Below are 459,080 nucleotides of genomic sequence, written 5' to 3'. Positions count from 1 at the left end.
GACCACCAACGATAACACCCATCACGCGAAAAATATAAGTCGGAAGCGCGCCTGCAAGCAGGATGAAGGTAAACGGCCACCACCAGTCGGAAAAACTACCCCAGTTCATTTGGCCACATCCTTGCTGGAATTACGTGACCGATGGAAAGCAAAAGCAATCACCCCGCCCGCGACACCCGTCATCAACAAATCGTAACCCGGCGCGAACTGATGAAAAATCGGGAACAACACGATCCCAGAAACCATGGCAATCTGCCCTGCCCGCTCGCGAGCCGAACGCCAAAGCGATGTCAGAAAATACATCGGTGTGAGCATGAATAGTGCCGCAAACACCACCGGCGGAAATGACGCTGAAAGCAAATAAACCACCGCGACGACCAGCGCATTTGTCCCAACAAGGACCGTGCCAATTCCTGCAAAGTAGCTTGTACGCATATCGCGCGGAACGTTGCGCAATTCCTCCATCGCCATGACCCAGGCCGTAACTGCCACAAAATGGCAGAGCGCTGCGAGCGTGAGTTTTCGGGTCTTCGGCCCCTTCAGCTCTGGCAGAAGTGCGACAACCATTGGCATCAAACGAACCGAAGACAATCCGACGGCGAGTGCTGCCGCGGGGATCGAAGCACCAGCGCTGATTGCACCGATTAGAACCACTTTGGCCGGTAGCGCCCAGATGGTCAGCGTCATGAAGACTGCCTGCCCGACGGTTATGCCGCTTTCAATCGCCAATCCTGCAAAGCCAATGAAGGAGCTCATCAGCAATATTGCTGGTACGCTGATTATGCGACGCGTCCCACGAAAAAACCAACCCAAGGAGCTAGTTTGTTCGGCTGACTGATGCTTAGAACTGAGGGAGCGACTCGAAGACATATCTTAAAAATAGAACAGGACGCAAAAAAGAGCACCTGCATTTAGCGCGATCTGTCCAATCAAAAGCACTTAAAATGAAAAAGGCCCTTCCAAAGAAGGGCCTTTCCGTAAAGTTTATTTCTTGCGCGGCACTTTAGGTACAGACGACTTTGCCGTCGTGGCTTTGGTTGCTGGCTTGGCCGAGACTTCTTCATCCTTGCCAGCCAATACCTTTTCCTTCTCGGCCTTTTTCGGTGCAGCTTTCTTGCGCTGTGGAAGCTTCTTCTCCGGAGGAATATCCTTCTTAAGCTTCACAGGCTTATCAGCGACACTTTCAAGCACGAGATCGGTCTTGCCGTCGTCCTTGGTCGTTACATCAACACGAACCATTCCACCATGCTTAAGCTTGCCAAACAGCACTTCATTAGCCAACGGCTTCTTGATGTGCTCCTGGATAACACGAGCCAGAGGACGTGCGCCCATACGTTCGTCATAACCCTTGTCCGCAAGCCAGGCGATCGCAGCTTCGGTTAGCTCAAAAGTAACACCACGTTCTGCAAGCTGGGCCTCAAGCTGAAGCACAAATTTCTGCACAACCTGATGAATGACCGGAACAGGCAGCGGGCCGAATGGCACAATTGCATCGAGACGGTTGCGGAATTCCGGCGTAAACAGCCGGTTGATCGCTTCCATATCGTCGCCTTCGCGTCGCGTCGAACCAAATCCAATCGCGGCCTTTGCCATATCAGCAGCACCGGCATTGGTGGTCATGATCAGAATGACGTTGCGAAAGTCGATCTTCTTGCCGTTGTGATCGGTCAGCGAACCATGATCCATAACCTGCAACAGAATATTGTAAAGGTCTGGATGTGCCTTCTCGATTTCATCGAGCAGCAACACGCAATGCGGATGCTGATCGACGCCATCAGTCAGAAGACCTCCTTGATCGAAGCCGACATAGCCGGGAGGCGCACCGATCAAACGCGATACGGTGTGGCGTTCCATATACTCGGACATATCGAATCGAAGCAGTTCCACGCCCAGCGAAGACGCAAGCTGCTTGGCAACTTCTGTCTTACCGACACCTGTCGGGCCGGAGAACAGATAGGAACCAATTGGCTTATCCGGCTCACGCAAGCCTGCACGAGCAAGCTTGATGGCAGCCGAAAGCGCTTCAATTGCCAGATCCTGACCATAGACGACGCGCTTGAGTTCCGCATCAAGATGCGAAAGCACAACCTCATCATCCTTGGAAACCGATTTGGGTGGAATCCGAGCCATGGTGGCAATGGTTGCTTCGATTTCCTTGACGCCGATTGTCTTCTTTCGTTTGTTTTCCGGCAGAAGCATCTGGCTTGCACCAGTTTCATCGATCACGTCGATGGCTTTGTCCGGCAACTTGCGGTCAGAGATGTAGCGTGCAGAAAGCTCCACCGCAGACTTGATGGCATCACCCGTATATTTGACTTTATGGAAGTCTTCAAAATACGGTTTCAAACCCTTCATGATTTCAATGGCATCCGGGATCGACGGCTCATTGACGTCAATCTTCTGGAAACGACGAACCAGTGCCCGGTCTTTCTCGAAGAACTGACGATATTCCTTATAGGTGGTCGAACCGATGCAACGGATTGCGCCGGAAGACAGAGCAGGCTTCAGCAAGTTCGATGCATCCATTGCACCGCCCGACGTGGCGCCTGCGCCAATCACCGTATGAATTTCGTCAATAAACAGAACCGCTCCCGGATAATCTTCGAGCTCTTTCACAACCTGTTTCAAGCGCTCTTCGAAATCGCCGCGATAGCGGGTCCCTGCAAGCAGCGTACCCATGTCGAGCGAAAAGATCGTGGCATCAGCGAGTGCTTCAGGCACTTCGCCCTCAACGATACGCTTGGCCAGACCTTCGGCAATCGCAGTCTTACCGACCCCAGGATCACCCACGTAGAGTGGGTTGTTCTTGGACCGACGGCAAAGAACCTGAATAGTACGGCTGATTTCACTGTCACGACCGATCAGCGGATCGATACGCCCGGATTTGGCTTTTTCATTCAGATTGACGCAATAGGCAGAAAGAGCATCCTGCTTTTTCTTTGTGCCTTCTTCCGGCTCTACGCTTGTGCGTTCTTCGCTGGCGCTTTCCGCACCGCGCGGCGTGCGTGGCTCGCTACTCTGTGTACGCTTCGAAATGCCGTGCGAAATATAATTGACGGCATCATAACGCGTCATCTGCTGTTCCTGGAGGAAGTAAGCAGCATGGCTTTCACGCTCCGCGAAAATGGCAACGAGCACATTGGCGCCCGTCACTTCCTCACGGTTTGAAGATTGGACGTGGATAACTGCGCGCTGAATCACGCGCTGGAAAGCGGCCGTAGGTTTGGAATCCTCATCATAGCCGGTGACGAGATTATCCAGTTCACGGTCGATGTAATCTGTAACTATCCGTTTGAGGTGCTCCAGATCGACGTTACAGGCGCGCATCACTGCGCCTGCATCCTGATCGTCGATCAGGGCAAGCAAAAGGTGTTCGAGCGTCGCATACTCGTGATGCCGCTCGTTCGCGATGGTAAGCGCTTGATGCAGCGCCCTTTCAAGGCTGGGAGAAAACGATGGCATATGACCTCACTTTTTCTCCATTACACATTGTAATGGATGCTGGTTTTGGCGGGCAAAATCCATGACCTGACTAACCTTGGTCTCAGCAACTTCGTATGTAAATACGCCGCACTCGCCGACACCGTGGTTATGAACATGCAACATTATACGCGTCGCATCGTCCATGTTCTTTTGAAAAAAACGTTGCAGGACATGAATGACAAACTCCATGGGAGTATAGTCATCATTGAGAAGCAGGACGCGATAGAGGCTTGGCTTCTTTGTTTTCGGCTGCGTACGCGTGACCACCACGGTACCGTTATCCGGTCCGTTCCCGCCGTTGGTCTTGCTCTGCATGACTGGATTAGAATGCCGCATGAAAACTATCACCCAATGCCCAGTTCCTGGCCCAGACATCTGGACCTTACTATCTGCCTGCTTGCCCATATATGTAGGGCGTCATGCGGTGATTTTAAGCCCTTCGACGACACTTGCAACCGAGACTTATTGCAAGCTGCAGCATTGGCACAATTATCTCGATAAGTTTATCGGGAAATTCCAGTCCCCGAAAGGCAAACCATGTCGCTTCAGCAAAATTCACGGCTCAGCCGAAAAATCTGACAGGCAATTTTTTTCAAATTTTATGAATAAGTCGGTTACCATAAACGGATTGGTAACGCTGATGACAGTAAGGTCACGGAATTAGATTGCTGTGTGCCCTTTGCGCCGCAGTTCAAAAAAACCGGGATACAGGCAGGTCATCATCGTGCGTACCGCATTCAGTAAAGTCGCATACGCCTTGAAAAGAGCGGCGCAAGCCACCCTTCTTCTCGCTGTCGTAACAGGCTGTTCCACAGCCTCTACAACAGTGCCAGCCGTTGCAGCTAGCGATCGGTATGCCGCGATCGTGATTGACGCGAACACAGGTAAAACGCTGTTTGCATCCAATGCAGACGCAAAGCGGTATCCCGCGTCGCTCACCAAGATGATGACCATGTATATGCTTTTTGAAGCAATAAAATCCGGTCGCATCAACAAAGATACCCGCATTCCGATCTCCGCCTATGCTGCCGCACGTCCTCCGACAAAGATCGGCTTCAAGCCGGGTCAGAGCATTCGCGTTGAAGATGCCATCCTTGCCATGGTGACAAAGTCTGCCAATGACGTTGCCACGGCATCCGGCGAATTCCTCGGTGGTTCTGAAGAACGTTTCGCCCAGATGATGACGACCAAAGCCCGTCGTCTTGGCATGAGCAACACCACATTCCGCAACGCATCTGGCCTGCCAAACATGTCCCAGCAGACCACTGCCCGCGACATGGCAATCCTCAGCATTGCGCTTCGTCAGCATTTCCCGCAGGAATTCTCATATTTCTCGCGCCGCAATTTCGTATTCCGTGGTCAGACAATCAACGGCCACAACCGTTTGCTCGGCCGCGTTGAAGGTGTTGACGGCATCAAGACCGGTTACACCAATGCATCCGGCTACAACCTTGCCTCTTCGGTCAATCTCGATGGCCGTCGTCTGGTTGCGGTTGTCATGGGTGGTAACACTGGCGCAAGCCGTGACGCCCACATGACCCAGCTAATCCGCAAGTATCTGCCTGCAGCCACGCGTGGCCGTGTTTCCGAACCACTCGTCGCAATGCGCGGTGAAGTTCCACAGGTCGTTGCATCTGTCGATCTTCCAAAGGCACGTAATGCGCCGGTTCCGGTTGCACGTCAAATCAATGAAGTTGCTGACGTCATCAACAACGAAAGCGGTGAAGGCGACGTCGATCAGCCACAGGTTCTGGCTCTCGCAGCACCAACGCAGCGTCCAGCAGCAATGGCAGCGCAAGCAGCGGTTCGCCCCACGCCAAAGGCAGCGGTTCCCGCCGCACCGGCTCACGACATTGATCCCGTTACGACTGCATCGGCCCCTGCAAGCGGTGGCTGGGCAATCCAGGTCGGCTCGCTTCCAAGTGAAGGTCAGGCACGCGACATGCTCGCCAAAGCTTCGGCTTCGGTTGGTGGTTCGTTGCGCTCTGCATCGCCTTATACAGAAACCTTCACCAAGGGCAGCTCCACTTTCTACCGTGCACGCTTTGTTGGCTTCTCCTCGAAGCAGGCTGCATGGGATGCATGCGCATCACTGAAAAAGAAGAACTTTGGCTGCTACGCAGTCGCAAACTAAAAGCATTTCCAGCAAAAGCGCGAAGCGGTTTTGCATGGGACGATGCGACAAGAGAACAATCCGAACGCAGGAGGGATACCTCTCTTGCACCGCTTTAAACCCGAAATTTGTATTGCGTAGAGGGTTTCGAGATGTCGAATATGAATGAACCAATCGGACAATATGCCCTGAAGTCCAGTACATGGGCCGAACAGGCACCTCGTCCCTCAGGTCTGGGTTCCCTGTTTTCTGTTCAGGCTTTGAAGCAGGCGGCGATTCGCATTGCGGACGTGCGTCACGGCAAAGGTTTCCATACCCGCGATCTGGTTGGATTACTGGTAAGCCATGCCGCTCGCAACCGCCGCATGATGCAGCCGCGCACAATGATGCGTATGACCTTACCGGTCACATCAGACAAAGTTTCAGTACGTCTCACCATCGAAAGCTGAGGACGTTACAAGCTAACACAAATAGGCCTGCCATTTATGGCGGGCCTATTTTTTCATAAAACTTCGTCTTTCAGAGTAAAAATTACTGACCGATGACAAGTTGCAATGTTGAATATTATATCGGTCACTATTAACTGCTATCTTTACGTTGCGATTAACTAATTAATTAAAAGTAGTAATTGCACCGAACGTGAACTCATGAAATTAAGCCGCCTTGTAAAAAGGAGTTTTCATGACAAAGAATATTTTTATTATTACCGTTGCTATCGCTTCATTTAGTACAGGGATGGCTAACGCATGTTCTATGGCTACTGACCCTGCAATGTGTGAACGTGAGCGGAAATGTGAAGAAAAAGGGTTGTTAAAGCCATTCTGCATTTTGGGAGCTACGCAGGATCACAGCAGCGACAACAATAAGAAATAACCTAAGTAGAAAACCAACGTAACGAGCCTTTAGCATCGTTATAAGGTTTCAAATATGCGATAAGCCTCAGACATCCGGGGCTTATCGTTGTTAGAGCAAACCCAGTGCTGCAAGCTCCTGCCGCAGCTCGGACGGCAAAGCTGCCCTACCCGATTTTCCGGCAGCTTCATCCAGCGGAACCTCATTTTCAGCGAGATAGCGCCAGCCCTGAAACGCACGCCGCGGCTGCCATTGGGTCGGGTAGATCTTTGGCTCGAGCATAAGATGACAGCGGTTAATACCCTGCTCATCGGTAAAAGGGCGGATATCCAGCAGGCGCTGACGGCATTGCACATTGCCCTTGATCACCCAGTAGAGCGAACCACCTTCCAGTAGTTCATCGACACGCTTGGGAACCATTCGTGTGGTGTGAAACTGTTCTGGAACGAGCTCGGCAGCACGCTGCTCGGCCAGCCTGAAATCAATCCAGGCCGCGAGATCTTCGATGCTGTCGCAGCCGACGCAGAGTTTGACGAGATTAAGTGCCATGGAGCTGATTTAGCCAAGCTGAATAAGAGCTTCAAGTGATAAGAACGTTATCCTCAGCAGGCAACCACATTGACAGCCAAACCGCCTTGACTGGTTTCCTTGTAACGTTCGCTCATATCATGACCTGTCTGACGCATGGTTTCGATACAAGCATCAAGCGGCACAAAATGCTGACCATCGCCTTTAACTGCCAACGATGCAGCAGTGACAGCTTTAACAGCGCCCAGCGCATTGCGCTCTATGCAAGGAACCTGAACAAGTCCGCCCACAGGATCGCAGGTCATGCCAAGATGATGCTCAAGAGCGATTTCAGCAGCATTCTCGATCTGCTCCGGAGAACCACCAAGAACGGCTGCAAGACCGGCTGCTGCCATAGCCGACGCCGAACCGACCTCACCCTGACAACCGACTTCTGCGCCCGAAATAGACGCATTGTGCTTGATCACACCACCGATAGCCGCAGACGTCAGCAGAAAATCGCGAATGCCCTTCTCATCGGCATCGTCGTGGAAATGCAAATAATAACGCAGAACCGCAGGCACAACGCCCGCTGCACCATTGGTCGGTGCAGTCACAACACGACCACCTGACGCATTCTCTTCATTGACCGCCATCGCATAAACAGACAGCCAGTCATTGGCGAGCAACGGATTGACCTTGTTGTTGCGCCAATCGTCTTCCAGCCGTTCAAAAAGCTGGCGGGCGCGGCGGCGAACCTTCAAACCGCCCGGCATGATACCATCGCGGCTCAATCCACGCTCGATGCAGCCACGCATTGCACCCCAGATACGATCCAGACCTTCATCCAGATCAAGGCAAGACATATGGCATTCTTCATTGGCGCGCTTCATGTCAGCTATCGAAAGGCCGCTCGCGCGCGCCATCTCCAGCATTTCAGCAGCATTGTTGAATGGATAAGGCACATCAGCCGTTTCCTCGCGCTTTCCGCCACTGGTCTGCACACGGCTCATTTCTTCTGCTGTGACAACAAAACCACCACCGATCGAAAAGTAGACGCGGCGGAGCAACAGACGGTCACTACGATCATAAGCCTCGAAAGCCATGCCATTGGCATGACCTGGCAAAGGTGTTTTACGATCAAGAACCAGATCCGTGTTGGGATCAAACTGATAAGCCGGATGACCGGCAGGCTGCACAGTCTTCGCGCGTGAAACCTTTTCGACTTCGCTGTCCATGATATCGGGATCGATCGAATCAGGTGTGTAGCCACAAAGACCAAGAACCACGGCGCGATCTGTCGCGTGTCCAACGCCGGTATACGCGAGCGAGCCATGAAGGCTGGCCTTTAGTCGATAAACCTTGGCATTGGCTGGCTTCGGCCAATTGTCGCTGATCAGCTCATCGAGAAACATGTGAGCGGCCGTCATCGGGCCCATCGTGTGTGAACTCGAAGGCCCAATGCCAATCTTGTAGAGATCGAATACCGACAGAAACATTCTACACCTATTCCGACCCACAAACGGGTAGTGCAATCTACTGTATCGGCCCAAAAATCAGAATCGATTTTTGGATAGCACGATGCGTGATTCAACAGTTAAGAGCGTCCTTTGTGCGCCCTACAAGGTGCACGACGCTCTAACATGCATGCGCTCATCAGACACACGCAATAATATTACACCATTATCAGATAGTGTAGGAGAGGAGCAACGCCAACAGAATGCCGAAATGCGGCATTAAATTTCCGGTTTACGCAATACCACAGCACGTCGCGTTCTTGTGCGAATGCAAACGTCTGCTCTGTCGATGTTCAATGGGAAGCTCGATCCGAAAAGCCATTCAACTTTTCAAAAATTATCACGCCTGTATCAAGCGGAGAAAAGGTAGGCCATGAGAATGATGGTAGCGAGGCCAACGACTGCCCAGAGCGTAACGCCCCAGCAGGATTTTTGAACGGTTTCGTCCATGGAGATTTTTTACAACCTTGTTGTGCAACTCTTATAATCAGCGTCCTTCACAACGCTGTTACCGGAGATATAATCCTGAAGCCGATGAAACGCAACTGTGAAAAATGGCAGAAATGCGGCGCTTTTACCCGCCTTGCTTCACGGCGTTTCAAAAACTGTTTTAGTATCAGAACCTTAACAACACGTATGCTTAACAAAAGCTTTAAAGTCACGGCAGAAATGCGGCATCAGGGTTGAGGCAACAGCATATCTGTCTTACCGGTTAGCCAGTATGCAGTCAGCCCCACCCACTCGCGCATTGCCACACTAAAACGAGACAAGGCCTCATTTGGCGATTCGAGATAGAGAGAAAAACTCTCTTTTGCCGGTGTCTTGTAATCGACCGGCCAAGCAACGACATCGAAACCGGCCTTGCGGAAACATCCGATCGAACGCGGCATGTGATATGCCGATGTCACAAGAAGCCATGTTTCGCCGGGCTTTGGCTGTGCCAGTGTCTTTGAAAACTCGGCATTCTCTACCGTATTGCGTGACTTGTTCTCGAAAATGAAGCGGTCCCCCGCGAAACCGAGATCAGCCAGCATCCTGCGTGTGCTATCAGCTTCGGGCACAGCTTCTTCAAAAAAAGCACCGTCTCCGCCCGATACAATAACCTTTGCATCAGGGTATAACCGGGCAAGTCGCATTGTTTCGAATATACGGTCGGCAGCGCTATTGAGCTCAAATCCCGGTCTACCAGCGTTGATATCCCCGTTCATGTAACCGCCCAACACCACGATACCGTCGATACGTTGCGGCAGCTCTGTCTGTTTAGGAAAGCGATCTTCCAGCGGGGCGAGAAGCACAGAACCAAGCGTTGTGTACGCACTGATAAACAAGACAACAGCGCCAATAACTAGCGTTGCGAGGCCAAGTTTTCTAAACCCTGCCCAAATCAATAAAAGTGTGAGCAGCAGAAATACGAAGATGATGGTCAGAGGCTGGAAAAACAGCCAGAATAGCTTTGAAACACTGAAAAACAACACAATCTCCGCCGACAAACTTCACAGTTCAATCCAATCCGAACGAATCCGATTCTCTGACATACTATAGCCGTGCAATCGCATGTGATAAAAACCTGCCTGACTCGAATTTCCAATGCCCAGGACGTGATATGCAGAGCAATGTTGAGATGACTGGTACGCCCTCACGCCGTCAGCGGCTGGAGCGCATCGATATAGCGCGTGGTCTAGCGCTCATTGCGATGGCGATCTATCATTTCGGCTGGGACCTTGAGTTTTTCGGCTATATGGCGCCAGCCACCACCGCGCATGGTGGATGGAAACTCTTTGCCCGCTGCATCGCATCAAGCTTCCTGTTTCTGGTAGGTTTTAGCCTCGTTCTCGCACATGGCCGCGCCATTCGCTGGAATGCTGTAGGAAAACGTCTGTTGCAGATAGTGGCAGCAGCGGCTGTGATTTCAGCGGTAACATATTATATGTCGCCGGATAGCTTCATTTTCTTCGGTATTTTGCACCAAATTGCGCTGGCAAGTGTGCTTGGCCTGCTGTTCCTGCGCCTGCCTGCCGTTGTAACTCTCATAGTCGCAGCCTTTGTCATTACAGCGCCGCTTTACGCACAGTCTGATATTTTCAACCAGATGTGGCTTGCCTGGGTCGGACTTTCAACAGTCCCACCACGTTCCAATGATTATGTGCCACTGTTTCCATGGTTTGGCGCTGTTTTGCTTGGTATTGCGGCGGCGCGCATCTTCGAGCGCTTCAACTGGCTGTCAGTGCTTTCAAGCGGAATAACACCGCGTTTTCTGCAAAAACCACTGACTTTCATCGGTCGCCATAGCCTCGCATTCTATCTGATCCACCAGCCGGTGTTGATCGGGTTGGTCTTTGTCTTTTCTCAGATCATGCCACCTGCACGACCAGCGCCACGTGAAGCGTTCACACAATCTTGCGTATCATCCTGCATGCAGAATGGCAGCGAGGCGCTCTGTGCTCAATTTTGTGGTTGCGTTGTCAGTGAACTCGACAAGGCAAAGCTGTTTGACGATGTCTTCAGCGGAAAAGCTGACCAGAACAACAACAGCACAGTTCTGCAAATCGCGGAAATCTGCTCACCTGTGCCAGATAGCCAGCCTTAGAACGCATTTCGTTCTGATTTTATCAGATCTGCGCTTTAATTCTTTGCTGTATCGCGCACCTTTCCCGAAAACCGTTTCACACTTTTCGGGATGTGCTTTAAATCAGGTGGAAACACCAAGTTCTGCCAAACGCTCAATGCAGGCTTCTTCCACCTGATCAAGCTCGGCAAGCGTCTCATCAATATCACGACGCTTCTGCCGAAGATCGCCTCGTTTTTCCTCAACACGCTTCATCAGTAACTTGAGCTGGCCAGTTTCACCCGGTGGCTCACGATACATCTGCACGATTTCATGGATCTCGGCGATCGAGAACCCAAGGCGCTTTCCGCGCATGATTTGCTTGAGAAGATGCCGATCAGACGGCCTGAACAAGCGCGTGCGACCACGCCGTACAGGCGCTATCAACCCCTCATCCTCATAAAAACGCAGTGTCCGGGTTGATATCCCGAATTCCCGCGTCAGCTCCGTGATCGTATAATATTCGCGCACTACGACATCCCAGTCTTGCAATATGCAGGCAAATGTTGTGCAACCGCCTTTACGTAAAAGTCAATATTAAACCGTCACATTCGCTAATATTGCCTATAAGTAGCCACCACATTTATCACACAGCCTTGCCATCATAGTGCCGCTCATGCGTTATGAAGTGACAACAGGATTGGTAACTGACAGCGATTCATGCGGCGTTCTATAAAATATACCCTTATTGGACTGGTTATTGTTGCGCTTGCCGGTGCGGCACCTTTTGCGGTTGAACCTGTTGTCCAGAAGATCGGCGAAGGTTCGATCCGTCAGTTGGCGAGAGATGGCAACTTCTGCACAACGGGTGATTGCGAAGAAGGCATAAACTATGCCATTGGCTTCCTCGAAACCAATTATGGTCTCTCTCCGGAGAACGTTAAATGGTGTATGGGTGTCGATGTTATCGCACATTATGAATTGCCATTTGGCAATGAATGGAAAAAGACGATAACTGATCGGATGTATCAGCGTTGCGGCGATCCTAATCAGGACGAACCTGTCGGAAATTACACGGCAGAATAGAAGGCCCTTTGTTTAATGACGCGACTTTTGCGCCTTGCCGCGTGGCTGGTTCTGGCAATAATTCTTATCGTGACGATAAGCCCGATCCAATTTCGACCCATTACCGGTGAACCGGCTGATGTTGAACGTTTCGCAGCTTTTGTTCTTGTCGGTTTTCTGTTTGCGCTCGCCTATCCACGCCACTGGATCGCCGTTTTGTTATTGACTGTCGGATGCGCAGGCATGTTTGAGTTGCTTCAACGCTTAGCTCCGGGTCGTCATGGAGAATTCGCAGACTTTGTCTTCAAAGCAGTGGGTGCAATCGGTGGCGTTTTTATCGGCCGTGGCCTTAGCCTTCTGCCGTTCTTTTCAAAAAAGACCGGAAGCTAACGCCCGACCTTCTGTTTTCCCCATTGGAACCAAACCGATGCATGAGCGTTTTATCAGCATCAATTCCAACGGAGGTTTGAAATGGCCGATAACAAAACAGCTAACGACGTTCAGCAGGCTCTGGAACAACAGGTTTCTGAATTGCGCGGTGAGCTGAAACGTCTGTCAAAGTCTTTGGCATCACGCACAAGCGACTTTAGAGATACCGCCGAAGACGCTCTAGATGATGCATCCGGTCGGTTCCGCCATGCAGCGCAGGCAGTCCGTGAACGCGGTCAGGCAGTGGCAGAAACGGTTAAGGAAAATCCCGGCACAGCAACGACCCTATTTGGTACTGCTGGCATCTTGGGCATCTTGATCGGTGTAGCGATTGGCTGCGCTTTATCTGATCGCCGCTAATTCTGATAAGACTCCTCCTGACTAACCCGCGCTCCACAGCGCGGGTTTTCTTATGGGCTTTACCCACGACATCAACGCTGCTAATCGGAGCCATTGGCTATCTGCCACCGGTCGCAGCCTACCCGGTTAAAACAAGGACAAACGCGTGATATGCACGCGTGAAGACTGCACCGTGGCTTTCATAAAGGCACGCAAATGTCTGAAAAGACGATATATTCCGATTTAAAGCAGCTTGGATCAACCGCGGCAGTTCCACAATCACCTGAAGAGGCTGTTCTTGAACGCGTTGCAAATCCGCAAGCAGGAACACCCTATTGTGTTCGCTTCACAGCACCTGAATTCACCTCGCTCTGCCCCATGACCGGACAGCCAGACTTCGCACATCTGATGATCGATTATGTGCCCGGAGAATGGCTGGTTGAAAGCAAATCGCTCAAACTTTTCCTGTTTTCTTTCCGCAACCATGGTGCGTTCCATGAAGACTGCACCGTGACAATTGGTAAACGTCTGGTCGAACTGCTTCAGCCTGAGTGGCTGCGCATTGGCGGCTACTGGTATCCGCGCGGTGGGATCCCGATTGATGTGTTTTATCAAACGGGCGCAGCACCTCAGAATGTTTGGATTCCTGAACAGTCAGTACCCAATTATCGTGGTCGCGGTTGATTACAAATATCTGTATCTAAAGCGCGTCCAAATAGGTGTGAAACAGTTTTCGGAGAAGTTGCGCGTAAAGACAAATAATTAGAGCGGTTCAACACCTCGTTTTAATCGGAACCGCTCTATTGCCGCTATGCACCGCGATGCCTATTATTGGCATCAATATTGAAACCGGAAACACTTCAGATGACTAAAGTTTTCCTATTGATTTCGCTGGCTGTTCTTTCCGGCTGCGGTGCTGGAAAAGCGGCAATGGATGCGGGCAAAGGGTTCGACCGATTCGCTTGCGCATCGCGCAATTTCAAGGGCGAACCGCCCTGCCCGCAACCTGATACTCCAAACCAGACACCATAACCCGGAAAGAGGCAGCCATGGCCATTCAACCCCAAGACGTTCTCGAATTCTGGTTCTCCGCAAAGATGCGGGAAAACTGGTTCACCAAGAGCGACGAAATCGACGCGGAAATTCGCGAAAAGTTTTTGGCTGCTTATGAAGACGCGCGCGCTGACAAGCTCGAAGACTGGAAACAACTGCCGGAAAGCGCACTCGCGCTGACCATTCTGTTCGATCAGTTTCCACGCAATATGTTCCGTGGCTCTCCGCGCTCATTTGAAAGCGATGGCCTTGCACGTGATGTGGCAGCACAAGCGCTCGACCACGATTTCGATCGCAAACTGTCCGCTGAACAGCGGCAGTTTTTCTATCTGCCTTTCATGCATAGCGAACACCTGAGTGATCAGAAGCGCTGTGTCGATCTTTACGAAAAGCTGGGCGACGAATCCTCACTCGGCTTTGCGCGTCAGCATCACGACATTATCGAACGCTTCGGCCGCTTCCCGCACCGCAATAAGGTGCTGGGGCGCGACACCACGCATGATGAAGCCGAATTCCTCAAGGAACATGCAGGCTTTTGATTTCATAAAAGCTTGTAGGGCAGAATACCACGGCGGTCATGATCGACCGATATGCGGCTTTTGAGTGGAGGGACAGCGCGCTGAACGCATTCAGCGCGTTCGCATATGCGGCAAGAAACCCCTATTGGGTCAAAAGCAGAGCGCGTGGCGATATCGAGCCCATCGGCATAGACAAAGTCCTGCGCATGAGTCACCTCGCAGCCAAGTGCTATGGCATAGCGGCGCTGTGGGGCATTGAAACCGCCTTCGCTCTTCGTGAGTTCTGTCGCGACACAAAGATAGCGTGCACCGTCCGGCGTTTCCGCAAGCTGCCGGATAATACGCCCCGGCGTCTCAAACGCCTGATGCACATTCCACAGCGGACAGGCTGCGCCATAGCGCGCAAATTGCAGCTTTGCCGCACTGTGACGCTTGGTAATATTTCCCGCCCGATCGATACGCGCAAAAAACACAGGCACGCCGCGCTGGCCGGAGCGCTGCAAGGTGCTCAGCCGATGCGCGACCTGTTCAAGGCTGGCTCCAAAACGTGACGCCAGCAATTCCAGATCATGCCGTAGCTCTTTCGCAGCCGACAAAAAGTTCTGATAGGGCAGCATCAGCGCGCCAGCAAAATAATTGCGTAGTCCAATTTTGCAAATTTCGACAGCTTCTGTAGAGCGAAAATCTGCACGCTTCGCAATTGCTGTAACGGTTTCCTCCATTTCCAGTTCTGCAATCTGAAATGCGATCTGAAAATTTCGTGTTGAAGCGGGCGAATAAGGATTGAGGTAGAGAATGCGGGTTTCAGGGTCGAAACGGCGCAGAATAGCCTCATCCGGATCAGCGCGGGCAACGCGCACCCGGTGATGACTTTCCATATATTGCGGCAGCGCCAAGCCAATATCCCGCGCTGGAATGTCGAGCTTCTCAGCAAGCTTTTCTGCGGCAATATCAATCTCATGGACGTAATTGTCGATAAAATGGAAAAAGTCGCGCACTTCTTCATAAGGTGCTGGCTCGGCGACTGACGGCGCGCGCCCAAGCTGATTATCGAGGCTTGCCAATTGCTCGCTGTTGCGCCGATAGGCCTGATGACAAGCGATCAGCGCATGCGCCAGTCCCGGCGCATTCTGCGTGATCAGCTTCAGTTCCTGTAAATTTGGCTTGTAATTATCAAAGACAGGATCAGCCAAGGCTTCTGATACAGCGGATAACAAACGATCATCATCGCCCAGTGAAATCGCACCAATGTCGATCTGGTAGTTCTCGGCGAGCGCCAGCAAAACAGCAGCTGAAACCGGCCGCTGATTGTTCTCGATCTGGTTCAGATAACTCGTTGAAATACCTAAGCGTTCAGCAAAACCGGACTGGGTTGTCCGATGCTGCTCGCGTATCTCACGGATCTTTCTGCCAACGTAAAGTTTTCTCGGTGCCATGTTTGCAAATTCGCATTTCGCTATTTGCAAATTTATAAATTACACAGCCACACCTTTTCAAGCTTTCAGAATGCGGCATACTGGCTCTAATCATTGAGACAACAACCCGCAATTTCATAGCTTTCCAAAGGCATAGCGAATGCAGGAACTTCTCGAACAACTTGAAGCACGTCGCACGGAAGCGCGCCTTGGCGGCGGGCAAAAACGTATTGATGCCCAGCACGGCAAAGGCAAGCTCACTGCCCGCGAAAGACTGGAAGTGCTGCTCGACGAGGGAACGTTCGAGGAGTTTGATATGTATGTCACGCATCGCTGCACCGACTTCGGCATGGAGAAGCAGAAAATCGCGGGCGATGGCGTCGTTACCGGTTGGGGCACGATCAATGGCCGGCAAGTCTATGTGTTCAGTCAGGACTTCACCGTTCTTGGCGGTTCGCTGTCCGAAACCCATGCGCAGAAAATCTGCAAGATCATGGATATGGCGATACAGAACGGCGCGCCGGTGATCGGCCTCAATGATTCTGGTGGCGCACGTATTCAGGAAGGCGTGGCATCGCTCGCGGGCTATGCTGACGTCTTCAAGCGCAATGCCGATGCTTCAGGCGTTATTCCGCAGATTTCCGTCATCATGGGACCATGTGCCGGTGGCGCGGTTTATTCTCCAGCCATGACCGACTTCATTTTCATGGTGCGCGACTCATCTTACATGTTCGTGACGGGGCCGGATGTGGTCAAAACCGTCACCAATGAGATTGTGACGGCGGAAGAACTTGGTGGCGCACGCACGCATACGCAGAAATCCTCTGTTGCCGATGGCGCTTATGAAAACGACATCGAGACACTCGAACAAGTGCGTCTTTTGTTCGATTTCCTGCCGCTCAACAATCGCGAAAAATCACCTACCCGCCCTTTCCACGACGATCCCGCGCGCCTCGAAATGCGGCTCGACACGCTGATCCCCGATAGCGCCAATAAGCCCTACGATATGAAGGAGCTGATCCTTGCGCTGGCGGATGAAGGCGACTTCTTCGAAATTCAGGAAGCTTTTGCCAAGAATATCATCACCGGCTTCATTCGCATGGAGGGTAAGACCATTGGTGTCGTCGCCAATCAACCGATGGTGCTGGCTGGTTGCCTTGATATCGATTCGTCGCGCAAAGCTGCACGCTTCGTGCGCTTTTGCGATGCTTTCAACATTCCGATCCTGACACTTGTCGATGTTCCGGGCTTTTTGCCCGGTACAGCGCAGGAATATGGCGGCGTGATCAAGCATGGTGCGAAACTATTGTTTGCATATAGCCAGGCCACCGTTCCGATGGTGACACTCATCACCCGTAAAGCCTATGGCGGCGCTTATGACGTGATGGCTTCCAAACATATCGGCGCAGACATGAATTATGCATGGCCCACCGCCGAGATTGCCGTCATGGGTGCCAAGGGTGCCACCGAAATCCTTTATCGCTCCGAACTTGGTGACACTGAAAAGATTGCAGCCCGAACGAAGGAATATGAGGAGCGTTTTGCCAATCCTTTCGTTGCGGCTGAACGCGGTTTCATTGATGAGGTGATCATGCCGCATTCATCCCGCCGCCGCATCGCCCGCGCTTTCTCCGCTCTGCGTAACAAGAGCCAGAACACGCCCTGGAAAAAACACGACACAATTCCGCTTTGATAGCGATGAGTGGGAACAAAATGATAAAGAAAATCCTCATTGCCAATCGCGGCGAAATCGCTTGCCGGGTTATCAAAACGGCAAAGAAAATGGGCATTGCTACGGTCGCGGTCTATTCCGATGCCGACCGTAACGCGCTGCATGTTAAAATGGCCGACGAGGCCATACACATCGGACCAGCGCCCTCAAACCAGTCCTATATCGTCATCGATAAAATTCTGGCAGCAATCAAGGAAACAGGCGCAGATGCCGTACATCCGGGTTATGGGTTTCTGTCCGAAAACCCACGTTTTGCCGAAGCGCTGAAAGCCGCCAATATCACATTCATCGGACCGCCGGTGAACGCGATTGAAGCCATGGGAGACAAGATCACCTCCAAAAAACTCGCATCGGAAGCAGGTGTTTCCACCGTTCCGGGCCATATGGGGCTGATTGAAGATGCGGACGAGGCGGTCCAAATCGCAAGCAAAGTCGGCTATCCGGTGATGATCAAGGCCTCTGCTGGCGGCGGCGGCAAGGGTATGCGCATTGCATGGAACGACGAAGAAGCCCGCGAAGGCTTCCAGCTCTCGCGCAATGAAGCCAAGTCTTCCTTCGGCGATGACCGCATCTTTATAGAAAAATTTGTCACTCAGCCGCGCCATATCGAAATTCAGGTTCTTGGCGATCAACACGGCAACGTCATCTATCTGGGCGAACGCGAATGCTCCATCCAGCGCCGCAATCAAAAGGTCATTGAGGAAGCACCTTCGCCTTTCCTCGATGAAGCAACCCGAAAAGCCATGGGTGAGCAGGCTGTCGCGCTTTCCAAAGCGGTTGGCTATTACTCAGCGGGCACCGTAGAGTTCATCGTCGATGGCGACCGCAATTTCTATTTCCTCGAAATGAATACGCGCCTGCAGGTTGAACATCCGGTTACAGAACTCATCACCGGCATTGATCTGGTTGAAGAAATGATACGCGTTGCGTCGGGCGAAAAACTACGCATCACACAAGCCGATGTGAAGCTTAATGGATGGGCCATAGAAAGCCGCCTATATGCCGAGGATCCCTATCGCAACTTCCTGCCATCCATTGGCAGGCTGACCCGCTATCGCCCTCCGGTTGAAGGTCACAGCAAAAATGGCTGTGTCATCCGCAACGATACGGGCGTCTTCGAGGGCGGCGAAATTTCAATGTATTATGACCCCATGATTGCAAAGCTCTGCACATGGGGACCAGATCGATTGAGCGCAATCGGCGCCATGGGCGAAGCGCTCGATGCGTTTGAAGTGGAAGGCATCGGCCACAATCTGCCGTTCCTTTCAGCGGTTATGGATCATCCGCGTTTTCGCGCTGGCGCACTGACCACAGCCTTCATCTCGGAAGAATATCCCGACGGGTTTGCAGGCGTCACAGTGTCGGAAGAAGACGCGCACGTGCTTGCAGCCGTTGCAGCACAAATCAACATGGTTGTTGAGCAGCGTAACAGCCAAATTTCCGGCAGACTTTCCACACAAGCGCAGTCGGTGGCAACCGACTGGGTTGTTACATTCAGTAGCTTCAGCTTGGCCTTCCGGATTGCTGAAGGCGAAGGCGGCACGACAATCAACTTTGTCGATGGGCTAAGCCTGCCGGTCGCCAGCGACTGGCATCCGGGTAATCAGCTTGGATCATTCACAGTTGGCGGCAAGCCAGTTGCCGTAAAGGTTTTGCGTTCAAGAACCGGTTGGCGGTTGCGCTGGCGTGGCATGGATGTCGTTGCGCATGTGCGCTTACCACGCGTGGCAGAACTGGCAAAACTCATGCCCGTCAAGCTGCCGCCCGATACGTCGAAGATGCTACTTTGCCCGATGCCCGGCGTCATAACCTCTGTGCTCGTGAAGGATGGCGAGACGGTCGAGGCTGGCCAACCACTTGCCACGGTAGAAGCTATGAAAATGGAAAACGTGCTGCGCGCAGAACGCCGTGCTACCGTAAAACGCATCGCTGCGGAGGAAGGCGCAAGCCTTGCGGTCGATGAACTCATTATGGAATTTGAGTGACCCTTCGAGACAGCGCTTCGCGCCTCGTCAGGGTGAATGGCTACTGCCTAGGTTGAAGAGCCATGTTCAGGTTGAAAGTCGGCTATTCAAGGTGAATAGCTACGTGCTCTCTTCCTCATCCTGATGAGCTATCGAAGATGGCGTCTCGAAAGACTGGGTGAGAGAAAAGCGTATGGGATGGAGAATAAGCCAATGACGCAGAAGACCCGCACGGATTGGGAGGCGTTGGCCGAAAAGGAACTGAAACGCCCCGCAGATAGCCTTGTCTGGCACACACCTGAAGGCATAAACGTCAAACCGCTCTACACCGAGGATGACCTCGATCAGGTCGGGCATCTCGGCACCCTACCCGGATTTGAGCCATTCTTACGCGGCCCACGCGCCACCATGTATGCGGGCCGTCCGTGGACCATCCGTCAATATGCGGGCTTCTCCACCGCTGAGGCTTCCAACACCTTTTATCGCAAGGCCCTTGCTGCCGGTCAGCAAGGCGTGTCGGTGGCCTTCGACCTCGCCACTCACCGCGGCTATGACAGTGATCATCCTCGCGTTGAGGGCGATGTCGGCAAGGCAGGCGTGGCGATAGACTCCGTCGAAGACATGAAAATCCTTTTCGACGGCATCCCGCTTGAGAAAATCTCAGTCTCCATGACTATGAATGGCGCGGTGATCCCGATCCTCGCCAATTTCATCGTGGCGGGCGAAGAACAAGGCGTGTCGCGTGATCTGCTTTCCGGCACCATTCAGAACGATATTCTGAAAGAATTTATGGTCCGCAACACCTATATTTATCCGCCTGAGCCATCTATGCGGATCATCGCCGATATCATCGCCTATACCGCGACCGAAATGCCGAAGTTCAATTCGATCTCCATCTCCGGCTATCACATGCAGGAAGCAGGCGCCACGTTAGTGCAGGAACTGGCTTTCACTCTTGCGGATGGCCGCGAATATGTACGCGCGGCACTCAACAAAGGTCTCAATGTTGATGAATTTGCTGGGCGGTTGTCATTCTTCTTCGCCATCGGCATGAACTTCTTTATGGAAATCGCCAAGCTGCGTGCGGCCCGCCTGCTCTGGTCGCGGATCATGAAAGAATTTGACCCGAAGAAGCCCGGATCGCTAATGCTGCGCACGCATTGCCAGACATCCGGCGTATCGTTGCAGGAGCAAGACCCCTACAACAACATCGTCCGCACAGCTTTTGAGGCCATGTCCGCAGCACTCGGCGGCACCCAATCACTGCACACCAATTCATTCGATGAAGCCATTGCTTTGCCGACAGAATTCTCCGCCCGCATCGCGCGTAACACGCAGCTTATTTTGCAGAACGAAACCGGCGTCAGCAAGGTTGTCGATCCACTCGCTGGATCATACTACATCGAAAGCCTGACCAACGAACTCGCAGAAAAAGCATGGGCCCTGATTGAGGAAGTCGAAAGCTTAGGCGGCATGACCAAGGCTGTCGAAAGCGGTCTGCCTAAGCGTCTGATTGAGGAAGCCGCAACCAGACGACAGGCTGCGGTAGATAAAGGCGAAGAAGTCATCGTCGGCGTCAACAAGTTCCGTCTGGAACAGGAAGACCCAATCGATATTCTCGACATCGACAACACAGCAGTTCGCCAATCCCAGATCGTCCGCCTGAACCGGATCAAAGAAACACGCAACAGGGCAAGAGTTGAAGGAGCCTTGGCTGAACTGGAGAAGGTGGCGAAAACTGGCGAAGGAAATATTCTGGCAGCAGCGGTTGAAGCAGCGCGTGCCCGCGCAACAGTCGGCGAAATTTCCGACGCCATGCGCAGCGCCTTTGGTGACCATACTGCGGTGCCTAAGGTCGTGAGAAAAGTCTACGGCGCAGCCTACGAGAACGAGCCGGAATATCTGACGCTCGTGGAACGTCTGGAAGAGTTCTCCAAGCATACGGGCGACAAGCCCCGTATTATGGTGGCCAAGCTCGGTCAGGATGGCCATGATCGAGGCGCGAAAGTCATCGCGTCAGCCTTCGGTGACATTGGCTTTGAAGTGCTTGCTGGTCCACTGTTTCAAACGCCGGAAGAAGCAGCTGATATGGCCATCAAGGCCAAAGTTCATGTGTTGGGCGTTTCATCTTTGGCTGCTGGCCATAAGACGCTGCTGCCCCAGCTCGTAGATACACTTCGAAAAAAAGGTGCCGAAAATATCATCGTCGTTTGTGGCGGTGTCGTCCCGCGTCAGGATTATCAATACCTGTTCGACCACGGCGTATCGGCTGTATTCGGCCCCGGCTCTAATGTGCTCGATTGCGCACGCGCAGTGCTTGACCTCATGGAAGGCAAACGCCGAAATCTATGAACACAATCAGATAGATAAACAAGAAAAGAGACTCATTTTCTGAGCCTCTTGAGAAGCCGGACGAAGAGCCCGGCTTCATTGCACTAATATCCTATCAGTTCTTCGGGCCTGCAAACCCAGCAATCGTGGAGCTGGTAACCGATACTGGATCGCTTGCTGGAAATGTGTCTTCCAGCCCTTCATCCAACTGGCGCTCCAGCTCAGTTTTGTCGCCCGACCGACGCGCACTTGGAGTGGTCAACAAGCTTGCAGGTTCAATACCGCACTCAGTACAGGCGACACTTAAGGCCTCTCCGAGTTTGAGCGCTGCCTTGCGTATCACAACATCCCGTGCGAGCTCGTTACCCGTATCATTCTCAACCTTGACCGTAATTCTCTCTTCGCTCTCGGTTACGAATTCGACCATGTAGGTCGCAAACCCGCCAAGCGAACTGACACGTGTTTCAACAATTTCCATAGCTTTACCTCCGCGTTTCACTTCCTGAAACAACGGTAATCCGCGCCGATAGTTCCCGAAAAGGAACCGGTCTCACGCTGGAACGTTTTCAGACAAACTGTGGGAGGACATGATGTCTCAGTTTTTTACACAACTAAGCGAGAAGGCAGCTGAACTAGCCGGGCATTATGCTGCTTTTATTCTCGCGACACTGTTCATCCTGATTTGGGGTGTAAGTGGTCCCTTTTTTGACTTTTCTGATACGTGGCAGCTGGTTGTGAACACCTCAACGACGATTATTACGTTCCTGATGGTGTTTTTGATCCAGAATTCACAGGACCGCGAAGCAAGCGCGACACAAGCCAAGCTCGATGAAATTCTGAACCACCTCTGTATTCTTAAAAGTGAGACAATTGGCGCTGAGCATCTGCCACTGGATAAATTGAAAGCCATGGTCAAGCATCTGGAAACCGAAGGCCACTATCCCGGCGCTTCACGTGAACCCAAACAGTCAAAGTGATTGAGCTGTAAGCACTCGCTCTTTCCCGCGCGAACGATCGACCTATATGCAAACTAGGAGAGAAAATCGGAAGGAGATTTGTATGGCCATAACTCGAAAAGAAGAAGCTCGTGCGTTGAACACTGAGGAAAAAGAGCTGGTAGAAAAATCACACCATCCGCTTCTTCAGGATGTTCCTGATTCAGAGCTTTCACAACTGGCCAAGCTGTTACGTGATCGCCGCAGCAAAGCACGTGATCAGGCCCACCAGCGCCGCCGCGAAATGCGCGGTAAGGCAGTTGCGCGTGGTGCTTCCGCATCCAAGGCCGATGACGGTTCGCATCTAAAAGTGTCGGTTCTGGCCATGGCGATGCGCCGTATCAACGCAGAAGTTGATCGCCGCCGCAGCATGTCGGCGAGCAATGACCTGATTGCGAATGCGCAGAAAGCGCTGGCAACGAAGAAAGCCAATGAAAAGAATGATAAGACTTTTAATACCCGTCATGCGCGACATGGTATGCGAAATATACCCAACGAGAAGGCCGATAGTCTCATCCGGCCAATGGAGCGTGGTCGCCTGAAAAAGGCCGCCAGTGTCGCTCAGGCAAAGCGCGACTCTCGACAGGAAGCTGCGAGTTAAATCGCAACGAAGCTTCTCCTGGAAGGAATACAGTCTTCCAGGAGAAAAATAAAAGCATTAAAAACAATATACTAAAGTCGTTTCTTATAAAATAGATTACAACATTTCCAAGGCTGTTTTGCGCGTTGGTGGCGCGAAGGTTCGATCCAGCAAAGTCAGTTGCTCTTCGGTGAGCTTTATATCCGCCGCGTTGCGATTTTCACGAACATGGCCGAGCTTTGATGTCTTCGGTATCGCAATCACATTGCCATTGCGCATGGTCCACGCAAGCGCGACAGCCGCTGGAGAAACTCCGACTTCATCGGCAACTTCATGCAGTACACTGTTTCCCAACAACCTGCCTTGTTCGATCGGTGAATAAGCCATCAGCGGAATTTTCTGACTTGCACACCACAGCATCAAATCAAATTCTGCCCCACGCCGGATCAAATTATAAAGTATCTGATTGGTGGCTGCCGCTTTCCCGCCTGTTAGATCAATCAGTTCTTTCATATCGGCAACATCGAAATTACTGACACCCCATGCACCGATCTTGCCCGCCTGCTGCAATTTTTCAAAGGCAGACAAGGTCTCCTCCAGCGGATACCGCCCACGCCAATGCAAGAGATAAAGATCAATCTTTTCTGTGCCAAGCCGCATGAGACTACGCTCACACGCTTCAATCGTACCCTCTTGAGAGGCGTTATAGGGCAACACTTTACTGACGAGAAAGACGGCATCTCGATGACCTTTGATCGCCTCGCCCACCACTTCTTCCGCGCCACCATCGGCATACATTTCGGCAGTGTCGATCAGCGTCATGCCAAGTTCGATACCGCATTGCAGTGCCTCGACTTCCAGTCGTCGCTGCCGCGCATCTTCGCCCATATACCAGGTGCCCTGCCCGAGCGCTGGCACGAGCATGCCCGAAGCCAGTTTCACATGGGGAATTGTTCCGGTCATGGTTTGCCTCGTTCATGGATTGCGACTGTCGCAAAGAACATAGGCTACATTAGAGCGCATCCCAAAAAGTGAGAAACGATTTTTGGATAAGTTGCGCGACAACACAAAGAGATATAGCGCCGATCCGATTCAATTAGATCGAAACGGGCTCTAAGCGAACTGCAATCCAAAGCCCTGCATCAATCGACGAATGGCATAGTCAGGCTTTTGAGAGGTGAAGACCGCAAGATCATTGTGATGATGCAACTCTTTATTGATCTCACGTGATGGCAAAAGCGATACGGTGCGCCGTGCGATCGCTTCCGCAGGATCAAGCCAGTCAACCGGCCAGGGAGCCAGTCGCCGAAACACATTTGCGAGAAATGGATAGTGCGTGCAGGCGAGCACAACAATATCCGTGCGCTCGCCATCTTTTTCGACAAAGCACGGCGTAATCTGTTCAATAACCAGCACCTCGTCGATTTCTTCACCGCGAATATGCGCCTCAGCGACCGCAGCAAGCCGGTCAGCTCCGACCAGACGCACATGACATTGCGTGGCAAACGATTGGATCAGATCGCGAGTATAGGCGCGCTTCACTGTCCCAGGCGTAGCCAGAACGGAAACCAGCCCAGATGATGTACGCTCAGCGGCGGGCTTGATCGCAGGAACAGTACCGACAAAAGGCACGTCCGGATAAGCACGGCGCAGATCATCTAACACCAAAGTCGACGCGGTATTGCAGGCAATGACCGCAATTTCTGGATTGTGCTCCGCGATGAATTTGCCAAAAAGCTCAACAATGCGCACGCGCAACGCTTCTTCTTCCCATCCGCCATAAGGAAAACCGGCATCGTCCGCAATGTAGACAAACCGACGGTCAGGCATCAGCACCCGCGCTTCCCTCAAAACCGTCAAGCCGCCAATGCCACTATCAAATACCAATATGGGCTTTTCATACGTGGCGGTCGACGTTTCGAAACGATCAGCTGCGGGAGCGTGTTTCATTCAGCCTTGTCCTCTGTTGCGGGCTTGCGGGCCCGGCTTTCCGGTGCACCTGAACCGCGCGGCTTTTTGGGTGTGAAAACATCAAGCGAGGTGATGACGCCACGCAGAAGCTTGAGTTCTGCGGATGCAAAACCTGCGCGCGTCAGCACCGAACGCAGATTGTTGACCATGATTTCTTTCTTCGCCTCGGGGCGGAAATAGCCCCTGATATCAAGCGCTTCTTCCAGATGATTGAAAAGACTCTGCAATTCCAGCTTGGGCGCCGCTTCCATTTCCGGTCCACGGAAAACCGTATCGGTTTCGGTTTGGAGACCAGACTTCATCCATTCATAAGACATCAGCAGCACGGCTTGTGCGATATTGAGCGAGGCAAATGCCGGATTAACAGGGAAAGTCACCAACTCATCGGCAAGGCCAACTTCTTCGTTGCTCAAGCCGAAACGTTCGCGACCAAATAGAATACCCGTCTTCTCTCCAGCAGTAAAACGACGGCGCAACTCGCCATTCGCTTCCACAGGACTACGCACTTGCTTGAAGCCATCGCGTTCGCGTGCCGTTGTTGCGTAAACGAAGTTCAAGTCAGAAATCGCTGAGGGCAGATCCTCGTAAACAACCGCATTATCGATGATATGATCCGCTTTGCTGGCAGCGGCACGCGCTTTTTCGCTCGGAAATTCTTCACGTGGCTGGACAAGTCGTAACTCGGCAAGACCAAAATTCGCCATGGCGCGCGCTACCATGCCGATATTCTCCGGCAATTGCGGGTTAACCAGAATGATCGCCGGTCCTTCGGTGATCAGCGTGCGCTGTTTGTCTGTTCCTGCCATGATATTTTCCGCTAAAGCATGGCGCAGCTAAAAGTCTCATTCAGCGTCCGCGACCATGCGACAATTGTAAGAAATCAGAGCGATCAAATCCGGTAAAATTAAGTGCGATACGCTCTGATGCTTTAGGATCGTGGCGCTTCCCTGACATAATTGACAGAAAATCGCAAAGATTCCCCTTACATCCGATCTGGAAATTCAGGTGTAGTAGCGGAATAACACCAGTCTGCCTCCCATCCATGCCAGACTGTTGGCACCGACATCGAAGTTTACAGGGAGGAAAATCATGTCCGGCAAAAAGATTCTCATAATCTGCGGCGATTTCTGCGAAGATTACGAAACAATGGTTCCGTTCCAGACGCTTCTCGCCGTTGGCCATAAGGTCCATGCTGTATGCCCCGGCAAAAAGGCAGGCGATGCCATTGCGACAGCCATTCACGACTTCGAGGGCCACCAGACCTATACCGAAAAGCCGGGCCATAACTTCACCCTCAATGCAACATTCGCCGACGTGAAGGCTGAAAGCTATGACGCGCTCGTCATTCCCGGTGGGCGAGGACCGGAATATTTGCGCCTCGATGATAAAGTCATAGCAATCGTCAAACATTTTTTTGAAGCCAACAAACCTGTTGCGGCTGTCTGCCATGGCGCACAGCTTCTGGCCGCCGCCCGCGTTCTCGAAGGCCGTACCTGCTCGGCCTATCCTGCCTGTCGCCCAGAAGTAGAACTCGCAGGTGGCACTTATGCGGATATCCCAGTTGATCAAGCTGTTACTGATGGCAATCTGGTGACAGCGCCTGCCTGGCCTGCCCACCCAGCATGGTTGTCGCAATTTCTCAAAGTTCTCGGCACCAACATCACGCACAGTTAGTTGAATTTCTGCCTGCAACTCTAATCCGGTTGCAGGCAGACAAAATCTACGCGACATTATGGTTGGAGAGATTTCGGGAGGAAACCATGTGCAGATTGTTCATCGGGGCAGACCCGGAACTTTGGCAAAGCGTCACACGCTCGTTGCGTATTGATGGGGTGGTAACCAGTGTGCGGCTCGAAAACTTCTTCTGGTGGGCACTGGAAGATATTGCTGCGCGCGATGATCTTACCGTTAATCGCCTGCTTGGTCGTCTCTATGGTGAATCGCGGGCCGAGGGCCATGATCTGGATAATTTTGCATCGTTCCTGCGTGTTTGCTGTGGCCGATATCTGGCACTGCAGGTCAGTGGTCTTGTCCCAACAGACAAAGCAACAGCAATTTCGACGCTCGACGCAGATGCAATTCTGCTGCACGAACGAGAATCCTATCGCGATCAGCACTCAGCATGGCGAAAGCCCGCACATCATGCTGCCTAAAATAGCAATTCCCAAAATTTTGACCTGAGAATCTGGCTATAGGCCAAAGAATAAGCCTCTGACACTTTGCCTTCGCGGTTACCGATGCTATACGGTCGCGACGCATTAAATGAGAGGCTTTATCAATGGCAAAAATCAAGGTTGCGAACCCGGTCGTTGAACTCGACGGCGATGAAATGACCCGCATCATCTGGCAGTTCATCAAGGACAAGCTGATCCATCCCTACCTCGACATCGATCTGAAATATTACGATCTGTCAGTAGAACATCGTGATGAAACCAATGACCAGGTTACCATTGATGCGGCCAATGCCATCAAGGAACATGGCGTCGGCGTAAAATGCGCAACCATCACGCCGGACGAAGCACGCGTTGAAGAATTCAAGCTCAAGAAGATGTGGAAGTCGCCAAACGGCACCATCCGCAACATTCTCGGTGGGGTTATCTTCCGCGAACCGATTATCTGCAAGAACGTTCCTCGTCTGGTTCCAGGCTGGACGCAACCAATCATCGTTGGCCGTCATGCTTTCGGTGACCAGTACCGCGCGACCGACTTCAAGTTCCCCGGCAAGGGCACCTTGTCGATCAAGTTTGTCGGTGAAGATGGTGAGACCATCGAGCACGAAGTCTATCAGGCTCCGGCGGCTGGCGTGGCAATGGCCATGTACAACCTCGACGAATCGATCCGTGAATTTGCGCGCGCCTCGCTGAACTATGGCCTGCAGCGCAATTACCCGGTCTATCTCTCGACCAAGAACACCATCCTCAAAGCCTATGATGGTCGCTTCAAGGACATCTTCGAAGAAGTCTACCAGGCTGAATTCGCTGAAAAGTTCAAGGCTGCCAAGATCTGGTACGAACATCGCCTGATCGACGACATGGTTGCTTCGGCCCTCAAGTGGTCCGGCGGCTATGTTTGGGCATGTAAGAACTATGACGGCGACGTGCAGTCCGATATCGTGGCACAGGGCTTCGGCTCGCTCGGCCTGATGACCTCAGTTCTGATGACACCAGATGGCAAGACCGTTGAAGCTGAAGCTGCACACGGCACCGTGACCCGTCACTATCGTCAGCACCAGAAGGGCGAGGAAACCTCGACCAATTCGATCGCTTCGATCTTCGCATGGACCCGCGGCCTTGCTCACCGTGCAAAGCTTGACGAGAATGCTGAGCTGAAGCGCTTTGCCGACACGCTTGAAAAGGTCTGCGTAGACACCGTTGAATCCGGCTTCATGACCAAGGATTTGGCGCTGCTTATCGGTCCAGATCAGCCTTGGCTCTCGACCACCGGCTTCCTCGACAAGATCGACGAAAACCTCCAGAAGGCAATGGCTGCTTAAAGCATTTCCAGCAAAAAAAACGCGAAGCGATTTTGCGTTAGATCATGCATAAAAACAAATAGTTACAGCGGCTTCAGCGCTTCTGTCTGAACTGGAGCCGCTGTAAGCCTATCTGGTAAACGATAAAACGGCGGGATTTTCCCGCCGTTTTTTATTGGTTCGTAGCAATTTGCCCTCGCAAGCAGTCGGCCTGCCAGATAGTCTGTCCTTGTTGAAATAGGGAGGACTATATGTCGACAATTCGGGTATTAACGCCGCAAGATCGGACTGCATGGGAACCATTGTGGGGCGCTTATCAGGTCTTTTACGAAGTCGACATTCCAGCTGAAACCACGAACCTCACATGGGAGCGTTTTCAAGACGCTTCGGAACCCATGCATGTCTTAGGTGCATTTGATGACGACGGACGTCTTGTCGGTTTCGTGCATGCGATCTTTCACCGCTCCTGCTGGCTACCGAAATGGACCTGCTATCTTCAAGACCTCTATGTCGAGAACAGCCAGCGCGGAAAAGGCACCGGCGCAGCCCTGATCGACGCTGTGGCTGATCTGGCGCGCGAAGAAGGCGCAGGGAGGCTCTATTGGCTCACGCATGAAAGCAATGCAACTGCACGTCGCCTCTATGACAGCATCGCGCAACAGTCTGGATTCATTCAATATCGTAAGGCCTTATAAAAAAGCCGGTTTTCCGTTTCTTTTTGGCGAGAGAAAGAGCATCCTGTTGCCAAGCCTGCAGGGAGGATGACCAATGAGCGATTTGAAGCTTTACACCAACCCCATGTCACGCGGACGCATTGCGCGCTGGATGTTAGAGGAAATCGGCAAACCTTACGATGTAGAGATCCTCGATTTTGGCCCACCGATGAAAGGGCACGATTACTGTTCCATCAACCCAATGGGCAAGGTTCCAGCAATTCGCCATGGCAAGGATATTGTGACCGAAGTCGCAGCCATTTGCGCCTATCTCGCGACGACCTTCCCAGAGGCCGGACTGGCCCCGCATCCCGACGAGCGTGCTGATTTCTATCGCTGGCTGTTCTTCACATCAGGTCCGGTCGAAGCAGCTCTCTCCAACCACGCGCTTGGCTATGAAGTGCCCGCCGACAAACAAGGCATGGTGGGTTATGGCAATTACGATACCGTCGTAAGTACGTTGGAGAATGCCGTCTCCCGCCACCCCTATATTACCGGCACCCGGTTCACTGCAGCCGATGTCTATGTCGGCTCACATATTGGCTGGGGATTGCGTTTTGGCACATTGCCGCCAAAACCAGCCTTTACAGCCTATTGGGATCGTTTGAAAGATCGTCCGGCCATGAAACGCGCCAATGAACTCGACGACGCAGCAGCGGCGGTTACCAAGAAATAATCAGAGCTGGAAAGTCTTTGCAAAAGCTTGGATTCCATTGGGTGAGAATGCAATAACCCGGCCTTCTTCCCGACGCGCCCAGCCTTTATCGATGAAGTTTTTCAAAAGCGCCGCGCCCAATGCACCGCCGAGGTGGTTACGCCTCTCGCTCCAGTCGAGACAATGTCGGCAAAGCGGTCGCTTACCCTTTTGCAACATATCCACATCAATGCCGAGGCAAGAGAAAAATGACTTCCCTTCATCGGTAAGCAGAGGTTCATTGGCATCATCGATCAGTCCAAGCCTATGGGATGCGTCGAGCATTTCAACGCCGCGCTCGCCTGCCAGATGATCGTAACAAATTCGCGCCTTACGCAGCGCATTGTCCTTAGGACCAGTACGAACACGCACTGCGCCGGTGCGTTGTGCAAGCCCCATAAGTCCTTCCAGAACCTGCGCCACATCCGTGCCTGAAAGCCTGAAATAACGGTGCCTGCCCTGCTTTTCGGCTACGAGCAAATTGGCTGCATCAAGCTTTGAGAGATGCCCGCTGGCTGTCTGAATCGTCACGCCTGCTGCTGCTGCAAGTTCGCTTACCGTCAAAGCACGCCCGTCCATCAGCGCGGTCAGCATGTTTGCGCGCGCCGGATCACCCAGCAGGGATGCAACTGAAGCTATGATCGGTCCGTCTTTCATACTTCGATGCTAACCGAAGCATGGACGCATTTCAATAGGCTAAACAGTCTCCACCAAATCCACCAACTCAGGAGACGACGATGATTACCTGCTTTATCCGCTATCAGATCGACCCGTACAAAGCAGAAGCTTTCGCGGAATATGCGCCGCAATTGGGGACAAGCAAGCCCACGTTGCGGCGCGAACCTGATTGATTATTTCGGTCCGCATGAGGGTTCAACTACTACGGCCTATGGCGTCTATTCCGTCGAAGATCTTGCCGCCTATGAAGCATTTCGTGCGCGACTTGCATCTGATCCAATCGGTCAGGCAAATTATGATTTTGCAAAACGCGAACAGTTTATCTGCTCGGAAGAGCGTATCTTTCTCAAGTTGCAATCGGCCCCACATGCGGAGTTTATCAAGCCATGATCGCTGTTATTTTTGAAGTCTGGCCTGCGGATGATGAGCGGCGCGAGCAATATCTTGATATCGCGGCAAGCCTGCGCGCTGATCTGGTCAAAATCGATGGTTTCATATCCATCGAGCGCTTTCAAAGTCTGGTTGAACCAGAAAAATTGCTGTCGCTCTCCTTCTGGCGTGACGAAGATGCTGTCAAACAGTGGCGCAACTTGCCCACTCATCGGATCGCACAGGCAAAGGGACGAGGTGGTGTCTTTGAAAACTACCGCTTGCGCATTGCAGAGGTCTCACGCGATTATGGTCTCGATGAACGTGAAGAAGCTCCCGACGATAGTCGGAATGCGCATGCTGCATAAAGAAAAAGGCCGGGAAAACCCGGCCTTCTGCAGTTCTAATCTAAGTACAATCAGACGATCAGCGCTTTAACAGCAGCGATTGCTTCGCTTGCCTTCGTGCCATCAGGCCCACCGGCCTGCGCCATGTCCGGACGACCGCCACCGCCGGCACCGCCAAGAGCACCAGATGCAGCACGCACCAGATCAACCGCACTGAAACGGCCAACCAGATCGTCAGTCACAGCAGCAACCGCGCTTGCCTTGCCGTCTTCACCGACACCGATGAAGAGAACAACGCCTGAGCCAACCTGCTTTTTGCCTTCGTCAGCAAGTGGCTTGAGATCGCGCGGCGAAACGCCAGTCACAACCTTGCCGAGGAAATTGACGCCATTGACGGTTTCCACAGCACTGCCGCCATCAGACGCACCACCGCTCAGCGCCAGTTGTCTGCGGGCTTCGGTAAGCTCGCGTTCCAGCTTCTTACGCTCATCAACCAGAGCGTTGACACGCTCAAGTGCTTCTGATGGCGTCGTCTTAAGAACACCGGCGATTGCCTTGACGCGCTCGTCCTGCTCTTCGAGGTACAGGCGAGCTGCCTCACCCGTCAGCGCTTCCATACGGCGAACACCGGCAGCGACACCGCTGTCGGACAGAATACGCACGAGGCCAATATCACCCGTCTGACGAACATGCGTGCCGCCGCAAAGCTCAACAGAGTAAGCCTTGCCAGCCTTTTCGCCGTGCGTAGCCGTCCCCATTGAAACAACGCGAACTTCGTCGCCATACTTTTCGCCGAACAGCGCCATTGCACCTTCAGCAATCGCATCATCAACCGCCATCAAACGCGTCGAAACCGGTGCGTTCTGCAGGATGATCTCATTGGCGAGATTTTCAACAGCAGTCAGTTCTTCAGCCGAAATTGGCTTCGGGTGCGAGAAGTCGAAACGCAGACGATCGGGAGCAACGAGCGATCCCTTCTGAGCGACATGTGAGCCGAGCGTTTCGCGCAGCGCTTCATGCAGAAGATGGGTTGCCGAGTGGTTGGAGCGAATGCGTGTACGACGCACAGCGTCTACCTTCAATTCGACTGCATCGCCGACCTTGGCCGAACCTTTGGTGACTTGGCCGGTATGAACGAAAACGCCCTCGCCCTTCTTCTGCGTGTCTTTGATCGTGATTGCAAAGCCTTCGCCGGAAATCGTTCCTGTATCGCCCTGCTGACCACCGGACTCGCCGTAGAACGGTGTCTGATTAACGATGACAGAAACGGTTTCGCCTTCCGCAGCCGATGCAACCTCTGCACCGTCACGGACAAGCGCAGTGATCACACCTTCAGCGCTTTCGGTTTCATAACCAAGGAATTCGGTCGCGCCGACCTTATCCTTGATACCGAACCAGATGGTTTCAGTGGCAGCTTCGCCCGAACCAGTCCAGTTGGCGCGTGCTTCTGCCTTCTGGCGTTCCATGGCGACGTTGAAACCGTCGGTATCGACTGTCACACCGCGCTGGCGCAGTGCATCCTGTGTAAGATCAAGCGGAAAGCCGTAGGTGTCGTAAAGCTTGAAAGCCGTCTCGCCATCAAGGCGATCACCTTCAACCAGACTTTCCGAAGCATCGGAAAGCAAACCAAGACCGCGTTCCAGCGTCTTGCGGAAACGGGTTTCTTCAAGCTTGAGGGTTTCAGAGATCAATGCTTCAGCGCGGATCAGTTCCGGATAGGCCTGTCCCATTTCGCGGATGAGCGCTGGCAGCAGACGCCACATCAATGGCTCTTTTGCGCCGAGCAGCTGCGCATGACGCATAGCGCGGCGCATGATGCGGCGCAGCACGTAGCCACGGCCTTCATTCGATGGCAGAACGCCATCGGCAATCAGGAAGCTCGATGCACGCAGGTGATCAGCGATAACGCGATGGCTCGCACGGAAATCGCCTTCAGCCTTAACGCCAGTTGCGTCCTCCGATGCGCGGATCAATGCCTTGAAAAGATCGATATCGTAATTGTCATGCACACCCTGCAGAACCGCCGCGACACGTTCCAGACCCATGCCCGTATCAATCGACGGACGTGGCAGATCAATGCGCTGCTCAGGAGAGAGCTGCTCGAACTGCATGAAAACAAGATTCCAGATTTCGATGAAACGATCGCCGTCTTCATCTGCGGAGCCGGGAGGGCCACCCCAGATATGATCGCCATGATCGTAGAAGATCTCCGAACAAGGACCGCAGGGGCCGGTATCACCCATTGCCCAGAAATTGTCGCTCGTCGCAATGCGGATGATGCGATCATCCGAAAGACCGGCGATTTTCTTCCAGAAATTCGCAGCGTCGTCATCTGTGTGATAAACGGTGACAAGGAGCTTATCTTTGTTGAGGCCAAACTCTTTTGTGATCAGGTTCCACGCATGGCTGATCGCTTCTTCCTTGAAGTAGTCGCCAAAGGAGAAATTACCGAGCATTTCAAAGAACGTGTGGTGACGAGCCGTGTAGCCGACATTGTCCAGATCGTTGTGCTTGCCGCCGGCGCGCACGCATTTTTGCGAAGTGGTCGCGCGGCTGTATGGGCGCTGTTCAAGACCGGTAAAGACGTTCTTGAACTGCACCATGCCCGCATTGGTGAACATGAGTGTTGGGTCGTTGCGCGGCACCAACGGGCTTGATGAAACAACCTCGTGTCCGTTCTTGCGGAAATAGTCGAGGAATGTGGACCTTATCTCGTTGACGCCAGCCATAATTCACCCTTGGACATTTTCTGCCCTGCATGAGAAGCACCTCTCAACAAGGCGCATCGATTATCTTTTCACCACCCGCAAGGTTGCAACGATGTCCGGCACTTTCATGCCGCCACGCTTCGACTGCCCGATCATGGAAAGTCCGTGAGGTGGAGTTTCGGTTGACCGCTTTTAACGGGGCACCGCTTTTCTGTCCAGATAAGCAGTGTGCGCTATAAAAGCAATTTCTCCCGGAAAGTATGAAAACGACAACTATGCAACAGTGTTTGTGGCATTTCCAGCAAAAGCGCGATGCGCTTTTGCGTAGGATAACGCTCAAAAACAACTCGTTACAGTGGTTCCAAAGATTCAGCTGTCGCTGGAACCGCTATAAGCTTAAAAGCAAAAGCCCCGCGCTATGCGCAGGGCTTTCATCTGTTTCGTCACAAGACGAATTTTACATTTCTGCAGCTTCCGGACCATCATCCGCTTCTGGACCGCCATCTTCAAGGAACTGCTCGGCAATCAGCCCGGCATTCTGACGGAGCGTCGTTTCGATTTCTTTCGCAACTTCCGGATTATCCTTGAGATACTGCTTGGCATTTTCACGGCCCTGCCCCAGACGCTGGGAATTATAGGAGAACCATGCGCCCGACTTCTCAACAACACCGGCTTTGACGCCAAGATCGACCAATTCGCCCATCTTGGAAACGCCTGCACCATACATGATGTCGAATTCAACCTGCTTGAATGGAGGTGCAAGCTTGTTCTTGACCACCTTCACGCGGGTCTGGTTGCCCACAACTTCGTCACGCTCCTTAATCGAACCAATACGGCGAATATCGAGACGCACCGATGCGTAGAACTTAAGCGCATTACCGCCAGTCGTCGTTTCAGGCGAACCGAACATGACACCGATCTTCATACGAATCTGGTTGATGAAGATCACCATGCAGTTCGAACGTGAGATCGAAGCGGTGAGCTTACGCAATGCCTGGCTCATCAATCGTGCCTGAAGGCCAGGCAAAGAATCGCCCATTTCACCTTCAATTTCCGCACGTGGTGTCAGAGCTGCAACCGAGTCGATAACCAGAACATCAATGGCGCCGGAACGCACAAGCGTATCCGTGATTTCAAGCGCCTGTTCGCCAGTATCAGGCTGCGAGATCAGCAGATTCTCAAGATCAACACCAAGCTTGCGGGCGTACACCGGATCAAGCGCATGTTCCGCATCCACAAATGCACAGATGCCGCCCTTTTTCTGAGCTTCTGCAATGGTATGGAGCGCAAGCGTCGTCTTACCCGAGCTTTCCGGACCATAAATTTCTACGATACGTCCCTTGGGCAGACCGCCGACGCCCAATGCTATATCGAGAGAAAGCGAACCGGTCGACACCGTTTCAATCTCTACAACCTGATCATTCTGACCAAGGCGCATAATCGAGCCTTTGCCGAACGCCCGTTCGATCTGCGACAGAGCCGCATCGAGAGCCTTTGTCTTGTCCACTGAATTTTCCTCAACAAGTCGCAATGAATTCTGAGACATCTTACACCATCCTCTTGTCTCGCTAGAAGCCCGGCGGGCTCATTGCCAATATCTATTTGTATCTGTTTTGTTCTCATTTTGCAATAAGGACAAGATATTGATTTCTATATGTTTAATATTTTTGTTCTATTATTGTTCCATTTAATTAGAAACTTGTAATTTGCAAGACTGTCCACGCTTTAGTTCTAAAAAATGTGTGGTCGGGCGGTTCGATTCGCAATCTACGCATAAAAAACGCAGCACTTCTTGCAAAGAGCTGCGTCACGATGCGGATTAAATCCGATTCTCTAATTTAGGAGCTAGCGCCACGCAGCGGCGAAATCTGGATTTCTACGCGACGATTCTGCGCGCGTCCGTCTGGCGTTGCGTTGGTAGCGACTGGCTGGCTCGCACCATAACCGATGACTGCAAAGCGACGTGGATCGATACCCTGCGAACCAAGATAGCTTGCAACCGAAGAAGCGCGGCGCTGCGACAGACCCTGATTATAGCTTGCGCTACCGGTTGAGTCGGTGTGACCGAGAACGTCGACAAGAGTCTGGTTGAACTTGCGAAGCACGATCGCAACGGAATTAAGCGTTGGGTAGAACTGGCTCTTAACCTGATCCTGATCGGTATCGAAAGTGATGGCCGATGGCATGTTCAGGATGATCTGATCGCCATTACGCGTAACCGAAACGCCGGTTCCCTGCAGCTGGTTGCGCAACTCGGATTCCTGGCGATCCATGTAATTGCCGATAGCGCCGCCACCCAGCGCGCCAATACCAGCACCGATCAGAACAGCGTTGCGCTGTGCGCGGCTGGAACCACCAACCATCAAGCCGCCGAGCGCACCGACAGCCGCACCAATTGCAGCACCGCCAGCGGTGTTCGACACCTTCTGATCGCCAGTATAAGGGTCGGTCGTGCAGCCTGCCAGAAATGTGGCACCGATAAGGGCAATCCCGATTTTTTTCAGCATGTATAGGTCATCCTCAATTGTCGATTCGTCGCGAATGATAACTTCGATTAAGGCCGGATGGTGTCTTTAAATCCCCATCCGCGACTTTTAAAACGCGTTTTGTTCTGATTGCAACAGATCACCGATCAATTGATCGCTAGTGCCTTACCCAATGCGCCCACAAGAACGCAGCTGTGTAGCATAACGATTGGCCATCGACTGGGCACGTTTCGCACCATTCAGCGCGGTTGCGTTGCCACGCCAGACACCGCGCGAATAGCCTCCATGCCCGGAATAGTAAGCGAGATAGAGACTGTACGCATCTGCCCGGTTAATGCCATTCTTCTGGTAGCTCTGGTAATGATACCAGCCGATGAAGTGAATAGCGTCGCTGAAATTGCTTCGTGATGCAGTCCAGCGCCCGGTTTCCCGCTTATAGCGATCCCACGTTCCATTTAGTGCCTGAGAATAACCATAGGCGCTGGAAGCGCGCTTCCATGGGATAAATCCGAGCAGCTTGGTGCGCGGCGGACGCGCATAAGGGCGGAATCCGGATTCGGTATAGATTGTCGCCATCAGAACATGGACCGGCACACCGAACTCACGCGAAGTGCGGGTCGCGTCCTTCTGCCAATTATTTATCCAGCCGTCGCGTTGATCAAAGACTGCGCAAACATTACTGACCTGCCGTGGAGCGGTCGCGCAGCCACCAAGAATAACGAGCGCGACGAGAAACAAAACGCGCGTCATGGGGAAACCTCGTTGCTTTTAAAAATTGATAAAACGTAAATATTAAAGAGGAATTAAATTAAAACGTTGAATTTATTATGGTTACTGTAAAGTTTACCGTCACTTCTCAAGGTTGCCGGATTGTTGAAATCATTGATAAATCAAGCCCTGTCTTTGATTGTGGAGTACGACTAACGATTGCACAGAACAGCAGTTTACCGTGCTCGATGAAGGCCGAATTGTGACCTATACCGTCTGGGCAATGATTGGCGCTCTTGAATGAGAGGCCAAGTGAGCAATATTTCGCTATAAAAACGCAGGAACAAGCTGGCTGGAGGAATAGTAATGAACGTGCAAAAGCTTCGCGCCGCTTACAACGGATATGTTTCCTGCCTGAATGCTCAGGATTGGCCGTCGCTACATCATTTCGTTGCAGAAACAGCCCAACATAACAGTCGACATTTGGGTCTTACTGGGTATCGGGAAATGCTTATCCGCGACTATCAGCAAATACCTGATCTTCGCTTCAACATCGGATTGCTGGTTGCTGAACCGCCGATTATTGCCAGTCGTCTTGATTTTGACTGCACGCCAATCGGAAGTTTTCTCAGTCTGCCGGTCAACGGCAAAAAGATCCAGTTTTCGGAGAATGTCTTTTACGAATTCGTCGATTACAAAATCGATAAAGTTTGGTCCGTCATCGACAAATCGGCCATCGAAGCGCAGTTGTCGCGGTAGTTTCAGCGCCTACCCTGGCGCTCTGCTCTCAGACGTGACCAGTAGTCGAGCCTTTTGCGAATTTCTCGCTCAAAACCACGCTCCGGCGGATCGTAAAAAACCTGTCTCCCCATCACTTCCGGGAAGTAGTCCTGACCTGAGAACGCATCTGGCTGATCATGGTCATAAGCATAACCATCTCCGTAGCCTTCATTCTTCATAAGCTTGGTCGGTGCATTCAGTATATGCTTGGGCGGGAGCAGTGATCCATTTTCCTTGGCGGCGCGCATAGAGGCTTTGTAAGCCATATAAACCGCGTTGGATTTAGGTGCTGTCGCGAGATAAACGCAGGCTTGCGCCAAAGCGAGCTCACCTTCCGGCGAGCCAAGATAGTCATAAGCATCCTTGGCCGCATTGCAAATTGCAAGCGCCTGCGGATCAGCAAGACCAATATCCTCCACAGCCATTCGAACCAGCCGACGCCCCAGATAAAGTGGGTCTTCGCCTGCATCGAACATGCGACAAAGATAATAGAGTGCAGCATCCGGATCAGACCCACGCACCGACTTATGCAAAGCCGAAATCAGGTTGTAATGCCCATCCTGCCCCTTGTCATAAACAGGAGCGCGGCGCTGAACCACCTCCTGCAACTTCTCCGCATCAAACACTTCATCGGGTCGAGCGGCACGCCACACTTCCTCAGCGAGCGTTAACGCCGCGCGGCCGTCACCGTCGGCCATCCGAATGAGGCTTGCCCGTGCATCCTCATCGAGCGGCAGTGGACGTTCTTCCTGCTCTTCCGCGCGCGTGAGAAGCGTCGCAATGCTTGTTCCGTCGTGAGGATGAAATGTCAGCACCCTCGCCCGCGACAACAAAGCGGCATTCAGTTCAAACGAAGGGTTTTCTGTCGTGGCACCTATCAGGATAACCGTACCATCTTCCATCACAGGCAGGAAACTATCCTGTTGCGCGCGATTGAAGCGATGAATTTCGTCCACAAACAGCAGGGTCTGACGACCCGACATGCGCCGCGCACGCGCAGATTCAAACACCTTCTTCAGATCAGCCACGCCGGAAAAAATTGCCGAAATCTGCTCAAAGGCAAGCTCGGTTTCACCGGCAAGCAATCGTGCAACTGTTGTCTTGCCGGTTCCCGGAGGTCCCCAGAAGATCATAGACCCAAGCGAACCAGAGGCGATCATTCGTGTTAGCACACCTTCCGGTCCGGTCAGATGTTCCTGCCCTGTCACTTCCGATAGATGACGCGGGCGCAAACGATCAGCAAGCGGCCTGTTACGGTCCGCCTGCGGATCCACCGCATTGGAAAAAAGGTCGCTCATTACGCTTCGCTCGATGCTCAAAAACAAATGTCGTTTCAGGCATAGTCCCGCCTGAAACGACATGCAACAGTTTGGGGTTTGGTATTAAAGCATGTCTCCCAGAAGTGGGACCCGTTTTTTGAGATAAAGACATGCGTTAAAACAAATAGTAGAGGCATTTCTAACGATTCATCTTAAACAGGAAATGCTCTAGCGTACAAACTGGCGGATCAATGCGCCATTGCGTTCCACCTCAAGCCGCCATGCCAAACCGCGTCCACTGTTTAACGCGGCAGTTAGATCATTAATCGTGCGGATTGGATTACCGTTAATACCGCGAATAATGTCGCGTTGACGTAGACCAAGTCGCGCTGCTTGTGAGTTAACAATCACGTCTGTAACGATGACGCCACGTGCCCCATCACGCATCCGCATCTTCGAAGCCATCGACGCAGTAAGCTCTTCAACCACAGCACCTTCAAATGGATTGTCGCCTTTGATTGTCTGCTTTTGCTGTGGCTTTGTCTCAGGTTCCTTCGCAAGCTTCACCGGCAATTTGCTATCCTTGCCATTGCGAACGATATCCAGCGTGACGGTGTTTCCTATACCAGCTGTCGATAGACGATACCCAAGCACATCAACATTATCAGCCCGCACACCCTGAACCGACATGACAACGTCACCGACCTTCAGTCCTGCTTCTTCTGCCGGACCACCTTTGATCACAGCCGTTACAAGCACGCCGAACGACTTATCCATGCCGAGGCTTTCGGCAACATCAGGTGTAATATTCTGGAAGGTTGCACCAATGAAAGGGCGTTCAAAACTCGTGCTACCGCTCAATGCAGCATCAACAACTGCGCGCACCATGTTCGATGGAATGGCAAAGCCAATGCCCACAGAACCACCTGAACGCGAGAAAATTGCCGTATTGATGCCAATCAGACGACTGCGCATGTCGATGAGACCGCCACCAGAGTTACCGGGATTGATCGCAGCATCTGTCTGGATGAAAAAATCGAAGTCAGAAACCCCAACCTGCGTGCGCGACTGAGCCGAAACGATACCGCTTGTCACCGTCTGACCAACCCCAAATGGATTACCGATCGCCAGAACCAGGTCGCCTACTTCAACTTCATCGGAGTTTCCAAGCGCCAGAACCGGAAAGTTCTCCTTTGCTTCAATTTTCAGCACAGCCAGATCTGTGGTTTCGTCACGCAAAAGAACCGTGCTCTCAAACTGACGCCCGTCCGACAGCGCGACCTTGATCTCGTCAGCATCCTTGATGACGTGATTATTAGTCACCACGATACCCGATGCATCGACGATGACGCCTGAGCCGAGGGATTGTTCGGTTCGTGATTTGCCACCGCCGCCAAATTGTTTGCCAAAGAATTGTTCGAAAAACGGATCGCCAGCAAACGGTGATTGCTGTTGCTGCACTTGGCGTGCCGCATAAACATTGACGACGGCTGGTGCTGTTGCCTTCACAAGAGGAGCAAAGGAAAGCTGCATATCTGCACGACTAAGAGGTATCTGTGTGCCCTGAGCCGGAACGGCAGTTTCCTGCGCCATCACAGGCAATGTGACCGTGCTGATGGAAGCAAGAACCAGACCCGTAATCCCATAACGTAGCCAATTCATTCGCAAACTCCAGTTTCCTTAATCCAGCCTCCGATTCCGCGGAGCAATACCGGCAATATGGAGGTAACAAGGCCAAGTATAAAGGGCTGGATTAAGGCGAAACGCATTACAGCTTGGTAATGAATTATGACCGACTATCAGGGCACCATGATAGGAAGATCAAAATGCTTCTCGAGCGCATTCCGAAACGTGCAAAACGATCTTCGGAAAAGTTGCGCGTGAAAACAAATAATTGAGACGCGCCGATCCGATTCAGTCAAATCGAAACGAGCTGCAAACGCAAAAAAAGGGCCGCACTAGGCGACCCTTTTTATATGCTCTGTCGCGTAAGATTACGCTGCTTCTGCTTCTGCAGCAGCTTCAGCTTCAACGCGTGCACGATCAGCTTTGCCCTTTGCATCGACATCGCGCTCAACGAATTCGACAACTGCCATTGGCGCATTGTCACCAGTACGGAAGCCAGCCTTCATGATGCGGATGTAGCCGCCGTTACGGGTTGCGTAACGAGTAGCAAGTGTGTCGAACAGCTTAGCAACGAGCTGTACGTCGCGGATGGCGGAAATCGCCTGACGACGTGCATGCAAGTCACCGCGCTTGCCGAGAGTGACAAGCTTTTCTACGATTGGACGGATTTCCTTAGCTTTAGGAAGCGTGGTCACAATCTGTTCATGCTCGATGAGCGAAGCCGCCATGTTGGCGAACATTGCCTTGCGATGCGAGGCAGTGCGGTTCAGCTTACGCTGTCCATTACCGTGGCGCATGGCCTTCTCCTTTAATTCGTAACGTACCGGGATATGCCGGTCTTAATATTGGTCTTCGTAGCGCTTGGCGAGATCTTCGATGTTTTCTGGCGGCCAGGCTGGGATTTCCATACCAAGATGGAGACCCATCGATGCCAGAACTTCCTTGATCTCGTTGAGCGACTTGCGGCCGAAATTCGGAGTCCGCAACATCTCGGCTTCCGTCTTCTGGATCAGATCGCCGATGTAGACGATGTTGTCGTTCTTCAGGCAGTTTGCCGAACGTACCGACAATTCGAGCTCGTCTACCTTCTTGAGCAGAGCCGGGTTGAAAGCCAGTTCCGCAACCTGTTCCTGCGGAGCTTCCTTCTGTGGCTCTTCGAAGTTGACGAAGACCGCGAGCTGGTCCTGAAGAATGCGCGCTGCATAAGCAACTGCATCTTCACCGCTCACGGAACCATTGGTTTCGATGTTGAGCGTCAGCTTGTCGTAATCGAGAACCTGACCTTCACGGGTGTTCTCAATCTTGTACGATACCTTGCGGATCGGCGAGTAAAGGCTGTCAACCGGAATAAGGCCGATTGGAGCATCTTCCGCACGATTACGGTCGGCAGGCACATAGCCCTTACCGGTGTTAACGGTGAATTCCATGCGGATTTCAGCGCCTTCATCCAGCGTGCAGATGACGTGATCCGGATTAAGGATCTCGACATCGCCAACGGTCTGAATGTCACCAGCCGTAACAACGCCCGGGCCTTCCTTGCGGACAACCATGCGCTTCGGGCCTTCACCTTCCATACGGATGGCGATTTCCTTGACGTTCAGAACGATATCCGTGGTGTCTTCGCGGACACCCGGAATGGAAGAGAATTCATGCAGAACGCCATCAATCTGAATGGCGGTCACGGCAGCGCCGCGCAGCGACGACAGAAGCACGCGACGCAGTGCGTTACCAAGCGTCAGACCAAAACCGCGTTCCAGCGGCTCAGCAACGACGGTTGCAAGCGTGCGAGAGCCGTTGGTGTTGAATTCCACCTTGTTCGGCTTGATCAGTTCCTGCCAGTTCTTCTGGATCATGTGGTTTTCCTCTATCAACCGTCGCTACCATCCTATCGTAGCGATCTTGTGAAGAACCGCAGAGGAGCCCCGGAACTAATTTGACTTAATCCAGGGCTCATGCGGCATAAAAACGAAAATCAGACCCGGCGCTTCTTGCGCGGACGGCAGCCGTTGTGCGGGATCGGCGTAACATCGCGGATCGACGTAATCACAAAGCCGGCAGCCTGAAGGGCGCGCAGCGCAGATTCACGGCCAGAGCCCGGTCCGCAAACCTCGACTTCGAGGGAGCGCATGCCATGTTCCTGAGCCTTCTTGGCGCAATCTTCAGCAGCGATCTGTGCGGCAAACGGGGTCGACTTACGCGAACCCTTGAAACCCTGAGCACCTGCGGAAGACCAGGCAATTGCATTGCCCTGTGCATCCGTGATGGTAATCATGGTGTTGTTAAACGTCGAATTTACGTGGGCAACGCCCGACGAGATGTTTTTACGTTCGCGGCGGCGAACGCGCTGGGCTTCCTTAGCCATAATAGTCCTCTCAAATCGATCTCTACACCGCCGTAGTTCCAGCGGCTACACCGGTCCATTGAAGACAAGCTCAAGGACCAGCACCGAACCCGACCGGCGTACCGGCTGAGTCCGACGGAACGAAAACGTTCCGTCGATATTACTTCTTCTTACCTGCGATAGCCTTTGCAGGACCCTTACGGGTACGTGCATTGGTATGCGTACGCTGACCGCGAACAGGCAGCGAACGACGATGACGCAGACCGCGGTAGCAGCCAAGGTCCATCAGGCGCTTGATATTCATCGAAACTTCACGACGCAGGTCACCTTCGACCCGGTAGTCAGCATCGATTGCTTCACGGATCTGAAGTACTTCAGCATCCGACAGCTGATTAACGCGACGATCGTCGGCAATGCCAACCTTCGTTACGATCTGCCGAGCAAATTTCGGTCCAATCCCGTGGATGTACTGAAGCGCAATAACAACGCGCTTGTTCGTCGGGATGTTGACGCCAGCGATACGTGCCACGTCTGTTCTCCTTGAGTTGTAATAAATTCCACCTAAGGGACTTATCCCCGAGACAGCATAAATTGACCGGCAACGGCCTTTTTCAATTTCCGCCGCAGCCGACCATTCAAAAACCATTGAAGTGGCGCAGTCTTTGACGGAATCGCCAGAAAAAGTCAACTCTTAACTGTCCGTAAAGCTGCCAAAGCAACTTCGCAGACATTAAAAGAAACTTTTGAAAGCGATAAGCGGACCGAAAAACATAAAATGCACTTCTGTCCGCAATTCTTAAGAGCACCATCCAACCGAAGCGAAACGAGGGTCGATAAGATTATGCTTTCAATAAAAACCAGAGCGCCGATCTGATAAAATCAGACCAGTAGGCACTCTGGTGGTATTTTCAAGCCTTACGCCGGAACAAGAATTCTCTCGATTTCGGCAGTAACTTCTTCAACCGGAGCCATACCATTGATGACCCGGAGTTCACCGGTTCCTGCATAATAGCTGGAAAGCGGTGATGTCTTTTCGCGATATTCAACAAGACGCTTACGGAAAGCTTCCGGGTTATCGTCAGAACGAACCTGACCACCCTTTGCAATCGTTTCAGCCACCCGGTTCTCCATCCGGTTGACCAATGCGTTCTCATCGACCTTGAGCTCGATTACTGCATCGAGCTTGAGACCTTTACCAACGAGCATTTCGCCAAGTGCCTGTGCCTGAGGCACAGTACGAGGATAACCGTCGAGAATGAAACCAGCTGCGCAATCTGGCGCATCAATGCGCTCGGATACGATCTGATTCACGATCTCGTCGGAAACCAGCTGACCCGCATCCATAACGGCCTTGGCGCGCTTCCCGATTTCGCTTTGCTGAGCGACTGCTGCACGCAGCATGTCGCCAGTCGAAAGCTGTGGTATTCCATGCTTCTTGGTAAGAAGTCCAGCCTGCGTCCCCTTACCTGCTCCGGGCGGCCCAAGAAGTATCAGTCTCATTTATTACGTTTCCCACCTCTGAGTTTGGACTTCTTGATCAACCCTTCATACTGATGGGCAACAAGATGTCCCTGAATTTGCGCAACTGTGTCGAGTGTCACGCTGACCACGATCAGCAGCGAAGTACCGCCAAGATAGAATGGCACACCGGTCGCGGAAATCAGGAATTCCGGCAGAAGACAGACAAGCACGATATAGATGGCGCCGACAACCGTAATGCGTGTCAACACATAGTCTATATACTCTGCTGTACGTTCGCCCGGGCGGATACCCGGAATAAAGCCGGAATGCTTCTTAAGCTGGTCAGCCGTGTCCTTGGGATTGAACACGATAGCCGTGTAGAAGAAGCAGAAGAATGCCATCAACCCAGCATAGAACAGCATATAAAGTGGCTGACCATGACCGAGAGCATTGAGAATGGTCGTACCCCACGCCGGCATTTCGGCCGTATTTGCGAAACCTGCAACAGTCGCTGGTAACAGCAGAAGCGACGAAGCAAAGATCGGAGGAATAACGCCAGCCGTGTTTAGCTTGAGCGGCAGATGCGATGTATCGCCCTGGAACATGCGGTTACCAACCTGGCGCTTCGGATACTGGATCAGAAGGCGACGCTGTGCACGTTCAACAAAGACGATGATCGCAATAAGCGCGATAGCCAAAATGATAACGCCAAGGATCAGACCTGTGGACAGAGCGCCCGTACGGCCCAGTTCCAGCGTACCGGAAATAGCGTGTGGAAGGTTTGCGACAATACCGGCGAAAATTATGAGCGAAATACCGTTACCGATACCGCGCGCAGTGATCTGCTCACCCAGCCACATCAGGAACATCGTACCACCAACGAGCGTGATGACCGACGAAACCAAGAACATTGGTCCAGGATTTGTAACGATGCCGTTACCCGACTGAAGACCAACAGAAATCGCGTAAGCCTGCACAAGTGCGAGAAGCACTGTACCGTAGCGCGTGTACTGATTGATGATCTTGCGGCCCGACTCGCCTTCCTTCTTCAGCGCTTCAAGAGTCGGAACAACCGACGTCATGAGCTGCACGATGATGGAAGCGGAAATATAGGGCATGATGCCAAGTGCGAAAATGGCCATACGACCAACAGCACCACCGGCGAACATGTTGAAAAGCCCAAGAACACCCTGGCTATGCTGCTGGAATGCCTGCGCAAGCGCTTCAGGATTGATCCCGGGAAGCGGAATATACGTTCCAAACCGGTACACGAGCAAAGCGCCCAGTGTAAACCAGATGCGCTTCTTGAGTTCTTCAGCTTTCGAGAAAGCCGAAAAATTGAGATTGGAAACTAGCTGTTCAGCAGCCGATGCCATTAAATTTCTCCGGTGAAAAGTCTCCGGCCCTCCCCCTCTGCCGACACGAATCCCTGAGACCCGCACCCTCAGACAAAGAAGACCCTACCCAGATATGCGCATTGGCATAAAGGTGCAAGCGGCGGCACTAGGGCCGCCGCTTTTTATTTTGTATATCGAAGTCTTATTCAGCAGCTGCTTCGGGAAGCTTGACGCTGCCGCCGGCCTTTTCGATCTTTTCGATCGCAGCCTTGGAAGCTCCAGCAACCTCGAAGGCTACCTTAGCCTTCAATTCACCGTCCGAAAGAAGACGGACGCCGTCTTTGGCGCGACGAATCACACCAGCAGCCTTCAGCGTATCAAGGTTCACAACAGCCTTTGCATCGAGTTTGCCTGCGTCGATTGCGGTCTGAACGCGACCGAGCGAAACGACGTTGAAGCTTTTTGCAAAGATGTTTGTGAAGCCGCGCTTTGGCAGACGGCGGTAGATTGGCATCTGGCCGCCTTCAAAGCCGTTGATCGCTACGCCAGAACGGGACTTCTGTCCCTTGACGCCGCGGCCAGCGGTCTTGCCGGTGCCGGAGCCGATACCACGGCCAACGCGCTTACGCGCTTTTACAGAACCTGGCTTGTCACGCAGATCGTTGAGTTTCATGTCTCTATCCCCTGCGTTATCAAGCCTCGTCCACAACGCGGACGAGATGCTGAACCTTGGCGATCATACCACGAACTGAAGGAGTATCCTCCAGCGTGCGGCGGCGGTGCATTTTGTTAAGTCCGAGTCCGATCAGCGTTGCACGCTGTTCGGCTGGACGACGGATAGGGCTTCCGATCTGTTCGACCGTAACCGTCTTACCCTTCTTCTCAGCCATCACTCAAATCCCTTGTCTATGGCGTATCCGGTGCTGTTGCACCGGACTGGCACAAACTATCGGCTATTCTTCCGAACCGACCACATCATGGCGACGAGCCTGAAGAGTCGAGTACTTGATGCCGCGCTGTGCAGCAATGTCCTTTGGATGCATCTGATGCTTCAGAGCGTCAAAGGTTGCACGAACCATGTTGTAAGGGTTCGACGAGCCAAGCGACTTAGCAACAACGTCCTGAACGCCAAGCGTCTCGAACACAGCACGCATAGGACCACCAGCAATGATACCCTTACCAGCAGGAGCTGCACGAAGCAGAACCTTGCCAGCGCCGTGACGACCCTGCACATCGTGATGCAGTGTACGACCCGAACGCAGTGGTACGAAAATCATATCGCGCTTAGCAGCTTCAGTAGCCTTGCGGATAGCTTCAGGCACTTCACGTGCCTTGCCATGACCAAAGCCTACGCGACCCTTCTGGTCTCCAACTACGACGAGCGCAGCGAAACCGAAGCGACGGCCACCTTTAACGACCTTGGCAACGCGGTTGATGTGAACGAGCTTGTCAACGAATTCGCTGTCACGCTCCTCACGACCGCGATCCTCGCGGTTACGTTCTCTCTGTGCCATATCCTATTCCTTTATTTTTTTCCGGAAGCACAAAATGCTATTAGAAGCTCAGTCCGCCTTCGCGGGCAGCTTCGGCGAGGGCCTTCACACGGCCGTGGTAAATAAATGCACCACGGTCGAACACTACTTCACTGACGCCTGCTTTAACGGCGCGCTCTGCAACCAGTTTGCCTACTGCAGCAGCTGCTGCGGAGTCGGCGCCGGTCTTGAGCTGGCCCTTCAGGTCGCCATCCAGTGTCGACGCTGCTGCGATGGTAACACCGCGAACGTCGTCGATAACCTGAACGTAGATGTTCTTGGAAGAGCGGTGCACGCTGAGACGTGGACGGCCGTTTGCGACAGCCTTGACCTGACGGCGTACACGAGCAGCGCGACGCTGCAAAGTTTCTTTTGGCGATGCCATGACGCGCTTCCCTTACTTCTTCTTGCCTTCTTTGCGGACGATTTTCTCGCCAGCATACTTGACGCCCTTGCCCTTGTAAGGCTCGGGGCCGCGATATTCGCGGATCTCAGCCGCGACCTGACCGACCTGCTGCTTGTCGATACCAGTGACGACGATTTCCGTCGGCTTAGGTACAGCAACAGTGATACCAGCAGGCACGTCATAGACCACTTCGTGACTGAAGCCGAGAGAGAGCTGGACATTCTTGCCCTGCATAGCCGCACGATAACCAACGCCGCTAATCTCAAGCTTCTTTTCGAAGCCCTTCTCGACGCCTTCGAAGATGTTAACGATCATCGAACGCGACATGCCCCACTTGGAGCGAGCTTCTTTGGACTGGTCACGAGGATCGACGCTTACAGCGCCGTCTTCGAGCTTAACCAGAACTTCATCGTGCACCACGAAAGACAATTCGCCTTTCGCGCCCTTAGCCTTGACGATCTGCCCATCAACACTGGCGGTCACGCCTGCCGGGACCGGCACGGGTTTTTTACCGATACGAGACATTTTTATACCTGTCTTCTATCTGTTCACTGTCAGCCGCATCAGAAGATGCGGCAGAGCAGCTCACCACCAACGTTTTGTTCACGGGCTTCATGATCCGCCATTACACCCTTAGGTGTGGACAGGATCGAGATGCCAAGACCATTCGCAACCTGCGGGATCGACTTGACCGACACGTAAACGCGACGGCCTGGCTTCGAAACGCGGGTCAGTTCACGAATGACTGGAACGCCTTCATAGTACTTCAGTTCGATTTCGATCTCGGCTTTGCCGTTCACGAATTCACTCTGCGTGTATCCGCGGATGTAGCCTTCAGACTGAAGGACATCAAGAACGCGAGCGCGCAGCTTAGAAGCCGGGGTCGAAACCTTGGTCTTCTTGCGGCCTACTGCGTTACGAATACGGGTCAGCATATCGCCGATAGGATCTGACACAGACATATGCTACTCCTTACCAGCTCGACTTAACTATGCCCGGAATCTGTCCGAGCGAACCCAACTGGCGAAGCGCAATACGCGACATCTTCAGTTTACGGTAATAACCACGCGGACGACCCGAAACTTCGCAACGATTGCGAATACGAACCTTAGCGGAATTGCGCGGCAGTTCGGCGAGCTGAATAGAAGCGCGGAAACGCTCATCCAGCGGAAGGCTCTGATCCATTACGATCGCCTTCAGACGTGCACGCTTTTCAGCATGACGCTTAACCAACTTTTCGCGGCGCTTATTGTTTTCGACTGCGCTAGTCTTGGCCATATTATTATACCTCGCTACGCTTGCCGTTACTGCCGGAATGGGAAGTTGAAGGCGCGCAGAAGAGCGCGGGCTTCATCATCCGTCTTAGCGGTCGTGCAAACGATGATGTCCATGCCCCAGATCTGATCAACTTTATCGTAGTTGATTTCTGGGAACACGATGTGTTCCTTAACGCCCATGGCAAAGTTGCCGCGACCATCAAAGCTCTTCGGATTCAGACCGCGGAAATCTCGAACGCGCGGAAGCGCGATCGTGATCAAACGATCAAGAAATTCGTACATACGATCCGAACGAAGTGTTACCTTCGTACCGATCGGCATGTCTTCACGCAACTTGAAAGTTGCGATCGAATTACGGGCGCGAGTAATGACAGCCTTCTGTCCGGCAATCAAGGCCAGATCTGCTGCAGCAACAGTTGGCTTCTTCGAATCGCCAGTTGCTTCGCCTACACCCATATTCAGGACAACTTTGGTGATGCGAGGAATCTGCATCTCGTTGTCGTATTTGAATTCTTCAAGAAGAGCTTTACGGATCGTGTCCTGATAAATCTTCTTGAAGCGTGGAAGTGCCTTTGCTTCAGACATCAGATCACCGCTCCCGAACGCTTTGCAACGCGAACCTTCTTGCCATCTTCAACACGGAAACCAACGCGAGTTGGCTTGCCATCCTTTGGATCAGCAATGGCCAGATTGGACAGATGGATCGCCGCCTCTTTCGAGATGATGCCGGCTTCCTGTGTCTGAGTCTGGCGCTGGTGACGCTTTACAACATTAATGCCGCGAACCAGTGCTTTTTCGTCCTTAGGCATAACCTGAAGAACTTCGCCTGTACGGCCCTTGTCCTTACCGGACAGCACGACAACGCTGTCGCCTTTGCGAATCTTTTGCATCGTCTTGCTTCCTTACAGAACTTCCGGAGCCAGCGAGATGATCTTCATGTGGCTCTTCGCGCGAAGTTCGCGTGGAACCGGTCCGAAGATACGCGTACCGATAGGCTCTTTCTTATTATCGATGAGAACAGCTGCGTTGTTATCAAAACGAATTACGCTGCCGTCCGGACGACGGATGTCCTTGGCGGTCCGTACGACCACCGCCTTCATCACGTCACCCTTTTTGACGCGGCCGCGCGGAATAGCTTCCTTGATCGACACAACAATAATGTCGCCCACGGAAGCGTAACGCCGCTTCGAGCCGCCCAGCACCTTGATGCACATGACACGACGTGCGCCGGAGTTATCCGCCACGTCGAGGTTTGTTTGCATCTGAATCATGACTGGCCGCCTTCTTTTCCTTCAGCTGGTTAAGGGCTCCTGCCCTACCTAAGCTGCGTGTTTGTAATTTAGCCCGCTACTTCGTTCGAAAGAACGACCCAGCGTTTGTCCTTCGAAATTGGCTTGGATTCCTCAATGGAAACCTGATCGCCAATCTTGAACTGGTTGTTTTCGTCATGCGCCTTGTACTTCTTAGACTGGCGAATGGTCTTCTGGAGGAGCGGATGCGAATAGCGGCGCTCAACCTTAACCACAACAGTCTTATCGTTTTTGTCGCTGACGACAACGCCCTGCAGAACGCGTTTAGGCATTATACTTGTTCCTTATGCCTTGCTTTCGGCCGCCTTCTGGCGGGCGATGGTCTTGATACGCGCAATGTCGCGACGAACTTGCTTCACGCGCGCGGTTTTTTCGAGCTGGCCGGTTGCCTTCTGGAAGCGCAGGTTAAACTGCTCTTTCTTCAGTGCGCCCAACTCATCAGTGATCTGATCGAGGCTTTTCGCCCGAACGTCTGCGGCTTTCATGACTGCCTCTCTTACTCTGCGATGCGCTGAATGAAGCGCGTCTTGACCGACAACTTTGCAGCGCCGAGTCTTAAGGCTTCGCGTGCCACATCTTCGGGTACGCCGTCAAGCTCAAACATTACGCGGCCTGGTGCCACGCGGCATGCCCAGTAGTCAACTGAACCCTTACCTTTACCCATACGGACTTCGGTAGGCTTCGATGTAACTGGCAGATCCGGGAAGATTCGGATCCATACACGGCCCGCACGTTTCATGTGGCGGGTGATCGCGCGGCGAGCCGCTTCGATCTGTCGTGCTGTGACGCGGTCAGGCTCCAGAGCCTTCAAACCGAATGCACCGAAATTAAGATCCGTACCGCCCTTCGAGTTGCCGTGGATACGGCCCTTGAACTGCTTACGGAACTTGGTGCGCTTAGGCTGCATCATTGTTCTCTACTCCAATTTTCTCGCCCGCGACCCGCTTTTTAAGCGTTTTCGCGGCGGCGGTTCTGCTGGGAACCCTGATTGTCACCCTCAACCGCACGACGTTCAGAAGCCATTGGATCGTGCTCAAGGATCTCGCCCTTGAATACCCAAACCTTCACGCCGCAGATGCCGTAAGCGGTCTGCGCTTCTGCCGTACCGTAGTCGATATCGGCACGCAGCGTGTGAAGCGGGACGCGACCTTCGCGATACCATTCCATACGTGCGATTTCAGCGCCGCCCAGACGACCGGAGCAGTTGATACGGATACCTTCGGCACCAAGACGCATTGCCGACTGAACGGCACGCTTCATGGCGCGACGGAATGCCACACGGCGTTCGAGCTGCTGAGCGATCGACTGAGCGATCAGCGTAGCATCGACTTCCGGCTTACGAACTTCAACGATGTTGAGGGACGTATCGGAATTCGTCATTTCGGAAAGCTTCTTGCGAAGCTTTTCGATGTCTGCACCCTTCTTGCCGATGATGATACCCGGACGAGCCGAGTGGATCGTCACGCGGCACTTCTTGTGCGGACGCTCGATTACGATTTTGGAAATCGCAGCCTGCTTGAGTTCGCTCTTAAGATACTCACGGATCTTGACGTCTTCATGCAGCAGCTTGCCGTATTCACCGGTATTTGCGTACCAACGCGAATCCCAAGTGCGGTTGATGCCGAGACGAAAACCGATCGGATTAATCTTCTGGCCCATTATGCGGCCTCCCCTTTTTCCGCAACTTCGCGGACAACAATGGTGAGATGCGAAAACGGCTTTTCGATGCGGCTTGCCTTACCACGTCCACGAACGTGGAAACGCTTCATGACAATTGATTTGCCAACATAAGCTTCAGCAACGATCAGCGCGTCAACATCGAGATCATGATTGTTCTCAGCGTTGGCGATAGCCGATTCGAGCGTCTTTTTCACTGTTTCCGCGATCCGCTTGCGCGAGAACGTCAGATCAGCAAGTGCCGCGTTAACTTTCTTGCCGCGAATCAATGCCGCGACAAGATTAAGCTTCTGCGGGCTGACGCGAAGCGTACGGGCGACGGCTTTCGCCTCGTTATCCTTAAGCTGGCGGGGAGCCTTGGCCTTGCCCATCTGTTACTTCCTCTTTGCCTTCTTGTCCGCGCCGTGACCGTAATAGGTACGTGTCGGCGCGAATTCACCGAACTTATGTCCAACCATTTCTTCGGAGATCGATACCGGCACATGCTTGTTGCCGTTATACACACCGAAGGTCAGGCCAACGAACTGCGGCAAGATAGTGGAGCGACGGCTCCACATCTTGATGACTTCATTACGACCGCCCTCGCGTACCTTCTCAGCTTTCTTGAGAAGATAGCCATCGACGAACGGACCTTTCCAAACTGAACGAGCCACTTCAGACTACCTCTCTTACTTCTTGCGCTGATGACGCGAACGCATGATGAATTTATCGGTCGCCTTATTCGAACGGGTCTTTTTACCCTTCGTAGGCTTGCCCCAAGGCGTGACCGGATGACGACCACCAGAAGTGCGGCCTTCACCACCACCATGCGGGTGGTCAACTGGGTTCATTGCAACACCGCGAACGTGTGGACGCTTACCGCGCCAGACCGAACGACCGGCCTTACCGTCATTGATGTTGCTGTGCTCTGGGTTGGATACTGCGCCAACCGTTGCAAAGCATGCACCGGAAACCAGACGCTGTTCGCCGGAGTTCAGACGCAGGATAGCCATACCCTGGTCACGACCCACGAGCTGTGCATATGCACCAGCCGAACGAGCAATCTGACCACCCTTGCCTGGCTTCATCTCCACATTGTGGATGATGGTGCCTACAGGCATGGACGAAAGCGGCATTGCGTTACCTGGCTTAACGTCGACGGACTGGCCAGAAATGACCTTGTCGCCGGCTGCCAGACGCTGCGGAGCCAGAATGTAGCTCAGCTCGCCGTCTTCGTAGCGGATCAGCGCGATAAACGCGGTGCGGTTTGGATCGTATTCCAGACGTTCAACCGTTGCGACAACGTCATGCTTGCGACGCTTGAAGTCGATGAAACGGTAAGAACGCTTGTGACCGCCGCCCTGAAAGCGAACAGTGATACGACCGGTGTTGTTACGGCCACCCTTCTTGGACAAACCTTCGGTCAATGACTTGACCGGCTTGCCCTTGTAGAGTTCCGAACGGTCCACGATGACCAGCTGACGCTGGCCTGGCGTGGTCGGATTAAAGTGCTTGAGTGCCATTGTCTTTACTCCATGGCCTCTCAGAGACCTGTCGAAACGTCGATGCTCTGACCTTCAGCCAAAGTAACGATCGCTTTCTTGACATCGCTCTGGCGCCCGACAATGCCGCGGAACCGCTTCACCTTGCCTTTGCGCACAGTGGTGTTAACGGCCTTTACCTTGACGCCGAAAAGCGCCTCGATTGCAGCCTTGATTTCCGGCTTCGTCGCCTTGCGAGCTACGTTGAAGACAACCTGGTTATGTTCGGAAACAAGGGTCGACTTCTCGGTAATGACTGGGCTGACGATCACGTCGTAGTGGCGAAGATCGGTCATTTAAAACGCTCCTCGAGTGCTTCGACAGCTGCCTTGGAAAGCACGAGCTTGCCACGACGCAGGATGTCGTAAACATTGATGCCCTGCACTGGCAGAACGTCGATGTTTGGAATGTTCGAAGCAGCGCGCTGGAAGTTCACGTCGATCTCAGCACCACCAATAAGGAGTGCATTCTGCAGACCGAGCTTGGCGAACTGCGACACGAGTTCCTTCGTCTTTGCTTCCTTGGAGGCCAGATCATCGATGATGATCAGGTCCGAAGCCTTTGCCTTTGCAGACAAAGCATGACGAAGACCAAGAGCGCGAACCTTCTTTGGCAGATCATGATCGTGCGTACGGACAACTGGTCCGTGAGCCTGACCACCACCACGGAACTGTGGTGCACGAGCCGAATGGTGACGAGCGCGACCCGTACCCTTCTGCTTGTACATCTTCGAACCGGTGCGGCTGATATCGCTGCGGCCCTTGGCGTCATGAGAGCCCTGCTGGCGCTTTGCCAGCTGCCAGCGCACGACACGCTGAAGAATGTCGTCGCGTGGGTCGAGGCCGAAGATATCTTCGTTCAGCTTGACCTTGCCGGCATCCTTGCCTTCAAGAGTTGTAATTGTGAGATCCATTATTCGGCTCCCTCAGTCGCGACTGCATCCGCAGCTGCATTGTTTGCGCTTGAACGCAGGGCAGCCGGCTTAGGTGCATTCTCAGGCAGCGACACCTTGACTGCATCACGAACGAGGATCCAGGCACCCTTGGAGCCAGGAACCGCGCCGCGAACCAGAATAAGGCCACGATCGCTATCTGTAGAGACAACTTCGATGTTCTGTGTTGTCACGCGGGTTTGCCCCATGTGACCAGCCATCTTCTTGCCCTTGAACACCTTACCCGGATCCTGACGCTGACCGGTCGAACCGTGAGCGCGGTGGGTAACTGAGTTACCGTGCGAAGCACGATGACCAGCAAAGTTATGACGCTTCATAACACCGGCAAAACCTTTACCGATCGAAGTGCCCGTCACGTCGACCTTCTGGCCGGCGACGAAATGCTCGGCAAGAATCTCCGAGCCAACTTCAAGAAGGTTATCCGGTGAAACGCGGAATTCCGCAACTTTCGCCTTAGGCTCGACTTCAGCCTTCGCGAAGTGACCGCGCAGAGCCTTGGTCGTGTTCTTTACCTTGGCAAGTCCAACGCCAAGCTGAACAGCCGTATAACCGTTTTTTTCAACTGTACGCTGAGCTACCACGTGGCAGTCTTCCATGCGGAGAACTGTCACTGGTACATGTTCACCGGCGTCGTTATAGACGCGGGTCATGCCCAGCTTTTGTGCAATAACACCTGAACGCATCGGGTTCGTTCCTTCCGTCCTCAAGCCGATTAAAGCTTGATCTCGACATCAACACCGGCGGACAGATCAAGCTTCATCAGCGCATCAACTGTCTGCGGGGTTGGGTCAACGATATCGAGAAGACGCTTGTGCGTGCGCATCTCGAACTGTTCGCGGCTCTTCTTATCGATGTGCGGCGACCGGTTTACTGTGAACTTTTCGATCCGCGTTGGAAGTGGGATCGGTCCGCGCACGTTGGCACCGGTACGCTTGGCAGTCGACACGATTTCCCGCGTCGAAGCGTCAAGGATCCGATGATCAAACGCCTTAAGGCGAATGCGGATGTTTTGACCGTTCATTTGATCTGTTCCTTGTTACGCGGAGCGCCTCCGGAGAGACGCTCCTGCACAAATCTAATTACTCGATGATCGAAGCGACGATGCCTGCACCGACGGTACGGCCACCTTCACGGATAGCGAAGCGGAGCTTCTCTTCCATTGCGATCGGGACGATCAGCGTAACGTCAACGGTAACGTTGTCGCCAGGCATAACCATTTCCGTGCCTTCTGGCAGGGTAACAACACCGGTCACGTCAGTCGTACGGAAGTAGAACTGTGGACGGTAGTTGGTGAAGAATGGCGTATGACGGCCACCTTCGTCCTTGGTCAGAATGTAGGCTTCTGCCTTGAACTTGGTGTGTGGCTTAACCGAACCTGGCTTGCAGAGAACCTGACCACGTTCAACGTCGTCACGGCCTACACCGCGAACCAGTGCACCGATGTTGTCGCCAGCCTGGCCCTGATCGAGCAGCTTGCGGAACATTTCAACGCCGGTAACAGTCGTCTTGCCGGTGGCCTTGATGCCAACGATTTCGACTTCTTCGCCAACCTTAACGATACCGCGCTCAACACGACCGGTAACAACAGTACCACGACCCGAAATCGAGAAAACGTCTTCGATTGGCATCAGGAACGGCTGGTCAATCGGACGCTCTGGCGTCGGAATGTAGTCGTCAACTGCAGCCATCAGGTTGCGGATTGCGTCTTCGCCGAGTTCCTTCGAAGAATCTTCCAGAGCAGCAAGAGCCGAGCCCTTGATGATTGGAACTTCGTCGCCTGGGAAGTCGTACTTCGAAAGCAGTTCACGAACTTCGAGTTCTACGAGTTCGAGAAGTTCAGCATCGTCAACCTGATCGCACTTGTTCAAGAACACGACGATCGCAGGAACACCAACCTGACGAGCGAGCAGGATGTGCTCACGGGTCTGTGGCATCGGGCCGTCAGCTGCCGAAACAACCAGGATCGCGCCGTCCATCTGTGCAGCACCGGTGATCATGTTCTTGACATAGTCAGCGTGGCCTGGGCAGTCGACGTGTGCATAGTGACGAGCCGCAGTTTCATATTCAACGTGTGCCGTCGAAATGGTGATACCGCGAGCGCGTTCTTCTGGTGCAGCATCGATCTGGTCGTATGCCTTGAATTCACCGAAGAACTTCGTGATTGCTGCTGTCAACGACGTCTTGCCATGGTCAACGTGACCAATCGTGCCGATGTTTACGTGGGGCTTATTACGTTCAAACTTGCTCTTTGCCATCTGAGCTCTCCTAATATCTAGCCTGCTCAGGCTTTTTTACTATTTGGCGTAACCGAAGATTACGCGAACTTCTTCTGGATTTCCTGTGCGACCGCGGTCGGAACCGGCTCATAATGGTCGAACTGCATGGTGTACTGTGCACGACCCTGAGACATCGAACGCAGGTTGTTCACGTAACCAAACATGTTGGCCAAGGGAACGTTTGCGTTGACGACCGTAGCAATGCCACGAGCTTCCGTACCCGAGATCTGACCACGACGTGAGTTCAGATCGCCAATTACGTCACCGACGTAATCTTCAGGAGTTACGACTTCAACCTTCATGATCGGCTCGAGAAGCTGTGCACCAGCCTTCTGTGCGCCTTCACGGAACGCTGCACGGGCAGCGATTTCGAACGCGAGAACCGAGGAGTCAACGTCGTGATATGCGCCGTCGATCAAGGTTGCCTTCACGCCGAGCATCGGGAAGCCAGCAAGCGGACCCGCACCCATGACGCTTTCGATACCCTTCTGAACGCCTGGGATGTATTCCTTAGGAACAGCACCACCAACGATCTTGGATTCGAAGATGAAGTCATCGCCTTCATGCGGTTCGAAAATGATCTTGACGCGAGCAAACTGACCCGAACCACCCGACTGCTTCTTATGGGTGTAATCGATTTCAGCCTGACGTGTGATCGATTCACGGTAAGCAACCTGCGGCGCGCCGACGTTTGCTTCTACCTTGAACTCACGCTTCATGCGGTCGACGAGAATGTCGAGATGAAGTTCACCCATGCCAGCGATGATAGTCTGACCAGATTCTTCATCAGACTTAACGCGGAACGAAGGATCTTCAGCAGCCAGACGGTTGAGCGCGATGCCCATCTTTTCCTGGTCAGCCTTGGTCTTTGGTTCAATCGCGATTTCGATAACCGGATCAGGAAATTCCATGCGTTCAAGGATAACCGGCTTCAGCGGATCGCAGAGCGTATCACCAGTTGTGGTTTCCTTGAGGCCAGCCAAAGCAACGATGTCGCCTGCATAGGCCTCTTCGATGTCTTCACGGCTGTTCGAGTGCATCTGCAGCATACGGCCGATGCGCTCACGCTTGCCCTTAACAGTGTTTTCGAGCGAAATGCCCTTGGTCATCTTGCCCGAGTAGATACGAGCAAAGGTAAGCGAACCAACGAACGGATCGTTCATGATCTTGAATGCAAGCATCGAGAGCGGTGCTTCATCCGAAGACTCACGGGTCGTTTCGGTTTCCGTCTTAACGTCGATGCCCTTAATTGCAGGAACATCGGTTGGAGCTGGAAGGAAAGAAACAACAGCGTCGAGAAGTGGCTGAATGCCACGGTTCTTGAACGCAGTACCGCAAAGAACCGGATGGAACTTAACGTCGATAGTGCCCTTACGGATCAGTGCACGGAGCTGTTCGTTCGTAGGCATGGTGCCTTCGAGGTAAGCTTCCATAGCAGCTTCGTCGATTTCCACGGCCAGCTCGATGAGCTTTTCACGGTATTCTTCAGCCTGATCACGCAGATCTGCAGGAATTTCGCCAACGGTCGCTGCTGCGCCAATGGTGCCGTCCCAGGTCAGAGCCTTCATTTCAATAAGATCGATAACGCCTTCGAACTCATTTTCAGCGCCGATTGGCAGCTGAACTGGAAGAGCGATTGCGCCAAGACGCGAGCCAACCATTTCTACGCAACGGTAGAAATCAGCACCAATCTTGTCCATCTTATTGACGAAGACCATACGTGGAACATGGTACTTCTCAGCCTGACGCCAAACAGTTTCAGTCTGCGGCTCTACGCCAGCATTCGCATCGAGAAGAGCGATTGCGCCGTCGAGAACGCGGAGCGAACGCTCAACTTCGATGGTGAAGTCAACGTGGCCCGGCGTGTCGATGATGTTGAAGCGACGCTTCTTGCCATCCTGACCCTGCCAGAACGTGGTCGTTGCAGCAGAGGTAATCGTGATACCACGCTCCTGCTCCTGCTCCATCCAGTCCATGGTGGAAGCACCGTCATGGGTTTCACCAATCTTGTGGTTCTTACCGGTATAGAACAGGATACGCTCGGTCATCGTCGTCTTACCGGCGTCGATGTGAGCCATAATACCGAAATTGCGGTAGTCTTCGATTTTATATTCGCGGGCCATGTTTTTGCTCTTTGAATAGGGTTCGACGATTACCAGCGGTAATGCGAGAATGCGCGGTTGGCTTCAGCCATGCGGTGCGTGTCTTCACGCTTCTTCACAGCAGAACCACGATTGTTTGCAGCATCAAGCAATTCACCGGAAAGACGATCAATCATCGTGGTTTCGTTACGACCACGAGCTGCATTGATCAGCCAACGAATGGCAAGCGCCTGGCGGCGTTCTGAACGCACATCGACCGGAACCTGGTAGGTTGCACCACCAACGCGGCGCGAACGGACTTCAACGTGCGGAGCGACATTGTCGAGCGCCTGATGAAACAGCGCGACCGGCTCTGACTTCGCCTTGGCTTCAATTGCCGAAAGCGCACCGTAAACGATGCTTTCTGCAACCGACTTCTTGCCATGAAGCATGACTGCATTCATGAACTTTGTGATCACGAGATCGCCGAACTTTGGATCCGGGTTAATCTCGCGCTTCTCTGCTTTATGGCGTCTGGACATTTCGTCTCAACTTTCAATTACATCGGGCTCAACTCGCCATTCTGGCGGCCGGTATCCCCGGAAAATTCTTACTTAGGACGCTTTGCACCGTATTTGGAACGACGCTGCTTGCGGTTCTTAACACCCTGGGTATCAAGAACGCCGCGGATGATGTGATAACGCACACCCGGCAAATCCTTGACGCGACCGCCGCGGATCATAACCACGGAGTGCTCCTGAAGGTTGTGACCTTCACCTGGGATATAACCGATGACTTCAAAGCCATTGGTCAGACGAATCTTGGCAACCTTACGGAGAGCCGAGTTCGGCTTCTTAGGGGTTGTCGTGTAAACGCGGGTGCAAACGCCGCGCTTCTGTGGGTTTGCCTGCAGAGCAGGAACCTTATTACGCTTCACCGGCGCAGTGCGCGGCTTGCGGATCAACTGGTTTACGGTAGGCATTGAACCTTCCTCTATAAAAAATCTCGTATCAGCGCCCCATGAGGGCCGTTTCACCGGAGTGCTCATGCACAAATTCGGGACCAGCCACACAGTATGTGGCCACCCCGAACAAAAGCAGAGGAAGCATAGGCTTCATGCGAACGGCAAGTTGCATTTCGATCGTAAAACGAACCCTGTTTGAGGCGAACTTCAGAGCGTGTCGCTCCGAAACAGCCAGCCTCACATCGGCTCAGATGGGCTGCTGATACGTGTTTGGAGGCGTTTCGTCAAGGGCAGGACATTAAGTTTCTTCACCAAAAGGCCGTATAGCCGCGTTTTGGTACCACCCGGACAGGTTATTGCGCCGTATTCGACGTCAATTCGCGATTATTTCGCAGACAAAACTGTCATTTTCGTGTGCCAGCATAGCGCCAGACCCGAACAGCCGCTATTGAAACACATCCGAGTCGAAACACAACAGAATATTAAGGGATTCTCAATGTCATCCACTACCCCGATTGCAGATAACGATTCGCCAATCGTTCATCTGGTCATTGCCGACGTCTGGAACGAAGGCGAAGAGGAATCTGTAGAAGTACATATTCTACTGAAATCCGACGAAGACGAAGACCTCGTTCAGACGGTCCTCGCGATCCTGGCGGAAGAAGGCTACCACGAAGCCGAACTCGTCGAGATGGGCACCATCACCGAAGAGCCTGAAGAAGAGCCTCACAAGAGTGCATGGCACACCGCCCTCACTGGTGAAGTTGCCCTTATCGAATTTGAAGGTGATGACGAGGAAGAAGAATAAGAAGTTGAGTAAGGGCGGTCTGGAATATTCAGCCCGCCCTCTCCTTTTGTGGCACGTCTCGTCAACCCACGAACAACGACTGCACAATTTCGAAAAAACAGCACAAACAAAAAGGCCGCCTCGAAAGGCGGCCTTTTCTTTTTCCTGAACGCTACCTTATTCGGCTGCGTTGTTGGTCATGTCTGTCAGCATCGCATTGGCTGCTGCCGAACCGGTCGACTTGCGGCGCTCGTCGATGATCAGTTCGTCGCGAGCCGTAGCAATACGACGGATCTGGTTGGTCATGCCACCAGTACCGGCCGGGATGAGACGACCGACGATAACGTTTTCCTTGAGACCCTGCAGCATGTCCATCTTGCCGGCAACAGCCGCTTCGGTAAGCACGCGAGTGGTTTCCTGGAACGACGCAGCCGAGATGAACGAAGGAGTCTGCAGCGAAGCCTTGGTAATACCAAGCAGAACCGGATTACCCGAACCTGGCTTCTTGCCTTCCTCAATCAGACGATCATTGACCTCATCGAGTTCGATGCGATCGACATGATCACCGGTGATGTAACCGGTATCGCCCGATTCCGTGATCTCGATCTTCTGGAGCATCTGACGAACAATCACTTCGATGTGCTTGTCGTTGATCAGAACGCCCTGAAGACGATAGACTTCCTGGATTTCATTAACGAGGTAAGAAGCAAGAGCTTCTACGCCCTTAATGGCCAGAATGTCGTGCGGCGCTGGATTACCGTCGAGGATGTATTCACCCTTTTCGATAACGTCACCGTCCTGAAGATGGAACGGCTTGCCCTTAGGAATCAGATACTCAACAGGCTCGATCGTGTCATCGTTTGGCTCGATGATGATGCGGCGCTTGTTCTTGTAATCGCGACCGAAACGAACGGTACCATCGATCTCTGCGATGACGGCATGGTCCTTCGGACGACGAGCTTCGAACAGTTCCGCAACGCGAGGCAGACCACCGGTAATATCCTTGGTCTTCGCGCTTTCCATCGGCAGACGAGCGATGACGTCACCAGCATTAACGTGAGCACCCGGTTCGAACGAAAGGATCGTTTCTACCGAAAGCAAGAAGCGAGCTTCGCCACCCTTCGACAGCTTTGCGATCTTGCCGCTCTTGTCCTTGATGATCATCGCAGGCTTGAGGTCCGCACCACGTGGGGTCGAACGCCAATCGATGATGACGCGCTTCGTGATACCGGTCGACTCGTCCGCCGTTTCCGAAACCGAAAGACCGTCGACGAGATCTTCGAACTCGACGTAGCCTTCCACTTCCGTAAGGATTGGACGGGTGTATGGATCCCATTCAGCAATACGCTGACCGCGCTTGACTGCATCACCTTCGTCAATGAACAGACGCGAACCGTAGGTTACACGGTGAACGGCACGTTCCTTGCCGGTAGCATCGACGATCAGAACCGCCATGTTACGGCCCATGACCACGAGGTTACCATCGGAGTTGCGAACCACGTTACGGTTACGCAGCTTGACGGTGCCTTCATAGGAAGCTTCGAGGTACGACGAGTCAACAACCTGAGCAGTACCACCCAAGTGGAAGGTACGCATGGTCAGCTGAGTGCCAGGCTCACCGATCGACTGTGCGGCGATAACGCCAACAGCTTCACCCTGGTTGACCGGAGTACCGCGTGCAAGGTCACGACCATAGCACTTGGCGCAAACGCCGTTACGGGTTTCACAGGTCAGTGCCGAGCGAATACGGATGGACTGGATACCAGCCTTCTCGATGATTTCGACGTCCTTTTCCTCGATCATGCGGCCAGCTTCGACGATAACATCGCCAGTTGCTGGATTGATGATCGGATCAAGTGCCGTACGGCCCAGAACGCGCTGTCCGATTGGAGCAACGATCTGACCGGCATCGACGATCGGCTGCATGGTGAGACCGATTTCGGCGCCGCAATCGACTTCCGAAATAATCGCATCCTGTGCAACGTCAACGAGACGACGTGTCAGGTAGCCCGAGTTAGCGGTCTTCAAAGCGGTATCGGCAAGACCCTTACGGGCACCGTGTGTCGAGTTGAAGTACTCGTTAACGGTCAAGCCTTCCTTGAAGTTCGAGATGATCGGTGTTTCGATGATTTCACCCGACGGCTTGGCCATAAGACCACGCATACCGCCAAGCTGACGCATCTGGTTGACCGAACCACGGGCACCCGAATGCGACATCATGTAGACCGAGTTCATCTGCTTCTGACGTCCGGTCACCGGATCGAATTCAACAGCCTTAATACGGGCCATCATCTCTTCGGTGATCTTGTCAGTCGCCTTACCCCAGGCATCAACGACCTTGTTGTACTTTTCACCCTGAGTGATCAAGCCGTCATTGTACTGCTGTTCGTATTCGGTCGTCAGTGCTTCGGTATCTGCAACGATCTTTGCCTTCGAGTCAGGAATGACCATGTCATCCTTACCGAACGAAATACCGGCGCGACATGCATGGGCAAAGCCGAGCTGCATGATGCGATCGCAGAAGATAACCGTCTCTTTCTGACCGCAATGGCGGTAGACGTGGTCGATCATCTTGGAGATGTTCTTCTTGGTCATCTCCTGATTACAGATGTCGAACGGCACATTGACGTGCTTCGGCAGAAGCTCGCCAGTGATCAAACGGCCAGGCGTGGTGTCGTAAACCTTGGAAACGACATTGCCTTCCGCATCAACCGTCTTGAAACGGCCTTTGATCTTGGTGTGCAGCGTGACAACCTTGTTCTCAAGCGCATGCTGAAGTTCGCCCATATCGGCAAACATCATACCTTCGCCGGGTTCTTTCTCTGCCACGATCGACAGATAATAGAGGCCGAGAACCATGTCCTGCGAAGGAACGATGATCGGTGCGCCGTTTGCAGGATGCAGGATGTTGTTGGTCGACATCATCAGCACGCGTGCTTCAAGCTGGGCTTCAAGCGACAGCGGAACGTGAACAGCCATCTGGTCACCGTCGAAGTCAGCGTTGAACGCTGTACAGACGAGCGGATGCAGCTGAATGGCCTTGCCTTCGATCAGCGTGGGTTCGAATGCCTGAATACCAAGACGGTGCAGCGTAGGCGCACGGTTCAGAAGAACCGGATGCTCACGGATGACTTCGTCGAGGATATCCCAAACTTCCGGACGTTCCTTTTCAACCAGCTTCTTCGCCTGCTTGACGGTCGAGGAATAACCCTTGGCGTCAAGACGAGCGTAGATGAATGGCTTGAAGAGTTCGAGCGCCATCTTCTTAGGCAGACCGCACTGGTGCAGTTTCAGCTCAGGACCTGTCACGATAACCGAGCGACCTGAATAGTCGACGCGCTTACCAAGAAGGTTCTGACGGAAACGACCCTGCTTACCCTTGAGCATGTCGGAGAGCGACTTCAGCGGACGCTTGTTAGCACCCGTGATAACGCGGCCACGACGACCGTTGTCGAACAACGCATCAACAGCTTCCTGCAGCATGCGCTTTTCGTTACGGATAATGATGCCCGGTGCGCGCAGTTCGATCAGACGCTTCAGACGGTTGTTACGGTTAATCACACGACGATACAGATCGTTCAGATCCGAAGTCGCAAAACGACCGCCATCCAGTGGAACCAGAGGACGCAGATCCGGTGGGATAACCGGAACGATCTTCATGATCATCCACTCAGGACGATTACCGGACTCAAGGAAGTTCTCAACGATCTTGAGACGCTTCATCAGCTTCTTCGTCTTCAGTTCTGAAGTCGTTTCAGCCAGATCAACGCGTAGATCCGCTGCGATCTTTTCGAGTTCCATCGAAGCCAGAAGCTCGAAAATAGCTTCTGCGCCGATAAGGGCTGTGAACTGATCTTCGCCGAACTCATCGACGGCAATCATGTATTCTTCTTCCGACAGAAGCTGATGCTCCTTAAGGGAAGTCAGACCCGGTTCGGTAACAATGTAGTTCTCGAAGTACAGGACGCGCTCAATATCCTTGAGCGTCATGTCCAGCAGCGTGCCGATACGGCTTGGCAGCGACTTCAGGAACCAGATATGTGCAACCGGTGCGGCCAGTTCGATATGGCCCATGCGCTCACGGCGAACGCGCGACAACGTGACTTCCACGCCGCACTTTTCGCAGATGATGCCCTTGTATTTCATACGCTTGTACTTGCCGCACAAGCATTCATAATCCTTGATCGGGCCAAAGATACGCGCGCAGAAGAGACCATCGCGTTCAGGCTTGAACGTACGATAGTTGATCGTCTCCGGCTTCTTGATCTCGCCGTATGACCAGGACAGAATCTTCTCAGGGCTGGCAATCGAGATTCTGATGGAATCGAACGTCTGTGCCGGAGCCTGAGGATTGAAAAGATTCATGACCTCTTGGTTCATGCCGTTCTCCTTGAGGGCGATCCGCCGCCCTGTGTGTCGTCGATGACAAGCTGAAAGTCCCTGCCATCTTGAAAAGAATTCGCGGTATTACGCAGTCTGGAACTGCACATTCCGTTCAGCATTTCCGTGCGCGAAGCGTCTTTAGCCTTTTGCTGGAAACACCTTACGGGCGCGCCACGGCGATACCATGGCGCGCCTTGATGTTTTTTATTCCGCCGCGTCCGGAAGTGCCGGCTGCTGCTCGTCGCGTGTATCGTCCAGCTCAACGTTGAGACCGAGCGAACGCATTTCCTTGACAAGAACGTTGAAGCTTTCTGGAATACCAGCTTCAAACGTATCATCGCCACGAACAATCGCTTCGTAGACCTTGGTACGGCCTGCAACGTCGTCCGACTTGACCGTAAGCATTTCCTGCAGCGTGTAAGCCGCACCGTATGCTTCCAGAGCCCAGACCTCCATTTCGCCGAAGCGCTGGCCACCGAACTGCGCCTTACCACCAAGCGGCTGCTGAGTGACGAGCGAGTAAGGTCCGATCGAACGAGCGTGGATCTTGTCGTCGACCAGGTGGTGGAGCTTCAACATATAAATGTAGCCCATGGTCACCTGACGATCGAACGGCTCACCCGTACGGCCATCATACAGCGTCGACTGACCCGAGGTCGCGAGACCTGCATCCGTCAACATCGCATTGATGTCAGCTTCTACAGCGCCGTCGAATACCGGCGTTGCGATCGACACGCCGCGCCTGACCTGGCTGGCCAGCATGAGGACGGAATCGTCATCATAGGACCGGACCGGTTCGTTGCGGTCGTTGTCTGGGTAGATGTGCTCCAGCGTATCGCGCAATGGCTGAATGTCAGCCGTTTTGCGATAAACGTCGATCAGCTCACCGATCTTCTTGCCCATACCTGCGCAAGCCCAGCCAAGATGTGTTTCCAGAATCTGGCCCACATTCATACGGCTCGGCACGCCAAGCGGATTAAGAACGATATCGGCATGCGTACCGTCTTCGAGGAATGGCATGTCTTCGACAGGCAGAATGCGCGAAACCACACCCTTGTTGCCGTGACGGCCAGCCATCTTGTCACCCGGCTGGATCTTGCGCTTCACAGCAACAAAGACCTTGACCATCTTCATGACGCCTGGAGGCATCTCGTCGCCGCGCTGTACCTTCTCGACCTTATCCATGAAGCGTGCTTCGAGCAGCTTCTTGGATTCGTCGTACTGGCCACGAAGGGCTTCCAGTTCACCCTGGTGCTTCTCGTCTTCAACGGCGAACTGCCACCATTGCGAACGCGGATACTCGGTCATGATTTCGCGAGTAATGGTTGTGCCCTTCTTGAAGCCCTTAGGGCCAGCAGCAGCAACCTTACCGTCGATCATGTCAGCGAGACGGCCATAGACGTTACGATCCAGGATAGCCTGTTCGTCGTCACGGTCCTTCGCAAGACGTTCGATCTCCTCGCGTTCGATAGCCATTGCGCGTTCGTCTTTTTCAACACCATGGCGATTGAAAACGCGAACTTCAACAACGGTACCGTACGTGCCTGGAGGCATGCGCATGGAGGTGTCACGAACGTCGGACGCCTTTTCACCGAAGATGGCGCGCAGAAGCTTTTCTTCCGGCGTCATCGGGCTTTCGCCCTTCGGCGTGATCTTGCCGACAAGAATGTCGCCAGGATGCACTTCAGCACCGATGTAAACGATACCAGCCTCGTCGAGGTTCTTCAGTGCTTCTTCCGAAACGTTCGGAATGTCGCGTGTGATTTCCTCAGGTCCAAGCTTCGTGTCACGAGCAGCAACTTCGAATTCCTCGATGTGGATCGAGGTAAAGACGTCGTCCGAAACGATCTTCTCGGAAAGAAGGATCGAATCTTCGTAGTTGTAGCCGTTCCAAGGCATAAACGCGACGAGCACGTTACGGCCAAGAGCCAGGTCGCCCAGATCAGTCGACGGACCATCAGCGATGATGTCGCCCTTACCGATAGGGTCACCAACGCGTACAAGCGGACGCTGATTGATGCAGGTGCTCTGGTTCGAGCGCTGGAACTTCTGCAGACGATAGATATCAACGCCAGACTTCGAAGGATCGAGGTCTTCGGTAGCGCGGATAACGATACGTGTTGCGTCAACCTGATCGACGATACCACCGCGACGAGCGGCAATAGCGGCACCAGAGTCACGAGCAACAATTGCTTCCATACCTGTTCCGACGAACGGAGCTTCAGCGCGTACCAGAGGCACGGCCTGACGCTGCATGTTCGAGCCCATGAGAGCGCGGTTCGCATCGTCGTTTTCAAGGAACGGAATAAGTGCTGCAGCAACCGAAACCAGCTGCTTCGGCGAAACATCCATCAGATCCACGTTTTCACGCGGAGTCATCATCACTTCACCGGCATGACGGCAGATGACGAATTCGTCAACGAAACTGCCATGCTCATCCAGCTCAACGTTTGCCTGAGCAACCGAGTGCTTCGCTTCTTCCATGGCCGAGAGGTAGACAACGTCGTACGTTACCTTGCCATCGACAACCTTGCGGTACGGGCTTTCGATAAAGCCGTACTTGTTGACGCGGGCAAAAGTTGCGAGCGAGTTGATCAGACCGATGTTCGGGCCTTCCGGCGTTTCAATCGGGCAAATACGGCCATAATGCGTTGGATGCACGTCGCGGACTTCGAAGCCAGCGCGCTCGCGGGTCAAACCACCAGGTCCAAGAGCCGAAAGACGGCGCTTGTGGGTGATTTCCGAAAGCGGGTTGGTCTGATCCATGAACTGCGACAGCTGCGAGGAGCCGAAGAATTCACGTACAGCCGCGGCAGCAGGCTTCGCGTTGATCAGATCCTGCGGCATGACCGTGTCGATTTCGATCGAGGACATACGTTCCTTGATCGCACGTTCCATACGCAGAAGACCGACGCGATACTGATTTTCCATCAGCTCGCCGACCGAGCGGACACGACGGTTGCCGAGGTTGTCGATATCGTCGATTTCACCACGGCCATCGCGCAGTTCAACGAGCATCTTGACCACAGCAAGGATGTCTTCCTTGCGCAGAACACGTACGGTGTCTTCTGCATCGAGGTCGAGACGCATGTTCATCTTCACGCGACCAACAGCGGACAGGTCATAGCGTTCCGAATCGAAGAACAGCGAATGGAACATGGCTTCAGCCGAGTCCATTGTCGGCGGCTCACCTGGGCGCATAACGCGGTAGATGTCGAACAGCGCTTCCTGACGGCTTTCGTTCTTGTCGACAGCCAGCGTGTTGCGGATATACGCGCCAATATTGATATGATCGATATCGAGAACGTTGATCTCTTCAACACCGGTATCAAGAAGCGTCTTGAGAACCTTCTCATCAATTTCGTCGCCGGCTTCGAGATAAATCTCACCGGTGGCATAATTGACGGTATCTTCAGCAAGGTACGAACCAAAGAGATCGTCTTCAGTGGCCTTGATGAACTTGAGGCCCTTTTCAGCAAGCTGCTTCGCAGACCGAGCGGTCAGCTTCTTGCCAGCTTCGAGAACGACTTCACCAGTATCCGCATCGATAAGATCAGAAATGATCTTCATGCCCTTGAAACGGTCTACCGAGTAAGGGATACGCCAGTTGTCACCATCACGCGAATAGGTGACGGTGTTGTAGAACGTTGACAGAATCTCTTCGCCGTCCATACCGAGCGCCATAAGCAGCGTCGTTGCTGGAAGCTTGCGGCGACGATCGATACGTGCATAGACCACGTCCTTGGCATCGAATTCGATGTCAAGCCATGAACCACGGTAAGGAATGACGCGAGCAGCGAACAAAAGCTTGCCCGAGGAGTGCGTCTTGCCCTTGTCATGATCGAAGAACACGCCCGGCGAGCGGTGCATCTGCGAAACGATAACACGTTCCGTACCGTTCACGATAAAGGTGCCGTTGTCTGTCATGAGCGGCATATCGCCCATGTAAACGTCCTGCTCCTTGATGTCCTTGATGGACTTCGCGCCAGTATCTTCATCAATATCAAATACGATCAGACGCAGCGTCACCTTGAGAGGTGCCGAATACGTCAAATCGCGCTGACGGCATTCGTCAACGTCGAACTTCGGTGCATCGAATTCGTAGCGAACGAATTCCAGCATTGAAGAGCCGGAGAAATCCTGAATTGGGAAAACAGACTTGAAAACCGCCTGCAAACCCTCTTCAGAACGCCCGCCAGCTGGTTCCTCAACCATGAGGAACTGGTCGTATGATGCCTTTTGAACCTCAATGAGGTTAGGCATTTCCGCGACCTCGGGGATCTTGCCGAAAAATTTGCGTACGCGCTTGCGACCATTGAAAGAATGGGTCTGAGCCATCGTCGCTCCTCGTTCTATAGCCTTAACGGCTTGCTCACGCCTTGCGGCCTTTATCGTGCGCCGCCTCACGGCGGTCCTTCTAACGGGCTAAACCCGTTTTCTGAAAGCCTGGTCGAGGCCATCAGAAAAAGGGTTTAAAAGGATCAGAACGTTGTAGTTAAAATCGCTCTGACTATGATTTGCATAAAGAGAACCTATTTCCGCGCTTTTCGTTTCTTTTCATGCATTTACTCCAGATGCAAGCCCGGAGTTAAACTGGCGGATGGTTTCCATCCGCCAGAATAATGAACTTACTTAAGTTCAACCTTAGCGCCAGCTGCTTCGAGCTGTGCCTTGATCTTTTCAGCTTCGTCCTTGGAAGCGCCTTCCTTGACAGCCTTAGGAGCGGCTTCAACGAGGTCCTTAGCTTCCTTGAGGCCGAGACCGGTGATTGCGCGAACTTCCTTGATCACGTTGATCTTGTTAGCGCCACCGTCAGCGAGGACGACGTCGAATTCAGTCTTTTCTTCAGCAGCAGCAGCTGGAGCAGCGCCAGCAGCAGCAACTGCTACAGGAGCAGCAGCAGAAACGCCCCACTTCTCTTCGAGAAGCTTCGAAAGCTCAGCAGCTTCCAGAACTGTCAGAGCCGAAAGGTCGTCAACGATCTTTGCGAGATCAGCCATTTTGGTATTTCCTTAGTTTAAGGTTTGAACTGTTTGAAATGAGAAACGGCCTTAAGCCGCCTCGTTCTTCCGGGCGTGCGCGCCAATAACGCGGGCAATCTGGCCCGCTGGAGCGCTGGTAAGTACTGCAAGACGCTGAGCCGGGGTTTGGATCATTCCAACCAGCTTTGCGCGCAGTTCGTCGAGCGATGGGAGCGAAGCAAGCGACTTTACGCCATCGGCGTTAAGTGTCGTTGCACCCATTGAACCACCAAGAATAACGAGCTTGTCGTTAATCTTGGCGAACTCGACGGCTACTTTCGGAGCGGTAATCGGGTCGTCTGCATAAGCAACGACCGTCTGACCTGTAAACAGATCAGCAATACCTTCCGACTCCGTGCCCTGAAGAGCGATTTTGGCAAGGCGGTTTTTCGCGACTTTAACGGTGCCACCAGCGTCACGCATTTTGGAACGAAGATCGCTCATCTGCGCAACGGTGAGACCGGTATAGTGGGCCACGACGACCGAACCGGACTCTTTGAAAGCGCCGTTCAGCCACGCGACAAATTCGCGCTTTTCCGCTCTATCCACTGTGTCTCTCCAGTAGACAGGACCAACTGGTCCTGCCGGGTTGCCTTTGCCAGATAAACCTTGCGGCCCATCTGACGTTCGAGGATCCTGTCCCCTTCAGCTTCGCCCGCAAAAGCGGAATTCACTCAAAGGCAACTACGGTTCAAACCACGCATGCACTTTCGTGCGAAACAAGGTTATTCCACGTCTCATGCAGGCCGTATGTTTAAGGACTACCACCCAAAGATGATGGTCCGCCTGCAATCTCGGACAGGATAACCGGACTTTCGTCCGGCTATCCGGATCTTGCGATCCGGAATTCTTGCACTTTCGACTACTTTCGCAGTGCTGGCGTGCGGCCTATGCACCTTCCCTTTCGGGAAAGCTCAGGCTCCGGCGAACCGGAGCCAAAACAACTTAAGCGACGACCTTAACGGTTGCCGGATCGACCTTGACGCCAACGCCCATGGTCGAAGAGATCGATACGCGCTTAACGTATTCACCCTTAGCAGCCGAAGGCTTTGCCTTGATAACTGCGTCAGCAAAGGCCTTGATGTTTTCTTCGAGCTTCTGGCTATCGAAGGAAACCTTGCCGATACCGGCGTGGATGATACCAGCCTTTTCAACGCGGAATTCAACTGCGCCGCCCTTGGAAGCGGTAACTGCAGCTGCAACGTCGACGGTCACAGTACCAACCTTAGGGTTTGGCATCAGGCCGCGTGGGCCGAGTACCTTACCGAGACGCCCAACGAGTGGCATCATGTCAGGGGTTGCAATGCAACGATCGAATTCGATCTTGCCGCCATTGACGATATCGACCAGTTCTTCTGCACCAACGATGTCGGCGCCAGCCTTCTTGGCTTCTTCAGCCTTGTCGCCGCGTGCAAAAACAGCAACGCGAACGGTACGGCCGGTGCCGTTTGGAAGGTTGACAACGCCACGAACCATCTGGTCGGCGTGACGCGGATCGACGCCGAGGTTCATTGCGATTTCGATGGTTTCGTCGAACTTGGCAACTGCACGTTCCTTAACCAGACCGATTGCATCGGACAGGTCATAGAGCTTGTTGACGTCAACGCCTTCGCGGATCTTAGCTACACGCTTGGAAATCTTTGCCATGGTCTTAGCTCACCACTTCCAGGCCCATCGAACGGGCAGAACCTTCGATCATACGCATTGCCGCTTCCACGTCAGATGCGTTCAGATCCTTCATCTTAACAAGAGCAATTTCGCGAACTTTATCACGCGCAATTGTGCCTGCCTTTTCCTTGCCAGGCGCCTTTGAGCCCGACTTGAGGTTGGCAGCCTTCTTAAGGAAGTAGGTTACCGGAGGAGTCTTCATCACAAAAGTGAAAGACTTGTCCTGGTAGTATGTGATCACGACTGGAATCGGCGAACCTTTTTCCAGTTCCTGTGTGGCAGCGTTAAATGCCTTACAGAATTCCATGATGTTGATGCCGCGCTGACCCAATGCTGGGCCAATCGGAGGCGATGGATTGGCCGCACCTGCTGCTACCTGGAGCTTCAGCTGGCCTGCAATTTTCTTAGCCATTGCATTCTGCCTTCATAAAAATACCGGAAACCGGCGTTCTCGATTAATGCCGGAAAACCCGGCTCTCGACTGACGTCAGATAAACTGACTGGCAGTTTGGTGGTGCGAAATCAGCGACCGGCTAAGCCGCCTATCCTTCCACCTTTTCCACTTTTGACAGCGGACACCCTTGCGGGCAAACAATCAGAGCTTGTCGACCTGACTGTATTCAAGATCCACAGGCGTAGCACGCCCGAAGATGGAAACTTCAACCTTGAGACGGGCACGCTCATCATCGACTTCCTGAACGATACCGTTGAACGAAGCAAACGGACCATCGGAAACGCGAACGTTTTCACCAATCTCAAACGTGATCGATGATTTTGGCCGATCAACACCATCCTGAACCTGGTTCAGAATCTGATCGACTTCCTTCTGAGAAACTGGAACAGGCTTTGAATCGCCAAGGAAACCAGTCACGCGCGGCGTATTCTTAATCAAAGAAAACACAGCATCAGTCAGCGTGGCATGTACAAGTACATAACCCGGGAAAAACTTGCGCTCAGCATCGACCTTTCGGCCGCGGCGAACTTCAACAACCTTTTCGGTAGGCACAACGATCTGCTCGATCAGGCCGGAGAGCCCCTTCTGAGCAGCTTTGATTTCGATGTCCTCGGCCACCTTCTTTTCGAAGTTGGAATAGGCGTGAACGATGTACCAGCGCGCTGTCATCTCGTAACTCCCCAATCCTGCTTAGCGGCCAAGGCCAAGTATAAATTCTACGCCATAGGCCATAAGCTGATCGGCAAGAAAAAAGAAAATAGCAGCCAGAAACGCCATGACCACCACCATGATCGTGGAGATGATCGTTTCACGCCGTGTAGGCCAAGTTACTTTCGCCGTTTCGGCGCGAACCTGCTGGAAAAAGGTGATCGGATTCGTCTTGGATGCCATCTGCCACTCTATTTGCTTGGTGAACCACCATTTCCGACCCAAAAACGAATCAAAAACGGGAACCCACGCGTATACGGTACGCAAAGCTGAAGATTCAGCCCCACGCACCGCGTGTCTGTTGACGTTACATAGAATCGATTCTCAAAAAAAACAAGCCCATTGGTTAAAAGAATACCATACAGGCTTATCGGAGATAACCGATCCTTGCTAAATTCGCTTAACCAGCCATTCAATTACACATCCGTATAATTTGGCGGTAGCGCCCCTCCCTGCCCGGCCAACAAGTTCCGGCAGAAAGTTATTTTCTCCGATCTCGTATCGAGACCGTTTCAAATCAAAACGAACTCAAGCGCATATCGAATAGGCACGAAATTCCGCCTATATCATCGTGCTTTGTGCACCCAGGAGGGCGCATGACACTCTACTTACAATACAGAAAACGAGCGTTCATAGTCAAGCCATGAACACTCGTTTAAAATGGCAGGGGCAGCAGGGTTCGAACCCGCGACCTACGGTTTTGGAGACCGTCGCTCTACCAACTGAGCTATACCCCTATTTGGTATTCAGGATGCCAGACTGGCGGCAGTACCGCCAGTCAAATTCTTTACTCGATGATCGAAGCGACGATGCCTGCACCGACGGTACGGCCACCTTCACGGATAGCGAAGCGGAGCTTCTCTTCCATTGCGATCGGGACGATCAGCGTAACGTCAACGGTAACGTTGTCGCCAGGCATAACCATTTCCGTGCCTTCTGGCAGGGTAACAACACCGGTCACGTCAGTCGTACGGAAGTAGAACTGTGGACGGTAGTTGGTGAAGAATGGCGTATGACGGCCACCTTCGTCCTTGGTCAGAATGTAGGCTTCTGCCTTGAACTTGGTGTGTGGCTTAACCGAACCTGGCTTGCAGAGAACCTGACCACGTTCAACGTCGTCACGGCCTACACCGCGAACCAGTGCACCGATGTTGTCGCCAGCCTGGCCCTGATCGAGCAGCTTGCGGAACATTTCAACGCCGGTAACAGTCGTCTTGCCGGTGGCCTTGATGCCAACGATTTCGACTTCTTCGCCAACCTTAACGATACCGCGCTCAACACGACCGGTAACAACAGTACCACGACCCGAAATCGAGAAAACGTCTTCGATTGGCATCAGGAACGGCTGGTCAATCGGACGCTCTGGCGTCGGAATGTAGTCGTCAACTGCAGCCATCAGGTTGCGGATTGCGTCTTCGCCGAGTTCCTTCGAAGAATCTTCCAGAGCAGCAAGAGCCGAGCCCTTGATGATTGGAACTTCGTCGCCTGGGAAGTCGTACTTCGAAAGCAGTTCACGAACTTCGAGTTCTACGAGTTCGAGAAGTTCAGCATCGTCAACCTGATCGCACTTGTTCAAGAACACGACGATCGCAGGAACACCAACCTGACGAGCGAGCAGGATGTGCTCACGGGTCTGTGGCATCGGGCCGTCAGCTGCCGAAACAACCAGGATCGCGCCGTCCATCTGTGCAGCACCGGTGATCATGTTCTTGACATAGTCAGCGTGGCCTGGGCAGTCGACGTGTGCATAGTGACGAGCCGCAGTTTCATATTCAACGTGTGCCGTCGAAATGGTGATACCGCGAGCGCGTTCTTCTGGTGCAGCATCGATCTGGTCGTATGCCTTGAATTCACCGAAGAACTTCGTGATTGCTGCTGTCAACGACGTCTTGCCATGGTCAACGTGACCAATCGTGCCGATGTTTACGTGGGGCTTATTACGTTCAAACTTGCTCTTTGCCATCGCCGTTGTTCTCTTTGTTCTAGAACCGCTCGAGCGCCAGCACGAAAATCTAACAGACTTTCAGGCCGGCATTTATGCCAAAACGGAACGGCGAACCGCCCGTCGATGATTCCTTACACGCCTATCCGCTCTTGAAAACTGGAGCGGGTAACGGGAATCGAACCCGTGTATTCAGCTTGGAAGGCTGCTGCTCTACCATTGAGCTATACCCGCATACTCTAAACTCTTATCCGACAGTGGTGGAGGAAGTTGGATTTGAACCAACGTAGGCTTAGCCAACGGATTTACAGTCCGTCCCCTTTAACCGCTCGGGCATTCCTCCTAATATCACTATCAGCAGAGTCGAGTAACTAGGCATTTTCTGCAGAATTTCTAGTGGGCTGTGTGGGCCTTCCGTTGTTCTGCGAGGGGGCTTATGCCGATATGCGCTCGTCCTGTCAACAGGGTAAAAGTGAAAAGAATGCATATCCTTCCAATAGTTGCAGGTGACAGCCGATTGAGGTTCAGGCAGAACCGCCGGAAATCAGGGCTTAAGGCCTATTGGGCGTCCAAATTTCCGGGCTCATTTAACTGCTATCCAACTATCTTCCCTGCTGTGGACAGGATATAAGCGCATCATGAACGATCAAAACTCTCCCCGTACCCCAAAAGATTCTCACTATGCGCGCCTGCGTCGCGAACATCGCGATCATAAGGCTGTTCAAGAAGGCAAGGCTCCGCACAAGCCGCAGCGCGCTCCGATACCTGCAAGTCGTGTAGCGGAAGGAACAGTCCGTCTTTACGGCCTGCACACCGTACGCGCTGCAGTGGAGAATCCCGCGCGCAACATTCTGCGTATGCGCGCCACACGCAATGGCTTCGCTCGGCTTGAAATTGGCGAAGCGGAAACTCTGCCCTTCCCTGTTGAAATCGTCGAACCAAAAGACATCGACAAAGAGACAGGCTCCGATGCCGTGCATCAGGGCGTTATGATTGAAGCGCAGCCGCTTCGGCCTAAGAAACTGTCAGAACTGAAAGAAAGCCCGCTGTTGCTGGTTCTCGATCAGGTGACCGATCCGCATAATGTCGGCGCGATTATTCGTTCGGCTGTGGCTTTTGGTGCTGGCGCACTGATCACAACAAGCCGTCACAGCCCGCAGGAAAGCGGCGTGCTGGCGAAAGCTGCGTCTGGAGCGCTCGAACTGATTCCTCACATCGAAGTGCGCAATCTGGCAGACGCCATCGAAGAACTTCATTCTCTCGGATTCATGACCATCGGCCTTGATTCGGAAGGGCCGCGAGAAATGGAATCGACACTCTCCGGTGATCGCGTAGCCCTTGTTCTCGGCGCTGAAGGCAAGGGATTGCGTCAGAAGACCCGCGAAACAGTGAGTGCTTTGGCACGGCTCGACATGCCAGGCGAAATCAAGTCGCTAAACGTCTCCAATGCGGCCGCCGTTTCACTTTACGCGGCCGAGCGCTATCTGCGCGCGCGCCGCCCTTCATAAAAAATCAGCCCAACTCGATTATCTGGAGCGTTTCATACGCTCCAGATAATGTTTTGATAGCTGTATCTCGCCAATTCATGCGGTCGCAATATAGGTTCGAATATCTTCTGCCTCGCGCTCCACATCTTCAATGCGCCGTTTCACAACGTCGCCAATGGAGATGATTCCTGCAAGCTTGCCGTTTTCTTCGACAGGCATGTGGCGAAATCGGTTGCGGGTCATTATTTCCATCACCTGATTCACGGTGTGATGTTCTCGACATACCTGTACTTTTGTGGTCATAAACTCAGACACCAGCCGGTCCGCGATCTTTTCCTGCATAGACGCAATAGCGCGCACCACGTCACGTTCAGAAAAAATACCCTTTATCCGGCCGGATTCATCGCAGACGACCAAGGCACCGATTTTGCGTTGAGCCAGGACAGCAACAGCATGTGAAAGCGTGTCATTGGGACCGATAACAACAACATCCCGGCCCTTTGTCTCGAGAATCGATCTAACAGTCATGCCAAAGTCCCTCCCAAGGTTCAGCAATCTATCTTGCGGCTCTGCCGCATGATTCTAACGCAGCTCCTCCAGCTGTGTTCCCAAGATGGTGCGCTTTCAATGAATGCTTTGCAAGCGGACTAAATAGGGAGGGATCAGGTCAGCGCCTGATTACTGCGTCGTAGCTGCGCGGCTTATCCAGCAATGAAATGCCAAAGAACCCAGCAATAAATCCGCCAATATGCGCTTCCCAGGCAATGCCCGACAAATCAGCCCCGCCGGTCGAATAAAGTCCCGTAAAAATATTGATCAGAAACCAGATTCCTACGAAGGTCAGCACGGGCTTCAATGTCAGCGTAAGGCCAATCGGCAAAACCGGCCCGGCAAATTCTGATCGGCGTCCAGCACCAACACGGCGGAATCCATAACGTGCAGCAGCGCCCATCATGCCGGAAATCGCCCCGGAAGCCCCCACAAGCGGCGTTACACTTTCGGGGTAAATGGCATAATGCGTCAGCCCCGCAATCACCGATGTCAAAATCCAGAAGATGATCATTCGACCGGTGCCAATACGTCCTGCCAGCGGAGAACCAAAAGCCGCGAACCAGATCATGTTGACCGCAATATGGGCAAAACCACCATGCATGAAAGAGTAACTGATGAGCGTGAACAGTGCTGCCGGATCGGAAAAACCGCCTGCCAATGAGAATCGCGCTGGAATCAAAGCGAAGTTCAGCATGAACTCATAATTCTGCTGCTCGCTGATAATGTAGTTCTGATAAATGTAAACGCCCGCGCAAATAGCCATCAATGCGAGAATGACGCTCGGTATGTTGAATATCGGCTCGCCACCGCCCAATCGTCTCGAATCATTGGCATTTCCGCGCATTTCAGGCTGAGGCGTATTCATAAATTGCCGCTTTCCATCTGCTAGAGCGCATCCCGAAAAGTGTGAAACGGTTTTCGGAACAAGATGCGCGTAAATACAAAGATATAGAGCATTTCTCACGGCTCAACTTAAACTGAAAATACTCTAGAGACCGGATGCGCTGATTGCACATCTTAAGATGTTGGGATTCTTGATAAGTGACAATTCGTTAAAAATAAAGGCCGCCGGAGGGTCCCGCACGGCCTTGTCGCAAATGTCTGATATTTGCGAGACAAAATCTGGAGATCAGGAAAAAGCCAACCAAGACAATGACTTCTTCTGATAACTCATCAAACTGCTATAAAAGAACTTTTGCAACTATTACTTCTTATTAACCTTAACAAGCGCACGTCGTGGATGAACAAAGGGTTAAGCTGGCATCTTGCTCGTTAATACTATTTTAATGCGCTGATCGACGGGCACTGCCCGCAAATCCAGACGAACGGCCAGAGAGCAACAAGCAGCGCAAAATGAAAAACCGCAGCACGATCGCAATCTTCAGCGAATGGCAGCGACTGGCTCTGGGTCAGAGCGGCAGCTTGCGTGCGCCGCAGCGCGAATCTGTCCAGCCGCGCAAACTCGGACGTCATTTGTCGGATCTGTTTTTTCTCGAAGAAGACGAAAACGGTGAGTTGATATTCCGCCTGGCAGGCACCCGCATCTGCGCGCTGTTCGGACGAGAACTGAAGACCACTCGTTTTCTCTCACTATGGCCGGAGCGCAACCGCCCTGCCCTGAATGAACTGGCGCGCAACATCAATTCACTGCTGGTACCCGCTTTAAGTCAGAACGATGGAATAAGCCTTTCAGGACGCAGCCTGTCTTTTGAAATGCTGCTTGCTCCGCTCGAATCGAGTGACGGCGGAAGGCTCAATCTGCTCGGCGGCATCTCTGTGCTCAATGATGTCGCCTGGGCCGGGGCAGATCCGTTGGTACTGGGTAACCTCAACAGCATCGAACCGCTGGCGCCCGATCTCGTCGTGATACAGGAAATCCGCAAGCCATCAGTTGTCACCATGAACGGCACAAATGCCGCAAGCAGCACCCGTCGCTGGGCAACGCCGGTGCCGACGCGCGATATTCCCGCTCTGCGCGTCATTACCGGTGGCAAAGCCTGACGCACCTTTTAGATGCGCGTGTTAAAAGGTAAACACGCACTAAGGTTACGGATTAGCAAATTGATTTTGGAGCCCTTGTCGGCATCAAAACGCCATAAATAGCGCTATTATGGCTCATATAGCGCTATTTCTGAACAAACCGTTGCTGAGTTTCGTGCAGTTTTATTCAAATTAGATTCGCATTTTCGCGTCTGAATTTCCCCGCTCTCAAAGTCTTGCACGCATCCTTGTTTCCGACAGGGAGACAAAAAGAATGACAAAGCAGACAATCATCGCAGCAATGCTGATCCTTTTGGGAACGGTTTTCGCACAAGCTGCAAACCCGGCATCAAGCTCGCATTGGATGCCAACCGGCGAACGCACTTCGCAGCCAATCGGGCATTATGATTTTTGCGATCGTCACGAAGCCGAGTGCAAGATCACCAGCAACAACAGCGCGCCCCTCACACTAAATCAGAAAGTCTGGCAAGAAATTATCGCCGTTAACGCCAGCGTAAACGAACGAATCATGCCGCGCACCGACATGGAAGTCTGGGGAAAAGAGGAATATTGGGAATACCCAACGACTGCCGGCGATTGCGATGACTACATGTTGCTCAAGCGCCGTGAATTGCTGACACTAGGTATTCCGGCCAACACACTGTTGATGACCGTTGTTCGTCAGCCAAATGGTGAAGGCCATGCAGTCCTGACCGTACGCACCGATCGCGGCGATTTCATTCTCGACAATCTCGATAAGCGTGTGCGCATCTGGAACGAAACCGACTACACATTCTTAAAGCGCCAATCCACAGCCAATACTGGTGCATGGGTGTCGATCAAGAATGGTAGCGATCAGTTTGTAAGTAGCATTCGCAACTGATTTCGATAAACCTAATGAAGAAAAGGACGGGTCGTCATTCCCCGTTCTTTTTTATTTATACGGGCTCCAAACCACGCATAAAGGACTGCCCCTTCTCGACATAATGCTGTGCGGACAGTTTCAGTTTCTCAATAGCTGAAGAATTAAGCTCCCGAATAACGCGGGCGGGCGATCCAACGATCAGAGAATTATCCAGAAACTCTTTGCCTTCCGTGATAAGCGCGCCAGCGCCAATCAGGCAATTGTTACCGATCTTCGCGCCATTGAGAATGATTGCACCCATACCAATCAGGGTGTTTTCGCCAATCGTGCAGCCATGCAGAATCGCTCGGTGCCCGACGGTGCAGCCTTTGCCAATCGTAAGCGGAAAACCAATATCGGTATGCATGATGGTGTGTTCCTGCACATTGGTGTTCGCTCCCACATTGATCAGCTCATTATCACCGCGCAAAACGGATCCAAACCAGAAGCCAGCATTTTCCCCGATCGCAAGTTTGCCAATCAGCGTCGCGTCCGGTGCGATCCAGTTGCTGGCTCGGTCGACAAATTCCGGTTGATGACCGTTATACGCATAAATTGGCATGAGCTTTCCTCCATTACAAAATCTCGAAGCAAGATGCGCTATTTATCGTAAGAACGAAATGCGGCTTTACGCCAACAAAAAACGCCCTCCCTGTAAAACAGGAAGGGCGTTCTTGTTCATCGCAACGTATCTCAGAGATCCACGTCGAGAATGGCCATCGAGAAGTTGTAAGAAAGTTCGCCTTCGTCTTCATCCTTGTAGACGAGCCCCAGGAATTCATCGTCCAGATACACCTCGGCGGAATCGTCTTTGCGTGGACGCGCCTTAATCTGCAGGCCAGGATTGTTAAAAGTCCGCTTGAAATATGCGTCGAGTTTCTTGAGTTCTTCGGGTTTCAACCGGCTTCTCCTGAGATTGATTTGAGGCCGGTTTAATGCACCCGCCCTTATGTGATGTAAAGCACTAACACATGAGCTGATGTGCCCATGCACGAATAGTTATGAACCGCTAAGCGTGATATAGGCCGCTCGGATTGAAAAACCAGCGGTTGGCAATTCTCACAATTTAGCAGGTCAATAAGGCATCAGATGCCTTCGCCAAACATGTGTTCGCCGAACGCAGCTTCGCTCAACATCTGATCCATGACACGCGAAGGCTCAGAGCAACCGCTTTCACCGACCACCTTCGCAGGCACACCTGCAACGGTAGCATTCTGTGGAACAGATTTCAGCACAACAGAGCCGGCCGCTATCTTTGAGCAGTTTCCTACTTCAATATTACCAAGGATTTTGGCACCTGCACCGATCAGCACGCCGTGACGGATTTTTGGATGACGATCGCCACTGGCTTTGCCTGTACCACCAAGGGTAACACCATGCAGGATCGAGACGTTGTCTTCGATCACCGCGGTCTCACCGACCACAAGTCCGGTAGCATGATCAAGGAACAATCCACTGCCAAATTGCGCAGCGGGATGAATATCCGTCTGAAAAATAGAAGACGAGCGGCTTTGCAGATAATAAGCGAAGTCTTTGCGCCCTTCTTTATAGAGCCAATGCGCCAAACGATGCGTTTGGATCGCATGAAAACCTTTGAGATAAAGAACCGGGTCCATGAAACGGTTATAGGCCGGATCACGATCATAAACCGCCTGAATATCCACCCGCACGATATGCGACCATTCCGGGTTTGCCTCTAACATTGCATCGAAGGTCTGGCGCAGAATATCTGCGCTTACATCCGCATGTCCCAGACGCTCTGCAATACGATGCATCACAGCATCTTCCAGCGTCGACTGGTTGATAATCGTTGCGTAAAGAAACGTTCCAAGCACGGGATCGTTCTTGGCAGCTTCCTCCGCTTCGGCGCGGACAGAGTGCCAGATCGGATCAACCTGCCCCAAGGAAGGGGATACTTTCGCGTTCGTACGAACTGACATTATGCATGCTCCAATTTTGCTCAATGCGGCGTCTGAACACTCCCCTTGCCCGTTTGCCTGCATCGCAATGTGAGTTCAGCGGATAACATATCTCAAAATGCCGTGCCTTTACACCGCATAAATCTTATCGCTCAGTTTAACGCAATTGAATGAAATCCACCGTATCGGCTCAAAGAGGATTTTCTTCAAGAAAGGCCAAGACTCCCTTTTTATAGACCTTATCGCCCACCGCCAACATATGATCGCGGTCCGGGATATCGAGTGCCTGGCCATTTGGCAGCATATCGGCCAGTTCCTGTGCACTTCCTGCAATATCGTCAGTGGTACCAACAGCTACAAGGACCGGCTGCATGATGCGCGCAATTGCCTCGGCAGAAACCAGTTCTTTAGACGTAATGACACAAGCCGCCAGAGCAATCCGGTCGCTCTTGGTCTGATCGGCAAATTTACGGAACATCAGTCCGCGCGGATGGGTGATCGTCGATGGGTCTTCAGCAAGCAATGCTTCGCCAATCGGCTCCCAATCGCCAGCACCTGTCACCATTCCAATGCCAAGCCCCCCAAATACAGCACTACGAACACGATCAGGATGCTCGATTGTAAGAAACGCGCTGATGCGCGCCCCCATCGAATACCCCATCACATGCGCTTTTTCGATGCCCAGATGGTCAAGCAACGCTGCCGCATCGCTCGCCATAGCGCTCGGCGTATAATCATCGGCTTCATGGCTTTTCGCTGAAAACCCATGCCCACGATTATCTATCGCAATGACACGATATCCGGCTTCGGTCAGCGTCCGAAACCAACCGGGCGACACCCAATTGACAAGGCTTGAGGACGCAAAGCCATGAATGAGCAAGATCGGATCGCCTTCTCCGTCCTGACGATACGCAAGACGCAAACCATCATGTTCGAAATATTCGATATCGAGCGCGCTCAATTTTGTATTCCTTTTGATTTTTAGATGCGTGGTGTCGGAATCATTTCCGCAAAGATGCGAAGCGGTTCGCACAGAAACAACAAATTAGAGGGTTTCCAGCAAAATTAGAAAAATCTAGCTGCGACACTCGCCACAAATAGCTGTGTGGATCGCTCTGTCACCACGCTTGATTCCGATCCGTTTAACAGTACCGGCAAGAAGTTCCACGACATAAGCCGCCGGCCCTTGCGAAGAAATAATATCTTCGGAAAACGGGACAGCGTTTTCATGAATCGAGGATACATGGCCTGTGTCATCAAGGAAAACCATATCCAGCGGCGAAGGCGTGTTCTGCATCCACATCATAACACTGCGCATTTCACCGAATACGAAAAGCATGGCTCGATCCTTTGGGAAGTCGGTGCGCCACATCAGCCCGCGCATCCGCGCCTCGTCCGTCGCAGCAACTTCCAAGCCAAATGACACTTTGCCTTTCGAGGTCATGAAGGTGAGTGGTTCTTTGTCCATTGGCAAATGTATGGGCTTGGTTTCCTGCGCTTGGGTGGAAAACGCAAAGAAAATAAATGCAAATGCGAAAAGAATGCGGCCCATTACCTGCTCTTGTCCTACATGCTCGTGTTGAGTGTCTTTTGACAGACAATCACGAATGGTGCGTTTGAGCGGCGGACATTACCAATCAGGCCCAGACGCGGCAAGGCCCAGTCACTGCTTAGTCACTGGCATCACCGGCTTGTGACATCGTCTGAAAGTCAAATTAGTGCGAAACGGGAATCGCCGTGCCGATATCCGGATGGATTTCAGCGGCCATAAGGCCCTTGTCACCGTTGCCGAAACGGATCAGGACAACCTGACCGGGGCGCAGTTCCATCATTCCGAAACGGCGTAGTGTTTCCATATGAATGAAAATATCTTCGGTGCCCTCACCGCGTGTCAAAAAGCCGAAGCCCTTAGTGCGATTGAACCACTTGACGATAACACGTTCCAGACCACTGGACGGCGTAACTGTAACATGCGTGCGCTGCGGCGGCATCTGCGCTGGATGCACAGCGGTCGACGTATCCATGGAAAGAACACGGAAGCATTGCATGCCACGGTCACCATTGCGAACTTCACAAACAATGCGCGCTCCTTCAAGCGCTGTTTGGAAGCCATCGCGGCGAAGCGAAGTGACATGCAGCAGAATATCGGAAAGACCCGGCTGGTCAGGAACAATGAAGCCGTAGCCCTTTGCAACGTCAAACCACTTAATGTGGCCGGACACTTCAATAAGTTCGCCTAGCTCTTCTGAGGAGGCCTGACTGCGAAACTGGTCACTCGACACAGATTTGTCCGCCATGCGCTCGCCCCTCCTCTGTTGTTCCGTTGCGATTCTGACCTGATTCTTGACCAAAGAATAACACTTCCTTAACCGGATGCGGCAAGCCTAAACTTATGCTGTCTTGAGGATGACCACAGGCTTTGTGCCTTCATCGTTAATTCGTAAATTTCTCAAATGCAAAATTGCCCTGTCAACAACACAATCAAAAACATATGGCAGCAGTAAAATTCGACAACTTGTTTACTTGTGTTTTCCCACAAGCAGCCTATCCACAAAACCGCTCTTAAATGCTCTGCAAAATGAACTGGGACTTGAGCTGAACCATTCCTCCGGGAATGCGTTGAACTTCTGTGACCGGGTCAGCATATGAACCAGGAGAAAACTATGCGTTATCTGCACACGATGGTTAGAATTCGCGATATTGATGAATCGCTCGATTTTTATGTCAACAAGTTTGGCCTTGAAGAAATTCGCCGCACCGAAAACGAAAAAGGCCGTTTCACGCTGATTTTCCTTGCCGCTCCATCCGATAAGGAAAAAGCCAAAGCAGAACGCGCGCCAGAGCTGGAGCTCACCTATAACTGGGACCCTGAAACCTATAGCGGTGGTCGTAATTTCGGTCATCTCGCCTACGCGGTCGATGATATCTATGAGACTTGCCAGAAATTGAAAGACGCCGGTGTCACCATCAACCGTCCGCCACGTGACGGCCATATGGCTTTCATCAAGTCTCCAGATGGCATTTCCATTGAGCTGATCCAAAAAGGCGAGCGCCTTGCACCACAGGAGCCATGGGCTTCCGCTGAAAATATTGGCAGCTGGTAATTACGAAAAAGGCCCGGTCTTTCGACCGGGCCTTTTTTTGCAATAAAGCACTTCCAGCAAAAGTGCAAAGCGGTTTTGCGTTGGATAATGCGTAAAAACAAATAGTTACAGCGGGTCCAAAGATTCAGCCTTAACTGGAACCGCTGTAACTAAGCTTATTCAGTTCCCTGAATGGCTGCGAGCTGCCATTCCCCGCCGTCCTTGCGAGTAAAGGTCCAGACTTCGACGCTTTCAACTGGCTCATCTGGATTGCCTTCAACGAGTGCCCCCGTGTTGCGGTCAAGCATGACATCGATGGCCGAATAGCGGATAGCGACCGTCGCATATTCGACGTCGCCTTCACGCCAGGCTTCAGAAACATCACCCTGAAGCAGCTTCACGTCCTTAACTTCGTTACGCATCCCGCTGGAAGCGATCTCGCCAAGCTCTTCAGCGAGGTAAGACATGGCTTCTGGGGTTGCGAGCTTGCGAAGAGCTGCATAATCCTCATGGCCATAGGCGGTCTGGATTTCCGAAAGCATCTGCTCGAAGCGGTCGAGTTCTTCCTGACCAACATCCATTGGCTCTTCTTCAACGACAGGTGCCGCCGGGATTTCAGCCTGTTTGGCTTCAAACGGATTAACCGACGGCGTACGGCTAGCAACGCCTGCCTGTGGCGCCGCACTCTTCGCAGCGCCGAAAGGCTGCGCGCCGCCAAAAGGCTTCGCACCAGCATTACCCGCGCTTGCAGCTGCCGTCTGACGACGGTTAGCAAACATGCGCATGACAAACATCGCAATCAGCGCAATGACGGCCACCTGCAGAAGAAGACCAAACATGCCGGCAAGACCACCAAGGCCATTACCGAGCATCATGCCAATCAGACCACCGACAAGCAGTCCGCCAAGCATGGAACGGCCGAAATTGCCGAACATGCCGCCTGAACGCGTTGCAGCGGCCGCGTTCTGTGCGCCAGCCGCAGGTCGGTTAGCCTGCGTGTTCGTGCCTGGGTTAGGCGTCATTGAACGTTCCATTGGAGCTGCGTTGTTTGGCGCGGTACGTGTCGGCGCTGGCGCCTGATAAGTACGCGCACCACGGCTACCAAAACCGCCCCCACCAGCACGGCGAGCCTCGGCGAAATCAACAGCGGCAAAAGAGGCTATAAGGCCAAGGACCATTGCAGCGGTCAGTTTGGTCAAGCGGTTTCCGGAACCCGGCATAAGTATCTCCCAAGAGAGCATTTCCAGCAAAAAGTGCGAAGCGTTTTTGCGTAGGATAATGCGTAAAAATAATCAGAGCGGTCTCAGCGATTTCATTTTACTAGAACGATCACTGAATGTTTTAGTCCGACATCATATGGGAATTCACCCCTGCTGTTCACAAGGGTGTGAAGTCAAAAAAATGGAGAAATTTCAAATAGAGCGCCGTGCGCCCTCTTGGGCGCGCAAAGGTCGTTCTAAATGCTTAAACTTACAGCATAATTTTACCTTAAGCTGTTTCAGGTTTAAGGAGTTATGCTGTAGGCACAGCAGCATCCAGAATCTGAATCTGAGGTGTCACCGAGCCATTCCAATGGTTGAGCGACAGATTGCCAACAACATGCACGCTCTGGCCGATATTATTGAACAAAAACCGTCCAAGATCGCCCTCAGCAGCTCTGAACGCGATTGCATTGACCCGCTTTCCATCTGCGCCACGCAGCGCGACCCGAACATGATCACGCCCCACGCCGCGCACATCTGCCAACACATGATGCGGTAAAGCCAACACCGGCTGCGGATGCGCCGACCCGAAAGGTCCTGCCTTCTGCAAGGATTCATAGAGCGAGACTGTGGCACCCGATGCCGCAACTGCACCGTCGATGGAAAGACTCTGATTTTGGCGTAGTCGTGAAACGATATCCGCAGATTCTTCTTCAAGAAACGCCCGAAGTGCACCAAGTTTGCCGCGCTCGATGGTAATGCCAGCGGCCATGGCATGACCACCGCCCTTGATCAGCAACCCCTTATCGACCGCGTTGCGAACAAGCCTCCCAAGATCAAATCCCGCAATGGAGCGTCCCGAACCGGAGCCCGTGCCATTGGCATTGAAGGCGATAGCGAAAGCCGGACGGCGCGCCTTTTCCTTAAGACGGGAGGCGAGAAGACCAACAATGCCGGGATGCCAGTGGTCACTCGCAGTCACGATCACTGAAGCGCCCGCGCCGCCGGAAATCTCAAGTGAAGCCTCCGCTTCGGCCTCGATCAGCATTTCAGCTTCCATCGCCTGCCGTTCCTGATTGAGCCGGTCGAGTTCAACCGCAATCGGTTCCGCGGTAGTTGAATCGTCAAGCGTCAGCAAGCGCGCGCCCAGTCCGGCATCGCCAATACGACCACCCGCATTGATACGCGGGCCAATAAGATAGCCTAGATGGAAGACGTTGAGCGGCTCGCCGATACGTGACACACGGCCAAGTGCTGCCAGTCCGGCATTGCTCTGACTGCGTGCAACCAACAAACCTTTGACCACAAAGGCACGATTGACGCCTTTCAACGGCACCACATCACAAACCGTTGCAAGTGCAACCAGATCAAGCATCCCTAACAAATCCGGCCCCGCACCTTTTCCGCGTTCGCGCAGAACTTTCGCAACCTGAACAAGAGTAAGAAACACGACCCCCGCAGCGCAAAGGTGCTCCTGCTGCGAAATATCATCTTCACGATTGGGATTGACGATCGCCACCGCATCTTCTGGCAGATTGCCACCGACCTGATGGTGATCGAGGACGACAACATCGGCGCCCGCCTCTTTTGCAGCTGTGATCGACGGCGCGCTGTTGGTGCCGCAATCGACTGTCACGATCAGCGTTGCGCCCTTCGCAACCAGTTCACGCATGGCATCTGGGTTCGGCCCATAACCTTCAAAGATGCGATCCGGGATATAGATCGAATGTGTGATGCCGTAATGTTTGAGAAACCGCGCCATTAATGCAGATGAGCATGCACCATCCACATCGTAGTCGCCGAAAATCGCAACAGTTTCGCGACGCATTATGGCGTCAGCAATACGGTTGGCAGCCTTATTCATATCGGTGAGCATAGCCGGATCGGGCATGAGATTGCGCAAACTTGGATCGATGAACTCCGGCGCTCCCTCAACGCTTACGCCGCGTCCGGCAAGAACGCGCGATACAAGATCGGAAATGCCGTGATGTTGGGCTATCGCGAGAGCTATATTGGCTTCACGGGGGCCAAGCCGGTCCATCCACTTCTGGCCAGTGACAGAATTCCGGATACCAAGAAAAAAGCGTTCTGTTGTCATGGTTTCTTAAAGACACAAAAGGCGGCATTTTTGCAATGCCGCCTTTATTGATTAAACTTTGAGTAATTTAGAACTTAGACAAATCCTGATGTCTTGCCTTGATTTCACGAACCGTCTGCGAGCTTGAGCGCATGACGATTGTATGCGTCTGGATATAGTCACGAGCGAACTTGACACCCGAAAGCATATTGCCATCGGTTACGCCGGTTGCTGCGAACAATACGTCGCCCTTTGCCATTTCTTCCATCGTATAAATCTTTTTGGGGTCCGAAATACCCATCTTGGCTGCGCGCGCGATCTTCTCATCGGAGTTGAGCTGAAGGCGTCCCTGCATCTGGCCACCAATGCAACGCAGTGCCGCAGCCGCCAGCACGCCTTCTGGCGCGCCGCCAATACCGATATAAATATCGATGCCGGTTTCATCGGGGTTGGTCGTGTGCATCACACCAGCAACGTCGCCATCGCCGATCAGCCGAATGGAGGCACCAGTTGCCCGCACTTCTTCAATCAGTCGCGCGTGGCGTGGACGATCCATGATGCAAGCCGTGATTTCGTGTGGCTTCACACCCTTTGCCTTGGCAATAGCATGGATGTTGTCAGTCGGCGACGCATCAAGATCGACGACGCCCCTAGGATAGCCCGGACCAACGGCAATCTTTTCCATGTAAACATCTGGTGCGTAAAGCAGGTTGCCTTTCTCAGCGATGGCAATAACGGCCAGCGAGTTCGGCAGATTCTTTGCGCAAATCGTCGTGCCTTCCAGCGGATCGAGCGCGATATCAACGTCAGGCCCCTGCTTGGTGCCGACTTCTTCACCAATATAAAGCATTGGCGCTTCATCGCGTTCGCCTTCACCGATCACGACTGTACCGGCAATTGGTAGGCGGTTCAGTTCCTGTCGCATGGCATCAACTGCCGCCTGATCGGCAGCCATTTCGTCGCCACGTCCACGCAGGCGGGCTGCTGCAACCGCCGCACGTTCGGCAACGCGAACCAGCTCAAGCGTCAGAATACGATCAAGTCCATGGGCCAATCCATGAGGTTGCTGTTCTGCATTCTTAGCCATGTGAACAAAGTCCCGAATTTGAATTACGTTGCTGCGTTCGTATAACGCCAGTGTCGCTACTTATAGCGACATTATGCAAATCTTTTGTCAAAGTCCCCCACTCTCCGCAAGAGAAAGAGGCCTCCATTACAGAAAGAACGGGAAAAAGATTTTCTGCTCAAGCGCTTAATCGATTTAGCTCTACATGCTTGGTTTCATGTCATGGACGGGCGTGAACAAACACACCCGACCATTGATATCAGAAAACCCGAAAGCAACCAGAAGAGGTTTCGAGAGATCAACCTGCAACTGCTTCAAAGAAAACCTCTGGACTATCCACTTCGATCAGTTTTTTTCTGTCGATCACCCAGAAACGATTGCCGACATTGCGCACAAAACTGCGATCATGCGAGACAATCAGGCTGGCGGTTTCATCGCTCAGCAATTCGGCTTCCAGCGCTTCTTGGCCATCGATGTCCAAATGGTTGGTTGGTTCATCCAGAATATAGAAATTCGGCTTGGTCAACCGAAGAACCAGCATGGCAAGGCGCGCCTTTTGCCCGCCCGAGAGCCGGGACAAGGGCTTGACCTGCATTTCCAGCGTCATGCCCGCACCGGCCAGCAAAGATCGAGCGCGCTGGTCGCCGACATCGAAAAGTTTCATGACTGTTTCGAACGGCGTCCAATCAGCTATCAATTCGGAAAGTGCCTGATCGCTATAGCCCAACACAAGTGAAGGCGTTGCCTTAATGTTGGCGAGCGACTGTTCCGGCTGCAATATAGCTTCCCGAACCAGTGTCAGCAACCGCGTCTTACCTGTACCATTGGCACCTAGCAGCACTATTCTGTCGCCGGGATTGATCCAGAGTTGACCGGTTTTATAAAGATGCCGGCCATCTGGCGTCGCAATCTCAGCCCGATCTATCACGATCAGTGCTTTGGCGTGGCTGCCGCGACCGTCGAGCTTGATCTTGCCTGCGGAGCGATCAATGTGGGCCGCCTTGGCAGTCTCTTCAATTTTTTCGGCCCGTGCCCGCAATTGCTTGGTCTTAACGACCAGCAAATCGCTGCCGGAATTGATGCCGATATTATTAAGCTTGGCTGCCTGCTTGCGCAGCTGCTGGACGGTTTTCATGTCCTTTTCGAACTGGCGGGCGTCAGCCGCATCAATCTCATTAAGCGCGACGCGCGCCTGACTATAGGGCAAAGCAAAAACTAACGACCTCTCTGCGCGCAGAAAAAGTGTGCGTTTAGTTACAACATCGAGAAAAGCGCGATCATGGCTGCACACGATCACTGCGACCGAGCGAGGAAGCGCATCAAGCCAGTTTTCCAGCAAATGCACCTTCTCAAGATCAAGATGGTTGGTCGGTTCGTCCAACAGGAGAACGTCAGGCTCGGAGACCCATGTGCGTGCCAAAAGCGCAAGTCGTTGCCAACCCCCGCTGAGTTGACGCATGGTCAGCTCACGCAATTCAGCAGGAACGTTGAGATCATCGAGCACAATGTCGGCGCGCCAGCTTTCATAGTCGCGCGCATCTTCATCCAATCCGCCGAGCACGACGTCATAGAACGACACGCCCAAGAGATCAGCAGAAACATATTGGCTGACATAGCCGATCTTCACTCCACGCGATCGCGTGATGGCACCACTTGTAGGCTCGCCCTCCCCCACTAAAAGGCGCAAAAGACTGGTTTTTCCGCGCCCATTGGCTGCAACAATTCCCAGTCGCTCGCCTTCGCCCACGACGAAATCAAGGCTGGAGAAGAGGGTTTCATGGAGCGTAAGTGAGAGATTCTGAACAGAGATAAGAGACATGGCAATAAGCCCAATTCTGCCAAGCACTGATGAGCAGTTTCCAAACAGCTCATCGATGTGCTTGCAAATGTTCGGCGGCAGCAATTCAAGCTGCGCCTTCAGAAAAAGGCAGAAAAAGACCCTTGTTTAAGTCTTAATCGGCCCTGCACAATTTATTGCTGCAGGGCAAAATCAGGGCCGTACTGACGATGACAATCGTGACGCGTCACATCCATGCTACAGCCCTCCTTTTCCGTGTTTGTCTCTAAATCGGACTATTCCGATGGGTGCTTATTAGCAAAGTCGTTGCCACCCTTCAAGAGCGGCAACCTTATTGGATTGTTTCAGCCTGCGCGTTCGATGCGGATCATTTGCGGCTTGCTAACCAGATGGTCGTCCTTGAGGATGGCTTCAAGCGCCTTTTTCACTGCGGATTCCGTCGTCTCGTGCGTGACGAGAATAACAGTCTTGATGCCGTCACTCACGTCACTGTCCATCAAAGGACGCTGAACGATTGATTCGAGCGAAATGTCATTTTCGGCCATGCGCTTGGCGATTGCAGCAAACGCACCGATGCGATCATAGACCGTCAAGCGAATGAAATAGCCGCCGGCATGTTTGCGCATTTTAGCGCGCTTATAAGGCTGCAAAGCCTTTGCAGGCGTTCCGAAAACCGGACCGTGCTGGAAACCGGGACGGCTCTTAGCAATATCAGCCAGATCGCCGATCACTGCGGATGCTGTCGCATTGCCACCAGCACCCGGACCGGAAAGCAGCAGTTCACCAAGAAGATCGGTCTCGATTGCGACCGCATTGGTCACGCCATGCACCTGAGCAATCACCGAAGAGGTCGGCACCATGGTTGGGTGGACGCGCTGTTCAATGCCAGTATCAGTCTTCTGTGCGACACCGAGCAGCTTGATGCGATAGCCAAGTTCATCGGCCGCACGAATGTCCGCCAACGAGATATTGCTAATACCTTCAAGATAAATATCGTCGGCTGCAATCTGCGTGCCAAAAGCAAGGCTTGTGAGCAGCGCAAGCTTATGCGCTGTGTCATTGCCTTCAATATCGAAAGTCGGATCAGCTTCGGCGTAGCCAAGACGTTGTGCATCCGCCAGGCAATCCTCGAATGAGATACCCTCTTCCCACATCCGGGTGAGGATGTAGTTACAGGTGCCGTTCATGATACCGTAAACGCGTGAAACCGTGTTGCCGGTCAGCGATTCACGCATCGCCTTGATGACCGGAATGCCGCCCGCAACTGCTGCTTCAAAGTTCAGAAGCACGCCTTTTTCTTCTGCGATCTTGGCCAATGCCACGCCATGCTTCGCAAGAAGAGCCTTATTGGCTGTCACAACATGTCGGCTTGCGCGCAGTGCAGCTTCTACCGATGCTTTAGCCGGACCTTCGTCGCCGCCGATCAGTTCGACGAACACATCGATATCGGCTTGCTTCGCCAATTCGATGGGATCATCAAACCACTCAATCCCGGTAAGATCTATACCGCGATCCCGAGTTCGGTCGCGGGCGCTGACAGCAGTAACCGTTACCTGCTTGCCGCATTGACGAGTGAGCATTTCGGCCTTGTCACGTAGGATACGCAACACTGAAGCACCAACGGTGCCCAGTCCGGCAACGCCGATCCGCAATGCATCACTCATTATCTCGACCTTCTGAATTGTTGGCTGAATTGTTGGCTGAATTGTTGGATTTCAATATGGTGGGAAACAAGGGCCGACAAAACGCGGCCCCTGCTTACTCGGTTAAAGCATTTCCAGCAAAAGTTGGAACCGATTTTGCGTTCGGAAATGCGTAAAAACAAATAGTCTCAGCGGTTCCAACGATTCAATATCAACTGGAACCGCTGTAAAGCCGCTTAGCGGCGACCTTCGAGCGGAATCACATTATGCAGGTTCTCGTCCTTCGTGGACAGGAAACGCTTGATGTTGCGTGCAGCCTGACGGATGCGATGCTCGTTCTCAACAAGCGCGATACGAACATATTCATCACCATGTTCACCAAAGCCTACCCCCGGAGCAACGGCCACATCGGCCATTTCAACCAGTAGCTTCGAGAATTCCAATGAACCTAGGGCGCGGAAACGCTCTGGAATCGGAACCCATGCGAACATGGTCGCAGCTGGGGGTGGAACATCCCAGCCAGCACGGCCAAAGCTTTCGACAAGCACATCACGACGCTGCTTGTAGACATTGCGAACATACGCGATGTCTGAGCCGTCGCCGTTAAGTGCTGCGGTGGCCGCAACCTGAATAGGCGTGAAGGCACCATAATCCAGATAGGACTTTACACGGGTCAATGCTGCGATCAGGCGCTCATTGCCAACAGCGAAGCCCATGCGCCAACCCGGCATGGAGAATGTCTTCGACATCGAAGTGAATTCGACAGCTACATCCATCGCGCCCGGTACTTCAAGAACTGATGGCGGCGGATTGTTGTCATCAAAGTAGATTTCCGAATAAGCAAGGTCGGACAGAATGATCAGATCATTCTTGCGGGCGAAATCAACGACATCCTTATAGAAATCCAACGTCGCGGTATAAGCCGTCGGGTTCGAAGGGAAGTTGAGGATGAGCGCCAGCGGCTTCGGAATGGAGTGCTTCACCGCACGATCCAGCGCACGGATAAACTCTTCATCCGGCTTTGCAGGGATCGAACGTATCACGCCGCCCGACATGATGAAGCCGAATGAGTGGATAGGATAGGTTGGATCGGGACAAAGCACGACATCGCCTGGTGCCGTGATGGCCTGCGCCATATTGGCGAAGCCTTCCTTGGAACCGAGTGTCGCAACAACCTGTGTGTCCGGATTGAGCTTCACACCAAAACGGCGCGCATAATACTGCGCCTGAGCGCGGCGAAGGCCGGGAATGCCCTTCGACGACGAATAACGGTGTGCACGCGGATCCTGAACAGCCTCGCAAAGCTTGTCGACGATGTTCTTTGGCGTCGGCAGATCAGGATTACCCATCCCAAGATCTATGATGTCGGCGCCAGCCGCTCGCGCTGATGCCTTCAGGCGGTTAACCTGTTCAAAGACATAAGGTGGCAAACGACGGACTTTATGAAATTCTTCCGACATGATCCTGTTCCAGAAGGGGGTTGAATGAAATGGCGCGTATGCACCGGGTTAGGAGCTATACACCTGTTATCGAATCGGGTCGAGACTTGTTACAGTCTTGAAATGAAGCTTTTTTCTATCGAAAAAGGCTACTCTGCTCCAGCTTCGATCTGCTTGAGGGTCGCATCTGTTTCTTCCTGCGCCTGTTTGCGCAAGGCAGCAGCCTGAGCTGGCGTCATCGCTGTATTGGAAGAACGTGTGGCCGCAAGACGCGTGCGGTCAGAATCAAGCCCTGAAGTAAGCTGCGCTTTTTCTTCCGGGGTGATCTGGGTGGTCGCGGCCTTTGGCATGCGGCCAAAGGTTGGATAGGTATCCGAACGCTTGGCACCTTCCTGCGGCGTACCCTGAAATTCAGGGCCACCGGCACAGCCCGCAAGAAACGCCACGGCCGTTGCTGCCAGCATAATATTGGCAATCTGCCGCGTGCTCTTGGTCATGTTTCCGGTCCCGATCCTGGTGTTTTGAATGCGCTAGGCGCGTTACCTAGCCCAACACAGATAATATAATGTGAAATGGATAGCACCAAGTCGATGCGTCATGTCAACAAGCGAGTTGAGATTGCGGACATTCAGCACCGAGCGAAACGGTTGCCGGTCACAAGTATAACCAAAAATTACAAATAGTAATATTGCGTTATATCGCTGTAATGCGCGTGTAATCTATGCCGCCATGAAACACTTCGTACTTTCAATAGTTGCGTTTGGCAGTTAAAAATCCTAAAAATTGGTTACAAATGATCAGTCAGTGATTTGTACCTTCACGCTTAAACGCGATTACAGATATGATGTACCCGTAATAAAGCGCTGAAACTCTTGGATTATCTACCCCGGTCCAGACGACCGGTTTCTGTGAGTAAACTCGCCATCGTTTGTCTGAGCGAGACTCACACGGGAGAACAAATCTCCCGAAATCAGCTAGGCACCGTTTTTTTTCGGGTCGTCAGGCTGGTGCAGGCCGAAAAGCTGAAACGTCGATCTGGAGCAGACATTGAAATTCGCAGAACCATCGCATCGGACAGCCAGAAGACTACTTTCAGGTAGCGTAGCCCTCCTCGCGCTCGTCCTGTCATCCTGCACGTCTACTGGCAACGGCACGTCACCTTTACAAATGACGAACAGCGCCGATGGTTCCATGATTGCCGACACACTTCAGAGCGCGGCCGATCAGACGGTTGCAGCCGAAGCGTCAGCAGAGGCCGGTAAGAGTGAGGCACAAAAGGCCGAAACAACGACTAATGCAGCCAAAACCGCTGTCGCCGAGGTAAAGCCAGCCGATAAAGAACAAAAGCCGACAACTACCGCAGCAACTGAAACAGAACCAACTCAAGACGGCTCTATTCAGGTCGCAGCCCTCGCCCCGCAGACGAAGTCGACTTCTCTTTTTGGCATGTTTGGCAAAAAGCCAAGCGAATCTCCTGCTGCGCCCGCGCCTGCCCCTGAAGCAACAGAAACTGCAAAGCCAGAGCAAGCAAAAGAGCAAGCTGCTGAACCTGAAGCCAAGCCTGCTGCAGAAGAAACCAAACAGGCTGAATCGCCTAAGCCCGCAGAATCAGAAAAGCCGACTCAGGTCACATCTCTCTTCGGCTCTGCTAAGAATGCCAACGCATATGCCTCGCCACAACGTCCTACCACCGCTGGCCAAGGCAGCATTGCACGCCTCTTCAACGATGAAGCAGCAAGCGGTTCAGGCACCTCTCAGAATAAGAAGCTTGCGGTTGTAAGGCCCGGCGCCAAGTCGAAGCATGAGTATAATTATTCGTTGCCGGGCGTGCGCCCTAATGGTGGTTTTGAAATCAAGCATCGTAAAAGTATCTATGATGACAGCGATATCGACGCCAACGAATATGATGATTACGCGGGCGTCCAGCTGGCATCAGCTCCTGGTCTTGCACGTCTTGCGCCAAACGGCCTCAAGGTTCAGCGCGAAACTGTGGATGTCGCCTGCCTCAAGCCCCAGCTCGTTACGATGTTGAAAACCATGGAACGGCACTTCCGTAAGCCTGTCATGGTTACATCGGGCTATCGCAGCCCATCCTACAATCGCAAGGTCAACGGCGCCCGCAAATCACTTCATATGATTTGTGCCGCAGCCGACATTCAGATCGATGGCGTTTCAAAGCATGAAATCGCTCGCTTCGCCCGCAATATGCCGAGCCGCGGTGGCGTTGGCACCTATTGCCATACCACGTCAGTACATGTGGATGTGGGGCCAGAACGCGACTGGAACTGGAGTTGCAAAAAGTAATCAAAGCAAATCAAGCCGGAGCGAAAGACCGGTTTTTTTGTTAAATAACATATACTTATATATTCCCTCATCACGAATTTTTCGAACACTATGACGTTCAGATGAGTTTTTTTTAGAAAAGTTATATTAAGGGCTTGCGAGTCAGGTTCTTCCTGAATATAAGCCCACTCACACCAGCAAGAGGCGCCCATCGTCTAGCGGTTAGGACAGCGCCCTTTCACGGCGCAGACAGGGGTTCGATTCCCCTTGGGCGTACCATGTGCTGGTTTTTCTTTTCCAAAATCATCATTGACTGCAGATAACGGCGAACTTGTTCTTCGCAGGGCTTAACGCACAAATTTCGACTTGCGCGCCTTTGGCATGCTCACCTATCCCCTTGTTTTCGCTGAAAACCTCCCCTGAATCGCACAGATGAAATTTTCTTTGAATAATTTCTAAAAAAGGGCTTGCGCGTCAGAATTTTCCTGCCTATAAGCCGACCCACACCAGCAACAGGCGCCCATCGTCTAGCGGTTAGGACAGCGCCCTTTCACGGCGCAGACAGGGGTTCGATTCCCCTTGGGCGTACCATTTTCTGGTTTTTCTTTTGCTCCCGAAAATTTGATATTTTCATCAGTGACATCGCTTTGACAGCAATGTTACGGACTGTCCGTAAAACTTGAAAATGGACAGCAAGATTATGGCTAAAACTACAGCAATCGTACCCACCACGCATGCCAGCCGCTATTTGCAGCAGCTTTGCAAACATTGGGCGCATAAGTTCACTGTTGAGTTCACACCCGAGCATGGTCGAATAGACCTTGGCGAGAATCGCGTCGTGTTGATGGATGCCAATCCAGATAACCTCGTTACTACGGTTGAAGCGCCTGAAGAAAACTTAGCTTCTATGGAAGACGTCGTTGCGAGCCACATCGTGCGCTTTGCGTTCCGCGAGGAACTGGTTTTCAACTGGGTGAAAGAATAGGCGCCAAAGCATGTCACGGAAAAGTAGAAACCGGTTTTCCGTTAACGGCATACGTAGTAGCAAAGACTTAAAGCGCGTCGTCTGGGTATGATTAAACGCGACTCGCTGTCGAGCGCGTTTCATTCTGATTGAATCAGATCGACGCTTCAATTGTTTGTTTTTCGAAAATCGTTTCACACTTTTCAGGACGCGCTCCGTTTGCGCTTATTTACGCCTCCGATAAATTGCCCGCAAAATGCCCCGAATAGCCATCTTCACATCACATTGCGGGCTAAATCCCACGCGAAATTCTCACCAACTGATAAATGATTTGGCGGTGATGAAAATGACCAGTGAAACGAGAACAACCCTCACTTTGCTAAGCGCAGGTCTTATCGCAGCAATGCTGGTTCTTGGTGCAGATATGAGCTGGGCTGATGTGGCCAAGGTTCTGTTCTGATCCATACGGCCAACCTACTTGCAACAAAGCATTCATGAGCCTACATCGGCTCATGCTTTTTACCACTCCCCTCGTTACGGGCCGTTTAGAGCGGCGTTATAAGAGATTTCTTGCCGACGTTACGCTCGACGATGGTCGTTTTATTACTGCGTCGGTTCCCAATACCGGCTCCATGCTCGGCCTCACCACTCCCGGCTCTCGTGTCTGGTTGAGCGTGTCGGATGCTCCTCATCGCAAATACCCCCATACGCTTCAGATCGTTGAAGCCGACAACACACTTGTTGGGGTCAATACGGGTCTGCCCAACAAAATTGCAGAAGAAGCAATTCTATCAGGCATGATTCCCGATTTGCAAAATTACGGGCTTCTCAAGCGTGAACAGAAATACGGGCGCAATTCCCGCATTGATATTCTTCTCGATGAAGGAGATCAGCCCCGTGCTTATGTAGAAGTGAAGAATGTGCACTTCATTCGCACACCTACCCTTGCAGAATTTCCCGACACCGTCACTTCGCGCGGTGCTAAACATCTTGATGAACTTGTTGATATGGTATCCGCTGGCTATCGGGGCGTGATGGTGTTTATTATCCAGCGAAGCGATTGCAACAGATTCAGCATCTCGGGCGATCTCGATCCGACTTATGCACGCGCATTTGATCGCGCACGAGCCGCCGGGGTTGAGGCTTGGGCTATTCGATGCCAAATAACGGAAAACGGCATCGACGCTGAAACTGTGGTGCCAATAGAATATTAGAGCGTATCCCGAAAAGTGAGGAACGGTTTTCGGACTAAGATACGCGTTGAAATAAACGATAGGGCGCAGATCTGATCCAATCAGATCGAAATGCGCTCTGGAAAGACGGATCGAGATGGTGACTTATATAGAAGCGACAAGCGCACCTATGAAATACACAGGGCAAATCAGGCTGTATGGCCCAGATGCCTTTGAAGGTATGCGCAAGGTCTGCAACCTCACCGCCCGGTGTCTCGATGCATTGAATGACATTGTAAAACCCGGCGTCACGACCAACGAAATTGACCGCTTCGTATTCGAATTCGGCATGGACCACGGCGCCTTCCCGGCGACGTTGAACTATCGCGGCTATACCAAATCAACCTGCACTTCGATCAATCACGTCGTTTGCCACGGCATTCCTGACGACAAGCCATTACGCGAAGGCGATATCGTCAATATCGACGTCACCTATCTGCTGGATGGCTGGCACGGCGACTCCAGCCGCATGTATGCTGTTGGCGATATCAAACGTGCTGCCGAACGACTGCTTGAAGTGACGTATGAGAGCCTTCTGCGTGGCATTACCGCAGTCAAACCCGGCGCAAAAACCGGTGCAATTGGCGCTGCGATCCAGACCTATGCGGAAGGCGAACGTTGCTCCGTGGTGCGCGATTTCTGCGGCCATGGTGTCGGCCAGCTTTTCCACGATGCTCCGAATATATTGCATTACGGCACCGTCAATGAGGGCGTCGAGATCAAGGAAGGCATGATCTTCACGATTGAGCCAATGATCAACCTCGGCAAGCCGGGCGTGAAGGTTTTGGCCGATGGCTGGACTGCGGTCACACGTGACCGCTCGCTTACCGCTCAATATGAGCATACTGTCGGCGTCACCAAAGACGGCTGTGAAATCTTCACGCTGTCGCCAAAGAATGTTTTCGGCCCGCCATCCATGCGGTAAAATGGGATTACATACTGTCTGTCTGTTTCTGCGGGGGTTTAAACAGAATGGCATCAAACAACAAAAAGCCTGGACGTCTCGACATTCCCGGCTTCAATGAAAGCATACAAATGGCGGCTTCGCTGGAGAAGCCGCACCATTTGGGTCACCGTGACCGGTTGCGTCAGCGTTTTAAAAACGCACCTGATGCATTGGCAGACTATGAACTGCTCGAGCTTCTACTTTTCAGGGTCATCCCGCGCGCAGATACTAAACCGCTCGCAAAGTCTTTGCTTACCCGTTTCGGATCTCTGGCCGAAGTTCTTGGTGCGCCTGAAAAACTGATTGCTGAAACACCTGGTGTCGGCCCTTCCATCGCCTTGGAACTTAAAATCGTCGAAGCAATTGCCAAACGATCTGCCCGAAGCATGGTGATGGAACGCGAAGTGCTCGGCTCCTGGAGCCAGGTCGTGCAATATTGCACGACAGCGATGGCCTATGAAACGCGCGAACAATTCCGGGTATTGTTCCTAGACAAAAAGAACCGGCTCATCGCAGACGAAGTGCAACAACAAGGAACTGTCGATCATACCCCGGTCTATCCGCGCGAAGTCGTGCGCCGCGCGCTCGAACTTTCAGCCACAGCAATTATTGTCGTCCACAACCACCCATCGGGCGACCCCACACCATCGCGCGCCGACATCGACATGACCAAGCTGCTGATTGACGCTGCAAAGGCGTTGAGCATTGCGGTGCATGACCACATCATCGTCGGTAAACACGGTCATATCAGTATGCGTGGGTTGAAACTGATTTAGAGCGCGTTCCAAAAAGCCTGAGCACAAATAATCAGAGCGCGTTTGCTCTGATTTCGACTTACTGATCGTTACCTTTCATTAAGCATATGAACGAAAACGCAGTCCTCCCCCTACGAATTAGCTCGAATTTTCTTAAATTTGGACACAATCACAAGCGACGAAGCACACAGCTTGAGGGCTGGCCAAATCGCCTCCTCAATGAAGAGTTCAAGCATATTTCCCGCCGGCGTTTTTGACGGGAAAACTGGAGTAAAAAATGTTGAAGCGTTCATACATCGCCGCGGCGTTCGGTGCCGCAATTGTCGCCTTTGCTGGTCCATCCTTCGCGGCCGACATGATGGGCGGATCCGACTACACCTACAATGAACCCGTTGCGTCAGGCCCGCACGACTGGTCCGGCAACTATATTGGCGCTCAGATCGGCGCTTCTTCGTCCAGAGTTCCAGGCCCATTCACAAACCGCACTGGCTTCCTCGGTGGCGCAGTTGTCGGTAAGAACATGCAGAGCGGCAACGTCGTTTTCGGTGGTGAGCTGGAAGGCAACTTCGCAGAGGCTGAACACCGCATCGGTAACGGTGGCAGCCTTCAGCAGTCATGGAACGGCAATGCAAAAGGCAAAGTCGGTTACGCGTTCGACAAGACCCTTGTTTACGGCACCGCAGGTTACGGCGTAACCAAGTTCAAAGCCAAAGACGCAACCACTTCCGCTCCCGGTTGGGAAGGCGGCGCATTGATCGGTGCAGGTGTTGAGCAGGCGATTTCCGGCCCGATCTCGATCAAGGCCGAATACGACTTCCAGCGCTTTAACGACGTTAAATCCAAGGTAAACGGCGTTACCCAGTATAACAATCTGAAGAATCATTCGATCAAGGCAGGCGTGAACTACCGCTTCTAATATCTTTTGGGTGGAGTTCATTCTGTTTATGCATTAGAGCATGCAATTTTTGCATAAAGGGCTGCACTCACCGTGCAGCCTTTTGTTTTTGCACCGTTTCCCAATTGAGAAATACCACCTTCGATAGCAGAGAGCTTGACTCCATTAGCGGGCAACATCTTATATATCACGAGTTCGAGTGGGGCGCTCATCATCCGCAATTCTGAATTGAATTCCGTTTGCGTCGGCACCCTATTGCGGACGGGCTTTCAATTGGGCGGTGAGCTTACCCAACAGTTCAGCTAGGAATGTAAAATGCAGCGCGTTTTTGACGGACACAACGATGTCCTTCTGCGTCTTTGGGAAAACCAGCGTAATGGCGGTGACCCGATCAAGGAATTTATCAACGGCACAAAGATCGGTCACATCGATCTGCCCCGGTCGCTAAAGGGCGGTCTGGCTGGTGGTATCTGTGCGATCTATATTCCAGCAGGTCATCATATCGAGCTCGGTAAAGCCGATGAAAACGGTCACTATGAAACGCCGCTTTCACAACCGCTGGAGCGCGCACCGTCGCTCGACATTGCGATGGAATTCGCTTCTCTAGCGCTGCGCCTTGAAGAAGCTGGTGGTTGGAAGCTTTGCCGTAACGGTAAAGAGCTGGATGAAACGCTTAACAGCAACACATTCGCCGCCGTATTGCATATGGAAGGCTGCGAAGCCATCGATGCTGATCTCGCCGCCCTCGACGTGTTCTATTCTGTCGGCCTGCGCTCACTCGGTCCAGTCTGGAGCCGGAACAATATTTTCGCGCACGGCGTGCCATTTGCCTATCCGATGAGCCCTGATACCGGCCCTGGCCTTACCGAAGCGGGCAAGCGGCTCGTCAAAGAATGCAATCGCAAGGGCATTCTGATCGATCTCGCACACATCACAGAAAAAGGCTTTTGGGATGTGGCTAAGCTGAGCGACCAGCCGCTGATTGCCAGCCATTCAAACGCGCACGCCCTCACGCCTGTTGCGCGCAATCTCACCGACCGTCAGCTCGATGCGATCCGTGACAGCAAAGGTCTTGCTGGCCTCAACTATGCGACCACCATGCTGCGCAGCGATGGCAAAGAAAACGCCAATACGCCGCTTTCAGATATGGTTCGCCACGTTGATTACATGGTCGAGCGCATGGGCATCGATTGCGTAGCACTTGGTTCCGATTACGACGGAGCAACTATTCCGAATGAAATCGGTGATGCAGCGGGTACGCAGAATCTCGTCACGGCACTCAGCAATGCAGGTTATAGTGATCAAGAACTGTCGAAGCTTTGCCGCGAAAACTGGATAAGGGTCTTGAAACAGGCCTGGCACGAAGCAGCCTGACGACCCATACAAAATCCCAAAAATAATCTAACTGAAAGGGAACTAAAATGATGCATTTCGGACGTTTTCGTATTCTCGCAGCCGGTGCTGCTCTTGCTGCTGTTATGGCCGCAAATCCGGCATTGTCGGCAACACCTGCCGATACGCTGGTCCAAGCATGGGCTATCGACGATATCATTACACTTGATCCTGCCGAATCGTTTGAAATCAGCCCTGCCGAAGTTCTCGGCAATGCCTATGACCGTCTGATTCAGCTGGATATCAGTGATACATCGAAGGTCATTCCGGGTGCAGCAGAAAGCTGGACAGTTTCAGATGACGGTCTGACTTATACGTTCAAGTTGCGCAAGGATGCCAAGTTTGCCTCTGGCAATCCGCTTACCGCAGCCGATGTCGCTTACACATTTGAACGTGGCGTTCGTCTCGACAAGGCACCCGCCTTCATCCTGACCCAGTTCGGCCTCACCGGCGAAAACGTTACGGAAAAGGCCAAGGCTGTTGACGAAACAACCTTTGTTCTTACCGTCGACAAGCCTTACGCGCCAAGCTTCGTGCTCAACTGCCTGACCGCCACCGTTGGCTCGATTGTCGACAAGAAATTGCTCGAAGAACATGCGGCTAAAGTCACCCCTTCGGACGATTACAAATACGACACCGATTATGGCAATGCATGGCTGAAAACCGGCTATGCAGGTTCCGGCCCGTTCAAGATTCGCGACTGGCGCGCCAATGAAGTCGTGGTTCTTGAGCGCAACGATAACTTCTACGGCGAAAAGGCAAAGCTTGCCCGCGTGTTCTACCGTCACGTCAAGGAAAGCGCCACGCAGCGCCTGATGCTCGAATCGGGTGACGTGGACGTAGCGCGTAATCTTGAGCCAGGCGATTACGAAGCCGTTCAGAAGAACGAGAAGCTCCAGACAGTCAATGCGCCGAAGGGTACTGTCTATTACATCTCGCTTAACCAGAAGAATGCGGAACTTGCCAAGCCGGAAGTTCGTGAAGCCTTCAAGTATCTCGTCGATTACGATGCAATTGGCGCAACCCTGATCAAGGGCATTGGCGAAGTCCGCCAGACCTATCAAGCAAAGGGTGTACTTGGCTCGCTGGATGCCAATCCATACAAGCTGGATATCGAGAAGGCCAAGGAACTGCTGGCCAAGGCCGGTCTTAAAGACGGTTTGTCGATCACTTTCGACGTGCGCAACACGCAGCCCGTCACAGGCATCGCCGAATCTTTCCAACAGAGCGCAGCCAAAGCAGGTATTAACATCAGCATCGTTCCAGGTGATGGCAAGCAGACGCTTACCAAGTACCGCGCTCGTAACCATGATCTCTATATTGGTCAGTGGGGCATGGATTACTGGGATCCAAACTCGAATGCCGAAGCTTTCACCTCCAACCCGGACAATGGCGACGATGCATCCAACAAGACGCTGGCTTGGCGCAATGCATGGGCTATTCCTGAGCTGACACAGCAGACGCAGGCAGCATTGCTGGAACGTGACGGCGACAAGCGCGCTGAACAATACAAGAAGCTGCAGCAGGAAGCACTCGACCAGAGCCCATTCGTCATGCTGTTCCAGCAGGTCGAAGTGGCAGGCATCGCGGGTAATGTGAAGGGTTACAAGCTCGGACCAACCTTCGATTCCAACTATCTTGCACCAGTCAGCAAAGACTGATCTGAAGAACGGTCAAAACATTGAGTATAACCGGCAATACCATTACCAAGCCGAGGAGCGCCAAAAGGCGCTCCTCAACCCTTATAGCAGCTATCGCCAGCTTTCTGGTGATCGTAGCAACAACTTATCTTGGCCTTCTGGCCGTGACATTCTTCATTGGGCGCGTTGTCCCGATTGATCCTGTTCTTGCAATCGTCGGCGATCGCGCACCTGCGCACGTTGTTGAACGTGTGCGTCAGGAAATGGGCTTCAACCTGCCCTATTATCAGCAGTTTTACCTCTATGTGAAAGGTGTGCTGCAAGGCGACTTCGGAACATCTGTTCTGACCACAAACCCGGTCATGACCGATATTCGCCGCGTTTTCCCGGCGACCATGGAGCTTGCAACCATCGGCACGATAATCGGCGCGCTGTTTGGCATTCCGCTTGGGGTTCTTGCGGCAGTCAAACGCGGCAGCATCATTGATCAGATCGTACGCATCATTGGCCTTGTTGGCTATTCGGTGCCGATTTTCTGGCTCGGCATGCTGGCCTTGCTGATTTTCTATGCCCGCCTTGGTTGGACATCCGGTCCCGGTCGCATCGACATCACCTTTGAATACACGTTCACGCCGATTACCGGATTTTACGTCATCGACGCGATCATTCAGCGCGACTGGGAAGCATTGCGTAACATCATCTCCCACCTCGTTCTGCCATCGGCACTGCTCGGCTATTTCAGCCTTGCCTATATCAGCCGCATGACACGCTCTTTCATGCTCAATGAACTCGAGCAGGAATATATCATTGCTGCCCGTGCCAAGGGCATTTCCGAAACGCGGATCATCTGGGGCCACGCTCTGCGCAATGCAGCCGTGCCGCTTGTGACAGTGATTGTGCTTTCCTATGCAGGTCTGCTCGAAGGTTCGGTTCTGACCGAAACCATCTTTGCGTGGCCCGGCCTTGGTCTTTACATCACTAACTCGCTGCAAAATGCCGATATGAATGCCGTTCTGGGTGGTACCATTATCATCGGTTCGGTCTTTATCGCGCTCAACCTTGTGTCCGATCTCCTGTATCGGCTCCTTGATCCGAGGACGCGCGTAAGATGAGTCAAATGACAGACACTTCAAATCTTTCATGGCGCGAATGGCTGCTTTCCGAGCGTCCACAATCCCGCATGCAGGCCCGCATGGGTCGTTCCTATATGATCTGGCGTCGATTTACCGCGAATAAACTCGCGGTAATTGGCCTGATGATTATCATCGCACTGGTTCTGGTTGCAGCCTTTGCAAACGTGCTCGCACCACATTCGCCGACTCAAGGCGATCTCGCCAATGCGCGTCTCCTGCCACCAGGCACACCGGGTTATCTGCTTGGCACTGATGATCAGGGACGTGATATTCTCTCCCGCCTGATTTTCGGCTCCCGCATCACGCTTTACGTGGTGCTGCTCGTCGCGGTTATCGCGGCGCCTATCGGCCTTTTGGTCGGGACGGTTGCAGGCTATGCTGGTGGATGGGTCGATGCCGTTCTTATGCGCATCACCGATATTTTTCTTGCCTTCCCAAAACTTATTCTGGCGCTCGCCTTCGTTGCGGCATTGGGACCGGGTATTGAAAACGCCATCATTGCAATCGCGATCACCTCATGGCCGCCTTATGCGCGTATTGCTCGTGCAGAAACGCTGACCGTGCGCAATTCTGATTATATTTCCGCTGTTCGTCTGATGGGGGCTTCGCCTTTCCGCATCGTTTTGCGGCACATCATGCCGCTCTGCACTTCGTCGCTGATCGTTCGTGTGACGCTTGATATGGCAGGCATCATCCTGACTGCAGCTGGCCTCGGCTTTCTTGGTCTCGGTGCTCAGCCGCCATTGCCAGAATGGGGTGCAATGATTGCATCGGGTCGCCGCTTCATCCTCGACCAATGGTGGGTTGCTGCCATGCCAGGTATCGCGATCCTCATCGTCAGCCTTGGCTTCAACTTCCTCGGCGACGGCCTGCGTGATGCGCTCGATCCGCGGGGTAACAACCAATGAAGCCACTTCTGACAGTTGATGACCTGCGCGTCACCTTCCCTACGCGTACCGGTGCGATTGAAGCCGTACGTGGCGTAAGCTTCACGCTCGGTCGCGAACGTTTGGGTATCGTGGGTGAGTCCGGATCGGGCAAATCTCAGACCGGGCGTGCGATCATGGGGCTCACGCCTCCACACGCTCAGATCACCGCAAAAACATTGCAGTTCGATGGTATCGATCTGTTGGACATCTCGGCTCGCGAGCGTCGCGCATTGCGCGGTGGCCGCGTTGCCATGGTGCTTCAGGACCCCAAATATTCGCTTAATCCGGTAATGACCATCGGCAAGCAAGTCGCCGAGACCCTCAAAGCCCACGGCAAATATAGCAGTAGTGAAATTCGTAAGCGTTCGATTTCAATGCTTGAAGCGGTACAAATTCGCGACGCTGAACGCGTCATGAAGCTCTATCCGCACGAAGTTTCGGGCGGTATGGGACAGCGTGTCATGATCGCCATGATGCTCGTTGCAGAACCTGAACTGCTGATTGCCGATGAACCGACATCAGCACTCGACGTGACGGTTCAACTTGAAGTGCTTGGCATTCTCGACAAGCTGGTGGCAGAACGCGGCATGGGGCTGATCTTCATCAGCCACGATCTGCGTCTTGTGTCATCCTTCTGCGACCGCGTCATCGTGATGTATGCGGGCAAGATCGTTGAGGAGATTGCAGCAAGCGATCTCGCCAACGCAAAACACCCCTATACACAAGGACTGCTGAATTGCATGCCCAAGATCGGAGCGGATCAACATCCCCTGCCTACCTTGCAGCGTCAGGAGGCATGGCGACTATGAGCACAGCATCAGCACTCAGCATTGATAAGGTCGATGTATTCTTCGATCATTTCCACGCGTTAAAATCTGTCAGCATTGATGTGGCGCGTGGCGAATCCTATGGGCTCGTTGGCGAATCCGGTTCGGGTAAATCCACCCTGCTTCGCGCCGTGGCAGGACTTGCACCCATTGATGACGGAGAAGTCCGAATTGATGGTAACGTGCTCAAGACACCACGTGACAAGGCGTTTTACCGCACTGTTCAAATGGTGTTTCAGGACCCATACGGCTCCCTTCACCCACGCCAGACAGTCGACCGTCTTTTGCTCGAACCACTCGCCATTCATGGCGTGGAAGACAGCGAAAAACGTATTGTCCGCGCATTGGATGAAGTGGGCTTGGGTTCAGGCTTCCGTTTCCGCTATCCCCATCAGCTGTCCGGTGGTCAACGTCAGCGTATCGCAATTGCGCGGGCATTGATTGTTGAACCATCCATCCTGCTTCTTGATGAACCAACTTCGGCACTTGATGCTTCTGTTCAGGCGGAAGTGTTGAACCTACTTGAACAAGTACGTCGTGATCGCAAGCTGACTTTCGTCATGGTAAGTCATGACCTTGCAGTCATTACTCATATGTGTGACCGGCTTGCCGTCATGCGCAATGGCGAAGTTGTGGAGCAACTGGAGGCTTCTGAATTGGTAAGCGGCAAAATCAATGCCGACTATACCAAGAACCTGATGCGAGCCAGTGAAGGCTTTAGACGCTAAACATTAAGGGGACCAGAAGGTCCCCTTTTTATTATTCGTCTGAGCCGCGGCGCGCATTGTCACCATCCTGACCGCGCCGCCAATAAGCAACAATCAATTGTTTATCCTTCGGGATGTTCCGTTCTTTGCGCATATAGGTGCGGATCGAGCGGAATGCATTAAACTCACAAGCAGCCCACACATAAATGCTCTCTTCGCCCTCCGGCAGCTCCACGGCACGAACCGCATCCTGCAAAAGGGTCGTTGTGCCTGCTTCGGCCCCCTTGCGGTGCAGCCATTGCATATCCACGTCGGCGCGGGACTTAATCGCCTGTTCTTCCGCCTCACTGTCGATTTCGATGCGGACGACTGCCTTGGCACCTTCTGGCAATCGCTCAAGAATACGACCAATCGCCGGAAGGGCTGTTTCATCACCGGCCAGCAAATACCAATTTGCATCATCGGCTGCATCACCGCCGCCGGGGCCTGTCATCCCAACAATATCGCCCGGTTTAGCGCTAATCGCCCAGCCGGAACCCGGCGCATCGCTATCATCGCCATGAACGACCATGTCGATATCCACCCAGCCTGCCTTAGCATCAATCTGGCGGATCGTATAAACGCGGGTAGCAAGCTTGGCATCACCATCGGGCCAGACAGGGCGACCATCTTCGCCCGAGACTGGCCATTGCGGCTTGGCAAGGCCCTTTGGAGGAAACAGCAGGCGAATATGCAAGCCTGTATGAGCGAAGCGAGCCAGTTCGCTTCCCTTCAGCCGTACGCGACGCATGTGCGGCGTAACATTGCTGACGGCAACAACCTGCATTTCGCGGAAATAGGGCAGCGGCAAACCAGCAGCACCATCACCTTCCCAGATGATCTTTGGCTTTGGGCTTCCCTTCTCAAGAAACTCAAGCACATGTTCAGCGATGGAATATTTCATATAGGCAAGACCGGTTTCGTCACCGCTCTTTACGTCCACACTGACAGTCTCGTCGTCCCACTGCACATCTGCCTGACCGAAGCTAAGAACCAGCTTTGCGCTGCCCACCTGGCGTTCAACGTCAGCATGTTCAACAAAATGATCCAGCAACTGATTAACGATGCGATCAGGATTGTTGAGTGCGATACGGGTATTGGCGTTCAGGCCCAAATCAGACATGCCTGCTCTCCTATTTTTAACGGTGAGCAAGCCTTACCTGAATTTAAGATGACAATTCAAGTCATCTTTTTTCGATCAGCGCGGTTTGATGCCGCAATAAATTGTGACAGGCAGCGCCTGACGCCATGCATCAAAAGAACCAAGAACGCCTGCTTGTGCAACCTGCAGGCGGGTAAGTTCACCGCCATGCTGTTGATGCCAGCTGAAAAGCCGCATTTCGCTTTGCAATGTCACCGCATTGGCAACCAAACGCCCGCCAGGCTTCAGTGCATTCCAACAGGCTTCAATCACACCGGCATCCGTTACACCGCCACCGATGAAAATTGCATCCGGCGTTGCAAGGCCATCTAGCGCTCCCGGCGCTTCACCTTTTACAAGCTGTAAGCCAGGTACGCCCAGCGCGCGTGCATTGCGCTCAATCACGCTCTGCCGGTTTTCATCTGCCTCAATAGCGATGGCGCGGCAAGACTGATGAACACGCATCCATTCAATACCAATAGAGCCGCAACCTGCGCCAACATCCCAAAGAAGCTGCCCCGGAAGGGGCTGCAACCGAGACAGCGTCACAGCACGAATATCGCGTTTGGTCAGTTGTCCGTCATTTTCAAAAGCTGCATCGGGTAATCCACTGACGGGTGAGAAAACAACAGCATTTGACGCGGCGATGCATTCAATTGCCAGCACGTTGAGATCTGCACAGTTTACATGCGACCAGTCTTCCGCCCAACCGCTGATGCACTTTTCATTCGGTCCGCCCAAATGCTCAAGCACCGTCAAGCGGCTTTGACCAAAGCCTTTATTTTTCAGAAGGGCGGCGGCTTTTGCAGGTGTCGTGCCATCATTGCTGAGCACAAGAATTTTCTCTCCCGGTAAAATATACGGTACTAGCAATTCAAACGGACGCCCATGCACGCTGACCGTTCTCGCCTCCTGTAATGCCCAAACCATACGGTTTGCGGCCAGCGACAATGAGGATGGAAATGAGATGACGTGCATTTCCTGAGACGAGAAATGACGGCTTAGGGATGCGCCCATGCCAAAAAACATCGGATCGCCGCTTGCCAGTACCACAACCTGTCTGCCGCGCTGCGCCTCGATCATTGGAAATGCATTATCGAAAGGTACTGGCCATGAAACTCGCTCGGCTTTGACCTCATCATCAAGAAAAGCCAGATGCCGCTTGCCGCCAAAAATGATGTCCGCATTGGCAATGACATTCCGTGCTGTGTCGCCCAGCCCTGCAAGACCGTCTTCGCCAATACCGATAACTGTAAGCCAGCAGCCCATAAGCATTGCTCCTTTTCCTGTTCGTATGGCGTCGCAGTAGCAAGCGCAAGCAGGAAGGCGTATAAGACCGTCATGTTAAGCCAGCAAACAGCCCCAACCGTGCCCTTGAGAGCAGACAGGCGCAATGCCTGCCCCGGCCTATCGCGCATGGTCATGGCAAAAGATGGTGCAATCGCTCGCGTCAAGCTTCCCTTGGGACGGATCAATGCTACCGAAGCACGTTCGTTGGCCGAAATTGCAAAAGAGTTTGGAAACGGCACTATCGAGCTTTCGATTCGCTCCAACATCCAGATACGCGGCATCGCGCCCTCCAATTGGGATAAAGCGATAACAGCGCTCTATGATGCCGGTTTTGGCGCGGATAATCCGTCGGCCGATGACATTCGCAATGTAATGGTAAGCCCCACCGCATCAATCGATCGCACACAGCTTGCCGATACCTCCCGCCTTGCGACCTCGTTGCTGAAAATGCTTGAAGGCACGGAAAAATATCACGCGCTATCGCCGAAGTTTTCTTTCCAGATTGATGGCGGCGAAGACTGTGCCATGATTTCGCATACCGGAGATATCTGGCTCTCAGCACTGGAAGGCGGCGCGCATTATGCCGTTGGTCTGGCATCGTCACCAGACACCCCGCCTGTCGGCATGGTCGCACAAGCGGAAGCGCTTTCCTTGATCGAAGCGCTGCTTGATCTGTTTCAGAGCCTCGCAGCAACGGGTGTGACGCGGATGAGGCACCTTTTTGAAACCTTGCCACAAGAGCAATTTCTGCAAGAGTTGCCTTTTGAACTCTCCCCCGCCCCGACTTGGGAACGAAAACCGCCAAAACCCTTTTCATGGCTTGGAGCCCATTCGCAAAAGGGTGGACACTTCTATGCAGGTGCAATGCCATTTCTCGGAAGATTGCAGACGGAACAATTGCATAAGCTGGCCCAGCTTGCGGAGAGCGCGAATGGCGGCGAAATTCGCCTCACGCCATGGCAAGGCGTTCTCCTGCCAAACATCGAGCAGGCAGACTGCAACCGGATCACAACCACATTGAACGAACTGGGGTTGGCAACATTGCCAGAAGCGCCACAGGCGCGCCTTCGGGCCTGTTCCGGCTCTGCCGGCTGTGCTTCCGCCCTTGCGGGCACTTTAACCGATGCTCAGCGTCTCGCTGGCATGCTCATCGCAGGCAACAAGCAGGTCCATATTACGGGTTGCGCCAAATCCTGCGCAGCACTTTCTCCCCTGCCTCACACGCTTTTGGCGCGTTCGGATGATCATTATGATCTCTTTTCGCAAGACAGCGCTGGACCATTGCGTTTCGGGCAGCTATTGGCCTCAAACATCACCATTGACGAGGCTGCGTTTATTTTAAACGCCCGAAATCTATAAGAGCGTATCCCGAAAAGTGTGAAGCAATTTTCGGGCAAGATATGCGTTAAACAAATAGGTAGAACGGACGCCATGACAGACTATATCCGCGATGGACAGGCCATTTATGACCGCTCCTTCGCCATCATCCGTTCTGAGGCCGATTTGAGCCGCATTCCCCTCGATCTCGAAAAGCTTGCCGTACGTGTTGCTCACGCATCCGGCATGGTCGATATCGTTGAAGACCTCGTCTTTTCGGATGGCGCGGGGCAAGCCGGGCGAGATGCACTCTTTAAAGGCGCGCCAATCCTCTGCGATGCACGCATGGTCGCAGAAGGCATCACTCGCTCACGCCTGCCAGCCAACAATGAAGTTATCTGCACACTGAATGATCCGTCCGTGCCGGAACTGGCGAAGAAGATCGGCAACACGCGCTCTGCCGCAGCCCTTGATCTCTGGCTTCCACATCTTGAAGGCAGCATCGTTGCCATCGGCAATGCGCCCACCGCCCTCTTTCGCCTGTTTGAAATTTTGGACAATGGTGCCCCTAAACCAGCCCTCATCATCGGCATGCCGGTCGGTTTTGTGGGTGCAGCCGAATCCAAAGATGAGCTTGCTGAAAATAGCCGTGGCGTACCCTTTGTTATCGTGCGCGGACGTCGCGGTGGCAGCGCCATGACCGCAGCCGCTGTCAATGCACTTGCTTCGGAGCGCGAATAATGGCGCCAAAAGGGAAGCTTTATGGTCTGGGCGTTGGCCCCGGTGACCCCGAACTTATCACGCTTAAGGCACTCAGACTGCTTAAGTCCGCGCCCGTAGTCGCCTATCATGCGGCAAAGGGTAAAAAGGGCAATGCGCTGACGATTGTGGAAACCTATCTGTCGCCTGAACAGACGCTGGTGCCGCTCATCTATCCGGTGACGACGGAAAAACTGCCCGCTCATATGGATTACGAGCAGATCGTCAGCGATTTCTATGCAGAGATCACTGCAACAATCGCAAACCATCTCGACGCTGGCCGCGATGTCGCTGTAATCGCTGAGGGCGATCCGTTCTTCTACGGCTCGTTCATGTATATCCATGACCGATTGGCCGAAAAATACGAAACCGAAGTCGTGCCGGGCGTTTGCTCGGTCTTGGGTGCCGCTGCCGTGCTTGGCGCACCGCTCGTCTATCGCAATCAGACGCTTTCAATCCTTTCGGGAGTTATGACTGCTGAGGAATTGAAACAGCGGCTCGCCGGCAGTGAAGCCGCTGCCATCATGAAACTCGGCAAAAATCTGGACAAGGTTCGCGATGTTCTGAGCGAGCTTGGGTTGATGGATCGTGCGCTTTATATCGAGCGTGCTACTATGCAGAACCAGCGTATTGCGCCTTTGGCAGAAGTCAGCGGCGGCGACTGTCCTTATTTCTCGATCATTCTGGTTCCAGGCAAAAAATGGAACGGTGCATGAAAGCAGCCATTCTCGTTCTTGGCGAAGCTGCAACTTCCACGGCACGCAACATACAATCTAGACTTAGAAATGCTGAAATTCTGGGGCTGGAAAATCGCGTTACGAGCGCAGACAAGCATTTCACACATTTCGGCGACACGATACGTGCGCTCTATCAGGAAGGTCGTCCGATAGTCGCGCTGTGCGCCGCTGGTATCATCATCCGCGCACTCGCTCCTCTTTTGCAAAACAAACGGATAGAGCCTCCGGTTCTGGCCGTTGCAGAAGATGGTAGCGCTGTCGTGCCATTGCTTGGCGGCCTTTCCGGCGTCAATGATCTGGCGCGAGCCATTGCTCAGGCGCTTGAAGTGCCCCCTGCTATCACCACGACGGGCGAATTGCGGTTTGGCATCAATCTGCTCCATCCACCGGCTGAATTGACCCTCGCCAATCCCGAAGCTGCCAAGACCTTCATGTCCGATCTGCTGGCGGGAGAAACCTTGCGCGTCAATGGCAGCTCGCGCTGGCTCACCGCATCAAAACTGCCGTTATCTGACAATGGTCAACTGACAATCAGCATCACGCCTGAAACGCGTGCGCCGCAGACTAACGAGCTGATATACCATCCGCGAACGGTTGCCGTGGCGATTGATAAGCCCGGCGAAAACCTCGTAAGCCTTATCGAGCAAACACTTGATAGTTCAGAGCTATCAAAGGATTCACTTGCTCTTCTTCTCGTCCACGAGAAAGACTGCGCTTCACCCCATATTCATCAGGCAGCACAAATACTCAAAGCACCGCTGCGCATTGTTTCGGGCGTGGATGATCTGGCAACGGTATCCGTCGAAAACCCGCAGCACCTTATCAAATCCGATAGGCTGACACTGGCCATTGCAGCAACACCAGCCGATGTTCTCTTCATCGGACGCAATCGCGGCAAGCTGACTGTCGTTGGCCTTGGCCCCGGTGCACGAGACCTAATGACACCAGCCGTTCAGCGCGATCTGGAACGCGCCGAAGATGTGCTTGGCTATGAAACCTATGTGCGCATGGCTGGCCCATTTCGCGATGAGCAGATCATCCACATGACTGACAATCGCGAGGAAATGCAGCGCGCGCGTCATGCCTTCGAACTCGCTGCTTCAGGCCGTGATGTGGTAATGGTTTCGTCAGGCGATCCCGGTGTATTTGCCATGGCAGCGGCAGTTATCGAAGCGCTTCATGAATCGTCTGATCCGGCATGGCATAGTGTTGAACTCGTGATTCAGCCGGGGATTTCAGCCGCTATGGCTGCAGCTTCCCGCATCGGCGCACCACTTGGGCATGATTTCTGCATTATCTCGCTTTCTGACAATCTCAAGCCCTGGGATGTCATTGAAAGGCGTCTGGCGCTCGCAGCACAAGCTGATCTCGCCATGGCTTTCTACAATCCGATATCCAAAGCCCGTCCGCATCAGCTCGGTCGCGCGCTGGAAATTCTCCGGCAGTATCGTGTTGCTGAAACGCCAGTCGTGCTCGGTCGCGATATTGGCAGGCCCGCCGAAACTACGCGTGTCACAACGCTGGGTGAACTCACGCCCAAAGACGTCGATATGCGAACTGTGGTGATCGTCGGCTCGTCCCATACTGAGCGCTTTTCTCGTGTGGACGGCGGCGAATGGGTTTATACGCCGCGATGGTATGGCGAGAAGCCGGACAAATAAACAGAAACAAAAGGCAGGGAAATCCCTGCCTTTTTAATAATTTAGATCCGTTTATTGAATCATTTCTTCTTCGACTTCTTCGGTGTAGCTGGAGCAGCCGATGCGGTCTGAGCTGCAGCGGCTTCGGCTGCGATCTGGTCTGCGCTCTTTGGCGAAGTATCGATAACCGAACGAACCGAACCGTTTGCAGAAACCTGACAAACCGCCGTGCGCAGATCCACCTTCAGGTCAACATCCGTACCGCCGCCAGCGCCCGGACGGGAATTAACCGCGCTGATGACGCGTTCAGGCAGGAAATACTTGTTGGCAGCTGCAGTGATACATGGCTGAGCCAGCGAAGAATCTACCGATGAGGTCGGAACGAAACGTGGCAGCGATATGCTTGATGCAGTGACCGGTGCCTCGGACTTGCCGGGAACCGTCGCATTCTGCGTGGTCGTCGTACAAGCGGCAGCCAGTGGAGCCAGCATAGCAATGACAAAGAAACGGGCTCCGATGCGGGTGCGTCCGTACATGATCAACCTCTTACGATCTGCTGATTAGGTAAAATTTTAACTGAGATAACTATTCGGTTTTTGCCGATTGTCGAGTGGCAGGAAGGCCACAATGCTGGTTTTTCGTTGGGCATCCCCAACAGCGTCATCATTGTTTCGTGAATATCCAGTTCAACATCTCCCGCCAGTCGCTCATGCGGATAGGCGTTCCATGGTTTCCGCTTTCAAAACGACGAAACTGCACCGGATAACCCGGCGCTTTCTTGCGTATATCCCGATAGAAAGCTTCCTGCTTGTCGATTGCGAAAACCGGATCGCGACTGCCATGTCCAAAAAAAACCGGCACACGCTTCTTGAATGCAGGTGATTTGAAAAAATCATTGTCCCATAATGATCCTAACAGGATCAGGCCAGAAAGCTGATTAGCCGTTTTATCATTCGAAGCGATCCGCCAGCAAAGTGCACCTCCCTGTGAGCCACATGCAAGAACAAGCGGCGCGGATGGCGACATTGCCTTCGCAGCTTCAATAAGTCCCGCGATCTGCGCCTCGCCTGTAGCCGCAAAATCCTTGAAGTCCGGCGTCAAATAAAGCCCACCATTGAGTGCGGCTAAGTTCTTCACGCGGTTGAAATTACCGCCGAAGGTAAAATCATTCATGCCTTGCAGACGATTACCGCCGCGTCCATGCAGATAAATGACGATAAAAGCCGCACCTTGCTGCTTTCCGGCCGCCATCGCCTTTACCGGACCCGCAGCGGTCTGAAACGTGAGATCTTTTTGATAGGCCCGCGCCTTCAGCGAAACATAGGCATCCTTCACGCGCTTTTCGGGAACAGCATCGCGACCATTGATGTCGCGCATTTCGTTGTAATCAATGACTTTATAATCGCCATTATCAGCGCTGCTCAACACACCCGGATAGGCAAAATAATTGTCTTTGAAAGGCGGAAGCGGACCTTGCGCATGCGCCGAACTGGAAAATACCAGTAAAAACGCTGTAACTATTCCTACACGTTTGCGCATTGCCCCTCCCAAAAAGCACATTCAAAGCTCAAGCGTATGATAACGACGATTGAGATATATCAGAGCCTCTTCGTCCGCATTCGAGTGCAATCCCACCACTTCACCGAACAGGACGTGATGTGTGGAATGATCCTGAACGCTAATAACGCGGCAGTCGAAAACAGCCAATGCACCTATCAGCGTTGGCGCACCTGTCGCGAGAACGTCCCACGCAGCAAGCTCAAAGCGCTCATCCTGCGTAAGACCGATACGGCCCGAAAATGCATCTGCAAGCTGTTGGTGCGATCCAGCCAGCGTATTGACCGCGAACACGGCGTTCTTGATGAACAGCTGGTTTTCTTCATGAGTCTTCTGCAAGCAGATCAGAACGGTCGGCGGATTATCCGAGACCGAGCAGGAAGCTGTCAGAGTAAGTCCACGTCTTCCTGCAGAACCGGCAGTGGTTACAACCTGTACCGCACCCGCATAATGGCTCATCGCATCACGATAAGTCTTCGGTTCTACCGGCATAGTATTTGAGATGATGTTTTTATCTGTTTGCACGTCAGCAAGCATCCGTATTGTCTGACAGGCTTCCGCAGACCAATGTCTGTTTACCTGTATACATATACGGGCATTGCACAAAGGCGAGGAAACCGCTACCCACTTTTCGTTCAATTAGCCATGAAATGTTTGAAGAAGATAAATCGCGTGATCAAACCAGTGCCATTACCGGGAAAACATAAAGCGGTTCTCCGCCCGGAATTGCGCATGCACAACTTCACGAAGATATTTGCTACGGCCTTATCGGCTTTCACGATGCTTTGCCTGCCGACCATGGCGCAGGAAGATTCAACAGTAATACGCATTGGAATTGCAGCGCCTCTGAGCGGTGGATTTGCTCCACTCGGAAATCAGCTCGTCGATGGTGCACGTGTGGCGGCAACAGCCAAGAATCCTGAACTTGTCGTCGCGGATGATCGCTGTGATGCTGAAGGTGGTAAAACGGCTGCAGAAACCTTCATTAAAGACAATGTGCAGATAGCCACTGGCTTTCTTTGCTCTGAAGCACTGGAAGCGGCGCTGCCTTTATTGAACCGGCGCAACATTCCCGTCATTACCTCCGGTGTCAGTGACTTAACGCTGACAGAAAAGCGTTCTTCCACTCCGCTCCCCGTGTTTCGCCTGACCACAGGTCTGGATAAAGAAACGCGCGCCACCGGTAGCTTTTTAGGTAGCCTCTGGCGCTCCCAGCCCTTCGCCGTCATTGACGACGGCACGATTGAAGGCCGTGAACGCGCATCGCATGTTCTGGCCAGTCTCAGGGAACAACAGCTTCAGCCGGTTTTTACCGATACATATCGACCGGGTCTCGAAAACCAGAATGCACTCGTTGCCCGTCTGCGCCGTGCCGGCGCGACGCATGTATATGTCGGCGGAGAGCGTGATGATATTGCAGCCATTGGTGCGAGCGCTACGACGCTTAAATATCCGCTGGTGATCGCGGGTGGCAGTGTTTTGAATGCTGCACCAGGCACGCAGCCTTTAAGCGCTGACACATTGATGATCGCGCCGTTAAAGCCGCAAGATCTTTCGACCGCAAGAACAGCCGTCGATGCAATCAATCAGGCTGGAAAACTAGCTGAAGCCTATTCAATCATCGGATTTGCCACGATCGAACTTGCAGAAGCGGCCATCAGACAGGCGACGGACCAGAAGCAGCCTTTGATCGATATTTTGCGCGATAATTCTTTCGAGACGTCGCTTGGTACGCTCAATTTTGATGGTAATGGTATGCGGACAGACAATCCCAATCGTCTGCAACGCTACGATGGAACACAGTTCATATCAGCTGACTAATCAGCCCGATCAGGCTCGCGATGATCAAGAGCCCTGTCATCAGGCTCATCACTCTCCAGAATAACTGAATCGCCGCGTCGATATCCTCGGCATTCGCGTCGCGCTTACCGTCGCTGTTGAGCATAGGCCCTTCGACCTTCTCTGCCCCATATTGTCGGGGACCAGCAAGCGCCAATCCAAGCGCACCAGCAAAAGCCGATTCCGGCCAGCCGGCATTCGGCGAACGATGCAGTCGCGCATCGCGCCACATCACAGCAAAAGCTCGCTTTCCCGTTTCCCTATTGTGCGTGAATGCAGCAGCCAAAGCAGACAACAAGCCAGTCAGCCGCGCGGGAATATAGTTCACCACATCATCAAGGCGCGCTGCGAAACGTCCAAAATGACGATAGCGTTCGTTCAGATGGCCAATCATCGAGTCAGCGGTGTTAATGAGCTTATAGGCAAACAGACCCGGCAACCCGCCAATGAGAAACCAGAACGCAGGCGCAACAATACCATCCGACGCATTCTCAGCGAGGCTTTCAACCGCAGCCCGGCTGACACCACCTTCATCAAGCTGTTCAGGGTTGCGCCCCACAATCATTGAAACCGCTTTGCGGCCACCTTCGATACCGTCTTCACGCAGACCATTCGCCACGGCTTTCACATGATCGGCTAGGCTCTTTTGCGCCAAAAACACAGCAACGATGACAATCTCAATCAATGCGCCAGCGCTGCCCAAAAAAGGCAAAAAATATTCAATTGCCAATCCGATTAGCACACAAAGAGCCACCAACCCGATTGTAAGCCACATGCCGTTGCGGCGCAGTGATTCAACCGAAAGGTGATTATTGTTAAAGCGCTTTTCACCCCAGCTGATTGCTTTTCCGAACAATACGACCGGGTGCGTGAACCTTTGCCAAAGTTGCGGCGGGTCGCCGACGATGCGATCCAGAACAAGCGCTAATGAAAGAACAATCAGCTTTATTTCCATAGTCTTGCAAGACTTCCCTGAATCAATCTTTCAAGCACAGAATCTCACGCAATGCCTGCTCCAGACGCGCGAATGCCTCTTCATCGGCAGCAAGTCCAATGCGTAACCATTGAGGTGCATAGGCGAACTTTCGTACCAGAATATGTTTTCCACAAAGCGCGTCATAAATCGCATGAGCATCGCTGTGCGCAACCAAAGCGAAGAGTGCTGTGCCACCCACTTCCTTTAAACCGCATCGCGTCAGGACGGTGGCAAGCTCCGCCCGCCGCCAATCAATGCGCGCACGAAAGTCTTTTAACGCCGCATCGCTTTCAAAAGCATGTTCGGCTATCGCCAGTGCCGGTCCAGATACCGCCCATGGACCAAGCCGCTCAGTTATCTTCTCCACGATCTTCGCGCTTGACAACAAGAAACCAAGCCTTACGCCCGCAAGGCCGAAAAACTTGCCGAAAGACTTCAGCACAATCATCGGTGCTGTAGCAGCATAGGCCGCAACACTGACTTCGACATGCGGATCAGCAAAAGCCTCATCAACAACGAGAAAACCACCGCGCTCGCCAAGTCTCATTGCCAGCTCAAGCAGATCGGGACGCGCGATAATTCGTCCATCTGGATTGTTTGGACTGACGATTGTGACAACGCTCGCGTCGTGCGGAATATCTTCGAGCGTTGCACATTCGACCACCTTCCACCCCGTGGCTTTAAAAGAAGCAGCATGTTCCTGATAGGTCGGGCCTAAAATAGCGACAGTTGAAGGTTCGAGTAACGTCGGAATGAGCTGAATAAGCGCCTGTGTTCCCGGCGCAGCCACAATAGGCGCTTTATCCGCAACACTGTAGTAGCGCTGTCCCGACACGAGAACCCGCTGCAGAAGCCCCTCATCCGGCAATCGGTTCCACAGGGCTGGCGTGAAATCCGGGAGAGGAAAGTGTTCAGGATTGATGCCTGTCGAAAGGTCAAGCCACTCTTCGGCTTTGCCACCAAAGCGCGCAATAGCACGATCCAGCGCACCGCCATGTTCAATATGCGTGTTCACGCATCATCTCCGCTGAAATCAATTACATGCATGAATGAGCCCGAAACGGAACCAACACGTAAGCCCACCTCTCCGTGATCTTCGCCCGCTGCATCGCGCACTTTGAAAAGTCGCTCTGAATCACCTTCACGGACAATCGACGCATAGTGAAATTCATGTGCCTTGAGCTGCATTTGCCAAGGCGAACCGGCAAGCGGCGTGAGCGATCTATAGCCAAGATGAAGTTTTCTTTGGGCGAAACTTGTATCCAGCGGCAAAAGCCCGAGCATCGAATGGTTCATGCCTTGAGCGTCTTCCAGCGCTTCACCGAGCACCATATAGCCACCGCATTCGCCATAGATTGCAACGCCCTTCGTTGCCGCAGCCTTCATGCCCAGCTGGAAGTTTTTCGCAGAAGCCAGTTTGCCCGCAAAAAGTTCAGGATAGCCGCCGGGTAGATAAATCGCATCGGCATTTTGATCCGGTGCTTCATCGGCCAGCGGCGAAAAAAACGAAATCTCAGCCCCACGCCTGCGCCAGCCTTCAAAGAGATGCGCATAGGCGAAAGCAAATGCATCATCACGCGCTACTGCAATTCGGCTGCCCAATGGCTTGAGACGTGGCACATTGGCCATCGCCGCATGACGTTTCGGCGCTGACCAGATATGCGTCAGAGCCGCAAAATCGATGCGCGTCTCCAAAACATCAGCAGCGTGATCGAGAAAACGCTCTAGGTCGGCATGTTCGCCTGCCTGCACCAACCCAAGATGGCGTTCGGGCAAAACGAGTGCCTCATCGCGTGGAATCGCACCCAGAACGGTAATGCCAAGCGGCTTCAATGCTTCGCGCAGCATCATTTCATGACGCGCACTGCCCACACGGTTCAGCACGATACCAGCTATCAACACGTCCTTGCGAAATTGGCTAAATCCGGAAACAAGCGCCGCGATGGAATGCGATTGTTTTGCACAATCCACGACCAGCACCACCGGCAGATCAAGCATTTTTGCAAGATCAGCAGACGAGCCTTTGCCATCCATAGCCCCATCAAACAGCCCCATCATGCCTTCAGCAACAAGCAGCTTGCCACCTTCGGTCATACGCGAAGAAAGCGCGCTGATAAGTTCTGGCCGCATCGCCCATGGATCAAGGTTAAAGCATTCTGCCCCGCTCGCAGCCTTATGATAGGCAGGATCGATATAATCCGGTCCTGCCTTGACGGGAGCAAGAGACACGCCGCGTCGCCTGAGCGCCCGCAGCAAACCAAGCGTGATGGTTGTTTTACCCGATCCCGATGCCGGGGCTGCAATCATGAAGCCATTCATGCGCTTTGCACTCCACGCTTTTCGTGATTCAGATGAAGCGGATCACTTATGAGTTGACGCCCGCCCTCAGCACCGAGCCAATCGAGGCCAGAGCGCAATCGCACAACTTCACCCACAACGACGATTGCAGGTGGATTAAGGCCAGCCGCTTCCACATCTGCAACGGCGCCTGCCAGTGTTGTCTCCAGAACCACCTGTTCCGGCAAGCTGGCATTACAAACAAAGGCTACCGGTTCATCAGGGGAGCGCCCGGCAGCCATCAGCCGCGATGTGATGAGATCGATATGCTTCATCGCCATATACATAACAATAACAGGAGAGGACTGCGCAATGCCCTCCCAATTAATGCGGTCAGGCAGCAATCCGGTGGCGTCATGCCCTGTCAGAAAGGTGACGGACTGGTTGATATCACGATGCGTGGCGGCAATGCCTGCATAGGCTAGACCACCTATACCCGCAGTGATGCCGGGGACGATGCGGAAGGGCACGCAATGCTCAACAAGTGTCAGCGCCTCTTCTGCCCCACGCCCAAAAACAAAAGGATCGCCACCCTTCAGGCGCAAGACCTTCTTGCCTTCCTTAGCAAGTTCAACCAATCGCAGCGAAATATCACGCTGCTTCGGCGAAGGCTTTCCTCCACGTTTTCCTGCATATTCGATCAGTGCATCATCTCGCTTCAGCGAAAGACAGGCATCATCGACCAGCGCATCATAAACGATCACATCGGCTTGTTGCAGTGCATTGACAGCATGAAGTGTCAGCAATCCGGGATCGCCGGGACCAGCTCCGACAAGCCAGACATGCCCTGCCTGCATCGAAGGCAAGTTCACTTTGCTCCTCGAAACAATGCAAGCAGTCGTTTGTTCACGCTTGTTCATCTTATCAACCATAATTCTATCTAAAGCATGTCGCAGTTAAATGGATTCATTTAACGTTCGCGAACATGCGACAATTAAAAGAATCTAGAGCGAGCACCATGGGTGCGATCAAACGCGACACTCTCTAGTTGTCTAATTACGAAACTTGCATGCCTCAGTTGCTGGCATTGAGCAACTTTCGGAATGTTAAGGACCACTAGCATCTTTATGAATCTAGTGGATTTTTCGAATTTGACGTTTGATACGGCAATTATTTCGGTCGGAATACAAACGTCAAATTCAATCCACTAGCGGCACAGCTATCAGATACATTATAAGGCGTCCATGAACGATGAAACCGCCCCAACGAATAAAGTACCAGAAAAAGCCGAGTTGCGTCGCGGCTGGACGACAGGTGCTTGCGCCACTGCAGCCACAAAGGCAGCTCTGACAGCGCTCATCACTGGCGAATTCCCTGACCCGGTTGGCATTATCCTGCCCAAAGGCGACGTGCCCTATTTTCAGCTTGCCTATGAAGGTCTTGGTGATGGCTATGCCATGGCAGGCATCGTCAAGGACGCGGGGGACGACCCCGATGTCACCCATGGCGCCACAATCATCTCCACCGTCTTCCCTGCCCCACCCGGCACCGGTATTTTGTTCCGGGCTGGCGAAGGTGTTGGCACGGTTACGCGGCCGGGCCTGCAAATTCAGCCGGGCGAAGCGGCTATCAATCCCGTTCCGCGCCGCATGATGACAGAAATCTGTGAGCAGATTTGTGCGGAATATGGCCTGCCAGCCGATCTTGTCATTACGATTTCTGTTCCGGGTGGCGAAGAGATTGCCCAAAAGACGTGGAACCCTCGTCTCGGCATTGTTGGCGGCATTTCCATTCTCGGCACAACCGGTGTTGTGCATCCATTTTCCTGCTCGGCATGGATTCATTCGATCCATCGCGGCATTGATGTTGCGCGTGCGGCAGGACAGAAACACGTTCTTGGCGCGACGGGCTCAACTTCGGAAGATGCAGCGCAGGCCATTTACGATCTGCCCGATTTTGCCATTCTCGATATGGGCGACTTTGCAGGCGGCGTGCTCAAATATCTGCGCGAACACCCTATCGATAAACTTACCATTGCCGGTGGCTTTGCCAAGCTTACAAAGCTTGCGCAGGGTGCGCTCGATCTTCATTCATCGCGCTCGCAGGTCGACAAAAGCTTCCTGTGGACTATCGCCGAAAAGGCCGGTGCTGCGGAGGACATGAAGGATCGGATTCTCTTTGCCAACACTGCAATGGAAGTGCTTGAATTGACTCAAGCAATCGACATCGACATGGCGACACCCATCGCACAAAAAGCCAAAGAAACAGCACTCGAAACCTTACGCGGTGCACCCGTTGAAGTCGAAATCATCGTGACGGACCGCAAGGGGACGATCCTTGCCCGCCTCTAAAATACTCCTTCTTGGCGGGACGGCAGAGGCTTCAAAGCTTGCTTCCGCATTACAGGCCCTCCCCGTCGATGCCATCACTTCATTAGCGGGCCGCACGGCGAACCCCGCTGCAATCAACGGCGCGGTTCGGATTGGCGGCTTCGGCGGCGCAGAAGGTCTTGCAGCCTATCTTGCAACAGAGCACATCGATCTCATTATCGATGCGACGCATCCTTATGCGACGCGTATTTCGCTAAATGCAGTCATAGCCTCCAAGGCAGCAGATGTTCCGCTAGTAAGGCTGGAACGCCCTGCCTGGCAAATACAGAGCGGCGATTACTGGATTGATATTTCAAGTGAAGCTCAGGCAGCAACGATGATCCCGGCAGGCGAGCGGGTATTCCTTGCATTGGGTCGACAGCATATCGGGCCATTTGCTGATCGGAACGACGTTCATTTTGTCATCCGGATGATCGATCCGCCAGAAGTGGCGCTGCCAAAAGATTGCGAAATCGTTCTGACAAAACCCGGAAACTATGAAGCAGAGAAGCAGTTTCTGACTGAACGCAAGATCGGCCTTATCGTCAGCCGCAATTCCGGCGGCAGCATATCCTATGCCAAAATCACAGCAGCGCGCGATCTCGCAGTGCCTGTCATGATGATTGCCCGCCCGCCAGTCGCAGCCAAAATCGTTATTGCGACGATTGAAGAGGCCGTAGCTTTTACCCGCTCAGCCCTCAAGCTTTGATCGCGCAATATGGCTATGCGCATCATCATAAAGCGCTGAATCGCGAAAATTCTTTGGATCAAGTCCGCGCCCGACGAATACCATCGCCGTTCTTTTGACGCCAGAAAGCCCCACTTTCGCCACAATATCAGACAGTTTTCCGCGCAAAATCTGCTCGTCTGGCCACCCAATTCGATATGCAACGACCACTGGACAGTCAGAACCGTAAAGCGGCGTCAGCTCCGTTTCGATCTTCGCAAGGTTACGGATCGACAGGTGAATGACCAAAGTCGCGCCAGATTTGCCAAGTGTGGCGAGATCCTCGCCTTCCGGCATGGCGGAAGATTTTACCGACGTGCGTGTCAGAATAATAGTTTGATTGATTTCTGGAATGGTCAATTCCTGCTTCATCGCGGCAGCCGCCGCGACAAATGCAGGCACACCCGGCGTGACATCATAGGGAATCCCAAGCGCATCAAGCCTGCGCATCTGTTCGGCCATCGCGCCGTAAATTGACGGATCACCGGAATGGACCCGCGCAACGTCATGACCTTTTGCATACGCCGCTTCTATTTCGGCAATGATTTCATTAAGCGTAAGTGCTGAGCTATCAACCAGACGGGCATCTTTGGGAGCTGAGGCGACCACTTCTTTTGGCACCAGAGATCCTGCATAAATGCAGACCGGGCAGCTTTCGATTAATCGCAAACCGCGCACGGTAATAAGATCGGCAGCACCCGGGCCGGCTCCAATGAAGTGAACTGTCACACTTTATTCCTCTATTCAGGCATTTCGAATGCCTGTCAGGTGGCAGACAAGTCAATTGCTTTCAGGTGTTTTTTGGCAAAAGCCCTTCAATATCATTGAAGATCGACTGCCACTCTTCCTGCGTCAGCTCGAAGAAGTTAAAACTCCTGAGCAAAAACGCACCTTCATTGGCAATGAAGGCAAGACGGGCTTTGCGCCCTTCCGGTGTCGACACATCAAGACCGTCCCATTGCTTACGATACCAGGCACGGGTTTCATTGAGATACTCAGTATTTGGAATAAGGCTGGCCATCATCGCCGCAAAGCGGGAATCGTCTTCAGCATTGCTCTGGCGGGTTATGCCGATATGCGCCGCTATGTGGGAAATCGCGTCGTTCTTATTCTGCTTGCGGACTGTTACCTGATCATCAAACCGATCGCCCCACCGTTCGATCATCGCTTTCAGAAGCCCATCCTTATTACCGAAGCAATACTGCACACCGCCCTTGGTGACACCAGATGCCTGCGCGACGGCATCCATAGTCAGCGCGACAATACCGCCTTCTGTCACAATCTTTTCGGCCATATCCAGCACATGGTCGCGATCAATCGAACGCGGACGGCCAGTTTTTTGCAATTTCTTACTTTCCATACGAGCGGATTTATATTATGTCAGCCACCCTGACAAGTTTGAATACGTTCGTATTGAAAAGGTATAATTCGATGTTGCCGCAAAATCGCTGGCTCGTTCTCGCAATCGTTTCCAGCGCGTTGTTCCTGATCGTTGTCGATATGACGGTCCTTTACACGGCACTGCCACGCCTCACCCATGATCTGGCGGCCAGCGCTTCGGAAAAGCTCTGGATCATGAATATCTATCCGTTGGTGGTGGCTGGCCTTTTGCCAGGTCTCGGCACGCTGGGCGATAAGCTCGGCCACAAGCGCATGTTCATGAATGGTCTGGCCGTGTTTGGCCTTGCGTCGCTTTGCGCAGCCTATTCGCCCAATCCCGAAGTCCTGATCGCTGCCCGTGCCTTCCTTGCCTGCGGTGCTGCAATGATGATGCCAGCCACGCTGTCGATCATTCGTTTGACCTTTACTGATGAGAAAGAACGCTCGCTTGCAATTGGTATTTGGGCTGCAATCGCTTCGGGTGGTGCAGCCATCGGCCCTGTCGCGGGCGGTGTTCTGCTCGAATATTTCTGGTGGGGCTCAGTATTCCTGATCAACGTGCCCGTTGTTCTGGTGGCTTTCGCTTTGTCCGCCTTCAACCTTGAAAATCGTCCACTCGGCTCAAAGCGCAAATGGGACCTCGTCGGCTCGATCCAGATCATGATCGGCCTGATCGCGCTCACCTATGCCGTCAAGGAACTCGCCAAGCGCGATGCATCCATGACAATTTTCGCAGCAGCCCTCGTCATTGGCCTTATCGCCACGACGGTCTTCGTCCGCAGGCAGCTTACGAGCGCAGAACCGCTGATCGATTTCTCACTGTTCAAGACGAAGCTATTCTCAATGGGCGTGTTCGCGGCCCTTGTCGCATCTGGTTCAATGACTGGTATGGAACTCGTTTTCAGCCAGCGCATGCAGTTGATCGAGGGCATGTCCCCTTTGCAAGCTGGCCTTGTTATCCTGCCTATCCCGCTGGCTGCTTTCGTTGCCGGTCCAATTGCTGGCATGCAATTGCCACGCCTTGGCGCAGGTAGGGTATTGTGGGCGTCGCTTGGAATTACAGCACTTGGCGTGGTGATCTATATCCTGACCTATAAGCTCTCCACCCCGTTCTATCTTGCGGGACTGGCCGTTCTCGGTTTTGGCGTCGGTTGTGCCATGACCGGTGCATCGTCCTCTATCATGGGAAATGCCCCTGCAGAGAAGGCTGGTATGGCAGCGTCTGTCGAAGAAGTATCATTCGAACTCGGCAATGCGCTGGGTGTGACGATTTTCGGCACCATTCTTTCGGCATTCTACACGGCAAGCCTCGTACTGCCGGCAGGCCTAAATATCCCGATCATCGCTCGTGACAGCCTTGATGAGGCATTGCTGGCGGCTCAATCATTGCCACCTGAAGACGCAAGTTTGTTGACCAAACTTGCGGCGTCCTCTTTTGAGAATGCTTATGTCGCAGTGATCTTAGCAACGGCTCTTCTGCTAATCTTTGCGACCATTGCAACTTACATCGTGCAACGCCGCAAAGCCGAAATAGTGTGATTATTAAATCATTTCCAGCAAAAGTGCGAATCGGTTCTGCGTAGGATAACTCGTAAAAACAAATAGTTAGAGCGGTTCCGACGAACTAGTCTTGACTGGATCCGCTTTAACTCGAGCGTGTCGCGCTTAATCGCACCCATGGCGCTCGCTCTAGATTCGTTTAATTGTCGCATGTTCGCGGGGGGCTCAAATGAATCCATTTAACTGCGACATGCTTTAGGCTCGTGTCGCCGCCAACGCTGCGGTGACACGGCCACCTACAGTCTTTTCAACCATAAGCACAGCTTCTGGCCCGGCGGCAGCCAGTGCGGCCGATTCCGCTACACTATGGCAACCGACTGCGGAGAAAGGCACTTTCGACGGGTTCTTGATCCGAGATGTTTCTTCCTCGAGCCTAGCTGCAGCAAAGAAGCGCAAACTACATTCGTAATGCTCTGCAAGAGCCAACCACACCGGCTCACGCCGTTTCGTGTCCAGTGTTGCAATCATATCGGGCTTTGTAACGCCTACAGCCGCTAGAACACTGTCCGCCAATGAAACAAGCTCTTCAAGGTTCACACCCGAGGAGCTGCCCATTCCCAAAAAAATGCGCGTTGCGTCAGAGGCCACAGGGCGATGCTTGCTGCGCCTGACGCAAATCATCAGCCGTGACGCCAAGAACATCGGCAATACGCTTGATCATTGCAGTTTCAGATTGATCAATATGATTATCGGCGCAGGCAATTCTCATCAAATCGCGCAGCAAGGAAGCACGGCGCTCAGGTGCCATTTCAGCCAACATACTGGCCGCCTGCTTTGTCGTGGTTTCATATCCGAAATCCTTCAGGTACTCAGTCACTTCCGGCAATTCCTCTGCCGAAATCCCGAAACTCTCTGAAGCAATCGCTTTGAAAGCTGAGATTTCAGCTGGATGACGGTCGCCATCTGCGAACACCACATGAAGCAGGAGAAGCAATTCCGAAGCGAGAGCCGGATCTTCGGCCACACGCTGCACAGCGCTTTTTTTGCTGAGAAACGCAGAGATGCGTTCGAAAATGCTTTCACTCATGGACTACCGTCTCCCGTATTGCATCAGAGCGTCACGCGCATGTTGGGCGCACAAAGGCAGCTCTAACAGTTTAAATTGTGCAGTAGCAACTTTTTCTAATGATGCCCGAACCAGTAAACAACGCAAGCGTCACGATGCAACAGCCAAGGATTTTCGGAAACGCCTGGAGCACATCCGGAAAAGTGGGAACCGGTTTTCGGACCGAGATGTGCGTAAAACAAATAGATAGAGCATTTCTAATATCAAAGTTCATTGAGTAAGACTCATCGGACTTTGGTTAAGCCCGTGTGGCGATTGAACATTTTCAAGGCGTGATGCGTCAGCATCTTGAGCCGCCTTGGTATAATGAATAAACTTACCGCGGCTCCAGTTAAGACTGAATCGTTGGAACCGCTATAACTGTTTGTTTTTACGCATTATTCAACGCAAAATCGCTTCGCACTTTTTGTTGGAAATCCTTTAATCCAGAAATGCTCTATGTCGCACTCCGGCTGGCGCAACAGGATTGTCTGTTCTATGTTGCGCCATCTCATCCCGGAATCCCCCCATGCTTGAATTCTTCGACACCTTAACGCTCCTTCTGACAATGGCCGCTTTTATTGCGGGCATCATCGATTCTATCGCAGGCGGTGGCGGGATGATTACGATCCCGGCTTTACTGTTAGCTGGCATTCCACCTGTTGAAGCACTCGGGACAAACAAGCTGCAAGGTCTGTTTGGATCGTCGTCCGCAACAATCGCTTATGCCCGTAAGGGGCACGTGAATATCAGGGAGCTATGGCCGGAAGCTCTCGCATCGCTCATTGGCTCAATCTTTGGCGCATTGCTGGCGACGGTGCTGCCGGTCGATATCATGCGTGCTGCATTGCCAATGCTCTTGATTGCCATCGCAATCTATTTTGCCGTGAAACCAAGCTTAGGCGACGTCGACCGCGCGCGTCGCATCGGTCCATTTCTGTTTGGCGTTACAATTGTCCCGCTGATCGGCTTTTATGATGGCTTGTTCGGCCCCGGCACGGGCTCGTTTTTCATGCTGGCATTTGTGGCGCTGGCGGGCTTTGGCGTCCTGAAAGCCACCGCCCACACAAAGCTACTTAACTGCGCATCCAATGTCGGCGGCTTCGCCACATTTGCACTTGTGGGCGTCATCAACTGGAAAATCGGCATCTGCATGGGCATTGCGCAGTTCATAGGCGCGCAGATTGGCGCAAGCCTTGCCATGAAGATCGGCTCCCGCATCATCAAGCCATTGCTGATTGTCGTCAGTTTAGCACTCGCGGTTCGTCTGCTGATGGACGGAACCAATCCTCTACGCCAATGGCTTGGCCTTTAAACCCGCAACGCTACGAGAACGACGCCACAGCCGATTAGCACAATGCCAAACCAGTTGATGGCCGTCATGCGCTCGCCAAGAAAGGCAGCACCAAACAGCGCAACAAGCACCACCGAAAGTTTATCGACGGGTGCAACGCGCGCTGCATCACCAATCTGTAAGGCGCGGAAATAGGCAAGCCATGACGCGCCGGTGGCTAAGCCCGACAACACAAGAAACAGCCATGACCTTGCGGAAATATCACCGGGCTTTTGCCACTGTCCGGTGATGGTCAGGAACAGGCACAATGCACCGATAATGACCAGCGTACGGACCAGTGTGGCAAAATCTGAATTGATGCCCTGAATACCGATTTTCGCGAAAATCGCGGTCAATGCCGCGAAGACTGCCGACATCAATGCCCAGAATTGCCAGCTCGCTACCATAATCAGAACTCGATACCTTTTTGTGCTCTCACGCCCGAACGAAACGGATGTTTGATCATTTCCATTTCGGTGACAAGGTCTGCCGCTTCGATAAGTTCATCCTTGGCATTGCGGCCAGTGATAATGACATGTTTCATTTCCGGCTTGGCGTTCAGCACATCGATCACTTCCTCAACGGGCAGATAATCATAACGCAGCACGATGTTGAGTTCGTCGCACAACACCATGTCATAGCTTTCATCCATGATCATCGCCTTGGCCTGCTCCCATGCACCGCGCGCCATTTCAATGTCGCGGACACGGTCCTGTGTTTCCCACGTGAAGCCTTCGCCAAGCGCAGAAATCGTCACCTGCTCGGGAAACTTCTCCAGCACCCAACGTTCGCCGGTATCCCATGAACCTTTGACGAACTGAACAATACCTATCTTCATACCATGGCCAAGCGCGCGGAAAACCATGCCAAAACCAGCCGTCGACTTGCCCTTGCCCTTGCCGGTATTGATAATCACAAGCCCTTTTTCTTCAGTCTTGGTGGCCTGTATCTTGTCGCGTGCAACCTTCTTCTTGCGCATTTTATCTGCGTGGCGGGCATTGAGCTCCTCTTCCGTCATCGAAAGAAGTTTTGCAGATTTCTCAGCCATTTAGCACCCTTTCTGGAATCAGTTTCATAAGATTTCCCAACTCAAACCGCGCCGAGTTAGAACGCGGCGCCCAGAAACCACGCTCAATCGCTTCATTGAGTTTTGCGGCTGTCTCGGCAAGCGCCGCAGGATTTTTATCCAGCATAAAATCCTGCACGGCCTTATCAACGATATAGGCTTGATAGACCACCTCGAAATGATGATTGCCGACTTTGCCGGTCGTGGCCGCAAAGGCAAAGAGATAATCAACAGTGGCAGCAATTTCAGCCGCGCCTTTATACCCATGACGCATCACGCCAGCGATCCATTTGGGGTTTGCAGCACGTCCACGCACCACACGCGAAAGCTCTTCTTCCAGTGTGCGGATTACCGGTTTTTCGGGTCGAGAATGGTCATTGTGATAAACCTCCGGCATTGAGCCAGTCAGCTTCTCGACAGTTGCGGCCATTCCGCCTTCAAACTGATAATAATCGTCACTATCGAGCAGATCATGCTCGCGATTATCCTGATTTTGCACCACGGCCTGCACGGAACGAAGGCGCTCTTCAAGAAGCCCCCGCTCGGCCTGCCCGTCTTCGCCAGCGCCATAGGCATAACCGCCCCACACCAGCCAGGCTTCGGCAAGATCGTTGCGGCCAGCCCAGCCTTTTTCATCGATCAATGCCTGCAAGCCCGCACCATAAGCCCCCGGCTTTGAGCCAAATACGCGATAGCCTGCGCGACGGTCTGCCGTCTTTTCATCCGCACCACTTGCAATCAGGCGCTCGCGCTCGGCCATTATCCGTGCAGCAATGGGGTTGTCTTCTGCGTCTTCATCCAGCGCACCGACAGCGCGTACAGCCTTATCAAACAGCGCGATCTGCTCTGGAAACGCATCGCGGAAAAAACCGGAAATGCGCAAAGTCACATCCACACGCGGACGACCAAGCTTCGCCAAAGGCACGATTTCGTAGCCTGTGACACGGCGAGAGGCCATATCCCAAACCGGCTTCACGCCGATGAGCGCCAAGGCCTGCGCAATATCATCGCCGCCCGTGCGCATATTGGACGTGCCCCACGCGGTCAAGCCAAACGAAGTCGGCCATTCGCCGTGATCCTGCGTGTAACGCGTGATCAGCAGTTCTGCAGATTTACGTCCCAACTCCCACGCGGCCGGGGTTGGCACGGCGCGACTATCGGTTGAGAAGAAATTCCGCCCTGTCGGCAACACATCAGGCCGTCCACGCGTCGGCGCACCAGATGGCCCCGGCGGAACAAACCGCCCGGAGATCGCAGACAGAAATCCGTCAATTTCCGAAGGACCGCACGCCACCACCTTGGACCGCAAATGCGTATTGATAGAGTGCAGAACGGCCAGCGTCTCAATCCAATCAGTCGGGCACTCAACTTCGCCAGCAACAAATTGCGCTGCCAGCAGTTCAATGCGTTCGACCGTATCGCCAGCTATACGCCAACTGGCAGGACTTGCCGCGACCAGCAATTCTGGCTTTGGCCCCAACCAGGCGTCAGACATCACACAATCGAGTGGATCAAAACCCTCACCAAGCCCGGCATCACGGGCTATTGCTCTTTGCAGGCTCTGATCGCCGGACAACCCGCCAAGCGAGAGCGGTATGCCGCGCGGCACACGTGCCAGAGCGACCAGAAGATCGGTAAGCAATCGCCCTTCTGGCGCCAGTCCGAAAATATGCAGGCCATCGCGGATCTGCATTTCCTTGAGGTCGCAGAGATAGGCGTCAAGCTTTTGCAGCGCCATGTCTTCATCGTCATGGGCATGAATACCCGCATCACGATCAAGGCCAATATCACGCACCAGATCGAGTATCTGGCCTTTCAGCCGCAAGAGGCGACGCGGATCTACACCCGACGCCTCGTAATATTCATCGACCAGCGCTTCGAGGTCTTTAAGAGGCCCATAGCTTTCCGCACGTGTCAAAGGCGGCGTCAGATGATCGATGATCACAGCACTTGCACGGCGCTTGGCCTGTGTGCCTTCGCCCGGATCATTGACGATAAATGGATAGACATGCGGCATAGGGCCGAATACCGCTTCGGGATAGCAGTTTTCGGAGAGCGCCAAAGCCTTTCCGGGCAGCCATTCCAGATTGCCATGCTTGCCCATATGGACAATGGCATCGATCGCCGCCACTTCACGCAAATAGGCATAAAAAGCAATATAGCCATGCGGGGGCACTAGATCGGGCGAATGATAGGTTTCCTTCGGATCGATATTATACCCGCGTGCTGGCTGAATGCCGACATGCGTTTCACCAAAGCGCATAAGCGGCAAAGCGAAGGCATCAAGCTCATTCGCGAAATAAGGATCGTTCTCCGGCTCTCCCCAACGCGCGGTCACTTCATCTTGAATCGCATTGGGAAGTGTTTCGAAGAAACGCTTGTATTGATTAAGCGAAATGGTTTCGCGGATTTCACGCCCGTCACGTGCGGCGTTGGTTGGGCCAGCCATTAAAGCCCGCATCAAGGCATCGCTATCGGCTGGAATATCACCGACCACATAGCCCTCGCCTTTCATGGCACGCAACACTTCAACCGTTCCCGCAGGCGTATCAAGACCTACGCCATTGCCGAGCCGTCCATCGCGATTGGGATAATTGGCAAGGATCAGCGCAACACGACGCTCATGCGATTTCTTGCGTTTCAACCGCACCCAACGCGCGGCAAGCTCTGCCACGAAAGCAACGCGGCCTTCATCCGGCTCATGGGTGACGATATTGGCTTCGACCGATGCATCGAATTGCTTCGCAGATTTGAACGAGACGGCGCGAGACAACACACGTCCGTCAACTTCTGGAAGTGCGACATTCATCGCGAGATCACGTGCAAGCAGACCCTGCTGCGATGTCTCCCAGACAGCCTTTGGCGTACCGGAAAAAATCACCTGCAAAACCATATTGCCGCGCTTATCAAGCACAGTCGGCTTACGCTCTGCCCCCGGCGAAGAAATCGCAAAGCCGGTGGCATTGAGCACAATATCCGGAGTGCAATCTTCAAACACCCCATCCACAACGGCAGCAGACAGCCGGTCCTTGAGGCTTGAAACGAAAATCGGCAGCGGATTGAGCCCTTGCGCCTTCAAGCCCTCAACCAAAGCCTCTACCGGCTGCGCCTGACCGCTTTGCACCAGAGCACGATAAAAGATAATTACAGCAACTGGCGCGTCTGCATCCGGCCAATGACGTTTGATGCTATCAAGCGACGACACCGTATCATCCGGCCACCACAGTCCCGCTTTCAGTAGCGGTGCTGCTTCTTCCGGTTTTTCGGAATCTGAAATCAGGGCAGTGCAATAGCTCAGAAACGCGATCGTATTCGCCGTTCCGCCTTCAATCAAATAATGCCAAAGCGCCTCGCGTTCTGCGCTAGACACATTGGAAAACCTGTCCAAACCATAATCGGGCTTGTCATCTCCCGGCAGCACAACAATTTTTGCCCCATGCGCAAGCGCGGACGCATGCAATGCCTCAAGCCCATAAGGCCAGTAAGTCTCGCCGCCTATGATGCGCACCACGATCAGCTTTGCATGGCGCGCCGTGCGCTCCACATAGCTATCAACCGACATCGGATGCGTGAGACTCAAGAAATTGGCGAGTCTCAGACTTGGCCGTATGCTTGGCCCGCCCTGCACAAGCTTATTAGCTTGGGCAAGACTGGCCAATTCGGTGTCGGCAGCGGAAAGGAACAGTATGTCACCCGGCGTCTGGCCAAGATCGATGGCCTCGTTGCCGTCGTTAATCGTACCTTTCTGGGCAAGTAAAAGATGCATGGATTAAGCGGCGTCTTTCACCGCTTCGGCAATTGCCACTTCATCAATGTCATGTAGACCGATGACGACGAGGCGCGTTTTGCGCTCCTCGCCAGCACCCCATGGGCGATCGAAATAATGTTCGATACGCGGACCAACTGCCTGCACAACCAAACGCATCGGCTTGCCCGGTACATCGACAAAGCCCTTAAGACGCAGAACATCGTGATCGGCGATGACAGTCTTTAGCTTTTCTGCAAAAGCCTTTGGATCGGCAACCGATCCGGCCTCAACAATAAAGCTCTCGAACTCATCGTGATCATGCTCATGACCATCAGCATGATGGATTTCATGATGCGATTTGCGATTGGCAATATCGTCTTCCGTGCCCACACCAAGACCGAGCAGTACATCGGCACCGAGCTTGCCGAAACTTGCAGGCACCATGTTGACGCGGCGCGATGAACGCTCTGCCACATCGGCTTTCACCTGATCAAGCTTGGCCGCATCGATAAGATCAGACTTATTTAGAACGATGAGGTCAGCCGCATGAATCTGGTCCTCAAAAAGTTCCTCTAAAGGGCTTTCATGATCAAGAGATTCGTCCGCCGCACGCTGCGCATCGACCTTGTCGTGATCGTCAGCAAAACGACCTTCGGCAACGGCTGCAGCATCAATCACAGTCACCACACCATCGACTGTGACCTGTGTCTTGATTTCCGGCCAGTTGAAGGCTGCGACCAACGGCTGCGGCAGGGCAAGACCCGAAGTTTCAATGACGATATGATCAGGACGATCTGCACGATCCAAAAGCTTGGTCATTGTTGGGATAAAATCGTCTGCCACGGTGCAGCAGATGCAGCCATTGTTCAGCTCAATGATATCTTCCTCGCGGCAAGTCTCGATGCCGCAACCTTTCAAAATACCGCCATCAACGCCCAGATCACCAAACTCATTGATAATGAGCGCAATCCGCTTGCCATTGGCATTTTCCAACAGGTTGCGGATCATCGTTGTCTTGCCAGAACCTAAGAATCCCGTGATCACGGTTGCCGGTATCTTCTGACCATGCATCGAATTATCCCTTCATTTTGAGCGGCAATCCTGCCGCCAGAAAATAAACTTCATCTGCCGCTGTAGCCACCGCCTGATGCAAAAAACCGACATGGTCGCGAAATTCCCGCGCCATACGATTTTCCGGCACAATGCCCAGCCCTACCTCATTGGAGACGAAGGCAACCGGGCCGGAAAGCTTTGGTAGTGTGGCAACGAGAACATCAGTTGCATTCGCGATGTCCTGCTCTGCCATCATCAGGTTGGTGATCCAGAGCGTCAGGCAATCAACCAGCACGAAGCGGTCATTACCTGTATGTTTTTCAAGAGCGCCCACAAGATCAAGCGGCTCTTCTTGCGTTTGCCATTGCGGACCACGCCGGTCGCGATGCGTTACGATACGGCTTTCCATTTCAGAATCGAACGCACGTCCTGTCGCCAGATAAACAGGCTGAAGCCCGGACGACTCAACCATTGTCTCCGCAAACGACGATTTTCCTGAGCGGGCTCCGCCAAGAACGAATGTGATTTTTGCATTTTCATTTCCGGGCGAAGCCATGTTTATCAGCCTTCGACTTCCGATTTTGCGTAAGTCTGAATGAACCAGCCAAGTGCCAGACCGATTACCGCCCACATGAAGAGATTGGTCGCAAGAGACGCGACAGCATATTGCGAGGCAAGCAGCGATGGAATTGGCGAGGAAATATCTTCAGGATGCGGCGCGCCGTAAAGATGCGGCGCAACGATCAGAACCAGACCAAGGATCTTGGAAATGACCTCGCCGCGAAGAACCAGCAAATAAATGCCGACACCGCTCAGAACGACTGTTGAAAGCCACCAGAGCTGACGTTGCGCCAAATCTGCAGCAGGCATAGCCGGCAATTCCGGCGAAAGCCCAAGAGCTGGCAGAAATGCGATCGCAAAGAAACCGGCCATCCCCCAGAAAATGCCGTTTTGCGGCGTGATACGTCGGCCAAGCAGCAATGCAACACCGCCAAGCAACAGCGCAAAGCCTGCGCCCGCGACAAGATTGGCAAGAACCGTGTTGCCGAGACGGCCAAATGGCAGTTCGGCTCCAGCTTCTTCGCCTTCGCTGGCTGCAGGCGCAGCAGCAGCATGATCATGTGGCGCGGCAGCTTCCACATCACCATGGCTATGACCGCCACCGGCGTCTTCATAGGTTTCCGCCTGAATGATCAGCGGCACAGTCTTTAGATACATCGCAGGCGTGACCAAAAGCCCAGCCAAAAGGCCCGCAGCAAGCGTAGCCAACAAATAACGGATCAACATTTCATACCCTCAACAGCAATTTCGCTCAGATGGCCGTCCACCATCGAGCGTTTCAATGCACCAAATCGTAAAAGCTTGATCGAGCAGCTTAGTGGCAGGGAAAGCCGTAGGAATGACGCGTGTCATGCGCCGAATCATGCAGCGTATCTGAATGCGCAAGACCGACGCCGTAGATCAGGAACGCGCCGAGCATAAGCGACACCACCGCCGTACCAAGACGAGCAGCAAGGGGTAGAGGGAGGGTAGTTGAAAGTGAATTTTCTTTACGCGCAGCCATGACAACCTCCGTGCAGGCAGCAGGGAAAACCTCCCATGGGGTACGGACACAATGTCCTTCACGCAGCAGGCAGGTCTCCTGGCTCACGGGTCGTAAGGAGTGAAGCACCTTCCCAGAAACCAGTCGATGGTTTCCAGTGGTTGCCGGTTGCCCGGCCTGTCTCATCCCTCTCCGTTCTACAGTCGCGGGGTCGGCTGCGATAAAGACGCCCGATATGGGTCCGTCCGTCGCATTCCCTTTTGGTATTGCCGAGATTCGTCCCGGCAAAAACCTATTGCGTAAAAGGACACTAGGCTTTCGCTATGACGGCGTCAATCGAGTGCGAACAGCACATCGATATCGAGACACCGCTCCAATCCGTCGGCCAGCTCATCAAGTGCTGCTTCTATGCTCGCGCGATAGTTTATGCCCGAACTACTGACGCCGAGAGAAGCCAGAAACTGGTGTCTGTATGCATCGGCACCGAACACACCATGCAGATAAGTGCCCATGATCCGGCCATTCGCTGATACCGCTCCGTCATCATGGTCATCTATCCGGGCAAACGGTCGAATAATATCTGCGCTCCCCGTGCTGCTTATGCTGCGGCCTATATGGATTTCGTAACCTTCAAGGGCTGTATCAAAAAGCATCGAGCGAGCCGCGACATTGCGCACTACTTTTTCCGGCTCCATGACTGTCTCAACATCGAGCAATCCAAGCCCTTCAATCTCGCGAACCTGCCCTTCGATACCGTCAGGATCACTGATGCGGCTTCCAAGCATCTGAAACCCGCCACAAATGCCAAGAACATACCCCCCGCGTCGCACATGAGCACGAAGATCACGCTCCCAGCCGTTTTCTCGGAAGGCAATCAAATCGGCTATCGTGGACTTTGTTCCCGGCAGAACGACAAGGCCTGCGTCATTGGGCAAAGGCTGACCAGGCGGAACCATGACAACTTCAACCTGTGCTTCCGCCTTAAGTGGGTCCAGATCATCGAAGTTGGCGATACGCGGCAGCATTGGCACTGCTACTTTCAGCGCCTTGGCATCACCGCGCGTTGCCCGTTCCAGCACGACCGAATCTTCTGCTGGCAAACGCGACACTGCTTTGAGCCACGGGACAACGCCGAAAGAACGCCAACCGGTAAAGTCTGTGATCGCAGTCAAGCCATCATCGAACAGCGAAATATCACCGCGAAACTTATTGATGAGAAACCCACGCACCATCACACGGTCTTCTTCTGACAAAATTGTGTGCGTGCCGACCAGTGAGGCAATCACCCCGCCCCGGTCAATGTCACCCACCAGCACTACCGGCACATTGGCTTGCGTCGCAAAGCCCATATTGGCGATGTCACCAGCGCGCAAATTGATCTCGGCAGGCGAACCGGCCCCTTCGATCAGCACAAGATCAGCACCGTCGCTGACCTTTGCGAAAGATTCCATCACCGCCGCCATTAGTTGCGGCTTCAACTGTTGATAATAGCGGCCGCGTGCCTCGCCCCGCACCTGCCCCTGAACAATCACCTGACTGCCCATATCGGTCTGCGGTTTCAAAAGAACCGGGTTCATGTGAAAAGATGATGGTACACCGCAGGCCAATGCCTGCAGCCACTGTGCGCGGCCAATTTCGCCGCCATCGTCACTGACGGCTGCATTATTGGACATATTCTGTGGCTTAAATGGCCGGACTTTCAGTCCGCGATTGCGAGCAACCCGGCAAAGACCTGCAACAAGCACGCTTTTGCCGACATCCGAACCCGTTCCCTGAAACATGATCGCGCGTGTCATGCCCCGTGCCTATCCCAAGTTTCTACGACTGGCAATCGCTGCTCCTTTCCGCAAGTTTATATGCAAAAATGCGCATCCGATTATTACAAAAGTGAGCAACATTATTCCAATAGGGCGTTGGCAGTCTGACAAGGTTGTGGTCTAGTCGCCATAGGAAGCGCGGTGCTCATAGGGAGGAAACCATGGATACGGCGGACCAGAATCAATTCGAACTCAACGAAGACCAACTCGCTATTCAGGAGATGGCGCGTGGTTTTGCTGCCGATTTTGTAGCGCCTCATGCGCTGCAATGGGATCGTGACAAACACTTTCCCATAGACGTCATTAAAGAAACCGGCCCTCTGGGGATGGGCGGCATTTATGTGCGCGACGATGTCGGCGGCTCAGCGCTCAAGCGCTCGGATGCAGTCCTTATTTTTGAGGCTTTGGCCGAAGCTTGTCCTGCTTTTTCAGCGTTTATTTCCATACACAATATGGCTGCATGGATGATCGACACATTTGGCGATGAAAACCAGCGCCAGATGTTCCTGCCCAAACTTACATCTATGGAAACGCTCGCAAGCTACTGTCTTACCGAGCCTGGTTCCGGTTCCGACGCAGCAGCCCTTCGCACGCGTGCCGAGCGCGACGGCGACCACTATGTCATCAACGGAACCAAGCAGTTCATTTCGGGCGCAGGCGCGACTGACCTTTACGTGACTATGGTGCGTACCGGGGAGGACGGCCCGAAAGGAATTTCCACTCTCGTTGTGCCGAAAGATGCACCCGGCCTGTCTTTTGGAGCAAACGAGCACAAAATGGGCTGGAATATGCAGCCCACCCGAACAGTCATCTACGATAATTGCCGCATTCCGGTCACCAATCTTTTGGGCGATGAAGGTACCGGCTTCAAGATTGCGATGGCCGGACTTGATGGCGGAAGGCTGAACATCGCCGCTTGCTCGCTGGGCGGCGCGCAATCAGCTCTTAACAAGGCACTTGAGTATTCAGGCCAGCGCAAAGCATTCGGCCAGACGATTGATCGTTTTCAGGCATTGCAATTTCGGCTTGCCGACATGGAAACAGAGCTGTCTGCGGCACGCCAGCTCCTTTACACCGCCGCGAGCAAACTCGACCGCAAAACCCACGATGCAGGCAAATGGTCCGCTATGGCTAAGCGTTTTGTGACAGACACAGGCTTTGATGTCACCAATGATGCGCTGCAGCTTTTGGGCGGCTACGGCTATCTGCACGATTACGGCATCGAAAAGCTTGTCCGCGATCTGCGCGTTCACCAGATCCTGGAAGGCACCAACGAGATCATGCGCGTTATCATCGCGCGCCAGATGATCGGACGCTGATACATATAATTTAGAGCGGTTCCGGTTGGGACTAAATCGTCGGAACCGCTCTAACTTTTTGTTTTTACGCATTATCCAATGCAAAACCGCTTCGCACTTTTGGCTCAAATGCTTCTAAGGAGGAAATCATGGCCACTATCGCTTTCATCGGCCTCGGCAATATGGGCGGTCCAATGGCCGCAAATCTGGTGAAAGCCGGGCATCAAGTTGTTGGCTTCGATTTATTGCCAGCGCATCTGGAAGAAGCGAAAGCGAACGGCCTTTCAATCGCCGCCAGCGCAGCTGAAGCCGTCGCTGATGTCGACGCGGTCATCACCATGCTGCCTGCGGGTAAACATGTTCTTTCCGTTTATGAAGACATCGCGCCTAAAGCCCGAAAAGATTCAGTTTTCATCGATTGTTCGACAATTGATGTTGATTCGGCGCGCAAGGCCCATGAGATCGCAGCCAAACACGGGCACCTTTCCGTTGATGCACCCGTATCGGGCGGAACAGGCGGAGCTGCAGCAGGCACCCTCACCTTCATGGCAGGCGGCAGAGAAGGTGCATTTGATAAAGCAGAGCCAATTCTCAAACCTATGGCTGGCAAAATCGTGCATTGCGGTGGCGATGGTGCGGGACAGGCAGCCAAGATCTGCAACAACATGATCCTCGGCATTTCCATGATTGGTGTCAGCGAGGCGTTTGTTCTGGCGGAAAAACTAGGCCTTTCCCATCAGGCGTTATTCGACGTGGCCTCAACTTCGTCAGGTCAGTGCTGGTCGCTGACAACCTACTGCCCGGTACCCGGCCCAGTGCCAACCTCGCCAGCCAATCGTGATTACAAACCCGGCTTCGCCGCAGCGTTAATGTTGAAAGACCTGAAGCTTTCACAGGAAGCCGCAAAAAGCTCTGGTGCAGCCACCCCCTTGGGTGCACACGCGGAAGAACTGTACAGCCGCTTTGACAAAGACGGTCATGGCGGAGAAGATTTTTCCAGTATCATCAACTTTCTACGCGCAACCAAAACTGGAGACTGATGCAGTTTTTCTCCGGAAAAGCGAAAAAACTCGCTTTGTTTAGATTTGCTTAAGTATCTGATAACCGTCCGGTAACGATGTTGGGCTAAAAGGGAGCAAGAGACGGGTTAAACCTTCTCGATGCTCCGGATTTGGTACTGCGTACCGGAGCTTCAGTCTCTCCCGCCTGTGTATTGTTTGGCGGGAACGCCATGCGTTTTTGGCAAGACCGTGCACCTGACGAGGCAGCGCGGTTTTTGCCATTGTTATTAATCATAAATTATACGTGATTTTTGCATAAGAATTAGCTGCTTCGATTGAATTAAGGCCATAATCCTGTGAAAGCTAACCGCTGCTTGCTAGCCGAACAAAAACCTTATTCTTTCTGGGACCTATAGATTTTGAATACAACAAAACCAATAACGGCGCCTTCAGCCGGAAAAAATACCTTCGGTCTGCCGACGGCAGTACTATTTGTCCTTTGTTACTTCGCTTTTCAGGCGGTTTTGGTAACGTTTGTGTCAAATGGTGCAGGCCTTGATGATGCCGAGCAACTCGCCAATATTGGTTATCTTGATTGGGGATATGGCGGCTCGCAGCCTCCGCTCTATACATGGATAACAAATATCGCTGCCTCGGTGCTAGGCACCTCGATGCTGACACTGCAAATCGTCAAATTCGGCATGCTTGCAAGCTTGTTCCTCAGCGTGTTCGGCGCAATGCGTCTGCTGGGTTTCTCGCGCGTTGTTGCATCCGCATCAATGCTGGGACTGTTTCTTGTTCCGCAGATCGGCTGGGAATCACAGCGGGCACTAACGCATTCCATCGCAGGCACAGCAGGGTGTGGTTGGGCCTTTCTGGCTTTCGCATGGCACATGCGTTCCCGTCATGTGGGCTCGGCAGCCGTACTCGGAATTACCATGACGGCGGCCATTCTGGGCAAATTCAATGCATCGATTTTCGTTGTCATGCTGATTGCCACCGGTCTGTCTGTTCCCGAATATAGAAGAATTCTGCTTTCCAAGCTGTCGCTCGTCACAATCATTGCTTTCGGCATTTCCTTTGCGCCGACTGGTTTGTGGATGCTGGCGCATAAATCAAGCGTCATTGCACGATCTGCCAAGCTGCAAATCGGCGCTTCCGGTGATCTTTTCGCTGATCGTTTGCACGGCGTTGGCAGTTTCGTTGAAGCAGCATTTCTGTTTTCAATCGTAGCGCTCGCGATTGCTGGCATTATCGCACTTATACATTTCAAAGAACGTACATCGCCGCCAAAACCATTCACACCCGGCGAAACATTCATGCGTCACCTACTGGTGATCGGTATGTTGATCGTGCTTTTTGGCGTGGTTGCTGCAGGCGTCAACAACATTAAAGATCGCTGGCTGCAACCCGTGCTGTTCTTGTTGCCTGCAGCGACCGCCGCCTGGTTTTCGCATTATCGCACCGGCAGTAATGCCCTAAGAGATTTTGCGAGAGTCAGCGTTGTTGCGGCACTGATCGTGCCGCCCATTCTTGCCTACTATCTGACATATGGCTCAAGCACGCCGCCTTATGGACAACTGGAATATCAGCGGCTTTACGATGAAGTGAAGCATCAGGGTGAGTTTAAGACAATACTTACGGATAATGCCCAGATACCCGGGAACTTCCGCCTGTTCGATCCATCGCTTCAGGTCATCCATCCTGAAACGCCTTTTGGCGCAGCAAATGCGGCGAGACCTACGTTGGTGATGTGGTTTGGAGATGCAACGCCTAACGAGCGCATAGAAGCGCTTATCAATGAAGCGCAGATCAAGATCCCTGAAACAGGAATCACAACAACTAAGATCGCATACAAAACCCGTCCGGATATGAATATAACCGTGAGTTATTTCTTGCAGAATTAACGCGTTTCTAGGAAAAGTGCGTGGCAGTTTTGTTTGAGACAAATGCTCAAAAACAAATAGATAGAACGCTTCCAGAAATTCAACCTTAACTGGAGCCTATCAAGAAAATGGTCCGGGTAACGAACCCGGACCATTTTGCTTTATTCCACTGTTTCCTGCACAGCATGTGCTGTGCCTTTAACGTCGCGCCCAACGCCGCGCACGGTATTCGCGCAAGATGCGAGCGTGAAAGCACAAAGAACGATTGCAACGGGGACAATGCGGGATAGCTTCATAACAGTCTCTCCATTGAGATAAGCAATTCAACCATATATGCCTCCCAAACTACCTGACGTGAGTTGCCCGGTATTCTGGCGGTGAAGCCGTTAGTCGGCTGTCACATAAGAAACTAGCGCAGGTTTATTCGCTGGCAAGAGAATGAATGGGCAAAACCTCCCAAGATTTGTGTACCCGCTCACGTATTACGAAAAGTATCGAAACGACCGCTACGGCGATAGGCTTCGAATACATTGCGCAAATGTTCGGCAACCACTTGGATATGGTGTCGCGCATCAGGCTTGATAATCATCCCAAGCTGATAACGTCCAAGCTGCGGAAGATCATGTTCGGCGCCTAGCGCAACAATCCCCTCACCAAGCAAAGTTTTCCCGAAAGGCGCAATCGCAAGATCAGCCATGATCGCAGCCCGCTGGCCTGTTGAGTGAGAGCTCATATAAGCGATGCGGTAAGGACGGCCAGACTTCTCAAGAGCTTCCAGAGCATTTCCCCGCCAAGCACAGCCCTCTTCCCATATCGAAAGCGGTAACGGATCACGGCGATAGGCGGTGCCGCATTTGGCTCCAGCCCAAACCAGTTCCTCATCAAGCAATACTTCGATATCGCCTTTGCTTGGAACCGTATGCGAAAGATTGATCAGCGTCACATCCAGACGACGTTCGTCCAACCGCTTGCGCAAATTGCTGCTCTGATCAATCACCACATCGACAGTCACGCCCGGATGGGTTTCAGCAAAGCGCTTCAATACGAGCGGCAAGACGCATTCCCCGATGTCATCCGGCGAACCGAGCCGAACCACGCCTGTAACGGTCGGGGCCACAAATTTTGCCACTGCTTCGCGATTGAGAGCAAGCAAACGCCGTGCATAGCCAAGCAGCACTTCGCCGTCGCTGGTCAGTGTCACAGACCGAGCGTCGCGCTCAAAGACCGCGACACCGAGTTGTTCCTCAAGTTTCTTGATTTGCATCGAAACGGCTGAAGGCGTGCGAAACACCACATTTGCTGCCGCCGAAAAGCTGCCCGTATCTGCAATGGCTGCAAATGTACGCAGCACATCAATATCGAGCATAGGCAGTGGATGCTGAACCGGCGCTGTCATAATGGACTCCGCTTTTTGTTAGTTCAATTTTTCTGATGTTATACCTTTCTATATTTCGTTTGATTGAACGTCAAGACGGAAGCACACTCTCTAACAATTGAGATCACTCTGACTGCAACAACCGCTCGATCTCTATTTTTGATCAGGAGAACGAAAATGAGCATTCAATGTGAAGTGGTGCAGGAAAGAAATGCATCAAACCTGCCAGCATTTCTAAGTCGCTTGGAGCAGGCTCGTACGGCAATCGTGCAATTGTACGCCACATGGGCTTATCAACGCCGTATCACGCGCAGCCGTCGTGCGCTGGAAGCACTACCCGAACATATCCTGCATGATATCGGCTGGCCAAACGTTGATGACCGCCTCCCAGGCATACCAAAAAAGCCTTCCTGACAGGGGCGCGAAAAGGCAATTGAGGGCAGGATATGCCCTGCCCTCAATTTAGCGACATATAGGTGCCAATATACGGCAGGCATTTAGCCGCACTATGCAATCTGAAAGTTCTATGTCTCAATATATCTATCCTGTTTGCGTCATAGCCTACCCCCTATAAATCCGGGCTGGAGCGACAGGCTAACCGGTCAAAATGCGACCGGGTGACTGGGCCTGAACGAGGTTCCAATGTCATGACGGAGGCACAAAGCCTGGACTGCGTCGGGAACCGCAGTAAAGGCTTTCGAGAATGGGAACGATCAGGCTATGAATCAAGCTTCATCGATTAAGCGGTCTATTGTTTTTTTTCTGGTCCCTGACTTCTCGATGATCGCATTCGCGACAGCGATTGAACCGCTGCGTATTGCTAATCGAATGCTGGGCTATGAGGCCTATCGCTGGCGGCTCACCTCCACCGATGGCAAACCGGTTAAAGCATCCAATGACGTGGAGTGTGCGGTCAATGCGTCGCTGGAAGATGAGCGCCGCTTTTTGCAGCGCGAACAACGCCCATCTATGGTGTTTGTCTGCTCCGGCGTCTATGTCGAAGAGTTCCGCAACAAGTCAGTCTTCGCGTGGCTCCGAGAGGAATATAACCGCGGCGTTGCGGTCGGCGGTCTTTGTACCGGGGCGCACATTCTTGCGGCAGCCGGCCTTCTTTCCGGCAAACGCTGTGCCATTCACTGGGAAAACCTGCCCGGCTTTTCAGAAGCCTTTCCAAAGGCCGAGGTCTATGCCGATCTCTTCGAGGTCGACAGCAACATCTACACATGCGCAGGTGGAACGGCGGCGCTCGACATGATGCTGAAGCTTATCGGCGATGATTTCGATGATAATCTGGTCAATCGAATTTGCGAACAGGCTCTCACCGACCGTGTCCGTAATCCGCATGATCGTCAGCGTCTGCCGCTGCGTGCACGTCTCGGTATTCAGAATTCGAAGATACTCACCATCATCGAAATGATGGAGGCCAATCTTTCAGAACCGGAAGCGCTTATCGACGTGGCCCATAATATTGGCCTATCGCGTCGCCAGGTCGAACGTCTCTTCCGTCAGGAAATGGGCCGTTCCCCCGCGCGCTATTATTTGGAAATACGCCTCGACAGAGCGCGTCATCTGTTGCTGCAATCATCCATGCCAGTGGTCGAAGTGGCGGTCGCGTGTGGCTTCGTTTCCGCGTCGCATTTTTCCAAGTGCTATCGTGAACTTTATGGACGTTCGCCGCAGCAGGAGCGAGCAGATCGTAAAATGCTCGTCGCAGCTTAACCACCATTCTTGTCTCAGAAGCCGCATCTTTCATGACGCGGCTTTTCTTTTAAAATCATACAGATAATCCTACACCCTGATTCAAATCGTCAGCTTGACGTATGATTAGATCAGCGCATTCTAATCGATGTGTAACAACCAATAAGCTTCGGTCGCCTCACGCCGTTATTATGTCGTAGAATGACAATTGTCGGCCAATGCCAACCACTATGATTCCGTCAAATACAAAATGGGATCGCAGAAAATGGCAGAGTTTCCTAAGAAGGCCAAAGTAGTCATTGTCGGGCTCGGCGGCATCGTTGGCGCGTCGGTCGTTCATCACCTGATTGAGCGTGGCTGGGACGATATCGTCGGTATCGATAAGTCCGGCATCCCCACCGATATTGGCTCCACAGCGCACGCATCCGATTTCTGCTATGCGACCAGTCATGATTTCCTGTCGTGCTGGACGACGCTCTACTCCATCGATTTCTACGAAAAGATGGGCCATTACGCCCGCGTCGGCGGTATTGAAGTCGCGCGTGTTGGCGACGATTCCCGCATGGAAGAGTTGAAGCGCAAGGTGGCTTCGGGCAAAGCCTTTGGCACACGCGCTCGCCTGATGGAACCATCGGAGGTCAAAGAGAAGTTCCCTCTTATTGAAGAGAGTCTCGTTCAGGGCGGCTTGTGGGATCCGGATGCAGGTCTTGTCATCCCTCGCTCACAAACAGTAGCAGGCAAGCTGATCGATCAGGCTGAAGCTGCAGGCAAACTGCAAAGCTTTGCCAACACCCCGGCGCAGTCGCTCATTGTTGAGAATGGTCGCATTAAGGGCGTCGTCACACATCGCGGTACGATTGAAGCCGATTACGTCGTCATCTGCGCTGGTCTTTGGGGCCGTATTATTGCTGAAATGGTCGGCGAAGACCTCCCGGTCATGCCAATTGACCATCCACTGACATTCTTTGGCCCTTACAATGAATTTGCCGGAACCGGCAAGGAAATCGGCTGGCCGCTTCTGCGCGATCAAGGCAATTCAGCTTATATGCGCGATACCGGCGACCCGAAGACTGCCGAAGGCGGTCAGATCGAATGGGGCTATTACGAGGAAACCAATCCGCGCCTCTGCCATCCACGTGATCTTCTTGAAAAGCATGAAGCGCGTCTGTCGCCATCACAGCGCGATCTCGATATGGAACAAGTTCTCGAACCGCTTGAACGCGCAATCGAGTTGACGCCGATCCTTGGAGAACTGGGCTATAATGAAAGCCACTCTTTCAATGGTTTCCTGCAGGTGACAACTGACGGCGGTCCATCTATGGGCGAAAGTCAGAAGGTGCGCGGCCTTTGGTATGCGGTTGCCATCTGGGTCAAGGACGGACCCGGCATGGGCAAGCTCATCGCCGATTGGATGACCGATGGCCGTACTTCCATCGATCATCATGCCATCGATTATTCGCGCTTCTATCCGCATCAGATGACCGAGCAATTCATCTGGGATCGCTGCACCGAAACCGCGATGAAGGTCTATAACCCAGCAGTCCATCCGCGAGAGCCATTCTCCAAGGGGCGTAATATTCGCCGCTCGCCATTCTATGAACGCGAGAAGGAACTTGGCGGCCATTTCATGGAGCTTGGCGGCTGGGAGCGTGCACACGGCTATGCTGCTAATGAACATCTACTGGAAAAATACGGCGACCGCATTCCGGTACGTGAAAACGAATGGGACAACCGCCATTTCTGGCGCGTTTCCAACGCCGAACATCTGGCTCTGAGCGACGATTGTGGCATCATCAATCTTTCACATTTCGCCATGTATGACATTGAAGGTCCAGATCATGTCGAACTGATGGAATGGCTATGTGCCGCAAAGATCGGCGGCGATGCCAATATCGGAAAAGGCATTTACACCCACTTCCTCGACGAGGAAGGTATGGTGCGTGCCGACTTCACTGCGATCCGCATGGCTGACCGTATCCGCATGATCAACGGCGCCGATGCTGGTCCGCGCGACTTCCATTACATGCGTCGCGTAGCCGAAGATAAAGGCTTTGATGTTACCATCACTGATGTAACGGAAAAATACGTCACCATCGGAATCTGGGGACCGAATGCCCGCGACAATCTCAAGAAGGTTGTCGAAAATCCTGAAGGTCTTGATCTCGAAAACTTCCCATTTGCGGCCATCAAGCCGATCCGCATTGCAGGCAAAGACGTAACCGCGTTCCGCATTTCCTATGTTGGCGAACAGGGCTGGGAATTGCATATGCGCTATGAGGACGGTCTTGCCATCTGGGACGCGCTGCGCTCCACCGGCGCGGTCGCCGTGGGCGTTGAAACCTATGCCAATACGCGCCGCATGGAAAAAAGCCTTCGACTTCAGAATGCAGACCTGCTCACCGAGTATAATTTGCTCGAAGCGGACCTCGCACGCCCAAAGGTCAAGGAAGCTGACTTCAGCGGTAAGGCCAAACACCTTGAATACAAGGCTCGCGAACATCAGCCAGCTATGCTCTGCACGCTGGTTATGAGCGAGAACGTCGATAAAAAGGGTGTGGCTCGCTACCCGGTCGGTATCCTGCCGGTTATGGACCCTGAAACCGGCGAAACACTGGTCGATGAACTTGGACGCCGTTCGTTCACCTCATCCATTGCTTACGGCCCGACCATCGGCAAGAACATCGCACTTGCTTATCTGCCTTGGTCCTATTGTCAGGAAGGCCGTAAGCTCGACGTGGAATATTTCGGCGAGACCTACCCCGTCGAAGTCGTGTCGATTGGCTACAAGCCGCTTTACGACCCAGAAAACCTCAAGCCGCGTAGTTGATAAAAAATCCGGGGCAATACCCCGGCTTTTTCAATTTCTTATGCCAATATCCGCTAAGTGGGACTCAGAGGATATTGGTTAAAGCATTTTCAGCAAAAGTGGGAACCGGCTTTGCGTTCGGAAATGCGTAAAAACGAATAGTTACAGCGGTTCCAACGATTCAATATTAACTGGAACCGCTGTAAGCGCGTGTGGCGATTGAACATTTTCAAGACCTGATGCGCCAGCGTCTCAGCGTCTTGGTATTACGATCAGCTTACTGGATAGTCACTTTGCCCCCGGAAATCGTAATCGTTTCGTCGCCCTTCAGCGCCTCACGATCACCATTCGGGAAGGTTACAAAGCAACCACCGCTGCAAAAATCTACTGTTTCGCCCGGTGCAACAAGCATTTCACGTTTGGAAGCGCCCTCGGTGACAACGATGGTCTGTGCTGAGCTGTCGTTATTGGCAACGGTCGCAGCATAAAGGCTCGGTATGGAGAACGAAATCGCGAGCATTGCACCAAATGCGACCTTGCCAGCATAATTGATCTGAGTTCTGTTCATATCGTTTCCCCTGCTCCGCTACACTTCGAACATTCGAGCCAGATATCGGCTTTATTGCTCCGAGACAGTGCGCCTGTCCCTTTTCACGATCATTTATAAAGCTTCAAAACTGAACTGCAACTGAACGACATGTTCATAAATTGCATCTGTTTATTCAGACCTTGTCATCGTGCTCTGGCTTATCAGCCTTTTCTGGCTCCGATGGCTTTTCCTTTCGCTTTTTTGCAGCGCCCGGGACATCTTTATTAACCAGCTCGGACAGTTTCTCTATTTCAGAAACTCCTAGCACCAGATCAGTGGAAGATGAAGCCAGCTGGATGCCTTCAGCATGGAATCGCTCAACAATCTGGAATCGCAACTCGTTTTTGATACCACCCGTCGATGTAATATCTGCAACATGCGCATAGACATCGAAGATCATCAGCGAGTCCGTCATGCTCTGAAAGGCTACGAACGGCTCCGGATTTTTTAGGATCGACGGATGGCTGCGGATAATTTCCAGCAGCAACGTGTGAACGCGACGTGGCTCGTCCGTATAGGCTGCCTGCACGTTGATATCGATACGTCCGAGCTTATTGCGAAGCGTCCAGTTACCGACGTTGCCATTGATAAGGGTTGAGTTAGGAACAACGATCGATTGCTTTTGGAACGTCTCCACTTCCGTCGCACGAACACTGATCTTTTTGACGATACCACTGACGGTTCCCGCTTCAACCCAGTCACCAACCTTGAACGGCCGCTCAGCCAGTAAGATCAGACCGGAAACAAAGTTCTGGACGATATTCTGAAGACCAAAACCGATACCAAGTGACAGACCACCAGCAATCAGTGCGAGGCTGGAAAGATTGAAGCCTGCCGCAGAAACGGCGACAAGAGCTGCAAGAACCAACCCGACATAGCCGATCACTGTGCGGATCGAATTGCGCACACCGGAGTCAACGCGCCCGCGTGCCATGACACTGTTGTCGAGCCAGTTCTGGAACCAGCGCGTCATCAGATAGACAAGGACGAAAAGTGCGATACCCGTGAGAATCCCCATCAGCGAGATGGAAATATTTCCGATCTGGAAGCCCGTCATCAGATTGTAGAAGGTGCTTTTCAGCTCTGACCACTGGAAACCGAACTGCATAAGCACAAGCGGTATACCGACCAATGCCACGACAAAATTGATGAGAATGCCAACCGCAAGCCCGATCTGGTCGAGAGTCGCTTCATCAAAATGAAAGCGATCGCGCATCACTCGCCCAATCGGGCTGGAAGCAAAAGCCTGCTCTTCCGAAATGGCACGTCCTGTAAGGAAACCGAGATACATGGTCACGAGGAAAGCGCCGGTTACGACAATCTGCTGCGCTGCAAAGCGGGCAAGACCGATAAAACCGAAACCCGCAGCGAAGATTGGCAGCAGGCCCAGGATAATCAGGAAAATCCGAAATGCCTTCGGCCAAGGGCGAACGCCCTCTTCACCGTTTCTCTCAATAGGCTTCAACAGTGCTATGATCAGTATCAAAACGCCAATTACCACAGTCGAAAGCAGGCTTTTTGCCATCGTCAGTGAAAGTGGCGAGGAAAGGATTTGATTGACCTTGCCAAAGAACGAGTCGAGCCCGTTGATCAGCGCCATACCAGTAATCAGCCAGACAAGAACCCGGCCCGGACGGGGGGCTACAGGAACCAGTCGCCACGCGGGTGTGTAGGGGCTGATACAGGCAAACGCGAGCCGGCTAATGAAGAAAACAATGCCGAGAACAATAAAGAGCGACTGTAAAAGTGCTGCTATATCAGGTCTTAAGACATTGAAGTAATTGAGAAAGAAATATGTTGTGGCGAGGAAAACACCAACCGCACCCGATGGGATAGCTGTTGACCAGAAAGCCACGGACAGGCGGCTCAGATAGGATGGCGCTTCAATTGTTGGATCGCGCTCATAGAGAGAACCAAGCATACGGCGCGCGCCAAGCTGGATGATCAATGCCGCGACGAATGCAAAAAAAGCCGCGGCAAGAAACGAGTTCAGCTTGAAGGTTGAAACGAAGCGCCACCATGATTTTACAATGCTCCACAGCGAAACCATCTGGTCGCCCGCAGCGGATGTAACTTCCGTACCAAGCGTCAGGTCGAGGCTGACCCGCTGAGAGAGTGTCTGAGCAAACAAATCACGGCGCATATTGCCGATTTTTGCCGACATCTGATTGACTGATAGCGATGCATCCTCGGTCTCGCCGATGACTGCATTGATTTCGGCTTTTTCAGCAGCCAAGCGCGCACGCTCTTCTGCAACAATGGTTGGCTCTGCTGGTTGATCACCCGAAGGAGCCGCACCCAATTGCTCAAGTCGCGTGTTAATTTCGGTCAGACGCGGACGAAATGCTACGCCTGCATCAAGCAGTTTCTTGGAAAGACCATCAAGCTGCAGCTTGAGATTGGCCAGCGTTTCATCGCTGGTGGATGACTTCTGCAACTGATCATTGATGGTTTTCGTCTGCTGCTTGAGATCGTTGATGATCGGCTTTTGCTGCTGCACCACGCTGGAGACTGGTGTGCTATTTGCAGTTGGCGCGGGGACGGCCGCTGCCGGAACAGGAGTTTCAGCGGGAGCCGACTGTTGAGCAGCAGGCTGAACCGGTTTCGGTTTGTTATCCTGAGCAAAAGAACCGTCCAGCCCCCCAAGCGACACAGCAAAAGCGGACAATGCAAATGCAATGGCGCGGAACGTCGGTAAATATGCCAATTTGAACTCTGCCAATTTCACGATCACTGTTTCAACATAAGGCTCGTTAAAGCGGAAGCAAGCCTTACAACATCCGCCTGAAAATCTAAATTTGTTTTATAGACGAACGAACGTTTCTGTTGGTGACCTCGGCCCTTGCTCACCTGCTAATTCACACCGTACCGCAAGCCGCCATTCAAAACGACGCACTGAACTCGACAAAAATAGATTCCAATTTCTGAATCGATGCTGTAGGTGTCAACGCTAAGTCCCGAGAAGAATACAAAATTTTTGAATCGGGCTTTGCATAAAATCGAATAACTAGAGTGGCTTAGACCGATGGAAAACCACTCTGGCACTGGCTAATTTCTGCGGAAAGACTGTAGAGGAAAGTCCGAGCGTTTTGATTAAGGGCACAAACAACAAGGATCAGCACACTGATCGTCATCGTCAGCATGGTTTCATGCTGTTCGTGACGTGCGTCCTGTCGTTTGCAGCTTTTATGTTTGCTGTGGACCTTTCTGCACTCGGTAATGAAGCCTCCCGCAATACGCCCAAAAGCATGGCCGCGCAGCAGGTTGCTGATGCACCTGCTATACCTGCTCGTCAACAATCGACGCCTGTACCGCAGCCAATGCGCGCCGTTCTTGCAGAGGCAATTGCAGCAAAAATCAAAGCAGCATATCCTGATGGAAATGGTGCAGGCCTATCGGTACTGCCGAGTGATCTTGCATTCTTCGACACAAAGCCTGTCGAGGCTGCAATCACAAACACGATTTTGAGACTTTCACGAGGCACACATGCTTCGGTTCGTGCACCACCCGTGAGTGCCTGAAAGATCGTCCTTGAGATTGGCATTGACCAGTCCTGAATCACTTACGAAAAAATGCGTTTTAAGCTTTTGTATTTAATACGAAATTTGAAGCGCTCAATATCCGGAATTTCAACTCATGCGTACTTCTAAATGGGTCGCTGTGCTTTATGGCCTGATCGTTTTGATCGGCGTCATTATCGCCTTGCCCAATTTCTTCACACAGCAGCACCTTGACGCGATGCCGTCCTGGTTCCCGAAACGACAAGTTACGTTGGGCCTCGATTTGCGTGGCGGCTCGTATCTCGTCCTTGAAGTGGATGCAGCTGGTCTCAAAAAAGATCGTATGCGAGCACTTCTTGACGACGCGCGCGGCAAGCTGCGTGCGGAACGCATTCAGCCGCAGTCGATCCGCGCCGTTGGTGATTCCGTCATTGTGACTATCCCTGACGCCGATCAGCGTGCAAAAGCTGACACTGCTCTCAAGACACTGATTTCGCAGGTTAATACGAGCGGTTTCGGCGCAGCGATCAACGATATCGATGTCGCGTCCAGCGACAATCAGATCCGCCTGACGCTGACACAGGCTGGCTTCAGCTATCGTCTTGATTCAGCGCTTCAGCAAAGCCTTGAAATCATCCGCCAGCGTGTGGATCAGGTTGGCGTTGCCGAACCTTCGATCCAGCGCGTGGGCTCTGACCGTATCGTCGTTCAGCTTCCAGGCCTTCAAGATCCGGCACAGCTTCGCCAGCTTCTCGGAAGCACGGCGAAAATGAGCTTCCACATGGTAGCGGACGCAAATCCGAATGATGCACCGCCGCCTGGCGTCAGCATTCTGCCGGATTCAAAAGATCCCAACATCAAATACCCGATTGAAGATCAGGTTGCCCTGTCCGGCGAGCGTCTGACCGATGCGCGTGCAGGATTTGATCAGCGTACCAACGAACCAATCGTTTCCTTCCGCTTCGACAGCCTTGGCGCACGTCAGTTTGCGGATATTACGACTAAGAACGTCAATCGGCCTTTTGCGATCGTTCTTGACGGCAAGGTGCTAAGCGCGCCGGTCATTCGTGAGCCAATCACGGGTGGTAACGGCCAGATCAGCGGTAGCTTCACAGTTCAGGACAGTGTTGTTCTCTCTGCACTCTTGCGCGCAGGCGCTCTACCCGCTCCACTTACCGTCATCGAAGAACGCACCGTTGGTCCCGACCTTGGTGGCGACGCCATCAAGATGGGTCTGATCACTGGTATTGCTGGCTTTATTCTGGTCGCAATCTTCATTCAGCTTCTTTATGGCGTTTGGGGCTTGATCGCCAATGTGGCGCTCCTGCTCCACACGCTGCTGACCTTTGCAGCATTGAGCCTTATCGGCGCGACGCTGACATTGCCCGGTATCGCCGGTATCATTTTGGGTATCGGAATCGCGGTTGACGCGAACATTCTTATTAACGAACGTATTCGGGAAGAAACGCGCAAAGGCCTTGGCGCGATGGCTGCCCTTGACCGAGGCTTCCATAGCGCTTTCGCAACAATCGTTGACTCCAACGTCACCTCGCTGATTTCGACATTGCTTCTCTTCATGTTCGGCACAGGTCCGGTACGCGGCTTCGCTGTCGCCATGATGCTCGGTATCGTGATTTCGATGTTCACCGACGTGACGCTGGTTCGTATGGCGATGGGGTGGTATGTCCGCCGTCGTAAACTCAAGGTGCTTCACATCGAGCCACTGGTAAAGATTGCACCTGAAAACCCAAACTTCCGCTTCATGAATGCGCGTTTCTTCGGTATCGGCGTCTCCATTGTCTTGTCGATTGCTTCGATCGTGCTCTTCTTCAAGCCGGGGCTGAATTACGGTATCGACTTCAAGGGCGGTATTCAGGCAGAAATCACCACCTCACAACCAGCCGATCTCGGGCAGTTGCGTGAAAAGCTCGGTGGACTTGGCCTTGGTGAAGTTGCCCTGCAATCTGCCGGCAGCCCGAATGATGTGTTGATCCGTATTCAACGTCAGGATGGCGGCGAAGAAGCGCAGACAGTCGCAGTCAACAAGATGCGCGACGCCGTCACTGAAATCGATCCAGGCGTGAAGATTGAGCGTACAGAAGTTGTGGGACCAAAGGTCTCCGGCGAACTGGCCCGTTCAGGCTTCATCGCGGTCGTGCTTTCGGCACTCGGTATGCTCATCTATCTTTGGTGGCGCTTCGAGTGGTTCTTCGCAGTGGGCGCGATTATCACATTGATTCTCGATACCACGAAGATGGTCGGTTTCTTCGCACTGCTTCAGCTTGACTTCAACCTGACAGCCATCGCAGCGCTTCTGACCGCTATCGGTTACTCGGTAAACGATAAGGTCGTGGTTTATGACCGCATGCGTGAAAACATGCGCCTTTATAAATCGAAGCCTCTGCGTGAAATCGTTGACATGAGTATCAATCAAGTTCTCATCCGTTGTATCTATACTTCGGTCGTGACGTTCCTGTGTCTCTTGCCAATGGCAATTTGGGGCGGCAGCGCCGTTCATAATTTTGCCGTGCCGATGCTGTTCGGTATTTTCATTGCAACGACGTCGTCGATCTTCATCGCCGCGCCGATCCTGCTGTTGCTGGGCAACTGGTGGCAGCATCGTCAGGAAGCGCACAAGGTGCTTGAAGACAACGCAGCTGCACAGAAATAACCTCATTGCCGGGCATGGTTTCGATCATGCCCGGCTCTCCATAAAAATTTATAAGACTGAAAACGGGAAGGCATCCCTATGCCCCATGACACGCCTTTGATTGCGACAATCGTCATTGGGTTATGTCTGGCCTTTATTTTCGGCACCATTGCCACCCGTCTTAAAATCTCCCCTCTTGTCGGCTATCTGCTTGCTGGCGTCATCGCTGGCCCGCACACGCCCGGTTTCGTTGCCGATCAGGAACTCATTCTCCAATTGGCTGAAATCGGCGTTATTTTGCTGATGTTCGGCGTTGGCCTGCATTTCTCTCTCAAAGACCTGCTCTCCGTCAAAGCGATTGCTGTTCCCGGCGCACTGGCGCAAATCGCAACAGCAGCAGCATTGGGTACCGCTCTCGGCCTTGCGCTAGGCTGGGATGTGAAAGCCGGACTGGTTTTTGGCATTGCACTCTCCACCGCGAGTACGGTGGTGCTTTTGCGCGCAATGCAGGATCTGCGTCTTATCGATACTGAGCGGGGGCGCATCGCCGTTGGTTGGCTCATCGTCGAAGATCTGGCCATGGTCATGGCGCTGGTTCTGCTACCTGCGCTTGCAAGTATCGGCGGCCAGACCAACCATGCCGCAGCAAGCGATCCAATCGCCGAATGGCTCGGCCTCGGCATTGGTGGCATCATTCTTTTCACTATCGCAAAGGTCGCCGTTTTTGTGGCTCTCATGCTGGTGGTGGGACGCAAAGTAATCCCATGGGTTTTGAACGTCATCGTGCAGACCGGCTCGCGCGAGCTTTTCCGACTGGGCGTTCTCGCGATTGCTCTCGGCGTCGCGTTCGGCGCGGCTCATCTTTTTGGCGTTTCCTTCGCACTTGGCGCATTTTTCGCAGGCATGGTGATGAGCGAGTCTGAGCTCAGTCATCGAGCTGCAGAAGAATCGCTGCCCTTGCGTGATGCTTTCGCGGTTCTGTTCTTCATTTCTGTGGGCATGTTGTTTGATCCGATGAGCCTCATTCGCGATCCCCTGCCCCTGATCGCAACACTCCTGATCATTCTGGTTGGCAAATCGGTAGCAGCATTCTTCATCGTCCGTGCATTTCGGCGACCGGTCGGCACTGCTCTGACCATTTCGGCAAGCCTCGCGCAGATCGGCGAATTCTCGTTCATCTTGGCGGGCCTTGGCGTCAGTCTCAACTTGCTGCCGCCCGAGGGTCGTGATTTGATCCTCGCTGGCGCGATCCTGTCCATCTTCCTCAATCCTGTCATGTTCATCGTTGCTGAACGTATGCGGCCGTGGATTGAGAAGCGTATGGGCAACGACATAACCTCGGCAGAATCGGGCGAAACAAACGTGGACGTATCTGAGCCTATGCCTTTGCCGCTGACAGGTTTGAAACACCACACAATTGTCGTCGGTTACGGCCAAATCGGCAAACGCGTGACTGCAAGTCTTCAGGAAAAGCACATTCCTTTCCTCGTGATCGAAGATTCGCCCAAGATTTATTTCAGATTGAAAGAAATCGGCATTGAAGCTATTGCGGGTAATGCCTCTGATGCAGGAATATGGGAAGCGGCGAATCCTCGGGAAGCGATCAATCTGGTGATTGCTATACCAAATGCATTTGAAGCGGGGCGTGCTACATCACTCGCTCGTGCGGCGAACCCAAGTCTACGCATCATTGTGCGTGCCTGTTCGCCAGCAGAAGCACAGTATCTGCACGATCTTGGTGCGGACTCCGTCATCCTTGGTGAAGCGGAAATCGCCGGAGCCATGGAGAGAGCGATTATAAATGGGAAGCGGAGCGAGAACGTTCAGGCACCTCGCACTTCGTCCGAAACTTTGGTTGAATTGAAGGGGATCGAACCGGAAGCAACCTGATGCAAAGACCGGGACGATCAATAAAGGGGAATTACATGCGAGTTGAAGTTGCGGTGATTGGTTAATGAAGTTCAAGGATTACATCTGGCCAGTAATAGGCATTCTAGCAGTCATTGTTTCAGCCTGGCTTCTTTATAGGGAGCTACGCAGCATTTCGCTTGAAGACGTTCTTGATAGTCTCTACGCGATCCGTGCACATCATTGGTTGCTGGCAACTGCAGCAGCCCTTCTCGCCTATAGTTCGCTAGCAGGTTACGATCGCATCGCACTTCTTCATCTACGTCGGAAAATATCCTGGCTCTTCATAGCCCTCTGCTCATTTACGACCTATGCATTATCGCACAATATCGGCGCATCGGTCGTATCCGGTGCTGTGGTTCGCTACCGCGCTTATTCCTCGCAAGGCATGCCCGGCAGTGAAATTGCTGTACTGATCGCCTTCTGCTCTTTCACATTCATCCTTGGCGTGATCATAACCTCTAGCATCGTCTTGCTATTGGAACCGCATATTCTCATGCGCTTCAATACAGACCTTACTCCGACGGTGTCGATTGTCATCGCGTTGCTGATGTTGACCTTTGTTCTGCTCTATGTATTCGGTAGCTGGTTGCAGCTGCGCCCATTGCAAATCGGTAAGTTTCGTCTTGAATATCCGCGCCTGCCTGTCGTCACCCAGCAGCTGATTGTCGCTCCACTAGAGCTCATTGGCGCTGCGGGTATCATCTATTTCGCACTTCCGGAAGCAGGAAATCCTGGTTTCCTGATCATTCTCGGCATCTTCCTGGTCTCGTTCTCAGCCGCCCTTATATCGCACGCTCCAGGCGGTCTAGGAGTACTGGAACTGGTATTCCTCACTGGCCTGCCTGATATGAATCCCGCCGATGTGCTGGCGGCGCTCATCGTCTTTCGTCTGCTCTATCTGCTCATTCCATTTGCCATGTCGCTGATCGTGGTTCTCATTTTCGAGAAGTCGCAATTCGTTCTCCGCTGGAATGACAAACAAAAGAAATAGAGCTTGAGAGGCGGGTATAATTTTCACTTACTCGCCTCTAATTGAATTAATATTCCTTAAATTGACGTTGAACTGCCCCTATCTTGGAAATTGCTTCGCATAACCTCCCAATGCACAGCACAAACAGCCTTATCTCAAGGCATTTCCAAGAGGAACTACGCATGCCTGCGACATTGATCATCCCCGGTTACAAGGGATCGGAAGCAGGCCACTGGCAGCGCCAATGGTTGCATGACGATCCGTCAGCAGTGCTTGTCGAACAAGACGACTGGCACTATCCTGTGCTATCCGACTGGATGCACGCGCTCGAGGCCAAACTCGCTGAGAACCCAGGCGCAGTTCTGGTCGCCCACAGTCTTGGTTGTATTCTGGTTTCCCATCTCGCAAGCCGCCCTGCGGCAGCGCATGTGGCTGGTGCACTTCTGGTCGCGCCAGCAGACGTTGAAACTATGGCCCGCAAAGACAGCCGCTTTGCAAGCTTCGCTCCCCTGCCACGTCATGAGCTGACTTTCCCATCGATTGTCGTTGCAAGCCGCAATGATAATTATATGAGCTTCGCCAAGGCGGAAGCGCTCGCTAATATCTGGGGTTCCGGGTTTGTTGATGTCGGCCATGCCGGACACATCAATGTGGAAAGCGGTTTCAGCCGTTGGCCGGAAGGCTCAATCCTCGCCTCATCGCTTCACCGCGAACCAATAAGACACACGCTCTCCCAAGCAGCGTGACCGCAAGCCGCCTGCTCTCGAAAAAGCAGGCGGTTTTATTTTTACAGCGGTTCCAGTTAATATTGAATCGTTGGAACCGCTGTAACTATTTGTTTTTACGCATTTCCGAACGCAAAACCGGTTCCCACTGTTGCTGGAAATGCTTTAACTGTGCTGCTTGCGTTCGAGCCAGATTTTCAGAACGAGCGTAAGAAGTGCAATGCCAGCCAGCGTTGAAGCAGCCGCAAAGGCTCCGGCGACATTATAGTCGTTGAACAGAAGTTCGACCTGCAACGGCAGTGTATTAGTTTTCCCGCGAATAGCACCCGATACGACCGACACAGCCCCAAACTCGCCCATCACTCGCGCATTGCAAAGCACGGCACCATAGAGCAGCGCCCATTTGATATTGGGCAATGTCACATAGAAAAATGTCTGCCACGCATTGGCACCAAGTGTAAGGGCAGCCTCTTCCTCGTCACTTCCTTGCACTTCCATCAACGGAATAAGTTCGCGCGCCACAAAAGGTGATGTCACGAACAGGCTCACCAGAAAAATCGCCGGAACCGTGAACATGATCTTCACATCATAGGATTCGAGCAGCGGCCCGAGCAGCCCCTGCGAACCGTAGAGAAAGAGGTAGGTCACGCCGGCAACGATCGGTGAGACAGAGAAAGGAATCTCGACGAAGGTGATCAGCAACCTGCGTCCGGGGAAGCGAAACTTCGTGACGAGCCATGCAACGCAAATACCGAAAGCCATATTGATCGGCACAACCACAATTGCCGTCAGAATAGTCAGCCAGACGGCATGCAGCGTATCAGGCTTGAGGATTTCGCCGAAAAATACACCTACGCCCTTGCTGAACGCGTAAGAGAAAATAAGCGCCAAGGGTGCGCCGATACAAATTATCGACAGAATGGTCGCAAGCCAGATCAGCAAGTTTCGCACTGGACCAGGCGCATTACGCGCCTGCAGGCTCGCACTAACGGTCTGCATAACGAAGCTGCCTTGCCTGAATAAGATTGGTCACGAGAAGCATGAAGAACGCCATCAACAACATCACTGAGGCCAGCGCTGCAGCGGCAGGATAATCATATTCGTCAAGCCGGATGAAAACGAGCAACGACGTTACTTCTGTTTCGAAGGGCAGATTACCAGAGATGAAAACAATCGATCCGAACTCGCCGAGACTGCGCGCAAATGACAGCGACGCTCCTGCGAGAAAGGCCGGGAAAATGGTCGGCCAGATGATGTGTGAAAATATCTGCCAAGGACTGGCGCCCAAACTGCGTGCGGCCTCTTCCACATCCGCACTCATGTCCTCCAGAACCGGCTGTACTGTGCGAATGACAAAGGGAATGCTGGTGAAAAACATGGCGATCATGATGCCGAGTGGCGCATAGGCGACCTTGATGCCCAATGGCTCCAGATAACGCCCGAACCAACCATTTGGAGCAAACAACGTCACCAGTGCCAAACCAGCAATAGCCGTGGGCAAAGCGAATGGCAAGTCAACCGCGGCATCGATCAGTCGCTTGCCCGGAAACTGATAGCGTGACAGCACCCATGCGAGCAGCAGTCCAAACAGACCGTTGAACACGGTGGCTACGGCGGCAGCACTAATTGTAATGCGATACGTTGCGAGTGCGCGATCCGATGTGACGATATTCCAGAAGTCGCTCCAGCCGAGGCTTGCAGTTTTAAGGATCATTGCCAGAAGCGGCAGGGCTACGATGATAGCCAGATAAAGCAAGGTGCAGCCAAGGGTCAATCCGAACCCCGGCAGCACCGAATTGCGTTTCATGCTCAGAAGCGACACTGGATTTTTCCAAAAGAAAGGCGAGAGCTGGGTGCCCTCGCCAGGTAGTCTTGTTTACTTAGCCGTGAAGAGCTGATCAAGCACGCCGCCCTCGGCAAAGTGATCTTTCTGCACTTTCTCCCAGCCACCGAAAGCATCTTCGACCGTTACGAGACGCACATCAGGATAAATATCCTTGTGCTTGGCAATCACATCCTTGTCGTGGACGCGATTGAAGTTCTGCGCAAGGATCTCCTGACCTTCCGGTGCATAGAGATAATTGAGATAAGCTTCCGCAATCTTGCGTGAGCCGCGCTTGTCGACAACCTTATCAACGACAGTGACTGGGAATTCAGCGAGTAGGCTGACTTCAGGCACAACGACATCATACTTGTCTTCGCCCAGAACCTTTTCGGTTCCACGTGTTTCGGCTTCAAAGGTTACGAGAACATCACCAATGCCGCGTTCGGCAAAGGTTGTCGTTGCACCACGACCGCCTGTATCAAACACAGGCACATTCTTGAAGATCTTTCCGATGAACTCGTGAACCTTTTCCTGGTCACCTTTGAAAGCTTCATTGGCGTAAGCAGTCGCAGCAAGATAGGTATAGCGTGCATTGCCCGAGGTCTTAGGGTTCGGGAAAATGACCTTCACATCGTCACGCGCGAGATCGTCCCAGTTCTTGATATTTTTCGGATTGCCTTCACGAACAAGAAAAGCCGGGAAAGAATAGTAAGGTGAAGAATTGTTCGGTAAACGCTTCTGCCAATCGGCAGGGATCAGATCGCCTTTATCATGCAGAACCTGAACGTCAGTCACCTGATTGAAGGTCACGACGTCGGCTTCCAGACCTTCGAGAATGGAACGTGCCTGCTTGGATGAACCGGCATGAGACTGATTAACAGTGAGGTCTTCGCCAGTCTTGGCCTTCCAGTCAACCACAAACGCTTTGTTGACTTGCTCGTAAAGTTCACGCGCAATGTCATAAGATACGTTAAGGATTTCCTTTGGCTCTTGCGCATGAACAGGGGCCGCACCCAGACCAAGCGCCACCGCCGCATATAGAATAATTTTCTTCATAGATTGCACCCTTCTCACTTTGCTTGCGCAAAGCGCCCATAAATCGATTTCAGCCAGAGCGCCCTGCGCCCTCTTGGGCGCACAAAAGATGCTCTAAGCCATTGAATCTGCGCATCGCGCTTTCCGAAAATCGATTCCGATTTTTGGGCTGACGCTGTAGGAAACAAATCTACAGAGAGAAGGCCAAGAATCAATCTAAATCATTGATTTAAATATATAAACTACTTTCACAACCATTCTTGGAAACCCCGCCTAATCACAAAATCAGCATGAGAAAAATTTTCCAACTAAAGCCCAATATAGGAAATAAAAACAATAAGGCCGGGAGCTTACACACCCGGCCTTCTAAACTTCTTTCAGATTTTAGCTTCTACCAGAAGCCGCGATGCTGCCAGCACCAAAGGAAATTTTGCTCACCACGCTCTAGACGGCTACGGCGCCGCTCTGCGATTTCTTCGGCGTTCAGCTTCATTCCCCGCCAAGGCTGTTCCAGATAAGCCGTGATGCGCAGCACAGTATCTTTAGCGCCGTGTACCAGCAATTGAAGTTTGCGGTTCATAAGAGCCTCCTGTTCGCGCCCGTTTCGCGATCATCATTTCAATGCTGCAATCTGAAGCCCAATTTGGGTCGCGCTTTCGCCGCAACAATGAACGATGTGTTAATTTTGAAGGCTTCTGCGATAAAGTCAATATCCGACTTATTTTATCGGAGTTAACAGGGTGAAATATTTTGCGAGTACCCGCGCAGATACCCGCAAAATTATTCCAAATTACACCTCGTAGTCGTCGACCGGCCTAATCCGAACTTTCTCGACATGTCGACCACTCATGGCCTCGATGTGAAACTCGAAACCGTCCGCCATGAAGCTTTCTCCACCCAAAGGCAGATGACCCAGATGCCAAAGGACATAGCCTGCAAGCGTCGTGTAGCGATCGCCGTCATCAACAAGATCCCGCTGCAGGATACTGCTCAGACGGCGAATATCGGTGAAGCCATCGACAAGATAGCCGCCCTGTCCATCTGATTCCGCAACAGCAGCTTCTTCGTCCTCATCAGGAAATTCGCCAGCGATTGCCTCAAGCACGTCTGTAGGCGTCACCACACCCTCGAAGGAGCCGTGCTCATCTACAACGATAGCAAGCTGCACGGGTGAAACACGAAGCTGTTCCATGACCCGCAGCACATTAGCGTTTTCATGTATGACCAGCGGTTGCTTGACGACGTTATCCCAATCAATCGGTTTCTTATCGCTCATATCGAGCAACAGATCCTTGACCGATGCTACGCCAATAAACTCATCGACCTGACGACGGGCAATAATGACGCGCGAATGCGAAAGCTTGCGGATCGCCTGATGAAGTTCTGCTTCATCTTCATCAAGATCAAGCCATTCGATTTCGTTTCGCGGCGACATAATCGAGCGCACAGGACGATCTGCAAGATCGAGAACGCCGCGGATCATTTCTTTTTCTTCCGGCAAGAAGACATCGCTGGCTGCGGTTTGCTGAGCAATCACATCAACCGTATCCGACAAAGGATTATCGCCACGATGACCACCCAGCAGACGCAACACAGCACCAGCGGTTCTTTCACGCAGATCGTTGGTGGTGACCAGTTTCTCACGATTCTTGCGCGCCATCTGGTTCGCAGCCTCAATCAGCACTGAGAAGCCGATAGCCGCGTAGAGATAGCCCTTTGGAATATGGAATCCGAAACCTTCAACGACGAGGCTGAAGCCGATCATCATCAGGAAGCCAAGACAGAGGATAACCACTGTCGGATGCTTGTTGACAAAGTCCATGAGCGGGCGGGATGCCAGCATCATTACTACGATAGCAATGATGACGGCAATCATCATGACCGGCAGATGTTGCACCATACCCACCGCTGTGATCACACTATCAAGCGAGAAGACAGCATCGAGTACGACGATCTGAACGATAACCTGCCAGAAGATTGCATGTGCGACGCGTGTGTTCTTATGTCCATGTGCACCCTCAAGGCGCTCATGCAACTCCATCGTACCCTTGGCGAGAAGGAACAGACCACCGACCAGCATAATGAGATCGCGGCCAGAGAACGAAAGCTCCATCACGGTGATCAGCGGTTCACGCAGCGTCACGATCCAGGAGATCGAAGCCAGCAATGCAAGGCGCATCAGCAAGGCCAGCGAAAGACCAATTATACGCGCACGATTACGCTGATGAGGTGGAAGTTTATCGGCCAGAATGGCGATAAAGACGAGATTGTCGATGCCGAGAACAATTTCTAGCACCACCAATGTCACGAGACCTATCCAGGCATTGGGGTCGGCAATCCAGTCCATGGACCAATCCATGATGTGTCGGCTCCTATAAAATCAGAGTGAAGAGGAAACAGAAAAAACGCCGCATGCGGTTCCCTCCCGAACCGTTGAAATACGGATCGGCCCAAAGAAACTGCAGACGGCGTGAGAAAGCTCAAAGCCTTTTAAGTCCGATGCTCCCATACAGGGAGCGGGACTTCGTGAAGACGAATCGTCAGAACTGTCGTCGGGCATAAAGCGCGATGAACCTTTTAAAGAGACACGAAACAGGCTCGCTGCCTGCTCCTAAATGCCATGTTGTCATATGGACATGTGATCGCTGCATTATGCAGACGCGCGGCTCGCGCGCAAGACCATATGCTATTCAGCTGGAGAAACATGCACGCCGCGTTTGCGCTCGCGACGCGGACGCCCCTTGAAAAAGCGCATGCCGATCACGGTTGCAACGATTGTCACAGCTGTAATGCCGATGACAAACCAGAACATGTGATCGCCATTCATTTTGGCAAAAACGCCGAAACCACGCCCAGCAAGCCAGCCTGGCAGGAACATGACCGGTGCCCAAACCATCGCGGAAAGTACGTTTGCAGTCTGGAAGCGTGTCTGGTCCATTGACATCATGCCCGCGACCATTGGCACGGTACACCGAACTGGTCCGAAAAAACGTCCAAGGAAGACTGCAGAAAAACCATAGCGCCTGAACAGCAGACGCGCACGCGCTACACCACTGCGGTGCTTGTTCAGTGGCCATTTATGAATGATGCTGCGGCCAAGCCACCAGCCGAGAAAATACGAAACAATGTCGCCTATAACAGCACCAACAATTGCACCGATGATGATCGGCCACGGCTCAACGATCCCGGCCCCCACCAAACCACCAATCGCGAGCATGATCGGGGTAGCTGGAATGAACATTCCGATAATAGCGAGAGACTCGCCGAAGGCAATAATGCCCACGATAGGACCCGCCCATACCCGATGATCGGAAATGAACTGCCCGAGATCGCTAATTATGCTTTCCATTCCGTCCTCAAAATGCCGCGAACCGAATTATGAAACCGCATCCCGACATCGGGGCGACTTCTGGTTTTCTGAAACGAGGTTAATCCGGTGCATGAACCCCTCGCCTGCCTGCGCGTCACAAACGCTTGCAACATTTTTACTCAATGGCAAAAATCATATTTGCTTATCAAGTCTTTTATATGCCGAAGCATCTCAGACAAGCATCAAAAATTGATGACATGACTGCGACATTTGCAGCGCAAATGATTAAGCTCAAACGAATAATGCCAATCCCCTCTCTTGCGTGGCCTGGACATGTCCTGATCGAGCTTTGCAAATATGGAAATTCGCAAGGCAGGTTACAACGTCGAACAAAGAAAAATGATTCAAAAACAGAATCATGGGTGATTTGATTCCTTTCAATCAACCATTCATCAGCAATTAAAACGATTAGCCGATACTTATGCTCGAAATGCGTGCAGAAGCTGTTTTCAGAAAACTGCGCATTTCTGGGCTTTTTGAAATCAGTCAAACTTTTTTTAGGTTTTTTTCGATTGAAGGCTAGACAGACATAAAAGCGGCCTTTATAGAACCGCTCACCTCACCGGGGCCGCTGCCTCGGAGAAGCGAGTGGGTGATTAGCTCAGTTGGTAGAGCAGCTGACTCTTAATCAGCGGGTCGTAGGTTCGATCCCTACATCACCCACCATTTTCTCCTTTCTTACAAAGAGTTACCGCTGATTACATGATGGCTGGACGATCCCGCCTTCACTTGTTGCACCGGCATTTAACGCTCTTTTTACTCCCAAATAACATCATTCATAAATAGCGACGGCCATGCATAATTAAGCATGGCGAAACCGGCACGGTGGGATTATGAGTTCCCCATGACCCCCAAAAGCCTTGGTTACACATTTACACTTGTTGCCGTCGCCATCTTCGCTGCGCAGGACGGCATCTCAAAGTATCTTGGATCACATTACTCGCCGATCTTTATCACGATGGTGCGGTACTGGGCTTTTGCCGTGTTCGTGATTTTGCTTGCCACACGGTCTGGGGGCATTGCCCGCGCAGCATCAACCAAGAAACCTGCATTGCAGATTTTCCGCGGCGTACTCCTCGCAACAGAAATTGTTGTCTTCGTATTTGGCCTCAGCAGGGTCGGCATGGCGATGGCGCAATCAATCTTCCAGGTTGGCCCTCTGCTCGTCACAATGCTCTCCGTGCCCTTCCTTGGCGAAAAAGTGGGTTGGCGTCGCTGGACCGCTATTGTCGTCGGACTGTTCGGCGTTCTGCTCATTATTGACCCGACGCACGTCTATTTCGACTGGAACCTGCTGTTCCCGCTAACTGCGACAACAATGTTTGCCATTTACGTCATCGCAACGCGTGCGGTCAGCAAATATGACAGTGCGATGACCAGCTTCTTCTATACGGGCATCGGTGGCGCGGTCGTTCTCACAGCCGTTGGTCTGTTTCATTTGGAATCGATTGCCCCGCACGATTGGCCGTGGATGGCAGCGCTCTGCGCCTGTGGTATTGCAAGCCATTACTGCCTCATTCGTGCCTACGACATTCTCGAAGCCGGTGAAGTACAACCGCTCACATATTTGCAGCTCGTTATCGGCGCTTTCATTGCTGTCCTTGTGTTCCAGGAGCAACTAACCTGGAATGTAGTCACTGGCGCGGGCATCGTTGTCGCTGCTGGCCTCTTCTCAATGTTCAGAGAAAGATACCTCGCAAAGAAGCCATCATAACATTACCGATTATTAATTGGCTTGTTCATATCAGGTTCACCTAATATGGCCGACATTACTCACACGCCAATTAGCGGCGCCCTTGTATAGAGTGATGGAGTCAAAACACTATGAAATCGAAGACATTGTATATTGCCGTAATTGCATCGGCATTGCTTTCAGCCCCTGCTTTCGCACAGGACAAATCGAGCGACAATACAGACAAGTCAGCGACGGATACTTCCATTACGCAAACCGATGGAGCCAAGGGCAAACGCGGCCCGATTGATCTTGAAAAGTTTTCTCGCATGGATGAATTGAAAGCCGCTGATACCAATGGCGACGGTGTACTCTCTCGCGATGAAATCGAAGCGCTTGCGCTTAAGCGCATGGTGAGCCGCGCTGCTGATCGTATGGAGCGCCGTCTCGACGTGAAAGGCGATGGTAAAATAACGCTGGAGGCGATTGAGAAGCAACGTCAGAAAGAATTCGCAGCACTCGATCGCAACGAAGACGGCAAACTTGATCGCCAAGAACTACGTGCTGGTAAGAAATTCCACCACAACGGTCCAAAGGGTCCGCACCACGGTGGTAAAGGCAAGATGGAACACCATCAGTCAAAGCCGCAAAACTAATACTTTTCATCACGAAAAAGCCCCGCATTGCGGGGCTTTTTTGTTAAGAGCGAATAACGCCCTTCTTAAAAATGATATTGCCATAGAGGCGCTTCTCGCCTGAGCGAATGACTGCATAGGCAGCACTCGCCCGGTCATAGAATGCGAAACGCTCAATCTGATCGACAGCAATCTTGCGTCCTTCAGCCTTCTCAATGACGGCTTCAAACTCACCGAAAATCGCAGGGGTTTCATTCGGCGCCGCCATCACAGCCGCTGGCTTGTCAACAAAGTCGTCGAGCGGCAGCAGTGAGAGCACAGCTTCTGCAACATCAGTCGCACTGATGCCCGGAAAGTCCAGCACCTGCACGCCAGAAGCCTGTGCAGGGTAATTGGCGTCAACAATAACCAAATCGTCGCCATGGCCCATATCGGCAAGCACTTCGAGAAGTGATCCGGTGAGCAATGGATTTATGTTTTTAAGCATTAGGTGAATCCGAATGATGGAGGTTGGACGCCGTCACCCTATAGCATCGATCTAAAAATCGGAATCGCTTTTTGGAAAAGCACGGTTCATTGATTTAAAACGATAGAGCGCCAATCTGATTCATTCAGATCGGCGCTCTAAAAGCGGCATTAGCGATTTAAAATCAAATAAGGGACAAACCCTTATTCGGCTTTCGCCTCGATATCGACCTTGTCGAGCATTGAGAGTGGATCCTGTGACGCAGCCACCATTTCCAACGCTCCAATACCCTTTTCGGACTTGGACTTGATTGTCAGTTCAAAAACATTCGGCTTCGCGATGAAAGTCGAGAATGCGGTGATCGCATCCTGAAGCTTCGGCTGATCGGCCGCAAGCTCCTGCAGAACGGCACTGGCGATCAGCGTCAGTGTACTGCGCGCTTCATCGACAGTCATATCGTTTTCATCGGCATAGAACTGAAGACCCTTGGCAATGATGCCCTGCTCTTCGATCTTCAGCTTAACTTCACGTGCCTTAAGGCCCAGAAGCGCAACCTGTGCCAGCACCTTGTCACCGGAGAAGAACTCCTTGGTGAAACCACCCATCAGACCGGACATGGACACCTTACCCATATCCTTACCGCTGACCGAAAGGTCTTTGATGACGAGGCTTTGGTTCGCTTCATCCCAATTGGCTTCCAGATTGGAAGAAATATTAACACGGTCATAGCCGAGCTTGCGCAGCTGCTGATACATTTCCTCGTGGCTGTTCGCAGGAACGGGCAAAGACATATCTTCATAAGCAACACGGATATCCGTAGGAATACCATTGAACGGCTTGTTCAAGGCCAGCTCATAGCTCTTCATACTGAACTTGATGCGCTCAGGCAGACCGCTAGCTGGCGGCGTTGCTGTTGTGTCCTGATCTTCATCAACATCAACGTCGTCGTTGGCGTTGCTGTCGCCCGGAAGATCGGCGTCGACACCCTTGACGACCATCGTGCCGAATTCAGGCAGCATCGTCGTAAACGGGAAATTTTCCATTTCCTCGTCGCTCAAGCCTGCAAACTTTGTCACTGCTTCTGCCGAAGGCGCCCAGTTGAAGCCCTTGAGCGAAAATTCGTCCAGCTTCACGAAGTCAGTGCCGTTACCAGCCGAGAAGCCGTTCAGCGACATGTCGAGCTTCTTATTATCGAAGGACATCGCCATCTTGTCGATTTTGCCTTCGCCCTTTTCCGGATCGCCCGGCTGGATCTTCATTCCGAGTAACTCGACATCGCCCTTGCCGATCGTGTCGAAGAGACCGATCAGACGCATGAAGAATTCTTTACGCTCTTCCTGCGAAAGAGACTCAATGTCCTTGGCTGCTTCCAGTTTCTGCAGTGTCTCGGTGAACGGCTCCGCAGGCAGGCGCATGGTAAAACCATTGCTGCGAACTTCATCATAGCTGAAGTTCGACTGCGAGCCCTTTACGACAATATTCTTTGCCGAGAAAGGACCATAAACAGGCTTGGCTTCCGTGTCGTTTGGACCAGCTTTTTCGGTATAAAGACGCGCTATGAACACGCCATCGATATCCTTGCCTTCGGAAGCACCGATTGTGCCAGCCATACGCTCTTCATTGATCGTACCATTTTCGTCAGGCAGCGAAAGGTCAAGATCGAAGGTCGCGCCGGTTGAAGAATAGCGCGCGACATGACCGTGAACGATGTCTTCCAGAGTGACATCCTTGTAAGACGTCTTCTGTTCCTTATCGTTCAGCATCTGAACAATGTTGATTTCCGGCACGGTCATACGCTTGGCCGAAACGCGTCCCACGCGCTCGGCGAGGTTCAGTTCGCCATTACCGAAGGTGTCGCGCAACATCTGGATATCGAAATTCGCATCGTCAACACGGACGCTAGGCAGCGAAATCTTGAACTGCGCGATCTGTGTATTGATGCCCTTGGCATCCAGCATGCCATTCAGAAACAGCACTTTTGGACGGCCTTCAATCGAAGCGATTGTTACATTGGCCCCGTCCTTCAGCGGCAGGACCACATCGGTCAGATGAATGCGACCGAGAAAGTCGGCAGAAACCGAAGCAGCCTTGCCACCACGTCTTTCAAGCTGAGCGTTGATAGTTTTCTCGAGGGTAATCTTATATCCGACCGCACCTGCTGCGGCGATGGCGATAACTGCTACAGCTGCCCAAAGCGCTTTGCGTCCGCCTTTGCGTTTTCCGCTCGTTGCCTGCTCCACGATTTCTCATCCTTTTAGCGCAATTTCAACGGTATCTAAGGATTGATTGGTTAATCACAAGAATTTGTAAGAGCAAGCATGATCACAAGAGATTTGAGTTTTTTGACCGTCAGGTGCAAAAATCCTGCACATTTATGAAGGATTTTTGCACAGAATAGTCTGGCAAGAATATCAAAGCGGCGTTTGAGGGTGCGGTGACGAATCGTATGCGCCCCAGATCGACTGATCGAAGTTGACGATAGCGCCAGTCATCAATCCAGACTCTTCAGATGCCAGGAACGCAATCGCGCGGGCAACTTCCGCGGGGTCGATCAAACGACCAAACGGCTGGGCCTTAACCGCGTCATCAAGCCAATTGGCGGGTGCGCCATGAAACTCACGCTGGATACGATCTTCGCCATCCGACGCCATCCAGCCGATATTGAGACTGTTGACGCGGATACGGTTGCGCAATACCGAATAAGCGACATTGCGGGTCAAAGTATCTAGCGCACCTTTGGAAGCGCAGTAGGCCGCAATGAACGGCTGTCCGCCCATGGAAGACATGGACGATATATTGACAATAGCGCCTTCAACCTTGTCCCGACGAAAGAGCTTGATTGCCTCCTGAATAAGGAAGAACGGTGCACGCGTGTTGACAGCAAAAAGTCGATCAAACAATTCAGGAGTGGTGTCGAGTATATCGCCGCGATCCGTCAGCCCGGCCGCATTGACGAGAATATCGATACTGCCAAACGACCGATCGGCTGCGGCAATTACTTTGCGGCAATCCTCAACCTTCTCAAGATCAGCCTGAACAAAGACGGCCTTCGCACCCAGCGTTTCCAGAGCATCAGACTGGGCCTTGCCCTTCTCGGTTGAACGCCCGCAGATCACGATGCCCTTTGCACCCCTTTCCGCGAAAAGTCGCGCCGTGGCCGCACCAAGTCCCTGAGTGCCGCCGGTGATGACAGCAACCTTGCCGGTCAATTGTCCGCTCATTGTTAACTCCAATAACTGGCTTAAACACGTCCACCAAGTGCTGACGACAGATCGGCCAGTTCCTGACCGCCCGCCATCAAACTTTGCAACTCATCCATATCAACATCGCTTCTGGTGCGTGTTCCAAGCGTAGCGCCGCGATTGAGCACTGTGAACTTGTCACCGACAGCATGAGCATGACGCACATTATGGGTGATGAAGATGACGCCGAGCCCACGTTCGCGAACGAGATTGATATATTTCAGCACCATAGCAGTCTGGCGCACACCAAGAGCGGAAGTCGGCTCATCGAGAATCAGCACCTTAGCGCCAAAATAAACCGCACGCGCAATCGCCACACATTGCCGCTCACCGCCTGAAAGCGTTCCTACCGCTTGCTGCGGATCGCGCACATCGATGCCGATCTTCTTCATCTCTTCGCGTGTAACATCTTCTGCGAACTGTGCGTCGAACCAGCGAAGCGGCCCAATACCCTTGGTCGGTTCGCGACCGAGAAAGAAATTCCGCATTACCGACATCAGTGGGATCATGGCAAGATCCTGATAGACCGTTGCAATACCATGATCGAGCGCATCGCGAGGACTGTTGAAGGTGACCTGTTTGCCTTCAACGAAGAACTCGCCGCTGGTGGGTTTATGTACGCCTGAAAGCGTCTTGATCAGTGTTGATTTGCCAGCACCGTTATCGCCAAGCAGACAATGTACCTGTCCCGGTTCGACACTGATCGATACACCATTCAGCGCAATAACCGGGCCGAAGTGTTTGACAAGATTGCGGACTTCAATGATCGGGGTTGTCATGACTTGCCTTCTCTATCAACGCGGTTTCAGGAAAAGTGGCAACCGGTTTTCCGTTCGAAACTGCGTGAATGTTAAAGTCTACCGCTCGCCTGTGGCGCGCTTACGGATGAAGTTGTTGAAGAGAACGGCAATCAGCAGCATTCCGCCGAGGAATACCAGATACCAGTCCTGATCAATGGTCGTGTAAGTCAGGCCAATCAACACCATGCCGAAGATGATGGAGCCAAAGAACGCGCCAATGGCCGAACCGTAACCACCGGTCAGCAAACAGCCACCGATAACTGCTGCGATAATCGCCTCGAATTCTTTCTGAAAGCCGCGTCGTGCATCCGTTGATCCGGCATCAAGAACAGTCAGGATTGCGACCAATGCCGCAGCCATCGCCGTGCACATAAACAGGATCGTCTTCACGCGACGGACCGGCACACCGGAATTACGCGCCGCCAAGGCGTCACCGCCCGATGCGAAAATCCAGTTGCCGAAGCGGGTGCGAACCAAAACGTAGGTGGCCAATAAAGCGACGCCAATAAACCAAAGTACTTCTACAGGCACGCCTTTGACAGTTGGCTGACCATTAGGAAATTTCGCAATCAGGTCTTTTTCGGCAAGCCATGCGAACAGGCCCTGAAAAGCATCGCCCGAAAACAATCCGGCGAGATAGCTGGTGCCAACGGCTTCTTTTACGCCGCGCAACTGTGTTGCCCCACCCGTCGCCCATTTGAGGCCGACCAGCGAAAGCCCACGCAGAATAAAAAGAAACGCTAGCGTTACAATGAATGAAGGCAGTCCGGTTTTAAGAACAATCTGCGCATTGATGGCACCGACAAGAGCCGCAAATACCAGCGTCAGAATGATCGCGATGATAAGCGGCACTTGCAAGACAACAAGTGCTGCGGCAAATATCAGGCCCGCGAAAGCAATCATCGATCCAATGGAAAGATCAAACTCGCCGCCGATCATGAGAAGTGCCGCGGCGACGGCAAGAATGCCGAGCTGTGAAGCAGGCGCCATGAAATTCATGATACCTGCTGCCGTAAACATCGCTGGATTGGCTGTCGATAGGAAGAAGATCGTGATGAGCACAAGCCCGGACACAGCACCCAGTTCAGGCCGGCTCAACATTCGCTGCAGCGGACTGGCATTCTTCAGCCGTTCGTCATGCTGTGCAGCGGTGATTGCCGGGTCATTTGTGGCTGCCTGAGCGGGCTGCTCTGATGAAGTTGGCTCACTCATGCTTTCCTCCTTCAAGCGCATCCATGAAAATACGCATTAAAACAATTCGCAAGTGGTCTGCATGATTCAGACATTTGTCCCACGCCTGTATCCAAGAGATGCAAATGTCGGATTCTGACCACGAGAGCATCATTTTGATTCAATCTGCGAGATATGCACTCCAGCCCATGCTGTACGACGGCCGCGAGTTTCTGAGAATGACTATCCATTCCCGCCCATTTTCATGGGCGGGTGAGTTGTTTTGAATTTATGCCTTGTTTAGCGGATGCCCTTGGCAGACAGCTCAACGACCTGCTTGGCCTTGTCCTTAGTGATCAGGTTCGGACCAGAAGGCACGTTGCCACCTGGCATCAGGCCATATTTTGCATTGAGTGCAAGGAATGCGACCGGAAGATATCCCTGCAGGAACTGTTGCTGATCGATAGCGAAATCCGCTTTGCCGCTTTCAACCGCTTCAAGGAAACCAGCCGACATATCGAAAGTCGCGACGTGAATACCTTCGCGTCCGCTTTCCGAAGCTGCCTTCACCGCCGGTTCACCAGCAAGTGTCGCGTTGAGGGTCAAGATCGTATCAACAGCCGTATCGGATGCGAGTGCTGCACGGACCTTGGATTCGTTTTCAGTCGGATCAGCCGAGGTTGGCAGGACGGTCACATCGCCAAAACCTTCTTTGAAACCTGCACAACGCTGATCGAGCGAGACGTTGCCGACTTCCTGATTGACGCAAATGCCCTTCTTGCCGCCAGCCTTTTTCAGTGCTTCACCGGCAACCTTACCAGCATCGTACTCATCCTGACCAACGTGCAGCAACGCGCCGAGTTTCTTGGACGCGTCAGACCCAGAATTCATCGAAATGACCGGAATACCCGCAGCAACCGCACGTTCAATCGACGGCCCAAGCGCATCCGCGTCAGGGATCGAAACAACAATGCCCTGCGGATTCTGATTGATTGCAGCATCGATCAGCTGCGCCATCTGCACCATGTCGAAGGTTTCAGGCGCGCGATAATCCACCTTTGCGCCTGTATCTTTCGCAGCTTCAGCAACACCATTTTTCACAACCGACCAAAATGGATCAGATGCCTGACCGTGGCTTACGACCACAATGCTGACATCCTGTGCTTGCGCTGCGAAAGACGCAGCCATCAGTGCAACACCAGCAACTGCCGACTTTAAAAGAGATTTCATGTTCACTCCTCCCTGCCCGGCACTCCCCGCCGGTTTGTTAATTTATCTGTACCTTGATCAAAGCTAATTCCGGGGCTGCCTCCACGCATTTGATCCCGGCAATTTCGATCTGACCTTCGCTCTTTAATAGAATGAAACATTCATTAGAAATTTCTCGTGGAATTATAATTCCATTTCTGTTAGCTCATGTCAATCACATAAGCTGCTGTCGAAATACATCCTTAAAAGTAGGAAACCGTTTTCTGAATTTTGCTCTGGGAGGAGAAAATGACTGTTGTAACGGGTCTGATCGGATCGGGCTTCATGGGAAAGACCCATGCTCTTGCCCTGGCGAATGTAAACCGGATTTTCGACCTTCCCTTAACAGTTGAACTGCACACGTTGGCCGATGTTGATGACAAAATAGCCAACCGTGCTGCCCGTCAACTCGGCTTTGCGCATTCGACAGGAAACTGGCACGACCTGATCGCCCACCCGGCCATCAATATGGTCGACATCACCACACCAAACCGCTTTCACAAGGAAATGGCGCTCGCGGCAATTCAAGCTGGTAAGCATGTCTATTGCGAAAAACCTCTCGCGCCCACAGCCGCAGAATGTCTTGAAATGACATTGGCCGCAGAGCGCAAAGGCGTCAAAACCGCTGTCGGCTTCAACTATCTCAAGAACCCAATGATCAAGCTTGCGAAAGACATCATCGACAGTGGTGAAATCGGAGAAATCAGAAATTTCCGCGGCATCCACGCCGAAGACTTCATGGCAGATCACCGCATTCCATGGTCCTGGCGGCTTGATCCGGCAGGTGGTGGCGGCGCACTTGCGGATATAGGCAGTCATATCATTGCAGCCGCGCGCTATCTTGTCGGGCCCATTACCGATGTGATGGGCAAAAGCGTTACCGCGATCGCTGAACGCGCCGACCAAGCCAATCCTTCACAAATGAAAGCGGTGGAAGTCGATGACATCTGCCATGCCTTCGTGTCTTTCGAAAACGGCGCGACGGGCACGCTCGAAGCCAATTGGGTGGCGAGTGGCCGCAAAATGCAGCACGACTTCGAAATATCAGGTTCCAAAGGCTCTATCTACTTCTCGCAGGAACGCTTCAACGAGCTCGATCTGTTTCTTTTCTCAGACAAAAAGGACCGACAGGGTTTCCGCAAGATTTTCGCCGGACCCGATCATGAACCCTATGGCGCTTTCTGCGTGGCTGGCGGACACCAGATTGGCTTCAATGATCTAAAGACAATTGAAGTGCGCGACTTTCTGTTGAGCATCGCGGGTCAGAATACCGGCCATGCGGATTTTCGCGAAGGTTATGAGGTGCAAAAAACCATCGAAGGCATCTATGCTTCCAGCCTCGAACGGCAGTGGAAGACGGTTTGAACTACCGGAGACGTTTGCGCGTATGTAGGATGAATTCGCCGTCGATCTTCATCAGTTGCGCGTCAATTCCATAGACATCTCTAAGAAGCGCCGGTGTGAGCACATCCTCCGGCGTGCCATCCGCAATCAGCCTGCCATCATCAAGCACAATCAGCCGGGTGCAATATTTCGCGGCCAAACCAAGATCGTGAAGTGAGGCAATCACCGTTCTATTCTCTTGAGCAAGTCCGGCAAACAATTCCATCAGTTCAAGTTGATGTGCCGGATCGAGGCCCGCTACTGGCTCGTCGGCCAGAATGATCGATGTATCCTGTGCCAGCACACGCGCAATCAAGACCCGCGCTCTTTCCCCGCCCGACAACTCGTTGGCAGGACGAGAGGCAAGCTCAGGCACACCCATGCGTTTCATTGCGGTTTCAACGACGGTTTCATCAGTGTGGTCAAACCCGGCAAAGGCCGGTTTCAGCGCCGAGCGCCCAAGCGACACCAGCGTTTTGACTGTGACCGGCCAGGCAACATCACGCTCCTGCGGCAGATAAGCAATGATTCTGGCGCGATCAGCCACCTGCATTCGTCTGAGGTCAGAGCCATCAAGCAGAATGTTACCTGTTGATGACGTCAGCCCCAGAATCGCACGTAAAAGCGTGGTCTTCCCTGCACCATTCGGACCGATAAGACCAATTAGCTCGCCCTCACCTGCTTCAAACCCAACGGCTTCAAGCACAGGCTTGCGCCCAAGCGACACATCAAGATTGTCGATGGAGAGAACGCTCATACCAGCCGCCTCCGATATTTGAAGACCAGCCAAAGGAAGAAGGGAGCGCCGATAATGGCCGTCAGCACACCAAGTTTCAATTCGCGTCCTGGCATGATGATCCTCACCAGCACGTCGGCTGCGAGCAGCAATGCGGCACCGCCAAAGGCACTCGCAACAAGCAGGCGCGACGGTCGAGCACCGACCAACGGGCGCAGAATATGCGGTACCACCAGCCCAACGAAACCGATAGCACCTGCGACCGCCGTTGATGCTCCAACTGCAGCGGCGGTTCCAACCACAGCCAAGACCTGAACGCGGGAAAGATTGACGCCCATGCTTGCGGCAGCATCCGAACCCAATGTGAGACTATCGAGCGCACGGCCCAACGAGAACAACATCACCCAGCCAATCAGAATGAAGGGGGCAGCAAGCCAAACATGGGTCATGGATCGATCAGCAAGTGAGCCTAGCATCCAGAATACAATCTCCATCGCGGCAAAAGGATTGGGTGAAAGATTGAGCGCTAAAGCTGTCATCGCACCCGCAAGGCTGGTCACGGCAACGCCAGCGAGAATGACGGCAAGTGTTCCCGCATGGCGTCCGGCAAGCGCTTTCACAAGAAAGACCGATGCAAAAGCACCAACTAATGCCAGCAAAGGCAGCGCCAGCGGGAAAACCTGTGACAGTCCTGTATAAATTGCAATCACCGCACCAAGCGACGCAGAAGAACTCACGCCAAGAAGCCCCGGTTCCGCCAACGGATTACGCAGATAACCCTGAAGAGCAGCTCCTGAAAGGCCGAGCGAAGCGCCAATCAGAAGAGCGAGCAACGCACGTGGCAGACGGATTTCGCGCATAACCAACACGATGACATCGCCCTGCCCGGCAAATAGCGCCTGAACACTATCACCAATGCTGATCGATGCCGGTCCAACCAACAGCGAAAGCGCGAACAATACCAGCACCAACATGCCAAGTACAAACAGCAGAAGATAAAAGCGACTTGATTCAGTCACGCGCAGCCTCCGCGAGTTTCGCCACAGCCTCAACGCTGAACGGCCCGCCACACACTGTCAGATTGTCGTTGAGTGCCACTGTTCGTGTATATCCTTCCAGCGCGCGCAATGCGGGATGCTCGAAATTCTCGAAAGCCAGAGCTGGTGGTCGACCGCGTGATCCGCGCACCAGAATATCAGGCCTTTCCATAATCAGCATTTCGAGCGGCAGCATGGCCGAGCCGCGAACACCGGCTTTGTCGGCGATATTATCAACCCCGGCCAGACGGATCGCCTCATCAATCAGCGTACCGCGCCCTGACGTATAGCTGTTCGCATAATAAAGCGCGACGGTGCGCTTATGTTCGGGCCGTTTGATTACTGAGAGTGCCGCGTCCATCGCAGCAATTTGTTGATCTGCTTCTTCTTTGCGCCCCAACAATTCACCCATTCGCTTCATATGTGCCCTGATATCTTCAAAGGAACGTGCAGGCGCAAACTCCTCAACCCGCACGCCGAGTTCACGCAGCAGTCCAACTGTAGCCCGCGAAGAAAACGTGCCCGCCAGCACCAGATCAGGCTTCATTAGAAAGACCTCTTCCGCCTGTCCATGATTATTCGGAAGCTGCTTTGCCTTCTCGATCATCACCGACAAAAGCGGGTCTCGCGACAAGTATGAAACCGACTGCAACTGCGTGCGATCAGCCAGCAGCAACGCCAGCTGATCGGTACAGACATTGATCGATACCACCCGCTTAGGGATTTCCTGCGCTTGCGCTGAATGAAACACAGCGAGAAACAGGCATGCCGCAAGGCAAAGCCTGATTTTCCATAATCCTTGCTGCAGTTTCATACTGTGCGTCTCATCAGAAATTCCGCGTCAGCCCGACATTGAAGCTACGCCCCGGCGCATTATAGCCAGAGGTGGTCTGGTAATCCTTGTCGAAAATATTCTCCACAGAGAGTTTGAGCTGAGATTGCTTGTCGATTTCATACAACGCGATGAAGTCAGCCGTCACATAAGGATCAAGCTTGTTGGTATTCGCAGCACTGGTATAGCGCGAGCCGCCATAACGCATCCTTGCCGTCAGATCGAGCTTCTCAATCGGCTTGAAGTTCACCTCTGCCGTCGCTTTCACCCGTTCGCGATAGGCCAGATCATTATCGGTATCTTCGTCTATCGGGCGTTTCAGATCGATGGAGCCTTTGACGCCCCAGCTATCGTTAAAGCGATGTGCGAGTGTCGCCTCAAAACCCGTAACCTGCGCACGCGCAATATTATAGGGCAGATAGGAAGGCGCTGTGCTTAAGATCGCATCGCGCAGCCATGTTTGATAAAAAGCCATATCAAGGCTTGTGTTGGCGCTGGCCTGCCAGTTGAGGCCAATCTCGTAGGAGCGCGATTTTTCCGGTTGCAAATCGGCATTGGCAAAGCCGGGATAATAAAGCTCATTGAAGGTAGGAGCACGGAAGCCCGTTCCAAACGACGAACGCAACACGAGATCAGGCAGGATTTCGTAACTCCCACCGAGATTATACGTCACAACGTCGCCAAACTGCTCATTGTAGTCATAGCGCACGCCGCCATCAAAACGCAGCGCATCATATTCAAGCGAATATTGGCCGAACACCGCTGCCAGATTGCGGCTTGTCTCGGCATAAGCAGTCGTTGCATCCACCTCTTCGCGATAAGCCTCAACACCACCCGTCACCACATGCGAGACATTACCGGTATCGAACTGCTTTTCTGTGGAGGCAAATACCCCATAGCGCTTGGTTTCAAAACGGTCCGAGCTGCTGACGCCCTTGCGGAAATTCCTACTGTGATCGAGGCCTGAGCTGAATTCAATCGTCGAGGACCAGTTTGAACTGTGATCGACCCGCGCGCCAAGCTTGCCGCTAAAGGCGGTTGTGTAAGCTTCGTTAGCCGACGGCGCTTTTGCATCATATTGATTGCGTCCTCGGCTCAGAAGACCATCGGCATAAATCTTGCCCCAGTCAAAATCCTTCGACAGCACGAAGTTGAACGATCCCTGCAGAAAACCATCGCGATCAGGCTCATAACCAAAAGCTTCGGGAGTCGTGAAATTATAGCCCTGCGTGCCGGTCACTGCCGCACCAAACGCATAATCAATACCATCTTTGCTGCGCCCTTGCAGAGAGCCGGATACATAACCGCCCCATGGGTGCGTTACACCTGTTGTCACGCTTCCGCAGAAAGAGCGCTCGCCACACGCTCCGCCCTGCTTGGTGATAATGTTGATGACGCCGCCCATCGCATCGGCACCGTATTGCGAGGAATGCGCGCCTTTGGCGATCTCGATACGATCAATTGAGCTCAACGGAATATTGGAAAGCGCAGTCGCCCCGGTGGTCGCCGAAGCTGTTCGCACGCCATTCACCAGAACGACTGTCTGTTTCGATGACATGCCCCGAATATAGAGATTGGAAGACGATCCCTGTCCGCCATTTGTGGTGATCGAAATGCCCGGATAATATTGCAGCAGCGATTGGAGATCCGGTGAAGCAGAGCGCTCAATCTCGGCCTTATCAATCACCGTGACGGAAGACGTTGAACGCTGCAACGATGTCGCGCGGCGCAGCGGCGTTACAACAATCATGTCAAGCACGACGCCATCCTGTGCATTTAAGTTTGTCTGTGCGATAGCATCCAACGGCGCTGCCACCAGAATGGTCGATGCGAGATATGCAGATAATTGGAGAATATGCATTAATTTCTACTTCCTGCGCGCAAGCTTTGCTTCACCGCAGGTGTCAGAAATCAGGGCGCAAGCTCCCTGTCTTTGTCCCACGGCAACATTTCACAATGTCACCGCTACGGACGGTCGCGACTGAACACCCCTCGTGTCAGCCATGGGTGACTGGATACGGCAGGTCTCCTGACTTCCGGGTCTTCATCGGTCCTCCGCCTTCCCGAACACGAATGCTCAGTGGCTATAATCGTAACATACGATCATAGGAGGATGACTCTCCGGTTACAGTTGCGGGGGCAGTCTCGGCATCAGCAATTTAATGCTTCACCGTGTTCCCTTTTCATCCACCCTCTCGGGCAGAACCGTTTCCTGAAGCGAGCGATAGCAAGGGGAAGGAAGATTATCAACTGCAACAATGTGCCCCATCTGAATCACATTCAGAACGAAGTGATTCAGATTGTTGAATTGCAAAGGTTTTCCTATCTCAAGAAATCGCGGAAGCGACGCAGCGCAAAGAAGAAAAGTACACTGCCAATTACAATCATTGCCAGCAATTGCGGCCACACAACACTGAGCCCTGCACCTCGAAACAGCACCGATTGTGCCAGCATCACAAAATGCGTATTGGGTGCTGCCAACATAATGTTTTGGATGATTTCTGGCATGCTCTCGCGCGGTGTTGTGCCACCCGATAGCACTTGCAGCGGCAGCAGAACCAACATCAACAAAAGGCCGAACTGCGGCATGGAACCGGCAATCGTTGCGAGAAAAATACCAAGACTGGTGGTCGCAAAAAGCTGCAATGCAGCCCCTGCCAGAAACAGCGTCAGTGAACCGTTGATCGGCACCGCCAAGATACCCTGAACCACCACGATCAGCGAAAAGGCCGTAGCGACCAACACCACCATCCCCATCGACCATACCTTGGAGACCATGATCTCAAGCGGCGTTACCGGCATCACCAACAGATGCTCGATGGTGCCATGCTCGCGCTCACGGATAAGGGCTGCACCCGTCAGAATAATTGAGAGCATCGTTACCGACGAGATCACGTTGGTGATCGCGCCAAACCAGCCCTTGTTCAAGTCCTGATTGAACCTCGCACGCAAATTGAGGCCAACGGGCGTTTGCGTGTCTTCGCGATAGCGATTGAGAAACTCTGTCACTTCGCTCGACACAATCGACTGCACATATCCACCGCCTGTAAAGGCCTGGCTCATGCGCGTTGCATCGACGTTCAGCTGGATTGTTGGCGAACGTCCAGCGAGCAGATCACGCTGGAAGTTCGGCGGAATATCGAGTGCGAATGTGTCAAGACCAGCATCCATGCGCTTGTCCATCTCGTGAGACGAGATAAGTTTTGGCGGCACGAAATATGGCGGATAAAACGCGGTCGTGATCCGGCCCGAAACCGGCGACTGATCCTCATCGACAATGGCGATAGCCGCATTGTTGAGGTTTTCAGGCATAGCCTTCGCCGCCGTATAGATTGCGAGCGTGAAGGCATAGACGATGAGAAGCAGAAGCATCGGATCACGCGCTAATCCGCGCAGTTCCTTCACACCAAGCTGGAAAATATTGGAAATCCGCATCTCAGCCCGCCTGTTTCTTGAGGAGAACAATGCCGAGAACAGTAAGCACCGGAATCGCAATCAGCAGCGGCAGGAACGACCCCGCCAGATCGGAAAAATCGAGAGCCTTTGAGAAAGTCCCGCGCGAGATCGTCACGAAATAAGTTGTCGGATAAATCTTCCCGATAAAAGCACCCGCCCCTTGCAGCGACGATACGGGGTCGATAATGCCCGAATATTGCACAGCAGGAATGAGCGTCAGCAATGCTGTGCCGAAAATCGCTGCAATCTGGCTATTGATAAAGGTCGATATCACTAAGCCCATGCCAGTCGTGATGATGACATAGAGCAGCGCTGCTGTGGCATAGGTCAGGAAGCTTCCGGTAAATGGCACGCGGAAGATGAAGACCGCAAAGGCTGTCAGCATCAAAAAATTGAGGAAGGCCAGCGCAATATAGGGCAACTGCTTGCCAAGCAGAAACTCGAATTTCGTGACTGGCGTCACATAGAAATTGATGATCGAACCGAGTTCCTTCTCGCGCACCACGCTCAACACCGCGAGCATGGCCGGGATCATCAAAAGGAGAAGCGGAATAACTGCTGGAACCATAGCCACAAGGCTCTGCACGTCCGGATTATAGCGATAGCGAATTTCGAGATTGAAATTGCCAACGGTAGCAGCGTTTCCATAAAGCTCGCGCGCCTTTTGCGTCATCCAGTTGGCGTGCATGCCCTGTACATAACCACGTACGGTTTCTGCACGCGTCGGCATCGCACCATCAATCCAGGCCCCCACCTCAACCGGACGACCACGCGCGACATTGCTGCCAAAGTTCGGCGGGATTTCAATCGCCAGGCTGATCTCGCCTTCACGCATCCGTCGGTCAAGATCGTCATAGTCGGTAATTGGTGGCTTTTCCGTGAAATAGCGCGAACCGGCAAGCTGCTGGGTATAATCCCGGCTGATCGTGGTGTCATCGCGATCAAGAACCGCAAACGTCAGATCCTCCACATCAAGATTGATGCCATAACCAATCACGAACATGAGAATAACAGTGCCAAGAATGGCGAGCGTCGCCCGAATTGGATCGCGCTTGAGCTCCAACGCCTCGCGCCTAGAAAATGCGAGCATCCGCCGAGGATTAGGCAACCAGCCTGATGAAGGCTTTGGGTTCTTCACCGGCTTCTTTTCGGGTATTGGATCAGATTTTTCCTGATTACTCTTCTGCGGCGCAGTCTCGCCTATCGCTTCTTCGAGATAGGCAATAAAGGCATCTTCAAGCGTTGCCGAACTGCGACTTTCTGTGATCGCCTTTGGCGTGTCACTGATCAGCACCTTACCCGCATGCATCAGCGAAATGCGGTCGCAAAGCTCGGCTTCATTCATGAAATGGGTCGAGACAAAGATCGTCACATTATCCTTGCGCGAAAGATCGGCAAGTATCTGCCAAAATGCATCACGCGCAACGGGATCAACGCCCGATGTCGGCTCATCGAGAATGAGAATATCAGGCGAATGAATGAGTGCTACAGCCAGAGACAGGCGCTGGCGAATGCCAAGCGGCATAGACTCTGGAAGCTCATCCATAACCCCAGCCAAATCAAAACGTTGCGCGAGTTCCTTGATTCTGCGCTGGGTGTCTTCCGCATTCATTCCAAAGAGCTTTGCGTGCAGCTCCAGGTTCTGATGTACTGTCAATTCTGAATAAAGCGAAAAGGCTTGCGACATATAACCGACACGACGGCGTATATCGATATCCTTGGGATCGACCTCGCGTCCAAACAACCGCGCTGTGCCTTCACTCGCTGGCAAAAGTCCGGTCAGCACTTTCATGGTCGTAGATTTGCCACAGCCATTAGAGCCGAGAAAGCCGAAAATCTCACCGCGCGGAATGCGGAAGCTCACATTATCGACAGCGGTAAAATTGCCAAACCGCACAGTGACATGCTCAGCTTCGATAGCGATGCCGCTATCTGCCTCAGCATTGCGCGGCGGCATCACAACCTCTTTGTGCCCTTCCCGTAACTCCTCCGGCAACAAAGCAATAAAGGCTGCATCGAGATTGGGCGTCTTTGTTTGTTCAAGCAGTTCCTGTGGCGTTCCGGTCGCAAGAATTGCGCCATCATTCATCGCCACAAGCCAATCGAAGCGCTCGGCCTCTTCCATATAAGCCGTTGCCACAATGACGCTCATGCCCGGACGATCTTTGCGAATATCGTCGATCAGCTCCCAGAACTGACGTCGTGACAAAGGATCGACACCAGTTGTCGGTTCATCAAGGATCAGCAAATCGGGATCGTGGATCAGCGAACAGCAAAGACTGGTTTTCTGCTTCATACCGCCTGAAAGCTTTCCCGCCGGGCGATCCGCAAAGGGTGACATCCCCGTTCGAGCCAAAAGATCGGCTATACGGCGTTCGCGTTCATGCTTGTCATGGCCAAATAAGCGACCAAAAAACTCGATATTCTCGAACACCGAAAGTGTCGGATAAAGGTTCTTGCCCAGCCCCTGAGGCATGTAAGCGATACGCGGAAAAGCCGACTGGCGATGGCGCTTATCGGCAATATCGCCGCCCAGCACTTCGATCCTGCCCTTCTGCATAACGCGTGCGCCAGCAATCAGCGACAGAAGGCTCGACTTGCCAACACCGTCAGGACCGATCAGCCCCACCATGCAACCGGCAGGCACGTTGAGCGAAATATCGCGCAACGCTTCCGTCGATCCATAAGACAGCTTCACGCTGTCAGCGCGAACGACAAAGCTGTCGTCGCCCACGCCAGCCTTTATCGAAGCCGCACTCATTTTACGGTTTCCGCGAGGTTCTTCGGCCATTCAGCATTGGGATCGAGTTTCACATAAGCCATTCCCGGAAGTCCGGTTTTGACTTGCTGAATATATTTCTGAAGCAAATCCTGCGGGATCTTTGCTTTGACGCGGAACATGAGCTTCTGACGCTCTTCTTCCGTTTCAACCGATTTCGGCGTGAACTGCGCCACATCGGCCACGAAGCTGATCGTGGCCGGGATCACATATTGAGGTGCCGCATCGAGCACGATGCGCGCATCTGCCCCAATAGCTACGCGACCAGCCTGCGCAGTCGGCAGGAAGAAGGTCATATAGACATCGCTGACATCGACCAGATTAAGCACGCGACCACCGGCTGACAGCACCTCGCCCGGTTGCGCAACGCGATATTGCACACGGCCCGGCTTCGGCGAACGCAAGGTGGCATCGTTGATATCCGTGTCGATGGTGGCAATGGCGGCCTTTGCCGCTTCAACGGCAGCTTCTGCATCGACAACCTGTGCCTTGGCCGCACTGATCGCAGCGGCGGTCGCCACCAGCTGCGCCTTCGCCGCCCCTACGGCTGCTTCAGCGCCTTGCGCGGTTGCCCGGTCATCATCGAGGACCTGCTGAGAAACCGTGCGTGACTCTGACAGCTGCTGCGAACGAGCCAGACGACGATTGGCGGCATCCAGCTGTGCCTCGCGCTGCGCAACGGTCGCTTCAGCAGCAGTTTGTTCGGCTTCACGCTGTGCGACGAGGCTTTTCGCTGTATCGATGCTTATTTCGGCCCGCCGCAATTGTGCTTCTGCCTGTTTGCGCTGGCTTTCGAGCTGAGCCGTATCCATGCGTGCCAGAACGGCATTCGCTTCAACGAATTGACCTTCATCGGCCAGAATTTCGCGGATGCGTCCTGGGCTTTTGGTCGAAACGTCGATCTCAACAGCTTCAATACGTCCATTCCCGCCTGCAATACCATCCGGCAAACCGGGATCGCTCAATGTCTTCCAGGCATAGTAGCCTCCGACGGCCAAAGCCACGACCACACCGGTTACGATCCACTGCTTGCGATTAAATCCCATGCCGAAATATCCTCTGCGTCATCATCTTGCGGACCCGCACAGCTAAATTATGCGGCAAATGATTTTATTAAATCAGACTGAGTTCAGTATTTTCACTGAGGCGAGATCGCCTTGATTAAAATCAACTATACTCAAATGCATCGCAGTTTCATGCGATAAATAACAATAAATATAAGAAAGTTCGCGGGTGCCGATTTAGTGAGATGGAGGGCAATGCTGACAGCACCCGCTGACTGTCGACAGTACAACATTGCAAAAGATCGCGCTGGTGCGCTCGACAGATCCCTAAACAACTTGAGATTTAATTCGGAAAGTTTAGCCGGGACGTCGCTTTAGGTTGGGCCTCGACGTCCCGGGCCGTCAGTTCTGGTGGAACCTGACAACGAGCGATCATTAGCACCCGGTCATGACCGCTTTCTTTGATCTAAATCAATAAGATAATAATTATATGCAATCACACCCACTATTTTGGTGAGCGGCACTTACCCCAGCTCTTCTTTAGATAGGACGACACGCTTTTAAGCTTGGGATCAGACAAAAAGCCCTGCCGAAACAGAATACTGCCTTTGACCTCTGGGATCGCGTCATTGATATCGAGTTGGCGTTTGATTTCGTCCACGCCATTGCCGGCACCCCATTCAGGCTCAGACTTCGCAGAAGTACCCGCGCGATAAAGCGCCATGCCGATATAAAGATCGGTCTTTGTGCCCTTGACGGTATCCGCCCACCATTTCACGATAGGGCCATAGGGCACATCTTTACGCCCTGACGACCAATAGACCTGCGGCGCAATATAGTCGATCAGGCCGTCTCTCACCCAGGCGCGTGTATCGGCAAAATCACCATCATAGTTGGTTTTGCCCGCCCGCGTCGGCGAACCTCGAGGATCATCGATCTGATTGCGCCAGACGCCGCCGGGGCTGATACCAAAGCGGACATGTGGCTTGATCGTTTTGATCTTGTGCGAAATTTCCTGCACCAGCGTATAGGTATTGAAGCGCCGCCAGTCATGTTTGCTGGAGAACCGCGTCCCAAAACGTTTGAATGTTTTGTCGTCTTTGAGCGGTGAGCCTTGCGTTTCGTAATAGAAATAGTCATCGAACTGTATGCCATCGACATCATATTTCTGAACGACTTCGGCCGTGATATTCGTCACCCACTGGCGCACATCCGGAATACCCGGATCAAGCACATAACGATCCGCAGATATAGCCACCCAGCCTGGATTGGTTTTATAGACGCTGGGCGGAGAATCGTCGGCAGAGTTTTTCAGTTCTTTCCGCGTTGCTGGTCGCACATCCATCGAAACGCGATAAGGATTGAGCCATGCATGCAGCTCGATCCCGCGCTTATGCGCTTCCGCAATTGCAAAGCGAAGTGGATCGAAGCCCGGATCTTTTCCGAGCGTACCCGTGAGATAAGACGACCACGGCAGATACTCCGATTTATAGAAAGCATCGGCAGCAGGAGAGACCTGAAAAATCATGGCATTGATGCCATGCTCCGACGCCTCATCAAACATCCGCACCAGCTCTTTTTTCTGACGCTCTACCCGTTCGGAATCATCTTCAATGAGAGTGGAAGCCCGCGACGGCCAATCGAGATTAAGAACAGTTGCAATCCAGCTCGCATGAAACGTATCGCAATCAAGTGGCATGGATTACAGAATTCCCGTTCTATACGTGTAGTGAGGCCATATTCGGTTTGATATGATCAATTCACTACCTATTTTAAATTTGCATAAAGTCAAAGCGAGGGCACGATGTATAAGAATATCCTGATCACAACTGATGGTTCGGAATTTGCGGAACGCGGTCTCATTCATGGTTTTGATACCGCGAAGGCCATGGGTAGCAAGGTAACCGTGATTACGGTGACCGCTCCCTATTCAATTTCCGGACTTCCTGGTGGTTTTACGGATAGCCCCGAATTCATCGAACGATTTGAAGAAGAGTGGAATGATTACGCCGATAAGGCGCTCTCTCGTGCACGCGAGCTCGCGGTCGAAGCGGGCGTTGAAATCCATACTTTGCACGTCGTTGCTCATCATCCTGCAACATCCATCATCGAAACGACCAAAGAGCTGCGTAACGATCTGATCGTCATGGCGTCCCATGGCCGTCGCGGGTTGAAAGGCATGTTGCTTGGAAGCCAGACCTATGAGGTCGTAACGCGCAGCTCAATTCCTGTGCTGGTCGTGCGCTAAAACTCAGCTTGCCTGATGACCGGTGGCGCTTTCAATATCAACGCGGAAAAAGACGGGGTCCAACTTGCGCTGCTCTCCGCCACCGGTGATGGTTTTAGTATAGGCAGGCTCCCACCATGTCGGCTCGTTGGCCATCATATTGACGATGGCCGCCTTCTCTTCTTCGCGGATGATTTCCCGATAATGCCCGTTCACCACCACGCTGCGCCATTGGGTGCGCGAAACAATATGATCGAAGAGAATGCAGACAGCTGCATTCTTCCGCATTGCCTCGGTCTTCTGCCCGTCAGTTGTGAATGAGTAAAGCGAGCCCCCACTGAACCGAAACCCGAGGGGCACAACGTAAGGCCGGTTATCGAGAACATAACCCAGCCGCCCAACCTGCGTATGCTGGATCATATCGCGGATATCAAGTTCCGACATTTCTTTGATTATCATGGCAGGCGTCCCTCGTTCGGCTAATCCATCGATAGATTACTATAGGGTAGCGATTGGGCTTTGACTGCAATCAAAACTAGATATTCAGACGAATAAGCGTCCTTCGGCAATCTTAACTGCCGTCCCGCCAATGCGCGCGCCGGTTAATGCGCCTTTGGTAACATCTAGCTCAAGGCGAATGCGCGATGGACGCCCCATCTCCATGCCCTGTTCGATCCACCATTGCGAACTGCCGTCAACCGGCTTGTCCTTGGCCAAAATCATCCCGGCAAAAGCAGCAGCTGCGGAACCTGTCGCCGGATCTTCATAAACATTCGCGCCCGTCACGAACATGCGCGCATGATAATTGCTATCGAACAAAATTGTCTCGCGACAATAAACATAAATCGGCAGCGGGCGCTCCGCGACATGTGGCAGGCTTTCGCTAACATAAACCGGATCGATCGAAACTTTAGCAGCAGCGATCAGATTATGTACCGGAACCAGAAGATAAGGCGTGCCTGCACTCCAGACGGCAGGCACATGATTCTCGAAACCGATTTCATGTGTGCCCAGTCCGATTGCGGCGGCTGCTTCCTCTTTCTCAATCTTTATATCAAGCTTTTCCGGCAGGCGTGGCAGATCAAATTCGGCAAAGGCGCTATTCTCACCCAGAATAACGCCGCAGCGAACTACACCGACCTTTTCTTCCAGTGTTACCAGGCGATCAGACTCATCGCCCGTTTTGCGATGTCGCGCTAGTGATACGGCAGCGCCCACTGTTGGATGTCCGGCAAAGGGAAGTTCGTAGTCCGGCGTGAAAATACGCACAGCAGCTTCATGAACCGGATTTTCGGGTGGAAAGATGAAGACCGTTTCGGACAAATTGAATTCGCGCGCAATGGCCTGCATGCGCGCATCCGTCAGCCCCTCACTGTCGTGAACAACAGCCAATGGATTTCCAGCCAGAGCCTTATCGGCGAAAACGTCGAAAATCTCGTAATAACGGCCGGCACTGGCAGCTTCGGTCATCTTTAAATTCTCCCTCACATCGGTCGATGATAGTCCGCGAGCATAGCCAATTTCGCCGCCCTGTCATCTGTCAGAACCAACCTCACTGTTGATTATTAAAATGCCAATCAGCAAATGCTCGAACATAGGACGGCGTCGCCTCCCCCATGGCACCTGATCGCGTCACGGGAATGATTTCAGCAAGCTCTGGTTCAGCCTGCTTGGCGATATTATCTTTAATCCGTTTCAGCAATTCAGCGGTAGGCACATCAAAATAATAACGCCGGAAAAGCGCAATGCTACCATCGGCGGTAACAAGATGGGTTTTCGGCTCGACCTTCGCATAGCCAAGCTCCATCCCAGTCTCTTCAAAGACTTCGCGTGCCATGTTGGTTTCATAATTGACTCTGTCACCGACAATATCGTGGTCGTCGATAGAACCGGCGGGAAAGTAAATGCGACCTGCCACGGCGTTATGTGCGCTCATGCGCGCAGCAATCAGATGCCCCTCGGCAGAGACCATGATGCCAACACCAAAAATATGCCAAGGCTTTTCGGTTACAAGATCACCGCGCCAATACATCAGCGTTGCAAAACTGGTACGTCTGAAACTCGCTTTAAAAACCCGATCATCAAGATGCGCTTCAGGCGCCAGATAAATCTCGCCATCGAACAGCCTTGGGTTGGCAGCAACCGCCTTTCTCCAGTTTTCAGCAATGGCAGGCTTGTTGTGCTCGGTATAAAAAAGAGGATCAGGCAGAACCCTGACATCGACACGATCAATTTCATAGATCGTGTTTTCTTTCACCTGCTGCATCAGTTGCCTCATTTTCAAACGATGTTCAACGTCACGGCCACGGGACAATGATCGCTGGCCTTGGGCCGGTCCCATCCGGCGCGCGGATAGCGTTCAACATCTTGTCCTGGCGGGAAAATGGTGCGCCATGGCTGTCCACGCCGAATAATCTGTGGAATGGCACTCTCGTTCTTGTTCGCAAATGACGGCGAGGCCAGAATGTAATCGAGCTGGCAAAGGTGCCGTTCTTGCGGCCCCCGTGTGTGATAGAGCGTCCATCGATCCATGACCGGGCGGCGTTCAACCAAATTGACGGCAAAGCCATCAGTGAGCAGCGTATCGAGCGCGCTTACTTCTTCCGTAAATGGAGTAAACTGATACCCATTCCACTCATCACCATCTATGACGATCCGTTCGCGATAATCGTTGAAATCGCCACAGATGAGCCAGCGCTTATCAGCCGTCTGCCCCACCCCGAACTTGTCTTCGATGATCCGCCTGATCGCAAGCGTTTCGGCCTGTCGTACAGGCAATGATGCCGTTCGCCCATCGAAACCGTTGCGCGCGCCGCCCATAGATTTCAGATGGACCACAAACAATGACAAAGGCTTGCCACCAATTCGCATATCAAGATTGAGACAATCGCGCTTGAAGATGCGGTCGTGCGGTTCCAGCCCCAGTTCGGCCAGCACCGGCTGGTAAAGTTCCAGATCATTATAGGTCAGATGTGCGTGGCTCGTGACTTGAGTGATCTCGATGGGTTGACCATCGCGCGTGGTGTCGCGCGCCATAACCGCCACATCAATACCGCGACTGTCATTGCCGTCAATTAGATATTTGTTGCGGTAGCCCTGGCCAATCATCTTGAAAAGATAGCCATATTCAAAGGCATTGAGTGCCGCGAGATTATCGACTTCCTGCAGACAGAGGATATCGGCTCGAGCTTCAGCAATAGCCAACGCCGTCATCTGGCGCGTATCATCTGCATGGGCGACGGCACGCGCCTGCTCCAGCAAACGGTATTGCGTTTCATCGCCAATTTCGAACAATTTGAGCGAACGGTCCTGATGCAATTCATTGCGAAAGCCGGAAAAATCAAACCGGCGCATCAGATTTTCGACATTAAATGTGGCTATCGTAAACATGCCTGCGCAATCTCGCGACTTGCGTTATGATTGGCAAGAACTTCTTTTCCAAATCTGGCGATCTTGATGATTTTCTGCCGAACAATCCCCATATGAAAAGAAGCAATAAGGATGGAATACGATGATGGGTAAGATTTGGCGTGTGGCGCTTTGTTCGGGCCTGTTTGCAGCGAGCCTTATCGGCAACGCTGCGGCGATTGAACTGCGGAAAACACCCTATCTACCGTCCTTACAGCCCAGCAAGCCGCCGATCATGGGATCTATGCCGCGCTCGTATCAGCCAAAAGCCGGCTCGAGTAAATGTTATGGCGTGGGCTGTCGCGACAGTGGCAATTATATTTCGCGCGAAGGCATCCCGATCTATAAGAATGGCGACCCTCTTCAGGTGCGTCCGTCCAACCGCAAGCCGGTGACGACGTTCGGGCCCAGCAGCAACCACATCCAGTGGTGCTCGAACCGCTATCGCAGCTATCGTACCTCCGACAATACCTACCAGCCGCTGGCAGGACCGCGTTCAGGCTGTAACTCGCCATTTCAATAAAACAAAAAGGCCGGAGAAAACTCCGGCCTTGTTGTACTTACTAGGCAGCTTCCGATTTGGAATGCGTGCGGATCAGACGACCGAGGCGCATGATGCCCTCATCGATCATTTCGTCATTTGCACAAGAATAGCTCAGACGCAGCGTGTTCGCGCCAGTACCATCGGCAAAGAATGCTTTGCCGGGAACGAAAGCCACTTTTTCGCTTTCAATCGACGCTGCGAGCAATGCCGCGCCATCCATCCCCTTGGGCAACGTGACCCAGATGAACATGCCGCCTTCTGGCTTGGTCCAGTCAGTGCCTTCCGGCATATATTTGGCCAATGCTTCCAGCATTTTGTCACGGCGATGTTTGTAAACACCATGAAGCTTCGCAACCTGCTTGTCGAAGCCACGCGACGCCACATGGTAAATAGCAATCTGGTTGATCGTCGACGAATGCAGATCAGCTGCCTGCTTCATCAAGACCAGCTTGCGGATGACCGACTGTGAGGCGACCACATAGCCAACGCGCAAGCCCGGTGCCAGCGTCTTGGAGAATGAACCGCAGTAGATGGTGCGGGTCTTTTCAATGTCGCCACCATTACGCGCAATATCGAGCGAAAGGATCGGCGAAATCGCTTCTCCATTGTAACGCAAATACTGGTAGGCAGCGTCTTCGATGATCGGAACATTGAGTTCATCCGCATCGGCCAACAGCTTTTCGCGGCCTGCGAGATTAACGGTCTCACCGGTCGGATTGCTGAAATCTGCTGAGAGATAAGCAAACTTGACCTGACCGCCTGCCTTTTCAGCCATCTGCTGATAGGACGCAGGCGTGCGGTTGCCATTCATCGAAAGAATATCATAGGTCGGCTCATAGGCATTGAAAGCCTGCAGCGCGCCAAGATAGGTCGGGGCTGTCACCAATGCCGTGTCATTTGGCGAGATGAACAGCTTGCCGAGGTAATCGAGCGCCTGCTGCGAACCGGATGTGATGAAAACATTGTCCTCGGTGCAAGGAATGCCGATTTTGGCAAGCTCGCTCACCAGCCATGTGCGCAGCGGCTTATATCCTTCCGACACAGAATATTGCAGCGCTGCATTGGCTTCAGGGCCGCCAAAGATATCCTTATAGGCGGTCTGGAATTCGTCATGCGGGAACAATGCAGGATCGGGGATGCCGCCAGCAAAGGAAATAATATCCGGGCGTTCCAGCAATTTCAGAAGTTCACGGATTTCCGAAGCGCGCATACGTTTCGAGCGCGTTGCAAATACAGTTTCCCAGTCCAGCACGGGAAATCTCCTCAATTCGTTTGAAGGCAAAGCCTCCTCAAACTTCACCAGATAAAGGTGAAGCGATAGCGCAAATTTCAGCCGACGAGAACACCTCTTTCCATGCTCACATGGAATAAAGATATTCAGAATTGTTTTGGCTTAACCGCGCACAAAACATAAATCCTCTAGCCATTTGACGATCTTTTCGTGCGCAAAACTTCGCGCCAAGAAATTCAAATGTCTTTCATGTGCTAAAGGGGCGTAAGAAACGCCCCTTTTTTTAATCTGATCTTAGAACGCTCGAAATCTAATGAGATTCAGACTTCTGGCCGACTCAATGACCAAAATCTGAATGCCTCAGATTTTTAGTTACGTTCTTTGTCGACCAGCTTGTTCTTGCCAATCCATGGCATCATGCCACGGAGTTTTGCGCCAACTTCTTCGATCTGGTGAGCATCGTTCATGCGACGGATACCCTTGAAGCGAGCTGCACCAGCCTTGTATTCCTGCATCCAATCGGACGTGAACTTACCAGTCTGAATGTCGTGCAGAACGCGCTTCATTTCTGCCTTGGTTTCAGCAGTGATGATACGAGGACCAGATACGTATTCGCCCCACTCAGCAGTGTTGGAGATCGAATAGTTCATGTTGGCGATACCGCCTTCATAGATCAGGTCAACGATCAGTTTCACTTCGTGCAAGCACTCGAAGTACGCCATTTCTGGTGCATAACCAGCTTCCACAAGGGTTTCAAAGCCAGCGCGGATCAGTTCAACCAGACCGCCGCAAAGAACAACCTGCTCACCGAAAAGATCGGTTTCGCACTCTTCCTTGAAGGTGGTTTCGATAACGCCCGAACGACCGCCGCCAACGCCCGAAGCGTAGGACAGAGCCAGATCATGTGCATTGCCCGAAGCATCCTGATGGATAGCGATCAGGCAAGGAACGCCGCCGCCCTTCTGGTATTCGCCGCGAACGGTATGGCCCGGGCCCTTTGGCGCGATCATCACAACGTCGGTTGTCTTCTTAGGCTCGATCAAACCGTAGTGAACATTGAGGCCGTGTGCGAAAGCAATCGCGGCACCGTCACGCAGGTTGTTGTGGATGTGTTCCTTATAGATTTCAGCCTGCAATTCGTCAGGCGTCGCCATCATCAGAAGGTCGCCCCACTTGGCAGCATCTGCAACGCTGAGAACTTCAAAGCCATCAGCCTCAGCTTTTTTTACAGTCGGGGAATCGAGGCGCAGCGCAATACGCACATTCTTGGCACCAGAATCCTTGAGGTTAAGCGCATGGGCGCGACCCTGGCTGCCATAGCCGACGATAACGACGTTCTTCGACTTGATCAGGTTAACGTCTGCATCGCGATCGTAATATACGCGCATTTCCATATTCCCTTCATTCAGATTGTTTTTCAGATTGCTCTGTGGCCTTCTCTCGTCGGCCGTTGGTTTATGCCCCGTAAAGAGCGAAAAACTGCTTTGTGGCGCGCCGAGCGTCCCGGATAACCACTTCGTCAGTCAGTTCCAGCCGGTCGCCAAGCAGCAACCGGATCTGCATGTCCCGGACGACAAGTCCGAAAAACGCACGAAATGCTTCGTCAATATCGTCAAAAGCCAGAAGCTTTGCTTCCTGTCCCATTTCGAGGATCGGCTTGAGACGCTTCGCCATCGCAACCGGGCCGTTGGCGAGAACGATGTCCCCCAAGGCCGACTTACCCGATGCCGTATGGCTCACAGCCAGACGGTTCAATGCGATAGATGTCGGACCCGACAGCACAAGCAGCCAGTCACGCGCAAAATGTTCAAGGCTGGAGAACAACGATTCCGCATCAAGTTTCTCGCGCGCCACAGGCACGACACGTACCTTCGATGCCTGCCAGCGCACCATTGCTGTGAGCAGACCATCACGATCACCAAACCATTTATAGAGGCTTTCCTTGGAGCAATTAGCGGCACGCGCAATGCTCGCCGTTGTCAAAGCGCGGTCCCCACCTTCGACAAGAAGGCGTAACGCCTGCTCCAGAACATCGTTCTGACGCGGCGAAAAAGACGGCTGCTTCTGAGCCTGCAATTCGTCGCTTTTATCAGTCACGGATCAATCCCTCCACCTTGTACCGTACGGTACGGTTCCGTTTATTAATCCTTGCTTGAGAGGCCGTCAAGCAGGATTTTTCACGATGAACGAAGATTTTAGAAATGTGATCCCCGTGTTGCGGCGAGCACTTTGTCAGCAACAGGAAAGAAGCCAACAAATTCAAAAAGAAAGGGCGCCTTCCGGAATCAAATTCTCAGAAGACGCCCTTTGAAATTTAAGAAGAGTGCGGCTCGCAGTCTTAAAGATTTACCTGCGTTCCAATCTCCACTACGCGGCCCGTTGGAATCTGGAAGTATTCCGTCGCATCAGATGCAGTACGGGCAAGCAGGATAAAGAGCTTATCCTGCCATAGCGGCAAACCAGAATGTGCCGACGCCTTCAACCAACGGCGAGACAAGAAGAAAGATGTCGTCATGATATCAAACTTCCAGCCAAGCTTGCGACACAGGCCGAGCGCGCGCGGAATATTAGGCTGCTGCATATAGCCAAACGTCAACGTCACCTGCATGAAACGCTCATTATATTGCGAAACACGCGCGCGATCGGCGCTCGAAACCCAAGGCTTGGAAGCTGTGACGACCGTCAGGATGACGTTGTTTTGATGCAAAACCTTATAGTGCTTGAGGCTATGCATTAGCGCTGTTGGCGCACTCTTTGGATCGCCCGTTAAAAAAACCGCCGTTCCTGGAACGATGGTCGGTGGACGTTTGTTCATCTGCTCAACAATGAGATCGAGCGGCACTTCAGCCTTGCGGGTTTTCTGGAACAAGTGGCGGGTACCGCGCACCCAAGTCCACATGATGATGACCAGAATGAGCGCGAAGGTAATCGATGCCCAGCCGCCTTCATGCACCTTGATGATATTGGCGCTGAAGAACATGATATCGATGACGAGAAAGCCCAGGATCAACGGCAGCGCACGGCTCACGCGCCAATTCCAGATGCGCGTCATGACAAAATAGAGCAGCCCTGTCGTGACCAGCATATTGCCGGTTACAGCGATACCGTAAGCGGACGCGAGATTATTGGACTTCTCAAAGCCAAGCACCAGAATGATAACAGTCAAGCCCAGCAGGAGATTGACGCGCGGAATATAGATCTGCCCGTGCAGCTTCTCCGAAGTATGCTGGATTTCGAGACGGGGCAGAATGTTGAGCTGGACGGCCTGACGAGCCACCGAAAACGCACCGCTGATAACCGCCTGACTGGCGATTACGGTTGCAGCCGTTGCCAGCAACACCATTGGCCAGAGCGCAAATTCTGGCATCATCTGGAAGAATGGTAATGCTGCAGCTTCGCCATGCGAAAGCACGAAGGCCGCCTGCCCGAAATAGTTGAGCAGCAGGCATGGGAACACGATCCACAGCCAAGCCCGCACAATCGGCTTGCGTCCGAAATGCCCCAAGTCCGCATAAAGCGCCTCTGCACCAGTCATGGCAAGGAAGACCGCGCCAACCGTAATGAATGCCACGCCAGGGCTGACCACGAGAAACCGCAGCGCGTAATAAGGATTGAGCGCCGCCATCACTGTGGGGTCGTCAAAAATATGCCAAAGACCGGACGCACCAAGCGCCAGAAACCAGACTGCCATGATCGGACCAAAAACGATGGCGACCTTGCCTGTTCCGTACTTCTGAATGGAGAATAGCACAACGAGAATAACCACAGTGATGGGAACCACAAACGGCGTCATGTGAGGTGCAACAATCTGCACGCCTTCCACTGCGGAAAGCACCGAAATCGCAGGCGTGATGACGGCATCGCCAAAAAACAGCGCTGCTCCGCAAATACCGGCAGCCAGAATGACGTCGGGCCGCCCTTTCAAGGCAGCCCGTACCAAAGCCATCAGAGAGAGAATGCCGCCTTCGCCATTATTGTCGGCGCGCAGCACGAAAATCACATATTTGACCGTAACAACGAGCAAAAGCGCCCAGAAGATGAGAGAAACAACACCAAGAATGTCACTTCTGGAGAGAAACCCATCCGAGGTTGCCGCATGTAGTGCTTCACGAAAAGCGTAGATCGGGCTTGTGCCGATATCGCCATAGACAACGCCCAGCGCGCCAAGGACCAGCGTCTTCATGCTATCGTGAGAGTGGTCGTTTTCTTCGGAAACCATTGCGCTTTCAGGAGAAACACCAACCGGCAGCGTGTTCTGAGAACCCGACAGTGCATCTCCTGCGACTGACGTGTTCTTATCTGGTTGCTCGCTGCTCATATGCAGACACCTCGCAAGGTCGTAAGTATCGGGATGGAATATCAGAGCGTGTGAGAATTAAACAAACCGTCCACAGCTAGGGAATACACGATAGCTGTAAAAAGTTCCCACACCAATTGGCGATCAGCCATATGTTTGACGTGTCAAAGTTAAACTCTTTATAGAAAAGTAATCTGCACCGGCACACTGGCGCGGAACACGAACTGCGGAAAACTTCATGTATGCTTCCCTCAAACGATCCAGCGCGCCCCCAGCGCATGTATATCAGGCGGGCGGTCTATATCTTGTCGCGCCCGCGCACAAATGCAGATTTCGCAAGGCTTCGCTCCGAGCCATGCGCTCAATGCACTGCCTACCCGGCCAGTGGATTGAGTTTGACGTTTGAATCCCGACCAACACAAATGCTGTTTCAAACGTCAAATTCGTAAAGACCACTAGATTCAAATACTTGCTAGTGGCCTTTTTGATTCTGACATTTGTTTAACGCCTGCCTCAAGGGATGCAAATGTCGGAATCAGACCGCTAATGCACCTATATAACGGCTAACAGTGACAGGCATGCCGTACATTAAAGCATCTGCCGTGAGTCCATGACCGATAGAAACTTCACTAAGCTGCGGCACATGCTTGACCAGCGCGGGCAGGTTTTCAACTGTCAGATCATGCCCTGCATTGATTGCAAGCCCAAGTGCCGAGGCAGCAGCTGCTGCCTTACCAAGACGGCTCAGCTCTCGTGCTGCAGCCGCTGGATCGTCATAAGTCGCACCATATGGGCCGGTATAAAGTTCAATTCGGTCTGCACCGATGGCCTTTGCCTTGTCATAGCCAAGCGGGTCAGGGTCAGCAAATAGAGAAACGCGCATACCGTTTGACTTCAAACGCTGGATGATTGGGGAAAGAAAATCAGCTTTGGTCTCGAAGTCCCAACCATGGTCAGACGTCGCCTGCATCGGATCATCGGGAACCAATGTCACTTGCTCTGGCTGATGCTTTTCCACGAGTTCAAGAAAGGCTTCCGTGGGAAAACCTTCAATATTAAACTCAGCCTGCGGATATTCATCGTCGATCAAAGCACGAATATCGCCAAGATCGGAAAAACGGATATGTCGCTGATCAGGGCGCGGATGCACGGTCAACCCAGCTGCTCCGGCAGCAAGGGCAGCGCGCCCCAGCCCGGTGACACTTGGCCAGGGTAGATCACGCCGGTTGCGCAACATGGCTATGGCGTTGAGATTGACGGACAGTTTTGCAGGCATAGAGCTTCGCCCCCTCAAATCAGGATATGGCTTTATATCGCCTGCCGGTAAAAAATGTGAGTGTTTTCCGGTCGCACCCTGCACGCAATCCCCAACAGCCGTCATTGCTGTATTTTTCGCAAGCCCGCCGCAACTTTTGCGCATCCAAAAGCGTTTGAACATGAGAAATAAAGCATTTCCAGCAAAAGTGTGAAGCGGTTTTGCGTCGGATAATGCGTAAAAACAAATAATTGGAGCAGTTTCAACGATCCGGTCTTCTGGAAACACTCCAAATCATGACGTCAGGTCAAACAAAACATTCAGGAAGTGGAGGTTATCGATGCGCAATGAAGACATTCCTGTCATTCGACGCATTCCCACCAGTCGTGAAGATGTATTTGCCTTCGCAATTGAGGGACATCTCAATGATGCGGCACTTGAGAACCTCTATGGCCTTCTCGATGCCGCCTATGAAGGGCATGACGAAATCGACCTTCTCATCCGACTAACCGGCTATGAAGGGGTCGATTGGGGCTCAGCATTCTCCGAAAGCATGCTGTCCATGCGCGCAAAATCGCTAAGACATCTGCGCCGTTACGCGATCGTCGGCGGACCATTGTGGATACAAGCCAGCGTCACACTCATGCAGCCATTTCTCTCAATAGAAATGCGAACATTTGAAGCCGAAGACGAGCCAGAAGCCTGGAAATGGCTCGATGCGGAACCCAATGAGCAGTGATTACTTGACGATAGTCAGCTGCTCGGCTGCTCGGGTGATGGCGGTGTAAAGCCAACGCTCGCGCGTATCACGAAAGGCGTAGCTTTCGTCGAAAAGCACGACATTGTCCCATTGCGAACCCTGCGCCTTATGCACAGTCAACGCATAGCCATAATCGAAATCGTCAAAGCGCTTCTTCGTCTGCCAGGGAATTTCGGCATCCGGGTCCTCAAACTGGGCCTTGAGAAGCTTGATCTTGGCAACGCCACGATCTTCATCTTCTGGCGAAACCAGCAGGTTGATACCAGGCTTCACCGTCTCCTTGGATGAAGTCATCACCTTCCAGAGCGATCCATTCAACAATCCCTTGGCCGGATCATTGCGCAAGCAAACCAACTTGTCGCCAGCCTGCGGATATTCGGCAGTAAAGCCTTTCAGCTCGCGTAACCGCTGATTATAGCGCTTGCGGGTGCGGTTGGTGCCGACAAGCACCTGATCGGCAGAAAGAACCAAATCCTGATTGACTTCCGACTTGGAAATGACCTTTGCCCGTCCCTCATCGCAATAATTGAGTTCCCTGCCCTCGCGCACATCGAGCGCCATGCGAATGATCGGGTTGTCACGTGCCTGACGGTGAATTTCAGTCAGCAGGAAATCCGGGTCATGCTCCGTAAAGAACCCACCACCAGAAATCGGAGGCAGCTGTCCTGGATCACCCAGCACCAGAATAGGCGTGCCAAAGGTCATCAGATCGCGACCGAGCTGTTCGTCAACCATTGAGCACTCATCCACAACGATAAGTGCGGCCTTGGCAACAGGGCTTTGGCGGTTGAGTGAAAAGGTCGGTGATATCGATGTCTTGCCCGTGGTTTCATCTTCCACGGCTTCTTCACCACGCGGGCGATAGATCAGCGAATGAAGCGTGCGCGCATTGTTCGCGCCCTTTGAGCGGAGAACCTGCGCGGCTTTGCCGGTGAATGCCGCAAACTGCACATCACCGTCGACATGTTCGGCAAAATAACGCGCGAGCGTCGTCTTACCCGTACCTGCATAGCCAAACAGCCTGAAGATCGGGGAGCGCCCTTCCTTCAGCCACTTTCCGACGGCCTTCAAGGCCTGATCCTGCTCCGGTGAAAACTGCATCCGTTGTTCAGACAGGATTCGCCGCACAAGAGCAAGCGCGAAGGAGAACAAACCAGCATCAAAACTTTGACATTACCCGGTTTCGCGTAAATCTGGATTACATCAATACATCCTAATAAATATCAAATTTAATCTATGCTACCAAGTAATAGTAAGGTGAAAAAATGAAATTGAATCAATTTTCACTATAATTTAATTATTAGAATCAAATAGTATTTATATAAAGGAGTATAGCCATGATGCTTGTTGTTTTTGCAACTTTGGCACTTTCATTGATTTTCGCGTGGTTCGGACGTCAGTCCGTCGCAATCTTCCTTGTTATCGTTTGCCTCGCATTGGGCGTTAAACAATTTCTCTGGGAAATATACAGCCCTGATTACGGATTCCGAATGCCTTGGCTCCAGACACAGGTCATTGAGCAACTTCAGCTGCATCAGCTCGCATATGACTTGACGCCAATCACACAAGTGCATGGAGAAGCAGCATGAGCACTTTCAGATTAGATCATGATATTGCTGACGCTAAACTGCCTGCAGCGCTTCTTTATATTTATCTTCTCGGGATGATGGCGGTCGTTGCAGCTATTCTTACCGCAGCAATGATACTTCAATATGCCAATGGCGAAATACCGTGCCCGCTATGCCTTCTGCAACGCGTTGCCATGTTTGGTGTCTGCTTTGGCATCATCCTGCAGTTCCGTCACGGCTTCTCGTATCGCAATACTGGCCTGAGCATGATTTTCTCGCTGTTCCTGCTGATTGTATCGGTGCGTCAGACATTACTCGACATCTATCCACGTCCTGGGCATGAATATATCGGCAGCGCGGTCTTCGGACTTCATATGCCGGTTTGGTCAGTTCTTATAGCAGTGGCACTTTTGATTGCTTTTGCTTTTCAGCTCATTGTCTGGGGCAGCAATGTTCAATGGCAACAGAAGCCTTTGGCAGCATTTCCACTGCTTCGCACTCTTGCGACAGTTTTGAGCCTCTATGTTATCGCAATTGGAGTGATCAACTTCGTCTCGGTCGGCGTTCAGTGCGGTGTGAATGAATGCCACACTTTTGGTTACGCACTTCTCAAATAGGAAAAAGACAGCGGCTCGGAATTATACGAGCCGCTGATCCTGCCTATTTGCTCACCAGCGCAGCAAATTTATCGAGATCGACGTTACCGCCGCTGACAATAACGCCAATTCGCTTACCCTTCAGCATTGGTGCCACTTGCAGCGCACCCGCAAAAGCAAGACAGCCCGTCGGCTCAACAATCATTTTCATCCGGCTCGCAAAGAACTTCATTCCCTGTACCAGTTCATCGTCGCTGACGGCGAGGATGTCCCGGACTGTGTCGCGGATGACAGCAAAGGTCATATCGCCCAAGGCCTGTGTCTGAGCACCATCCGCCAATGTCTTTGGCACATCGATATGCACGATTTTTCCCGAACGGAACGATTGCTGACCATCATTACCTGCTTGCGGTTCGACGCCATAAACATCGCATGATGGTGAAAGCGCCTTGGCAGCCAAAGCAGACCCTGCAAGCAAACCTCCGCCACCCAGACAAACAAACAGCGCATCCAGTTGCCCAACTTCTTCGATCAGTTCCTTCGTCGCAGTACCCTGACCAGCAATGATATCAGGATGATTGAACGGAGGAATGAGCGTTAGCCCGCCTTCGTCAGCAAGCTTATTTGAAAGCGCATCGCGATCCTCAGTGTAACGGTTGTAAGTGACGACCTTTGCGCCATATCCCCTCGTGGCATCCAGCTTTGCCGCCGGAGCATCCTCAGGCATGATAATGGTCGCGCCAATACCCAACAGTTTGGCAGCAAGCGCGATTGCCTGCGCATGATTGCCGGAAGAAAATGCCAGAACGCCACGTTCCTTTTGCTCATCATTGAAACGAGACAAGGCATTGAATGCGCCACGGAATTTGAATGCGCCTATGCGCTGAAAGTTCTCGCATTTAAAAAAGAACTGTGCGCCGGTTTCGCGATCAATTGTTGAAGAGGTGAATACCGGTGTGCGGTGCGCATGCCCGTCAATTTGTCTGGCAGCTGAAACCACATCGTCATAGGTCGGAAGCATAGACATAGTTCACCTCTTCAAAGCGCATCCCGAAAAGTGTGAAATGCTTTTCTGATAAGATGCGCGTAAAATAAAACGTTACATCGTCATTTTAACATCGGCCACAAGCTCAGAATGAGCAGCAAAGCCATGGTAAGATTAAACCATTTCAATCGAACGGGATCGGAAAGCCAGTTGCGCAGCAAAGTGCCGAAACCTGCCCACACGGATACACTCGGCAAATTGACAATCGCGAAAGCGGCGCTCACCAGAAGTACAGCTACGTAGTAATTGTCATGGTTGGCATAAGTGGCGATACCGGTAATCGCCATCACCCAGGCTTTCGGGTTCACCCACTGAAATGCAGCCGCCTGAAAGAATGTCATCGGCTCGCCGCTATCGCTATTTCTGGACTCACCAATCGAGCGCGACGTAGCAATTTTCCAGGCGAGATAAAGCATGTAGGCGCCGCCGGCAAACTTAAGCGACGTATAAAACGACGGCACCGTTTCGATCAGTGCGCCCAGACCAAAGCCAACCGCCAGCAACAGAATGAAAAAACCTACACCTATTCCCAGCATATGCGGAATTGTGCGCCGAAAACCAAAGTTCACCCCTGATGCGAGCAGCATCAGATTGTTGGGACCGGGCGTAACCGACGAGACAAATGCAAACACGAGAAGCGCAAGGAAGATTTCAAGAGACATTAGTTTGACCTGATTTATAGAGACAAATTAGCTCAATAAAAAACCGGCACAATCGAAACATTGTGCCGGTTTTAACCGATATTGTCTCGATCTGACTTGCTTCTTATAGCCCCTGAGGACCGCGGTTCATCGCGGCCACGCCGGTTCGGCAAATCTCCACCAGACCGAGCGGTTTCATCAGCGAAATGAACTGATCGATCTTGGCGGTCTTACCGGTAATCTCGACAATAAAATGCTCTGTCGTCGCATCAACGATCTTGGCGTTGAAGGCATCGGTCAAACGCAACGTTTCCGCACGTGCTTCGCCCTTGCCCGCCACCTTGATCAGAGCAAGCTCACGTTCAATTGGACGTTCATGGCCGAGCTCAACAGCGCGGTGGGTCATATCAACCACGCGATGCACCGGAACGATACGCTCGAGCTGATGACGGATCTGATCAAGCACATTTGGCGTGCCGCGCGTAACGATTGTAATGCGCGACAGGTGCTGCTCGTGCTCGGTTTCAGAAACCGTAAGGCTTTCGATGTTGTAGCCACGACCTGAAAACAAGCCGATGACGCGAGCAAGGACGCCCGGCTCATTGTCAACGAGAACGGAAAGCGTATGGGTTTCCGGTGTTTGCGTATCCGCCGCAATGAAATATGCCGAGCCGGATGCTAGATTTTGTGCGTTCATTTTCTTATCTCCGGGTCAGACTAGGGCGCGGCCCTTGGCGTCAATGGCGTTAGCAACGGCTTCATCGGTCGCTTCATCAGGCAGCAGCATTTCATTATGTGCCTTGCCGGATGGGATCATCGGGAAGCAGTTGGCGAGATTGGCAACGCGGCAATCAAAAATGACCGGCTTTTTGATCTCGATCATTTCCATGATCGCATCATCGAGCTGAGCTGGTTTATCGCAACGTATGCCATGCGCACCATAGGCCTCTGCAAGCTTCACGAAGTCAGGCATTGCTTCGGTGTAGGAATGCGACAAGCGGTTGCCGTGCAACAACTGCTGCCATTGGCGTACCATGCCCATATACTGGTTGTTCAGGATGAAGATCTTGATCGGAGCTTCAAACTGGATCGCAGCCGACATTTCCTGAATGCACATCTGGATCGATGCATCACCCGCAATATCGATAACCAGTGCATCAGGATGCGCTATCTGCACGCCAAGTGCAGCAGGCAGGCCATAGCCCATCGTGCCCAAACCACCCGATGTCATCCAACGGTTCGGCTCATCAAATTCCATGAACTGGGCAGCCCACATCTGATGCTGGCCAACTTCAGTGGTGATGTAGGTATTACGGCCCTTGGTCAGTTCATTCAGACGTTCCAACGCATATTGCGGCATGATGACGTCTTTGTTCGGCGCATAAGCCAGTGAGTTGCGCGCACGCCAGCGGTCGATCTGCTCCCACCAGGCACCAATTGCCTTCTTCTCCGGCTTCTTGTCGGATGCGCGGAACTGGCGAACGATATCTTCTAGAACATGCGCGACATCACCGATGATCGGAACATCAACCCGAACATTCTTGTTGATCGAAGATGGGTCGATATCGATGTGAATCTTGCGCGAATGCGGGGCAAAAGCGTTGAGGCGGCCGGTGATACGGTCGTCAAAACGTGCACCAACACACAGCATAACATCGCAATCATGCATAGTCATGTTGGCTTCGTATGTACCATGCATACCCAGCATGCCGAGCCAGTTCTTGCCCGATGCCGGATAGGCACCCAATCCCATCAAGGTCGAGGTAATTGGGAAATTGCTGATTTCAACCAGTTCGCGCAGCAGCTTTGTTGCGGCAGGACCAGAATTGATAACGCCACCGCCCGAATAGATAATTGGCTTCTTGGCAGTCAGCAGCATTTCAACCGCTTGTGCGATCGCCGACTTGTCGCCTTCAACTGTCGGGCGATAGCTGGTGCGCGGAGTTGTTTGCGGTGGCGTATAGATACCGGTTGCAAACTGAATGTCCTTAGGAATATCGACCAGAACCGGACCCGGACGACCCGTGGAAGCGATATGGAAAGCTTCGTGAAGAACGCGCGAGAGGTCATTAACGTCGCGAACCAGCCAGTTATGTTTGGTGCAAGGACGCGTGATGCCAACGGTATCGGCTTCCTGAAAACCATCAGAACCGATGAGCGATGTTGGAACCTGACCGGAAATGCAGACCAGCGGGATGGAATCCATCAACGCATCCTGCAATGGCGTCACTGCATTTGTGGCCCCAGGACCGGATGTAACCAGCATAACGCCAACCTTGCCGGTTGAACGGGCGTAGCCTTCAGCCGCATGACCTGCACCCTGTTCGTGGCGAACCAGAATGTGCTGAACCTTGTCCTGCTGGAAGAGTTCGTCATAGATCGGCAGCACAGCGCCACCCGGATAGCCAAAAAGATGTTCCACGCCATGATCGATCATAGCCTGAACCACCATTTCTGCACCGGTCATTTCGCGTTGCCCTGCGGAGATCGTCGCCGCCTCGCTTTTTGCTGCCGTCATCGTCGTCACTTCCCGTCTGCTTTACATATTCAATTTCGTTGGTGTTTAGATAACAAAAAAGGCCCCCGAGGGAGCCTGTCTTTCGCGCATGGGAGCTTTCGCCGGATGGTTACACCATCCTGCCCATGCGCATTCGTACCACAAGAATAAGAGCTGTTCTGTTCATGGTCGGGAGACTAATCAGCGAAAATCGCGCCGTCAACGCATAAATTCATCAAGCGCGATATTTTCTTCTGTCAAAGCCCCTTTCTCGATAAGATTATTGCCTATCAAGCGCTTCAGCACCGGAATTATACGTATTCCAGCTATCATCCAGCTGATTACGGAACCATGTCGATTGCCGCTTAGCATATTGTCGAGTGGCGATAACGGAGCGCTCAATGGCTGCTTCACGTGTCATCTCGCAGGCAAAGAATGCCGCGATCTCACGCACGCCGATTGCCTTCATCGCTGGCAGTGCCGGATCAAGATCAAGCGCCATCAATGCGCGCACTTCATCAAGCGCACCGTGATCCCACATGAAATTGAAGCGTAGGGCAATCCGCTCACCCAACCACTTGCGATCAGGCAACAGCACGATCTTGGTCGCGCTCGCATCGTCTACCAGCGCCGTGCCCGTCGCCTTCTGCCAGTGTAGTAGAGACTTGCCGGTCCCTTCAAACACTTCCAATGCGCGAACGATACGCTGACTATCGGTCGGTCGGAGCGTCGCCGCTATCTCAGGATCACGCTCCTTGAGCATCACGTGAAGGGCCTCCGCCCCCTCTTCGCTCATCCGGCCGCGCCAATGATCGCGTATATTAGCAGGCACTTCCGGCATTTGAGAAAGCCCGCCCAGCAGCGCCTTAAAATAGAGCCCCGTACCGCCGATAAAAATTGGCACCCGCCCCTTGAGATCAGAACGCGATAGCAGGGCCTCCACATCGGCGAACCATTTGCCGGTGGAATAGGAAATGGATGGGGCCACGTGCCCATAAAGATAATGCTCAGCCTCACGCAACTCATCAGATTGCGGGCGTGCACTCAACAGGTCGAGCACATCATAAACCTGCATGGAATCGGCATTCACGATGAAGCCGCCAGTTTTCTTTGCCATATGAAGAGCAAGAGCCGACTTGCCGCTGGCCGTCGGGCCAGCTATCAGGATTGCATCCTTTGCCGCTTCACTCATCGCAGGAAATGCTCCTCATGTCCCGATCCGTTTCCCTCATTGCTACACTGGTTGCCAATCCGGCCAAAACGCTGCTTGTTCCATCGCTGGGGATTAAAGCCTCGGCCGCAGTAAATGCAACCGGACTTTATTGGCTGGCTGACGGCATCGCCTGCGACATACCACTTGCCTCGGGCATCACCCGCGAAGAAGCAGAAAACACACTGCGCGCTTCTCTCGGTGGTGCGCCTGTCGATGTGGTGGTGCAGGAACAGGATAGCCGACGCAAGAAAATTCTGATTGCGGACATGGATTCCACCATGATCCAGCAGGAATGCATCGACGAGCTGGCCGAAGAAGCTGGCCTGCGTGAGCACGTTGCAGCCATCACCGCGCGCGCCATGAACGGCGAGATCGAGTTCGAGCCAGCACTTCGTGAACGCGTTGCTCTGCTTAAGGGCTTGCCACTGTCGGTCATCGACAAGGTTATCTCCACCCGCATCTCACTAATGCCAGGTGGTGTTGAACTGGTGCGTACCATGCGCAAGCACGGCGCATATACCGCGCTAGTGTCCGGGGGCTTTACCTCGTTTACACGGCGCGTTGCGGAAATGATCGGCTTTAATGAAGACCGCGCTAACACGCTCCTTCACGATGGCGCACATTTGAGCGGCAGCGTTTCCGATCCGATCCTTGGGCGCGAAGCGAAAGTTGAAAAGCTCCTTGAAATCGCCGATCGTCTCGGTCTTACGCCACAGGACGCAATTGCGGTGGGTGATGGTGCCAACGACCTTGGCATGATCCAACTTGCAGGCACAGGCGTTGCCCTTCATGCAAAACCTGCAGTCGCAGCTCAGGCCAAGGTACGCATTGACCATGGCGATCTGACCGCCCTCCTCTATATCCAGGGCTATCGCAAATCGGATTTCGTTGAATGATCATCTTGGAAACGCCTCGCCTCACTATCCGTAATTGGGAAGATCGTGACCGTGAACTGCTTCACGTAATCAACTCCGATGATGAGGTAATGCGTTTCTTTCCGTTCCGCCGCAATCGTGCTGAATCGGATAAGCTGTTCGAGCTTCTTCAAACCATGATCGCAGAAACCGGCTTGGGCTTTTACGCTCTCGAAGAAAAACAAAGCGGACAATGCATCGGCTTTGCGGGGCTGGCACGCACCGATCTGGAACCATATTTCCCAAACGACACTGTGGAAATTGGCTGGCGTCTCGCGCGGCCATTCTGGGGCAAAGGCTATGTGACGGAAGCAGGCAAAGCGCTGCTTGCTTATGCCTTCGAAGCATTAGAACTGCCTGAAGTCGTGTCCTTCGCGGTCTTCAACAACGACCGCTCGACATCAGTCATGCAGCGCATCAACATGGTTCGCGATGCGGCCAGCGACTTCGATCATCCGCGCGTGCCGGACGAGACGCCACATCTCAAGCGCCATGTCGTTTACCGGATCGGCAAGCCTGCGAAGACTGAATCGCACTCGTAACGGAATCCCATAAGCGATTCAGAACACAAACAAAAAAGGCGTTGCGATATACCGCAACGCCTTTCGTTTTTGTAACGCGACGAAAGCTTAATCGATGCGGATTGTCACGAAACGCAGCTCGCCTGAACGCGAAGCAAGCATCAGAAGTGCATTCTTGCGGCCCTCGCGGCGCAAAGCATCAATCCGCTTCTTCACATCAGCAGGTGTCTTCACAGTGACCTGACCGATATCGACAATAACGTCACCTGTTTCGACGCGCTTCTCACCGGCAGCGGACCCCGGAGCGACGTAAAGCACGGCAACGCCTTCCACATCTTCAGCGATGCCAAATTCACCACGAACATCATCATTGATCTCCGCAAGCTTCATGCCCATCACAGTCGTAGCGGCTTGCTCTTTCTGGTCTTTTTTCTGAGTATCGGGTTTTGACGCATCGGGCGCTTCTGCGCCCTCTTCCATGTCTGGTGGAGGAGCCTGATCTTCTGTCGCCGCTTCAGTGCTCTTGTCGTCTTCAACCAGACGACCGAGTTTGACCTTTATGGTTTTCTCTTCACCATCACGAACAACAACAACATCAACCTCATCACCGACAGCACTTTCAGCCACAAGACGCGGCAGATCCCGCGCGCGTTCAACCGGCTTGCCATCATAGCGGATCACAACGTCACCAGCCTTGATGGCGGTATTGTCGACGCCTGAATTTTCAATCAGTCCGGCGATCAACGCGCCCTTCGCTTCTTTCAGACCAAGGCTCTGCGCAATATCTTCGGTAACCGGCTGCAGGCGTACACCAAGCCAGCCACGACGCACTTCGCCAAACTCTTTCAGCTGATCGATGACACCGACAGCCATTTCGGCAGGAATTGCAAAACCAATACCAATCGAACCACCCGACGGCGAATAGATTGCCGTATTGATGCCTATTACCTTGCCATCCATATCGAAAAGTGGACCGCCGGAATTACCCCGGTTGATCGCGGCATCTGTCTGGATGAAATCGTCATAAGGACCGGACTGAATATCGCGCTTGCGGGCCGAAATGATACCGGCTGTAACAGTGCCACCAAGGCCGAACGGGTTGCCGATCGCCAGAACCCAATCGCCAATGCGCGCCTTCTCAGAATTACCAAACTGCACAGCGGTGAGCTTATGTTTGGCCGGATCAACTTTCAGCACAGCGAGATCAGTTTTTGTATCTTTGCCGACAAGCTCGGCCTTGAGCTTCGATCCATCAACGAAATTCACTTCGATTTCATCGGCATCGGCAATGACGTGGTTGTTCGTGACGATATAGCCTTTTTCGGCGTCAATCACAAAACCGGAACCAAGCGACTGCACTTTGCGCGAATCGTTGCTCTTGTTGCCATCCTTGTCATTGAAGAAGTCGTTGAAGAACTCCTGAAAAGGTGAGCCTTCCGGCACTTGCGGCATTGGTACGCCGCCATCGCCTTCGCCGTCTTCCTTGACTGTCTGCGATGTTGAAATGTTTACGACCGCATCCAGGAGCCCTTCGGCAAGATCGGCCACGGAGCCAGGTCCTTGGCGTACCGGCGCAATCTGTTGTGCCCCAACTTGCTGAGCAACCGCTGGCGGCATGCCAATCGCCACTGTCCCTGTAAAACTCATCGCTCCAAGAGCTACGGTTGCTAAAAGGGTGCGAGCAAATCCCGCCTTGGGTGCAATTGCCATGAAGCTCTGCTCCGTTTCTGTCTGCGGTAATAAATCGAAAGGATTAGATCGCTGCAAAATACGGCCTGTTTACGGCCCCGCATAGAGTGGTGAGCAGAAATATAACGGATGAAGTGGCTTATCCCCTGACAAGCCAGACAATAAAGACGCCGATTGCCAGCGCTGAAAGCCCTGCAATCCTCAACATGCTTTCGGGTGCCTCGGATGCATCCCGCGCAAGCTTCTTGGCGAAAAAAGGAAAGCCGCCGTAGAGCAGCCCTTCGAAGACGAAGAGGAGTCCTACGGCGGCTAGAAAATCGCTCATTTGCGATAATCTCTCTTACTGCGACGGTGTTGCCAGTTTTCCACCAGCATCACGGAAGAACTTGAAGAACTCCGAATCCGGTGAAAGCACCAGCGTTGTGTCGGGCGTCTGCAGCGCTTCGCGATACGCGGCCATCGAACGATAGAAGGCGAAGAAGCCCGGATCTTTCGAGGCAGACAGAGCGAAGATTTCACTGCGCTGCGCTTCGCCTTCACCGCGAAGGATTTCCGATTCCTTGTGCGCTTCAGACAATGTTTCGACAACCTGACGATCAGCAATAGCGCGGATACGCTGAGCTGCTTCACGACCACGAGCTCTGAGACGTTCTGCTTCGGCAAGACGTTCTGCCTTCATGCGGTCATAGGTCTGCTGCGAAACTTCAGCAGTCAGATCTGTACGACGAATACGAACGTCTTCAATGGTCAGACCAAGTGAAGTCGCATCGGCACGCATCTGGTTAGCTACTTCACGCATCATGTCGCCACGCTCTTCGGAAAGCGCTGCTTCAAAGCCACGCTGACCGTAAACGCCACGCAATGCTGCATCAAGACGTGTCCGCAGGCGCTGCTCGGCAAGCAAAGTGCTACCGGAAACCGTTTCACGGAACTTGCGGGCATCGGTGATGCGATAGACGAGGAACGCATCCACGTCATAGAACTTGCCGCCCGAGACCTGAACGCGAATATCGTCGAGGTCGAAACGCAGGAGACGATCATCGATCAACTGCACTGTATCTGCATCAAGGAAGCCGAACGGCAGCTTGAAATAGATGCCCGGCTCGGTCTTCACGGCAACGATCTGACCGAAGCGCAGTACGATTGCCTGCTGGCGCTCGGTGACGATGAACGTCGCCGAGTAGAGAAGGAAGACGATGACGGCAATGATACCGCCAATAATCGGAAGCCTGTTCTGAGCCATTACTGTGCACCTCCGCCAGTCGTAGTCGCGTTTACACCGGGGCGCGGTTGCTGACGCATAAGTTCATTCAGAGGCAGATAAGGCACGACATCTTTTCCGGGTTCCACGATAACTTTCTTCGTGCTCTTCAGTACCTGTTCCATCGTTTCAAGGAAAAGACGGTTACGGGTGACTTCCGGCGACTTCTGGTACTCACCAAGAACCGAGGTAAAACGCTGTGCTTCACCTTCTGCTTCCTGAACGACACGGGTTTTGTAAGCTGCCGCTTCTTCGCGAAGCTGGGCTGCCTCACCGCGTGCCTGACCAAGCCGCTGGTTGGAGTACTGATTGGATTCTTCAACGAAACGATCTTCGTCCTGTTCCGCACGCTGCACTTCATCAAAGGCATCAGCCACTTCGCGTGGCGGCGCTGCATCTTCGATGGAAACGGCATTCACCTGAATACCGGCATTATACCGATCAAGCGTGGCCTGAACGATTTCGCGAACGCTCTGCGCAATAGCTGCACGATTGTCACGGAAGACATCCTGAGCCGGCCTGCGGCCGACGATCTCACGGATCGCACTCTCGGAAACCTGCTGGACCATCGAGTCAGGGCTATCAACGTTAAACAGATAAGCGCGTGGGTCCGATACGCGGTAAAGAACCGAGAACTGAACGTTGACGATGTTCTGATCACCCGTCAGCATCAAGCCCTGCGTGGCGTTACGCGAGCCCTGTCCGCCAATATTGATCTGCTTTTCGACGATCTGCGCCTTTTCATAGGTTTCGATCGGCCACCAATGGAAATGCAAGCCCGGCTCCGAAACCTCTGCCTTTGGCTTACCAAAGCGCAGTTCAACTGCGAGCTCGTCCGGCTGTACTGTATAGATGGACTGGAAAAGCCAAAAACCCAGTACCGCTGCACCGATGAGGAAAAATACGCCGCGATTGCTGCCGCCCTTGCCACCGCCGCCACCTGGGAAAACCTTTTTCAGACGGTCCTGGCCCTTGCGAAGAATATCCTCGAGATCAGGTGGCGTGTTCTGTCCACCACCGCGCGGTCCTTTCGGTCCCTGCCCCCAGGGGCCGCCGTTGCCGCCGTTATTATTGTTATTGTTATTATTATCGCCGCCGCCACCCCATGGGCCACCGCCGCCGTTCTGATTACTCCAGGGCATCCTCACCTCTCGTCCGGGAGACGGGAAAGCAAGCGCCACCTCCCGTCATCAACTAATGTTACCGTTTTATAGGCATCGCGAGGGCCGCTTTCAACGTAAGGCGGCAAATTTCCTGCGTTATAATTTACGCAACACGCCGTTCATACCGAATATAGCGTGTTGGATGGCTATCTTTTTCACCTGCGGGCACGTCCTCGGTCGAAATGGCCTGCCAAATTTCCGAATCGATTTCAGGGAAATATGTGTCACCATCGATCGTGGCCACTACGCGGGTGAGATGCACCACATCTGCCAATGGTAGCCCCTGAGCATAGATGTTGCCACCACCAATAATGCAGACTTCATCGACACTGAGCTCAGCTGCAAGCTTGCGTCCGATATCTATTGCATCTTCAAGCGAACCGACAACCAGTGCGCCTTCCACACTAAACGCGGCGTCGCGTGTCACAACGATACTGGGTCGTCCCGGCAAAGGGCGACCGATGGACTCCCATGTGCGGCGCCCCATGATGACAGGTTTGCCCAATGTCAGTGCCTTGAATCGCTTGAGATCGGTCGACAGCTTCCATGGCATGTCGTTGTCACGACCAATGACATTGTTTTCAGCAGCAGCCACGATGATCGATACAATCGGCTTCCGAGTTGTCATGTCTTACACCGCAATCGGAGCTTTGATCGTTGGATCGGCTTCGTATCCAACAAGTTCAAAATCCTCAAAACGGAAATCAAACAGGTCTTTTACATTTGGATTGATCCGCATCGTCGGCAACTGCTTCGGGGTGCGGGTAAGCTGCAGACGCGCCTGCTCGAAATGGTTGGAATAGATATGCGCGTCGCCCAGTGTGTGAACGAAGTCACCCGGCTCAAGGTCTGCCACCTGCGCGATCATCATCGTCAGCAGCGCGTAGGATGCGATGTTGAACGGAACGCCCAGGAAAATATCCGCCGAACGCTGATAAAGCTGGCAGGAAAGCTTGCCGTCCGACACATAAAACTGGAACAGGCAATGACATGGCGGCAGAGCCATTTCATCGACCAGTGCCGGATTCCACGCAGAGACGATCAAACGTCGTGAATTAGGATTTTCCCGCAACATCTTTAAAAGATTCGCGATCTGGTCAATGTGGCGGCCATCTGGTGCAGGCCACGAACGCCACTGATAGCCATAGACCGGACCGAGATCACCATTTTCATCGGCCCATTCATCCCATATCGAAACGCCGTTTTCCTTGAGATAAGCGATGTTGGTATCGCCTTTGAGAAACCACAGCAGTTCATGGATGATTGAGCGCAGATGCAGCTTTTTCGTCGTCAGAACCGGGAAGCCTTCGGCCAGATTGAACCGCATCTGATAGCCGAACACCGAGCGCGTGCCTGTTCCGGTGCGGTCCCCACGGTCAGAACCGTTGTCGAGCACATGCTGGAGAAGGTCGAGATAGGTGCGCATAGGGATTACTTTCCGGGCCGATTCGTTTTGACACCACTATAAAGAAAAACCTCGGCGCGACGAGGCACCGAGGTTTCAAACTCCACAGGGGAGTGAAAAGATCAAAGGTCGCCGAGCTTACCGAGCTGCTTGGCTACCAGATAATAGAAGGTGACGCGGTGCTTGTTGCGATCGCCCTTCATGACTTCCGCCACGTGATTGACCACTTCTTCGGCTTTTGCAGCATCAGCAACACCGAGCTTTTTCGCCACCCAGCTATCGCGAACGCGCTTCAATTCTTCCGGGTCCGTCGCCGAAACGAGAGAGGAATCGCGATTGCGCAGCGCAATACCGAGATGCTTTACGATCTTCTCGACGACGGCTTCATCTGCACCAGCATCATAACGACGGACATCCGCGAGATATTCACTCATATATCCACTCTCCTTCGATTGGGCCTTTGCCCCGTTTAAACCTCCGCCAGAGCCGGAGAATTTCGATCCCTATCAAGCCATGCACCGATAGTGTCACGAGGATTGACCAGCGGAAGCTGGCTGTCAATGAAAAATGAACCCAAAAAGCGAAGCCAGTCGGCCGCCAACAACCTGTAAAATCACAACTACCCTCTTCCAATCACGAGGAAGGACGCCTATATACGGCGTGTCAGCGCAAGCTGACTATGGTGATAAATGGACGATGTAATAAACCTATTGGACCCGGGGGCGGTACCCGGCGCCTCCACCAGAACACAAGATGCTTCAGAAGCAAGTTGTGTTGTGGCGGGGGCGAAATAGGATCGACAAGGGTGTAAAGATCGCTCTTTTGCTCGGCATGATACCACCGTTATCGGGTCAATTGAGTAGTTGCAAATGACAACAAAGCTCAGGGTTACGCTCTCGCTGCCTAATGGCGGTGCGGGAAACCCACTCTAAAGCCCTTAGGGTTAGCACCTTAAGGCGGGGTTCGGAGGCACCTGGCAACAGAAGCCTCCACTTTCCCTCATCAATTGAATTTTTAGTCTTCGGGCCTTTTAAGGCGAAGCCATTTCGCGCTGGATAAAGCTTAAAGCGCGTCGCATGATCATACTTGAAATGCGACACGCTTTAGCAACGTCAGACGATAGCTGGTTCGGTTTCGGGCACTTGTGTTTCCGTTACCTCTATCTCCGCTGGTTGTGTTTTGGACGAAAGAGCAATCATTGCGATGATGAATGCAAGGACAGCACAAGCCGCTATACCAGCAACCATCGGCAATGGTGATCCGTCGAAGACAGCGCTCGTCACGGCAATGGCCAAACCGCCAATGACAAACTGCAATGTACCCATCAATGCAGATGCAGTTCCGGCGATCTCGCCATAATCTTCAAGCGCAAGCACTGCCGTTGTCGGAATGACCAAGCCTAAAAAGCCATAGCCGACGAACAGGAACGCCGCCATCACATAAAGCGACTGATAGCCCAGCAGAATGACTGCGAGTAGCGCCACCATGGATGTGGCAAAGCCGGTTACTGCCATCTTGACCACACGGCGCAGTCCAAAGCGTGCGCCAAGCACCCCATTGAGCTGAGAAGCCGCGAAGAATGACACGGCATTGACGGAGAACGCGATCGCATACTGGCTCGGCGTCAGACCGTAATGGTCGATAAGCACGAAGGATGAATTCGCCAGATAGACGAAGAATGCCGAGATACCAAAACCGCCAATGCTTACCAGGCCAAGGAAGTAGCGGTCTTTGAGCAGGCGCGCATAGCCGCTGAGCGCACTACTAATATTGCTCTCAAGTCGCGCTTCCGCGCCACGTGTCTCTTTGAGCAGTGATCCAATAAGCGCAATGCCAATCAGCGCCGCAATAAACACCGCCCAGAATACGCTGCGCCATCCAAAAAAGCTGATCAGCACAGAGCCGGTGAGTGGTGCCAGAATTGGAGAGATGGAGAAAACCAGCATCAGCAGAGACATGAGGCGTGCCGCATCCACTCCGGTGTGCAAATCACGCACAATCGCGCGTGGAATAACGGAGCCGGACGCAGCGCCAATGCCCTGTACAAAACGGAACAACACCAGAATATCAATATCCGATGCAAAGGCTGATCCGATACTACCGATGGAAAACAGAACCAGACCGCCATAAAGCGGCAGCTTGCGTCCGATCATGTCGGAAAGAGGTCCAAGGAAAAGTTGTGCCAGCGCCAATGCCAGAAAGAATGCAAGCAGACTCATCTGCACCGCGCTCGTCTCCGCATGGAGATCTGAAGCGATTGTCGGTAGTGCAGGCAGGTACATATCTATAGCAAACGGACCAATAGCGGACAAAAGGCCGAGAATAATCGCATTGCGCACGAGACCAGAAGTCATGGGGAGGAGCGCTTTCATCAATGTTTCGTGAGTCGCCTGTTGCGATTTTGGACACATTCAGGCCCGCGGCACCGCTTGGGAGGATGGGAAAGCCAAAGTCCAAATATCGCAACAGATGTTCTATCCACATGTTACTGCTGCATATTTTTAATAATTTCTGTGACATTTCCGGCCCCCAACCGGATATCCCAGCCTTTAAAAATAGTGTAGCAATCGCCACAATGGACGGATTGTCAAAACCGTTTTGACACAACTGTAAAATTAGACACTATTGTCCAAACCGTCAAGCCGTCTTATGTTAAGGATATGAAACCTACTGACATGCTCGATATCGCCGTTCTATCGGATAGACCCGCTACCCTTCCCAAAGGGGTGAGTTCCACGGTCATCAAGCCGGGACAATGCATGAAGCGCGACTTCATTCTTTGCGCTGCTGCTCGCGTTTTTTATCGCGATGGCTTTCAGGGTGCGAGTATCGATCTGATTGCCAGTGAGGCCGGTGTATCTCGCCAGACGATCTATAATCACTATCGTGATAAAGAAGCACTGTTGGCGGCCGTTGTGGATGACGCTTTCGACAGGATGATGTCGAGCCTTTTTGCTGTCCTCGCAACCTTTCCGCAATCGAGCGAAAATCTTGAAGACGACCTTATCGCCTTCTCCATCAGGATGAGTCGCAATTGCGTTTATGATCCCTCGACTGCATTTTTACGCAAAGTGTTTCAATCCGACGAGGACGCTCTTCCACTGGGTGCAAAGCTTTGCAGCACAAAAGGCCCCGCACAAGGTGTGCCCGCTATTGCAGCCCATCTGGCGCGACTTGCTCTTGCGGGCGATTTGGTGATCGAAGACCCAGACCTTGCTGCCCGTCACTATCTGGCGCTTATCAATGCCGATATCCATTACCATCTCCTGACAGGCCAAAGCATCGACGATTCCATAATTGAGCAAAGCTCGATCAATGGCGTGCGTACATTTCTGATGGCTTTTGGTAAGCGCTCATAAGCTGCGTACTTTGCCTTTCAGCATCGTCAAATTCGCGCCCTGATTGCTCTTTCAGTCCCACCATCGTGGGAGTTGAGCTTTTTCACGATATAATTTTCAATTCCCCTGAGAACAAACTTGACATCAACCCGCGAATCCGTGGGATAAGCAAAATATGGTACAGGACCTGATCCGTTATGATATTCTAGCTCAGGAAGCCCTACGTGGCGTCATTCGCAAGGTTCTTGCGGAAGTGGCGACGACTGGCTTGCCTGGAAACCACCACTTCTTCATCACGTTCCTCACAGGAGCGCCTGGTGTACGCATTTCATCGCGTCTCAAGGAAAAATATCCTGAGCAGATGACAGTTGTGTTGCAGCACCAGTTCTGGGACATGCTGGTTACGGACCAGCTGTTTGAAATCGGCCTTTCCTTCGGCGATGTGCCTGAAAAGCTGACAGTCCCCTTCGCCGCTATTCGCGGTTTCTATGACCCATCAGTGAATTTCGAGCTGGAATTCGATGTGTCCGTTGTCCAGCCGACGAGCGACAATGATGAAGGCAGCAATATTTCTTCGATTGAGCTGATCTCCTCTGAGGAAGCTCCGGCAAAGTCGCCGAAATCAAAATCCAAGCCGCGTAAGACTGCGGCTGAAAAGGAAGATGCTGCCGCCAAGGATAAAGAAGCAGCTGACGGAGAAGATACGGAACCCAAGCCGTCTGCAGATGTTGTCTCGCTCGACTCCTTCCGCAAGAAGTAAGTCTTATCTTATTCTGAAACATTCTATGCGCCGGTAGAAGAAACTTCTGCCGGCGTTTTGCTTTTTGTGCTTTTAAAATTTCTAACTCGTCATCGGCCATCGCATGGTAATTGACTTTAATCAAAGCGTGCAGATTATTAGTCTGTAAATACTGGAACACATTCTGAAAAGTGGGAACGGGTTTTCGGAACAAGATGTGCATAAAAACAAAACATAGAGCATTTCTAATGATTCAATTTAAACTGGAAATGTTCTGGCTCGACGGCAACTCATCTGGATCGGTTTTAATATGCTGCGTTTAATAGCTCAAATTGTCTTATGGTTTAGCGGCATCGTTGCGGGCTTCTTTGTCGCCAAAGACGCGCCGAATTTTCCGCTGTGGCAGATGACTTTCGGACTACTTCTGCTCGTGATACTTTCACTGCTGATATGGTGGTTCACCAATCCGAAAACCCCAGAAAAGTAGAAGCGTCGAGGCCGTTATCCCTCTGGCGGCTTAGCTACAGCAGGCATTCATGAGTGAGATCATCAATCTGCGCCAGTTCAAAAAGAACAAGGCGCGTGTCTCCAAGGAAAAGCAAGCTGAACAGAACAGAGTTCTGTTTGGCAGGACCAAGGCCGAGAAAGATTTCGTGCAAGCAGAAACCCGTAAGACCGAAAACTTTCTCGCAAACAACAAGCTCGATTCGCGCGATAAACCGGATGAGAACACGTGAATCAGTCAGCCCGCTTGCGAAAGCGCTCTGTCACTATTCGCGGCCACGCCACGAGCTACACGCTTGAAGAGCCGTTCTTCGAAATCCTTGAAGAAATAGCACAGAAACGACAGGTTTCCGTGGCATCACTGATTGCCGGGATCGATGGACAGCGTGATCGCACGATCAACCTGTCATCCGCCTTGCGCCTCTATGTTCTCGACTGGCTGAAATCGAGACTTCAGATTTAGAACATAATCCGACCGGAGTGACCCGAGGATCGATAAGATTATGCTTCGAATAAGATGCGGTAGAGGGCCGATCTGCTTCAATCAGATCGAAACGCGCTCTAAGGCTGAGGACTTGGCGCCGTAGTCGGCGATTGCTCCAGATCCTTCAGAAACTCATTCAACGACTGTCCACCCTGCTGCCCGTTGAGCTGAGCTGGCGGATTGCCGCCAACTGCGGGACGCTGTGCCTCGAGAGCGTTTCGTGCAGCCTGTTCGCGTGCTTCGGCTTCCGCCTTGCGACGTGCTTCTTCTTCCAGCCTCAAACGTTCACGCTCCTGCGCATCCGATGAAAGCAGATCAAGCTGACGACGCAGGCGCTGCTTCTCCATGATGCTGGCCTGCATGGCCTCGACGCGTTCCTGTTCCCGCTCAAGCGCGCGCTGCGTTAGGAACTGGACCAACGGCTGACGATCGAACTGAACCGATGGTTCCTCATAAAACCCACCGATTGAATACCTGAGATTGGCCGCACTGCCAGACTGCGTATCTTCAGCCTGCTTGAAAGAGAAGCTGCCTTCACCGCTCAAACTCAATGTGGAGAGATCCAACTGTAAATCCCCTGCCAGCACCGTGTCACCGGAATTAAGGCTAATCGGTGCCAGTCGGGCAATGCCACCGGCGACAGTGAAATCAAACCGTGCGTTACCAGCAGCAAAGCTTCCCTGACCGACTGCCTTGTCTGCAATCGCCGCAAACTGCTTTGCATCTAGTTGGGAAGCGCCTGCAGGTTGATCGCCCATGGCATCAGCCGCTGTAAGCATCCCCGCGAAAGCATTTTGATCAAGGCCATTGATCGCAAAGTTTTCAACATCTGCACTGCCTGATCCTGCGAGAGATGAAACAAGATCGGCCACGCTCGTACCGCTACCATTCAAAGACAGAGCGGCTTTCACCGTACCTGAGAAGGGATTGCTACCGTCTGGCAGACGGTAAAAATCCTGAAGCGCAGCACCGCTCCATTTGAGATCGGAGGTCAAAAGCGCAGTCTTATCATTGTTGCGCAGTGAAACATTGCCAACCAGATAGCCGCCGGCCCAATTACCTGTCAGCTCGCCAAGTGTCAGATCATCCATGCCCTTCTGGAGTCGGGTAGAAAAATCGCTCAAAACTCCAAACCCATTCATATGAGCCTGTGCTGCGTTAAGCTTCATATCAATGAGCAGCGGCAAGGATGGTCGCACAGAAAATGGTGTCTTTGGCCAGATCGATACTTTTGATGCCTTTACAGGCTCAATAGCCTCCTGCCCCAACATGATCGCTGCCAGACTACCAAGCTCGATAGAAGCCAGTTTGGCTTCACCCTTGAGTTGTGGCAGACCGCTATCGGAAAAATTTGCTTCTATACGCGCAGAAACATCATCTCCGCCGAGTTTGCCAGAAAAGTTCGGAAAGCGAAGAAGGCCTTTTGCAAACTGGAAATCGCTGGAAAGATCAGCGGACAGCCCCTCGCCAAATCCCGGCAAAGAATACCCAGCTGTCGCTATAAATGGCTGCAAATCGTCAGATTTCAACTGAGCCTTACCGCTTGCGGCAATATCGCCTCCAACTAGCGAGAGGATGCCATCGGCGGCAGCCGTTCCATCGGGCGCCGTTAGCTTAAGTTGTGTCCGCATACCTGCGCTCGGCGCACCCTGCATGGTTAAATCCGCCGTCAACTCACCAGCAAGCCCCAAAGGCAGTGACGGCAGGCCCAGAAGCGCGAGAACAGTTTCTCCGTTCTGAGATGTTGCAGTTCCGTTCAGCTGCATCTGCATCGGATCACTCTCGGAACTCCCGCCACTCGTGGTGCCTGAGAGATCCAGCTTCATCCCGCCCGCTTTGCCGGTCACGCTGAAAGATGCTTCACCGCCCTTGGCGGGGGTCTTTGTGTTCGCTTCTTTGGTCCGCGCACTCTTGTCTGTGCCAGCATTCTTGCCAGCACTGTTGTTTGCAGAAGCGACTGGCGCAGCATCACCATTCGGCGCTGCGACTGCATTGGCAATAATGTTAATTTCGGTGTCATCAAACAGGCCCGGATAATTGTCCGCACGTGCCGAAAGCGACCTGAAAAATGGGATTTGTGGATGACGATGCGCGACCAGCGTCAGAAAATGCGACAGATCTGCAGACAGCAAAGTCGCATCCAGCGTACCTGACGGCGCAGACGCAAACGGCTCATAGGCACCCGTCGCCGTTAAAGTCGTACCGGCTACATCGTTGACCATCAGGCGATCAAAATCAAAACGTCCACCATGCACGCGCACAGCAAGATCAACACTACCTGCTTCCATATCCTCGTACTGAACTGGCCCTGCCTTGAAACCGATATCAAGCGCCTGCCCTTCAAGAGAAGCCATGCCATGACCGCTTGAGAAAAAGCCTGTAAAGGCCCGCAACGCATCGCTATCGACTGCACCACCATGAAGCCTAAGCGTAACAGCTGGCTCAGCAGAGCCAGCGACTTGTCGCAGGAAGCTGCCTTTCAGCGACGTTTGCCCCAATCCGACTTCAAGTTCGTCAATACTCTGCATGCCATCACGCAGATCGACTTTGCCGGAAAAGCCGACGCTATCAAGTTTGCGGATCGATTCATCGACAGTCTCATTGAGCCATGAGGCAAGTCCTGATGGCTGGCGCGAAGCCACAAGCATATCGCCTGCAAAGCCAAAATCCTTACCAACAGAAAGCTTGCCCTTTGCTTCAACCTTCGTGCGTCCCGGCAGATCAGCGGAAAACTGGCGGATATTCCAGCCGTTGCCGTCAGGGCCTGCACTGATCGTCACGGAGCGAATTGTGGTGCCACCGGCAATCACCGCAGGCAAACGCAGTTCCACGTTGCCGGGCATTCCGGGGATTGGTAATTGCTCAAGCATACGGCGGACAAGTGCCACACGATCACCGAGCGGCACGGGTGTAACAGCCTGCTGGTCTTCCGTGGTTTCGACGGGACCCCAGAAAATCTGCTGTCCATCGGCGCTGATATCAAAACGCGGCGTGTCGCCGTAATCAATAAATGCCTTGCCGTTTACCACATAAGGATTATCGGCAGGCCCTTGTTCCATACGGAATTCGCGGGCATCAAACCGGCTTCTGTCCGCCTCGAACTTGCCCGACAACCGTAAATCGCTAAAAAACGGCTTCTCAGTTGATGTCTTCTGATTTTTGGTATTCAGTGCAACGGCATCCGCCGAACGAAGCGAGAAGTTGCCTGCATAGTTGAGACGCCCCTCCTTCAGAGTAATATCGCCATCTGTTTCAAAGGATGCGGGAATTGCATCGGGAGAAATACGTGCCCGCAGTCGCAACGAACCATCGGGCTTTGCCTCACCACTGTTGAGATCAAGCGCGAGCTTCTGCCCTTCAATATCCAAAGTACCATTGGCCTGCCAGGGCCCGGACAGACTATTCGCAGACATCACCGCATTGATAGATGTCGCCGTATGAAGACGTCCGCTTGCTTCATCATGTAGGGTCGCTGTGCCGTCCAGAATTGAAAGCCGCTCGACCTTGATATGGGCCGGATCAATTGGCGTGGAAGGACGAATTGCCCAATCCACCTTACCGTCCTTATCGAGGGAAACAATGGCCTGCGGGCGCTCAACGCGCATATCGAAAATCAAGAGCTGGCCGCGCAGAAACGGCATCAATTCTGCATCCATCGAAAACGTATCAACCGTCATCACCGGACGGGCGACATCACCTACGCGGACATCGGAAAATGCCACAGAAGGAAAAGGCAGTAGACGCGCACTCACATCACCCGTTACATGCACCGGACGGCCAAGTACCCGGCTTGCTTCACGTTCGAAATCGGCACGGTAGCCGCTCCAGTCAACAAAGGGCGGCACGACAAGCGCTGCCGTCAAAAGCAACACCAAAAGCCCTCCGACGATGACGAATATGCGGCCCAAGAAAAAACTCCGGTATTGTGCGAATTTCAGAATTACACGAAAACAAACGGTGAATCACGCTCTCGTTACAGCGCAACATAAAGCATGAGCCCGGAAAGTGTGAAATGCTTTTCGGGTCTAATCATATTTCTGCAAAAACGACATCAGTCCGGCGATAACAAGGCCCGGCGATAACAAGACAAAGTGCCTCACGCCGAGCCGAATTAAAAACCTGATTGAATCAACGTCTGAAAAACGCTCACCAAACCGCTGATTTGATTCACGGAATAAGAATCTTGCCGGGGTTCATAATATTGCCCGGATCAAGCGATTTCTTGATCATGCGCATGTAATCAGTCGCCTCGCCAAGCTCCATGGGGAGGTATTTCATCTTGCCCTGGCCGATACCGTGCTCGCCCGTGCAAGTGCCTTCCATAGCCAGAGCGCGCTTGACCAGTCGATCCATGAACTCTTCCGCCCGCGCCATTTCCGCTGCGTCATCCGTATCGAGTAGCAGAAGAAGATGGAAATTACCGTCGCCGACATGGCCGACCACCGGGGCGATCAGTCCGCTTTCAGCCAAGTCTTTTTCGGTCTCTGCGATGCAATCGGCAAGGCGCGAAATCGGTACGCAAACATCCGTCGAGACACCCTTGGCACCCGGACGCAGAAGGAAGGAGGCCAGATAGGCATCATGCCGCGCACGCCATAGCCGGTCGCGCTCTTCAGGATCATTGGTCCAGCGAAATTCACCTCCGCCATTTCCGGCAGCAATTTCACCAAAAATTTCCGCCTGCTCAGCAACGCCGGTTTCCGTGCCGTGAAACTCTACGAACAAATAGGGTTGTGCTTCATAAGGCAGTTTGGAATGCAGGATCAACGCTTCCATCTGAAGCTTGTTGACCAGCTCAATACGTGCCACCGGAATACCCATCTGAATGGTTTCGATCACTGCACGGCAGGCCGATTCAACATCGGGGAATGGACAGATGCCGCCCGATACTGCCTGCGGAATGCCCTGCAGTTTCAAAGTAAGCTCGGTGATAATGCCGAGCGTGCCTTCCGAACCGATCAAAAGTCTCGTGAGATCATACCCCGCTGCGGTCTTCTTCACGCGCTTCGATGTTTCGATCAGGCGACCATCCGGCATAACAGCTTTGAGCGCCATTACGTTTTCGCGCATGGTGCCATAGCGAACCGCATTTGTACCGGAAGCACGTGTAGAAGCCATGCCGCCAAGCGTTGCATTCGCACCCGGATCAATTGGAAAGAAAAGCCCAGTATCGCGCAGATATTCATTCAATTCCCGTCGCGTGATACCCGGCTCTATCACACAATCAAGGTCTTCTGCATGAACCGCCAGAACACGGTTCATCCCAGTCAAATCGATCGACACGCCACCGGCAGGTGCATTTACCTGGCCCTCAAGCGAGGAACCGGCACCAAATGCAATCACCGGCACCTTATGCTCGGCGCAGATGTGAACGACATCCTGCACGTCTTGTGTTGTCTGTGCGAAAATGACGATGTCGGGTGCCTGCGTCGGCACATATGTCGTCGTGTGGCCATGCTGCTCGCGGATTGCCTGCCCGGTCTGGGCGCGTTCACCAAAACGTTGTTTCAGGATAGCAACAGCGGCTGCAATGCCCTCCTCATTTCGCTGAAGGGCAACCACATTCTGAAGCGACATCGTTCATTCTCCGTATTTCAATTTTCAAACAGCGGTCAAAGCCAGCGCGACCGGGTCCTGTCCCAGATGCTCGGCAATGGCCCGCACGACAAGGTTATGATCTTCGCGTTGCGGCAGACCAGAAACAATGGCCGTTCCGATAACGCCCGCTCCTGCAACATGGATTGGGAAGCCTCCGCCCGCCAATGCATAATCCGCTACATCCAGCGCCTTGTGTGCGGCAAACATTTTGTCGTCGCGGTTCTGCTCCAGAACAAGGCGATAGCTCGAAGCATGAAAGCGACGCACCACGTTGAACTTGCGGCGAAGCCATTCCGTGTTATCGACCGTGGTTCCGGCTGTCGCAGCGAAGAACAAACGGCGATCCCAGAGCGATATATCAATGGCGACTGGAAGCTTCTGCTTTACAGCCAGATCACGTATCCGCTGGCCCAACGAAAACGCGTCGTTTTCATTAAAAGACGTGAAAATCAGCGCCTGCTCCTGTCGGATGATCTGCTTGATATCGTCACTCTGCGGCATGATCAATTTTCTCCCCTGAGCACGTCGCGGAAAAGTGGGAACCGGTTTTCCCATAACGACATGCTGAAAATAAAATTTAAAGCGCAGCGCGCTTTAAGCTCAATGTGAGTTCTTTTGCGCCCTCATTCACATGATTGCAACAGGCGAACAGTGTCATCAAACTTGATTGATGGGACACAAGCGGCTAGTGGAACTTTATGGCTCAGAACCCAAATATTGATGTACCCGCAAAAGGTGACCGCATACCGGAGTTTGTGGAAACCGCCGTCTTTAAACGCGATGTATTTTCCGAAACTCGCGCAGGCTATTTTGCAGGCGAACCCGACACACGTATCATCCGTCGTGTGGTCAGCGCTGCACCATGGTGGTCGAAGCCGCTTGCATGGGTTCTGGCGCGGCGCGAAATCCGTGGCCTTAAGACCGTGCGCGGCATCGAAGGTGTTCCACAGCTTCTTTATACCGACCGCGATGGGCTCTATCGTTCGTGGACGGAAGGCACACCGCTGCATCTTGCGCGTCCATCCGATCCAAAATGGTATCGTACAGCACACCGTATTCTACGCGACATGCGGCGCCTTGGCGTTACACATAATGACCTTGCGAAGCCACAAAACTGGCTTATGACGCCAGAAGGCGAAGCAGCCGTCATTGATTTCCAGCTTGCAAGCGTGCATCGTCGTCGTGGTGCGTTTTATCGCCTGCTGGCCTATGAAGATTTTCGCCATCTCATCAAGCAGAAGCGCGCCTTTGCTGCCGATCTGATGACGCCGACCGAGAAGCGCATTCTTGCACGCCGTTCGCTGCCGTCGCGTATCTGGCTGGCAACCGGCAAGAAGGTTTATAATTTCGTCACCCGCGGTATCTTCAATTGGTCAGATGGTGAAGGCACAGGCGACCGGATCGACAATGAAGGCCCAACCATCATGGCCGCCCTCAAATCCGATCCGCGCGTAAAGGATGTGGCGCTGGCGCTTTATTCGCTGCCAGCGAAAGGCGTTGGCCTTTATGCATTCGTTGAAACGCTGGATGCGGACGAAAAGAGCCTGCGCGCGCGCCTCAAAGGCACCAAACTCGAACTCATCCAGCCGGTAGCACATTTACCGCGGCGGGCTGATGGTACGATCCGCGATGACATCCTTCGTCTGATCGCAATGAACCAGATGACAGAACTCGACGACCTGCTCAGTCGCGAGCCGGAAATGCGTGGTCTGGTCGAAGCTCTGGCTTCACACCGCCTCAATTTTACCGACCGCCGCGTCACGCAGCTCGAATAGTTTAACGCTTTCGCTGGTTTTTCATCGGCGAATCACTACATTCGGTAGCAATGTCCGATTTCCCTGATGATATGCCGTTCTTCGGCGATGAAGCACCGGTTGACCGCACACCTACGGCTGGCGGAATTGCCGCGCGAGCTATGGCAGCGCGCAACCAGCAACGCGGTGAACCCGATTATTTGCAGGGGCTAAACCCTGAACAGCGCCAGGCCGTATTGACCACAGAAGGGCCGGTTCTGGTTCTTGCAGGTGCAGGCACTGGCAAGACACGTGTGCTTACCACCCGCATCGCGCATATTTTGACGACTGGCCTCGCCTATCCAAGCCAGATCCTTGCCGTGACCTTTACCAACAAGGCTGCGCGCGAGATGAAAGAGCGTATCGGCCATCTGGTCGGCGGCGCTGTCGAAGGCATGCCATGGCTCGGCACGTTTCACTCCATAGGCGTGAAGCTTTTGCGCCGTCATGCGGAACTGGTGAACCTCACTTCTGATTTCACCATTCTCGATACCGACGACGTGATCCGGTTGATCAAGCAGCTTATTCAGGCCGAAGGTCTGGACGATAAGCGCTGGCCGGCTCGCACTTTCGCCAACATGATCGATGGCTGGAAGAACAAGGGCTTTGGCCCAGCAGATATTCCAGAAGGCGATGCGCGTTCGTTCGGCAACGGTAAAGGTCGCGAACTTTATCATGCCTATCAGGAACGCTTGCGCACGCTGAACGCCTGTGATTTCGGTGATCTGCTGCTGCACCCGATCCGCATCTTCCGCGCGCATCCAGACATCCTGCGCGAATATCATGCAAAGTTCCGCTATATTCTGGTGGACGAATATCAGGATACCAACACCGCCCAATATATGTGGCTTCGCCTGCTTGCTCAGCGACCGCAATCAAGGACGACGGCACCAGTGCGAGCCGGTGATCAAAGCGAATTCGGCGCGAGCGAAAACAAAGTAAACTTGTGCTGCGTTGGTGACGACGATCAGTCGATCTATGGCTGGCGTGGTGCGGAAGTGGATAACATTCTCCGCTTCGATAAGGATTTCCCTGGCGCAGTGGTTATCAAGCTTGAGCGCAACTATCGCTCGACAGCGCATATTCTTGGCACAGCCGCTCATCTGATCGCGCACAATGAAGGACGCCTCGGTAAGACACTTTTCACCGAAGCACCAAATCCCGACGATCCGAAAGTCAAAATCCACGCTGCTTGGGATTCTGAGGAAGAAGCCCGTGCAGTTGGCGAAGCGATCGAACAGGCGCAGCGACAGGGCCATTTGCTCAACAACATGGCGATCCTCGTGCGCGCATCGTTCCAGATGCGCGAATTTGAAGATCGCTTCGTGACGCTCGGCCTCAATTACCGGGTTATCGGTGGTCCGCGTTTCTATGAACGCCTCGAAATCCGCGATGCAATGGCTTATTTGCGCGTCGTGGCCCAACCCGCAGACGATCTGGCCCTTGAGCGCATCATCAACACGCCGAAACGCGGCCTTGGTGAGGCAGCAATCCGTCAGGTGCATGACTATGCCCGTGCACGTGACATTTCGATGTTTGCTGCCGCCTGCGATCTGGTGGAAACCGAAGAACTGAAGCCCAAGCCACGCTCGGCTCTGCGCGAAGTGGTCGATAATTTCCGCCGCTGGCAGTCGCTCATCGACAATACCCCGCATACGGAACTAGCAGAAAACATTCTGGATGAGTCTGGCTACACGGCCATGTGGCAGAACGACAAATCAGCAGAAGCACCGGGACGTCTCGAGAACCTCAAGGAACTTATCCGTTCCATGGAGGAATATGAGAGCCTGCGCGGTTTCCTTGAGCATGTCGCGCTCGTCATGGATGCTGAGAAGAACGAAGATATGGATGCCGTCAACATCATGACGCTCCATTCCGCAAAGGGTCTGGAATTTGAAACCGTCTTTCTGCCCGGTTGGGAAGAAGGACTGTTTCCGCACCAGCGCGCACTGGATGAAGGCGGACGTTCAGGCCTGGAAGAAGAACGCCGTCTTGCCTATGTGGGCGTGACACGGGCCAAAAGGAACCTGCATATCTGGTTCGTTTCCAACCGTCGTATCCATGGCATGTGGCAATCGACCATTCCGTCACGCTTTCTGGAAGAGCTTCCTGAGCCGCATGTGGAAGTGGCCGAGATGGAAGGCAACTACGGTGGCTATGGCAATAGCGGTTATGGACAGTCGCGCTTCGACAAGGCCGATCCGTTCCAGAACACCTATTCAACGCCCGGCTGGCAGCGCGCGCAACAGAACCGCACGGAAGCGACGCGTAACAATTGGGGCTCACGTTCCGGTAGCAAGGTAGAACGCATCGGCTATGGCGAGACGGATTCCGGCTTTGGTGCCGGTCGTGGTTCTGTCAAAGGCCGCACGATTGACGGTGAACTGGTTGCGAAATCGGTAGCCGACAAGCCGTCAGACTATTTCGTTGGCGACCGCGTGTTCCACATCAAGTTTGGCAATGGAACAATCGCAACAATCGACGGCAACAAGCTCACCATCGATTTCGACAAAGCTGGCCAAAAGCGTGTTCTCGACAGCTTCGTCCAGCGCGCATAATCCCTAAGATAAGAACAGCCGGGCCTACTCCGGCTTTCCTTGTTCCCAAGTTACATCACCCTTGAAAAGCGGAACGGTTGAGAGCGATGTCTTGGCCGATCCGTCCTGCACCTGCGTAGCGTGTGCGAGATACAGCAACGTATTGTTTTTCTGATCGTAGATGCGCGTGATGACCAGCTTCTTCCAGATCAGGCTCGTACGCTCTGAAAAGACCCGCTCGCCACCCTTGCCGAGCTTGATGTCGCCAATGGTAATCGGGCCGGATTGCTCGCAGGAAATCGAGGCGTTCGAAGGATTTTCAAACCAGTTGCCTTTTTGCAATCGGTCGATCATCCCGCGTGAGAACGATGCGAGATAACAGGTTACGCCCTGCACTTTCGGGTCCTGCACGGCATCTACCACAATGTCATTACCAAGCCAGTCAACACCAACCTGGCCAACCTCCTCGGCAGAAACAGCTGCTGAGGCACCGAGCAGTAACATCGGTGCAACCAGGAATCCGGCAAGCTTACTCAATTTGGACATTCGATATCTCCAACAATCTCCACACGACAAGTGGAGAAGCAAATCAGGCAATGCAAGACGGCCGCACTTAAAGCGTGTCGCGTTTGATCATAATATTGCGACACGCTTTAATTCTTTGTTTTCAAGCACGAGTTTATCCCAAAAATGGTTCCCACTTTTGGGAGTCATGCTTAATCGCCCCATTTCTCCAGAAATGCTTCGATTTCAAGTGCCTGAATATCCGGTACTGCCTCATAGAGCTTTTCCACCGGCCAATCCCACCAGCAAAGTTTTAGCAGTTTATCGATAATTTTCTCGTCAAAGCGCTTACGGATAATACGCGCAGGAACGCCCCCGACCACATGATAAGGCGCTACATCTTTTGTCACCACAGCATTGGCGCCGATCACTGCGCCATGACCAATTGTCACGTCCGGAGTAATCACTGCGCCATGGCCGATCCACACATCATTTCCGATTGTGACACGCTTCGCCTGCCGCCTTGCACGAAAATCACCATCAACACCCAGATAACGGAAATACTCGTTCGGGCGATAACTCACCTTGTGGGTCGTCAGCCGTTCCATTGGATGCTCAAGCGCGTTGATACGCACATTGGCCGCAATCGAGCAAAATTTGCCGATTTCAGCGTAAATCCCCTCGCTGTTGCGTTCCAAATAGGTGAAGTCGCCAACCGTCACTTCACGCAGGATCACGCGCTCGCCAATGTCGGCATAACGGCCCAGTTTCGAAGCTTTAAGCTGTGCTGTTGAATGAATACGGGGTTCGCTATTCTGGAAACGGAGGTCTTCACCCTGCGTCATTTCAAAACTTTCTGAAATCTTTGTATTCTGCTAGACTGAGTTTATCGTTCCAACATCGTTTGCAGCGGCGAGTTAGTGCTTGCATATAAGCGCTTTCCTGTCGCAGATCGATGTAAATTCTAATTAGCGCGCTTATGTGCGATAAACGCAAAACAAAATTCAAGGCTGACTGGACATGAAAAAATTCCTGCCCATCTTCATCTTCGCCTTCATCATCGTAATTGTCGGTGCGGCTGGCTTCAATATGCTGCGTGACCGCAACGCAGCCGACGAGCCTTTCGGCGGATCGTTTAATCTCGTCGCGATGGACGGACAGCCTTTTACTGAAAAAGATCTGCGCGCCACACCTTCTCTGGTTTTCTTCGGCTTCACACATTGCCCGGACGTATGCCCAACCACGCTTTACGAGCTGGACGGCTATCTGAAACAGCTTGGTCCGGAAGCCGCTGATATTAAAGCGTATTTCATCTCTGTAGATCCGGAACGCGATACGCAGGAAATCATGAAAACATACGTCAGCAACGTGTCTGACCGTATCATTGGCGTGACCGGAACGCCTGAAAGCGTCGCTGAAGTGGTGAAGTCTTACCACATCTATGCGAAGAAGGTTCCGACTGAAGATGGCGAATATACCGTGGATCACACGGCTTCCGTGTTTCTGCTCGACAAGGGCGGACGCTTCCGTGGCACTATCGCTTATCAAGAGAATGCAGATACAGCACTGCAAAAGTTGAAGAATCTGGCAAAGGGCCGCGCAAACGGTTAAAGAACTACTCTGAATCTTTTAGAGAGTTTTTACCCATGCCCCAATCACGCCTCTTCTTCTCAGTGGACAAGACGGAAGCAGAACGAATCTATGACATCCTCGAACGCGCGTTCGAGGATGACGGCTTTCCGATCGCGATTACCGAAATCGATGAAGACCGTCAGATTTCTGAAGTTTCCGTCTATACCGAGGACGGGGCTGAAGAGCTTGCAGCACGTATCGACGCCCTGGTCGGCGCGGGCAAGTTTGAAACTGAAGAGCTGCCAGACATTGATTGGGTTACACATTCGCTCGAAGGTCTGAAGCCTGTTCGTGCGGGCCGTTTCTTCGTGCATGGTTCGCATGATCGCGACAAGCTGCAGCCAAACGAAATCCCGATTTTGATCGATGCCGGACTTGCTTTTGGTACTGGCCATCATGGCACCACATCCGGCTGCCTTGAAATGATTGAGGAAGTGGTGGAGCGCGAGCATCCAACCAATGCGCTTGATCTTGGAACAGGAAGCGCAGTGCTAGCAATCGCTATCGCCAAGCTTGCACCGATCCCGGTTCTCGCTACAGATATCGACCCGATTGCAGTCACCGTTGCAGCCGAAAACACCGTTCTCAATGATGTGAGTGAACACGTCATCACCGCGACGGCAGAAGGCTTCGACCATCCGATCTTCCGCTCTTACACACCGTTTGATCTGATCGTCGCCAATATTCTTGCCAATCCTTTGGTGGAACTAGCACCATCACTCAAGTCACATCTGGCACCAAGCGGCTCGATCATCCTTTCGGGCATCCTCGACAGCCAGCATGATATGGTGCTTGCAGCCTATCAGGCGCAGGGTCTTACCCACGAGAAAACCTTTCATCGCGAAGGCTGGGTCACAATCCACCTCAAATAATGGCCACCTCAAATAATGGCCACCTGAATTAGTGGCCACCTGAAATAACGCTGCTTTCCTTATTTTTGCGAGTTACGCTCATGGCTTTTCAGACTTTTGATGTAACCACCGATCCGGCCAATGGTGCGCCGCGTGTAGCTTTGCTACGCGCGAAGCTGGCCGAGCAAAGCCTTGATGGCTTTCTCGTTCCGCGCGCCGATGAACATCAGGGCGAATATGTACCGCTACGCGCCCAGCGCCTTAGCTGGCTCACAGGCTTTACGGGTTCGGCAGGTGCAGCACTGATCCTGAAAAAGCTCGCCTACATTTTCATCGACGGACGTTATGAATTGCAGGTTCGCAATCAGACTGATGGCAATGTGTTTTCCTATGAAAGCCTCGTCACCAATCCGCCTGCAAGCTGGCTCGCAGAAAACGGCAAAGGCCTGACGATTGGCTTTGATCCGTGGTTGCACACGATTGCGGAAGCGGCGGCATTGCGCGAAGCTCTGGAAAGCCAAGGCGGCAAGCTCGTACCAGTCGCCCAAAATCTGGTTGATCTCATCTGGGATGATCAGCCGGAAGCGCCTCTTGCGCCGGTCACTATTCAGCCTGCCCGCTTTGCTGGCCATGAAGCAGAAGACAAGATCAAGGAGATGCAGAAGGCCGTGGCAAGCACGGGCGCAAGCGCGACCGTGCTGACCGACCCGTCATCCGTCGCATGGGTGTTTAACATTCGCGGAAAAGACGTCTCCAATACACCCCTTCCATTGAGTTTTGCGATCATCCCGGCAGAAGGTGAGCCTGAATTGTTCATTGACGAGCGAAAGCTTGCCATCGAACCTCGCGCCTATCTCACGCAGCTCGCCACACTCTGCGAACCGGCCAAGCTTGAAGGCCACCTGAGCGCGCGGGCAGCACAAGGCGAAACCATCCTGCTTGATCCGGCATTAGCTGCAGAAAAGTTGCGCCTTGCAGTTGAAGCCGCTGGTGGTAGCGTGATCCACGGCAAGGACCCCGCCCGCCTGCCCCGCGCAATTAAGAACAAGGCTGAACTCGACGGCTCCCGCTCCGCCCACGAGCGTGATGGCGTGGCCATGGTCAGTTTCCTGTCCTGGCTTGACGGTAAGACACCTGGCACAGTTGATGAAATCGCGGCCGCGCAGCAACTGGAAGCAAGCCGCGACAAGGCTGGTCGCGATTTCCAGATGCCGCTCGAAGAGCTTTCCTTCGATTCGATTTCCGGAGCAGGCCCAGACGGCGCAATTATCCATTATCGCGTCAACACCGATACCAATCGCAAACTCGAAGATGGTGAGCTTTATCTGATCGATTCTGGTGCACAATATCGCGACGGCACAACCGACATCACCCGCACGGTTGCAATCGGCACTATCAAACCTGAAACGATCCGTTCTTTCACGCTTGTTCTCAAGGGCATGATTGCGATCACTACCGCACGTTTCCCGAAAGGCACGCGCGGACAGGACATCGACGTGCTGGCGCGAATTGCACTTTGGAAACAAGGCTTTGATTATGCGCACGGCACCGGTCACGGCGTCGGTAGCTACCTCTCGGTCCATGAAGGCCCACAGAGCATTTCCAAGAAAGGCGCACACGAGCTTCTGCCCGGCATGATCCTTTCCAACGAACCGGGCTACTACAAGCCGGGCGTTTACGGTATCCGCATCGAAAACCTGATCATCGTGAAAGAAGCAGAAGTGCCAGCAGGCGGTGATCTGCCGATGATGAGCTTTGAAACGCTCACCTTCTGCCCCATCGACCGCCGCCTGATCGACAAAACACTACTCACACAGGAAGAGCTTGACTGGTTGAACGCCTATCATGCAAGGGTGCGTGAGAAGCTTATCGGTCATCTCGATGGCGCGCAGGCCAAGTGGCTAGAGACGGCAACGGCTGCTCTTTAAAATTAGGCCGGAAAGAAGTGGCGTAGCGCGATCAACAGCGCTGCGCCCGTAAAAAACATCGTCATCATGCCAACGCGCAATGACAGCAAAACGCAGAAGACGAGCACGAGCAGTTCGCGCCAACCATGATCCGATGCGGGTGCGGCAACGATTGCCGTCAAAACTGCCGCAGGCACTGCATTCAATGCCGCTTCGACGCGATAATGCACACGCTCAAATCGCGATAAAATCAGGTGTCCGCCGACGCGGGTGAGATAGGTGCAGACCGCACCTGCAAGAATGATCCAGATCGTCGTTGACATGGTTTCAAGCCTCCCCTGTTTGCGGCTTTGCGAGGATGGCTGCAAGCAAAACACCACCTACGGCACCCAATGTCACATGCCACGGCGAGCCGACAAGTTTATAGGCAACCACAGCACAAATAGCGCTGACGATAACCACCGGCCACCAGTGCTCGCGATGGCGGAAACTCATCACCATGCCAAGAAAATAGATCGGCAGCAGGAAGTCGATGCCGAGCGCATAGGGATCAGAAATCAGATTGCCGAACAGCGCCCCTATAAGCGTTTCAAGCAGCCAGCAGACATAGATCGTCAGGCCCAAGCCCATATACCAGGCAAAGCTGATCTTCTTCCCCGCCTCGGCGCGGATTTCAACCTCGGCATATTGTGGATCAACCAGTAGAAAAAAAGCTGCCGCTTTCTGCATGAATGTGAAATGGCGGATACGCCGCCCGACTGTCGCAGAATAAAGCACATGGCGAAAATTAACCGCAAAGATGGACAGAACAATCATCCATGGCGCAATGTTCTGGCCGAAAAGATCGAGCCCGACCATCTGGCTCGCACCCGCATAGAGCATCGCACTCATAAACACGGCTTCGCTGATCGACAGACCGTTATCGAGCGCTACAGCACCGAACAACAAGCCGAACGGGGCGCCTGCGGCAACAATGGGAACACCTCGTTTGACGCCGACCCAAAAATCGTTGCGTGCTGAAGCCGGTGCCGACCGAAAACCCTGATCCACAAAAATCACTCCTCAATCATACCGAGGCGCGGTGCGCGAGCATCTCCGTGCCTTAATATGAGAGTGTGCTTAGGAAATTTTTCGCTAAGTTGAAATCAGTTTTCGCAAAAAATCATACTATAAGAATCCCAGACAAGAAATTGCCCGTGATCAGCTGCATTTCAGCATCACCTATAAGAAAGCATGATGGATCAATGCATTACTCTGATGTTTGCGGAACCGTGCCTTCAATCTTTTTTACCCAATCTATCAGCGGGCGCGACTGCTCGGCAAACTTGAACAATCGATCAGACAGGTCTGCACGAGTGATCGTTTTCGGGTCGATTTCCAGGCGCACCGCAAAATGCCGGTTACGAATAGCATCGAGCAAATCCGGTTCTGTCACGCTTTCAAAGCCGCGCGGCGTGCGCTTTAACCGATCATTGTCACTGATCTGCAAACCGCTTTTCTTGAGCTTTGCCACGACAGTGCGATAGTCGTCCGGCTTTTCGACAATTGCATCGCGGATGGCTTGCAGAACTTGTTTCTTCGGCCCCCACCATGCAACGCCTGCATAGCAATCCCGCACACCCGGCAAACCGATGCAGACATAGAAGCAACCGCTCTCGTCCCATTTGGTGCCAGAGTTCGAGAGAAGCGCTGACAAATGCCGGTTATAAGGAGCCTTATCCTTGGAAAAACGCGTGTCCCGCTTGATGCGGAACTGCGCTTTCACACGATCTCCCTTGAACGGTAGCCCGGCTTTTTCAAACCGCCCCGTCAACTCCTCAACCAAATCGCCAAGCGGCTCCTTGAGGTGCTCTTCAAACAGGTCCTTATTCTCAACAAACCACTCGCGGTTTTGATGAAAATCGAGCGCCTTCAGAAAGGGAATGGCCTTGTCGCCGAAACCTTTGAACGGAGCCATCAGCCTTCCCCAACCAATGCGAGCCACGCATCTTCGTCAATCACTTCAATGCCAAGCTCAGAAGCCTTTGCAAGCTTTGATCCGGCACCCGGGCCGGCCACAACCAGATCAGTTTTCTTCGAAACAGAACCTGCCGTCTTGGCTCCATACCGCTCGGCCATGGCTTTGGCCTCGTCACGCGACATGCGTTCAAGGCTGCCGGTAAATACCACCGTCTTGCCTTCCACTGGCGAGCCAGTTGCGACGCGCGCTGCTTCATCGAGCGGCTTCACTTCGGCCAGAAGCGCATTCAGCACTTGCACATTATGCGGTTCGGCATAGAAATCGACGACAGCCTCGGCAACAATACCGCCGATGCCTTCGACAGCAATCAGATCCTGCCACGCTTCATTGCCCTTGTCGGCGCGGTCGCCTTCTTTCGGCGGAACAGCAGATGTCGCGGCCTCGGCAAACTTATCATAGGTGAGATAAGCCTTCGCAAAGCGCTTGGCATTCACTTCGCCAACATGGCGGATACCGAGTCCAAACAGGAACCGATGCAGCGCAATCTCACGCCGGTCATTGATCGCATCATAGAGCTTCTTCACGGACGTTGCGCCAAAGCCCTCGATATTTTCGAGCTTCTTTAAGGGTGATTCAGCCTGTCGCCTTTGCAGCGTGAAAATATCCGCAGGCGATTTGATCTTGAGGTTGTCATCTTCCGCATGGAAGAAGAACTCGACCTGTTTTTCGCCAAGCCCTTCAATATCGAACGCATTGCGCGATACGAAATGACGAATGCGCTCTACTGCTTGAGCAGCGCAAGTCAAACCGCCTGTGCAGCGATAGACCGCTTCGCCTTCTTCACGCACCGCATGGCTGCCACAGACCGGGCATTCATGCGGGAAATGGAACGGCACAGCATCTGCTGGGCGCTTCTCCAACACCACATCGACAATCTGAGGAATGACATCGCCGGCGCGCTGCACAATCACCGTATCGCCGATGCGAATGTCGTGTTCCTCATCGCGGATACGTTCGCCCTTGAGGCCAATTCCCTTGATGTAGTCTTCATTATGCAACGTCGCATTGGTGACAACGACACCGCCGACGGTAATAGGTTCAAGTCGTGCAACCGGTGTCAGCGCGCCTGTACGTCCAACCTGAATGTCTATGCCACGCAGGATCGTCGTCGCCTGTTCTGCCGGGAATTTATGCGCAATGGCCCAGCGCGGGCTGCGTGAACGGAAGCCAAGCCGCGTTTGCAGATCCAGCCGGTCCACTTTGTAGACAACGCCATCAATATCATAATCTAGCTTAGCGCGCTCAAGACCAATGGCGCGATAATGCGCAATCAGCTCATCCGCACTATTAAGCCGCTTCGTCAGCGGATTGACTGGAAAGCCCCATTTGCGGAACACCTCGACCATGCCGTGTTGGGTATCAGCAGGCATGTCCGACATCTCACCCCAGGCATAGGCAAAGAATTTGAGCTTGCGGTTTGCAGTTACCTTGGCATCCAATTGGCGCAGCGATCCCGCTGCTGTATTGCGCGGATTGACGTAAGTCTGTTTGCCCTCAGCTGCCATCTGCTCGTTGAGCGCAAGAAAATCGCTTTTGGCCATATAGACCTCGCCGCGGACTTCCACGACCGCAGGAACACCCGCCGGAAGCTTGTTCGGTATCTCGCCGATGGTGCGGATATTGGCCGTCACATTTTCGCCGGTCGTACCGTCCCCACGCGTGGCAGCACTGACCAGGACGCCATTCTCATAGCGGATCGACATGGAAAGCCCGTCGATCTTCGGTTCAGCCGTGAAAGCAATTGAATTATCCGGCAACTGTCCGAGAAAACGATAAACGCTGCCCACAAAATCGCGCACGTCTTCATCAGAAAACGCATTGCCAAGCGAAAGCATCGGACGCGCATGAACAACCTGCGCGAACTTTGAAACCGGCGTACTGCCAACGCGTAAAGATGGGCTATCTGTGCGCACCAAATGTGGAAAGCGCTCTTCGATTGCATCATTGCGCCGCTTCAGCGCGTCATAATCTGCATCCGAAATCTCAGGCCGGTCATTCGCATGATAGAGCTCATCATGATGAGCTATTTCGCGCGCCAGCCGCTCCAGTTCAGCAACAGCTTCAAGGTCGGTCAGTTTTTCAACGGAGATATCGGACATATGCGTGGCAAAACCTGCTGATTCAATTTTGCCCAACATAAACAAGAAAAGAGGCTACGCCTATGAAAACAGCAAATCGCACACAGACTGCTGACAGCTCGCTAAATAGCGAGCGCGCTGTTCTCGGCCAGCAAACGCTCAGCAGCAGCGCGCGCTTCATCGGTGATGCTCGCACCGGCAAGCATACGCGCGATTTCTTCCTGCCGCTCATCAACCCCGATTGAACGAATTGAGGTCGACATGCGATCTTCATTGGTCGCGGATTTCGCTATCAGGAAATGCGTCGAGGCACGCGCGGCAACTTGCGGCGCATGGGTGACGGAAAGAACCTGCACGCGAGACGACAACCGCGCCAGACGTTGACCAATCGCATCAGCAACCGCACCACCCACGCCAGTATCGATTTCGTCGAACACAAGCGTCGGGGCAGAACCACGATCAGCAAGTGCAACTTTCAGCGCCAGCAGAAAGCGCGAAAGCTCGCCGCCCGAGGCGACCTTCATCATCGGTCCAGCACGGGTGCCCGGATTGGTGCGAACCCAATATTCAACCGTATCAATACCTTCAGCAGCGCGCGCATTGGCATCGGTGGTCATTTCCACGATGAACTCGGCACGTTCCAGCTTGAGTGCCGGAAGCTCTGCCATAACAGCAGCTTTTAGATGATCAGCCGTGTCCTTGCGGCGTTCAGACAGAGCCTTCGCCGCAGTATCGAAAGAAGCACGCGTTTCGGTTGCCTGTGCTTCCAGCTGGATCAGCTTTTCCGCACCCGCATCAAGATCGGCAAGGTCTGCATCCATCTTGTCGCGCAATGCTGGCAGGCCCTCAACCGCGACCGAATATTTGCGGGCAGCAGCTCTGAGAGCAAAAAGTCGCTCTTCCACCTGTTCCAGCACACGCGGATCAAAGTCGATCTCACGCATGGCATGGTCAATGCCATCCTGCGCAAGGGCCAAACTATTGAGCGCTTCGTCAATTGCCTTGCAAACCGGCTCAAGAAGATGCGGTGCTTCAGGAATTTTACGCTCCAAGCGACGCACGAGGCTTGCCAGTGTCGGAACCGGCGAACCATTTCCCGACAGAAGCTCGCCTGCTTCATTCACGTCACCGGCGATCTTTTCAGATTTCATCATGATTGCGCGGCGTTCTGCGAGTTCGTCTTCCTCGCCGGGCTGCGGATCAAGTTTGGTCAGTTCTGCAACAGACGAGCGCAGATAATCACCTTCCCGTTCCGCTTGCTCGACGCGCGCACGATGTTTTGACAAAGCATTTTCAGCATCGCGCCAAGCCTTGTATCTTTCGCGAACAACAGCGGTCTCGGAATCAAGTCCGCCAAATGCATCCAGCAATGTACGATGAATATCGATATCGATCAGCGCACGGTCATCATGCTGACCGTGGATTTCAACAAGGCGTTTGCCCAGTTCTCGCAGCAGCGCAACGCTTGCAGCCTGATCGTTGATGAAGACGCGCGTGCGGCCATCACCCATCTGGAGACGACGCAGGATAACGTCACCGTCATCATCAAAACCATTATCACGGAGAAAACTTCTCGCAGGGTGTACGCCAGGCACGTCAAACACGGCAGTCACCTGCCCCTGGTCCGCGCCGTGGCGAACCAGAGAAGCGTCGCCGCGTGCGCCAAGCGCAAGCGACAACGAATCGAGCAAGATGGATTTGCCCGCACCGGTCTCGCCCGTAAGTACGGACAAGCCGGTCTTGAACTCGATGTCGAGCCTTTCAATCAGGACAATATCGCGGATCGATAGGTGCGACAGCATGCGGGTATCGGCTTAGGCGCCGCCACCCGTGATGAGTGCCGAGGCCTTGGCGAGCCACGAACCGCCATTCTCACGTGGCTCAAGACCACCGCTCTGCAAGAGCTTGTAAGAATCCTTATACCAGCGGCTGTCTGGGAAGTTTTTGCCAAGCACCGATGCAGCCATCTGGGCTTCGGAAGTCAGGCCAAGCGCATAATAGGCTTCCACCAGACGAGCCAATGCTTCTTCCACCTGTCGAGTGTTGGAATACTCTTCAACAACCAGACGGAAGCGCTTGATCGCGGCAAGATACTCTTTGCGCTCAAGGTAATAACGGCCAACCTGCATTTCCTTGCCGGCGAGCTGGTCACGAGCAACACGAATCTTCGTCTTAGCGTCGTCAACATATTCGGAGGTCGGGAAGCGATCGACCACTTCCTGCATCGCGGCAATTGCACGACGACTTGCGGCCTGATCACGTGTCACGTCAGGAATCTGACGGAAATAGCTCAAGCCGATGATGTAGTAAGCGTAAGCAGATTCAGGCGAAGTCGGATAAAGCGTGTTGTAACGCTTGGCCATGCTGATTGCTTCTTCGTAATTACCTTGACGGTAATTCGTGAAGGCAGCCATGACGAGCGACTTACGTGCCCATTCAGTGTAAGGATGCTGACGATCAACAGCGGCAAACTTCTTCGCAGCTTCGCCGAGACGACCTGCATCTAGGTTAGCAAGACCTTCGTTGTAAAGCTTGTCCGCCGGATCGATCGTCTCCACATACTTGGAAAGATCGATATCGTCGTTTTTGCTAGCACATCCCGCAAGCGGAACAAAAACGGCAAGAGCGCTGGCTAGCAGCGCGGTTTTCGTCTTCACCGGGAATTTCGAACTCGTCATGCGGTCTCCGGCCATCTGGCAACGTCTTTTCTGTCTGGAGCAACGTGAACTCTTCAATTCACGGCTTTCCCCATTCTTCCCAATACATCAGCATCAGCGCATAGGTAAACATAGCCGAGGCTGTTTTGGCAGTTCATAAACCACATGCTGGCGAAATCGGCAATCGTCAAGCTGATCAATCGTCCGAATTTGGCGCGCATAAGGCATGAATACCTCGGCCTAAAGCTATATCTATGCAAACCAATGGCTTTTCCTCATCCAATGCAGAGGCTTGGCTGTCAGTCCACAACGAATACGCCGACTCAAAGCGCAGAAGACCCGGCGATCACGGCCCAATTATGGCCATAAACGTCCGAGCCTTCTACACGAACTTTAAAGCGCCCAAGGCGCAGATATATTTGGCTGTGCAGCTACAAAATCCGAGCTGTCTGTATTCCGGCGCACACCGCTTGCTTCGACGATATCGTAATTCGACTTGTCAGCGAGTAGTGCCTTGACGGTTTCCGCATTCAATCTGTGACCGCCGCGATATGAACGGAAGCAGCCAATAAACGGAAGACCAGCAAGCGAAATATCGCCCACGGCATCCAGCATCTTGTGACGCACGAATTCATCCTTGAAACGCAATCCGCCGGGATTGATTACTGAATTATCGTCGCCAATCACAAGAGAATTATCGAGCGAGGAACCAAGAGCCAGACCTGCCGCCCAGAGGCGCTCAACGTCCTTCATGAAGCCAAAGGTTCGTGCCGTCGATATCTCCTTGCGAAAGGTTTCTTCCGACATATCGGCAGCAAACTTCTGTCGACCGATAAGCGGGCACTCAAAGTCAATCTCGACCTCAAAGCGTGTCCCAGAATACGGCTGGAATTCACCCCATGAACCACCGGCTTCAACGCGCACTGTCTTCAAAATGCGAATAAAGCGCCGCTTTGCTTCCTGCAACACGATACCGGCTTCGTCAAAAGACTCTATGAAACGTGCTGACGTTCCATCGAGAATTGGAATTTCAGGCCCATCCACTTCGATAATCAGATTGTCGATCCCAACCGCAGCGATTGCGGCCATCAGGTGCTCAACGGTATTGACGCGTGCTTCCTGCGGCCCCAGTGCGGTAGACAGATCCGTCGCACCAATTTCCGAAACATGAGCGTGGATGTCGCGCGAAGCAGTCCCCAGGTCCGAGCGCTGGAAAATGATACCCGCATCCGCATCAGCCGGTAGAAACGTCACCGACGCGGGCGCTCCGCCATGAACGCCAACGCCAGATAGCGTAACCGCGCGACCGATTGTTTTTTGATAAGCGCTCAAAACCAGTCCAATCTAATTATCATATGAAGTAAGAGCGAAACCTCTACCGAGATGCCCCCACCGAGCGTGCAGTGCCTGTATTAAGCAATCACCAGCTTCCGTCATGTATTTCTATAATAAGATAGATATGGCGAAAATAGCGACGAACGCACGAAAAGTGGCTCGCGTCCATATGCGAACCTTATCATGCTATCTCGTAGAAAATAGTGATGCTCGGCAGCTGTTCAAAATCACGCTTTCTTACAAAGTATAACGACGGCTACTAATACCAAAGTTCATTGAGTAAGACTCATCGGACTTTGGTTAAGTCCGTGTGGCGATTGAACCTTTTCAAGGCGTGATGCGTCAGCATCGTAGCACCTTGGTATAAAGCCCGTCATGGAAATGCAGAGGACGGCTTTCCCACAACAACATGCTTCAAAACCACGAGCTGAAGCGCGTGAGGCAACAATTGTGAACAACGGTATCTAACGAAAAAAGCCGTGGGAAGAATCCCACGGCTTTTTCTATTTCAAAGTCGGATCAGATGATTAGTTCGACTGGCGGCGCAGGAATGCCGGGATTTCGAGCTGATCTTCTTCTGAGGCAGCGCGCGGCTGCGGACGACCCTGATCATCGAGCTGGCCACGGCGTGGAGCATAGATCGAGCTGTCCTGCTGCATTGGGCGGCGCTGTTCCGGCTGGCGCATTGCAGGCTCACGATGCTGCGCTGGCTCCAGACGAGCTGCTGGCTGTTCTTCTTCACGGCGCGACGACAAACCGTGGGTCAGGCGCTTGAGAAGGCTCATCGGTCCGCGTTCTTCCTGAACAGGCTGCTGAGGCGCTGCACGACGTGCATTGATTTCTGCCTGAGCGACTGGGGGAAAGTCAGACACCGCCGGCATGCGTGGAGCAGGACGTGGCTGTGGAGCTGGTTCTGCATGCATCTGCTGTGGCTGCTGGTATGCCTGCGGCTGCATCGCATGAGCCGTCGCCTGATTGTTGATCATCTGCGGCTGTGGAGCTGCAGGACGGGCAACAGGTGCGCGTTCAAAGCTGTCAGCAGCAGGAGCCTGGAAAATACGGCTCTGCGGACGGAAGTCTGGAGCAGCCGAAGCTGCAGGTGCAGCAGTCGCAGCTGGCATTTCACTTTCGATCGACTGAGCAGCCGGAGCGGCTGATTCAGCCTGACGTGGCTGTTCAGTAACCGGAAGACGCAGAGCGCCATGCGGAGCCATTGGCTTTGCCTGCTGAGCGGCTGGTTTTACTGGCTGGCGAAATTCCAGCGGCGCCGGGGCCGCATCTCCAATCTGCTTGTCGATGCCGGTTGCAACAACGGATACACGGATGACGCCTTCGAGGCCTTCGTCGAAGGTCGCGCCGAGAATGATGTTGGCTTCCGGATCAACTTCTTCGCGGATACGGGTTGCAGCTTCATCGACTTCAAAGAGGGTCATGTCACGACCACCAGTGATCGAGATCAGGAGACCCTTTGCACCGCGCATCGAAGTTTCGTCGAGCAGTGGATTAGCAATCGCGGCTTCAGCAGCAGCCATCGCACGGCCTTCGCCCGAAGCTTCGCCGGTGCCCATCATCGCCTTGCCCATTTCGCGCATGACAGAACGAACGTCAGCAAAGTCGAGATTGATGAGGCCTTCCTTGACCATCAGATCGGTGATGCAGGCAACACCGGAATAGAGCACCTGATCGGCCATTGCGAAGGCGTCAGCGAAGGTGGTTTTGTCGTTGGCAATGCGGAAGAGGTTCTGGTTCGGAATGACGATCAGGGTATCGACGTTCTTCTGCAGTTCTTCGATGCCGTACTCAGCCGTCTTCATGCGGCGAGCACCTTCGAAGTGGAAAGGCTTGGTAACAACGCCAACGGTGAGGATACCGCGTTCGCGTGCTGCACGTGCCACAACAGGAGCAGCACCTGTACCGGTGCCACCGCCCATGCCTGCCGTTACGAAGCACATATGCGTGCCGTTAAGATGATCGACGATTTCATCGATGCATTCTTCAGCGGCTGCGCGGCCAACTTCTGGCTGGGAGCCAGCACCGAGGCCTTCGGTGACAGCAGCGCCGAGCTGGATCATGCGTTCAGACTTTGACATCGTCAGAGCCTGCGCGTCGGTGTTGGCAACGACAAAATCCACGCCGCGCAGACCGGCATTGATCATGTTGTTTACCGCGTTGCCGCCGCCACCGCCGACACCGAAAACGGTGATGCGAGGCTTCAGCTCGGTGATGTCCGGCTTTTGCAGATTAATGGTCATGGTTCTCGTTCCTCTTAAGCCTCTCACCGCTTCGCCGCCGCGGTGCTAATTGGTTATTACGCTGATGGTTACGCCCACATCACGCAATCAAATCACTCAATGTGTACTCAAAAACTCTCTCTCAGCCATTGGCCGACACGTTGAATCCGCCCGCCCGTACCAGTCATATGACCGGAGGAGGCTGCCTTCACTGACCGTTCTTCAATGCCTGCCACTTGAGGGTAGATCAGAAGTCCGACGGTCGCGGAGAAAGCCGCACCCTTAGCCGCCTCAGGCAATCCCGCTATGCCTAGCGGACGCCCGATACGTACATTTCTTGCAAGAATCCGTCGCGCAGCTTCAGGCATGCCCGGCAACTGGCTTGCGCCGCCTGTCAGGACAACACGCTTGCCGACAATATGTCCGAGGCCGGACTGGTTCAGCCTGTCGCGAACCAGTTCCAGTGTCTCTTCCACTCTTGCACGGATGATCCGCGTCAGTACCGAGCGCGGATATTGATTGGGTACATCACGCTCGTCGTCGCCGATTGGCGGAACTGAGATGAGGTCGCGGTCATCGGCAGCGCTTGGCAGCGCCGAGCCGTACATGACCTTGAGACGCTCAGCATCCTCCATACGGGTGGAGAAGCCGCGTGCCACGTCCATCGTGACGTGATTGCCGCCAATGGCAACAGCATCAGCGTGAATGAACTTACCTTCGGAGAAGACCGAAATCGTCGTCGTGCCACCGCCCATATCGATGCAGGCTGCACCCATTTCAGCTTCATCACCTACGAGCGCCGCAAGGCCACTCGCATAAGGGGTGGCAACGATAGCTTCGACCGAAAGGTGGCAACGATTGATGCAGAGTTCGAGATTGCGCAATGGCGCTGCGTCAGCAGTAAGCACGTGCATGTCAACGCCGAGGCTATCGCCCAGCATTCCGAGCGGATCGCGAATGCCGCGTTCACCATCGAGCGTGTAGCCAACCGGCAGCGAATGAACGAGGTGACGTTCTGCTGCAAGAGCCTGCTTGGCGCCAGCGGCCAGTACTCGGCGAATATCAGTCTGCTCGACTTCATGACCGCCGAGATTGACGCTCGCGGTAAAGGTTTCACTCTTGAGGCGTCCAGCAGAAATATTGACGATAAGGCTATCAACAGTCAGCCCAGCCATGCGCTCGGCAGCATCAACTGCGAGACGAATGGACTGCTCAGCCGCATCCAGATCAATGATGACACCGGACTTCACACCGCGCGAACGCTGATGACCGATGCCAAGCACTTCCATGCGATGCGTGCGACCCGGCAGCAGCGCGCCACTTTCATGTGGACGCAAGCGCGCAATTACACAGGAAACCTTGCTTGAACCAACATCCAGAACCGTTAGAAGGCGCACCTTGCGCCCTGAAGTTCCGACCTGTGATGAACCTTTTCCGCCAAGAATACTCATACGCGCTTCCCCGTGCGGGATAATTCTTTTTTACGCTCCGCCAAAAACTTCTGGCGTTGCTCCATGCCGCTCGCAGTCAATTGAACGGTAACGCGATCATCCAGACGAAGATCGACAGATGCGATATCACGCGACAGAAGTTGCTTTTCGCTATCCAGACGCTCAACCTCGGCGAGAGCCTTCATCGGCTCATCTTCCGGCAGCATAATGCGAACGCCATTTTCGAGCAGAATATCCCAACGGCGGTCAGCGACGCGGATATAGGCACGAACCTTGCCAGCCAGTCCCGGATAGGCTGCAACCTCGTCTACGAAGCCCTTAACGCGCTTTTCGGCCCCCTCACCCACGACAAGCGGGAGAGCGTTGTAACGACCCGGACGAAACGGAACGATGGTATCGCCGGCAGAATCAATCAGAGAAAGCTCCTGGCCGTTCTGCCAGACGGCGAATGCCTTGCGCTCTTCGAGAGAAACAAGCAGCGTACCCGGATAAACCTTACGCACTTCTGCGCCTTCAACCCAAGGCAGCTTGGCGATAGCCTGACGCGCCTGTTCGGCACTCAAACCGACCAGTGAGGTTTCACCATCCAGCTCAAGCTGACCCAGAATATCGATGTCAGAAGTTTCGCTGTTGCCAACGACCTTTACATCTTCAATCGCAAAGCCAAATGTCGAAGCCGTTGCCTTAACCATGTTTTCGGAATGGCCGCCAAGGACCATGCCATAAATACCAGTTGCTCCGAGAAAGCCGAGCATGCCAATCGTGCCAGCATAGCGTGGAACGTTGATATTGCCCTGAAACAGACGGACAGCAAAGCGGAATGGCTTCCGCAGAAGGCGCGGCAGAACAAAGGCTGCACCCGATGCATCCCGCATCGCGCCCGAACGCCTATATTCCTGAGATCTGCCGTTTACCGCAAACAAGACGCGTCCTCCACCATCCAACTCAACAATTCACCAAAAGAGATACCTGCCGCCTTCGCGATATCAGGCACGAGCGATGTAGGAGTCATTCCTGGCTGGGTGTTAATTTCCAGCCAAATAACTTCGCCTTCTTCGGAAAAACGATCATCGAAACGGAAGTCTGATCTGCTTACGCCCCGACACCCGATTGCCCGATGCGCCGTAAGGGCCATTGTTTGTATTTTTTGGTAAATATTTGGTAAAATTTTTGCCGGACATGCGTGAGTTGATGCGCCAGCCACATATTTTGAATCATAATCGTAGAACTGATGACCCACTGGAATGATCTCGCAGACATCCATCGCGCGATCACCCATCACAGCGCAGGTCAATTCACGACCGGCAATGTAACCCTCGACCATGACCTCATCGCCATAGCGCCAGTCAGTAGAACCAATAATCTGAGGCGGATGCGACTGGTCTTCCTTGACGATAACGACACCGAAGCTTGAGCCTTCACGCACAGGTTTGACGACGTATGGCGGCTCCATCGGATGCTCTGAACCAATATCAAAACGGTTCATCAAACGTGATGGCGCAATAGCCACACCGGCAGCAGCAGCAACCTTCTTGGCGCGATCTTTGTCCATGGCAAGCGCCGAAGCGAGCACGCCGGAATGCGTGTAAGGGATCTGAAGATATTCAAGGATACCCTGAATAGCACCATCCTCACCAAAAGGGCCATGCAACGCATTGAACGCCACATCAGGCCTCAGCTCTGCAAGAACGCTGGCAACATTGCGGTCGACATCGATACGCGTGACGCGGTAGCCGCACCCTTCGAGTGTTGCCGCACAGGCAGCACCGGAGGATAGGCTGACAGGACGCTCAGAAGAGAAACCGCCCATCAAAACGGCAACATGCTTTACAGCCTTCTGTCCAGCCACGTTAGTCATCCCCTCTGCGCATTCCCTGCGCTCGAATCAAAAATAGAATCAGGATAGCCCGGCGACACAAGCCGCAGACACCCAAGTCAGGAAAACCCTGACGAATCAAATCACTGTACGGTTAACCATAAAGAATCAGAGAGTTGATTCCGTGGCAAGCCCCTATCAAAAGGGGAGCAACTTACGCATGACTCAACAAGCGCAAAAAAGCCCGGTATTTCAGTGGGAAATCCGGGCTTCTTAAAATGTTAATTTTTATAAGAATTCTTTCACTTGCTTGCCTTCTTGGAACAAGCCGAGCCGTTTAATCTCCCAATGAAGGCGAATGCCGGAATTCTCATAAACTTTAGCGCGAACTGTCTCACCGAGCGTTTCGAGGTCATATCCGGTCGCATTGCCGGTATTGATCATGAAATTGCAGTGCATCTCTGACATCTGCGCCCCACCGACACGCAGACCACGACAGCCTGCCTTGTCGATTTCTTTCCATGCGGATGTGCCTTCGGGGTTCTTGAAGGTTGAACCGCCGGTTTTTTCGCGCACAGGCTGTACTGTCTCGCGGTGATTCTGCACCTCGTCCATCGCCTTTTTGATTTCCTCCCGGTCGCCCGGAATGCCCTCAAACAATGCTGAGGTGAAGATCAAATCTGGTGAAGCCGATGAGTGCCGATAGGCATAGCCCATATCGGCATTGGACAGGATGTGCAGATCGCCCTTGCGATCAAGTGCGCGCACTTCCACCACGCGTTCGCGCGTTTCAACGCCATTAGCACCCGCATTCATGCGCAAAGCGCCACCGATGCCACCGGGAATGCCGTGATAGAAATGAAAGCCACCAAGACCAGCGTCAAGGGCCGCAGCAGCCACACGCTTGTCTGGCGTTGCCGTCCCTGCCCTGAGCTGTGTTTCAGAAACCTGCTGAACTTCTCCAAAGCCCTTGGCCGACAAACGAACCACAAAGCCCGGGATACCGCCGTCACGTACGAGCAGATTGGAGCCGATACCTACAACCAGAAGCGGAATCTCTTCTGGCACAGCTTTCAGAAATTCCGACAAGTCTTCTTCGTCAGCTGGTTGGAACAAAACCTGTGCAGGGCCACCGGCACGGAACCAAGTGATCTTGTCCATGCCAGTATCCGGCATCAGCTTGCCGCGCAGGCTCGACAGCTTGCCGTCGAGCTTCTTGAGAAGCGCCTCGCCGCTTTCCATTACTTGCTTCCCTGTTCAGCCAGTTCTTTGGGAAGCGCATAAGCCCATTGCGTAATATTGCCTGCACCCAGACAAACCACGAAATCACCGGGTTCAGCGATGGATGCCACCAGTGGCGCAAGTGCTTCCGGCCCGCTTGCATAACGCGCGTCGCGGTGACCAGCCGTTTTGATACGCGAAACCAGCGCTTCCGAATTCACACCCTCAATCGGGTCTTCGCCAGCGGTATAAACTGGCGTCACAATGACTGTATCGGCGTCGTTGAAGCACGCTGCAAACTCATCAAACAGGCTGTGCAGACGCGTATAGCGATGCGGCTGGACGATACCGACAACTCGCCCCTTGGTTGCTTCGCGTGCGGCTTTCAGCACAGCGCGGATTTCAACGGGGTGATGTCCATAATCATCAAATATCTCGACACCATTCCACGAACCCGTATGCGTAAAGCGGCGTTTCACACCACCGAATGCTCCAAGACCACGACGGATATCGTCGGGTGAAATACCCAGCTCATGCGCCACGGCAATCGCAGCTGTGGCGTTGGAAACATTGTGCAGACCCGGCATTGGCAGACGCAGGTCTTTGATCTCCGTCGTCTCACCCTTGCGCGAACGGATCAGCACGTCAAACAGGCTGACAGCACCTTCCATGCGATGGTTGAGAAAACGCACATCAGCCTGCGGGTTTTGCCCATAGGTCACAATACGACGATCCTCAATGCGGCTCACCAGAGCCTGAACTTCCGGATGATCGAGGCACATCACACCAAAACCGTAGAATGGCACGTTCTCAACGAACTGCGCGAAAGCTGCGCGCACATTGTCGAAATTGCCGTAATGGTCGAGGTGTTCGGGATCGATATTGGTTACAACCGCGATATCAGCTGGAAGCTTCAGGAACGTGCCGTCGCTTTCATCCGCTTCAACAACCATCCAGTCGCCATCGCCCATACGGGCATTGGTGCCATATGCATTGATGATGCCGCCATTGATGACGGTCGGATCAAGATGACCGGCATCAAGCAAGGCTGCCACCATTGAGGTCGTTGTGGTTTTGCCGTGTGTGCCGCCAATAGCAACTGCACGTCGGAAGCGCATCAGTTCAGCCAGCATTTCAGCGCGGCGAACGATTGGCAGAAGTTTTTCACGTGCAGCGACAAGCTCAGGGTTGTTTTTGCGGATCGCAGTCGAGACGACTATCACTTCCGCGTCGCCAAGGTTCTCGGCCTTGTGGCCGACAAAGACCTCAATGCCCTTCTCGCGCAGACGCTGCACATTGGCGCTGTCAGATTGATCAGAGCCTTGAACCTTATAGCCGAGATTGTGCAGCACTTCCGCAATGCCGCTCATGCCGATGCCGCCTATCCCGATAAAATGGACAAGCCCGATATTCAGCGGCATTTTCATGGCCGGTTTCCTTTTTTCAATTCTTGTACTGATTTACCTGCTGCAATAGCCTCTGCCAGATCAGCAAGCAACTGTGCGGCATCCGGCTTACCAACGCTTTTTGCAGCTTTTGCCTGTTGTTCAAGCCTTTCAGGCTCGTTCATAGCTGAACTGATGATCTCAGCCAGTCGCTGTGCAGTCAGCTCAGACTGTCGCACGACCTGACCACCACCTGCTGCCGCGAGCGCCGCCGCATTGGCTGCCTGATCATGATCGAGCGCATGCGGGAACGGCACCAGCATGGCTGGACGGCCAATCGCCGCGATTTCTGAAACCGTCGAAGCACCCGAACGGGAGATCACGAAATGCGCATCCGCAATGCGTGCAGGCATGTCGTTGAAGAACGGCGCCACATCGGCGGGGATTTTCAGATTCTGATAAGCCGTACGAACGGCAGCCTCGTCCTCTTTACGTGCCTGCTGTGTAATCAGCAACCGTGCGCGTTCGGCGTCCGACAACAGCGCAATCGCTTCGGGTATGGCATTCGAGAAGAACTGCGCTCCCTGACTTCCACCAAACATCAGCAGACGAAAACGCTGACCTTCTTTTGCAGGCTTATAGGGCATATTGGCCGCAGCAAGCACAGGTGGGCGAACCGGATTACCGGTCGCAATAATCTTGTCGGCGTGTGCACCGCTCGTCTCAGGCAGGAAACCACCGGCAATTGCTTTCACGCGTCCCGCAAGGCCCTTATTGGCGCGACCCATGACGGCGTTCTGTTCATGTACGACGGTTGGGATTCCCAAATTACTTGCAGCATAAAGCGGTGGCAGCGTTGGATAGCCACCAAAGCCTGCAACCAGTTTCGGCTTCAATCGACGAAATAGTCTGCGCGAATCAAGATTGCCCTGCCACAACGACCAGAAGGTCTTTATGAGTGCTATTGGATTGCGGCCTGAAATAGTGGCTGAACGGATCACATGCACATGGTCTTCGGCAAATGCACCGGCAAAACGCTGAGCACGCGCATCAGTCGCCAGATGCACATCCCAACCACGTATCTTCAATTCATGAGCCAGCGCTTCCGCCGGAAACAGATGACCGCCAGTTCCCCCGGCGGCCAATACGATTACGCCTTTTCCCATATTCCCCTCACAAAGCCGGAATGCGCTCACCCATACTGACCGTATGCGTCATACGCGCTTCCGGACGGCGGCGTGTCAACGCCAGAAGAATACCCATGGTGATCGCAATAGCGACCAGCGAGGAACCACCATAGGAAATGAATGGCAGCGTCATACCCTTGGCAGGCATCAGATGCAGATTAACCGCCATGTTGATGATCGACTGGAAGCCAAACAGAATGACGATACCGGACACAGCCAAACGTGTGAAAGCATCGCGCTCGCGAAGCGCAATCGAAAGCCCGCGGATCACGATGAACGCAAAAAGCGCCATGATGATCATGCACAGAATGATGCCGTATTCTTCAGCCGCAACCGAGAAGATAAAGTCGGTGTGGCTGTCAGGGATGATGCGCTTGACCGTACCTTCGCCCGGACCTTGTCCAAACCAACCGCCGCGCAGAATAGCTTCGCGGCCTGCGTCCACCTGGAACGTATCGCCCTCACCCGTCATGAAGCGGTTAACACGGCCTGCAACGTGATCAAATGTCAGATAAGCGCCAAAAGCACCGCAGACTGCGATGCCGCCAAGAACCAGAATCCAGAACATTGGCAGGCCTGCCAGGAAGAACATTGCACCCCATGTGCCCGTCGTCAGCATGGTCTGGCCAAGGTCAGGCTGGAGCACAAGAAGCCCGACAGTCGCGATAAAAAGCAGCATTGCAAGGAAATTGCCCGGCATTTCGCCGCCACGTTCCCGCTCAGAGAAAAGCCACGCGCAAATGACCACAAATGCGGGCTTCATGAACTCGGATGGCTGAATGGAAATGCCCGCAAGGCTTACCCAGCGGCGCGCGCCCTTGATCTCAATACCGACGAAAAGCGCTGCCGCCATCAGCAACAGCGATGCGCCCAGCAAAACCAGCGCGAAGCGCCTGATCTGGCGTGGCGTCAGGAATGACACCCCGATCATCACGATCACAGCCGGGATCATGAAGAAGGTCTGGCGCTCAACAAAATGGAAGCTGTCGAGGCCGATGCGCTGCGCAACGGCAGGACTTGCCGCAAAGGATAACAACACGCCAAGCCCCATCAAGGCCAGACATGCAGCCAGAAAGTAACGGTCGATTGTCCACCACCAATTGGCGACAGGACCGCGGTCAACACGACTTACCATCAGCTTTCCCCTCTCATCGGCTCAACACCCGGGAGCGCAAGAACGGCGTTACGGAATGCATCACCGCGTTTTTCAAAATTCTGAAACTGATCGAAACTCGCACATGCAGGTGAGAGCAGCACCGCAGGTTCGTTTGCTGCATCATTGCCTGCATCACGTGCAGCATGCTCGACGGCAATGGCCAAGGTGTCGGAAATCTCGAACGACACGGCATCCCCAAGCGTCGCAGCAAACTGCGCCGCTGCTTCACCAATAAGATAGGCTTTGGTGATGCGCGGGAAGAAGCTCGATAGCGATGTGATGCCACCAGCCTTGGGAACGCCTCCGGCGATCCAATAAATGTGATTGGCGAAAGACGACAATGCAGGTGCAGTTGCTTCCGCATTGGTTGCTTTGGAATCGTTGACGAACAGAACTTTGCCGCGATATCCCACCTGCTCCATGCGGTGTGCAAGACCCGGAAAGCTCTTCAGACCAGCACGAATTTCTTCGATTGAAAGACCAATAGACAAACAGGCCGCGACTGCAGCCAACGCATTCTGCGCATTATGCGCGCCGCGCAGCGAACCAATACCTTCAAGTGAAGTCAGTTCTTCGATCTGACCATTTGTTGTCGAATAAAGCTTTGCGCCGTCAGCGAAGCTTCCATTCTCAAGGCGCTTATTCTTGGAGATACGTGCGACTTTTACACCCTTACTCTCAAGGCGTGTCGCAATGTCCGCGCAATATTCATCGTCCACACCAATGATTGCCACACCGCTTTTCTCAACAAGCCGTTCTTTAATGGCGGCATAGTTTTCCATGGAGCCATGGCGGTCGAGATGATCAGGCGTAAGATTGAGAAGAATACCGGCAGTCGGATTAAGCGAAGGCGCCAGATCAATCTGGTAAGACGAACACTCGACCACATAGAAGCGGCTTGGTGCAGGCGGTTCCAGTGTGAGAATGGCCGTACCAATATTGCCGCCAAGCTGCATATCGCGACCGGACGCCTTGATAATATGCGCGATCAGCGCAGTCGTGGTCGATTTACCGTTGGTGCCGGTTATGGCGATGAACGGGCAATCGGGCGCGATATGATTACGCTCGCGCGCAAAGAGTTCAACGTCACCGATGACTTCAACGCCTGCGGCACGCGCCAGATCAACCGTCCAATGTGGCTTCGGATGAGTGAGAGGTACACCCGGCGAAAGCACAAAGGCAGCGAACTGCGACCAGTCCGCCTGCCTCAAATCACCAGTCGCCAACCCCGCGCTCTGAGCGCGGGCAACGCTGTCGGGATTATCATCCCAGGCAATGATCTTCGCTCCGCCGGCCACGATGGCCTTGGCAGTGGCGATGCCCGACCCGCCCAATCCGAAGAGGGCTACAGTCTTATCTTTAAGGGCGGTGATCGGGATCATTCTTCGTGCCTGTTATCTGAGCTTCAAGGTAGAAAGGCCGATCATGGCGAGGATGATCGCCACGATCCAGAAGCGGATCACGACCTGACTTTCCGTCCAGCCCTTCTTTTCAAAATGATGGTGAATTGGCGCCATCAGGAACACGCGCTTACCGGTGAGCTTGAACGAGCCGACCTGAATAATGACCGAAAGCGCTTCAACCACGAACAACCCGCCAATGATGGCAAGAACGATTTCGTGTTTGGTCGCAACTGCAACTGTTCCAAGCATGCCGCCCAAGGCCAGCGAGCCGGTGTCACCCATGAAGATAGCGGCAGGTGGCGCATTGAACCAAAGGAAGCCAAGGCCAGCACCAATGACTGCACCAAGCACCACGGCAAGCTCACCCGTTCCAGGCACAAAATGAATTTGCAGGTAATCGGCAAAAATCGCATTGCCCGAAAGATAAGCGATGAAGCCAAATGAAGCGGCAGCAACCATCACTGGCACGATTGCAAGGCCGTCAAGACCGTCCGTCAGATTCACAGCATTGCCCGCACCCACCATGACGAAGGCTGCGAAAGGAATAAAGAACCAGCCGAGGTTCATGACGAACTGCTTCATAAACGGGAACGTCAGCGACGAAGAGAAAGGTTCCTGGCCAGCGCGCATGATGATGAAGGCCGCAACAGCTGCGATCAGAAACTCGATAGCGAGACGCGACTTGCCGGAAAAGCCCTTGTCCGACTGCTTCGTGACCTTGAGATAATCGTCATAAAAGCCAATGGCGCCGAAGCCAACAGTAACCATGAGCACAACCCAGACATAGACGCTGGAAAGATTGGCCCAGAAGAAACATGAAACGAGAATACCCGTCATGATCATCAGGCCGCCCATGGTCGGCGTTCCGGCTTTTTTGAAGTGGGTCTGCGGACCGTCAGCGCGGATTGGCTGACCTTTTCCCTGCCGCGCGCGCAGCGAATTGATGATGGTCGGTCCGAACAGAAACACGATCAGTGCCGAGGTAATCATCGCGCCGCCGGTGCGGAACGTGATGTAGCGGAACACGTTGAACGGTGTCACATGCTCGGCAAAAATTGTAAGAAGCATCAACATGCGGAGAAAAATCCCTCAAAATCGCCTATTCAGCAGGCACCACCGGCGGAAATTGGTTTGTCAGCGCCTTGACGATCTTGGAGAAGCCGATCCCCTTGGAGGATTTCACCATGACAACATCGCCGGGGCGGACTGCTTTCATCACCAGCGGTAACAATTCATCGGTGCTCTGCCTGTATTCGACGTGAATTTCAACCGGCAAGGCGTTTTTGAGCACCGACATTTCACGTCCGCCGATGTAAAGCACATTCACTTCTGCATCGACGATAGGCCGTGCAAGATCGGCGTGGAGCTTTCCTGACTGACGACCAAGCTCGAGCATATCACCTAAGATTGCGATGCGGCGACCACGTGGCCCCTCCGGCGGAGTGGCCTGGAGAAGCGACAGCGATGCGCGCATCGAAGTTGGATTTGCGTTGTAGCTTTCGTCGATCAACGTGAAAGAACCACCATCCGGATGTTCCAGCACGTGACGTGCACCGCGTCCGCCTTCTGCCGAAAGCGTCGCCATTGCGATGGCAACCTTTGCCATATCCGCACCGACAAGATGAGCCGCGCCCAGAACAGCCAGCATGTTCTGCACGATATGGCGTCCCGGCATACCAACCTTTACGACTGCCTCTTCGCTGCCGATCTTGACCGTCATGCATGAGCAGGTCGGATGCATCTTCGCTTCGCGCAGGCGATAATCGGAACGGGCATTCTCGCCAAAAGTCACGATATGCTCGATGCCTGCCTTTTCAGCCAGTTCTTCAAGCTGTTTGAAACGCTTGTCATCACGATTGAGAAGCGCGTAACCGCCCGGCACAACACCTTCAAAAATCTCAGCTTTCGCGACTGCGATTTCTTCAAGATTGGCAAAATGCCCGAGATGCGCAGGTGCAATCAGTGTGATCAGCGCCACATGCGGACGCACCATCTTCACCAGCGGACGAATTTCGTCGTGATGATTCATGCCGATCTCGAACACACCATAATCGGTATCGGCAGGCATACGGGCGAGCGTCAGCGGCACACCCCAATGATTGTTGAACGAAGCAACAGAAGCGTGAACTTTGCCTGAATCGACCAGCACATGACGCAGCGCTTCTTTGGTTGTGGTTTTGCCGACTGAGCCGGTAACAGCGATTATCTGTGCCGTGGATCGTTCGCGCGAAGCAATACCGAGCTTGGTGAGGGCCTCAAGCACGTCCTCGACCACAATCATCGGAACTTTAAGATTACCGAGTGCAGGAAGACGGGATTCATTGACAACCAGAAGACCTGCACCCGCCGCCATGGCAGCGGTTGCAAAATCATGACCATCAAACAGATCGCCTTTGATCGCGAAAAAAGCTTCGCCGTCCTTTAGCGTGCGGCTATCGATGGAAATCCCGGTGATACCCGCAGGCAACGTACCGAAAGGCCGGCCTTCCATGGCCTCCACCATATCGGCAGATGTCCAAAGCCAGTCACTCATTCCTTATGCTCCTCAAGGCGCGCAGCCAGTGCTGCCGCCACTTCCGTATGATCCGAGAACGGCAGCGTGATGTCGCCGACGATCTGGCCTTCTTCATGCCCTTTACCAGCAACAACGAGTGTGTCGCCCGGCATCATCATCGATACAGCGGTGAAAATTGCTTCGCGGCGGTCGCCAATTTCAGTCGCGCCCGGTGCCGCTGCCATGATTTCCGAACGGATTTGTGCAGGCACTTCCGAACGCGGATTATCATCGGTGACAATGGCCACATCCGCGAGGCGCGCAGCAATTTCGCCCATGATCGGACGCTTGCCCTTGTCGCGATCGCCACCGCAGCCAAACACCACAATCACACGACCCGTCGTGAATGGACGGACGGAAGTCAGAACATTTTCGAGCGCTTCCGGCTTATGTGCATAATCGACGTAAGCGGGAGCCCCCTCTTCCGTAGCACCAACCAGATCAAGACGACCCGGCGCACCTTTAAGACGCTCAAGCGCGCGCATAGCAGCAGCCGCAGGAACACCTGTCACGATTGCGAGGCCTGCTGATACGAGAGCATTCGCCACCTGAAAATCACCTGCCAGCGGCAACGCGATTTCGAAGATTTCATCGGCAATGCGAACCTCAACATGCTGGCGGAAACGCTCATGCTCGACACGTTTAATGGTGATGAAATCACCCTTGCGGCCGACAGTCTTGACGTCACAACCAGCAGCCTTCGCCGCTTCAATCGCCTGCGGAGAGAACTGATCATCTGCAAAAATGATTGCAGGCGATCCTTTTGGCAAAAGTGTATCGAACAGGCGCATTTTTGCGTTCAGATATTCTTCGATCGTCGCATGATAATCCATGTGATCGCGACCGAGATTGGTGAAAGCACCGGCGGCAAGCTTCACACCGTCAAGGCGGCGTTGATCAAGACCGTGCGACGAGGCTTCCATTGCGGCATGAGTAACACCTTCATCGGCGAGTTCAGCCAGAACACGATGCAGCTCAACAGGATCGGGTGTGGTCAGCGAATTATAATCGCTGCGCGTTGGCGAAAAGACGCCAGTCGTTCCGATATTGGCTGCAGGAAAACCTGCATAAGCCCAGATCTGTCGTGTGAAGGAAGCGACGGACGTCTTGCCGCTCGTACCGGTGACAGCGACCATGACTTCGGGCTGTTTGCCATAAAATTGGGCGGCAGCAACTGCCAAAGCGTGACGCGGATCATCCACATGCAGCACCGGCACGCCCGGATTTTCCAGAGTCACATTCTTGCCCGCGATAATCGCAACTGCGCCGCGCTTGACTGCATCGGCAGCATAGGCAGAACCATCAGCCTTTACACCCTTGAGGGCCGCAAAAAGGAAGCCGCGTTCGACCTTACGAGAGTCTGACGTGACGCCGGTAATGTCCACTTCGCCCGCAGTGCCGGAGGCCAGTTCTTTAAAGAGTGTAATTTCCTTCAGCTTCATGGTCTTACCAAATCCAGGTTCAGTGGTGTAGCTTCCGCTCCCAATGGCGAAACTGCACGGGTCAGTCGTTTATCGAATCAGCGGAAGCGATCTCTGCTTCTGCTGGCGCAAATTCCTGTTTAAAATCGGGCTTAACCCCCAAAAAGGTGGCTGAGCGACGAATAATGTCTGCAACCATCGGGGCGGCATTAAGACCAGCGGTTGCGCTGTACTTGCCTTCTTCTGGTTTTGGCTCATCAATGATCGTCAAAACAACGTAGGTCGGATCGTCCATCGGGAAGGATGCTAGGAACGCGTTGAAGCGTACATCTTTCGAATAACGGCCGTGCACAACCTTTTCCGCCGTGCCAGTTTTACCGCCAACGCGATAGCCCTGAACCGTCGCGCGCTTACCCGAACCACCCGGAGCGGTGGAGTTCAGACGATAAAGATAGCGCATATCGGCAGAAACCTGCGGATGTATAACCTGCTGCGCAACCTGATCAGCCTGAGCCTGTGTACGGGTCAGGAATGTCGGTTCAATCAGCTTGCCGCCATTCATCAACGCGGCAGCACCCACTGCCGTTTGAAGCGGTGTCGTCATCATGCCATGACCAAAGGAAATGGTCATGGAGTGAACTTTCTTCCAGACGCGTGGTTCGACCGGACGCGCAACTTCCGGCAATTCCGTCTGCATGCGATCAAGCAGGCCGATCTTCTTGAGGAACGCGCGATGGCCTTCGATGCCAACCACATTCGCCTCATGACCTGAGCCGATATTAGACGAGAAGATAAACACTTCGGGCAGCGTCAACACGCGGCCTTTACCGTGGAAGTCGCGGATGGTCTGGCGACCAATCACCAGTGGCCGTGATGCGTCGATCCTCGAGTTAAGATTAAACTTGCCGGAATCGAGCGCCATTGCTGTCGTGAAGCTCTTGATCGTCGAGCCCATTTCGTAGGTGCCCGCCGACATACGGTTCAGACGATCCTTGTCGAGTGCATGCACTGGATTGTTGGGATCGAAATCAGGAACAGAAGCCATGGCGATAACTTCGCCGGTCTTCACATTCAGCACCACAGCACCCGCGGCAATTGCGCGATAGCGGTCGACGGCCTTGACCAGCACGTCACGCATAATGTGCTGAACACGAATATCAATCGAAAGCCGAACTGGCTCAAGCGACTGGCCGGTTGCCATACCGACCGCACGCAGATCACTTAGACCCTGGCTGTCGATATATTTCTCCATGCCGGCAATGCCCTGATTGTCGACATTCACGAGGCCGAGAACATGAGATGCCGTTGGGCCGCCAGGATAGAAACGGCGCTTTTCGGTACGGAAACCGATACCCGGCACACCAAGCGCCATGATCTGGCTCTGCTGGCGTGGCGTCAAACCGCGCTTGATCCAGACGAAGCCTGCACCACTCTTGAGACGGCGATAGGTTGCTTCCCAGTCGAGATCAGGAATGACCGTCGAAAGAAGTTCGATGGTTTCATCCGGATCGACGATCTTGCGCGGCTCGGCAAAGAGCGAAGATGTTTTGATATCTGTCGCAAGAATTTCACCGTTGCGATCCAGAATGTCGGGACGCGATGCGAGCTGGTGTACGGCAGGACCGTTGGAATCATCGTCCTCACCACCAATCACGCCAAAATAGACTAGCTTGCCACCAATCACGCCGTAAATGCCGACAAAACAGGCAATTGCCATCCACAGACGATTGCGTGCGCGATTGCCATGCTTCTTACGAGAACCAACAAACGCCATATTGCCGGCCAGCTTTTCATTGCCAACCGGCGCATTGCCGTTATTCAGATTTGGACCGCTATTAAGACTTTGGCCCTGGTCGAGGTTCTGCTTGTTCTTTTTGGAAAATCCGAGCTTCAGCCGCATGATCAGTGCCTCGCTCCATTCTTCTTGATGCTGCCGGTGGTTGTTGCATCGGGTACGAGAACACCGCTTGCCACCAGTTCATCACTGCCTGAAATAAGTTTCTGAATATCGTCCAGCTGGCGTTCCGGAATGTCCTGCACACCCATCGCAAGCTGCTCTGCTTCGATCGGCTGCAGCTTAAGTTCCTCAGAGTAAACGCCCACGAGGCTCTGCAAGCGACCCGGCTGGGTCATCAAAGCCCAATCCGCGCGCAGAAGCGTAATCGTATCCTTTTCGGAATCAATCTGGCGCTTGAGCTTGGCAATAACAGCGATCTGCCTCTCCGCATCATACTTGATGGTATAGGTGATCGTTGCTGCTACCAGCATCGCCGCTATCATGATGAGTTCAAAAGTACGCAGCACTCGTTCAACTCCGGGCCAGTTCATGCGTTTCGGGCAATTTGGGCAGCCCGAAAAGCGAAAGATCATCTTCAAGAGGCGGGTTTTCGGTCCTCAGACCAGCGCGCAATTTTGCAGAGCGCGCACGTGGATTGCGCTCTTCTTCTTCTGCAGTTGGACCAACGGCACCTTTCACTGCAGGTGTAAAACTCGGATAGCGCACATGCGTCTCAGGCAGATGCCTTGAACCGGCACTGCCGCCAGCGCGGTCGGCAAAGTAGCGTTTGACCATGCGGTCTTCGAGCGAATGGAACGTAACGACGACCAGACGTCCGCCCGGCTTGAGAACGCGTTCGGCTGCAAGCAATGCCCGCGCCAGCTCGCCCAACTCGTCATTCACATAGATGCGCAGCGCCTGAAACACGCGCGTAGCAGGATGAATAGGCACTTTCGGATTGCGACCGACCAGCGATTCAATAGCATTGGCGAGATCCAGAGTGCGCGTAAAAGGCTGTGTTTCGCGGCGCTTTTCGATCATGCGTGCGATACGGCCCGCATTGCGTTCTTCACCCAGAAAATTGAAGATGCGAGCAAGATCGCCCATCTTCAGACGGTTCACCACATCAGCAGCACTTGGCCCATTGCGTGACATGCGCATGTCGAGAGGCCCGTCCTTCTGGAAGGAAAAGCCACGCTCGGCTTCGTCGATCTGCATCGACGAGACGCCGATATCAAGCACAACGCCATCAACTTTCTCGCCTTCACCCTCGACTTTTTCAACGGCTTTATCCAACGCCGAAAAGCGGCTCTCGACCAGATTGAGCTTGCCTTCGAACTGCTTTTCCATAGCGCGACCAGCTGCAATTGCGGTCGGGTCGCGATCAATAGCGATGACATTGGCACCCTCTTCCAGAATACGCCGCGTATAACCGCCCGCACCAAACGTGCCGTCGACGATTACCTTGCCGGATTCAGGCTTCAAGGCTTCAATCACTTCGGAAATGAGCACCGGAACGTGACGGTCCTTAGCCCCTTCAGCTTGAGATGTGTCTCCGCCGAGGCTAGCCATCATTCCGATCCTTTCTCGGGCTCACATCCCGCTAAACTGTCTTTGTCTGCATGAATTCCGGCCAATTGTAGACAAGTCCCAGCTTGGCGGATTCGATCAAACAGTTATCGGATATTAAGCTTAATGAACCGTTATCCTTTGCTACGCACATGCAGAAAACCGGGCGTTATACAAAAGTTTTTCGAGCACGTTTTTACGGAACAAATCGACGACAAATCGTGCTTTTGAACGGCAGTTCAATACCGCAATATCAGTACAGCTCGATCACATATTTATGAGAAAAGCCCCCATTCGCGGCCGTTGACGGAAAAGCTTCACAGGTTTATTAATTGCAAATAATTCGCAATTGCATTTTGAAAGCACACAGAATGGCATTTAAGATGGCCCCTCGGGGGAGTACTCCCCCCGCACAACACGACGTCACATTTGAAGGCTGGCGTCGTGATCGTGGCGAAGCGTCCATGTCAGACGTACACCGGTCAATCCGGGTCAGCCGATCAGGCTCAAAACTTCGCCGCGCGACGGCGTTCTTCGGCCCCGGCTATCTGGTTGCCGTCGGCTATATGGACCCTGGCAACTGGGCGACTTCCCTCGCTGGCGGCTCCCGCTTCGGCTATATGTTGCTGTCGGTCGTGCTGATTTCCAATCTGATGGCCGTGCTTTTGCAGGCACTCTGCACCCGACTTGCAGTTGCGACAGGTCGCGATCTTGCGCAAGCTTGCCGGGATGCCTATCCGCGTTTCCTAGCATGGCCCTTGTGGCTTTTGGCTGAACTCGCTATTTGCGCCACAGACTTGGCTGAAGTCATCGGCACGGCAATCGGTCTTAATCTTCTTTTCGGCATTCCACTGGAAATCGGCGTCATCATCACCGCAGCAGACGTACTCCTCGTTCTCTATTTACAGAATAAGGGCTTTCGCCGCGTCGAAGCACTCATCATCACGCTGTTGGGCGTGATTGCTCTCTGCTTCCTGATCCAGATTTTGATGGCAGAACCCAAATGGGGCGAAGTAATCCGCGGCTTTGCGCCAACGACTGAAATTCTCCGAAATCCGGATATGCTTTATATAGCATTGGGTATTATTGGTGCGACGGTGATGCCGCATAATCTCTACCTGCACTCAGGCATCATTCAAACCCGCGACTATGGACATACCCTGCCGGAAAAGCGCGAAGCGATCCGATTTGCGACGCTGGACTCCACCATCGCCCTCACCTTCGCATTGCTGGTCAATGCCTCGATCCTGATCCTCGCCGCAGCAAGCTTCCACGCAACCGGCAATACCGGGGTAGAGGATCTCGACAAAGCCCATGCTTTGCTCAATCCGCTGCTCGGCTCGGCACTGGCGCCTACCCTCTTTGCAATTGCGCTTCTGTGCTGCGGGCTCAATTCGACCATTACGGCAACCATGGCCGGTCAAATCGTGATGGAAGGCTTTATCGATATCAAGTTGAAGCCCTGGCTTCGCCGCGCCATCACACGTTTCGTTGCGATTGTGCCCGCAGCCATTGTCACCATCATGTATGGTTCGCAAGGAACGACCGAGCTCCTTATCCTGTCACAGGTCGTACTCAGCCTGCAGCTGCCTTTTGCGATCATACCGCTGGTGATGTTCACGGCAGAAAAGAAGAAAATGGGCGCTTTGGTTGCCCCGCGCTGGGTTACAATCCTTGCAGCAATCACCGCCGCCATCATCGTCGTCTTGAACATGAAACTCATCTACGACTTCTTCACAGGCGTGCCAATTTGAGGCGGCACAGCGGCTTTCCAACCCGGAAAGCCGCTTTTTTTATTTGACCGCTGAATTACCACCATCGGCATAAAGCGCTGAACCAGAAACAAAGCTCGCCATTGGTCCTGCAAGAAAGAGTGCTGCCTGGGCAATTTCCTCGGGCTGCGCTATCCGCTTCATTGCATGTAGACCCGCTGCCCATTCTTTCTGTGCGTCGCTACCTGCCATCGGCGTATCGACACCGCCCGGCAAAAGCGCATTGGCTCTGATGCCCTGCGAGCCATAGTCCGCGGTGATACCCTTTACCAATCCCATCAACCCAGCCTTTGCCGCACCATAGAGTGACATTCCTGGAATCCCAACGCTGGTGCCGACAAAAGTTGATGTGAAAATGATTGCACCGCCGCCAGACATGAGCATCGATGGTATCTGCAATTTTGCGCCGAGAAATGCAGATGTCAGATTTCCAGCGATCACATTGTCCCAGTCATCAAGGCTAGCTTCTATCAGCGGTCTGATCGGACCAACGGTACCCGCATTATTAAAGGCAATATCAAGACGGCCAAATTCACGTTGAGCAGCAGCGACCAGTTGTTCATGTGTTTCAACTCGGGAAGCATCCCCAACCACATAACGTGCTTTTCCACCAAGCTCTTTGATGACCCTCGCCACCGACTCAAGTGCTCCCTCGTTACGCGCATTCAAAACGACAGCCGCACCTTGCGAAGCAAACAGCGTTGCCGTAGCGCGCCCTATTCCCGATGATGCACCGGTAATGATCACGACCTTATCTTTTAAGCTCGACATGAAAACCTCCTTGGTTGAGAGGCTCTGAAATAGATGCGCAATAAGAACACAACTATCCGTTTCCTGCGATCAAACAGAAATGTCGATTAACCAATATAAGTGAAAAAGTGTCAGTCGGTCTGTAAGCCGGGTTCTGTATGGCTGGACTTGCGTCCAACGTGGCAGCCATTCATCTGGGACGGATGTCGCCACCCGCCTCTTGCAACCCACCCGGACGGCTGATCCGGAAACTGATTATCAGCCCTTGCGGGCTGATGCGCCGTCCCTATTCGGTTTTGCTCCCAGTGGGGTTTACCGTGCCGCCTGTGTTGCCACCGGCGCGGTGGGCTCTTACCCCACCCTTTCACCCTTACCCCGTCATCCCTGCCGCTTCGTGAAGCGGTACGGAAGACGGGGCGGTCTACTTTCTGTGGCACTATCCCTAGGGTCACCCCCGCCGGGCGTTACCCGGCACCGTATTTCCATGGAGCCCGGACTTTCCTCACCTGCCGCCTTTCGGCATATGACAAGCGCGGCTGCCCGACCGACTGACGGCGCGTGTATAGCATGATCGTGGAAAGTGGGAACCGGGTTTTGAAAAAAACTATAGACAACAGAAAAGCCGGCAGCGAAACCGCTACCGGCTTTTCGTTCACATCATCGGTTTGGAACTCTACGCAACCGACAACGTAAATCTGGAGCACATCCCGAAAAGTGGGAACCGGATTTCGGAACGAGATGTGCGTTAGAACAAATATTTAAAGGCCGGCCATATAGGTCTTAACCGAGCTGCAATACTTTGCAGAAGTCGGGTTCATGCGCTTTGCGCCATGACCGGCATTGTACTTGAGGATGGTGCCGCAGGTGCTGCCGCCGCCAAGCTTCTGTGCCATGGCAAGATACTTCATGCCGAACTGGATGTTGGTTGAAGGCTCATAGAGGCCCTTTGCCGAACCCGTGTAACCCAGACCGCGAGCTGTCGAGAGCTTGATCTGCATCAGACCAATTTCACCGGCAGCACCCCGAACGTTTGGCTGGAAATTGCTTTCGTGACGAACAACGGCATGAGCCAGCGAGGAAGATACGCCGTAAGTTGCAGCATAACGATTGATGATCTGTGAGTAACCCTTGCCGCCCTGCACAGACTTTGAAGTCTCGCCACGCAACTTGGAACGCTTTGCACTTTTAGCTGTTGGCGCAGCACGCTTGGTGATGACCGAAACCTTCTTGGCAGTCTGTTTCTGATCTGCCCGTACAGCCGCGCGGGATGCCTTTTCAGACTTGTTGGCTTCAGCGGTCTTGCTCTGTGCTCTTGCCTTGAGCAGATCTGTGAGATTGGTTGGCTCATTAACGGGAGCACTCATCGCAGAATTAAGGCCAAATGAACTCATGGCGCCAATGAGGGCGCATACAACAACAAATTTTACTTTCATAACCTACCGTCTTGGATCGTTTTTATGGGGCATTGCTGGTCTTGGGGGCAGCGTTGCCGTTTATTTATGATCCCGCTCGACAAGCATTTTTGCCCGCCCGTCACCGCTGGGAATGGCAGATCATTTGCTGGGGAAATGCAGCCGAAGATTGGTTGGGGAAGTAAAATAGTCTTACAGGTTGTAATAAACGCTGTCACATTTCGTGATGCGCGCCACAGTGGAAGAGGATCACCACCTAAAGCTGCAATTGTTCTAATTTGATGAAATTATTATGGAAATATGAAAGTCCGACACTGCTCGATCCTGCCGGACCATGCGTGGTCAAGCGGTAACATTTTGCAATGAAAAAATCAGCCTGTAGAGGGTATCTATAGTAGATACGTCGGCTACACCGTCCACATTTTGTGTCCGAAAATGTCGCTGAAACGCCTTAATCACGGTTTGTGTGGCCTCATCGAACACACCATTGATCTCGATTTTATAGCCATAAAGGGCAAGCATGGACTGCAAAGCCTCCACTGGCTGGCCCTGTTCGCCACGTGCGAGGAAGCGCCCGCCACGGATCGGCGTTGGTTCAATGTAGTGGCCAATGCCTGCTTCATACAGTTTCTTCCATGGGAAGTTATGCCCCGGGTCCGTCTTGCGTTCAGGCGCAATGTCGGAATGCGCAAGAACATTTTCCGGGCGGATCTCATAGCGTCCGCATATGCTGCGACAAAGATCGATGACGGTTTCAATCTGTCTATCTGCGAAAGGTGGATAGTTTTCCAAGTCACCCGGATTGACAATCTCGATGCCAATGGACGCCGAGTTGATATCGGTTTCACCCTTCCAGAAGCTTTGACCTGCATGCCATGCTCGTGCCTTTTCAGACACCATCTGCACCACACGGCCATCTTCGAGAACGAGATAATGAGCAGAAACTTCCCGCTCGGGTGACTTGAGTACATCCAAAGCTTCTTCAGCTGTTGCCAGCCCTGTATAATGCAGGATGAGGAAGGTCGGCGTCTTGCCATCGCGGCGGGGACCAAAATTGGGTGACGCATCCAGAGAAGCGGCCGGATAGTCGGGCTTTTCCAAAGACAGTTCCGCTACAAGTTCTTCCTGCGAAGCGTCGGCGCTGCTCATGCGGGCTCCAATTGTTTTTCGACACTTGCCCAAGCCGCATTGATGGCTGCAAGACGTGCATTCGCGATATTTATGAATTCCAGCGGAAGACCTTCCGCATAAAGCCGATCCGGATGGTGTTCTTTCACCAATGAACGGTAGCGCTTGCGCGCGTCCTCAAACGAAACGCCGCGCACCAGCCCGAGAATGGCATAAGGATCGCCCTCACCTCGATTGACATGCCGCAATGCGATACGCTCGAAACTTTCCTCATCGAAGCCGAAAATCTCGGCAACGCTGGACAGGAAAGCCATTTCCTTATCGTGCACATAGCCGTCAGCGGTTGCAATGTGAAAAAGTCCGTCGAGAATATCTTCAAGGAGATGACAGTTCTCATCACCTTCACGGCAAAGGCCAGCGAGCTGACGCGCATAGCTTTCATAACCTGCAACGTCCTGCTGCGCGAGATTATACAAGCGAACGACATGGGCATGTTCTTCTGGCGGCACGGAGAAAATGCTCTGGAACGCGCGAAACTCGTCCTGCGTCACCACGCCATCGGCTTTGGCCATTTTGGCAGAAAGCGCAATCATCGCAATGGAGAATGCAACGCGCCTGCGCGTATCCGCATCGCCTTCGAAAACCGTTCGCACAGCCTCGATAACGCTTGAAATAGCGTTCAGCGTGACGGAGGTGACAAATTCACCAATGCGAACCCAGATAGACATGAATCGTTTCTATATAATTCCGTAAAGGCTGGAAACAGCAACCCGTTGCAATCGACGAAAAAACAATAATTTAGAAGAATATTGCGCTTTGCAGAGACAATTATTGCGCAGCCTGACGAGCCTCGAACGAACGCTGCGCGGCAGCGACTGCCGCTTCACCAGCGGCCTGAATCTGGTCAGCGCTTTGGCCGACAGACTTGGCTGCGGCTTCTGCATTGCTGCGTGCACGTTCAATGGCTGCATTCTGCTCTTCAGGTGTCATGACACCTGAATTGTCCTGCAAAGCCTTCATCAGATCAGGGCCAGCCTGCTTATCAGCGTCAGGCGCTGGAGTAGCTGTAGTTTGTTCCGGCTGAGTTGGAGCAGCAGCCTGCTCGTCCTCTCCTCTGCCGCAAGCGGCAAGGGCAACAAGAACAATAGCGGAAATCAGAAACAGAAAATGACGGCTCATAACAAAAGCCATAACCGAAGAAAGCCTGCGTTTGAACATGGAAAACGCAGTTATATTGTCTTTATTGACGACCACTGCAAAATTATCCATCAGCTTTGCTCCTTTCGGGGCAAATGGCGGCCCATTGATTGGACCGCCATTCGTTTGCCAGCAAATACAACTGGCATTAAAATCACGCAAACTGCAATTTTAAGCATGTCTTTATCCGAAAACGGGTTCCCACTTTTGGGAGACATGCTTTAGTTTGCAGGAGGCGAACCAGTCGTTCCTGGAGTCGATGGCGCAGGTGCTGGTGTCGTCGGCGTGGTTGTATCGTTATTTGAAGGCGCTGCTGGTGCAGCCGGCGCTTCAGGCGAGGGCGATGCCGGTGCCTTGCTGGCGTCGTTTGAATTGTCGCTGCAAGCTGCAAGCCCCAAAAACGATACGGCAGCAACCGAAGTAATCAAAAACTTCTTCATGATGGCTCTCCTTCCCTAAAATTCAGCGTTGCGGGGATATAGCCAACGCTGTTTTGGTTTTCCGTGTCTGACCGATCAGTCCGATCAATCACCTTACGAAGACGGTCGTCACACCACTCTTAGTCCCCGGTGATGCTTTTCGACGACGCCAACGTCACACCAGAAAACGGCGAGGATGGGGAAAGGTTCTCTCAAATTGTCTTACGGCTGGTAACAAACCGCCATAATAACAAAGTTTTAACCTTAGTTTCCCACCGAAACAGCCGTCACGCCCCTGTTACCGGCAGATGCTTAACTCTGGCAAACAAGGTTGGATTCGCCTTGGAACCTTCGCGCATCTTGCCCGAAACGATTCAGAATTTCGGAATGCGCTCTTAAAATACGGGGAGCATGGAATGACCGGCCAAGATGCCAACGACACAATCCTCAAGCGCGCAGTCACACAGAACCATGCGCTTTCACGCGATGGCGTCTCCGAAAGATTGTTCGCCTGGCTTTTCAAAGGACTGGTCTATCCGCAAATATGGGAAGATCCTGAAGTAGATATGGCGGCACTTGCCATTCAACCGGGCCATCGTATCGTTACCATCGCGTCAGGCGGCTGCAACGCTCTTTCTTATCTAACGGCTGATCCGGCATCGGTAGAGGCTGTAGACCTCAACAGCGCCCATGTTGCCTTCAACCGTCTGAAATTGGGCGCCTTGAAGCATCTGCCAGATTATGCCAGCTTCTATCGCTTCTATGGCAAAGCGGATGACAAGGCCAATCTCGCCGCTTATCAGCGTTTCATCCGTCCGCATCTCGACGGGGAAAGTCGCGCATATTGGGAAAAGCGCAAATGGAGTGGTCGCCAGCGCATTTCTATATTCTCGCGCGATCTCTATCGCCACGGCCTTCTGGGCGTCTTTATCGGCATGGGCCATCGCGTGGCCCGTCTCTATGGCATTGACCCGCGCGACATCCTTAAAGCCCGCACGATGGAAGAACAGCGCACTTTCTTCGACACTGCCCTCGCCCCCTTATTTGAAAAACGCATGGTACGGTGGGCGGCCGCTCGCAAATCCTCACTGTTTGGTCTGGGTATTCCGCCTCAGCAATATGATGCACTGGCAACAGCCGGAAATGGCGACATGGCATTCGTCCTGCGTGCTCGGCTTGAGAAACTCGCTTGCGCTTTCCCGCTGACCGAGAACTATTTCGCCTGGCAGGCTTTTGGACGCGGTTATAGCGGCGACGAAGAAACCGGCCCTTTGCCGCCTTACCTTTCAAGGGCAAATTTCGACACGGTTCGCGCCCGCGTTGATCGTATGACCGTACGCAATGCCAATTACACAGAGTTTCTCGGCCACAAGTCTGCCGGATCGGTGGATCGCTACATCTTGCTCGACGCACAGGACTGGATGAACGACGCGCAGCTCAATGCACTTTGGAGCGAAATTACCCGCACAGCAGCTATGGGCGCACGCGTTATCTTTCGCACTGCGGCAGAGCCAAGCCTCTTGCCGGGTCGGGTTGATCCATCAATCCTTGAACACTGGCACTATCACGAAGAAGAATCCCGCCAGTTGCATGATCGCGACCGCTCTTCAATCTATGGCGGCTTCCACCTCTATATACTGAAGGATGCGTGACATGGGCACAAATCCGCAACGAGCACAGAGGCAGATCAAGGGCATTGATCATGCCAGCCTGATGGATAGGGTCTATCGGCGGCAGCGGCATTTCTATGATGCCACGCGCAAATATTACCTTTTGGGCCGTGATCCTATGATTGCCGGACTAAACGTGCCGGAAGGTGGCAGCGTGCTTGAAATCGGCTGCGGCACAGGACGCAATCTTGTCAAAGCTGCACAGAGCTATCCCGGTGCTACGCTCTTCGGCATCGATATTTCGGCTGAAATGCTCGACACCGCACTTCAGGCAGCACAGCGTTCAGGAATTGCAGATCGCACCAGACTTGAACGTGCCGACGCCACGCATTTCGATCCTGCTGCCCTTTTCGGCCAGGATAGCTTTGATCGTATCTTCATTTCCTATGCTGTTTCGATGATACCGCAATGGCAATCGGTCATTCGGGAAAGCATCCGACACTTAAACCCCGGTGGCGAGCTGCATATCGTCGATTTTGGCGATCAGAAGCGCCTGCCGCGATGGTTTAAGAAGGCGCTTTTCACATGGCTCACATGGTTCCATGTGACACCGCGTAATGATCTCTTCAGTGTCGCGGATCAAATGGCTGCGGAACAGGGCGCCACCTCCAAAAGCATAAATCTTTATCGTGGCTTTGCTTGGATTGCGGTCATTCGGGCCAGATAGATTTCCGACGGCACCCTTGATTATCCTTCAGCTGGTGCGACACAATCAATTTCCCGCAAAGTTTTGCCAGCATAACTGATGACGTTCGCACCCGGATCGCGTAACCGTTGTTGAGATTGATTCGCGACATCGGGACCACTGTATGAACCGTCTGGCCAACCGCAGCATTCTTGCCCTTGGTGTTTTCCTTCTGTCCGCCTGTACGACAGTGGATTACGACTTCTCCGATGTGAAAAAGTCCGGCAACTCAATGCAGCAGATGGCGCGACCAACCGGAGCGGTTAACGCACCGCGTTTCGGTGACCGCAAACCGTTTGAATGGACCGGCAGGACACCGTGGCATTATCCGATCCACGGCACGGATGTTTCCAAATATCAGGTCGATGTCGACTGGAGCGCGGTGAGGCGCAGCGGAATTTCCTTTGTCTTCATCAAGGCAACCGAAGGCGGCGACCGTTTCGATGACCGCTTCACCGAACATTGGAACGGCGCGAAACAGGCTGGCATTCCACGCAGCGCCTATCACTTCTATTATTTCTGCCGTCCAGCTATCGAACAGGCGCGCTGGTACATTCAGAATGTGCCGCGCGATCCGAATGCTCTGCCGCCCGTTCTCGACATGGAATGGAACGCACAGTCACCAAGCTGCAAGCTGAGACCAAATGCGGTCATCGTCCGCAAGGAAATGAAGATTTTCCTTGATGCGATAGAAAAGCATTATGGCAAGCGCCCGATCATTTATACGACAGTTGATTTCTTCGACGAAAATGATCTGAACCAGCTGCGCGAATACCCATTCTGGCTGCGCTCAACTGCGGGGCATCCGACAGAAAAATATGGGCCCCACCCTTGGACATTCTGGCAATATACCGGAACGGGTACTATTCCGGGTATCAAGGGCGATGCAGATATAAATGTCTTTGCAGGTAGCGCGGGTGCCTGGAAAAAGTGGCTGGAAAGCAACAAGGTCCGTTAACTCATCGTTAATTGGGTACTCACACCAAGTTTTGCTTCATTTCCGATGCGTGATGAGGCAATAGCTTGAAAAACCCGACGGGGAGACTTCCCCTATGAATTGTGAGTTTTCTCGATGAAAATTATAGCTTCAGTGATGGCTACCGCCTTGCTGGCATCGACTGTAATGTCTGTCGCCCAATCTGGCGCAAAGGCTTCCGGTTCTCCCGCACCGTCTGCCAGCGCCGACAGCACCGTCAACTTGCCTAAGCCCGAATGCGAAACTGATTACGGTCAGTGGATGGACAATCTGACTAAGGAAGCACGCGAAGCAGGCGTTGGCGAAAAGGGTATTGCCGAACTGCATAAGGCGTCGCTCGAACAGAAAGTTCTTGATCGCGACCGCAAGCAGACTGTCTTCAACCTGACATTCACCGATTTTTCAAAGCGCCTCATCTCGGAAGCGCGCCTCAAGAACGGCCAGAGCAATCTGATCAAGCATGCCGATGTTTTCAAGAAAGTCGAAGACACCTACGGCGTTCCAGGCCCTGTTCTTGCCGCCTTTTGGGGGCTTGAAACCGATTACGGTGCCATTCAGGGCGATTTTGACACGCTCAATGCACTTGTGACACTTTCTTATGACTGCCGCCGTCCGGATCTGTTTCGCCCGCAGCTGATCGCTCTTCTCAAGCTGTTCGATACCGGCGTTGTTGATGCTGCCACAACTGGCGCATGGGCTGGCGAAATCGGCATGATGCAGCTTCTGCCTAAGGATTATCTCGAGCGCGGCGTTGATGGCGATGGCGACGGCAAGGTGGATCTGAAGAACAGCGTTCCCGATGCGATGATGACCGCTGGCCGCATGATTTCCGAACTCGGCTGGAAGCGCGGCGAGCCGTGGCTCGAAGAAGTACGCATCACCAAGGATCTGCCTTGGGAAGAATCCATCCGCACCAATCGCAAGCCACATTCATGGTGGGCTGAGCAAGGCGTGGTTGGGCTTAAAGGTCCACTCGGTCCAGATGACGGCGATGCATCGCTGCTTCTGCCACTGGGTCGCAAAGGCCCTGCATTCTTGTCCTATGCGAATTTTGATATTTTCGTAGAATGGAACAAGTCGATTGTTTACGCGACAACGGCTGCCTATTTCGCCACCCGCCTCGCTGGTGCTCCAGCCTTCAATCCTGGCAATCCCGATCAGGGTTTGACGCAGGAGCAAATGAAGGAATTGCAGACCAAGCTTCAAGCCCGCGGCTATGACATGGGAAAAATCGACGGCGTTTTTGGCGTACTGACGCGTGATGCCGTTCGCACCGAACAGTTGCGCCTTGGAATGCCTGCCGATTCATGGCCAACGCCTGAATTGCTCGAAAAGCTCTAAACCAAAGTAAATCAAAGGCGCGGACCACCCCCGCGCCTTTCAACTTTTGCAAGTTATTCCAAGCGCCATGATTTCCACCCTTATCATCGTTCTGCCCGTCTTCGCTCTCATCTTTTCAGGTTGGGGTGCATTCAAGCTGAAGATATTGGGGCCGCATGCAATCGCAGAGCTCAACCGTTTCGTTGTCTATCTGGCCCTGCCAGCCCTGCTTTTCGACATCATGGCCAATACCCACGGCAGCGATTTGTGGCAACCCGGCTTTATCAGCGTCTTTCTATTGAGCAGCGCTATCGCCTTTGCCCTGCCTTTCATCATCCGCCTTCGCGGCAAGTTATCTTTGGCCGACAATGCGCTTGATGGACTGAACGCCGCCTACCCCAACACGGGTTATATGGGCATTCCGCTTTCGATGATCGCTTTCGGATCCGGCGTTCTGGCTGCTACAACGATTTCTATCATCATCACCGTCTGCGTAACCTTTGCCTTTGCGATTATCTTGATCGAAATCGGAATGCAGACTGAAAAGAAGCCACTCCGCCTTATCTGGAAAGTCGCGCGGTCCCTGATCCGCAATCCGCTTATCTTTGCGCCCGCTCTGGGAACGCTCTTGTCGTTTTCAGGCCTGACGATCCCGGCTCCTGCCGAAACCTTTCTGAAAATGCTGGGCGGTGCGGCTTCGCCTTGCGCACTTGTAGCGCTTGGCCTTTTCCTTGCACAAACGCGCAAGATCGAGCGCGACAGCATCAACGCCATCGCATTCCTCGTTTCGGTCAAGCTGATCGTCATGCCACTGGCAACATGGTTGCTTGCGGTCTATGTCTTCGGACTTCCTCCGCATCTGGCTCAAAGCGCAACACTGCTCGCAGCGTTACCCGCAGGCACGGGTCCCTTCATGCTTGCGGAGCATTATCGCCGCGAAGCGGCCATTACGTCGAATGTGACCCTTTATTCGACCGTTCTTTCGGTGTTCACCTTGTCGGGATTCCTCGCATTGATCCGTTAAACGATGACGTAAAATAGCCAGTTCATCGTTCGGAGCGTGGCCAAAATTGGCGGTTTCGTGGCATTTTCATGAAATGTGAACAAATTTTTACAGTTAAAAATTTCAATGACTTAGCTAGTAAACAAAAGGTTTTTTTCCCTATCACCCCTTATTGCAGTACGAAATGTTCTTTTGTTTAAGCCAATTTGCGCTTAGATTCCGGGTCTCTACCAGCGCGTGCCCGACCTCGTCGGGTGCATATAAGGAGACAGACCAATGGGACTTACGCGATCTCTGAATGTCCTCATGATCTGTGCAGCATTCGCATTTGTTGCAGCGTTGATAGCAGGCGTTATTCCCTGAATTGGGATAGCCAAGCCATTATGGCGGCATCGGTTCTTGAGGATAGACCGATCCGTTTTAGAAGCAATTCCAGTAACAGTGCAAAGCGGTTTTACTGGAATTGCGAAACAAAACCCAAAAAGAAAGCCCGGTTTTCAAACCGGGCTTTTTTCATTTCATGCAACTTCTAAAGCAGTTTCCGTATTGGGTCTGATGCCAATCATATGGCAGATCGCAAACGGCAGATCGGCTCTGTTCATCGTGTAGAAATGGAAATCCTGCACGCCTCGTTCGATGAGGTCCATCACCTGCTCCGCAGCAATCGCAGCAGCAACGAGCTGATGGGTCTGCGGATCATTATCCAGCCCCTCAAAGCGTTCAGCGAGCCAAGTCGGAATATGCGTGGCCGACCGCGCACAGAAGTTTTTCACCTGCTTGAAATTATGAATTGGCAGTACACCCGGCACGATTGGGATGTAAATGCCAGCACGGCGCACACGTTCGACATAGCGCTCGAAAAGCTCGTTATCAAAGAAGAACTGCGTAATGGCACGGGTTGCACCATTATCGACCTTGCGCTTGAGCATATCGATGTCGGTTGCAAAGTCCGGGCTTTCCGGGTGCTTCTCAGGATAAGCGGAAACCGAAATGTCGAAATCATCGATCTGGCGCAATCCGGACACCAGCTCAGCGCTGCTCTGATATCCTCCGGGCGTCGAGACATATTTTTCGCCGATACCTGCTGCGGGGTCCCCACGCAACGCCACGAAGCGTTTCACGCCCAGGCTTGCAAATTCACGTACGACTTCGTCAACTTCTTCCTTCGTCGCATCCACGCATGTGAGATGTGCAGCCGCATCTACATCGGTTTCTTTCAGGATACGCGCCACAGTGCGGATCGTGCGTTCACGTGTGGAACCGCCTGCGCCATAAGTTACTGACACGAATTTCGGCTTCAACGGCGCAAGACGCGTCACGGTTTCCCACAGGCGCTGTTCCATTTCTTCCGTCTTGGGTGGAAAAAACTCGAACGATACGCGGGTGGTCTGGCCGATATCCGATCGGCGGGAAAGACCGTAAAAGCCCATTAGACTGTCTCCGTTATGCTTGCATTTTGGTGCGCTGGCTCGGCAATCAGCAAGCGTGGGTCGCGGCCGAGCCATAGCTTGACCGTCAATCCGTCGTCACCATTTGCAGCCTTCGGCCCCAATTCAGTCGTCTTGGCAGGTTCAAGCCCTGCATCCTTCATCCATCCCAGCATTTGCTCATCGCTAAAGCCAAGCCTGAGATGTGCATGTTCCTCACGCAGGAACTCGAGTTTGTGCGGTGCAAAATCGACGATCAGCAAACGCCCACCCGGGCGAAGCGCGCGCGCCGCTTCACGGATTGCAGCAAGCGGATCATCGAGGAAATGTAGAACCTGATGGATCGTCACCAGATCGAAATTCTCCCGTTCGACAGGCAGCGCATAGACGTCGCCCTGCCGTACCTGCGCGTTGCCTACCGATGCGAGATCGAGATTGGCACGCGCTACCGAAAGCATGTCGCGGTTGATATCGATGCCCAATCCGCGCACATAAAGCGGCGAAAACAGTTCTAACAATCGGCCCGTACCCGTACCGACATCGAGCATCGCCTGAAAATGCTTGTCACCAATGATGCCTTTGAGAGCGACTTCAACCGCGTTTTCGGAAACATGCAGCTTGCGGATTTCGTCCCAGCTACCAGCATTGGCACTGAAATAAGCCGCAGCCTTTTCCTGACGGCTTGATTTGACCTGCGACAACCGTTCCATATCGCGTTCGATCAGTGGATCAGCTGCATCGAGCCGCAGCAGCAGATTGCGTGCGACTTCCCCACACAGCGCATTGTCCGACAGGCGGAAATAAGCCCAGGCACCTTCTTGATAGCGATCAATAAGATCAGCTTCACCCAGCAGCTTGAGATGGCGCGAAACACGCGGCTGCGACTGCCCCAAAATTGTGGTCAGATCTGAAACGGTGAGATCGCCCTTGGAAAGAAGCGCAAGGATGCGCAAGCGGCTTGGTTCTGCCACTGCTTTTAACACATCCACCATCTGATCGAGCTGCAGGCGCAATTCGCAATCTCCATACGCTTCTAAAGATATAAAGATATGTTTATATGAAGCGCGGATCACACGCAAGGAATTTTCGCGACCCAATGCACAGCAAACTATACCTCCCTTATGGGAAGTCATTTGAGCTGAAGGACAACCGAGTTATGATTATTGCGAATCTTGCTTCGAGCGCCCTAACATACTGGACTACGCGTCGCCTTTTCGGGAACTGATTTTGATTCTTCGGCGGATACGGTAGCGTGAAAGGAAGACGGCTATGAGTGCAGGCACTGTGCGCCAGAAGGCAATCGCAAAATCCCTCACGCTTTTGCTTCCCGCGGTCCCCTATTCCGATTCAGAGCCAATTCGCGCGGCAGCTCTTGCACCACATATGAAAACGCTTCCACCATCAATTGCCGTATGGCTCGCGACGGTAGCCCATGTTCGTCACATGCACACCGATTATGACGTCCTGCGTGATGATGGCTATGACAAGGATTCGGCACGCTTCTTTGTGATGGATGCCATCAACTCCAAGCTGACGGAATGGCGCGCGACACGCCTTGTCACTTCGGATGAGGATGAAGCGGCGGTAACATAACCGCCGCCTACAGCATCTTTCTTGCAAATCTCAGTGGGTACCATGTCCTTGCAGATAGCCATGTTTGCGGGGATCTGGCATTACAAGTCCCACGATAAACACGATCACCATCATGATGGTGACATACCAGAAGAATCCGCTTTCAAAGCCGACCTTCTTGAACCAGAGTGCTACATATTCGGCTGTGCCGCCAAAGATCGCATTGGCAATCGCATAAGAGAACCCGACGCCCAAAGCGCGCACTTCTGCGGGAAACAATTCTGATTTCACGATACCGCCAATTGACGTGTACATGCTCACAATGGCCGAGGCGATTGCGATGTAAACAAACGCCATGGTCGGGCTCTGCACCGACCCAAGCACAGTCAGCAGCGGAATAGTGGTCAACACCGATACGCCCCCAAATGCGATCATCATCGGCTTACGGCCCACCTTGTCGGAGATATAACCAAACAAAGGCTGCATCAGCATGAAAGCGAACAGAGCAACGGTCATAACCTCGCTTGCCGTTTCCTTATTCATGCCTGCTGTGTTGACCAGATATTTCTGCATGTAGGTCGTGAAGGTATAGAAGGTCAGCGAACCGCCGGCCGTGAAGCCCACGACAACCAGAAACGCCTTGCGATGGTTCTGCCAGATATTGGCGAAGCTGCCAGCAGCCTTGTTGGCACGCGATTCCTCAGTCGAGGTTTCATGCAATGTACGGCGCAGAAACAGTGCTACGATTGCTGCAAAGCCGCCAATCGCAAAAGGAATGCGCCATCCCCACTCGTGCAGTTGTTCTGAAGTGAGGAAGAACTGCAAAATAACCAAAACCAGAACGGCCAGCAGTTGCCCGCCAATCAAAGTCACATACTGGAAAGACGAGAAAAATCCGCGGCGACCAGCCAGCGCGACCTCACTCATATAGGTTGCAGTAGTGCCGTATTCGCCACCGACCGATAAGCCCTGCAACAGCCGCACCACCAGCAACAAAAACGGTGCCCAAAGGCCAATCGTTTCATAGGTCGGCAATATTGCGATGGCAAAGGACCCCAGACACATCATACTGACCGAAATCAGCATGGAGGTGCGGCGGCCAAGCTTGTCGGCTAGACGACCAAACAGCCACCCACCAATGGGACGCATGAGAAAACCGGCGGCAAAAATCGCAGCCGCATTCAACAGCTGACTTGTCTGGTCTTCTGACGGGAAAAACTGTGACGCGAAATAAAGCGCGCCAAAGGAATAGACATAAAAATCATACCATTCCACCAGATTGCCAGAGGCACTGGCAACAATTGCATAGATGCGGCGGCGCGTATCATGAGCGTCGTGTTTCGCTTCAATCTCGCCATTGGCATCACTCTGCATTTCTGCATTGCTCATTCTGAAACTCCCGATAGCAGGCACCGTCACGAGGGGGAGCGCCTGCGTGACCACTCGTTTTGCACGGGAGAGCGCAAAAGCCAGTGATCGTTGACCTCATAAACAATATATTCGGCAGGTAGCCAGGCCTCAGTCATCAATCTGCAAAGTTGCGCTAGCTCGCCAGGAAGTCAGGCTTTTGACTTAGAGCGCATCCCGAAAACTGCGCCACATCTCGGCAAAGAGACATCGATGCTCCCAACCAAGCGATCCCTGCAGTTCGCAAAAAATACTAGGAATTACCTCCGATATCGCAAAATCATAGGAGCAATATCGTTTGCATGCAATCTATTATCAAAGACTACTATTCACAGACTTGGATTTAATGAAACAAGTAACGCTTTGAATTAAATATGTTTTACCGGGAAACCTCTCGATGTCTCCCGGTCAAATCTTTGTGAAAGGAACATATCCGTCTATTTGCTGGCGACGACAAAAAATCGCGGAAAGCGCAATAATACGCGGCCATCCTTCAAAGTTGGGTAATGTTCTTCGAGCCTCAATTTATAGGCTGTCAGAAACGCCTGCTGCTCCTTATCATCCAGCGGATCAAGAAACGGGCGCAGGCCGGTCGACTTCACCCACTCGATGATCGCATCGACATCAGCCAGCGGATGATTGTAGATCGTGTGCCAGATATCGATGCGGGAAGCGTATCCGACCAACGCATTGTAGTAATCGGTGACGGGTGCGAGCGGTCCTCTGCCCTTATCGCTAATCTTGGTGGCGAATGGTGCTGTCTTCGCAACTTCACGCATTAATTTGTGGGTCGGTTCACCCATGTTATCCGGCATTTGTACCGCAAGACATGCACCCGGCTTAAGCAGCGACAAAAGCCTCTTCATCTGCTCCGTATGATCGGGTAGCCACTGAAAAACGGCATTTGAAAACAGCACATCCGTTTCGGCATCCGGTTCGAACTTGGTCACATCGCCCAGATCAAAACTTACCTGAGGCAGACGCGTTTTTGCCTTTTCGATCATATCGGGTGAAGTGTCGAAACCCGACACTTGAGCATCTGGCCAGCGTTCAACCAGAAGCTCCGTTGAGTTTCCCGGACCACAACCAATATCAACAACCTTGCGCGGTTTATCGATTTTTATCTGCGCCAGAAGGTCAGCCGCCGGGCGGCTGCGTTCATCCTCAAACTTCAGATATTGCTTTGCGGACCAGTCTTTCATTCTTCACTCCTTGCAAACAAAAAGGCCGGTGCATTGCACCGGCCTCAATTTCTTTAGCGTGTCAGCGGCTTGTAGGTGACCCGCTTTGGATTAACGCTTTCAGGTCCGAGACGACGGACTTTATCCGCTTCGTAATCCTCGAAGTTTCCTTCGAACCATTCGACATGACTATCACCTTCGAATGCCAGAATATGCGTCGCCAGACGATCGAGGAACATACGATCGTGGGAGATGATAACGGCGCAGCCAGCGTATTTTTCAAGCGCGTCTTCGAGCGCTGCCAGCGTTTCGGTATCAAGATCGTTGGTCGGCTCGTCGAGCAGCAGAACGTTGCCACCTGCCTGCAGCATCTTGGCAAGATGCACACGATTGCGCTGACCACCGGACAGATTGCCGACTTTGGCCTGCTGATCGCCGCCCTTGAAGTTGAACGCACCGCAATAAGCGCGTGAGTTCATTTCAAATTTGCCGAGCTTGATGATGTCGTTGCCACCGGAAATTTCTTCCCAGACATTCTTGTTCGGATCGAGGTGATCGCGGCTCTGATCCACATAACCAAGATGCACCGTGTCACCAATACGAATGGAGCCGGAATCAGGCTTTTCCTGACCGGTGATCATCTTGAACAGTGTCGACTTGCCCGCACCGTTTGGCCCGATAACACCAACGATACCACCTGGAGGCAGTTTGAAAGTCAGGTTTTCGATCAGCATGCGGTCACCAAAGGACTTGGTCAAACCTTCAGCTTCAATAACCACCTGACCTAGACGCTCGCCAGCGGGGATCAGAATCTGGGCATCGCCCGGACGCTGATTGTTCGCAGCTTCGACCAATTGGTCATAAGCCTTGATACGAGCTTTCGACTTGGACTGACGCGCTTTCGGGCTTGCAGCAATCCACTGGCGTTCACGCTCAAGCGCCTTCTGGCGGGAATCGTCTTCACGACCTTCCTGAATCATGCGCTTGGACTTGGCTTCCAGATAGGCAGAATAATTGCCTTCGTAAGGAATGCCGCGACCACGGTCGAGTTCGAGAATCCAGCCTGTTACATTGTCAAGGAAGTAGCGATCATGCGTGATGAGCAGGACAGCGCCTTCATATTCACGCAGGTGCTTTTCGAGCCAAGCAGTAGTTTCAGCGTCAAGGTGGTTGGTCGGTTCATCAAGCAGGAGAAGGTCAGGCTTCGACAGAAGCAGCTTGCAAAGCGCAACGCGACGACGCTCACCGCCCGAAAGCGTAGTGACATCGGCATCCGCTGGCGGGCAACGCAGAGCTTCCATCGCCATTTCAACCTGACTGTCCAAATCCCAGAGGTTCTGGCTGTCGATGAGATCCTGGAGTGCCGCACCTTCGTCTGCGGTTTCATCAGAATAGTTCATCATCAGCTCGTTGTAACGGTCGAGAATAGCCGTTTTCTTGGCCACACCTTCCATTACGTTACCGAGCACCGTCTTTTCGGGATCGAGATGTGGCTCCTGCGCGAGATAGCCGCAAGTCGCACCGTCTGCGAGCCAAGCTTCACCGGTGAAGTCTTTGTCGAGACCGGCCATGATCTTGAGAATTGTCGATTTACCGGCGCCGTTTGGTCCGAGAATACCAATCTTCGCATCTGGGTAGAACGACAGATGAAGGTTTTCGATAACCTTTTTAGCACCGTAGGCCTTATTCAGCCCGGACATATGATAGATGAATTGGCGTGCCATAAAGCGCGTCGTCTCCACGAGTTAAAAAGCGCGAACGGCGAAAAAGCCGAACCGCAGGGAAATTGCTGCTGGGTATGTAGGCGAAATAGAGCGCGGAAGCAAATATCATCGCGCAGGATGCGCTGCGTTTTTGTTATTCACGCAGCCCGGTATCTGACTTGAGTAAACCTCAAATAAAATGAAACCGGGCGCGGATATTTCCGTCACCCGGTTTCCCCTCTGGCCACCACTCGGGAAAGTTTCCTCCCTTTCGCCGAATGGCCTGCTGGTTATGCCTTAACGACCAAAGCCTATCGTGTTCCATCATGTCCATGCGATACGCTATGGTCTTCGTTTCTGCGCCTCTGAATTCTCTTCAAAACTCCGTCCATATCCCCTGACAGAGATAGATTTGCTTAGGATTTCGCGGTTTTCAAGCGGAATTTTCTCAAAAAAAGCAAATGCCTAAAATTACCTCATTCAACCTCTGGATGCCTTTTATTGAGACGCTACAAAAAGAGAATTTGACTATTTGCGCGGCATAAATTCTGATGGCATTATGTCATTTGAAACCATTCACCGCTTGCCTCTGCCGGACGGAACCGAACTGCCCTATCGGCAGTCGTTGGCCTCAAACCCGAAAGCTGTCGTCCATATCTGTCATGGACTTGCCGAACACTCGGCTCGCTATACCCGTTTTGCCATAGCACTGAACCAGGCGGGGTATCATGTGTACGCACACGATCATCGCGGACATGGAGCCAATATCGGTCCACATGCACCAAGAGGCATGTTCGCACCAAAAGACGGCAATAGAGTGGCTATCGCGGATGTTCTGGCGCTAAACCGCCATATTCATGCAACCAATCCCGACCTGCCCGTGGTGTTATTCGGCCACTCAATGGGCGGGCTTATCGCGCTGAACTACACCCTTGCGCATTCGGATACGGTGGATGCGGCCGCTGTATGGAACGCCAATTTCAATGGTGGTATCGAGAACAGTGCTGCAATGGCATTGCTTTATACCGAGCGCATGCTCAAAGGCTCGGACGTGCCAAGCGCGCTGCTGCCAAAGCTTACATTCCGGGCATGGGGCAATTCCATTCCGGGTCATCGCACTGCTTTTGACTGGCTGTCTCGTGATGCGGCAGAAGTAGAAGCTTATGTGAACGATCCTCTCTGTGGTTTTGATGCAAGTGTGGCACTTTGGATTGACGTCTTCCGCATGATGAAGAACGGCGCAACCGACAGCAATTTCGCGAACATCCGCAAAGATCTGCCGTTCAATCTCGTTGGCGGGACTGAAGATCCGGCAACAGATAAAGCCAAAGCCACGCGCAAACTGGCGGACAGAATGCTGGCGTTGGGCTTTAGCAATGTCACTTGCACCATCTATCCCGGCACCCGCCACGAAAGCCTGAATGAGATCAACCGGGATGAAGTGACGCAGAATTTTCTGGATTGGCTCGCTGAAGCACTTCCGTCCAGCCGCATCTCCGGTTAAAACCGGCAGATATTCAAAGACCGGATCAAACTCACGATTTCTTGAAACATCTTGGTTTGCCTCGCAATCAATGTTATGGAGCCCGCCTTGCGCGCTACAGGGCATCTGTACATAGACATTAAGCACACCGGTTTTACGGCAAATGCGCAAGGAATGAAGGAAGCTCCGCTTGGCAACACCAACGATTTCTGTGGTCATCCCCTGCCGCAATGAGGCCGACAATCTCGCTTTTCTGCTCGATGAAGTCGACAGTGCCATGCTTGGTCGCGCTTATGAAGTGATTGTCGTGGATGATGGCTCGACAGATTCCACCAGTGACGTGCTGGCTGGCCGCATTCACGCAGGCAGGCCGCTGCGCCATATCCGCCATGATCGTTCTGCAGGCCAAAGTGCCGCTCTGCGCTCAGGTGTTTTCGCAGCGCACGGCCAGATCGTCGTCACGATGGACGGCGACGGCCAGAACAATCCAGCCTATTTGCCAGCGCTTGCAGATGCTCTCATGAATGCAGGTCCAGCCTTTGGTATTGCCGCAGGTCAACGCCTCAAGCGTACAGACACCAGGCTCAAGCAGCTTTCCTCGCGCTTTGCCAATAATCTGCGCGGCTCAATCCTGAAAGATAAGACGCGCGATTCTGGTTGCGGCCTGAAGGCGCTCCACACCGATCTTTTCCGTCAGCTGCCGTTCTTCGACGGCTGGCACCGTTATTTGCCTGCGCTAGCGCTTCGCGAAGGTTTCGATGTCGTGCATATCGACGTCACCGACCGGGAACGCCGCCACGGAAAATCCAACTATGGCATTCTCGACCGCGGCCTGCGCGGTATCCTCGACCTTTATGGCGTGTGGTGGTTGCGCAAGCGTCGTAAGGTTGTTCCGCGTGTGACGGAGATTACCCATGACTGACATTCTGAACAGCCTCACTCAATGGCTGCACGATGTTTTCGTAGCACAATGGGATGGCTGGATCATTCTGGGCTTCATTGCACAGGCCTGCTTTACCATGCGTTTTGTGGTGCAGTGGCTGGCGTCGGAAAAAGCCAAGAAGAGCGTTATGCCAGTGGCATTCTGGTTCTTTTCGCTGTTCGGCGGTGCGCTTCTTCTGATCTATGCGATCCAGCGCAAAGACCCGGTGTTCATCGCCGGTCAGGCACTGGGCCTGATTGTTTATGTTCGCAATCTCTGGCTCATTGCCAATGAGAAAAAGCGAACTACGGCAGCTGATTAAATCACCCTGCCCAACCCAAAATCAAAACGCCGATCTGACGATATCAGATCGGCGTTCCAGTTTGAAATATCACGCTTTGAGCGCACGCCCGACTGAACGATAATCCAGCCCGGTGCCAACCACATCATCCGCCTTATAGACGTTACGCAGATCCATCAGCACCTTGCCTTCCATCACACTCGCGAGGCGCTTGAGATCAAGTGCACGGTAGGCATTCCACTCGGTCAACAGTGCTACAACACCGGCGCCTTGTGCTGCCTCATAGGCAGAGCCGCACCACGTTACATCTGGCAGAACCGATTTTGCGGCCTCCATGGCTTCTGGGTCGTGCGCACGCACGGAAATCCCCGCCTTTTGAATAGCCGTCACGATATCGAGCGAAGGAGACTCGCGGATATCATCCGTATTCGGTTTGAAAGCGATGCCCAGCACAGCAACAATTTTAGTCCCGCTCTCGTGAGCAGCTGCAACAATCCGCTCCGCCATCGACTGTTTGCGCGCCTCGTTGACCGCAATCACTTCTTCGATCAGAGATTGTGGCGCATCGTATTTTTTACCTGTAGCCGCAAACGCGCGCGTATCTTTCGGGAAGCACGAGCCGCCAAAACCAGGACCCGCATGCAGAAACTTTGAACCAATGCGGTTGTCCATACCAATGGCACGAGCAACTTCCTGCACATTGCCACCAGTTTTCTCGCAAAGATCAGCAACCTGATTGATGAAGGTGACTTTCATCGCAAGAAAGGCGTTGGCCGCATATTTGATGATTTCAGCATTTTCCAATGATGTAACCACCATCGGCGTCTCACGCAGATAAAGCGGTCGGTAAAGCCGCTGCATAGCAGCCTTGCCGCGCTCGTCGTCAACACCGACCACAACGCGATCAGGACGCATGAAATCTTCAATTGCTGAACCTTCACGCAGGAATTCAGGGTTTGAAACCATCGAAAATTGGACACCGGGACGTGCCGCAGCGATACGATCACGAATACGCGCATTGGTGCCGACAACGACGGTCGACTTGATGACGACCACCGCACCCGGCTTCATGGCGGCTGCGATTTCATCGGCAGCCGCTTCAATATACTGCAAATCCGCCTCACCATCACCGCGTCGTGACGGAGTACCGACAGCGATCAGGATCACATCTGCATCTGCAACACTGGTCGCAAGATCGGTACTGAACTCAAGCCGTCCGTCACGAATATTTCGCGCCATAAGCTCATCGAGCCCCGGTTCAAAAATCGTGACCTTGCCCGCGGTCAAGCGCTCGATGATCGACGGATTTTTGTCGACACAGGTGACGTGAAAGCCGAACTCGGCAAAACACACGCCCGAAACCAGACCCACATAGCCCGTTCCGATCATCGCCAGTTTCATGATTTGGTCCTTTTTCGTTTATCGCAGACCTGCGAAGATTCCGGTTATAGCCTGTCGAAAATGGTGATTTTCGAGAACCGGCGCGCAGCGTACCTAAAGGTACGCAAGCACCAGAAGAGCAGAAAAGTGACATTTGCAGACGGCCAAAGCCAGAATATCGGTAGGTTCAGAGCCATTTATCGTAATCTGAGACAAGTAGATGTACCGGCTTCTCGTTTTCTTCAATATTTGAGAAGCGTCCGATCGGTTCGCGGAAAATATTATCCGTCAGATCGTCATTGACGGTCGATACTTCACCGATCAGCACGTCGCCACCCTCACCCCAGAAGGCGTGCCAGTTGCCCGGCAAAAGCGTCACACTTTCGCCCGGTGCAAGCTTGAGATGCGCGCCAGCTTTTTGCGTAACCAGACGACCGTCCGTCGCGACCGTGACCTCGGTTTCTTCATCCACGCTGCCGTCGGCGCGCGAATTGAAAAGCTCAAGCACCAGCGTACCACCACCACGATTGATGATGTCTTCTGCCTTCACCACATGGCGATGCATTGGAGAAATCTGATTCTTGCGCGAAATCATGATCTTTTCGGCGTAGAGCATACCGCCACCACGCTTGAGATCTTCAGCATTACCATTGCGCGTGGTGAAGAGAAACAGACCCAGATCGGCAAATTTGCCCTGACCGTAATCTGTAATGTCCCATCCGAGGCGACCGTCGAGAATTGCCTTCGCATCACTGGAAGTGCGTGTTTTCAGCTCTTCTGGCGACCAATAAGCAAAGGGAGGCATGATATAACCAAACGAGCGGATGAAAGCGTCGCTCTCGCGGATAATCTCATTAATTTCTGAACGTTTCATGGCCTCTAAGCCTCCCATAGAATGAAACAGGATATATTTCGCAGTTTGGTAACTGCCTTTGAGTGCTCTTGGCAATCCCACAACAGAGAGTCTCACACAATTGCGAAGTCCAGCACCATTCTCAGCGCGTCATTTTGGCGTGTCGTCTTTACGCGAAAATCATGTCGCATCCCAATGCGCGTTTAGAACATTTCAGTGATTGAATCATGACAACGGAAGCCAGTCTGAACAGAACAGAATGAACAGACAAGCCATTGAGATAACGGGAAAAGCCGTGCTTTCGGAAGACAACGGGAACAGTCGGTCGAGCAAACGTCGCTGAGAGAACAGCGTTAGCACGACCTTGATACGGCACAAAGGTTCGATTCTATGGACGTTCGCAATGAAATGCTGGGGCTTTTGACAGGGCGCGACCCAAATTTCAGCCTGGAACAGAAGTTTTACACTGATCCTGACTATTATAAGCTGGATCTGGAAAACATCTTTTACCGCGACTGGCTGTTCGTCGGCCATGATTGCGAACTGCCGAAGACCGGCTCCTATATGACTGTGCAGGTTGGCGCTTATCCCGTCCTGATCGTGCGTGATGCGCAGGGCGGTATTCGCGCATTCCACAATTCCTGCCGCCATCGCGGTTCGCGCATTTGTTCTGCCGAAAAAGGCACCACGGCAAAGCTCGTCTGCCCTTATCACCAGTGGACCTATGAACTGGATGGTCGCTTGCTGTTCGCCCGTCAGGTCGGCCCGGATTTCAAGCCGGCAGAATACGGTCTGAAGCACGTTCATTGCGAAACTGTCGCAGGCTATATCTATGTTTGTCTCGCTGACGAAGCACCTGACTTCAACAGCTTCCGCGCGCTTGTCGAGCCTTATCTCGCACCGCACAACATCAAGGAAGCCAAGGTCGCCTTTGAAAGCTCAATCATCGAGAAGGGTAATTGGAAGCTGGTATGGGAAAATAACCGTGAGTGCTATCACTGTGCGGCCAACCATCCAGAACTCTGCCGTACTTATCCTGAAGCACCTAGCGCAACCGGCGTTCAGGGTGTGATGGAAGACCCGGAAATCAACCAGCTCTGGAAAAACTGTGCTTCAATTGGTCTACCTGCTGAATTCAACATGTCGGAAGACGGGCGCTATCGCATCACTCGCATTCCGCTGCTACGCGACGCCGTGAGCTATACCATGTCAGGTAAGCCTGCCGTTAAGAAGCCATTGAGCGATAAAGTTGCTGGTGACACCAATATCGGCGCCATGCTGCTCTTCAACTATCCGTCCACATGGAACCATCTGATGGTGGATCACGCCATCTCCTTCCGCGTGCTGCCAATCAGTGCCGAAGAAACAATGGTCACAACCAAGTGGCTGGTCCACAAGGATGCCGTTGAAGGCGTTGATTACGACCTCGATGAGCTGACGCATGTCTGGATTCAGACCAACGACCAGGACCGTCAGATCGTGGAAGAGAACGCGGTCGGCATCCGATCGCCCGCTTACCAGCCCGGCCCATATTCGGTCGAGCACGAAGGCGGCGTGATGCAGTTCCTCGAGTGGTACACCAACACCATCACGCCTCGCCTGAAAGGCGAAGTCGCAAAGCTTAGCCGCGTAGCCTGAACTAAAAGCGTATCCCGAAAAGTGTAAAACGGTTTTCGGAAGAAGATGCGCCTAAAATAAAGCAATAGAGAAGTGAGAAGGCCATGCAGCCTCTGAAATATCTGGACGAGATGCTGCCGTGGAACGACAGGTTGCAGATGCTTCAATGCATCTCAGCTATCGAAGAAGCGCCGGACGTTATGACCTTCTCCTTCAAAACACAGGACGACAACTGGTTTCGCTATACGCCGGGACAGTTCATCACGCTCGAACTTCCAATCGAGCGGTCCGATGGGCTTGGACCGGTGTTGCGCACATATACGCTCTCATCCACGCCTTCACGGCCCTATCATATTTCGGTTACGGTCAAGGCACAGAAAGACAGCATCGGCACCCGCTGGATGCTCGATAATCTGCGTCCGCCGATGACGATCAAGGCCTATGGTCCAAATGGCGACTTCTCGCTCGCCAATCATCCAAGCGAGAAATACCTGTTCATTTCGGCTGGTTCAGGCATCACACCTATGGTGTCAATGACCCGCTGGCTTTTCGATTGTGCACCGGCAACCGATGTAGCCTTCATCAACTGCGCGCGCACCCCCGATGACATTATCTTCCGCAAAGAACTGGAACTTCTTTCCGGCCGCATGGAAGCCATGCATCTTGCCTTCATCGTGGAACAGTCTTCTGCGCGCCATGTCTGGCTCGGCCTTCATGGCCGCATCGATCATGCACGACTGGAGTTGCTGGCACCTGACTTCCTGCATCGCAAGGTATTCTGCTGTGGGCCAGAGCCGTTCATGAACGGTGTGCGTGGTCTGCTGGAACAATCCGGCTTCGGTATGACCAACTATCATCAGGAGAGTTTTCAGCCTGCGACGGAAATCTCTGCAGTACCGGTGCCATCCTCACTTGCAGCAACCACCAACACACCAACCGCGCCGGTTGCACCGGCCAGCGTCGTCTTTAGCCTTTCCGGCGTTGAAGTCGAATGCACAGAAAACGACACTATCCTGCTTGCAGCCCGCAATGGTGGATTGAAGATCCCGAGCGCCTGCGAGTTCGGCATTTGCGGAACCTGCAAAGTTAAATGCGTCGGTGGGGAAACCGAGATGACGCATAATGGCGGCATTCGCGATGACGAAATCGCTGAAGGCTATATTCTCGCCTGCTGCAGTCGCCCACGTGGTCGTGTCGAAATTGATGCGTAGAGCGTTTCCATTTTTGACTTAACGAAGGAAACGCTCACTTTTTTACGCCTTATCCGATGCATCGAAGCAGGATCGGAAATCAGTCCACTGGACTGATTTTTCCGCGTAGGCGCTGCGCACTTTTACTGGAAATGCTTTAAGCTTTCTTCAGAAATTCAGTGCGCAGCACAAGGCCTTTGACCTGCTTGGTGCTGCAATCAACTTCATCCGGGTTTCCCGTCAAACGAATACCTTTGACCAGCGTACCGCGCTTGAGCGTAGTTGACGTGCCTTTGACCTTCAAATCCTTAATCAGCGTAACAGAATCGCCGTCATTCAGCTGCGCTCCGTTGCTATCGCGCGTGATTACATCCGTCATGATTATCCCCTGTGGCCTCAGAGCTTATTGCGAAAAATGTGAAACAATTTTCCGGATACGCTCTCAACAAAATTGGTCGGTAGCACCAAAGACAATGTAATACCAGAACATGGATATTCGCTGGTATGGGCCTGCGCTGCTGACTATAGTTGGCTCAAAGCAGTCAGGAGCAATTTTATGATTGGTCACGCCCTTCTCGTCGTTGATGTGCAAAATGATTTCTGCCCCGGCGGCGCACTTGCCGTCGATAAAGGCGATGAAATTCTTCCCGCAATCAACCGGCTGATCGATGAGAGTGAGCATGTCATTCTGACACAGGATTGGCACCCGGCAGGCCATTCCAGCTTCGCAACAAGCCATCCGGGTAAACAGCCTTACGACACAGTCGATATGGCCTATGGTCCGCAGACATTATGGCCGGATCATTGCGTTCAAGGCACCCATGGCGCGGATTTTCACCCTGATCTGCAATGGACGCGTGCGCAACTGGTTATCCGCAAGGGTTTTCGCATCGGCATCGACAGCTATTCGGCATTTTTTGAGAACGATCACCAGACCCCGACCGGCCTCGCAGGGTATCTGCGCGAACGCAATATCAGTTCTCTGACACTCGCAGGACTAGCCACTGATTTCTGCGTTGCCTATTCCGCACTCGACGCAATTTCACATGGCTTTCAGGTGCGTGTTCGGCTTGATGCCTGTCGCGGTATCGACATAGGCGGCTCTATCAATGCCATGCTTGAGAAAATGCAAAAGGCGGGCGTTGAGTTCATCAATCAACCCGCCCTTGCATCGCATTTGCTCTAATTATTTTTCGATCTCGCCATCAGGCAGAACGACATAAATCAACACGGCAATGATGGTGATGAAGAAGCGGAACGCGGATTCAATACCGTTCCATGTGGATGACATCCACATGCCGAACCATTCGCCACCAATCGACATGAAGCCAACCTGCCAGACAAGAAAGCCCAGTGAGAGACCGGCAATCGCCCATTTCTTGGAGCGATTGAAACTACCGGCATCACCACCCAGACGGCCGAGCATCGCAAATGCTCCAATCCAGCATAGGATAGCCGTCACAGTTTCAGCGGCAATGATCAAAATGTACCCGGCATTGTGCAGGAAATTGCTGTCAATGGCGCGATATTTGATCGTCGCGTCGGGGAAAATCGTATCCATGAGCAGAACATGCTGCACGAATGCGAAATTACTGCCGTAGTCGGTAATATTGCCAAAAGAAACGAGTGTGGCGAAGAAGGCGATTGCCGCAACGAATGCGGTCTTGCTCAAACGAGTAACGACCATGGAAGACCCCTCTCCAGAAAAGTCGCAGCCGCAATCTTTTCGAGACTTGCGGCATATGCTGATATGCTCTGGCGATAGCACCATAAGCGCATCAAGGCTCGCTAACTCTTTCGATTCGGTCAAGAGAGCATTGCCAGCAAAAATGCCAAGCGGTTTTGCGTAGGATAATGCGTAAAAAACAAAAAGGCGGCTCGAAGCCGCCTTTTAGTGGCTTTTAACCCTGGGCTTTAATGCAGCGCGGCCTCATCTGCCTCTTTCTGCCACTCCGGGTTATTCTTGTTGAAGCGGATCGAGGACACCAAAGAGAGGCCGATTAGCACAGCGCCGATCAAGCCGGTGATGACTTCCGGAATGTGCACGAGCGTCTGCACATACATGATCACGGCCAACACCAGGATGGCGTAAAATGCGCCGTGCTCAAGATAGCGATACTGACCAAGTGTCTTGCGCTCGACCAGCATGATGGTGAGCGAGCGAACATAGAACGCACCAATGCCAAGGCCAATCGCGATAACGAAGAGATTAGTCGTGAGTGCAAAGGCACCGATAACACCATCGAACGAGAAACTGGCATCAAGCACTTCAAGATAGATGAAGGCACCAAGACCGCCGCGATGGACCATATCCACCTGTTCCTGCGAAGCGTCCAGCACCTCGCCTAAGCCTTCAACGGCCAGAAAGGTCAACAGGCCGAACAGCGCCGCGACCAGGAATGTGTGCGAATGCTCGGCATCGAGCTGATAGGAGAAGAACAGGATCAGCGCGATGGCAACGCCGATTTCAACGCCTTGAACCGATGCGAATTTTGACATGCGGCTCTCAATGATCTTGACCCAATGCACGTCTTTTTCGACATCGAAGAAGTATTTCATGCCGACCATCAGCAGGAATGTGCCGCCAAAGGCTGCGATACCTGTGTGGGATTCCGCGATCACCCGCGCATATTCATTTGGCTGCCATATAGCGAGTTTCAGCGCCGAAATCGGATCTGTCCACATGGCAACCGCAACGATTGCGAGCGGAAAGATGATACGCATGCCGAAGACTGCAATAATGATACCCCAGGTCAAAAACCGATGCTGCCACTCAGGCGTCATATCGCGCAGGATGCGCGCATTAACGATGGCATTATCGAATGAAAGGGAGATTTCTAGCACACTCAACACCGCACAAATGATGAAGACAGAAACCATGCCTCCAACAGTGCCAGTCGTCGAGTATCCAAGCCAGAGAGCGCAGAGAAGTCCAATGACCGTGAAAAATGCAGGCCAAATGAAATACTTATAAGTGGTCATCGCGAACCATTGTCTTTTATGTTTATGAGGCAGGCTGAACTACCGGTCCGACAATGCGCTGGGCCGACGGCGCTTCTCCTGCGGCGCAATAGCTTATGTAAGAAGCGGACGGATCGGGGACAAGGAAGATCGTGGCCAAATTTTGTTCACGAAAAAAAGCAAAGCTCAAGATTGCGTGATCGATCAAGAGGGCGCAACTTTTCAGCAAAACGTCACATGGCAATTATCGCGATTTGTCATAGACTTATCGTCAGAACTCATCTGGAATGAAGAGGACGATTGCCATGATAACAGGACCGCAATGCCGCGCTGCACGTGCACTGGTGGAATTCACGCGGGAGCGGCTAGCCCAGCTTTCGGGCATTGATGCTAAGATAATCGAGCATTTTGAACGAAAGATCGGCTCTCCGTCCGATGAGCAGGCTCAAACCCTGCAGGATACGCTCGAGAAAGTTGGTGCGCAGTTCATATGGGAGAATGGCGGCGGACTTGGCGTGAGGCTGAAATTCAATCGCTCTGAATCAAAGCGCATTGCAAATATGGAAAATGAAGGCGGCGTCGTTGGCTACGACGACGTTCCCTGACAAAGGCAAAAGGGCGACCTCTCGGGTCGCCCTTTGTTTCAACGAGAACTAAAGCATTTTCAGCAAAAAGTGCGAAGCGGTTTTGCGTGAGGCAAATGCGTAAAAACAAATAGTTACAGCGGTTCCAACGATTCAGTCTTAACTGGAACCGCTGTAAGCCTATTTTTTCTCAATCAGTGAGGCAGGCTCAAGCTTCGGATGCATCTGAATCGTGACCATGTCCTTGCCATCTAGATCAAGATCCTTGAAAGCAACACCGCGCAGAACCGGATCGTCATACGTCTTTACGTAATAGACCTGGTTCTTCAGATCGCCGATTGTGCTCCACTGGGTATATTCAGCAGGCGTGTTCGGCTCTTCGATCCAGCCCTTCGGGATATCGAAATTGTTCACGATATGCTCGGCGAGTCGCACGCTTTCAGGGCCGCTTGCAACAGGCTTTGCCGAAAGAACAAAAGCACTCGCCCGCACGAAGCGCGACGGAGGGGTGGTATCCCCCGGAATACCCAGCATGCCCGAGCCTTCGCCGAGCGGCTTGATTTCAGCGCCGAGAATTTTCACTGGCTTGGCATTGTTCGGAGAGAGTTTGACGTAATTCCGCAGATTGGTCATATGCCAATCAAATGAAGGCGAGTTGGTCATCACGCCCAGCGGATTATCATAGACCTTCAGCTTGCCATCGACAGGTTCGATAACAATCGAAGCGCCGCTTGCATCATGAAGTGTGTAATGCAGCGGGGGCGCAATGCCCATGTTCTTTTGAATAACGGTCACGACAGAAATATCGTTGAGCGCTTCTTTCACTTCGGCAACCGTTGCAAAATTCGTAAGCGCCCAGGTCAGGACATCCCACGGGGCGAGACTGTTTTCAGCCTTTGCTTCTGCCGGGTCCGCATAGCCGGCAAAGTCAGGGAAATAGAGAACGCCGCCAGTCAGCCCCTTCTCGTTCATGCCGTCAGCAAGTGCAGTAACGCCAAAAGCATTCATGCCAACAGCCGCATATTTGGCTTTCCAGGTCTTGGCCGTTTTGCCGTCAGCTGGCGTGGCCGCAATATCGAAATTGCGAGGAAGCACGATCATTTGTGAATCGATCGGGAACGCAAACTCCATCGTGCGCCCATAGACGATGCTTCCATCTGTAGTAGGCAGTACAAAGCTGGTGCAGGCTTGTGCTGCCTGTGGAATGATGAGCGCGGAAGCAAGCGCCGCAATCGCTGCACCGCGAGCCAACACCCGGCAGGAAGATTTCCAGATAGACCAATTCTTTTGCATGATAAACCTCATCACAAAATTAGATTGTCTGGATTGATAAATGCAGCCACTTGGGGAGCTCGGCGACATTCTCAGAAGCCAGAAACATTCATTAATCCAATCGCTGGCGAATAGAGCGACCACGCTAAAGCAAAGTCAACAGACAAAACCTCTGTATTGCCTTCATTTTTCCGTTTATTTCTTGCGATGATTAACATAATCATTGATTATGCCTTTATAGGTCGGGTCTTTTATATGTTTCTAAATTAGGTTCCGAGGGGACAACGCCGTGATCAGAAACAATTCGCGTTCCGATAGTAAAAATTTACTGAGCACTACTTTTCGAAATATTATATTAGCTACTTCTTTTATAATAACGGCAGCAGGTGCATCGCACGCGGCAGACATTATCGCACCTCCTCCTGTGCAGACAGAAATTCAGGACCAACAGCGCTGGCGCGTTATCTTCAGCCCTTATGTCTGGGGCGCATCATTGAATGGTAAAGCCGGGCTGCTTGGATTGAGCACGAATGTAGACGTACCGTTCAGGGATATTCTGGACAATCTCGATATGAGTCTTATGGGCAATATCGAAGTAACGAACGGCAAATTCGGCGTTTATTTTGACGGCCAATATACCAAAACCAGTCAGGATGCCGACATTCGCGACGAACAGCTCGACATGGATATCAAGTCGACGACGCTTTCAGGTGGTGTCTACTATCGCCTTTATGAACAGCAACTGGACGGCACAACGCTTTTCGGCGGGCAGCGAATTTTTGCCATTGAACCGACCGTAGGGGTGCGCTGGACAGAGATCAAGGCCCAGGTCAATGTCGGACCATTCAGCGCCTCTCGCAAAGCAGATTGGACCGATCCATTTATCGGAACCCGCGTTTTCTACGACATCAATGACCGCTGGAACATCTTTGCTGAAGCCGACATTGGCGGCTTTGGTGCAGGTACCAAGCTCAGCGCTAACGGCCAGATTTACCTTGGCTACCGCACTTTGTTATTCGACGTCCCGACCACATGGCGCGTTGGTTATCGCGCACTCTATCAGGACTACCGGGACAATGATGGCGTCGAAAAGTTCAAGTATGACGTAACACAACATGGCCCAGTGATCGGCCTCTCCGTCCAATTTTGATCCGGCTTACGTATTGTAAAGCGTTTCCAGCAAAAGCGCGAAGCAGTTTTGCGTCTGATGACGCGTAAAAACAAATGGTTGGAGCGGTCCCAACTATTCAATTGCAACCGGAATCGCTCTAAAGCCGCTGGATTGTTCCGGCGGCTTTTGTTTTTCTCTAAGTAGGAAACCTTATCCACACGGATCGAACGGAAGCTCTTTGTTTAGCAAGAAATAATGTGTCACGATTTCATGCTTGCAAGATTGGGTGATATGGCCTCAACTATCTGAACAGGCTTGATGATTTTGACAGTAACCATTCACAACATGGATCTGCTTTCGTCATCTACTTGAATTAGCGGGGCGTTGGGCGCGGGATGAATTACATATTTGAACTATCCGTTTATCTTTCTTTTGTGACTTTCGCGGTCCTCGGCGTTGCCGTCTACTTCGTTGGTCGCTTTGCGCTTCACATTCTGTCCCATCATGCCAATCATGATATTCTGTCCATCCCGATTGGCGCTTTCATCAGCACCATAGCGACGGCATGGGCACTTTCATTGGGGTTTGTTGCCGCCGATATCTGGACGGCCAACTCAAAAGCTGATCAGGCAACGAGCGAAGAACGATCATCCATTTCGCGGCTGATTGGAGCCGCAAGCCCCGACATTCTGAATGCCCCAGTACTTGTGGCATCTCTTTCTGAATACCGCACTGCAGTCGTCAAAGACGAGTGGCTTGGAAACAGCAACATCGCGCCTGTGCATTCCGTTGAAATTGCATTGCAGAATATACGCCGCGAGATCGTGAAGCTTGCGAAGACTGACATTCCGTCGCCGATAATATCGCAGCTCGTGCATGACTTTGACGAATTGCAGGACGCCCGCAATACGCGCCTCTCTGTCGGCTCGACATCAGTTGACATGTATAAATGGTATCTGCTGTTTTCGCTGACGATCCTGACCATCATCACCATCGCAGCCACTCATGCAGACAGGGTAAGTGCTGGCATCAAAGCCATGGTAATCTATTCGATCACGGCAGCATTTTGTCTTTGGATTCTCGCAATCCATGCCAATCCATATCAGGGAATAGAGCGGCTCGAACCGTCGCTTCTATTTACAAACCAGAAATCGAGCTGATCTTTCGAATGAAATCTCTTTCGATAGCCATCACAGCGTTGACACTCTTCGTAGCCTTACCAAAGGCCGAGGCCCAGACTTTCCGGGTCTGTCACGGCTACGAGTGCTACTACAAGACCAAGGTAACGCTATCCGATCAGGATCTACGCCGCATACAGAATCTCATGCGGCAAGGCGCGCAGTCTCCTGCCGCCGAACGCAAAGCTCTTCGAGCAGCAGTCGCTTTATTTGAACAGCGCAGTACAGCCGCCATCGGCGTTCGTGACAAGCCTCGCATGCAGTTTGGCAAGGCCCGCATCAAAGGGCAGATGGACTGCATTGATGAATCGACCAATACGGACAATTTCATCCGTTATCTGGATTCTCGCGGCTGGCTGAAACATCATGCTCCTGTGCGCAAAACCGCACGCGGCAGCTTTTTCGATGGGCGCTATCCTCATTGGACAGCGGTTATCCAAGCCAAGGATAGTGAACGCTGGGCGGTTGACTCCTGGTACGAAGCAGGCGGCGGTCCGCCCGACATTATGCCGCTGGCAGATTGGAAGCGCCGCGGCTATGGCGGCGAAAGATAAATACAGATTGAGTGCAGTGGCAGCTTCACACCAAGCCATAAAACGAAGCGCTCATGATGATGAATGTGTAGGCCGTTTCACCTAGGGGGTTACCAATGGCTATTCTGAAGAAGTCCTTTGCAGCCGCGTGCACGAGCGCACTTGTCGCATTCAGCATGTTTGCTGCACCCGTCGCTGAAGCTTGCACACGGGTGGTTTATCTTGGAGCCAATGATCAGGTGATAACGGCGCGTTCCATGGATTGGAAGGTCGATGTCGGCACCAATCTCTGGATTTTCCCGCGCGGCATGGACCGCAATGGCGAGGCTGGGCCCAATTCCATCAAGTGGACGTCCAAATATGGCAGCGTGATTTCCTCCGGCTACGATATTTCGACAACCGATGGGATGAACGAAGCTGGCCTCGTTGCCAATGTGCTGTGGCTGGTCGAATCCGAATATCCGAAATATGATGGAACCGGCCCTGGCCTTTCCATTGCAGCCTGGGCACAATATGTACTCGATAACTTTGCCACCGTTGACGAAGCGGTCAAGGAACTCAGCACCAATCCATTCACGATCGTGACAGACAATGTGCCCGGCCAGGACCGGCTCGCGACCCTTCACCTGTCAATATCGGATGCGTCAGGCGATAGTGCGATCTTCGAATATATCGACGGAAAACAGGTCATCCATCACAGCCGTGAATATCAGGTAATGACCAATTCCCCGACATTCGACGAACAGCTTGCGCTGCACTCTTATTGGTCGCAGATAGGTGGAACGGTCATGTTACCGGGTACGAACCGGGCATCTGATCGCTTCACACGTGCCGCCTTCTATGTGAATGCCGTACCAAAATCGGAAGAACCTGTTGAAGCGCTTGCGAGCGTTTTCGGCGTCATCCGTAACGCATCGGTTCCGTTCGGCATCACAACACCAGACGAGCCGAACATCTCGTCGACACGCTGGCGCACTGTTTCCGATCAAAAGCGTAAGCTCTATTTCTTTGAATCGGCTCTGACGCCTAACGTTTTCTGGGTCGATCTGAACACGGTGGACTTCTCTGCCGATAAGGGAAAAGTACAGAAGCTCGACCTTGGTCCCGATCAGCGAAATATTTTTTCCGGTGTTGTGAACAAGGATTTCAAGGACGCAAAACCTTTCAAATTCCTCGGGCTTTAAGCGCCATTCAGCAAAGCCTAAAACCGGCCTAGACCATTAAAAGCACTGATTCTGGCCAAAAAATCTGAAACCAATCGGCATCCCGCGCGTTAACTAGTCACAACAACCAGAACGGAGGAAATCCAATGGACTGGAATCGCGTAGAAGGCAATTGGAAGCAGGCTAAGGGTAAGGTCAAGGAACAGTGGGGTAAGCTCACCGATGATGATCTCGACCAGATTAATGGCCGCCGCGAGCAGTTGGAAGGCAAGATTCAGGAACGTTACGGCATCGCTAAGGACCGTGTAAAATCGGATATCGATGACTGGTACAAACACCAGCAGTGGCTTTCCTAACAAAAGCCCCGTAATCAGACCGACAGAATGAAGCCCTGCCCTATGGCGGGGCTTCATTTTTCCATGTTTGTTATGCTCAGCAGCGATCAACGCGCTGAAGCGATGCAGACAATCCCATCAGCGAAAATGTGTAACGGGTTTGCGTGCCACGTGCCGATGTGGCTTGCACATTGACAGTACGGCCAGACCGCATGGCGCTGACGATGCGTGCCTCATCACCGACGTTCTGCGCCCATGCCCGGTTTCCTTCGCTGAAGAAGGGAAACTGCGCTCCGTCAACCATTACCTTTACGGTGCTATCCGCTTTCAGATCATACCCCATCACAAGCTGCGGGCTATAGCTCGCACCAGACTTGGAAAGAATAATGAAATTATCGCCATGCCGAACGCCTGCCGGAAGAAAACTCGACGGCACGGTCAAAGCATAGCATTTGTTGCCGGGCAGCTGGGTGTTTTGATAAACGCCCCAATCCCTGAACTCACCAATATGACTCGTTTTAGCCGAAGCCGCGAGAGAACTCGCCACCAACCCTGCAAGCGCCAACGCAACAGTGGTTGTCTTTTTAGTCATTGCCTGAAACCTCCATAATGTCACCAATCACGTGGCATAAAAAATTGTTTCATTGCGTTACTATTTCCTTAACAGACTCCTAAAAACTTGTTGAACAGGAAAAAAGGTCGCGGCTGAATGAACTTCGCGCATGAAAAAGCGCGTCCGCTCGACATTTCAACGACAAATCGGACGAGCTGTGATCAACACTATTCAAATATTCTGAAACCGGGAATGCAGAGGTCGCAAACGCTGTTTCTGCGTGTTTTATCTTCACTAAGCACGTCAAGGACAAAGGCTTGATAGCCATCCATACCGACAGCAACAACAGAACAAACTTCTGGAAGAAATGGTGGGCCCGGAGGGACTCGAACCCCCAACCAAGCGGTTATGAGCCGCCGGCTCTAACCAATTGAGCTACAGGCCCCACGCAACACAGCACCTACCCTAAAGAAAGACGGGACACAAGCTGTCAATTGCACGAGTTGCCCTAATGCGCACATATTCGATTGTCATGCATGCAACTCAAGGCACGATTCATCGAACTTGAAGCGTTCGGTTGCAATTTAACTGCATTTCAAGTCAGATAACGTGGCGTTTTGCTTTAGAGGGAACTTAAATACATCAATGACAAAGCAGAAATGGCCTCTCATGGAGACTGCTTTGCACAAGCTACCTCAACATTCTCTACAGGAGATTTTATGAACAATCGCGCTACTACCCTTCTTGCTACCTCATTTTCGGCAATCATGCTCGCAGGCGCACTTTCTTTGCCAGCCGCAGCGCAGGAGAATCAGATGACGAAGCAGACCGCGCGTATTGCGGTGACCGGTGAAGGTAAGATGAACTCTGCGCCGGACATGGCCATTCTCAACCTTACCGTCTTGCGCGATGCCGAAACTGCACGCGAAGCAATGACAGCCAACAACGAAGCAATGGCCAAGGTGCTGGACGCGATGAAGAAGGCTGGAGTCGAGGAGCGCGACCTCCAGACGAGCGGCATCAACATTCAGCCACGCTACGTCTACCCAGACGACAAGAACGGCCTGAAAGAGCCTAAGATCAGTGGTTACAGCGTCTCCAACAGCCTGACCGTACGTGTGCGCGATCTGGACAAGGTCGGCAATGTACTCGATGAATCAGTGACACTCGGCGTCAATCAGGGTGGTGATCTCACCTTCGTCAATGACAATCCGGCAGCCACCATCAACGAAGCGCGCAAGCGCGCCGTAGCGGATGCAATTGCTAAGGCTAAGACACTTGCCGATGCAGCAGGCGTTGGCCTAGGTCGCGTTGTTGAAATCAACGAACAGAGCCGCGCGCCTATGCCGATGCCAATCGCGCGTCAGGCCAAGATGATGGCAGCCGCCGCACCTCAGGATTCGGTTCCTGTCGCTGCAGGTGAGAATAGCTACGATGTCTCAGTTAACGTCGTTTTCGAAATCAAGGAATAACGACAGCATAAAGGGGCGATCATTCGCCCCTTTATTTTGCCAGTCTTAGCTAACAAAAAAGCCAACCTGAGTTTTCAGGTTGGCTTTTATTCAATCCGGCTGCAATTAGCGGATAATAGGGCAACCGCGTACATTGGCGAACACAACGCCAGTTGGGCGGCCTTGGCGGAAGCCACGGACCTGAACCGATTTCCCACGATAGACAACGCGTGCGTTACGGATACCCATGCGATGCGCCTTCATCTTTGCACCTTCAACCGAACAGGCCGGGCCGCGACGGGGCGGACGGGCATGATGGCGATTTCCGCGATAGTCAATATTTACCACAGGGGAATGCGCTGCAGTGCTGACCGCAGGAGTTGATGCAGGCGATGCAGCATTTGCTGAAGCACCAGCGGTGAAGACAGCAGCAAAGCCAATTGCCGTAGTGACAACGAACGACTTGAGCGAAATTGCGGACATCTTGAAACCCTTTCGAACTTTTGTCAGGTGATCCTCACCCGAGACATCCGATAAGTAGCGTAGCGAATATGAACGCAAAGCCAAGTTCACGTTCATAACGCATTCAGCTTGGTAAACACCGCTATACACCGCTGCAAAAGAACATGCGAAAAAATATTATAAAACAAGCACTTGGTAAAAAAGATTAGGTTGTTGGGAAATACTGACGGAAGAACATTAAACTTAATTAATGTCCCCAATAGCACCGATTAGAGCGCATCCCGAAAAGTGTGAAACGGTTTTCGGATAAAGATGCGCGTTAAAACAGATAATTAGAGCGCCAATCTGATCCAATCAGATCGAAACGCGCTCTAAAGCATTTCCAGCAAAAGTGGGAACCGGTTTTGTGTTCGGAAATGCCTAAAAACAAATAGTTACAGCGGTTCCAACGATCTGATATTAACTGGAACCGCTGTAATCCAACGGAACCATGTGTTCGAGATATTCTTCTTCATCCGCCAATTCGTGATCAAACGCCGTCACCTTGCCACGAACGGAAACACCGGCTTCATAGATTGTGTCGGGTGAACCAGAAACGAGCGGGTGCCACCAATAAAGATCTGCACCTTCCGCAACAAGGCGATAAGCACAGGTTGCCGGCAGCCAGTTGACCTCATAGACAATTTCCGGCGTCAGAAACACGCAATCGGGCACAGTTTTGCGGCGGTTGGGATAGTCGCTGCACTTGCAGCTATGCGCGTCCAACAGCGTGCAGGCAACCGTTGTCCAGTAAACCTGCTCGGTATCGTCATCCAGCAATTTATGCAGGCAGCACTGACCACACCCGTCGCACAGGCTTTCCCACTCATTGCGAGTCATCTGCTCAAGTGATTTGGTTTGCCAAAAGGGTTTCTTATCCATGCCGCAGCATATAGAGCAATTGCGAGCTTAGTGGCATGGGCAAATCGCCGCCCTTCGCTATTGAATGCTGAGTATTCTTGGGTTAAAGAACCCTCGTCATCCTTATGACCGTAAGCGTCATACGTTAGGCAACGCATCAATTTAGCTGGGAACGGCTATCCATTTTTGATGTTTCGTTGCACGTTTCCCGCATAATATTCAGGAATACACATGTCTCAGTTTGAAGGCACTCGCCGCAGAAAACTGCCAGCGCGTTATGCATCTATTGTGATGCCTTTCATTCTCTCGATCATGATGACATTCGTCGTCTCACTGATCGCAACCACAAAAAACCTTGGCTTTAGCCATCCTGAGCTTGCATCAAGCTGGATGACCTCATGGGTTCTTTCATGGCTCATCGCCTTTCCGGTTCTGCTGGCTATTTTGCCAGTCGTCCGAAAAATGGTCGGCTTCATCTGCCACCCGCACTGACAAATCAAAATAAAAAGCCGCGCATTTTTGATGCGCGGCTTTTTCAATTTTGTTGCTGACGGCTTAGCGGAAAATGGCTTCGCCCTGCTCATCGACGATCTGGCGGCCCTTGTTCAGAGAAATGCTCGCAGCATCTTCGATACCGGGGCAACGATCTGCGCGAACAAAGCGGTGTTCTTTCAGCTCGCCGTTGATCGTCTTGGAAATCACACCACAGACTTGATATTGTCCACCTTCGCTATAAGGCGTCGCGATAATCAGAAATTCCTTGTGCTCCAGACGCCCAGCTTCTTTTGGCGTTGCTGGAGTTTCTTCGGTAGAACCACCACCGAAAAGACGCTTCAAAAAGGACATGTCGCTCCCTCTCTTTTTATTTAAGAACATCGCCCGAAACCGTTTCCGGCTCCGGGCGACATGCTTTAGCTATCAAGGAACGAACGCAGCTTGCGCGAACGGCTCGGATGCTTGAGCTTGCGCAGCGCCTTCGCTTCAATCTGACGAATACGTTCGCGTGTTACCGAGAACTGCTGACCGACTTCTTCAAGTGTGTGGTCAGTGTTCATGCCGATACCGAAACGCATGCGCAGTACGCGTTCTTCACGCGGCGTAAGCGATGCCAGAACACGGGTCGTCGTATCGCGAAGGTTTGCCTGAATGGCTGCATCGATTGGAAGAAGCGCGTTCTTGTCTTCGATGAAATCGCCGAGATGTGAATCTTCTTCATCACCCACTGGCGTTTCGAGCGAGATCGGCTCTTTCGCAATCTTCAAAACCTTGCGCACTTTTTCAAGCGGCATGGCCAGCTTTTCTGCCAGTTCTTCCGGCGTAGGCTCACGACCGATTTCATGCAGCATCTGGCGTGATGTACGAACGATCTTGTTGATCGTTTCGATCATGTGCACCGGAATACGGATGGTACGGGCCTGGTCAGCAATCGAACGTGTGATTGCCTGACGAATCCACCATGTCGCATAGGTCGAGAACTTGTAACCACGGCGATATTCAAACTTATCAACCGCCTTCATCAGGCCGATATTGCCTTCCTGAATAAGATCGAGGAACTGAAGGCCACGATTGGTGTACTTCTTGGCAATCGAGATGACGAGACGAAGGTTGGCTTCTACCATTTCCTTCTTGGCGATGGTTGCTTCGCGTTCGCCCTTCTGAACCTGATTGACGATACGGCGGAATTCGCCGATAGAAATCGCAGTTTCAGTGGCCAGCATCTGAATTTCCGAACGCAGACGATCAATCGCACGTTCTTCCTTGGCTGCAAATTCCTTCCAGCCACGCGCCGACAGAGTGCTGACGCGGTCGACCCATTTCGGATCCAGTTCGTGGCCCTGATATTCCTTCAGGAACTCTTCGCGACGGACGCCGAAGGATTCAGCAAGACGCAACAGCTTGCCTTCGTTCTGGACGAGACGCTTGTTGATGTCATAAAGCTGCTCAACCAGCTGCTCAATACGGTTCTGGTTCAGCGACAGCGACTTCACAGCCTTGATCAGCTGATCTTTCAGTTCCTTGTAGCGGCGCTCCTGGCTCGAAGACAGATCGGCAGTTGCAGCCAGACGGCTTTCAACCTGCTGATCCTGCAACTTACGCAGCTTGCGGTACGTGTCAGCGATAAGATCAAGCGTTTCCATAACCTGCGGGCGCAGCTCGGCTTCCATAGCCGCCAACGACAGGTTGGCTTCGTCCTCGTCTTCCTCTTCTTCTTCCGCAGGCATATCGCCGCCGACATTGGTAATGTCGTCGTCGTCACGCGAACGGCGCACAGACTTGTCGTCGCGTGGCTTTTCTTCTTCCACACGTTCAACAATTGGTGCCTGCTTGGCTTCTGGGCCAGCATAAGTGGTTTCGAGATCAATGATTTCACGCAGCAGAATGTTGGATTCATTCAGCTGTTCACGCCAGATAATAATGGCCTGAAAGGTCAGCGGGCTTTCACAAAGCCCGGCAATCATCGTTTCGCGACCGGCTTCGATACGCTTTGCGATGGCGATTTCGCCCTCGCGCGACAGAAGCTCGACGGAACCCATTTCACGCAAATACATGCGCACAGGATCATCCGTACGATCAGTCGGTTCTTTCTTAGTCGTGGTAGCGGCAACAGCAGTGCCGGTCGTCTCGACCAGATCGCCGCCTTCTTCCGTATCATCATCGTTGCTGTCGTCGCGATCAGCTTCCTGCTCGTCGTCTTCAACCACGTTGATACCCATGTCCGATAGCATGGACATGGTGTCTTCGATCTGCTCAGATGTCACTTCTTCGGAAGGCAGCACGGCATTCAGCTCGTCCATAGTGACGTAGCCGCGCTTCTTCGCAAGCTTGATCATCTTCTTGACAGCATCGTCAGAAAGGTCGAGAAGCGGCCCGTCGGTCGCACCTTCGCGCTCGACTTCGGCTTCTTCGTTTTCCTTAGCCTTCGTTGCCATATTGCTCGTCTCCAGGCGACACCGGTCGCGTCTAAGATATATAGAGTGGTCAAACGGTTTTGCGAGAGCGCCGTTTAACTGTTGATTCTGCGAATAGCTGATTTCGTGTTAATGCCGAATTAACCGTGCCGTCATTAACCGATCCTGCCGTCTCCAAATTCTTGTGGGTAGATCCGGGATCAATGGTCGCCTTTAAGGCCCGCCCGGTCTTTGACTGTTGCCCATCAAGGCTAATTTCAGGAGTCCACTTAAGGAACGTTTATCAATATCAGTTCTTTAATCCTTGCTCGAACTGTCGTGATTCCGTCATTTCTGGCCCACGTCAAGAGCGACTCACCTGATTCGGGTCTAAAAAGCGAATCATTTATTGTCGCGGCGCGTTCTCACGCCTTTAAGCCGCTAAAGATTCACGAAACCCACCATTTCCGGCAGTTTCGAGTCCTTAAGCGATTCAAAGTGATTCGGGCACCATGAGTGCCTCACTTGAGTGCGGTTACGAACCGCCGGATGCGCGTCCTGAGGAAAGTCCAAAACCGTCGATAAGGGCTTCGGTAGCTTCTGCCTGAGCAATCTGTTTTTGAATATCAATAAGCCGTGCGAATATTTCGCCCGTTTCATCGCTATCAAGCGATGCTTCAACAGCGCGCAGTTCCCTATGTAGGGTGCGCGCGCGCTGATGCAAGTGAAGCGCCTGCTTTAATGCTTCGCGGACGTCATCTTCCGCTGCTTGCGACGTGGCCGTCCATTCCCGCGTGCGTCGGACAACAGCTTCCAGCGTTTCGATCAGTTCGCCATGTCCGGCTGCGACAAGCGCCTTGCGCATCGCGAAACCATCGTCGACATGATCCGATGCCAGAACGTCGAGCATCGCCAGATGCAGAACCTTCAAAGCCTCATGCTCGAGATCGAGCGCCGCCATTGTTTCAAAGTCTTCTTCGATCAGGCGCGGGTGATTGAGCAACATCAACACAATTGCAGTTTCACGCAGAGGCGCATTACGGCCTTTGACCATATTGGACCGTGTCAGGCTGTCCGAAAAAGCCAGACGCCCGCCAACTGCGTTACCGTTGCGACCACCAGCCTGGGGACCACGGCCCTTGCCTTTGTCGCGATTAAACGCATTTCCGCCATTATTTTGCCGCCTCTGCCCGAAAAATGCCTGCGCTCTGTCACGCATTTCCTGGCTATAATGGCGTCGAATGTCCTCATTTGCGATGCGAGTGGTGATTTCACGCAAGCGCGCTTCCAGTTCCGCACGGCGTTCAGGCGTATCAAATACTCCCGCTGCCGTTTCGCGTGCCCAGATCATGTCAACCAGCGGCCTGGCATCACGCAAAACAGAATAAAAAGCTGATGGGCCTTCAGCCTTAACCAGATCGTCCGGGTCTTGTCCTTCGGGAAGCATCGCAAAGCGCAAGGATTTTCCCGGCTGCAAAGTGGGCAGTCCAAGATCGGCAGCACGATGTGCCGCACGAACACCTGCTCCGTCACCATCAAAACACAGGATTGGCTCGGGGCTGATGCGCCACAACAGTTCAAGCTGCTCTTCAGTCAGCGCCGTTCCAAGTGGAGCCACCGCCTGATGAATGCCCGCCTGCGCCAGAGCAATCACATCCATATAACCTTCAACCGCGATAATCGGCTTGGCTGGCTCCCCGCCCTGCGGCTGGCAGGCTTTACGTGCACGAAGGCCATTATAAAGCACGCGACCTTTATGGAAGAGCTCAGTTTCCGGGGAATTCAGATATTTTGCAGGCGCATCAGCGGAAAGCGCACGCCCCCCGAAAGCGATGATACGTCCACGCAAATCCTCGATTGGAAACATGATGCGATCACGGAAGCGATCATAGGAAACAGGGATGCCCTCGCCATGAACGACAAGACCGCAAGCCTCGATCTGCTCTTTCGAAATGCCTTTGGCTGCCAGAAATTCCTTGAGCGCATTGCGCGATTCCGGACCATAGCCGATGCGGAATGTCTGTTGCGTCGCACTCGAAAGACCGCGATCGCGCAAATAAGCGCGCGCCTTCGCGCCCGACGCACTTTGTAGCTGGCTTTCAAAAAACTGTGCCGCAAGCTCCATCACATCATAGAGCGTCGCACGCTGCGCTTCGCGCTTTTCCATTTCCGGATCACGCGCCGGCATCGGCACACCGGCCATATCGGCAACACGCTCGACGGCTTCGGGAAAACTCGCACCTTCCAAATCAGTCAGGAACTTGAAATGATCACCCGTCACCCCACAACCAAAGCAGTGATAACGGCCCTTACGGTCCTCACAGTGAAAGCTTGGGGTCTTCTCACCATGAAACGGGCAACAGCCCCAGAAATCGCCTTTTGGCGGGTTGCTCTTCTTACGGTCAAACGAAACGCGCGTTCCGATCAGCGTCGAGATCGGCACGCGATCTCTGATCTCATCAAGAAAGGATGGCGGAAAACGCATTACGATTGTCACTTTCGGGTCAGATAAGCATTACCAGCAAAACTGTGAAACGACTTTGCGTAGGATAATGCGTAAAAAATAATTACAGCGGCTTCAACGATTCAGTCGCAACTGGAACCGCTGTAACCATGGTATCCAGTGGAATATATATAGGCGTGCGCAGACACACAGTCCATCACACACAAGCGGCCCTCCCCGCTAATCACATGCTGAACGCCTCTGAATTACAATGATTGCATACAGTCGCACTGTTCATAAAACTGTCATATAGTTGTCACATTACAATTGCGACGCTTGATTTCAGAGCATTTCCGGCCCATATTTCCGACGAATATGGTTAGCCGGAACATATTTTTTCTTTATTTGTTGCGTAAGCTTAACCCAATCGAGATCCAATTCTCCTCACACCCCGAAAGGATTTTTCCGTGAACGGTTCTCTGGTCCTTTTGCATCTTGCCGGTGCAGTCGCGCTCCTATTATGGGCGACGCGCATGGTGCGAACGGGCGTGGAGCGTGCCTATGGCGATCGTTTGCGACGCCGCCTGCGCAATCAGATGCAGAACCCACTGCTTTCGATAGCATTTGGCCTTATTCTGGCTATCGCCTTACAGAGCTCGACAGCTGTGACGCTACTGGTCGGCTCCTTTGTCGGCTCGGGTATCGTCAGTGGCGTTGCAGGTCTGATGGCCGTGCGCGGCGGTGAACTCGGTTCGGCGCTCGTTGTGAAAATCCTGAGCTACGATCTGACATTGCTGGTTCCACTATGCCTCGTTTCAGGCACAGCCATTTTCATGACGACAGAGCGACGTGACTGGCGACAAATCGGGCGCATTCTCGTCGGTATCGGTTTGCTCATCATGTCACTGGAAATGACAGGACAGGCGACGGAGCCACTGCGTCAGAGCGAGCTTCTGCCCGTCATCGTGGATTATCTCTCCAGCGATCCCGTGACCGCCTATCTGCTGGCAGCCTTGATGACCTGGCTGTTTCATTCAAGCATCGCGGGTGTCATCCTGCTGACTACTTTTGCATCGCGCGGACTGATCACGCCGGAACTTGCTGTGGTCATGGTGCTTGGCGTCAATCTTGGTTCGTCAATCATCGCGCCGATCCTGACCCGCAACGCTCCACCCGAAACCCGAGTCGTACCGCTCGGCAATCTTTTGATGCGCGGCGCTGGCTCGCTACTCATGCTGATCCTGTTTGAGACGTTTAAGCCGTCGATTGGCTTCCTTGGTGGCGACCCTGTTTCACAAGTGGTCAACGCCCACATTCTGTTCAACGTTATCGTCATGGTCGCAGGCATTCCATTGTCTGGACTGGTGCTCCGTGCGACTGAAGCGTTGGTTCATCTCAATTCAGACAAGAACGCACCCGCCCAGCCGCTTGAAGTCGAAGAGTACAGTGCTCTTGATAATGCCGTTCTTGATCGTCCTTCACAGGCGCTCGCCAATGCAACGCGCGAAGTTGTTGGCGTTTGCGATACAATTGAAGTCATGTTGCGCCGGATTATCGATCTCTACGAAAAGCCGGATCAGGCGCGCATCAACGAACTGGCAAGCCTCGACGACCGGGTCGACAAGAAACATGCTGCCATCAAGCTTTATCTCACCAAGCTCGCAAGCAAAGACCTCGACGAGTTTGAAGCTTTGCGGATGCAGGAACTGATGGGCGCATGTGTGAAGCTCGAACAGGTTGGCGATATCATCGTGCGAAACATGCTCGCGCATGTGCAGAAGAAGATGGATCACAATCTCGAATTCACCGAAGAGGGCTGGAAGGAACTGAGCCATTTCCACGCCATGGTGCTTGCCAACGCCCACATGGCGTTCAATGTCATCGTCTCGCGTGATGGGCGGACTGCCCGCCTGCTCGTGCAGGAGAAAGACAATCTGCGCGATCTGGAAAAGCAGACGAGCATGCGTCACTTCTCGCGGCTGCGCGAGGGTTCAACCCGAAGCATCGAGACAAGCACCATCCATCTCGATACCATTCGCGATTTGAAGCAGATCAATTCGCTGCTCGCATCAATGGCCTATCCAGTCCTTGAAGAACAAGGATTGCTCGGCTCGACACGATTGAAAACAGCGAAGCAGAATTAGAGCGCCGTGCGCCTTCTTGGGCGCACAAAGGTCGCTCTAACACTCTATATTTACAGCATAATTTTATCTTAAACTGATTCAAGTTTAAGGAATTATGCTGTAAAAAAGCCCCGCCGAAGCGGGGCTTTTTCATTGAAAACTTAGACGCTTCTACTGAAGAAGCGTTTTCACCAGCGCGCTGGCCTTGGTGAAATCCATCTGACCAGCATAGCGCTCTTTAAGAGCTGCCATCACCTTGCCCATGTCTCGCAAACCTTGTGCACCGATCTCGGTGATTGTGTCCGCGCAGGCTTTTTTGATTTCATCATCGCTCATCTGCACAGGCAAAAAGTCATTGATGATAACAATTTCTGCACGCTCGCCTTCGGCAAGCTCAATACGGTTGCCTTCTTCATAAATGCGCGCAGATTCTTCGCGCTGCTTGACCATCTTGCCCAATATGCCGAGCAGCTCCTCATCGCCGACCGGGTCCTTGCCAGCGCCACGATTGGCAATATCACGGTCCTTCACCGCAGCCATGATCAGACGCAATGTCGATAGGCGCAGCTTATCCTGAGCCTTCATAGCCTGCGTGAGTGCCTGAGAAATCTCCTGGCGAAGCATACGTCTCTCCTGACGGTGTTAGCGCATATCGCCAAAAAGCAAAAAACTCGCTTTTCCAATGACGTCATGCGTAATAATGAAAAATCAGAGCCCTTGTATCCAGAACCGGGCCCATAAAGCAATCACACGCCTAATCCGACCTGTCAGAACAACCATCATAGAAAGAATGAGGCATTACTCTCACAATTTCCTGAAAAGCTTGCGTTCAAACGATTGACCACGCGCTCAAGTTTCTCTATTGCTCGAGGCTTAGCAGGACATCGGCATGTGCTCGCGGCGGGAAGTTTAATCCCCGCTGCTTTTTGGCGCATATATGGCCCCATAAACTCCATTTTTCAAGCTGTCTGACATCGGGCGGCTGAAATACGGATACATGCCGCATGACTGATAACGTAGAACGCGCGCCAGACGGCAAGCGCGAAACCTGACAGGAGTGCACGCCATGACCGAAGCCACATCGAAGACAGCACCCTGGACGACTGCAAAGCGAACCGCCGTTCTTGTGCTTGCTGATGGCACAGTGATTGAAGGCAAGGGTCTTGGCGCAACTGGCGCAATTGAAGCCGAAGTGGTCTTCAACACCGCACTCACCGGCTATCAGGAAATTCTGACTGATCCATCCTATGCAGGACAGATCGTTACTTTCACTTTTCCGCATATCGGCAATGTAGGCACCAATGCGGAAGACGTGGAAGACCTCACACCTGCCAACCGTCACGGTGCTGTGGGCGCAATTTTCAAAGCCGACATCACCAACCCATCCAATTTCCGCGCTTCGGAAAATCTCGATGCATGGCTGAAGAACCGCGGCGTCATCGCGCTGGCTGACATCGACACGCGCGCCCTCACCTCGCTTATCCGTGAGCGTGGCGCGCAGAATGCGGTCATCGCCCATGATCCGGACGGCAAGTTCGACATCGATGCGCTCAAGGCCCGCGCTGCAAACTGGAGCGGCCTTGAAAATCTCGACCTGGCAAAAGATGTCACCATTGGCCAAAGCCTTACTTGGGACCAGACACCGTGGGCGCTGGAAGACGGCTATGGCGAACAGTCAGCCACGCAATATCATGTTGTCGCGCTCGACTTCGGTGTGAAGCGCAACATTCTGCGTCTGCTGTCAGGCCTTGGTGCCAAGGTCACTGTATTGCCAGCCACAGCCACGGCAGAGGATGTTCTCGCCTATAATCCAGACGGCATCTTCCTTTCCAATGGCCCCGGCGATCCGGCAGCAACCGGCGAATATGCCGTGCCAACGATCCAGAAGCTCGTAGACAGCGAATTGCCAGTTTTCGGCATCTGCCTCGGTCATCAGATGCTGGCATTGGCGCTCGGTGCCAAGACTGAAAAGATGCATCAGGGCCATCATGGCGCAAACCATCCGGTCAAGGACTACACCACCGGTAAGGTAGAAATCGTATCGATGAACCATGGCTTTGCGGTCGATTCCGACAGCCTGCCTGAGCATGTCGAGGAAACACATGTTTCGCTGTTTGACGGCACCAATTGCGGTCTACGCGTTATCGGCAAGCCGATCTTCTCGGTACAGCATCACCCGGAAGCTTCTCCTGGCCCACAGGACAGCCATTACCTCTTCCGCCGGTTCATCAATCTGATCCGCGAAAAGAAGGGCGAAGCTCTTCTGCCAGAACGCGACCAGGCAGCGTGAACCGCAATCTGAATAAAGCGAATTAGAGCGCCGTGCGCCCTTTTGGGCGCACAAAGGTCGCTCTAACACGCTATATTTACAGCAAAAGTGCGAAGCGGTTTTAAGTGGGATATTGCGCAAAAACAAATAGATGGAGCAGCTCCAAAGATTCATTCTTAACTGGAGCCGCTCTAACTCTTTGTCTATAAATGAAAAGGCCGGAGCTGATGCTCCGGCTTTTTTTTATCGCTAAAGCGCTCAGATACCAGTGGCCCTAAACGATGCAGCCGGACGCACTCTTGCCACAACAATGACAAATGCGAGGAAGATCAGCCCAGCCCCAACGGCATAAGGCATTCCGGCAAAGACGAACGGTGCATTCGTTCCCGTAAAAATGCTGAACAGCTGCGTGAAGATGAGCGGACCTATAATAGTTGTTATGCTCGAAACACTTGTCAGCGCCCCCTGCAATTCACCTTGAGCAGAAGGCGGCACCTTGCCTGCAGCAATACTGCGCAATGGCGGGTCGGCCAGACCTTCCAGTGCAGTCAGAAAGATGACCGCATACACCATCCATCCCTGCCACGCGATTGCGTAACCAATCATGCCAAAGCATGAAAACAGCACGCCGGTAATTGCTGTGCGCCGTTCGCCAAGGACTGGCAGGACCCTTGGAAGCACGAGCGCCATGACAATTGCCGCGCCAATGCCAAAAAGGCCAAGCGACAAACCGATCTGCGCTTCACTCCAGTTGTAGCGATAGGCGCCCACGAATGCCCAGACCGATGGATAAACCGCATGGGCAAGCCAGAACAGAAAGAACACCAATATTACCCAGCCGATGCCTGGATAGGTCTGCATCTGTTTAAGCGCACCTAGCGGATTGGCGCGGGCGATCTGGAACGTGCGTCTGTTTTCCTGTGACAATGTTTCAGGCAACAGGAAATAGGCCAGAATGAAATTGACGAACGACAGAAATGCCGCCCCGTAAAACGGTATACGTGGGCCAAATTCGCCAAGTAATCCGCCCAAAACCGGCCCAAGTGCAAAACCTACCCCGAAGGCAATGCCGATAAGACCAAAATTGCGTGCACGATTACTGTCATCGCTGACATCGGCAATATAGGCGGACGCGGTAGCAAAACTGGCACCACTGATACCTGCCAGCACACGACCGATGAACAGCATCCAATAAGTGGTTGCGAGTGCACAAATCAGATTATCAATCGCAAAGGTGAAGATCGAAGCCAGCAACACCGGGCGCCGACCAAAGCGATCACTGAGATTACCGATCATCGGTGCAAACAGAAATTGCATTGCCGCATAGACCAGCAACAACCAGCCGCCATCAACGGCGGCCGCACTGATATCCGCTCCAGTGAGTTCTTCAAGATAAGTCGGTAGAACCGGCATAATGATTGCAATGCCGATAATATCGAGAAAAAGAGTCATAAAGACGAGTAACAAGCCCCGCCGCACAAACTGGGGATTATGCATGGAACACCTGAAATGCACATGCGGACAAGCCGCAACAAAGCATAATAATTTGATTGTTGGAAAGAATCGCGCGCAATCGCCGCTCAAAACTGAGCGTCACGAATGGCTGACAAAAAGGGCCGCGCTGCCGTTAAATTTTACAGGGAAAATTATTCCACAGCAAGCCCGATGCTCGGTAAAATTATTGCGGGCCGTCGCCTATCGCCCATATAAAAAGGCGGCCTAAGCCGCCTCTCAGTCCTATCATAAGAACCAGTTAGATATCACCGCCGAATGTATCGCAGGATTCAATCTTTCCGCTTTCAAAACCACGCCGGAACCATTTGGCACGCTGTGCCGATGTGCCGTGGTTGAAGCTTTCAGGTACAACATAGCCCTGACTTCTCTTTTGCAGCGTATCGTCGCCAATCTGGTGGGCGGCATTGATTGCTTCTTCGAGGTCGCCTGCTTCCAGAATACCCTTCTGATCCGTGTAATAGCCCCATACACCTGCAAAGCAGTCTGCCTGCAACTCAACACGCACCGACATCTGGTTAGCCTGTGCTGGGCTCATCTGCTGACGCATCTGATTGAAGCGCGGAAGAATACCGAGCAAGTTCTGAACGTGATGCCCCACTTCATGCGAAATCACATAGGCATTGGCAAAGTCGCCGGATGCACCAAACTTATTGGCCAGTTCATTGAAGAAAGTCAGATCAAGATAAAGCTTGCGGTCACCGGGGCAATAAAACGGACCAGATGCCGAAGAGGCCATACCGCAGGCTGAACGCACGCCATCGGAGAACAGGACCATTGTTGGTGGCGTATAAGTCTGCCCGCGCGACTGGAAAATGCCGCTCCAGACATCTTCTGTTTCGGCCAAAACAGTGCGTGCAAACTGTGTCGCCTCATCATTGGCAACCGTGCCACCTTCAGCCGCAGTACGGCCACTGCTCTGCTGGGTCTGAGTGGAGTTGATACTGCCATCACCGAATAGAAGCGGTAGTGGATCAATGCCAAACGCACGCAACACAAAGAACATCACGACGAGAATGAGAATCCCGGAAATACCGCCGCCGCGAACGATGCGAAAACCCGGCCCACCCATTCCGCCGCCACCGCGACCAAAACCACCACCGAGGCCACCGCTTTGCTGGCCCCGTACATCTTCCACATTGTCGCTTTGTCTACGGCCTTGCCAACGCATTGACCAACTCCCCTTCACCGTGCTGTCTCAGACAAAGACAGCAGCAATCTATTGCATGCAATTGTCGCACAAACAGTTGGCACAGCAACATAAAAAGTAAATGGCAACTCCAATCACAAACAAAGACATGGCCGCAACATAAGAAGCGACTAAAGCATGTCGCGCTCAAATGGATTCACTTACCGTTCGCGAACATGCGACAATTGAAAGAATCCAGAGCGAGCGCAGTGGTTGGGATTAAGCGCAACACGCCCTAGAGGTTGCAAATCGGAGCCTTGATCGAGAATTTTCGTGAATGCTCGCATTTTCTTTGAAATAAGGGCAATTGTGGGGTTCCGCTTTGCACCATCATTGCCTATAAGGCCCACTTAGCCCACAGAATATACTTCTGCCAACCCGCCGGAAAACCGTGCGGGCTTTTCTGGCAGGCTAAAAGCATGTCTCTCAAAAGTGGGAACCGGTTTTGAGGCCAAGATATGCGCTAACACTAATAAGCAGGATATGCCCATGCCGAAACGTACAGATATCAAATCGATCCTGATTATCGGCGCGGGCCCCATTGTTATCGGCCAGGCATGCGAGTTCGATTATTCGGGCACGCAGGCTTGTAAGGCGCTCAAAGAGGAAGGCTATCGCATCATCCTCGTCAACTCCAATCCGGCAACGATCATGACCGATCCGGATCTGGCAGATGCGACTTATATTGAACCGATCACTCCGGAAGTTGTTGCCAAGATCATTGCCAAGGAACGCCCTGACGCGCTCCTGCCGACGATGGGCGGACAGACCGCACTCAACACCGCGCTTTCGCTGCGCCGCATGGGTGTGCTTGAACGCTATAATGTCGAGATGATTGGCGCGCATGCCGAAGCTATCGACAAGGCAGAAGATCGTGCGCTCTTCCGCGAAGCCATGGAAAAGATTGGCCTCGACACACCGACCTCGATGCTCGCCAACGCGACCGAGATCAAGGAAGAAGATCGCAAGCGCCACGAAACCAAGCGCAACGAAGTCAAAGCGCAATATTCCGGTGATGATCTCGACAAGGCACTCGACAAGCTGGAAACCGAATGGCAGCTCGGCGAAGTTGAGCGCAAGCAGCGTTACATGAGCCATGCGCTCGCCAAAGCCGCACAGGCCATGGACGTTGTTGGCCTGCCAGCCATCATTCGCCCGAGCTTCACGCTCGGCGGCACAGGCGGTGGCATCGCCTATAACCGCCAGGAATTCTTCGAAATCATCGAACGCGGCCTCGACGCGTCGCCAACCACCGAAGTTCTGATCGAAGAATCGGTTCTCGGCTGGAAGGAATATGAAATGGAAGTCGTCCGCGACAAGGCGGACAACTGCATTATCATCTGCTCGATCGAAAACCTCGATCCAATGGGCGTGCATACGGGCGACAGTATCACGGTCGCCCCTGCGCTGACGCTGACCGACAAAGAATACCAGATCATGCGTAACGCCTCGATTGCGGTGCTGCGCGAGATCGGCGTTGAAACTGGCGGATCCAACGTTCAGTTCGCGATTAACCCGGCCAATGGCCGTATGATCGTCATTGAAATGAACCCGCGCGTATCGCGCTCCTCGGCGCTTGCATCGAAAGCCACCGGCTTCCCGATTGCAAAGGTCGCAGCCAAGCTTGCAGTCGGCTACACACTCGACGAACTCGACAATGACATCACCGGCGGCGCAACACCCGCATCGTTCGAACCGTCGATCGACTATGTCGTCACCAAGATCCCACGCTTTGCGTTTGAAAAATTCCCTGGTTCCTCGCCGATCCTGACCACTGCCATGAAATCGGTCGGTGAAGTCATGGCCATTGGCCGTACTTTCCAGGAAAGCTTGCAGAAAGCGCTGCGCGGTCTGGAAACAGGCCTGACGGGTCTTGATGAAATCGCCATTCCAAACATTGAGGAAGGCGACGAGAAGAACGCGATCCGCGCCGCAATCGGCACGCCAACGCCAGACCGTCTGCGCATGGTCGCACAGGCAATGCGCCTCGGCCTCAGCACCGAGCAGGTGCATGATGTCTCCAAAATCGATCCATGGTTCCTTGAACAGATCGAAGGCATCGTCAACACAGAAGCCCGTATCCGCGAACATGGTCTGCCGCAGGATGCCGAAAACCTGCGCATGCTTAAAGCCATGGGCTTCTCCGATGCGCGTCTTGCAGGACTGATCGGCAAGGATGCAGAAGATGTCGCAAAGCTGCGTAATCAGCTCGACGTGCATCCGGTCTATAAGCGCATTGATACCTGCGCAGCCGAATTCGCATCGCCAACCGCATACATGTACTCGACCTATGAAACGCCTTTCGTCGGTCAGCCGCGTTCGGAAGCCGAAGTATCGGATCGCAAGAAGGTCGTCATTCTCGGCGGCGGTCCAAACCGTATCGGTCAGGGCATTGAGTTCGACTATTGTTGCTGCCATGCGGCTTTCGCGCTCAACGATGCTGACTATGAAGCCATCATGATCAACTGCAACCCGGAAACGGTTTCAACAGATTATGACACGTCCGATCGCCTCTATTTCGAGCCATTGACGGCAGAAGACGTACTTGAAATCCTGCGCGTTGAGCAGGAGAAAGGTACGCTACATGGCGTCATCGTTCAATTCGGTGGCCAGACACCGCTCAAGCTTGCCAATGCGCTGGAAAAGGCTGGCATTCCGATCCTCGGAACGTCACCTGACGCTATCGATCTTGCTGAAGACCGTGACCGCTTCCAAAAGCTGCTGATCAAGCTCGGCCTTAACCAGCCAAAGAACGGCATTGCCTATTCGGTTGAGCAGGCGCGCCTGATCGTTGCTGATCTGGGCTTCCCGCTGGTTGTCCGCCCGTCTTATGTTCTTGGTGGTCGTGCCATGCAGATCATCCATGACGAGCGTGGCTTGCAGACATATCTGCTCGACACGGTTCCTGAGCTGGTGCCTGAAGACATCAAGGCGAAATATCCAAACGACAAGACCGGCCAGATCAACACGCTGCTGGGCAAAAACCCGCTTCTGTTCGATACCTATCTGACACAGGCCATCGAAGTGGATGTCGACTGCCTCTGCGATGGCAAGGACAGCTATGTTTCCGGCATCATGGAACACATCGAAGAAGCAGGCATTCACTCCGGTGACAGCGCCTGTTCGCTGCCAGTTCATACGCTTTCACCTGAGATCGTGACAGAGCTTGAACGCCAAACGGCATTGCTTGCCAAGGCATTGAATGTCGGTGGCCTGATGAACGTTCAGTTTGCTATCAAGGATGGTGAAATCTTCATCCTCGAAGTCAACCCTCGCGCATCGCGTACCGTGCCTTTCGTTGCCAAGACCGTTGGAACGCCAATTGCCAAGGTTGCGGCCCGTATCATGGCAGGCGAAAGCCTCGAAGACGCGCTCAATGCCTATGGCGGCAAGCCGCAGCCGACCGCACGTCCGCATATCGCGGTCAAGGAAGCCGTGTTCCCATTCGCCCGCTTCCCCGGCGTTGATACACTGCTCGGACCAGAAATGCGTTCAACTGGCGAAGTCATGGGCCTTGATTACGACTACGCGCTTGCCTTCGCCAAGGCGCAGCTCGGTGCAGGCGTTGAACTGCCACGCGAAGGCACGGTTTTCGTGTCGGTTCGTGACGAAGACAAGGAACGCGTGCTTGGTGCCGTGCGCAAACTGGTCAGCATCGGCTTCAAGGTCATGGCGACCGGCGGAACACAACAGTTCCTCGAAGCAAATGGCGTAGAATCGACCAAGATCAACAAGGTCATCGAAGGTCGCCCGCATGTGGAAGATGCGATCCGCAACCGCCAGATCCATCTGGTCTTCAACACGACCGACAGCGCAAGTGCAGTCTCCGACTCCAAGTCGATCCGCCGCGCAACGCTGATGCAGAAACTGCCTTACTACACGACAATGGCCGGTGCTGAAGCGGCCGCTGAAGCCATTGCGGCGCTTAAGGCAGGATCGCTGGAAGTTCGTCCGCTTCAGGATTACTTCCGCAATTAAAGCATTTGAGGTAAAAAAGCGAAGCGGTTTTGCGTTGGATAATACGTAAAAACAAATAGTTACACGGGAATGAAAAAGGCCGCAGATGAAAATCTGCGGCCTTTTTGCTTTGTTGATTTCTTATGCCGTTGCTTCCGATTGGTGGGGCAGACGAAGGGGGTCGGCCTGCAAGTCCATTTCCAGATGCAGTTGCCGCGCGAACAAGCCGTTATGGCCTAACCCTTTGCCAATATGGATGACAGCAGCTTCCTTTAAAGGACCAGTCAGAATCGCATAAGCGCGCTTTCGCGCCTCTTCATCCATCCCATCGAGCGTACCATCAATCACAATCCAGCTTGGATTTTGCAGCACAAGCCGGGCGAGAGCGAGGCTTTGTTGCTCATCATCAGTCAGTGTGCGATCCCAACGCAGGACACGGTCGATCTGCGGTGTAAGCCTCTCCAATCCGGCGAGTTTCAGCACGTCCGCCACCTGATTCTTCGAGAAATCAGCGGCACTCAACGGATACACCACCGCATCATGCAGGTTGCCGGGCGGAATGTAGGGAGCATGCGGAATAAACACCACGCGATCTCCAGCAGGCAATCCAATCCGCCCGCTCCCCCAAGGCCACAAGCCCCCAAGCGCGCGGAAAAACCGACTGCGTTCGGTTTCAGTTGCGCCTGTCACAAACAGCCGCTCCCCGGGACCGATGCTGACATTCGTCTCAACTAGATTGAGACATCCATCAGGGACCGCAATAGACAGAGCTTCGATCGTAAGCCGCTCATCCTCGTTGGTTTCCAGAACTATCTGCCGGTCGATGTGGCCAATTTCATCCATACGTAATATGGCTTGTCGAAAGCTCGCCACGCGCAGCAATGTTGCCCGCCAATCGGCAATCGCGCCAAAGTTATCGACAAACCAGCGCAGCGAATTATGCACCTGCGTGAAAGCGCCGACAGCCATCATCAAACCGCCGAAGGTCAGTCCACCCGAAAAATAGACAGGTGCTGCAACAAGGATCGGAGCAACAATGGTGAACCAGCCATAGCCTGCCGTGACCCATGTCAGATTGGTTGTGGCAATAACAATTCGCTTGATGGCAACCAGCACCGCGTCAAGATCCAGGTCCAACCTGCGGCGCTCGTCAGCCTCGCCTCGTGCCAATGTAACAGCATCGATATGCTCATTCACCCGCATCAACGAGAAGCGAAAATCGGCCTCGCGTGCATAGCGGTTGGCATTGTGATTAACGAGACTGCGGCCAACAAACCAGGACAACAGCGACGCAGAACCCGCATAAAAAACCGCCGCCCAAACCATATAGCCCGGTATGGAAAAACTATAACCCCAAAGATGGAATACAAAGCCGCTCGACAGAGACCACAGGACGCCAACAAAGCTGACGAGAATGACGGTGGATTGCAGCAGATTGATGCCAAGATCGCTCGTAGTCTCGGCAAGATGACGCGCATCTTCCTGCAATCGTTGGTCCGGGTTGACGCCAATTTCGCCAGCTTTCGCAAGACGGAATGCCCGCCCCGGCTGCAACCACTCACCCACCAGATCGCGCGCCAGTCCTTCTCGTAGCTTTAGCTTGAACATTTGGTTCAGCCAGGTCTGGGACACGTTTAGAAGAAGGACCGATCCGGCGATTGCAAAAAAGATCAGAAGCTGATGAAAGAAGGCGCTCAGATTGCGATCTGACAGAGCATTGTAGAACGGGACATTCCAACGATTGATGGCGACCTGCCCCACAGCAATCAACACAATCAGAACGAAGATACCAGTGCCCAGCGCGATCAACTGGTTGCGAACCGGCGATACCCAGAACGCACTCATCATCATGCGCGCTTGAGAGAAAAGATCACTGCCGTCTTGCATGCCGCGATCAGCTTGCTGATGCGCACTATCGAGCCCTTGCGGCTTTTTCTGCTTTGATTTCGGCACCAAGTCTTTCCTCATCAAAATCGTTTAGGGCAGAAGTGAAACGTTGCGGGCAAACCCAGCTCTAAAAACAAGACTTCATCGAGTTGTTCTTAATCAATTCTGATCACGCCCTATAGCAATATTTTGGAACTTTTGCGTGACCCCGGACCCTGTCACGATAGTACAAAGTACAAATCGCGCGAAGGCTTCCGATGACCACATCCACTAAAGCAAATTGATAAAGTTCTGATTTATGCCACATGGAACGGAAAGCTGCTCGTTTTCCGCGAACCGAAAAATCCAGACACACCGCTGCAGGTTCCAGGCGGAACTGTCGATGAGGGCGAAGAAATCCAAAGCGCAGCCTATCGTGAGTTTCACGAAGAAACTGGTATTTTCAAAACGTCCGGCATGCGTCATCTGGAAACTTTGACCTACAACTATATCGAACCTTTTCACATTGAAACACACCGTCGTCACTGCTTCCATCTACCTCTGTCGGGCAAATTTCCCGAGGAATGGCACCACTATGAAATGTTTCCTTGCGACGGAAACAAACCAATTCTTTTCAAATTGTTCTGGCTACCCTTGCTGGAAGCAAGTGCTCGCATTGGCCTGGGAATGGGGAAAAGCATTACAAAAATAGGCCTTTAGAGATAGCGCCGCCTATCTTGTGTTGGTCAAATTTGTCGCATATAGTCTTGTCATCGATTTTTCGGTCAAGTGACTTTGCGACCCGCCCGGCCTGCCGTGCTTCCTGACGATCTCCTGTCCATAAATTCGATTCACAGGGACGTGTGCGAAGCATACGGACTAACTACTACTAATGTTACAAAGGAATTTCCCATGGCTACGGGAACAGTTAAGTGGTTTAACACGACCAAGGGCTTCGGCTTCATTCAGCCTGATCAGGGCGGCACGGACGTATTCGTCCACATTTCCGCTGTTCAGCGCGCTGGTCTGGCCACGCTCGATGAAGGCCAGAAGGTTACGTACGAAATCGTACAGGACCGTCGTTCGGGCCGTTCGTCTGCCGACAACCTCGTCGCAGCATAATTTTTGCCGAATAGGCAAATGAAAGGCGGGGTATTGCCCCGCCTTTTTGTTTGTCCGCATTCTTATTCATTGTCGTTCAGATTTTTGCCAGCGCGCTTGCACCCAGAATGAGAGCTGCGATCAGTGCCGCACCGGTGCGGACATGGTTCCATAGCGTCCAGTCCCGAACGTAAGCGAGCCAGACGTCAGCTGACGTGGCAGCATTTGCATCAATCGCAGCAAGCTGATTGTTTAGCGGCACATTCAGGACCATTGTCACCCCGATGGTGCCAATGAGATAAACGGCAGCACCGATCATTACCCATTTCGACAGGCTACCAAAGCCCATCAGACCCAGCGCAATAATCGCCAGACACAATACTGCCGTTCCAAAAAACGCAGCGAAGAACGTGCCGTTGATGACTGTGATGTTGATCGATTGCATTGCCGATATGCCCGCATTGGCTGGGATACGCGCCAATGCCGCCATTACAAAGCTTGAAAATGCATAGAAAATGCCGCCCGTTATGGCGCTACCCCATGCTGTCAGCAGAACAAGCAGTTGAAAACTCATTGTTATGACTGTCCCTCCCATGTGCCTTCACCGGCAGCCTTGCGGGCAAAATCTGCAAACCGCCGCGGCGTGCGTCCGAGAGCTTCTTCCACGCCATGCGCCACACTCGCATTGCGACCATCGAAAAGCTCGGTGAAAAGATATCGCAAAAGCGTTATGACATCTTCAGGCAGCATCTGTTCGCGCAGGACCACTTCATAGTCAGCAAACGAAACGGGATGAAACGACAACTCTCTACCTGTCGCTTGGGCGATCTCGTTTACAGCATCACTGAAACTGAACAGTTCCGAACCGGTCAGTTCATAGAGCCGATTGCGATGCCCCGTTTCCGTAAGGGCGGCAACCGCGACATCAGCGATATCGTCGGCATCGATGAATGGTTCTTTCGTGTGACCAACCGGCAGCGTCAGCGAGCCTGAAAGTAACTCATCTCGCATGTAGTTCTCACTGAAGTTCTGCATGAACCAGCTTGCGCGAAGCACGGTCCAGTCCAATCCGGAAGTTTGAAGAGCCTGCTCTGCAGCCTCGGCCTCCTCCTCTCCTCGCCCGGAAAGAAGTACGACATGGTTCACGCCTGCCTTCTTCGCCGTCGACAGGAACGCTCGGATGACATCCACGGCACCCGGCAAGGCCAGATCCGGCTGATAGGTGACATAGGCATTCGTGATACCTTCAAGCGCCGCGGCCCAGGTAGATTGATTGTTCCAGTCAAAAACTATCTCGGTACTGCGCGATACGGCGCGAACCGAAAGCCCCATCCCTTGCAGCCTTTCTGAAACCCTCCTGCCGGTTTTTCCGGTAGCCCCAATCACCAGAAAACGATCATTCAGATCCGTATTCATCTTCATCTCCCAAAATGTGAGCAACTCTCATATTTGCAATATGTGAGTAATCCTCATATTCTGTCAAGACGAAAATGTGAGTCGGTCATGAAGCAGAATTCAGGCACGGAAACAGAAGTTATGGGCGCGGCCATCCTGCGCCGCACTCCTAGTCAAAGCCGCGCACAGGAAAAAATCCGGCGCATAGCAGAATGCGCCACTGCGCTGATCGCTGCCAAAGGCAGCGACAGTCTCAAGATGAGCGAGATTGCACAGCAGGCAGGCATTTCGATCGGTGCGCTCTATCAGTATTTTCCTGATAAAAGCGCGCTGATCCGCTATCTGTTTGAAAGCTGTAACGCGCAGTCCCGTCAGTGCATCGAAGACGGCCTTGCAGCGGCGAGTTCGGTCGACGAACTGATCGTGGCATTCAATGCATTGATTGACGAATATCTGGCGTTGATGCGGCTGGAACCCGCAATGCGCGACATATGGTCGGCCACGCAGACCGATAAAATATTGTCAAAGCTGGAGATCGCCGAGAGTCGACAGAACGGCAAGTTGCTCGCAGATACGATCCGTAGGATTGTTCCCGCTAGAGAGTCGGCACAGTTGGAAGAAACTGCTTTCCTGCTGATGCATTTTGGCGAAACCACCATGCGCATCGCCGTCGAGGTCTCGGAAAACGAATGCGATGCGTTGATAGCGGCCTTTAAAATCATGGCCACGCGAAGCTTGCTAGACCTCATGGCGGATTAGAGCATTTCCAGCAAAAGTGTGAAGCGGTTTTGCTTTGGATAATACGTAAAACAAATAGCTAAAGCATGTCGCAGTTAAATGGATTCATTTAACGTTCGCGAACATGCGGAAATTACAAGAATCTAGAGCGAGCACCATGGGTGCGATTAAACGCGACACGCTCTAGAGCGGCTCCAAAGGTTCAATCTTAACTGGAACCGCTCTAAAACCCTTATGGCAACCAGTCCAGCGATACATGCCCCTCATCCGCAGCAACGCGGGCAAGCCATGCATTTACAGCCGGATATCGCGCCATGTTGAAACCACCTCGATGCGCCTCATGCGTATAGGCATAAAGCGCGATGTCGGCGACAGTCAGGCTGTCGCCAACGAGAAATGGTGTCTTGTTCAACTGCTCTTCCATAACACCAAGAGCTTTTTCGCCACCAACAAGTGTTGATGCGAGACGTTCAGGCGTCGCGTCATGCGCCCGCTCTGGATAGACCATCAAGGCGCGGCGCACAGCGACATAAGGTTCATGGCTATATTGTTCGAAGAACAGCCATTGATAAACCAGCGCACGCTCATAAGCGTCTTTCGGCAGATAGGGCGTTCCCTCTGCTAGATGGAGAAGAATGGCATTTGATTCGGCAAGGAAGCGACCGTCTTCCAGCTCGAGCAGCGGAACTTTGCCATTGGGGTTTTTCGCCAGATATTCGGGCATTCGCGTCGAACCGTCGAGGGAAGACACAGTGACATGCTTGAACGGCCTGCCGAGTTTCGCAAGCAAAAGCCGTGGCTTATAGCAATTTCCGGAATCTGGCTGTGAATAGATTGTGAGCATCTGCTTCTCCTGTGCTGGTATAACATCTTTGCATCCGTGCAGCCTGTCCAATCAGTTTCATTGAAACAATATGTTCGCGGCATTGATGGATCAGAACTTTTCAGCAACACATTCTCGCGAGAAACCCGAATTTATTGCGAAACTGCAAAGCTTTTGTTGCGATTCGTGCGCCAATGCGACATAGAAAGTCCGCAAAACCGGACCGTGCCCGGTGCCGGTTATCTGATCCTGCCATCTATGGAGATCTATCATGGCATTTCTCGCCGACGCCCTTTCTCGTGTAAAGCCATCTGCGACCATCGCGGTCAGCCAGAAAGCACGCGAACTGAAAGCCAAGGGCAAGGACGTGATTGGTCTCGGAGCGGGCGAACCCGATTTCGATACTCCAGACAATATCAAGCAAGCTGCTATCGACGCGATCAATCGCGGCGAAACCAAGTACACCCCTGTTGCTGGTATCCCTGAGTTGCGTCAGGCTATCGTCGCCAAGTTCAAGCGCGAAAATGGCCTCGACTATAAGCCTGAGCAGGTCATCGTCGGCACTGGTGGCAAGCAGATCCTGTTCAACGCTTTCATGGCTACACTGAACCCTGGCGATGAAGTTATCGTCCCTGCTCCATACTGGGTAAGCTACCCGGAAATGGTTGCCATCAACGGTGGCACGCCTGTGTTCGTCAACACGCGTCAGGAAGACAATTTCAAACTGACAGCAGCTGATCTTGAAAAGGCGATCACGCCAAAGACCAAGTGGCTGATCTTCAACTCGCCGTCAAACCCAACAGGCTCCGCTTATACGGAAGCAGAACTGAAGTCCCTGACCGATGTTCTCGTGCGTCATCCGCAGGTCTGGATTCTGACCGACGATATGTATGAGCATCTGGTGTATGGCGATTTCGTCTTCACGACACCTGCGCAGGTCGAGCCTTCGCTTTATGATCGCACGCTCACCATGAACGGTGTATCGAAGGCCTATGCAATGACCGGCTGGCGTATCGGCTATGCAGCAGGTCCATTGCAGCTCATCAAGGCCATGGACATGGTTCAGGGTCAGCAGACCTCTGGTGCCTGCTCCATCGCTCAGTGGGCTGCTGTTGAAGCGCTGAACGGCACACAGGACTTCATTCCGAAGAACAAGGAAATCTTCCAGGCTCGTCGTGATCTGGTTGTCTCCATGCTCAACCAGGCCAAGGGCATCAACTGCCCGACACCTGAAGGTGCATTCTACGTCTATCCGTCATGCGCGGGCCTTATCGGCAAGAAGACTGAAGCCGGCAAGGTTATTGAGACTGACGAAGATTTCGTGAGCGAACTGCTGGAAGCAGAAGGCGTTGCCGTGGTTCACGGCTCGGCTTTCGGTCTCGGACCAAACTTCCGCATTTCCTATGCGACCTCGGATGAACTGCTTGAAGAAGCCTGCTCACGCATTCAGCGCTTCTGCGCAAGCTTGCGCTAAACACTTGAGACATTGAATGACGAAGGGGCCGAAAGGCCCCTTTTTCGTATCTGCATTTCCGAGAAAGTAAAGTGCTGGGCGAAAAGCCAAAAAAAAAGCCAGACAAATGTCTGGCTTTGAGTTTTGAAGGTGCCATTGAGGCAAACCTCCAGAGGGGAACACTCAGCCTGCGTAAAATGGGAGGAGGAAACGCAGCGCTGAGATGATCTTTATATGCACTTTGCTTATTGTTTTGGCAATGCAACTTTACGGCAATGCAGCTATGCGTTTTACGCATAGCTCGAAAACAATAAAAACATAAATAAATTCATACAGTTATACATTAACCACTGAAACCATATTCTATATCAGCACTATAATGACAGCCCAAACCGCAGGCAGATGCAAGCCTAGCTTGCCTCTAAAAACAGCAAATCACTTCCACTGGCAACATTCACAGGGGCTGTCACGAAACTATCACCACACTGCATCGAACCTGTCACAGAAGAGGCATAGAAGCCCTCGCAAGGCCGCAGCTATCCCCGATGAATGCCCAAAACGGCACGTGCTGCGCGCACCCCTTATTCAAAAAGGAGCGCCATCTTGCGGATCGTTCAGATTACAGACACTCACCTCAGCCCTACCAAGTCACACTTCAACAGCAACTGGTCCCCGCTGGTTGCTTGGGTCGAACAGCAGAAGCCAGACCTCATCATCCATACCGGCGACTTGACCGTCGATGGAGCCGATGTTGAAGCTGACCTGCTTTTCTGCCGCGACCGTATTGCAGAGCTTCCCGCTCCGGTTCTGAGCCTGCCCGGCAATCACGACATCGGCCACCTTCCCGGCAGCCACCAGCCCGTCAACCTTGAGCGCCTTGAGCGCTGGCGCACTCATTTCGGCCCAGATTATTGGGCGAAGGATTTCGGCGGCTGGCGCATTATTGGTCTCAACAGCCTGATTATCGGTGCAAATTCGGCTGAGGAAGAAGAACAGTTTCAATGGCTGGAAGCTGAACTGTACCACAGCGACGGCAGGCCGGTTGCAGTCTTTGCACACAAACCTGTTTTCGTCGATGCGCCGAACGAAGGCGACACAGGCTACTGGGGCATTCGCGCGGCACCCCGCCAGCGTCTTTATGATCTTTTCTCAGCTCATAATGTGAAGCTTCATGCCAGCGGCCATCTGCACCGCGCCTGGGCAGGCACGACCGACGGCATCAGCTATATCTGGGCACCCGCTGCCGCATTCACAGTTGGTTCGATTGAACGCGATCTGCCCGGCGAACGCATTCTCGGTGCGGTCATCCATGACCTCGACGAGACCGCAAAAAGTGAAATCGTCCACATCGCAGAACTGAAACCTTACGTGATCGACGATGTCATGCACGAGGTCTATCCCCACCACACCGGCGATGGCAAAGCCACAAAGGTTGCTGAGGAGGCCAGCCAGTGAGCACGCTCACCCTCCGCGACATCAGCAAATCCTATGGCAGCAACCGTATTCTTGACGGTATTTCTCTGGAAGCGGCGGAAGGTGAATTCATTGCTCTCGTTGGTCCTTCCGGCTGCGGCAAAAGCACATTGCTGCGCATTCTGGCCGGGCTGGACCACGCAGACGAGGGCAGCATAGCCATTGCCGGGCGTGACATTACCGCAGCACATCCCGCCGATCGCAATATGGCGATGGTCTTCCAGTCATACGCCCTTTATCCGCACCTGACAGCCGCACAGAACATTGCCGTGCCGCTTGCCATGCGCGATCTGACAACGATGGAGCGCATGCCGCTCATTGGTCCACTTATTCCCAGCCAGAGGAAAAAGCGGGCTTTTATTCAGAAACAGGTCAGGGCGACTGCGACCAGCCTGAAAATTGACCATCTGCTTGATCGAAAGCCGGGTCAGATGTCGGGAGGTCAGCGGCAGCGTGTGGCTCTTGCCCGCGCCCTCGTTCGCCAGCCGGGTGCGTTCCTGATGGACGAACCGCTATCCAATCTTGATGCCAATCTGCGTGTTCATACCCGCGCCGAGATTGTCGAGTTGCATCGTCGTGCAGGTGTGCCAACTATCTACGTTACACATGATCAGGCGGAAGCGCTCAGCATGGCCGACCGCGTTGCGGTCATGATGGGTGGCAAGCTCCTTCAGATCGACACTCCAACTGCGATCTATAACGATCCAAAACACATCGAAGTCGCGCAATTCATTGGCACGCCCCGGATCAATATCCTTGATGCCGTGATCAGCGATAACGGCATCGTTCATTTTGCTGGTCACGCCATTCTGCAAGGCGTCGCAGCCCATTTCGGCACGCAAGTCCGCATCGGCATCAGACCTGAACATTTCCGTATCGTTCCGCATGACAAGACCGGCATCAGTGCGACCGTCTCACGGATCGAGTTTCTCGGCTCGGAAGTGCTCATTTATATGAAAGCGCCCGGCACATCAGTGGAACTGACGGCAAAGCTCGACCCCGCCAACGCAAAGCACATCATAACCGGCATGCCGGTGGGCCTGCATTTTGACGCCACCAGCATCTATTTGTTTGGCGATGATGGCCTGCGTTTGCGTCAACCCGCCGATAGCAACGTGACGCTTGCAGCCCGCGAAAAGGCACCAGCCCATGTCTGACGCCGCCCTTTCCCATGCGGGCGCAAGCCGTGCACGTACGGCCGCAGAAAATGCCCGCCGTCGCGAAGAACGTCTTGCGTGGAAACTCGCTTCCCCTGCGATTTTTCTGACTGTACTCCTGATCTTGCTGCCAACCGCTGCCGTGATCTTCTGGAGTTTCACCAATTTCGAGCTTGGCTATGATGGTTTCGAGTTTATCGGGCTTGATAATTATGCCGAACTCTTCAGCGACCGCACCTTCCTGATCTCGCTCAAAAACACTGCCGTCTACACCGCTATTGTGGCTCCTGCCTCAGTCTTTCTCGGCCTTGGCGTAGCGCTCCTTATCGAAAGCGAAGTGCGCGGCAAGTCGTTCTTCCGCACGGTTTACTTCCTGCCAGTAGCCTCACTCCTCGTCGCCATGGCAACCGTGTGGCAATATTTGCTGCACCCAACCCTCGGCCCCGTCAACGCCATGCTCGGCCTGATCGGCATCACTGGCCCCAATTGGCTTGGTTCCAGCGACACGGTTCTGACCAGTCTTGCGATGATCGGCGTGTGGCAAAGCGTTGGCTTTAACATGGTGCTGTTTCTGGCAGGCCTCACCGCAATCCCGCGCGAGCTCTACTCTGCTGCCGAAGTGGATGGCGTGAAAAGCAGCTGGGAGCGGTTTCGTCTGGTCACATGGCCTTTGCTCGGACCAACTACGCTTTTTGTGACAACGATCAGCATTATCAATGCCGTGAAGGTCTTTGAAACGGTCAAGACTCTCACAGAAGGCGGCCCGAACAAAGCCTCCGAAGTGCTGCTCTGGACTATCTATCAGGAAGGCTTCGTCTTTCTGCGCGTCGGTTATGCCTCTGCAATGACCGTGATTTTCCTCGCCGTTCTTATTGTCCTGATGATGCTTCAGTTCCGCGTTCTGGACCGTCGGACCCACTATTGAGGAACCCCGGATGACATTGGCTCGTTCTTTCCGTCTCGGAATTCTGTCGCTGGGTGCGCTGCTGTTTTTGGCACCCTATATTTTCATGCTGTCCACGGCAGCAAAATCCCAGCAGGACATTTTCTCGTCCTCCCTCTCTCTCATTCCACAGCACTGGGCGCTTTGGGACAATCTGACCAAAGCTTTGACACGCGTTCCAATGGGGCTTTTGCTGTTTAACGGTGTTGTCGTGTGTGGATTGGTTCTGGTCGTTCAGGTGGTCATCGCCATTCCCTGCGCTTATGCGATGGCAAAGTTACAGTTTCGCGGCCAGCGCACCATGATGATGCTGGTTATGCTTGGCCTTCTTGTGCCGATCCATGCAACCGCACTGCCATTCTATGTCGGTTTCAACAAGCTTGGTGTGCTCAACAGCTATTTCGCACTGAGCGCTCCGTTCTTCATCTCGGTCTTCGGTATTTTCTTGTTTCTGCAGTTCTTCCGCGCCCTGCCGGATGATCTCATCAGTGCCGCCCGTCTCGATGGCATGTCCGAAGCTGGCATTGTCATGCGGGTCATTGTTCCCAACGCATGGCCGGCCATCACAGCCTTTTCGATTTTCTCGGTAGTTGCGCATTGGAACGATCTTTTTTGGCCGCTCATTGTCGTCACCGGCATGGAACGCGCTACGCCACCGCTCGGCCTGCTTTACTTCCGCGCGGCAGAAGCAGGCGACGACTACGGAGCACTCATGGCGGCAACGCTCATCATTACGCTGCCGCTTCTCCTCGCGTTCCTTGCAGCCCAGCGCCGCTTCATCGAAGGCATCACCTTAACTGGCCTCAAGGGCTGAATTTTCCCTCCCCGTCCCACAGGAGTTACCCATGAAACGCCTTTCCAGCGCTCTCGCCGCTCTGGTTGTTGCGACAGGCCTCACCGCGCCTGCTTTCGCAGACACCACACTGAATGTGCATTACCCGATGCCCGGCTTCTTCAAGGAAGTCATGGCGGACATCTCCAAGAAGTTCATGGAAGAAAATCCGGACATCAAAATCAACTTCGTCAGTCCTTCCGCGACTTACGAGGAAGGCATCCAGACCATCATGCGTCAGGCTGGCACCTCGGAAATGCCGGATATCACTTTCACCGGCCTGAACCGCCTGCGCGTATTGGCCGAGCGCAACATCGGCGTTGATATGAAGCCGCTCGTCGATAAGGAAGCGGATCTTGAAGCCCAGGGCTTCACCGATCATCTGCTGAGCCTTGCGCGTGTCGGCGACCGTCAGGTCGGCCTGGCATTCGCAACCTCAAACCCGATCATGTATTACAATGCCGATCTGGTTAAGGCTGCCGGGGGCAATCCCGACACGCCTCCAACCACATGGGACGAAGTGATTGAGCTTGGCGGTAAGATCAAGGCGCTTGGCGATGGCAATGAAGGCATCGATTTCCGCTGGCAGGGCGATGACTGGATGTTCTCTGCACTTCTGTTCGGCGCTGGCGGCACGATGCTCTCAGAAGATGAAAAGAAAGTCGCGTTCAACGGCCCAGAAGGTCTGGCAGCATTCAAGCTTGTCGATCGTATGGTGAAAGAAGGCGGTCTGCCGGTTCTGACCAAAGCGGCGGGCGAGCAGGCTTTCGCGGCCGGTAAAGTCGGCTTCGCATTCCAGACAACTGGTGCTTTGCGCAACACGATCAAGAATGTCGGTGACAAGTTCGACATGCGCACTGCCAAAATCCCACTTCTCAACGCCGAAAAGGGCCGTCTGCCAACCGGTGGTAATGCGGTTGTTATCCTGACCGAAGATCAGGCCAAGCAGGATGCAGCATGGAAATTCGCCAAATTCGCTGCCGGCCCTTATGGCGCATCGGTTGTCGTGCCGGGCACTGGTTATGTGCCAAACAACGAACTGGCGGCAAAATCGGATGAATATCTCGGCAAATTCTACGAGGAAAATCCGCTGTTTAAAGCCGGTCTCAGCCAGATGTCGCTGATGATCCCCTGGTATGCTTTCCCGGGTTCCAATGGCGTTAAGGTAACGCAGACCATCGTCGATAATCTTTCGCGCGTCGTTGAACAGTCTGCAACGCCGGAAGATGCTCTCGCCGATACATCCAAGGAAGTGCAGCGTCTGCTGCCACGCAAGTAACATATGCGAAAAAGAAAGAGCCGCGCTGGATGATCCAGCGCGGCCTTTTCGTGTCATTAAACTAAAATCAGAACGTCCAGTTACGCGCCTTCGAGAACAGGAAGTCACGGAAGGCATGAAGCTTGGCAGAGTTTTTCAACGCTTCCGGATAGCAGAAGAACGTATCGAAGGACGGTATTTCCTCAAGCTCGGGCAGAAGCTGCACCAGACCGGATTCCTTGTCCGCCATATAGTCAGGCAGAACCGCGATACCGACACCGCGCTGAACGGCACGACGGATGGAGAGCAGATTATTAACCTGCAGAACTGGAATGCGCGCACTTCCATCTGAGCGACCAGCGATCTCCAGCCAGTTCAACCCGGTGAGATAGCTCGGAGCAGGTTCACCAAAAGTCACCACGCGATGCTGATCAATCTCATCGATCGAGTTCAGCTTGCCGTATTTGGAAACATAACCAGCCGACGCATAGACGTGCATATGCACAGTGAACAGACGACGCTGGATCAGATCAGGCTGCTGTGGCTGACGCAGACGGATCGCGCAGTCAGCATGACGCATGGTGAGATCCAGCTCTTCATTGTCGAGAATGAGCTGAAGCTGCACGTCAGGGTATAGCTCGACAAATTCCTGAATACGCTCGATCAGCCAGCCTGAACCCAGACCAACTGTTGTCGTCACGCGCAGGCGCCCTGTCGGCTTTTCCTTGCTTTCGGCCAGTTTCGAGCGGACGTTTTCGAGCTTCATCAGCACGTCATGCGCCGTCCGGTAGAGCGTTTCGCCCTGCTCCGTCAAAATGAGCCCGCGGGCATGGCGATGGAATAGCGGAACACCAACGTCCTGCTCCAACGCGCTGACCTGTCGCGAGATAGCTGATTGCGACAGATGCAATGTCTGTGCGGCATGGGTGAAGGACCCGGCTTCCGCAGCAGCATGGAAAATGCGCAGTTTGTCCCAGTCGAGCGGTGCGACCACCTTCTCCCCCTCTCGTTACTCCGCAGCTTCGTGCAGCGGTTCCTGTGCAGCCAACCAGCGCTCGGATTCGAGCGCCGCCATGCAGCCCATACCAGCGGCAGTCACTGCCTGCCGGTAAATATCATCGGTAACGTCACCGGCGGCGAAAATGCCTGGCACGTCGGTAGCGGTCGAATCGGGTGCGGTCCAAAGATAGCCATTTGGCTTCTGCTTGAGCTTGCCCTCGAACAAAGAAACGGCAGGTGCATGCCCAATAGCGACGAAAACCCCGTGAGTTTCATGATCACTCAGCTCACCCGTCACGATATTCTTGAGACGAACACCCGTTACCGTTGCCCCCATTGGCGGCTTGGCTTCGGTGCCGACGATTTCATCAATAACGCTGTTCCAGATAACCTTGACGTTTTCGCGCGACATCAGGCGATCCTGCATAATCTTCTCAGCGCGGAAACCTTCACGGCGATGCACCACAGTAACGCTCTTGGCGATATGCGAAAGATAGAGTGCTTCTTCGACTGCTGTATTGCCGCCGCCGACCACAACCACATCCTTGCCGCGATAGAAGAAGCCATCACAGGTCGCACAAGCTGAAACGCCACCGCCCATGAAAGTCTGTTCACTTTCAAGACCAAGCCACTTGGCTTGAGCGCCAGTCGCGATAATCAATGCATCGCAGGTATAAACGGTGCCGGAATCGCCAATCAGACGGAAAGGCCGCGACGTCGTATCAACTTCCGTGATGATGTCATAAAGGATTTCAGCGCCAACATTCTGAGCCTGTGTCGCCATCTGATCCATCATCCATGGCCCCTGCACTGGCTCGGCATAGCCCGGATAGTTTTCCACATCCGTCGTGATCATCAACTGGCCGCCCTGCTGCAAACCGGTAATGATAATGGGCTTGAGCATCGCGCGTGCAGCATAAATCGCCGCCGTATAGCCTGCCGGACCAGAGCCGATTACAATAACGGGCGCATGACGCTGTGACATGGGAATAGTTCTCCGGTCCAAAATCGATTTAAATCGTGGGCTTTCGGCTCACCAGAATCGCCTTCGCGCCCAGCTTTGCCAATGCCCTGATATTGTGGCCAAGGTAGGTCTGCGATCCGCTGTTTGCAAGGTTGGAGCAGCATTTGCTGCGCTTTAGCCACAGCTTGTCACCATTCAGCACAATGATGCTGCATACCCACATTGCGGCTGGCAAGTTCCCGCGTTAAACACAGGACAACAAAGCAGCTTTCAAAATCGCTGGAGCCGAAGGCCATATACAAGACCGTTGCTAATATCTGTGCGCGTTTCGGCCTCGTCATGGCTGTAGCAATGCTATTGCCTGCGGCAATCGACTTGCGTGACGGCAGCGATGACTGGCTTATTTTCGTGCGTTCTGCGGCAGCAACCGGTGCATTATCAGCCCTGATCCTGTTTGCCACCCAAAACCAGAACACGCGCTTCACACCGCGCCTTGGTTTTTTGCTAACTGCATGTCTGTGGCTGACAGCCAGTTTTCTGGGATCGATCCCGCTTTATTTTTCGCATCTGCCGATCAGCTATGCGACCGCTTTCTTTGAAGCCATGTCAGGCGTGACCTCCACTGGTGCCACAGCATTGACAGGCCTCGATGAGATGCAGCGCGGAATTCTACTCTGGCGTTCGCTTCTGTGCTGGATCGGTGGTGTCGGCTTCATCGGCTTGGCGCTATTAATGCTGCCTTCGCTGCGCGCAGGCGGTCTCGCACTCTTTCACATGGAAAATTCCGACAAATCGGAAAAAATTCTGCCGCGCATGAACCAGATCGCGCTCGGCATCGTTATGGCCTATCTCACTCTGACAGCCGCCTGCATGATTGCGTATTTCGCAGTTGGCATGAGCATGTTTGACGCGATCAATCATGGTCTGGCAACGGTCGCAACGGCAGGCTTCTCGACGCACGATAGTTCATTCGGCTTTTACGAAGGCAACCGGAAGCTGCTCATCGTATCGACGGTTTTTATGGCGCTTTCGGCCCTACCATTCGTCCTTTATATCAAGGCATTCATGCCACGTCGGCTCGAGTCACTTGCCGATCCGCAGGTAAAACTGTTTTTTGCCCTCGTCATCGGCTTCAGTTTCCTTCTCGCAATTGTTCTAAGGCTTGGTTCGAACATTCCGTTTGGCGATGCACTCATCTCCGCATCGTTTCACTTCGTCTCCGTCATCACGACAACTGGCTTTACGACCGAGGATTATTCGCTGTGGGGACCACCAGCCCTTGGCATTTTCTTCCTCGCATCGTTTCTTGGAGGCTGCGCAGGATCGACATCTGGCGGCATCAAAATGAACCGCCTCATCATTCTATGGAGCCTGACACAAGCCAATCTCGCACGCCTTGTCATGCCCCATGCAGTTATAAAAATCCGGTACGGTTCTTCTGAGGTGTCTGGCGAGATCGCTCAGAACGTATTGCTCTATCTGTTTCTTTATATTGCATCGCTCATTATCGGCGCTGTTTTGCTGGCTTCCCTTGGTCTCGATTTCGTATCGGCCTTCACTGGCGCATTGACCGCATTGTCGAATGTAGGCCCAGGATTCGGGGATACGATCGGGCCTGCTGGTAATTTTTCAACGATCCACGACCCGGCACTTTGGGTACTTTCGTTTCTCATGCTGGCCGGTCGTCTTGAACTCGTAACCATATTTATCCTGTTCACACGTACTTTCTGGATGCGCTAACAACGCTTTAGACGGTTTACATCCTGTCGTTTCTTTTGGTATGAGCAGGATTAGATTGCGCTATAGCAGCGCTGAGTGTTTTATAATTACGCCTGAATGAAATTTCATTGCGCGCGGAGTTTTGCATGCCGATCAAGGCTGATCTGGACGAAATCGATTGGAAAATCCTTCGGGAGCTCCAGAATAACGGGCGCATCACCAATGTTGAGCTAGCCGAACGTGTCGGTATCTCTGCCCCTCCCTGCCTGCGTCGTGTGCGCAAGCTGGAGGAAAGTGGCGTCATTCGTGGCTATCGCGCCATACTGAATGGCAATGCGCTCGGGCAGGATCTCGTAGCATTCTGTTCAGTGGGACTGCATCGTCAGGCAGACGCCGATCTCAAGGCTTTTGCCGAAAAGACCAAGCAGTGGCCGCTTGTACGCCGCGCATGGATGGTATCGGGCGAGTCCGATTTCCTGCTCCATTGCGTCGCACGCGACCTCAACACCTTCCAGACTTTCGTTATCGAAGAGCTGACCGCCGCTCCTAATGTGGATTCGGTACGCACAGCCCTGACCATTCGTCCTGTGAAAGACGAACCGTTGATGATTCTCTAACTCAATATATTATTGAATGAGAGAGCGATTGCGTTCATGCGCAGTCGCTCTTTTTCTTTGGACGTAATTCTAACTACTAAAAACCTGTTCATAGACTGCGCTGATGGCGTCAGCCTCTTTTTCAAGCGGGAAAGCTTCGCGAACATAGGCGAGCGCATTTTCGCCATCGCGTTGAGCCAAGGCAGGGGCGGCCAGATAAGGTTCGATTGCATCGCGCAGCGCATCACCGTCGCCAGCTGAAACAAAGCTGCCCGTACCTTCCACGATCATCTCGGCATAAGCACCGGCATCGCTCGCAACCACGGCTGTTTTTGAAGCCATGGCTTCCAACGGGGTGAGACCGAAACCTTCATTTCGGGACGGCGCGACATAGAGCGTGAGACGTCGATACCAGATGCGCACATCCGGCACTTCGCCGAGAATGTGGATGCGATGCTGCAATCCGGCTGCAGCAATACGTGCCTTTAAACCATCTTCAAATGGCTGATGTTCGGCAGTCGTCCGACCTGTGATGATTGCCGTCCATTCCGGATATTTCGGCAAAAGCGCAATCATCGCATCAACAAACAGGTCCGTGCCCTTGGAGTGACGCACACGCCCAAAACAGCCAACGGCATATTTTCCGGGCAGACCTGATGCGCTGAACTGGTCTTCTTTACCAACGGGCGGATGAAACCGCTCAAGGTCAACGCCATGCATGATGACCTGATGCGGTACTTCGAGAAAACTGCCCGAACGGCCGCTGGTCGCGATCACCGCATTCATGCGGCGGATCAGCCACTTGGTGAAGGGTTTGTGATGACGTTGCGCGGCTGAAGTGAACACCAGCCGCAACTTCATACGCAGGACATCGCGCATGAAAATACCTGCAAGCATTTCGATATTCCGGCGTGCATGCCAGATACGGAAACGCCGTTTGGCAGGTTTTTTCCAGAACGAAAAAAGAGCGCCCCAGCCGAGATGCGGCAGAGTTTCAGGCAGCCCGGGACCCATCGTTGCAATTCCTAATCCCTTTGCACGCTGCAAAGGGATTAGCTGAACAATAGTCGAAGTCACACCAGAAAGGCGGCGCTTGAAGTTGGGCGCTACGACTTCGACCTCTTGAACCGGAACAAACCCGCTATTGGGCCTCTTATCTGGCATTACGATCTCAAATGAACTTGAGACCGAGAATCTCGTATGAACGCGAACCACCGGGTGCATTGACCTCAATGGTATCGCCTTCACCTTTGCCGATCAGTGCACGCGCGATTGGCGAAGAAATCGAAATTCGGCCTTCCTTCACATCGGCCTCTTGATCGCCGACGATCTGATAGACTTTCTCTTCCTCAGTATCTTCATCGATCAATGTGACGGTTGCGCCAAACTTGATCTTGTCACCGGAAAGCTTTGTTACATCAATGACTTCGGCACGACCAACCAGCTCTTCCAGCTCATTGATACGGCCTTCATTCAAGCTCTGGGCTTCCTTGGCAGCGTGATATTCGGCGTTTTCCGAAAGATCGCCGTGCGCGCGCGCTTCAGCAATTGCCTCAATGATCCGCGGACGTTCACTTTGCTGACGCGTGCGGAGTTCTTCCTTGAGGTTTTCGAAACCGCGAGGGGTCATAGGGAACTTTTCCATACCCAGTCCAGTCCTTTCCATCGCCCGCCGCGCTTCCCTCCAGGATGAGCGCGACGGCAGTTTGATTGCCCGCCTGATCCTGCTCCATGACTGGCTCAGGACACCCGTCCGGAAGGTTTAATCGCCTGCCGGTACACAAAAAGAAAACGGTCGCCGAAACACATGCTTCGGAACCGTTCAAAGTGATGTTACTGTAACTATAGCATTTTCATCGGTCATTTCACGAAGAAAAATTTAAGCCTGTTAATTCTACAAAGCTAATGCATTTCCAGTTTAAGAGGTATCATCGGAAATGCGTCTCACTATTTGTTTTTACGCACATCTTGTTCCGAAAACGGGTTCCCGCTTTTCGGGATGTGCTCTGGCGTTCCTATTTGGCTTGAATGGACCAGCTTGCAGGCCATTTCTCAGGACCACCATCGTAATTGCCATCGCAGTCGCCTTTGGAGCGCTCCTGCAAAAGCACAAACCGCACGTGTCCTTCGCCTGTGTCTGTGGCTTTCCAGACATCATAGATGCCACAATCGCCTAAGCCCCTGCCCTTGAAGAAAGCTGTCAGCGTCTTGCTCTGCTGCGACCAGTCAATGTTCCAAGCCTGATCGGTGACGGTTGGGCCATCGTCGGAAATCATTGGCAACGAAATCGGCACCACCTGATTCTCGTACTGGCTGTAGAATACATAAGGCTGATTATAAGCGCCGGGCGAACCGCATGGCATTCCGATCAGGTTGAGCCCATCTGCGATCTTCGTTTCAAAGCCCCCGCCAGTGCTGAAAGAATTTCCGCTTGAAGTCCCGCACACACCGTTTTCATCGGTGAAGTCCTTGCGAATCTGCTCGGGCACCTGCTCGATTGAAGCGATGATTTTCACCTCCGGTGGTGGCGGCGCAGGGTGCCCACCTTTTGCCTGCAATGCATCGACAGTACCGGCGCGCGATTGCTGCTCATCGGCGTAGATCAAGCCCCCGATTAATCCTGAAAGTGAGTAGTTCGAGGTTTTGCCTGCGAATTTGAGTTGTAGTTTCTGACCATTCTTCATGGCATTGATCAGTTTGGTAACCGCAACCGCATCGCCATAATTGAGCCGGTCACTCTTGAGCGAGGCCACCGACGCTTCACTCGTCAGCACCAACGAGCCATCGACAGACAGCTCCAATTTGCCTGAAACCTTAGATGGATCAATATATGAAAGCTGCACCTCCGGCTTGGAACCGACTGCGCTGCTGCGATATAGACCAAGTGCAGGCGCGCCTTCACTCGCGACCGGAGTGAAGCTCAATGTGCAGTTCTGCGCAAAATCACATTGAACAGAGGTATCTCGGATCAGTTTATAGGCAGCCTGCGATATGCGAACGTCTGAAAGCAACGATGTGGTTGCCACTCCCGCCAGCAGAATTGCTTTAAGCCCAAGTTTCAGAAAAAACATAACCAACCCCATAAGATTTAAAATATCAACGGACTAACACGTCGCATTTAGAGCATGATCCGACCGGAGTGAAACGAGGATCGATAAGATTATGCTTCAAATAAAAGAGTTTAGAGCGCCGATCTGATTTCATCAGATCGGCGCTCTAAAATACTGTCTTGCCGATCCCACGTGATATTTTCTATAGCATGGCCACCCCGGAAAAATGATCCAAATCATTGCGGGCGTTTTTCGTGGGGATGAAGCAACAATGACGCGCGTACAGGCAAATTTACTCCTCCTTCTGGCGGGTGTCATTTGGGGCATGGGCTTTGTGGCGCAATCCACGGCCATGGCAAGTATTGGCCCCTTCCTGTTTATCGGCGTGCGTTCCGCAATTGCAGCGCTCACCGTTTTGCCGTTCTCTATTGCTGAAGGCAGACGCTCACCGCACAAGCTCCAAAACCAGAATTATCTCTTTTTCATGCTTGTAGGAGCTACTCTTTTTACAGGTCTCGCCCTGCAGCAGATTGGGCTGATCACAACATCAGTCACCAATGCTGGCTTTCTCACTGGCCTTTATGTCGTGATGGTGCCGGTATTGGGTGTCATCCTTTTCCGCAGCTGGCCTCATCCAGTGGTATGGCCAAGTGCGGCTGCATGTCTTGCAGGTATCTTTCTTTTGTCAGGTGGAACATTAAGCGCACTCAAGCAGGGCGATTGGCTGGTCATTTGCGGCGCAGTTTTCTGGGCCATGCAGGTTCTGCTGATCACCCGCGCCAATCGTGCCGGACGCCCTATCACACTTAGCTGCGTGCAGTTTGCGACCGCAGCCGCTGCCGGCCTGATGATTGCCGCAGCCGTCGAAGACATCAACTGGAACGTCATTGCGCTCACATGGAAAGAACTGCTGTTTACAGGCGTCTTTTCATCTGGCGTTGCGTTCACCCTGCAAGCCATCGGCCAGCGCTATACCACATCAGCACAGGCAGCTATTTTCCTATCATCGGAAGCTTTATTTGCGGCTCTGTTCGGTGCGATGTTCCTGGGTGAACGCCTGACATTCATCGGCTTTATCGGCTGTGGCTTGTTGTTTGCTGCGATGCTCGCCGTGGAATTGGTTCCCATGTACTGGAAACGTAAGGCGGAACCAATCCCGGCCACTGAACAGCTTAGCCTTTAAATATCAGCGCCGCACCGCCTGCGATCAACGCAAATCCAAGCAGATGATTCCAAGTGAAGGCTTCTTTTAGATAAAAGATCGAGAACAGGCTGAAGATCACAAGTGTGATGACTTCCTGCATCGTTTTCAGCTGCGCAGCGGAATAGACCTCATGACCGATGCGGTTTGCTGGCACAGCCAGACAATATTCGATCAGCGCGATCCCCCAGCTGATGAAAATAACCGTCACCAGCGGCGTGCTGGTGAATTTCAGGTGCCCGTACCAGGCAAAGGTCATAAAAACATTAGAGCCGATCAAAAGCAGGATCGGCAGAATACTCGGCGACATCAGTGCTGACATGGAAAGAACTTTAGGGACCGGAAGGACATTGTCGCGGCTTGGCCCGAAACCGCTGCAAACAAATAGCAAAAAGGCATGAAGATTTCGCCAAAGTTATGACCACTGATTTGGCGAGAAATGACCTTATTTGCGCCATAGCCCTTAACGCACTCACTGACTGTTCGTTTACGCTTATCGACTAATATGAGCCTAAGCCCGGTTCCACAATGAAAGGCAGGGACATGAGTATTGCGTTGTCCAATCGCTTTCATCGCTATCTAATACCGGCATCTCTGGCGCTGTTCGCTCTGGCTGCCGGTTGCTCAGGAGAACGTCCGCCGCGTCCGCAAGCCGAAATCGGCAATGCTGACATAGCGCTGCCGCCCGCTCCTGTTGCATCCGCCAATGCTCCGCGAGAAGAGCGTGTTGTTGGGTTGGCGGAAGAAATCGAAAACAATGCCAATGAGATGACGACGCAGAGCCAGCCGCATTATACCGGCGATTATGGCTTCGCAGCTCCTGTTCAAAACCCGGTCAGCACCGCCGAAAACATTTATGCAATGTCTAATTCGGATGCGGCCTGCCGGACGCGTCTGAAGCGCCTGGGTGTTGTTTTCACAGAGAAATCACCCATCAATCAGAGCGGCAGCTGCCGCATCGATAATCCTATCGAAGTCAGCGGCTTTAACAGCGGTTCAATTGCTTTCAAACCTGCCGCAACACTGAATTGTCAGGTAACGGAAGCCTTTGCGCGCTGGATCAAAGGCGATCTGCAACCATCGGCACGCCTGCGATATCTTTCCGGCGTCAATACGATTCACAATGCCGGTGGCTATTCATGCCGGACGATGAATCACCGCCGTGGCGCAAAGATGTCCGAGCATTCGCGTGGCAATGCCATCGACGTGACCAAAATTGTGCTGAACAACGGTAAAAGCATAACCGTTCGCAAACCCAGCTTCTTCGCTTTTCGCGAAAAAGGCCTGCTCAACAGCGTTCGCTCCGATGCCTGCGATTACTTCACCACGGTACTTGGCCCCGGCTATAACCGCGAACATGCCGACCATTTTCACTTCGATCTGATGCAGCGTCGGAGCGGCTATCGGGCCTGCAAATAACAAAAAGCCCGGATCAACCGGGCTTTCCATAATTATTCAGCAGGAACTGGCGTCGGCTGACCGCTCTTGTCGAGCGCTACCATCACAAACTCACCATGCGTCACGAGATCCATCTCATCCGCAAGATAGCGCTGGGCCCAGGCTTCCACACGAAGCGTAATCGACGTGCGGCCAACGCGCGTGATCTCAGTATAAACACAAAGAACGTCGCCGATTTTGACCGGTTTGGCGAAGGACATTTCACGCACTGCCGCTGTAACAACGCGCCCCTTGGCACGCTCTGCAGCACGGATGCCGCTGGCCGTATCCATCTGCGCCATAACCCAACCACCGAAAATATCCCCAGCTGAGTTGGTATCTTTTGGCATTGCCTGTGTACGTACCGTCAGCATGCCCTTGGGCGCATTAATATCGTTCATCAATAAGTCCTTTGATTGCCTGAATGCATTCCGAATAGCGTAATACCAAAGTTCATTGAGTAAGACTCATCGGACTTTGGTTAAGCCCGTGTGGCGACTGAACATTTTCAAGGCGTGATGCGTCAGCTTCTTAGCACCTTGGTATAAAGCGGTGTTCAGCTGCGAGTATGCTGTAACCCTTGATCGAGGAAAAGTGCGACATCCGCACCGCAGCCATGCAAATCAAACATGAGGCAACACCAGGAAGATTAAAATCTTAATTATTAATCACAATAGAAATACTCATACTGACTTTAAAGTAAAAATAACAATCATCTGCTATATATGGATCTATGATATATATATCGGGGGATAGTATGAGATTAATTATTACATCTTCAATTGCTACATTAGCTCTTTTATTTGCAACGAATGCAGAAGCTTCGGCCGGGCTTGCAACTGCAAATATTAATCTCCGCACCGGTCCTGGCACACAGTATCCATCAATGGGTAGCATCCCCAATGGGGTTGTTCTGGATGTTGCAGGCTGCACAAGTGGGTACGGCTGGTGCCGCGTCAATTATCGCGGCCTTGATGGCTGGGCGTCATCAAATTACATCGCGGTTCAGACTGGCGGCGGCGGTTACACCACCAATGACGATTTTGGATCAACCGCAGCAGCTGTTGGCATACCGCTCATAGCTGGATTGGTAATCGGTTCAGCAATCAACAACAATCGATGGGATGATGGCCCTAACTGGGGTCCAGGCTGGGGGCCTCGCCCCTATCGTTCTGGATGGGGTCCGGGTCCATACCGTCCGGGTCCGGGTTGGCGTGGGCCAAACCAGTGGGGCGAGCCCCGTCCACATTGGGGCGATCGTCCCGGTTGGAGGGATCATCCCGGTTACCATCCAAACGTTTACGGACCGGGCGACCGCTGGCGCCCACACGGCCGCAGATAAAGCGTTTGAACCAAAAGCGGGAACCGGTTTTTGCGTTGGATAATGCGTAAGAACAAATAGTGCGGTGCAGTTCCTACGATTCAATCCCCACTGGAGCCTCTTCGAGCACTTCCTCCTGACAGCTTGATGTCAGGAGCCGTATAGATTCCGGACCGGGTGCATGGGATTTGATCCGTGCACCCTTTTCATTTGAGTTGTGAAATTCCATATTGGGTGCATGGCTTCCTCAAAAGATAAATACACTCAGGATTCGCAGAATCAGACTGGCGGCTTCGGTGAAGCACCGCAGTCCGAATTTTCGGGCGCGCCGCTGTCCGGGTCCATTTCCGATTGGGCAAAAGAGATCAGCGAGGAGGCCGTCAAGCCTCAGGCCAAGGCAAAGCCTGCCAAAGCCGCAAAGTCTCCCAAAAAGGTGCCTGAACGCAGCAAGGAATCCTCGCGCAGCGCGCGCGGCACTTCGATGGGGGGCGCTGCGTCTGCTAAGGAACGCGCTGCCGCAGGTCTCAATCCAGTAGCAGGACTGGACATCAGCCTTGAAGACGCAGCCGAGTTTAATCCCTCAGGCGCGACCGCTACCGTTCAGGCACTTTCCGATCTGATTGAATCCGGCAATCCACTGTTCAAGAACGGCGAACTCTGGACCCCGCATCGTCCTGCCCGCCCGGACAAATCTGAAGGCGGCATTGCGATCCAGATGGAATCGAGTTTCGAACCATCTGGCGATCAGCCGACAGCAATTCGTGATCTGGTCAGCGGGCTGCAAGAGAACGACCGAACGCAGGTTCTGCTTGGCGTTACCGGCTCCGGCAAGACCTTTACCATGGCAAAGGTCATTCAGGAAACGCAGCGTCCCGCGCTTATTCTCGCTCCCAACAAGACCCTGGCGGCGCAGCTATATGGCGAGTTCAAGAGCTTCTTTCCGAACAATGCCGTCGAATATTTCGTTTCCTATTACGATTACTACCAGCCCGAAGCCTATGTGGCGCGGTCCGATACGTATATCGAAAAGGAATCGACCGTAAACGAACAGATCGACCGGATGCGTCACGCAGCCACTCGTGCTTTGATTGAGCGCGACGACGTCATTATCGTTGCGTCTGTTTCATGCATTTACGGTATCGGTTCGGTCGAAACTTATACCGCCATGACTTTCGAAATGAAGATCGGCGACCGGCTCGACCAGCGCCAGCTTCTCGCCGATCTCGTGGCACAGCAATATAAGCGGCAAGACATCAACTTTGTGCGCGGCTCATTCCGCGTGCGTGGCGATACAATTGAAATTTTCCCGGCCCACTTGGAAGATCGCGCATGGCGCATTTCGCTGTTTGGCGACGAGATCGAAACCATCGTGGAATTTGATCCGCTGACCGCTCAGAAGACCGGCGATCTGCAATCGGTCAAGATTTACGCAAACTCCCACTATGTGACGCCACGCCCGACGCTCAATCAGGCCATCAAGTCGATACAGGAAGAATTGCAGCATCGTCTGGCCGAACTCACGCGCGCCGGCCGCTTGCTTGAAGCGCAACGGTTGGAGCAACGCACCAATTTCGACCTCGAAATGCTGGAAGCAACCGGCGTCTGCAACGGTATCGAAAACTATTCGCGCTATCTGACCGGACGTCAGCCGGGCGAGCCGCCGCCGACATTGTTTGAATATATTCCAGACAATGCCCTCGTTTTCCTCGACGAAAGCCATGTCACAGTTCCGCAGATTGGCGGCATGTATCGCGGCGACTTCCGTCGGAAGGCGACGCTGGCCGAATATGGCTTCCGCCTGCCCTCCTGCATGGACAATCGTCCACTGCGGTTCGAGGAGTGGGATGCGATGCGTCCACAAACCATCGCTGTGTCTGCAACGCCCGGCAAGTGGGAAATCGAAGAAGCTGGCGGCGTGTTTGCCGAACAGGTTATTCGCCCAACCGGCCTGATCGATCCGCCTGTTGAAGTACGGCCTGCAAAAAATCAGGTCGATGATGTGCTTGGCGAAATCCGCGAAACAGCGCGCAAGGGCTATCGCACGCTCTGCACCGTGCTGACCAAGCGCATGGCCGAAGACCTGACCGAATATCTGCACGAACAGGGCGTTCGCGTGCGCTATATGCACTCGGATATCGACACGCTGGAACGTATAGAAATCATCCGCGATCTGCGCCTTGGCGCATTCGACGTGCTTGTGGGTATCAACCTGCTGCGCGAAGGTCTGGATATTCCAGAATGCGGCTTCGTCGCCATTCTCGATGCGGACAAGGAAGGTTTCCTGCGTTCAGAAACCTCGCTCGTTCAGACCATCGGTCGTGCGGCGCGTAACGTCGACGGTAAGGTCATTCTGTACGCTGACAATATAACCGGCTCCATGCAACGCGCGATGGACGAAACCAGCCGCCGCCGCGAAAAACAGGAAGCCTATAATACTGAGCATGGTATCACGCCTGCTTCGGTGAAGAAGAATATCTCGGACATCCTGAATTCGGTTTACGAACAGGATCACGTCCGCGCCGATATTTCCGGCTTCGCCGAACAGGGCGCGATGATGGGCAACAATCTCGCCTCCCATCTCGAACATCTGGAAAAGCAGATGCGCGACGCCGCAGCCGATCTCGACTTTGAAAAGGCCGCGCGCATGCGCGACGAGATCAAACGCTTGCGCGAAATGGAACTGGCGATTGCCGACGATCCGCTCGCGCGTGAAGTGGAACTTGAAAGCCCTGTGACTGGCCGTACTAAGGGTCGTCACAATGCGGGCCGTAAGGTCCATCGCACAGTGGATGCAGAGCCGAAAAAATCGCTGTTCGCCAAGCCTTCGCTCGACAATATGGGACCAGGAACCGATGTGGCAAAGCCGCTGTTCCGCAAGAATACGCTGGATGAAATGACCGTTAAGCGGACAGAAAAACCGGCAGGCGCTGACGACGCAATTATCCGCCGCGAACGTGCTGGCATCGGCTCTTACGAAGATCCGGCTGAGGCCGCACGCAAAAAGCGTCGCCCCGGCAAGACTGGCCGACCGGGGCGTTAAAGCATTTCCAGCAAAAGTGGGAACCGGTTTTGTATTCGGAAATGCGAAGAAAGAAATAGAGCGGTTTCAACGTTTTAATCTTAATTGGAACCGCTCAATTCAGGTATTTTTGGAGGGCTGCTTACCAGCCTTCCAAAACTATCTTGCCTTTAGCCTTGCCAGTTTCCAACAAGCCATGGGCCGATTTCAGGTTGGTAGCGTTGATTGGCGAAAGCACTTCCGTAACTGTTGTTTTGATCTTGCCCGCATCGATCAGTTGGGCGACTTCATTCAGAAGTTTGCCTTGCTCATCCATGTCGGCAGTTTCAAAGATCGAACGCGTAAACATCAGTTCCCAGTGCACCGATACGGACTTGCGCTTAAACGGCATGGCATTGAGCGTTTCCGGATCATCGATCAGGCCAAACCGCCCTTGCGGTGCAATCAACAAGACAATCTCATCAACATGATTCTGCGTTTGCGTGGTTGAAAAGACAAAAGCTGGCGCGCCTATCCCCAGAGCTTCAATCTGCTTTGCCAGTGGCTTGCTATGATCGATGACATAATGCGCGCCGAGTTGCTTAACCCATTCCTGCGTTTCCGGTCGCGATGCGGTAGCAATCACCGTCAAATCAGTCAAAGCCCGCGCCAGCTGGATGGCGATTGAACCAACCCCGCCTGCACCACCAATAATAAGAATGGCGTTTGCAGCGCCTGGCACTGGCTTGCGCACATCCAGCCGGTCAAACAGCATTTCCCAGGCGGTGATCGATGTGAGTGGCAGAGCAGCAGCTTCACTTTTGGCAAGCGACGCAGGCTTATGGCCAACAATGCGTTCATCGACCAGATGAAACTCGCAATTGGCACCTGGCCGGATCAAAGACCCCGCATACCAGACCTCATCGCCCGGTTTGAAGTTACGCACGTCGTTACCCGTCTCAACGACTGTCCCGACCGCGTCCCAGCCGAGCACTTTCCACTGGCCAGCTTCTGGCGACACGCCGCTGCGGATCTTGTAATCGACTGGATTAACTGAAATCGCCTCAACCCGAACCAACAGATCACGGCCCGCCGCTTTCGGCTTTTCCAATGTTACGTCGACCAGAGATTCTGCACGGTCCAGCGGACCCGCAAATTGATAGGCAACTGCTTTCATCGTTCTGCTCCATTTGCTATGGACCAAATATTAGACTACTATCACAGTATGTGAATACGCACAAAAATCGCCAATAGTGTTGTTTTTTGTACTTAGTATATAAAGGATACTTAAATGACCAAGGCCAAGCACTCGCGCTTCGATTGCAGTCCCGGCTGTGCGGTTGAAGCCGCCATCAGTCTCATCGATGGCAAATGGAAAAGTGTTGTGCTGTTTCATCTTCTCGACGGCACGATGCGGTTTAATGAACTCAGGCGGCAAATACCGGGTGTGACCCAGCGTATGCTGACCAATCAGTTGCGTGAGCTGGAAGAAGACGGTCTGATCGAGCGAAAGGTCTATGCACAGGTTCCTCCCAAGGTCGAATATAGCCTGTCTCCGCTTGGCCGCAGCATCGAACCAATCCTGCTGGCACTGAAGGATTGGGGGGATACCAATATCGACCGCTTCGGCAAGCCGTTGCGGGGGAAACCCTCTGTTCAAAAGGCTGCATGATAGAAAAAAGGACGGTTGAAACCGTCCTTTTTATTGTTGGCTAACTTACCGGCACTGACCACCGCCGGTAATGCGATAACCGGCACGTTCTGCTTCACAGCGATTTGAGAATGTCTGCCTGTCATTACCGCGACGCGCGCAAACCGGCATATATTCCCGTGTGCAAGCACCAGCACTCGGGCGTCCTGGTCTGTTGCCCTGATGTGGCGGGCGACCCGGCCGCTCTCCTCCCCAACCTGCGCCTGGTCCCGATCCCTGGCCGGGCCGTGAGCTGCACTGGCCGTTACCGACAATCCTATAGCCATCGGCACGGGCCTGACAGGCATTGCCAAAAGTCTTGCGTGAATGACCGCGTTCGCCACAAACTGGCGCATAAATCATCGGACACATCTGCGGTTGCGATGGACCGGGCCGTACTGGAGGCCGATAATCCGGGCCACCTTCGGCAACACACCCCGCCAGAAACATAACACCCGCGAGCAAGCCCAATCGACTGACTTTATTGAACAACATAACTCTCTCCCTCTCCTAATCCGCATGTTAGAACGCATTTCGATCTGATTGAATCAGATCGGTGCGTCTCAATACTTTGTTTTCAAGCCCATTTTTTCGACATCCGTTTCACACTTTCGGGTGCGATCTAAGATGGCACAGCAGCCTCCGAGAACAAGGAGCGATTAAAAGATAATCGGCAACGTTCTCAAAAACCGCATATCGACAAGTCGTAAACATGCATTACTCTACATTCCAAGAGCGGGATAAAGGGCGGAATCAACAGTATGAGTCGTCTGCATATAACGATAGCGACATTTGCATTTATGCAGCTCTTTTGCTGGCCTGAAAGCATCAACGCGGTAGCCCAGACAACGGTCAATCCCGAATCTCTGACCTATGGTCCGCCCATGCCGCCCGAGAAGATCACGCCGACTGTCGGTCGCATTTGTGAGCTCATAGAAATCAACGCCGAAGCGAAAGGTATCCCGAAAGACTTCTTTGCGCGGCTCATCTGGAAAGAAAGCCGCTTCGATCATCGCGCAGTAAGCCCGGTTGGCGCTCAAGGTATCGCACAATTCATGCCTTATACTGCAAAAGAGCGTGGCCTCGCCGATCCATTCGATATTGAACAGGCGATCCCCGCATCTGCAGGCTTTCTAAGCGAACTCAAACGCGCTTTCGGAAATTGGGGGCTGGCAGCCGCCGCTTATAATGCAGGGCCGACCCGCGTTTCCAATTGGATACGCTCAGGCGGATTTCTTCCACTTGAGACAGAAGACTACGTTCTTGATCTCACAGGCGCTCCCGCTGATAATTTTGCATCCGGCAGCGAGATCACCAACAAGCCGCTCGACGCAAAACTCAGTTTTGCAGAAGCTTGCCAGCGTCTGCCGATCATTCGCACAGCCACGATACCCATGTCCCGCATCAAGCCTAAGCCCTGGGGCATTCAGGTCGCGGGCAATTTTCGACGTAGCGTTGCCGCCAATCAGTGGAGCAGGTTACGCAAGCAATTCTCCTCAGTGCTCGCAGGCCACAATCCGGTCATTAGCCGCGTACGTACACCAATGGCCCGGCGTGGCATTTATGCAGTACGTATCGGAGCTGATAGTCGAGGTGAAGCGGACAACATATGCACTAAACTTCGCGCGGCAGGCGGTGCATGCATAGTTTTACGCAATCGGTAAGCAAATGAGCATGCTATACCTTAGTATGAATCGATATATTGCTGTTGGCCTGTGCTATTTTGGTATTGAATGAGTGATATTCTCGTAATTTTTGTAAAGATTCGAGACGATACCGTTACGAAGATAACCAATCTCATATTCTATGAAGAATTTGCTTGCCAAATTATGCATCATAGATCAGTCTTCGATTGTCCGGGCAATTTGAGTACAAACGGAAGACTGGAAGAACGGCGCGCCGGAACCGCTAGAAGTTCCGGGTCGGAGATTAGTCTCTGGCAATGATCGGTTCCTCTCCTATGTCGATAACTGCCTGCATGACCCTCTGCCGGGTGTGTGGTGCGTTCGGCGGAAGTTGTAATTCCACTGTCTCTTAATAAAGCAGTGGCGCCAAGGAAAAGGAACGGATCCCATGGCACAGACCGGACAGGTCAAATTCTTCAACTCCGAAAAAGGTTTCGGATTTATCAAGCCTGATGATGGCGGCGCGGACATTTTTGTCCATATTTCTGCTGTGCAAGCTTCAGGTTTGGCAGGACTTGCTGACAATCAGAAGGTTTCTTACGAGACAGAACCGGATCGTCGCGGCAAAGGTCCTAAGGCTGTAAATATCTCGGTTACTGACTAAGTCCGAAACTTTACAGAACAAGAATTTGATCCCCGGCTAACGCCGGGGTTTTTTATTGTCCTGAGATAAGCGCCAATCCTAGAGCGTATCACGCCTAATCGCACCCATGGCGCTCGCTCCAGATTCTTTTAATTAACACCTGTTCGAGAACGCTAAATGAAACCATTTAGCTGCAACCCGCTCCAAATCTCAGCGCGCGAAATATTACCGACACTGCATGTATTTTACCGCTCAACAGCGATTTCAGCGGCTCCTTCACCATTGTTCAGCCTCCATTCATATCGAGACTATTAACTTGTCATTCATGATTGATGCGGTGTGCCAACTCGGCCCTGCATATCGCCGAAATTGCAGTTGTGCTTCTGAAGGAGCGGACAATGAACAAACTACTTAAAACAGCTATTCTGGCAGTTGCCTCCATAGCAGCAGTCTCAGCACCGCTGGCTTCGGCATCGGCTGACTCTTGGGGTCGTCGCGGCTGGGATCGCGGCGGCGACTGGAACCGCGGCGGTTGGGATCGCCCCTATCATCGTCACCGCGACCGCAGCGGCGATGCGGTCGCTGCTGGCGTCATCGGCCTTGCGGCAGGCGCTTTGCTCGGCAGCGCTTTGAGCCAGCCTCAGCCGACATATGTCCAGCCTGCGCCCGTTTACGCGCCGCCTCCACCGCCGCCTGCATATTATCCGGCACCACCTGCACGCAGCGTGCAGTATCGCGTCGGCTATGAGCCATGGAGCCGCGGCTGGTATCAATATTGTTCGGACCGTTATCGTTCGTTCAATGCAAATACCGGAACCTATCGCGGTTATGATGGACGCGACCATTTCTGCTCGGCCAACTAAACCCGCTGCACGTCTAAATACAAAAAGCCGCCTCAAAGGCGGCTTTTTTCATGAACCATTCAGTTCAGGCATATCCAATATCGTTGAGAAACGGATTGTTGCGGCGTTCTTCGCCAAAGCGTCCGCCGGGACCATGGCCGCACAGAAAGCCGATATCGTCGCCCAGCGGCAGCAGCTTTTCTTTTATCGAGCGAATGAGTGCGGCGTGATCACCGCCCGGCAGGTCAGTGCGACCGATTGAACCGTTGAACAAAACGTCTCCAACAATCGCGAAGCGCGCCTCAGGATTATAGAACACCACATGTCCCGGTGCATGCCCTGGGCAATGGAAGACATCGAAAGTGTGCCCGGCAACTGAAACCGTATCGCCTTCTTCCAGCCAACGGTCAGATGTTACGTTGCGTACACCCTCAGTCAGGCCGTATTTAAGGCCAGTAGTTGCCAGATTATCGAGCAGAAACTTGTCGTCCTTGTGCGGACCAATAATCTCAACGCCCAAATCTTCTTTGAGGTCCAGCGCAGCCCCTGCATGATCAATATGGCCATGCGTGATCCAAATAGCTTCTACGTCGACATTCTGAGACGCAATTGCCTCTTTGATTCGATCAAAATCGCCACCCGGATCGATCACAACACCCTTCTTAGTGTCACCATCGAAAAGGATGGTGCAGTTCTGCTGAAATGGCGTCACTGGAACGATGATGGCTTGTAATTGTCCCATATAGGATACTCCATTCAGTCAGTATGTTGGAAAGATAAACCGTTGGCTCTCGAACTGCCGTGATCTGTTTGCATATTCAGATAATGCGCGGACTTCAGATTGCAAAGGTCTGGTCATAGTAAAACGGGCGGCACAAGGCCGCCCGTATCCCCTCTCACGAAAACTGTTCAAGTTTCCAAAAGTCTGAACGGCTTTTGGAAAAAATGTCACCCCATGAGATCGCCGGTTGTTGTCCCCACAACCGCGCTATTCGCTTAAGCTCAGGCCTTGCTTGCCATTGAGTTCTTGATCAGTCCGATAATCGCTGTGAGGACGATACCGCCCACACCGCCACCAGCCAACTGGCCAACGACGCCATTAAGAACCGAGTCCATCCCGCCACCGGAAAGCATAGGCAGAAGCTGGCCAAGAATAACGCCGCCGATGCCACCGGCAACTGTATTGCCAGCAGTTCCGAGGCTTAGATTCTTGACAGCACCAGCAATATTGCCGCCCACTGCGCCCGAAACAAGTTGAAGAATGATAGGCAGTAGAGATTCCATAATCGTCACCCCATCTGAGTTAAAAGCCGGAATAACGCGAATCCGACACGGAAAATCTTGGACCGAAACTTTCCAATGTCAAACAATAAGCCGTCACATAGTAAAAAAGCGGCTTAAAAGCCGCTTTTTTCTGTTTAAAACGTTGCTACTCAGCAGCTATTCGCTTGGGCTGAACTTCGGCCGCATAATCATTCATCAACATGTTGGTGATTTCACCCGGCGTAAAATGGTACTTCCCAATTTCCGAAACCGGCGTCACTTCTGCCGCTGTTCCACACAGGAAGCATTCTGTGAATGTCGCCATTTCTTCCGGCATGATAACCCGTTCAATAACTTCCAGACCTCGACGCTTGGCAAGATCAATAATCGTCCGGCGTGTGATGCCATCAAGGAAGCAATCAGGCTTTGGTGTGTGCAATGCACCGTCTTTGACAAAGAACACATTCGCACCCGTGGCTTCAGCGACCTGACCGCGCCAGTCAAGCATAAGCGCATCCGCATAGCCTTTTGCTTCGGCTGCATGCTTGGAAATAGTGCAGATCATATAAAGTCCGGCAGCCTTGGAACGCGAGGGCGCAGTGCGCGGATCAGGACGGCAATATTCTGCGATGTCGAGACGAATGCCCTTCATCTTTTCTTCAGGCGAGAAATAGCTTGGCCACTGCCAGATCGCGATAGCCAGATGAATGCGATTGTTCTGAGCCGAAACGCCAAGCGACTCTGATCCACGCCAAGCAATTGGGCGAACATATGCGTCGACGAAACCCTGCTTCTTGAGCAGTTCGCGACAGGCATTGTCGATCTCTTCGACGCTATATGGAATCTCGAAGCCAAGAATTCGGGCAGATTCATGCAGGCGCTCAGTATGCTCGGTCAGCTTGAAAATCTCGCCGCCATAAGCACGCTCGCCTTCGAATACGGCGCTCGCATAATGCAGACCGTGCGTCAGCACATGTACCTTCGCATCCTTCCAGGAGACAAACTCGCCGTCCTGCCAGATAAATCCGTCGCGTTGATCGAATGGAATCGCAGCCATTTTACTCTTCCTCAAATTGCCCGCTTTTTTGCAGGCCGTTTGGCTCTGATGAGCCTTTCCCTAGTCTTTTCTGGCCAGTTAAATCGATATAACTGGTAAGTAAGACATGTTTTTCTTCGCCAACACTGGCATTTTAAAATCAAATGCGCTGAGGTCAGCTCGAACAACTCGCTGAGATCAGGCAAATAATGCATGTAAAACAAAGATATTTCCGACAATTACAGAAAATAAAGCTCGCCATTATGCTTTACCGTCCTTATTGGACAGTCTGACACAGCAAGCCGCGTAATTATCTCTCCTCCAACATGCATCAGTGCAAACTTTATTCCAAAAAAAGCAGCCTGCACTTACCAAAAATTATCTTGGCGATTGAGTTATGTCAACAATGCTGACATATTTATCGCAACAGGATGGAGCTTCGATGTGAATTCGACGAACGACGTTAACTATATCAGCAATCCTCTGACGTGTCTGGAGGCTGACGATCTCAACGTCATTGAACTGCTGTTCTTCTCTTATCGCGATTTCACCGCCGACCCGGACCTGATCCTCGAGAAGATCGGATTTGGCCGCGCCCATCACCGTGTGCTTTATTTCATCAATCGCAAGCCCGGCATGACGGTGGCCGAGCTTCTGGAAGTGCTCCGCATTACCAAACAGAGCCTGTCGCGCGTTCTCAAGCAACTGATCGATACCGGCCATGTTGTACAGGCCACTGGTTTACACGATCGCCGTCACCGCAAACTTTATCCCACAAAAAGTGGGCGACAACTCACGCTTGCACTTGCTTTGCCACAGTCGCGCCGCATCGCGCGGGCATTGGAAGAATCCGGTGCTGCAGAACGCGAAGTCATTGAGCGGTTTCTTTATAATATGGTCAATCCTGAACGCCGTGCCCAGATTGACGATTTCGCGGCCACTGAAACGGCTGGCGCAGCATCTGAACCCAGGCTCGATAAGGCTGGGGGCTAATCGCCTACAGTGCAAGCCTCAGATAGACGCGCTGTCTTGCAGTGGCTAAGATGCAGCTCGCCGTAGAAACTATGAGACCAGCTTTCTGCGGCATGCCTATAATAAAAGCCCAGGGCCGCACAGCCTCCGCTGACGGCAATATATAAACAGGATGGGATCGAACGACGCCATGGCTGTAGATGAAAACAACCTTTCCGACGACGCGCCACATCTTCTTGTTGTCGATGATGACACGCGAATTCGCAGCCTGCTTTCGCAATATCTGACGACTAGCGGTTTTCGAGTGACCATGGCTGGCAGCGCAGCAGAAGCGCGCCGCAAGCTCGAAGGCATCGATTTCGACCTGCTAATCCTCGACGTGATGATGCCCGGCGAAACCGGTGTCTCGCTGACCCGTTCACTGCGTGAGCAGAAAAGCGTGCCGATCCTGATGCTGACCGCTTTGTCAGAAACCGACAGCAGGATCGATGGTCTGTCAGCAGGCGCAGATGACTATCTGCCAAAGCCTTTTGATCCACGCGAACTGATCTTGCGTATCAACAATATCCTCCGCCGTGGTGCGTCACCGTCCCAGCTGAAAATCGAACAGATCGTTTTTGGACCTTACACCTTCTTCATTCCGCGTCGCGAATTGAAGAAGGGCACCGAGACAATCAAGCTCACGGATCGCGAGCAGGATATCATGGCGATTTTCGCCGAGCGTGCCGGTGAAACCATTCCGCGTCATGAACTGACCGGACAGGACGGCGATGTCGGCGAACGCACAATTGATGTGCAGATCAACCGCCTGCGTCGCAAGATCGAGCAGGACCCGGCTAATCCCGTCTGGCTGCAAACCGTTCGCGGCATCGGCTATAAGCTGAGCATCGAGTAGCGTTTAGAGCGCCTCCCGGAAAGTGCGAAGCGGTTTTCGGAATGCGCGTTAAATCAAAGATTTGGAGCGCCGATCCGATCGAAACGCGCTTTGGATCTAGAAAGAGCGGAGCGTCGCAAATTTCAGAGCGTGACCGAAGACATAGAATTTGCAGAACCGTCTGGAGTATTCTGAGACGATGAAATCGCTCTGGAAAACACTCACGCGCTGGTTTGCGCGCCGTATGCCCAAAGGGCTCTATGCGCGTTCGCTTATCATTATCATTGCGCCAATGGTTCTGCTTCAGTCCGTGATTGCCTATGTGTTCATGGAACGTCACTGGCAGATGGTGACTGAACGGCTTTCCACGGCTGTCGTGCGCGATATCTCCGCGATAATCGACATTCTGGAAACCTATCCGCAAGAACCCGGCTACGACAATCTGATCCGCATTTCGCAGCAGCGTCTAGGGCTGAACATTTCGATCCTGCCACCCGATCCGCTGCCGCCACCCGGGCCGAAACCCTTCTTCGCTATTCTCGATTACTTCCTGAGCGAAGAGATCACTCGCCAGATCAATCGCCCTTTCTGGGTCGATACAGTCGGCGATTCCGATCTGATCGAGATTCGGATTAAGCTCGACGACAAGGTGCTGCGTGTCTTCGCACGTCGCAGTCAGGCCTATGCGTCCAATACCGGTATCTTCCTCACATGGATGATCGGTACCGCGCTTGTACTGTTGATCATCGCAATCGCCTTCCTGCGCAACCAGATCAAACCCATCCAGCAGCTCTCGCAAGCAGCCGAAAGTTTTGGTAAGGGTCGACCGATGCCCGAAGGCTTCCGTCCGCACGGCGCCGAAGAAGTTCGCCGCGCAGGCATTGCATTTATCCAGATGCGCTCACGTATCGAACGGCAAATTGAACAGCGCACCGCCATGCTTTCCGGCGTCAGCCACGATCTGCGCACGATTCTGACGCGCTTCAAGCTGCAACTGGCACTAACCGGTAACGCAATCGATACAGAGCCGCTCAACCAGGACATCGCCGACATGCAGACGATGCTTGAAGGCTATCTTGCCTTTGCACGTGGCGAAGGCTCGGAAGAAGCTGCGACCTATGACGTGCGCCTGCTGTGTGACAAGCTCGCGAACGAAGCGCGACTGCGCGAGCGTGGCTTCAAGTATTCAATCGAAGGCGACAGCGAGGTCAATGTTCGTCCGAATGCCTTCTCACGCCTTGTCAGCAATCTTGTCTCCAATGCCTTCCGCCATGCGGATAATGTCGAGCTGTCAATTACCCATGACGATGGCTGGCTGAAAATTATCGTCGATGACGATGGCCCCGGCATCCCGGAAGATCGACGTGAAGACGTCTTCAAACCCTTTGTGCGCCTGGATGAAGCGCGCACGCAGGATTCCGGCGGCACTGGTGGCCTTGGCCTCGCCATCGCGCGTGACATTGCCAGAAGTCACGGCGGCGATATCGATCTTGAAGACGCCCCCACAGGCGGCCTGAGAGCAATTATCCGTATTCCGGCTTAAACCCGACTGATCGCCTGCGCTGCCACATAGCCAAGTGCTGTCGCGGCGAGGCACGCAAAAAGCGATATGCTAACATTCAGCAGTGCGCGTCCCGGCATGCCGAGACGCAGCAACTCGAAGGTTTGCACGCTGAATGAGGAGAAGGTGGTGAAGCCGCCGCAAATGCCGACCATGAAGGCGAGACGCCAGATTTCAGGCACTTCGAAGCGGCTCGAGGCCATCGTCAGTGCACCAAAAAAGGCGATTGCAAACGAACCGATGATATTGACGACAATTGTGCCCCAAGGCAGTTCGCGGCTGACAGGGGCCAGCCAGATGGCAAACCAGTAGCGCAAAACGCTCCCCAGCGCACCGCCCAATGCTACAGCAATTGTTCCCTGCATCTGTCTTATTCCTATACGTTGCTTGCACAACCAATCGCACAGAACATGCGATATGCACAAATCACAGCTATAAGATCAGAACAGTTTGACGCCGTTTTGGACTTTCTTATCGATAGCAGCGAGAACAACCTCGCCATTCTCATCTGGAAAGCCAAGTGTCAGGACTTCGGACATAAAGGGGCCAATCTGACGTGGTGGGAAGTTGACCACTGCCATTACCTGACGCCCGATCAGATCTTCCGGTTGATAATGCTTCGTTATCTGGGCGGAAGACTTTTTGACACCGATCTTTTCACCAAAATCGATTTTCAGTTTAAAAGCAGGTTTACGCGCTTCAGGAAATGGAACGGCTTCAACAATGGTCCCCGTGCGGATATCGACTTTCTCGAAATCGCCCCAGCTGATCGTTTCCGCTGCACTCATAATAAATCCCCTGAAATAGATCCCGGCAGTTTACCGGGATCTCTAATGCTTATGCGCGCCCAACTGTCTCGAAGACAACGCTTTCAAGCGATTCACGCGCGCTGACACCCGACCAGACAACAAACTGAAATGCCTGGAAATAGGTTTCACAAGCTTCAAGTGCCGCCGACAACAGCACTTCAACCTGACGGCTGGTTGGCTCTGCACCACCGGCCAGCAGCAACGACTGGCGATACATGATCGCACCTTCCTGCTGCCAGAGATCAAAATGACCCATCAGAAGTTTTTCATTGATCAGCGAAAGCAACCGCATCACTTCATTGACGCGCGGCTCCGCAACCTTGATGTCAAAGGCGCAAGCCAGGTGCAACGCTTCAAAGTCCTCCATCCAGGAGAACGAGATGTGGTAGTCGGTCCAGTTACCCGCTACCGAAATTGCAATTTCATCGTCGCCAGTCCGCTCGAACGTCCAGTCGTTTGAATTCGCAACGTGCTCGATCACATCCACAGGATGCGCTTCGCGTGCAAATTCAAGCTCAAGAAGGCTCATGTCCGTTTCCTGTTCTGGGAAGCGCCTCGAAAGACACCTCCAAATTCCCGGCGCGCAAGTTATTGCTCGCCCGCACCCATCACCACGCAAGACTGAGCGCAGAAAAACAGGCACGAATTGATCGGTTGAGGAACCGACATGCTTGAAAAGCATGCAACGCCTCAATGGCACACGCACATACGCAACTGATACTGGAAAGCAGCCTGAAAGACGCGAAAACTAGAACTACAGCCCCTCGCCGCTGCCCACATGACTGCGTTACGAATCATGTAGTGTTTTCAGTCTATTGATGCTGAATCTGAACGCCAGCCCCTTTTCTAAAAAGAGGCATTAAAGCATGTGGAAATATGATTGGGGCGGGCCGCAACCCTTGCCTTAACCGACTCTAAGACAAGGGTTTTTGCCACTTGCGGCCTGTTAATAAAAAATTATGAATTATCTTTGGATTTAGACGTCTGAGCAGAGGTTTTCGTCGTTTTGGCACTCGAATCAACTTCAAGTTTGGCAAGACGCGCTTCCAAAGCTTCAATTTTAACAAGCAAAGCACTGTTTTCAGCACGCGCTTTAATTGCCATTTCACGCACGGCTTCAAAGTCCTCGCGCTGCACCACGTCAAGCGTGTTGAGCACGCGTTCGCTCTGCGATCGCAAAGCTGTCTCCACCTCGCGGCGCACGCCTTGCGCAGCGCCTGCCGCATCGGTCACAAGCTTGGCGAGTTCATCGAGAACCCGGTTTTGTCCGCTGGTCATGGCATTCTTCCCTATCTTCGATACAGGCTTGTTGAAAACATAAATTGGAAATAGGGCTGTCTCGGTTCTGATGCAAGCGAAGCTGTATAATCGTGATCACTTGACCACTCAGATATCGTCGCGCATGGTCCGCCGGAAAATGGAGTTCTTGTATGATAGAGACGTTGCTGCCGGTTTCGGCTCTGGCTTTTCCAAATATCGATCCGGTGATTTTCTCCATCGGCCCGCTTGCCGTTCATTGGTATGGTCTTGGTTATGTTGTCGGCATCATGTTTGCATGGTGGTACGGCAAGAAGCTTTTGCGCAATCATCGCCTTTGGGGCAATAATCAGCCGCCCATGCAGCCCGAAGCGCTCGACGACTTTGTCATCTGGGCGGCACTCGGCGTGGTGCTCGGTGGCCGTATCGGCTACGTCCTGTTCTATAACTTCTCCTACTATCTCTCCAATCCACTGGCTATTCCGGCCGTTTGGGATGGCGGCATGTCATTCCATGGCGGCATTCTTGGTACCACGGTTGCCATGATCCTGTTCGCGCGCTCACGCGCCATCAAAGTCTGGAGCATGTTTGATACGATTGCAGCAGGCGTCCCCATAGGCCTTGGCGTCGTGCGTATCGCCAATTTCATTAATCAGGAACTCTGGGGCCGCGTCAGCGATGTGCCTTGGGCTGTCTATTTCCCCAATGGTGGCCCACTGCCGCGTCACCCGAGCCAGCTCTATGAAGCCTTCCTTGAAGGTTTCGTGCTGTTTTTCGTTCTGTTCCTGCTCATCTGGGTGGGCAAAAAACTCAAAGCGCCCGGCTTCATCGCCGGCACCTTTGTTGCAGGCTACGGCCTCAGCCGCATTATCGTCGAGTTCTTCCGTGAACCAGACGCACAGCTTGGCTATCTTTTCGGCGGGTGGCTCACCATGGGCATGGTGCTGTCGGTGCCGATGGTCTTGATTGGGCTTTGGGCAATGTTGCGTGCAAACCGGGCTGTAGCAAAGAATGCCTGAGGTAACACTCAAAGATCGTTTGAAGCGGCTGATCGGAACCACGGGACCGATCAGCGTCGCCGATTATATGGCTGCATGCCTCGGCGACCGTGAATCAGGCTACTATACAACACGCGAACCATTCGGACGTGGCGGTGACTTTATTACCGCGCCCGAGGTCAGTCAGATGTTTGGCGAACTGATCGGCATATGGTGCGTCGGCATATGGGATGCGCTCGGCCGCCCTGACAACGCGGTCCTGTGCGAAATTGGACCCGGTCGCGGGACACTAATGAGCGACATACTGCGCACGATCAAACAGCTTGCGCCTCAGATGTTCGCAGCCACGCGCGTTGCAATGGTCGAAACCAGTCCACGACTGATTGAAAAGCAAAAAGAAAAGCTCTCTGGTCTGGGCCATTCAATCGAATGGTTCGAGAACTTTTCGAGCATTCCAGACGGCCCGTTGATTCTCGTATCCAACGAGCTGTTCGATGCAATACCGTTTCGACAATTCGTTAAAGCCAATGGCCGCTTTGTCGAAAGGCTGATTGTACTTGATGAGCAGGACGAATTCCAGTTTGTGAGCGGGGCTGGTGGCATTGACGAAGCTTTGTTACCACCCGACCATCAGACCGCTCCCGAAGGGACAATCTTTGAAGCCGCCCCTGCCCGCACGGCTTTGATGCAGGAGATTGCACAGCGAATTGCGGCAACGCGTGGAGCCGCACTCACAATCGATTATGGACACCTTCAATCGGGCCTTGGCGATACGCTGCAAGCGATGCTGAAACATGCCTATGACGATGTTTTCGCGCATCCCGGCGAGGCAGACCTCACCAGCCACGTCGATTTCGACATGTTGGAAAGAACTGCACGCAATTGCGGATGCAAGACGGGAACCATGACGCAGGGCGATTTTCTCCTGGCTATGGGTCTTATTGACCGCGCAGGCCGTCTCGGTACTGGACGCGATGCGGCATTTCAGAACAAGATTCGCGAAGACGTTGAGCGACTCGCAGCACCTGATCAGATGGGGACACTATTTAAGGCGCTTACGATTGCAGATCCGGCAACCGCGATCTTCCCGTTTGAAACCGCACTGCACCAACCCTCAGCCTAGCTCGCTGTCAAAAAGCTGCGATTGACAAGCTGACTTGCCTCCCCCAACATCCCGCCGTTTGAAAAGAGAAAGCCAATGACCGATAAGCCGCAACCGCTTCGCTCCGCCCTGTTGGATGGCCATGCCGGACACAACGGCAAGCGCATTGCGCATGGCTTTTTCACCCGAAAAGGCGGCGTTTCAGATGGCATCTATGCCGGTCTGAATGTCGGCAGCGGGTCAAATGATGTACCGGAACTGGTGACGGAGAATCGCCGTCGTGTTGCTGAAACGCTTGGCGTCGCATCCGATCATTTGATGACCGTGCATCAGGTTCATTCGCCCGATGTGCTCCGCGTCACTGAGCCGTTCAGCAGCCCACGCCCCAAGGCTGACGCCATGGTCACAAATGTGCCGGGCATTGCAATCGGCGCTTTGTCTGCGGATTGCGGTCCTGTTCTGTTTGCCGATCATGAAGCCGGTGTCATTGGATCGGCTCATGCAGGATGGCGTGGTGCATTTACCGGCGTTCTCGAAAACACGATTGAAGCCATGATCGAACTTGGCGCAAAGCGTGAGAATATTGTTGCGGTGCTGGGCCCAACAATCGGCCCTGAAAATTACGAGGTCGGTCCGGAATTCTATGCCGAGTTCACTGGCAAAGACGTAAGCTATGACAAATATTTCCAACCTTCAGGCAAGGAAGGTCACAAGCTTTTTGATCTCTGGACCTTCATCACAGATCGCCTGACCAAGGCCAATGTGAAAGCCGAAGCACTGCGCCAGTGCACTTATGCCAATGAAGATCAGTTCTATTCCTACCGGCGCACGACGCACCGCAACGAGCCTGATTACGGTCGTCAAATTGCCGCCATCGCTATCGTAAACGATTAGGAGAACCACATGGCCCTTCACTTCGAGCCGGAAGAATTCGCTGCACGTCGCGACCGTCTGATCTTGAAGATGGAGGAAGAGAAGCTTGATGCTCTGCTGCTGTTCGCACAGGAAAGCATGTACTGGCTGACCGGCTATGACACGTTCGGCTTTTGCTTCTTCCAGTGCCTCGTGGTGAAGGCTGACGGATCGACAGTGTTGATGACCCGCTCTGCCGATCTGAGACAGGCGCGTCACACCTCCAATATCGAAAATATTACCGTCTGGACCGATCGCGACAATGCCAATCCGGCCATCGATCTGCGCAATATCCTGACTGAGCTTGATCTGCTCGGCACGCGCATCGGCATTGAATACCAGACCCACGGGCTGACCGGGGCCAACGCACGAAAGCTCGATGAACAATTGCAAAGCTTTGCCAAGCTTTTTGACGCCTCCGGTATGGTTGACCGGTTGCGTCTTCTCAAGAGCCCCGCAGAAATCGCCTATGCCAAGCGTGCCGCCGAACTGAGTGATGATGCGCTGGATGCTGCACTGAAACTCACCAAGGCAGGCGCAAGCGAAGCCGACATTCTGGCGGCCATGATGAGCGCGAACTTTGCCGGCGATGGCGATTATCCGGCCAATGAATATATTATCGGCTCCGGCGCTGATGCACTTTTATGCCGCTACAAAGCAGGCCGTCGCAAACTTTCTGCGAATGATCAGCTCACACTGGAATGGTCAGGCGTCTTCCGACACTACCACGCACCGATGATGCGAACCGTCATCATCGGCCAGCCAAAGGCAGAGCATCTAAAGCTCTACAATGCCGCACGAGAAGCGCTGGAAGCTGTCGAGACAGCCATGACACCGGCCTCAACCTTTGGCGACGTGTTCGATGCGCATTCCCGCACGATGGAAGCGCATGGCCTTACCCGTCATCGCCTGAATGCTTGCGGCTATTCTGTCGGTGCGCGCTTTACACCATCATGGATGGACCCGCAGATGTTCTATTCCGGTAACCCGGAAAGCATCCAGCCCGACATGACGCTGTTTGCGCACATGATCATCATGGATTCTGACACCGAAACCGCGATGACGCTTGGCCAGACTTACTTGACGACAAATGGCGCTGCCGTACCGCTGTCCCGCCATTCACTAGACATTATTGTCAAGTGACGCAGGATAAGCGATAAACTCCGTTCATAGCGCAGGAGTGGTCTGCGCTTTCAGGAGCATGAAGCCGAACATGAACAAGGCACATCTTTCTATGATGTTGTTGCTTGCTGGACTGCTTGCCGCCTGCAACAGCACCGAAACTGCATTGAACGTGCAGGGAACTAACCAGCAATCTGGACAAACCACAACACCGGCCACGGGCCAAGCTTCTACAGGTCAGACTACTGCCCCAACCTCACCCCCGGCAGTTACAACAACACCAGCGACACCGCCCGCGCGTACGGCCTCACTCAAACCGGGCAAGCTTTACATAGCTCCCATCATTGGCGCGCCCGTCAATGTCTTGACCCCGCTTACTCATCGCATCAATGATGATGCACGCGCCAAGGGTGTCGAGCTTGCAGGCAATAATGGCACCGACGCCGCTTATGTGATGAAGGGCTATTTCTCGGTTTTGTCTGAAGATAACCAGACAACGATCCTATACGTCTGGGATGTGATGGATGCTTCCGGTAACCGCCTTCACCGCATACAGGGGCAGGAAAAAGTTCCGGGCGCGTCCGCAGACTCATGGAGCATCGTTCCGCCCTCTGCCATGCAATCCATCGCCGATAAGACCATGCAGGAGTATTCCACCTGGCTTGCGGCAAATCGCGCATGAAAACGAGCTGATTCAGCAAAAGACTGAAATCTTTTGCTGAATCGCGTGTCAGCCCTGTGGGAAAGCACTTTGCGATCGCTTTTTACTGCAATTGTTTTCCCTCAGGCCTTGCAATGGCGGTGACTCTTTGCAATAGGCCGCACATTCGAGAAAACCTTGCAAGCTGCGGCACTTGACCAATCGTCATAGAACCCGCGGCTTTAAAGCTTTTTAAGAATGACAGAGCGCACCCGGATTTGTGTTGGGTTTCGCTCAAACCAGAGATTACGTCCGTTTCACGGACTTTTTGCGACAGAACGAAACTGCTCCGGCTTCAGAGGCAAAAAGAATGAAACTTTTCGCAGGCAACTCCAACCGGGTTCTTGCCGAATCCGTTGCTCAATATCTCAACGTCCCGCTTGGCAAGGCAACTGTACGCCGTTTCGCCGATCAGGAAATCTTCGTAGAGATTCAGGAAAACGTACGCGGCGAAGACGTATTCGTACTGCAATCGACATCCTACCCGGCAAACGACAATCTGATGGAACTGCTCATCATGATTGATGCGTTCCGTCGTTCATCGGCACGCCGCATCACAGCCGTTCTTCCTTATTTCGGCTATGCGCGTCAGGATCGTAAGCCTGGCCCACGCACACCAATCTCCGCAAAGCTTGTCGCAAACCTTATCACCGAAGCAGGTGCTAACCGCGTTCTGACGCTTGATCTTCATGCGGGTCAGATTCAGGGTTTCTTCGATATCCCGACCGACAATCTCTATGCCGTTCCAGTTATCGCACGCGATGTGAAGGCAAACTACGCGACCGGCAATTGCATGGTCGTTTCGCCCGACGTTGGCGGTGTGGTTCGCGCTCGCTCGCTTGCAAAGCGCATCGATGCGCAGCTGGCCATCGTTGACAAGCGTCGTGAACGTCCGGGTGAATCGGAAGTCATGAATGTTATCGGTGACGTGACCGGCAAAGATTGCCTGCTGTTCGACGATATCGTGGATTCTGGCGGCACGCTCTGCAATGCAGCTGAAGCACTGCTCGCCAAGGGCGCAAAGAGCGTTACCGCTTACATCACACATGGTGTTCTCTCCGGCGGCGCTGTTGCCCGTATCGCTTCGTCAAAGCTGAAAGAGCTGGTCATTACCGACTCCATCCAGCCAACCACTGCAATCAATGACGCTCCAAATATTCGCGTTCTGTCGATCTCCAGCCTCATCGGTGAAGCGGTCGCGCGCACTGCGGCCGAAGAGTCGGTTTCGAGCCTGTTCGACTAATTCGCTATCAAGCGAATAGCGATACCAAAACATGCCGCGAGCAGAAGCACGAGCGGCATGTTGAGCTTCAGAACAATAAGTAAAAATGCCGCCGCGCCTGCAATCAGGACGGCGGCATTGTCTATTGTGCTCACCACTGGCAGAGGCAGGGTTAAAGCCCCTATTGGGTGGTCGACTACTGTTCCAAACAGCACATGCAGTGAAAACCACAGGGCAAGATTGGCAATCACGCCGACGACTGCAGCTGTTATCCCAGCCAGCATGGCGGTTAGCCAACGTACCTTGCGCAACCGCTCCAGAAATGGTGCGCCAACAAAAATCCATAAAAAACACGGCACGAAAGTAAACCACAGCGCAATCAAGCCGCCGAAAAAACCACCCACGAGCGGCGGGAGCCCCGACAGATTGGACGCCCCGATAAAGCCGACAAAAACCAGTACAAGGATCAGCGGGCCCGGCGTGGTTTCGGCAAGCCCAAGTCCTGTCAGCATCTCACCGGGCTTCATCCAGCCAAAATGCTCGACTGCCTGCTGTGCAGTATAGGAGAGCGCGGCGTAGGCACCGCCAAATGTCACAGCTGCAAGCTTTGAGAAAAAGACAGCCTCTGTCGTGAACACATGACGTCCGCCAAACGCCAGATAAAGCGCTATGAGAGGAAGAACCCAGAGAGAGCCCCAGATGAGCGCCTGCTGTGTCGCTACACGCATTGCATTCGGACCAACCGCACCATGTGCCGACCCATGCCCGTCGCGCTGCAGCCAGTAACGCATTCCTCCTGCCAGCGCCGCTAGCGCCACAACCAAAGGAAATGGCAGTTTGAGGAACGCGACCGACATAAATGCCAGCAATGCTATTACATAGGAAAACCCAGACGTCAGTGTGCGCCTGGCCATTCGATAAAGAGCCTCAAAGACAATCGCCAAAACTGCCGCTTTCAGCCCAAACAAGAGACCGGCAACCACATCTACATGACCGAAGACCACATAGAGTGCCGATAGCGCCAACATGACCGCAGCGCCGGGAAGAACAAAGAGCAACCCAGCAAGCAGCCCGCCACGCCAACCCTTGGCGGCCCAGCCGCAATAGGTGGCAAGTTGCATGGCTTCGGGTCCGGGCAAAAGCATGCAGAAGTTCAGAGCATGGATCAGTCGCTCCTGATCCATCCACTTCTTTTCGTCAACGATCACTCGCTGCATCATGGCAATCTGCGCAGCAGGCCCACCAAACGACAGCAACCCGATCTTGCCAAAAGTGGCGAATAATTCCCTGAAATCCGGTTGCGGCTCTGTTGTCATGTTCACTCTCTGCATAATCCCCCAAGCAGTTGCTGAGGATCATTACAGGTTGATGACAATTTGCACAGAAGGTCCGTTACTCGGCAGCAGTGCTTTCGTCGATGTGATCATCAGGCGCGTTGGGATCACCGGGCGCCGTCTCACAGCCAAGATCAGGGAAGTTAACGATGCGAAGTCCTTTGAAGTCATTACGCAATACAAGAAGACCGCGCTCTTCAAAATAGGTCAGGAGACGTCGAGCACGGCTCAATGAATGCGTGCCATAGGCGCGCGCGAGGGCCGCATCCGAAGGACATGGCGCACCCGTCACAGCCGCCTGCGCGACAATCAGGAACACACCCTGCACATCATCGGTGAGGCTTTCGGACAGCGTGAGAGCCTGTTGCCAGGTTTCGCCAGTCGCGGCATCACCCTTGATGCTCGCTTGCGCAACCGCCAACCGGCGACGAAATGCGGGAAGCGCCAAAGGCTCCCCGGGAACGCGATGAATACGGCAACGCACCAGAAAATCCTGATAAAGCACGGCGACCGAACGGAACGATGCTTCCGGGTCATCGACAATTTCGCGCATCACCTTTTCAAGCAGTTCTTCGCGCTCTGCTTCCACAATGCCAGGAAACAACGGTGCTTCGACGGGCTCCGCTTCAAGCTTGGGTTTGGCGACCTGCGCCAGAATTTCCGCTGTTGATGGCGGCGGCGGTGGCGGCGGGGTTCGTCGAACAACCGTACGGATTTCCTGTGGTGCAGGCGTGAAGATGAGATCGCGTGCATCTTCTGGCGCATCCGGCAATGGCATTAACTTCGGTGACGATGAACGCGCGGAAGTTTCAACCTTGCCGATTTTGATGGGCAGCGGACGGCGTGACAATGCCGGTCCAAGCGCCACAAAGTGACCGCGTTGTAGGTCTCGGAACATTTCGGCCTGACGTCGCTCCATACCGAGAAGATCGGCGGCGCGCGCCATATCAATATCAAGGAAAGTACGCCCCATCAGAAAGTTGGAAGCTTCTGCAGCGACATTCTTGGCAAGCTTGGCCAGACGTTGTGTGGCAATCACCCCCGCGAGGCCGCGCTTACGACCGCGACACATAAGATTGGTCATAGCACCCAGGGAAAGCTTGCGGGCTTCATCCGATACTTCGCCGGCAGCAGCCGGTGCGAAAAGCTGCGCTTCATCGACCACAACCAGCATTGGATACCAGTAATCTCGTTCAGCATCGAACAGGCCGCCGAGGAAAGCGGCAGCCGCACGCATCTGCTGTTCGACGTCGAGACCTTCGAGATTGAGTACTACGGAAACCCGATGCTGACGGATACGTCCGGCAATGCGCGTCAGTTCGGCTTCGGTGCGTGCAGCATCAACGACGACATGGCCATGAATATCGGCCAGCGTAACGAAATCGCCTTCAGGATCTATAATGCATTGCTGCACCCATTGGGCGCTCTGCTCAAGCAGGCGGCGAAGGAGATGCGATTTGCCTGATCCGGAATTTCCCTGAACCAGCAGGCGGGTTGCGAGAAGCTCTTCAAGATCAAGCATGGCCTGCTTGCCACCACCAAGCGCACCTGCCGCAGCAGTACCGCTTCCAGCAACAGAACCCATGTCGATACCGACCTGCATCTCGTTTCCTTTTGTTCTGTGAATGTTGGGACGACTCGACAGGAGAACCCGCGATCAATCAGGCACCCGCTTAACATTTTTGACGCGGCTAATGCCACCCGTTAAAGGAAAAGCCCACAGAAGGCGTGTTTCAAACCCAAAAAACTTGCGCTTGAAAAGCCTATGGGCTATAGGCCTGCCATCCGCGTAGACACCCTTGGAGGCAACGCGGAATGGGGCGGTCCGGTCTTTCACACTGTGGAAGTCATTACGGGCTGTTTCATGTTGTTCGCTGGAGCATGATCCCGAAAAGTGGAAACCGGTTTTCGGACAAGATCATGCTTAGATAAAAAACTGCGACCAACACTCCAGTAACTTTGAAAGGTAATGCCATGAGCGATACTTACGTGCTCAAGGCCGATCTGCGCAGCCGGGTTGGTAAGGGGTCCTCCCGCGAACTTCGCCGCAACGGCCAGATTCCTGCAGTCATCTATGGCGACAAGCAGGAGCCCCTCGCAATCGCCGTTCCTTATAAGGAAGTTTACTACAAGATCCACGGCGGTGGTTTCAAAACCACGATCGCTACGATCGAAGTAGACGGCAAGAAAATTCAGGTCCTCCCGAAGGACTACCAGCTTGATCCGGTTCGTGACTTCCCACAGCACGTCGACTTCCTTCGCGTTTCCGCGAAGTCGGTTGTTCACGTCAACGTTCCAGTTCACTTCAAGAACGAAGAAGCTGCACCGGGCATCAAGCGCGGCGGCGTTCTCAACATCGTTCGTCACGATGTTGAACTGATCGTTCCAGCGAACGCAATTCCGGAAGCTCTCGAATTCGACCTGACCGGTCTCGAAATCGGTGACTCGGTTCACATTTCGGCTATCAAGCTGCCGAAGGGTGCAACTGCTGCCATTCAGGACCGTGACTTCACGATCGCTACTATTGCTGCACCTGCCGGCCTGAAGTCGGAAGAAAATGCAGAAGGCGCTGAAGAAGCCAAGGACGGCGAATAATCGCTTTCCGCATATAGGGGCTCAGAACCATGCTGCTCATCGCAGGGCTTGGCAATCCGGGGCCCCAATATGCGCATAACCGTCACAATATCGGTTTTATGGCGGTGGATGAAATATTCCGCCGCCATAGATTTTCAAATTGGCAGAAGAAGTTCAAAGCGGACATCGCCGATGGCGTGATCGACGGCGAAAAAGTGCTTCTCATCAAGCCAATGACTTTCATGAACCTTTCTGGCCAGTCGATTGGAGAAGCCATGCGCTTCTACAAGCTGACCCCTGCCGACCTCGTCGTGATCTACGACGAACTTGACCTTGCGCCTGCAAAGTTGCGCATCAAGACCGGCGGCGGTTCTGGTGGCCACAATGGAATCAAATCCATCGACGCCCATGTGCAGGCCTTTCCGGGCGGAAAAGATTATCGCCGTATGCGTCTTGGCATCGGCCATCCCGGCGCAAAGGAGCTGGTTCACAATTACGTTCTCGGCGATTTTGCAAAAGTCGATAGCGAATGGCTTGATATACTTTTTGGCGCTATCGCAGATAATGTCAGCCTGCTTGCCAAGAAGGAAGACAACAGCTTCATGAACCGCGTGGCCATCGCCATGGGTGACGGTAGTCAGCGCCCGAGTGGATTCAAAGCAGATCCAGAGCAGGCAGCTAAGGCTCCTCCCAAGGCACAGAGCCACATTCGTCAGGCGCGCCAGAGTGCCGCAAAATCAAGCATTCCCGCGAGTGGCCCGATGGCAGAAATGCTCAAGAAACTTCTTGGCAAGAAGGACTAGTCATGAGCGAAGTCGTTTATATGTTTGCCATGAGTCTTGATGGCTTCATCGCCAATGATGACGGTAGCTTTGACTGGCTCGAACAATTTCCGCCAGATGATGGCTTTGGCTTCGATGAATTCATGGCTGGCATTACCGGTATTGTCATGGGACGCCAGACCTATGATGTCATGTGTTCCATTCCAGAGTGGCCGTATGGCTCGCTGCCAGTCGTTGTTGCAACGCATCAGAAATTCGACAATCTGCCCGCAAACACTGCCGCAATGACTGGCAAACCAGCCGAGCTGCTTGCGAAACTCAAAGCTCTCGGCGCAAGTGGGCGCATCTGGCTTTTGGGTGGCGGCGATCTGGCGCGGCAATTTCTCGATGCCGGTCTGCTTGACATCATCGATATAGGAACTATTCCGATCATTCTGGGAAGCGGCAAACCGGCTTTCAAAAATTCATCACGCCACTGGCTGGATTTGCAATCCGCCAATGCGCTTCATAATGGCGCCGTGCGCTCAATTTACCGCGTCAAGCGATAAGGGACGAATATCATGGGTTTCAAATGCGGCATCGTCGGCCTGCCTAACGTCGGCAAGTCCACGCTCTTCAACGCGCTGACCAAGACGGCCGCAGCACAGGCTGCAAACTATCCGTTCTGCACCATCGAACCAAACACTGGCGAAGTGGCGGTTCCCGATCCACGTCAGAATGGCATTGCGAAAATCGCAGGCTCGAAGGAAATCATCCCTACCCGCATCAACTTCGTTGATATTGCAGGTCTGGTGCGCGGAGCTTCCAAAGGTGAAGGCCTGGGCAACCAGTTCCTTGCCAATATCCGCGAAGTCGACGCCATTGTGCATGTTCTGCGCTGCTTTGAAGACGATGACATCACCCATGTTGAAGGCCGTATCGATCCAGTGTCTGACGCAGAAACCGTTGAAACGGAACTGATGCTGTCGGACCTTGAAAGCATCGAGCGCCGCATCGTGCAGATCCGCAAGCGCGCCAGCAGCAAGGACAAGGAAGCAACCACGGTCTTGCCTATCATGGAGCAGGCGCTCGAGCTGTTGCAGAATGGCAAGCCTGTTCGCCTGATGCTGAAAGACATTGCACCAGACGATCTCCTGATCCTCAAGGGTCTGAACCTGCTTACCTCCAAGCCAGTGCTTTATGTGTGCAATGTCGCCGAAGGTGATGCTGCCAAGGGCAACGAGTATAGCGAAGCCGTTGCTAAAATGGCTGCGGAACAAGGCGCAGAGAGCGTCATCATCTCGGCTGCTATTGAAGCAGAAGTAGCCCAGCTTGCCGACGAAGAAGCCAAGGAATATCTCGACGCCATGGGCCTCGAAGAACCCGGCCTAGACCGTCTCATTCGCGCTGGCTACAAGCTTCTCGACCTCATCACCTACTTCACCGCTGGCCCCAAGGAAACGCGTGCCTGGACTATCAAGCGCGGAACCAAGGCTCCAGGTGCGGCAGGCGTCATTCATACCGATTTCGAGCGTGGCTTCATTCGCGCACAGACCATCGCCTACGAAGACTATATCAAGTTCAACGGTGAAGTCGGTGCCAAGGAAGCAGGCAAAGCGCGGGACGAAGGTAAGGAATACATCGTCCATGACGGCGATGTGATGCTGTTCCGCTTCAATACCTGATACGATCAGGCCACCGTGAAAACGGTGGCCTTTTTTCTACGCATGTCTCTCAAAAGCGGGAGCCGGTTTGGGGGTAAAGACATGCCTCAGCAAAGAACCAGAGTGGCGAGTGCCGCTTTGGTTGGGAGGAGACCGGATTGACTGATAAGACGCCTAAATATGCCTATGAAGATTTCACGCAAGGACTGAAGCTCCCCTTCGGACCGCGCACCATCACCAAAGAAGAAATCATCGAGTTCGCCCGCGAATTCGACCCACAGCCTTTTCATCTTGATGAAGAAGCGGGCAAGGCAAGCGTGCTAGGTGGGCTTGCCGCGTCGGGCTGGCAGACAGCTTCCTTAATCATGCGAATGGTTTGCGATGCCTTTCTCACAAACTCCGCCTCGCAAGGTGGGCCCGGTGTCGAGTTCACGCGGTGGAAACGTCCCGTGCTCGCGGGCGATACGCTTAATGGCATAACGACGGTCAAGGACAAACGTATCTCGAAATCGCGCCCGACAATCGGTTTGATTACGTTCCATCATGAACTGTTCAATCAACGTGGCGAAAGCGTCTGTGAGATGCAGCACCCATGCATGATGGTGCGACGCGGTCATGATGCAATCTCGGAAGGTGCGGCATGAGTTTCCTTGAAGAAAACCTCGGGCAAAATCTTGTCATCGGAAGCTATACTTTCTCCGCCGAAGAAATTGTCGACTTCGCAAGAAAGTATGACCCACAGCCATTTCACCTTGATGCGGAAGCGGCAAAAAAAAGCGTCTTCGGCGGCCTCTGTGCCTCCGGCTGGCACACCACCGCGGTCTTTATGAAGCTGAACGTTGCCTCGATCGTAGAAGCAACAAAAGACGCAATGAAACGTGGTGAAGTTCCGCCGACTTTTGGCCCCTCACCCGGCTTTGAAAATCTGAAATGGATGAGACCAGTCTATGCTGGTGATACAATCACCTATAAGCGGACCGTGCATGCGGTACGCCCTCTCACCTCGCGGCCGGGCTGGTCGATGCTGAACATGAGTACCAGTGCCTTTAATCAGGACGGCGAGCAGGTTCTGTCCTTCGACAATGCTGCGATGGTGAAACTGCCGTCATAATACTAAAACGCCCGGATTACAGCGGTTCCAGTTAAGAATTAATCGTTGGAACCGCTGTAACTGTTTGTTTTTACGCATTATCCAACGCAAAACCGCTTCGCACTTTTTGCTGGAAATGCTTTAAATCCGGGCGTTTTATGCCATTCAATCGCCTTCAAACTCGACAAGCGTGCGCACCGGCACACCAAGAGCTTCGAGCTTCTTGCGACCCCCAAGGTCTGGCAGGTCGATAATAAAGCAAGCTGCAACGATTTCTGCACCCATCTGAAGAAGCAGCTTCGCTGCAGCTTCGGCTGTGCCACCGGTTGCAATCAGATCGTCAACCAGCATGATGCGCTCACCTGGGACGATAGCATCGCGGTGCATTTCCATTTCGTCGATGCCATATTCAAGGCTGTAGGCAATGCGCACTGTATCGCGCGGCAGTTTGCCCTTCTTACGGATCGGCACGAACCCAGCCGAAAGCTGATGAGCAATCGCGCCGCCAAGAATGAAGCCGCGTGCTTCAATGCCCGCAACCTTGTCCACCTTGTTGCCTGCATAAGGATAGACGAGCTCATCCACTGCACGGCGGAAAGCTTGCGCATCACCCATGAGCGTTGTCACATCACGGAACTGAACACCGGGTTTCGGGTAATCAGGAATCGTTCTGATCGCGTCCTTCAGCGTCGCTTTGAGTCCGGATTCCATTTTCAGTCCTTTCAGAGGGTAAGCTCACGCGCTGTCATAAGGGCGTGTTTGCTGACGCAATTATATTGAACTCTCTTCAATCACGATATGCGCATCACGCCAAGCGCGTTCGCACTTTTTTGAACGGCTTCTGCTGTTCCCAAACAAAAAGGGCGCCTCGAGGCGCCCTTTCAACACATCTGCTTGATTAAAGAATCAATGCTTCACATTCGCCCAGACCGAACGCTTGGCGATGTAAACAAGACCAGCGAACAGGATCAGGAAAATAATAACCCGGAAACCTGTTTTCTTGCGGTCTTCCAGATGCGGTTCAGCGGCCCACATCAGGAATGCAGAAACGTCACGCGCATACTGATCCACCGTCTGCGGCGAACCGTCGTCATATGTCACCTGATCGTCGCTCAGCGGCTTAGCCATGGCAAGCGATTTTCCCGCGATGAAATACGGGTTGTAATGCGTGCCTTCCGGGACATGCATGCCTGCTGGCGGCTGTTCATCATAGCCAGTCAGAAGCGAGTGAATGTAGTCGGGACCTGCTTCGGCATATTGCGTGAATATATCGAAGACAAAAGTCGGGAAACCACGCTCAACCGCACGTGCCTTGGCGATTAGCGAAAAGTCTGGCGGAGCTGCGCCATTGTTAGCGGCAGCGGCTGCATTCGTGTTCGCAAATGGCGACGGAAAATGATCCGTCGGGATTGCCTTGCGGGTGAACATTTCACCATCCGCATTCGGGCCATCCTGCACTTCATATTCCGCAGCGAATGCCTTTACCTGTTCAGGCGAATAACCAAGATCTTCCAGTGTACGGAAAGCCACCAGGTTCATCGAATGGCAGGCCGAGCAGACTTCCTTATAGACCTTGAGACCGCGCTGAAGCTGTCCCTTGTCATAGGTTCCAAATGGACCTGAGAAGGTCCACTTTTCCTGCTTTGGATGGTGGATCGGAAAATGCTCCGGCTCCCCCTCGCCACCACCGGCGGCAAAGGCACCACCCATTGTCACACCCAGTGCTACCAGCGGAGCGATACCGAAGGCAGCGAAACTCTTGAGGATGTTTTTCATTGATACGTCCTTCATCTTTCGCTGCTTCAAGCCTTGATGTCCACTGGGGCAATCTCGGCCTTGCCTGCATTCTTTTCCAGTACCGCCTCGGTAATCGAGTTCGGCAGACGCTTTGGCGTCTCGATCAGGCCAAGAACCGGCATGATGACGATGAAAAATGCGAAGTAGTAGAGCGTACCGAACTGCGCCAGCAGCGTATAAGTGCCTTCAGCAGGACGCGAACCAAGCCAGCCAAGGAAGATGGCATTGATGACGAACAGCCAGAAGAACAGCTTGAACCAAGGGCGATAGACTGCCGAACGAACCTTCGACGTATCGAGCCAGGGAACAACGAAGAGGATTGCGATCGAACCGAACATGGTCAGAACGCCACCGAGCTTCGAGTCGATCGGTCCGATGTTGAAAGTGATGGCGCGCAGCATCGCGTAAAACGGCAGGAAGTACCATTCAGGGACGATGTGAGCTGGCGTCTTCAGCGAGTCTGCCGGGATGTAGTTATCCGGATGACCGAGGAAGTTCGGCATATAAAAGACGAAATAAGCGAAGAAGATGAAGAAGACGAGCGCGCCAAAAGCGTCCTTGATGGTCGCATAAGGCGTGAACGGCAGCGTATCTGTCTCCGACTTGACTTCAATCCCTGTCGGGTTGGTCTGGCCGGTTACGTGCAGCGCCCAGACGTGCAGGATAACAACGCCTGCAATCATGAACGGCAGCAGATAATGCAGCGAGAAGAAGCGGTTCAGCGTCGGATTATCGACGGCAAAGCCACCAAGCAACAATTGCTGGATCGGTTCGCCTATCACCGGAAACGCGGTGAAGAAGCCCGTGATAACCGTCGCACCCCAGAAGGACATTTGTCCCCATGGCAGCACGTACCCCATGAAAGCGGTTGCCATCATGAGAAGGAAAATCACCACACCAAGGATCCACAGAAGCTCGCGCGGCGCCTTGTAGGAGCCATAATACAGACCGCGAGCAATATGCAGATAAACCGCAATGAAGAAGAATGACGCGCCGTTGGCGTGCATGTAGCGCAGCAGCCAGCCGGAATTGACGTCACGCATGATCTTTTCAACGGAATTGAAAGCAATTCCCGTATCCGCAGCATAATGCATGGCCAGCACAATGCCGGTAATGATCTGCGCAATCAGCATAAATGCCAAAATGCCGCCGAACGTATACATGTAGTTCAGGTTACGTGGCGTCGGATAAGCAACAAAGGAATCATAGACAAGACGCGGTAAAGGCAGTCGTTCGTCGACCCATTTTTCGATGCCGGTCGAGGGCGTATATGTGGAGTGTCCACCACTCATGTTTTCTCTCCCCAAGATCTGTTTTAGCCGATCCTGATGACCGTATCGGAAGCAAATGCGTATGCCGGAATGTGCATGTTTTCCGGCGCTGGACCGCTGCGGATACGGCCTGCGGTGTCATAGGTCGAACCATGGCATGGGCAGAACCAGCCACCGAAAGAACCTGACTCACCGAGCGGTACGCAACCAAGGTGGGTACAAACGCCGATCATGATGATCCAGTTTTCCTTACCTTCACCTGCAGAACGCGCGACATCGGTCGCCTGCGCATCAGCAGGAAGGTTCGCATTGCGGGCCGCGATATCTTTCAGATCACCAAGAGCAGTCGTCTTGGCATCTTCAATTTCTTTGGCCGTACGGTTACGGATGAAAACTGGCTTTCCGCGCCATTTAACGGTGAGTGATGCGCCTTCTGCTAGAGAAGACACATCAACCTCAATAGACGCTGCAGCAAGCGTCGAAGCGTCGGGGCGCATCTGGTCGATAAACGGCCATGCCAGTCCGCCGATACCGACGACACCGGCCATTCCCGTCGCAATATACAAAAAATCACGCCGTGTCGGCTCAGCCGTGTCGTGTGCGCTCACGTGCCAATTCCTTTTTAACCTGGATATCCAATTGAAATCTCCCCTCGTTCCTTTGCAATTGCGCAAAAGCAGTCCAGCCTTTTGCGCTCACGCAAAAAGCAGTTCCACAATTGCTTGCAGAACGAAATTCCCTCCATCTCAACATTGAGGTTTAGGCAGGTTGAAAAGCCTTGTCCAGACGCCAACCTCATAGGACGGCACCATGTCGCAGGCTGCTTTACTGGGATGTTTTAAAAGCGACCAGACGAACCGCACCGCTCAAATCGCGCTTTGGGCGGTGCGTCGAACATTTTGCAAAATTGGCTGGAATTAGCCGTTTATGCCGAGAAACCCGCCCGATTGACGCGCCCAGAGACCGGCGTAAATTCCACCTCGCTCAATAAGTTCTTCATGGGTTCCCTCCTCGACAATCCGGCCTTTGTCCATGACAATGAGACGATCTAGCGCCGCAATAGTCGAAAGCCGATGCGCAATAGCGATCACCGTCTTGCCTTCCATGAGCTGACGGAGGTTTTCCTGAATCGAAGCTTCCACCTCTGAGTCGAGCGCGGAAGTCGCCTCATCCAGAATAAGAATAGGCGCATCTTTCAGGATAGCGCGCGCGATTGCGATGCGCTGTCGCTGGCCACCTGAAAGTTTCACGCCACGTTCACCAACAAACGCGTCGAAAGACTTGCGGCCATTGAAGTCTTCAAGCTTGGCGATAAACTCATCAGCTTCCGCCTGTCGCGCTGCCTGAAGCAGTTCTTCATCACTCGCATTGTCGCGCGCCAGCATGATATTCTCGCGCAATGAGCGATGCAGGAGCGCTGTCTCCTGACTGACCACTGCAAAAGCGCGGCGCAGTGAGGCTTGCGTCACATCGCGAACATCCTGCCCATCCACAAGGATCGCACCTTTCTCGACGTCATAAAGGCGCAGGATCAGATTGACGAGAGTCGATTTACCCGCGCCCGAATGCCCTACCAGGCCAATGCGCTCACCGCCCTTAACGGTGAAATTGATACCATCAAGGACACCCGCTGCTTTGCCATAATGGAAAGTGACATTGTTAATATCGATGCGAGCTTCGGTGATCTGCAATGTTTTTGCATCGCGCTTGTCTTCAAGACCAAGAGGAGCGGAAACAAGCTTCATCGAATTCTCGATCAGTCCCAGCTGACGCAGCATTCCGTTGAGCTGCATCATCAATCGACCAAGCAGCATGTTCAACCGCAGAACCAGGCCAAGCGTGAAGGACACCTGCCCGACAGTGATCGCATCGCGCGTCCACAAATCGATGGTAATCGCAGCAACGGTAACGATCATCACACCAGAAAGCGCGGTCATAGCAAGGCGCACGCCGGTCAGTGAGCGCATGAAAGGCAAGATCGCAGCGAGATACCGCATGAAGCCTTCACGCATGTAGCGTTCATCATCATCAGCGGTATTGAGCTTGATCGTCTGAATGTTGGAATAGCTGTCGACGATGCGGCCATTGATCATCGAACCGGCTTCTGCGGACGCTTCAGCGCTTTTGCGAATACGTGGCAGATAATGGCGGGCGATCAAACCAAATGCCAATATCCATAAGATAACGGCTGCCGCCAGCCGCCAGTCGAGGCGCCCCACCAGAAACAGCGTTGTGATGCTGTAAATCGCCATGAACCAGACGACTTGAATGAGGCTTTCGATGAGATCACCGGCAGCCTGTCCGGCCTGCCACACCTTGGTGGCAATACGACCGGCAAAATCATTCTGAAAAAAAGCATAGGATTGGCGCTGGACATAAGAATTGGCCTGCCAGCGGATCATGTTGTAGAAGCCCGGCGACAGTGTCTGACCTTCGAGCAGCGTATTTATGCCGGTCACGACAAACCGGATGACAAGGACGGTAATGCCCATGAACAACAGCTCGGGACCTGCTGCCTGAAACAGTGCAGACCAGCTACGTTCAACACCAGCCCGACCTGCCTGATCGAGAATATCGACCAGTCTGCCGGTAAAATAAAACAGTCCCGCCTCGACCAAAGGCAAAAGACCGCCAACAACCAGCGAGGCTGCAAGCGGCCATTTGGCCTGACGGGCATAATGCCAGAGAAATGCGAGCGTAGTTGAAGGCGGCCTAAGCTTGTCCGGTTCGCGGAAGGGATCAACCCAGCGCTCGAACAGGCTATAAACCGCTTTCATCAAATGCCTAATCCTTACTTTGCCATCTCTGCTTCGGCCTGTTCGTCAAATCCGAGGAAGCCGCCCGACTGTCGTGCCCATAGTCCGGCATAAATGCCGCCGAGCGCAACAAGTTCCTCATGCGTCCCATCTTCAACAATCTGGCCCTTGTCCATCACGACCAGACGATCAAGCGCCGCAATGGTCGAAAGACGGTGCGCGATCGCAATAACCGTCTTGCCTTCCATCAGCGTGTTGAGGCTGTCCTGAATGGCCGCTTCCACCTCCGAGTCGAGCGCAGAGGTTGCCTCGTCCAGAATGAGGATCGGCGCATCCTTCAACATCACACGCGCAATCGCGATACGTTGACGCTGTCCGCCGGAAAGCTTCACGCCGCGTTCACCGACATGGGCATCAAGCCCACGCCGACCTTTCGCGTCAGTCAGCAGCGGAATGAACTGATCAGCCTGTGCCAGACGGATTGCGCGCTCGACCATTTCTTCGGTGGCATCAGGTCGGCCATACATGATGTTCTCACGTACGGAACGATGAAGAAGCGATGTGTCCTGTGTGACCATGCCGATGCTTGCACGAAGCGAGTCCTGCGTGACCTTGGAAATGTCCTGGCCGTCAATCAGAATGCGGCCCTTTTCGAGATCGTAGAAGCGCAGCAGCAGATTGACCAGCGTGGATTTACCCGCACCCGAACGACCGACGAGGCCAATCTTCTGCCCAGCCTGGATGTCGAGTGACAAACCTTCAATAACGCCCTTGCCCTTGCCGTAGTGAAACCCGATCTTGTCGAAATCCAGCGCACCCTTGCTGACATGCAGCGCAGGCGCATTCGGCACGTCCACCACCTCGTGAGCACGAGCAATCGTTGTGATACCGTCTTCTACTGTTCCGATATTCTCGAACAGTGCAGACATTTCCCACATGATCCACTGCGACATGCCGTTGAGACGCAGCACAAGGCCGATACCAACAGCCACCGCACCAACGGAGATCGCTTCATTCATCCAGAGCTTGATGCCAATCGCACCCACGGCAAACAGCAAAATACAGTTAGCCATATAGAGTGTGAAATGGAACATCGTGATGAGCCGCATCTGGCGATGCACTGTACCAAGGAAGCCATCGAGGCTTTCCTTGACGTAAGACTCTTCGCGGCTTGAATGCGAGAACAGTTTGACCGTCGCAATATTGGTATAGCTGTCGACGATACGCCCGGTCATCGACGAACGCGCATCGGCCTGCTCTTCGGAAATCACACGCAGACGCGGAATGAAAAAGCGCAGCAAGATCATGTAGACGATTAGCCAGACCGCAAACGGGATCATCAGAACAATGTCTGCGGACGCTGCAATGAACAGCGTGCCCGCAAAATAGACGATGACATAGTTCAGCACGTCGAGCAGTTTCATAACCGTTTCGCGCACCGCGAGCGCGGTCTGCATCAGCTTGGTCGAGATACGCCCGGCAAACTCGTCCTGGAAGAACGACATGGACTGACGGATCAGATAGCGATGCATCAGCCAGCGCACGCGCATCGGATAGTTGCCAAGCAACGTCTGGTGAATGAGCAGCGAATGGACCAGCACCACACCAGGCAAGCCGACAAGTACAACGCCTGCGATCATCGCAAGCCGCCAGCCTTCGTTGCTCAGGAACGTTTCGCGCGACTGATGTGAAAGCCAGTCGACGATATTGCCCATGAAGGCAAAGAGCGACACTTCGATGATCGCGATCAGTGTTGTGAAAATTGCCATGCCGATAATCCATGGCCATGCGCCACGGGTATAGTAAAGGCAGAAGGCCACCAGCCCGCGCGGAGGTTCGCGTGGAGGCTCTTCGGGATAGGCTTCGAGTCGTTTTTCAAACCATCTAAACATGGCGATCCTTTTATGTGCCTCAGCAAAAATTGCCAAGGCGGAATAGGAACAAAAAGGGAATATTTTTGTGATTAGAGGACAGTTTTGCTCACCGCAGCGTTATCGCGCACGATTGATGTGTTGACGTCATGGGAACATTCGTTCTCTGTACTTGCAGCAACAGAGTTTGTGAGTTACCCGCCTCATATGGAACTGCGTATCGCTCTTTACCAGCCTGACATTCCCGGCAATACGGGAACCATCCTGCGCATGGCCGCATGCCTTGGCTTCGCGGTGGACCTGATCGAGCCTGCGGGTTTTGACGTTTCCGACAGATCGCTAAAGCGCGCCGGTATGGATTATCTGGAACAGGCTGCCCTCACCCGCCATGCCGACTGGCAACATTTCAATGACTGGCGCCTGCAGGCAGGCAAACGCCTTGTGTTGCTTTCAACCAAAGCTGCGGTTGGCTATACGGATTATCAGTTTCAGAAAAATGACATCCTGCTCTTTGGGCGTGAATCTGCCGGTGTACCGGACAGCATTCAGGATCTCGCTGATGCACGGCTGATTATACCCATGGTACCGGGCGCACGATCCCTCAATCTTGCGGTTTCCGTAGCGCTAACCGCAGGCGAAGCTATGCGCCAGCAAAAACTGGAACTCGATTCCGTTTCAAACGCTTAGACGGGCAAGCGGAATCAGTTCCCGAAGCATGTTCAATAAGCTTTGCACAATGCCGGTTGTGCCGGGCGCCCCTTCTTTAATCTCCGGTCTGAAAGGCTATCATTCGATGCAGTCATCGCTCCGCAATCTCACCTTTGCTGCGTCCGCGCTGTCTATGCTCGCAGCAGCACCTGCATTCGCTCAAGGTGCCGAAACCATTTCGCCAAAGGTCATGGTCATCACCATGTTTGGCGAAGAAGCCAAGCCATGGCTGGAAGGCGAGAAGTTCACGCAGAAGCTGAAACTGCCGGGCCTGAGCCCTGAATATCCTGAGGTCGATTGCACAGCCGAAGGCCTCTGCCATATGACGACGGCCATGGGCTTCGCCAATGCAGCAAGCGCGGTCACCGCAATGGCGCTCAGCGATAAGCTTGATCTCACGCACACCTATTTCCTCATCGCAGGCATTGCAGGCGTTGATCCAAAGCACGGCACACTGGGTTCCGCGCATTGGGCGAAATACGCAGTTGATGCCAACCTCAACCATCGCATTGATATTCGCGAAGCGCCTGAAGGCTGGGCGACTGACTTCTTCGGCCTTGGTGCGGAAAAGCCGGGCGAAAAGCCAAAATGGGCCGCTGGCACGGAAGTCTTCGAACTCAACGGCAAACTCGCCGATTACGCGCTGGCAACAACCAAGGGCGTCGAGCTTCTCGACGGCGACGATGCCAAGGAATATCGCAAGCACTATACGGAAAAAGCTGCGACCAGCGCACCAATGGTCACGATCTGCGATACAGCATCGGGCGATACTTACTGGCACGGCACCAAGCTGGGCGAAGCCATGGAACAGTGGTCGAAGCTTTTGACCGACGGCAAGGCCGAATACTGCACGTCTCAAATGGAAGACAATGCGACACTCACTTCGCTCAAGCGTGCAGCAGACGCAGGCAAGCTAGATTACGACCGTATTGCGCTATTGCGCACTGCCTCTAACTTCGACCGTCAGGGCAAAGACCAGACTGCAGCGCAATCGCTTGCAGCAAAGTCGGGCGGCTTCCCGCTGGCCACAACCAATGCCTATCGCGTTGGCAAAGTCTACGCCGACAGCATCATCAAGGATTGGAAGTCGTGGGAGCAAGCTCCTCAGACGGAAGTAAAATAAAGTCGTAATGCTATAACGACTCAAAAACGAAACCGCCCTTCGGCAATGCCGGAGGGCGGTTTTTACAAATGGCTAATCTGAATCTCGTTTCAACGACTTAAGTCCGCGCTTTGAATCAGATCGCGAAGCTAATCCGATGTCGGCAAACGGCGCATCGTAAATTCGATGACATCGTCGGGACGTTCGCACCAGCTTTCTATTTCTGTCCAGTATGCAGCTTTGGGAAATGTCTCAAACCATTCACGCGCCTTTTCACGCGCAGCCTGTCGCGGCAATGCAAATGTTTCCCGGATGAAACCATCGCGCGGAAGCCGGCTCTTGTTCGCGCGGCCTTTTTCAAGCTGCTTGCGCAGTCCTTCAAGCGGCGGGCGGGGCGGTGATGCGGTCATGCAGGAGCCTCCCGAAACAAGGAATATCCAATCCCTAGGTGGCATAAGATAGGGAAGCAACGACTTGATGACGAGTCTTTTCTTGGGGAGAGGAAATCATGCGCGCGACGTGCAACGTCTTCGTGCTTTGCCAGACTGCAGGACTTTGCTAAGTCAGAAACATAGAAGTTTGAATTTTCGCGACTTCTCCAGTCGCACGGTACATTGCGTGAGAGGATACAAAAATGCAGCGCGACGAAATTCCGGCAATCATCCCGCAAGATATCGAAGAAAAAAAGCAAGCCGCCCGGGACTGGTTTGAAGAGCTGCGCGATCGTATCTGTGCAAGCTTCGAGCAACTCGAAGACGACTTGCAGGGACAGCTTTCCGATCAGGAGCCGGGCCGCTTTGTTCGCACACCCTGGCAGAAGGATGATGGCAATGGTGGTGGCGGCGTCATGTCCATCATGCATGGTCGTGTCTTTGAAAAAGTCGGCGTGCATGTCTCCACTGTTCATGGCGAGTTCTCGCCAGAGTTTCGCAAGCAGATACCTGGCGCCGAAGAAGACCCACGCTATTGGGCCAGTGGAATTTCGCTGATCGCGCATCCACAAAATCCGAATGTTCCGGCAGTCCACATGAACACGCGCATGGTCGTTACCACGCGCCAGTGGTTCGGCGGTGGTGCAGACCTGACGCCGGTGCTCGACCGTCGTCGCACGCAGGAAGACCCGGATACACTCGCTTTCCATAAAGCATTCCGCTTCATCTGCGAAAAGCACAAAGACATCGTCGATTACCAGCGAGTCAAAGAATGGTGCGACGAATATTTCTTCCTGCCTCACCGTGACGAGGCACGCGGCATTGGCGGTATCTTCTATGACTGGCTGCATTCATCTGAAGAACAGGGCGGCTGGGACAAGGACTTCGCGTTCACACGCGACGTAGGCCGTGGTTTCTCGGTCGTCTATCCGCATCTGGTTCGCCAGAACTTCAACAAGGACTGGACACCTGAAGATCGCGAAGAGCAACTCATCCGCCGCGGGCGCTATGTCGAATTCAACCTACTTTATGATCGTGGCACGATCTTCGGTCTCAAGACCGGCGGCAATGTGAATTCCATTCTGTCGTCCATGCCGCCTGTGGTGAAATGGCCGTAACAGGTTCTGGGAATTTAAAAAGGGCGGGAATTTCCCGCCCTTTCTTTATGCGTCGAATGCTGCGTGATAGGTCACGTTGCCTCGTGGTATTTCCCCCTCGATAACGAGGCATTGGAAATACTCCGCTGGTACACCTTCAAGCCTGAGCCTATCATCAGCTTTGAAACCAAAACGCTGATAATAGCCGGGATCTCCGAGCAAGACACAGCCCTTGGCTCCTGCCTTCTTCAGTCGCAAAAGACCTTCTCGAATGAGTGCGCTACCAATCCCCTCACCTTGCCTGCCCGGCTGGACCGAGACGGGGCCAAGCCCGTACCAGCCACAATCGGCACCATCGATAAGTACGGGCGAAAAAGCCACGTGACCGAGAAGAGCCCCTTCCTCCTCTGCCACCAGTGACAAGGTCAGCGCCGATGCCGAACGAAGCCCATCAATAATGGCCGCCTCTTTCTGGTTACTATACGGCACCGAACGGAACGCCTCTTCAGTCAGGCGACGGATTGCAGCCGTGTCCTCTGGTTGCTCCTTGCGGATAAGCATCATGCTCTCCTTCATCGATTATTGGCTTGTGCGCGGACGTTGATGCGTCCTTTGAGCGAAATGCGATACGCATCGCCAGCCCGAGATTCGATCAGCCGCTTCCGTCGCAATTGCTGGAAAACAACCATTGTACAATCGGAAAGTAGATAACCTTCGCGGGTATAACATTCGATTTCGCAGATACGTCGGTCTTCGCGCAAATGGCGGATGTAACCGCCCTGCGCCAGCACGTGTAGCACGCGCTGTTCAATGCGTGAGATATTCATTGTCGTTAATGCCTGGATGGAAACCATGACAAGCACCAGCCTGCGCGGACAAACCAAGATTTGCCCACGGCCAATGCCATTTTCCGTCCCTGAACATCTGCGTGGATTAAACCGCGCAGTTATTCGGAACGATCAGAGGCTTCCGACAATCTCCAGCATCAACAATTCCTCTTAACGCAGACCCAGATTTGACCGTGGGTACATATGACGGGAGGGCTTAAGAGCCCTCCCGAAGATTATTTAAGAGTGCTGTAGCTTGAAGTCAATTCGTTCAGGCTTTTGGCTGGTTGCGGAGCTTTTCAGCCTCCGCATAAAACTTCTTTTCCCACTCATTGTGGTTGTCCAACCCCTCCTTGATGAAGGGCGTAAAGATTGCAAGATTCATCAAAGCCCAATTTACGAAGCGGGCCGGAAACTTCAGCGGCTTTACGAAATCGACAAACAACACCACACGCGTATGGTCGGTATGGTTCCATGCCTCATGTTCATAGGCATCATCGAAAATAAGAACCTTGCCTTCCTGCCAATGGCAGACCTGTTTATCGACCCGGATCGCGAGCTTGTCGGCAGGCTCCGGTACAATCATGCCCATATGCAAACGCAACACGCCATTGTAAGGGCCTCGGTGCGGCGGCAGATGCTTGCCCGGTTCAAAGATCGAGAACATAGCAGTGGTCAGGCCCGGAATTTTCTGCACGGCATTCCATGTGTTGGGACAAGCGTGAACGTTCTGTTCCGACTTCACGCCAAAACCAAGCAGGAAGAACGTCTTCCAATGATTATCCGTCGAGATTGTCTTCACGTCTGAGGAAATATCCTGAAAGGACGGCAATTCACTCTGGCGCAGCAAAACCTTTTCCAGCTCCGCACGGATAGCCGGATATGCCTTCTCGACTTCTGCCACCCATGGGAAAATAGCATTGTCATATACTGGCGGATTGCCAAGCTTTGCGTATTTGAGATTAAGCCGCTCCGCCCATGCAACAATTCCCATGAAGAAACGTGTAACCGCACCCGGACGCTCCATAGGTGCGATACCGTCCGTGCCAAAATTCTGCTTGGGGTCAGTGGCCGTATTCTGCGAAGTCGATGTATCGGAAGTGGACATTCATTGCTCTTTCAAATCAGGCGCTTAAAACCGAACTTACGATATAAACTCAGAAAATCGCGGCATGATTTTGTATAATCAACCGTCAATCGTTCATTTTATTGCGATCAAGTTTGTCCAGAAGCGCTTCATGGTCAAGACTAAAACCTGAGTCAATCCAGAGAGTTTCCAACTCGCGCAGCTTTTCGCCCAAAACGGGGCCTTTCTCGAAGCCAAGGCGAAGAAGATCGACACCCGTAACCGGGAACACCGGCGCTTCATAGCTTTGAACAGCGTCAAGCAGGCGGGCAAAACCGCCCGCACGGATCATGGCCTCATCACTGCCGATCGCTTCATTGCGTGCTTGAGCATAGCTGAGCTGAATGCGATCCAGGACCGCCTGCTTGCTGCCACGATAAACAAGCTTTTTCAGCACCTGTTCAGACATTTCCGGCTTGATAATTTCAGTGCGTGCCCATGCTTCGAGCCGCGCCCGTTCTGCGTTCGACATTTTCAGTCGTTTGCCCATAGCATTGACGCGTGCCGTATCGGGCGGGATCATACTTTCAAGCCGTAACAAGGCATCTATAGGCCAGCCAAGATCGCCTTCCGTGCGCACCAGGCCATGGATTGAATCGATGCCCCATTTTTCACTTTCAGGCAGAATGGCGGTGAGGACACCAGCCTGCCGCATCCACAAAAGCGCACGCGAAGGATCGGGAGCAGCAAGAAGCTTTTTAAGCTCCGACCAGACCCGCTCGGCAGAAAGTTGATCAAGGCCATCCTTGAGACGCGCACTGGCGCGCAGACCATCGGTTTCGGGACGACCCGAACCATACCATGCAAAGAAACGGAAAAAGCGCAGGATACGTAAATAATCTTCCCGGATGCGCGCTTCAGCATCACCAATGAAACGCAGCGTCCGCGTTTCGATATCAGCCAGCCCACCGACAAAATCGATGACCTCGCCATCAACCGTTGCATAAAGCGCGTTGATCGTAAAATCACGTCGTTCGGCGTCCGTCTTCCAGTCGGTACCGAAAGCCACTTTTGCATGGCGACCATCGGTTTCGATATCCTTACGCAATGTTGTCACTTCAAACGGCTGTCCCTGAACGACAACCGTCACCGTGCCATGCTCAATACCAGTCGGTACGGGCTTGAAGCCTGCTTCCTTAGCAAGTCGTACAGTATCCTGCGGCAGATGCGTGGTGGCCAAGTCGATATCACTGACTTTTGTACCCAGCAGCGTGTTGCGCACAGCTCCGCCGACCACGCGCGCCTCGCCACCATCACGGTTCAATGCTGCAAAAAGCGCCTGAAGTGGCTTCGCCTTCAGCCAGTCGGCACGGCTAGAAATATTGATGGAATGAATGAGTGTCTCGCTCAAGCGTAGAGCCTTTCATAAAGTCCGCGAATGATCCCTGCGGTCGCGCCCCAGATGAATCGTTCGTGATATGGCATTGCGTAATAAAAACGTTCCTCACCGTTGAACAGTCGGCTTTCGCGCCGATGGTTGGCCGGGTTCATGAGAAATGAAAGCGGTACTTCAAAGATGTCCGCGACCTCGTCTGGATTGGGATAAACATCGAATGGCGTGTTAACGACCGCCAGAACAGGGATGATCGAAAACCCGCTGCCGGTCAGATAGCGCGGCATATGTCCGATGATTTCTGCCCGTTCGGAGATAAGACCGATTTCCTCATTGGCCTCTCGTAGCGCTGCATTTTCAGCCGTACCGTCTTCAGGGTCGATCGCACCACCCGGAAAAGCAATCTGACCAGAATGCTTGCGCAATTTTTCAGTGCGTCGCGTCAGCAACAATGTCGCTTCTGGTCCACGATCCACCACCGGCACGAGCACGGCGGCATCACGCATTTTCGACGTGACCATGGCCTGCGTGAATTCTGGATTCAGCAAATGATCGCCAGTCAGATCATCATGATCCGGCTGCCAGTTGCGCACGCGCTCGGCAAAATCACCCGCTGAAAACGCCGGAAACAGATGAGATGCACGGTTATTCATTGCAGTGCGGCCTCCAGTGCATCGACAGGCATGATTGGAAAAACCACGCCGTTTGAACGCACCGCAAACATCGTCACGCCATCGACTTCGATCTCTTCGCCAAGCGCTACGAGATCATACATCACAGCCCGAGTCAGCAATGCTTCCAATCGACCGCGAACAAGCACATAAGGTTTGAGACCACCGCTTTCCTTTTCGAGGATAAAGCGTAGTGGATGCTCATCACCCACTTCGATCACATCTCCGACATTGGTCCGCAAAATCAGCTTCTGCCCCTCTCCCTCGCCCGAAACCTGCATTTCAACAGCGAGGAAATGCGCATCTTCCACCCGGATTCCGACTTTTTCCACCGGCGTTACAAGATAAGTTTTTCCGTCTTCGTCCTTGCGTAAGACGGTCGAAAACAGTCGCACAAGCTGAGGGCGTCCAATGGGTGTTCCCATATAGAACCAGGTGCCATCTGCGCGAATTTCCATATCCAGATCGCCGCAAAACTCTGGGTTCCAGCGTTCCACAGGCGGAATTCCCCGTTCATTCGTCGCTGGGCCGCTATGCGCATCAGCGTGGGCGCGCGCAATCAGAGCTTCCAGTCCGCTGGTACTTGCAGCCGCCTTCATTGAACTTTGCGGCTCTTGTTTGCCGTTAGGGGTGCTTTTTGTCATCCGACTCGGTTATTCCTGCTCGAATGTGATTAAAATGCTTAGAGTCATGAAATAGTCACCGTTTCACGGCTTGTCAGCATTATAGTGCGATTTAAATTTCAGAGGCAGTCGCCTTAAGTCCGGTTCTCCGCCAAATCATAGGCGGAAATATTGCGAGGTCCCTATGAGCGTTGTTGTTACGCCCGAAGCCGCTACCCCACCAACCGCTTCCAATGAAATTATTGCCGAAGCCGAACGCGCCCTCGCTGACATCGCTCGCATCAAGGAAAATATCGGCACGGTTATCTTCGGGCAGGAAAGCGTCATCGAACGCGCACTCGTAGCCATTCTCGCGGGTGGTCATGCGCTGCTCGTTGGCGTGCCCGGCCTTGCGAAGACGAAACTTGTCGAAACATTGGGAACCGTTCTTGGCCTGTCGGGCCAGCGTATCCAGTTCACACCAGACCTGATGCCCTCCGACATTATCGGTTCCGAAGTGATGGAGCAGGACCCAGACGGTCGCCGTTCCTTCCGTTATCTCAAGGGGCCGATCTTCACCCAGCTTCTGATGGCTGACGAAATCAACCGTGCCTCTCCGCGCACCCAGTCCGCCCTTTTGCAGGCCATGCAGGAATATCACGTGACCGTTGCCGGTCAGCGTTATGACCTGCCAGCCCCGTTCCACGTGCTTGCCACGCAGAACCCTCTGGAGCAGGAAGGTACCTATCCTCTGCCCGAAGCTCAGCTTGATCGCTTTCTGATGCAGATCGATATTCTCTATCCTGAACTGGACGCTGAACGTCGTATCCTGCTTGAAACCACAGGCGTAACTGAGGCGAAGGCTTATTCAATTCTCGATGCGGACCGTCTACGTCAGATGCAGGCGCTTGTGCGTCGCATGCCGGTTTCCGAAAGCGTCGTCGATGCTATCCTGAAACTCGTACGCTCAGCACGGCCCGATGCAGACAATGATCATGCTCAAAAGCACATCGCATGGGGACCGGGACCACGCGCCAGCCAGGCACTGATGCTCTGCGCCCGTGCACGTGCACTTTACGAGGGTCGTCTCGCGCCATCCATCGATGATGTGAAAGCATTGGCCGAGCCCGTTCTGCAGCATCGTATGGCGCTGAATTTTGCGGCGCGCGCCGATGGTATGCATGTTCGCGATGTCATTGCCAATCTGGTGAAGGCTGCTGCCTAATGGTGATCGGCGCGGAAGTTTCATCGTCAGATCGCAAGGATACGCTGGCTCGTGCACGTGCGCGGGCATCCAGTATTCCTGATCTGCTGGTTGAAGCGCAGCGTGTCGTCAACACTGTGATGAACGGCTGGCATGGCCGCCGCAAGCGCGGTCCCGGCGAAAACTTCTGGCAGTTCCGACCCTATGTACAGGGCGAATCTCTCGCGCACATCGACTGGCGACGTTCAGCGCGAGACGATCATACCTATGTGCGTGACCGCGAATGGGAGTCGGCGCATACCGTCTGGCTGTGGTGCGATTTCTCACCTTCCATGCTTTATCGCTCGCAGCTCTCGCCTGTTTCAAAAGAAGCGCGTTCGCTTGTACTCACCTTGGCTCTGGCAGAACTACTTTCCCGCTCCGGCGAACGCATCGCGTTTCCATCCTTGTTGCAACCCTTTTCGGCGCGCAATGGTGCGGAACGTCTGGCGAGCGCCCTGATGCATGATAGTTCCATTCGACCTTTACCCGACATTAATCAGATACGCCGCTTTTCCGAAGTGGTTCTCATTTCCGATTTCCTGCACCCATTGGATGAGTTGACGGAATTGCTCGATAATTTGGCGCGCCGTGGCGTGCGCGCGCATTTGGTGGAAGTTGCAGACCCCGCAGAGGAAACTTTCCCTTATTCCGGTCGCACCGAGTTTCGCGATCCTGAAACGGGTACCACTCTGGTCGCAGGCCGCGCCGAAACCTATGCTGAAGACTATCGTCGCCTTTATACAGCCCGCCGGGATACGCTGGCAGATTTTTGCAGACGTCTTGGTTGGAGCTTTACAGTGCATCGTACCGACACACCCGCCACACAGGCACTGTCGAGACTGCATGATGCTCTAAGCGCGTCCTCACAAGGCCCCTCTTGGGGAGGCTCGCGCACATGAATTTTCTTCCGCTCGCATTCGGATCGCCGTTAATTCTGGCTGGCCTTATCGCACTGCCGGTTATCTGGTGGTTGCTGCGCATGACGCCACCACGCCCACAGGAAGAAACATTCCCGCCGCTGCGAATTCTTGCACAGGTCTTCAAACGTGAAGAAGTGCCGTCCAAAAGCCCATGGTGGATGACGCTTCTGCGTCTTCTGATCGCAGCAACAGTTATTCTCGCCCTTGCTTCGCCGGTCTGGAACCCGCGCCCTATCGCGCTTTCCGGCAAAGAACCGCTGGCAATCGTTATTGATAATGGTTGGGCATCAGCCGAAGAATGGACACAGCGTGTAACAGCTGCGGAAAAGCTGATTGCAGATGCCGGGACCACCAATACGCAAATTTATGTGCTTGGAACCGCAGAACCTGCAAATGCTGAGATCGGCCCTTATGACGGCAATCGCGCAACCGAGCGCCTGCAAGCCTTGCAGCCGCGCCCCATCCCCGTTGATCGTAAAGCCACACTGGACCGCCTTGCGTTGACTGTGCCACAGGGAGAGAAAATCCGCCTGGCTTTCATGAATGATGGCTTGGCGCAGGCCACCGATAAAGACGCTTTCACAAAGCTCGATGAGAATGATCGCCTCGCTTCTGTCCTTTGGTATGCCGCTGATCTGAATCACGTTTTTGCATTGACCGGCATTGAGAATAAGGCCGACAGTCTTGAAGCCATAGCCATTCGTCCCGACGGCATAGCCATACCTCGCACGCTCACGGCTTCAGCGTACGACGACAAAGGCCGACGTATCGCGGAAGCCCCGTTATCCTTCGCGGTGGGTAGCAAGGCGGGCACCGCCCGCTTTAGCCTGCCGGTGGAACTGCGCAACGATTTCCGCTTGATCCGTGTCGATGGAGTTCAACAGGCAGCTGCCGTGCGCCTTATTGATGCCGGTTCAGAACGCCGAACCATTGGCCTTCTGGCCAGCGGTGATGGGGATCTCGCGCAACCGCTACTGTCTCCGCTTCATTATATTTCGCGTGCGCTGTCACCCTTTGCCAATCTGATCGAACCGCGTTCCGCGGATCTGATGAAGACGATACCGGAATTGCTGGATGCCAAGCCGTCCATTCTGATCATGGCCGACATCGGCACTTTGCCTAAGCCCGTTGAAGAACGGCTTGCAAGCTGGATCGAGGATGGTGGTACGCTGGTCCGCTTTGCCGGACCTCGCTTGGCAGGTGCCAGCGAAAATGATCCGCTACTGCCTGTCCGTCTTCGCAAGGGAGAACGCGCACTCGGTGGTACCTTGTCATGGTCAGAGCCTCAGAAACTACGTTCATTTTCCGAGAAAGGCCCCTTTTCTGGCCTTTCTGTTCCTGATGATGTGACGGTCAACCGGCAGGTTCTCGCTGAACCGTCTTTCGATCTCAACGACAAGGCCTATGCGACGCTGGCAGACGGAACACCACTTGTTACCGGCGAGAGTCGCGGTCGCGGCAATGTCGTTCTCTTCCACATTTCACCTGATGCAACATGGTCGAGCCTGCCGATTTCCGGGTCGTTTGTCGATATGTTGCGCCGCATCGTAACGCTGTCGCAGCGCATGGGCTCACAAGATAATCAGCAATCCATTTCGCTACCACCGTTCCAACTCCTTTCGGCGTCTGGTGAACTGGCACCTCCATCATCGGAAGCAAAACCCTTGATTGTGGAAAAAGACAAACTGCCCGATGTGAGTATCAACACGCCGCCCGGTTTTTACGGCAATGAAGACGGTCTGAAAGCGTTGAATATCTTCGAGGGTAATGACATCAAGCTTCAGCCAATCAGCCAACCTGCACTTTCTGTCGGTATAACCCCGACATCTTACAGTGCTGATCAATCGATTTCGCTGCGCGGCCCATTTTTCGCGGCAGCCGCCATGCTGCTGGCTCTCGACACATTGCTGATGCTTTGGCTGCGTGGTGCATTCCGCCGCCGTATGAAAATTCGTTCGAAAGTTGCAGGTATCGCTATATTGATTGCAGCAACCTCGGCCATCAGTCTGATCCCCGCAGCGACCCCTTCAGCGCGCGCGCAAGAGCCGCAAACGCATGACGACAGCAAGCCGGGCGATGAGGCAATTATCAACTCTGTCTCGAAAACACATCTGGCCTATATCATCACTGGTAATGCCGCGACCGATGATATTAGCAAAGCCGGCCTGCGCGGTTTAAGCTTTGCTCTGTTGGACAAGACAGCACTGGAACCAGGTGATCCGATAGGTGTCGATCCTGCCAAGGACGAACTCGCATTCTATCCTCTGATCTATTGGCCGATTGATCCCGATGCCCAAATGCCAAGTCCCGAGGCCATCGCCAAGGTTGACGCCTATATGCAGCAGGGTGGCACGGTTTTGTTCGATACGCGTGACCAGTTGCAGGCAGGCGCTAGTCTTGATCCGGCTGCGTCACCAGCCAACCAACGCTTACGCGCCATTCTCAACGGTATGAATGTTCCAGCACTTGAGCCTGTACCAGACGATCATGTGCTAACCAAATCCTTCTTTATCATGCCGGATTTTCCCGGTCGCTATGAAGGCAGCCCGCTTTGGGTAGAGGCAACCGCGCCCACCAATGCAGCACAGGACAGGCCTGTGCGCACAGGCGACGGTGTTTCACCGATCATGATCACTGCTAATGATTTTGCAGGTGCATGGGCAGTGGACGAACAAGGCAACCCGATGTTGCCGACAGTACCGAATGATCCAATGCAGCGCATTTATGCGATCCGTGGCGGCGTGAATATTGTCATGTATATGCTCACCGGCAATTACAAATCCGATCAGGTCCATGTTCCGGCCCTGCTTGAGCGGCTTGGTAATTAGGGTGATGAACATGAATATCGATTTCGAACCGTTCCTCTCTCTGCCGTGGCTCATTGCCATTCTAGTCCCACTGGCATTGCTCATACTGGCAACGATCGCATTTCGCATGCGCGGTGGGTTCATCCGTTTGCTTGCAGCCGCAGCCCTAGCGCTGGCACTGCTCAATCCCGTGATCATCAGTGAAGAACGTGAGCCGCTTAAAAGCATCGTCGCCCTTGTTGTTGATCGCAGCCAGAGCCAGGAACTGGGCAACCGTCGGGCTGATACGGATGCGGCTCTTAAGGCCGTGCAGGACCAGCTTGCAACCATGCCGCAGTTTGAAACGCGCGTGGTTGAAGCAGCACAGCCGGGCGAGAACGAAGACGGTTATGCGACCCGTTTGTTCGGCCCACTCGCCCGCACGTTGCTGGATGTGCCACCGTCACGCGTGGCTGGCGCAATCATGATCACCGATGGTCAGGTGCACGACATTCCGGCCAACAAAAATGCCCTTGGCTTCGATGCACCCGTTCATGCGTTGGTTACGGGCAAACCGGACGAATTTGACCGCCGCATTCGCTTCAACAAAGCTCCGCGCTATGGCATCAGCGGCAAGCCCATGGAAATGTCTTTCACCGTCATCGATGAAGGCAAGAGCCTTGGAAGCTCTGCTCCTGTGGAAATTCGCGTCAACGGAGAAGCCGTTAGTGAAGAGCAGGCACAGGTCGGTCAGGAGACCCCTGTCACCATCGAACTGCCGCGCGCAGGCGTCAACATTGTTGAGATTGTCACTCCAACCCTTCCCGGCGAAGTGACGGATGCCAACAATCGTGCGGTCGCCACAATCGACGGCATTCGCGAGAACCTGCGTGTGTTGCTCGTATCGGGTGAACCGCACAATGGTGAGCGCACATGGCGCAATCTCCTGAAATCTGACGCAGCAGTAGACCTCGTCCACTTCACCATTTTGCGCCCCCCTGAAAAGCAGGACGGGACACCGATAAATGAGCTTTCTCTGATCGCCTTCCCAACGCGCGAGCTTTTCGTCGACAAGGTCAATGAGTTCGATCTCATCATTCTTGATCGCTATCAGCATCGTGATGTGTTGCCGCTGCTTTACTATGATTATATCGCGCAATATGTGGAAAATGGCGGCGCTTTGCTGGTCGCCGCTGGTCCCGAATATGCGGGCGACATGTCGATTGCGCGCACACCGCTTTATAGCGCCCTACCCGCGATGCCGACCGGCACTCTCACGGAAAAGGCCTTTTATCCGCGCCTGACCGATCTTGGCAAACGCCATCCCGTCACGCGTGGTCTTGATGGTAGTGACCAGGAGCCCCCACATTGGAGCCGCTGGTTCCGTACCATCGATATTGGCCAACCGCGCGGTGAAACCGTCATGAGTGGGGCCGACGGCAAGCCGCTTCTAGTACTCGACCGTGTTGGCAAGGGCCGCGTCGGCATGTTCCTGTCTGATCAGGGTTGGCTCTGGGCGCGTGGATTTGAAGGTGGCGGCCCTTATGCCGCACTCTATCGCCGTATCGCCCACTGGCTGATGCAGGAACCGGAACTTGAAGAAGAAGCCCTGACCGCTGGCGGCAATGGTCGCACGCTGACCATTCATCGTCAGACGATGGGCGACAATCCCGGCACAGCTTCAGTCACCACGCCTTCCGGCAAAGAACTGCAAGTCAATCTCACACAAAACAAACCGGGCCTGTTTGATGCTACGTTGCAGACCGACGAAATCGGTATCTTCCGCATTAAAAACGGCGACTATGAAACGCTTGCCCACGTGGGGCCGGTCGACGCGCCTGAATTTTTGGACAGCATCTCCACACCAGATCATTTGAAGCCACTTGCCGATGCGACCGGCGGATCGGTTCATCGCGTGCATGCAAGTGCCAACAGCTCGATTCAGGTACCCGCTATCACGGCTGTCGGCGCTGGTCGCTCTGCAAGCGGCAACGACTGGATTGGTCTGCGTGAGACATCGGACACCCAGCTAAAGAGCGTAAATCGCCTGCCATTGTTCTCTGGCCTGGCGGCTCTCGCCGCACTGCTCTTCATATTCGGTAGCATGTGGTATCGCGAAGGGCGTTAAACCGTCTTCGCGAACACCGCGCTATGCTCTATTGGCGTGGCGCACGATGCCGCTGACACCAGTCAGCGCACCGGGAGCAAGCTCACAAGCGAGCATCCGCCGAGGATCGACTGGCGCAGGCATAATCATCGAATCCGGCTGCACCATATTAAATCCGAACGGCCCATAATAAGGCTGGTCCCCGACAAGAATGACCAGTTGATGACCCGCATTCTTGGCTGCTTCCAGTGACATCCGCATCAGAGTGCCACCGATGCCGCGCTTTTTCCAATCAGGGCGCACGGCAAGAGGTCCCAGCAGCAAGGCTGGCGTCTTACCAACGACAACCGGCGTCATACGCAGCGACCCGATCACGATACCGCCCATCAGCGCAACAAAAGACAGGTTGTGGTCGTGGGGACCGCCTTCCCGAATAAAATGCGCTGCACGGGTGAAACGACCGGGGCCGAATGCTTCTGCATTCATGTCTTCGATCTCGATGTCGTGCGCAGGATCTTCCTGCGCGTAGGTCAGTTCAAGCTGCTGCATGGGTAAAATTGCCTAAGGAGAAGTCGACGGCCAAATGAAGCCAATGGAATGCATTCTGCGCGCGTTGAGCACAGTTCTAATTTCATCGTCGGATGAAACGCATTCCGGTCATAGTTCTCTCCTTCGCGGCGGGAAAATGGATGATGCCGCAATTTGACAGTTGCGTACCACCAAATTGGTTAGAGGTAAAACAATTTCTTTCAAAATGGAGGCTCCAACTTACCTTTTTGGCACCGTTACGCACTGTTCACGGCTTGAGAGGCTGTCAAATGGCAGTTTTCCCACTATTTTCCTTATCAAAAGGAGAAATCACATGGGACTTCTGGTAGACGGCAAGTGGCACGATGTCTGGTATGATACTGCAAACACCAAAGGCCGCTTCGAACGCTCAAAATCGCAGTTCAGAAATTGGGTCACAGCAGATGGCAGTGCAGGCCCAAGCGGCGAAGGCGGCTTTAAGGCCGAGCCCAACCGCTATCATCTCTATGTATCCTACGCCTGTCCGTGGGCGCACCGCACGCTGATCTTCCGCGCGCTCAAAAAGCTTGAAGACGTCATTTCCGTATCGGTGGTGGATGCATTGATGGTGGAAGAAGGCTGGACCTTCTATGGAACAACTGGAAGCACAGGTGACGCGCTTTATGGATCAAAGCGCCTGCATGAAATCTACACCCAGGCCGACCCGCATTATTCTGGTCGCGTAACCGTGCCTGTGCTTTGGGACAAGCAGCGCGAGACCATCGTTTCCAACGAGTCTGCGGAAATTATTCGTATGCTCAACACCGCTTTTGATGCGTTTGGTGATGCGTCGCTTGATTTCTATCCAGAACAACTGCGAAGCGAGATCGATGCGCTGAACGACTTCATCTATCCAAACATCAACAATGGCGTCTACCGCGCAGGCTTTGCCACCACACAAGATGCCTATGAAGAAGCATTCGACCAATTGTTCAATGCACTCGACAAACTGGAAGATACACTCTCAAAGCAGCGCTATCTGACGGGTTCAAGTCTGACAGAAGCCGACTGGCGTCTGTTCACCACGCTGATACGCTTTGACCCGGTTTATGTCGGCCATTTCAAATGCAATCTGCGTCGCATCGCTGATTATCCGAATCTGTGGAACTATACACGCGAACTCTATCAGGTGCGGGGCGTTGCCTCGACGGTCAATATGGACCACATCAAGGGCCATTATTACCGCAGTCACAAGACGATCAACCCTACAGGCATCGTTCCGCTTGGTCCGGATATCGATTTCTCATCACCGCATGATCGAGCTAAAACATGTCGCAGTTAAATGGATTCATTTAACGTTCGCGAACATGCGACAATTAAACGAATCTAGAGCGAGCACATGGATGCGATTAAACGCGACACGCTCTAGAATAGGTAACTGAGCCTTTCCTGCAACAGTCTGACTGGAACATCAGTACTTCCTCAAATCTTGGGCGCCTCTTTGATCTTGATCAATGGGGCGTCGCGCGACGCGGTTCAGATTGCCCGCATCACCACCCAAGACTTGAAGGAGAGAATGATGAACCGCTTTGCCAAAGGGCTTCTGGCCGCAACCGCGCTGACCTTTGCAGCACCAGCCGCATTCGCCGCTGATGCGATCGTCGCCCAGCCAGCAACCGAGATCATTGCCGTCCCACAGGCTTTGACGCCATGGCAGATCCGTGTGCGCGCGTTAGGCGTCATTGCCGAAAACAAGGGCTATGTGAACGGCGTTGATGGCTCTGGCCTCGATTACTCGAAGTCAATCACACCAGAACTCGATATCACCTACTACTTCACCGACAATCTGGCCGCTGAACTCATCCTCGGCACGACCTATGCCAATATCAATGGCACGGGTTCCATTGAAGGTTTGGGCAAGATCGGCAAAGTCTGGATGCTGCCTCCAACCCTGACCATGCAGTATCATTTCACCAACTTTGGCGCATTCAAGCCATATGTCGGCGCAGGCGTGAACTACACCATGTTCTTTAATCAAGATGCGGCTGGCGTCGATTATCTCAAGGTCAAGAACACGTTTGGCGGCGCGCTTCAGGTTGGCTTCGACTACATGATCGATGAACATTGGGGTATCAACTTCGATGTGAAGAAGCTGTTCCTCGAACCAAAATTCGACGCAACACTGGCTGGCGGCACTCAGGTCAGCGGCAAGGCCAAGCTCAATCCTTGGCTGATTGGTACGGGTATCACCTACCGCTTCTAATCTCTAAAAATAAGGGCGCGAAAGCGCCCTTTCATTACCACGTTGGCAGCGGATCGAGATCATGGAGCGCTTCCTGCAAGCGCCGTTTTGTTGAAGGCGTCGTGCCTTCTGGCAAATCGTCCAGCGGAAAAAAGCCAGCTTCCGCTATTTCTCTGTCTCGCTGTTTGGGCTCCGCCTGCTCAAACGCCCGACAGACATAAAGCGCCACATGGTCTCGCTTTGAGGCATGTGCATTCTTGTAAAGGGCGAAAAGCTCTGGTCGACCAGTGAGGTAAATATTACCCTCCTCACGCAATTCCTTTTCAAGCGCCTGACCGAATGTCTCGCCGCTATCAACACCGCCACCGGGCAACTGCCAACCGGGCACGTAAGTATGCTTCACCAGAAATACGGAGTTTTTCTTCTCATCGAAAACAATCGCTCTGACGCCTAACGTCATTGGACGCCTCATTAAGAAATATGTATGAAACAAAAAATGGCGGAAGCGCATACCGTCACTCCAAGAGCATTTCCAACAAAACTGCATAGAGGTTTTGCGTTAGGCAAATGCGGACAAAATATTCTGTTCTTCGAACAGTGCTACAAATACATCAACAAAAAGTCGCTAAACACGGTTTCGGATTAAATAATAATACAGTACACCGACTATATGTTTCGGCTTGCCCATATCTCAGACATCCACCTGTCACCTCTGCCACGTATTCGCTATCGCGAGTTGGCGTCAAAACGTATTACCGGCTATATCAACTGGCTGCGAAACCGTAAGAACGCAATGCACGGTACAGTGCTGGACAGCCTGATTGCCGATATGCTGGCGCAGAACCCCGATCATATTGCGGTCACTGGCGATCTTGTCAATCTGGCGCTTAATCTGGAAATCGATATCGCCCATGATTGGCTTGCCGGCCTCGGCAACCCCGACGATGTTTCCGTTGTGCCCGGCAATCACGATGCTTATGTTCCAGGTGCGCTCGACAAATCCTGCCGTAAATGGGAACCATGGATGCGCGGCGATGGCATAGACAACCACGACGAGCGACCGATATTCCCCTATATGCGAGAACGCGGGCCCGTGGCAATGATCGGCGTCTCCTCTGCACGCGCGACAGCTCCCTTCATGGCCAGTGGCGATTTTAAATCCGCACAGGCCAAGCGTCTGGCCATGGCGCTCGATGAGGCAGGCGCACGGGGACTTTTCCGCATTGTGATGATTCACCATCCACCGATCCATGGTGCAACCCCCACGCATAAGCGGCTTTATGGTATTCGCAGGTTTCAAAAGGTCATTCGCAAGCATGGTGCCGAGCTGGTCATTCATGGCCATACGCATCTCGCGACCCGTTACGACATTGATGGGCCCAACGGAAAAGTGCCAGTTATCTGCGTGCCATCTGCCAGCCAGAATTTCGGCGGGCATAAGCCGCCTGCACGCTACAATATCTTCAACATCGACCGTAAGCCGCAAGGCGGCTGGCTGTGCCATTGGGAACAACACGGCATCGAAGATGAGAGCGAGCGCATCATCAGGATTTCAGAGCAGGAACTTTATTAGAAGCATGTCGCAGTGAAATGGATTCATTTAACGTTCGCGAACATGCGACAATTAAAAGTATCTAGAGCGAGCACCATGAATGCGATTAAACGCGACACGCTCTAGAGCGCCGTGCGCCTCTTTCGGCGCTAAAGGTCACTCTAACTCTAGAAGAGAAAAGGCGGCATTTTGTGCCGCCTTTTCTCTTTAACATAAGGTTTCTGTTACTTACCAATGACACGATTGGCAGCTGAAACGATTGCTTCAAGCGAGGCACTCACGATATTGTCGTTGATACCGGCGCCGAACAATTTGCCGTCCGGATAGGCGACTTCGACATAAGAGATAGCGGCTGCGTCCGACCCTTGCTTTAGCGAATGCTCCGAATAATCGATAATCGACATCTTCACGCCGAGGTATTTCGACAGCGCATCAATGAAGCCATCAATCGGGCCTGTACCCTTGCCTTCAATATTCTTGGTCACGCCGTTATCGGTGATTTCAGCGGTCAGGATACGGCGACCCTTCTGCTCTGGGTCAGGATAGGTATGGTGATCCACAAACTTGATACGGCCTTCCGTCTGCTCGACATAGAGCTTCTGGAACTCTTCATGAATGCGCTTGGATGGTAGTTCCTTGCCTTCTTCATCCGTGATGTTCTGAATGATTTCGCGGAACTCGACCTGCAGATTACGCGGCAGGTTCAAGCCATAGTCAGCCTGAAGAATGTAAGCGATACCGCCCTTGCCCGACTGAGAATTGATGCGGATGATCGCTTCGTACGAACGACCGACATCCTGCGGATCTATTGGCAGATAAGGCACTTCCCAGACCGGCGAATTAGCGGTCTTGCGAACCTTCATGCCCTTGTTGATCGCGTCCTGATGCGAGCCTGAGAAAGCTGTATAAACCAGCTCACCCACATAAGGATGACGCTCCGCAATTTTCAGCTGGTTCGAATATTCGTAGACATCTTTCATGCGATTGATGTCAGTGCAATCCAGCTCTGGATCGATGCCCTGCGTGTACATATTGAGCGCCAGCGTCACCACATCGACATTGCCGGTGCGTTCGCCGTTACCGAACAGCGTGCCCTCGACACGGTCAGCACCCGCCATCAAGGCCAGCTCGGTCGCAGCAATGCCCGTACCGCGGTCATTATGCGGATGCAGTGAAATGATTAGGTTTTCGCGATTGTCGAGGTTGCGGCACATCCATTCGATCTGATCGGCATAGACGTTCGGCGTGTTCATTTCGACAGTCGATGGCAGATTCAGGATCAGCTTGTTCTCAGACGTCGGTTTGACGATCTCGGTCACGGCATTGCAGATTTCCAGCGCTACATCCAATTCGGTGCCGGTAAAGCTTTCCGGTGAATACTGGAAGCGATAGCCGCCACCCGCCTTTGCCGCCATGTCCATGATCATCTTTGCAGCATCGGTAGCAATTTGCTTGATGCCCTTGACGTCCTTGTTGAACACGACGCGACGCTGCAATTCACTGGTCGAATTGTAGAAGTGGATGATCGGCGTCTTAGCCCCTTCCAACGATTCAAATGTGCGCGTAATCAATTCAGGACGGCACTGCACCAACACCTGCAAATCGACCGTATCAGGCGTATCGCCCTGCTCGATTGCCCAGCGGCAGAAGTCGAAATCGGTCTGCGAAGCCGATGGGAAGCCGATTTCGATTTCCGGGAAACCCATATCGACCAGCAAGCGGAACATACGTTCCTTACGGTCGTGGCCCATTGGGTCAACCAGGGCCTGGTTGCCGTCACGCAGATCCACCGAACACCAGATCGGTGCTTTCTCAATGCGTTTTGCAGGCCAGGTACGGTCGTCGAGTTTTGGAAATGGAAACGGCGAATACTTTACGGCCGCGTCCGGCATACCCTTGTTTCGGCTCTCATGTTTTGAGGCGGAATTCGAGGTGTTTACGTTCTGATTCATGGTCTTCTCATCCTCCCGGCCTATTCGACAGTTCTTAACTGCCCAAATGACACGGATATCTCGTCTTAAAATTCAAATGTGGATTTTGAGAAAGGAGCATACGTCGGCGGGATCGTTATCGACCGCCGGACGCTCCTTTCAACGAGCCCGGCGATCGCCGCTAAGGCCGAGGGTAAGAAGCGAGTTTAGAACGCAAACGTTCACGCGCGCGCTGGAAGCGGCTGCGGAATGTTCCATAGATGTTGCGTTCTTCATAACCATGGACACGCTTTTACACGCGAGGTTCAAAACGCGCAAGCCGCTATTTGTTTCATGCGCACCCCGAAAAGTGCGCAGCGGTTTTCGGATAGGATGCGCATCAAATATAAAGATTAGAGCGCCGATCTGATAAAACCAGATCGAAACGCGCTCTAGGCAAATGGCACAGAACTCGTGCCTATCGGCAGCTTCGCCTCATCTTCCGGCTCAACATGGATCACAACGCGTGCGCTTTCGATCTGCATTTTCAGTGCATCTTCGATTCGGTCACATATGACGTGCGCGTCGCCCACGCTCATTTCGGCAGCCACAACCAGATGAAACTCGATGAAGGTGACGCGGCCTGCAATGCGGGTCTTGAGATCATGAACCTCAATTGCGCCACCGGCATTGGCCGAAATCACATCGCGAATCCGCATTTCCTCTGCAGGCTCGACACCGATATCCATCAGGCCCTGTACGGATTTATTGATAACCCCCCAGCCCTGCCAGAGAATGTTGATCGCAACCAGAATGGCAAGCAGCGGATCGAGGATCGCCCAACCCGTAATGACGGCTCCAACAAGCCCCACCAGAACACCGACCGACGTAAACACATCAGTCATAATATGCTGACCATCTGCTTCCAGCGCAGGCGAACGCGCACTGCGACCAGTGCGAATGAGCAGCAGCGCCCATAAGCAGTTGATGACAGCAGCGCCTGTGTTGATCGCAAGGCCCAGCCATGGCTCATCAAGCTGACGCGGATTCTCAAGCGCAGACCATGCTTCTTTTGCAATCAAAAGTGCTGCAATCGTAATCAGCACACCTTCGACAACTGCCGAAATATATTCTGCCTTGTGATGGCCGAACGGGTGGTTCTCATCGGCTGGCTTATAACTGACGCTGATCGCCCACCAGGCCCCAAGTGCTGCAATTACATTGACGATGGATTCCAAGGCATCCGAATAAAGGGCCACGGAACCGGTCAGCGCATAGGCCAGATATTTCAGCCCCATTACGCCCAGCGCAACAGGAATCGACCAAGCGGCGAGCCGCCGAACTTTTACACTCGCGTCCATCACAAACCTTCAGATACTTAAATTCTTATCCCGACTGGCGGGTTCAGGCTAACGAGAAGCCTATTGCGCATTCACTCCGGCGTGGCCGGTAAGCAGCATTTCGATAGCCGTTCTATAGCCCATAAAATCCAAATTTCGAAACCCTGTTTTTTACTTCGCGCATTTAATTTTCTCTTGCGAATGCAATGCATTACAGTTGCAAATGGTTCGCCAAAGCAGCTCTGAAAAACCATGATTTTATAAGGCCATAAACGAAAAACCGGCCGCAGTTTTCACCACGGCCGGTTGATTGTGTTACGAGTCAGAAAATCAATTAGTAATTGGTGCGACGCGCTTTGTGCTTAGCTGCAAAATGCACCACGACGTTTTCGATCATCCGCATGCCTGCATTGTGACCCAGTGTCATAATGGATTCGGGATGGAACTGAACCGCTGCAACCGGCTCTTTCTTATGCTCGAAAGCCATGATGACACCATCTTCCGTCTCTGCCGTGACCAGGAAATCATCTGGCAGACGTTCAGGATCGGCAAAGATCGAGTGATAACGACCAACCGTTACTTCCTTAGGCAAGCCTGAGAAAATGCGTTCAGGCTTTGAAACCCTGATACGCGACGGCTTGCCATGCATCGGAATGCGCAGCTGACGCAACGTGCCGCCATAGGCTTCCGCCAGCGCCTGAAGCCCAAGACAGACACCGAAGATCGGCAGCTGACGCTTTCGCGCCTTGTCGATGGTCGCCTTGCAGTCGAAGTCCTGCGGCGTACCCGGTCCGGGCGACAGCACGACAAGATCAGGATTGATGCGGTCGAACACATCTTCGGCAACCGGCGAACGCACAGTCGCAACCGTTGCACCCGTCTGCCGGAAATAATTGGCGAGTGTGTGTACGAAGGAATCTTCGTGATCGACCAGCAGGATCGAAATCCCCTCACCCACCTTTGCGGCAACGCGTTCTTCAGCAACCTGATTGCTCTTCTGTGCTTCACGCACCGCGGCAATCATTGCGGATGCCTTCAGTTCGGTTTCTGCTTCTTCCTCTTCAGGGTTGGAATCAAACAATAGCGTCGCTCCGGCACGAATCTGCGCCACGCCATCCTTGACGCGGATCGTGCGCAGCGTAAGCCCGGTATTCATATCACCATTGAAGTGCATCATGCCGATGGCGCCACCATACCACGCACGCGGGCTGCGCTCGTTTTCTTCGAGAAAGCGCATAGCCCAAAGTTTTGGCGCACCGGTTACGGTTACAGCCCATGCATGACTGAGGAAGCCGTCAAACGCATCCATACCATCACGCAAACGACCTTCAATATGATCAACCGTGTGGATCAGGCGTGAATACATCTCGATCTGACGGCGACCGATCACCCGCACTGAACCTGGTTCACAAACCCGGCTTTTGTCATTGCGATCGACGTCCGAACACATAGTCAGCTCGGACTCGTCTTTCTTGGAGTTGAGCAGTTTCAGAATCTGCTCCGAATCTGAAATCGCATCTTCACCGCGTTTGATGGTGCCGGAAATCGGGCAGGTCTCGATGCGGCGACCATTGACGCGCACGAACATTTCCGGCGAAGCGCCAACCAGATATTCGTTTTCACCCAGATTGATGAAGAACGAATAAGGCGATGGATTGATCGACTTCAGGCGACGGAAGATTTCAGAAGGAGCCGTGTGGCAGCGCTCATAGAAAGTCTGCCCCGGCACGACTTCAAACAGATCGCCACGCCTGAAGCTTTCCTTCGCGCGTTCAACCAGCTTGGCATATTCGCCCGGATTATGATCGCCACGCGGCAGATCACGCTCTGCACGCTTGAATGGCTGCACCGGTGTCGCCCGTGCAAGATCATGTGTTGAAGAACCACCGCAGACAAATTCGTAGCGATCCACCCATGCGCGCGCCGAATAGTGGTCGGCCACAAAGATTTCATCAGGAATGAAAAGTACCAGATCACGCTGATCATCAGGACGCTTGAGCTTGTATTCGATCGGATCAAACTGGAACGCGAGATCGTAGCCGAATGCACCATAAAGGCCGAGATTTGCATCTTCTTCGGAGAAGAAAAGGCCCACAATCGCACGCAGCACGGTAAAGACCGAAGGCATACGCGAGCGTTCTTCTTCGGTGAATGTGCCTGTAGGGTCAGCAATCGTCAGCTCGATAAGGTCTTCATCGGCCTTATCGACCTTCACTTCGGCAAGTGCTTGAACCGTCTTGAGGATCGGACGTAACAGGATCGTGCCGCGCTTGTTCAGCGCTTCGATACGCATCTGACGAGCGCGTGAGGTGATCACGACTGGCGGATCAACAATTGCCGTGTCCCATCGCGTGTAGCGGCCCGGATATTCGTAGTTAGAGGAAAAGACCGCCCCCCGCCGCTCATTGAGAGCATCGATATAAGTCTCGATGGCTCCCTTATAAGCAGTCAGATGGCGCACGCGTTCGACAACCATGCCGCCCGCTGTCTCGTGCGTGAATATCTCGCTATCCGCAATCTTCGCATTCATGACTGGCAAATCCCAAATCTTTTTCGTTGTCGAACACTTCTGAAACCCGGTGTCCCCTACCGCTGACCTTATTCAAACAGCCAAACAAAAAGGCCGCCCGGATAATAATCCCAGCGGCCTGTTCCTAAAACGCAAATGCACAAACGCCTGCGTGGCCGCTTTTAGCGAGCCCACCACCAGCCTTTGATGTCAATGCGCGAAATGTTCATGGCGATACTGTTATCCTTACCGTGCGTCGCTTGCAACTGGAAATTTGAAGCCTAGAGCAGAGCAGTAACATCCCTGTTAGCTCGATACGGCCAGTATTGTCAGCTTGGCTACTGAACGCAATTCAGATTGCGTCTGCTAAGCGGTTTTAAATGACGGAGATGCGCCAGAATAATCAAACTGATAGATAGAGCAGCCTCAGCCTCGGCTGAAACTGCCCTCGTTAAAGCATTTCCAGCAAAAGTGGGAACCGGTTTTGCGTTCGGAAATGCGTAAAAGCAAATAGTCACAGCGGTTCCAACGATTCAACATTGACTGAAACCGCTGTAACATCAGGACAATCCGAATTGTCGAGGTGTACCTTTACCGGCGAGCGGTAGGTATAACACCCGTTAGAAGTCATAACTTTATACGCGCAATATCACTTTAAGTATATCTTGTTTCTACTTTAGATTGCAATCATCTCACAACTGTTAATTCTATCGTTACCCCTCTCTCTTCAACTGCATGAACGAGCTCCAACTTATGCGTGCGTTAAAAATTTTGCCTTGCGTCAAACGCAGAATTCGGATTCATTTCGCAAGCAAATCATTTACAATTAATCAATAAAAAGCCGCCCAAGCAGGCGGCCTAATGGGGACAACGATGAAAAATATCGATGCGATGGACAGGAGTATTCTGCAAGCGCTTCAGGAAAACGGTCGACTGACCAATACTGAACTCGCTGATCGCATTAATCTTTCCCAAACCGCAACCGCAGAACGCGTCAAACGTCTGACGCGCGAGGGGTATATTCTGGGCTATTCGGCGCACCTGTCGCCAAAGATGCTCGACCGCTCAATGCTGGTTTTTATCGAGATCAAGCTCGACCGCACTACACCGGAAGTCTTTGAAACGTTCTCTACTTTCACGCGTGGCAACCCCGATATTCTGGAATGCCATATGGTTGCTGGTGGCTTCGACTATCTGATCAAAGCGCGTGTGTCCGATATGGATCATTATCGGCGTTTTCTGTCTGAGGCGTTGCTTTCGCTGCCCGGCGTGCGTGAGTCCCACACTTACGCGGTTATGGAAGAGGTCAAGGAAACCTCACATATCGCCGTTTGATCTGGTTACACTGATACTTTTATCGCACGAAACAGAGCCGTTCTCGCACCAAGATTCGCTTAGTTTGACGACGGTCAGGACAGTATTGCCCTACAGCATAACTCCTTACACTTGAATCAGTTTAAGGTAAAATTATGCTGTAAATATAGAGTGTTAGAGCGACCTTTGTGCGCCCAAGAGGGCGCACGGCGCTCTAGCCTTCTGATCCGCGCGCTATTGCAAATTATTATTTACGGGTATATACCCGCGTTATGTCTACTCCTTGTATCTGCATCCTTCTGCGTCAAGCGGCTCGCAAATCGTCAGCTATCTACGATGAAGCGCTGGCACCCCTTGGCATCAATATTGCGCAATTCAGCCTGCTGCGAAAAATCTCCCGCGCCGGTTCGATTTCGCTAACCGAGCTTGCCCACAAGGCGGAGCTTGATCGTTCAACGATGGGTCGCAACGCAAAAGTTCTGCAGCGCATGGGATTGGTTGAGCCTGCAGCAAGTGAAGATCATCGCGAAACCAGCGTCACACTCACCGACGAAGGACGAGATATTGTCAGACGTGGAGCGCCGCTGTGGGACAAAGCACAAGACGAAATAGAAGCGCGGCTTGGTGATGACGGTGTTGAACAATTGCAATCGCTGCTCCGCGCCATCTCATGACGCTCTGCTCCTTTGACTGAATTGACTACAAACAATGACAGGAACCTGCATAGCCGATAGATGGCGAGCGTTCCGCCTTCCAATATGCGGCTGGCCGTAACCCAGCTCGAACTCGAAAGCGCCGAAAATGATTTCAGCCAGCCTTGCCAGCTTTCTTGCGCAAAGAAACATCCATTATGGATGGGTCGTCGCTGCTGTCACCTTCCTCACCATGCTGGCAACAGCTGCGGCAATGGGATCGGCGGGCATATTAATTGAGCCGCTTCAGAGTGAATTCGGCTGGACCAACGCGGATATTTCATTCGCGATGGCTCTGCGTCTCGTTTTGTTCGGGCTCATGGGACCGTTTGCAGCTGCTTTCATGAACCAGTTTGGTCTTCGACGGGTGGTCATGGCTGCACTGATCATGATCTCACTAGGCCTTGTAGGCTCGATTTTCATGACTGAGCAATGGCAGATGGTTGCACTTTGGGGTGTCGTCATCGGACTTGGCACTGGCATGACAGCCCTCGTGCTGGGCGCGACCGTTGCCGCGCGCTGGTTTGAAAAGCGCCGCGGCCTCGTCGTCGGCATGATGACGGCCAGTAACGCCACCGGACAGCTTATTTTTATGCCAATTCTGGCCAGCGTGAGTCAGTCGATAGGTTGGCGCACGTCGCTCACAATTGTCATTTCGTTCTTGCTGGCAGCGCTTGTGATGGTCCTGGCGTTGATGCGTGACAATCCAGCGGATGTCGGACTTAAGCCTTACGGACGAACCGCGCCAATGCCTGCACCGGAACCAAAAAAGCAGTTTGGCTCCATGCTTATCTCGCCGCTGGTGACATTGCGTGAAGCATCTTCCACCTCAACCTTCTGGGTGCTGTTCATCACATTTTTCGTCTGCGGCTTTTCCACGAATGGTCTGATACAAACGCACTGGATTGCACTTTGCGGCGATTTCGGCATCGTACCAGTGGGTGCAGCAGGTATTCTGGCCGTCATTGGCGCGTTCGATCTGATCGGCACTATTGCTTCTGGCTGGCTTACCGACCGCTTCGACAATCGTTGGCTTTTGTTTTGGTTCTATGCCCTGCGCGGCCTATCGCTCATCTATCTGACGTTCACAGACTTCACACTTTACGAACTTGCACTCTTCGCCGTGTTCTATGGTCTCGACTGGGTAGCCACTGTACCACCTACCGTAAAGCTTGCCGCTGAACAGTTCGGTCCTGAAAAAGCCGGTATGATCTTCGGTTGGGTATTCACAGGCCATCAGGTGGGTGCGGCCGCAGCAGCAGCCTTCGCAGGCTATGTCCGCACCGATTACGACAGCTACACACCTGCGCTTATTCTGGCAGGTGCCATGTGCTTCGCTGCGGCGGCGATGGTGTTCCTCATCAATCGCCCTTCCCGCCGCCCTATACTTCAGGCGTCATGATACGCTAAAGCATGTCGAGCTCAAATGGATTCATTTGAGCTCGACATGCGACAATTAAAGGAATCTAGAGCGAGCGCCATGGGTGCGATTAAGCGCGACACGCTCTATATTTTCTGCCCTTTCTGTTCAGCGCCAAAACACCGAGACTGATCAGAAGGGCAGCGGTGGTGTCGGTCCAGCCCGGCACCTCTCCGAGCAACAACAGAGCCAGCACCAAAGTTGCCACCGGAATAAGGGCAGATAAGGCCGCTCCCGCTGCTGTTCCCAAAAGCACAACTGCACGGTTAAAAGCGAAGACACCGAAGGCTGATGTCAACACACCCTGATAAAAGCCCTGCAAAGCAATATCGCCCCAAGCGGTTTCGCCAATGCCTTTTTTCAGGAACAGCACATAGATTGGCAGAAACACCAGCGCAGACGTCACGGCGGCAATCGCTGTAGCATGAAGCCCGTCCATGCCTTTCCTGCGAAAGACCATCACGTAGATCGACCAGACCAAGGCTGCTGCAAAAAAAGAGAGGTGTCCTATCATCTCTTGCCCACCCAATTGCGACAAGCCGGCGATCAATCCGCTTCCAATCAGGATCAGCACCACCCCGGCCCAACGGGATAACGCCAGACGCTCCTGAAGCAGAAGGACACCGAGAATAGCAACGAGTGCTGTCATCAGGCCGGGGATAAGCGCAGCCGCATGGGACGCGGGAGCAAACTGCAACCCGTACACAGTCAGAAGCGCATAGGGAAAGCCAGCGCCGGACGCAAGAAGCACAAAGCCAAGCGGCCCCAATTGTCTAAAGCCGAACCCTTTCGCAAAGACGACCGGCAACAGCACCAAGCCCGCTACACCGAAGCGCAATGCAATAATGTCCGACGGCATGAGTGCTGTTTTAAAGCCAAAGCGGGTCAGTACGAACGAACCCGACCAGACGAGGACGCCCGAAAGCCCCCAAAGCAAGCCCTTTATCGTATCGTTTGCTGAAACTGAAATAGTCGAATCGGTGGTGGCCGTCATATTTGCTTTGCTCTGATTCATGAATAGTTGTGCGACTATTGCAGAAACAGTGAGCGTAAGCGGCACGGATAAGTCAAATATGAGGTATTAGAAATTCTTATGCCGCTTTGATATTTGCATCTTTGGCGATAACGCAGAAACTATCGATCAAATGCCTTACCGGGCTATCGGCACGATAGACAATATAGACCGTTCTGAATGTCGGCGGATTGAGTTTGATCGCTCGCAGATCATGCAAATCGGAACCCGGTAAGCTGATCTCCGACAACAGCGTCATGCCAATGCCATGTCGCACCATTTCGAGCACAGTGGCAACATCCCGTGTTCTTACCTGCTCGCTTCGCGCCCCCCCATCCGCATGAATGATACGATCAAGGATCAACTCGCAACCCGCAGCCGCAATCAACTGTCGATCTCGCAGATCGCGTGGGGCAACCACATCCCGCCGCATGAAGGGGTCGTCACGTCGACCGACCACGACCAATTCTTCCTGCCCTACTTCAACCGCTTCCAAACCGGAAAATGGCAGTGACGTAATGCCAATATCAGAAATGCCGTCACTCACCCAAAGGCTTACATCGTCGTGTCCGCCTTCAAAAGTGCTGAATTCCACACGCGGATGGAGCCGCAAAAAAGTTTTGCGCAGATCAGGAACCACATATTCCAGCTGGCTGGGAATGGCCGCCACGCGCAGCCTGTCAGGCGCATTGGTGACCATCTTGCGTGCCTGAGCTTCTATCCGATCCACAGCCGATAAAGCACTGCGCGCATCATCAAGAATGGTCTGCCCAAAAGCGGTCAGCATCGCACCGTCGCGTTTGCGGGCAAGCAGATCCAGTCCGAGGATTTTCTCAAGTGTCGACAGCGCCTGACTGGCCCCTGACTGGGTCAGGCCCAGCTTCCGTGCGGCCGCACCGACACTGCCGGTTTCGGCTACCGCTTCGAGCAAACGCAACTGGACGAGACTGATCTTCATGACTTAGCTTCCCAATGCCGCATCGCCCCAATCGGCACGGCGCGCCCAACGGAAAAACTCACCGTCCCGCTTGGTGACAAGACGCTCTTCAGCGCTTCCATCTTCGTTGCAAAGTTTCAGTGCCACCTTGCCGCCGCCGACACGTGTGGGCGCAATCACCCGCGCTGATGCAGCAAGCGACCGATCACGCGTCGCAGCCAGATAGATGAACTTCTCGTCTTCCCATGGCACTTCGGCATCTTTGGTCAGACGATGAATACGGGAGCGAGCAACCCGGCGCGAAAAATGGCACCAGTCGGGTGCAATCAACGGGCATTCGAGCTGATGCGTGCAAGGTGCCGCAATATATGCACCCTGTTCAATGAGCGCCGCGCGTGCGTCGAGAATACGCTGCCAGCCTGCAGGAGTTCCCGGCTCTACAATCACGAACAGATGGCGGGCTGAAGCCCATAGCCGTTCGACAAGCGCCTTGCGATCATGAGGTGCCAGCTCGTCAAGAACATAGGCGATCGTCACAAGATCAGCTTGCGGAAAATCAAGCTTTTCCCTGACCAGATCGCCCGCGCGCCATTCCGTTTCAAGACCCACATTTTCAGCAAGCTTGCCGCCCACTGCACGAATCGCAGGGCTTGCTTCGATCATGGTCGCCGATGCGAGATCGGGCCAGCATTCGCGTGCAGCCCAAAGTGCGGTCCCCGGCCCACAGCCTACATCAAGCATAGTCGTCGGCGCAAAGTCTGGGCACACTTCCGCAACGCTTTCAAAACTTGCGCGCACTGCCGCATAGGTCGCAGGCAATCGCGCAGCGAGATAGGCCTTAGCGGCAAATTCGTCTGAAATATGCAGGCGACCATCGCGTGTTTCCGCGCGATAGCGCCGCGACAAAACCTCAGACGCGCGCTTGAGGTCGGCCAGAGCCACTCCTTCAAGCGTCGCGTCTACAGCCTGACGCAATAGTGATGGCAATTCCATTGCAGATCAGCGCTCCAGAACCTGCTTTACGTCGACCAGATTGGAACGAACGCGCAGGATATAAAAGCCCATCGTGGTCAGATGTGACGGTGTAAACCATGCATCCGGGCTACCGTTTGAAACAATGAACGGCTGCATATCGAGCGCCGAGCGCAACTGCCGTTCCATTTCATCCCATACGCCATCAAGATGCTTTTCAGCCAGGACCCCGCGGAAATCCGAATGGGCAGCGCGCAAGAGGCCGTAATAGGCATAGAGCTGGCCATAAGCGAACCAGAAGCGATCATCGGCGCGCGTATCAAACCAACCAGCATGATAGTTCTCTGCACGGTCCTTGAGGATTGCTGAGGTCGAACCCAAATCGCTCGCAATGCGATCGACAAACTGGATCAGATTGTCGGCGCGCGCGTCAAACGTGGCCTGACAGTTTTCAAGACGCGTATTGAACGAACGTAAGTCCTTGATCGCCGAGCGATAATAGCTTGGCGTCGGTGTCTTTGGTCCAAACGGGCTCAGGCCAAAATACCAGGCATCTTCGGCAAACTGCAGATTGCCACGCGCCTTTTGCAGATCTCCGTCGATCTGGGATGTGCCACGCAAACGGCCAATATTGTCTACCAACTCGATAGCCGTACGGCGTACGGCTGCATTGATGCCGCGCTGGAACGATGCCTTGTTATCGAGAAATGGCGTGCGATCCCAATCGATTCCAAAGAAACCAACCTTGTAGAGCAGCATGGAGGAAATCCACGCGTTCTGGTTCACGTTGAAATCGGTGAGATCAGCTGCGACTTCAGCAATTGCGGAAGGCGAACACTTACGCGCAGTCGATGGAATCTGCGCGGCCTGCATCGGCTGCGACTGTGACTCCGTCGAGGTTTCGGACTGCGTGTTTGTGTCGCCGTTACCAGCGGCAGGTGTCGTATCCGTACCACCAGCGCTATTTTCGGAAGGTGCTGGCGTTGCCGGTTCGGGCTTTGCAGCCAATGGCGCAGGTGTCTTCTGCACTTCCTCGCCGGGTGTCACTGCCGTCTGATAGCTGTACTTGGCTGGATAATCAGGATTGAAGTTGGTCCAGACCTGCGTTTGCCAGATAAAATAGATATAAAGACCGCCCAGTCCAATTACGGCCACGGCGATCGCAACTTTCCACAAATTTCCCAGCTTAAGGAAAAGCCGCCATAAACCGCCGAGCGGTACTGCTATCAAGCGGGCCAACGCCGCGATAAATCGACCAAGGAAGGAGAAAACGCCCCGTACTGCATTCCACACCGTAAAAATTCCTTCCTCTTGCCTGCAATTGCAGGCTATTCGACATTTTAGATTGTCCGGGTCTTATCCGGCAACTGGCCCGAAAAGCCGCTGACCACTGATCAGCATATTCTGATTAGCTTCACACATCTCAAATAGAGTGCGGCAAGCTTTTCGACAACCTTGAACCAGCCTGTCTCTGACTTTATCGCGTGTTTTCAGCGCTCAAGGGTTGAAACAAGATGCCCCTTGCGTAACATGGCGCCACTTCGCACTGCTTCGGCTTACAAAGCCTCATCTGCAGAACCTTTTTGACTGACGGTCCATAAAAAACGAGTACAACACACCCCAAAGTCGCAATCAGAAATATTTTCGCCGCAATGGTACTTGATCGGCGAAATCTTTGGTGTTTGCTAAAAGCCGGAACCGGAAAAACAATCAACCGTCAAAACGGCCCGGTTAATGGAGAGAGAAATGAAGTCCACTTCGACGTCCACCCTCAAGTATGCCTTGAGTACACTAGCCTTAACGACAGCTGTGTTCGCACTGCCGGGCACCAGCTTCGCGGCCGAACCGGCAAGCTGCTCCACCGTTCGCTTTTCCGATGTGGGCTGGACCGACATCACTTCGACCACGGCGGTGGCTACTGAGATTCTCAAAGGTCTCGGCTACAAGACCGACATCAAGGTTCTTTCCGTGCCAGTGACCTATGCGTCGCTCAGCAAGAAAGACATTGATGTGTTTCTCGGCTACTGGAACCCGTCCATGAGCGCCGATCTCAAGCCTTATCTGGATGACAAGACCGTCGAAACACTCCGCACCAATCTGACGGGCGCGAAATACACCCTCGCCGTACCAAAATATGCCTATGACGAAGGGCTCAAGGACTTCAAAGACATCGCCACTTTCAAAGACAAGCTTGGTGGCAAGATTTACGGCATCGAACCAGGCAATGACGGCAATCGTCTGATCCTCGACATGATCAGCAAGGATGCATTCGGCCTGAAGTCGTTTGAGCTCGCTGAATCGTCAGAACAGGGCATGCTTGCACAGGTCGGCAAGAGCGTTCGCGGCAAGGACCCGATCGTGTTCCTCGCCTGGGAACCACATCCGATGAACAAGCGCTTTGAAATCGCCTATCTGACCGGTGGCGACGATTTCTTCGGCCCGAACCTTGGCGGCGCCAAAGTCGAAACCAATGTCCGCGCAGGCTATGCGCAGGAATGCCCGAATGTTGGCAAGTTCCTTACCAATCTCGAATTCCAGCTCGAAATGGAAAACGAGATCATGGGTAAGATTCTTGACGACGGCGAAGATCCAGCAAAGGCCGCAAACGCTTGGCTCAAGGCAAATCCTGCTGTTCTCGACAAATGGCTCGATGGTGTGACCACTGCTGATGGCAAGGAAGGCCTGCCGGCTGTGAAGTCGGAACTCGGCCTGTAATCTTCAAAGCCTCGGGCCGCGGATCACCGCGGCCTACTCATTTGTGGGTAAATATCCAGAGCAATTCCAGCAAACGTACGTATCGGTTTTGCATTCGGAAATGCGTAAAACAAACAGAAAAGCACGCAGCAGGAGACATGATCGTTGAACTGGCTGACGGACTATAAGATTCCAGTCGGACCAACCGCAAAGTCGGTGGTCGATTGGCTTACGAACAATATGGGTGGTTTTTTCGATACGCTGGCTGCGATCATGCAGTGGCTCATCGATGGATTGTTGTACTTGTTACAGCTCCCGCATCCCCTCGTCTTGATCGTCATTTTTGCAGTGATCGCCTGGTTTATCCAGCGCCGTATTTCGGTGGTTATCCTGACGATTATTGGCTTTCTGTTCATCATCAATCAGGGTTATTGGGATGGCACCCTCAAAACACTGACGCTGGTTCTGTCGGCCTGCTTTCTCTGTATGGCAATCGGCGTACCGCTTGGCATTGCGGCCGCCCATCGTCCCACCCTTTATGCAATCCTGCGGCCAGTTCTCGATCTGATGCAGACGCTGCCGACCTTTGTGTATCTGATCCCGGCCATCGTTTTCTTTGGCATCGGTATGGTACCCGGCTTGCTGGCCACTGCGATCTTCGTTCTGCCCGCACCCGTACGGCTTACACATCTCGGCATCTCATCGACACCATCCTCGCTGATAGAAGCGGGCGAAGCTTTCGGGGCGTCCCGCACTCAGCTTCTCTGGAAGATCGAACTGCCTTATGCCATGCCGCAAATCCTCGCCGGCCTCACCCAAACCATCATGCTGTCACTGTCCATGGTGGTGATTGCAGCACTTGTGGGCGCTGATGGGCTTGGTGTGCCTGTGGTTCGCGCACTCAATTCGGTCAATACCGCGCTTGGCTTTGAATCAGGTTTCGTCATCGTCGTGGTCGCCATCGTGCTCGACCGCATCTTCCGCGCCGGACGCGAAAAGTAGGAGAGCCAATCATGACGATCATCGCCTTGAAAGATGTCAGCATCATCTTCGGCAAGAATGTCGATAACGCGCTTGAACTGGCGGATCGCGGCGCTTCGCGCTCAGAAATTCAGGCAGAAACCGATCTTGTTTTGGGCGTACATGACTGCTCGCTCAATATTCAGGAAGGCGAAATTGTTGTCTTGATGGGCCTTTCGGGCTCGGGAAAATCCACCCTGCTGCGCGCCATCAATCGCCTCAATCCAATTTCACGCGGCAGCGTTCTGGTGCGTGACGGTGAGCGAACGATTGACGTGGGCAAAGCCGATCGCGGCACGATGCGGCACTTACGAACTGAACTCGTCTCGATGGTATTTCAGCAATTCGGTCTGTTGCCTTGGCGCACGGTCGAAGAGAATGTGGCTTTCGGGCTGGAAATCTCCGGCATGCGTAAGGACGAGCGGCTTGCACAGGCACGCAAGCAGCTCGAACTGGTGGGCCTGCAAGATTGGGCCACGCGCAAGGTGAGTGAACTTTCAGGCGGCATGCAGCAGCGTGTTGGTCTCGCCCGGGCCTTTGCGACCGGCGCACCGATCCTGCTTATGGACGAGCCCTTCTCCGCTCTCGATCCGCTCATCCGAACACGTTTGCAGGATGAACTTCTGGCTTTTCAATCACGGCTTAAGAAGACCATTGTCTTCGTCAGCCACGATCTTGATGAAGCCATGAAGATTGGTAATCGCATTGCCATCATGGAAGGCGGACGGATTGTCCAATGCGGCACACCGCAGGAAATCCTGCTACAGCCAGCAGACAAGTATGTCGCCGACTTCGTGGCCAACATGAATCCGCTGGGCGTTTTGCGCGCGGGCGATATCATGACGCCATTTGACCGTAATGCGGCACCTCGTCCGTTTGCGGCAACCACACGACGCGAAACGCTCATCCGCGAGTTGATGGGTGCCGTTGCTGACAGCGGCGGTGATGTGGGCATTGTCGAGAACGGCGCAATCATCGGAAAAATTGCCGCCGACGACATCGTGCGCGCGCTTGCCTGGCACCAACAGCGAGGGCAGCATTAGAGCGCATCCCGAAAAGTGCGAAGCGGTTTTCGGAACACGATGCGCGTAAAAACAAATGGATAGAGCATTTCCAATGACTCAATCAAAACAGGAAATGCTCTAGAGTGCCGTGCACCCTCTTGGGCGCACAAACGTCGCTCTAAAACAATGTCTTCAAACAAAAACGCCGCCCCAAAAGGACGGCGTTTTTCTTATCGAGACAATGGCTTTAAGCCTGAGCCGCCGCGCGTGCTGCGGCACGCGCTTCAACACGAGCACGGATAGCATCAACATCCGCGCGTGGCGTGGCTGCAAAAAGCTTCTTCGTGTAGTCGTGCTGTGGATTGGTAAAGACCTCTTCACGAGGCCCGTATTCAACCACTTCACCGAAATACATCACCATCACATCGTCAGCAATGTAGCGCACGACCGAAAGGTCGTGGCTGATGAAGACATAGGTCAGGCCAAACTCTTCCTGCAGATCGGCAAGAATATTGAGCACCTGTGCCTGCACCGACAGATCGAGCGCCGACACTGGCTCATCCAGAATGAGCAGCTTCGGGTTGAGCATTAATGCGCGAGCAATAGCAATACGCTGACGCTGGCCGCCCGAGAACATGTGCGGATAGCGATTGAAATGTTCTTTGCCGAGACCAACCTTCAGCAGCATTTCCATCGCCTTTTCACGACGCTCGGCAGCTGACATCTTGGTGTTGAGCAACAGAGGTTCTGCCAGCACATCGCCGATCTTCTGGCGTGGATTGAGCGAGCCATAAGGGTTCTGGAACACGATCTGCACCTTCTGGCGCATCTCTGCTGTCAGTCCATCACGGGCAATGTTCACATCCTGTCCACCGATCAGCAATTCGCCGGATGTCTGCGGATCAATCATGGTGAGGATACGCGCAAGCGTCGACTTGCCACAACCCGATTCGCCAACGATGGCGAGGGTCTTGCCCTTTTCGACCTTGAAGCTCACACCTTTGACGGCGTGAACAACCTTAGGCTTGCCGAAAAGACCGCCGCCAACATGGTAATCGCGCTTGATATCGCGCGCTTCGAGAACGATCTCGCTCATCACGCTTCTCCTGCGACACTATTTTGAAGAACAAAGTCAGAAACCGTTGGCAGACGGTCGCCGGTCGCATTTTCAGGCAGAGCCGAAAGAAGAGCCCGCGTATAAGGGTGCTTTGGCGCGGTGAACAACGACAATACGTCGGAATCCTCCATCTTGTGCCCCTTATACTGCACGATCACGCGATCCGCCGTTTCAGCAACAACGCCCATATCATGAGTGATCATGATCAGGCCCATGCCGTGTTCGACCTGAAGACGCATCAGCAGATCGAGAATCTGCTTCTGGATCGTCACATCGAGTGCAGTGGTCGGCTCATCGGCAATCAGCAGCTTTGGATTACAGGCAATCGCGATAGCGATCATGACACGCTGGCACTGGCCACCCGACATCTGATGCGGAAAGCTCTTCAGGCGTTCCGCTGCATCGCGAATACCGACCAGTTCAAGCAGCTCGACCGCACGAGCGTGGCTGGCCGCACCGTGAAGCCCCATATGTCGATTGAGAACTTCCTCGAGCTGATAGCCGACCGTAAAACACGGATTGAGGCTGGCAACCGGCTCCTGGAAGATCATCGAAATATCGCGTCCGATGATCTTGCGACGTTCCTTGTCGGACATTGCCAGCAGGTTTTGGCCATCAAATGTCATGCTGTCGGCAGTAACCGTCGCCGTCTTGGGCAACAGGCCCATGACTGCAAGCATACCAACCGACTTGCCGGAACCCGACTCGCCAACGATCGCCAGCACTTCGCCCTTATCGACCGAGATATCGATGCCATCGACCGCCTTGAAAGGACCAGTCGATGTATCGAATGAAACCGTGAGGTTCTTGATATCAAGCAAAGCCATCGATCAGCTCCTCTTCAGTTTCGGATCAAGCGCATCGCGCAGACCATCGCCGATCAGATTGATCGCGAGAACTGTGATCAGGATCGCAAGACCTGGGAAGGTCACAACCCACCATGCGCGCATGATGAATTCGCGGGCTTCTGCAAGCATGGTACCCCATTCCGGTGTTGGTGGCTGCGCACCCATGCCCAGGAAGCCGAGAGCTGCAACGTCAAGAATGGCGTTGGAAAACGACATCGTGGCCTGAACAACCAGTGGTGCCAGGCAGTTTGGCAAAATGGTCTTGAACATCAGACGCAGCTTGCTTGCACCTGCGAGCTTGGCTGCCGTCACATATTCGCGTTCCTTTTCAGCCATGACGGCTGCACGGGTCAGACGCGAAAAGTGCGGAAGCAGAACAAGCGTAATCGCAAGAACGGCGTTGATGAGGCCCGGTCCGAGAATGGCGACCAGAACCAGTGCCAGCAATAGCGACGGGAACGCCAGAATCACGTCCATGATACGCATGAAAACCGTGTCCACACCGCCGCCGAAATAGCCGGAGATGAGACCGATAGTGATGCCAAGGCACATCGAAATGATGACAATGACAAAACCCACGAGCAGCGAATACTGAGCGCCATAGATCAGGCGGGATAGCATATCGCGGCCGACAGCATCTGTACCCAGCAGAAACTGAGTGCTTCCACCCTGCTCCCAGAACGGAGGTGCCAGCATGAAATCACGAAACTGCTCCGATGGATTGTGCGGAGCAATAAGAGGCGCCAGAATTGCCACAACGACAAGCGCCATAAATACGAAGAGACCGATGACAGCGCCGCGATTGACGCTGAAATAGAACCAGAAATCTTTCAAAGCACGGATTTTTCCGACTTCGTTCACGGCTTCCGGCTGAATTGCTGAGTGTGTCATTATACCCTCACTTGTGCCGGATACGCGGATTGATCAGACCGTAAAGCAGATCGACGACCAAATTCACGATCATGATAATGAACGCTATGATCAGCAGTCCGCTCTGTACGACCGGATAGTCGCGACGCGAAATGGAATCGAGCATCCATTTGCCAATTCCGGGCCATGAGAAAATGGTTTCCGTCAGGATAGCACCCGCCATCAACACACCCACCTGAAGGCCGATTGTCGTGATGACTGGGATCATCGCATTGCGCAGCGCATGCAGACCAATGACACGGCGAATCGGCAAGCCTTTCGCACGTGCTGTACGGACATAATCTTCACCCAGAACTTCCAGCATCGCCGAACGCGTCTGACGTGCAATCACCGCAAGCGGGATGGTTGCAAGCACGATGGTCGGCAGAATGAGATGCGAGGCAGCAGAGGCGAAAGCGCCTTTTTGCCCCGACAGCAGACTATCGATCAGCATGAAGCCCGTGACTGGCGGGAAGTAATAGAGCAATGAGATGCGGCCTGAAACCGGCGTCCATTGTAGCACACCCGAGAACAGGATGATCAGCAACAAGGCCCACCAGAAAATCGGCATCGAATAGCCAACAAGCGATATGCCCATAAGGCCCTGATCGAACCAGGAGCCACGCTTCACAGCAGCAATGACGCCCGCTGGAATGCCAACGAGAATGGCGACAATGATCGCACAGACAGCAAGCTCAATCGTTGCCGGGAACAGGGCAAAGAATTCCACCAGAACCGGCTTCTTCGTAACCAATGACTGGCCGAAATCGCCGTGCAGAAGGTTCCAGACATAATTGAGATATTGTTCCCACAGCGGACGATCAAATCCGAGCTGGGCCAATAGCTGCGCATGGCGCTCGGGGCTGACGCCGCGTTCACCTGCCATCAATAGCACCGGGTCGCCCGGCAATACGCGGACGAAGGCGAATGCAACGATCGTGATGCCGATAAACGTCGGAACCAGATAGAGGAGTTTGTTTAAAATAAAACGAAACATACAAAAACTCCGACCGGGTGCGGAGAGAACCTCCACACCCGGCCGCTGGTGTTGTCAGATTTTACTCGGAGATATCGACATCTTCGAAGCGATAATCACCAAGCGGGCTCTGCTTGAAGCCCGTGACCTTAGCAGACATCGGCACAAAGACAGTCGAGTGAGCAATGGTGTTCCAAGGAGCCTGTTCCTTGAAGATCACCTGAGCTTCTTCATAAAGCTTGACGCGTTCTTCATGGTTGGTCGAAACCTTTGCCTTCTGGATCAGGTCTTCGAACGGCTGGTAGCACCACTGTGCGCGGTTGTTCGAGCCAAGACCGGCGCAACCGAGCAACGTACCGAGGAAGTTGTCCGGATCGCCATTGTCACCGGTCCAGCCGAGAATAACTGCACCGTCGCGGTCCTTTTCGCCAGACTTCTTGAGGTATTCACCCCATTCCATCGAAACGATTTCCGCGCTGACGCCAACCTTGGCAAAATCCGACTGCATGAGTTCAGCAGTACGACGTGCATTTGGCATGTAAGGACGGCTGACAGGCATAGCCCAAAGCTTCATCTTCAGATCCTTGACGCCAGCGGCTTCAAGAGCCTTCTTGGCAGCTTCAGGATCGTACTTGTCGTCTTCGATCTTGTCGTTGTAGCTCCACATTGTCGGTGGGATTGGGTTCTTAGCAACCTGTCCCTGACCTTGGAACACTGCATCAACGATTGCCTGCTTGTTCACAGCCTGGTTGAGGGCCTTGCGCACTTCCGGCTTGTCGTATGGCGGAACGAGCGTGTTGTAAGCGAAGTAAGCGATGTTCAGACCAGCCTGTTCATCAACTTTGAGATTCTTGTCGGCCTGAAGGTCCTTAATGTCTGCTGGAGCAGGATAGGACATCAGGTGGCATTCGCCAGCCTTAAGCTTCTGCGCGCGGACTGCAGGATCGGTGGTGATGGCGAAAACCAGATCGTCGATCTTCGGCTTGTCGCCCCAATAGTCCTGGTTAGCCTTGAAGCGAACGACAGCGTCCTTCTGGTAAGCCACAAACTGGAAAGGACCAGTACCAACTGGAACCTGATTGAGATCGCTTTTCTTGCCGTCAGCAGCGAGCTTGTCGGTATATTCCTTCGAGATGATCGAAGCGAAAGGCATCGAGATGTTGGCGAGGAACGCAGCTTCCGAACGGTTCAGAATGAACTTGACGGTATTGTCGTCAACCTTCTGAATTTCCTTGATCAGCGAACCCATTTCCATCGAATCGAAATATTCGTAGGAAATGCCAGCCGTATATTCGTGCCAAGGGTTTTCCTTGTTGCCCATACGGTCGAAGGAAAGGATCACGTCGTCAGCGTTGAAATCACGGGTTGGCGTGAAATAATCGCTCGAATGGAACTTAACGCCCTTACGCAGGTGGAAGGTGTATTCCTTGCCGTCTTCCGAAACTTCCCAGCTTTCTGCAAGCCCCGGTACAACTTCGGTCGTGCCGTTCTTGAATTCTGCAAGGCGGTTATAGACCGGATGCGCGGACGCATCGAACGTGTCACCACCGGTGTAAGCTGCTGGATCGAAACCCTCAGGAGATGCTGGCGAGCAATATACAAAGGTCTTTGCCGATGCCGCGCCGCTCATCAGAGCGACAACTGCCGTTGCCGCCAGAAGTGTTTTATAGAATTTCATTTAGTGCCCGCCTCCACGGAAATAATATTGCGCGCACCCTAAGCGCGCAACCTGGCCTTATCGAAACGCTTGCCTTGTCACATTGCAAGCGCAATTTTTAGAATCCCGTCATATTCTCAACCGATTTTGCCCCAAATTATTAGATTTCTATTCCACGATAGCGCTAGGTTTTAGAAAATTGCGCTAACTGCCGTCGAATTATAATAATCTTCGCGCTTAAAATATATACAAAACCGTCTCATTAGATGCCTCGCAGCGGATTAAGCTCAGCCAGATTCCAAGCTACTGCCATTCAAGCCCTATGAAAAAATGCTAGCTGTTACTAAAGCCGATCGCCCCTCTACAAACAAAGATCGATAGGGCTCTGTACTCCTGCATCCTCACCAGCTATTAACTGGTGAATTATTCTCATGTTTGAGCCTGCTTTTATGTCCGAAGACCAAAGCCCTATTCGCCCCACGACTCCGCAAGCCATTCAGTTAGCTAAAACACTGATGCGAACCTCCCGCTATGGTGCACTGGCCGTGCTTGACTCGGTAACAGGCATACCACTGGCTAGCCGTGTAGCGGTCGCCACGGACGTTGATGGGACGCCTGTCATTCTTGTTTCCGGACTGGCAGCACATACGCCCGGGCTGATCGCTAATCCGGCCTGCTCATTGCTATTGGGAGAAGCCGGCAAGGGAGATCCACTCGCTCACCCTCGTATCACGCTCCATTGCACGGCATTCAAGATTGAACGAGATTCAGCAGACTATGCACGTACAAGGCGGCGCTATCTAAACCATAACCCCAAGGGCTCGCTGTATGTCGACTTGGGTGATTTCGTCTTCTTCAGGCTAGTTGTAGAATCTGCCAGTCTCAACGGTGGTTTCGGCAAAGCATTCAATCTTAGCCGTACCGACCTTATAATTCCGTCCGAAATAGCCGATGCCATTGCCTCATCGGAGCAGAGCGGCATTGATGACGCCAATAGCAAGTACGAAAAAGAAATCGATTTGCTTGCAAAACGTCACAATCATGCGGCGGGTCGCTGGAAAATAATGAGCCTTGATCCCGATGGCTTCAATCTCTCAAGTGGCGATCATGTCATTCGATCACATTTTCCAGTACAGGCCGATTCTAACGGCGTGGCACTGGAAATGTTGACAGGTGTGCTGAAAACCCGCCGCTGAAACAAAACCTCGACAGTTTTGGGACAAATTTATAGTTTTTTTAGGCGGTAAATATAAGCAAGCCCTTTTCAATTTCTCCGTATAGTATTAATTTTAAGGTGCCTTCGACAAATGTTGCGCGGGCATTTTTTTAACCTAATGCTGTCTTACGGGGGTATGACTGCAAATGACCAATGAACATAATTTTTTTGATTTAATAGAAAATGTAGATGAAGCGGCTGATTTTCTTTCAGCTCTTGCTAACAACAAAAGACTACTCATTCTGTGCAAGTTACTTCACAATGAAATGTCTGTTGGTGCTTTGGCAAAAGCAATCGATCTTAGCCAATCAGCGTTATCTCAACACCTCGCAAAACTACGGGCACTTGACCTCGTATCGACGCGACGTGATGCGCAGACAATTTATTATATGGTATCCTCACCCCACATTGAGTTGATGTTGTCTACGCTTTCAAGTCTCTATATGAGTCCTGTTCCGCGTCGACGTGAATTGGCGGCGGTCATACATCAATAACGCACATCCATGAGGCATACGTCGTGCGATGAAGGAAGAAGAAACCGGATCGCACGGCGTTGTCGTAAGAATTTCCGATTCTGGCGATGGTCGTTTATCCCCCTATACGAATATTCGTGAAAAAGACCTGGTTGGTCGCCAACAGCGGTTTATTGCTGAAGGCAAAGTCGTCCTGAATGTCCTATTTTCTGCCCATGCGCGTTTCGAAACAGAGTCTCTGCTCGTTCTCGAAAATCGTCTAAATGGGCTACAAGAGCAATTCAGGCATTTGCCAGCAGGTGTAACAGTTTATTCTGTGCCTCAATCCGTCATGGATGAGGTCGCAGGGTTCCACGTCCATCGCGGAATTCTTGCCGTTGGACGACGTAAAGCCCAACCCATGCTTTCCGAAATGATTGACCGCTTACCAGAAACGGCGCTCGTGGTGGTTTTGTGCGGCATTTCCAACCATGACAATATCGGCTCTATCTTTCGCAATGCGGCCGCTTTCGAAGCTGATTGCGTCCTCCTTGACGAAACCTGCTGCGACCCACTTTATCGAAAAGCAATCCGCGTTTCTGTGGGTGCCACGCTGAAGATGCCCTATTTTCATGGATCATCCATTGAAGAAATTATCAGCGCTCTACAGTCAGCCAATTTTGATATATTGGCGTTGAGCCCTGCGTCTGAGATGAACATTTATCAGGCACCACACCATAAGCGCCAAGCCCTGCTTCTGGGCACTGAAGGAGATGGTCTACCCGACCATTTGTTGACACGACTGACTGGCGCGCGAATTCCTATGTCCAAAGAGTTCGACAGCCTGAATGTAGCAACGGCATCCGGTATCGCCCTCTCCCGTTTCAGCCGTTTTAGTTGAACCTCCGAGAGCAGTGCGCCCTAAAGCATGTCTCCCCAAATGGGACCCGGTTTTGGGATAAAGACATGCGTAAAAACAAATAGTTACTGCGGTTCCAACGATTCAGTCTTAATTGGAACCGCTATAAGGCATATCGGATCGATATGACTAACCGCGACCTCAAATAGTTTGAATTGTGTTATGGTAGATGCTGAATAAACGGATCAGCCAATAAAAAACCTCCGACGATGTCGGAGGTTTTGATATTCATATTCGTAATATTTTACTCTCAGGCAGCTGATACATTCGCCGCATTGGCAACCAGACGACGAAGCATTTCTTCAGCCTGCGGTTCGCGCTCTGAGCGTCCGATAAACCCACCGCCAAACACGCGCGCCGTATTGCTGTCATCAGAATAGAGAACGCATGCCTGTCCGGGTGCAATGCCGCTTTCGCCGTCAACAAGCTCTACCCATGTCTTTCCATCAGCATGATGGAGCACAGCAGGCCGTGGCGGGCGTGTCGAACGAACCTTGGCGAAGACCTCCACACCACCTTCTGGCAGCGCATCAAGGGAACCATCCCCTAGCCAGTTCACGTCGCGCAGGAACACCTTGTGTGTTTCCAGTGCCTCACGTGGGCCAACGATAACGCGCGTATTGGCGGCATCCAGATGCACTACATAAAGTGGCTCACCCGTTGCAACACCGATACCGCGGCGCTGACCAACAGTATAATGCACGATGCCTTCATGACGGCCCAGAACACGGCCATCGATATGTACGATATCGCCAGGGGTCGCTGCTTCAGGCTTCAGCTTGGAAATAATGTCAGAATATTTGCCCTGCGGCACGAAGCAAATGTCCTGGCTATCCTGCTTCTTCGCAACCGTCAGCCCCATCTCTTCTGCAATTTCGCGGACCTGCGCCTTCGGCAGATGTCCAAGCGGGAAGCGCAGATAATCAACCTGGTCCTGCGTGGTGGCAAAGAGGAAATAGCTCTGATCACGATCAGAATCGACCGGACGGAACATCGCGCGATGGTCGCCATTCTGGCTGCTGCGGATATAATGGCCGGTTGCCAAAGCGTCCGCACCCAATTCGCGCGCAGTCTGCAAAAGATCAGCAAACTTGACGGTCTGATTGCACGAAACACACGGAATCGGCGTTTCACCACTCACATAGGAATTTGCAAATGGATCGATAACCGCTTCACGGAAGCGCGCTTCATAATCCAGTACATAATGCGGAATGCCGAGGCTTTCAGAAACGCGACGCGCATCTTCGATGTCCTGGCCCGCGCAACATGAACCCGCGCGATGCACCGCCGCACCGTGATCGTAAAGCTGCAGCGTCACGCCAACGACATCATAGCCCTCACGTTTGAGTATCCCCGCCACAACGGATGAATCGACGCCGCCCGACATGGCGACGACAACGCGCGTGTCTTCCGGCTTTCCCGGCAGATCGAGGCTGTTCAGGCTCATGATTGATTCCAGCTTCCGGGCAAATGCCCTGCTTCTCAAAGTTTAGGTTTGCGCCCTATATAGGTCACACAAAGGGTGCTTGCCAAGATGTCGCAGCAAAAACAACGCGCATTTTGCAGCGTTGCAGTCACAATTTCGCGTGAGACATAAAATAAAATACCGGCATAAGCGGGTTTTTTTATGACTTTCTCTCTAAATAAGGCTTTTTTTTGCAAGTGTTACCAGAGAGTTACCGGCTGTTTAGGTAATTCTTAAAGCTGTGGCGCTAGTCTCGGTCTCGATTAGGTCCTTGAGTGTTGTGTAGAGAGTACAATGACCGATCTGACAAGACCGCGTATAAAATATGTTATTGGTCCAGATGGCAGTCCGCTGACCATCGCAGACCTCCCCCCCGCCACTACGAGGCGCTGGGTCATTCGCCGAAAGGCAGAAGTTGTCGCCGCTGTACGCGGTGGCCTTCTCAGCCTTGAGGAGGCATGCCAGCGTTATACGTTGACGGTGGAGGAATTTCTGGGCTGGCAGTCCTCGATCGATGAGCATGGTCTCGCCGGTCTAAGGACCACACGTATCCAGCAGTATAGACACTAAGATTCTGCCGGTTTCTTCGGAAACAGCAGATACGCAAATTAAGCCCCGGCCGGGTCAATCGGCCGGGGTTTTTCTTTGGCCAATACTGCCTATATGAAGAGAGGAGCCAAGTCTTGTGAAGGAGTTCGCCGATGAGCGAAAACATCCAGATAAAGAAAAATGATGATGCTGATAGCGGACGTTACTTTGTCGTCATTGATGGTGATGAAGCAGAGATGACCTACACAAAGCTGGGTACCGCTCTGATTTCCATTGATCACACCTTCGTGCCCGATTCGATGCGCGGTAAAGGTGTGGCACAGGCATTGGCATTGAACGCCGTCGAAGATGCTCGCAAAACCGGCTGGAAGATCATTCCACGCTGCAGCTTCATGCAGGCACAGGTAAAACGGCATGCCGATTGGGCCGATGTTATCAAAGCAGAATAAGGAGCGAGCGAGTTTTAACTCGCAGCTCCCGTTTTCAAGCTTTAGCGTAAATCGCGAATGCGGCTGGCAAGACTTTTAGGGCGAGTCGCGTTGCCCTCATTTCCACCTTCTGATCCGCTTGCATTCACGAGAGCGTCGATGGGCGAATCTTCGCCTTCTTTTTCCGCAGTTGCTGCAACCATCCGGGCCGCTAGAGCCGCCATCTCCTCGCGGAGTGCGGCATTTTCCTTTGAAATCTCCGCGGACTGCTCACCCCCCACAATAGAGCTGGAGCCATTACGCGTATAACGCTCCAGTTTCTCCTGCGCATCGGAAAAATCAGAAATCAGCTTATCCAATCTTTGCTGCAGCTCGGTGTTCCGGCGCCGTTCGCTCTTCAGTTCAGTTTGTGCTGCGGTCAATTGCGTCGAAACCTCGTTATAGCGCACAGATGCATCTTTGCGTTCCCGACGCATCTCGCTCATCTCATTTGCCAGACGACCGTGTTCGGCCTCCTTGGCACTTATTTCAATACGAAGCGTATCGGCCAGATCTTGCAGAGATGAAAGGTGTTTCTGAAGGCGCTCCACTTCGGCTTCGACAATTTCTGCCTTTTCCGATGCATTGTCACGTTCGATAATCGTCTCCTCGACGACCCTTTCGCGCTCAGACAAAGTCTGTCTGAGCTGGGAAATGTCACTCTCAAGTGACGCGAAGCGTTTGAGTTCGTCATGCTGCTTGCCAAGTTTGATCAGCTGCTCGGACGATTGTCCACGTTCCTGCTTGAGTTTCTGTTCAAGTTTGCTGAAAGCCACCGCATGTTCGGCACGTAATCCATCGCGATCCGCTCGGATTTCCGCAAGCGTTACCGGAAGTTCGGCGTGCACCTGCCGCCGCGCCAGAAAAAACGCACGTCGCCAAACCGAGGGGCCAAGCAGAACCACGACGAAAACCGCCACGAGAACGCCGAGAATGAAAATGAGCGCAGACTGGATCACGGCTTTGTCACAAAGAGAAAAAAGGACCAGCCAAAGGACAATGGCTGGCTATTATTCGTAGATCGGCACTTCCGATGCTAACTGCGCGACTTACGTCACGCAATATGTATCAGAATGGGTTCCAGGTCGGTGCAGCTGAAAGCTTGAGATAGCCGATATTGACACCCAATCTTGCGCCAACGCCCGTGCGGATGGGCACCAGCATAATATTCTGACGCTTAAGCACGTTAAAACCAGCACCCGCGATCACATAAGCTGAGCCTGCAACGCCGGCATAACGACCGTAAAGGCTCTGGACGTCGTCAAGGTTATAGACGAGCATCATCACGCGTGAGCCTTGGCCACCAAAATCCCAACCCAGCGAAGGGCCCTGCCAGAATGTGCGATGGTCGCCAGCATTCTTTGTATAGAGCGTGCCTTCACCATATGTGAGACCGCCTATGAAGGCGCCAGAACCTTCTTCACCCAGAATATATCCATTCGGAAGGCCAAAGCTCTGAAAAGCTTTTTCGACGGCACTGGCGATTCCGCCGGACGTAGATCCAAAGAACCGGTGTCCGGATTCAACAACTTCCTCGGCCGTGTATGTGTTGCTGCTCTGTGCCTGCGCTTTGTGCGGCACGACGATAATGGAGATCAGAAACGCCGCAAAAAACGCTACAAAATACGCCGCGTTGCGGAACCTGATCTGCGACAGGGACGGTATGGCCATTTATAATTCCTTTTGCCTACCAGCTTCTCTGCCTGACGGCCCTGTTAAAAGCCTGGCTACTACGTCTCTTGCGAACGCTTTGCCGAATCGCGCTTATTCTAACCGCGAATTTATTGTCTAAATCTTTATGCTCTGAAATTGGCTTTAGAATGGCGGCAAAAAAACAGCTTTGTTGCGGCAACCCAATGTCGCGTGTATCCAGATTCCCAAGGTTCCTGATGATGATTCGTCAGGATTTACGCTCACCAACTGATAGCGGCCCGTCATTCGGCTTGAATGTCGATTTTCAGGGTCGGTTCGTGCCTGGAGAAATCACCATGCCATTGCCCGTTACCCTTTCCGCACTCGATCTCGGTGCGCTTCTGTGCAGCAGGATCTGTCATGACATCATCTCGCCGGTTGGCGCGATCAATAATGGTCTCGAACTGCTTGAAGAAGGTGGTGCGGACGAAGACGCAATGGCGCTTATCAAATCAAGCGCGCGCAATGCCTCTGCCCGCCTTCAGTTTGCTCGCATCGCTTTTGGTGCAGCTGGTTCTGCAGGCGTGCAAATTGATACCGGCGATGCACAGCATGTTGCCACACAATATTTTGCCAATGAAAAGCCGGAACTGACCTGGGAAGGCACACGCGTTCTGCTGCCCAAGAACAAAGTCAAGTTGCTGCTCAACCTGCTGCTTATCAGCAATGCAGCCATTCCGCGTGGCGGCTCGCTAGCTGTACGTCTGGAAAATGGCGACGCCGATCCACGCTTTGTCATTACCGCCAAGGGTCGTATGCTGCGCGTACCACCAAAATTTCTGGAACTGCATTCAGGCGCTGAACCAGAAGAGCCGATCGATGCACATTCCGTGCAGCCCTATTATACGCTGCTGCTCGCTGAAGAAGCTGGCATGAAGATTTCTATTCACGCGACTGCAGAAGACATCGTTTTCGCCGCTGAATAATTCCATTCTGATCAAACATAAAAAGCGCAGGATAAAACCTGCGCTTTTTATTTTTCCAATATTCAAAAGAAAAAGCTCCGCCGAAGCGGAGCTTTTTGTCATTTCACTATCTACAGCGTCCTGTTGTGCGCGCCCAAGAAGGCGCACGCGCTCTAAGACGCTTATGCGCTTTCACGCAGTTCGCTGCCATCTGGCTCGCGCAACACATAACCACGGCCCCACACGGTTTCGATGTAGCTCTGGCTGCCGGAAACGGCATCGAGCTTCTTGCGCAGCTTGCAGATAAACACGTCGATAATCTTCAGCTCAGGCTCGTCCATACCGCCATAAAGGTGGTTGAGGAACATTTCCTTGGTAAGCGTCGTGCCCTTACGCAGGGAAAGAAGCTCGAGCATCTGATACTCTTTGCCGGTCAGGTGAACGCGCTGACCGCCAACTTCAACCGTCTTGGCATCAAGATTGACAACCAGATCGCCAGTTGTAATGACCGACTGAGCGTGGCCCTTCGAACGGCGGACGATCGCATGAATGCGAGCGATCAACTCATCCTTGTGGAACGGCTTCGTCATATAGTCATCTGCGCCAAAACCAAGGCCGCGAACCTTATCCTCAATGCCGGCCATACCGGAAAGGATCAGGATTGGCGTCTTAACCTTCGAAAGGCGCAAGGTACGCAGAACTTCGTAACCGGACATATCCGGCAAGTTCAGGTCCAGCAAGATGATGTCGTAATCATAAAGCTTGCCGAGATCGATGCCTTCTTCACCCAGATCGGTGGTGTAGACATTGAAGCTCTCGGACTTCAGCATCAACTCAATGCTCTGTGCGATAGCACTGTCGTCTTCAATTAAAAGGACGCGCATATCTTATCCCCTTTCCGCCGCTGACCAGATATCCCTCACGGCAGCACACGGAACTGTCGTTGCCATAGCATGAAGGTGCCTGCAAATGGTTAACAAAATATGATTCCTGTTGGCAAGCATAATTCTATCCTGTTTAGAAAAAACTCTTATCCGACTGAATCATATGCAATTATTCAATTCGATCGACTCTTATGAATCACATTAAGAAATTCCCTTAAGTGATTCATTCGACTCTATGTTTCACCTGTTACCCAAAAACCACACAAGATTTACCGAGCCTTAATTCCTAACGCGTATGATTAACGTTGCCGGTAAAGGAATGGTTACCAAAAGCGCAAAATCTTAACTTTTTGTTTCGCTTATGGAGACTGTTCTTATGATTGGCGGCAAAGCCGAGGCCTTGAAAACCAAGGCATTGCAACGGATTTCGCGGTATATTGCAGGAAAATCGCCCGCATATATGCCTGTTAATAAAGTCGGGGGGAACGCCCCAACGGTAGGAGCGCATCCCGAAAAACGTGAAACGGTTTTCGGACAATGCGTGTGAAACAAAAAGTTAGAGCGCCGGTCTGATAAAAATCGGATCGAAACACGCTTTAATAAAGCTGGTTGGTGTTCAAGGAGTATTGCGTAATGAAGCCACGTGAAAGCCTCGTCAGGCTTAAACTGTTCCAGGTGAAGGAAAAACGCCGTCAGCTGGGCCAGCTCGACCTGATGATTGGCGAGTTCGAACGTATGGCGGGAGAACTCGACGCCCAGATTCTATCCGAGGAAAAGAAGGCAGGCATCACTGACATCAATCATTTCGCCTATCCGACCTTCGCAAAGGCAGCGCGCCAGCGACGCGACAACCTGTTTGGATCGATTCGCGATTTGATGTCTCAGAAAGAAGCTGCTGAAGCCGAACTGGTCTATGCGGAAACCGAACTGTCAAAGGCGGAAGCACTCGAAGAACGTGACGGTGGCAAAGCGCCTCGTGAAATCGTCGAGCGCCCGGTCAATCAGCGCCGCGCTATGATTGGCTAAAGCATCGTTTGACCGGCGCGAAATTGCGCGCCGGTGAACGGATGATTGAAACAATGGGCTTGGAGTGCCGATCATTCAGCGCTCTACGCCGTACTTAAGTAATATTCGTAATGCTGCCTGTCAGAGGGGCGCAACTTTTTAGACAACGACCCCAAATCTTGGTTTGCCTTTGTCCCACACACGGTTGTAGGGAAGAAGCGCAATGCAGAAACTCGTCTCATCAGGACCGGAAAAAGTCCCCAGTAAATTCAATTTCGGCAAGGCGCCCAAACCTGTTCAATGGGGCGCAATGCTGATCATATCTGCATTTCTTATCTTCATCGGAGAGATGCTGGGTCTGCCAGCCGCCCTTCTTTTAGGCGCAATGCTTGGTGCGATCATTCTTGCCACCCATGAAAGCACGATCCGGGTTCATAAAAGTTTCTCGTTGCTGGCGCAGGCAATCGTCGGTCTGCTGATCGCGCGCGCCATGACCGCTGAGTTTTTCAGCAATATGGGGCAGCATCTGCCAATCATACTGTTTTCAACCGGCTTCACGCTGCTGGCGAGCACAACGATTGGTTATCTTCTGGCACGCTTCCGCGTTTTGCCCGGCACAACCGCCGTATGGGGTGTCTCGCCCGGCGCTGCCACCGCAATCGTCCTGATGGCTGAATCCTTTGGATCTGACGCGCGCCTCATCGCCTTTATGCAATATTTGCGTGTGGTATTGGTCGCAACCACCGCTTCACTTGTAGTGATGTTCACCGCTGACGTCGAAACAGTCACCCCAGCGGCCGTGGAGTGGTTTCCAGTGATTAACTGGCACACTCTTGGCCCTACCCTCGCCTTGATCGTCTGCGGGGCCTTTCTGGGCGAATTATCGCGCATTCCAACGGGAGCGATGCTCGTACCGCTCGCACTTGGCGCATTATTGCAGGATACAGGTCTGATGACCATTGATCTGCCGCCGTGGTTGCTGGCCGCAAGCTACATCTTCATCGGCTGGCGGATTGGCCTTGGCTTCACACGCGCAATCATTGCTCACGCAGCGCGCGCCTTCCCGGCAGTGCTGGCTTCAGCCCTTATTCTGATCGCGGTCTGCGGTCTGTTTGGCATGACACTTGGCCATGTGCTGGGGCTTGATCCCCTCACCGCTTATCTGGCCACCAGCCCTGGCGGCGCGGACACTGTCGCCATCATTGCAGCATCAAGTAATGTCGATCTACCGTTCATCATCGCCATGCAAACCAGCCGCTTTTTCATCGTTCTGCTGGCGGGCCCGGCAATTGCGCGATTCGTCGCTTCCCGTATTGCCAAGCGGCAAAAATAAAAAACCCGACTTTCGCCGGGCTTTTCTAATCAATAATTTTTCAGGCTTATTTGCCGTGGAAACCACGGATAGCGCCAATAATCTTGTCCTGATCTTGTTCCGAAAGATACGGATGCATCGGCAGGCTCAGAATGCGTGCAGGTAGCGCCTCCGATACAGGCAGACCACCCGGTGCGATCGGATAATGCTTGTAAGCGGTCTGTAGATGCAGCGGTTTCACGTAATAAATAACCGACGGAACTCCCGCCGCCTGAAGATGCGCCTTCAGACCGTCGCGGTTTTCGCTTTCAATCGAATACTGCGCCCAGGCCGAACGGTTGCCAGCAGGCAAGCCCGGAACCTTGACCACATCCTTGAGCAACTCATTGTAACGCTTGGCAATACGATCACGCGCTTCCATTTCATCTTCAAGGATCGCCAGCTTTTCCAGAAGAATAGCTGCCTGAATCGTATCGAGACGCGAGTTGAGACCAATGCGAACATTGTCATACTGCGTTTCGCCCTTGCCGTGGAACAGCACGGAGCGCAGCGTGTCGGCCAGTTCAGCGTCATTGGTGAACATTGCACCGCCATCGCCATAGCAGCCGAGTGGCTTGGCAGGATAAAAGCTCGTCGCACCGACATGGCCGAAAGCACCGCACATGACGTTGTCGCGCTTGCCGCCAATTGACTGCGCTGCGTCTTCAATAACGAACAGACCTTCACGATCAGCAACGGCGCTAATACGGTTGTAATCGGCAGCTAGGCCGAACAGATCAACAGGAATGATTGCCTTTGGCTCGAGGCGGCCTTCCTTGCGGATGGCTGCAATAGCGGCTTCCAGCTGTTCGATATTCATGTTGTAGGTGTCGGCATCGACATCAACAAAAACCGGCTCCGCACCAACAAGGGCAACAACTTCAGCGGTTGCCGCGAACGTAAAGGACGGAACGAAAACGGCATGGCCAGGGCCAATGCCGCGCGCCATCAAAGGCATCTGCAAGGCGTCGGTGCCATTGGCGCAAGCAATGACATGTTCCACGCCCAGATATTCACCAAGCTTCTTTTCGAACTCAGCCACTTCAGGGCCCAAAATGTAACGGCCTTCCGCAACAACCTTGGAAACGGCGGCATTAAGACGGTCTTCGATACGCGCGCGCTGCGCTCCAAGATCAATGAACTGCATGTTGGCTCCAATTTATCTGGTTCGCCCTATCAAAAGCGAATCCACGGCAACCTGTTTATTCCTTCACGCCCCGCCCTGCCATGGGTGGAGCGTTCAAAGTTTTGCTAACTCCGTAACACCGCTTGACAGAAACTTCCGTCAAAAGCGGATTAGCTGGAATGATTGACCGAACCTTCAGTCAGAATGCGCAAGACGCTGATTGCCTCCCGCCCATCGGTACGCGGCGTTTCGCGCGTTTCGATGCAATGCAGGAAGTGCTGCAATTCGCGTGTCAGCGGCATCCCTTCTTCAACGGGGATATATACCGGATCGACCGATTTGAAAGCCCACTGATCATTCTCGCGCCATACTTCGTGCTTGTAGAAGGCGAGCTTGCGATCCCACGGTTCAGCATCGTCAAAAACCAGCATACCCTTGGTTCCAGTCACACTCAAACGGCGCTCGCGATACGAGTTCAGTCTGGATGCAAAAAGATGACCACGGATACCGCTCGGGAATTCAAGATGCACATGCGCAAAATCGCTGATCTTATCGATGATTGCAGCGCCCTCGCCGCGGACCGCTGACGGTTCTTCACCGGTGATGGCGAGGATCATTGAAAGATCGTGAGGGGCAAGATCCCAAAGCGCATCGAACTTGTCGTGGAACTTGCCGAAACCGACGCGGTGCGAATGCACATAGCGGATATCGCCAAGTTCGCCGCTTTTCACCATATCGAGCAGTTTTTCAAACGCTGGATGAAAACGAAGGATATGACCGACCATGAAGACGCGGCCATTGGTGCGTGCAGCTTCGACTTCGGCTTCTGCATCCGCCACTTCAAGCGCGATCGGCTTTTCAACCAGAACGTCTTTGCCGTTCTTCACCGCTTCAATAGCATACTGCGCATGAAACTGCGCTGGCAGCGCCAAAACGATGCCGTCAATGTCGGGACGCGTGAAGAGTTCATCGACGGGAATATTGGGAACACCGAACTCAGAAGCGAATCTTTCCGCGTTCTGTGGATTGGCGTCTGAAACACCCTGAAGCACGCCGAGGCTCTTCAGGGTACGAATATGGTTGCCGCCCCAATAGCCACAACCCAAAACCGCAATACGAGGTGCCATAAAACTAAGCCTTTGCTTTCCGCTAGTTACTTATCTACGCAAATCATGGAAAACAAGACGAAAGCTATGCGAAGAGTGCTTGACAGGGTTTCATTCCCCACATATACCGCCGCCATTCCTTGCATGAAAACGGTTCGTTAAACGCTGGAGACGGCGCTGAAAACTGTTTCACTGCAATGTGTGGCGGAGTAGCTCAGTAGGTTAGAGCAGAGGAATCATAATCCTTGTGTCGGCGGTTCGAATCCGTCCTCCGCTACCATCACTTCACTGTGAAGCAACTTCTCTCCCAAAAAATCAGGCTGATAATCTTAAAGCTGCAACTGCTTTGCGCAGGCCGCTGCTTGTCTCAGACCAATATTTTCACGCAGATCGTGATATCTCGGTGGAAATGCAGCGTAAATCATAAGCTGTGCCGAATATCCATTTCCATTCAACAGTTCGACAAAGCGGCGCTGCAATAAAAACGGCGTAACCCGATCTCTCGGATTTCCAATCACAATGATATTCAACCGCGGATTTCGTGCGATTCCGCTGATATGTTCCATTGGATCATAGGGCGCTGGCAGTCCAGTCGTGTCACGCCCCGGCCGTTGCTTCAGTCCAGACTCGGCACGCAACATCTGCGCACGCTCCAGAAGACCGAATGCCCCCGAAGTCAGCACCGCACAGGAAACATCGCCTCGCCCAAGCGTCAGCAAGGCGGCAGCCGCAGTTGCACCGCCGCTATGCCCCATCAGCACAAACTGCTTGATGCCATATCGCTGTTTAATTGCATCTAACGCAGAATTCAGCGCCATGAACTCGGCGGCCTGTCGTCGCCGCAAGTGGTTGCCACTTGAACCGAAGGTTCCAGGCCGCGCCAGTACGATTACAGGGACACCAGTCACCTGAGCCGTTCGTTCCGCGCGGCCTTTCTGTGCTTCCACCGTATTATCGGGAATATCTGCTGGCTTGCGCTTCACCCAGCCCTCAGAGTCCCCCCGCAAAAGAACCAGCGCAATAGGCGCATTCTTAATGGTGCCGCCGGAGAAGAAACGGATGCAATCCTGTCCTCCGGCATATTCAACCCAGACTGCATCGTCTGTTTTCTGGCAGGTCGCAAAATCTGGTTTCAAGCTCCACTGTAGCAGCTCAGCTCTGGCAGCACCAATGCCGACAATACTCAGCAGCAGCCCCAACGAAAGAACCCAACTACCTCTGAACCGGTGACTTTCGCAAACCATTCTCCACATCGCACCGCCTCAGCACCTAACGTTCGCGCAGCGCTTCGCTTGCCCTGTTCAGTGGCTTGATCAAATAATCGAAGACTGTCTTGCTGCCCGTGTGAATATCGACTGTTGCAACCATACCAGGAACGATGGGAAAGCGTTCTTCGTGCTTGTTCAGAAGCGCATCTTTCTCTGTCTTGATGAAGACACGATAATAGTAATTTTCAGGCTTTGCCTCGTCCTGGATCGTGTCTGCAGAGATACTGACAACCTTGCCTTCGAGACCGCCATAAATCGCATAATCATAAGCGGTAATTTTGACGGTCGCCCTCTGATCAGGGTGGATATAAGCAATATCCCTCGGTGAAATACGGGTTTCAATCAGCAACTGCTCATCAAGCGGCACAATAATCATCAGCTTGCCGTTCGGAGGTACGACGCCACCGATTGTCGACACTTCTATATTCTTGACGATACCACGCACAGGCGAGCGCAAGGTCAGGCGCGCGAGTGCATCGGATCGCCCACGAATGACGGAGGAGAGCGATTCCACCTCGGCATTTGCCTTCGCCAGTTCCTCTCGCGCCTGCACGATATAGTCGGATTTGATTTCCGTTTCCTTGAGCTGAAGCTCGACCAGCTGCCGTTTCAGACGGATCACTTCGACATTGCTGGCCGCACCCATTTTGCTCAGTGACTGGCTGATATTGAGTTCATCCTGCACGAGCTTCTTGGATTCGGCGATCCATTCAAGCGACTCTTTCAAGCTGCGTTTACGCGCTTCAAAAAGCCGTGTCTCCGCACCGACCAACATCGGAAATGCATCAAGCTCCGGCGAAAACTGCAACTCTGTTTGGCTGACTTCGGCGTTTAGACGAGCAGAGCTTGCCAATGCCGCGCGATATTTCGCAGCGCTTTCCTGTACGCTCGATTCTGTAACCGTTGGATCGAGTTGTGCCAAAATCTGTCCCGGCTCCACGACATCATCCTGTCGTACCATCAGCTTGGCGACAACACCGCCTTCCAACGATTGAATGACCTGTTCTTGTGAAGTCGGCACCACTTTGCCTGTCCCGTTAGAGACTTCATCAAGCAAAGCCCAATAAGACCAGCCCACCAAAATGATCAAGAAAACGAAAACGAGCCGAACAAAGCGCTTCTTCTTCTTGAGCTGAAGCCCTTGCTCACTTCCGTTTACCCAGGCACCAAAGTCTCCGCCGATGGCCGCCATGCTGTATCCCTCCGGATCATGCCTGTTTTGGTGTTTCTACCTTGCTCATTCCCAACAACGTCTGCAGACCGCGTTCCTTGCCGTCGTCCAGTGCGACCTGCCCGTTCTCAACGACGATCAGGCGCTGTACCAGTTCGAGCACGCGCATTCGATGCGTTGCGATGACGACCGTGCGTCCGACGCTCCATTTCGCGAATTGTTCGATGAAATGCCGTTCTGTGGCCTCGTCCATTGTTGATGTCGGCTCATCGAGAAGCACAACCGATGGATCGCGGATCAGAAGTCGCGCCAGCAGAATGGCCTGTTTCTGGCCACCAGAAAGACCGCCGCCGCCTTCCTGAACCAGATGTTCCAATCCTTTCGGCAAACGTCGCACAAAGCCATCCGCGCCAACCATGGCCAGCACCCGCTGGATCTCGGCATCCGAAGCGTCGGACGCCCCCATGGTGATATTCTCGCGCAGTGTCCCAAAGAACAGACGAGAATTCTGTGTCAGCAGCCCTACATCCCGGCGTACATCAGCAGGATCTATCTGTGGCAATGCGAGATCATCGAGCAGGACCTCGCCTTCGGCCGCATCAAGCAACCCGGAAAGAGCGAGCAACAGGGTGGATTTACCTGCGCCATTGCGCCCAAGCACGGCAATGCGGTCACCATGTTTGATCTTCAGATCCTTGATCAGAAGAACGGGAAGCGAATTTTCATCGCCATAACGAAACAGAGCGTCTTTAAGCCGATAAGAACCGTCGATCTTCGGGCAATGAATACGGGTTTCGCTATCGGGATGATCGACCGGCATTTTCATCAGCTGGTCGAGGCCCTTTTTGGCAATGCGTGCATGTTGCAGGCGTCCCATGATCTGAGACAGTTGCCCCATCGGCGCAAGCATGCGTGATCCGAGGATGGATGCACCAACAAGCGCGCCGGTGGTCATATCGCCTGAAATGATCAGCGGTGCGCCCACGAAAACCGTCAGCGCATAGACCCCGCCCTGCACATTTTGCGTCCACACGCTGAGACTATTCGTCAAGGCACGGAGCCTGATCTGCGCTTCGCCAGTTACGGCATTGAAGTGGTTCCACTGCTGCTGGAAGCGATCTTCGGCCTGCAGGCCCTTAATATCTTCGATGCCCTGCACGGTTTCAACCAGCATGGCATTGCGAAGTGACGCTTCGCGCATGGCTGCATTGGCATAAGCGCGCAAACGCCGCTGCAAGAACAAGCCCGGCAAAATCAGAAGAACCAGCGCGCCAAGTGGTATGAAGACCATCCAGCCAACCAGCGCTGAGTAGATAACCAGGAACAGGAAAAAGAACGGCAGATCGGCGAGTGCTGAAACCGTTGTTGAGGTCAGTAATTCACGAACCTGATCGACGTCCCGCAACTGAGCAATAAACGACCCTGTCGATGTCGGTCGGGCGCGATTGCGAACGCGTAAAGCGTGGCCGAACACCACATCGGACATCTGCAGGTCCGTCTGCTTGCCCAGCATATCGATGATGCCCATGCGTGCGCGACGCATCATGAAATCGAAGAATATCGCCAGCAGAACACCGCTGAACAGCACATAGAGCGTGTTGAAAGACTGTGCGGGGACGACGCGGTCATAGACCTGCATCGAGAACAGAATGCCTGCCAAGCCCAAGGTATTCGCGATCAGCGAGGCAACCAGCACATGGCTATAAGAGCCAATGTCGCGGAAGATGATCTTTCGAAGCCAGTTCTCTTCATATGGTTTGATGTACGCATCGACACGCGCATCAGGCACGGTTTTCGAAGGGCGAGCGAGAACAACCCGCTCAGTCTCGGCCAGAAGATCGGCCAGCGCAAATGGCTGTTCAAGCCCTTCTTCACCGCTCAGCCAGACGCTGGTCCGCCCATCCTTCGAAAGCGTATGAACGACTGCGAGCTGGTTATCCTTGAGCATCAAAACAAAAGGAAGATGCCATGTCGAAAGACTGATCTTGGACGGTTCAACAAGCCTGACGCCAAGGCCCATATGACGGGCCATCGCTCGGATTTTTGCATTATCGTCGGTGTTGAGATCAGCAGCTGCCGCAAGCTTGGTGCCTTGAACGGATATCGGCATACGATAATGCTTTGCCACCAGTTCGAGCGCTTCTAGCCAGCCTTCGACATTGAAGCGTGATGGCGTGTCAGGCTCTGGTTGTTCACCAATCAGACCAAATTCAATCGACGGATCGATAATTGGAGGGTTCTCGCCGCGCTTCATTGATTGCTCCCGCCTCCCCGCAATGCTGATGCCTGAAGACCAAAACTCTGACGCATTTTTCCTGAGCTATAGAGACAGTTCAGATTCAGGCGCCTGATATCATGCACTGTGTTGGCTGACTGGAAGCGCGCCTCATGCAACTCCTGCTCTGCATTGAGCAGATCAAGCAGGGTTCTCGTACCCAATTCGACATATTGTTCGCGATAGAGATCGCGCGTCTTGACCATCATGTCGGCACGCAATTCGAGTGAAGACATCAGCCGGCTCAATGTGCCGATCTGGCTCCGCGATTCCATGAGATTGCGCTCCATGTCGATGCGCGCAGTGCTGATCGCAGACTCCGCTGCCTGAAGACCATAAGTCGCCGCCCGCTTGCGTGCGCCGGTCTGTCCACCATTGTAAAGGTTTGAGGAGACGTTCACGCCTACCGAATATTCAGGCTGACGATCATTGCTCGTCGTATTGTCGCGCGAAGCGTTCAGGTCATAACCCGTAGTCGCTTCAAGCGAGACCGTTGGATAAGCTTCTGCCTTGCTTGCTGCCAGCTGCGCTTTCGCTTCTTCCTTCTCAGCCTTGGCCTGTAACATAGCCGGAACCTGATCCCAATCGGGGGCGGCAACATCACAAGACTTGCCAAGCCACGCGGGAGCTTCCGAGGACGGATTAGGCGCTCCCCCGCCGATCATGGCTGCAAGCACTACCTGCCAGCGATTAAGCTCAGACTGATACTGCAATTGCGTCGCCAGCGCAGATTCCACACGCGCATCGGCCTGAATCTTATCGGACATGGTGCTTGCACCCTTATCCGTCCTCTCATGAACTAAACCAGCAATGCGTTTGACACCGTCAACCTGTTGCTGTGCAAGAGAGGAAAGACTGCGATAGCGCTGTATCTCGACAACCGCGTTTGCTGTGTCTCGCGACAGATTATCAACGGCAAGCAGCAAACGTGCCTGATTAATATCCTTGCCCGCGCGTTCAGCATCGACGACGCTCGAGACTTTGCCGAAATCATAAAGTAGCTGAGAAGCAGCGACATTGAGTTGAGGACGCCAACCTTCCCGATTGCTGCTTTGATAGCCAGAGTTCACACCTGCATTGAGCTTCGGATAATAGCCAGCTTGCGCAGCCCTGATCCGTTCATCGGCCTGATAAATACGGTCTGAAGCTTCATTGATGGTGGGATGCCATCCAACAGCACGGCGGACCGCAGTTTCCATCGTAAGGGAACCGCGGTCCGACGCCTTGGGAGTGCTGGCATTTGTCACGTTTTCCCTGTCAACAGCAGGTACGGGGGTGGAACCCGCCGCTGACAGGGGCCGTGAGGCCTCGGTGTTCTTTGACTGCGTAAGTGTCTTCTCGCCCAAAGCGAGATTGTTTGCAGACATCTGGCACGCAGCCAAAAGGCATGAAGTAAACATTATTGTCGCGAAACGTCTTAAAATCAGAATTTTTCGCATTTATTTCCCATTATAACCGGCAATAACGCCGGTGATCTGTCATCTGAGCCTCCGCCGCCAAAAGGCTCAGCGGCGAAGGGGAGAAGCTGAAAGATCAGACAGTATGTGTGGTATGAAGATCATCCTCCTGCGTGAGCGGATCTGGAACCAGATGTCCGAGCGGATCATCCACTGCTGCCGTTTCTTCAACTGCGGCCGTACCCAGACCTGCTTCAGATATCTGTGTGGGGCTGTCCTCGCTGGACGGCTGATCGTTGCCGGATGGCAATGTCACTTCGCCGCTGCCGTCGTCGAGCAATATGCCTTCGGTCAGACTGTGCTCAAGTGGGGTTTCTCCAGCGTCTGCATCTGATGTCGCCAGATGATCGCCAAGCGGAACAACATCGCTTTCATGTTGATCTGCAACGGTATCACCCTCACCGGCTTCAGCCGAAGCACTTTGCTCGGTCGTCTGTGTGGCCTCCTGATCCACAGGTGTCTGAGTTGAAGCGGCAACATCACCACTGCCATCATCCGGTGTGTCATTGTCCGCGGCCTGATGCTCATCCGCCTGATGGGTCGTATGTGCATCAGAACTATCACTATGCTCACTCAAGGATGCAGCAGCAGCCGTGTCGTGATTTGCCGCAGCCACGGCATCATCATGGACAGTGTCCTCTGCAATCCGAGCACTGAATGCCTGAGTGCCCTCTTCCAGTGTGATGGTGATATTCGCCGCCGTCTCATGACCGTTTGGCAGCACGATCTTGTAGTTGAAGGTGTCTGTCGCAAACCGATCCGCATAAGCAAGATCGGTATGCGGCTGATACTTGTACTCACCGTTGCTGTAGATTGTCAGATCGCCATGCAGCCCCTGAATGACGGTGCCGGTAGCACTTGCATTCACAAAACCACTACTGCCCTGAACCTGCAGTTTTGCAGCAAGTGGCAAGGTTCCGTCATTATCGAACAGATTCCCTGTTGTGCCCGGATTGTTCTGGATCACATGCTGGTCGGTCAAGGTGACATTGACATCCGCAGTGGTGTTAACCGACCCCAACAAACCAGTAAGAGTGGTACGAACTCGATATTGGCCTGGGGGTAGATCAAGGCTATCAAGATTGATGGACTTGATAACACCGAGCAGACCAACAGCCATGGTGAAAGCTTCTGGCGTGGTAAAATTCTGCCAGCTGCCACCGACAAGCCTCTGGATGACAACCGTACCGTTGGCAACCGCTGCCACGTTGACAGAAACTGACACCGTACCGAAAGCGTCCATATTGCTGCCGATAATAAACGGGGTACCGTCTACGGTCTGTGGTATTCCGAGGGCTGCTCCGACAGTTTGCGTCTGGTCAAAGAAGCTATTATTGACCGCATTGACCCAGACAATTCCCGACGTATCGGTATCGTTAGCGGCAACGAACTCATAGGTTGCTGGTTCTGTGAAGTTTTCTTCGTTCCAGACAAGACCCTGACCATCGCTACCGATACGAATATTCAGGTTTGCTGTCGTGTCTGCATTGGTGAGTGGGTCATGTACCGTGTAGGTAAACTGCTCAACCTGACCAATGACCGCCGCATTCGCATTTGGCGTGTAGGTATAGGAACCATCCTGATGAATAACCAGTGTTCCGTACTGCCCGACGATCGTCGAACCCTGTGCGCCGGCAACCACATCATGTGGAACACCATTGACGGTGATGCTGGTTACCAGATGGCCGGCTTCGATCGCAGCGCCGTCATTGGCCATGACGTTGCCCTGAATAGGCGAGGCCTGAACACCGGCAGGTTCATGATAGTTCAGATCTTGACCCGAAACAGCAAGGTTACCCAACAGGCCAAGGCTAACGGTATTCTGTACGGCAGCAAAGGCGCGATATGTGCCCTCGCCGAGAAGGACATTGGCTTCAGCACGATTACCCAGCAAGGTCAGGGTAAGGAGCGTAGCATTGCCATTACCGTCAACGGATGACCACGTACCATCCGGCATCAGCTTCTGAACCACAATTGCCGTACCACCGGCAAGGTCGACACCTAGCAGCTGCTGATAGCTCAGCTGCAGGTTCTGCTGATGACCTTGCGCCACCGTAATACTGACGGAGTCCACGCTCAGAACACGCAAGTCGATACCGAGAAGGCCAACAAGCGCCAGATAGGACGCACCCGGATAAGTGACGGCAGTCGTCGTAGGCTGAATGACCACTTCTGCAGTCACGTTATCGTCTATCGGAGCAGTACTCCCGGGGTCGATAATCGGTGCGGTTACCGAGCCTGGGCCTGACACATTGCCTGCAGCATCTTCCAATGTGACCGAAAGTTGCTGACCATCTCTCTGCGGAGTTGTAAGCGTGATCTGGAAATCACCATTCCCGTCTACATCGCCTTCACCGATCACGTTATTATCCGGATCGCGGATCTCCACCTTTGAATTCGGCTCGCCCTTACCACTTACGGTTACACCATCTGGCGTGATGACAATATCCGTTGGAGCAGGCGGTGCCAGCGTATCTGGCAATGTGGCCGGGCTTGCTCCCGACTCATTCCCCGCAGCGTCACTCTGGGTGACCAACACATCCTGACCGTTACTTGGATCCAACGTATAGGTCGCAGTGCCACCAGCGCCGAGTTCGACTGTGGCAATCGGCTCACCAAGAGCGTTATGGATCGTGGCCGTGCCATTCGGCTCACCTGTTATCGTGAGCGTCAGTCCGTCCGCCCCGACAGCCACTATTGGCGCATCTGGTGCAAGCGTGTCCGGCAAGGTTGCAGGCGTCTCCAGGGATTCGTTGTTGGCAGCGTCGGTCAAAGTCACAGTGACGTCTTGACCATTGCTCGGATCGAGCAAGAAGGTCGCCGTGCCCTCACCCGATAGACCGACGGTGCCAATCACTCCACCAGTAGAATTGTAGATCGTAGCAGTGGTGTTCGGCTCGCCGGTGATGGTGAGCGTGCGACCGTCTGCACCAACTGTCACGCCGGGCGCATCTGGAGCATCCGAGTCCGCGTCAGCATCAGCGTCGGCGTCAGCATCAGCGTCGGCGTCGGCGTCAGCATCCGCATCCGCATCGGCATCCGCATCGGCGTCAGCATCCGCGTCGGCATCGGCATCAGCATCAGCGTCGGCGTCCGCGTCGGCATCCGCGTCGGCATCCGCATCAGCGTCCGCGTCGGCGTCAGCATCCGCATCAGCATCGGCATCAGCGTCAGCGTCAGCGTCGGCATCAGCGTCGGCATCCGCATCGGCATCAGCGTCAGCATCGGCATCAGCGTCGGCATCAGCATCAGCATCAGCATCCGCGTCAGCATCCGCATCCGCATCAGCATCGGCGTCGGCATCTGCATCCGCATCCGCGTCAGCATCCGCATCCGCATCCGCGTCCGCATCCGCATCAGCATCCGCGTCGGCATCAGCGTCCGCATCCGCGTCAGCATCCGCATCGGCATCAGCGTCGGCATCCGCATCAGCGTCAGCATCAGCATCAGCATCAGCATCCGCATCGGCGTCCGCATCGGCATCGGCATCGGCGTCAGCATCCGCGTCGGCATCAGCGTCCGCGTCTGCGTCGGCATCTGCGTCAGCATCCGCATCAGCATCGGCGTCCGCATCCGCATCGGCATCAGCGTCCGCATCAGCATCAGCATCCGCATCAGCGTCGGCGTCAGCATCAGCATCGGCATCAGCATCGGCATCAGCATCAGCGTCAGCATCGGCGTCCGCGTCAGCATCCGCATCGGCGTCAGCATCCGCATCGGCGTCAGCGTCCGCGTCAGCGTCCGCGTCCGCGTCAGCGTCGGCATCAGCGTCAGCGTCGGCATCGGCATCAGCATCTGCGTCAGCATCGGCGTCAGCGTCTGCATCGGCGTCCGCATCCGCATCAGCATCCGCATCGGCATCGGCATCGGCATCCGCATCGGCGTCAGCATCCGCGTCGGCATCTGCGTCCGCATCAGCATCAGCATCAGCGTCGGCGTCAGCATCAGCATCCGCATCAGCATCCGCGTCGGCATCTGCGTCCGCATCAGCATCAGCATCAGCGTCGGCGTCAGCATCCGCGTCAGCATCAGCATCGGCATCAGCATCAGCATCAGCGTCAGCGTCCGCATCAGCGTCAGCATCGGCGTCCGCGTCAGCATCCGCATCGGCGTCAGCGTCCGCGTCAGCGTCCGCGTCCGCGTCAGCGTCGGCATCAGCGTCAGCGTCGGCATCAGCGTCAGCGTCAGCATCGGCATCAGCGTCGGCATCAGCATCAGCATCCGCATCAGCATCCGCGTCGGCATCTGCGTCCGCATCAGCATCAGCATCAGCATCAGCGTCGGCGTCAGCATCCGCGTCAGCATCGGCATCAGCATCAGCGTCAGCGTCCGCATCAGCGTCAGCGTCCGCGTCAGCATCCGCATCGGCGTCAGCGTCCGCGTCAGCGTCCGCGTCCGCGTCAGCGTCGGCATCAGCGTCAGCGTCAGCGTCGGCATCAGCGTCAGCATCGGCATCAGCATCAGCGTCGGCATCAGCGTCAGCATCTGCGTCAGCGTCGGCATCAGCATCAGCATCAGCATCAGCATCCGCGTCAGCATCCGCATCGGCATCCGCATCGGCGTCAGCATCAGCATCCGCATCAGCATCCGCGTCGGCATCTGCGTCAGCGTCACCTTCAACAACATTTGGTGCGATTACTGAGCCGGGACCAGAAACGTTTTGAGCAGCGTCGGTGAGAGTCACCGAAAGGTGCTGGCCATCATCTTGTGGAGGGTTGAGATCAACGGTGAAATTACCATTTTGATCAACGGTGCCTTCACCAATAATATTTCCATTAGGATCTCTTACTATAACCTTTGCACCCGGTTCGCCTTTACCGCTCAGCTGACTTCCATCATTGCTCACAACAAGGTCAGTCGGCGCATTTGGGGCCAACGTATCTGGCAAAGTTACCGGTGTCTCAGAAGACTCATTTCCCGATCCATCGGTCAAGGTAACGGTGACGTTCTGACCATTGCTTGAAGGAAGCGTAAACGTGGCAGTACCATCGCCCGAAAGCACGACGGTACCAATAACGTCCCCTGCAGCGTTGTAGATCGTTGCGGTTGAGTTCGGCTCACCTTTGATCGTTATGGTTCGACCATCTTCTCCAACTGTTACCGACGGAGCACTCGGTGCTTCAGTATCAGCATCATTGTCGTCGTCACTTCCAGAAGATGCAGCGATCGCAGCGCCAACTGCGCCCAAACCAAGAAGGCCCAGCAGAACCGGGCCTAGATCACCACCACCTCCTGCGAGCTGATCAACAGATTGAATTTCCGAAAAGTTGAAATCGGCCAGACCATCACTGTGGCTACCAGCCCAAAGCTTGCCATCCTCGTCCTGAAGAACGAGGTCATTATCCTGACCATCCTGATAATGTGTGTAAAAATTTACGATTCGAACGGTTTCGCCATTGTGCAACCGAATAAGAAGATCGTCGCCAATTCTTTGATATTCTGAGATAGCATTAGGATTAAGCGATAGTTTTACAACGCTCGGCCCCGACAGAATAACGTCATTCCCAGCAACGGTACGAGAACTGCCACTCGCCTTATTCGTTACAACTGCAACCATGACTCTCTCCTCAATTCGAAACTGAGCTTCAAGGGTCGATGTGAAACAGAACGCAGACTACTATCAACACACTGATATATGGCAGGAATATTAATTAAAATATTAACTAAACATTTGACACGAATTGACCTAGCCGCAAAGTATAAAACCGTTGCGAAAAAATAATGCCATAAACCTGCATTTCATAATAGTTGCTAAAGCCACCCCTCGAAGACGATAAATACCAGCTTCAAAATTTCGTTATCGCGAGAGGTTTGTCTATGCTGATATTGACTCCCTTTGTACAATAAATACAAAAGATACTAATTAAGGTGCATATTTTTGAATAAGTTATCTCTGGGCTTTTCTCCTGAACGACGCCGGACTCGTCCCGATTATTCGCCCGAAAAACCGCGTGAGGTGGACTTGATCTGCAAACCCGCACTCATGAGCGATCTCTGCAATCGGCATTTGCGTTTCAACTAACAGTTCTCGCGCCTTTTCCACCCGCCGCCGAATGATATATTGATGCAGAGTTACTTTCGTCGCCCGTTTGAACAAACGAGCGAACTGGGCCGCACCAACACCCGCTGTATTCGCAAGCCTGTCTATGACTATGCGACGGTGCAAATTTTGCTCAATATAATCGAATGTCTTCTGAATGGTTGGCAGAGAAAGCCCTGCTTCAGGATTAAGATCGCCAGAAGTGAGCGTAGAATATTTTGAGATAACCCGCGCAACAAGAACGCGCGCTATGTATTGCACCTCAATTGAGGAAAACCGTCCGCCGACATATAATATATCTTTTACCGAGCTTATTGTCTGGCCCAAAAAATCATCAAATATAGAAAGACTATAATCCAACTTGAATAAGCTATTACCGACCGATGAGAATTCTATAAATACATCTTCCATCAGCTTTCTAGATATATATATATTTATAACTTCAGCATTACTATTTATTGATACCTTTACCGATTCGTCGGGAGGGATGATAATGATTGATCCTGGTTGCAAATAGAGTTCGGATATCTCATCTCCAATCTGCCAAGTTCCCTGCAAATGCCCCTTAAGGACCATGGCGACTAATAACGAGTCCACCGGCTTGAATATCGATCGGAACGGCCGCAAGCGCGCCGTATAAGCGTATAAGTTCTTCCAGCCCTGGTCAGAACTTGTTCTTATGATATCAATAGCTTCAACAGTTTCTACGTCGTGGAATGCAACCAAATTCCCCTCAGTATTTGGCATATATCCTCCATAGTTACGGATACTTTGGATTATCATAAGCTAATAATAAACTAAAAAAAATCAAATGCATTCCCCACCAATTATGTGAATATCTTTAAATTTAAACGATAATATAAGCTTGGAAATTAATTCCGAACCCAAAATTGATACAATTCTCTATTTAGAAATCTCCAAAAGATTCATTTTAGATAAATTTTACAGTTTTAGTTATTTTTTTCTATTTACAGATTCGTTCGATCAGAAGAAAAAACTCAGTAAATCAAAAGCAAAAATAGATAAAAACGCCGCGCGTTACCGCGTGCGTCGGCTGGTCATTTATTACTGACGATATAAAAAGTCGCTGTTTTATGGACTAGAGCGCGTTTCGATCTGATTGGATCAGATCAGCGCTCTAATTATCTGTTTTAACGCGCATCTTTGTCCGAAAACCGTTTCACACTTTTCGGGATGCGCTCTAAAGCATTTCCAGCAAAAGTAGGAACCGGTTTTGCGTTCGGGAATGCGTAAAAACAAATAGTTACAGCGGTTCCAACGATTCAATGTTAATTGGAACTGCTGTAATGTAACAACTCCTGCCTGTTGAGAAAACGCTAAATACGCGATCTTTATGAAATGACACAACTTCAACGCGCTTCGGCGCTAACATGCGGCAATGCCTCACTGGATTGAACGTTTCCGCGAGACTATATCAAGGCTACGAATGCTTCCTCGGCATAACTCAATTCGGCAAGAGAGAATGACCGTTCTTATCAATCAGCCTCATCCATCCATCGACAGAGCATCAATCGACAGGTTGGTTAGTATTTTTTATGGAAGAGCCCGCGAAGACGACCTTATTGGCCCGGTCTTTTCAAAGGCCGTGGATGATTGGGATCACCACATCGAGCGCATCAGCGAATTCTGGTCATCCGTCATTCTGAAAACGGGGCGCTATGACGGACGCCCGATGCCGCCACATCTGCGCCTGGGCTTAAAAGGCGAACACTTTGATCGCTGGCTGCAGTTGTTTGAACAGACAGCGCGCGACGTTTTCCCACCTGAGGGTGCAATCATTTTCATTGATCGCGCCCGCCGCATTGCCGACAGTTTTGAAATGGCAATCGCCACGCATTCGGGGCAGATCGCGGCACCACGCCATTCGCGCAAGCCCTTGTAAAAACAAGCCCTTGTAAAAAAAACGCCTGCCTCTGACAACAGAGACAGGCGATCCAATAGTTTTCAACGCGCGTCTTATCCGAAAACTGTTTCACACTTTTCGGAACACGCCCCGATTATGCAGCAGGTTTGTTTTTTTCTGCCTGAAGCTGCAACTTATGCCGCAACAGCATTCCATAAAGGTCACGCGGCTCATCTGGATCAGCGAGCAGATCAAGCTGCTCGTAGAAACCCGTATCCTGCAGCTTATCGCGTACATAACGCAGTGCAGAAAAATCCTCAGTCGCAAAGCCAACAGAATCGAACAACGTGATCTGGCGGGCATCCTTGCGGCCTTCCGTTTTACCCGTGATGACTTCCCACAATTCGTTGACCGGATAATCTTCCGGCAACTGCTGGATTTCACCTTCAATGCGGGTCTGTGGCGGATATTCAACGAAGATGTCCGAGCGGCGCAGGATATCGCCATGCAACTCGGTCTTACCGGGGCAATCGCCACCAACCGCATTAATATGAACGCCTGCACCAACCATGTTATCGGTCAGGATCGTCGCATTGAGCTTGTCTGCCGTAACTGTCGTGATGATCTCTGCACCCTCAACGACTTCTTCAACGTCCTTGCAGATCACAATATCGAAGCCAGCGCCTTCGAGATTGCGTGCGCATTTTTCTGAGGCGCTACGATCAATGTCATAAAGACGCAGCTTGTCTACGCCCAGTATCGCCTTGAATGCCAGAGCCTGAAACTCGCTCTGTGCTCCATTGCCAATGATCGCCATAGTGCGAGCGTTCTTTGGAGCGAGATGCTTAGCGGCAACTGCTGAGGTTGCAGCCGTGCGCAGTGCAGTCAGGATTGTCATCTCAGTCAGAAGCATTGGATAACCATTGCCCACATCTGAAAGCACGCCAAATGCCGTTACCGTCTGCAGACCATCACGCGTATTCTTTGGATGACCATTCACATATTTGAAGCCGTAAAGCGTACCGTCGCTCGTCGGCATCAGCTCGATCACGCCTTCATCGGAGTGCGAGGCGACACGTGGTGTCTTGTCGAAGCTCTCCCAGCGGCGGAAGTCTTCTTCCACATAATCGGCGAGTTCCTTCAAAAAGGTCTCAACGCCAACGGAAAGAACCAGCTTCATCATGTGATCAACACTGACGAATGGAACAATATTGAGGTTAGGTTGCGTCATCATTACTCCTAAAGCGCATCCCGAAAAGTGCGAAGCGGTTTTCGGAACAAAATGCGCGTAAAACGAAGAAATAGAGCCTCCAATGGCCAGACGATTGCATCTGGCCACGAGAGGCGGTCTTCTGATTCAATAGTTGATGGTTGGACGGTCCATGACGCTGCGGCCAAGCAAGCTCGCCATCAGATCAACCATCACAGTTGCAGTGCGTCCACGTTCATCGAGAAACGGGTTAAGTTCCACCAGATCGAGGCTCGTCACCAACTCACTGTCATGCAGCATTTCCATAATCAGATGGGCTTCGCGGAAGGTTGCTCCACCTGGAACAGTGGTTCCAACAGCAGGCGCAATCGAAGGCTCTAGGAAATCGACATCAAGGCTGACATGCAAAAGGCCGTTTTCTTCCTTCACGCGCTGGAGGAACCGGCGTAAAAGAGCGGCCACGCCATGCTCATCGATTAGGCGCATGTCATAAACAGCCACGCCAGTCTGCTTGATTGCAGCGCGTTCTGCCGGATCGACACTTCGAATACCCATCATGCAGACATTGTCAGGATCAATCGGCGCTGCTAATGGCGGGAAATAGCCCTCAAAGCCCTTCTGGCCAGTGTAATAAGCAACGGGCGTGCCATGCAGATTGCCACTGTCTGTGGTTTCCAGCGTATGGAAATCCGTATGGGCATCAAGCCAGAGCACAAACTGCTTGCGGCCCTTTTCTGCAGCACGGCGCGCAATGCCCGGAACTGTGCCTGCGGCGAGCAGGTGATCGCCGCCGAGAAAAATCGGAAAACCTTCTTCGCTTTCGCGATAAGCAGCCTCACTAATTGCTTCGATCCAGGCAACGGCCTGTGGCAACGCCTTGATTGCAGGATTGGGATGGGTCAGCGGACGCAGTTCAGCCTGTGCCAGATTGCCCAGATCGGTAAACTCGTGGCCGAGTTCGCGAATGGCTTCTGCAATGCCCGCAGCCCGATAACCGTCGGGGCCCATATTGCAGCCCAGACGACCAGTGCCTTCCTGAACAGGTAATCCCAAAATCTTGCAATGCATAAAGTGCTACTCCTGAGAAATTATCAGATAAGGTTGACCATTAACCCTTGGCGATGTGAACCATACGGATTGGCAAATTTATCGTTTTGCTTTATCAAAACGGCAGATTTATATTTCAAATTGGAGAAATCATGGACGAGCTGGATGAAAAGCTGATCACCGTCCTGCGCCATAATGGTCGTCGCAGTATCTCGGATGTCGCCATTGACCTTGGCGTTTCCCGCGCAACGGTGCGCGCACGTATGGAACGCTTGGAGCGCTCGGGCGACATTATCGGCTATACCGTCATCTTGCGTTCAGATGCTGTTGATCTGCCGGTTCGCGGCATCATGATGATCGAAATTGAAGGCCATGTTGCCGACCGCGTGGTGAAATCATTGGGCGGGTTTTCGGAAATATCGGCCATCCACACCACGAATGGCCGCTTCGATTTGGTGGTGGAACTGGGGGCTGCAACACTGACCGATTTCGATGCTGTCTTGCGCCGTATTCGACTGGTGCCGGGCATCAAGGCCAGCGAAACCAATCTTCTGCTTGCCACCCCGCGCTCAACACGGGCGCGTCTGTAATAAAAGCGCATCCCTGAGAGGGTGCAGTAGTTTTGGGAAAAGATGTGCGTCTGTCATAAAAAAAAGCCCGGCAATTTGCCGGGCTTCTTTTTGCTTTCGTGATCAGGCAAGGATCGGATAATCCGTATATCCCTTGGCGCCACCGCCATACATGTGCTGCTGGTCAAGCTCATTAAGCGGCGAATTGTCCTGCAAACGACGGACAAGATCAGGGTTTGAGATGAATGGCTTACCAAAGGCAACCACATCAGCACGACCACTTTCGATCTCTTCTTCAGCCAGCTCACGATCATAGCCATTATTGACCATCCAGGCAGCCTTGCCACCAGCATCACGATAAACCCGCTTGAGATGCGCATAGTCAAAAGGCTGCGAACCCTGCTGGAAATCGCGTGGACCGCCAGTCGCACCTTCAATGATGTGGATATAGGCAAGACCATAATCGGCAAGCTTTTCGATCACATAATCAAAGAGTGGTTGTGGATCTGGGTCCGAAGCATCATTGGCTGGCGTCACAGGCGAAAGACGAATGCCGACCTTGCCCGGTGAAACCGACTTGGTGATCGCATCAACCACTTCAAACAGGAAGCGAGCACGATTTTCAATGGAGCCGCCATATTCATCGGTGCGATGATTGCTGCCCGAACGCAGGAATTGATCAATCAGATAACCGTTTGCTGCGTGGATTTCGACACCATCAAAACCAGCGACTTCAACCGCATCCTTGGCAGCCTTGGCGTAAGTGGCAACGATACCCGGCAATTCGCTCTTTTCGAGCGCGCGTGGTTCGGACGTTGGTGCAAATTCGCCGGTGCCGTCTTCGTGCACGAGATAGGTCTTCGATTTTGCGGTGATGGCCGAAGGCGCAACGGGCTTGCCGCCATTTGGCTGCAATGTGTCGTGCGAGATACGACCCACATGCCACATCTGAACGACGATCTTGCCACCGGCGCTGTGCACAGCATCCGTCACGCGTTTCCAACCAGCGAGCTGTTCAGGCGAATAAAGGCCTGGCACATCGGCATAGCCCTGTCCCTGATGGCTGATCGGCGTTGCCTCGGTGATGATGAGACCGGCGCTTGCACGCTGTTCATAATAGGTGACGTTGAGATCGTTCGGCACTGCCTTTGGCGAGCGATTGCGCGTCAAAGGGGCCATAACAATACGGTTGGCAAGCTTTAAATCACCGATGGTGACTGGATCAAACAATGTGGCCATGGATGCATTCCTTCAAATTGGAAAGATTGGGCGAATTGATAAAGTGGGCTAAAGATCGGACAGCGATTGAAGCAAGGCGGCTATCGCCTCCTCATCGCGTTTGTAGAACGTCCATTGGCCGACACGGTGAGGCGCGATCAGCCCCGCCTTCGTCAACACGGACAAATGAGCAGAAACGGTGGATTGGGAGAGACCACACCGTTCAAACTGACCGGCGCACACACCCATCTCCAAAGGCATGTGCTGAGCAGAGAAATGCTTCTCCGGCTCCTTGAGCCAGCTTAAAATGTCGAGACGAACAGGATGAGCGAGTGCCTTGAGTATTTCGTCCAAAGGCATAGCTAATGCTATGGTTTGAATGTCCGACATCTCATTCACCTCGCTAATCTTTGTTCATATCGTCATTTCACGATATATGTATCGCTTATGATCGATTTAAAAAGAGGGAAGCCGTTCACATGCGCGTGAACGGTAAATATAGCTGCTTTCCTGTGGACCACCATATTGGCCTTGATTGCGTCAAACGGGCATCCGACTATGTTCGCTGCAAATATTTGAGATTGGAATGATTATGGCCGACGACATTAAGCGCATTGCCGGGATTATCGCAGCAGAAATCAATGCAAGACCGGAGCAGGCTATTGCCGCCATTGGTCTTCTTGACGAAGGTTCGACCGTTCCTTTTGTTGCGCGCTACCGCAAGGAAGTCACCGGCGGGCTTGATGATACGCAGCTGCGTCAGCTTTCAGAACGCCTCGGCTATTTGCGCGAACTCGAGGCACGTCGCAGCTCAATTCTCGAATCGATCCGCGGCCAGGAAAAACTGACGCCGGAACTCGAACTGAAAATCGCAGGCGTTCAGACCAAAGCCGAGCTTGAAGACCTCTACCTTCCCTATAAGCCCAAGCGCCGAACCAAAGCGGAAATCGCCCGCGAACGCGGCCTTGGCCCACTTGCCGAAGCCATTCTGACCGACCGCAGGCTGGTCCCCACAGAGATTGCTGCACAATACGTTACTGGTGAAGTTGCCGATGTGAAGGCAGCCCTTGATGGCGCGCGCGACATCGTCGCCGAAGGCTTTTCGGAAAATGCCGAACTCATCGGTAATCTGCGCAACTATCTCAAAGATCGAGCTGTTCTGCGATCGCGCGTTGTCGATGGCAAACAAGATGCAGGCGCAAAATTCTCCGATTATTTCGACCATTCCGAACGCTGGGCAAATGTTGCAGGCCACCGCGCGCTGGCCATGCTGCGCGGTCGCAACGAGGATTTCCTGTCACTCGACATTGAAATCGACGCCGACGACACATCGCCTGTAAAGCCGGTCGAACGCAAAATTGCAGCCGCTTATAATATCGGCGCGACCTTGCCCGGTGACCGCTGGCTGATGGAAGTTGCAGGCTGGGCATGGCGCGTCAAACTCTCGCTCTCCTTGTCGCTCGATCTCATGCGCGATCTGCGTGAACGCGCCGAGGAAGAAGCCATCAACGTCTTCGCCCGCAACCTCAAAGACCTGCTGTTAGCCGCCCCTGCGGGGGCGCGCGCCACCATGGGTCTTGATCCGGGCATTCGCACCGGCGTCAAGGTCGCAATCGTCGATGATACCGGCAAGCTGCTCGACACAACGACGGTCTATCCATTCCCTCCGAAGAACGATGTGCGCGGCACGCAAGCAGAACTTGCAAGCCTTGTGCGCAAACACAAGATCGAATTGATTGCTATCGGCAACGGCACAGGAAGCCGCGAGACGGAACGCCTCGTCGTGGATATGCTCACCGACATGCCAGCGCCAAAGCCGCTCAAAGTCATCGTGTCGGAAGCAGGCGCATCGGTCTATTCGGCATCAGAAGCAGCAGCGGCAGAATTCCCCCAGCTTGATGTGTCATTGCGCGGTGCTGTTTCCATTGCCCGCCGCTTGCAGGACCCGCTGGCGGAACTCGTGAAAATTGAACCTAAATCCATCGGCGTCGGCCAATACCAGCATGATGTTGATCAATTCCGTCTGGCACGATCGCTCGATGCGGTGGTTGAAGACGCTGTGAACGCGGTTGGTGTTGATCTCAACATGGCATCCGCACCACTGCTGGCACGTGTATCGGGGCTTGGAAAGTCGCTCGCTGAAGCAATCGTTGCGCATCGCGATGCAACAGGAGCTTTCAAAAACCGCAAGGAACTTTTGAAAGTCGCCCGCCTCGGCAACCGCGCTTTCGAACAATGCGCAGGCTTCCTGCGTATCGCCAACGGCACCGAGCCGCTTGATGCGTCCTCCGTTCACCCGGAAGCCTATGGCGTTGCCAAGAAAATCGTTTCCGCTTGTGGCCGCGATGTGCGCAGCCTGATGGGCGACAGCGCAGCGCTCAAGGCACTCGATCCGCGTGTCTTTGTTGATGAGCGTTTCGGCCTGCCCACCGTGCGTGACATTATCGCCGAACTCGACAAGCCGGGCCGCGACCCGCGCCCGGGCTTTAAAACCGCGACTTTTGCCGACGGCATCGATGACATTAAGGACTTGAAACCCGGCATGATGCTGGAAGGCACCGTCACAAACGTTGCGGCCTTTGGTGCCTTCGTCGATATCGGCGTGCATCAGGACGGACTTGTCCATGTTTCGCAGCTTGCCGACCGCTTCGTCAAAGACCCGCATGAAGTGGTCAAGGCTGGCGATGTGGTGAAGGTGCGCGTGACGGAAGTTGATGTGCCACGCAAGCGCATCGGCCTCACAATGCGCAAAGACGGCGGCGAAGCCCCTGCCCCGCGCAACGATGCCCCACGCGATGCAAGGCCCGCGGCCAAGCAGAACTTTGCCCCGCGCAAACAGGAACAACCGTCAACCGGCGGTTTTGGTGCAGCCCTTCTGGAAGCGATGAAGAAGAAGTAGCCAAGTGCGACAGCGCAGCCCCTCATCCTGAGGGGCGACTTGAGCTTCGCGAAAGGCGCCGTCTCGAAGGGCGAGGAGCGGCTCAAAAAACATAATAGATGCATTTCCCCTCGTCCTTCGAGACGCCGTTTTCAACGGCTCCTCAGGATGAGGGTGGTGGCGGCAAAAAACTTTTCAAAAACGCTATATCTTATTCCCGATTGGAAAGCCGGTTGAGACTTTTCTCACCGGCATATCATCGGTGGGAATGATCCAGCCACCGCGAATGGCGATGCGAACCTCATCGCCTTCTTCCAATCTCACTGGATCGCGCACCTCAAAATGCAGCTGGATATCTGGTTTTGCGATAGAGTGTGCTTCGATGCGTGAACCACCACCGCGATAGATCGAACGTTTCACGCGCACCGGAATGCCGCCGGTTTCAGTCAACTGCAAATCCTCGGCCCTGACACAGAACTTTGCATTCGCACGTGGCATTTCAATGCCAGAACAACGCACCTGCGCACGGCTTCCCAGCACCAGCGCCTCGCAATGCCCCTGCTGCGCGAAGGAAAGTACCTCCGCAGGCAAAACCATGCCGTGAGCGATAAAGGACGCGACCATTTCGCTCGCAGGTTCTTCATAAAGCTTGCGTGGTGTGTCGAACTGTTGAAGCTTGCCATGATCAAGCACTGCGATACGATCCGCGAGCGCCATGGCCTCAGCCTGATCGTGGGTGATGTAGATAATCGTCGTGCCGGTACGCTTGTGGAATGACGCAAACTCATCTTCCATCGAAGCGCGCAGATGCACATCGAGATTGGCAAGCGGCTCATCGAACAGCACCAGCGATGGTGCAGCCACAAGACAACGAGCCAGTGCCACACGCTGCCGCTGACCCCCAGACAAATTAGCTGGGCGACGATCACCGAAACCATCGAGATCGACCAGCGCCAGGGCTTCCTTCACACGGCGTTCGCGCTCGGCCTTGGCAACCTTTGCCACGCGCAGACTATAACCGACATTTTCGGCAACCGTCATATGCGGCCATAGCGCGTAATTCTGGAAGACAATGCCGACTTGCCGCTTTTCCGGCGGCACATTACCGTCAACATGCGAGACGCGCTTTTCGCCGATATGAATTTCACCACCATCAAGCTCTTCAAAACCTGCAATCATGCGCAAAAGAGTGGTCTTCCCACAGCCTGAAGGTCCAAGAATGGCAACAAACTCGCCGTCCTTCACGTCCAATGACACTTCAGACAGAGCCTGAAATTCATTGAAAGTCTTGGAAACCTGATCAATTTTCAGTCGCGCCATGGCAGCACTCCATTTGGAAGACGTCGCGCAAACAGATTGGTTGCAAGCATCAGTATGAATGTTACCGCAACGGCCAAAATGGAAATGGCCGCTGCATAAGCGGAATCCCCGGCTTGCTCAAAAGAGAACATAACTACGCCCAACGTCTCTGATCCTGACGCCCAGAGAAGCGCGGAAACGGTCAGTTCGCAAAAGGCAGTCATGAATATGAGAACACCACCTGCAAGCGTAGCCGGAGCCACCAGCGGAAATATAATGGTTCGCAGACGATAGAAAAGTCCAGCGCCTGCAATTCGGGCCGCCTCCTCCAGTGCTCGGTCGATCTGGTGAAGGCCAGCCACCGTTGGCCGCAAGGCCAGCACGAAGAAGCGCGCAAGATAGGCAAACAGGATGATCCAGATCGTATTGTAGAGACTGACACCTACGACCGGAAACGGCTTCAGGAACAATAACAAACATGCAATCGCCAGCACCACGCCGGGCAATGCGTAAGGCATCTCGGCTGCAAAGTTGAGGATCGGCGTCCAGCGTCGTTTGCGCCATGCCAGCATATAGGCAAGCGGGACGGCAAGCAGAATCGCAAAAAGAGCCGCTGCCAGTGAAAGCATTATGCTGTTCACAAAAGCCCGCGCGGCGCCCCCATGTTCAAGCATAACAAAGCGGAAGTTTTCTGACGTTGCGGTCGCAAATGTCAGCGGCACACCATAAGCGGGAACAAGAGCGGACAGCGTGAGCCCAATAAGCGGCAGAAACAGCACAATAATGATGAGCAGCCACGCGGCAATTTCTGCCAACAAACGCCATGAGCCAAGTGCGAAAGGCGCAGATGGCAGCGAGGTTGAAACAATGCGGAAATCACGTCTGCGCGTCGCATAATCCTGTGCCGCGATCCCCGCCATGGCAATCAATCCGATCAGCACAGAAAGCACAGCAACGCTGGACAGCACCGCTGGCCCACCGCCTGCAAGACGTTGATAAATCAACGTGGGCAAAACCAGATAGTTGGACGGAATGCCGAGAAATGCCGGAATGCCGAAATTACCAACGCAGGAGACAAAAGCCAGTGCAGCAGCACCAATGATTGAGGGCGTCATTAGCGGCAGAATGATCGTGCGCAGAACCGTCCATTTACTGGCACCGGCACTTAAGCCAGCTTCGACCAGCTCACGTGGTAGCTTTCGCAGGCCTGCACGCACGATCAGAAATACCAGTGGGCCATATTGCACCCCCAGCAGAAAGATGATGCCCCATACCGAATAGAGCGGATTGCGACTACCGAGCGGTGGAGCCATACCAATGATTTTAAGAAGCTGGCTCGATGGCCCAAACAGCTGCAGCCATGCCAATGCAGTGACCTGCGGGGCAATGAGAAGCGGTGTGACATAAAAAAGAACGAAGACGTTGCGTCCGCGCATGTTTGTGAGGCCGACAAGTAATGCAGCAGCAATACCAAAGACCAGCGCTAGCAACGTTCCGCCAATGCCGATCTGCAAAGAATGCCAGGTCGCTACCCATGTCGATTGATTACCGAGCGTCTCGACTAGCACCGAAGTCGAAAACTTGCCCTGCGGCGCAACGAGCTCAACAAGCAAGCGTGCCATCGGCAAAAGCGACAGCACAGCTACGATCAAGGTTATTCCAATGATCAGGGCCGCATCACGGCCCTGAATATCTCGAAACATGCGCATAAAAACGTCTTGCCTTATCCGCCGAAGAGTTCGGAAAACTGCTTCTTGTCAGCGCCAGTCTGCTCCAGCACCTTCTGAGTGTCGATAGGCATGATATTGATCTTGGTGCCTTCCGGTAGCCAGGCAGGACGACCAACGCCTTCCTTGGCAGGCAGATAACCCTGCTCAAGTGCAAGCTTCTGACCATCATCTGACAGAATGAAGTCCACGAATTTCTTGGCACCATCAACGTTCTTCGCAGTCGCCATAATTGCAACCGGTTCGGTCACGGCGGGCACACCTTCCGATGGGAAGACGAACTCGATTGGCGAGCCTTTTGCTTTTGCATTCAGCGCCATAAAGTCCACGAGAATGCCGTAAGGCTTTTCACCACTAGCAACCGATTTCAGCACAGCACCATTGCCTTTGACGCTTGCCAGTTCATTGGTCTTGAGATTCTTGAAATAATCCCAGCCGAGATCTTTGTTAAGCGCGAAACCACTCAGAAGGTAAGCTGCGGCACCCGAGTAAAGCGGGCTTGGCATAACCACCTGCCCCTTATACTCGGTGGTCGCAAGATCTGCCCAATGTTCAGGCTTCTGGCTCGCACCCGTATTATAGGCGATGCCGGTGGTGATCAGCTTGGAACCGAAATAGGTCTTGTCGGCGTCATAGCTATCCGCTGCAAAACCATCAACCTTGGCGTCCGCATAGGCGAGCAGGCGCCTATCCTTCTTCAGACCTTCCATCGTCACTGCATCGGCGATGAGGAGAATGTCAGGCTGTGGTGCGCCGGCCGAAAATTCAGCCGCAAGCTTGGTGAGAAGTTCGCTCGTGCCCGAACGGAAAATCTGAACATCCGTATCCGGGTTTGCCTTGCGGAAAGCCTCGACGGTCTTTGCCGCGTCTGCTTCAGGCTGTGACGTATAAAGCGTCAGCGTATCGGCCTGAGCGACAGCGATAGAGAGAGCAAGAAGAGCAGGAATGGCACTGGCCCGCTTCAGCATCTTGTTCATGGAGTTGGCTCCTCGAATTTCTGTGTGATTTTCCGCAGTGTGTCCTGCCGCTCCGGCATGACGGCGCTGCATACGGGCCGAAAGGGCGCAGATACTGTCGTATTGAGAAGCGCGATCATTCCTGTTCATGACTCACCTG

Annotated in this window: 428 protein-coding genes, 8 tRNA genes, 2 other RNA genes, 2 pseudogenes and 2 riboswitches (1 of these 442 running past the window's edge); of the genes and pseudogenes, 171 read left to right on the top strand and 269 right to left on the bottom strand. The window is 53.1% G+C overall.

What is annotated here, in order from left to right:
• The 4 genes from QBD00_RS03045 to clpS form a co-directional block, all read right to left on the bottom strand.
• Window positions 1-109 carry the start of an AzlD domain-containing protein gene (locus QBD00_RS03045; protein WP_095446770.1) on the bottom strand. Its footprint begins 239 nt before the window's first position, so the window shows 109 of its 348 coding nt (coding positions 1-109); its start codon is at window positions 107-109; the stop codon falls past the left edge of the window.
• Window positions 106-756 carry an AzlC family ABC transporter permease gene (locus QBD00_RS03040; protein WP_095446771.1) on the bottom strand — a complete coding sequence of 217 codons (651 nt, stop codon included), beginning with the start codon at window positions 754-756 and terminating at the stop codon, window positions 106-108. The genes QBD00_RS03045 and QBD00_RS03040 overlap by 4 nt, the downstream gene beginning before the upstream one ends.
• Window positions 757-984: 228 nt before the next feature.
• Entirely contained in the window at window positions 985-3,462 is a 2,478-nt protein-coding gene (gene clpA, locus QBD00_RS03035; RefSeq protein WP_318578611.1) for an ATP-dependent Clp protease ATP-binding subunit ClpA, read from the bottom strand.
• A 6-nt stretch (window positions 3,463-3,468) separates the two neighbouring features.
• On the bottom strand, window positions 3,469-3,819 hold the full coding sequence (gene clpS, locus QBD00_RS03030; protein ID WP_024897070.1) for an ATP-dependent Clp protease adapter ClpS: 351 nt from the start codon (window positions 3,817-3,819) through the stop codon (window positions 3,469-3,471).
• Between the two features lie 388 nt (window positions 3,820-4,207).
• Between clpS and QBD00_RS03025 the strand changes: the two genes are divergently transcribed.
• The 3 genes from QBD00_RS03025 (at window position 4,208) to QBD00_RS03015 (ending at window position 6,469) form a co-directional block, all read left to right on the top strand.
• Entirely contained in the window at window positions 4,208-5,617 is a 1,410-nt protein-coding gene (locus QBD00_RS03025) for a D-alanyl-D-alanine carboxypeptidase (protein WP_318578610.1), read from the top strand.
• 131 nt (window positions 5,618-5,748) lie between these two features.
• The gene (locus QBD00_RS03020) at window positions 5,749-6,045 is read left to right on the top strand and encodes a hypothetical protein (protein WP_151093634.1); all 297 of its coding nucleotides are present in this window, start codon (window positions 5,749-5,751) and stop codon (window positions 6,043-6,045) included.
• 232 nt (window positions 6,046-6,277) lie between these two features.
• Complete coding sequence (locus QBD00_RS03015; protein ID WP_318578609.1) at window positions 6,278-6,469, top strand: hypothetical protein; 192 nt, start codon at window positions 6,278-6,280, stop codon at window positions 6,467-6,469.
• Window positions 6,470-6,559: 90 nt separating this feature from the next.
• Here QBD00_RS03015 and QBD00_RS03010 read toward each other — a convergent pair whose 3' ends face one another.
• From QBD00_RS03010 to QBD00_RS03000, 3 genes are all read right to left on the bottom strand, one after another.
• Window positions 6,560-6,997, bottom strand: coding sequence for a DUF1489 family protein (locus QBD00_RS03010; protein WP_318578608.1), 438 nt, complete (start codon window positions 6,995-6,997; stop codon window positions 6,560-6,562).
• 53 nt (window positions 6,998-7,050) lie between these two features.
• Window positions 7,051-8,454: an L-serine ammonia-lyase gene (locus QBD00_RS03005; protein ID WP_318578607.1), complete on the bottom strand. Its 1,404-nt coding sequence runs from the start codon at window positions 8,452-8,454 to the stop codon at window positions 7,051-7,053.
• A 695-nt stretch (window positions 8,455-9,149) separates the two neighbouring features.
• Window positions 9,150-9,944 (bottom strand): YdcF family protein, encoded by a 795-nt coding sequence (locus QBD00_RS03000; protein ID WP_318578606.1) that lies wholly within the window; start codon window positions 9,942-9,944, stop codon window positions 9,150-9,152.
• A gap of 149 nt (window positions 9,945-10,093) precedes the next feature.
• Between QBD00_RS03000 and QBD00_RS02995 the strand changes: the two genes are divergently transcribed.
• Window positions 10,094-11,059, top strand: coding sequence for a DUF1624 domain-containing protein (locus tag QBD00_RS02995; protein ID WP_318578661.1), 966 nt, complete (start codon window positions 10,094-10,096; stop codon window positions 11,057-11,059).
• A 102-nt stretch (window positions 11,060-11,161) separates the two neighbouring features.
• Here the strand turns inward: QBD00_RS02995 and QBD00_RS02990 are convergent, their stop codons facing one another.
• Window positions 11,162-11,548: a MerR family transcriptional regulator gene (locus tag QBD00_RS02990; RefSeq protein WP_024897062.1), complete on the bottom strand. Its 387-nt coding sequence runs from the start codon at window positions 11,546-11,548 to the stop codon at window positions 11,162-11,164.
• A 189-nt stretch (window positions 11,549-11,737) separates the two neighbouring features.
• Between QBD00_RS02990 and QBD00_RS02985 the strand changes: the two genes are divergently transcribed.
• The 6 genes from QBD00_RS02985 (at window position 11,738) to QBD00_RS02960 (ending at window position 14,442) form a co-directional block, all read left to right on the top strand.
• Window positions 11,738-12,103 carry a hypothetical protein gene (locus QBD00_RS02985; protein ID WP_318578605.1) on the top strand — a complete coding sequence of 122 codons (366 nt, stop codon included), beginning with the start codon at window positions 11,738-11,740 and terminating at the stop codon, window positions 12,101-12,103.
• A 15-nt stretch (window positions 12,104-12,118) separates the two neighbouring features.
• Entirely contained in the window at window positions 12,119-12,472 is a 354-nt protein-coding gene (locus QBD00_RS02980) for a VanZ family protein (RefSeq protein WP_095446778.1), read from the top strand.
• Window positions 12,473-12,553: 81 nt separating this feature from the next.
• Window positions 12,554-12,871, top strand: a complete 318-nt coding sequence (locus tag QBD00_RS02975; RefSeq protein ID WP_095446779.1) for a DUF883 family protein — start codon at window positions 12,554-12,556, stop codon at window positions 12,869-12,871.
• A 195-nt stretch (window positions 12,872-13,066) separates the two neighbouring features.
• The gene (gene queF / locus QBD00_RS02970) at window positions 13,067-13,534 is read left to right on the top strand and encodes a preQ(1) synthase (protein WP_318578604.1); all 468 of its coding nucleotides are present in this window, start codon (window positions 13,067-13,069) and stop codon (window positions 13,532-13,534) included.
• Window positions 13,535-13,714: 180 nt separating this feature from the next.
• A complete protein-coding gene (locus tag QBD00_RS02965; RefSeq protein WP_167388300.1) occupies window positions 13,715-13,882 on the top strand; it encodes a hypothetical protein in 168 nt (55 codons plus the stop codon).
• Between the two features lie 17 nt (window positions 13,883-13,899).
• Entirely contained in the window at window positions 13,900-14,442 is a 543-nt protein-coding gene (locus QBD00_RS02960; protein ID WP_095446781.1) for a DUF924 family protein, read from the top strand.
• Window positions 14,443-14,444: 2 nt separating this feature from the next.
• Here QBD00_RS02960 and QBD00_RS02955 read toward each other — a convergent pair whose 3' ends face one another.
• Window positions 14,445-15,857: an XRE family transcriptional regulator gene (locus QBD00_RS02955; RefSeq protein WP_318578603.1), complete on the bottom strand. Its 1,413-nt coding sequence runs from the start codon at window positions 15,855-15,857 to the stop codon at window positions 14,445-14,447.
• A 139-nt stretch (window positions 15,858-15,996) separates the two neighbouring features.
• Between QBD00_RS02955 and QBD00_RS02950 the strand changes: the two genes are divergently transcribed.
• The 3 genes from QBD00_RS02950 (at window position 15,997) to scpA (ending at window position 21,884) form a co-directional block, all read left to right on the top strand.
• A complete protein-coding gene (locus QBD00_RS02950) occupies window positions 15,997-17,529 on the top strand; it encodes an acyl-CoA carboxylase subunit beta (protein ID WP_318578602.1) in 1,533 nt (510 codons plus the stop codon).
• A 20-nt stretch (window positions 17,530-17,549) separates the two neighbouring features.
• Entirely contained in the window at window positions 17,550-19,553 is a 2,004-nt protein-coding gene (locus QBD00_RS02945) for an acetyl/propionyl/methylcrotonyl-CoA carboxylase subunit alpha (protein ID WP_318578601.1), read from the top strand.
• A gap of 192 nt (window positions 19,554-19,745) precedes the next feature.
• Complete coding sequence (scpA, locus tag QBD00_RS02940) at window positions 19,746-21,884, top strand: methylmalonyl-CoA mutase (RefSeq protein WP_318578600.1); 2,139 nt, start codon at window positions 19,746-19,748, stop codon at window positions 21,882-21,884.
• Window positions 21,885-21,978: 94 nt separating this feature from the next.
• On the opposite strand, the gene QBD00_RS02935 is transcribed toward scpA, so the two are convergent.
• Window positions 21,979-22,341: a hypothetical protein gene (locus tag QBD00_RS02935; protein WP_318578599.1), complete on the bottom strand. Its 363-nt coding sequence runs from the start codon at window positions 22,339-22,341 to the stop codon at window positions 21,979-21,981.
• Window positions 22,342-22,453: 112 nt separating this feature from the next.
• Between QBD00_RS02935 and QBD00_RS02930 the strand changes: the two genes are divergently transcribed.
• Entirely contained in the window at window positions 22,454-22,840 is a 387-nt protein-coding gene (locus QBD00_RS02930) for a low affinity iron permease family protein (RefSeq protein WP_318578598.1), read from the top strand.
• A gap of 82 nt (window positions 22,841-22,922) precedes the next feature.
• The gene (locus QBD00_RS02925) at window positions 22,923-23,459 is read left to right on the top strand and encodes a hypothetical protein (RefSeq protein WP_095446787.1); all 537 of its coding nucleotides are present in this window, start codon (window positions 22,923-22,925) and stop codon (window positions 23,457-23,459) included.
• Between the two features lie 96 nt (window positions 23,460-23,555).
• Here QBD00_RS02925 and QBD00_RS02920 read toward each other — a convergent pair whose 3' ends face one another.
• The 3 genes from QBD00_RS02920 to QBD00_RS02910 all read right to left on the bottom strand — a co-directional run bounded on the left by QBD00_RS02920 (window position 23,556) and on the right by QBD00_RS02910 (window position 26,215).
• On the bottom strand, window positions 23,556-24,401 hold the full coding sequence (locus tag QBD00_RS02920; protein WP_318578597.1) for an aldo/keto reductase: 846 nt from the start codon (window positions 24,399-24,401) through the stop codon (window positions 23,556-23,558).
• A 150-nt stretch (window positions 24,402-24,551) separates the two neighbouring features.
• A complete protein-coding gene (murI, locus tag QBD00_RS02915; RefSeq protein ID WP_318578596.1) occupies window positions 24,552-25,388 on the bottom strand; it encodes a glutamate racemase in 837 nt (278 codons plus the stop codon).
• Complete coding sequence (locus QBD00_RS02910; protein WP_095446790.1) at window positions 25,385-26,215, bottom strand: RNA methyltransferase; 831 nt, start codon at window positions 26,213-26,215, stop codon at window positions 25,385-25,387. The genes murI and QBD00_RS02910 overlap by 4 nt, the downstream gene beginning before the upstream one ends.
• A 283-nt stretch (window positions 26,216-26,498) precedes the next feature.
• On the opposite strand from QBD00_RS02910, the gene QBD00_RS02905 reads away from it, so the two are divergent.
• From QBD00_RS02905 to QBD00_RS02885, 5 genes are all read left to right on the top strand, one after another.
• Window positions 26,499-27,083, top strand: a complete 585-nt coding sequence (locus tag QBD00_RS02905) for a DJ-1/PfpI family protein (RefSeq protein ID WP_318578595.1) — start codon at window positions 26,499-26,501, stop codon at window positions 27,081-27,083.
• A gap of 86 nt (window positions 27,084-27,169) precedes the next feature.
• A complete protein-coding gene (locus QBD00_RS02900) occupies window positions 27,170-27,562 on the top strand; it encodes a ribbon-helix-helix domain-containing protein (RefSeq protein WP_095446792.1) in 393 nt (130 codons plus the stop codon).
• A gap of 125 nt (window positions 27,563-27,687) precedes the next feature.
• The gene (locus tag QBD00_RS02895; protein ID WP_095446793.1) at window positions 27,688-28,902 is read left to right on the top strand and encodes an NADP-dependent isocitrate dehydrogenase; all 1,215 of its coding nucleotides are present in this window, start codon (window positions 27,688-27,690) and stop codon (window positions 28,900-28,902) included.
• Window positions 28,903-29,132: 230 nt separating this feature from the next.
• Window positions 29,133-29,576, top strand: a complete 444-nt coding sequence (locus tag QBD00_RS02890) for a GNAT family N-acetyltransferase (protein WP_318578594.1) — start codon at window positions 29,133-29,135, stop codon at window positions 29,574-29,576.
• A 73-nt stretch (window positions 29,577-29,649) separates the two neighbouring features.
• Window positions 29,650-30,270 (top strand): glutathione S-transferase family protein, encoded by a 621-nt coding sequence (locus QBD00_RS02885; RefSeq protein WP_095446795.1) that lies wholly within the window; start codon window positions 29,650-29,652, stop codon window positions 30,268-30,270.
• On the opposite strand, the gene QBD00_RS02880 is transcribed toward QBD00_RS02885, so the two are convergent.
• Window positions 30,271-30,945 (bottom strand): winged helix-turn-helix domain-containing protein, encoded by a 675-nt coding sequence (locus QBD00_RS02880; protein ID WP_318578593.1) that lies wholly within the window; start codon window positions 30,943-30,945, stop codon window positions 30,271-30,273. It lies immediately after the preceding gene.
• Between the two features lie 80 nt (window positions 30,946-31,025).
• Between QBD00_RS02880 and QBD00_RS02875 the strand changes: the two are divergent.
• Both QBD00_RS02875 and QBD00_RS02870 read left to right on the top strand, forming a co-directional pair.
• Window positions 31,026-31,356, top strand: a pseudogene (locus tag QBD00_RS02875) (NIPSNAP family protein).
• Window positions 31,353-31,703, top strand: a complete 351-nt coding sequence (locus QBD00_RS02870) for an antibiotic biosynthesis monooxygenase (protein WP_318578592.1) — start codon at window positions 31,353-31,355, stop codon at window positions 31,701-31,703. The pseudogene QBD00_RS02875 and the gene QBD00_RS02870 overlap by 4 nt, the downstream one beginning before the upstream one ends.
• Before the next feature lie 50 nt (window positions 31,704-31,753).
• On the opposite strand, the gene alaS is transcribed toward QBD00_RS02870, so the two are convergent.
• The 4 genes from alaS to QBD00_RS02850 form a co-directional block, all read right to left on the bottom strand.
• The gene (gene alaS, locus QBD00_RS02865; RefSeq protein ID WP_318578591.1) at window positions 31,754-34,411 is read right to left on the bottom strand and encodes an alanine--tRNA ligase; all 2,658 of its coding nucleotides are present in this window, start codon (window positions 34,409-34,411) and stop codon (window positions 31,754-31,756) included.
• 436 nt (window positions 34,412-34,847) lie between these two features.
• Window positions 34,848-35,936 (bottom strand): recombinase RecA, encoded by a 1,089-nt coding sequence (recA, locus tag QBD00_RS02860; protein ID WP_024897036.1) that lies wholly within the window; start codon window positions 35,934-35,936, stop codon window positions 34,848-34,850.
• Window positions 35,937-36,228: 292 nt separating this feature from the next.
• Window positions 36,229-36,897, bottom strand: coding sequence for an OmpA family protein (locus QBD00_RS02855; RefSeq protein WP_094577423.1), 669 nt, complete (start codon window positions 36,895-36,897; stop codon window positions 36,229-36,231).
• A 144-nt stretch (window positions 36,898-37,041) separates the two neighbouring features.
• Window positions 37,042-37,626, bottom strand: coding sequence for a transglycosylase SLT domain-containing protein (locus tag QBD00_RS02850; RefSeq protein WP_264231094.1), 585 nt, complete (start codon window positions 37,624-37,626; stop codon window positions 37,042-37,044).
• A gap of 324 nt (window positions 37,627-37,950) precedes the next feature.
• On the opposite strand from QBD00_RS02850, the gene QBD00_RS02845 reads away from it, so the two are divergent.
• Window positions 37,951-38,343 (top strand): ester cyclase, encoded by a 393-nt coding sequence (locus QBD00_RS02845; RefSeq protein ID WP_318578590.1) that lies wholly within the window; start codon window positions 37,951-37,953, stop codon window positions 38,341-38,343.
• Window positions 38,344-38,345: 2 nt separating this feature from the next.
• On the opposite strand, the gene QBD00_RS02840 is transcribed toward QBD00_RS02845, so the two are convergent.
• The 33 genes from QBD00_RS02840 to rpsL all read right to left on the bottom strand — a co-directional run bounded on the left by QBD00_RS02840 (window position 38,346) and on the right by rpsL (window position 60,401).
• Complete coding sequence (locus QBD00_RS02840; protein WP_151093613.1) at window positions 38,346-39,662, bottom strand: replication-associated recombination protein A; 1,317 nt, start codon at window positions 39,660-39,662, stop codon at window positions 38,346-38,348.
• A 189-nt stretch (window positions 39,663-39,851) separates the two neighbouring features.
• Entirely contained in the window at window positions 39,852-41,285 is a 1,434-nt protein-coding gene (locus tag QBD00_RS02835; protein ID WP_318578589.1) for a DegQ family serine endoprotease, read from the bottom strand.
• Window positions 41,286-41,617: 332 nt separating this feature from the next.
• Window positions 41,618-42,046, bottom strand: a complete 429-nt coding sequence (rplQ, locus tag QBD00_RS02830) for a 50S ribosomal protein L17 (protein ID WP_095446804.1) — start codon at window positions 42,044-42,046, stop codon at window positions 41,618-41,620.
• A 42-nt stretch (window positions 42,047-42,088) separates the two neighbouring features.
• Window positions 42,089-43,102 (bottom strand): DNA-directed RNA polymerase subunit alpha, encoded by a 1,014-nt coding sequence (locus QBD00_RS02825; RefSeq protein ID WP_024897029.1) that lies wholly within the window; start codon window positions 43,100-43,102, stop codon window positions 42,089-42,091.
• Between the two features lie 119 nt (window positions 43,103-43,221).
• Window positions 43,222-43,611 (bottom strand): 30S ribosomal protein S11, encoded by a 390-nt coding sequence (rpsK, locus tag QBD00_RS02820; RefSeq protein ID WP_094577429.1) that lies wholly within the window; start codon window positions 43,609-43,611, stop codon window positions 43,222-43,224.
• 139 nt (window positions 43,612-43,750) lie between these two features.
• Window positions 43,751-44,119: a 30S ribosomal protein S13 gene (gene rpsM / locus QBD00_RS02815; protein ID WP_094577430.1), complete on the bottom strand. Its 369-nt coding sequence runs from the start codon at window positions 44,117-44,119 to the stop codon at window positions 43,751-43,753.
• Between the two features lie 386 nt (window positions 44,120-44,505).
• Window positions 44,506-45,090, bottom strand: coding sequence for an adenylate kinase (locus tag QBD00_RS02810; RefSeq protein ID WP_095446805.1), 585 nt, complete (start codon window positions 45,088-45,090; stop codon window positions 44,506-44,508).
• Complete coding sequence (gene secY / locus QBD00_RS02805) at window positions 45,087-46,427, bottom strand: preprotein translocase subunit SecY (protein WP_095446806.1); 1,341 nt, start codon at window positions 46,425-46,427, stop codon at window positions 45,087-45,089. Before secY ends, QBD00_RS02810 begins: the two co-directional genes overlap by 4 nt.
• A gap of 163 nt (window positions 46,428-46,590) precedes the next feature.
• Window positions 46,591-47,061, bottom strand: a complete 471-nt coding sequence (gene rplO / locus QBD00_RS02800; protein WP_095446807.1) for a 50S ribosomal protein L15 — start codon at window positions 47,059-47,061, stop codon at window positions 46,591-46,593.
• A 19-nt stretch (window positions 47,062-47,080) separates the two neighbouring features.
• Window positions 47,081-47,278, bottom strand: coding sequence for a 50S ribosomal protein L30 (gene rpmD, locus QBD00_RS02795; RefSeq protein WP_007875314.1), 198 nt, complete (start codon window positions 47,276-47,278; stop codon window positions 47,081-47,083).
• Between the two features lie 63 nt (window positions 47,279-47,341).
• Window positions 47,342-47,902, bottom strand: a complete 561-nt coding sequence (gene rpsE, locus QBD00_RS02790) for a 30S ribosomal protein S5 (protein WP_024897023.1) — start codon at window positions 47,900-47,902, stop codon at window positions 47,342-47,344.
• A gap of 40 nt (window positions 47,903-47,942) precedes the next feature.
• Window positions 47,943-48,305: a 50S ribosomal protein L18 gene (gene rplR / locus QBD00_RS02785; protein ID WP_094577434.1), complete on the bottom strand. Its 363-nt coding sequence runs from the start codon at window positions 48,303-48,305 to the stop codon at window positions 47,943-47,945.
• Between the two features lie 12 nt (window positions 48,306-48,317).
• A complete protein-coding gene (gene rplF, locus QBD00_RS02780) occupies window positions 48,318-48,851 on the bottom strand; it encodes a 50S ribosomal protein L6 (protein WP_095446808.1) in 534 nt (177 codons plus the stop codon).
• 38 nt (window positions 48,852-48,889) lie between these two features.
• Window positions 48,890-49,288 (bottom strand): 30S ribosomal protein S8, encoded by a 399-nt coding sequence (gene rpsH / locus QBD00_RS02775; protein WP_007875325.1) that lies wholly within the window; start codon window positions 49,286-49,288, stop codon window positions 48,890-48,892.
• A 10-nt stretch (window positions 49,289-49,298) separates the two neighbouring features.
• Window positions 49,299-49,604, bottom strand: a complete 306-nt coding sequence (gene rpsN, locus QBD00_RS02770; protein ID WP_095446809.1) for a 30S ribosomal protein S14 — start codon at window positions 49,602-49,604, stop codon at window positions 49,299-49,301.
• Between the two features lie 26 nt (window positions 49,605-49,630).
• Entirely contained in the window at window positions 49,631-50,188 is a 558-nt protein-coding gene (gene rplE / locus QBD00_RS02765; RefSeq protein WP_095446810.1) for a 50S ribosomal protein L5, read from the bottom strand.
• Window positions 50,188-50,493 (bottom strand): 50S ribosomal protein L24, encoded by a 306-nt coding sequence (rplX, locus tag QBD00_RS02760; RefSeq protein ID WP_095446811.1) that lies wholly within the window; start codon window positions 50,491-50,493, stop codon window positions 50,188-50,190. The genes rplE and rplX overlap by 1 nt, the downstream gene beginning before the upstream one ends.
• 12 nt (window positions 50,494-50,505) lie before the next feature.
• Window positions 50,506-50,874: a 50S ribosomal protein L14 gene (gene rplN / locus QBD00_RS02755; RefSeq protein WP_094577439.1), complete on the bottom strand. Its 369-nt coding sequence runs from the start codon at window positions 50,872-50,874 to the stop codon at window positions 50,506-50,508.
• A 68-nt stretch (window positions 50,875-50,942) separates the two neighbouring features.
• Complete coding sequence (rpsQ, locus tag QBD00_RS02750) at window positions 50,943-51,185, bottom strand: 30S ribosomal protein S17 (protein ID WP_095446812.1); 243 nt, start codon at window positions 51,183-51,185, stop codon at window positions 50,943-50,945.
• Window positions 51,186-51,197: 12 nt separating this feature from the next.
• Window positions 51,198-51,398: a 50S ribosomal protein L29 gene (gene rpmC, locus QBD00_RS02745; RefSeq protein ID WP_095446813.1), complete on the bottom strand. Its 201-nt coding sequence runs from the start codon at window positions 51,396-51,398 to the stop codon at window positions 51,198-51,200.
• Between the two features lie 11 nt (window positions 51,399-51,409).
• On the bottom strand, window positions 51,410-51,823 hold the full coding sequence (gene rplP, locus QBD00_RS02740; protein ID WP_095446814.1) for a 50S ribosomal protein L16: 414 nt from the start codon (window positions 51,821-51,823) through the stop codon (window positions 51,410-51,412).
• 38 nt (window positions 51,824-51,861) lie between these two features.
• The gene (gene rpsC / locus QBD00_RS02735) at window positions 51,862-52,572 is read right to left on the bottom strand and encodes a 30S ribosomal protein S3 (protein WP_024897014.1); all 711 of its coding nucleotides are present in this window, start codon (window positions 52,570-52,572) and stop codon (window positions 51,862-51,864) included.
• Entirely contained in the window at window positions 52,572-52,961 is a 390-nt protein-coding gene (gene rplV / locus QBD00_RS02730; protein WP_007875336.1) for a 50S ribosomal protein L22, read from the bottom strand. The genes rpsC and rplV overlap by 1 nt, the downstream gene beginning before the upstream one ends.
• A 3-nt stretch (window positions 52,962-52,964) precedes the next feature.
• Window positions 52,965-53,243 carry a 30S ribosomal protein S19 gene (gene rpsS, locus QBD00_RS02725; protein ID WP_070997411.1) on the bottom strand — a complete coding sequence of 93 codons (279 nt, stop codon included), beginning with the start codon at window positions 53,241-53,243 and terminating at the stop codon, window positions 52,965-52,967.
• 15 nt (window positions 53,244-53,258) lie between these two features.
• Entirely contained in the window at window positions 53,259-54,092 is an 834-nt protein-coding gene (gene rplB, locus QBD00_RS02720; RefSeq protein ID WP_095446815.1) for a 50S ribosomal protein L2, read from the bottom strand.
• Window positions 54,093-54,112: 20 nt separating this feature from the next.
• Window positions 54,113-54,406, bottom strand: coding sequence for a 50S ribosomal protein L23 (locus QBD00_RS02715; protein WP_007875343.1), 294 nt, complete (start codon window positions 54,404-54,406; stop codon window positions 54,113-54,115).
• Complete coding sequence (rplD, locus tag QBD00_RS02710) at window positions 54,403-55,023, bottom strand: 50S ribosomal protein L4 (RefSeq protein ID WP_095446816.1); 621 nt, start codon at window positions 55,021-55,023, stop codon at window positions 54,403-54,405. Before rplD ends, QBD00_RS02715 begins: the two co-directional genes overlap by 4 nt.
• Window positions 55,023-55,745, bottom strand: a complete 723-nt coding sequence (rplC, locus tag QBD00_RS02705) for a 50S ribosomal protein L3 (protein ID WP_007875345.1) — start codon at window positions 55,743-55,745, stop codon at window positions 55,023-55,025. The genes rplD and rplC overlap by 1 nt, the downstream gene beginning before the upstream one ends.
• Window positions 55,746-55,774: 29 nt before the next feature.
• Entirely contained in the window at window positions 55,775-56,083 is a 309-nt protein-coding gene (rpsJ, locus tag QBD00_RS02700; RefSeq protein ID WP_002964363.1) for a 30S ribosomal protein S10, read from the bottom strand.
• A gap of 58 nt (window positions 56,084-56,141) precedes the next feature.
• Window positions 56,142-57,317, bottom strand: a complete 1,176-nt coding sequence (tuf, locus tag QBD00_RS02695) for an elongation factor Tu (RefSeq protein ID WP_095446817.1) — start codon at window positions 57,315-57,317, stop codon at window positions 56,142-56,144.
• A 59-nt stretch (window positions 57,318-57,376) separates the two neighbouring features.
• Window positions 57,377-59,461 carry an elongation factor G gene (gene fusA, locus QBD00_RS02690; RefSeq protein WP_095446818.1) on the bottom strand — a complete coding sequence of 695 codons (2,085 nt, stop codon included), beginning with the start codon at window positions 59,459-59,461 and terminating at the stop codon, window positions 57,377-57,379.
• Window positions 59,462-59,490: 29 nt separating this feature from the next.
• A complete protein-coding gene (gene rpsG, locus QBD00_RS02685; RefSeq protein ID WP_007875422.1) occupies window positions 59,491-59,961 on the bottom strand; it encodes a 30S ribosomal protein S7 in 471 nt (156 codons plus the stop codon).
• Between the two features lie 68 nt (window positions 59,962-60,029).
• Window positions 60,030-60,401 carry a 30S ribosomal protein S12 gene (gene rpsL, locus QBD00_RS02680; protein WP_006168377.1) on the bottom strand — a complete coding sequence of 124 codons (372 nt, stop codon included), beginning with the start codon at window positions 60,399-60,401 and terminating at the stop codon, window positions 60,030-60,032.
• A gap of 430 nt (window positions 60,402-60,831) precedes the next feature.
• Here rpsL and QBD00_RS02675 point away from each other — a divergent pair, with 430 nt between their 5' ends.
• Entirely contained in the window at window positions 60,832-61,191 is a 360-nt protein-coding gene (locus tag QBD00_RS02675) for a hypothetical protein (RefSeq protein WP_094577498.1), read from the top strand.
• Between the two features lie 156 nt (window positions 61,192-61,347).
• On the opposite strand, the gene rpoC is transcribed toward QBD00_RS02675, so the two are convergent.
• The 12 genes from rpoC to QBD00_RS02615 form a co-directional block, all read right to left on the bottom strand.
• Window positions 61,348-65,550: a DNA-directed RNA polymerase subunit beta' gene (rpoC, locus tag QBD00_RS02670; protein ID WP_095446820.1), complete on the bottom strand. Its 4,203-nt coding sequence runs from the start codon at window positions 65,548-65,550 to the stop codon at window positions 61,348-61,350.
• Between the two features lie 207 nt (window positions 65,551-65,757).
• The gene (gene rpoB / locus QBD00_RS02665; RefSeq protein ID WP_264231100.1) at window positions 65,758-69,891 is read right to left on the bottom strand and encodes a DNA-directed RNA polymerase subunit beta; all 4,134 of its coding nucleotides are present in this window, start codon (window positions 69,889-69,891) and stop codon (window positions 65,758-65,760) included.
• Window positions 69,892-70,181: 290 nt separating this feature from the next.
• A complete protein-coding gene (rplL, locus tag QBD00_RS02660) occupies window positions 70,182-70,553 on the bottom strand; it encodes a 50S ribosomal protein L7/L12 (protein WP_024898616.1) in 372 nt (123 codons plus the stop codon).
• A 51-nt stretch (window positions 70,554-70,604) separates the two neighbouring features.
• The gene (gene rplJ / locus QBD00_RS02655) at window positions 70,605-71,123 is read right to left on the bottom strand and encodes a 50S ribosomal protein L10 (protein ID WP_095446822.1); all 519 of its coding nucleotides are present in this window, start codon (window positions 71,121-71,123) and stop codon (window positions 70,605-70,607) included.
• A 396-nt stretch (window positions 71,124-71,519) separates the two neighbouring features.
• Window positions 71,520-72,221: a 50S ribosomal protein L1 gene (gene rplA / locus QBD00_RS02650; protein ID WP_095446823.1), complete on the bottom strand. Its 702-nt coding sequence runs from the start codon at window positions 72,219-72,221 to the stop codon at window positions 71,520-71,522.
• 4 nt (window positions 72,222-72,225) lie between these two features.
• Window positions 72,226-72,654: a 50S ribosomal protein L11 gene (gene rplK / locus QBD00_RS02645; RefSeq protein WP_007875441.1), complete on the bottom strand. Its 429-nt coding sequence runs from the start codon at window positions 72,652-72,654 to the stop codon at window positions 72,226-72,228.
• 183 nt (window positions 72,655-72,837) lie between these two features.
• Window positions 72,838-73,365, bottom strand: a complete 528-nt coding sequence (nusG, locus tag QBD00_RS02640) for a transcription termination/antitermination protein NusG (protein WP_095446824.1) — start codon at window positions 73,363-73,365, stop codon at window positions 72,838-72,840.
• Window positions 73,366-73,386: 21 nt separating this feature from the next.
• Complete coding sequence (gene secE / locus QBD00_RS02635) at window positions 73,387-73,587, bottom strand: preprotein translocase subunit SecE (protein ID WP_095446825.1); 201 nt, start codon at window positions 73,585-73,587, stop codon at window positions 73,387-73,389.
• 478 nt (window positions 73,588-74,065) lie between these two features.
• A tRNA-Trp gene (locus QBD00_RS02630) sits at window positions 74,066-74,141 on the bottom strand.
• 50 nt (window positions 74,142-74,191) lie between these two features.
• Window positions 74,192-75,367 carry an elongation factor Tu gene (gene tuf / locus QBD00_RS02625; RefSeq protein ID WP_095446817.1) on the bottom strand — a complete coding sequence of 392 codons (1,176 nt, stop codon included), beginning with the start codon at window positions 75,365-75,367 and terminating at the stop codon, window positions 74,192-74,194.
• A gap of 139 nt (window positions 75,368-75,506) precedes the next feature.
• Window positions 75,507-75,580 (bottom strand) — tRNA-Gly (locus QBD00_RS02620).
• 24 nt (window positions 75,581-75,604) lie between these two features.
• Window positions 75,605-75,689, bottom strand: a tRNA-Tyr gene (locus tag QBD00_RS02615).
• A 295-nt stretch (window positions 75,690-75,984) separates the two neighbouring features.
• On the opposite strand from QBD00_RS02615, the gene rlmB reads away from it, so the two are divergent.
• The gene (gene rlmB, locus QBD00_RS02610) at window positions 75,985-76,854 is read left to right on the top strand and encodes a 23S rRNA (guanosine(2251)-2'-O)-methyltransferase RlmB (RefSeq protein ID WP_318578588.1); all 870 of its coding nucleotides are present in this window, start codon (window positions 75,985-75,987) and stop codon (window positions 76,852-76,854) included.
• 75 nt (window positions 76,855-76,929) lie between these two features.
• Here the strand turns inward: rlmB and QBD00_RS02605 are convergent, their stop codons facing one another.
• The gene (locus QBD00_RS02605; RefSeq protein WP_095446827.1) at window positions 76,930-77,361 is read right to left on the bottom strand and encodes a CBS domain-containing protein; all 432 of its coding nucleotides are present in this window, start codon (window positions 77,359-77,361) and stop codon (window positions 76,930-76,932) included.
• A 139-nt stretch (window positions 77,362-77,500) separates the two neighbouring features.
• A complete protein-coding gene (locus QBD00_RS02600; protein WP_318578587.1) occupies window positions 77,501-78,250 on the bottom strand; it encodes a rhomboid family intramembrane serine protease in 750 nt (249 codons plus the stop codon).
• Window positions 78,251-78,738: 488 nt separating this feature from the next.
• On the opposite strand from QBD00_RS02600, the gene QBD00_RS02595 reads away from it, so the two are divergent.
• Together QBD00_RS02595 and QBD00_RS02590 are read left to right on the top strand one after the other, a co-directional pair.
• Window positions 78,739-79,386, top strand: a complete 648-nt coding sequence (locus tag QBD00_RS02595) for a PAS domain-containing protein (protein ID WP_318578586.1) — start codon at window positions 78,739-78,741, stop codon at window positions 79,384-79,386.
• Window positions 79,387-79,639: 253 nt separating this feature from the next.
• Window positions 79,640-80,248, top strand: a complete 609-nt coding sequence (locus tag QBD00_RS02590; RefSeq protein WP_318578585.1) for a transglutaminase-like cysteine peptidase — start codon at window positions 79,640-79,642, stop codon at window positions 80,246-80,248.
• A 55-nt stretch (window positions 80,249-80,303) separates the two neighbouring features.
• On the opposite strand, the gene QBD00_RS02585 is transcribed toward QBD00_RS02590, so the two are convergent.
• The 6 genes from QBD00_RS02585 to QBD00_RS02560 form a co-directional block, all read right to left on the bottom strand.
• Window positions 80,304-80,831 (bottom strand): gamma carbonic anhydrase family protein, encoded by a 528-nt coding sequence (locus tag QBD00_RS02585; protein ID WP_318578584.1) that lies wholly within the window; start codon window positions 80,829-80,831, stop codon window positions 80,304-80,306.
• Window positions 80,832-80,962: 131 nt separating this feature from the next.
• Window positions 80,963-81,169: a DUF3126 family protein gene (locus QBD00_RS02580; protein WP_095446832.1), complete on the bottom strand. Its 207-nt coding sequence runs from the start codon at window positions 81,167-81,169 to the stop codon at window positions 80,963-80,965.
• A gap of 185 nt (window positions 81,170-81,354) precedes the next feature.
• Window positions 81,355-82,209: a serine O-acetyltransferase gene (gene cysE, locus QBD00_RS02575; RefSeq protein WP_264231106.1), complete on the bottom strand. Its 855-nt coding sequence runs from the start codon at window positions 82,207-82,209 to the stop codon at window positions 81,355-81,357.
• A 169-nt stretch (window positions 82,210-82,378) separates the two neighbouring features.
• Window positions 82,379-83,149: an alpha/beta fold hydrolase gene (locus QBD00_RS02570; RefSeq protein ID WP_095446834.1), complete on the bottom strand. Its 771-nt coding sequence runs from the start codon at window positions 83,147-83,149 to the stop codon at window positions 82,379-82,381.
• Window positions 83,150-83,263: 114 nt separating this feature from the next.
• Window positions 83,264-83,740 carry a DUF192 domain-containing protein gene (locus QBD00_RS02565; protein ID WP_095446835.1) on the bottom strand — a complete coding sequence of 159 codons (477 nt, stop codon included), beginning with the start codon at window positions 83,738-83,740 and terminating at the stop codon, window positions 83,264-83,266.
• 163 nt (window positions 83,741-83,903) lie between these two features.
• On the bottom strand, window positions 83,904-84,485 hold the full coding sequence (locus tag QBD00_RS02560) for a cold-shock protein (protein ID WP_095446836.1): 582 nt from the start codon (window positions 84,483-84,485) through the stop codon (window positions 83,904-83,906).
• 366 nt (window positions 84,486-84,851) lie between these two features.
• Here QBD00_RS02560 and gloA point away from each other — a divergent pair, with 366 nt between their 5' ends.
• A complete protein-coding gene (gene gloA / locus QBD00_RS02555) occupies window positions 84,852-85,292 on the top strand; it encodes a lactoylglutathione lyase (protein ID WP_095446837.1) in 441 nt (146 codons plus the stop codon).
• 155 nt (window positions 85,293-85,447) lie between these two features.
• Here gloA and QBD00_RS02550 read toward each other — a convergent pair whose 3' ends face one another.
• The 7 genes from QBD00_RS02550 to QBD00_RS02520 all read right to left on the bottom strand — a co-directional run bounded on the left by QBD00_RS02550 (window position 85,448) and on the right by QBD00_RS02520 (window position 94,993).
• A complete protein-coding gene (locus QBD00_RS02550; RefSeq protein ID WP_318578583.1) occupies window positions 85,448-86,491 on the bottom strand; it encodes a Tim44 domain-containing protein in 1,044 nt (347 codons plus the stop codon).
• A gap of 292 nt (window positions 86,492-86,783) precedes the next feature.
• Window positions 86,784-88,571 (bottom strand): single-stranded-DNA-specific exonuclease RecJ, encoded by a 1,788-nt coding sequence (gene recJ / locus QBD00_RS02545; protein ID WP_318578582.1) that lies wholly within the window; start codon window positions 88,569-88,571, stop codon window positions 86,784-86,786.
• 67 nt (window positions 88,572-88,638) lie between these two features.
• Window positions 88,639-89,637, bottom strand: a complete 999-nt coding sequence (gene glpX / locus QBD00_RS02540; protein WP_095446840.1) for a class II fructose-bisphosphatase — start codon at window positions 89,635-89,637, stop codon at window positions 88,639-88,641.
• A gap of 277 nt (window positions 89,638-89,914) precedes the next feature.
• Window positions 89,915-91,435 (bottom strand): ABC-F family ATP-binding cassette domain-containing protein, encoded by a 1,521-nt coding sequence (locus QBD00_RS02535; protein ID WP_318578581.1) that lies wholly within the window; start codon window positions 91,433-91,435, stop codon window positions 89,915-89,917.
• Between the two features lie 323 nt (window positions 91,436-91,758).
• Window positions 91,759-93,078, bottom strand: coding sequence for a homoserine dehydrogenase (locus QBD00_RS02530; RefSeq protein ID WP_151093812.1), 1,320 nt, complete (start codon window positions 93,076-93,078; stop codon window positions 91,759-91,761).
• Between the two features lie 215 nt (window positions 93,079-93,293).
• Window positions 93,294-94,517 (bottom strand): LL-diaminopimelate aminotransferase, encoded by a 1,224-nt coding sequence (locus QBD00_RS02525; protein ID WP_095446842.1) that lies wholly within the window; start codon window positions 94,515-94,517, stop codon window positions 93,294-93,296.
• Between the two features lie 128 nt (window positions 94,518-94,645).
• Entirely contained in the window at window positions 94,646-94,993 is a 348-nt protein-coding gene (locus QBD00_RS02520) for a hypothetical protein (RefSeq protein WP_095446843.1), read from the bottom strand.
• Between the two features lie 550 nt (window positions 94,994-95,543).
• On the opposite strand from QBD00_RS02520, the gene QBD00_RS02515 reads away from it, so the two are divergent.
• The 14 genes from QBD00_RS02515 (at window position 95,544) to QBD00_RS02450 (ending at window position 108,220) form a co-directional block, all read left to right on the top strand.
• A complete protein-coding gene (locus tag QBD00_RS02515; protein WP_318578580.1) occupies window positions 95,544-96,800 on the top strand; it encodes a YcbK family protein in 1,257 nt (418 codons plus the stop codon).
• Window positions 96,801-96,983: 183 nt separating this feature from the next.
• Window positions 96,984-97,058, top strand: a tRNA-Glu gene (locus tag QBD00_RS02510).
• A gap of 237 nt (window positions 97,059-97,295) precedes the next feature.
• Window positions 97,296-97,370, top strand: a tRNA-Glu gene (locus QBD00_RS02505).
• A gap of 109 nt (window positions 97,371-97,479) precedes the next feature.
• Entirely contained in the window at window positions 97,480-97,764 is a 285-nt protein-coding gene (locus QBD00_RS02500) for a DUF2218 domain-containing protein (RefSeq protein WP_318578579.1), read from the top strand.
• Window positions 97,765-98,255: 491 nt separating this feature from the next.
• Window positions 98,256-98,957, top strand: a complete 702-nt coding sequence (sfsA, locus tag QBD00_RS02495; RefSeq protein WP_318578578.1) for a DNA/RNA nuclease SfsA — start codon at window positions 98,256-98,258, stop codon at window positions 98,955-98,957.
• Window positions 98,958-99,072: 115 nt separating this feature from the next.
• Window positions 99,073-99,900, top strand: coding sequence for a type I methionyl aminopeptidase (gene map, locus QBD00_RS02490; protein WP_318578577.1), 828 nt, complete (start codon window positions 99,073-99,075; stop codon window positions 99,898-99,900).
• Between the two features lie 47 nt (window positions 99,901-99,947).
• Window positions 99,948-100,697 carry a RadC family protein gene (gene radC, locus QBD00_RS02485; RefSeq protein WP_318578576.1) on the top strand — a complete coding sequence of 250 codons (750 nt, stop codon included), beginning with the start codon at window positions 99,948-99,950 and terminating at the stop codon, window positions 100,695-100,697.
• A 256-nt stretch (window positions 100,698-100,953) separates the two neighbouring features.
• Window positions 100,954-101,592, top strand: coding sequence for an outer membrane protein (locus tag QBD00_RS02480; protein ID WP_095446849.1), 639 nt, complete (start codon window positions 100,954-100,956; stop codon window positions 101,590-101,592).
• A 294-nt stretch (window positions 101,593-101,886) separates the two neighbouring features.
• Entirely contained in the window at window positions 101,887-102,945 is a 1,059-nt protein-coding gene (locus QBD00_RS02475) for a dipeptidase (protein ID WP_264231115.1), read from the top strand.
• A gap of 47 nt (window positions 102,946-102,992) precedes the next feature.
• Window positions 102,993-104,624, top strand: a complete 1,632-nt coding sequence (locus QBD00_RS02470) for an ABC transporter substrate-binding protein (protein ID WP_264231116.1) — start codon at window positions 102,993-102,995, stop codon at window positions 104,622-104,624.
• Between the two features lie 41 nt (window positions 104,625-104,665).
• Window positions 104,666-105,715 (top strand): ABC transporter permease, encoded by a 1,050-nt coding sequence (locus QBD00_RS02465; RefSeq protein WP_095447915.1) that lies wholly within the window; start codon window positions 104,666-104,668, stop codon window positions 105,713-105,715.
• Complete coding sequence (locus tag QBD00_RS02460; protein ID WP_024898948.1) at window positions 105,712-106,644, top strand: ABC transporter permease; 933 nt, start codon at window positions 105,712-105,714, stop codon at window positions 106,642-106,644. The genes QBD00_RS02465 and QBD00_RS02460 overlap by 4 nt, the downstream gene beginning before the upstream one ends.
• Window positions 106,641-107,474: an ABC transporter ATP-binding protein gene (locus tag QBD00_RS02455; protein ID WP_134155112.1), complete on the top strand. Its 834-nt coding sequence runs from the start codon at window positions 106,641-106,643 to the stop codon at window positions 107,472-107,474. The genes QBD00_RS02460 and QBD00_RS02455 overlap by 4 nt, the downstream gene beginning before the upstream one ends.
• On the top strand, window positions 107,471-108,220 hold the full coding sequence (locus QBD00_RS02450) for an ABC transporter ATP-binding protein (protein ID WP_318578575.1): 750 nt from the start codon (window positions 107,471-107,473) through the stop codon (window positions 108,218-108,220). The genes QBD00_RS02455 and QBD00_RS02450 overlap by 4 nt, the downstream gene beginning before the upstream one ends.
• A gap of 31 nt (window positions 108,221-108,251) precedes the next feature.
• Here QBD00_RS02450 and QBD00_RS02445 read toward each other — a convergent pair whose 3' ends face one another.
• Both QBD00_RS02445 and cbiE read right to left on the bottom strand, forming a co-directional pair.
• Complete coding sequence (locus tag QBD00_RS02445) at window positions 108,252-109,361, bottom strand: siderophore-interacting protein (protein WP_264231118.1); 1,110 nt, start codon at window positions 109,359-109,361, stop codon at window positions 108,252-108,254.
• A 75-nt stretch (window positions 109,362-109,436) separates the two neighbouring features.
• Entirely contained in the window at window positions 109,437-110,648 is a 1,212-nt protein-coding gene (cbiE, locus tag QBD00_RS02440; protein ID WP_318578574.1) for a precorrin-6y C5,15-methyltransferase (decarboxylating) subunit CbiE, read from the bottom strand.
• Between the two features lie 72 nt (window positions 110,649-110,720).
• Between cbiE and cobG the strand changes: the two genes are divergently transcribed.
• The 4 genes from cobG (at window position 110,721) to cobJ (ending at window position 115,143) form a co-directional block, all read left to right on the top strand.
• A complete protein-coding gene (cobG, locus tag QBD00_RS02435) occupies window positions 110,721-112,028 on the top strand; it encodes a precorrin-3B synthase (protein WP_318578573.1) in 1,308 nt (435 codons plus the stop codon).
• Window positions 112,029-112,100: 72 nt separating this feature from the next.
• Entirely contained in the window at window positions 112,101-112,727 is a 627-nt protein-coding gene (locus QBD00_RS02430) for a precorrin-8X methylmutase (protein ID WP_264231120.1), read from the top strand.
• Complete coding sequence (locus tag QBD00_RS02425; RefSeq protein ID WP_095446857.1) at window positions 112,727-113,461, top strand: precorrin-2 C(20)-methyltransferase; 735 nt, start codon at window positions 112,727-112,729, stop codon at window positions 113,459-113,461. Before QBD00_RS02430 ends, QBD00_RS02425 begins: the two co-directional genes overlap by 1 nt.
• The gene (cobJ, locus tag QBD00_RS02420; protein ID WP_318578572.1) at window positions 113,458-115,143 is read left to right on the top strand and encodes a precorrin-3B C(17)-methyltransferase; all 1,686 of its coding nucleotides are present in this window, start codon (window positions 113,458-113,460) and stop codon (window positions 115,141-115,143) included. Before QBD00_RS02425 ends, cobJ begins: the two co-directional genes overlap by 4 nt.
• 59 nt (window positions 115,144-115,202) lie before the next feature.
• On the opposite strand, the gene QBD00_RS02415 is transcribed toward cobJ, so the two are convergent.
• From QBD00_RS02415 to QBD00_RS02405, 3 genes are all read right to left on the bottom strand, one after another.
• Entirely contained in the window at window positions 115,203-115,658 is a 456-nt protein-coding gene (locus QBD00_RS02415) for a hypothetical protein (protein ID WP_095446859.1), read from the bottom strand.
• A gap of 127 nt (window positions 115,659-115,785) precedes the next feature.
• Complete coding sequence (locus QBD00_RS02410; RefSeq protein WP_318578571.1) at window positions 115,786-116,661, bottom strand: alpha/beta hydrolase; 876 nt, start codon at window positions 116,659-116,661, stop codon at window positions 115,786-115,788.
• A gap of 21 nt (window positions 116,662-116,682) precedes the next feature.
• Window positions 116,683-117,204, bottom strand: a complete 522-nt coding sequence (locus QBD00_RS02405) for a flavin reductase (RefSeq protein ID WP_318578570.1) — start codon at window positions 117,202-117,204, stop codon at window positions 116,683-116,685.
• Between the two features lie 42 nt (window positions 117,205-117,246).
• Between QBD00_RS02405 and QBD00_RS02400 the strand changes: the two genes are divergently transcribed.
• Complete coding sequence (locus QBD00_RS02400; protein ID WP_412534976.1) at window positions 117,247-118,500, top strand: branched-chain amino acid ABC transporter substrate-binding protein; 1,254 nt, start codon at window positions 117,247-117,249, stop codon at window positions 118,498-118,500.
• Here the strand turns inward: QBD00_RS02400 and cbiB are convergent.
• Genes cbiB through cobA form a run of 4 tightly spaced genes read right to left on the bottom strand, consistent with a single transcriptional unit; the run spans window position 118,484 to window position 122,691 of the window.
• The gene (cbiB, locus tag QBD00_RS02395) at window positions 118,484-119,473 is read right to left on the bottom strand and encodes an adenosylcobinamide-phosphate synthase CbiB (RefSeq protein WP_318578569.1); all 990 of its coding nucleotides are present in this window, start codon (window positions 119,471-119,473) and stop codon (window positions 118,484-118,486) included. The two genes, QBD00_RS02400 and cbiB, sit on opposite strands and share 17 nt — an antisense overlap.
• 22 nt (window positions 119,474-119,495) lie before the next feature.
• A complete protein-coding gene (cobD, locus tag QBD00_RS02390; protein WP_318578568.1) occupies window positions 119,496-120,509 on the bottom strand; it encodes a threonine-phosphate decarboxylase CobD in 1,014 nt (337 codons plus the stop codon).
• Window positions 120,506-121,813 carry a cobyrinate a,c-diamide synthase gene (locus tag QBD00_RS02385; RefSeq protein WP_318578567.1) on the bottom strand — a complete coding sequence of 436 codons (1,308 nt, stop codon included), beginning with the start codon at window positions 121,811-121,813 and terminating at the stop codon, window positions 120,506-120,508. Before QBD00_RS02385 ends, cobD begins: the two co-directional genes overlap by 4 nt.
• Window positions 121,810-122,691 carry a uroporphyrinogen-III C-methyltransferase gene (gene cobA, locus QBD00_RS02380; protein WP_095447918.1) on the bottom strand — a complete coding sequence of 294 codons (882 nt, stop codon included), beginning with the start codon at window positions 122,689-122,691 and terminating at the stop codon, window positions 121,810-121,812. Before cobA ends, QBD00_RS02385 begins: the two co-directional genes overlap by 4 nt.
• 324 nt (window positions 122,692-123,015) lie before the next feature.
• Here cobA and QBD00_RS02375 point away from each other — a divergent pair, with 324 nt between their 5' ends.
• Both QBD00_RS02375 and QBD00_RS02370 read left to right on the top strand, forming a co-directional pair.
• Window positions 123,016-124,122 carry a cobalt-precorrin-5B (C(1))-methyltransferase gene (locus QBD00_RS02375; RefSeq protein WP_318578566.1) on the top strand — a complete coding sequence of 369 codons (1,107 nt, stop codon included), beginning with the start codon at window positions 123,016-123,018 and terminating at the stop codon, window positions 124,120-124,122.
• A complete protein-coding gene (locus QBD00_RS02370; protein WP_318578565.1) occupies window positions 124,109-124,849 on the top strand; it encodes a cobalt-precorrin-6A reductase in 741 nt (246 codons plus the stop codon). Before QBD00_RS02375 ends, QBD00_RS02370 begins: the two co-directional genes overlap by 14 nt.
• Here the strand turns inward: QBD00_RS02370 and cobM are convergent.
• Together cobM and QBD00_RS02360 are read right to left on the bottom strand one after the other, a co-directional pair.
• On the bottom strand, window positions 124,832-125,596 hold the full coding sequence (cobM, locus tag QBD00_RS02365) for a precorrin-4 C(11)-methyltransferase (protein ID WP_318578564.1): 765 nt from the start codon (window positions 125,594-125,596) through the stop codon (window positions 124,832-124,834). The genes QBD00_RS02370 and cobM overlap by 18 nt on opposite strands.
• A 61-nt stretch (window positions 125,597-125,657) precedes the next feature.
• A complete protein-coding gene (locus QBD00_RS02360; RefSeq protein WP_318578563.1) occupies window positions 125,658-126,212 on the bottom strand; it encodes a TetR/AcrR family transcriptional regulator in 555 nt (184 codons plus the stop codon).
• An 86-nt stretch (window positions 126,213-126,298) separates the two neighbouring features.
• Between QBD00_RS02360 and QBD00_RS02355 the strand changes: the two genes are divergently transcribed.
• Complete coding sequence (locus tag QBD00_RS02355) at window positions 126,299-127,786, top strand: MFS transporter (protein WP_318578562.1); 1,488 nt, start codon at window positions 126,299-126,301, stop codon at window positions 127,784-127,786.
• Between the two features lie 216 nt (window positions 127,787-128,002).
• Here QBD00_RS02355 and QBD00_RS02350 read toward each other — a convergent pair whose 3' ends face one another.
• Entirely contained in the window at window positions 128,003-128,362 is a 360-nt protein-coding gene (locus QBD00_RS02350; protein WP_095447919.1) for a cobalamin biosynthesis protein, read from the bottom strand.
• Between the two features lie 22 nt (window positions 128,363-128,384).
• The gene (locus tag QBD00_RS02345) at window positions 128,385-128,834 is read right to left on the bottom strand and encodes a TerB family tellurite resistance protein (RefSeq protein WP_318578561.1); all 450 of its coding nucleotides are present in this window, start codon (window positions 128,832-128,834) and stop codon (window positions 128,385-128,387) included.
• Between the two features lie 547 nt (window positions 128,835-129,381).
• Here QBD00_RS02345 and QBD00_RS02340 point away from each other — a divergent pair.
• Window positions 129,382-130,167, top strand: coding sequence for a TSUP family transporter (locus QBD00_RS02340; protein WP_095446871.1), 786 nt, complete (start codon window positions 129,382-129,384; stop codon window positions 130,165-130,167).
• On the opposite strand, the gene QBD00_RS02335 is transcribed toward QBD00_RS02340, so the two are convergent.
• The 8 genes from QBD00_RS02335 to QBD00_RS02300 all read right to left on the bottom strand — a co-directional run bounded on the left by QBD00_RS02335 (window position 130,164) and on the right by QBD00_RS02300 (window position 139,391).
• Window positions 130,164-130,592, bottom strand: a complete 429-nt coding sequence (locus QBD00_RS02335) for an EamA family transporter (protein WP_095446872.1) — start codon at window positions 130,590-130,592, stop codon at window positions 130,164-130,166. The genes QBD00_RS02340 and QBD00_RS02335 overlap by 4 nt on opposite strands.
• A gap of 2 nt (window positions 130,593-130,594) precedes the next feature.
• On the bottom strand, window positions 130,595-131,233 hold the full coding sequence (cobO, locus tag QBD00_RS02330) for a cob(I)yrinic acid a,c-diamide adenosyltransferase (protein WP_095446873.1): 639 nt from the start codon (window positions 131,231-131,233) through the stop codon (window positions 130,595-130,597).
• Window positions 131,226-135,017, bottom strand: a complete 3,792-nt coding sequence (gene cobN, locus QBD00_RS02325) for a cobaltochelatase subunit CobN (RefSeq protein WP_318578560.1) — start codon at window positions 135,015-135,017, stop codon at window positions 131,226-131,228. Before cobN ends, cobO begins: the two co-directional genes overlap by 8 nt.
• A gap of 3 nt (window positions 135,018-135,020) precedes the next feature.
• Window positions 135,021-136,070 (bottom strand): cobalamin biosynthesis protein CobW, encoded by a 1,050-nt coding sequence (cobW, locus tag QBD00_RS02320; RefSeq protein WP_095446875.1) that lies wholly within the window; start codon window positions 136,068-136,070, stop codon window positions 135,021-135,023.
• A gap of 4 nt (window positions 136,071-136,074) precedes the next feature.
• Window positions 136,075-136,608 carry a bifunctional adenosylcobinamide kinase/adenosylcobinamide-phosphate guanylyltransferase gene (gene cobU / locus QBD00_RS02315; protein WP_318578559.1) on the bottom strand — a complete coding sequence of 178 codons (534 nt, stop codon included), beginning with the start codon at window positions 136,606-136,608 and terminating at the stop codon, window positions 136,075-136,077.
• Between the two features lie 5 nt (window positions 136,609-136,613).
• Entirely contained in the window at window positions 136,614-137,339 is a 726-nt protein-coding gene (locus QBD00_RS02310; RefSeq protein WP_095446877.1) for a CbtA family protein, read from the bottom strand.
• A gap of 88 nt (window positions 137,340-137,427) precedes the next feature.
• On the bottom strand, window positions 137,428-137,616 hold the full coding sequence (locus QBD00_RS02305; protein WP_095446878.1) for a CbtB domain-containing protein: 189 nt from the start codon (window positions 137,614-137,616) through the stop codon (window positions 137,428-137,430).
• Between the two features lie 50 nt (window positions 137,617-137,666).
• Window positions 137,667-137,906, bottom strand: a riboswitch (cobalamin riboswitch).
• 21 nt (window positions 137,907-137,927) lie between these two features.
• A complete protein-coding gene (locus tag QBD00_RS02300) occupies window positions 137,928-139,391 on the bottom strand; it encodes a cobyric acid synthase (protein ID WP_318578558.1) in 1,464 nt (487 codons plus the stop codon).
• Between the two features lie 182 nt (window positions 139,392-139,573).
• Here QBD00_RS02300 and QBD00_RS02295 point away from each other — a divergent pair, with 182 nt between their 5' ends.
• From QBD00_RS02295 to QBD00_RS02285, 3 genes are all read left to right on the top strand, one after another.
• The gene (locus tag QBD00_RS02295) at window positions 139,574-140,731 is read left to right on the top strand and encodes an isobutyryl-CoA dehydrogenase (protein ID WP_318578557.1); all 1,158 of its coding nucleotides are present in this window, start codon (window positions 139,574-139,576) and stop codon (window positions 140,729-140,731) included.
• Window positions 140,732-140,859: 128 nt separating this feature from the next.
• Complete coding sequence (gene mmsB / locus QBD00_RS02290; protein WP_095446881.1) at window positions 140,860-141,750, top strand: 3-hydroxyisobutyrate dehydrogenase; 891 nt, start codon at window positions 140,860-140,862, stop codon at window positions 141,748-141,750.
• Between the two features lie 497 nt (window positions 141,751-142,247).
• Complete coding sequence (locus QBD00_RS02285) at window positions 142,248-143,618, top strand: glycosyltransferase family 39 protein (RefSeq protein ID WP_318578556.1); 1,371 nt, start codon at window positions 142,248-142,250, stop codon at window positions 143,616-143,618.
• Between the two features lie 140 nt (window positions 143,619-143,758).
• On the opposite strand, the gene QBD00_RS02280 is transcribed toward QBD00_RS02285, so the two are convergent.
• On the bottom strand, window positions 143,759-143,893 hold the full coding sequence (locus QBD00_RS02280; protein WP_007875604.1) for an entericidin A/B family lipoprotein: 135 nt from the start codon (window positions 143,891-143,893) through the stop codon (window positions 143,759-143,761).
• 179 nt (window positions 143,894-144,072) lie between these two features.
• Entirely contained in the window at window positions 144,073-144,993 is a 921-nt protein-coding gene (locus QBD00_RS02275) for a LysR family transcriptional regulator (protein ID WP_318578555.1), read from the bottom strand.
• A gap of 156 nt (window positions 144,994-145,149) precedes the next feature.
• On the opposite strand from QBD00_RS02275, the gene QBD00_RS02270 reads away from it, so the two are divergent.
• The 3 genes from QBD00_RS02270 to QBD00_RS02260 all read left to right on the top strand — a co-directional run bounded on the left by QBD00_RS02270 (window position 145,150) and on the right by QBD00_RS02260 (window position 149,497).
• Complete coding sequence (locus QBD00_RS02270; protein WP_151093796.1) at window positions 145,150-145,386, top strand: DUF1127 domain-containing protein; 237 nt, start codon at window positions 145,150-145,152, stop codon at window positions 145,384-145,386.
• 306 nt (window positions 145,387-145,692) lie between these two features.
• Entirely contained in the window at window positions 145,693-146,691 is a 999-nt protein-coding gene (locus QBD00_RS02265; RefSeq protein ID WP_264231139.1) for a GlxA family transcriptional regulator, read from the top strand.
• A gap of 244 nt (window positions 146,692-146,935) precedes the next feature.
• Window positions 146,936-149,497, top strand: a complete 2,562-nt coding sequence (locus tag QBD00_RS02260; RefSeq protein WP_318578554.1) for an FAD-dependent oxidoreductase — start codon at window positions 146,936-146,938, stop codon at window positions 149,495-149,497.
• A 256-nt stretch (window positions 149,498-149,753) separates the two neighbouring features.
• On the opposite strand, the gene QBD00_RS02255 is transcribed toward QBD00_RS02260, so the two are convergent.
• Window positions 149,754-150,044, bottom strand: a complete 291-nt coding sequence (locus tag QBD00_RS02255; RefSeq protein WP_095446886.1) for a hypothetical protein — start codon at window positions 150,042-150,044, stop codon at window positions 149,754-149,756.
• 154 nt (window positions 150,045-150,198) lie between these two features.
• Window positions 150,199-152,772 (bottom strand): mechanosensitive ion channel family protein, encoded by a 2,574-nt coding sequence (locus QBD00_RS02250; RefSeq protein WP_318578553.1) that lies wholly within the window; start codon window positions 152,770-152,772, stop codon window positions 150,199-150,201.
• Window positions 152,773-153,214: 442 nt separating this feature from the next.
• Here QBD00_RS02250 and QBD00_RS02245 point away from each other — a divergent pair, with 442 nt between their 5' ends.
• From QBD00_RS02245 to QBD00_RS02225, 5 genes are all read left to right on the top strand, one after another.
• Window positions 153,215-153,586, top strand: coding sequence for a hypothetical protein (locus tag QBD00_RS02245; protein ID WP_318285352.1), 372 nt, complete (start codon window positions 153,215-153,217; stop codon window positions 153,584-153,586).
• Window positions 153,587-153,701: 115 nt separating this feature from the next.
• Window positions 153,702-156,236, top strand: a complete 2,535-nt coding sequence (secD, locus tag QBD00_RS02240; RefSeq protein ID WP_095446889.1) for a protein translocase subunit SecD — start codon at window positions 153,702-153,704, stop codon at window positions 156,234-156,236.
• Window positions 156,237-156,314: 78 nt separating this feature from the next.
• Window positions 156,315-158,105 (top strand): YbaL family putative K(+) efflux transporter, encoded by a 1,791-nt coding sequence (ybaL, locus tag QBD00_RS02235; RefSeq protein WP_318578552.1) that lies wholly within the window; start codon window positions 156,315-156,317, stop codon window positions 158,103-158,105.
• Window positions 158,106-158,169: 64 nt separating this feature from the next.
• Complete coding sequence (locus QBD00_RS02230; protein WP_095446891.1) at window positions 158,170-159,117, top strand: lysylphosphatidylglycerol synthase domain-containing protein; 948 nt, start codon at window positions 158,170-158,172, stop codon at window positions 159,115-159,117.
• A gap of 161 nt (window positions 159,118-159,278) precedes the next feature.
• Window positions 159,279-159,842, top strand: a complete 564-nt coding sequence (locus tag QBD00_RS02225; protein WP_095446892.1) for an alpha/beta hydrolase — start codon at window positions 159,279-159,281, stop codon at window positions 159,840-159,842.
• Between the two features lie 144 nt (window positions 159,843-159,986).
• Here the strand turns inward: QBD00_RS02225 and cysW are convergent, their stop codons facing one another.
• The 6 genes from cysW to QBD00_RS02195 all read right to left on the bottom strand — a co-directional run bounded on the left by cysW (window position 159,987) and on the right by QBD00_RS02195 (window position 166,030).
• Window positions 159,987-160,820, bottom strand: a complete 834-nt coding sequence (gene cysW, locus QBD00_RS02220) for a sulfate ABC transporter permease subunit CysW (RefSeq protein WP_318578551.1) — start codon at window positions 160,818-160,820, stop codon at window positions 159,987-159,989.
• Window positions 160,807-161,628 (bottom strand): sulfate ABC transporter permease subunit CysT, encoded by an 822-nt coding sequence (gene cysT, locus QBD00_RS02215; protein WP_095447921.1) that lies wholly within the window; start codon window positions 161,626-161,628, stop codon window positions 160,807-160,809. Before cysT ends, cysW begins: the two co-directional genes overlap by 14 nt.
• A 69-nt stretch (window positions 161,629-161,697) precedes the next feature.
• Window positions 161,698-162,702, bottom strand: a complete 1,005-nt coding sequence (locus QBD00_RS02210; RefSeq protein WP_318578550.1) for a sulfate ABC transporter substrate-binding protein — start codon at window positions 162,700-162,702, stop codon at window positions 161,698-161,700.
• A 370-nt stretch (window positions 162,703-163,072) separates the two neighbouring features.
• Window positions 163,073-163,261 carry a hypothetical protein gene (locus tag QBD00_RS02205; RefSeq protein ID WP_318578549.1) on the bottom strand — a complete coding sequence of 63 codons (189 nt, stop codon included), beginning with the start codon at window positions 163,259-163,261 and terminating at the stop codon, window positions 163,073-163,075.
• 210 nt (window positions 163,262-163,471) lie between these two features.
• A complete protein-coding gene (locus QBD00_RS02200; RefSeq protein WP_095446896.1) occupies window positions 163,472-165,040 on the bottom strand; it encodes a TerC family protein in 1,569 nt (522 codons plus the stop codon).
• 327 nt (window positions 165,041-165,367) lie between these two features.
• Window positions 165,368-166,030, bottom strand: a complete 663-nt coding sequence (locus QBD00_RS02195) for a DedA family protein (RefSeq protein ID WP_095446897.1) — start codon at window positions 166,028-166,030, stop codon at window positions 165,368-165,370.
• 611 nt (window positions 166,031-166,641) lie between these two features.
• Here QBD00_RS02195 and QBD00_RS02190 point away from each other — a divergent pair.
• From QBD00_RS02190 to QBD00_RS02180, 3 genes are all read left to right on the top strand, one after another.
• A tRNA-Lys gene (locus QBD00_RS02190) sits at window positions 166,642-166,717 on the top strand.
• 178 nt (window positions 166,718-166,895) lie between these two features.
• Entirely contained in the window at window positions 166,896-167,765 is an 870-nt protein-coding gene (locus QBD00_RS02185) for a DMT family transporter (RefSeq protein WP_318578548.1), read from the top strand.
• Between the two features lie 110 nt (window positions 167,766-167,875).
• Window positions 167,876-168,379: an EF-hand domain-containing protein gene (locus tag QBD00_RS02180; protein ID WP_151093788.1), complete on the top strand. Its 504-nt coding sequence runs from the start codon at window positions 167,876-167,878 to the stop codon at window positions 168,377-168,379.
• A 43-nt stretch (window positions 168,380-168,422) separates the two neighbouring features.
• Here QBD00_RS02180 and QBD00_RS02175 read toward each other — a convergent pair whose 3' ends face one another.
• The 6 genes from QBD00_RS02175 to QBD00_RS02150 all read right to left on the bottom strand — a co-directional run bounded on the left by QBD00_RS02175 (window position 168,423) and on the right by QBD00_RS02150 (window position 175,266).
• Window positions 168,423-168,845 carry an RbsD/FucU family protein gene (locus QBD00_RS02175; RefSeq protein ID WP_095446900.1) on the bottom strand — a complete coding sequence of 141 codons (423 nt, stop codon included), beginning with the start codon at window positions 168,843-168,845 and terminating at the stop codon, window positions 168,423-168,425.
• 182 nt (window positions 168,846-169,027) lie between these two features.
• Entirely contained in the window at window positions 169,028-171,064 is a 2,037-nt protein-coding gene (locus QBD00_RS02170; RefSeq protein WP_191792995.1) for a hypothetical protein, read from the bottom strand.
• Between the two features lie 171 nt (window positions 171,065-171,235).
• Window positions 171,236-172,045 carry an SDR family oxidoreductase gene (locus QBD00_RS02165; RefSeq protein ID WP_095446902.1) on the bottom strand — a complete coding sequence of 270 codons (810 nt, stop codon included), beginning with the start codon at window positions 172,043-172,045 and terminating at the stop codon, window positions 171,236-171,238.
• Window positions 172,046-172,065: 20 nt separating this feature from the next.
• Window positions 172,066-172,845, bottom strand: a complete 780-nt coding sequence (locus QBD00_RS02160) for an ATP-binding cassette domain-containing protein (protein WP_318578547.1) — start codon at window positions 172,843-172,845, stop codon at window positions 172,066-172,068.
• 78 nt (window positions 172,846-172,923) lie between these two features.
• Window positions 172,924-174,078: an ABC transporter permease gene (locus tag QBD00_RS02155; RefSeq protein ID WP_318578546.1), complete on the bottom strand. Its 1,155-nt coding sequence runs from the start codon at window positions 174,076-174,078 to the stop codon at window positions 172,924-172,926.
• 258 nt (window positions 174,079-174,336) lie between these two features.
• Window positions 174,337-175,266, bottom strand: a complete 930-nt coding sequence (locus tag QBD00_RS02150; protein ID WP_095446904.1) for a sugar ABC transporter substrate-binding protein — start codon at window positions 175,264-175,266, stop codon at window positions 174,337-174,339.
• 267 nt (window positions 175,267-175,533) lie between these two features.
• Here QBD00_RS02150 and QBD00_RS02145 point away from each other — a divergent pair, with 267 nt between their 5' ends.
• Window positions 175,534-176,649, top strand: coding sequence for a Gfo/Idh/MocA family protein (locus QBD00_RS02145; RefSeq protein WP_264233511.1), 1,116 nt, complete (start codon window positions 175,534-175,536; stop codon window positions 176,647-176,649).
• A gap of 1 nt (window position 176,650) precedes the next feature.
• On the opposite strand, the gene QBD00_RS02140 is transcribed toward QBD00_RS02145, so the two are convergent.
• The 8 genes from QBD00_RS02140 to QBD00_RS02105 all read right to left on the bottom strand — a co-directional run bounded on the left by QBD00_RS02140 (window position 176,651) and on the right by QBD00_RS02105 (window position 188,210).
• Window positions 176,651-177,424 carry an ABC transporter ATP-binding protein gene (locus QBD00_RS02140; protein WP_318578545.1) on the bottom strand — a complete coding sequence of 258 codons (774 nt, stop codon included), beginning with the start codon at window positions 177,422-177,424 and terminating at the stop codon, window positions 176,651-176,653.
• Window positions 177,421-178,422, bottom strand: coding sequence for a FecCD family ABC transporter permease (locus QBD00_RS02135; protein ID WP_095446907.1), 1,002 nt, complete (start codon window positions 178,420-178,422; stop codon window positions 177,421-177,423). The genes QBD00_RS02140 and QBD00_RS02135 overlap by 4 nt, the downstream gene beginning before the upstream one ends.
• A complete protein-coding gene (locus QBD00_RS02130) occupies window positions 178,415-179,254 on the bottom strand; it encodes an ABC transporter substrate-binding protein (protein ID WP_318578544.1) in 840 nt (279 codons plus the stop codon). Before QBD00_RS02130 ends, QBD00_RS02135 begins: the two co-directional genes overlap by 8 nt.
• A gap of 13 nt (window positions 179,255-179,267) precedes the next feature.
• Window positions 179,268-181,133 carry a TonB-dependent receptor domain-containing protein gene (locus QBD00_RS02125; protein WP_318578543.1) on the bottom strand — a complete coding sequence of 622 codons (1,866 nt, stop codon included), beginning with the start codon at window positions 181,131-181,133 and terminating at the stop codon, window positions 179,268-179,270.
• A 140-nt stretch (window positions 181,134-181,273) separates the two neighbouring features.
• A riboswitch (cobalamin riboswitch) is annotated at window positions 181,274-181,497 on the bottom strand.
• Window positions 181,498-181,594: 97 nt separating this feature from the next.
• Window positions 181,595-182,707, bottom strand: a complete 1,113-nt coding sequence (locus QBD00_RS02120; protein ID WP_095446910.1) for an ABC transporter permease — start codon at window positions 182,705-182,707, stop codon at window positions 181,595-181,597.
• A gap of 1 nt (window position 182,708) precedes the next feature.
• Window positions 182,709-185,519: a ribosome-associated ATPase/putative transporter RbbA gene (gene rbbA / locus QBD00_RS02115; RefSeq protein ID WP_412534975.1), complete on the bottom strand. Its 2,811-nt coding sequence runs from the start codon at window positions 185,517-185,519 to the stop codon at window positions 182,709-182,711.
• Window positions 185,486-186,553, bottom strand: coding sequence for an HlyD family secretion protein (locus QBD00_RS02110; RefSeq protein ID WP_318578541.1), 1,068 nt, complete (start codon window positions 186,551-186,553; stop codon window positions 185,486-185,488). Before QBD00_RS02110 ends, rbbA begins: the two co-directional genes overlap by 34 nt.
• Before the next feature lie 463 nt (window positions 186,554-187,016).
• The gene (locus tag QBD00_RS02105; RefSeq protein WP_318578540.1) at window positions 187,017-188,210 is read right to left on the bottom strand and encodes a glycoside hydrolase family 10 protein; all 1,194 of its coding nucleotides are present in this window, start codon (window positions 188,208-188,210) and stop codon (window positions 187,017-187,019) included.
• A gap of 105 nt (window positions 188,211-188,315) precedes the next feature.
• Here QBD00_RS02105 and QBD00_RS02100 point away from each other — a divergent pair, with 105 nt between their 5' ends.
• Window positions 188,316-188,759, top strand: coding sequence for a universal stress protein (locus QBD00_RS02100; protein ID WP_095446914.1), 444 nt, complete (start codon window positions 188,316-188,318; stop codon window positions 188,757-188,759).
• Window positions 188,760-188,762: 3 nt separating this feature from the next.
• On the opposite strand, the gene QBD00_RS02095 is transcribed toward QBD00_RS02100, so the two are convergent.
• The 4 genes from QBD00_RS02095 to QBD00_RS02080 form a co-directional block, all read right to left on the bottom strand.
• Window positions 188,763-189,197, bottom strand: coding sequence for a pyridoxamine 5'-phosphate oxidase family protein (locus QBD00_RS02095; protein ID WP_095446915.1), 435 nt, complete (start codon window positions 189,195-189,197; stop codon window positions 188,763-188,765).
• Between the two features lie 84 nt (window positions 189,198-189,281).
• Window positions 189,282-190,208, bottom strand: a complete 927-nt coding sequence (locus tag QBD00_RS02090; RefSeq protein WP_095446916.1) for a PhzF family phenazine biosynthesis protein — start codon at window positions 190,206-190,208, stop codon at window positions 189,282-189,284.
• Window positions 190,209-190,290: 82 nt separating this feature from the next.
• Window positions 190,291-191,004 carry an NUDIX hydrolase gene (locus tag QBD00_RS02085; protein ID WP_318578539.1) on the bottom strand — a complete coding sequence of 238 codons (714 nt, stop codon included), beginning with the start codon at window positions 191,002-191,004 and terminating at the stop codon, window positions 190,291-190,293.
• 14 nt (window positions 191,005-191,018) lie between these two features.
• Window positions 191,019-192,128 carry an endonuclease/exonuclease/phosphatase family protein gene (locus QBD00_RS02080; RefSeq protein ID WP_264233493.1) on the bottom strand — a complete coding sequence of 370 codons (1,110 nt, stop codon included), beginning with the start codon at window positions 192,126-192,128 and terminating at the stop codon, window positions 191,019-191,021.
• A 121-nt stretch (window positions 192,129-192,249) separates the two neighbouring features.
• Between QBD00_RS02080 and QBD00_RS02075 the strand changes: the two genes are divergently transcribed.
• Window positions 192,250-192,669, top strand: a complete 420-nt coding sequence (locus QBD00_RS02075) for a BA14K family protein (protein ID WP_095446919.1) — start codon at window positions 192,250-192,252, stop codon at window positions 192,667-192,669.
• 40 nt (window positions 192,670-192,709) lie between these two features.
• Here the strand turns inward: QBD00_RS02075 and QBD00_RS02070 are convergent, their stop codons facing one another.
• From QBD00_RS02070 to QBD00_RS02050, 5 genes are all read right to left on the bottom strand, one after another.
• The gene (locus QBD00_RS02070) at window positions 192,710-193,942 is read right to left on the bottom strand and encodes a PLP-dependent aminotransferase family protein (protein WP_095446920.1); all 1,233 of its coding nucleotides are present in this window, start codon (window positions 193,940-193,942) and stop codon (window positions 192,710-192,712) included.
• A gap of 347 nt (window positions 193,943-194,289) precedes the next feature.
• Window positions 194,290-195,309 (bottom strand): ketol-acid reductoisomerase, encoded by a 1,020-nt coding sequence (gene ilvC, locus QBD00_RS02065; RefSeq protein WP_134154970.1) that lies wholly within the window; start codon window positions 195,307-195,309, stop codon window positions 194,290-194,292.
• Between the two features lie 67 nt (window positions 195,310-195,376).
• Window positions 195,377-196,018: a TetR/AcrR family transcriptional regulator gene (locus tag QBD00_RS02060; RefSeq protein WP_007875688.1), complete on the bottom strand. Its 642-nt coding sequence runs from the start codon at window positions 196,016-196,018 to the stop codon at window positions 195,377-195,379.
• Between the two features lie 241 nt (window positions 196,019-196,259).
• Window positions 196,260-198,140 carry a potassium transporter Kup gene (locus QBD00_RS02055; protein ID WP_167388311.1) on the bottom strand — a complete coding sequence of 627 codons (1,881 nt, stop codon included), beginning with the start codon at window positions 198,138-198,140 and terminating at the stop codon, window positions 196,260-196,262.
• A gap of 613 nt (window positions 198,141-198,753) precedes the next feature.
• Complete coding sequence (locus QBD00_RS02050; RefSeq protein ID WP_095447924.1) at window positions 198,754-199,494, bottom strand: pyridoxine 5'-phosphate synthase; 741 nt, start codon at window positions 199,492-199,494, stop codon at window positions 198,754-198,756.
• 319 nt (window positions 199,495-199,813) lie between these two features.
• Between QBD00_RS02050 and QBD00_RS02045 the strand changes: the two genes are divergently transcribed.
• Entirely contained in the window at window positions 199,814-200,212 is a 399-nt protein-coding gene (locus tag QBD00_RS02045; RefSeq protein WP_318578538.1) for an STAS/SEC14 domain-containing protein, read from the top strand.
• Here QBD00_RS02045 and QBD00_RS02040 read toward each other — a convergent pair whose 3' ends face one another.
• Complete coding sequence (locus tag QBD00_RS02040; RefSeq protein ID WP_264233484.1) at window positions 200,213-201,334, bottom strand: ATP-dependent DNA helicase; 1,122 nt, start codon at window positions 201,332-201,334, stop codon at window positions 200,213-200,215. It lies immediately after the preceding gene.
• Between the two features lie 236 nt (window positions 201,335-201,570).
• Here QBD00_RS02040 and QBD00_RS02035 point away from each other — a divergent pair, with 236 nt between their 5' ends.
• Together QBD00_RS02035 and QBD00_RS02030 are read left to right on the top strand one after the other, a co-directional pair.
• Complete coding sequence (locus tag QBD00_RS02035; protein ID WP_264233482.1) at window positions 201,571-201,822, top strand: hypothetical protein; 252 nt, start codon at window positions 201,571-201,573, stop codon at window positions 201,820-201,822.
• Window positions 201,819-202,418, top strand: a complete 600-nt coding sequence (locus tag QBD00_RS02030; RefSeq protein WP_318578537.1) for a disulfide bond formation protein B — start codon at window positions 201,819-201,821, stop codon at window positions 202,416-202,418. The genes QBD00_RS02035 and QBD00_RS02030 overlap by 4 nt, the downstream gene beginning before the upstream one ends.
• Before the next feature lie 43 nt (window positions 202,419-202,461).
• Here QBD00_RS02030 and QBD00_RS02025 read toward each other — a convergent pair whose 3' ends face one another.
• From QBD00_RS02025 to miaA, 5 genes are all read right to left on the bottom strand, one after another.
• Window positions 202,462-203,424: a threo-3-hydroxy-L-aspartate ammonia-lyase gene (locus QBD00_RS02025; RefSeq protein ID WP_318578536.1), complete on the bottom strand. Its 963-nt coding sequence runs from the start codon at window positions 203,422-203,424 to the stop codon at window positions 202,462-202,464.
• A gap of 80 nt (window positions 203,425-203,504) precedes the next feature.
• Window positions 203,505-204,104: a LysE family translocator gene (locus QBD00_RS02020; RefSeq protein ID WP_318578535.1), complete on the bottom strand. Its 600-nt coding sequence runs from the start codon at window positions 204,102-204,104 to the stop codon at window positions 203,505-203,507.
• Between the two features lie 103 nt (window positions 204,105-204,207).
• Complete coding sequence (ilvN, locus tag QBD00_RS02015; RefSeq protein WP_007875697.1) at window positions 204,208-204,780, bottom strand: acetolactate synthase small subunit; 573 nt, start codon at window positions 204,778-204,780, stop codon at window positions 204,208-204,210.
• Between the two features lie 15 nt (window positions 204,781-204,795).
• Entirely contained in the window at window positions 204,796-206,601 is a 1,806-nt protein-coding gene (locus tag QBD00_RS02010; RefSeq protein WP_191793743.1) for an acetolactate synthase 3 large subunit, read from the bottom strand.
• Window positions 206,602-206,860: 259 nt separating this feature from the next.
• Window positions 206,861-207,772 (bottom strand): tRNA (adenosine(37)-N6)-dimethylallyltransferase MiaA, encoded by a 912-nt coding sequence (miaA, locus tag QBD00_RS02005; protein WP_318578534.1) that lies wholly within the window; start codon window positions 207,770-207,772, stop codon window positions 206,861-206,863.
• 17 nt (window positions 207,773-207,789) lie between these two features.
• Between miaA and serB the strand changes: the two genes are divergently transcribed.
• Both serB and QBD00_RS01995 read left to right on the top strand, forming a co-directional pair.
• A complete protein-coding gene (gene serB, locus QBD00_RS02000; protein ID WP_318578533.1) occupies window positions 207,790-208,689 on the top strand; it encodes a phosphoserine phosphatase SerB in 900 nt (299 codons plus the stop codon).
• On the top strand, window positions 208,686-209,249 hold the full coding sequence (locus tag QBD00_RS01995; protein WP_318578532.1) for a GNAT family N-acetyltransferase: 564 nt from the start codon (window positions 208,686-208,688) through the stop codon (window positions 209,247-209,249). Before serB ends, QBD00_RS01995 begins: the two co-directional genes overlap by 4 nt.
• A gap of 87 nt (window positions 209,250-209,336) precedes the next feature.
• On the opposite strand, the gene QBD00_RS01990 is transcribed toward QBD00_RS01995, so the two are convergent.
• The 7 genes from QBD00_RS01990 to QBD00_RS01960 all read right to left on the bottom strand — a co-directional run bounded on the left by QBD00_RS01990 (window position 209,337) and on the right by QBD00_RS01960 (window position 215,180).
• The gene (locus QBD00_RS01990; protein WP_318578531.1) at window positions 209,337-210,938 is read right to left on the bottom strand and encodes a Do family serine endopeptidase; all 1,602 of its coding nucleotides are present in this window, start codon (window positions 210,936-210,938) and stop codon (window positions 209,337-209,339) included.
• A gap of 118 nt (window positions 210,939-211,056) precedes the next feature.
• The gene (locus QBD00_RS01985) at window positions 211,057-211,242 is read right to left on the bottom strand and encodes a DUF2065 domain-containing protein (protein WP_007875705.1); all 186 of its coding nucleotides are present in this window, start codon (window positions 211,240-211,242) and stop codon (window positions 211,057-211,059) included.
• Window positions 211,243-211,257: 15 nt separating this feature from the next.
• Window positions 211,258-212,160, bottom strand: coding sequence for a protease modulator HflC (gene hflC / locus QBD00_RS01980; RefSeq protein WP_095446931.1), 903 nt, complete (start codon window positions 212,158-212,160; stop codon window positions 211,258-211,260).
• Window positions 212,160-213,320 (bottom strand): FtsH protease activity modulator HflK, encoded by a 1,161-nt coding sequence (gene hflK / locus QBD00_RS01975; protein WP_095446932.1) that lies wholly within the window; start codon window positions 213,318-213,320, stop codon window positions 212,160-212,162. Before hflK ends, hflC begins: the two co-directional genes overlap by 1 nt.
• Before the next feature lie 124 nt (window positions 213,321-213,444).
• Window positions 213,445-213,969: a dihydrofolate reductase gene (locus tag QBD00_RS01970; RefSeq protein WP_318578530.1), complete on the bottom strand. Its 525-nt coding sequence runs from the start codon at window positions 213,967-213,969 to the stop codon at window positions 213,445-213,447.
• 3 nt (window positions 213,970-213,972) lie between these two features.
• Window positions 213,973-214,767 (bottom strand): thymidylate synthase, encoded by a 795-nt coding sequence (locus QBD00_RS01965; protein WP_095446934.1) that lies wholly within the window; start codon window positions 214,765-214,767, stop codon window positions 213,973-213,975.
• Between the two features lie 101 nt (window positions 214,768-214,868).
• Entirely contained in the window at window positions 214,869-215,180 is a 312-nt protein-coding gene (locus QBD00_RS01960; protein ID WP_095446935.1) for a DUF2853 family protein, read from the bottom strand.
• A gap of 189 nt (window positions 215,181-215,369) precedes the next feature.
• Between QBD00_RS01960 and ssrA the strand changes: the two genes are divergently transcribed.
• Window positions 215,370-215,740: a transfer-messenger RNA gene (gene ssrA / locus QBD00_RS01955) on the top strand.
• Window positions 215,741-215,858: 118 nt separating this feature from the next.
• Here the strand turns inward: ssrA and QBD00_RS01950 are convergent.
• Window positions 215,859-217,100: a multidrug effflux MFS transporter gene (locus QBD00_RS01950; RefSeq protein ID WP_095447927.1), complete on the bottom strand. Its 1,242-nt coding sequence runs from the start codon at window positions 217,098-217,100 to the stop codon at window positions 215,859-215,861.
• Between the two features lie 306 nt (window positions 217,101-217,406).
• Between QBD00_RS01950 and QBD00_RS01945 the strand changes: the two genes are divergently transcribed.
• The 4 genes from QBD00_RS01945 to QBD00_RS01930 all read left to right on the top strand — a co-directional run bounded on the left by QBD00_RS01945 (window position 217,407) and on the right by QBD00_RS01930 (window position 219,790).
• A complete protein-coding gene (locus QBD00_RS01945) occupies window positions 217,407-218,105 on the top strand; it encodes a TetR/AcrR family transcriptional regulator (RefSeq protein WP_318578529.1) in 699 nt (232 codons plus the stop codon).
• Between the two features lie 154 nt (window positions 218,106-218,259).
• The gene (locus QBD00_RS01940) at window positions 218,260-218,844 is read left to right on the top strand and encodes an SspB family protein (protein WP_095446938.1); all 585 of its coding nucleotides are present in this window, start codon (window positions 218,260-218,262) and stop codon (window positions 218,842-218,844) included.
• A gap of 515 nt (window positions 218,845-219,359) precedes the next feature.
• Complete coding sequence (locus QBD00_RS01935) at window positions 219,360-219,560, top strand: DUF4169 family protein (RefSeq protein ID WP_318578528.1); 201 nt, start codon at window positions 219,360-219,362, stop codon at window positions 219,558-219,560.
• Window positions 219,557-219,790 carry a ribbon-helix-helix domain-containing protein gene (locus tag QBD00_RS01930; RefSeq protein WP_095446940.1) on the top strand — a complete coding sequence of 78 codons (234 nt, stop codon included), beginning with the start codon at window positions 219,557-219,559 and terminating at the stop codon, window positions 219,788-219,790. The genes QBD00_RS01935 and QBD00_RS01930 overlap by 4 nt, the downstream gene beginning before the upstream one ends.
• Before the next feature lie 98 nt (window positions 219,791-219,888).
• Here the strand turns inward: QBD00_RS01930 and QBD00_RS01925 are convergent, their stop codons facing one another.
• The 3 genes from QBD00_RS01925 to QBD00_RS01915 form a co-directional block, all read right to left on the bottom strand.
• Complete coding sequence (locus tag QBD00_RS01925; RefSeq protein WP_318578527.1) at window positions 219,889-223,719, bottom strand: AsmA family protein; 3,831 nt, start codon at window positions 223,717-223,719, stop codon at window positions 219,889-219,891.
• 259 nt (window positions 223,720-223,978) lie between these two features.
• Window positions 223,979-225,388, bottom strand: coding sequence for an FAD-binding oxidoreductase (locus QBD00_RS01920; protein WP_318578526.1), 1,410 nt, complete (start codon window positions 225,386-225,388; stop codon window positions 223,979-223,981).
• Between the two features lie 24 nt (window positions 225,389-225,412).
• On the bottom strand, window positions 225,413-225,910 hold the full coding sequence (locus QBD00_RS01915; protein WP_095446943.1) for a heme-degrading domain-containing protein: 498 nt from the start codon (window positions 225,908-225,910) through the stop codon (window positions 225,413-225,415).
• A gap of 197 nt (window positions 225,911-226,107) precedes the next feature.
• Here QBD00_RS01915 and QBD00_RS01910 point away from each other — a divergent pair, with 197 nt between their 5' ends.
• Window positions 226,108-227,184 (top strand): serine/threonine protein kinase, encoded by a 1,077-nt coding sequence (locus QBD00_RS01910; RefSeq protein WP_191793733.1) that lies wholly within the window; start codon window positions 226,108-226,110, stop codon window positions 227,182-227,184.
• 50 nt (window positions 227,185-227,234) lie between these two features.
• The gene (locus QBD00_RS01905; RefSeq protein WP_318578525.1) at window positions 227,235-229,760 is read left to right on the top strand and encodes an ATP-dependent helicase; all 2,526 of its coding nucleotides are present in this window, start codon (window positions 227,235-227,237) and stop codon (window positions 229,758-229,760) included.
• Window positions 229,761-229,784: 24 nt separating this feature from the next.
• Here the strand turns inward: QBD00_RS01905 and QBD00_RS01900 are convergent, their stop codons facing one another.
• Window positions 229,785-230,285, bottom strand: a complete 501-nt coding sequence (locus QBD00_RS01900; protein ID WP_095446946.1) for a CreA family protein — start codon at window positions 230,283-230,285, stop codon at window positions 229,785-229,787.
• Between the two features lie 170 nt (window positions 230,286-230,455).
• Window positions 230,456-231,088 carry a DapH/DapD/GlmU-related protein gene (locus QBD00_RS01895; RefSeq protein ID WP_318578524.1) on the bottom strand — a complete coding sequence of 211 codons (633 nt, stop codon included), beginning with the start codon at window positions 231,086-231,088 and terminating at the stop codon, window positions 230,456-230,458.
• A gap of 175 nt (window positions 231,089-231,263) precedes the next feature.
• On the opposite strand from QBD00_RS01895, the gene QBD00_RS01890 reads away from it, so the two are divergent.
• The 3 genes from QBD00_RS01890 (at window position 231,264) to QBD00_RS01880 (ending at window position 234,654) form a co-directional block, all read left to right on the top strand.
• Window positions 231,264-231,854, top strand: coding sequence for an SCO family protein (locus tag QBD00_RS01890; protein WP_095446948.1), 591 nt, complete (start codon window positions 231,264-231,266; stop codon window positions 231,852-231,854).
• A gap of 35 nt (window positions 231,855-231,889) precedes the next feature.
• The gene (locus QBD00_RS01885; protein WP_264231863.1) at window positions 231,890-232,747 is read left to right on the top strand and encodes a 50S ribosomal protein L11 methyltransferase; all 858 of its coding nucleotides are present in this window, start codon (window positions 231,890-231,892) and stop codon (window positions 232,745-232,747) included.
• 80 nt (window positions 232,748-232,827) lie between these two features.
• The gene (locus tag QBD00_RS01880; RefSeq protein ID WP_318578523.1) at window positions 232,828-234,654 is read left to right on the top strand and encodes an aminopeptidase P family protein; all 1,827 of its coding nucleotides are present in this window, start codon (window positions 232,828-232,830) and stop codon (window positions 234,652-234,654) included.
• A 2-nt stretch (window positions 234,655-234,656) separates the two neighbouring features.
• Here the strand turns inward: QBD00_RS01880 and QBD00_RS01875 are convergent, their stop codons facing one another.
• The 22 genes from QBD00_RS01875 to rsmH all read right to left on the bottom strand — a co-directional run bounded on the left by QBD00_RS01875 (window position 234,657) and on the right by rsmH (window position 261,900).
• Window positions 234,657-234,956, bottom strand: coding sequence for an AzlD family protein (locus QBD00_RS01875; RefSeq protein WP_095446951.1), 300 nt, complete (start codon window positions 234,954-234,956; stop codon window positions 234,657-234,659).
• A 4-nt stretch (window positions 234,957-234,960) separates the two neighbouring features.
• Entirely contained in the window at window positions 234,961-235,683 is a 723-nt protein-coding gene (locus tag QBD00_RS01870; RefSeq protein WP_151095003.1) for an AzlC family ABC transporter permease, read from the bottom strand.
• A 199-nt stretch (window positions 235,684-235,882) separates the two neighbouring features.
• Complete coding sequence (locus QBD00_RS01865; RefSeq protein WP_264231860.1) at window positions 235,883-236,590, bottom strand: DUF2461 domain-containing protein; 708 nt, start codon at window positions 236,588-236,590, stop codon at window positions 235,883-235,885.
• On the bottom strand, window positions 236,590-238,752 hold the full coding sequence (gene ligA, locus QBD00_RS01860) for an NAD-dependent DNA ligase LigA (protein ID WP_318578522.1): 2,163 nt from the start codon (window positions 238,750-238,752) through the stop codon (window positions 236,590-236,592). Before ligA ends, QBD00_RS01865 begins: the two co-directional genes overlap by 1 nt.
• 101 nt (window positions 238,753-238,853) lie before the next feature.
• The gene (recN, locus tag QBD00_RS01855; RefSeq protein ID WP_151095000.1) at window positions 238,854-240,533 is read right to left on the bottom strand and encodes a DNA repair protein RecN; all 1,680 of its coding nucleotides are present in this window, start codon (window positions 240,531-240,533) and stop codon (window positions 238,854-238,856) included.
• 12 nt (window positions 240,534-240,545) lie between these two features.
• On the bottom strand, window positions 240,546-241,409 hold the full coding sequence (locus tag QBD00_RS01850) for an outer membrane protein assembly factor BamD (protein WP_095446954.1): 864 nt from the start codon (window positions 241,407-241,409) through the stop codon (window positions 240,546-240,548).
• Window positions 241,410-241,781: 372 nt separating this feature from the next.
• Complete coding sequence (gene lpxC / locus QBD00_RS01845) at window positions 241,782-242,720, bottom strand: UDP-3-O-acyl-N-acetylglucosamine deacetylase (protein WP_318578521.1); 939 nt, start codon at window positions 242,718-242,720, stop codon at window positions 241,782-241,784.
• Between the two features lie 530 nt (window positions 242,721-243,250).
• Entirely contained in the window at window positions 243,251-244,975 is a 1,725-nt protein-coding gene (gene ftsZ / locus QBD00_RS01840) for a cell division protein FtsZ (RefSeq protein WP_151094996.1), read from the bottom strand.
• Window positions 244,976-245,082: 107 nt separating this feature from the next.
• Window positions 245,083-246,405, bottom strand: coding sequence for a cell division protein FtsA (gene ftsA, locus QBD00_RS01835; protein WP_318578520.1), 1,323 nt, complete (start codon window positions 246,403-246,405; stop codon window positions 245,083-245,085).
• Window positions 246,402-247,328: a cell division protein FtsQ/DivIB gene (locus QBD00_RS01830; protein WP_095446958.1), complete on the bottom strand. Its 927-nt coding sequence runs from the start codon at window positions 247,326-247,328 to the stop codon at window positions 246,402-246,404. The genes ftsA and QBD00_RS01830 overlap by 4 nt, the downstream gene beginning before the upstream one ends.
• Window positions 247,316-248,215: a D-alanine--D-alanine ligase gene (locus QBD00_RS01825; RefSeq protein WP_318578659.1), complete on the bottom strand. Its 900-nt coding sequence runs from the start codon at window positions 248,213-248,215 to the stop codon at window positions 247,316-247,318. The genes QBD00_RS01830 and QBD00_RS01825 overlap by 13 nt, the downstream gene beginning before the upstream one ends.
• 294 nt (window positions 248,216-248,509) lie before the next feature.
• Entirely contained in the window at window positions 248,510-249,463 is a 954-nt protein-coding gene (gene murB, locus QBD00_RS01820; protein ID WP_318578519.1) for a UDP-N-acetylmuramate dehydrogenase, read from the bottom strand.
• The gene (murC, locus tag QBD00_RS01815) at window positions 249,463-250,869 is read right to left on the bottom strand and encodes a UDP-N-acetylmuramate--L-alanine ligase (RefSeq protein WP_151094988.1); all 1,407 of its coding nucleotides are present in this window, start codon (window positions 250,867-250,869) and stop codon (window positions 249,463-249,465) included. The genes murB and murC overlap by 1 nt, the downstream gene beginning before the upstream one ends.
• On the bottom strand, window positions 250,866-251,993 hold the full coding sequence (gene murG, locus QBD00_RS01810) for an undecaprenyldiphospho-muramoylpentapeptide beta-N-acetylglucosaminyltransferase (protein WP_318578518.1): 1,128 nt from the start codon (window positions 251,991-251,993) through the stop codon (window positions 250,866-250,868). Before murG ends, murC begins: the two co-directional genes overlap by 4 nt.
• Before the next feature lie 7 nt (window positions 251,994-252,000).
• A complete protein-coding gene (gene ftsW, locus QBD00_RS01805; protein ID WP_095446963.1) occupies window positions 252,001-253,149 on the bottom strand; it encodes a putative lipid II flippase FtsW in 1,149 nt (382 codons plus the stop codon).
• Complete coding sequence (murD, locus tag QBD00_RS01800) at window positions 253,149-254,552, bottom strand: UDP-N-acetylmuramoyl-L-alanine--D-glutamate ligase (RefSeq protein ID WP_318578517.1); 1,404 nt, start codon at window positions 254,550-254,552, stop codon at window positions 253,149-253,151. The genes ftsW and murD overlap by 1 nt, the downstream gene beginning before the upstream one ends.
• Before the next feature lie 12 nt (window positions 254,553-254,564).
• The gene (gene mraY, locus QBD00_RS01795; RefSeq protein WP_095446965.1) at window positions 254,565-255,647 is read right to left on the bottom strand and encodes a phospho-N-acetylmuramoyl-pentapeptide-transferase; all 1,083 of its coding nucleotides are present in this window, start codon (window positions 255,645-255,647) and stop codon (window positions 254,565-254,567) included.
• Between the two features lie 25 nt (window positions 255,648-255,672).
• Entirely contained in the window at window positions 255,673-257,106 is a 1,434-nt protein-coding gene (locus QBD00_RS01790; protein WP_151094983.1) for a UDP-N-acetylmuramoylalanyl-D-glutamyl-2,6-diaminopimelate--D-alanyl-D-alanine ligase, read from the bottom strand.
• Window positions 257,103-258,569, bottom strand: a complete 1,467-nt coding sequence (locus QBD00_RS01785) for a UDP-N-acetylmuramoyl-L-alanyl-D-glutamate--2,6-diaminopimelate ligase (RefSeq protein WP_264231853.1) — start codon at window positions 258,567-258,569, stop codon at window positions 257,103-257,105. The genes QBD00_RS01790 and QBD00_RS01785 overlap by 4 nt, the downstream gene beginning before the upstream one ends.
• Before the next feature lie 61 nt (window positions 258,570-258,630).
• Complete coding sequence (locus QBD00_RS01780) at window positions 258,631-260,322, bottom strand: peptidoglycan D,D-transpeptidase FtsI family protein (protein ID WP_404901340.1); 1,692 nt, start codon at window positions 260,320-260,322, stop codon at window positions 258,631-258,633.
• 128 nt (window positions 260,323-260,450) lie between these two features.
• Entirely contained in the window at window positions 260,451-260,852 is a 402-nt protein-coding gene (locus QBD00_RS01775) for a hypothetical protein (protein ID WP_095446969.1), read from the bottom strand.
• Between the two features lie 4 nt (window positions 260,853-260,856).
• Window positions 260,857-261,900 carry a 16S rRNA (cytosine(1402)-N(4))-methyltransferase RsmH gene (rsmH, locus tag QBD00_RS01770; RefSeq protein ID WP_191793724.1) on the bottom strand — a complete coding sequence of 348 codons (1,044 nt, stop codon included), beginning with the start codon at window positions 261,898-261,900 and terminating at the stop codon, window positions 260,857-260,859.
• A 377-nt stretch (window positions 261,901-262,277) separates the two neighbouring features.
• On the opposite strand from rsmH, the gene QBD00_RS01765 reads away from it, so the two are divergent.
• On the top strand, window positions 262,278-263,648 hold the full coding sequence (locus tag QBD00_RS01765) for an Nramp family divalent metal transporter (RefSeq protein ID WP_318578658.1): 1,371 nt from the start codon (window positions 262,278-262,280) through the stop codon (window positions 263,646-263,648).
• Between the two features lie 39 nt (window positions 263,649-263,687).
• Here QBD00_RS01765 and QBD00_RS01760 read toward each other — a convergent pair whose 3' ends face one another.
• The 7 genes from QBD00_RS01760 to QBD00_RS01730 form a co-directional block, all read right to left on the bottom strand.
• Entirely contained in the window at window positions 263,688-264,437 is a 750-nt protein-coding gene (locus QBD00_RS01760; protein ID WP_318578516.1) for an SDR family oxidoreductase, read from the bottom strand.
• Between the two features lie 106 nt (window positions 264,438-264,543).
• Window positions 264,544-264,968, bottom strand: an RNA gene (rnpB, locus tag QBD00_RS01755) — RNase P RNA component class A.
• 206 nt (window positions 264,969-265,174) lie between these two features.
• Window positions 265,175-265,849, bottom strand: a complete 675-nt coding sequence (locus tag QBD00_RS01750; protein WP_318578515.1) for a lytic transglycosylase domain-containing protein — start codon at window positions 265,847-265,849, stop codon at window positions 265,175-265,177.
• A gap of 321 nt (window positions 265,850-266,170) precedes the next feature.
• Complete coding sequence (locus tag QBD00_RS01745) at window positions 266,171-266,977, bottom strand: N-acetylmuramoyl-L-alanine amidase (protein ID WP_318578514.1); 807 nt, start codon at window positions 266,975-266,977, stop codon at window positions 266,171-266,173.
• Window positions 266,974-267,684 (bottom strand): J domain-containing protein, encoded by a 711-nt coding sequence (locus tag QBD00_RS01740; RefSeq protein WP_095446974.1) that lies wholly within the window; start codon window positions 267,682-267,684, stop codon window positions 266,974-266,976. Before QBD00_RS01740 ends, QBD00_RS01745 begins: the two co-directional genes overlap by 4 nt.
• Before the next feature lie 100 nt (window positions 267,685-267,784).
• The gene (locus QBD00_RS01735) at window positions 267,785-268,225 is read right to left on the bottom strand and encodes a hypothetical protein (protein ID WP_412534974.1); all 441 of its coding nucleotides are present in this window, start codon (window positions 268,223-268,225) and stop codon (window positions 267,785-267,787) included.
• Between the two features lie 149 nt (window positions 268,226-268,374).
• Window positions 268,375-268,593, bottom strand: a complete 219-nt coding sequence (locus QBD00_RS01730; protein ID WP_084486930.1) for a hypothetical protein — start codon at window positions 268,591-268,593, stop codon at window positions 268,375-268,377.
• A gap of 395 nt (window positions 268,594-268,988) precedes the next feature.
• Between QBD00_RS01730 and QBD00_RS01725 the strand changes: the two genes are divergently transcribed.
• From QBD00_RS01725 to QBD00_RS01705, 5 genes are all read left to right on the top strand, one after another.
• Window positions 268,989-270,224 carry a DUF3419 family protein gene (locus QBD00_RS01725; protein ID WP_318578513.1) on the top strand — a complete coding sequence of 412 codons (1,236 nt, stop codon included), beginning with the start codon at window positions 268,989-268,991 and terminating at the stop codon, window positions 270,222-270,224.
• 1 nt (window position 270,225) lies between these two features.
• Window positions 270,226-270,909, top strand: a complete 684-nt coding sequence (locus QBD00_RS01720) for a class I SAM-dependent methyltransferase (protein WP_318578512.1) — start codon at window positions 270,226-270,228, stop codon at window positions 270,907-270,909.
• A gap of 142 nt (window positions 270,910-271,051) precedes the next feature.
• A complete protein-coding gene (locus tag QBD00_RS01715; protein WP_095446978.1) occupies window positions 271,052-271,885 on the top strand; it encodes a GH25 family lysozyme in 834 nt (277 codons plus the stop codon).
• A gap of 114 nt (window positions 271,886-271,999) precedes the next feature.
• The gene (locus tag QBD00_RS01710) at window positions 272,000-273,244 is read left to right on the top strand and encodes a lytic murein transglycosylase (RefSeq protein ID WP_095446979.1); all 1,245 of its coding nucleotides are present in this window, start codon (window positions 272,000-272,002) and stop codon (window positions 273,242-273,244) included.
• Between the two features lie 67 nt (window positions 273,245-273,311).
• Window positions 273,312-274,247: an AEC family transporter gene (locus QBD00_RS01705; protein WP_318578511.1), complete on the top strand. Its 936-nt coding sequence runs from the start codon at window positions 273,312-273,314 to the stop codon at window positions 274,245-274,247.
• 497 nt (window positions 274,248-274,744) lie between these two features.
• Here QBD00_RS01705 and metF read toward each other — a convergent pair whose 3' ends face one another.
• Together metF and QBD00_RS01695 are read right to left on the bottom strand one after the other, a co-directional pair.
• Window positions 274,745-275,656: a methylenetetrahydrofolate reductase [NAD(P)H] gene (gene metF / locus QBD00_RS01700; RefSeq protein ID WP_095446981.1), complete on the bottom strand. Its 912-nt coding sequence runs from the start codon at window positions 275,654-275,656 to the stop codon at window positions 274,745-274,747.
• Complete coding sequence (locus QBD00_RS01695) at window positions 275,656-276,645, bottom strand: ArsR/SmtB family transcription factor (protein WP_095447932.1); 990 nt, start codon at window positions 276,643-276,645, stop codon at window positions 275,656-275,658. The genes metF and QBD00_RS01695 overlap by 1 nt, the downstream gene beginning before the upstream one ends.
• 277 nt (window positions 276,646-276,922) lie before the next feature.
• On the opposite strand from QBD00_RS01695, the gene QBD00_RS01690 reads away from it, so the two are divergent.
• A complete protein-coding gene (locus QBD00_RS01690; protein ID WP_095446982.1) occupies window positions 276,923-277,246 on the top strand; it encodes a DUF2293 domain-containing protein in 324 nt (107 codons plus the stop codon).
• Between the two features lie 30 nt (window positions 277,247-277,276).
• Here the strand turns inward: QBD00_RS01690 and QBD00_RS01685 are convergent, their stop codons facing one another.
• From QBD00_RS01685 to ettA, 3 genes are all read right to left on the bottom strand, one after another.
• Window positions 277,277-278,614: an MFS family transporter gene (locus tag QBD00_RS01685; protein WP_318578510.1), complete on the bottom strand. Its 1,338-nt coding sequence runs from the start codon at window positions 278,612-278,614 to the stop codon at window positions 277,277-277,279.
• Window positions 278,615-279,069: 455 nt separating this feature from the next.
• A complete protein-coding gene (gene tam, locus QBD00_RS01680; protein ID WP_318578509.1) occupies window positions 279,070-279,834 on the bottom strand; it encodes a trans-aconitate 2-methyltransferase in 765 nt (254 codons plus the stop codon).
• A gap of 53 nt (window positions 279,835-279,887) precedes the next feature.
• Window positions 279,888-281,537, bottom strand: coding sequence for an energy-dependent translational throttle protein EttA (gene ettA, locus QBD00_RS01675; RefSeq protein ID WP_095446985.1), 1,650 nt, complete (start codon window positions 281,535-281,537; stop codon window positions 279,888-279,890).
• Between the two features lie 538 nt (window positions 281,538-282,075).
• On the opposite strand from ettA, the gene QBD00_RS01670 reads away from it, so the two are divergent.
• The 3 genes from QBD00_RS01670 to QBD00_RS01660 all read left to right on the top strand — a co-directional run bounded on the left by QBD00_RS01670 (window position 282,076) and on the right by QBD00_RS01660 (window position 284,243).
• Window positions 282,076-283,020: an alpha/beta hydrolase gene (locus QBD00_RS01670; RefSeq protein WP_318578508.1), complete on the top strand. Its 945-nt coding sequence runs from the start codon at window positions 282,076-282,078 to the stop codon at window positions 283,018-283,020.
• A 169-nt stretch (window positions 283,021-283,189) separates the two neighbouring features.
• A complete protein-coding gene (locus tag QBD00_RS01665; protein WP_095446987.1) occupies window positions 283,190-283,921 on the top strand; it encodes a glycosyltransferase family 2 protein in 732 nt (243 codons plus the stop codon).
• A complete protein-coding gene (locus QBD00_RS01660) occupies window positions 283,914-284,243 on the top strand; it encodes a lipid-A-disaccharide synthase N-terminal domain-containing protein (protein WP_095446988.1) in 330 nt (109 codons plus the stop codon). The genes QBD00_RS01665 and QBD00_RS01660 overlap by 8 nt, the downstream gene beginning before the upstream one ends.
• A gap of 69 nt (window positions 284,244-284,312) precedes the next feature.
• On the opposite strand, the gene QBD00_RS01655 is transcribed toward QBD00_RS01660, so the two are convergent.
• The gene (locus tag QBD00_RS01655; protein WP_318578507.1) at window positions 284,313-285,623 is read right to left on the bottom strand and encodes a UDP-glucose/GDP-mannose dehydrogenase family protein; all 1,311 of its coding nucleotides are present in this window, start codon (window positions 285,621-285,623) and stop codon (window positions 284,313-284,315) included.
• 166 nt (window positions 285,624-285,789) lie between these two features.
• Window positions 285,790-286,476 carry a D-lyxose/D-mannose family sugar isomerase gene (locus QBD00_RS01650; protein WP_095446990.1) on the bottom strand — a complete coding sequence of 229 codons (687 nt, stop codon included), beginning with the start codon at window positions 286,474-286,476 and terminating at the stop codon, window positions 285,790-285,792.
• A 369-nt stretch (window positions 286,477-286,845) separates the two neighbouring features.
• Here QBD00_RS01650 and QBD00_RS01645 point away from each other — a divergent pair, with 369 nt between their 5' ends.
• Both QBD00_RS01645 and QBD00_RS01640 read left to right on the top strand, forming a co-directional pair.
• A complete protein-coding gene (locus tag QBD00_RS01645) occupies window positions 286,846-288,093 on the top strand; it encodes an aromatic ring-hydroxylating dioxygenase subunit alpha (protein WP_318578506.1) in 1,248 nt (415 codons plus the stop codon).
• 83 nt (window positions 288,094-288,176) lie between these two features.
• Window positions 288,177-289,283: a hybrid-cluster NAD(P)-dependent oxidoreductase gene (locus tag QBD00_RS01640; RefSeq protein WP_318578505.1), complete on the top strand. Its 1,107-nt coding sequence runs from the start codon at window positions 288,177-288,179 to the stop codon at window positions 289,281-289,283.
• 136 nt (window positions 289,284-289,419) lie between these two features.
• Here QBD00_RS01640 and QBD00_RS01635 read toward each other — a convergent pair whose 3' ends face one another.
• Complete coding sequence (locus tag QBD00_RS01635) at window positions 289,420-289,641, bottom strand: alkylphosphonate utilization protein (RefSeq protein WP_095446993.1); 222 nt, start codon at window positions 289,639-289,641, stop codon at window positions 289,420-289,422.
• A 177-nt stretch (window positions 289,642-289,818) separates the two neighbouring features.
• On the opposite strand from QBD00_RS01635, the gene pncA reads away from it, so the two are divergent.
• A complete protein-coding gene (gene pncA / locus QBD00_RS01630) occupies window positions 289,819-290,448 on the top strand; it encodes a bifunctional nicotinamidase/pyrazinamidase (protein ID WP_318578504.1) in 630 nt (209 codons plus the stop codon).
• Here pncA and QBD00_RS01625 read toward each other — a convergent pair whose 3' ends face one another.
• Both QBD00_RS01625 and QBD00_RS01620 read right to left on the bottom strand, forming a co-directional pair.
• Window positions 290,449-290,949: a DUF2165 family protein gene (locus tag QBD00_RS01625; RefSeq protein ID WP_095446995.1), complete on the bottom strand. Its 501-nt coding sequence runs from the start codon at window positions 290,947-290,949 to the stop codon at window positions 290,449-290,451.
• 227 nt (window positions 290,950-291,176) lie between these two features.
• Complete coding sequence (locus QBD00_RS01620; RefSeq protein WP_095446996.1) at window positions 291,177-292,244, bottom strand: DUF475 domain-containing protein; 1,068 nt, start codon at window positions 292,242-292,244, stop codon at window positions 291,177-291,179.
• Between the two features lie 284 nt (window positions 292,245-292,528).
• Here QBD00_RS01620 and QBD00_RS01615 point away from each other — a divergent pair, with 284 nt between their 5' ends.
• A complete protein-coding gene (locus QBD00_RS01615; RefSeq protein ID WP_318578503.1) occupies window positions 292,529-292,828 on the top strand; it encodes an XRE family transcriptional regulator in 300 nt (99 codons plus the stop codon).
• A 159-nt stretch (window positions 292,829-292,987) separates the two neighbouring features.
• Here QBD00_RS01615 and QBD00_RS01610 read toward each other — a convergent pair whose 3' ends face one another.
• Window positions 292,988-294,100, bottom strand: coding sequence for a choloylglycine hydrolase family protein (locus QBD00_RS01610; protein ID WP_318578502.1), 1,113 nt, complete (start codon window positions 294,098-294,100; stop codon window positions 292,988-292,990).
• Between the two features lie 268 nt (window positions 294,101-294,368).
• Between QBD00_RS01610 and QBD00_RS01605 the strand changes: the two genes are divergently transcribed.
• The 5 genes from QBD00_RS01605 to QBD00_RS01585 all read left to right on the top strand — a co-directional run bounded on the left by QBD00_RS01605 (window position 294,369) and on the right by QBD00_RS01585 (window position 298,420).
• The gene (locus QBD00_RS01605) at window positions 294,369-295,229 is read left to right on the top strand and encodes a hypothetical protein (protein WP_191793718.1); all 861 of its coding nucleotides are present in this window, start codon (window positions 294,369-294,371) and stop codon (window positions 295,227-295,229) included.
• Between the two features lie 356 nt (window positions 295,230-295,585).
• Complete coding sequence (locus tag QBD00_RS01600; RefSeq protein WP_095447000.1) at window positions 295,586-296,350, top strand: hypothetical protein; 765 nt, start codon at window positions 295,586-295,588, stop codon at window positions 296,348-296,350.
• A gap of 8 nt (window positions 296,351-296,358) precedes the next feature.
• On the top strand, window positions 296,359-296,922 hold the full coding sequence (locus QBD00_RS01595; RefSeq protein WP_151094953.1) for a hypothetical protein: 564 nt from the start codon (window positions 296,359-296,361) through the stop codon (window positions 296,920-296,922).
• A 95-nt stretch (window positions 296,923-297,017) separates the two neighbouring features.
• On the top strand, window positions 297,018-298,085 hold the full coding sequence (locus QBD00_RS01590) for a linear amide C-N hydrolase (RefSeq protein WP_318578501.1): 1,068 nt from the start codon (window positions 297,018-297,020) through the stop codon (window positions 298,083-298,085).
• A gap of 125 nt (window positions 298,086-298,210) precedes the next feature.
• The gene (locus tag QBD00_RS01585) at window positions 298,211-298,420 is read left to right on the top strand and encodes a CsbD family protein (RefSeq protein WP_007875896.1); all 210 of its coding nucleotides are present in this window, start codon (window positions 298,211-298,213) and stop codon (window positions 298,418-298,420) included.
• A 76-nt stretch (window positions 298,421-298,496) separates the two neighbouring features.
• Here the strand turns inward: QBD00_RS01585 and QBD00_RS01580 are convergent, their stop codons facing one another.
• Both QBD00_RS01580 and QBD00_RS01575 read right to left on the bottom strand, forming a co-directional pair.
• Window positions 298,497-298,991, bottom strand: a complete 495-nt coding sequence (locus tag QBD00_RS01580) for an invasion associated locus B family protein (RefSeq protein ID WP_095447003.1) — start codon at window positions 298,989-298,991, stop codon at window positions 298,497-298,499.
• 329 nt (window positions 298,992-299,320) lie between these two features.
• Window positions 299,321-299,397, bottom strand: a tRNA-Ile gene (locus QBD00_RS01575).
• 274 nt (window positions 299,398-299,671) lie between these two features.
• On the opposite strand from QBD00_RS01575, the gene QBD00_RS01570 reads away from it, so the two are divergent.
• Entirely contained in the window at window positions 299,672-300,424 is a 753-nt protein-coding gene (locus QBD00_RS01570; protein ID WP_095447054.1) for an SIMPL domain-containing protein, read from the top strand.
• A gap of 105 nt (window positions 300,425-300,529) precedes the next feature.
• Here QBD00_RS01570 and QBD00_RS01565 read toward each other — a convergent pair whose 3' ends face one another.
• A complete protein-coding gene (locus QBD00_RS01565) occupies window positions 300,530-300,886 on the bottom strand; it encodes an antifreeze protein (protein ID WP_095447934.1) in 357 nt (118 codons plus the stop codon).
• 438 nt (window positions 300,887-301,324) lie between these two features.
• Entirely contained in the window at window positions 301,325-301,786 is a 462-nt protein-coding gene (locus QBD00_RS01560; protein WP_095447055.1) for a YcgN family cysteine cluster protein, read from the bottom strand.
• A 210-nt stretch (window positions 301,787-301,996) separates the two neighbouring features.
• Here QBD00_RS01560 and QBD00_RS01555 point away from each other — a divergent pair, with 210 nt between their 5' ends.
• Window positions 301,997-302,257 (top strand): DUF2798 domain-containing protein, encoded by a 261-nt coding sequence (locus tag QBD00_RS01555; RefSeq protein ID WP_095447056.1) that lies wholly within the window; start codon window positions 301,997-301,999, stop codon window positions 302,255-302,257.
• A 63-nt stretch (window positions 302,258-302,320) separates the two neighbouring features.
• On the opposite strand, the gene QBD00_RS01550 is transcribed toward QBD00_RS01555, so the two are convergent.
• The 3 genes from QBD00_RS01550 to dnaG all read right to left on the bottom strand — a co-directional run bounded on the left by QBD00_RS01550 (window position 302,321) and on the right by dnaG (window position 307,138).
• Window positions 302,321-302,611: an HlyU family transcriptional regulator gene (locus QBD00_RS01550; RefSeq protein WP_095447057.1), complete on the bottom strand. Its 291-nt coding sequence runs from the start codon at window positions 302,609-302,611 to the stop codon at window positions 302,321-302,323.
• Window positions 302,612-302,676: 65 nt separating this feature from the next.
• On the bottom strand, window positions 302,677-304,695 hold the full coding sequence (gene rpoD, locus QBD00_RS01545; RefSeq protein ID WP_151094950.1) for an RNA polymerase sigma factor RpoD: 2,019 nt from the start codon (window positions 304,693-304,695) through the stop codon (window positions 302,677-302,679).
• 493 nt (window positions 304,696-305,188) lie between these two features.
• On the bottom strand, window positions 305,189-307,138 hold the full coding sequence (dnaG, locus tag QBD00_RS01540; protein WP_318578500.1) for a DNA primase: 1,950 nt from the start codon (window positions 307,136-307,138) through the stop codon (window positions 305,189-305,191).
• A gap of 425 nt (window positions 307,139-307,563) precedes the next feature.
• Here dnaG and QBD00_RS01535 point away from each other — a divergent pair, with 425 nt between their 5' ends.
• Window positions 307,564-309,240 (top strand): Na/Pi cotransporter family protein, encoded by a 1,677-nt coding sequence (locus QBD00_RS01535; RefSeq protein ID WP_095447060.1) that lies wholly within the window; start codon window positions 307,564-307,566, stop codon window positions 309,238-309,240.
• A 150-nt stretch (window positions 309,241-309,390) separates the two neighbouring features.
• On the opposite strand, the gene QBD00_RS01530 is transcribed toward QBD00_RS01535, so the two are convergent.
• Window positions 309,391-309,843, bottom strand: coding sequence for a GatB/YqeY domain-containing protein (locus tag QBD00_RS01530; RefSeq protein ID WP_191793714.1), 453 nt, complete (start codon window positions 309,841-309,843; stop codon window positions 309,391-309,393).
• Between the two features lie 442 nt (window positions 309,844-310,285).
• On the opposite strand from QBD00_RS01530, the gene carA reads away from it, so the two are divergent.
• On the top strand, window positions 310,286-311,509 hold the full coding sequence (gene carA, locus QBD00_RS01525) for a glutamine-hydrolyzing carbamoyl-phosphate synthase small subunit (protein ID WP_264231828.1): 1,224 nt from the start codon (window positions 310,286-310,288) through the stop codon (window positions 311,507-311,509).
• A gap of 237 nt (window positions 311,510-311,746) precedes the next feature.
• Here the strand turns inward: carA and QBD00_RS01520 are convergent, their stop codons facing one another.
• Window positions 311,747-312,985: a TCR/Tet family MFS transporter gene (locus tag QBD00_RS01520; protein WP_318578499.1), complete on the bottom strand. Its 1,239-nt coding sequence runs from the start codon at window positions 312,983-312,985 to the stop codon at window positions 311,747-311,749.
• Between QBD00_RS01520 and QBD00_RS01515 the strand changes: the two genes are divergently transcribed.
• Entirely contained in the window at window positions 312,984-313,211 is a 228-nt protein-coding gene (locus QBD00_RS01515; protein ID WP_191793712.1) for a hypothetical protein, read from the top strand. The genes QBD00_RS01520 and QBD00_RS01515 overlap by 2 nt on opposite strands.
• 30 nt (window positions 313,212-313,241) lie before the next feature.
• Here QBD00_RS01515 and QBD00_RS01510 read toward each other — a convergent pair whose 3' ends face one another.
• Window positions 313,242-314,171 carry a neutral zinc metallopeptidase gene (locus QBD00_RS01510; protein WP_318578498.1) on the bottom strand — a complete coding sequence of 310 codons (930 nt, stop codon included), beginning with the start codon at window positions 314,169-314,171 and terminating at the stop codon, window positions 313,242-313,244.
• 507 nt (window positions 314,172-314,678) lie between these two features.
• On the opposite strand from QBD00_RS01510, the gene carB reads away from it, so the two are divergent.
• Window positions 314,679-318,167 carry a carbamoyl-phosphate synthase large subunit gene (gene carB, locus QBD00_RS01505; protein ID WP_095447065.1) on the top strand — a complete coding sequence of 1,163 codons (3,489 nt, stop codon included), beginning with the start codon at window positions 314,679-314,681 and terminating at the stop codon, window positions 318,165-318,167.
• 120 nt (window positions 318,168-318,287) lie between these two features.
• Here the strand turns inward: carB and QBD00_RS01500 are convergent, their stop codons facing one another.
• Window positions 318,288-320,033, bottom strand: coding sequence for an ABC transporter ATP-binding protein/permease (locus tag QBD00_RS01500; protein WP_095447935.1), 1,746 nt, complete (start codon window positions 320,031-320,033; stop codon window positions 318,288-318,290).
• Between the two features lie 279 nt (window positions 320,034-320,312).
• Between QBD00_RS01500 and QBD00_RS01495 the strand changes: the two genes are divergently transcribed.
• Both QBD00_RS01495 and QBD00_RS01490 read left to right on the top strand, forming a co-directional pair.
• Window positions 320,313-320,732: an NUDIX hydrolase gene (locus tag QBD00_RS01495; RefSeq protein WP_318578657.1), complete on the top strand. Its 420-nt coding sequence runs from the start codon at window positions 320,313-320,315 to the stop codon at window positions 320,730-320,732.
• 192 nt (window positions 320,733-320,924) lie between these two features.
• Window positions 320,925-321,134: a cold-shock protein gene (locus QBD00_RS01490; protein ID WP_007875924.1), complete on the top strand. Its 210-nt coding sequence runs from the start codon at window positions 320,925-320,927 to the stop codon at window positions 321,132-321,134.
• A gap of 76 nt (window positions 321,135-321,210) precedes the next feature.
• Here QBD00_RS01490 and QBD00_RS01485 read toward each other — a convergent pair whose 3' ends face one another.
• Together QBD00_RS01485 and QBD00_RS01480 are read right to left on the bottom strand one after the other, a co-directional pair.
• A complete protein-coding gene (locus tag QBD00_RS01485) occupies window positions 321,211-321,693 on the bottom strand; it encodes a DUF1772 domain-containing protein (protein WP_264231824.1) in 483 nt (160 codons plus the stop codon).
• Window positions 321,690-322,529 carry an NAD(P)H-binding protein gene (locus QBD00_RS01480; RefSeq protein WP_318578497.1) on the bottom strand — a complete coding sequence of 280 codons (840 nt, stop codon included), beginning with the start codon at window positions 322,527-322,529 and terminating at the stop codon, window positions 321,690-321,692. The genes QBD00_RS01485 and QBD00_RS01480 overlap by 4 nt, the downstream gene beginning before the upstream one ends.
• A gap of 87 nt (window positions 322,530-322,616) precedes the next feature.
• Here QBD00_RS01480 and QBD00_RS01475 point away from each other — a divergent pair, with 87 nt between their 5' ends.
• Window positions 322,617-323,267 (top strand): TetR/AcrR family transcriptional regulator, encoded by a 651-nt coding sequence (locus QBD00_RS01475; protein ID WP_318578496.1) that lies wholly within the window; start codon window positions 322,617-322,619, stop codon window positions 323,265-323,267.
• A gap of 211 nt (window positions 323,268-323,478) precedes the next feature.
• On the opposite strand, the gene QBD00_RS01470 is transcribed toward QBD00_RS01475, so the two are convergent.
• On the bottom strand, window positions 323,479-324,090 hold the full coding sequence (locus QBD00_RS01470; RefSeq protein ID WP_264231822.1) for a glutathione S-transferase family protein: 612 nt from the start codon (window positions 324,088-324,090) through the stop codon (window positions 323,479-323,481).
• A 250-nt stretch (window positions 324,091-324,340) separates the two neighbouring features.
• Between QBD00_RS01470 and QBD00_RS01465 the strand changes: the two genes are divergently transcribed.
• From QBD00_RS01465 to QBD00_RS01435, 7 genes and pseudogenes are all read left to right on the top strand, one after another.
• Window positions 324,341-325,543 (top strand): pyridoxal phosphate-dependent aminotransferase, encoded by a 1,203-nt coding sequence (locus QBD00_RS01465; protein WP_094577703.1) that lies wholly within the window; start codon window positions 324,341-324,343, stop codon window positions 325,541-325,543.
• 16 nt (window positions 325,544-325,559) lie between these two features.
• Window positions 325,560-325,749, top strand: a pseudogene (locus QBD00_RS01460) (hypothetical protein).
• 376 nt (window positions 325,750-326,125) lie between these two features.
• Window positions 326,126-326,977, top strand: coding sequence for a metallophosphoesterase (locus QBD00_RS01455; RefSeq protein WP_318578495.1), 852 nt, complete (start codon window positions 326,126-326,128; stop codon window positions 326,975-326,977).
• Window positions 326,974-328,152: an ABC transporter ATP-binding protein gene (locus QBD00_RS01450; RefSeq protein ID WP_095447071.1), complete on the top strand. Its 1,179-nt coding sequence runs from the start codon at window positions 326,974-326,976 to the stop codon at window positions 328,150-328,152. The genes QBD00_RS01455 and QBD00_RS01450 overlap by 4 nt, the downstream gene beginning before the upstream one ends.
• Window positions 328,145-329,077 (top strand): sugar ABC transporter permease, encoded by a 933-nt coding sequence (locus tag QBD00_RS01445; protein WP_318578494.1) that lies wholly within the window; start codon window positions 328,145-328,147, stop codon window positions 329,075-329,077. Before QBD00_RS01450 ends, QBD00_RS01445 begins: the two co-directional genes overlap by 8 nt.
• Window positions 329,078-329,087: 10 nt before the next feature.
• The gene (locus tag QBD00_RS01440) at window positions 329,088-329,909 is read left to right on the top strand and encodes a carbohydrate ABC transporter permease (RefSeq protein ID WP_095447073.1); all 822 of its coding nucleotides are present in this window, start codon (window positions 329,088-329,090) and stop codon (window positions 329,907-329,909) included.
• Window positions 329,910-329,940: 31 nt separating this feature from the next.
• The gene (locus QBD00_RS01435) at window positions 329,941-331,206 is read left to right on the top strand and encodes an ABC transporter substrate-binding protein (protein ID WP_318578493.1); all 1,266 of its coding nucleotides are present in this window, start codon (window positions 329,941-329,943) and stop codon (window positions 331,204-331,206) included.
• Between the two features lie 67 nt (window positions 331,207-331,273).
• Here the strand turns inward: QBD00_RS01435 and QBD00_RS01430 are convergent, their stop codons facing one another.
• A complete protein-coding gene (locus QBD00_RS01430) occupies window positions 331,274-332,179 on the bottom strand; it encodes a LysR family transcriptional regulator (RefSeq protein WP_024899462.1) in 906 nt (301 codons plus the stop codon).
• A gap of 15 nt (window positions 332,180-332,194) precedes the next feature.
• A complete protein-coding gene (gene trxB / locus QBD00_RS01425; RefSeq protein ID WP_151095146.1) occupies window positions 332,195-333,169 on the bottom strand; it encodes a thioredoxin-disulfide reductase in 975 nt (324 codons plus the stop codon).
• A 318-nt stretch (window positions 333,170-333,487) separates the two neighbouring features.
• Between trxB and QBD00_RS01420 the strand changes: the two genes are divergently transcribed.
• Together QBD00_RS01420 and QBD00_RS01415 are read left to right on the top strand one after the other, a co-directional pair.
• Window positions 333,488-334,888, top strand: a complete 1,401-nt coding sequence (locus tag QBD00_RS01420; protein ID WP_095447937.1) for a TrkH family potassium uptake protein — start codon at window positions 333,488-333,490, stop codon at window positions 334,886-334,888.
• 125 nt (window positions 334,889-335,013) lie between these two features.
• A complete protein-coding gene (locus QBD00_RS01415) occupies window positions 335,014-335,484 on the top strand; it encodes an Lrp/AsnC family transcriptional regulator (RefSeq protein ID WP_095447076.1) in 471 nt (156 codons plus the stop codon).
• A gap of 69 nt (window positions 335,485-335,553) precedes the next feature.
• On the opposite strand, the gene QBD00_RS01410 is transcribed toward QBD00_RS01415, so the two are convergent.
• The 3 genes from QBD00_RS01410 to QBD00_RS01400 all read right to left on the bottom strand — a co-directional run bounded on the left by QBD00_RS01410 (window position 335,554) and on the right by QBD00_RS01400 (window position 338,534).
• The gene (locus tag QBD00_RS01410) at window positions 335,554-336,627 is read right to left on the bottom strand and encodes a glycosyltransferase family 4 protein (RefSeq protein ID WP_318578492.1); all 1,074 of its coding nucleotides are present in this window, start codon (window positions 336,625-336,627) and stop codon (window positions 335,554-335,556) included.
• 7 nt (window positions 336,628-336,634) lie between these two features.
• The gene (greA, locus tag QBD00_RS01405) at window positions 336,635-337,108 is read right to left on the bottom strand and encodes a transcription elongation factor GreA (protein ID WP_095447078.1); all 474 of its coding nucleotides are present in this window, start codon (window positions 337,106-337,108) and stop codon (window positions 336,635-336,637) included.
• 370 nt (window positions 337,109-337,478) lie between these two features.
• Window positions 337,479-338,534 (bottom strand): DUF1176 domain-containing protein, encoded by a 1,056-nt coding sequence (locus QBD00_RS01400; RefSeq protein ID WP_318578491.1) that lies wholly within the window; start codon window positions 338,532-338,534, stop codon window positions 337,479-337,481.
• A 250-nt stretch (window positions 338,535-338,784) separates the two neighbouring features.
• Between QBD00_RS01400 and QBD00_RS01395 the strand changes: the two genes are divergently transcribed.
• Complete coding sequence (locus tag QBD00_RS01395; protein WP_095447939.1) at window positions 338,785-339,696, top strand: DMT family transporter; 912 nt, start codon at window positions 338,785-338,787, stop codon at window positions 339,694-339,696.
• Here the strand turns inward: QBD00_RS01395 and QBD00_RS01390 are convergent.
• Window positions 339,686-340,036: a DMT family protein gene (locus QBD00_RS01390; RefSeq protein ID WP_095447940.1), complete on the bottom strand. Its 351-nt coding sequence runs from the start codon at window positions 340,034-340,036 to the stop codon at window positions 339,686-339,688. The genes QBD00_RS01395 and QBD00_RS01390 overlap by 11 nt on opposite strands.
• Window positions 340,037-340,257: 221 nt before the next feature.
• On the opposite strand from QBD00_RS01390, the gene QBD00_RS01385 reads away from it, so the two are divergent.
• Window positions 340,258-341,133 (top strand): extensin family protein, encoded by an 876-nt coding sequence (locus QBD00_RS01385; protein WP_235901990.1) that lies wholly within the window; start codon window positions 340,258-340,260, stop codon window positions 341,131-341,133.
• Window positions 341,134-341,165: 32 nt separating this feature from the next.
• Here the strand turns inward: QBD00_RS01385 and QBD00_RS01380 are convergent, their stop codons facing one another.
• Entirely contained in the window at window positions 341,166-341,552 is a 387-nt protein-coding gene (locus QBD00_RS01380) for an acyl-CoA thioesterase (protein WP_007875958.1), read from the bottom strand.
• A gap of 356 nt (window positions 341,553-341,908) precedes the next feature.
• Here QBD00_RS01380 and QBD00_RS01375 point away from each other — a divergent pair, with 356 nt between their 5' ends.
• The gene (locus QBD00_RS01375) at window positions 341,909-342,493 is read left to right on the top strand and encodes an SH3 domain-containing protein (protein WP_318578490.1); all 585 of its coding nucleotides are present in this window, start codon (window positions 341,909-341,911) and stop codon (window positions 342,491-342,493) included.
• A gap of 217 nt (window positions 342,494-342,710) precedes the next feature.
• Window positions 342,711-345,512, top strand: coding sequence for an excinuclease ABC subunit UvrB (gene uvrB / locus QBD00_RS01365; RefSeq protein WP_318578489.1), 2,802 nt, complete (start codon window positions 342,711-342,713; stop codon window positions 345,510-345,512).
• Between the two features lie 121 nt (window positions 345,513-345,633).
• Here the strand turns inward: uvrB and QBD00_RS01360 are convergent, their stop codons facing one another.
• Complete coding sequence (locus QBD00_RS01360; RefSeq protein WP_318578488.1) at window positions 345,634-346,647, bottom strand: zinc-binding alcohol dehydrogenase family protein; 1,014 nt, start codon at window positions 346,645-346,647, stop codon at window positions 345,634-345,636.
• 114 nt (window positions 346,648-346,761) lie between these two features.
• Between QBD00_RS01360 and QBD00_RS01355 the strand changes: the two genes are divergently transcribed.
• Window positions 346,762-347,142, top strand: coding sequence for a helix-turn-helix domain-containing protein (locus QBD00_RS01355; protein ID WP_318578487.1), 381 nt, complete (start codon window positions 346,762-346,764; stop codon window positions 347,140-347,142).
• Window positions 347,143-347,187: 45 nt separating this feature from the next.
• Here the strand turns inward: QBD00_RS01355 and QBD00_RS01350 are convergent, their stop codons facing one another.
• Window positions 347,188-347,655, bottom strand: a complete 468-nt coding sequence (locus QBD00_RS01350; RefSeq protein ID WP_191793937.1) for a Kazal-type serine protease inhibitor family protein — start codon at window positions 347,653-347,655, stop codon at window positions 347,188-347,190.
• 266 nt (window positions 347,656-347,921) lie between these two features.
• Here QBD00_RS01350 and QBD00_RS01345 point away from each other — a divergent pair, with 266 nt between their 5' ends.
• From QBD00_RS01345 to QBD00_RS01335, 3 genes are all read left to right on the top strand, one after another.
• The gene (locus tag QBD00_RS01345) at window positions 347,922-348,824 is read left to right on the top strand and encodes a lytic transglycosylase domain-containing protein (protein ID WP_318578486.1); all 903 of its coding nucleotides are present in this window, start codon (window positions 347,922-347,924) and stop codon (window positions 348,822-348,824) included.
• Between the two features lie 409 nt (window positions 348,825-349,233).
• Window positions 349,234-349,449 (top strand): cold-shock protein, encoded by a 216-nt coding sequence (locus tag QBD00_RS01340; RefSeq protein WP_024899445.1) that lies wholly within the window; start codon window positions 349,234-349,236, stop codon window positions 349,447-349,449.
• A 377-nt stretch (window positions 349,450-349,826) separates the two neighbouring features.
• Entirely contained in the window at window positions 349,827-350,291 is a 465-nt protein-coding gene (locus QBD00_RS01335; RefSeq protein ID WP_095447941.1) for a BA14K family protein, read from the top strand.
• Window positions 350,292-350,355: 64 nt separating this feature from the next.
• Here QBD00_RS01335 and QBD00_RS01330 read toward each other — a convergent pair whose 3' ends face one another.
• The 3 genes from QBD00_RS01330 to QBD00_RS01320 form a co-directional block, all read right to left on the bottom strand.
• A complete protein-coding gene (locus QBD00_RS01330; protein ID WP_318578485.1) occupies window positions 350,356-351,012 on the bottom strand; it encodes an MBL fold metallo-hydrolase in 657 nt (218 codons plus the stop codon).
• A gap of 260 nt (window positions 351,013-351,272) precedes the next feature.
• Complete coding sequence (locus QBD00_RS01325; protein WP_095447085.1) at window positions 351,273-351,554, bottom strand: hypothetical protein; 282 nt, start codon at window positions 351,552-351,554, stop codon at window positions 351,273-351,275.
• 145 nt (window positions 351,555-351,699) lie between these two features.
• Window positions 351,700-352,590, bottom strand: a complete 891-nt coding sequence (locus QBD00_RS01320) for a branched-chain amino acid aminotransferase (protein WP_024899441.1) — start codon at window positions 352,588-352,590, stop codon at window positions 351,700-351,702.
• Window positions 352,591-353,013: 423 nt separating this feature from the next.
• Here QBD00_RS01320 and QBD00_RS01315 point away from each other — a divergent pair, with 423 nt between their 5' ends.
• From QBD00_RS01315 to QBD00_RS01305, 3 genes are all read left to right on the top strand, one after another.
• Window positions 353,014-353,562: a MarR family winged helix-turn-helix transcriptional regulator gene (locus QBD00_RS01315; RefSeq protein ID WP_095447942.1), complete on the top strand. Its 549-nt coding sequence runs from the start codon at window positions 353,014-353,016 to the stop codon at window positions 353,560-353,562.
• A gap of 151 nt (window positions 353,563-353,713) precedes the next feature.
• A complete protein-coding gene (locus QBD00_RS01310; protein ID WP_095447087.1) occupies window positions 353,714-354,436 on the top strand; it encodes a response regulator in 723 nt (240 codons plus the stop codon).
• Window positions 354,437-354,614: 178 nt separating this feature from the next.
• Window positions 354,615-355,958, top strand: a complete 1,344-nt coding sequence (locus QBD00_RS01305) for an ATP-binding protein (RefSeq protein ID WP_095447088.1) — start codon at window positions 354,615-354,617, stop codon at window positions 355,956-355,958.
• Here QBD00_RS01305 and crcB read toward each other — a convergent pair.
• The 4 genes from crcB to QBD00_RS01285 all read right to left on the bottom strand — a co-directional run bounded on the left by crcB (window position 355,955) and on the right by QBD00_RS01285 (window position 358,063).
• Entirely contained in the window at window positions 355,955-356,341 is a 387-nt protein-coding gene (gene crcB / locus QBD00_RS01300; protein ID WP_318578484.1) for a fluoride efflux transporter CrcB, read from the bottom strand. The genes QBD00_RS01305 and crcB overlap by 4 nt on opposite strands.
• 75 nt (window positions 356,342-356,416) lie before the next feature.
• On the bottom strand, window positions 356,417-356,764 hold the full coding sequence (locus QBD00_RS01295) for a tRNA-binding protein (protein WP_151095160.1): 348 nt from the start codon (window positions 356,762-356,764) through the stop codon (window positions 356,417-356,419).
• Window positions 356,765-356,813: 49 nt separating this feature from the next.
• Complete coding sequence (locus QBD00_RS01290; RefSeq protein ID WP_024899435.1) at window positions 356,814-357,314, bottom strand: YbjN domain-containing protein; 501 nt, start codon at window positions 357,312-357,314, stop codon at window positions 356,814-356,816.
• A 428-nt stretch (window positions 357,315-357,742) separates the two neighbouring features.
• Window positions 357,743-358,063, bottom strand: coding sequence for an accessory factor UbiK family protein (locus QBD00_RS01285; RefSeq protein WP_134154702.1), 321 nt, complete (start codon window positions 358,061-358,063; stop codon window positions 357,743-357,745).
• Between the two features lie 152 nt (window positions 358,064-358,215).
• On the opposite strand from QBD00_RS01285, the gene lgt reads away from it, so the two are divergent.
• From lgt to QBD00_RS01255, 6 genes are all read left to right on the top strand, one after another.
• A complete protein-coding gene (gene lgt / locus QBD00_RS01280) occupies window positions 358,216-359,061 on the top strand; it encodes a prolipoprotein diacylglyceryl transferase (protein WP_318578483.1) in 846 nt (281 codons plus the stop codon).
• On the top strand, window positions 359,054-360,163 hold the full coding sequence (locus tag QBD00_RS01275) for a class I SAM-dependent methyltransferase (RefSeq protein WP_318578482.1): 1,110 nt from the start codon (window positions 359,054-359,056) through the stop codon (window positions 360,161-360,163). The genes lgt and QBD00_RS01275 overlap by 8 nt, the downstream gene beginning before the upstream one ends.
• A 75-nt stretch (window positions 360,164-360,238) precedes the next feature.
• Entirely contained in the window at window positions 360,239-361,036 is a 798-nt protein-coding gene (pgeF, locus tag QBD00_RS01270; protein ID WP_095447095.1) for a peptidoglycan editing factor PgeF, read from the top strand.
• A gap of 9 nt (window positions 361,037-361,045) precedes the next feature.
• The gene (locus QBD00_RS01265) at window positions 361,046-362,197 is read left to right on the top strand and encodes a M24 family metallopeptidase (protein ID WP_095447096.1); all 1,152 of its coding nucleotides are present in this window, start codon (window positions 361,046-361,048) and stop codon (window positions 362,195-362,197) included.
• A gap of 58 nt (window positions 362,198-362,255) precedes the next feature.
• Window positions 362,256-362,858 (top strand): hypothetical protein, encoded by a 603-nt coding sequence (locus QBD00_RS01260; RefSeq protein WP_318578481.1) that lies wholly within the window; start codon window positions 362,256-362,258, stop codon window positions 362,856-362,858.
• A 328-nt stretch (window positions 362,859-363,186) separates the two neighbouring features.
• On the top strand, window positions 363,187-364,119 hold the full coding sequence (locus QBD00_RS01255) for a ribose-phosphate pyrophosphokinase (protein ID WP_095447098.1): 933 nt from the start codon (window positions 363,187-363,189) through the stop codon (window positions 364,117-364,119).
• On the opposite strand, the gene chrA is transcribed toward QBD00_RS01255, so the two are convergent.
• Window positions 364,116-365,414, bottom strand: a complete 1,299-nt coding sequence (gene chrA, locus QBD00_RS01250; RefSeq protein ID WP_318578480.1) for a chromate efflux transporter — start codon at window positions 365,412-365,414, stop codon at window positions 364,116-364,118. The two genes, QBD00_RS01255 and chrA, sit on opposite strands and share 4 nt — an antisense overlap.
• Window positions 365,415-365,490: 76 nt before the next feature.
• Entirely contained in the window at window positions 365,491-367,035 is a 1,545-nt protein-coding gene (locus QBD00_RS01245; RefSeq protein ID WP_264232234.1) for a helicase HerA domain-containing protein, read from the bottom strand.
• Between the two features lie 371 nt (window positions 367,036-367,406).
• Here QBD00_RS01245 and QBD00_RS01240 point away from each other — a divergent pair, with 371 nt between their 5' ends.
• From QBD00_RS01240 to QBD00_RS01215, 6 genes are all read left to right on the top strand, one after another.
• Window positions 367,407-368,027 carry a 50S ribosomal protein L25/general stress protein Ctc gene (locus QBD00_RS01240; protein ID WP_095447101.1) on the top strand — a complete coding sequence of 207 codons (621 nt, stop codon included), beginning with the start codon at window positions 367,407-367,409 and terminating at the stop codon, window positions 368,025-368,027.
• A 29-nt stretch (window positions 368,028-368,056) separates the two neighbouring features.
• On the top strand, window positions 368,057-368,809 hold the full coding sequence (gene pth, locus QBD00_RS01235; RefSeq protein ID WP_095447102.1) for an aminoacyl-tRNA hydrolase: 753 nt from the start codon (window positions 368,057-368,059) through the stop codon (window positions 368,807-368,809).
• A gap of 2 nt (window positions 368,810-368,811) precedes the next feature.
• Window positions 368,812-369,336, top strand: coding sequence for a dihydrofolate reductase family protein (locus QBD00_RS01230; protein ID WP_095447103.1), 525 nt, complete (start codon window positions 368,812-368,814; stop codon window positions 369,334-369,336).
• Between the two features lie 12 nt (window positions 369,337-369,348).
• Window positions 369,349-370,452 carry a redox-regulated ATPase YchF gene (gene ychF, locus QBD00_RS01225; RefSeq protein ID WP_095447104.1) on the top strand — a complete coding sequence of 368 codons (1,104 nt, stop codon included), beginning with the start codon at window positions 369,349-369,351 and terminating at the stop codon, window positions 370,450-370,452.
• 137 nt (window positions 370,453-370,589) lie between these two features.
• On the top strand, window positions 370,590-371,075 hold the full coding sequence (locus tag QBD00_RS01220) for a MaoC family dehydratase (RefSeq protein WP_318578479.1): 486 nt from the start codon (window positions 370,590-370,592) through the stop codon (window positions 371,073-371,075).
• Complete coding sequence (locus QBD00_RS01215) at window positions 371,072-371,542, top strand: MaoC family dehydratase (protein WP_095447106.1); 471 nt, start codon at window positions 371,072-371,074, stop codon at window positions 371,540-371,542. Before QBD00_RS01220 ends, QBD00_RS01215 begins: the two co-directional genes overlap by 4 nt.
• Before the next feature lie 144 nt (window positions 371,543-371,686).
• Here QBD00_RS01215 and QBD00_RS01210 read toward each other — a convergent pair whose 3' ends face one another.
• The 6 genes from QBD00_RS01210 to QBD00_RS01185 all read right to left on the bottom strand — a co-directional run bounded on the left by QBD00_RS01210 (window position 371,687) and on the right by QBD00_RS01185 (window position 379,237).
• Complete coding sequence (locus QBD00_RS01210; RefSeq protein ID WP_024899419.1) at window positions 371,687-372,232, bottom strand: adenine phosphoribosyltransferase; 546 nt, start codon at window positions 372,230-372,232, stop codon at window positions 371,687-371,689.
• A 195-nt stretch (window positions 372,233-372,427) separates the two neighbouring features.
• A complete protein-coding gene (locus QBD00_RS01205; RefSeq protein ID WP_191793940.1) occupies window positions 372,428-373,297 on the bottom strand; it encodes a cytochrome c1 in 870 nt (289 codons plus the stop codon).
• Between the two features lie 26 nt (window positions 373,298-373,323).
• Window positions 373,324-374,610, bottom strand: a complete 1,287-nt coding sequence (locus QBD00_RS01200) for a cytochrome b (RefSeq protein ID WP_095447108.1) — start codon at window positions 374,608-374,610, stop codon at window positions 373,324-373,326.
• 23 nt (window positions 374,611-374,633) lie between these two features.
• A complete protein-coding gene (gene petA, locus QBD00_RS01195; RefSeq protein ID WP_095447109.1) occupies window positions 374,634-375,197 on the bottom strand; it encodes a ubiquinol-cytochrome c reductase iron-sulfur subunit in 564 nt (187 codons plus the stop codon).
• 309 nt (window positions 375,198-375,506) lie between these two features.
• Complete coding sequence (locus QBD00_RS01190) at window positions 375,507-377,366, bottom strand: ABC transporter ATP-binding protein (RefSeq protein WP_318578478.1); 1,860 nt, start codon at window positions 377,364-377,366, stop codon at window positions 375,507-375,509.
• Window positions 377,367-377,380: 14 nt separating this feature from the next.
• Window positions 377,381-379,237, bottom strand: a complete 1,857-nt coding sequence (locus QBD00_RS01185; RefSeq protein WP_095447111.1) for an ABC transporter ATP-binding protein — start codon at window positions 379,235-379,237, stop codon at window positions 377,381-377,383.
• A gap of 186 nt (window positions 379,238-379,423) precedes the next feature.
• Between QBD00_RS01185 and QBD00_RS01180 the strand changes: the two genes are divergently transcribed.
• A complete protein-coding gene (locus QBD00_RS01180) occupies window positions 379,424-379,903 on the top strand; it encodes a tRNA (cytidine(34)-2'-O)-methyltransferase (protein ID WP_095447943.1) in 480 nt (159 codons plus the stop codon).
• Window positions 379,904-380,009: 106 nt separating this feature from the next.
• The gene (locus QBD00_RS01175; protein ID WP_318578477.1) at window positions 380,010-381,047 is read left to right on the top strand and encodes a purine nucleoside permease; all 1,038 of its coding nucleotides are present in this window, start codon (window positions 380,010-380,012) and stop codon (window positions 381,045-381,047) included.
• Window positions 381,048-381,175: 128 nt separating this feature from the next.
• On the opposite strand, the gene QBD00_RS01170 is transcribed toward QBD00_RS01175, so the two are convergent.
• Window positions 381,176-381,436, bottom strand: a complete 261-nt coding sequence (locus QBD00_RS01170; protein WP_095447112.1) for a hypothetical protein — start codon at window positions 381,434-381,436, stop codon at window positions 381,176-381,178.
• A 224-nt stretch (window positions 381,437-381,660) separates the two neighbouring features.
• On the opposite strand from QBD00_RS01170, the gene hemF reads away from it, so the two are divergent.
• Window positions 381,661-382,575, top strand: a complete 915-nt coding sequence (gene hemF / locus QBD00_RS01165; protein WP_095447113.1) for an oxygen-dependent coproporphyrinogen oxidase — start codon at window positions 381,661-381,663, stop codon at window positions 382,573-382,575.
• A 45-nt stretch (window positions 382,576-382,620) separates the two neighbouring features.
• On the opposite strand, the gene QBD00_RS01160 is transcribed toward hemF, so the two are convergent.
• From QBD00_RS01160 to QBD00_RS01135, 6 genes are all read right to left on the bottom strand, one after another.
• Window positions 382,621-383,115 carry an N-acetyltransferase gene (locus QBD00_RS01160; protein ID WP_318578476.1) on the bottom strand — a complete coding sequence of 165 codons (495 nt, stop codon included), beginning with the start codon at window positions 383,113-383,115 and terminating at the stop codon, window positions 382,621-382,623.
• A gap of 11 nt (window positions 383,116-383,126) precedes the next feature.
• A complete protein-coding gene (locus QBD00_RS01155; protein WP_095447945.1) occupies window positions 383,127-383,381 on the bottom strand; it encodes a YjhX family toxin in 255 nt (84 codons plus the stop codon).
• Window positions 383,382-383,652: 271 nt separating this feature from the next.
• Window positions 383,653-384,489, bottom strand: coding sequence for an aspartyl/asparaginyl beta-hydroxylase domain-containing protein (locus QBD00_RS01150; protein WP_095447115.1), 837 nt, complete (start codon window positions 384,487-384,489; stop codon window positions 383,653-383,655).
• 85 nt (window positions 384,490-384,574) lie between these two features.
• Complete coding sequence (locus QBD00_RS01145) at window positions 384,575-385,843, bottom strand: CCA tRNA nucleotidyltransferase (RefSeq protein ID WP_412534978.1); 1,269 nt, start codon at window positions 385,841-385,843, stop codon at window positions 384,575-384,577.
• 11 nt (window positions 385,844-385,854) lie between these two features.
• Window positions 385,855-386,493, bottom strand: coding sequence for a CoA pyrophosphatase (locus QBD00_RS01140; protein ID WP_318578474.1), 639 nt, complete (start codon window positions 386,491-386,493; stop codon window positions 385,855-385,857).
• A complete protein-coding gene (locus tag QBD00_RS01135; RefSeq protein ID WP_095447117.1) occupies window positions 386,490-387,155 on the bottom strand; it encodes a DUF1285 domain-containing protein in 666 nt (221 codons plus the stop codon). Before QBD00_RS01135 ends, QBD00_RS01140 begins: the two co-directional genes overlap by 4 nt.
• A gap of 163 nt (window positions 387,156-387,318) precedes the next feature.
• Here QBD00_RS01135 and QBD00_RS01130 point away from each other — a divergent pair, with 163 nt between their 5' ends.
• The 4 genes from QBD00_RS01130 to QBD00_RS01115 are packed head-to-tail and all read left to right on the top strand — an operon-like array spanning window position 387,319 to window position 394,193.
• Window positions 387,319-388,338, top strand: a complete 1,020-nt coding sequence (locus QBD00_RS01130; protein ID WP_264232243.1) for an AAA family ATPase — start codon at window positions 387,319-387,321, stop codon at window positions 388,336-388,338.
• Window positions 388,338-389,258 carry a DUF58 domain-containing protein gene (locus tag QBD00_RS01125; protein ID WP_318578473.1) on the top strand — a complete coding sequence of 307 codons (921 nt, stop codon included), beginning with the start codon at window positions 388,338-388,340 and terminating at the stop codon, window positions 389,256-389,258. Before QBD00_RS01130 ends, QBD00_RS01125 begins: the two co-directional genes overlap by 1 nt.
• Window positions 389,255-392,107: a DUF4159 domain-containing protein gene (locus QBD00_RS01120; protein ID WP_318578472.1), complete on the top strand. Its 2,853-nt coding sequence runs from the start codon at window positions 389,255-389,257 to the stop codon at window positions 392,105-392,107. The genes QBD00_RS01125 and QBD00_RS01120 overlap by 4 nt, the downstream gene beginning before the upstream one ends.
• A gap of 10 nt (window positions 392,108-392,117) precedes the next feature.
• Window positions 392,118-394,193 (top strand): hypothetical protein, encoded by a 2,076-nt coding sequence (locus tag QBD00_RS01115; protein ID WP_318578471.1) that lies wholly within the window; start codon window positions 392,118-392,120, stop codon window positions 394,191-394,193.
• Between the two features lie 21 nt (window positions 394,194-394,214).
• Here QBD00_RS01115 and QBD00_RS01110 read toward each other — a convergent pair whose 3' ends face one another.
• The gene (locus QBD00_RS01110; protein ID WP_095447121.1) at window positions 394,215-394,721 is read right to left on the bottom strand and encodes a GNAT family N-acetyltransferase; all 507 of its coding nucleotides are present in this window, start codon (window positions 394,719-394,721) and stop codon (window positions 394,215-394,217) included.
• A 313-nt stretch (window positions 394,722-395,034) separates the two neighbouring features.
• On the opposite strand from QBD00_RS01110, the gene QBD00_RS01105 reads away from it, so the two are divergent.
• A complete protein-coding gene (locus tag QBD00_RS01105) occupies window positions 395,035-396,021 on the top strand; it encodes a glutathione S-transferase family protein (RefSeq protein WP_318578470.1) in 987 nt (328 codons plus the stop codon).
• Between the two features lie 237 nt (window positions 396,022-396,258).
• Entirely contained in the window at window positions 396,259-396,942 is a 684-nt protein-coding gene (locus tag QBD00_RS01100) for an OmpW/AlkL family protein (RefSeq protein ID WP_095447123.1), read from the top strand.
• A 34-nt stretch (window positions 396,943-396,976) separates the two neighbouring features.
• Here QBD00_RS01100 and QBD00_RS01095 read toward each other — a convergent pair whose 3' ends face one another.
• Window positions 396,977-397,432, bottom strand: coding sequence for an NUDIX domain-containing protein (locus tag QBD00_RS01095; RefSeq protein WP_318578469.1), 456 nt, complete (start codon window positions 397,430-397,432; stop codon window positions 396,977-396,979).
• 159 nt (window positions 397,433-397,591) lie between these two features.
• On the opposite strand from QBD00_RS01095, the gene QBD00_RS01090 reads away from it, so the two are divergent.
• The gene (locus tag QBD00_RS01090; RefSeq protein ID WP_318578468.1) at window positions 397,592-398,494 is read left to right on the top strand and encodes a metallophosphoesterase; all 903 of its coding nucleotides are present in this window, start codon (window positions 397,592-397,594) and stop codon (window positions 398,492-398,494) included.
• Between the two features lie 203 nt (window positions 398,495-398,697).
• On the opposite strand, the gene leuA is transcribed toward QBD00_RS01090, so the two are convergent.
• The 3 genes from leuA to QBD00_RS01075 all read right to left on the bottom strand — a co-directional run bounded on the left by leuA (window position 398,698) and on the right by QBD00_RS01075 (window position 404,253).
• Entirely contained in the window at window positions 398,698-400,425 is a 1,728-nt protein-coding gene (gene leuA, locus QBD00_RS01085) for a 2-isopropylmalate synthase (protein ID WP_095447126.1), read from the bottom strand.
• 410 nt (window positions 400,426-400,835) lie between these two features.
• On the bottom strand, window positions 400,836-401,744 hold the full coding sequence (locus QBD00_RS01080; protein ID WP_095447127.1) for a cation diffusion facilitator family transporter: 909 nt from the start codon (window positions 401,742-401,744) through the stop codon (window positions 400,836-400,838).
• A 313-nt stretch (window positions 401,745-402,057) separates the two neighbouring features.
• Window positions 402,058-404,253 (bottom strand): anthranilate synthase component I, encoded by a 2,196-nt coding sequence (locus QBD00_RS01075; protein WP_318578467.1) that lies wholly within the window; start codon window positions 404,251-404,253, stop codon window positions 402,058-402,060.
• Window positions 404,254-405,105: 852 nt separating this feature from the next.
• On the opposite strand from QBD00_RS01075, the gene QBD00_RS01070 reads away from it, so the two are divergent.
• The 3 genes from QBD00_RS01070 to QBD00_RS01060 all read left to right on the top strand — a co-directional run bounded on the left by QBD00_RS01070 (window position 405,106) and on the right by QBD00_RS01060 (window position 407,640).
• Window positions 405,106-405,567: an Lrp/AsnC ligand binding domain-containing protein gene (locus tag QBD00_RS01070; RefSeq protein ID WP_095447948.1), complete on the top strand. Its 462-nt coding sequence runs from the start codon at window positions 405,106-405,108 to the stop codon at window positions 405,565-405,567.
• 251 nt (window positions 405,568-405,818) lie between these two features.
• Window positions 405,819-406,220, top strand: a complete 402-nt coding sequence (locus QBD00_RS01065) for a MarR family winged helix-turn-helix transcriptional regulator (protein WP_095447129.1) — start codon at window positions 405,819-405,821, stop codon at window positions 406,218-406,220.
• 127 nt (window positions 406,221-406,347) lie between these two features.
• Entirely contained in the window at window positions 406,348-407,640 is a 1,293-nt protein-coding gene (locus QBD00_RS01060; protein ID WP_318578466.1) for an MFS transporter, read from the top strand.
• A gap of 88 nt (window positions 407,641-407,728) precedes the next feature.
• Here QBD00_RS01060 and QBD00_RS01055 read toward each other — a convergent pair whose 3' ends face one another.
• From QBD00_RS01055 to QBD00_RS01040, 4 genes are all read right to left on the bottom strand, one after another.
• Complete coding sequence (locus tag QBD00_RS01055; RefSeq protein WP_318578465.1) at window positions 407,729-408,652, bottom strand: DMT family transporter; 924 nt, start codon at window positions 408,650-408,652, stop codon at window positions 407,729-407,731.
• A 97-nt stretch (window positions 408,653-408,749) separates the two neighbouring features.
• Window positions 408,750-409,628, bottom strand: a complete 879-nt coding sequence (locus tag QBD00_RS01050; protein ID WP_318578464.1) for a LysR family transcriptional regulator — start codon at window positions 409,626-409,628, stop codon at window positions 408,750-408,752.
• Between the two features lie 3 nt (window positions 409,629-409,631).
• Window positions 409,632-410,600 carry a small ribosomal subunit Rsm22 family protein gene (locus tag QBD00_RS01045; protein WP_318578463.1) on the bottom strand — a complete coding sequence of 323 codons (969 nt, stop codon included), beginning with the start codon at window positions 410,598-410,600 and terminating at the stop codon, window positions 409,632-409,634.
• Between the two features lie 6 nt (window positions 410,601-410,606).
• A complete protein-coding gene (locus QBD00_RS01040; RefSeq protein ID WP_318578462.1) occupies window positions 410,607-411,872 on the bottom strand; it encodes a DUF2333 family protein in 1,266 nt (421 codons plus the stop codon).
• Window positions 411,873-412,325: 453 nt separating this feature from the next.
• Between QBD00_RS01040 and QBD00_RS01035 the strand changes: the two genes are divergently transcribed.
• From QBD00_RS01035 to choV, 3 genes are all read left to right on the top strand, one after another.
• Window positions 412,326-413,294, top strand: coding sequence for a choline ABC transporter substrate-binding protein (locus QBD00_RS01035; RefSeq protein ID WP_095447134.1), 969 nt, complete (start codon window positions 412,326-412,328; stop codon window positions 413,292-413,294).
• Between the two features lie 144 nt (window positions 413,295-413,438).
• Window positions 413,439-414,275 (top strand): choline ABC transporter permease subunit, encoded by an 837-nt coding sequence (choW, locus tag QBD00_RS01030; protein WP_095447135.1) that lies wholly within the window; start codon window positions 413,439-413,441, stop codon window positions 414,273-414,275.
• Window positions 414,276-414,286: 11 nt separating this feature from the next.
• On the top strand, window positions 414,287-415,336 hold the full coding sequence (gene choV / locus QBD00_RS01025) for a choline ABC transporter ATP-binding protein (protein WP_318578461.1): 1,050 nt from the start codon (window positions 414,287-414,289) through the stop codon (window positions 415,334-415,336).
• A 208-nt stretch (window positions 415,337-415,544) separates the two neighbouring features.
• Here the strand turns inward: choV and QBD00_RS01020 are convergent, their stop codons facing one another.
• From QBD00_RS01020 to QBD00_RS01000, 5 genes are all read right to left on the bottom strand, one after another.
• The gene (locus QBD00_RS01020) at window positions 415,545-416,393 is read right to left on the bottom strand and encodes a dipeptide ABC transporter ATP-binding protein (RefSeq protein WP_095447137.1); all 849 of its coding nucleotides are present in this window, start codon (window positions 416,391-416,393) and stop codon (window positions 415,545-415,547) included.
• Window positions 416,393-417,241, bottom strand: a complete 849-nt coding sequence (locus QBD00_RS01015; protein ID WP_095447138.1) for an ABC transporter ATP-binding protein — start codon at window positions 417,239-417,241, stop codon at window positions 416,393-416,395. The genes QBD00_RS01020 and QBD00_RS01015 overlap by 1 nt, the downstream gene beginning before the upstream one ends.
• Window positions 417,242-417,244: 3 nt before the next feature.
• Window positions 417,245-418,153 carry an ABC transporter permease subunit gene (locus QBD00_RS01010; protein ID WP_095447139.1) on the bottom strand — a complete coding sequence of 303 codons (909 nt, stop codon included), beginning with the start codon at window positions 418,151-418,153 and terminating at the stop codon, window positions 417,245-417,247.
• Window positions 418,154-418,160: 7 nt separating this feature from the next.
• Window positions 418,161-419,168: an ABC transporter permease subunit gene (locus QBD00_RS01005; protein WP_095447140.1), complete on the bottom strand. Its 1,008-nt coding sequence runs from the start codon at window positions 419,166-419,168 to the stop codon at window positions 418,161-418,163.
• A 61-nt stretch (window positions 419,169-419,229) separates the two neighbouring features.
• A complete protein-coding gene (locus tag QBD00_RS01000; protein WP_151096007.1) occupies window positions 419,230-420,825 on the bottom strand; it encodes an ABC transporter substrate-binding protein in 1,596 nt (531 codons plus the stop codon).
• Window positions 420,826-421,235: 410 nt separating this feature from the next.
• Between QBD00_RS01000 and QBD00_RS00995 the strand changes: the two genes are divergently transcribed.
• From QBD00_RS00995 to QBD00_RS00985, 3 genes are all read left to right on the top strand, one after another.
• Window positions 421,236-422,000, top strand: a complete 765-nt coding sequence (locus tag QBD00_RS00995) for a HugZ family protein (protein WP_318578460.1) — start codon at window positions 421,236-421,238, stop codon at window positions 421,998-422,000.
• Between the two features lie 166 nt (window positions 422,001-422,166).
• Window positions 422,167-422,514 carry an ArsR/SmtB family transcription factor gene (locus QBD00_RS00990; protein WP_095447142.1) on the top strand — a complete coding sequence of 116 codons (348 nt, stop codon included), beginning with the start codon at window positions 422,167-422,169 and terminating at the stop codon, window positions 422,512-422,514.
• 28 nt (window positions 422,515-422,542) lie between these two features.
• Complete coding sequence (locus tag QBD00_RS00985) at window positions 422,543-423,373, top strand: RNA methyltransferase (protein ID WP_318578459.1); 831 nt, start codon at window positions 422,543-422,545, stop codon at window positions 423,371-423,373.
• 268 nt (window positions 423,374-423,641) lie between these two features.
• On the opposite strand, the gene mnmA is transcribed toward QBD00_RS00985, so the two are convergent.
• Complete coding sequence (gene mnmA, locus QBD00_RS00980) at window positions 423,642-424,838, bottom strand: tRNA 2-thiouridine(34) synthase MnmA (RefSeq protein ID WP_191794042.1); 1,197 nt, start codon at window positions 424,836-424,838, stop codon at window positions 423,642-423,644.
• 312 nt (window positions 424,839-425,150) lie between these two features.
• Between mnmA and QBD00_RS00975 the strand changes: the two genes are divergently transcribed.
• Window positions 425,151-425,426, top strand: coding sequence for a DUF1153 domain-containing protein (locus QBD00_RS00975; RefSeq protein WP_007876112.1), 276 nt, complete (start codon window positions 425,151-425,153; stop codon window positions 425,424-425,426).
• Window positions 425,427-425,557: 131 nt separating this feature from the next.
• Window positions 425,558-425,854, top strand: coding sequence for a GNAT family N-acetyltransferase (locus QBD00_RS00970; RefSeq protein WP_318578458.1), 297 nt, complete (start codon window positions 425,558-425,560; stop codon window positions 425,852-425,854).
• Between the two features lie 41 nt (window positions 425,855-425,895).
• On the opposite strand, the gene QBD00_RS00965 is transcribed toward QBD00_RS00970, so the two are convergent.
• Window positions 425,896-426,807, bottom strand: a complete 912-nt coding sequence (locus QBD00_RS00965) for a hypothetical protein (protein WP_318578656.1) — start codon at window positions 426,805-426,807, stop codon at window positions 425,896-425,898.
• 133 nt (window positions 426,808-426,940) lie between these two features.
• On the bottom strand, window positions 426,941-427,543 hold the full coding sequence (locus QBD00_RS00960) for a DUF1134 domain-containing protein (RefSeq protein ID WP_095447146.1): 603 nt from the start codon (window positions 427,541-427,543) through the stop codon (window positions 426,941-426,943).
• Between the two features lie 317 nt (window positions 427,544-427,860).
• On the opposite strand from QBD00_RS00960, the gene chpT reads away from it, so the two are divergent.
• Complete coding sequence (chpT, locus tag QBD00_RS00955; RefSeq protein ID WP_095447952.1) at window positions 427,861-428,490, top strand: histidine phosphotransferase ChpT; 630 nt, start codon at window positions 427,861-427,863, stop codon at window positions 428,488-428,490.
• A 161-nt stretch (window positions 428,491-428,651) separates the two neighbouring features.
• Here the strand turns inward: chpT and ctrA are convergent, their stop codons facing one another.
• Entirely contained in the window at window positions 428,652-429,353 is a 702-nt protein-coding gene (gene ctrA, locus QBD00_RS00950; RefSeq protein ID WP_094577785.1) for a response regulator transcription factor CtrA, read from the bottom strand.
• Window positions 429,354-429,986: 633 nt separating this feature from the next.
• Between ctrA and QBD00_RS00945 the strand changes: the two genes are divergently transcribed.
• Window positions 429,987-430,379, top strand: a complete 393-nt coding sequence (locus QBD00_RS00945; RefSeq protein WP_024899365.1) for a hypothetical protein — start codon at window positions 429,987-429,989, stop codon at window positions 430,377-430,379.
• Window positions 430,380-430,581: 202 nt separating this feature from the next.
• Window positions 430,582-431,691 carry an AbrB family transcriptional regulator gene (locus tag QBD00_RS00940; RefSeq protein WP_095447147.1) on the top strand — a complete coding sequence of 370 codons (1,110 nt, stop codon included), beginning with the start codon at window positions 430,582-430,584 and terminating at the stop codon, window positions 431,689-431,691.
• A 46-nt stretch (window positions 431,692-431,737) separates the two neighbouring features.
• On the opposite strand, the gene QBD00_RS00935 is transcribed toward QBD00_RS00940, so the two are convergent.
• Window positions 431,738-432,856, bottom strand: coding sequence for a DegT/DnrJ/EryC1/StrS aminotransferase family protein (locus QBD00_RS00935; RefSeq protein WP_318578457.1), 1,119 nt, complete (start codon window positions 432,854-432,856; stop codon window positions 431,738-431,740).
• Between the two features lie 149 nt (window positions 432,857-433,005).
• Window positions 433,006-433,962 carry a Gfo/Idh/MocA family oxidoreductase gene (locus QBD00_RS00930; protein WP_318578456.1) on the bottom strand — a complete coding sequence of 319 codons (957 nt, stop codon included), beginning with the start codon at window positions 433,960-433,962 and terminating at the stop codon, window positions 433,006-433,008.
• 182 nt (window positions 433,963-434,144) lie between these two features.
• Here QBD00_RS00930 and QBD00_RS00925 point away from each other — a divergent pair.
• Window positions 434,145-434,221, top strand: a tRNA-Met gene (locus tag QBD00_RS00925).
• 49 nt (window positions 434,222-434,270) lie between these two features.
• On the opposite strand, the gene QBD00_RS00920 is transcribed toward QBD00_RS00925, so the two are convergent.
• The 6 genes from QBD00_RS00920 to QBD00_RS00895 form a co-directional block, all read right to left on the bottom strand.
• Window positions 434,271-435,140, bottom strand: coding sequence for an alpha/beta fold hydrolase (locus tag QBD00_RS00920; RefSeq protein ID WP_318578455.1), 870 nt, complete (start codon window positions 435,138-435,140; stop codon window positions 434,271-434,273).
• 70 nt (window positions 435,141-435,210) lie between these two features.
• The gene (locus QBD00_RS00915) at window positions 435,211-436,401 is read right to left on the bottom strand and encodes an HlyD family type I secretion periplasmic adaptor subunit (RefSeq protein WP_318578454.1); all 1,191 of its coding nucleotides are present in this window, start codon (window positions 436,399-436,401) and stop codon (window positions 435,211-435,213) included.
• A gap of 16 nt (window positions 436,402-436,417) precedes the next feature.
• Window positions 436,418-438,634: a type I secretion system permease/ATPase gene (locus tag QBD00_RS00910; RefSeq protein WP_318578453.1), complete on the bottom strand. Its 2,217-nt coding sequence runs from the start codon at window positions 438,632-438,634 to the stop codon at window positions 436,418-436,420.
• Window positions 438,631-440,022, bottom strand: coding sequence for a TolC family outer membrane protein (locus QBD00_RS00905; protein ID WP_235901849.1), 1,392 nt, complete (start codon window positions 440,020-440,022; stop codon window positions 438,631-438,633). The genes QBD00_RS00910 and QBD00_RS00905 overlap by 4 nt, the downstream gene beginning before the upstream one ends.
• 166 nt (window positions 440,023-440,188) lie before the next feature.
• Window positions 440,189-445,669: a BapA/Bap/LapF family large adhesin gene (locus QBD00_RS00900; protein ID WP_318578452.1), complete on the bottom strand. Its 5,481-nt coding sequence runs from the start codon at window positions 445,667-445,669 to the stop codon at window positions 440,189-440,191.
• 330 nt (window positions 445,670-445,999) lie between these two features.
• On the bottom strand, window positions 446,000-446,899 hold the full coding sequence (locus QBD00_RS00895; protein WP_095447153.1) for a helix-turn-helix domain-containing protein: 900 nt from the start codon (window positions 446,897-446,899) through the stop codon (window positions 446,000-446,002).
• A 736-nt stretch (window positions 446,900-447,635) separates the two neighbouring features.
• Between QBD00_RS00895 and QBD00_RS00890 the strand changes: the two genes are divergently transcribed.
• The gene (locus tag QBD00_RS00890; RefSeq protein ID WP_095447154.1) at window positions 447,636-448,055 is read left to right on the top strand and encodes a group III truncated hemoglobin; all 420 of its coding nucleotides are present in this window, start codon (window positions 447,636-447,638) and stop codon (window positions 448,053-448,055) included.
• 115 nt (window positions 448,056-448,170) lie between these two features.
• Here QBD00_RS00890 and QBD00_RS00885 read toward each other — a convergent pair whose 3' ends face one another.
• Both QBD00_RS00885 and rocF read right to left on the bottom strand, forming a co-directional pair.
• Window positions 448,171-449,247, bottom strand: coding sequence for an ornithine cyclodeaminase (locus tag QBD00_RS00885; protein ID WP_318578451.1), 1,077 nt, complete (start codon window positions 449,245-449,247; stop codon window positions 448,171-448,173).
• 126 nt (window positions 449,248-449,373) lie between these two features.
• On the bottom strand, window positions 449,374-450,294 hold the full coding sequence (rocF, locus tag QBD00_RS00880) for an arginase (RefSeq protein ID WP_095447156.1): 921 nt from the start codon (window positions 450,292-450,294) through the stop codon (window positions 449,374-449,376).
• Between the two features lie 131 nt (window positions 450,295-450,425).
• Between rocF and QBD00_RS00875 the strand changes: the two genes are divergently transcribed.
• Window positions 450,426-450,863: an Lrp/AsnC family transcriptional regulator gene (locus tag QBD00_RS00875; protein ID WP_094577800.1), complete on the top strand. Its 438-nt coding sequence runs from the start codon at window positions 450,426-450,428 to the stop codon at window positions 450,861-450,863.
• Between the two features lie 102 nt (window positions 450,864-450,965).
• On the opposite strand, the gene QBD00_RS00870 is transcribed toward QBD00_RS00875, so the two are convergent.
• Together QBD00_RS00870 and QBD00_RS00865 are read right to left on the bottom strand one after the other, a co-directional pair.
• Entirely contained in the window at window positions 450,966-452,081 is a 1,116-nt protein-coding gene (locus QBD00_RS00870; RefSeq protein WP_318578450.1) for an alkene reductase, read from the bottom strand.
• 48 nt (window positions 452,082-452,129) lie between these two features.
• Window positions 452,130-452,450: an ArsR/SmtB family transcription factor gene (locus QBD00_RS00865; RefSeq protein ID WP_095447158.1), complete on the bottom strand. Its 321-nt coding sequence runs from the start codon at window positions 452,448-452,450 to the stop codon at window positions 452,130-452,132.
• A 202-nt stretch (window positions 452,451-452,652) separates the two neighbouring features.
• Here QBD00_RS00865 and QBD00_RS00860 point away from each other — a divergent pair, with 202 nt between their 5' ends.
• Complete coding sequence (locus tag QBD00_RS00860) at window positions 452,653-454,959, top strand: Tex family protein (protein WP_318578449.1); 2,307 nt, start codon at window positions 452,653-452,655, stop codon at window positions 454,957-454,959.
• Between the two features lie 183 nt (window positions 454,960-455,142).
• On the opposite strand, the gene QBD00_RS00855 is transcribed toward QBD00_RS00860, so the two are convergent.
• From QBD00_RS00855 to QBD00_RS00845, 3 genes are read right to left on the bottom strand one after another with little or no spacing between them, the layout of a single operon-like run.
• A complete protein-coding gene (locus QBD00_RS00855) occupies window positions 455,143-456,258 on the bottom strand; it encodes an ABC transporter ATP-binding protein (RefSeq protein ID WP_318578448.1) in 1,116 nt (371 codons plus the stop codon).
• Window positions 456,246-457,946, bottom strand: coding sequence for an ABC transporter permease (locus QBD00_RS00850; protein WP_095447160.1), 1,701 nt, complete (start codon window positions 457,944-457,946; stop codon window positions 456,246-456,248). The genes QBD00_RS00855 and QBD00_RS00850 overlap by 13 nt, the downstream gene beginning before the upstream one ends.
• Before the next feature lie 14 nt (window positions 457,947-457,960).
• Window positions 457,961-458,941 carry an ABC transporter substrate-binding protein gene (locus QBD00_RS00845; protein ID WP_318578447.1) on the bottom strand — a complete coding sequence of 327 codons (981 nt, stop codon included), beginning with the start codon at window positions 458,939-458,941 and terminating at the stop codon, window positions 457,961-457,963.
• Window positions 458,942-459,080: the final 139 nt, after the last annotated feature.

The sequence above is a fragment of the Ochrobactrum sp. AN78 genome, assembly GCF_029909885.1.
GTDB classification, from domain to species: domain Bacteria; phylum Pseudomonadota; class Alphaproteobacteria; order Rhizobiales; family Rhizobiaceae; genus Brucella; species Brucella quorumnocens.
This window is presented reverse-complemented; position numbering and strand designations above follow the sequence as displayed.

What these genes read in the sequence shown, in the direction of transcription:
- tuf (WP_095446817.1), bottom strand. Translation starts at nt 57,317, where the DNA reads ATGGCAAAGAGCAAGTTTGAACGTAATAAGCCCCACGTAAACATCGGC.
- rpsQ (WP_095446812.1), bottom strand. Translation starts at nt 51,185, where the DNA reads ATGCCTAAACGCGTTCTGCAGGGCGTTGTCGTCAGCGACAAAAACGAT.
- QBD00_RS02080 (WP_264233493.1), bottom strand. Translation starts at nt 192,128, where the DNA reads ATGTTTACGATAGCCACATTTAATGTCGAAAATCTGATGCGCCGGTTT.
- QBD00_RS02300 (WP_318578558.1), bottom strand. Translation starts at nt 139,391, where the DNA reads ATGACACGCGCGATCATGTTTCAGGGAACGGGTTCGGATGTCGGCAAA.
- carA (WP_264231828.1), top strand. Translation starts at nt 310,286, where the DNA reads ATGACCGAAGCCACATCGAAGACAGCACCCTGGACGACTGCAAAGCGA.
- QBD00_RS01105 (WP_318578470.1), top strand. Translation starts at nt 395,035, where the DNA reads ATGGGACTTCTGGTAGACGGCAAGTGGCACGATGTCTGGTATGATACT.
- QBD00_RS02155 (WP_318578546.1), bottom strand. Translation starts at nt 174,078, where the DNA reads ATGAGTGAGCCAACTTCATCAGAGCAGCCCGCTCAGGCAGCCACAAAT.
- QBD00_RS01900 (WP_095446946.1), bottom strand. Translation starts at nt 230,285, where the DNA reads ATGTCCAAATTGAGTAAGCTTGCCGGATTCCTGGTTGCACCGATGTTA.
- rpsC (WP_024897014.1), bottom strand. Translation starts at nt 52,572, where the DNA reads ATGGGCCAGAAGATTAATCCGATCGGTTTTCGTCTCGGCATCAACCGC.
- QBD00_RS02455 (WP_134155112.1), top strand. Translation starts at nt 106,641, where the DNA reads ATGAAGCCACTTCTGACAGTTGATGACCTGCGCGTCACCTTCCCTACG.
- murI (WP_318578596.1), bottom strand. Translation starts at nt 25,388, where the DNA reads ATGAAACACGCTCCCGCAGCTGATCGTTTCGAAACGTCGACCGCCACG.
- QBD00_RS01685 (WP_318578510.1), bottom strand. Translation starts at nt 278,614, where the DNA reads ATGAGCAATGCAGAAATGCAGAGTGATGCCAATGGCGAGATTGAAGCG.
- QBD00_RS01765 (WP_318578658.1), top strand. Translation starts at nt 262,278, where the DNA reads ATGGCCCCTCGGGGGAGTACTCCCCCCGCACAACACGACGTCACATTT.
- chrA (WP_318578480.1), bottom strand. Translation starts at nt 365,414, where the DNA reads ATGACAACAGAGCCGCAACCGGATTTCAGGGAATTATTCGCCACTTTT.
- rplB (WP_095446815.1), bottom strand. Translation starts at nt 54,092, where the DNA reads ATGGCACTCAAGCACTTTAATCCGACCACGCCAGGCCAGCGTCAGCTG.
- murB (WP_318578519.1), bottom strand. Translation starts at nt 249,463, where the DNA reads ATGGAAAGCGGCGAGGCGCTTCTCAAGAAGCTCGACGGCAAGCTGTCG.
- QBD00_RS00875 (WP_094577800.1), top strand. Translation starts at nt 450,426, where the DNA reads ATGGACGAGCTGGATGAAAAGCTGATCACCGTCCTGCGCCATAATGGT.
- QBD00_RS01340 (WP_024899445.1), top strand. Translation starts at nt 349,234, where the DNA reads ATGGCACAGACCGGACAGGTCAAATTCTTCAACTCCGAAAAAGGTTTC.
- QBD00_RS02210 (WP_318578550.1), bottom strand. Translation starts at nt 162,702, where the DNA reads ATGAAGAAAATTATTCTATATGCGGCGGTGGCGCTTGGTCTGGGTGCG.
- QBD00_RS02445 (WP_264231118.1), bottom strand. Translation starts at nt 109,361, where the DNA reads ATGTCTGATTTGGGCCTGAACGCCAATACCCGTATCGCACTCAACAAT.
- QBD00_RS01080 (WP_095447127.1), bottom strand. Translation starts at nt 401,744, where the DNA reads ATGGACGCGAGTGTAAAAGTTCGGCGGCTCGCCGCTTGGTCGATTCCT.
- QBD00_RS02585 (WP_318578584.1), bottom strand. Translation starts at nt 80,831, where the DNA reads ATGCCAATTTATGCGTATAACGGTCATCAACCGGAATTTGTCGACCGA.
- QBD00_RS00970 (WP_318578458.1), top strand. Translation starts at nt 425,558, where the DNA reads ATGAGCGAAAACATCCAGATAAAGAAAAATGATGATGCTGATAGCGGA.
- QBD00_RS01670 (WP_318578508.1), top strand. Translation starts at nt 282,076, where the DNA reads ATGTCATTTGAAACCATTCACCGCTTGCCTCTGCCGGACGGAACCGAA.
- QBD00_RS01780 (WP_404901340.1), bottom strand. Translation starts at nt 260,322, where the DNA reads ATGGCGTTTGTTGGTTCTCGTAAGAAGCATGGCAATCGCGCACGCAAT.
- rocF (WP_095447156.1), bottom strand. Translation starts at nt 450,294, where the DNA reads ATGCATTGCAAGATTTTGGGATTACCTGTTCAGGAAGGCACTGGTCGT.
- QBD00_RS01760 (WP_318578516.1), bottom strand. Translation starts at nt 264,437, where the DNA reads ATGTCGAGCTTAAAAGATAAGGTCGTGATCATTACCGGTGCATCATCG.
- hflC (WP_095446931.1), bottom strand. Translation starts at nt 212,160, where the DNA reads ATGGCTCAGAACAGGCTTCCGATTATTGGCGGTATCATTGCCGTCATC.
- hflK (WP_095446932.1), bottom strand. Translation starts at nt 213,320, where the DNA reads ATGCCCTGGAGTAATCAGAACGGCGGCGGTGGCCCATGGGGTGGCGGC.
- choV (WP_318578461.1), top strand. Translation starts at nt 414,287, where the DNA reads ATGACGATCATCGCCTTGAAAGATGTCAGCATCATCTTCGGCAAGAAT.
- rplF (WP_095446808.1), bottom strand. Translation starts at nt 48,851, where the DNA reads ATGTCTCGTATCGGTAAAAAACCCGTGCCGGTCCCGGCAGGCGTGACC.
- cysE (WP_264231106.1), bottom strand. Translation starts at nt 82,209, where the DNA reads ATGTCAGTTCGTACGAACGCGAAAGTATCCCCTTCCTTGGGGCAGGTT.
- QBD00_RS02900 (WP_095446792.1), top strand. Translation starts at nt 27,170, where the DNA reads ATGTGCAGATTGTTCATCGGGGCAGACCCGGAACTTTGGCAAAGCGTC.
- QBD00_RS01825 (WP_318578659.1), bottom strand. Translation starts at nt 248,215, where the DNA reads ATGGGCGGTTTCTCTTCTGAGCGTCCTGTCAGCCTATCCTCCGGTGCT.
- QBD00_RS01395 (WP_095447939.1), top strand. Translation starts at nt 338,785, where the DNA reads ATGACGCGCGTACAGGCAAATTTACTCCTCCTTCTGGCGGGTGTCATT.
- QBD00_RS00850 (WP_095447160.1), bottom strand. Translation starts at nt 457,946, where the DNA reads ATGCGCATGTTTCGAGATATTCAGGGCCGTGATGCGGCCCTGATCATT.
- QBD00_RS01200 (WP_095447108.1), bottom strand. Translation starts at nt 374,610, where the DNA reads ATGAGTGGTGGACACTCCACATATACGCCCTCGACCGGCATCGAAAAA.
- QBD00_RS01120 (WP_318578472.1), top strand. Translation starts at nt 389,255, where the DNA reads ATGAATTTTCTTCCGCTCGCATTCGGATCGCCGTTAATTCTGGCTGGC.
- QBD00_RS00995 (WP_318578460.1), top strand. Translation starts at nt 421,236, where the DNA reads ATGTTTGAGCCTGCTTTTATGTCCGAAGACCAAAGCCCTATTCGCCCC.
- QBD00_RS02310 (WP_095446877.1), bottom strand. Translation starts at nt 137,339, where the DNA reads ATGTTGATCCGTTATTTGTTGGCTACGCTTGCTGCGGGCCTTTTGGCT.
- cobU (WP_318578559.1), bottom strand. Translation starts at nt 136,608, where the DNA reads ATGGCTTCGCCCGGAAATGAAAATGCAAAAATCACATTCGTTCTTGGC.
- QBD00_RS01725 (WP_318578513.1), top strand. Translation starts at nt 268,989, where the DNA reads ATGACCGGCCAAGATGCCAACGACACAATCCTCAAGCGCGCAGTCACA.
- QBD00_RS01310 (WP_095447087.1), top strand. Translation starts at nt 353,714, where the DNA reads ATGGGATCGAACGACGCCATGGCTGTAGATGAAAACAACCTTTCCGAC.
- QBD00_RS02590 (WP_318578585.1), top strand. Translation starts at nt 79,640, where the DNA reads ATGACAAAGCAGACAATCATCGCAGCAATGCTGATCCTTTTGGGAACG.
- alaS (WP_318578591.1), bottom strand. Translation starts at nt 34,411, where the DNA reads ATGGCTGGCGTCAACGAGATAAGGTCCACATTCCTCGACTATTTCCGC.
- QBD00_RS02995 (WP_318578661.1), top strand. Translation starts at nt 10,094, where the DNA reads ATGACTGGTACGCCCTCACGCCGTCAGCGGCTGGAGCGCATCGATATA.
- QBD00_RS01740 (WP_095446974.1), bottom strand. Translation starts at nt 267,684, where the DNA reads ATGTCTATCTGGGTTCGCATTGGTGAATTTGTCACCTCCGTCACGCTG.
- QBD00_RS01960 (WP_095446935.1), bottom strand. Translation starts at nt 215,180, where the DNA reads ATGAGTGAATATCTCGCGGATGTCCGTCGTTATGATGCTGGTGCAGAT.
- QBD00_RS02595 (WP_318578586.1), top strand. Translation starts at nt 78,739, where the DNA reads ATGAAAAACCGCAGCACGATCGCAATCTTCAGCGAATGGCAGCGACTG.
- recA (WP_024897036.1), bottom strand. Translation starts at nt 35,936, where the DNA reads ATGTCTCAGAATTCATTGCGACTTGTTGAGGAAAATTCAGTGGACAAG.
- cobJ (WP_318578572.1), top strand. Translation starts at nt 113,458, where the DNA reads ATGAAAGCAGCCATTCTCGTTCTTGGCGAAGCTGCAACTTCCACGGCA.
- ctrA (WP_094577785.1), bottom strand. Translation starts at nt 429,353, where the DNA reads ATGCGCGTCCTTTTAATTGAAGACGACAGTGCTATCGCACAGAGCATT.
- QBD00_RS01090 (WP_318578468.1), top strand. Translation starts at nt 397,592, where the DNA reads ATGTTTCGGCTTGCCCATATCTCAGACATCCACCTGTCACCTCTGCCA.
- QBD00_RS01265 (WP_095447096.1), top strand. Translation starts at nt 361,046, where the DNA reads ATGGCCCTTCACTTCGAGCCGGAAGAATTCGCTGCACGTCGCGACCGT.
- QBD00_RS02355 (WP_318578562.1), top strand. Translation starts at nt 126,299, where the DNA reads ATGTTGCCGCAAAATCGCTGGCTCGTTCTCGCAATCGTTTCCAGCGCG.
- QBD00_RS02605 (WP_095446827.1), bottom strand. Translation starts at nt 77,361, where the DNA reads ATGACTGTTAGATCGATTCTCGAGACAAAGGGCCGGGATGTTGTTGTT.
- QBD00_RS02270 (WP_151093796.1), top strand. Translation starts at nt 145,150, where the DNA reads ATGAGCATTCAATGTGAAGTGGTGCAGGAAAGAAATGCATCAAACCTG.
- ilvN (WP_007875697.1), bottom strand. Translation starts at nt 204,780, where the DNA reads ATGAACGCACAAAATCTAGCATCCGGCTCGGCATATTTCATTGCGGCG.
- QBD00_RS03005 (WP_318578607.1), bottom strand. Translation starts at nt 8,454, where the DNA reads ATGTTTCTGTCGGTATTCGATCTCTACAAGATTGGCATTGGGCCTTCG.
- murD (WP_318578517.1), bottom strand. Translation starts at nt 254,552, where the DNA reads ATGATCCCGATCACCGCCCTTAAAGATAAGACTGTAGCCCTCTTCGGA.
- QBD00_RS02980 (WP_095446778.1), top strand. Translation starts at nt 12,119, where the DNA reads ATGACGCGACTTTTGCGCCTTGCCGCGTGGCTGGTTCTGGCAATAATT.
- rplX (WP_095446811.1), bottom strand. Translation starts at nt 50,493, where the DNA reads ATGCAAAAGATTCGCAAAGGCGACAGCGTTGTCGTGCTGTCCGGTAAG.
- QBD00_RS01335 (WP_095447941.1), top strand. Translation starts at nt 349,827, where the DNA reads ATGAACAAACTACTTAAAACAGCTATTCTGGCAGTTGCCTCCATAGCA.
- map (WP_318578577.1), top strand. Translation starts at nt 99,073, where the DNA reads ATGGTGACTTATATAGAAGCGACAAGCGCACCTATGAAATACACAGGG.
- QBD00_RS02850 (WP_264231094.1), bottom strand. Translation starts at nt 37,626, where the DNA reads ATGACGCGCGTTTTGTTTCTCGTCGCGCTCGTTATTCTTGGTGGCTGC.
- QBD00_RS01695 (WP_095447932.1), bottom strand. Translation starts at nt 276,645, where the DNA reads ATGGTGGATGTGTTAAAAGCAGTGGCAGAACCAAGCCGCTTGCGCATC.
- murC (WP_151094988.1), bottom strand. Translation starts at nt 250,869, where the DNA reads ATGAAAATGCCGCTGAATATCGGGCTTGTCCATTTTATCGGGATAGGC.
- ftsZ (WP_151094996.1), bottom strand. Translation starts at nt 244,975, where the DNA reads ATGACCATTAATCTGCAAAAGCCGGACATCACCGAGCTGAAGCCTCGC.
- QBD00_RS02230 (WP_095446891.1), top strand. Translation starts at nt 158,170, where the DNA reads ATGAAGTTCAAGGATTACATCTGGCCAGTAATAGGCATTCTAGCAGTC.
- QBD00_RS02410 (WP_318578571.1), bottom strand. Translation starts at nt 116,661, where the DNA reads ATGCGCAAACGTGTAGGAATAGTTACAGCGTTTTTACTGGTATTTTCC.
- QBD00_RS02180 (WP_151093788.1), top strand. Translation starts at nt 167,876, where the DNA reads ATGAAATCGAAGACATTGTATATTGCCGTAATTGCATCGGCATTGCTT.
- QBD00_RS01690 (WP_095446982.1), top strand. Translation starts at nt 276,923, where the DNA reads ATGAGTGCAGGCACTGTGCGCCAGAAGGCAATCGCAAAATCCCTCACG.
- rplV (WP_007875336.1), bottom strand. Translation starts at nt 52,961, where the DNA reads ATGGGCAAGGCCAAGGCTCCCCGCCAGCTTAAGGATAACGAGGCGAAA.
- cobO (WP_095446873.1), bottom strand. Translation starts at nt 131,233, where the DNA reads ATGGCTGAGAAATCTGCAAAACTTCTTTCGATGACGGAAGAGGAGCTC.
- QBD00_RS02375 (WP_318578566.1), top strand. Translation starts at nt 123,016, where the DNA reads ATGAACGATGAAACCGCCCCAACGAATAAAGTACCAGAAAAAGCCGAG.
- QBD00_RS02050 (WP_095447924.1), bottom strand. Translation starts at nt 199,494, where the DNA reads ATGCCTGCAAAACTGTCCGTCAATCTCAACGCCATAGCCATGTTGCGC.
- QBD00_RS01660 (WP_095446988.1), top strand. Translation starts at nt 283,914, where the DNA reads ATGACTGACATTCTGAACAGCCTCACTCAATGGCTGCACGATGTTTTC.
- QBD00_RS01350 (WP_191793937.1), bottom strand. Translation starts at nt 347,655, where the DNA reads ATGTTGTTCAATAAAGTCAGTCGATTGGGCTTGCTCGCGGGTGTTATG.
- murG (WP_318578518.1), bottom strand. Translation starts at nt 251,993, where the DNA reads ATGGGAAAAGGCGTAATCGTATTGGCCGCCGGGGGAACTGGCGGTCAT.
- QBD00_RS01550 (WP_095447057.1), bottom strand. Translation starts at nt 302,611, where the DNA reads ATGTCCTTTTTGAAGCGTCTTTTCGGTGGTGGTTCTACCGAAGAAACT.
- QBD00_RS01055 (WP_318578465.1), bottom strand. Translation starts at nt 408,652, where the DNA reads ATGACGGCCACCACCGATTCGACTATTTCAGTTTCAGCAAACGATACG.
- QBD00_RS00935 (WP_318578457.1), bottom strand. Translation starts at nt 432,856, where the DNA reads ATGCAGTTCATTGATCTTGGAGCGCAGCGCGCGCGTATCGAAGACCGT.
- QBD00_RS01640 (WP_318578505.1), top strand. Translation starts at nt 288,177, where the DNA reads ATGCAGCCTCTGAAATATCTGGACGAGATGCTGCCGTGGAACGACAGG.
- QBD00_RS01715 (WP_095446978.1), top strand. Translation starts at nt 271,052, where the DNA reads ATGAACCGTCTGGCCAACCGCAGCATTCTTGCCCTTGGTGTTTTCCTT.
- cysW (WP_318578551.1), bottom strand. Translation starts at nt 160,820, where the DNA reads ATGCAGACCGTTAGTGCGAGCCTGCAGGCGCGTAATGCGCCTGGTCCA.
- QBD00_RS01385 (WP_235901990.1), top strand. Translation starts at nt 340,258, where the DNA reads ATGAGTATTGCGTTGTCCAATCGCTTTCATCGCTATCTAATACCGGCA.
- QBD00_RS01480 (WP_318578497.1), bottom strand. Translation starts at nt 322,529, where the DNA reads ATGAATACGGATCTGAATGATCGTTTTCTGGTGATTGGGGCTACCGGA.
- QBD00_RS02905 (WP_318578595.1), top strand. Translation starts at nt 26,499, where the DNA reads ATGTCCGGCAAAAAGATTCTCATAATCTGCGGCGATTTCTGCGAAGAT.
- QBD00_RS02245 (WP_318285352.1), top strand. Translation starts at nt 153,215, where the DNA reads ATGCTGTTCGTGACGTGCGTCCTGTCGTTTGCAGCTTTTATGTTTGCT.
- QBD00_RS02975 (WP_095446779.1), top strand. Translation starts at nt 12,554, where the DNA reads ATGGCCGATAACAAAACAGCTAACGACGTTCAGCAGGCTCTGGAACAA.
- QBD00_RS01735 (WP_412534974.1), bottom strand. Translation starts at nt 268,225, where the DNA reads ATGGATAATTTTGCAGTGGTCGTCAATAAAGACAATATAACTGCGTTT.
- QBD00_RS02030 (WP_318578537.1), top strand. Translation starts at nt 201,819, where the DNA reads ATGAGCACTTTCAGATTAGATCATGATATTGCTGACGCTAAACTGCCT.
- QBD00_RS01155 (WP_095447945.1), bottom strand. Translation starts at nt 383,381, where the DNA reads ATGAATATCTCACGCATTGAACAGCGCGTGCTACACGTGCTGGCGCAG.
- QBD00_RS03020 (WP_151093634.1), top strand. Translation starts at nt 5,749, where the DNA reads ATGTCGAATATGAATGAACCAATCGGACAATATGCCCTGAAGTCCAGT.
- QBD00_RS01905 (WP_318578525.1), top strand. Translation starts at nt 227,235, where the DNA reads ATGTCCGATTTCCCTGATGATATGCCGTTCTTCGGCGATGAAGCACCG.
- QBD00_RS01785 (WP_264231853.1), bottom strand. Translation starts at nt 258,569, where the DNA reads ATGAAGCTGAAGGAAATTACACTCTTTAAAGAACTGGCCTCCGGCACT.
- QBD00_RS01125 (WP_318578473.1), top strand. Translation starts at nt 388,338, where the DNA reads ATGGTGATCGGCGCGGAAGTTTCATCGTCAGATCGCAAGGATACGCTG.
- carB (WP_095447065.1), top strand. Translation starts at nt 314,679, where the DNA reads ATGCCGAAACGTACAGATATCAAATCGATCCTGATTATCGGCGCGGGC.
- sfsA (WP_318578578.1), top strand. Translation starts at nt 98,256, where the DNA reads ATGCTTTTTACCACTCCCCTCGTTACGGGCCGTTTAGAGCGGCGTTAT.
- QBD00_RS01380 (WP_007875958.1), bottom strand. Translation starts at nt 341,552, where the DNA reads ATGAACGATATTAATGCGCCCAAGGGCATGCTGACGGTACGTACACAG.
- QBD00_RS02345 (WP_318578561.1), bottom strand. Translation starts at nt 128,834, where the DNA reads ATGAGTGAAAGCATTTTCGAACGCATCTCTGCGTTTCTCAGCAAAAAA.
- QBD00_RS02400 (WP_412534976.1), top strand. Translation starts at nt 117,247, where the DNA reads ATGTCTGTTTACCTGTATACATATACGGGCATTGCACAAAGGCGAGGA.
- mraY (WP_095446965.1), bottom strand. Translation starts at nt 255,647, where the DNA reads ATGTTGATGCTTCTTACAATTTTTGCCGAGCATGTGACACCGTTCAAC.
- QBD00_RS01210 (WP_024899419.1), bottom strand. Translation starts at nt 372,232, where the DNA reads ATGGAATCCGGACTCAAAGCGACGCTGAAGGACGCGATCAGAACGATT.
- ybaL (WP_318578552.1), top strand. Translation starts at nt 156,315, where the DNA reads ATGCCCCATGACACGCCTTTGATTGCGACAATCGTCATTGGGTTATGT.
- rpoB (WP_264231100.1), bottom strand. Translation starts at nt 69,891, where the DNA reads ATGGCTCAGACCCATTCTTTCAATGGTCGCAAGCGCGTACGCAAATTT.
- rplA (WP_095446823.1), bottom strand. Translation starts at nt 72,221, where the DNA reads ATGGCAAAGATTTCCAAGCGTGTAGCTAAGATCCGCGAAGGCGTTGAC.
- QBD00_RS02525 (WP_095446842.1), bottom strand. Translation starts at nt 94,517, where the DNA reads ATGTCGGAAGAATTTCATAAAGTCCGTCGTTTGCCACCTTATGTCTTT.
- QBD00_RS01580 (WP_095447003.1), bottom strand. Translation starts at nt 298,991, where the DNA reads ATGACTAAAAAGACAACCACTGTTGCGTTGGCGCTTGCAGGGTTGGTG.
- cysT (WP_095447921.1), bottom strand. Translation starts at nt 161,628, where the DNA reads ATGAAACGCAATTCGGTGCTGCCGGGGTTCGGATTGACCCTTGGCTGC.
- QBD00_RS02020 (WP_318578535.1), bottom strand. Translation starts at nt 204,104, where the DNA reads ATGTCTCTTGAAATCTTCCTTGCGCTTCTCGTGTTTGCATTTGTCTCG.
- QBD00_RS01530 (WP_191793714.1), bottom strand. Translation starts at nt 309,843, where the DNA reads ATGCTTCGCCAGGAGATTTCTCAGGCACTCACGCAGGCTATGAAGGCT.
- QBD00_RS01570 (WP_095447054.1), top strand. Translation starts at nt 299,672, where the DNA reads ATGAACAATCGCGCTACTACCCTTCTTGCTACCTCATTTTCGGCAATC.
- QBD00_RS01490 (WP_007875924.1), top strand. Translation starts at nt 320,925, where the DNA reads ATGGCTACGGGAACAGTTAAGTGGTTTAACACGACCAAGGGCTTCGGC.
- QBD00_RS01010 (WP_095447139.1), bottom strand. Translation starts at nt 418,153, where the DNA reads ATGACACACTCAGCAATTCAGCCGGAAGCCGTGAACGAAGTCGGAAAA.
- QBD00_RS00870 (WP_318578450.1), bottom strand. Translation starts at nt 452,081, where the DNA reads ATGGCCACATTGTTTGATCCAGTCACCATCGGTGATTTAAAGCTTGCC.
- lgt (WP_318578483.1), top strand. Translation starts at nt 358,216, where the DNA reads ATGATAGAGACGTTGCTGCCGGTTTCGGCTCTGGCTTTTCCAAATATC.
- QBD00_RS00940 (WP_095447147.1), top strand. Translation starts at nt 430,582, where the DNA reads ATGCAGAAACTCGTCTCATCAGGACCGGAAAAAGTCCCCAGTAAATTC.
- nusG (WP_095446824.1), bottom strand. Translation starts at nt 73,365, where the DNA reads ATGACAGCGCGCTGGTACATCGTTCACGCCTATTCCAACTTCGAAAAG.
- QBD00_RS01015 (WP_095447138.1), bottom strand. Translation starts at nt 417,241, where the DNA reads ATGGCTTTGCTTGATATCAAGAACCTCACGGTTTCATTCGATACATCG.
- QBD00_RS01295 (WP_151095160.1), bottom strand. Translation starts at nt 356,764, where the DNA reads ATGAGTGCAGCGGAAACGATCAGCTGGGGCGATTTCGAGAAAGTCGAT.
- QBD00_RS01730 (WP_084486930.1), bottom strand. Translation starts at nt 268,593, where the DNA reads ATGAAGAAGTTTTTGATTACTTCGGTTGCTGCCGTATCGTTTTTGGGG.
- QBD00_RS01635 (WP_095446993.1), bottom strand. Translation starts at nt 289,641, where the DNA reads ATGACGGATGTAATCACGCGCGATAGCAACGGAGCGCAGCTGAATGAC.
- QBD00_RS02565 (WP_095446835.1), bottom strand. Translation starts at nt 83,740, where the DNA reads ATGGGCCGCATTCTTTTCGCATTTGCATTTATTTTCTTTGCGTTTTCC.
- QBD00_RS01990 (WP_318578531.1), bottom strand. Translation starts at nt 210,938, where the DNA reads ATGGCAATTGCACCCAAGGCGGGATTTGCTCGCACCCTTTTAGCAACC.
- QBD00_RS02150 (WP_095446904.1), bottom strand. Translation starts at nt 175,266, where the DNA reads ATGAAATCTCTTTTAAAGTCGGCAGTTGCTGGTGTTGCACTGATGGCT.
- QBD00_RS01745 (WP_318578514.1), bottom strand. Translation starts at nt 266,977, where the DNA reads ATGAGCAGCGCCGACGCTTCGCAGGAAGAACTTGTAGCGGAACTGTCT.
- QBD00_RS02855 (WP_094577423.1), bottom strand. Translation starts at nt 36,897, where the DNA reads ATGCTGAAAAAAATCGGGATTGCCCTTATCGGTGCCACATTTCTGGCA.
- rpsL (WP_006168377.1), bottom strand. Translation starts at nt 60,401, where the DNA reads ATGCCTACCGTAAACCAGTTGATCCGCAAGCCGCGCACTGCGCCGGTG.
- QBD00_RS02835 (WP_318578589.1), bottom strand. Translation starts at nt 41,285, where the DNA reads ATGAATTGGCTACGTTATGGGATTACGGGTCTGGTTCTTGCTTCCATC.
- QBD00_RS01440 (WP_095447073.1), top strand. Translation starts at nt 329,088, where the DNA reads ATGACATTGGCTCGTTCTTTCCGTCTCGGAATTCTGTCGCTGGGTGCG.
- QBD00_RS01230 (WP_095447103.1), top strand. Translation starts at nt 368,812, where the DNA reads ATGAGCGAAGTCGTTTATATGTTTGCCATGAGTCTTGATGGCTTCATC.
- QBD00_RS01720 (WP_318578512.1), top strand. Translation starts at nt 270,226, where the DNA reads ATGGGCACAAATCCGCAACGAGCACAGAGGCAGATCAAGGGCATTGAT.
- ligA (WP_318578522.1), bottom strand. Translation starts at nt 238,752, where the DNA reads ATGTCCGATATCTCCGTTGAAAAACTGACCGACCTTGAAGCTGTTGCT.
- QBD00_RS01645 (WP_318578506.1), top strand. Translation starts at nt 286,846, where the DNA reads ATGGACGTTCGCAATGAAATGCTGGGGCTTTTGACAGGGCGCGACCCA.
- QBD00_RS01375 (WP_318578490.1), top strand. Translation starts at nt 341,909, where the DNA reads ATGAGATTAATTATTACATCTTCAATTGCTACATTAGCTCTTTTATTT.
- rplN (WP_094577439.1), bottom strand. Translation starts at nt 50,874, where the DNA reads ATGATTCAGATGCAAACAAACCTCGACGTGGCGGATAACTCCGGCGCA.
- clpA (WP_318578611.1), bottom strand. Translation starts at nt 3,462, where the DNA reads ATGCCATCGTTTTCTCCCAGCCTTGAAAGGGCGCTGCATCAAGCGCTT.
- cobN (WP_318578560.1), bottom strand. Translation starts at nt 135,017, where the DNA reads ATGCATCTTTTACTTGCCCAGAAAGGTACGATTAACGACGGCAACGAG.
- QBD00_RS03040 (WP_095446771.1), bottom strand. Translation starts at nt 756, where the DNA reads ATGAGCTCCTTCATTGGCTTTGCAGGATTGGCGATTGAAAGCGGCATA.
- QBD00_RS01915 (WP_095446943.1), bottom strand. Translation starts at nt 225,910, where the DNA reads ATGCCGCAGAGTGACGATATCAAGCAGATCATCCGACAGGAGCAGGCG.
- QBD00_RS02885 (WP_095446795.1), top strand. Translation starts at nt 29,650, where the DNA reads ATGAGCGATTTGAAGCTTTACACCAACCCCATGTCACGCGGACGCATT.
- QBD00_RS01615 (WP_318578503.1), top strand. Translation starts at nt 292,529, where the DNA reads ATGATAACAGGACCGCAATGCCGCGCTGCACGTGCACTGGTGGAATTC.
- QBD00_RS01470 (WP_264231822.1), bottom strand. Translation starts at nt 324,090, where the DNA reads ATGCTCACAATCTATTCACAGCCAGATTCCGGAAATTGCTATAAGCCA.
- rbbA (WP_412534975.1), bottom strand. Translation starts at nt 185,519, where the DNA reads ATGGCCGAAGAACCTCGCGGAAACCGTAAAATGAGTGCGGCTTCGATA.
- ychF (WP_095447104.1), top strand. Translation starts at nt 369,349, where the DNA reads ATGGGTTTCAAATGCGGCATCGTCGGCCTGCCTAACGTCGGCAAGTCC.
- QBD00_RS01865 (WP_264231860.1), bottom strand. Translation starts at nt 236,590, where the DNA reads ATGGCTCCGTTCAAAGGTTTCGGCGACAAGGCCATTCCCTTTCTGAAG.
- QBD00_RS02535 (WP_318578581.1), bottom strand. Translation starts at nt 91,435, where the DNA reads ATGTCTCTTATCTCTGTTCAGAATCTCTCACTTACGCTCCATGAAACC.
- QBD00_RS01585 (WP_007875896.1), top strand. Translation starts at nt 298,211, where the DNA reads ATGGACTGGAATCGCGTAGAAGGCAATTGGAAGCAGGCTAAGGGTAAG.
- QBD00_RS02140 (WP_318578545.1), bottom strand. Translation starts at nt 177,424, where the DNA reads ATGAGCGTTCTCTCCATCGACAATCTTGATGTGTCGCTTGGGCGCAAG.
- QBD00_RS01020 (WP_095447137.1), bottom strand. Translation starts at nt 416,393, where the DNA reads ATGAGCGAGATCGTTCTCGAAGCGCGCGATATCAAGCGCGATTACCAT.
- rpmC (WP_095446813.1), bottom strand. Translation starts at nt 51,398, where the DNA reads ATGAAAGCCGCAGACGTTCGGGCGAAAAGCCTCGATCAGATCACTGAT.
- QBD00_RS01515 (WP_191793712.1), top strand. Translation starts at nt 312,984, where the DNA reads ATGGAACACCTGAAATGCACATGCGGACAAGCCGCAACAAAGCATAAT.
- mnmA (WP_191794042.1), bottom strand. Translation starts at nt 424,838, where the DNA reads ATGAGCCTGAACAGCCTCGATCTGCCGGGAAAGCCGGAAGACACGCGC.
- QBD00_RS02340 (WP_095446871.1), top strand. Translation starts at nt 129,382, where the DNA reads ATGCTTGAATTCTTCGACACCTTAACGCTCCTTCTGACAATGGCCGCT.
- QBD00_RS01305 (WP_095447088.1), top strand. Translation starts at nt 354,615, where the DNA reads ATGAAATCGCTCTGGAAAACACTCACGCGCTGGTTTGCGCGCCGTATG.
- QBD00_RS01595 (WP_151094953.1), top strand. Translation starts at nt 296,359, where the DNA reads ATGAAATCTCTTTCGATAGCCATCACAGCGTTGACACTCTTCGTAGCC.
- QBD00_RS01500 (WP_095447935.1), bottom strand. Translation starts at nt 320,033, where the DNA reads ATGCAAGACGGCAGTGATCTTTTCTCTCAAGCGCGCATGATGATGAGT.
- QBD00_RS01950 (WP_095447927.1), bottom strand. Translation starts at nt 217,100, where the DNA reads ATGACTTCTGGTCTCGTGCGCAATGCGATTATTCTCGGCCTTTTGTCC.
- QBD00_RS02880 (WP_318578593.1), bottom strand. Translation starts at nt 30,945, where the DNA reads ATGAAAGACGGACCGATCATAGCTTCAGTTGCATCCCTGCTGGGTGAT.
- QBD00_RS02470 (WP_264231116.1), top strand. Translation starts at nt 102,993, where the DNA reads ATGATGCATTTCGGACGTTTTCGTATTCTCGCAGCCGGTGCTGCTCTT.
- QBD00_RS01255 (WP_095447098.1), top strand. Translation starts at nt 363,187, where the DNA reads ATGAAACTTTTCGCAGGCAACTCCAACCGGGTTCTTGCCGAATCCGTT.
- QBD00_RS01465 (WP_094577703.1), top strand. Translation starts at nt 324,341, where the DNA reads ATGGCATTTCTCGCCGACGCCCTTTCTCGTGTAAAGCCATCTGCGACC.
- QBD00_RS02160 (WP_318578547.1), bottom strand. Translation starts at nt 172,845, where the DNA reads ATGACAACCCCGATCATTGAAGTCCGCAATCTTGTCAAACACTTCGGC.
- QBD00_RS00990 (WP_095447142.1), top strand. Translation starts at nt 422,167, where the DNA reads ATGACCAATGAACATAATTTTTTTGATTTAATAGAAAATGTAGATGAA.
- secD (WP_095446889.1), top strand. Translation starts at nt 153,702, where the DNA reads ATGCGTACTTCTAAATGGGTCGCTGTGCTTTATGGCCTGATCGTTTTG.
- rplE (WP_095446810.1), bottom strand. Translation starts at nt 50,188, where the DNA reads ATGTCTGAAGCAAAGGCACTTCCACGCTTCAAGAAGATTTATCAGGAC.
- QBD00_RS02275 (WP_318578555.1), bottom strand. Translation starts at nt 144,993, where the DNA reads ATGACAGCGCCGGTTCAGCATCCACTGCCTATGCTCGATATTGATGTG.
- QBD00_RS02500 (WP_318578579.1), top strand. Translation starts at nt 97,480, where the DNA reads ATGGCTAAAACTACAGCAATCGTACCCACCACGCATGCCAGCCGCTAT.
- mmsB (WP_095446881.1), top strand. Translation starts at nt 140,860, where the DNA reads ATGGCCACTATCGCTTTCATCGGCCTCGGCAATATGGGCGGTCCAATG.
- scpA (WP_318578600.1), top strand. Translation starts at nt 19,746, where the DNA reads ATGACGCAGAAGACCCGCACGGATTGGGAGGCGTTGGCCGAAAAGGAA.
- QBD00_RS01910 (WP_191793733.1), top strand. Translation starts at nt 226,108, where the DNA reads ATGGCTCAGAACCCAAATATTGATGTACCCGCAAAAGGTGACCGCATA.
- QBD00_RS01970 (WP_318578530.1), bottom strand. Translation starts at nt 213,969, where the DNA reads ATGACAACTCGGAAGCCGATTGTATCGATCATCGTGGCTGCTGCTGAA.
- metF (WP_095446981.1), bottom strand. Translation starts at nt 275,656, where the DNA reads ATGGGCTTTTACGGTCTTTCCCGCCGATCGGATATCGGCCAGACCACC.
- QBD00_RS01620 (WP_095446996.1), bottom strand. Translation starts at nt 292,244, where the DNA reads ATGACCACTTATAAGTATTTCATTTGGCCTGCATTTTTCACGGTCATT.
- QBD00_RS01390 (WP_095447940.1), bottom strand. Translation starts at nt 340,036, where the DNA reads ATGTCAGCACTGATGTCGCCGAGTATTCTGCCGATCCTGCTTTTGATC.
- QBD00_RS01520 (WP_318578499.1), bottom strand. Translation starts at nt 312,985, where the DNA reads ATGCATAATCCCCAGTTTGTGCGGCGGGGCTTGTTACTCGTCTTTATG.
- QBD00_RS01890 (WP_095446948.1), top strand. Translation starts at nt 231,264, where the DNA reads ATGAAAAAATTCCTGCCCATCTTCATCTTCGCCTTCATCATCGTAATT.
- QBD00_RS00860 (WP_318578449.1), top strand. Translation starts at nt 452,653, where the DNA reads ATGGCCGACGACATTAAGCGCATTGCCGGGATTATCGCAGCAGAAATC.
- QBD00_RS02920 (WP_318578597.1), bottom strand. Translation starts at nt 24,401, where the DNA reads ATGACCGGAACAATTCCCCATGTGAAACTGGCTTCGGGCATGCTCGTG.
- rpsE (WP_024897023.1), bottom strand. Translation starts at nt 47,902, where the DNA reads ATGGCACAGAGAGAACGTAACCGCGAGGATCGCGGTCGTGAGGAGCGT.
- leuA (WP_095447126.1), bottom strand. Translation starts at nt 400,425, where the DNA reads ATGAATCAGAACGTAAACACCTCGAATTCCGCCTCAAAACATGAGAGC.
- QBD00_RS02425 (WP_095446857.1), top strand. Translation starts at nt 112,727, where the DNA reads ATGGCGCCAAAAGGGAAGCTTTATGGTCTGGGCGTTGGCCCCGGTGAC.
- QBD00_RS02950 (WP_318578602.1), top strand. Translation starts at nt 15,997, where the DNA reads ATGCAGGAACTTCTCGAACAACTTGAAGCACGTCGCACGGAAGCGCGC.
- QBD00_RS01130 (WP_264232243.1), top strand. Translation starts at nt 387,319, where the DNA reads ATGAGCGTTGTTGTTACGCCCGAAGCCGCTACCCCACCAACCGCTTCC.
- QBD00_RS01555 (WP_095447056.1), top strand. Translation starts at nt 301,997, where the DNA reads ATGTCTCAGTTTGAAGGCACTCGCCGCAGAAAACTGCCAGCGCGTTAT.
- QBD00_RS02945 (WP_318578601.1), top strand. Translation starts at nt 17,550, where the DNA reads ATGATAAAGAAAATCCTCATTGCCAATCGCGGCGAAATCGCTTGCCGG.
- QBD00_RS01190 (WP_318578478.1), bottom strand. Translation starts at nt 377,366, where the DNA reads ATGAAAGCGGTTTATAGCCTGTTCGAGCGCTGGGTTGATCCCTTCCGC.
- dnaG (WP_318578500.1), bottom strand. Translation starts at nt 307,138, where the DNA reads ATGCGTTTTCCGCCATCCTTTCTTGATGAGATCAGAGATCGCGTGCCG.
- QBD00_RS01035 (WP_095447134.1), top strand. Translation starts at nt 412,326, where the DNA reads ATGAAGTCCACTTCGACGTCCACCCTCAAGTATGCCTTGAGTACACTA.
- QBD00_RS02430 (WP_264231120.1), top strand. Translation starts at nt 112,101, where the DNA reads ATGACAGACTATATCCGCGATGGACAGGCCATTTATGACCGCTCCTTC.
- QBD00_RS00855 (WP_318578448.1), bottom strand. Translation starts at nt 456,258, where the DNA reads ATGGCGCGACTGAAAATTGATCAGGTTTCCAAGACTTTCAATGAATTT.
- cobG (WP_318578573.1), top strand. Translation starts at nt 110,721, where the DNA reads ATGTTAAGCCAGCAAACAGCCCCAACCGTGCCCTTGAGAGCAGACAGG.
- QBD00_RS00960 (WP_095447146.1), bottom strand. Translation starts at nt 427,543, where the DNA reads ATGGCCATACCGTCCCTGTCGCAGATCAGGTTCCGCAACGCGGCGTAT.
- fusA (WP_095446818.1), bottom strand. Translation starts at nt 59,461, where the DNA reads ATGGCCCGCGAATATAAAATCGAAGACTACCGCAATTTCGGTATTATG.
- QBD00_RS02840 (WP_151093613.1), bottom strand. Translation starts at nt 39,662, where the DNA reads ATGAGCGACCTTTTTTCCAATGCGGTGGATCCGCAGGCGGACCGTAAC.
- QBD00_RS01205 (WP_191793940.1), bottom strand. Translation starts at nt 373,297, where the DNA reads ATGAAAAACATCCTCAAGAGTTTCGCTGCCTTCGGTATCGCTCCGCTG.
- QBD00_RS01345 (WP_318578486.1), top strand. Translation starts at nt 347,922, where the DNA reads ATGAGTCGTCTGCATATAACGATAGCGACATTTGCATTTATGCAGCTC.
- QBD00_RS01160 (WP_318578476.1), bottom strand. Translation starts at nt 383,115, where the DNA reads ATGCTTATCCGCAAGGAGCAACCAGAGGACACGGCTGCAATCCGTCGC.
- QBD00_RS03010 (WP_318578608.1), bottom strand. Translation starts at nt 6,997, where the DNA reads ATGGCACTTAATCTCGTCAAACTCTGCGTCGGCTGCGACAGCATCGAA.
- QBD00_RS01100 (WP_095447123.1), top strand. Translation starts at nt 396,259, where the DNA reads ATGAACCGCTTTGCCAAAGGGCTTCTGGCCGCAACCGCGCTGACCTTT.
- hemF (WP_095447113.1), top strand. Translation starts at nt 381,661, where the DNA reads ATGCAGCGCGACGAAATTCCGGCAATCATCCCGCAAGATATCGAAGAA.
- QBD00_RS01170 (WP_095447112.1), bottom strand. Translation starts at nt 381,436, where the DNA reads ATGACCGCATCACCGCCCCGCCCGCCGCTTGAAGGACTGCGCAAGCAG.
- QBD00_RS01625 (WP_095446995.1), bottom strand. Translation starts at nt 290,949, where the DNA reads ATGGTCGTTACTCGTTTGAGCAAGACCGCATTCGTTGCGGCAATCGCC.
- clpS (WP_024897070.1), bottom strand. Translation starts at nt 3,819, where the DNA reads ATGCGGCATTCTAATCCAGTCATGCAGAGCAAGACCAACGGCGGGAAC.
- QBD00_RS02810 (WP_095446805.1), bottom strand. Translation starts at nt 45,090, where the DNA reads ATGAGACTGATACTTCTTGGGCCGCCCGGAGCAGGTAAGGGGACGCAG.
- QBD00_RS01590 (WP_318578501.1), top strand. Translation starts at nt 297,018, where the DNA reads ATGGCTATTCTGAAGAAGTCCTTTGCAGCCGCGTGCACGAGCGCACTT.
- QBD00_RS00945 (WP_024899365.1), top strand. Translation starts at nt 429,987, where the DNA reads ATGAAGCCACGTGAAAGCCTCGTCAGGCTTAAACTGTTCCAGGTGAAG.
- QBD00_RS01475 (WP_318578496.1), top strand. Translation starts at nt 322,617, where the DNA reads ATGAAGCAGAATTCAGGCACGGAAACAGAAGTTATGGGCGCGGCCATC.
- QBD00_RS02930 (WP_318578598.1), top strand. Translation starts at nt 22,454, where the DNA reads ATGTCTCAGTTTTTTACACAACTAAGCGAGAAGGCAGCTGAACTAGCC.
- cbiE (WP_318578574.1), bottom strand. Translation starts at nt 110,648, where the DNA reads ATGGGCTGCTGGCTTACAGTTATCGGTATTGGCGAAGACGGTCTTGCA.
- QBD00_RS01895 (WP_318578524.1), bottom strand. Translation starts at nt 231,088, where the DNA reads ATGACGCAGGGTGAAGACCTCCGTTTCCAGAATAGCGAACCCCGTATT.
- QBD00_RS01510 (WP_318578498.1), bottom strand. Translation starts at nt 314,171, where the DNA reads ATGCGTTGGCAAGGCCGTAGACAAAGCGACAATGTGGAAGATGTACGG.
- QBD00_RS01850 (WP_095446954.1), bottom strand. Translation starts at nt 241,409, where the DNA reads ATGACGAGTTCGAAATTCCCGGTGAAGACGAAAACCGCGCTGCTAGCC.
- QBD00_RS00895 (WP_095447153.1), bottom strand. Translation starts at nt 446,899, where the DNA reads ATGCCAAATACTGAGGGGAATTTGGTTGCATTCCACGACGTAGAAACT.
- QBD00_RS00890 (WP_095447154.1), top strand. Translation starts at nt 447,636, where the DNA reads ATGACCGTTCTTATCAATCAGCCTCATCCATCCATCGACAGAGCATCA.
- QBD00_RS00985 (WP_318578459.1), top strand. Translation starts at nt 422,543, where the DNA reads ATGAAGGAAGAAGAAACCGGATCGCACGGCGTTGTCGTAAGAATTTCC.
- QBD00_RS01940 (WP_095446938.1), top strand. Translation starts at nt 218,260, where the DNA reads ATGGTACAGGACCTGATCCGTTATGATATTCTAGCTCAGGAAGCCCTA.
- QBD00_RS02715 (WP_007875343.1), bottom strand. Translation starts at nt 54,406, where the DNA reads ATGACCGATCTTCGCCACTACGACGTGATCGTCAGCCCAGTCATTACC.
- QBD00_RS02895 (WP_095446793.1), top strand. Translation starts at nt 27,688, where the DNA reads ATGGCAAAAATCAAGGTTGCGAACCCGGTCGTTGAACTCGACGGCGAT.
- QBD00_RS01260 (WP_318578481.1), top strand. Translation starts at nt 362,256, where the DNA reads ATGAAGCCGAACATGAACAAGGCACATCTTTCTATGATGTTGTTGCTT.
- QBD00_RS01710 (WP_095446979.1), top strand. Translation starts at nt 272,000, where the DNA reads ATGAAAATTATAGCTTCAGTGATGGCTACCGCCTTGCTGGCATCGACT.
- QBD00_RS01945 (WP_318578529.1), top strand. Translation starts at nt 217,407, where the DNA reads ATGAAACCTACTGACATGCTCGATATCGCCGTTCTATCGGATAGACCC.
- trxB (WP_151095146.1), bottom strand. Translation starts at nt 333,169, where the DNA reads ATGTCACAGCGTCATGCGCCCGTTATTGTAATCGGCTCTGGTCCGGCA.
- QBD00_RS01175 (WP_318578477.1), top strand. Translation starts at nt 380,010, where the DNA reads ATGCAGTCATCGCTCCGCAATCTCACCTTTGCTGCGTCCGCGCTGTCT.
- QBD00_RS02335 (WP_095446872.1), bottom strand. Translation starts at nt 130,592, where the DNA reads ATGGTAGCGAGCTGGCAATTCTGGGCATTGATGTCGGCAGTCTTCGCG.
- pgeF (WP_095447095.1), top strand. Translation starts at nt 360,239, where the DNA reads ATGACCGATAAGCCGCAACCGCTTCGCTCCGCCCTGTTGGATGGCCAT.
- QBD00_RS02100 (WP_095446914.1), top strand. Translation starts at nt 188,316, where the DNA reads ATGTATAAGAATATCCTGATCACAACTGATGGTTCGGAATTTGCGGAA.
- QBD00_RS01180 (WP_095447943.1), top strand. Translation starts at nt 379,424, where the DNA reads ATGGAACTGCGTATCGCTCTTTACCAGCCTGACATTCCCGGCAATACG.
- chpT (WP_095447952.1), top strand. Translation starts at nt 427,861, where the DNA reads ATGCCATTGCCCGTTACCCTTTCCGCACTCGATCTCGGTGCGCTTCTG.
- rpsN (WP_095446809.1), bottom strand. Translation starts at nt 49,604, where the DNA reads ATGGCCAAGACTAGCGCAGTCGAAAACAATAAGCGCCGCGAAAAGTTG.
- QBD00_RS01420 (WP_095447937.1), top strand. Translation starts at nt 333,488, where the DNA reads ATGGCTGTAGCAATGCTATTGCCTGCGGCAATCGACTTGCGTGACGGC.
- QBD00_RS02350 (WP_095447919.1), bottom strand. Translation starts at nt 128,362, where the DNA reads ATGGGCAGCTCCTCGGGTGTGAACCTTGAAGAGCTTGTTTCATTGGCG.
- tuf (WP_095446817.1), bottom strand. Translation starts at nt 75,367, where the DNA reads ATGGCAAAGAGCAAGTTTGAACGTAATAAGCCCCACGTAAACATCGGC.
- QBD00_RS01065 (WP_095447129.1), top strand. Translation starts at nt 405,819, where the DNA reads ATGTCTACTCCTTGTATCTGCATCCTTCTGCGTCAAGCGGCTCGCAAA.
- QBD00_RS02475 (WP_264231115.1), top strand. Translation starts at nt 101,887, where the DNA reads ATGCAGCGCGTTTTTGACGGACACAACGATGTCCTTCTGCGTCTTTGG.
- QBD00_RS01115 (WP_318578471.1), top strand. Translation starts at nt 392,118, where the DNA reads ATGAATATCGATTTCGAACCGTTCCTCTCTCTGCCGTGGCTCATTGCC.
- glpX (WP_095446840.1), bottom strand. Translation starts at nt 89,637, where the DNA reads ATGGCTAAGAATGCAGAACAGCAACCTCATGGATTGGCCCATGGACTT.
- QBD00_RS02870 (WP_318578592.1), top strand. Translation starts at nt 31,353, where the DNA reads ATGATCGCTGTTATTTTTGAAGTCTGGCCTGCGGATGATGAGCGGCGC.
- QBD00_RS01445 (WP_318578494.1), top strand. Translation starts at nt 328,145, where the DNA reads ATGTCTGACGCCGCCCTTTCCCATGCGGGCGCAAGCCGTGCACGTACG.
- secY (WP_095446806.1), bottom strand. Translation starts at nt 46,427, where the DNA reads ATGGCATCGGCTGCTGAACAGCTAGTTTCCAATCTCAATTTTTCGGCT.
- QBD00_RS02110 (WP_318578541.1), bottom strand. Translation starts at nt 186,553, where the DNA reads ATGGGATTTAATCGCAAGCAGTGGATCGTAACCGGTGTGGTCGTGGCT.
- QBD00_RS01885 (WP_264231863.1), top strand. Translation starts at nt 231,890, where the DNA reads ATGCCCCAATCACGCCTCTTCTTCTCAGTGGACAAGACGGAAGCAGAA.
- rpoD (WP_151094950.1), bottom strand. Translation starts at nt 304,695, where the DNA reads ATGGCAACGAAGGCTAAGGAAAACGAAGAAGCCGAAGTCGAGCGCGAA.
- pth (WP_095447102.1), top strand. Translation starts at nt 368,057, where the DNA reads ATGCTGCTCATCGCAGGGCTTGGCAATCCGGGGCCCCAATATGCGCAT.
- ftsA (WP_318578520.1), bottom strand. Translation starts at nt 246,405, where the DNA reads ATGAGTATTCTTGGCGGAAAAGGTTCATCACAGGTCGGAACTTCAGGG.
- ilvC (WP_134154970.1), bottom strand. Translation starts at nt 195,309, where the DNA reads ATGCGCGTATATTACGATCGCGATGCAGACGTTAACCTGATCAAGTCG.
- rplK (WP_007875441.1), bottom strand. Translation starts at nt 72,654, where the DNA reads ATGGCTAAGAAAATTGCAGGCCAGCTGAAGCTCCAGGTAGCAGCAGGT.
- QBD00_RS02910 (WP_095446790.1), bottom strand. Translation starts at nt 26,215, where the DNA reads ATGGCAGGAACAGACAAACAGCGCACGCTGATCACCGAAGGACCGGCG.
- QBD00_RS01095 (WP_318578469.1), bottom strand. Translation starts at nt 397,432, where the DNA reads ATGCGCTTCCGCCATTTTTTGTTTCATACATATTTCTTAATGAGGCGT.
- QBD00_RS01320 (WP_024899441.1), bottom strand. Translation starts at nt 352,590, where the DNA reads ATGGCTGCGATTCCATTCGATCAACGCGACGGATTTATCTGGCAGGAC.
- QBD00_RS00845 (WP_318578447.1), bottom strand. Translation starts at nt 458,941, where the DNA reads ATGAACAAGATGCTGAAGCGGGCCAGTGCCATTCCTGCTCTTCTTGCT.
- recN (WP_151095000.1), bottom strand. Translation starts at nt 240,533, where the DNA reads ATGCTGTCGCACCTATCGATCCGCGATATTGTCCTGATTGAAAGGCTC.
- QBD00_RS02090 (WP_095446916.1), bottom strand. Translation starts at nt 190,208, where the DNA reads ATGACCGAAGCTGCCAGTGCCGGCCGTTATTACGAGATTTTCGACGTT.
- QBD00_RS02195 (WP_095446897.1), bottom strand. Translation starts at nt 166,030, where the DNA reads ATGGAAAGCATAATTAGCGATCTCGGGCAGTTCATTTCCGATCATCGG.
- QBD00_RS01325 (WP_095447085.1), bottom strand. Translation starts at nt 351,554, where the DNA reads ATGGAATCTCTACTGCCTATCATTCTTCAACTTGTTTCGGGCGCAGTG.
- QBD00_RS02255 (WP_095446886.1), bottom strand. Translation starts at nt 150,044, where the DNA reads ATGAACAGAACTCAGATCAATTATGCTGGCAAGGTCGCATTTGGTGCA.
- ftsW (WP_095446963.1), bottom strand. Translation starts at nt 253,149, where the DNA reads ATGGTAAGTCGTGTTGACCGCGGTCCTGTCGCCAATTGGTGGTGGACA.
- QBD00_RS01135 (WP_095447117.1), bottom strand. Translation starts at nt 387,155, where the DNA reads ATGACAAAAAGCACCCCTAACGGCAAACAAGAGCCGCAAAGTTCAATG.
- QBD00_RS03015 (WP_318578609.1), top strand. Translation starts at nt 6,278, where the DNA reads ATGACAAAGAATATTTTTATTATTACCGTTGCTATCGCTTCATTTAGT.
- QBD00_RS02265 (WP_264231139.1), top strand. Translation starts at nt 145,693, where the DNA reads ATGAATCAAGCTTCATCGATTAAGCGGTCTATTGTTTTTTTTCTGGTC.
- QBD00_RS02260 (WP_318578554.1), top strand. Translation starts at nt 146,936, where the DNA reads ATGGCAGAGTTTCCTAAGAAGGCCAAAGTAGTCATTGTCGGGCTCGGC.
- QBD00_RS02035 (WP_264233482.1), top strand. Translation starts at nt 201,571, where the DNA reads ATGATGCTTGTTGTTTTTGCAACTTTGGCACTTTCATTGATTTTCGCG.
- QBD00_RS02845 (WP_318578590.1), top strand. Translation starts at nt 37,951, where the DNA reads ATGAACGTGCAAAAGCTTCGCGCCGCTTACAACGGATATGTTTCCTGC.
- QBD00_RS01060 (WP_318578466.1), top strand. Translation starts at nt 406,348, where the DNA reads ATGATTTCAGCCAGCCTTGCCAGCTTTCTTGCGCAAAGAAACATCCAT.
- rplD (WP_095446816.1), bottom strand. Translation starts at nt 55,023, where the DNA reads ATGGATCTCACAATTACAACTCTTGAAGGCAAGGATGCCGGCAAGGTC.
- rpmD (WP_007875314.1), bottom strand. Translation starts at nt 47,278, where the DNA reads ATGGCTGAGAAGAAGGGTAAGACGGTTACGGTCGAACAGATCGGAAGC.
- QBD00_RS01965 (WP_095446934.1), bottom strand. Translation starts at nt 214,767, where the DNA reads ATGCGCACCTATCTCGACCTTCTCCAGCATGTGCTCGACAACGGTTCT.
- QBD00_RS01995 (WP_318578532.1), top strand. Translation starts at nt 208,686, where the DNA reads ATGATCATCTTGGAAACGCCTCGCCTCACTATCCGTAATTGGGAAGAT.
- QBD00_RS02415 (WP_095446859.1), bottom strand. Translation starts at nt 115,658, where the DNA reads ATGTACGGACGCACCCGCATCGGAGCCCGTTTCTTTGTCATTGCTATG.
- QBD00_RS02935 (WP_318578599.1), bottom strand. Translation starts at nt 22,341, where the DNA reads ATGGAAATTGTTGAAACACGTGTCAGTTCGCTTGGCGGGTTTGCGACC.
- QBD00_RS01360 (WP_318578488.1), bottom strand. Translation starts at nt 346,647, where the DNA reads ATGAAAGCAGTTGCCTATCAATTTGCGGGTCCGCTGGACCGTGCAGAA.
- QBD00_RS02200 (WP_095446896.1), bottom strand. Translation starts at nt 165,040, where the DNA reads ATGGATTGGTCCATGGACTGGATTGCCGACCCCAATGCCTGGATAGGT.
- QBD00_RS02095 (WP_095446915.1), bottom strand. Translation starts at nt 189,197, where the DNA reads ATGATAATCAAAGAAATGTCGGAACTTGATATCCGCGATATGATCCAG.
- QBD00_RS01000 (WP_151096007.1), bottom strand. Translation starts at nt 420,825, where the DNA reads ATGAAATTCTATAAAACACTTCTGGCGGCAACGGCAGTTGTCGCTCTG.
- QBD00_RS02985 (WP_318578605.1), top strand. Translation starts at nt 11,738, where the DNA reads ATGCGGCGTTCTATAAAATATACCCTTATTGGACTGGTTATTGTTGCG.
- ettA (WP_095446985.1), bottom strand. Translation starts at nt 281,537, where the DNA reads ATGGCACGCCAATTCATCTATCATATGTCCGGGCTGAATAAGGCCTAC.
- QBD00_RS01150 (WP_095447115.1), bottom strand. Translation starts at nt 384,489, where the DNA reads ATGTCCACTTCCGATACATCGACTTCGCAGAATACGGCCACTGACCCC.
- QBD00_RS01880 (WP_318578523.1), top strand. Translation starts at nt 232,828, where the DNA reads ATGGCTTTTCAGACTTTTGATGTAACCACCGATCCGGCCAATGGTGCG.
- QBD00_RS02055 (WP_167388311.1), bottom strand. Translation starts at nt 198,140, where the DNA reads ATGGTTTCCGAAGAAAACGACCACTCTCACGATAGCATGAAGACGCTG.
- QBD00_RS02085 (WP_318578539.1), bottom strand. Translation starts at nt 191,004, where the DNA reads ATGCAGCAGGTGAAAGAAAACACGATCTATGAAATTGATCGTGTCGAT.
- QBD00_RS01215 (WP_095447106.1), top strand. Translation starts at nt 371,072, where the DNA reads ATGAGTTTCCTTGAAGAAAACCTCGGGCAAAATCTTGTCATCGGAAGC.
- QBD00_RS01330 (WP_318578485.1), bottom strand. Translation starts at nt 351,012, where the DNA reads ATGGGACAATTACAAGCCATCATCGTTCCAGTGACGCCATTTCAGCAG.
- QBD00_RS02520 (WP_095446843.1), bottom strand. Translation starts at nt 94,993, where the DNA reads ATGACCAAGAGCACGCGGCAGATTGCCAATATTATGCTGGCAGCAACG.
- QBD00_RS01935 (WP_318578528.1), top strand. Translation starts at nt 219,360, where the DNA reads ATGAGTGAGATCATCAATCTGCGCCAGTTCAAAAAGAACAAGGCGCGT.
- QBD00_RS02075 (WP_095446919.1), top strand. Translation starts at nt 192,250, where the DNA reads ATGATGGGTAAGATTTGGCGTGTGGCGCTTTGTTCGGGCCTGTTTGCA.
- QBD00_RS02040 (WP_264233484.1), bottom strand. Translation starts at nt 201,334, where the DNA reads ATGCAGTTTTCACCGGAGCAGGATCAGGCCTTGAAGGCCGTCGGAAAG.
- rpsJ (WP_002964363.1), bottom strand. Translation starts at nt 56,083, where the DNA reads ATGAACGGTCAAAACATCCGCATTCGCCTTAAGGCGTTTGATCATCGG.
- QBD00_RS02550 (WP_318578583.1), bottom strand. Translation starts at nt 86,491, where the DNA reads ATGCCGGGTTCCGGAAACCGCTTGACCAAACTGACCGCTGCAATGGTC.
- QBD00_RS01400 (WP_318578491.1), bottom strand. Translation starts at nt 338,534, where the DNA reads ATGTTTTTTCTGAAACTTGGGCTTAAAGCAATTCTGCTGGCGGGAGTG.
- QBD00_RS02165 (WP_095446902.1), bottom strand. Translation starts at nt 172,045, where the DNA reads ATGAGCGGACAATTGACCGGCAAGGTTGCTGTCATCACCGGCGGCACT.
- QBD00_RS02025 (WP_318578536.1), bottom strand. Translation starts at nt 203,424, where the DNA reads ATGTCTATGCTTCCGACCTATGACGATGTGGTTTCAGCTGCCAGACAA.
- rplQ (WP_095446804.1), bottom strand. Translation starts at nt 42,046, where the DNA reads ATGCGCCACGGTAATGGACAGCGTAAGCTGAACCGCACTGCCTCGCAT.
- QBD00_RS00905 (WP_235901849.1), bottom strand. Translation starts at nt 440,022, where the DNA reads ATGTCTGCAAACAATCTCGCTTTGGGCGAGAAGACACTTACGCAGTCA.
- QBD00_RS02145 (WP_264233511.1), top strand. Translation starts at nt 175,534, where the DNA reads ATGACTGTTGTAACGGGTCTGATCGGATCGGGCTTCATGGGAAAGACC.
- recJ (WP_318578582.1), bottom strand. Translation starts at nt 88,571, where the DNA reads ATGACAACAGAACGCTTTTTTCTTGGTATCCGGAATTCTGTCACTGGC.
- QBD00_RS01435 (WP_318578493.1), top strand. Translation starts at nt 329,941, where the DNA reads ATGAAACGCCTTTCCAGCGCTCTCGCCGCTCTGGTTGTTGCGACAGGC.
- QBD00_RS02925 (WP_095446787.1), top strand. Translation starts at nt 22,923, where the DNA reads ATGGCCATAACTCGAAAAGAAGAAGCTCGTGCGTTGAACACTGAGGAA.
- gloA (WP_095446837.1), top strand. Translation starts at nt 84,852, where the DNA reads ATGCGTTATCTGCACACGATGGTTAGAATTCGCGATATTGATGAATCG.
- QBD00_RS01875 (WP_095446951.1), bottom strand. Translation starts at nt 234,956, where the DNA reads ATGTCAACGACGATCTGGATCATTCTTGCAGGTGCGGTCTGCACCTAT.
- QBD00_RS00865 (WP_095447158.1), bottom strand. Translation starts at nt 452,450, where the DNA reads ATGTCGGACATTCAAACCATAGCATTAGCTATGCCTTTGGACGAAATA.
- QBD00_RS02560 (WP_095446836.1), bottom strand. Translation starts at nt 84,485, where the DNA reads ATGGCGGACAAATCTGTGTCGAGTGACCAGTTTCGCAGTCAGGCCTCC.
- QBD00_RS02205 (WP_318578549.1), bottom strand. Translation starts at nt 163,261, where the DNA reads ATGAACCGCAAACTTCAATTGCTGGTACACGGCGCTAAAGATACTGTG.
- QBD00_RS01285 (WP_134154702.1), bottom strand. Translation starts at nt 358,063, where the DNA reads ATGACCAGCGGACAAAACCGGGTTCTCGATGAACTCGCCAAGCTTGTG.
- QBD00_RS02460 (WP_024898948.1), top strand. Translation starts at nt 105,712, where the DNA reads ATGAGTCAAATGACAGACACTTCAAATCTTTCATGGCGCGAATGGCTG.
- rpsG (WP_007875422.1), bottom strand. Translation starts at nt 59,961, where the DNA reads ATGTCCAGACGCCATAAAGCAGAGAAGCGCGAGATTAACCCGGATCCA.
- cbiB (WP_318578569.1), bottom strand. Translation starts at nt 119,473, where the DNA reads ATGGAAATAAAGCTGATTGTTCTTTCATTAGCGCTTGTTCTGGATCGC.
- serB (WP_318578533.1), top strand. Translation starts at nt 207,790, where the DNA reads ATGTCCCGATCCGTTTCCCTCATTGCTACACTGGTTGCCAATCCGGCC.
- QBD00_RS01790 (WP_151094983.1), bottom strand. Translation starts at nt 257,106, where the DNA reads ATGAGTGACTGGCTTTGGACATCTGCCGATATGGTGGAGGCCATGGAA.
- QBD00_RS01920 (WP_318578526.1), bottom strand. Translation starts at nt 225,388, where the DNA reads ATGTCGCTTCAGAATGTGGTTGCCCTTCAGCGAAATGAGGAGGGCATT.
- QBD00_RS01610 (WP_318578502.1), bottom strand. Translation starts at nt 294,100, where the DNA reads ATGCAAAAGAATTGGTCTATCTGGAAATCTTCCTGCCGGGTGTTGGCT.
- QBD00_RS02295 (WP_318578557.1), top strand. Translation starts at nt 139,574, where the DNA reads ATGGATACGGCGGACCAGAATCAATTCGAACTCAACGAAGACCAACTC.
- QBD00_RS02385 (WP_318578567.1), bottom strand. Translation starts at nt 121,813, where the DNA reads ATGAATGGCTTCATGATTGCAGCCCCGGCATCGGGATCGGGTAAAACA.
- QBD00_RS02955 (WP_318578603.1), bottom strand. Translation starts at nt 15,857, where the DNA reads ATGGCACCGAGAAAACTTTACGTTGGCAGAAAGATCCGTGAGATACGC.
- rpsH (WP_007875325.1), bottom strand. Translation starts at nt 49,288, where the DNA reads ATGTCTGTGTCAGATCCTATCGGCGATATGCTGACCCGTATTCGTAAC.
- cobW (WP_095446875.1), bottom strand. Translation starts at nt 136,070, where the DNA reads ATGCATGGTCAGAAGATACCGGCAACCGTGATCACGGGATTCTTAGGT.
- QBD00_RS01245 (WP_264232234.1), bottom strand. Translation starts at nt 367,035, where the DNA reads ATGCAGGTCGGTATCGACATGGGTTCTGTTGCTGGAAGCGGTACTGCT.
- QBD00_RS01005 (WP_095447140.1), bottom strand. Translation starts at nt 419,168, where the DNA reads ATGTTTCGTTTTATTTTAAACAAACTCCTCTATCTGGTTCCGACGTTT.
- crcB (WP_318578484.1), bottom strand. Translation starts at nt 356,341, where the DNA reads ATGCAGGGAACAATTGCTGTAGCATTGGGCGGTGCGCTGGGGAGCGTT.
- QBD00_RS01705 (WP_318578511.1), top strand. Translation starts at nt 273,312, where the DNA reads ATGATTTCCACCCTTATCATCGTTCTGCCCGTCTTCGCTCTCATCTTT.
- QBD00_RS01240 (WP_095447101.1), top strand. Translation starts at nt 367,407, where the DNA reads ATGAGCGATACTTACGTGCTCAAGGCCGATCTGCGCAGCCGGGTTGGT.
- QBD00_RS01565 (WP_095447934.1), bottom strand. Translation starts at nt 300,886, where the DNA reads ATGTCCGCAATTTCGCTCAAGTCGTTCGTTGTCACTACGGCAATTGGC.
- QBD00_RS01045 (WP_318578463.1), bottom strand. Translation starts at nt 410,600, where the DNA reads ATGGAATTGCCATCACTATTGCGTCAGGCTGTAGACGCGACGCTTGAA.
- rlmB (WP_318578588.1), top strand. Translation starts at nt 75,985, where the DNA reads ATGAACGATCAAAACTCTCCCCGTACCCCAAAAGATTCTCACTATGCG.
- QBD00_RS00915 (WP_318578454.1), bottom strand. Translation starts at nt 436,401, where the DNA reads ATGGCGGCCATCGGCGGAGACTTTGGTGCCTGGGTAAACGGAAGTGAG.
- rplL (WP_024898616.1), bottom strand. Translation starts at nt 70,553, where the DNA reads ATGGCTGATCTCGCAAAGATCGTTGACGACCTTTCGGCTCTGACAGTT.
- QBD00_RS01750 (WP_318578515.1), bottom strand. Translation starts at nt 265,849, where the DNA reads ATGAAAGTAAAATTTGTTGTTGTATGCGCCCTCATTGGCGCCATGAGT.
- QBD00_RS01050 (WP_318578464.1), bottom strand. Translation starts at nt 409,628, where the DNA reads ATGAAGATCAGTCTCGTCCAGTTGCGTTTGCTCGAAGCGGTAGCCGAA.
- QBD00_RS02225 (WP_095446892.1), top strand. Translation starts at nt 159,279, where the DNA reads ATGCCTGCGACATTGATCATCCCCGGTTACAAGGGATCGGAAGCAGGC.
- QBD00_RS01650 (WP_095446990.1), bottom strand. Translation starts at nt 286,476, where the DNA reads ATGAAACGTTCAGAAATTAATGAGATTATCCGCGAGAGCGACGCTTTC.
- QBD00_RS00910 (WP_318578453.1), bottom strand. Translation starts at nt 438,634, where the DNA reads ATGAAGCGCGGCGAGAACCCTCCAATTATCGATCCGTCGATTGAATTT.
- QBD00_RS01185 (WP_095447111.1), bottom strand. Translation starts at nt 379,237, where the DNA reads ATGTTTAGATGGTTTGAAAAACGACTCGAAGCCTATCCCGAAGAGCCT.
- rplC (WP_007875345.1), bottom strand. Translation starts at nt 55,745, where the DNA reads ATGCGTTCAGGTGTTATTGCACAAAAGCTGGGCATGACCCGCGTCTAT.
- QBD00_RS01275 (WP_318578482.1), top strand. Translation starts at nt 359,054, where the DNA reads ATGCCTGAGGTAACACTCAAAGATCGTTTGAAGCGGCTGATCGGAACC.
- QBD00_RS01110 (WP_095447121.1), bottom strand. Translation starts at nt 394,721, where the DNA reads ATGCAGCAGCTTGAACTGACCTACGCGCAGGAAGATCCTGCGCACGAC.
- rpsK (WP_094577429.1), bottom strand. Translation starts at nt 43,611, where the DNA reads ATGGCTAAGGAAGCCCAGCGCGTTCGCCGCCGCGAACGTAAAAACATC.
- QBD00_RS00900 (WP_318578452.1), bottom strand. Translation starts at nt 445,669, where the DNA reads ATGGTTGCAGTTGTAACGAATAAGGCGAGTGGCAGTTCTCGTACCGTT.
- rplR (WP_094577434.1), bottom strand. Translation starts at nt 48,305, where the DNA reads ATGGCATCGCCAAAAGAAACTTTGCAGCGTCGCGCTGCTCGTGTACGC.
- QBD00_RS02175 (WP_095446900.1), bottom strand. Translation starts at nt 168,845, where the DNA reads ATGCTTAAAAACATAAATCCATTGCTCACCGGATCACTTCTCGAAGTG.
- greA (WP_095447078.1), bottom strand. Translation starts at nt 337,108, where the DNA reads ATGGAAAAGTTCCCTATGACCCCTCGCGGTTTCGAAAACCTCAAGGAA.
- QBD00_RS01415 (WP_095447076.1), top strand. Translation starts at nt 335,014, where the DNA reads ATGCCGATCAAGGCTGATCTGGACGAAATCGATTGGAAAATCCTTCGG.
- QBD00_RS02010 (WP_191793743.1), bottom strand. Translation starts at nt 206,601, where the DNA reads ATGACGGCAGCAAAAAGCGAGGCGGCGACGATCTCCGCAGGGCAACGC.
- QBD00_RS02120 (WP_095446910.1), bottom strand. Translation starts at nt 182,707, where the DNA reads ATGCGGATTTCCAATATTTTCCAGCTTGGTGTGAAGGAACTGCGCGGA.
- QBD00_RS01600 (WP_095447000.1), top strand. Translation starts at nt 295,586, where the DNA reads ATGAATTACATATTTGAACTATCCGTTTATCTTTCTTTTGTGACTTTC.
- rplO (WP_095446807.1), bottom strand. Translation starts at nt 47,061, where the DNA reads ATGAAACTCAACGATCTGCGTGACAAGCCAGGTTCTGTAAAAGCGCGT.
- cobA (WP_095447918.1), bottom strand. Translation starts at nt 122,691, where the DNA reads ATGAACAAGCGTGAACAAACGACTGCTTGCATTGTTTCGAGGAGCAAA.
- QBD00_RS02480 (WP_095446849.1), top strand. Translation starts at nt 100,954, where the DNA reads ATGTTGAAGCGTTCATACATCGCCGCGGCGTTCGGTGCCGCAATTGTC.
- QBD00_RS01075 (WP_318578467.1), bottom strand. Translation starts at nt 404,253, where the DNA reads ATGAATGCGAAGATTGCGGATAGCGAGATATTCACGCACGAGACAGCG.
- QBD00_RS02130 (WP_318578544.1), bottom strand. Translation starts at nt 179,254, where the DNA reads ATGAAACTGCAGCAAGGATTATGGAAAATCAGGCTTTGCCTTGCGGCA.
- QBD00_RS01560 (WP_095447055.1), bottom strand. Translation starts at nt 301,786, where the DNA reads ATGGATAAGAAACCCTTTTGGCAAACCAAATCACTTGAGCAGATGACT.
- uvrB (WP_318578489.1), top strand. Translation starts at nt 342,711, where the DNA reads ATGGCTTCCTCAAAAGATAAATACACTCAGGATTCGCAGAATCAGACT.
- QBD00_RS01355 (WP_318578487.1), top strand. Translation starts at nt 346,762, where the DNA reads ATGACCAAGGCCAAGCACTCGCGCTTCGATTGCAGTCCCGGCTGTGCG.
- QBD00_RS00975 (WP_007876112.1), top strand. Translation starts at nt 425,151, where the DNA reads ATGACCGATCTGACAAGACCGCGTATAAAATATGTTATTGGTCCAGAT.
- queF (WP_318578604.1), top strand. Translation starts at nt 13,067, where the DNA reads ATGTCTGAAAAGACGATATATTCCGATTTAAAGCAGCTTGGATCAACC.
- QBD00_RS02600 (WP_318578587.1), bottom strand. Translation starts at nt 78,250, where the DNA reads ATGAATACGCCTCAGCCTGAAATGCGCGGAAATGCCAATGATTCGAGA.
- QBD00_RS01655 (WP_318578507.1), bottom strand. Translation starts at nt 285,623, where the DNA reads ATGAAACTGGCGATGATCGGAACGGGCTATGTGGGTCTGGTTTCGGGC.
- pncA (WP_318578504.1), top strand. Translation starts at nt 289,819, where the DNA reads ATGATTGGTCACGCCCTTCTCGTCGTTGATGTGCAAAATGATTTCTGC.
- QBD00_RS02305 (WP_095446878.1), bottom strand. Translation starts at nt 137,616, where the DNA reads ATGGCTGCGCGTAAAGAAAATTCACTTTCAACTACCCTCCCTCTACCC.
- QBD00_RS00885 (WP_318578451.1), bottom strand. Translation starts at nt 449,247, where the DNA reads ATGACGCAACCTAACCTCAATATTGTTCCATTCGTCAGTGTTGATCAC.
- QBD00_RS02105 (WP_318578540.1), bottom strand. Translation starts at nt 188,210, where the DNA reads ATGCCACTTGATTGCGATACGTTTCATGCGAGCTGGATTGCAACTGTT.
- QBD00_RS01290 (WP_024899435.1), bottom strand. Translation starts at nt 357,314, where the DNA reads ATGAGCCTTCTTGAGCTTGAATTTGCACGCGAAGCGCATCCTGTGGAT.
- rpoC (WP_095446820.1), bottom strand. Translation starts at nt 65,550, where the DNA reads ATGAACCAAGAGGTCATGAATCTTTTCAATCCTCAGGCTCCGGCACAG.
- radC (WP_318578576.1), top strand. Translation starts at nt 99,948, where the DNA reads ATGGCATCAAACAACAAAAAGCCTGGACGTCTCGACATTCCCGGCTTC.
- QBD00_RS02280 (WP_007875604.1), bottom strand. Translation starts at nt 143,893, where the DNA reads ATGAAGCTATCCCGCATTGTCCCCGTTGCAATCGTTCTTTGTGCTTTC.
- QBD00_RS02890 (WP_318578594.1), top strand. Translation starts at nt 29,133, where the DNA reads ATGTCGACAATTCGGGTATTAACGCCGCAAGATCGGACTGCATGGGAA.
- QBD00_RS02125 (WP_318578543.1), bottom strand. Translation starts at nt 181,133, where the DNA reads ATGCATATTCTCCAATTATCTGCATATCTCGCATCGACCATTCTGGTG.
- QBD00_RS00930 (WP_318578456.1), bottom strand. Translation starts at nt 433,962, where the DNA reads ATGGCACCTCGTATTGCGGTTTTGGGTTGTGGCTATTGGGGCGGCAAC.
- QBD00_RS01140 (WP_318578474.1), bottom strand. Translation starts at nt 386,493, where the DNA reads ATGAATAACCGTGCATCTCATCTGTTTCCGGCGTTTTCAGCGGGTGAT.
- QBD00_RS02965 (WP_167388300.1), top strand. Translation starts at nt 13,715, where the DNA reads ATGACTAAAGTTTTCCTATTGATTTCGCTGGCTGTTCTTTCCGGCTGC.
- QBD00_RS02045 (WP_318578538.1), top strand. Translation starts at nt 199,814, where the DNA reads ATGCGCAATGAAGACATTCCTGTCATTCGACGCATTCCCACCAGTCGT.
- QBD00_RS02530 (WP_151093812.1), bottom strand. Translation starts at nt 93,078, where the DNA reads ATGAGTGATGCATTGCGGATCGGCGTTGCCGGACTGGGCACCGTTGGT.
- rplP (WP_095446814.1), bottom strand. Translation starts at nt 51,823, where the DNA reads ATGATGCAGCCTAAGCGCACCAAGTTCCGTAAGCAGTTCAAGGGCCGT.
- QBD00_RS01410 (WP_318578492.1), bottom strand. Translation starts at nt 336,627, where the DNA reads ATGCCAGATAAGAGGCCCAATAGCGGGTTTGTTCCGGTTCAAGAGGTC.
- QBD00_RS02450 (WP_318578575.1), top strand. Translation starts at nt 107,471, where the DNA reads ATGAGCACAGCATCAGCACTCAGCATTGATAAGGTCGATGTATTCTTC.
- rsmH (WP_191793724.1), bottom strand. Translation starts at nt 261,900, where the DNA reads ATGATGGCTAGCCTCGGCGGAGACACATCTCAAGCTGAAGGGGCTAAG.
- secE (WP_095446825.1), bottom strand. Translation starts at nt 73,587, where the DNA reads ATGGCATCCAAGACGAATCCGATCACCTTTTTCCAGCAGGTTCGCGCC.
- tam (WP_318578509.1), bottom strand. Translation starts at nt 279,834, where the DNA reads ATGAAAGACTGGTCCGCAAAGCAATATCTGAAGTTTGAGGATGAACGC.
- QBD00_RS02185 (WP_318578548.1), top strand. Translation starts at nt 166,896, where the DNA reads ATGACCCCCAAAAGCCTTGGTTACACATTTACACTTGTTGCCGTCGCC.
- QBD00_RS02825 (WP_024897029.1), bottom strand. Translation starts at nt 43,102, where the DNA reads ATGATCCAGAAGAACTGGCAGGAACTGATCAAGCCGAACAAGGTGGAA.
- QBD00_RS02960 (WP_095446781.1), top strand. Translation starts at nt 13,900, where the DNA reads ATGGCCATTCAACCCCAAGACGTTCTCGAATTCTGGTTCTCCGCAAAG.
- QBD00_RS01070 (WP_095447948.1), top strand. Translation starts at nt 405,106, where the DNA reads ATGAAAAATATCGATGCGATGGACAGGAGTATTCTGCAAGCGCTTCAG.
- miaA (WP_318578534.1), bottom strand. Translation starts at nt 207,772, where the DNA reads ATGAGTGAAGCGGCAAAGGATGCAATCCTGATAGCTGGCCCGACGGCC.
- QBD00_RS01985 (WP_007875705.1), bottom strand. Translation starts at nt 211,242, where the DNA reads ATGAGCGATTTTCTAGCCGCCGTAGGACTCCTCTTCGTCTTCGAAGGG.